The 461,373-nt window shown below is 59.9% G+C and carries 400 protein-coding genes and 3 pseudogenes (2 of these 403 cut by a window edge); 216 read left to right on the top strand and 187 right to left on the bottom strand.

Annotated elements, in window-relative coordinates; genetic code table 11:
- From JJN09_RS11955 to JJN09_RS11935, 5 genes are all read right to left on the bottom strand, one after another.
- Positions 1–1,738 carry the 5' portion of a MacB family efflux pump subunit gene (locus JJN09_RS11955; protein ID WP_249490304.1) on the bottom strand. It extends 221 nt beyond the left edge of the window, so only the first 1,738 of its 1,959 coding nucleotides appear in the window; its start codon is at positions 1,736–1,738; the stop codon falls past the left edge of the window.
- An 8-nt stretch (positions 1,739–1,746) separates the two neighbouring features.
- On the bottom strand, positions 1,747–2,895 hold the full coding sequence (gene macA / locus JJN09_RS11950; protein WP_249490303.1) for a macrolide transporter subunit MacA: 1,149 nt from the start codon (positions 2,893–2,895) through the stop codon (positions 1,747–1,749).
- A gap of 66 nt (positions 2,896–2,961) precedes the next feature.
- Positions 2,962–17,610: a non-ribosomal peptide synthetase gene (locus JJN09_RS11945; protein ID WP_249490302.1), complete on the bottom strand. Its 14,649-nt coding sequence runs from the start codon at positions 17,608–17,610 to the stop codon at positions 2,962–2,964.
- Positions 17,607–33,884, bottom strand: a complete 16,278-nt coding sequence (locus tag JJN09_RS11940; protein ID WP_249490301.1) for a non-ribosomal peptide synthetase — start codon at positions 33,882–33,884, stop codon at positions 17,607–17,609. Before JJN09_RS11940 ends, JJN09_RS11945 begins: the two co-directional genes overlap by 4 nt.
- Before the next feature lie 184 nt (positions 33,885–34,068).
- Positions 34,069–40,479, bottom strand: a complete 6,411-nt coding sequence (locus tag JJN09_RS11935; RefSeq protein WP_249490300.1) for a non-ribosomal peptide synthetase — start codon at positions 40,477–40,479, stop codon at positions 34,069–34,071.
- Between the two features lie 492 nt (positions 40,480–40,971).
- Between JJN09_RS11935 and JJN09_RS11930 the strand changes: the two genes are divergently transcribed.
- From JJN09_RS11930 to JJN09_RS11915, 4 genes are all read left to right on the top strand, one after another.
- A complete protein-coding gene (locus tag JJN09_RS11930) occupies positions 40,972–41,766 on the top strand; it encodes a helix-turn-helix transcriptional regulator (protein ID WP_249490299.1) in 795 nt (264 codons plus the stop codon).
- A 62-nt stretch (positions 41,767–41,828) separates the two neighbouring features.
- Positions 41,829–43,241: an efflux transporter outer membrane subunit gene (locus tag JJN09_RS11925; RefSeq protein WP_249490298.1), complete on the top strand. Its 1,413-nt coding sequence runs from the start codon at positions 41,829–41,831 to the stop codon at positions 43,239–43,241.
- A 156-nt stretch (positions 43,242–43,397) separates the two neighbouring features.
- On the top strand, positions 43,398–44,003 hold the full coding sequence (locus JJN09_RS11920) for an SCO family protein (protein WP_096820560.1): 606 nt from the start codon (positions 43,398–43,400) through the stop codon (positions 44,001–44,003).
- Positions 44,003–44,482, top strand: coding sequence for a copper chaperone PCu(A)C (locus JJN09_RS11915; protein ID WP_096820559.1), 480 nt, complete (start codon positions 44,003–44,005; stop codon positions 44,480–44,482). The genes JJN09_RS11920 and JJN09_RS11915 overlap by 1 nt, the downstream gene beginning before the upstream one ends.
- Positions 44,483–44,565: 83 nt before the next feature.
- On the opposite strand, the gene JJN09_RS11910 is transcribed toward JJN09_RS11915, so the two are convergent.
- The 4 genes from JJN09_RS11910 to JJN09_RS11895 form a co-directional block, all read right to left on the bottom strand.
- Positions 44,566–44,982, bottom strand: a complete 417-nt coding sequence (locus JJN09_RS11910) for an organic hydroperoxide resistance protein (RefSeq protein WP_249490297.1) — start codon at positions 44,980–44,982, stop codon at positions 44,566–44,568.
- Between the two features lie 199 nt (positions 44,983–45,181).
- The gene (locus JJN09_RS11905) at positions 45,182–45,727 is read right to left on the bottom strand and encodes a hypothetical protein (protein ID WP_249490296.1); all 546 of its coding nucleotides are present in this window, start codon (positions 45,725–45,727) and stop codon (positions 45,182–45,184) included.
- A gap of 98 nt (positions 45,728–45,825) precedes the next feature.
- A complete protein-coding gene (locus JJN09_RS11900) occupies positions 45,826–46,839 on the bottom strand; it encodes an ABC transporter substrate-binding protein (RefSeq protein WP_249490295.1) in 1,014 nt (337 codons plus the stop codon).
- Between the two features lie 103 nt (positions 46,840–46,942).
- Entirely contained in the window at positions 46,943–47,116 is a 174-nt protein-coding gene (locus JJN09_RS11895) for a hypothetical protein (protein ID WP_249490294.1), read from the bottom strand.
- Between the two features lie 46 nt (positions 47,117–47,162).
- On the opposite strand from JJN09_RS11895, the gene JJN09_RS11890 reads away from it, so the two are divergent.
- The gene (locus tag JJN09_RS11890; protein ID WP_249490293.1) at positions 47,163–47,390 is read left to right on the top strand and encodes a GFA family protein; all 228 of its coding nucleotides are present in this window, start codon (positions 47,163–47,165) and stop codon (positions 47,388–47,390) included.
- On the opposite strand, the gene JJN09_RS11885 is transcribed toward JJN09_RS11890, so the two are convergent.
- A complete protein-coding gene (locus JJN09_RS11885; protein WP_249490292.1) occupies positions 47,371–48,402 on the bottom strand; it encodes a sterol desaturase family protein in 1,032 nt (343 codons plus the stop codon). The genes JJN09_RS11890 and JJN09_RS11885 overlap by 20 nt on opposite strands.
- A gap of 300 nt (positions 48,403–48,702) precedes the next feature.
- Here JJN09_RS11885 and JJN09_RS11880 point away from each other — a divergent pair, with 300 nt between their 5' ends.
- Entirely contained in the window at positions 48,703–50,913 is a 2,211-nt protein-coding gene (locus JJN09_RS11880) for an LTA synthase family protein (RefSeq protein ID WP_249490291.1), read from the top strand.
- Positions 50,914–50,970: 57 nt separating this feature from the next.
- Here JJN09_RS11880 and JJN09_RS11875 read toward each other — a convergent pair whose 3' ends face one another.
- Positions 50,971–53,001, bottom strand: coding sequence for a TonB-dependent receptor (locus tag JJN09_RS11875; RefSeq protein ID WP_249490290.1), 2,031 nt, complete (start codon positions 52,999–53,001; stop codon positions 50,971–50,973).
- Positions 53,002–53,359: 358 nt separating this feature from the next.
- Here JJN09_RS11875 and katG point away from each other — a divergent pair, with 358 nt between their 5' ends.
- Positions 53,360–55,633: a catalase/peroxidase HPI gene (katG, locus tag JJN09_RS11870; protein ID WP_249490289.1), complete on the top strand. Its 2,274-nt coding sequence runs from the start codon at positions 53,360–53,362 to the stop codon at positions 55,631–55,633.
- 312 nt (positions 55,634–55,945) lie between these two features.
- On the opposite strand, the gene pepN is transcribed toward katG, so the two are convergent.
- From pepN to JJN09_RS11840, 6 genes are read right to left on the bottom strand one after another with little or no spacing between them, the layout of a single operon-like run.
- On the bottom strand, positions 55,946–58,603 hold the full coding sequence (gene pepN / locus JJN09_RS11865) for an aminopeptidase N (protein ID WP_249490288.1): 2,658 nt from the start codon (positions 58,601–58,603) through the stop codon (positions 55,946–55,948).
- A 10-nt stretch (positions 58,604–58,613) separates the two neighbouring features.
- Positions 58,614–59,444 (bottom strand): DUF2797 domain-containing protein, encoded by an 831-nt coding sequence (locus JJN09_RS11860; RefSeq protein ID WP_249490287.1) that lies wholly within the window; start codon positions 59,442–59,444, stop codon positions 58,614–58,616.
- The gene (locus JJN09_RS11855) at positions 59,441–59,701 is read right to left on the bottom strand and encodes a YeaC family protein (RefSeq protein ID WP_007956913.1); all 261 of its coding nucleotides are present in this window, start codon (positions 59,699–59,701) and stop codon (positions 59,441–59,443) included. The genes JJN09_RS11860 and JJN09_RS11855 overlap by 4 nt, the downstream gene beginning before the upstream one ends.
- A gap of 31 nt (positions 59,702–59,732) precedes the next feature.
- Positions 59,733–60,602, bottom strand: coding sequence for a rhomboid family intramembrane serine protease (locus JJN09_RS11850; RefSeq protein ID WP_249490286.1), 870 nt, complete (start codon positions 60,600–60,602; stop codon positions 59,733–59,735).
- On the bottom strand, positions 60,599–61,570 hold the full coding sequence (locus tag JJN09_RS11845) for a metallophosphoesterase (RefSeq protein WP_249490285.1): 972 nt from the start codon (positions 61,568–61,570) through the stop codon (positions 60,599–60,601). Before JJN09_RS11845 ends, JJN09_RS11850 begins: the two co-directional genes overlap by 4 nt.
- The gene (locus tag JJN09_RS11840; protein WP_085733063.1) at positions 61,570–62,460 is read right to left on the bottom strand and encodes an NAD(+) kinase; all 891 of its coding nucleotides are present in this window, start codon (positions 62,458–62,460) and stop codon (positions 61,570–61,572) included. Before JJN09_RS11840 ends, JJN09_RS11845 begins: the two co-directional genes overlap by 1 nt.
- 115 nt (positions 62,461–62,575) lie before the next feature.
- Between JJN09_RS11840 and JJN09_RS11835 the strand changes: the two genes are divergently transcribed.
- On the top strand, positions 62,576–63,526 hold the full coding sequence (locus JJN09_RS11835) for a DUF1853 family protein (RefSeq protein ID WP_249490284.1): 951 nt from the start codon (positions 62,576–62,578) through the stop codon (positions 63,524–63,526).
- Here JJN09_RS11835 and JJN09_RS11830 read toward each other — a convergent pair.
- The 3 genes from JJN09_RS11830 to JJN09_RS11820 form a co-directional block, all read right to left on the bottom strand.
- A complete protein-coding gene (locus tag JJN09_RS11830) occupies positions 63,523–64,806 on the bottom strand; it encodes an arsenic transporter (protein WP_249490283.1) in 1,284 nt (427 codons plus the stop codon). The genes JJN09_RS11835 and JJN09_RS11830 overlap by 4 nt on opposite strands.
- A gap of 65 nt (positions 64,807–64,871) precedes the next feature.
- Positions 64,872–65,975, bottom strand: a complete 1,104-nt coding sequence (locus JJN09_RS11825; protein WP_249490282.1) for a DUF2855 family protein — start codon at positions 65,973–65,975, stop codon at positions 64,872–64,874.
- A 113-nt stretch (positions 65,976–66,088) separates the two neighbouring features.
- Entirely contained in the window at positions 66,089–66,649 is a 561-nt protein-coding gene (locus JJN09_RS11820; RefSeq protein ID WP_249490281.1) for an NADPH-dependent FMN reductase, read from the bottom strand.
- Between the two features lie 185 nt (positions 66,650–66,834).
- On the opposite strand from JJN09_RS11820, the gene JJN09_RS11815 reads away from it, so the two are divergent.
- Positions 66,835–67,071 (top strand): hypothetical protein, encoded by a 237-nt coding sequence (locus JJN09_RS11815; RefSeq protein WP_085733066.1) that lies wholly within the window; start codon positions 66,835–66,837, stop codon positions 67,069–67,071.
- Between the two features lie 85 nt (positions 67,072–67,156).
- On the top strand, positions 67,157–68,050 hold the full coding sequence (locus JJN09_RS11810) for a LysR substrate-binding domain-containing protein (protein WP_249490280.1): 894 nt from the start codon (positions 67,157–67,159) through the stop codon (positions 68,048–68,050).
- On the opposite strand, the gene JJN09_RS11805 is transcribed toward JJN09_RS11810, so the two are convergent.
- From JJN09_RS11805 to dnaQ, 3 genes are all read right to left on the bottom strand, one after another.
- Entirely contained in the window at positions 68,016–68,630 is a 615-nt protein-coding gene (locus JJN09_RS11805) for a GNAT family N-acetyltransferase (protein WP_249490279.1), read from the bottom strand. The two genes, JJN09_RS11810 and JJN09_RS11805, sit on opposite strands and share 35 nt — an antisense overlap.
- A gap of 14 nt (positions 68,631–68,644) precedes the next feature.
- The gene (locus JJN09_RS11800; RefSeq protein WP_249490278.1) at positions 68,645–70,900 is read right to left on the bottom strand and encodes an Orn/Lys/Arg decarboxylase N-terminal domain-containing protein; all 2,256 of its coding nucleotides are present in this window, start codon (positions 70,898–70,900) and stop codon (positions 68,645–68,647) included.
- 153 nt (positions 70,901–71,053) lie between these two features.
- Positions 71,054–71,812 carry a DNA polymerase III subunit epsilon gene (gene dnaQ / locus JJN09_RS11795; RefSeq protein WP_249490277.1) on the bottom strand — a complete coding sequence of 253 codons (759 nt, stop codon included), beginning with the start codon at positions 71,810–71,812 and terminating at the stop codon, positions 71,054–71,056.
- A 189-nt stretch (positions 71,813–72,001) separates the two neighbouring features.
- Between dnaQ and JJN09_RS11790 the strand changes: the two genes are divergently transcribed.
- A complete protein-coding gene (locus tag JJN09_RS11790) occupies positions 72,002–72,307 on the top strand; it encodes a DUF2388 domain-containing protein (RefSeq protein ID WP_249490276.1) in 306 nt (101 codons plus the stop codon).
- Here JJN09_RS11790 and rnhA read toward each other — a convergent pair whose 3' ends face one another.
- Together rnhA and JJN09_RS11780 are read right to left on the bottom strand one after the other, a co-directional pair.
- Positions 72,308–72,769 (bottom strand): ribonuclease HI, encoded by a 462-nt coding sequence (gene rnhA, locus JJN09_RS11785; RefSeq protein ID WP_249490275.1) that lies wholly within the window; start codon positions 72,767–72,769, stop codon positions 72,308–72,310. It lies immediately after the preceding gene.
- Positions 72,770–72,861: 92 nt separating this feature from the next.
- Positions 72,862–73,620 (bottom strand): methyltransferase domain-containing protein, encoded by a 759-nt coding sequence (locus tag JJN09_RS11780; protein ID WP_011333614.1) that lies wholly within the window; start codon positions 73,618–73,620, stop codon positions 72,862–72,864.
- Between the two features lie 65 nt (positions 73,621–73,685).
- Between JJN09_RS11780 and gloB the strand changes: the two genes are divergently transcribed.
- The 8 genes from gloB (at position 73,686) to fabI (ending at position 84,383) form a co-directional block, all read left to right on the top strand.
- Complete coding sequence (gene gloB, locus JJN09_RS11775) at positions 73,686–74,453, top strand: hydroxyacylglutathione hydrolase (protein WP_249490274.1); 768 nt, start codon at positions 73,686–73,688, stop codon at positions 74,451–74,453.
- A 99-nt stretch (positions 74,454–74,552) separates the two neighbouring features.
- Positions 74,553–76,022, top strand: coding sequence for a transglycosylase SLT domain-containing protein (locus JJN09_RS11770; RefSeq protein ID WP_249490273.1), 1,470 nt, complete (start codon positions 74,553–74,555; stop codon positions 76,020–76,022).
- A 165-nt stretch (positions 76,023–76,187) separates the two neighbouring features.
- Positions 76,188–78,020, top strand: a complete 1,833-nt coding sequence (locus JJN09_RS11765; protein WP_249490272.1) for an extracellular solute-binding protein — start codon at positions 76,188–76,190, stop codon at positions 78,018–78,020.
- Complete coding sequence (locus JJN09_RS11760; RefSeq protein ID WP_249490271.1) at positions 78,017–79,858, top strand: extracellular solute-binding protein; 1,842 nt, start codon at positions 78,017–78,019, stop codon at positions 79,856–79,858. The genes JJN09_RS11765 and JJN09_RS11760 overlap by 4 nt, the downstream gene beginning before the upstream one ends.
- Positions 79,859–79,862: 4 nt before the next feature.
- The gene (locus JJN09_RS11755; protein WP_249490270.1) at positions 79,863–80,936 is read left to right on the top strand and encodes a microcin C ABC transporter permease YejB; all 1,074 of its coding nucleotides are present in this window, start codon (positions 79,863–79,865) and stop codon (positions 80,934–80,936) included.
- Position 80,937: 1 nt separating this feature from the next.
- Entirely contained in the window at positions 80,938–81,957 is a 1,020-nt protein-coding gene (locus JJN09_RS11750; RefSeq protein ID WP_085698849.1) for an ABC transporter permease, read from the top strand.
- A gap of 1 nt (position 81,958) precedes the next feature.
- The gene (locus tag JJN09_RS11745) at positions 81,959–83,569 is read left to right on the top strand and encodes an ABC transporter ATP-binding protein (protein WP_249490269.1); all 1,611 of its coding nucleotides are present in this window, start codon (positions 81,959–81,961) and stop codon (positions 83,567–83,569) included.
- 19 nt (positions 83,570–83,588) lie between these two features.
- Positions 83,589–84,383, top strand: a complete 795-nt coding sequence (fabI, locus tag JJN09_RS11740) for an enoyl-ACP reductase FabI (protein WP_007910591.1) — start codon at positions 83,589–83,591, stop codon at positions 84,381–84,383.
- A 45-nt stretch (positions 84,384–84,428) separates the two neighbouring features.
- Here the strand turns inward: fabI and JJN09_RS11735 are convergent, their stop codons facing one another.
- Entirely contained in the window at positions 84,429–85,292 is an 864-nt protein-coding gene (locus JJN09_RS11735) for a LysR family transcriptional regulator (RefSeq protein ID WP_249490268.1), read from the bottom strand.
- Between the two features lie 112 nt (positions 85,293–85,404).
- Between JJN09_RS11735 and JJN09_RS11730 the strand changes: the two genes are divergently transcribed.
- The gene (locus JJN09_RS11730; RefSeq protein ID WP_249490267.1) at positions 85,405–85,830 is read left to right on the top strand and encodes a VOC family protein; all 426 of its coding nucleotides are present in this window, start codon (positions 85,405–85,407) and stop codon (positions 85,828–85,830) included.
- A gap of 3 nt (positions 85,831–85,833) precedes the next feature.
- Here JJN09_RS11730 and JJN09_RS11725 read toward each other — a convergent pair whose 3' ends face one another.
- The 4 genes from JJN09_RS11725 to JJN09_RS11710 form a co-directional block, all read right to left on the bottom strand.
- Positions 85,834–86,799, bottom strand: coding sequence for a sensor domain-containing diguanylate cyclase (locus JJN09_RS11725; RefSeq protein WP_249490266.1), 966 nt, complete (start codon positions 86,797–86,799; stop codon positions 85,834–85,836).
- A gap of 61 nt (positions 86,800–86,860) precedes the next feature.
- Positions 86,861–87,439 carry a hypothetical protein gene (locus JJN09_RS11720; RefSeq protein WP_249490265.1) on the bottom strand — a complete coding sequence of 193 codons (579 nt, stop codon included), beginning with the start codon at positions 87,437–87,439 and terminating at the stop codon, positions 86,861–86,863.
- 1 nt (position 87,440) lies between these two features.
- Positions 87,441–89,603 carry a xanthine dehydrogenase family protein molybdopterin-binding subunit gene (locus tag JJN09_RS11715; RefSeq protein ID WP_249490264.1) on the bottom strand — a complete coding sequence of 721 codons (2,163 nt, stop codon included), beginning with the start codon at positions 89,601–89,603 and terminating at the stop codon, positions 87,441–87,443.
- A 17-nt stretch (positions 89,604–89,620) separates the two neighbouring features.
- Entirely contained in the window at positions 89,621–90,076 is a 456-nt protein-coding gene (locus JJN09_RS11710) for a (2Fe-2S)-binding protein (RefSeq protein WP_249490263.1), read from the bottom strand.
- A gap of 224 nt (positions 90,077–90,300) precedes the next feature.
- On the opposite strand from JJN09_RS11710, the gene JJN09_RS11705 reads away from it, so the two are divergent.
- Entirely contained in the window at positions 90,301–91,131 is an 831-nt protein-coding gene (locus JJN09_RS11705; RefSeq protein ID WP_249490262.1) for an alpha/beta fold hydrolase, read from the top strand.
- 35 nt (positions 91,132–91,166) lie between these two features.
- Here the strand turns inward: JJN09_RS11705 and JJN09_RS11700 are convergent, their stop codons facing one another.
- Positions 91,167–91,559, bottom strand: coding sequence for a GFA family protein (locus JJN09_RS11700; RefSeq protein WP_249490261.1), 393 nt, complete (start codon positions 91,557–91,559; stop codon positions 91,167–91,169).
- Between the two features lie 109 nt (positions 91,560–91,668).
- On the opposite strand from JJN09_RS11700, the gene JJN09_RS11695 reads away from it, so the two are divergent.
- Together JJN09_RS11695 and JJN09_RS11690 are read left to right on the top strand one after the other, a co-directional pair.
- The gene (locus JJN09_RS11695; protein ID WP_249490260.1) at positions 91,669–92,817 is read left to right on the top strand and encodes a GGDEF domain-containing protein; all 1,149 of its coding nucleotides are present in this window, start codon (positions 91,669–91,671) and stop codon (positions 92,815–92,817) included.
- A 37-nt stretch (positions 92,818–92,854) separates the two neighbouring features.
- Positions 92,855–93,526 (top strand): bifunctional 2-polyprenyl-6-hydroxyphenol methylase/3-demethylubiquinol 3-O-methyltransferase UbiG, encoded by a 672-nt coding sequence (locus JJN09_RS11690; protein ID WP_249490259.1) that lies wholly within the window; start codon positions 92,855–92,857, stop codon positions 93,524–93,526.
- A 5-nt stretch (positions 93,527–93,531) separates the two neighbouring features.
- On the opposite strand, the gene JJN09_RS11685 is transcribed toward JJN09_RS11690, so the two are convergent.
- A complete protein-coding gene (locus JJN09_RS11685) occupies positions 93,532–94,686 on the bottom strand; it encodes an NnrS family protein (protein WP_249490258.1) in 1,155 nt (384 codons plus the stop codon).
- 1 nt (position 94,687) lies between these two features.
- The gene (locus JJN09_RS11680) at positions 94,688–94,936 is read right to left on the bottom strand and encodes a transmembrane sensor/regulator PpyR (protein WP_249490257.1); all 249 of its coding nucleotides are present in this window, start codon (positions 94,934–94,936) and stop codon (positions 94,688–94,690) included.
- 263 nt (positions 94,937–95,199) lie between these two features.
- Here JJN09_RS11680 and JJN09_RS11675 point away from each other — a divergent pair, with 263 nt between their 5' ends.
- The 3 genes from JJN09_RS11675 (at position 95,200) to JJN09_RS11665 (ending at position 100,520) form a co-directional block, all read left to right on the top strand.
- Positions 95,200–95,703, top strand: coding sequence for a VOC family protein (locus JJN09_RS11675; protein WP_249490256.1), 504 nt, complete (start codon positions 95,200–95,202; stop codon positions 95,701–95,703).
- A gap of 32 nt (positions 95,704–95,735) precedes the next feature.
- The gene (locus tag JJN09_RS11670) at positions 95,736–96,569 is read left to right on the top strand and encodes an AraC family transcriptional regulator (protein ID WP_249490255.1); all 834 of its coding nucleotides are present in this window, start codon (positions 95,736–95,738) and stop codon (positions 96,567–96,569) included.
- A 285-nt stretch (positions 96,570–96,854) separates the two neighbouring features.
- Positions 96,855–100,520 (top strand): hypothetical protein, encoded by a 3,666-nt coding sequence (locus JJN09_RS11665; protein WP_249490254.1) that lies wholly within the window; start codon positions 96,855–96,857, stop codon positions 100,518–100,520.
- 55 nt (positions 100,521–100,575) lie between these two features.
- Here JJN09_RS11665 and JJN09_RS11660 read toward each other — a convergent pair whose 3' ends face one another.
- Positions 100,576–101,163: a LysE family translocator gene (locus tag JJN09_RS11660; RefSeq protein ID WP_249490253.1), complete on the bottom strand. Its 588-nt coding sequence runs from the start codon at positions 101,161–101,163 to the stop codon at positions 100,576–100,578.
- Positions 101,164–101,305: 142 nt separating this feature from the next.
- Here JJN09_RS11660 and JJN09_RS11655 point away from each other — a divergent pair, with 142 nt between their 5' ends.
- The gene (locus JJN09_RS11655; protein ID WP_249490252.1) at positions 101,306–102,091 is read left to right on the top strand and encodes a type 1 glutamine amidotransferase domain-containing protein; all 786 of its coding nucleotides are present in this window, start codon (positions 101,306–101,308) and stop codon (positions 102,089–102,091) included.
- Here JJN09_RS11655 and JJN09_RS11650 read toward each other — a convergent pair.
- Complete coding sequence (locus tag JJN09_RS11650; protein ID WP_249490251.1) at positions 102,069–104,306, bottom strand: ATP-binding protein; 2,238 nt, start codon at positions 104,304–104,306, stop codon at positions 102,069–102,071. The two genes, JJN09_RS11655 and JJN09_RS11650, sit on opposite strands and share 23 nt — an antisense overlap.
- Complete coding sequence (locus JJN09_RS11645) at positions 104,303–104,908, bottom strand: biliverdin-producing heme oxygenase (RefSeq protein WP_249490250.1); 606 nt, start codon at positions 104,906–104,908, stop codon at positions 104,303–104,305. Before JJN09_RS11645 ends, JJN09_RS11650 begins: the two co-directional genes overlap by 4 nt.
- Positions 104,909–105,181: 273 nt before the next feature.
- On the opposite strand from JJN09_RS11645, the gene JJN09_RS11640 reads away from it, so the two are divergent.
- Positions 105,182–105,802 carry a LysE family translocator gene (locus JJN09_RS11640; protein ID WP_249490249.1) on the top strand — a complete coding sequence of 207 codons (621 nt, stop codon included), beginning with the start codon at positions 105,182–105,184 and terminating at the stop codon, positions 105,800–105,802.
- Here JJN09_RS11640 and JJN09_RS11635 read toward each other — a convergent pair.
- Positions 105,799–106,212 carry a VOC family protein gene (locus tag JJN09_RS11635; RefSeq protein ID WP_249490248.1) on the bottom strand — a complete coding sequence of 138 codons (414 nt, stop codon included), beginning with the start codon at positions 106,210–106,212 and terminating at the stop codon, positions 105,799–105,801. The two genes, JJN09_RS11640 and JJN09_RS11635, sit on opposite strands and share 4 nt — an antisense overlap.
- A gap of 109 nt (positions 106,213–106,321) precedes the next feature.
- Here JJN09_RS11635 and JJN09_RS11630 point away from each other — a divergent pair, with 109 nt between their 5' ends.
- The 3 genes and pseudogenes from JJN09_RS11630 to JJN09_RS11620 form a co-directional block, all read left to right on the top strand.
- Positions 106,322–107,404 carry a bifunctional transcriptional activator/DNA repair enzyme AdaA gene (locus JJN09_RS11630; protein WP_249490247.1) on the top strand — a complete coding sequence of 361 codons (1,083 nt, stop codon included), beginning with the start codon at positions 106,322–106,324 and terminating at the stop codon, positions 107,402–107,404.
- A 22-nt stretch (positions 107,405–107,426) separates the two neighbouring features.
- Positions 107,427–108,224 (top strand): isocitrate lyase/phosphoenolpyruvate mutase family protein, encoded by a 798-nt coding sequence (locus JJN09_RS11625; protein ID WP_249490246.1) that lies wholly within the window; start codon positions 107,427–107,429, stop codon positions 108,222–108,224.
- A 3-nt stretch (positions 108,225–108,227) separates the two neighbouring features.
- A pseudogene (locus JJN09_RS11620) lies at positions 108,228–108,839 on the top strand (DNA-3-methyladenine glycosylase); the annotation flags it as partial.
- A gap of 279 nt (positions 108,840–109,118) precedes the next feature.
- Here the strand turns inward: JJN09_RS11620 and JJN09_RS11615 are convergent.
- The 3 genes from JJN09_RS11615 to JJN09_RS11605 form a co-directional block, all read right to left on the bottom strand.
- Complete coding sequence (locus JJN09_RS11615; protein ID WP_249490245.1) at positions 109,119–110,216, bottom strand: extracellular solute-binding protein; 1,098 nt, start codon at positions 110,214–110,216, stop codon at positions 109,119–109,121.
- 2 nt (positions 110,217–110,218) lie between these two features.
- Positions 110,219–111,334: an agmatine deiminase gene (gene aguA, locus JJN09_RS11610; RefSeq protein WP_249490244.1), complete on the bottom strand. Its 1,116-nt coding sequence runs from the start codon at positions 111,332–111,334 to the stop codon at positions 110,219–110,221.
- Between the two features lie 99 nt (positions 111,335–111,433).
- Positions 111,434–112,318, bottom strand: coding sequence for a LysR substrate-binding domain-containing protein (locus JJN09_RS11605; RefSeq protein WP_207985767.1), 885 nt, complete (start codon positions 112,316–112,318; stop codon positions 111,434–111,436).
- Positions 112,319–112,506: 188 nt separating this feature from the next.
- On the opposite strand from JJN09_RS11605, the gene JJN09_RS11600 reads away from it, so the two are divergent.
- Positions 112,507–113,304: a MipA/OmpV family protein gene (locus tag JJN09_RS11600; RefSeq protein ID WP_249490243.1), complete on the top strand. Its 798-nt coding sequence runs from the start codon at positions 112,507–112,509 to the stop codon at positions 113,302–113,304.
- 6 nt (positions 113,305–113,310) lie between these two features.
- On the opposite strand, the gene glp is transcribed toward JJN09_RS11600, so the two are convergent.
- The gene (gene glp, locus JJN09_RS11595; protein WP_249490242.1) at positions 113,311–114,516 is read right to left on the bottom strand and encodes a gephyrin-like molybdotransferase Glp; all 1,206 of its coding nucleotides are present in this window, start codon (positions 114,514–114,516) and stop codon (positions 113,311–113,313) included.
- Positions 114,513–115,052: a molybdenum cofactor biosynthesis protein B gene (gene moaB, locus JJN09_RS11590; protein ID WP_249490241.1), complete on the bottom strand. Its 540-nt coding sequence runs from the start codon at positions 115,050–115,052 to the stop codon at positions 114,513–114,515. Before moaB ends, glp begins: the two co-directional genes overlap by 4 nt.
- A gap of 298 nt (positions 115,053–115,350) precedes the next feature.
- Between moaB and JJN09_RS11585 the strand changes: the two genes are divergently transcribed.
- The 8 genes from JJN09_RS11585 to JJN09_RS11550 all read left to right on the top strand — a co-directional run bounded on the left by JJN09_RS11585 (position 115,351) and on the right by JJN09_RS11550 (position 123,401).
- On the top strand, positions 115,351–116,250 hold the full coding sequence (locus JJN09_RS11585) for a LysR family transcriptional regulator (protein ID WP_249490240.1): 900 nt from the start codon (positions 115,351–115,353) through the stop codon (positions 116,248–116,250).
- Positions 116,251–116,516: 266 nt separating this feature from the next.
- Positions 116,517–117,359, top strand: coding sequence for a formate dehydrogenase accessory sulfurtransferase FdhD (fdhD, locus tag JJN09_RS11580; RefSeq protein WP_249490239.1), 843 nt, complete (start codon positions 116,517–116,519; stop codon positions 117,357–117,359).
- Complete coding sequence (gene moaC, locus JJN09_RS11575; protein ID WP_249490238.1) at positions 117,356–117,841, top strand: cyclic pyranopterin monophosphate synthase MoaC; 486 nt, start codon at positions 117,356–117,358, stop codon at positions 117,839–117,841. Before fdhD ends, moaC begins: the two co-directional genes overlap by 4 nt.
- Positions 117,838–118,089, top strand: coding sequence for a MoaD/ThiS family protein (locus tag JJN09_RS11570; RefSeq protein ID WP_249490237.1), 252 nt, complete (start codon positions 117,838–117,840; stop codon positions 118,087–118,089). Before moaC ends, JJN09_RS11570 begins: the two co-directional genes overlap by 4 nt.
- Before the next feature lie 3 nt (positions 118,090–118,092).
- Positions 118,093–118,554, top strand: coding sequence for a molybdopterin synthase catalytic subunit MoaE (gene moaE, locus JJN09_RS11565; protein WP_249490236.1), 462 nt, complete (start codon positions 118,093–118,095; stop codon positions 118,552–118,554).
- A gap of 284 nt (positions 118,555–118,838) precedes the next feature.
- On the top strand, positions 118,839–120,182 hold the full coding sequence (gene chrA, locus JJN09_RS11560; protein WP_249490235.1) for a chromate efflux transporter: 1,344 nt from the start codon (positions 118,839–118,841) through the stop codon (positions 120,180–120,182).
- 420 nt (positions 120,183–120,602) lie between these two features.
- Entirely contained in the window at positions 120,603–121,967 is a 1,365-nt protein-coding gene (locus JJN09_RS11555) for a glutamine synthetase family protein (protein ID WP_249490234.1), read from the top strand.
- Between the two features lie 150 nt (positions 121,968–122,117).
- Positions 122,118–123,401: an FAD-binding oxidoreductase gene (locus JJN09_RS11550; protein WP_249490233.1), complete on the top strand. Its 1,284-nt coding sequence runs from the start codon at positions 122,118–122,120 to the stop codon at positions 123,399–123,401.
- A gap of 164 nt (positions 123,402–123,565) precedes the next feature.
- Here JJN09_RS11550 and JJN09_RS11545 read toward each other — a convergent pair whose 3' ends face one another.
- Entirely contained in the window at positions 123,566–124,351 is a 786-nt protein-coding gene (locus tag JJN09_RS11545; RefSeq protein ID WP_249490232.1) for a DeoR/GlpR family DNA-binding transcription regulator, read from the bottom strand.
- A 270-nt stretch (positions 124,352–124,621) separates the two neighbouring features.
- A complete protein-coding gene (locus JJN09_RS11540) occupies positions 124,622–125,137 on the bottom strand; it encodes a transporter suffix domain-containing protein (RefSeq protein ID WP_249490231.1) in 516 nt (171 codons plus the stop codon).
- 131 nt (positions 125,138–125,268) lie between these two features.
- Between JJN09_RS11540 and JJN09_RS11535 the strand changes: the two genes are divergently transcribed.
- The 3 genes from JJN09_RS11535 to JJN09_RS11525 are packed head-to-tail and all read left to right on the top strand — an operon-like array spanning position 125,269 to position 128,939.
- A complete protein-coding gene (locus tag JJN09_RS11535; protein WP_249490230.1) occupies positions 125,269–126,822 on the top strand; it encodes an efflux transporter outer membrane subunit in 1,554 nt (517 codons plus the stop codon).
- Positions 126,815–127,912 carry an HlyD family secretion protein gene (locus JJN09_RS11530; protein ID WP_249490229.1) on the top strand — a complete coding sequence of 366 codons (1,098 nt, stop codon included), beginning with the start codon at positions 126,815–126,817 and terminating at the stop codon, positions 127,910–127,912. The genes JJN09_RS11535 and JJN09_RS11530 overlap by 8 nt, the downstream gene beginning before the upstream one ends.
- Positions 127,902–128,939 carry a DUF2955 domain-containing protein gene (locus JJN09_RS11525; RefSeq protein WP_249490228.1) on the top strand — a complete coding sequence of 346 codons (1,038 nt, stop codon included), beginning with the start codon at positions 127,902–127,904 and terminating at the stop codon, positions 128,937–128,939. Before JJN09_RS11530 ends, JJN09_RS11525 begins: the two co-directional genes overlap by 11 nt.
- A 501-nt stretch (positions 128,940–129,440) precedes the next feature.
- Here the strand turns inward: JJN09_RS11525 and JJN09_RS11520 are convergent.
- From JJN09_RS11520 to JJN09_RS11500, 5 genes are all read right to left on the bottom strand, one after another.
- The gene (locus tag JJN09_RS11520) at positions 129,441–130,460 is read right to left on the bottom strand and encodes an AbrB family transcriptional regulator (RefSeq protein WP_249490227.1); all 1,020 of its coding nucleotides are present in this window, start codon (positions 130,458–130,460) and stop codon (positions 129,441–129,443) included.
- A gap of 28 nt (positions 130,461–130,488) precedes the next feature.
- The gene (locus JJN09_RS11515) at positions 130,489–130,911 is read right to left on the bottom strand and encodes an HD domain-containing protein (protein ID WP_249490226.1); all 423 of its coding nucleotides are present in this window, start codon (positions 130,909–130,911) and stop codon (positions 130,489–130,491) included.
- A 15-nt stretch (positions 130,912–130,926) separates the two neighbouring features.
- On the bottom strand, positions 130,927–131,316 hold the full coding sequence (locus tag JJN09_RS11510) for a hypothetical protein (protein WP_249490225.1): 390 nt from the start codon (positions 131,314–131,316) through the stop codon (positions 130,927–130,929).
- A gap of 201 nt (positions 131,317–131,517) precedes the next feature.
- The gene (locus JJN09_RS11505) at positions 131,518–131,949 is read right to left on the bottom strand and encodes a hypothetical protein (protein WP_096820485.1); all 432 of its coding nucleotides are present in this window, start codon (positions 131,947–131,949) and stop codon (positions 131,518–131,520) included.
- Positions 131,950–132,029: 80 nt separating this feature from the next.
- A complete protein-coding gene (locus JJN09_RS11500) occupies positions 132,030–132,455 on the bottom strand; it encodes a hypothetical protein (RefSeq protein WP_249490224.1) in 426 nt (141 codons plus the stop codon).
- A 602-nt stretch (positions 132,456–133,057) separates the two neighbouring features.
- On the opposite strand from JJN09_RS11500, the gene JJN09_RS11495 reads away from it, so the two are divergent.
- On the top strand, positions 133,058–133,333 hold the full coding sequence (locus tag JJN09_RS11495) for a fructose-bisphosphate aldolase (RefSeq protein WP_249490795.1): 276 nt from the start codon (positions 133,058–133,060) through the stop codon (positions 133,331–133,333).
- Positions 133,334–133,878: 545 nt separating this feature from the next.
- The gene (locus JJN09_RS11490) at positions 133,879–135,924 is read left to right on the top strand and encodes an N-6 DNA methylase (RefSeq protein ID WP_249490223.1); all 2,046 of its coding nucleotides are present in this window, start codon (positions 133,879–133,881) and stop codon (positions 135,922–135,924) included.
- A 133-nt stretch (positions 135,925–136,057) separates the two neighbouring features.
- Here JJN09_RS11490 and JJN09_RS11485 read toward each other — a convergent pair whose 3' ends face one another.
- From JJN09_RS11485 to JJN09_RS11470, 4 genes are all read right to left on the bottom strand, one after another.
- Positions 136,058–136,606, bottom strand: a complete 549-nt coding sequence (locus tag JJN09_RS11485; protein ID WP_042558757.1) for a cupin domain-containing protein — start codon at positions 136,604–136,606, stop codon at positions 136,058–136,060.
- 375 nt (positions 136,607–136,981) lie between these two features.
- Complete coding sequence (locus tag JJN09_RS11480) at positions 136,982–138,265, bottom strand: FAD-binding oxidoreductase (RefSeq protein ID WP_249490222.1); 1,284 nt, start codon at positions 138,263–138,265, stop codon at positions 136,982–136,984.
- Between the two features lie 52 nt (positions 138,266–138,317).
- A complete protein-coding gene (locus JJN09_RS11475) occupies positions 138,318–139,808 on the bottom strand; it encodes an aldehyde dehydrogenase (RefSeq protein WP_249490221.1) in 1,491 nt (496 codons plus the stop codon).
- A gap of 385 nt (positions 139,809–140,193) precedes the next feature.
- The gene (locus tag JJN09_RS11470; RefSeq protein WP_249490220.1) at positions 140,194–141,570 is read right to left on the bottom strand and encodes a glutamine synthetase family protein; all 1,377 of its coding nucleotides are present in this window, start codon (positions 141,568–141,570) and stop codon (positions 140,194–140,196) included.
- A gap of 282 nt (positions 141,571–141,852) precedes the next feature.
- Between JJN09_RS11470 and JJN09_RS11465 the strand changes: the two genes are divergently transcribed.
- From JJN09_RS11465 to JJN09_RS11445, 5 genes are all read left to right on the top strand, one after another.
- On the top strand, positions 141,853–142,614 hold the full coding sequence (locus JJN09_RS11465) for a gamma-glutamyl-gamma-aminobutyrate hydrolase family protein (protein WP_102687367.1): 762 nt from the start codon (positions 141,853–141,855) through the stop codon (positions 142,612–142,614).
- A gap of 219 nt (positions 142,615–142,833) precedes the next feature.
- A complete protein-coding gene (gene potA, locus JJN09_RS11460; RefSeq protein WP_249490219.1) occupies positions 142,834–143,976 on the top strand; it encodes a polyamine ABC transporter ATP-binding protein in 1,143 nt (380 codons plus the stop codon).
- A gap of 29 nt (positions 143,977–144,005) precedes the next feature.
- Positions 144,006–144,887: an ABC transporter permease subunit gene (locus JJN09_RS11455; protein WP_249490794.1), complete on the top strand. Its 882-nt coding sequence runs from the start codon at positions 144,006–144,008 to the stop codon at positions 144,885–144,887.
- Positions 144,884–145,768 (top strand): ABC transporter permease subunit, encoded by an 885-nt coding sequence (locus tag JJN09_RS11450; protein WP_011333555.1) that lies wholly within the window; start codon positions 144,884–144,886, stop codon positions 145,766–145,768. The genes JJN09_RS11455 and JJN09_RS11450 overlap by 4 nt, the downstream gene beginning before the upstream one ends.
- 102 nt (positions 145,769–145,870) lie before the next feature.
- A complete protein-coding gene (locus JJN09_RS11445; RefSeq protein WP_249490218.1) occupies positions 145,871–146,968 on the top strand; it encodes a polyamine ABC transporter substrate-binding protein in 1,098 nt (365 codons plus the stop codon).
- Positions 146,969–147,216: 248 nt separating this feature from the next.
- Here the strand turns inward: JJN09_RS11445 and thpR are convergent, their stop codons facing one another.
- Complete coding sequence (gene thpR / locus JJN09_RS11440; protein WP_249490217.1) at positions 147,217–147,756, bottom strand: RNA 2',3'-cyclic phosphodiesterase; 540 nt, start codon at positions 147,754–147,756, stop codon at positions 147,217–147,219.
- Between the two features lie 107 nt (positions 147,757–147,863).
- Between thpR and JJN09_RS11435 the strand changes: the two genes are divergently transcribed.
- On the top strand, positions 147,864–148,058 hold the full coding sequence (locus JJN09_RS11435) for a hypothetical protein (protein ID WP_249490216.1): 195 nt from the start codon (positions 147,864–147,866) through the stop codon (positions 148,056–148,058).
- Between the two features lie 16 nt (positions 148,059–148,074).
- On the opposite strand, the gene JJN09_RS11430 is transcribed toward JJN09_RS11435, so the two are convergent.
- The 11 genes from JJN09_RS11430 to JJN09_RS11380 form a co-directional block, all read right to left on the bottom strand.
- A complete protein-coding gene (locus JJN09_RS11430; protein ID WP_249490215.1) occupies positions 148,075–148,428 on the bottom strand; it encodes a DUF1428 domain-containing protein in 354 nt (117 codons plus the stop codon).
- A gap of 18 nt (positions 148,429–148,446) precedes the next feature.
- Complete coding sequence (locus JJN09_RS11425; protein WP_249490214.1) at positions 148,447–149,511, bottom strand: hypothetical protein; 1,065 nt, start codon at positions 149,509–149,511, stop codon at positions 148,447–148,449.
- A gap of 73 nt (positions 149,512–149,584) precedes the next feature.
- A complete protein-coding gene (locus JJN09_RS11420) occupies positions 149,585–149,992 on the bottom strand; it encodes a hypothetical protein (protein ID WP_249490213.1) in 408 nt (135 codons plus the stop codon).
- A 1-nt stretch (position 149,993) separates the two neighbouring features.
- Positions 149,994–150,728, bottom strand: coding sequence for a hypothetical protein (locus JJN09_RS11415; RefSeq protein WP_249490212.1), 735 nt, complete (start codon positions 150,726–150,728; stop codon positions 149,994–149,996).
- A gap of 12 nt (positions 150,729–150,740) precedes the next feature.
- A complete protein-coding gene (locus JJN09_RS11410) occupies positions 150,741–153,155 on the bottom strand; it encodes a penicillin acylase family protein (RefSeq protein ID WP_249490211.1) in 2,415 nt (804 codons plus the stop codon).
- Positions 153,156–153,178: 23 nt separating this feature from the next.
- The gene (locus tag JJN09_RS11405; protein WP_249490210.1) at positions 153,179–153,799 is read right to left on the bottom strand and encodes a 2OG-Fe(II) oxygenase; all 621 of its coding nucleotides are present in this window, start codon (positions 153,797–153,799) and stop codon (positions 153,179–153,181) included.
- 28 nt (positions 153,800–153,827) lie between these two features.
- Entirely contained in the window at positions 153,828–155,084 is a 1,257-nt protein-coding gene (locus JJN09_RS11400) for a hypothetical protein (RefSeq protein ID WP_249490209.1), read from the bottom strand.
- A gap of 19 nt (positions 155,085–155,103) precedes the next feature.
- Positions 155,104–156,276, bottom strand: a complete 1,173-nt coding sequence (locus tag JJN09_RS11395; RefSeq protein WP_249490208.1) for a hypothetical protein — start codon at positions 156,274–156,276, stop codon at positions 155,104–155,106.
- 5 nt (positions 156,277–156,281) lie between these two features.
- Entirely contained in the window at positions 156,282–157,058 is a 777-nt protein-coding gene (locus JJN09_RS11390) for a sterol desaturase family protein (protein ID WP_249490207.1), read from the bottom strand.
- 41 nt (positions 157,059–157,099) lie between these two features.
- Complete coding sequence (locus tag JJN09_RS11385; RefSeq protein WP_249490206.1) at positions 157,100–157,720, bottom strand: acyl-homoserine-lactone synthase; 621 nt, start codon at positions 157,718–157,720, stop codon at positions 157,100–157,102.
- A gap of 433 nt (positions 157,721–158,153) precedes the next feature.
- Complete coding sequence (locus JJN09_RS11380; RefSeq protein ID WP_249490205.1) at positions 158,154–158,543, bottom strand: DUF4902 domain-containing protein; 390 nt, start codon at positions 158,541–158,543, stop codon at positions 158,154–158,156.
- A 117-nt stretch (positions 158,544–158,660) separates the two neighbouring features.
- On the opposite strand from JJN09_RS11380, the gene JJN09_RS11375 reads away from it, so the two are divergent.
- The gene (locus tag JJN09_RS11375; RefSeq protein ID WP_249490204.1) at positions 158,661–159,374 is read left to right on the top strand and encodes an autoinducer binding domain-containing protein; all 714 of its coding nucleotides are present in this window, start codon (positions 158,661–158,663) and stop codon (positions 159,372–159,374) included.
- Between the two features lie 94 nt (positions 159,375–159,468).
- On the opposite strand, the gene JJN09_RS11370 is transcribed toward JJN09_RS11375, so the two are convergent.
- A complete protein-coding gene (locus JJN09_RS11370) occupies positions 159,469–160,248 on the bottom strand; it encodes a PhzF family phenazine biosynthesis protein (RefSeq protein ID WP_249490203.1) in 780 nt (259 codons plus the stop codon).
- Positions 160,249–160,611: 363 nt separating this feature from the next.
- Here JJN09_RS11370 and JJN09_RS11365 point away from each other — a divergent pair, with 363 nt between their 5' ends.
- Together JJN09_RS11365 and JJN09_RS11360 are read left to right on the top strand one after the other, a co-directional pair.
- Positions 160,612–161,235: a glutathione S-transferase family protein gene (locus JJN09_RS11365; protein WP_249490202.1), complete on the top strand. Its 624-nt coding sequence runs from the start codon at positions 160,612–160,614 to the stop codon at positions 161,233–161,235.
- A 186-nt stretch (positions 161,236–161,421) separates the two neighbouring features.
- Complete coding sequence (locus tag JJN09_RS11360) at positions 161,422–161,694, top strand: hypothetical protein (RefSeq protein ID WP_249490201.1); 273 nt, start codon at positions 161,422–161,424, stop codon at positions 161,692–161,694.
- A gap of 43 nt (positions 161,695–161,737) precedes the next feature.
- Here the strand turns inward: JJN09_RS11360 and JJN09_RS11355 are convergent, their stop codons facing one another.
- A complete protein-coding gene (locus JJN09_RS11355) occupies positions 161,738–161,944 on the bottom strand; it encodes a hypothetical protein (protein ID WP_249490200.1) in 207 nt (68 codons plus the stop codon).
- 301 nt (positions 161,945–162,245) lie between these two features.
- On the opposite strand from JJN09_RS11355, the gene paoA reads away from it, so the two are divergent.
- From paoA to paoC, 3 genes are read left to right on the top strand one after another with little or no spacing between them, the layout of a single operon-like run.
- Positions 162,246–162,887 carry an aldehyde dehydrogenase iron-sulfur subunit PaoA gene (paoA, locus tag JJN09_RS11350; RefSeq protein WP_249490199.1) on the top strand — a complete coding sequence of 214 codons (642 nt, stop codon included), beginning with the start codon at positions 162,246–162,248 and terminating at the stop codon, positions 162,885–162,887.
- Positions 162,884–163,840, top strand: a complete 957-nt coding sequence (locus JJN09_RS11345; protein ID WP_249490198.1) for a xanthine dehydrogenase family protein subunit M — start codon at positions 162,884–162,886, stop codon at positions 163,838–163,840. Before paoA ends, JJN09_RS11345 begins: the two co-directional genes overlap by 4 nt.
- Positions 163,837–166,035, top strand: coding sequence for an aldehyde oxidoreductase molybdenum-binding subunit PaoC (gene paoC, locus JJN09_RS11340; RefSeq protein ID WP_249490197.1), 2,199 nt, complete (start codon positions 163,837–163,839; stop codon positions 166,033–166,035). The genes JJN09_RS11345 and paoC overlap by 4 nt, the downstream gene beginning before the upstream one ends.
- A gap of 43 nt (positions 166,036–166,078) precedes the next feature.
- On the opposite strand, the gene JJN09_RS11335 is transcribed toward paoC, so the two are convergent.
- The 3 genes from JJN09_RS11335 to JJN09_RS11325 all read right to left on the bottom strand — a co-directional run bounded on the left by JJN09_RS11335 (position 166,079) and on the right by JJN09_RS11325 (position 169,381).
- Entirely contained in the window at positions 166,079–167,323 is a 1,245-nt protein-coding gene (locus tag JJN09_RS11335; protein WP_249490793.1) for an OprD family porin, read from the bottom strand.
- Positions 167,324–167,487: 164 nt separating this feature from the next.
- Complete coding sequence (locus tag JJN09_RS11330; RefSeq protein WP_249490196.1) at positions 167,488–167,967, bottom strand: DMT family transporter; 480 nt, start codon at positions 167,965–167,967, stop codon at positions 167,488–167,490.
- 13 nt (positions 167,968–167,980) lie between these two features.
- Positions 167,981–169,381 (bottom strand): amidohydrolase family protein, encoded by a 1,401-nt coding sequence (locus JJN09_RS11325; RefSeq protein ID WP_249490195.1) that lies wholly within the window; start codon positions 169,379–169,381, stop codon positions 167,981–167,983.
- Positions 169,382–169,494: 113 nt separating this feature from the next.
- Here JJN09_RS11325 and JJN09_RS11320 point away from each other — a divergent pair, with 113 nt between their 5' ends.
- On the top strand, positions 169,495–170,388 hold the full coding sequence (locus tag JJN09_RS11320) for a LysR family transcriptional regulator (protein ID WP_249490194.1): 894 nt from the start codon (positions 169,495–169,497) through the stop codon (positions 170,386–170,388).
- On the opposite strand, the gene JJN09_RS11315 is transcribed toward JJN09_RS11320, so the two are convergent.
- A complete protein-coding gene (locus JJN09_RS11315) occupies positions 170,385–171,581 on the bottom strand; it encodes an MFS transporter (protein ID WP_249490193.1) in 1,197 nt (398 codons plus the stop codon). The two genes, JJN09_RS11320 and JJN09_RS11315, sit on opposite strands and share 4 nt — an antisense overlap.
- Positions 171,582–171,735: 154 nt before the next feature.
- A complete protein-coding gene (locus JJN09_RS11310) occupies positions 171,736–172,761 on the bottom strand; it encodes an NAD(P)-dependent alcohol dehydrogenase (protein WP_249490192.1) in 1,026 nt (341 codons plus the stop codon).
- 148 nt (positions 172,762–172,909) lie between these two features.
- Here JJN09_RS11310 and JJN09_RS11305 point away from each other — a divergent pair, with 148 nt between their 5' ends.
- Positions 172,910–173,806: a LysR family transcriptional regulator gene (locus JJN09_RS11305; protein WP_249490191.1), complete on the top strand. Its 897-nt coding sequence runs from the start codon at positions 172,910–172,912 to the stop codon at positions 173,804–173,806.
- 9 nt (positions 173,807–173,815) lie between these two features.
- Here the strand turns inward: JJN09_RS11305 and JJN09_RS11300 are convergent, their stop codons facing one another.
- Entirely contained in the window at positions 173,816–174,760 is a 945-nt protein-coding gene (locus JJN09_RS11300) for an aldo/keto reductase (RefSeq protein WP_249490190.1), read from the bottom strand.
- Between the two features lie 112 nt (positions 174,761–174,872).
- Here JJN09_RS11300 and JJN09_RS11295 point away from each other — a divergent pair, with 112 nt between their 5' ends.
- Complete coding sequence (locus JJN09_RS11295; RefSeq protein WP_249490189.1) at positions 174,873–175,643, top strand: alpha/beta hydrolase; 771 nt, start codon at positions 174,873–174,875, stop codon at positions 175,641–175,643.
- A gap of 140 nt (positions 175,644–175,783) precedes the next feature.
- Positions 175,784–176,650, top strand: a complete 867-nt coding sequence (locus JJN09_RS11290; protein ID WP_249490188.1) for a CAP domain-containing protein — start codon at positions 175,784–175,786, stop codon at positions 176,648–176,650.
- Between the two features lie 5 nt (positions 176,651–176,655).
- Here the strand turns inward: JJN09_RS11290 and JJN09_RS11285 are convergent, their stop codons facing one another.
- From JJN09_RS11285 to JJN09_RS11275, 3 genes are all read right to left on the bottom strand, one after another.
- Positions 176,656–177,288, bottom strand: a complete 633-nt coding sequence (locus tag JJN09_RS11285) for a PQQ-binding-like beta-propeller repeat protein (protein WP_249490187.1) — start codon at positions 177,286–177,288, stop codon at positions 176,656–176,658.
- 32 nt (positions 177,289–177,320) lie between these two features.
- Complete coding sequence (locus tag JJN09_RS11280) at positions 177,321–178,532, bottom strand: helix-turn-helix domain-containing protein (RefSeq protein WP_249490186.1); 1,212 nt, start codon at positions 178,530–178,532, stop codon at positions 177,321–177,323.
- 94 nt (positions 178,533–178,626) lie between these two features.
- Positions 178,627–179,073 (bottom strand): NUDIX hydrolase, encoded by a 447-nt coding sequence (locus JJN09_RS11275; RefSeq protein ID WP_249490185.1) that lies wholly within the window; start codon positions 179,071–179,073, stop codon positions 178,627–178,629.
- A gap of 417 nt (positions 179,074–179,490) precedes the next feature.
- Here JJN09_RS11275 and JJN09_RS11270 point away from each other — a divergent pair, with 417 nt between their 5' ends.
- Positions 179,491–179,919, top strand: a complete 429-nt coding sequence (locus JJN09_RS11270) for a nuclear transport factor 2 family protein (RefSeq protein ID WP_249490184.1) — start codon at positions 179,491–179,493, stop codon at positions 179,917–179,919.
- Positions 179,920–179,986: 67 nt separating this feature from the next.
- On the opposite strand, the gene mqo is transcribed toward JJN09_RS11270, so the two are convergent.
- Positions 179,987–181,633: a malate dehydrogenase (quinone) gene (gene mqo / locus JJN09_RS11265; protein WP_096822874.1), complete on the bottom strand. Its 1,647-nt coding sequence runs from the start codon at positions 181,631–181,633 to the stop codon at positions 179,987–179,989.
- A 432-nt stretch (positions 181,634–182,065) separates the two neighbouring features.
- On the opposite strand from mqo, the gene JJN09_RS11260 reads away from it, so the two are divergent.
- The 3 genes from JJN09_RS11260 (at position 182,066) to JJN09_RS11250 (ending at position 184,396) form a co-directional block, all read left to right on the top strand.
- On the top strand, positions 182,066–182,491 hold the full coding sequence (locus JJN09_RS11260; RefSeq protein WP_249490183.1) for a nuclear transport factor 2 family protein: 426 nt from the start codon (positions 182,066–182,068) through the stop codon (positions 182,489–182,491).
- Positions 182,492–182,654: 163 nt separating this feature from the next.
- Positions 182,655–183,890, top strand: coding sequence for an AAA family ATPase (locus tag JJN09_RS11255; RefSeq protein ID WP_249490182.1), 1,236 nt, complete (start codon positions 182,655–182,657; stop codon positions 183,888–183,890).
- On the top strand, positions 183,887–184,396 hold the full coding sequence (locus JJN09_RS11250) for a hypothetical protein (protein WP_249490181.1): 510 nt from the start codon (positions 183,887–183,889) through the stop codon (positions 184,394–184,396). The genes JJN09_RS11255 and JJN09_RS11250 overlap by 4 nt, the downstream gene beginning before the upstream one ends.
- Before the next feature lie 41 nt (positions 184,397–184,437).
- On the opposite strand, the gene JJN09_RS11245 is transcribed toward JJN09_RS11250, so the two are convergent.
- Positions 184,438–186,051 (bottom strand): methyl-accepting chemotaxis protein, encoded by a 1,614-nt coding sequence (locus JJN09_RS11245; RefSeq protein ID WP_249490180.1) that lies wholly within the window; start codon positions 186,049–186,051, stop codon positions 184,438–184,440.
- Positions 186,052–186,297: 246 nt separating this feature from the next.
- Between JJN09_RS11245 and JJN09_RS11240 the strand changes: the two genes are divergently transcribed.
- A complete protein-coding gene (locus tag JJN09_RS11240; protein WP_096822876.1) occupies positions 186,298–186,612 on the top strand; it encodes a DUF2388 domain-containing protein in 315 nt (104 codons plus the stop codon).
- A 95-nt stretch (positions 186,613–186,707) separates the two neighbouring features.
- Positions 186,708–187,109: a hypothetical protein gene (locus JJN09_RS11235; protein WP_249490179.1), complete on the top strand. Its 402-nt coding sequence runs from the start codon at positions 186,708–186,710 to the stop codon at positions 187,107–187,109.
- Here the strand turns inward: JJN09_RS11235 and ligD are convergent, their stop codons facing one another.
- The 4 genes from ligD to JJN09_RS11215 all read right to left on the bottom strand — a co-directional run bounded on the left by ligD (position 187,110) and on the right by JJN09_RS11215 (position 192,925).
- The gene (gene ligD / locus JJN09_RS11230; protein ID WP_249490178.1) at positions 187,110–189,647 is read right to left on the bottom strand and encodes a DNA ligase D; all 2,538 of its coding nucleotides are present in this window, start codon (positions 189,645–189,647) and stop codon (positions 187,110–187,112) included.
- Positions 189,648–189,664: 17 nt separating this feature from the next.
- A complete protein-coding gene (locus tag JJN09_RS11225; RefSeq protein WP_249490177.1) occupies positions 189,665–190,618 on the bottom strand; it encodes a class I SAM-dependent methyltransferase in 954 nt (317 codons plus the stop codon).
- A gap of 11 nt (positions 190,619–190,629) precedes the next feature.
- Positions 190,630–192,006 carry an iron-containing redox enzyme family protein gene (locus tag JJN09_RS11220; protein WP_249490176.1) on the bottom strand — a complete coding sequence of 459 codons (1,377 nt, stop codon included), beginning with the start codon at positions 192,004–192,006 and terminating at the stop codon, positions 190,630–190,632.
- 172 nt (positions 192,007–192,178) lie between these two features.
- Positions 192,179–192,925 (bottom strand): tellurite resistance TerB family protein, encoded by a 747-nt coding sequence (locus JJN09_RS11215; RefSeq protein WP_249490175.1) that lies wholly within the window; start codon positions 192,923–192,925, stop codon positions 192,179–192,181.
- A gap of 259 nt (positions 192,926–193,184) precedes the next feature.
- Here JJN09_RS11215 and pcsA point away from each other — a divergent pair, with 259 nt between their 5' ends.
- Complete coding sequence (gene pcsA / locus JJN09_RS11210) at positions 193,185–193,907, top strand: phosphatidylcholine synthase (protein ID WP_249490174.1); 723 nt, start codon at positions 193,185–193,187, stop codon at positions 193,905–193,907.
- Between the two features lie 45 nt (positions 193,908–193,952).
- On the opposite strand, the gene JJN09_RS11205 is transcribed toward pcsA, so the two are convergent.
- Together JJN09_RS11205 and JJN09_RS11200 are read right to left on the bottom strand one after the other, a co-directional pair.
- Complete coding sequence (locus JJN09_RS11205; protein ID WP_249490173.1) at positions 193,953–194,765, bottom strand: class I SAM-dependent methyltransferase; 813 nt, start codon at positions 194,763–194,765, stop codon at positions 193,953–193,955.
- Positions 194,766–194,798: 33 nt separating this feature from the next.
- A complete protein-coding gene (locus tag JJN09_RS11200; protein ID WP_169429818.1) occupies positions 194,799–195,071 on the bottom strand; it encodes a DUF4242 domain-containing protein in 273 nt (90 codons plus the stop codon).
- A gap of 229 nt (positions 195,072–195,300) precedes the next feature.
- Between JJN09_RS11200 and JJN09_RS11195 the strand changes: the two genes are divergently transcribed.
- Positions 195,301–195,762: a GNAT family N-acetyltransferase gene (locus tag JJN09_RS11195; RefSeq protein WP_249490172.1), complete on the top strand. Its 462-nt coding sequence runs from the start codon at positions 195,301–195,303 to the stop codon at positions 195,760–195,762.
- Positions 195,763–195,780: 18 nt separating this feature from the next.
- Here the strand turns inward: JJN09_RS11195 and JJN09_RS11190 are convergent, their stop codons facing one another.
- The 3 genes from JJN09_RS11190 to JJN09_RS11180 all read right to left on the bottom strand — a co-directional run bounded on the left by JJN09_RS11190 (position 195,781) and on the right by JJN09_RS11180 (position 197,619).
- The gene (locus JJN09_RS11190; protein WP_249490171.1) at positions 195,781–196,995 is read right to left on the bottom strand and encodes a cytochrome c biogenesis protein DipZ; all 1,215 of its coding nucleotides are present in this window, start codon (positions 196,993–196,995) and stop codon (positions 195,781–195,783) included.
- A 77-nt stretch (positions 196,996–197,072) separates the two neighbouring features.
- On the bottom strand, positions 197,073–197,327 hold the full coding sequence (locus JJN09_RS11185) for a hypothetical protein (protein WP_249490170.1): 255 nt from the start codon (positions 197,325–197,327) through the stop codon (positions 197,073–197,075).
- A 28-nt stretch (positions 197,328–197,355) separates the two neighbouring features.
- Positions 197,356–197,619, bottom strand: a complete 264-nt coding sequence (locus tag JJN09_RS11180) for a DUF2790 domain-containing protein (protein ID WP_249490169.1) — start codon at positions 197,617–197,619, stop codon at positions 197,356–197,358.
- A 305-nt stretch (positions 197,620–197,924) separates the two neighbouring features.
- Here JJN09_RS11180 and JJN09_RS11175 point away from each other — a divergent pair, with 305 nt between their 5' ends.
- Together JJN09_RS11175 and JJN09_RS11170 are read left to right on the top strand one after the other, a co-directional pair.
- On the top strand, positions 197,925–198,665 hold the full coding sequence (locus JJN09_RS11175; protein ID WP_085708690.1) for a response regulator: 741 nt from the start codon (positions 197,925–197,927) through the stop codon (positions 198,663–198,665).
- Complete coding sequence (locus tag JJN09_RS11170) at positions 198,662–199,969, top strand: HAMP domain-containing sensor histidine kinase (protein WP_249490168.1); 1,308 nt, start codon at positions 198,662–198,664, stop codon at positions 199,967–199,969. The genes JJN09_RS11175 and JJN09_RS11170 overlap by 4 nt, the downstream gene beginning before the upstream one ends.
- A 23-nt stretch (positions 199,970–199,992) precedes the next feature.
- Here the strand turns inward: JJN09_RS11170 and JJN09_RS11165 are convergent, their stop codons facing one another.
- From JJN09_RS11165 to JJN09_RS11155, 3 genes are all read right to left on the bottom strand, one after another.
- Positions 199,993–200,742 (bottom strand): DUF2063 domain-containing protein, encoded by a 750-nt coding sequence (locus JJN09_RS11165; protein WP_249490167.1) that lies wholly within the window; start codon positions 200,740–200,742, stop codon positions 199,993–199,995.
- A complete protein-coding gene (locus tag JJN09_RS11160) occupies positions 200,735–201,574 on the bottom strand; it encodes a DUF692 domain-containing protein (RefSeq protein WP_249490166.1) in 840 nt (279 codons plus the stop codon). Before JJN09_RS11160 ends, JJN09_RS11165 begins: the two co-directional genes overlap by 8 nt.
- A 359-nt stretch (positions 201,575–201,933) precedes the next feature.
- Positions 201,934–202,467 (bottom strand): hypothetical protein, encoded by a 534-nt coding sequence (locus JJN09_RS11155; RefSeq protein ID WP_249490165.1) that lies wholly within the window; start codon positions 202,465–202,467, stop codon positions 201,934–201,936.
- Between the two features lie 449 nt (positions 202,468–202,916).
- Here JJN09_RS11155 and JJN09_RS11150 point away from each other — a divergent pair, with 449 nt between their 5' ends.
- Both JJN09_RS11150 and JJN09_RS11145 read left to right on the top strand, forming a co-directional pair.
- Entirely contained in the window at positions 202,917–203,963 is a 1,047-nt protein-coding gene (locus tag JJN09_RS11150) for a class I SAM-dependent methyltransferase (RefSeq protein WP_249490164.1), read from the top strand.
- 79 nt (positions 203,964–204,042) lie between these two features.
- On the top strand, positions 204,043–204,885 hold the full coding sequence (locus JJN09_RS11145) for an NAD-dependent protein deacetylase (protein ID WP_249490163.1): 843 nt from the start codon (positions 204,043–204,045) through the stop codon (positions 204,883–204,885).
- A 232-nt stretch (positions 204,886–205,117) separates the two neighbouring features.
- Here JJN09_RS11145 and JJN09_RS11140 read toward each other — a convergent pair whose 3' ends face one another.
- On the bottom strand, positions 205,118–206,008 hold the full coding sequence (locus tag JJN09_RS11140; protein ID WP_249490162.1) for a LysR family transcriptional regulator: 891 nt from the start codon (positions 206,006–206,008) through the stop codon (positions 205,118–205,120).
- A 221-nt stretch (positions 206,009–206,229) separates the two neighbouring features.
- Here JJN09_RS11140 and JJN09_RS11135 point away from each other — a divergent pair, with 221 nt between their 5' ends.
- Genes JJN09_RS11135 through JJN09_RS11125 form a run of 3 tightly spaced genes read left to right on the top strand, consistent with a single transcriptional unit; the run spans position 206,230 to position 208,811 of the window.
- Positions 206,230–206,928, top strand: coding sequence for a CoA transferase subunit A (locus JJN09_RS11135; RefSeq protein ID WP_085698663.1), 699 nt, complete (start codon positions 206,230–206,232; stop codon positions 206,926–206,928).
- Between the two features lie 24 nt (positions 206,929–206,952).
- Entirely contained in the window at positions 206,953–207,618 is a 666-nt protein-coding gene (locus JJN09_RS11130) for a CoA transferase subunit B (RefSeq protein ID WP_007956272.1), read from the top strand.
- A gap of 11 nt (positions 207,619–207,629) precedes the next feature.
- Complete coding sequence (locus tag JJN09_RS11125) at positions 207,630–208,811, top strand: acetyl-CoA C-acetyltransferase (RefSeq protein WP_007956270.1); 1,182 nt, start codon at positions 207,630–207,632, stop codon at positions 208,809–208,811.
- A 106-nt stretch (positions 208,812–208,917) separates the two neighbouring features.
- On the opposite strand, the gene JJN09_RS11120 is transcribed toward JJN09_RS11125, so the two are convergent.
- A complete protein-coding gene (locus JJN09_RS11120; protein WP_249490161.1) occupies positions 208,918–209,520 on the bottom strand; it encodes an NADPH-dependent F420 reductase in 603 nt (200 codons plus the stop codon).
- 114 nt (positions 209,521–209,634) lie between these two features.
- Between JJN09_RS11120 and JJN09_RS11115 the strand changes: the two genes are divergently transcribed.
- On the top strand, positions 209,635–210,528 hold the full coding sequence (locus tag JJN09_RS11115; RefSeq protein WP_249490792.1) for a LysR family transcriptional regulator: 894 nt from the start codon (positions 209,635–209,637) through the stop codon (positions 210,526–210,528).
- Here the strand turns inward: JJN09_RS11115 and JJN09_RS11110 are convergent.
- The gene (locus tag JJN09_RS11110) at positions 210,525–211,844 is read right to left on the bottom strand and encodes an Nramp family divalent metal transporter (RefSeq protein WP_249490160.1); all 1,320 of its coding nucleotides are present in this window, start codon (positions 211,842–211,844) and stop codon (positions 210,525–210,527) included. The genes JJN09_RS11115 and JJN09_RS11110 overlap by 4 nt on opposite strands.
- Before the next feature lie 76 nt (positions 211,845–211,920).
- The gene (locus JJN09_RS11105) at positions 211,921–212,460 is read right to left on the bottom strand and encodes a chalcone isomerase family protein (RefSeq protein WP_249490159.1); all 540 of its coding nucleotides are present in this window, start codon (positions 212,458–212,460) and stop codon (positions 211,921–211,923) included.
- A 147-nt stretch (positions 212,461–212,607) separates the two neighbouring features.
- Here JJN09_RS11105 and JJN09_RS11100 point away from each other — a divergent pair, with 147 nt between their 5' ends.
- Both JJN09_RS11100 and JJN09_RS11095 read left to right on the top strand, forming a co-directional pair.
- Complete coding sequence (locus JJN09_RS11100; RefSeq protein ID WP_249490158.1) at positions 212,608–213,381, top strand: hypothetical protein; 774 nt, start codon at positions 212,608–212,610, stop codon at positions 213,379–213,381.
- Between the two features lie 86 nt (positions 213,382–213,467).
- Positions 213,468–214,034 (top strand): hypothetical protein, encoded by a 567-nt coding sequence (locus JJN09_RS11095; protein WP_096822896.1) that lies wholly within the window; start codon positions 213,468–213,470, stop codon positions 214,032–214,034.
- A 3-nt stretch (positions 214,035–214,037) separates the two neighbouring features.
- Here JJN09_RS11095 and JJN09_RS11090 read toward each other — a convergent pair whose 3' ends face one another.
- The 4 genes from JJN09_RS11090 to JJN09_RS11075 all read right to left on the bottom strand — a co-directional run bounded on the left by JJN09_RS11090 (position 214,038) and on the right by JJN09_RS11075 (position 217,647).
- Positions 214,038–214,748, bottom strand: a complete 711-nt coding sequence (locus JJN09_RS11090; protein ID WP_249490157.1) for an alpha/beta hydrolase — start codon at positions 214,746–214,748, stop codon at positions 214,038–214,040.
- A 188-nt stretch (positions 214,749–214,936) separates the two neighbouring features.
- Positions 214,937–216,049, bottom strand: a complete 1,113-nt coding sequence (locus JJN09_RS11085) for a succinylglutamate desuccinylase/aspartoacylase family protein (RefSeq protein WP_249490156.1) — start codon at positions 216,047–216,049, stop codon at positions 214,937–214,939.
- A gap of 128 nt (positions 216,050–216,177) precedes the next feature.
- Positions 216,178–216,957 (bottom strand): ABC transporter substrate-binding protein, encoded by a 780-nt coding sequence (locus JJN09_RS11080; RefSeq protein WP_249490155.1) that lies wholly within the window; start codon positions 216,955–216,957, stop codon positions 216,178–216,180.
- A gap of 255 nt (positions 216,958–217,212) precedes the next feature.
- Entirely contained in the window at positions 217,213–217,647 is a 435-nt protein-coding gene (locus tag JJN09_RS11075) for a rhodanese-like domain-containing protein (RefSeq protein WP_249490154.1), read from the bottom strand.
- A gap of 102 nt (positions 217,648–217,749) precedes the next feature.
- Between JJN09_RS11075 and ftrA the strand changes: the two genes are divergently transcribed.
- Complete coding sequence (ftrA, locus tag JJN09_RS11070) at positions 217,750–218,739, top strand: transcriptional regulator FtrA (RefSeq protein ID WP_249490153.1); 990 nt, start codon at positions 217,750–217,752, stop codon at positions 218,737–218,739.
- On the opposite strand, the gene cobF is transcribed toward ftrA, so the two are convergent.
- Positions 218,708–219,463 (bottom strand): precorrin-6A synthase (deacetylating), encoded by a 756-nt coding sequence (cobF, locus tag JJN09_RS11065; RefSeq protein WP_249490152.1) that lies wholly within the window; start codon positions 219,461–219,463, stop codon positions 218,708–218,710. The two genes, ftrA and cobF, sit on opposite strands and share 32 nt — an antisense overlap.
- A complete protein-coding gene (locus JJN09_RS11060; protein ID WP_249490151.1) occupies positions 219,460–220,032 on the bottom strand; it encodes a histidine phosphatase family protein in 573 nt (190 codons plus the stop codon). Before JJN09_RS11060 ends, cobF begins: the two co-directional genes overlap by 4 nt.
- 319 nt (positions 220,033–220,351) lie before the next feature.
- Here JJN09_RS11060 and JJN09_RS11055 point away from each other — a divergent pair, with 319 nt between their 5' ends.
- The 8 genes from JJN09_RS11055 (at position 220,352) to JJN09_RS11020 (ending at position 228,609) form a co-directional block, all read left to right on the top strand.
- A complete protein-coding gene (locus tag JJN09_RS11055) occupies positions 220,352–221,206 on the top strand; it encodes a MurR/RpiR family transcriptional regulator (RefSeq protein WP_249490150.1) in 855 nt (284 codons plus the stop codon).
- Between the two features lie 2 nt (positions 221,207–221,208).
- Positions 221,209–221,853 (top strand): isochorismatase family cysteine hydrolase, encoded by a 645-nt coding sequence (locus tag JJN09_RS11050; RefSeq protein ID WP_007956245.1) that lies wholly within the window; start codon positions 221,209–221,211, stop codon positions 221,851–221,853.
- Positions 221,850–223,181, top strand: a complete 1,332-nt coding sequence (locus JJN09_RS11045; protein ID WP_249490149.1) for a glutamine synthetase — start codon at positions 221,850–221,852, stop codon at positions 223,179–223,181. Before JJN09_RS11050 ends, JJN09_RS11045 begins: the two co-directional genes overlap by 4 nt.
- A complete protein-coding gene (locus tag JJN09_RS11040) occupies positions 223,165–223,917 on the top strand; it encodes an N-formylglutamate amidohydrolase (RefSeq protein WP_249490148.1) in 753 nt (250 codons plus the stop codon). The genes JJN09_RS11045 and JJN09_RS11040 overlap by 17 nt, the downstream gene beginning before the upstream one ends.
- A gap of 87 nt (positions 223,918–224,004) precedes the next feature.
- A complete protein-coding gene (locus tag JJN09_RS11035) occupies positions 224,005–225,354 on the top strand; it encodes an APC family permease (protein WP_249490147.1) in 1,350 nt (449 codons plus the stop codon).
- A gap of 118 nt (positions 225,355–225,472) precedes the next feature.
- Entirely contained in the window at positions 225,473–226,489 is a 1,017-nt protein-coding gene (locus JJN09_RS11030; protein ID WP_249490146.1) for an arginine N-succinyltransferase, read from the top strand.
- 55 nt (positions 226,490–226,544) lie between these two features.
- Complete coding sequence (astA, locus tag JJN09_RS11025; protein ID WP_249490145.1) at positions 226,545–227,579, top strand: arginine N-succinyltransferase; 1,035 nt, start codon at positions 226,545–226,547, stop codon at positions 227,577–227,579.
- A 160-nt stretch (positions 227,580–227,739) separates the two neighbouring features.
- A complete protein-coding gene (locus JJN09_RS11020) occupies positions 227,740–228,609 on the top strand; it encodes an oxaloacetate decarboxylase (protein WP_096822909.1) in 870 nt (289 codons plus the stop codon).
- 78 nt (positions 228,610–228,687) lie between these two features.
- Here the strand turns inward: JJN09_RS11020 and JJN09_RS11015 are convergent, their stop codons facing one another.
- Positions 228,688–228,990 (bottom strand): hypothetical protein, encoded by a 303-nt coding sequence (locus JJN09_RS11015; RefSeq protein WP_249490144.1) that lies wholly within the window; start codon positions 228,988–228,990, stop codon positions 228,688–228,690.
- Between the two features lie 484 nt (positions 228,991–229,474).
- Here JJN09_RS11015 and mrdA point away from each other — a divergent pair, with 484 nt between their 5' ends.
- Positions 229,475–231,367: a penicillin-binding protein 2 gene (gene mrdA, locus JJN09_RS11010; protein ID WP_249490143.1), complete on the top strand. Its 1,893-nt coding sequence runs from the start codon at positions 229,475–229,477 to the stop codon at positions 231,365–231,367.
- A 12-nt stretch (positions 231,368–231,379) separates the two neighbouring features.
- On the opposite strand, the gene JJN09_RS11005 is transcribed toward mrdA, so the two are convergent.
- Positions 231,380–232,339, bottom strand: coding sequence for a LysR family transcriptional regulator (locus tag JJN09_RS11005; protein WP_249490142.1), 960 nt, complete (start codon positions 232,337–232,339; stop codon positions 231,380–231,382).
- 144 nt (positions 232,340–232,483) lie between these two features.
- On the opposite strand from JJN09_RS11005, the gene JJN09_RS11000 reads away from it, so the two are divergent.
- Genes JJN09_RS11000 through JJN09_RS10990 form a run of 3 tightly spaced genes read left to right on the top strand, consistent with a single transcriptional unit; the run spans position 232,484 to position 235,463 of the window.
- On the top strand, positions 232,484–233,785 hold the full coding sequence (locus JJN09_RS11000; RefSeq protein WP_249490141.1) for an MFS transporter: 1,302 nt from the start codon (positions 232,484–232,486) through the stop codon (positions 233,783–233,785).
- A complete protein-coding gene (locus JJN09_RS10995) occupies positions 233,782–234,537 on the top strand; it encodes a class II aldolase/adducin family protein (protein ID WP_249490140.1) in 756 nt (251 codons plus the stop codon). Before JJN09_RS11000 ends, JJN09_RS10995 begins: the two co-directional genes overlap by 4 nt.
- The gene (locus JJN09_RS10990; protein WP_249490139.1) at positions 234,534–235,463 is read left to right on the top strand and encodes a glyoxylate/hydroxypyruvate reductase A; all 930 of its coding nucleotides are present in this window, start codon (positions 234,534–234,536) and stop codon (positions 235,461–235,463) included. The genes JJN09_RS10995 and JJN09_RS10990 overlap by 4 nt, the downstream gene beginning before the upstream one ends.
- On the opposite strand, the gene JJN09_RS10985 is transcribed toward JJN09_RS10990, so the two are convergent.
- The gene (locus JJN09_RS10985; RefSeq protein WP_249490138.1) at positions 235,457–236,392 is read right to left on the bottom strand and encodes a LysR family transcriptional regulator; all 936 of its coding nucleotides are present in this window, start codon (positions 236,390–236,392) and stop codon (positions 235,457–235,459) included. The genes JJN09_RS10990 and JJN09_RS10985 overlap by 7 nt on opposite strands.
- Before the next feature lie 163 nt (positions 236,393–236,555).
- Here JJN09_RS10985 and JJN09_RS10980 point away from each other — a divergent pair, with 163 nt between their 5' ends.
- From JJN09_RS10980 to JJN09_RS10950, 7 genes are all read left to right on the top strand, one after another.
- On the top strand, positions 236,556–237,866 hold the full coding sequence (locus tag JJN09_RS10980) for an MFS transporter (RefSeq protein ID WP_249490137.1): 1,311 nt from the start codon (positions 236,556–236,558) through the stop codon (positions 237,864–237,866).
- A 22-nt stretch (positions 237,867–237,888) separates the two neighbouring features.
- Positions 237,889–239,127, top strand: a complete 1,239-nt coding sequence (locus JJN09_RS10975; protein WP_249490136.1) for a Zn-dependent hydrolase — start codon at positions 237,889–237,891, stop codon at positions 239,125–239,127.
- 3 nt (positions 239,128–239,130) lie between these two features.
- Complete coding sequence (locus JJN09_RS10970) at positions 239,131–240,156, top strand: histone deacetylase family protein (RefSeq protein WP_249490135.1); 1,026 nt, start codon at positions 239,131–239,133, stop codon at positions 240,154–240,156.
- A 246-nt stretch (positions 240,157–240,402) separates the two neighbouring features.
- Entirely contained in the window at positions 240,403–242,307 is a 1,905-nt protein-coding gene (locus JJN09_RS10965) for a sigma-54-dependent Fis family transcriptional regulator (RefSeq protein WP_249490134.1), read from the top strand.
- On the top strand, positions 242,307–244,025 hold the full coding sequence (locus JJN09_RS10960) for an ABC transporter ATP-binding protein (RefSeq protein WP_249490133.1): 1,719 nt from the start codon (positions 242,307–242,309) through the stop codon (positions 244,023–244,025). Before JJN09_RS10965 ends, JJN09_RS10960 begins: the two co-directional genes overlap by 1 nt.
- Positions 244,015–244,692: a S8 family serine peptidase gene (locus tag JJN09_RS10955; protein ID WP_249490132.1), complete on the top strand. Its 678-nt coding sequence runs from the start codon at positions 244,015–244,017 to the stop codon at positions 244,690–244,692. The genes JJN09_RS10960 and JJN09_RS10955 overlap by 11 nt, the downstream gene beginning before the upstream one ends.
- On the top strand, positions 244,689–245,990 hold the full coding sequence (locus JJN09_RS10950; RefSeq protein ID WP_249490131.1) for a tryptophan 7-halogenase: 1,302 nt from the start codon (positions 244,689–244,691) through the stop codon (positions 245,988–245,990). The genes JJN09_RS10955 and JJN09_RS10950 overlap by 4 nt, the downstream gene beginning before the upstream one ends.
- 197 nt (positions 245,991–246,187) lie before the next feature.
- Here the strand turns inward: JJN09_RS10950 and JJN09_RS10945 are convergent, their stop codons facing one another.
- On the bottom strand, positions 246,188–247,678 hold the full coding sequence (locus tag JJN09_RS10945) for an aldehyde dehydrogenase (protein WP_249490130.1): 1,491 nt from the start codon (positions 247,676–247,678) through the stop codon (positions 246,188–246,190).
- A gap of 356 nt (positions 247,679–248,034) precedes the next feature.
- Between JJN09_RS10945 and JJN09_RS10940 the strand changes: the two genes are divergently transcribed.
- The gene (locus JJN09_RS10940) at positions 248,035–248,232 is read left to right on the top strand and encodes a hypothetical protein (protein WP_007953098.1); all 198 of its coding nucleotides are present in this window, start codon (positions 248,035–248,037) and stop codon (positions 248,230–248,232) included.
- A gap of 268 nt (positions 248,233–248,500) precedes the next feature.
- On the opposite strand, the gene JJN09_RS10935 is transcribed toward JJN09_RS10940, so the two are convergent.
- Entirely contained in the window at positions 248,501–250,681 is a 2,181-nt protein-coding gene (locus JJN09_RS10935; protein WP_249490129.1) for an amidohydrolase, read from the bottom strand.
- A 131-nt stretch (positions 250,682–250,812) separates the two neighbouring features.
- Here JJN09_RS10935 and peaA point away from each other — a divergent pair, with 131 nt between their 5' ends.
- From peaA to peaD, 4 genes are all read left to right on the top strand, one after another.
- On the top strand, positions 250,813–252,393 hold the full coding sequence (peaA, locus tag JJN09_RS10930; RefSeq protein ID WP_249490128.1) for a quinohemoprotein amine dehydrogenase subunit alpha: 1,581 nt from the start codon (positions 250,813–250,815) through the stop codon (positions 252,391–252,393).
- 95 nt (positions 252,394–252,488) lie between these two features.
- Positions 252,489–253,919, top strand: a complete 1,431-nt coding sequence (gene peaB / locus JJN09_RS10925; protein WP_249490127.1) for a quinohemoprotein amine dehydrogenase maturation protein — start codon at positions 252,489–252,491, stop codon at positions 253,917–253,919.
- 1 nt (position 253,920) lies between these two features.
- Positions 253,921–254,244, top strand: a complete 324-nt coding sequence (gene qhpC / locus JJN09_RS10920; protein ID WP_008016081.1) for a quinohemoprotein amine dehydrogenase subunit gamma — start codon at positions 253,921–253,923, stop codon at positions 254,242–254,244.
- A 28-nt stretch (positions 254,245–254,272) separates the two neighbouring features.
- On the top strand, positions 254,273–255,394 hold the full coding sequence (gene peaD, locus JJN09_RS10915) for a quinohemoprotein amine dehydrogenase subunit beta (RefSeq protein WP_249490126.1): 1,122 nt from the start codon (positions 254,273–254,275) through the stop codon (positions 255,392–255,394).
- A 122-nt stretch (positions 255,395–255,516) separates the two neighbouring features.
- On the opposite strand, the gene JJN09_RS10910 is transcribed toward peaD, so the two are convergent.
- Together JJN09_RS10910 and JJN09_RS10905 are read right to left on the bottom strand one after the other, a co-directional pair.
- Entirely contained in the window at positions 255,517–255,921 is a 405-nt protein-coding gene (locus tag JJN09_RS10910; RefSeq protein ID WP_249490125.1) for a lysozyme inhibitor LprI family protein, read from the bottom strand.
- A gap of 55 nt (positions 255,922–255,976) precedes the next feature.
- Entirely contained in the window at positions 255,977–256,897 is a 921-nt protein-coding gene (locus JJN09_RS10905; RefSeq protein ID WP_249490124.1) for an ADP-ribosylglycohydrolase family protein, read from the bottom strand.
- Between the two features lie 196 nt (positions 256,898–257,093).
- Between JJN09_RS10905 and JJN09_RS10900 the strand changes: the two genes are divergently transcribed.
- Both JJN09_RS10900 and JJN09_RS10895 read left to right on the top strand, forming a co-directional pair.
- Complete coding sequence (locus JJN09_RS10900) at positions 257,094–257,582, top strand: SRPBCC family protein (protein WP_085713126.1); 489 nt, start codon at positions 257,094–257,096, stop codon at positions 257,580–257,582.
- Positions 257,575–258,390, top strand: coding sequence for an aminoglycoside phosphotransferase family protein (locus tag JJN09_RS10895; RefSeq protein ID WP_249490123.1), 816 nt, complete (start codon positions 257,575–257,577; stop codon positions 258,388–258,390). The genes JJN09_RS10900 and JJN09_RS10895 overlap by 8 nt, the downstream gene beginning before the upstream one ends.
- Before the next feature lie 289 nt (positions 258,391–258,679).
- On the opposite strand, the gene acnA is transcribed toward JJN09_RS10895, so the two are convergent.
- Positions 258,680–261,421, bottom strand: coding sequence for an aconitate hydratase AcnA (gene acnA / locus JJN09_RS10890; protein WP_249490122.1), 2,742 nt, complete (start codon positions 261,419–261,421; stop codon positions 258,680–258,682).
- Positions 261,422–261,642: 221 nt separating this feature from the next.
- On the opposite strand from acnA, the gene rlmM reads away from it, so the two are divergent.
- Positions 261,643–262,716, top strand: a complete 1,074-nt coding sequence (rlmM, locus tag JJN09_RS10885) for a 23S rRNA (cytidine(2498)-2'-O)-methyltransferase RlmM (protein WP_096822098.1) — start codon at positions 261,643–261,645, stop codon at positions 262,714–262,716.
- A gap of 65 nt (positions 262,717–262,781) precedes the next feature.
- On the top strand, positions 262,782–263,033 hold the full coding sequence (gene tusA / locus JJN09_RS10880; RefSeq protein WP_007953079.1) for a sulfurtransferase TusA: 252 nt from the start codon (positions 262,782–262,784) through the stop codon (positions 263,031–263,033).
- A 50-nt stretch (positions 263,034–263,083) separates the two neighbouring features.
- Here the strand turns inward: tusA and JJN09_RS10875 are convergent, their stop codons facing one another.
- Entirely contained in the window at positions 263,084–264,493 is a 1,410-nt protein-coding gene (locus JJN09_RS10875; protein WP_096822097.1) for an MATE family efflux transporter, read from the bottom strand.
- A 178-nt stretch (positions 264,494–264,671) separates the two neighbouring features.
- On the opposite strand from JJN09_RS10875, the gene pdxB reads away from it, so the two are divergent.
- Positions 264,672–265,814, top strand: a complete 1,143-nt coding sequence (pdxB, locus tag JJN09_RS10870; protein ID WP_249490121.1) for a 4-phosphoerythronate dehydrogenase PdxB — start codon at positions 264,672–264,674, stop codon at positions 265,812–265,814.
- Between the two features lie 57 nt (positions 265,815–265,871).
- Here the strand turns inward: pdxB and JJN09_RS10865 are convergent, their stop codons facing one another.
- Positions 265,872–266,051, bottom strand: coding sequence for a PA1571 family protein (locus JJN09_RS10865; RefSeq protein ID WP_027611439.1), 180 nt, complete (start codon positions 266,049–266,051; stop codon positions 265,872–265,874).
- Positions 266,052–266,309: 258 nt separating this feature from the next.
- On the opposite strand from JJN09_RS10865, the gene JJN09_RS10860 reads away from it, so the two are divergent.
- Both JJN09_RS10860 and JJN09_RS10855 read left to right on the top strand, forming a co-directional pair.
- Complete coding sequence (locus JJN09_RS10860; RefSeq protein ID WP_249490120.1) at positions 266,310–268,085, top strand: ABC transporter transmembrane domain-containing protein; 1,776 nt, start codon at positions 266,310–266,312, stop codon at positions 268,083–268,085.
- Between the two features lie 65 nt (positions 268,086–268,150).
- The gene (locus tag JJN09_RS10855; RefSeq protein WP_249490119.1) at positions 268,151–269,185 is read left to right on the top strand and encodes a Fic family protein; all 1,035 of its coding nucleotides are present in this window, start codon (positions 268,151–268,153) and stop codon (positions 269,183–269,185) included.
- Between the two features lie 85 nt (positions 269,186–269,270).
- Here the strand turns inward: JJN09_RS10855 and JJN09_RS10850 are convergent, their stop codons facing one another.
- Complete coding sequence (locus tag JJN09_RS10850; RefSeq protein WP_249490118.1) at positions 269,271–271,199, bottom strand: transglycosylase SLT domain-containing protein; 1,929 nt, start codon at positions 271,197–271,199, stop codon at positions 269,271–269,273.
- Between the two features lie 213 nt (positions 271,200–271,412).
- On the opposite strand from JJN09_RS10850, the gene JJN09_RS10845 reads away from it, so the two are divergent.
- Positions 271,413–273,335: an ATP-binding cassette domain-containing protein gene (locus JJN09_RS10845; protein ID WP_249490117.1), complete on the top strand. Its 1,923-nt coding sequence runs from the start codon at positions 271,413–271,415 to the stop codon at positions 273,333–273,335.
- A 63-nt stretch (positions 273,336–273,398) separates the two neighbouring features.
- Here JJN09_RS10845 and JJN09_RS10840 read toward each other — a convergent pair whose 3' ends face one another.
- Positions 273,399–273,836 carry a universal stress protein gene (locus JJN09_RS10840; protein WP_047295289.1) on the bottom strand — a complete coding sequence of 146 codons (438 nt, stop codon included), beginning with the start codon at positions 273,834–273,836 and terminating at the stop codon, positions 273,399–273,401.
- A gap of 103 nt (positions 273,837–273,939) precedes the next feature.
- Here JJN09_RS10840 and JJN09_RS10835 point away from each other — a divergent pair, with 103 nt between their 5' ends.
- The 7 genes from JJN09_RS10835 (at position 273,940) to JJN09_RS10805 (ending at position 282,390) form a co-directional block, all read left to right on the top strand.
- Positions 273,940–274,377 carry a hypothetical protein gene (locus tag JJN09_RS10835; protein WP_249490116.1) on the top strand — a complete coding sequence of 146 codons (438 nt, stop codon included), beginning with the start codon at positions 273,940–273,942 and terminating at the stop codon, positions 274,375–274,377.
- 540 nt (positions 274,378–274,917) lie between these two features.
- Positions 274,918–277,065 carry a fatty acid oxidation complex subunit alpha FadB gene (gene fadB, locus JJN09_RS10830; RefSeq protein WP_249490115.1) on the top strand — a complete coding sequence of 716 codons (2,148 nt, stop codon included), beginning with the start codon at positions 274,918–274,920 and terminating at the stop codon, positions 277,063–277,065.
- Between the two features lie 32 nt (positions 277,066–277,097).
- Positions 277,098–278,273 carry an acetyl-CoA C-acyltransferase FadA gene (gene fadA / locus JJN09_RS10825; RefSeq protein WP_249490114.1) on the top strand — a complete coding sequence of 392 codons (1,176 nt, stop codon included), beginning with the start codon at positions 277,098–277,100 and terminating at the stop codon, positions 278,271–278,273.
- 99 nt (positions 278,274–278,372) lie between these two features.
- Positions 278,373–278,609 carry a DUF1653 domain-containing protein gene (locus JJN09_RS10820; RefSeq protein WP_007953059.1) on the top strand — a complete coding sequence of 79 codons (237 nt, stop codon included), beginning with the start codon at positions 278,373–278,375 and terminating at the stop codon, positions 278,607–278,609.
- A gap of 114 nt (positions 278,610–278,723) precedes the next feature.
- Positions 278,724–281,354, top strand: a complete 2,631-nt coding sequence (gene topA, locus JJN09_RS10815; RefSeq protein WP_249490113.1) for a type I DNA topoisomerase — start codon at positions 278,724–278,726, stop codon at positions 281,352–281,354.
- Between the two features lie 171 nt (positions 281,355–281,525).
- Positions 281,526–282,050, top strand: a complete 525-nt coding sequence (locus JJN09_RS10810; protein ID WP_249490112.1) for a DUF6586 family protein — start codon at positions 281,526–281,528, stop codon at positions 282,048–282,050.
- A 106-nt stretch (positions 282,051–282,156) separates the two neighbouring features.
- A complete protein-coding gene (locus JJN09_RS10805; protein ID WP_249490791.1) occupies positions 282,157–282,390 on the top strand; it encodes a hypothetical protein in 234 nt (77 codons plus the stop codon).
- A gap of 79 nt (positions 282,391–282,469) precedes the next feature.
- Here JJN09_RS10805 and sulA read toward each other — a convergent pair whose 3' ends face one another.
- On the bottom strand, positions 282,470–282,943 hold the full coding sequence (gene sulA / locus JJN09_RS10800; RefSeq protein ID WP_249490111.1) for an SOS-induced cell division inhibitor SulA: 474 nt from the start codon (positions 282,941–282,943) through the stop codon (positions 282,470–282,472).
- A gap of 10 nt (positions 282,944–282,953) precedes the next feature.
- Positions 282,954–283,562 carry a transcriptional repressor LexA gene (gene lexA, locus JJN09_RS10795; RefSeq protein WP_007953044.1) on the bottom strand — a complete coding sequence of 203 codons (609 nt, stop codon included), beginning with the start codon at positions 283,560–283,562 and terminating at the stop codon, positions 282,954–282,956.
- 230 nt (positions 283,563–283,792) lie between these two features.
- Here lexA and JJN09_RS10790 point away from each other — a divergent pair, with 230 nt between their 5' ends.
- The 3 genes from JJN09_RS10790 (at position 283,793) to JJN09_RS10780 (ending at position 286,419) form a co-directional block, all read left to right on the top strand.
- Entirely contained in the window at positions 283,793–284,500 is a 708-nt protein-coding gene (locus JJN09_RS10790) for a TetR/AcrR family transcriptional regulator (protein WP_007953037.1), read from the top strand.
- Between the two features lie 158 nt (positions 284,501–284,658).
- Positions 284,659–285,669, top strand: coding sequence for a beta-N-acetylhexosaminidase (gene nagZ, locus JJN09_RS10785; RefSeq protein WP_249490110.1), 1,011 nt, complete (start codon positions 284,659–284,661; stop codon positions 285,667–285,669).
- A 12-nt stretch (positions 285,670–285,681) separates the two neighbouring features.
- On the top strand, positions 285,682–286,419 hold the full coding sequence (locus tag JJN09_RS10780) for an S-methyl-5'-thioinosine phosphorylase (RefSeq protein WP_249490109.1): 738 nt from the start codon (positions 285,682–285,684) through the stop codon (positions 286,417–286,419).
- Positions 286,420–286,533: 114 nt separating this feature from the next.
- On the opposite strand, the gene JJN09_RS10775 is transcribed toward JJN09_RS10780, so the two are convergent.
- Genes JJN09_RS10775 through mfd form a run of 3 tightly spaced genes read right to left on the bottom strand, consistent with a single transcriptional unit; the run spans position 286,534 to position 293,262 of the window.
- Positions 286,534–289,224: a DEAD/DEAH box helicase gene (locus tag JJN09_RS10775; protein WP_249490108.1), complete on the bottom strand. Its 2,691-nt coding sequence runs from the start codon at positions 289,222–289,224 to the stop codon at positions 286,534–286,536.
- A gap of 11 nt (positions 289,225–289,235) precedes the next feature.
- Positions 289,236–289,802: a CsiV family protein gene (locus tag JJN09_RS10770; RefSeq protein WP_249490107.1), complete on the bottom strand. Its 567-nt coding sequence runs from the start codon at positions 289,800–289,802 to the stop codon at positions 289,236–289,238.
- A gap of 10 nt (positions 289,803–289,812) precedes the next feature.
- Complete coding sequence (mfd, locus tag JJN09_RS10765) at positions 289,813–293,262, bottom strand: transcription-repair coupling factor (protein WP_249490106.1); 3,450 nt, start codon at positions 293,260–293,262, stop codon at positions 289,813–289,815.
- Positions 293,263–293,616: 354 nt separating this feature from the next.
- On the opposite strand from mfd, the gene JJN09_RS10760 reads away from it, so the two are divergent.
- The gene (locus JJN09_RS10760) at positions 293,617–295,080 is read left to right on the top strand and encodes a glyceraldehyde-3-phosphate dehydrogenase (RefSeq protein WP_249490105.1); all 1,464 of its coding nucleotides are present in this window, start codon (positions 293,617–293,619) and stop codon (positions 295,078–295,080) included.
- Positions 295,081–295,145: 65 nt separating this feature from the next.
- On the opposite strand, the gene JJN09_RS10755 is transcribed toward JJN09_RS10760, so the two are convergent.
- Complete coding sequence (locus JJN09_RS10755) at positions 295,146–296,438, bottom strand: MFS transporter (protein WP_249490104.1); 1,293 nt, start codon at positions 296,436–296,438, stop codon at positions 295,146–295,148.
- Positions 296,439–296,513: 75 nt separating this feature from the next.
- Between JJN09_RS10755 and JJN09_RS10750 the strand changes: the two genes are divergently transcribed.
- Positions 296,514–297,563, top strand: coding sequence for an FAD:protein FMN transferase (locus tag JJN09_RS10750; protein WP_249490103.1), 1,050 nt, complete (start codon positions 296,514–296,516; stop codon positions 297,561–297,563).
- A 197-nt stretch (positions 297,564–297,760) separates the two neighbouring features.
- On the top strand, positions 297,761–299,155 hold the full coding sequence (gene sthA, locus JJN09_RS10745; protein WP_007984277.1) for a Si-specific NAD(P)(+) transhydrogenase: 1,395 nt from the start codon (positions 297,761–297,763) through the stop codon (positions 299,153–299,155).
- A 42-nt stretch (positions 299,156–299,197) separates the two neighbouring features.
- On the opposite strand, the gene JJN09_RS10740 is transcribed toward sthA, so the two are convergent.
- Both JJN09_RS10740 and JJN09_RS10735 read right to left on the bottom strand, forming a co-directional pair.
- The gene (locus JJN09_RS10740; RefSeq protein ID WP_249490102.1) at positions 299,198–299,920 is read right to left on the bottom strand and encodes a glycerophosphodiester phosphodiesterase; all 723 of its coding nucleotides are present in this window, start codon (positions 299,918–299,920) and stop codon (positions 299,198–299,200) included.
- Between the two features lie 13 nt (positions 299,921–299,933).
- Positions 299,934–300,515: a PilZ domain-containing protein gene (locus JJN09_RS10735; protein ID WP_249490101.1), complete on the bottom strand. Its 582-nt coding sequence runs from the start codon at positions 300,513–300,515 to the stop codon at positions 299,934–299,936.
- A 94-nt stretch (positions 300,516–300,609) separates the two neighbouring features.
- On the opposite strand from JJN09_RS10735, the gene JJN09_RS10730 reads away from it, so the two are divergent.
- From JJN09_RS10730 to JJN09_RS10720, 3 genes are all read left to right on the top strand, one after another.
- Positions 300,610–301,860, top strand: coding sequence for a lipoprotein-releasing ABC transporter permease subunit (locus JJN09_RS10730; protein ID WP_249490100.1), 1,251 nt, complete (start codon positions 300,610–300,612; stop codon positions 301,858–301,860).
- A gap of 7 nt (positions 301,861–301,867) precedes the next feature.
- Positions 301,868–302,551, top strand: coding sequence for a lipoprotein-releasing ABC transporter ATP-binding protein LolD (lolD, locus tag JJN09_RS10725; protein ID WP_249490099.1), 684 nt, complete (start codon positions 301,868–301,870; stop codon positions 302,549–302,551).
- Between the two features lie 63 nt (positions 302,552–302,614).
- Positions 302,615–303,859: a lipoprotein-releasing ABC transporter permease subunit gene (locus JJN09_RS10720; RefSeq protein WP_249490098.1), complete on the top strand. Its 1,245-nt coding sequence runs from the start codon at positions 302,615–302,617 to the stop codon at positions 303,857–303,859.
- Positions 303,860–303,889: 30 nt separating this feature from the next.
- On the opposite strand, the gene JJN09_RS10715 is transcribed toward JJN09_RS10720, so the two are convergent.
- Both JJN09_RS10715 and JJN09_RS10710 read right to left on the bottom strand, forming a co-directional pair.
- On the bottom strand, positions 303,890–305,230 hold the full coding sequence (locus tag JJN09_RS10715) for a heavy metal sensor histidine kinase (protein ID WP_249490097.1): 1,341 nt from the start codon (positions 305,228–305,230) through the stop codon (positions 303,890–303,892).
- Positions 305,230–305,910 (bottom strand): heavy metal response regulator transcription factor, encoded by a 681-nt coding sequence (locus JJN09_RS10710; RefSeq protein ID WP_249490096.1) that lies wholly within the window; start codon positions 305,908–305,910, stop codon positions 305,230–305,232. The genes JJN09_RS10715 and JJN09_RS10710 overlap by 1 nt, the downstream gene beginning before the upstream one ends.
- Positions 305,911–306,065: 155 nt before the next feature.
- On the opposite strand from JJN09_RS10710, the gene JJN09_RS10705 reads away from it, so the two are divergent.
- Both JJN09_RS10705 and queF read left to right on the top strand, forming a co-directional pair.
- Positions 306,066–306,599 (top strand): plastocyanin/azurin family copper-binding protein, encoded by a 534-nt coding sequence (locus tag JJN09_RS10705; RefSeq protein ID WP_249490095.1) that lies wholly within the window; start codon positions 306,066–306,068, stop codon positions 306,597–306,599.
- A 61-nt stretch (positions 306,600–306,660) separates the two neighbouring features.
- Positions 306,661–307,491 (top strand): NADPH-dependent 7-cyano-7-deazaguanine reductase QueF, encoded by an 831-nt coding sequence (gene queF, locus JJN09_RS10700; protein ID WP_249490094.1) that lies wholly within the window; start codon positions 306,661–306,663, stop codon positions 307,489–307,491.
- A 64-nt stretch (positions 307,492–307,555) separates the two neighbouring features.
- Here queF and JJN09_RS10695 read toward each other — a convergent pair whose 3' ends face one another.
- On the bottom strand, positions 307,556–307,819 hold the full coding sequence (locus JJN09_RS10695) for a DUF4404 family protein (protein ID WP_248743343.1): 264 nt from the start codon (positions 307,817–307,819) through the stop codon (positions 307,556–307,558).
- 108 nt (positions 307,820–307,927) lie between these two features.
- Entirely contained in the window at positions 307,928–308,548 is a 621-nt protein-coding gene (locus tag JJN09_RS10690) for an HAD family phosphatase (RefSeq protein WP_249490093.1), read from the bottom strand.
- Positions 308,549–308,733: 185 nt separating this feature from the next.
- On the opposite strand from JJN09_RS10690, the gene JJN09_RS10685 reads away from it, so the two are divergent.
- The 3 genes from JJN09_RS10685 (at position 308,734) to rssC (ending at position 311,409) form a co-directional block, all read left to right on the top strand.
- Positions 308,734–309,423 carry a VacJ family lipoprotein gene (locus JJN09_RS10685; protein WP_249490092.1) on the top strand — a complete coding sequence of 230 codons (690 nt, stop codon included), beginning with the start codon at positions 308,734–308,736 and terminating at the stop codon, positions 309,421–309,423.
- 322 nt (positions 309,424–309,745) lie between these two features.
- Positions 309,746–310,927, top strand: a complete 1,182-nt coding sequence (rssB, locus tag JJN09_RS10680; protein ID WP_096822070.1) for a two-component system response regulator RssB — start codon at positions 309,746–309,748, stop codon at positions 310,925–310,927.
- Positions 310,927–311,409: an anti-sigma factor antagonist RssC gene (rssC, locus tag JJN09_RS10675; RefSeq protein ID WP_042560140.1), complete on the top strand. Its 483-nt coding sequence runs from the start codon at positions 310,927–310,929 to the stop codon at positions 311,407–311,409. Before rssB ends, rssC begins: the two co-directional genes overlap by 1 nt.
- Before the next feature lie 72 nt (positions 311,410–311,481).
- Here rssC and tal read toward each other — a convergent pair whose 3' ends face one another.
- Together tal and JJN09_RS10665 are read right to left on the bottom strand one after the other, a co-directional pair.
- The gene (gene tal, locus JJN09_RS10670; RefSeq protein WP_096822069.1) at positions 311,482–312,408 is read right to left on the bottom strand and encodes a transaldolase; all 927 of its coding nucleotides are present in this window, start codon (positions 312,406–312,408) and stop codon (positions 311,482–311,484) included.
- 202 nt (positions 312,409–312,610) lie between these two features.
- On the bottom strand, positions 312,611–313,576 hold the full coding sequence (locus JJN09_RS10665; RefSeq protein ID WP_249490091.1) for a cellulase family glycosylhydrolase: 966 nt from the start codon (positions 313,574–313,576) through the stop codon (positions 312,611–312,613).
- A 304-nt stretch (positions 313,577–313,880) separates the two neighbouring features.
- On the opposite strand from JJN09_RS10665, the gene JJN09_RS10660 reads away from it, so the two are divergent.
- The 8 genes from JJN09_RS10660 to JJN09_RS10625 are packed head-to-tail and all read left to right on the top strand — an operon-like array spanning position 313,881 to position 323,351.
- Positions 313,881–314,321 (top strand): low molecular weight protein-tyrosine-phosphatase, encoded by a 441-nt coding sequence (locus JJN09_RS10660; protein WP_249490090.1) that lies wholly within the window; start codon positions 313,881–313,883, stop codon positions 314,319–314,321.
- Positions 314,322–314,359: 38 nt separating this feature from the next.
- Positions 314,360–316,588, top strand: coding sequence for a polysaccharide biosynthesis tyrosine autokinase (locus JJN09_RS10655; RefSeq protein WP_249490089.1), 2,229 nt, complete (start codon positions 314,360–314,362; stop codon positions 316,586–316,588).
- A 41-nt stretch (positions 316,589–316,629) separates the two neighbouring features.
- On the top strand, positions 316,630–317,700 hold the full coding sequence (locus JJN09_RS10650) for a glycosyltransferase (RefSeq protein ID WP_249490088.1): 1,071 nt from the start codon (positions 316,630–316,632) through the stop codon (positions 317,698–317,700).
- 14 nt (positions 317,701–317,714) lie between these two features.
- Positions 317,715–318,827, top strand: a complete 1,113-nt coding sequence (locus tag JJN09_RS10645; RefSeq protein ID WP_249490087.1) for a polysaccharide pyruvyl transferase family protein — start codon at positions 317,715–317,717, stop codon at positions 318,825–318,827.
- Positions 318,824–320,056: a phosphoribosylaminoimidazole carboxylase gene (locus JJN09_RS10640; protein ID WP_249490086.1), complete on the top strand. Its 1,233-nt coding sequence runs from the start codon at positions 318,824–318,826 to the stop codon at positions 320,054–320,056. The genes JJN09_RS10645 and JJN09_RS10640 overlap by 4 nt, the downstream gene beginning before the upstream one ends.
- Positions 320,047–321,150, top strand: coding sequence for a hypothetical protein (locus tag JJN09_RS10635; RefSeq protein ID WP_249490085.1), 1,104 nt, complete (start codon positions 320,047–320,049; stop codon positions 321,148–321,150). Before JJN09_RS10640 ends, JJN09_RS10635 begins: the two co-directional genes overlap by 10 nt.
- Before the next feature lie 12 nt (positions 321,151–321,162).
- Positions 321,163–322,215 carry an acyltransferase family protein gene (locus JJN09_RS10630; protein WP_249490084.1) on the top strand — a complete coding sequence of 351 codons (1,053 nt, stop codon included), beginning with the start codon at positions 321,163–321,165 and terminating at the stop codon, positions 322,213–322,215.
- Positions 322,215–323,351 carry an SGNH/GDSL hydrolase family protein gene (locus JJN09_RS10625; RefSeq protein ID WP_249490083.1) on the top strand — a complete coding sequence of 379 codons (1,137 nt, stop codon included), beginning with the start codon at positions 322,215–322,217 and terminating at the stop codon, positions 323,349–323,351. The genes JJN09_RS10630 and JJN09_RS10625 overlap by 1 nt, the downstream gene beginning before the upstream one ends.
- 4 nt (positions 323,352–323,355) lie before the next feature.
- Here the strand turns inward: JJN09_RS10625 and JJN09_RS10620 are convergent, their stop codons facing one another.
- Both JJN09_RS10620 and galU read right to left on the bottom strand, forming a co-directional pair.
- Entirely contained in the window at positions 323,356–323,766 is a 411-nt protein-coding gene (locus JJN09_RS10620; RefSeq protein ID WP_249490082.1) for a mannose-1-phosphate guanylyltransferase, read from the bottom strand.
- A 31-nt stretch (positions 323,767–323,797) separates the two neighbouring features.
- Positions 323,798–324,631, bottom strand: coding sequence for a UTP--glucose-1-phosphate uridylyltransferase GalU (gene galU / locus JJN09_RS10615; protein WP_085686770.1), 834 nt, complete (start codon positions 324,629–324,631; stop codon positions 323,798–323,800).
- A 381-nt stretch (positions 324,632–325,012) separates the two neighbouring features.
- Here galU and galE point away from each other — a divergent pair, with 381 nt between their 5' ends.
- From galE to JJN09_RS10585, 6 genes are all read left to right on the top strand, one after another.
- Positions 325,013–326,029, top strand: coding sequence for a UDP-glucose 4-epimerase GalE (gene galE / locus JJN09_RS10610; protein WP_249490081.1), 1,017 nt, complete (start codon positions 325,013–325,015; stop codon positions 326,027–326,029).
- Positions 326,030–326,255: 226 nt separating this feature from the next.
- On the top strand, positions 326,256–326,492 hold the full coding sequence (locus JJN09_RS10605) for a hypothetical protein (RefSeq protein WP_003226528.1): 237 nt from the start codon (positions 326,256–326,258) through the stop codon (positions 326,490–326,492).
- An 89-nt stretch (positions 326,493–326,581) separates the two neighbouring features.
- A complete protein-coding gene (locus JJN09_RS10600) occupies positions 326,582–327,697 on the top strand; it encodes a polysaccharide export protein (RefSeq protein WP_302852026.1) in 1,116 nt (371 codons plus the stop codon).
- 9 nt (positions 327,698–327,706) lie between these two features.
- Complete coding sequence (locus JJN09_RS10595; RefSeq protein ID WP_249490079.1) at positions 327,707–328,372, top strand: YjbF family lipoprotein; 666 nt, start codon at positions 327,707–327,709, stop codon at positions 328,370–328,372.
- The gene (locus JJN09_RS10590) at positions 328,369–329,133 is read left to right on the top strand and encodes a capsule biosynthesis GfcC family protein (RefSeq protein ID WP_249490078.1); all 765 of its coding nucleotides are present in this window, start codon (positions 328,369–328,371) and stop codon (positions 329,131–329,133) included. Before JJN09_RS10595 ends, JJN09_RS10590 begins: the two co-directional genes overlap by 4 nt.
- On the top strand, positions 329,130–331,208 hold the full coding sequence (locus JJN09_RS10585) for a YjbH domain-containing protein (RefSeq protein ID WP_249490077.1): 2,079 nt from the start codon (positions 329,130–329,132) through the stop codon (positions 331,206–331,208). The genes JJN09_RS10590 and JJN09_RS10585 overlap by 4 nt, the downstream gene beginning before the upstream one ends.
- Positions 331,209–331,568: 360 nt before the next feature.
- Here the strand turns inward: JJN09_RS10585 and JJN09_RS10580 are convergent, their stop codons facing one another.
- From JJN09_RS10580 to JJN09_RS10570, 3 genes are all read right to left on the bottom strand, one after another.
- Positions 331,569–332,963, bottom strand: coding sequence for an undecaprenyl-phosphate glucose phosphotransferase (locus tag JJN09_RS10580; RefSeq protein ID WP_249490076.1), 1,395 nt, complete (start codon positions 332,961–332,963; stop codon positions 331,569–331,571).
- Positions 332,964–333,345: 382 nt separating this feature from the next.
- Entirely contained in the window at positions 333,346–333,987 is a 642-nt protein-coding gene (locus JJN09_RS10575; protein WP_249490075.1) for a helix-turn-helix domain-containing protein, read from the bottom strand.
- 292 nt (positions 333,988–334,279) lie between these two features.
- Complete coding sequence (locus JJN09_RS10570) at positions 334,280–335,020, bottom strand: winged helix-turn-helix domain-containing protein (RefSeq protein ID WP_249490790.1); 741 nt, start codon at positions 335,018–335,020, stop codon at positions 334,280–334,282.
- A 505-nt stretch (positions 335,021–335,525) separates the two neighbouring features.
- Between JJN09_RS10570 and JJN09_RS10565 the strand changes: the two genes are divergently transcribed.
- Positions 335,526–336,356 carry an undecaprenyl-diphosphate phosphatase gene (locus JJN09_RS10565; RefSeq protein ID WP_249490074.1) on the top strand — a complete coding sequence of 277 codons (831 nt, stop codon included), beginning with the start codon at positions 335,526–335,528 and terminating at the stop codon, positions 336,354–336,356.
- On the opposite strand, the gene JJN09_RS10560 is transcribed toward JJN09_RS10565, so the two are convergent.
- Both JJN09_RS10560 and dusA read right to left on the bottom strand, forming a co-directional pair.
- Positions 336,357–336,737, bottom strand: coding sequence for a DUF2388 domain-containing protein (locus JJN09_RS10560; protein WP_249490073.1), 381 nt, complete (start codon positions 336,735–336,737; stop codon positions 336,357–336,359).
- 75 nt (positions 336,738–336,812) lie between these two features.
- A complete protein-coding gene (gene dusA / locus JJN09_RS10555; RefSeq protein WP_249490072.1) occupies positions 336,813–337,832 on the bottom strand; it encodes a tRNA dihydrouridine(20/20a) synthase DusA in 1,020 nt (339 codons plus the stop codon).
- Between the two features lie 102 nt (positions 337,833–337,934).
- Here dusA and JJN09_RS10550 point away from each other — a divergent pair, with 102 nt between their 5' ends.
- Complete coding sequence (locus JJN09_RS10550) at positions 337,935–339,059, top strand: site-specific integrase (RefSeq protein ID WP_249490071.1); 1,125 nt, start codon at positions 337,935–337,937, stop codon at positions 339,057–339,059.
- 64 nt (positions 339,060–339,123) lie between these two features.
- The gene (locus JJN09_RS10545; protein ID WP_249490070.1) at positions 339,124–339,402 is read left to right on the top strand and encodes a DUF3892 domain-containing protein; all 279 of its coding nucleotides are present in this window, start codon (positions 339,124–339,126) and stop codon (positions 339,400–339,402) included.
- 54 nt (positions 339,403–339,456) lie between these two features.
- On the opposite strand, the gene JJN09_RS10540 is transcribed toward JJN09_RS10545, so the two are convergent.
- From JJN09_RS10540 to JJN09_RS10515, 6 genes are all read right to left on the bottom strand, one after another.
- Positions 339,457–339,726 carry a pyocin activator PrtN family protein gene (locus JJN09_RS10540; protein WP_249490069.1) on the bottom strand — a complete coding sequence of 90 codons (270 nt, stop codon included), beginning with the start codon at positions 339,724–339,726 and terminating at the stop codon, positions 339,457–339,459.
- 25 nt (positions 339,727–339,751) lie between these two features.
- Positions 339,752–340,360, bottom strand: a complete 609-nt coding sequence (locus JJN09_RS10535; RefSeq protein WP_249490068.1) for a hypothetical protein — start codon at positions 340,358–340,360, stop codon at positions 339,752–339,754.
- Positions 340,357–340,836, bottom strand: coding sequence for a hypothetical protein (locus JJN09_RS10530; protein WP_249490067.1), 480 nt, complete (start codon positions 340,834–340,836; stop codon positions 340,357–340,359). Before JJN09_RS10530 ends, JJN09_RS10535 begins: the two co-directional genes overlap by 4 nt.
- A gap of 58 nt (positions 340,837–340,894) precedes the next feature.
- Entirely contained in the window at positions 340,895–341,212 is a 318-nt protein-coding gene (locus tag JJN09_RS10525; protein ID WP_249490066.1) for a pyocin activator PrtN family protein, read from the bottom strand.
- Between the two features lie 158 nt (positions 341,213–341,370).
- The gene (locus JJN09_RS10520) at positions 341,371–341,655 is read right to left on the bottom strand and encodes a phage antirepressor KilAC domain-containing protein (RefSeq protein WP_163974171.1); all 285 of its coding nucleotides are present in this window, start codon (positions 341,653–341,655) and stop codon (positions 341,371–341,373) included.
- A 10-nt stretch (positions 341,656–341,665) separates the two neighbouring features.
- Positions 341,666–342,256, bottom strand: a complete 591-nt coding sequence (locus JJN09_RS10515) for a hypothetical protein (RefSeq protein WP_249490065.1) — start codon at positions 342,254–342,256, stop codon at positions 341,666–341,668.
- A 369-nt stretch (positions 342,257–342,625) separates the two neighbouring features.
- On the opposite strand from JJN09_RS10515, the gene JJN09_RS10510 reads away from it, so the two are divergent.
- Positions 342,626–343,276 carry a hypothetical protein gene (locus tag JJN09_RS10510; RefSeq protein WP_249490064.1) on the top strand — a complete coding sequence of 217 codons (651 nt, stop codon included), beginning with the start codon at positions 342,626–342,628 and terminating at the stop codon, positions 343,274–343,276.
- Positions 343,277–343,295: 19 nt separating this feature from the next.
- Positions 343,296–343,910 (top strand): HIT family protein, encoded by a 615-nt coding sequence (locus JJN09_RS10505; protein WP_249490063.1) that lies wholly within the window; start codon positions 343,296–343,298, stop codon positions 343,908–343,910.
- Positions 343,911–343,923: 13 nt separating this feature from the next.
- On the opposite strand, the gene JJN09_RS10500 is transcribed toward JJN09_RS10505, so the two are convergent.
- Positions 343,924–344,655 carry a LexA family transcriptional regulator gene (locus JJN09_RS10500; RefSeq protein WP_249490062.1) on the bottom strand — a complete coding sequence of 244 codons (732 nt, stop codon included), beginning with the start codon at positions 344,653–344,655 and terminating at the stop codon, positions 343,924–343,926.
- A 79-nt stretch (positions 344,656–344,734) separates the two neighbouring features.
- On the opposite strand from JJN09_RS10500, the gene JJN09_RS10495 reads away from it, so the two are divergent.
- The 35 genes from JJN09_RS10495 to umuC all read left to right on the top strand — a co-directional run bounded on the left by JJN09_RS10495 (position 344,735) and on the right by umuC (position 374,586).
- On the top strand, positions 344,735–344,995 hold the full coding sequence (locus JJN09_RS10495; RefSeq protein ID WP_249490061.1) for a hypothetical protein: 261 nt from the start codon (positions 344,735–344,737) through the stop codon (positions 344,993–344,995).
- A gap of 330 nt (positions 344,996–345,325) precedes the next feature.
- On the top strand, positions 345,326–345,844 hold the full coding sequence (locus JJN09_RS10490) for a phage regulatory CII family protein (protein WP_249490060.1): 519 nt from the start codon (positions 345,326–345,328) through the stop codon (positions 345,842–345,844).
- The gene (locus JJN09_RS10485; protein WP_249490059.1) at positions 345,837–346,064 is read left to right on the top strand and encodes a TraR/DksA family transcriptional regulator; all 228 of its coding nucleotides are present in this window, start codon (positions 345,837–345,839) and stop codon (positions 346,062–346,064) included. The genes JJN09_RS10490 and JJN09_RS10485 overlap by 8 nt, the downstream gene beginning before the upstream one ends.
- A complete protein-coding gene (locus JJN09_RS10480) occupies positions 346,054–348,270 on the top strand; it encodes a VapE domain-containing protein (RefSeq protein ID WP_249490058.1) in 2,217 nt (738 codons plus the stop codon). The genes JJN09_RS10485 and JJN09_RS10480 overlap by 11 nt, the downstream gene beginning before the upstream one ends.
- Positions 348,263–348,622: a hypothetical protein gene (locus JJN09_RS10475; RefSeq protein WP_249490057.1), complete on the top strand. Its 360-nt coding sequence runs from the start codon at positions 348,263–348,265 to the stop codon at positions 348,620–348,622. The genes JJN09_RS10480 and JJN09_RS10475 overlap by 8 nt, the downstream gene beginning before the upstream one ends.
- 527 nt (positions 348,623–349,149) lie before the next feature.
- A complete protein-coding gene (locus tag JJN09_RS10470) occupies positions 349,150–349,494 on the top strand; it encodes a phage holin family protein (RefSeq protein ID WP_249490056.1) in 345 nt (114 codons plus the stop codon).
- A gap of 166 nt (positions 349,495–349,660) precedes the next feature.
- The gene (locus JJN09_RS10465; protein ID WP_249490055.1) at positions 349,661–350,263 is read left to right on the top strand and encodes a terminase small subunit; all 603 of its coding nucleotides are present in this window, start codon (positions 349,661–349,663) and stop codon (positions 350,261–350,263) included.
- Between the two features lie 4 nt (positions 350,264–350,267).
- Positions 350,268–352,301, top strand: coding sequence for a phage terminase large subunit family protein (locus tag JJN09_RS10460; RefSeq protein WP_249490054.1), 2,034 nt, complete (start codon positions 350,268–350,270; stop codon positions 352,299–352,301).
- 1 nt (position 352,302) lies between these two features.
- On the top strand, positions 352,303–352,509 hold the full coding sequence (locus JJN09_RS10455; protein ID WP_249490053.1) for a phage head-tail joining protein: 207 nt from the start codon (positions 352,303–352,305) through the stop codon (positions 352,507–352,509).
- Positions 352,509–353,993 carry a phage portal protein gene (locus tag JJN09_RS10450; protein ID WP_249490052.1) on the top strand — a complete coding sequence of 495 codons (1,485 nt, stop codon included), beginning with the start codon at positions 352,509–352,511 and terminating at the stop codon, positions 353,991–353,993. The genes JJN09_RS10455 and JJN09_RS10450 overlap by 1 nt, the downstream gene beginning before the upstream one ends.
- Entirely contained in the window at positions 353,990–355,132 is a 1,143-nt protein-coding gene (locus JJN09_RS10445) for a head maturation protease, ClpP-related (RefSeq protein ID WP_249490051.1), read from the top strand. The genes JJN09_RS10450 and JJN09_RS10445 overlap by 4 nt, the downstream gene beginning before the upstream one ends.
- Positions 355,129–355,473, top strand: a complete 345-nt coding sequence (locus tag JJN09_RS10440; RefSeq protein ID WP_249490050.1) for a head decoration protein — start codon at positions 355,129–355,131, stop codon at positions 355,471–355,473. Before JJN09_RS10445 ends, JJN09_RS10440 begins: the two co-directional genes overlap by 4 nt.
- 64 nt (positions 355,474–355,537) lie before the next feature.
- Positions 355,538–356,533 carry a major capsid protein gene (locus JJN09_RS10435; RefSeq protein WP_249490049.1) on the top strand — a complete coding sequence of 332 codons (996 nt, stop codon included), beginning with the start codon at positions 355,538–355,540 and terminating at the stop codon, positions 356,531–356,533.
- Positions 356,534–356,535: 2 nt separating this feature from the next.
- Complete coding sequence (locus JJN09_RS10430) at positions 356,536–356,856, top strand: hypothetical protein (protein WP_116254767.1); 321 nt, start codon at positions 356,536–356,538, stop codon at positions 356,854–356,856.
- Entirely contained in the window at positions 356,853–357,518 is a 666-nt protein-coding gene (locus tag JJN09_RS10425; RefSeq protein ID WP_116254766.1) for a hypothetical protein, read from the top strand. Before JJN09_RS10430 ends, JJN09_RS10425 begins: the two co-directional genes overlap by 4 nt.
- Positions 357,511–358,023 carry a hypothetical protein gene (locus tag JJN09_RS10420; RefSeq protein ID WP_249490048.1) on the top strand — a complete coding sequence of 171 codons (513 nt, stop codon included), beginning with the start codon at positions 357,511–357,513 and terminating at the stop codon, positions 358,021–358,023. Before JJN09_RS10425 ends, JJN09_RS10420 begins: the two co-directional genes overlap by 8 nt.
- Positions 358,020–358,586 carry a phage baseplate assembly protein V gene (locus tag JJN09_RS10415; RefSeq protein WP_249490047.1) on the top strand — a complete coding sequence of 189 codons (567 nt, stop codon included), beginning with the start codon at positions 358,020–358,022 and terminating at the stop codon, positions 358,584–358,586. Before JJN09_RS10420 ends, JJN09_RS10415 begins: the two co-directional genes overlap by 4 nt.
- 52 nt (positions 358,587–358,638) lie before the next feature.
- Entirely contained in the window at positions 358,639–358,887 is a 249-nt protein-coding gene (locus tag JJN09_RS10410) for a hypothetical protein (RefSeq protein ID WP_249490046.1), read from the top strand.
- Between the two features lie 5 nt (positions 358,888–358,892).
- Positions 358,893–359,219 (top strand): GPW/gp25 family protein, encoded by a 327-nt coding sequence (locus tag JJN09_RS10405; RefSeq protein WP_249490045.1) that lies wholly within the window; start codon positions 358,893–358,895, stop codon positions 359,217–359,219.
- The gene (locus JJN09_RS10400) at positions 359,216–360,097 is read left to right on the top strand and encodes a baseplate J/gp47 family protein (RefSeq protein WP_249490044.1); all 882 of its coding nucleotides are present in this window, start codon (positions 359,216–359,218) and stop codon (positions 360,095–360,097) included. The genes JJN09_RS10405 and JJN09_RS10400 overlap by 4 nt, the downstream gene beginning before the upstream one ends.
- A gap of 1 nt (position 360,098) precedes the next feature.
- Complete coding sequence (locus tag JJN09_RS10395; protein WP_249490043.1) at positions 360,099–360,707, top strand: phage tail protein I; 609 nt, start codon at positions 360,099–360,101, stop codon at positions 360,705–360,707.
- On the top strand, positions 360,700–362,673 hold the full coding sequence (locus tag JJN09_RS10390; RefSeq protein WP_249490042.1) for a phage tail protein: 1,974 nt from the start codon (positions 360,700–360,702) through the stop codon (positions 362,671–362,673). The genes JJN09_RS10395 and JJN09_RS10390 overlap by 8 nt, the downstream gene beginning before the upstream one ends.
- Positions 362,674–362,675: 2 nt before the next feature.
- Entirely contained in the window at positions 362,676–363,119 is a 444-nt protein-coding gene (locus JJN09_RS10385; RefSeq protein ID WP_249490041.1) for a phage tail assembly chaperone, read from the top strand.
- Between the two features lie 103 nt (positions 363,120–363,222).
- The gene (locus tag JJN09_RS10380; protein WP_249490040.1) at positions 363,223–364,389 is read left to right on the top strand and encodes a phage tail sheath family protein; all 1,167 of its coding nucleotides are present in this window, start codon (positions 363,223–363,225) and stop codon (positions 364,387–364,389) included.
- Positions 364,390–364,402: 13 nt separating this feature from the next.
- On the top strand, positions 364,403–364,906 hold the full coding sequence (locus JJN09_RS10375; RefSeq protein WP_073473004.1) for a phage major tail tube protein: 504 nt from the start codon (positions 364,403–364,405) through the stop codon (positions 364,904–364,906).
- 12 nt (positions 364,907–364,918) lie between these two features.
- Complete coding sequence (locus tag JJN09_RS29720; RefSeq protein ID WP_368388979.1) at positions 364,919–365,518, top strand: phage tail assembly protein; 600 nt, start codon at positions 364,919–364,921, stop codon at positions 365,516–365,518.
- A 150-nt stretch (positions 365,519–365,668) separates the two neighbouring features.
- A complete protein-coding gene (locus JJN09_RS10360; RefSeq protein ID WP_249490039.1) occupies positions 365,669–368,509 on the top strand; it encodes a phage tail tape measure protein in 2,841 nt (946 codons plus the stop codon).
- Positions 368,510–368,518: 9 nt separating this feature from the next.
- Positions 368,519–369,364, top strand: a complete 846-nt coding sequence (locus JJN09_RS10355) for a phage tail protein (protein WP_249490038.1) — start codon at positions 368,519–368,521, stop codon at positions 369,362–369,364.
- Positions 369,339–369,545, top strand: a complete 207-nt coding sequence (locus tag JJN09_RS10350) for a tail protein X (RefSeq protein ID WP_073472996.1) — start codon at positions 369,339–369,341, stop codon at positions 369,543–369,545. The genes JJN09_RS10355 and JJN09_RS10350 overlap by 26 nt, the downstream gene beginning before the upstream one ends.
- Positions 369,546–369,635: 90 nt before the next feature.
- A complete protein-coding gene (locus JJN09_RS10345; protein WP_249490037.1) occupies positions 369,636–370,685 on the top strand; it encodes a phage late control D family protein in 1,050 nt (349 codons plus the stop codon).
- A 49-nt stretch (positions 370,686–370,734) separates the two neighbouring features.
- Complete coding sequence (locus JJN09_RS10340; protein ID WP_249490036.1) at positions 370,735–371,298, top strand: glycoside hydrolase family 19 protein; 564 nt, start codon at positions 370,735–370,737, stop codon at positions 371,296–371,298.
- Positions 371,280–371,822: a lysis protein gene (locus JJN09_RS10335; protein ID WP_249490035.1), complete on the top strand. Its 543-nt coding sequence runs from the start codon at positions 371,280–371,282 to the stop codon at positions 371,820–371,822. Before JJN09_RS10340 ends, JJN09_RS10335 begins: the two co-directional genes overlap by 19 nt.
- Before the next feature lie 149 nt (positions 371,823–371,971).
- Positions 371,972–372,766, top strand: a complete 795-nt coding sequence (locus JJN09_RS10330; RefSeq protein WP_249490034.1) for a DNA adenine methylase — start codon at positions 371,972–371,974, stop codon at positions 372,764–372,766.
- Positions 372,767–372,890: 124 nt separating this feature from the next.
- A complete protein-coding gene (locus JJN09_RS10325; protein WP_249490033.1) occupies positions 372,891–373,316 on the top strand; it encodes a LexA family transcriptional regulator in 426 nt (141 codons plus the stop codon).
- A complete protein-coding gene (gene umuC, locus JJN09_RS10320; RefSeq protein WP_249490032.1) occupies positions 373,309–374,586 on the top strand; it encodes a translesion error-prone DNA polymerase V subunit UmuC in 1,278 nt (425 codons plus the stop codon). Before JJN09_RS10325 ends, umuC begins: the two co-directional genes overlap by 8 nt.
- A 384-nt stretch (positions 374,587–374,970) precedes the next feature.
- On the opposite strand, the gene JJN09_RS10315 is transcribed toward umuC, so the two are convergent.
- The 5 genes and pseudogenes from JJN09_RS10315 to JJN09_RS10295 all read right to left on the bottom strand — a co-directional run bounded on the left by JJN09_RS10315 (position 374,971) and on the right by JJN09_RS10295 (position 378,837).
- Entirely contained in the window at positions 374,971–376,350 is a 1,380-nt protein-coding gene (locus JJN09_RS10315) for a P-loop NTPase fold protein (RefSeq protein ID WP_249490031.1), read from the bottom strand.
- A gap of 420 nt (positions 376,351–376,770) precedes the next feature.
- Positions 376,771–376,963: pseudogene (locus JJN09_RS10310) on the bottom strand (hypothetical protein).
- Positions 376,960–377,199 (bottom strand): hypothetical protein, encoded by a 240-nt coding sequence (locus tag JJN09_RS10305; protein ID WP_249490030.1) that lies wholly within the window; start codon positions 377,197–377,199, stop codon positions 376,960–376,962. The pseudogene JJN09_RS10310 and the gene JJN09_RS10305 overlap by 4 nt, the downstream one beginning before the upstream one ends.
- Positions 377,200–377,201: 2 nt before the next feature.
- Complete coding sequence (locus JJN09_RS10300; protein WP_249490029.1) at positions 377,202–377,528, bottom strand: hypothetical protein; 327 nt, start codon at positions 377,526–377,528, stop codon at positions 377,202–377,204.
- A 181-nt stretch (positions 377,529–377,709) separates the two neighbouring features.
- Positions 377,710–378,837: a HAMP domain-containing sensor histidine kinase gene (locus JJN09_RS10295; RefSeq protein WP_249490028.1), complete on the bottom strand. Its 1,128-nt coding sequence runs from the start codon at positions 378,835–378,837 to the stop codon at positions 377,710–377,712.
- A gap of 185 nt (positions 378,838–379,022) precedes the next feature.
- On the opposite strand from JJN09_RS10295, the gene JJN09_RS10290 reads away from it, so the two are divergent.
- Positions 379,023–379,379, top strand: a complete 357-nt coding sequence (locus JJN09_RS10290) for a response regulator (RefSeq protein WP_249490027.1) — start codon at positions 379,023–379,025, stop codon at positions 379,377–379,379.
- 403 nt (positions 379,380–379,782) lie between these two features.
- Here the strand turns inward: JJN09_RS10290 and JJN09_RS10285 are convergent, their stop codons facing one another.
- Positions 379,783–380,001 carry a hypothetical protein gene (locus tag JJN09_RS10285; protein ID WP_249490026.1) on the bottom strand — a complete coding sequence of 73 codons (219 nt, stop codon included), beginning with the start codon at positions 379,999–380,001 and terminating at the stop codon, positions 379,783–379,785.
- A gap of 657 nt (positions 380,002–380,658) precedes the next feature.
- Between JJN09_RS10285 and JJN09_RS10280 the strand changes: the two genes are divergently transcribed.
- Together JJN09_RS10280 and JJN09_RS10275 are read left to right on the top strand one after the other, a co-directional pair.
- Positions 380,659–381,360: a hypothetical protein gene (locus tag JJN09_RS10280; RefSeq protein ID WP_249490025.1), complete on the top strand. Its 702-nt coding sequence runs from the start codon at positions 380,659–380,661 to the stop codon at positions 381,358–381,360.
- A 131-nt stretch (positions 381,361–381,491) separates the two neighbouring features.
- The gene (locus tag JJN09_RS10275) at positions 381,492–382,175 is read left to right on the top strand and encodes a hypothetical protein (protein WP_249490024.1); all 684 of its coding nucleotides are present in this window, start codon (positions 381,492–381,494) and stop codon (positions 382,173–382,175) included.
- Between the two features lie 171 nt (positions 382,176–382,346).
- Here the strand turns inward: JJN09_RS10275 and JJN09_RS10270 are convergent, their stop codons facing one another.
- The 5 genes from JJN09_RS10270 to JJN09_RS10250 all read right to left on the bottom strand — a co-directional run bounded on the left by JJN09_RS10270 (position 382,347) and on the right by JJN09_RS10250 (position 385,701).
- Positions 382,347–383,204, bottom strand: a complete 858-nt coding sequence (locus tag JJN09_RS10270) for a DUF2971 domain-containing protein (protein ID WP_249490023.1) — start codon at positions 383,202–383,204, stop codon at positions 382,347–382,349.
- Positions 383,205–383,534: 330 nt separating this feature from the next.
- Positions 383,535–383,912, bottom strand: coding sequence for a hypothetical protein (locus JJN09_RS10265; protein ID WP_249490022.1), 378 nt, complete (start codon positions 383,910–383,912; stop codon positions 383,535–383,537).
- Positions 383,913–384,012: 100 nt separating this feature from the next.
- Positions 384,013–384,378, bottom strand: a complete 366-nt coding sequence (locus JJN09_RS10260; RefSeq protein ID WP_249490021.1) for a hypothetical protein — start codon at positions 384,376–384,378, stop codon at positions 384,013–384,015.
- Complete coding sequence (locus JJN09_RS10255) at positions 384,363–385,145, bottom strand: hypothetical protein (RefSeq protein ID WP_249490020.1); 783 nt, start codon at positions 385,143–385,145, stop codon at positions 384,363–384,365. The genes JJN09_RS10260 and JJN09_RS10255 overlap by 16 nt, the downstream gene beginning before the upstream one ends.
- Before the next feature lie 10 nt (positions 385,146–385,155).
- The gene (locus JJN09_RS10250; RefSeq protein ID WP_249490019.1) at positions 385,156–385,701 is read right to left on the bottom strand and encodes a PAAR domain-containing protein; all 546 of its coding nucleotides are present in this window, start codon (positions 385,699–385,701) and stop codon (positions 385,156–385,158) included.
- 461 nt (positions 385,702–386,162) lie between these two features.
- On the opposite strand from JJN09_RS10250, the gene JJN09_RS10245 reads away from it, so the two are divergent.
- Positions 386,163–386,525 carry a hypothetical protein gene (locus JJN09_RS10245; protein ID WP_249490018.1) on the top strand — a complete coding sequence of 121 codons (363 nt, stop codon included), beginning with the start codon at positions 386,163–386,165 and terminating at the stop codon, positions 386,523–386,525.
- Positions 386,526–386,863: 338 nt separating this feature from the next.
- Here the strand turns inward: JJN09_RS10245 and JJN09_RS10240 are convergent, their stop codons facing one another.
- Complete coding sequence (locus tag JJN09_RS10240; protein WP_249490017.1) at positions 386,864–387,529, bottom strand: TIGR02466 family protein; 666 nt, start codon at positions 387,527–387,529, stop codon at positions 386,864–386,866.
- Positions 387,530–387,797: 268 nt separating this feature from the next.
- Here JJN09_RS10240 and JJN09_RS10235 point away from each other — a divergent pair, with 268 nt between their 5' ends.
- Positions 387,798–388,013, top strand: a complete 216-nt coding sequence (locus tag JJN09_RS10235; RefSeq protein WP_085712578.1) for a hypothetical protein — start codon at positions 387,798–387,800, stop codon at positions 388,011–388,013.
- Positions 388,014–388,054: 41 nt separating this feature from the next.
- Here the strand turns inward: JJN09_RS10235 and pseH are convergent, their stop codons facing one another.
- The 7 genes from pseH to JJN09_RS10200 all read right to left on the bottom strand — a co-directional run bounded on the left by pseH (position 388,055) and on the right by JJN09_RS10200 (position 394,146).
- On the bottom strand, positions 388,055–388,606 hold the full coding sequence (gene pseH, locus JJN09_RS10230; protein ID WP_249490016.1) for a UDP-4-amino-4,6-dideoxy-N-acetyl-beta-L-altrosamine N-acetyltransferase: 552 nt from the start codon (positions 388,604–388,606) through the stop codon (positions 388,055–388,057).
- A gap of 228 nt (positions 388,607–388,834) precedes the next feature.
- On the bottom strand, positions 388,835–389,620 hold the full coding sequence (locus JJN09_RS10225; protein WP_249490015.1) for a transporter substrate-binding domain-containing protein: 786 nt from the start codon (positions 389,618–389,620) through the stop codon (positions 388,835–388,837).
- Positions 389,621–389,679: 59 nt separating this feature from the next.
- Positions 389,680–390,543 (bottom strand): copper homeostasis membrane protein CopD, encoded by an 864-nt coding sequence (gene copD, locus JJN09_RS10220; protein WP_249490014.1) that lies wholly within the window; start codon positions 390,541–390,543, stop codon positions 389,680–389,682.
- A gap of 3 nt (positions 390,544–390,546) precedes the next feature.
- A complete protein-coding gene (copC, locus tag JJN09_RS10215; RefSeq protein ID WP_249490013.1) occupies positions 390,547–390,921 on the bottom strand; it encodes a copper homeostasis periplasmic binding protein CopC in 375 nt (124 codons plus the stop codon).
- Positions 390,922–390,975: 54 nt separating this feature from the next.
- On the bottom strand, positions 390,976–391,833 hold the full coding sequence (locus JJN09_RS10210; RefSeq protein ID WP_249490012.1) for a copper resistance protein B: 858 nt from the start codon (positions 391,831–391,833) through the stop codon (positions 390,976–390,978).
- An 11-nt stretch (positions 391,834–391,844) separates the two neighbouring features.
- Complete coding sequence (locus tag JJN09_RS10205; protein ID WP_249490011.1) at positions 391,845–393,548, bottom strand: copper resistance system multicopper oxidase; 1,704 nt, start codon at positions 393,546–393,548, stop codon at positions 391,845–391,847.
- A 115-nt stretch (positions 393,549–393,663) separates the two neighbouring features.
- The gene (locus JJN09_RS10200) at positions 393,664–394,146 is read right to left on the bottom strand and encodes a hypothetical protein (protein ID WP_249490010.1); all 483 of its coding nucleotides are present in this window, start codon (positions 394,144–394,146) and stop codon (positions 393,664–393,666) included.
- Between the two features lie 169 nt (positions 394,147–394,315).
- On the opposite strand from JJN09_RS10200, the gene JJN09_RS10195 reads away from it, so the two are divergent.
- From JJN09_RS10195 to JJN09_RS10175, 5 genes are all read left to right on the top strand, one after another.
- Positions 394,316–394,981: a ribonuclease T2 gene (locus tag JJN09_RS10195; protein WP_096822029.1), complete on the top strand. Its 666-nt coding sequence runs from the start codon at positions 394,316–394,318 to the stop codon at positions 394,979–394,981.
- A gap of 138 nt (positions 394,982–395,119) precedes the next feature.
- Positions 395,120–395,617, top strand: coding sequence for a PAAR domain-containing protein (locus tag JJN09_RS10190; protein WP_249490009.1), 498 nt, complete (start codon positions 395,120–395,122; stop codon positions 395,615–395,617).
- A 3-nt stretch (positions 395,618–395,620) separates the two neighbouring features.
- The gene (locus JJN09_RS10185) at positions 395,621–396,349 is read left to right on the top strand and encodes an alpha/beta hydrolase (RefSeq protein ID WP_249490008.1); all 729 of its coding nucleotides are present in this window, start codon (positions 395,621–395,623) and stop codon (positions 396,347–396,349) included.
- The gene (locus JJN09_RS10180) at positions 396,349–396,864 is read left to right on the top strand and encodes a hypothetical protein (protein ID WP_249490007.1); all 516 of its coding nucleotides are present in this window, start codon (positions 396,349–396,351) and stop codon (positions 396,862–396,864) included. The genes JJN09_RS10185 and JJN09_RS10180 overlap by 1 nt, the downstream gene beginning before the upstream one ends.
- 192 nt (positions 396,865–397,056) lie before the next feature.
- Positions 397,057–398,628: a sensor domain-containing diguanylate cyclase gene (locus JJN09_RS10175; protein ID WP_249490006.1), complete on the top strand. Its 1,572-nt coding sequence runs from the start codon at positions 397,057–397,059 to the stop codon at positions 398,626–398,628.
- A 57-nt stretch (positions 398,629–398,685) separates the two neighbouring features.
- Here JJN09_RS10175 and JJN09_RS10170 read toward each other — a convergent pair whose 3' ends face one another.
- The 4 genes from JJN09_RS10170 to JJN09_RS10155 all read right to left on the bottom strand — a co-directional run bounded on the left by JJN09_RS10170 (position 398,686) and on the right by JJN09_RS10155 (position 403,058).
- The gene (locus tag JJN09_RS10170) at positions 398,686–398,982 is read right to left on the bottom strand and encodes a hypothetical protein (protein WP_249490005.1); all 297 of its coding nucleotides are present in this window, start codon (positions 398,980–398,982) and stop codon (positions 398,686–398,688) included.
- Between the two features lie 81 nt (positions 398,983–399,063).
- A complete protein-coding gene (locus JJN09_RS10165; protein WP_249490004.1) occupies positions 399,064–401,493 on the bottom strand; it encodes a TonB-dependent receptor in 2,430 nt (809 codons plus the stop codon).
- Between the two features lie 99 nt (positions 401,494–401,592).
- The gene (locus JJN09_RS10160; protein ID WP_249490003.1) at positions 401,593–402,552 is read right to left on the bottom strand and encodes a FecR domain-containing protein; all 960 of its coding nucleotides are present in this window, start codon (positions 402,550–402,552) and stop codon (positions 401,593–401,595) included.
- A complete protein-coding gene (locus JJN09_RS10155; RefSeq protein ID WP_249490002.1) occupies positions 402,552–403,058 on the bottom strand; it encodes a sigma-70 family RNA polymerase sigma factor in 507 nt (168 codons plus the stop codon). The genes JJN09_RS10160 and JJN09_RS10155 overlap by 1 nt, the downstream gene beginning before the upstream one ends.
- A 252-nt stretch (positions 403,059–403,310) precedes the next feature.
- Between JJN09_RS10155 and JJN09_RS10150 the strand changes: the two genes are divergently transcribed.
- A complete protein-coding gene (locus JJN09_RS10150) occupies positions 403,311–403,751 on the top strand; it encodes a carboxymuconolactone decarboxylase family protein (protein WP_249490001.1) in 441 nt (146 codons plus the stop codon).
- 4 nt (positions 403,752–403,755) lie between these two features.
- Here JJN09_RS10150 and JJN09_RS10145 read toward each other — a convergent pair whose 3' ends face one another.
- The 3 genes from JJN09_RS10145 to JJN09_RS10135 all read right to left on the bottom strand — a co-directional run bounded on the left by JJN09_RS10145 (position 403,756) and on the right by JJN09_RS10135 (position 407,327).
- Positions 403,756–405,348 (bottom strand): DHA2 family efflux MFS transporter permease subunit, encoded by a 1,593-nt coding sequence (locus JJN09_RS10145; protein WP_249490000.1) that lies wholly within the window; start codon positions 405,346–405,348, stop codon positions 403,756–403,758.
- Complete coding sequence (locus JJN09_RS10140; RefSeq protein ID WP_249489999.1) at positions 405,345–406,466, bottom strand: HlyD family secretion protein; 1,122 nt, start codon at positions 406,464–406,466, stop codon at positions 405,345–405,347. The genes JJN09_RS10145 and JJN09_RS10140 overlap by 4 nt, the downstream gene beginning before the upstream one ends.
- 96 nt (positions 406,467–406,562) lie before the next feature.
- The gene (locus JJN09_RS10135) at positions 406,563–407,327 is read right to left on the bottom strand and encodes a helix-turn-helix transcriptional regulator (RefSeq protein ID WP_249489998.1); all 765 of its coding nucleotides are present in this window, start codon (positions 407,325–407,327) and stop codon (positions 406,563–406,565) included.
- 97 nt (positions 407,328–407,424) lie between these two features.
- On the opposite strand from JJN09_RS10135, the gene JJN09_RS10130 reads away from it, so the two are divergent.
- The 4 genes from JJN09_RS10130 (at position 407,425) to JJN09_RS10115 (ending at position 415,826) form a co-directional block, all read left to right on the top strand.
- Positions 407,425–408,558, top strand: a complete 1,134-nt coding sequence (locus JJN09_RS10130; RefSeq protein WP_249489997.1) for an MFS transporter — start codon at positions 407,425–407,427, stop codon at positions 408,556–408,558.
- A 105-nt stretch (positions 408,559–408,663) separates the two neighbouring features.
- Entirely contained in the window at positions 408,664–410,391 is a 1,728-nt protein-coding gene (locus JJN09_RS10125; protein ID WP_249489996.1) for a ShlB/FhaC/HecB family hemolysin secretion/activation protein, read from the top strand.
- A 94-nt stretch (positions 410,392–410,485) separates the two neighbouring features.
- A complete protein-coding gene (locus JJN09_RS10120; RefSeq protein ID WP_249489995.1) occupies positions 410,486–414,955 on the top strand; it encodes a hemagglutinin repeat-containing protein in 4,470 nt (1,489 codons plus the stop codon).
- A 142-nt stretch (positions 414,956–415,097) separates the two neighbouring features.
- On the top strand, positions 415,098–415,826 hold the full coding sequence (locus JJN09_RS10115) for a class II aldolase and adducin N-terminal domain-containing protein (protein WP_249489994.1): 729 nt from the start codon (positions 415,098–415,100) through the stop codon (positions 415,824–415,826).
- A gap of 1 nt (position 415,827) precedes the next feature.
- On the opposite strand, the gene JJN09_RS10110 is transcribed toward JJN09_RS10115, so the two are convergent.
- From JJN09_RS10110 to JJN09_RS10095, 4 genes and pseudogenes are all read right to left on the bottom strand, one after another.
- The gene (locus tag JJN09_RS10110) at positions 415,828–416,862 is read right to left on the bottom strand and encodes a GlxA family transcriptional regulator (RefSeq protein WP_249489993.1); all 1,035 of its coding nucleotides are present in this window, start codon (positions 416,860–416,862) and stop codon (positions 415,828–415,830) included.
- Between the two features lie 13 nt (positions 416,863–416,875).
- A pseudogene (locus tag JJN09_RS10105) lies at positions 416,876–418,548 on the bottom strand (choline dehydrogenase).
- A 38-nt stretch (positions 418,549–418,586) separates the two neighbouring features.
- A complete protein-coding gene (locus tag JJN09_RS10100) occupies positions 418,587–419,756 on the bottom strand; it encodes an aromatic ring-hydroxylating dioxygenase subunit alpha (protein WP_249489992.1) in 1,170 nt (389 codons plus the stop codon).
- Positions 419,757–419,971: 215 nt separating this feature from the next.
- On the bottom strand, positions 419,972–420,913 hold the full coding sequence (locus tag JJN09_RS10095) for a LysR family transcriptional regulator (RefSeq protein ID WP_249489991.1): 942 nt from the start codon (positions 420,911–420,913) through the stop codon (positions 419,972–419,974).
- 439 nt (positions 420,914–421,352) lie between these two features.
- Here JJN09_RS10095 and JJN09_RS10090 point away from each other — a divergent pair, with 439 nt between their 5' ends.
- Complete coding sequence (locus tag JJN09_RS10090) at positions 421,353–422,618, top strand: acetyl-CoA carboxylase biotin carboxylase subunit family protein (RefSeq protein WP_249489990.1); 1,266 nt, start codon at positions 421,353–421,355, stop codon at positions 422,616–422,618.
- 49 nt (positions 422,619–422,667) lie between these two features.
- Here JJN09_RS10090 and lysA read toward each other — a convergent pair whose 3' ends face one another.
- The 8 genes from lysA to JJN09_RS10050 form a co-directional block, all read right to left on the bottom strand.
- Positions 422,668–423,927 carry a diaminopimelate decarboxylase gene (gene lysA / locus JJN09_RS10085; RefSeq protein ID WP_249489989.1) on the bottom strand — a complete coding sequence of 420 codons (1,260 nt, stop codon included), beginning with the start codon at positions 423,925–423,927 and terminating at the stop codon, positions 422,668–422,670.
- 24 nt (positions 423,928–423,951) lie between these two features.
- A complete protein-coding gene (locus JJN09_RS10080; RefSeq protein WP_249489988.1) occupies positions 423,952–425,154 on the bottom strand; it encodes an MFS transporter in 1,203 nt (400 codons plus the stop codon).
- Between the two features lie 45 nt (positions 425,155–425,199).
- A complete protein-coding gene (locus tag JJN09_RS10075) occupies positions 425,200–426,858 on the bottom strand; it encodes a class I tRNA ligase family protein (protein ID WP_249489987.1) in 1,659 nt (552 codons plus the stop codon).
- Positions 426,855–427,211: a cupin domain-containing protein gene (locus tag JJN09_RS10070; RefSeq protein WP_249489986.1), complete on the bottom strand. Its 357-nt coding sequence runs from the start codon at positions 427,209–427,211 to the stop codon at positions 426,855–426,857. The genes JJN09_RS10075 and JJN09_RS10070 overlap by 4 nt, the downstream gene beginning before the upstream one ends.
- Positions 427,212–427,213: 2 nt before the next feature.
- Positions 427,214–428,560, bottom strand: coding sequence for a lysine N(6)-hydroxylase/L-ornithine N(5)-oxygenase family protein (locus tag JJN09_RS10065; RefSeq protein WP_249489985.1), 1,347 nt, complete (start codon positions 428,558–428,560; stop codon positions 427,214–427,216).
- A 106-nt stretch (positions 428,561–428,666) separates the two neighbouring features.
- Positions 428,667–429,035: a cupin domain-containing protein gene (locus JJN09_RS10060; protein ID WP_249489984.1), complete on the bottom strand. Its 369-nt coding sequence runs from the start codon at positions 429,033–429,035 to the stop codon at positions 428,667–428,669.
- Positions 429,036–429,079: 44 nt separating this feature from the next.
- A complete protein-coding gene (locus JJN09_RS10055; RefSeq protein ID WP_249489983.1) occupies positions 429,080–433,270 on the bottom strand; it encodes an amino acid adenylation domain-containing protein in 4,191 nt (1,396 codons plus the stop codon).
- 90 nt (positions 433,271–433,360) lie between these two features.
- Positions 433,361–436,813 (bottom strand): amino acid adenylation domain-containing protein, encoded by a 3,453-nt coding sequence (locus tag JJN09_RS10050; RefSeq protein ID WP_249489982.1) that lies wholly within the window; start codon positions 436,811–436,813, stop codon positions 433,361–433,363.
- Between the two features lie 373 nt (positions 436,814–437,186).
- On the opposite strand from JJN09_RS10050, the gene JJN09_RS10045 reads away from it, so the two are divergent.
- The 5 genes from JJN09_RS10045 (at position 437,187) to JJN09_RS10025 (ending at position 442,807) form a co-directional block, all read left to right on the top strand.
- On the top strand, positions 437,187–437,612 hold the full coding sequence (locus JJN09_RS10045) for an ACT domain-containing protein (RefSeq protein WP_249489981.1): 426 nt from the start codon (positions 437,187–437,189) through the stop codon (positions 437,610–437,612).
- A complete protein-coding gene (locus tag JJN09_RS10040) occupies positions 437,609–438,661 on the top strand; it encodes a hypothetical protein (protein ID WP_249489980.1) in 1,053 nt (350 codons plus the stop codon). The genes JJN09_RS10045 and JJN09_RS10040 overlap by 4 nt, the downstream gene beginning before the upstream one ends.
- A 99-nt stretch (positions 438,662–438,760) precedes the next feature.
- Positions 438,761–439,261 (top strand): sigma-70 family RNA polymerase sigma factor, encoded by a 501-nt coding sequence (locus tag JJN09_RS10035; RefSeq protein ID WP_045121794.1) that lies wholly within the window; start codon positions 438,761–438,763, stop codon positions 439,259–439,261.
- A gap of 40 nt (positions 439,262–439,301) precedes the next feature.
- A complete protein-coding gene (locus JJN09_RS10030; RefSeq protein WP_249489979.1) occupies positions 439,302–440,285 on the top strand; it encodes a FecR family protein in 984 nt (327 codons plus the stop codon).
- A 98-nt stretch (positions 440,286–440,383) separates the two neighbouring features.
- Positions 440,384–442,807 carry a TonB-dependent receptor gene (locus tag JJN09_RS10025; RefSeq protein WP_249489978.1) on the top strand — a complete coding sequence of 808 codons (2,424 nt, stop codon included), beginning with the start codon at positions 440,384–440,386 and terminating at the stop codon, positions 442,805–442,807.
- Between the two features lie 44 nt (positions 442,808–442,851).
- Here the strand turns inward: JJN09_RS10025 and JJN09_RS10020 are convergent, their stop codons facing one another.
- Positions 442,852–444,003, bottom strand: a complete 1,152-nt coding sequence (locus JJN09_RS10020; protein ID WP_249489977.1) for an MFS transporter — start codon at positions 444,001–444,003, stop codon at positions 442,852–442,854.
- A 136-nt stretch (positions 444,004–444,139) separates the two neighbouring features.
- Between JJN09_RS10020 and JJN09_RS10015 the strand changes: the two genes are divergently transcribed.
- Positions 444,140–445,132 carry a diaminopimelate epimerase gene (locus JJN09_RS10015; protein ID WP_249489976.1) on the top strand — a complete coding sequence of 331 codons (993 nt, stop codon included), beginning with the start codon at positions 444,140–444,142 and terminating at the stop codon, positions 445,130–445,132.
- Positions 445,133–445,286: 154 nt separating this feature from the next.
- Here the strand turns inward: JJN09_RS10015 and JJN09_RS10010 are convergent, their stop codons facing one another.
- The 6 genes from JJN09_RS10010 to JJN09_RS09985 form a co-directional block, all read right to left on the bottom strand.
- Positions 445,287–445,943 carry a carboxymuconolactone decarboxylase family protein gene (locus JJN09_RS10010; protein ID WP_249489975.1) on the bottom strand — a complete coding sequence of 219 codons (657 nt, stop codon included), beginning with the start codon at positions 445,941–445,943 and terminating at the stop codon, positions 445,287–445,289.
- A 114-nt stretch (positions 445,944–446,057) separates the two neighbouring features.
- Positions 446,058–447,293: a cytosine deaminase gene (gene codA, locus JJN09_RS10005; RefSeq protein WP_127798933.1), complete on the bottom strand. Its 1,236-nt coding sequence runs from the start codon at positions 447,291–447,293 to the stop codon at positions 446,058–446,060.
- Positions 447,294–447,306: 13 nt separating this feature from the next.
- Complete coding sequence (gene codB, locus JJN09_RS10000; protein WP_249489974.1) at positions 447,307–448,578, bottom strand: cytosine permease; 1,272 nt, start codon at positions 448,576–448,578, stop codon at positions 447,307–447,309.
- Between the two features lie 177 nt (positions 448,579–448,755).
- Positions 448,756–449,568 carry an alpha/beta fold hydrolase gene (locus tag JJN09_RS09995; protein ID WP_249489973.1) on the bottom strand — a complete coding sequence of 271 codons (813 nt, stop codon included), beginning with the start codon at positions 449,566–449,568 and terminating at the stop codon, positions 448,756–448,758.
- An 84-nt stretch (positions 449,569–449,652) separates the two neighbouring features.
- Positions 449,653–450,009: a 6-carboxytetrahydropterin synthase QueD gene (queD, locus tag JJN09_RS09990; protein ID WP_007955941.1), complete on the bottom strand. Its 357-nt coding sequence runs from the start codon at positions 450,007–450,009 to the stop codon at positions 449,653–449,655.
- A gap of 86 nt (positions 450,010–450,095) precedes the next feature.
- A complete protein-coding gene (locus tag JJN09_RS09985; protein WP_249489972.1) occupies positions 450,096–451,175 on the bottom strand; it encodes a patatin-like phospholipase family protein in 1,080 nt (359 codons plus the stop codon).
- A gap of 145 nt (positions 451,176–451,320) precedes the next feature.
- On the opposite strand from JJN09_RS09985, the gene JJN09_RS09980 reads away from it, so the two are divergent.
- Genes JJN09_RS09980 through JJN09_RS09965 form a run of 4 tightly spaced genes read left to right on the top strand, consistent with a single transcriptional unit; the run spans position 451,321 to position 453,922 of the window.
- Positions 451,321–451,629, top strand: a complete 309-nt coding sequence (locus JJN09_RS09980) for a PepSY domain-containing protein (protein ID WP_249489971.1) — start codon at positions 451,321–451,323, stop codon at positions 451,627–451,629.
- The gene (locus JJN09_RS09975; protein ID WP_249489970.1) at positions 451,629–451,940 is read left to right on the top strand and encodes a PepSY domain-containing protein; all 312 of its coding nucleotides are present in this window, start codon (positions 451,629–451,631) and stop codon (positions 451,938–451,940) included. Before JJN09_RS09980 ends, JJN09_RS09975 begins: the two co-directional genes overlap by 1 nt.
- A gap of 3 nt (positions 451,941–451,943) precedes the next feature.
- Positions 451,944–452,612 carry a response regulator transcription factor gene (locus JJN09_RS09970; protein WP_249489969.1) on the top strand — a complete coding sequence of 223 codons (669 nt, stop codon included), beginning with the start codon at positions 451,944–451,946 and terminating at the stop codon, positions 452,610–452,612.
- Entirely contained in the window at positions 452,609–453,922 is a 1,314-nt protein-coding gene (locus JJN09_RS09965; protein ID WP_249489968.1) for a sensor histidine kinase, read from the top strand. Before JJN09_RS09970 ends, JJN09_RS09965 begins: the two co-directional genes overlap by 4 nt.
- 245 nt (positions 453,923–454,167) lie before the next feature.
- Here JJN09_RS09965 and JJN09_RS09960 read toward each other — a convergent pair whose 3' ends face one another.
- A complete protein-coding gene (locus tag JJN09_RS09960) occupies positions 454,168–456,315 on the bottom strand; it encodes a methyl-accepting chemotaxis protein (protein WP_249489967.1) in 2,148 nt (715 codons plus the stop codon).
- Positions 456,316–456,629: 314 nt separating this feature from the next.
- Between JJN09_RS09960 and JJN09_RS09955 the strand changes: the two genes are divergently transcribed.
- Together JJN09_RS09955 and JJN09_RS09950 are read left to right on the top strand one after the other, a co-directional pair.
- On the top strand, positions 456,630–457,949 hold the full coding sequence (locus JJN09_RS09955) for a Na+/H+ antiporter family protein (protein WP_249489966.1): 1,320 nt from the start codon (positions 456,630–456,632) through the stop codon (positions 457,947–457,949).
- 122 nt (positions 457,950–458,071) lie between these two features.
- Positions 458,072–459,754, top strand: coding sequence for a methyl-accepting chemotaxis protein (locus JJN09_RS09950; protein ID WP_249489965.1), 1,683 nt, complete (start codon positions 458,072–458,074; stop codon positions 459,752–459,754).
- Between the two features lie 244 nt (positions 459,755–459,998).
- Here JJN09_RS09950 and JJN09_RS09945 read toward each other — a convergent pair whose 3' ends face one another.
- Positions 459,999–460,934 carry a LysR family transcriptional regulator gene (locus JJN09_RS09945; RefSeq protein ID WP_249489964.1) on the bottom strand — a complete coding sequence of 312 codons (936 nt, stop codon included), beginning with the start codon at positions 460,932–460,934 and terminating at the stop codon, positions 459,999–460,001.
- A 111-nt stretch (positions 460,935–461,045) separates the two neighbouring features.
- Between JJN09_RS09945 and JJN09_RS09940 the strand changes: the two genes are divergently transcribed.
- Positions 461,046–461,373, top strand: the 5' portion of a protein-coding gene (locus JJN09_RS09940) for a DMT family transporter (protein ID WP_249489963.1). Its footprint extends 161 nt past the window's final position; the window shows 328 of its 489 coding nt (coding positions 1–328); the start codon lies at positions 461,046–461,048; the stop codon falls past the right edge of the window.

Here is a 461,373-nt window from a genome sequence, read left to right as displayed (position 1 = left end):
CCTCCACCAGAAACTGTTGGCGAATGTCCGACTGCCGAGCCCCGACCGCCATACGGATGCCGATTTCACGGGTACGCTCGGTGACCGACACCAGCATGATGTTCATCACGCCGATGCCGCCCACCACGAGGGAAATCACCGCAATCAGCGACAGCAACAAGGCCAGTGAGCGGCTGGTTTTCTGTACGGTCTGCATCACGCTGTCGAGGTTGTTGGTGAAGAAATCCTTGGTGCCGTGGCGCTGCAGCATCAGTTTGTTGACGTTGTCTTCCACCACCTTGCTCGGCTGGCCGTCCTTGATCCGCACACTGATGCTGTCCAGGTAACGCTGGCCCAACAGCCGTCCGGCTGCGGTTTCATAGGGCACCCAGACGTTGAGCGACTTGCTCGCCGAGAAGATGTTTTTGCTTTCCGCCGCCACGCCGATCACCGTACATGGCAGGTTGCCGATCAGGATCACCTGCCCCAGCGGATCGACGCCCTCGCCGAACAACCGATGGCGTGTGTTGTGATCGATCACCACCACTTGCGCCTGACGCCGTGCATCGCTTTCGCTGAACGGGATGCCCGCCTCCATCTTGATCCCGCGCACCTGAAAGTACAGATCGCTGACACCGTTGACCTGCGCATCGAGGTCGATGTTGCGATAGCGCAGCAACAGATTGCGCCCGACCACCGGCGTGGCGCTGTCGACGTAGTAGAGCTGATTGAGTGCCGTGACGTCGGCGGGCACCAGGGTTTCGATGGCCGCCGAACGACTGTCGCCGAAACTGGTGCCGGAATAGATATCGATGGTGTTGCTGCCAATGGCCTGAATGTCTTTCAACACATACCGCTTGGCGCCTTCGCCGATGGCCGAAATCGACACCACCGAGGTGATGCCGATAACAATCCCGAGCATGGTCAGCAAGGTACGCATCCGATGGGAAATCAGTGCGACCCAGGCCATGTTGAACGCTTCCTTGAACAACCCGAGGCTGGCCACCAGACGCCGCGCCGCCGTGGACTTGGGCGGTACCGCGTCCTCGTTGGTCAGCGCCGTGGTGTCGCGTTCGTTGCGGCGGTCACTGAGGATTTCGCCGTCGCTGACCTCGATGATGCGCTCGGCGTTGGCCGCGACCTTGGGGTCGTGAGTCACCAGAATCACCGTGTGCCCGGCGGCGTGCAGCTCCAGCAGAATGCGCATCACCTCCTTGCCGCTGGTGGTGTCGAGGGCGCCGGTCGGTTCATCCGCGAGGATCACTTCGCCGCCGTTCATCAAGGCCCGGGCGATACTCACCCGCTGCTGCTGACCGCCCGACAGCTGACTCGGGCGATGCGTCAGGTGCCCTTCCAGCCCCAGGCGTGCCAACAGCTCACGGGCCCGGGCATGACGCTGGGGCTCCGGCGTGCCGGCGTAGATCGCCGGCATTTCGACGTTGTGCATCGCACTCAGGTGCGGCAGCAGGTGGTAGCGCTGGAAGATGAAGCCGAAATAATCGCGGCGCAGTTCGGCCAGCGCCTGATTGTCCAGGTCGCGTGTTTCCCGACCGTTGATCTTGTAGCTGCCGGCCGTGGCGTAGTCGAGGCAGCCGAGGAGGTTCATCAGGGTCGATTTGCCGGAGCCCGAAGCGCCAATGATGGCGACCATTTCCCCGGCATTGATTGTCAGATTGATGTTCTTCAACGCGAGAAATTCACGGTCACCCGCAGTGAAACTACGGCTGATGCCGGTCAGTTGCAGCAGAGGTTCGGTCATGCTCATGCTCATGCCCCTGCCACTTTCGCCACCGGATCACCGATCACCACCCGGTCACCTTCGGCCAGACCGCCGTTGACCTGCACCTTGACGTTGTTGTTGATGCCGGTCTGCACGTTGCGCGATTGCGCCTGGCCCTTGGCGTCCAGCACCCGCACCGGGAAACTGCCGTCGTTGTTGCGCGGCCCCAACGCGGCCACCGGTATCGTCAGCACCGATTTGGCCGTGTCGAGCACCACCCGCACTTGGGCGGTCATGGAAATACGCAGGCGATGGTCCGGGTTGGGCACCTCGAACAGTGCGTTGTAGAACACCGCCGTGTTCTGCTTCGGTGTGCCAGCAGGCGGCGCTTCAAGGAAGTTCTGCGGCGCAGGGTCGGTGCCGCGCAGCTTGCCGTAGTAACGCTTGTCCTCGCCCAGAATGGTGAAATACACCTCCTGCCCCGGCGCAATGTGAATGACGTCGGCTTCCGACACCTGAGCCTTGACGGTCATGGTGTCCAGGTCCGCCAGTTTCAGCAGGATCGGCGCCAGTTGGTTGGCAATCACGGTCTGGCCTTCCTGGGTGACGATGCCCACCACATCGCCGTCGATGGGCGCGACGATCCGCGTGTAGGCCAGATTGACCTTGGCGGTGTCGATCTGGATATGCGCGCTCTTGATCTGCGCATCCAGCGACAACAGATTGGCCTGCTGCACTTCGTAGTTCGATTGCGCGGTTTCAAAATCCTGCCGCGAGATAGAGGCGTCTTCCTGCAGATTTTGATAGCGCTCGTAAATCGCCTTGGTCTGCCTGACCTGAGCCTGCGTCGCCCGGCGCTGGGCTTGCAGGTTTTCCTCGTCGACCTGTGCCTGACGCAACGTGTTCTGCAGCACCAGCGGGTCGATTTCCGCCAGCCACTGGCCCTTCTTGACCTTATCGCCGACCTTGACCTTGAGCGACTTCAATTGCCCCGAGACCTGGGCACCGACGTCCACCTGCTTGATACCTTCCAGCAAACCGGTGGCCAACACCGCGTTTTCAATGTCACCGCGTTCGACCGTGGCGGTCAGATATTGCGGCGCTTCGGCCGGTGCCTGCACCGTGTAGAACACCAACCCGGCCACCAGCGTCAACGCGATACCCAGACCGACTTTGCGCAACTTCGACTGTTCCATAAATGACCACAATTCCGTTCAGGGTTGAGCCCGGCCAGCGGCCGGGTTCCAGGATAAAGACTTTAATCAGGACAACACTTGACCCGCCGCTACCGTCAGCCCGTCATGCCACCACGCCGCGAGGCTGAAGACGTTGGGCGCCTTGAGAATCGTGAAGTGGTTGCCCGGGCCGTACCACACCGCCAAATCCCTGGCCTCACGCTGCCAGCCTTCAAGCATCGCCGCCTGTTCACGCTGATTGCCCGACGCGTCCAGCGTCGGGTCGTCCACCAGCGCCAGACGCACCGCCCCGGTATAGGCCAACGCCGGTCGATAGACCGTGCGTAGCGCCGTAGCGAAGGTACGTACCGGGCCCTGCATCGCATCGGCTGAGGAGCGCTCCGACAGCACACCCGCATGGACCATCCCGTTATGCAGCAGGCGCATTTGCGTGGTGTCGTCAGCTTCGGCGAAGGCCAGCGCATCGATGCCCAGAGACTTGCCGCTGGACAGTTGCAGCGACTCAATGAGTCGCAACAGAGCCGCCGTCGTGGTGTACGGCTTGCCCACGACGCTGTTGCCGCCCGGTGATTCGCTGTCGATCAGGGTCAGGGACGCCACCTCGCGCCCCGCAGCCTGCAACTGCGCCGCCATGGCGTACGCCACCCAGCCGCCGAACGAATGCCCGATCAGATGCACCGGCCCTTGCGGGTACAGCTGCTCAAGTGCTCGAACGTAGAACTCGGCGGCACTTTCGACCCGGCTGTGCGGCACGGTCGCGCCGTCGAGGCCTCGGGGTTGCAGCCCATGAATCGGCCACTCCGGCCCCAGCGCCTCGGTCAGATGGAGGAACCCGGTGACACTGTCGCCAGCTCCCGGCACGCAGAAAATCGGCGCATGCCCGGTGTGACCGGTCTGGATCGTCAACAGCGGCTGATACGCCCGGGATTCGACCACTGCCGACGCCTGCAATGCCTGGCTGAGTGCCTGACCGAGCACCTGCACATGCGGCGCCTGCATCATGCTCTGGTGATCGCCCGGCACATCGATGCAGTTCAGGAGCGTGACCGATACTTCGTCTGCCCAGCCCAGGGTCGGGTGACGACGAGACAAGTCCGTCGGATGTTCCTGGGCCCGGAACAGATGCAGCGGCAAACCCAATGGATTGATCCGGTAATGCGCCAGCGCATGCCCGTGGGCGACTTCGCGGTCAAGGTAATGCCACAGGTCCTCCGGTTTAGCGGCCGCCATGTCCGGGTGCAGCAATTGCTCGTCCCGGCAGCGCTGCAACAGCGGCTGGAAGTCGATCTGTTCCAGTTCGGTGTGCAACACCGCCAGATGCGCCAGTGCGGCTTGTCCAGCATCACCAAGAGAGGCCGAGTACATCGTGCAGTGCTGCAACAACTGGCGCTTGTGCGCATGCTCGTCGCTCCAGCGCGCCTTTCCCTGATCGGTCAGGCGCGGCACGAAACTGTCGATCAGACCGACGAACGCCACCGTCTCATCCATGCCGAGCAACTGCATCGCCACTTCATAGGCCAACACCCCGCCGAACGACCAGCCGGCCAGGCGATAAGGCCCTTGCGGCTGCACCGAACGAATGATCTCCACCATGCGCGCCGCCAGGCATTCCATGGTGCGCAGCGGTGCCTTGCCGAGCGGGATGCCCGGCAAGCCGTAGATCGGGAAATCGCCCTCGATGTGCAGGCCCAGCGCCGGGAAGTACGCGTCCATCCCACTGAACTCATGCAGCAGGAACAACGGCGTGCCTGCGCCACCGGCACGCACCACGACCAGCCCGTCATCCTGCTGTTCAGCGCCTGTGCGCTGGCTGAGCAAGGTACCGAGCGACTCGATGCTGGCGTGCTGGAACAGCTCGGCCAGCGTCACTTCCAGCCCGTTCTGTTGCATCAGGTTGATCAGACGAATCGCCAGCAACGAGTGTCCGCCCAACTCGAAGAAGTTGTCGTGACGACCGACCTGTTCGACCGGCAACACTTCGGCCCAGAGCTGCGCCAGAGTCTCTTCCAGCGGATTGGCCGGAGTCTCATAGGCGCGGCTGAGCAGCGCGTCGTGCGCCGGAACCGGCAGGGCTCTGCGGTCGACCTTACCGTTGTTGTTCAACGGCAAAGCGTCGAGCTGCACCCAGGCCGACGGCACCATGTATTCCGGCAGGCGTGCTTGCAATTGACTGCGCAGACTGGCGCTGTCGACGCCATCCTCGGCCGTGAAATACGCCACCAGACGTATCGGTTCCTGGCCGTCCTGACGGGCCAGCACGATGGCTTCCTTCACTCCCTCACAGTTCAGCAGGCGGTTTTCGATTTCCCCCAGTTCGATGCGGAAGCCGCGGATTTTCACCTGATCGTCGTTACGGCCGATGCATTCCAGGTGCCCCGGTGCCAACCAGCGTGCGAGGTCGCCGGTGCGGTACAGCAGCGCTCCCGGTTGATCGCCGAACGGGTCTTGCAGGAATTTTTCGGCGGTCAGGTCCGGGCGATTCAAATAGCCCAGCGCCACGCCCTGGCCGCCGATGTACAACTCGCCGGTCACGCCCATCGGTACGGGTTGCTGACGGGCGTCGAGCACGTAGACCTGGGTGTTGGAGATCGGGCCGCCAATCGGCACGCTGTCGGCTGTTTCTGCCACTTCGCGCACTTCGAAGGTTGTGGCGTACGTAGTGGTTTCGGTCGGGCCGTAGCAGTGGACGATGCGCAGGTTGGGCGCCTCTGCCAGCAGGCGGCGGAAGGCGGCCGGGTCAGCGCGTTCGCCGCCGCACAACACAATGCGCAGCCCCATGAGGGCTTCAGGAATCAGCTGCACGTACTGGTTGAACAGCGCGGTGGTGACGAACAGGATCGTCACGCCGGTGCTAGCCAGCGCTCGACCGAAAGCGTGTGGATCAAGCAAAGTCGCGTGATCAATCACTACTACTCGCCCGCCGTTGAGCAGCGGCCCCCAGACGTCCATGGTGCTGGCGTCGAACGCTGGGTTGGAGGCGAATGCCACGCGGTCTTGCGCATTGAAATCCGCATAACCGTTGTTGATCACCAGTCGACCGATCGCCCGGTGCGGCACCATCACCCCTTTCGGCGTGCCGGTGGAGCCGGAGGTGTACATGATGTAGGCCAAGGATTCGGAAGACTGCGGCAGATCCGGGTTGTAGACCGGTTGCGCGCCTAGATCCAGTGCATCCAGATAGATCCGGCGCACAGCGTAATCAACCGTTTCAGTACTGAAGGTCAACAGCGCTTTCGCCCCGCAATCCTCGACCATGAACGCCTGCCGTTCGGCCGGGGCGTTGATGTCCAGCGGCACATAAGCCGCCGCGCACTTGCCGATGGCCAGTTGCGCAACCAGCAGATCCAAGGAGCGTGGCAGCAGGATCGCCACGTGATCGCCCGGCTGCACGCCCTGCCCGATCAGATAATGGGCCAGGCGATTGGCCCGCTCATTCAGCTCTTCATAGGTCAACGCCGAATTGCCATGCACAGCCGCCTGAGCTTGCGGATGCTTCGTCACCTGCTGTTCGAACAGACGATGAACCGTCAACGTCGCCGGGTAATCCCGCTGGGTGGCATTGAACTCGACCAGCAATTGCCGCCGTTCATCCCGCGGCAGGATCGACAACTGATCGATGCCCAGTTGCGGCGTCCGCTCCAGCGCCTGCAACAAGCTGTCGACCGCAAGATCCATGTAGTCGCAAATCCGCTCGGCGTCGATCCCTGCCATGGTCAACGCGGTCAGGCTGAAGTCTTCGCCCAAGTCATCGACGCTCAGGCTCAGGCGGTAGTTGCTGCGTTCTTCGGCATCGAGCAACTGCATGCCCTGCCATGCCGCCACGACTTCCGCGGACGGCGTGCCCCCGCCGCCACTGTGACGGTAATTGAACAACGCATTGAACAGCGGCGACCCCGGGGCCATGGCGCTGCAGCGTTGCACCAGCGCCAGCGGCGCGTGTTCGTGATGCAGCAGGCGGTTCAAGCGCTGATGGGTCGCCAGCGCGGCTTCCTTCACCGACTGCCCGCTCAAATCGATGCGCAACGGCAGCGTGTTGATGAACACGCCCAGCGCGCGTTCGGCACCTTCACCGCCGTGCAACCGGCCAAGCATGACCGTGCCGAACACCACGTTTTCACGCCCCGACAGTTGCCCCAGCACGCTGGCCCACGCCAGGTGCATCAGGCTGGCGGCGCTGATGCCCAGGCGCCTGGCCTTGGCCCTGACCCGCTGGCTCAGCACGGTGTTCAGCAGCCGTTGCGCATGCCCGTTGCCGCTGTCCGCAACAGAACCCTGGCCATACGGCAGGGTCGGTTCGTCGATATCGCCGAGCATGTCACGGAAGAACGTCTCATGTTCCTCTTCGCTCAGCCCAGAGCGCGTGCGGGCGACATAGGTGCGATACGGCACCGGTTCGGCCAGTTGCCGCACCTGACCGAGCAAGACAGCCTGCATCTCGTGGCGCAGTACCTCCAGTGCAATGTGGTCCATGACCAGGTGATGGAACAGCAGCAGCGCCACCACGCGCCGATTGACCGCATCCCAGCCATGCACCACGCGCATCAGCGGTGCCTGAGTGACGGCCATGCGGTATTGCCGGGTATCGAACCGGCTGCGCAACTGGCTCAATGCATCCGTTTCACTATCGTTCAATTCAACCGTTTCACAGACCAGCGACGCCTGACGCCAGACCACTTGCACCGGCTCTTCCAGACCGTCCCAGAACAGCGACGTACGCAGAATGTCATGGCGTTCGATCACGGCTTGCAAAGCTTCGGCGAACACCCGCAGGCGCGACTCATCGGCAAACGCAAACTGAGCCTGCAACACATACGGATCGCCCTGGGTTGCCGACAGGTGATGGAACAGAATGCCAGCCTGTAACGGTGCCAGCGGGTAAATGTCCTGCACGTTGGCCGCGCCGCCGGGAATGCTGGCGACGATGCGGTCGATGGCGGGCTGATCCAGTGCAACCAGTGGCAGCATGTCCGGGGTGATGTGTTTGCAGTCCGGCGCAATCCGGTTGGCCGGGATTATGGCCTCCGTCTCGTCGCCGACCGCAGCGGCCAGCGCAGCGAGCGTCGGCTGATTGAACAGCACGCGCACATCAGCCGTCAGCCCGACGTGGCGCATCCGCGCCACCAGGTTGACCGCCATCAGCGAGTGCCCGCCCAGTTCGAAGAAGTTGTCGTGGCGCCCTACTCGCTCCACTTTGAGCAGTTCGGCCCACAAGCCTGCGAGGAGAATTTCCACCTCGCCGACCGGCGCGTCGTACTCGCGGGTGATCACCGAAGCCTGATCCGGTGCGGGCAGGGCTTTGCGGTCGAGTTTGCCGTTGGGGCTCAGCGGCAGCGCATCGAGGTATACGAACACCGCTGGCACCATGTAATCCGGCAGATCCTCCAGCAGATGACCGCGCAGCACGTCGATTTCCAGATGGGCGCCGGTGTAGTAGGCGACAAGGCGTTTGTCCCCCGGCACGTCTTCACGGGCCAGCACCGCCGCTTCCTGCACGCCGCCGATGTCAGTCAGGCGTGACTGGATTTCGCCCAGTTCGATGCGCAGGCCGCGGATCTTCACCTGATCGTCGTTGCGGCCCAGGTATTCGATGTTGCCATCGGCCAGATAACGGGCGACGTCGCCGGTACGGTACATCCGGCCGTTCGGCTGGAATGGATCCTGAAGGAAACGTTCGGCGCTGAGTTCAGGACGGTTCAGGTAACCGCGAGCCACTTGCACGCCGCCGATGTACAACTCGCCGACCACGCCTTGCGGCACCGGTTGCTGCTGGGTATCAAGGATGTACATGCGGGTGTTGGCGATTGGTTTGCCAATCGGCGTGTTGTCCGGCGTTTGCTCCAATGGTCCGGCGCAATCCCACGCCGTGACGTCCACCGCCGCTTCGGTCGGGCCGTAGAGGTTGTGCAAACCAGAGTCCGGCAATTGTTGCTTGAAGCGCCGTACCAAGCTGCCCGGCAACGCTTCGCCGCTGCACATCACCTGACGCAAACCGTTGCAACGAGTGGTGTCGCCATGGGCGAGGAACACGTCGAGCATCGACGGCACGAAGTGCAGCGTGGTGATGTGTTCGGCTTCGATCACTTCGCTGAGATAGAGCGGATCCTTATGCCCGCCCGGACGGGCCATGACCAATCGCGCGCCGGTCATCAGCGGCCAGAAGAACTCCCACACCGACACGTCGAAGCTGAACGGCGTCTTTTGCAGGACCGAATCTTCAGCCGTCAGACGATAAGCGTCCTGCATCCACAGCAAGCGGTTGACCACCCCTGAATGCTCGTTGATCACACCTTTCGGCTGGCCGGTGGAGCCTGAGGTGTAGATCACGTAGGCCGTGTGCTGCGGGGTCAGTCCATCGACGGACAAGTTATCGGCCGACAGCGCTTGCCAAGTGTTGTGATCAAGATCGACCACCGGCACCGACACCTCACCCAGCAACGCGCGGGTCGAGCCTTGCAACAGTACTGCCGACGGCGCGCTGTCCTCCAGCATGTAGGCCAGACGCTCCAGCGGATACGCCGGATCCAGCGGCACATAACCGCCGCCAGCCTTCAGAATCGCCAGCAACCCGACTACCATCTCCAGCCCGCGCTCGACGCAGATCGCCACCCGCGCATCCGGGCCAACACCCAATCCGCGCAAGTGATGCGCCAGTCGGTTGGCCCGAGCGTTCAGCTCGGCATAACTCAGTCGCTGTTCGCCGAAAAGTACCGCCACAGCCTGCGGCGACCGCAAGACCTGCGCCTCGAACAAACCGTGAATGCTCTGTTGAAGATCGTAATCAACGTCAGTGGCATTGAAGTCATGCAGCAAGTGCCGACGCTCATCCTCCGCCAGCACCTCCACCTGCTCCAGCACCGCCTGATCATTACTGACCATGGCCTGCAACAGCTGCTGCAAGTAAGCGGCATAACGCTGAACTGTCGACTCATCGAACAACGCCGTGGCGTATTCCAGCGAACCCCGGATCACGCCTTGCGCCTCACCCAATGTCAGCGACAGATCAAACTTGGCGAAGTGACTCGGCTCGGCCACGCCTTCCAGCGTCAGGTCACCAAGGGCCAGCGTCGCGCCGCTGCCGCTGTCCCAGCTCAGCAACGTCTGGAACAACGGGCTGTGGGACAGGCTGCGCACCGGCCGGGTGATCTCCACTACTTGCTCGAACGGCAAATCCTGATGGGCCTGCGCCTCCAGCGTGCAGGCCTTGAGCTGCGCCAGCAGCGCCTCGACGCTCAGCGCGCCGGAAGTATCGATGCGCACGGCAAGCGTGTTGACAAACAGCCCGATCAATCCTTCGATTTCCGCCCGATTACGGTTGGCGACCGGCGAGCCGATCACCACGTCCGACTGACCGGACAAACGACTGAGCAACATCGCCCAGGCGCTCATCACTGCCATGTACGGCGTCACGCCGTGCCGCTGACACAACGCCTTGAGACCGGCACTCAAGCGTTCGTCCAGCCGCACGTCGACACTGCTGCCGGCGTATTCCTGTTGGGCCGGGCGTGGACGGTCGGTCGGCAGCATCAACAAGGCCGGCGCACCGGCCAGTGCCTGTTGCCAGTAGTCACTCTGACGCTGCAAGACTTCACCGCTCAACCAGCGGCGCTGCCAAACGGCGTAATCGGTGTACTGCAACGCCAGCGGCGGCAGCGGATCGGCCTCGCCATGGCTGAACGCCTGATACAGCGCCATCAATTCGCGAGTCAGGACGCCCATCGACCAGCCATCGGAGATGATGTGGTGCAGAGTCAGCAGCAACACATGATGATCGTCGGCCAATCGCACCAGACGTCCGCGAATCAACGGATCGTCCTGCAAATCGAACGGCCCCGAGGCTTCACCCTGAATCAGAGCCTGCAAGGCTTCGTCGGCCTGCGGGTGCTGGCGCAAGTCTTCGACCCGCAGCAGCACACCGCTGTCGAGCGGCGCGATCAGCACCTGAGCTTCATCGTTGAACTGGGCAAAGCGGCTGCGCAGGGTTTCATGACGCTCGACGATCCGCGCCAATGCCCGTTGCAGGGCCGCTTCATCGAGACGCCCGCGCAGGCGCAGGCCGAGGGGAATGTTGTAGGCGGTGTTGGCGCCTTCCAGTTGCGCCATGAACCACAACCGTTGCTGGGCGAATGACAACGGCAGCGTACCGTCACGCGGCGCCGGCATGATCGCCGGTTGCGTGCAGCGTCCGGCCTGGGCCAGCACCTCGGCCACCGCTGAAAGCTCGGCATTGGCGAACAGCTCGGCAAGCGCCAGCTCCACCCCCAGCCGCTGTCGAACCTGAGACAGCATGCGCATCGCCAGCAACGAGTGACCGCCCAGTTCGAAAAAGTGATCCTGACGCCCGACCTGTTCGACCTGCAGCACTTCTGCCCAGATCTGCGCCAAGGTGGTTTCCAGTTCACCTTGCGGTGCTTGATAGTCGCGGGTGAACAAGGCGCTGCGATCCGGCACCGGCAAGGCCTTGCGGTCGACCTTGCCATTGGCAGTCAGCGGCAGTGCGTCGAGTCTGACGAAGGCCGCCGGCACCATGTACTCGGGCAACTGAGTCAGCAGGTGCGCCCGCAGTTCGGCCACGGCCAAAGGCTCGACCTGTGCCTGTTCGGTGAAATACGCCACCAGCCGCACTTGGCCAGGTTCGTCTTCGCGGGCCACCAGCACTGCTTCCTGAATGCCGAGCAAATGATTGAGGCGGGTTTCGATTTCGCCGAGTTCGACGCGCACGCCACGGATTTTCACCTGATCGTCGTTGCGTCCCAGATACTCGATGGAGCCGTCGGCGCGCCAGCGCGCCAGGTCACCGGTTCGGTACATGCGCCCGTGGTTGAACGGGTCGCGCAGGAAGCGTTCTTCGGTCAGATCCGCACGATTCAGGTAACCCCGGGCCACGCCGGCGCCGCCCACATAAAGCTCCCCCGCCACGCCGACGGGCACCGGGCGGTGCTGTTCATCGAGCAGGTACACCGCCGCGTTGGCGATCGGTTTGCCGATGTGCAGCGCCTGCCCCGCTTCGACAATGCCCGAGGTTGCAACCACCGTCGCCTCGGTCGGACCGTAGTTATTGACCACATCGAAGGATTGGTGGCGGTTGAACTGACGCAAGCGATCGCCACCGATCAACAGTGTGCGCAGGGTCGGGTGTTCGAGGTTCTGGCTGAAGGCGTATTCGGCCACCGGTGTCGGCAGGAAACTCACGTCCAGCGGTTGTGCGCGCCACCAGTCGAGCAAAGCGTCCACGTCTTCGCTGCCATCGCGGGCTGGCGCCAGGTGCAGGGTCGCGCCGGCGCACAGGGCCGGCCAGACTTCCCAGGCCATGGCGTCGAAGCCGAAACCGGCGAGGCTCGAGGTGTGGCGCCCGGCGCATAGATCGAACGCTTTGCAGTGCCAGTCGACGAGGTTGCTCAAAGTGTAGTGTTCGACCATCACACCTTTAGGCAAACCGGTGGAGCCCGAGGTGTAGATGACGTAGGCCAGGTGTTCTGTGGTCAGGCCTGGCACCAGCGGATTGCCGACTTCGGTGTCCGGCCATGTATGCAAATCCAGATCGATCACTGGCACATCAAGCGCCGGCAAGCGTTCACGCAAATCACTCAGGCACAGCACCGCCACGGGCGCACTGTCGCTCAGCAGATAGTGCAAACGCTCCGCCGGATGCGCAGGATCCACCGGCACATAACCGGCCCCGGCCTTGAGAATGGCCACCAGCCCGACCATTGTGTCGAGCCCGCGCCGGGCGACGATGGCCACGCGATCATCCGGGCGAACACCCAATCCAATCAGGTGATGGGCCAACGTGTTGGCCTGTCGGTTCAGCTCGGCAAAGGTCAACGCCTGCCCCTGACTGACCGTCGCAACCGCTTCGGGCCGCTCGATCACTTGCGCCTCGAATCGCTGCGCAATGGTCAGCCCCGACACAAACTCAGCGTGCGAGTCGTTGAATGTGACGAGCAACTGTTCACGCTCGTGAGCGTGAACCATATCGAGCTGTTCCAGCTCCGCCTGATCGTTGGCAACCATCCCGCGCAGCAATTGCTCGAAGTAGCCGACATAACGCTGGATCGTCGATTCATCGAACAACGCCGTGGCGTATTCCAGCGCTCCGCGAATTCCCTCGCGGGTTTCGCCGAGGGTCAACGACAGGTCGAATTTGGCAAACTGAGCCGGACCGGCCACGCTTTCCAGCGCCAAATCACCCAGCGCCAGATCCGGTCCCACGCTGCTTTCCCAGCTCAGGGTGGTCTGGAAAAACGGACTGTGGGAAAGACTGCGCGCCGGCCGGGTGACTTCCACCACCTGCTCGAAGGGCAGATCCTGATGGGCCTGGGCCAGCAACGTCAGCGCCTTCACCCGGGCCAGCAACGATTCGACACTGAGCCCGCCGGACGTGTCGATCCGCAGGGCCAGGGTATTGATGAATAACCCGATCAGCCCTTCGATTTCCGCCCGGCCACGGTTGGCAATCGGCGAACCTACCACGACGTCGGACTGGCCGGACAAGCGACTGAGCAACAGTGCCCAGGCGCTCACCATCGTCATGTACATCGTCACGCCGTGCCGCTGGCTCAGCGCCTTGAGCCCGGCGCTCAGCGGTTCGTCGAGCCGGAACTCGACGCTGCTGCCGGCGTAATCCTGTTGCGCCGGACGCGGCCGGTCAGTCGGCAGCACCAGCAAGGTCGGGGCCCCGGCCAGATTTTGCTGCCAGTAATCGCTCTGACGTTGCAGCACTTCGCCGCTCAACCAGCGGCGTTGCCAGATCGCGTAGTCGGCATATTGCAGCGCCAGCGGGGGCAGCGGGTCGGCCTCACCCTGGCTGAACGCCTGATACAGCGCCATCAGTTCACGGGTCAGCACGCCCATCGACCAGCCGTCGGAGATGATGTGGTGCAGGGTCAACAGCAGCACATAGTGATCATCGGCCAACCGCACCAGTCGCCCGCGAATCAATGAGTCGTGCTGCAGATCGAATGGGGTCGAAGCCTGCTCACGGATCAACGCCTGCAAGGCTTCATCGGCGTGGAGATGCTGACGCAGATCCTCGACCGGCAGCAGCACTGCGCTGTCGGCCGCTGCAATCATCACCTGCACCTCATCGTTGTGCGGGACAAAACGGCTGCGCAGTGTTTCGTGACGTCCGACGATCCGTGCCAGTGCCCGTTGCAGCGCCGCCTCGTCGAGATCACCGCGCAAGCGCAAGCCCAGCGGAATGTTGTAGGCCGTGTTGACCCCCTCCATCCGCGCCAAAAACCACAGCCGTTGCTGGGCAAACGACAGCGGCAGCGCGCCGTCACGAGGCACCGGCACCATCGCCGGTTGCGAACTGCGCCCGGCCTGGGCCAGCACTTCTGCGACCGCTGACAGCTCGGCATTGGCAAACAAGTCGCTCAGGGCCAGCTCCACGCCCAGGCGTTGGCGAACCTGGGACACCATGCGCATCGCCAGCAACGAGTGGCCACCGAGTTCGAAAAAGTGATCCCGCCGCCCAACTCGCTCGACCTGCAGCACTTCACCCCAGATCCGCGCCAGCGCAGCTTCCAGTTCGCCCTGTGGAGTTTCGTAATGACGGGTGAACAGCGCCGCGCGATCCGGCGCCGGCAACGCCTTGCGGTCGACCTTACCGTTGGCGGTCAGCGGCAACGCGTCCAGCCGCACGAACGCCGTCGGCACCATGTATTCGGGCAATTGCGCCAGCAGGCAGGCGCGCAGCTCAGCCACCGGTTGCGGTTCGACCTGGGCCTGTTCGGTGTAATAGGCGACGAGGCGCGGCTGACCGGGTTCGTCTTCACGGGCCAGCAATACCGCTTCCTGAATACCGGGAAGCTGGTTGAGACGGGTTTCAATCTCGCCCAGCTCGATGCGCACACCGCGAATCTTCACCTGATCGTCGTTGCGCCCCAGGTATTCGAGGGTGCCGTCTTCCTGCCAGCGCGCCAGGTCACCGGTGCGGTACATGCGCCCGCTGTTGAACGGATCGTCGAGAAAGCGCTCGGCCGTCAGTTCCGGGCGATTCAGATAGCCCCGGGCAACCCCGGCGCCACCGACATACAACTCCCCCGCCACCCCGATGGGCACTGGGCGTTGCTGTTCATCCAGCAGATAGACCGTGGCGTTGCTCACCGGCCGACCGATGTGCAGCGTCTGCCCGGCTTCGACCTTGCCCGAGGTCGCCACCACCGTGGCTTCGGTCGGGCCGTAGTTGTTGATCACATCGAAATGCTGGTGACGGCTGAACTGACGCAGGCGATCGCCGCCGATCAACAGCGTGCGCAAAGTCGGGTGTTCGAGGTTCTGACTGAAAGCGTATTCGGCGACCGGGGTCGGCAAGAAGCTCACGTCCAGCGGCTGCGAGCGCCACCAGTCGAGCAAGGCGTCGATGTCCTCGTTGCCGTCGCGGGTCGGGGCCAGGTGCAGGGTCGCACCGGCACACAACGCCGGCCAAACTTCCCAGGCCATGGCGTCGAAGCCGAAGCCGGCAAGGCTTGAGGTGTGACGGCCGGCGCACAGATCGAACGCGCTACAGTGCCAGTCAACGAGGTTGGACAGGGTGCGGTGTTCGACCATCACGCCCTTGGGCAGACCGGTCGAGCCCGAGGTGTAGATCACGTACGCCAGATGCTCGGTGCTCAGCCCCGGCACCTGCGGATCGAGGGCCAGGCTCAGAGGCCAGGTACGGCGGTCGAGGTCGATCACCGGGACGTCCAGCACCGGGAGCCGATCGCGTAGATCGATCTGGGTCAGTACCACCACCGGGGCACTATCGCTGAGCAGATAGCTCAAGCGCTCGGCCGGATGCGCCGGGTCAACCGGCACGTAACCGGCCCCGGCCTTGAGAATCGCCAGCAGCCCGGCCAACGTATCCAGCCCCCGGCGGGCGACGATGGCCACACGATCATCAGGACGAACGCCCAGGCTGATCAGATGATGGGCCAGGGCATTGGCGTGCAGGTTCAGCTCGGCATAGGTCACTTGCTCACCAAGGAACACCGCCGCCACCGCTTCCGGCCTTTCAATGACTTGCGCCTCGAAACGCTGGTGAATGGTCAGCCCTTGCGGGTAGTCGGCCCGGGTGGCGTTGAAGCCGCGCAGAATCTGCTCGCGCTCCGCGTCCGGCAGGATCGGCACTTGGCTGATCGGTGAATCCGGCGCCTGTTCCAGCGCGGACACCAGACCGTTCAGGGCACCGAGCATGTAATCGCATACCCGTTGCGGGTCGACTTCAGTGGTGGCGAGCAAGGTCAGGCTGAAGGCATCGCCCAGGTCATCGATGCTCAGGGTCAGCGGATAATTGGTGCGTTCTTCCGAATGCAGGGTGGTGATGCCTTCCCACGCCGACAGGGTTTGTGCGCTGGCCGAAGCAGCGCCATGGCTGTGGCGATAATTGAGCAAGACGCTGAACAGCGGCGTCGGCGCCGCCACGCTGCTGCAGCGCTGGGCCAGCGCCAGCGGCGCGTGCTCATGACGCATCAAGGTGGTCAGGCGCGCGTGAGTCGCCTGCACGGCGTTGCGTACGCTCTGGGTGTCGACATCGACCCGCACCGGCAAGGTGTTGATGAAAATGCCCAGCGCCCGGTCGGTGGCTTCGGCGCCTTGCAGACGGCCCATCAACACCGTGCCGAACACCACGCGCTGCTTGCCGGCGAGCGTGGCCAGCACCTGCGCCCAGGCCAGGTGAAAAAGACTGGCCGCACTCACTCCGAGCTGCCGCGCCTGCCCCCGCAGGCGTTGGCCCAAGTCCGGATCGACCGGCACGCTCAGCTCGGTGATGCCGTGGCCGTCACCCTGTACATCCTGCAAACCGAACGGCAAGGTCGGCTCGTCGATATCGCCGAGCATGGCGCGGAAGAACAACTCGTGCTCGGTTTCGCTGACGCCCAGTCGCGCCTGCGCCACGTAATCACGGAACGCGATCGGCCGCCCCAACAGGTCACCTTGCCCGGTGAGGAACGCGCGCATTTCATGGCGCACCACATCAAGCGCCGAGTGATCCAGCGCCATGTGATGGAACAGCAGTGTCGCGACGACTCGTTGTCCGGCTTCGTCCCACGCATGGGCCAGGCGCATCATCGGCGCCCGGCTCACGTCCATGCGGAATTCCCGGGCATCGAAACGTTCATGCAAATACGCCAGCGCTTCGCCTTGGGCATCGATCTCTTCCACCGGCAATTCGGCCTCACGCCAGACCACTTGCTGCGGCGTATTCAGCCCCTCCCAGACTACCGCCGTACGGAGGATGTCGTGGCGGTCGATCACGGCCTGCAAAGCCTGAACGAACGCGTCCAAACGTCCGCGATCGGCAAAGGCGAAATGCGCCTGCATCACGTACGGATCACCCTGGGTGGCGCTGACGTGATGGTAAAGAATGCCTTCCTGCAACGGCGCCAGCGGGTAGATGTCCTGCACATTGGCAGCACCACCCGGCACGTCGGCGACCAGACGGTCGATAATCGCCTGATCGAGTTCGGCAAGGGTCAGCATTGCCGGGGTTATGTGCGTGGTGCCGGGTGCAATGCCATTGGCCGGCACGTCGACCTGACCGCTCTTGGTGGCTGAATATTGCCCGGCCTTGATCAGTTCGATCAGCGCCGGTTTGTGCTCGCGCAACAGCGCCAGCACAGCGGGGTCGCTCAAGGCCTGTTTGTTGCCCTGTACGCGCAACTGGTCGTCGGTGACCGCCAACTGGATGTCTTTAGCCTTGAGTGTTGCCAATAGTTCGATCACGTTCACAGGACGATCTCCATTCTTTCCGTAATTGCGGCGTAACCGGCCAGGGTCGGTTGTTCGAACAACGCCCTGACCTCGGCTTCCATGCCTTCCTGACGTAACCGGCCGATCAGACTGACCGCCAGCAATGAGTGTCCGCCCAGTTCAAAAAAGTTGTCGTGGCGCCCTACTCGCTCCACGTTGAGCAGTTCGGCCCAGAGCCCGGCGAGGAGGATTTCCACTTCGCCGACCGGGGCTTCGTATTCGCGAGTGATGACCGAAGCCTGATCCGGCACCGGCAAGGCTTTGCGGTCGAGCTTGCCGTTGGGGCTCAGCGGCAGTGCATCGAGATGCACGAACACTGCGGGCACCATGTAATCCGGCAGGTGTTCGAGTAAATGACCCCGCAGCACGTCGATTTCCAGACGGACGCCGGTGTAATAAGCCACCAGTCGCTTGTCTCCCGGCACGTCCTCGCGGGCCAGCACTGCCGCCTCCTGCACGCCGCCGATGTCGGTCAGGCGTGACTGGATTTCACCGAGCTCAATGCGCAGACCACGGATCTTTACCTGATCGTCGTTGCGGCCCAGGTATTCGATGTTGCCATCGGCCAGATAACGGGCGACGTCGCCGGTACGGTACATCCGGCCGTTCGGCTGGAATGGATCCTGAAGGAAACGTTCGGCGCTGAGTTCAGGACGGTTCAGGTAACCCCGCGCCACTTGCACACCGCCGATGTACAGCTCACCGACCACACCTTGCGGCACCGGTTGCTGCTGAGCATCGAGGATGTACATCCGGGTGTTGGCGATTGGTTTGCCAATCGGCGTGTTGTCCGGGGTTTGCTCCAATGGTCCGGCGCAATCCCACGCCGTGACGTCCACTGCCGCTTCGGTCGGGCCATAGAGATTGTGCAAACCACTATTTGGCAATTGCTGCTTGAAGCGCCGTACCAAGCTGCCCGGCAACGCTTCGCCGCTGCACATCACCTGACGCAAACCGTTGCAACGAGTGGTGTCGCCATGGGCAAGGAACACGTCGAGCATCGACGGCACGAAGTGCAGCGTGGTGATGCGTTCGCGTTCGATGACTTCGCTCAGGTACAGCGGATCTTTGTGGCCTTCAGGACGGGCCATGACCAATCGCGCGCCGGTCATCAGAGGCCAGAAGAACTCCCACACCGACACGTCAAAACTGAACGGGGTTTTCTGAAGCACTGAATCTTCAGCAGTCAGGCGATAGGCGTCCTGCATCCACAGCAAACGGTTGACCACACCACTGTGCTCGTTGATCACGCCTTTCGGCTGCCCGGTGGAGCCCGAGGTGTAGATCACGTAGGCCGTGTGCTGCGGGGTCAGTCCATCGACCGAAGGGTTATCGGCCGACAACGATTGCCAGGTGTCGTGATCCAGATCGACCACCGGCACCGACACCTCACCCAGCAACGCGCGGGTCGAGCCTTGCACCAGTACTGCCGACGGCGCGCTGTCCTCCAGCATGTAGGCCAGACGCTCCAGCGGATACGCCGGATCCAGCGGCACATAACCGCCGCCAGCCTTCAGAATCGCCAGCAACCCGACCACCATCTCCAGCCCCCGCTCGACGCAGATCGCCACCCGCGCATCCGGGCCGACGCCCAAGCCGCGCAAGCCGCGCAAGTGATGCGCCAGACGGTTGGCCCGCTGGTTCAGTTCGGAATAACTCAGTCGCTCTTCACCGGAAAGCACCGCCACAGCCTGCGGTGACCGCAAAACCTGCGCCTCGAACAGGCCATGGATGCTTTGTTGAAGGTCGTACCCGACGTCGGTCGCATTGAAGTCAAACAACAGCCGCTGCCGCTCCGCCCCCTCAAGAATCGGCAAGCGATTCATCGCCTGCGTCGGTGCCTGTTCCAACGCCTCCACCAACGCCATCAACGCCGTTTGCATGTAGCCGCAAATCCGTTGCGCACTAATGTCCGAAGGCACCATGGCAATCAGCGAGAAACCGTTGCCCAGGTCATCGACGTTCAGGCTCAGCGGGTAGTTGGTGCGTTCTTCGCTGCTCAGGGTCTCGATGCCTTGCCAGGCCTGAACCACGCTGTCCGAATGCTCGGCGCCGTGGCTGTGTCGATAGTTGAGCATCGCGCTGAACAACGGCGATGGCGCCGCAATCCCGCTGCAACGCTGGGCCAGTGCCAACGAAGCATGCTCATGCCCCAGCAACGCGGTGAGACGCTGATGCGTCGCCTTGACCGCTTCGCGCACCGGGGTCTCCCCCAGATCAACCCGCAACGGCAAGGTATTGATGAACATGCCCAGTGCGCGGTCAGCACCCTGGCCGCCTTGCATCCGGCCCATCAGCACAGTGCCGAACACCACGTTGTCCTGCCCGGAGGTCGCCGCCAGTACCTGGGCCCAGGCAAGGTGGAACAGACTGGCCACGCTGATGCCCATCTGCCGCGCCTGACTGCGCAGACGCAGATTCAGGCCGTTGTCGAGAACTTGCTGCACTTCCTCGATGCCGCGCCCGTCACCGCGCACATCGCGCAGGCTGAACGGCAGGGTCGGCTCGTCGATGTCGCCGAGCATTTCGCGGAAAAACGCTTCATGCTCCGACTCCGTAACGCCCAGACGCGCCTGCGCCACGTAATTGCGATACGGCACCGCCGCAGGCAGCGGCTCGTCGGCTCCGCGCAGGTACGCCTGCATTTCGTGGCGCACCACTTCCAGCGCGGTATGGTCGAGCACGATGTGATGGAACAGCAGCATCGCCACCACCCGGCCACGGGCCGGATCACGGGCATACACCAGACGCAGCAACGGTGCCTGGGCGATGTCGAGGCGGTAATGCCGGGCATCGAACCGGGCATGCAGTTGTTCAAGGATGTCGCCGGCCACAGGATCGAGCGAGGCCTCCTGCACCACGAGTTCAGCCTGACGCCACACGACCTGCACCGGCACGCTCAAGCCTTCCCACACCACGCCCGTGCGCAGCACGTCATGGCGGTCGATGACGTGTTGCAGCGCCACGCGGAAACGCTGCAGACGTTCAAGGCTGTCGAACGCCAGCCGCGATTGCAGCAGGTAGGGATCGCCTTCGCCCGCGCTCAAGTGGTGGTAAAGAATGCCTTCCTGCAACGGCGCCAGCGGATAGATGTCCTGCACGTTGGCCGCGCCGCCCGGCACGCTGGAGACGACGCGCTCAATGGCGGCCTGATCCAGAGAAACCAGCGTCAGCATGTCCGGGGTGATGCGGGTGCAACCGGCCGCGATGCGATTGGCCGGCACTTCGATTTCACGCCCGCTGCCCACGGCGGCGGCCAGTGCGGCCAGGGTGGGTTGACTGAACAGCACACGAACGTCGGTGCTCAGGCCGATCTGACGCATGCGCTCGATCAGGCTCACCGCCAGCAGCGAATGGCCGCCCAGCTCAAAGAAGTGATCGTGGCGTCCGACACGCTCTACCTTCAGCACCTCGGCCCACAACCGGGCCAGGGCGATTTCGGTCTCGCCGACGGGAGGCTCGTACTCACGCACCAGCACCGACTCGGCACCGGGGGCCGGCAACGCCTTGCGATCCACTTTGCCGTTGGGGCTCAGCGGCAGGCTGTCGAGCGCGACAAACGCGGACGGCACCATGTAGTCCGGCAAGCGTGCGAGCAAGTGTTCGCGCAGCGCCTCGATCCCCGGCTGCCCGACTTCGGCATGCCAAGTGAAGTACGCCACCAGACGCTCCTCACGCACCAGCACCACGGTTTCACGCAGGACTGGATGGCTGAGCAGTTGCGCTTCGATCTCACCCGGCTCCAGGCGCAATCCACGTAGCTTGACCTGGAAGTCGTTGCGCCCGATGAATTCGAGCTGGCCATCGGCGCGGTAACGCACAAGGTCGCCCGTGGCGTACAGCCGATCGCCGGCCACGAACGGGCTCGGGATAAACCGTTCGGCCATCAATTGCGGCAGGCCCTGATAGCCCCGCGCAACCCCGGCACCGCCAATGTACAACTGACCGATGACGCCCATCGGCACCGGCCGTTCGGCGGCATCCAGTACATACAGACGGGTGTTGTTGATCGGCCGTCCGATCGGTAGCGCACTTTCCGGCACCGGCATCGACGGCTCCAGCGTCCACACCGTGCTGTCGACCGTGGCTTCGGTCGGGCCGTAAACGTTGTGCAAGCGCACTTGCGGCAGACGCTCACGTACCAGACGAGCCAGCGCCGGGGTCAGGTCGCCGCCGCCACAGAACACATCGGTGAGACTGCTGCACTGGCTGACGTCGTCCTGCTCAAGAAACTGTTGCAGCAGCACCGGCACGAACTGGATCACACCGATCCGCTGCTCGCGAATCACCTGCGCCAGATACGCCGGCTCGCGGTGTCCATCAGGATGAGCCAGCACCAACCGCAGCCCGGCACTCAAAGGCCAGAACAGCTCCCAGACCGAGGCATCGAAACTGAACGGGGTTTTCTGCAACAGGGCACCGTCCGTCACGGCGGGACACAGCTGCGAACTCCAGTGCAGCAAATTGCCGACGCCACGATGCTCGACCATCACGCCTTTCGGCGCCCCGGTCGAACCGGAGGTGTAAATCACGTAGGCCAGATTCGAAGCACTTAGGCCCGGCACTTGCGGATTGTCATCCGGGTTGAATGTCCAGTGAACCTGATCCAGATCGATCACCAGTGCAGTGCTCTCGCCCAGCAACTCACGGGTCGCCCCATGAACCAGCACCGCCAACGGCGCGCTGTCCTTGAGCATGTAATCCAGACGTTCTGCCGGATACGCCGGGTCCAGCGGCACATAGGCACCGCCGGCCTTGAGGATGCCGAGCAGACCGACCATCAGTTCCAGCCCGCGCTCGACGCAGATTGCTACCCGCGCATCCGGCCCCACGCCCAGTTCGCGCAGGTGATGGGCCAGACGGTTGGCCTGTGCGTTGAGTTCGGCGTAGGTCAGCCGCTGTTCACCGGCCTGCAACGCGATGGCCTGTGGCGAGCGCTGTACCTGCGCTTCGAACAGCGCGTGAACGGTTTGCTGCAGATCGTCTGCGGTGCCGGTGACGTTAAGGTCGTAAAGCACTTGTTGGCGTTCTGCGCCTTCAAGGATCGGCAAGCGATTCAGCGGCTGATCCGGTGCCTGTTCCAGAGCATCCGCCAGTGTCTCCAGCGCGGTGTGCATGTAGTCGCAAATCCGCTGCGAACCGATGCATGCCGGGGTCATGGCGGTGAGGACAAAACCGCTGCCCAGATCATCGACGCCCAGACTCAGCGGATAGTTGGTGCGTTCTTCACTGCTCAGTGTCTCGATGCCTTGCCAGGCCTGACGCACGCTTTGCTGTTGCGCTTCGTCGGCGCTGTGCCGGTAGTTGAGCATCGAACTGAACAGCGGTGACGGCGCGGCCACGCCGCTGCAACGCTGGGCCAACGCCAGTGACGCGGGTTCATGGCCGAGCAGAGCGCTGAGCCGCGCATGCGTCGCCCGAGCCCCTTCACGCACCGGGGTTTCCCCCAGATCGACCCGCAGCGGCAAGGTGTTGATGAACATCCCCAACGCCCGGTCGGCCCCCTCGCCGCCCTGCATCCGGCCCATCAGCACCGTGCCGAACACCACGCGTTCCTGTCCGGACGTCGCGGCCAGCACCTGCGCCCACGCGAGGTGGAACAGGCTTGCCACGCTGATGCCCAGTTGCCGGGCCACGCTGCGCAGACGCTGACCGGTCGCTTCGGTCAGGGCTTGTTGTGTTTCTTCGATGTCACGACCGTCACCTTGCACATCCTGCATGCCGAACGGCAGGGTCGGCTCGTCGATGTCACCGAGCATGTCGCGGAAGAACGCTTCGTGCTCCTGCTCGCTGACACCCAGACGCGCCTGCGCCACGTAGTTGCGGTAAGGCACGGCCGCGCCCTGCGAGGCTTCGCGTCCCTGCAGGCAAGCGAGCATTTCGTGCTGCACCACGTCCAGCGCGGTGTGATCCATCACAACATGGTGGAACAGCAACATTGCAACCACCCGGTCGTGGGCCGGATCACGGGCATACACCAGGCGCAGCAACGGTGCCTGACTGATGTCGAGGCGGTAGTGACGGGCATCGAAACGCTCGTGCAACTGCTCGAGGACGTCGCCATCCGCCGGATCAAGCACGATTTCCTGCACCGGCAGCTCGACGTGACGCCACACCACTTGCATCGGTTCGGCCAGTTCCTGCCAGATCACCGCCGTGCGCAGGATGTCATGGCGCTCAATGACCTGACGCAGCGCCGCCGCGAACGTTTCCACACGCTCGACGCTGTCGAAGGCCAGCCGCGATTGCAACAGGTACGGGTCGCCCTGCTCCGCGCTCAAATGGTGATAAAGGATGCCTTCCTGCAACGGTGCCAGCGGATAAATGTCCTGCACGTTGGCGGTGCCGCCCGGCACGCTGGCGACGATCCGATCGATGCTCGGCTGATCCAGTTCGGCCAGGCTCAGCAGGTCCGGGGTGATGCGAGTGCAATCAGCAGGAATGCGGTTGGCCGGCACTTCGATTTCGCGACCGCTGCCTACCGCTGCGGCCAATGCTGCCAGCGTTGGCTGGCTGAAGAGCACACGCACGTCGGTGTTCAGGCCGATCTGGCGCAGGCGTTCGATCAGGCTCACGGCCAGCAGCGAATGACCGCCCAGTTCGAAGAAGTTGTCGTGGCGACCGACTTTTTCCAGCTTCAGAACATCGGCCCAGATCTGCGCCAGCGCGGTTTCCACCGGGCCTTGCGGGGCTTCATATTCGCGGCTGAGCCAGGCGTTCTGATCCGGTTCCGGCAAGGCCTTGCGGTCGAGTTTGCCGTTGGCAGTCAGCGGCAACGTGTCGAGCCGCACATATGCCGCCGGGATCAGCGCTTGCGGCAATCGGGTTTGCAGATGATTGCGCAGGGCTTCGATATCGGCCGGCGCACGCTCTGTGAACCACACCAGCAACTGCCCGTCGCGCACCAGCGCCACCGCGTCCTGCACCGCCGGATGGCTGGCCAGCGCCGCTTCGATTTCTCCCAGTTCGACTCGCACACCGCGTAATTTCACCTGATCGTCGTTGCGGCCCAGGTATTCGATATTGCCGTCCGCCCGCCAGCGTGCGAGGTCGCCGGTGCGGTACATCCGCGCCTGCGGCTGGTCGCTGAACGGATCAGTGAGGAAGCGTTCGGCGGTCAGATCGGGACGGTTCAGGTAACCCCGCGCCACACCGGCGCCGGCCACATACAACTCGCCCGTGACACCCACCGGCACCGGACGTTGTTGGTCGTCGAGCAGAAAGATGCGGACGTTGGCAATCGGCCGGCCGATGTGCAGCGGTTGACCGACTTCGACAGGCCCAGACGTGGCGACCACCGTTGCTTCGGTCGGGCCGTAGTTGTTAATCACCGCGAAAGTCTGTTCGCAGTTGAACTGACGCAGCTTGTCCCCGCCGATCAGCAAGGTACGCAGGGTCGGGTGTTGCAACTCGCGGCTGAAGGCGTATTCGGCCACCGGAGTCGGCAGGAAGCTGACTTGCAACGGCTGCGCTCGCCACCAGTCGAGCAGTTCGTCCAGATGCTCGTTGCTCACCGATTCCGGCGGCAGGTGCAGGGTCGCGCCGACGCACAGCGCCGGCCAGACTTCCCAGGCCATCGCATCGAAACCGAAACCGGCAACGCTGGCGGTGTGGCTGCCGGCGTGCAGGTCGAAGGCTTCGGCGTGCCAGTGCACAAGGTTTTCCAGGGTCGAGTGTTCGACCATTACGCCCTTCGGCTGGCCGGTGGAACCTGAGGTATAGATCACGTAGGCCAGGTGCGCCGGGGTCAGATACGGCAGTTGGGGATTGCTGTCGGGCAGGTGTTGCCATGCGTCGCTGTCCAGATCGATCACCGGCATCATGCCCAGCAAATCCCGGGTCGAAGCCTGGGCCAGCACGGCCACCGGATCGCTGTCCTGCAACAGGTAGGCAACGCGTTCTACCGGATGCGCGGGATCGACCGGCACATAACCGGCGCCGGCCTTGAGAATCGCCAGCAATCCGACCAGCATCTGCGGCCCGCGACGCACGCAGAGTGCAACGCGGTCGTCCGGTTGCACGCCGAGGCCGATCAGGTGATGAGCCAGTTGGTTGGCGCGCTGATTGAGTTGGCCGTAGGTCAGCTGTTGTGTGCCTTGAATCACGGCGAGGGCATTCGGATTGCGCTCGGCCTGAACCTCGACCATTGCATGAATAGTCGCGCCACGGGGATAGGCCGTAACCGGCGGATTGAAGCCCTCGACCAGACGTTCCAGTTCAGCGGTCGAAAGGATCGGCAATCGGTTCAGCGGCTTTTGCGGTGTCTGCTCCAGCGCCTGCACCAGTTGCTCCAGCGCGGTGTGCATGTAACTGCAAATCCGTTGTGCGCCGATCTGGCTGACCGCCAGAACCGACAAGACAAACCCTTCGCCCAGATCGTCCACGCTCAGGGTCAGGGGATAGTTGGTTCGCTCTTCACCACCGAGTTTCTGCACACCCTCCCAAATACCCTGCCCGTTCTGCGACAGCTGCGCGGGAGCACTGTGACGGTAGTTGAACAAGGCACTGAACAACGGCGACGATGCCGCGACACCACTGCAACGCTGAGCCAGCGCCAGCGAAGCGTGTTCATGCCCGAGCAGCGCAGTCAGTCGTGCGTGGGTCGCCTTGACCCCATCGCGCGCACCCGCGCCGACATCGATGCGCAGCGGCAAAGTGTTGATGAACACCCCCAGCGCCCGATCGGCGCCATCGCCACCCTGCATCCGCCCCATCATCACCGTGCCGAACACCACATCGCGGCGGTTCGACAGCACGCCCAGCACCTGCGCCCAGGCCAGATGCATCAGGCTGGCGGCGCTCACGCCGAGTTGCCGCGCCTGTTCACGCAGACGCCCGTTGAGTTCGGCTGCTACCGGTTGCAGCGCTTCCTCAACGCCGTGACCGTCGCCCTGCACGTCCCGCAGACCGAGTGGCAGCGTCGGCTCGTCGATGTCGCCGAGCATCTCGCGGAAAAACGCTTCGTGTTCCTGCTCGCTGAGTCCCAGGCGAGCTTGGGCGACGTAGTTGCGATAGGGGACCGGCGCCGAAAGGTGGTCGATCTCACCGAACATCACATCGCGCATTTCTTCGACGATCACCTCCAGCGCGGTGTGATCGAGGATCAGGTGATGGGATAGCAGGATCGCCACCACGCGTTGTTGTTTCGGGTCTTCGGCAAATACCATGCGCAACAGCGGCGCCTGGCTGATGTCGAGGCGGTAGTGACGGGCATCGAAGCGCTCGTGCAACTGTTCGAGGATGTCGCCCTGCGTCGGGTCCAGCGCTACGTGTTGCACTACCAGTTCCGCATGACGCCACACCACTTGATGAGGGTTTGCCAGGCCTTCGTGGACAACGCTGGTGCGCAGGATGTCGTGGCGTGCGATGACCTGCTGCAAGGTGTCGGTGAAGGTGCGCAGACGCTCGACGCTGTCGAAGGCCAGACGCGATTGCAGCAGGTAGGGGTCGCCCTGCTCCGCGCTCAAGTGGTGATAAAGGATGCCTTCCTGCAACGGTGCCAGCGGATAAATGTCCTGCACGTTGGTGGCGCCGCCCGGCACCGTGGCGACGATCCGGTCGATGCCGACCTGATCCAGTTCGGTGAGGCTCAACAGGTCCGGGGTGATGTGGGTGCAATCGGCAGGAATGCGATTGGCCGGCACTTCGATTTCGCGACCGCTGCCCACCGCTGCCGCCAGCGCTGCGAGGGTTGGCTGGCTGAAGAGCACGCGCACGTCGGTGCTCAGGCCGATCCGGCGCAGGCGTTCGATCAGGCTCACCGCCAGCAGTGAATGGCCACCCAGTTCGAAGAAGTTGTCGTGGCGACCGACCTTTTCCAGCTTCAGTACGTCTGCCCAGATCTGTGCCAGCGCGATTTCCACCGAACCTTGCGGGGCTTCGTATGCCTGGCTGAGCCAGGCGCTCGGATCCGGCAGCGGCAAGGCCTTGCGGTCGACCTTGCCGTTGTTGTTCAACGGCAAAGCGTCGAGCTGCACCCAGGCCGACGGCACCATGTATTCCGGTAGGCGCGCTTGCAATTGTTCGCGCAGGCTGGTGCTGTCCACGCCCTCTTCGGAGGAGAAATAAGCCACCAGACGCAACGGTTCCTGGCCGTCCTGACGGGCCAGCACGATGGCTTCCTTCACTCCCTCACAGTTCAGCAGGCGGTTTTCGATTTCCCCCAGTTCGATACGGAAACCGCGAATCTTCACCTGATCGTCGTTACGGCCGATGCATTCCAGTTGTCCCGGTGCCAGCCAGCGTGCGAGGTCGCCGGTGCGATACAGCAGCGCTCCCGGCTGATCGCCAAACGGGTCTTGCAGGAATTTTTCGGCGGTCAGGTCCGGGCGATTCAAATAGCCCAGCGCCACGCCCCGGCCGCCGATGTACAACTCGCCGGTCACGCCCATCGGCACAGGTTGCTGACGGGCATCGAGTACATAGACCTGGGTGTTGGAGATCGGTCCGCCAATCGGCACGCTGTCGGCTGTTTCTTCCACTTCGCGCACTTCGAAGGTTGTGGCGTACGTAGTGGTTTCGGTCGGGCCGTAGCAGTGGACGATGCGCAGGTTGGGCGCCTCTGCCAGCAGGCGGCGGAACGCGGCCGGATCGGCGCGCTCACCACCGCACAGCACCATGCGCAAGCCTTTGAGGGCTTCGGGGATCAGCTGTACGTACTGGTTGAACAGCGCGGTGGTGACGAACAGGATCGTTGCGCCCGAAGCCGCCAATTCCTGTCCGAATGCATGCGGATCAAGCAAGGTCGCGTGATCGATGATCACCACGCGCCCACCGTTGAGCAGTGGCCCCCAGACGTCCATGGTACTGGCGTCGAATGCCGGGTTGGACGCAAACGCCACGCGGTCCTGCGGGTTGAAATCGGCGTAGCCGTTGTTGATCACCAACCGGCCGATAGCCCGGTGCGGCACCATCACCCCTTTCGGTGTGCCGGTGGAACCGGAGGTGTACATGATGTAGGCCACGGATTCCGAAGACTGCGACAGGTCCGGGTTGTGCGTCGGTTGCGCGTCCAACGGCAGCGCATCCAGATCGATCCGGCGTTCGGTGTAATTAACCGTTTCAGTGCTGAAAGTCAGCAGCGCTTTCGCCCCGCAATCCTCGACCATGAACGCCTGACGCTCGGCCGGTGCGTTGATGTCCAGCGGCACATAAGCCGCCGCGCACTTGCCGATGGCCAGTTGCGCGACCAGCAGATCCAGCGACCGCGGCAGCAGGATCGCCACATGATCGCCCGGCTGCACGCCCTGCCCGATCAGATGGTGGGCCAGTCGGTTGGCCCGTTGATTCAGTTCCTCATACGTCAGCACTGTGTGGCCATGCACCGCCGCCACGGCTTGCGGATGCAGTTTCACCTGCTGTTCAAACAGACGATGAACCGTCGAACCTGACGGATATTCCCGCTCAGTGGCATTGAACCCGACCAGCAACTCCCGACGCTCATCCGGCGGCAAAATCGACAACTGATCGACACCCAGTTGCGGCGTCTGCTCCAGCGCCTGTACCAGACTGTCGAAGGCAACATTGATGTACTCGCAGATCCGCGCACCGTCGATGCCCGGCACCGCTTGCACGCTCAGACGCAAACCTTCGCCAAGGTCATCGACGCTGACCACCAGCGGATAATTGCTGCGCTCACGGGAACTGAGCAACTCAATGCCGTCCAGCGTCAGGCCGGCAGCCTGCGGTGCGCTGTGGCGATAGTTGAGCAACGTGCCGAACAGCGGCAACGCCCCCGAAACCCCGCTGCAACGCTGGGCCAATGCCAGTGACGCTTGTTCATGCGCGAGCAATTGCGCCAGCCGTTCATGGGTGGCGAGCACACTGTCGCGCACTGGCGTGGCGGTCACGCTGACCCGCAGTGGCAAGGTGTTGATGAACAGGCCCAACGCCCGGTCGGCGCCCTCGCCGCCCTGCATCCGGCCCAGCAACACCGTGCCGAACACCACCTCGTCCCGGCCGCTGATCTGCGCAAGTACCTGCGCCCAGGCCTGGTGCGCCAGACTCGCCACGCTGATGCCGAGCCGCCGCGCCTGCTCACGCAGACGCAAGGCCAGCGCAGTGTCCAGCGTGAGTTGGCTATCGACCACCGCGCTGCCGTCGCCGTGCACGTCCTGCACGCCGAACGCCAGGGTCGGCTCGTCGATGTCGCCGAGCATGTCGCGGAAAAACCCTTCGTGCGCCTCGGTATCCGCGCCGAGCCGTGCCTGTGCCACATAGTTGCGGTACTGCACCGGGGTCGCCAGTTCGGCCGCGTGGCCGTGCAGCACACTGTTCATCTCGGTCACCAGCACTTCCAGCGCGGTGTGATCGAGCATCAGGTGGTGCATCAACAGAATGCCGACCCAGCGTTGTTGCTGCGGATCTTCGGTGTAGGCAAAACGCATCATTGGTGCGCGGCCCAGGTTCAGGCGATAGTGACGCGGGTCGAAACGCGCCTGCATCTGTTGCAGCACATCACCTTCCAGTGCCTCGTGATCTACTCGCTCAAGCGCCAGTGGCGCCGCCCGCCAGACCACTTGCACCGGCTCTTCGAGGCCTTCCCAGACCACGCTTGAACGCAGGATATCGTGGCGCGCGATCACCACGTTGACGGCGCGTACGAACGCCTTGATCGACTTGATCCCGTCAAACACGAACTGCGCCTGTAACACGTAAGGGTCGCCCGCCGTTGCCGCCATGTGGTGATACAGAATCCCTGCCTGCAACGGCGCCAGGGCGTAGATGTCCTGCACATTGGCGACCCCGCCGGGGACGCTTTCCACCACCCGGTCGATGCCGGCCTGATCCAGCGAAGCCAGGGGCAGCATGTCTGGCGTGATGTGTTGGCAATCAGGGGTGATGCGATTGACCGGCACTTGAACGCTGGACGACGCGCCCAGGGTTGCCGCCAGTCCCGCTACGGTTGGCCGACCGAACAGAACCCGCACGTCGCAGCTCAATTCCTGCTGGCGCATGCGCTCCACCAGTTTCACCGCCAGCAAGGAATGGCCGCCCAGTTCGAAGAAATTGTCGTGGCGCCCGACCTGCTCGACGTTCAGCAGGGTCTGCCAGATCTCGGCGATTCGGCATTCCACCTCGCCGACCGGCGCCTCGTACCCGCGCAGCAACTGGCCGCTTTGATCCGGCGCCGGCAAGGCCTTGCGGTCGAGTTTGCCGTTGGGGCTCAGGGGCATGGCGTCGAGATGGACGAACGCCGTCGGCACCATGTAATCCGGCAACTGCTCCAGCAGATGGCCACGCAGTTCGCCGATGTCCAACGGCTCACCGGTGTAGTACGCCACCAGCCGTGGATCGCCGGCCACGTCTGCGCGCACCAGCACTTCGGCAGCGAGCACGGTGTCGAGTTGAATCAGCCGTGCCTGGATTTCCCCGAGCTCGATACGCAAGCCGCGAATCTTTACCTGATCGTCATTGCGACCGAGGTATTCGAGGTTGCCGTCCGCCCGATAGCGGCACAGGTCGCCGGTGCGGTACAGCCGCGCGTTCGGCTGATCGCTGAACGGATCGTCGAGGAAACGCTCGGCGGTGAGCGACGCAAGATTCAGGTATCCACGCGCCACCTGCACGCCACCGATGTACAGCTCGCCGACCACACCCAGCGGCAATGGTTGCAACTGCTCATCGAGAATGTACAAACGGGTATTGCTGACCGGCCGGCCGATTGGCAACAGCGCCTCTGGCACCGGCATCGACGGTTCCAGCGTCCACACCGTGGCGTCGACCGTGGTTTCGGTCGGACCGTAAACGTTATGCAACCGCACCTGCGGCAGACGCTCGCGCACTTGACGGGCCAACGCTGGCGTCAGCTCGCCGCCGCCACAGAAAACATCCGTGAGGCTGGTGCATTGGCTGACGTCTTCCACGTCGAGGAACTGTTGCAGCAACGCCGGGACGAACTGGATCACGCTGATGCGCTGCTCGCGAACCGCCTGCGTCAGATACGCCGGTTCAAAGTGTGCATCGGGACGCGCCAGCACCAGTCGCAGGCCAGCGGTCAGTGGCCAGAACAGCTCCCAGACCGATGCGTCGAAACTGTAAGGGGTTTTCTGCAACAGGGCGCCGTCCGCCACGGGCGGGCACACCTGCGAACTCCAATGAATCAGATTGCCCAGGCCACGGTGCTCGACCATCACCCCTTTCGGCGTGCCGGTGGAGCCCGAGGTGTAGATCACGTAGGCCAGGTTCGAAGCGTTCAGGCCCGGCACCTGAGGATTGTGCTCGGAGTAGTCCTGCCAGTGGTCCTGATCGAAATCGAGCAACGGCACGCCGCCCGCCTCGAACATCGCCCGGGTAGCGCCGTGCGCCAGCAGCACCACCGGGGCGCTGTCCTTGAGCATGTAATTCAGGCGTTCTGCCGGGTACGCCGGATCCAGCGGCACATAAGCGCCACCCGCCTTGAGAATACCCAAAAGACCGATCACCAGTTCAGGTCCGCGTTCGACGCAGATCGCCACCGGCGAATCCGGCCCGACACCCAGTTCACGCAACCGGTGAGCCAGGCGATTGGCCCGCACATTGAGCTCAACATACGTCAGTGATTGTTCATCGGCCTGCAACGCGATGGCCTGCGGCGTGCGCTCGACCTGAGCCTCGAACAGGCTATGAACGGTCTGTTCCAGATCGAACTCGACGCGGCTGTCATTGAAGCCCACCAGCAATTGCTGCCGCTCGTGCTCCGGCAAAATCGGCAACTGGTTGATCAGTGTCTCGGGCGACTGTTCCAGAGCATCCAGCAAGGCATCGAGTGCAGTTTGCACATAGCCGCAGACCCGCTCGGCACCGATACCGGTCGGGGCGATAGCGGACAGTCGGAAACCACTGCCTAGGTCATCGACACTCAGGGTCAGCGGATAGTTGGTCGGCTCCTTGCCACTCAGGACCTGGACGCCGGGGGCCAGTTCGATCACCTCGGCAACGTCACCGACAGCACTGTGACGGTAATTGAGCATGGCGCTGAACAACGGCGTCTGCGCATTCAACGCACTGCAACGCTGGGCCAGCGCCAGCGAGGCCTGTTCGTGGGCAAGCAAGGCGCTCAGCCGTCGGTGCGTGGCGAGCACGCCGTCGTGGACGCTTTGCGCGCCGACATCGACCCGCAGCGGCAAGGTATTGATGAACATGCCCAGCGCCTGCTCGCCGCCGTCGCCCGCCTCCATCCGCCCCAGCAACACGGTGCCGAATACCACCGAGGTGCGCCCGGACGACTGGCCCAACACCCGCGCCAGCGCCAGGTGCATCAGGCTCGCCACGCTCACACCGAGTTGCCGCGCCTGCGTGCGCAGTCGCAGGTTCAGTGCGTCGCTGAGCGTCAGTTGTGCGTCTTCGAAACCCTGTCCGCCGCCCTGAACATCTTGCAATCCCCAAGGCAACGTCGGCTCGTCGATGTCGCCGAGCATCTCGCGGAAGAATGCTTCGTGGGCCTGCTCATCAAGGGCCATGCGCGCCCGCGCCAGGTGATTGCGAAACGGCACCGCTGGCGCGACCTGCTCCGTCTGCCCTTGCAGCCAGGCCTGGATTTCCCGGCGCACCACGTCCAGTGCAACGTGGTCGATGATCATGTGATGGAACAGCAACAACGCGACGATCCGACCCTGCGCCGGATCCCGTGCATAGACCAAGCGCAGCAACGGCGCCTGTTGCAGATCGAGGCGCAAGTGACGGGCGTCATAACGCGCCTGCAACTGACTGAACACATCCGTGGAGGTGTCGAGCTGCACCTCTTCGCAGACCAGCGGCGCCTGGCGCCAGACCACTTGCACCGGCTCGTCCAGACGCTCCCAGACAAACGAAGTGCGCAGAATGTCGTGACGGTCGATCACCCATTGCAACGCCTGGGCAAATGCGTCGAGGCGCTGGAGATTGGCGAAGGTGAACTGCGCCTGTTGCACATACAGATCGCCTTCGCCGGCCGCGAGGTGCAGATACAGCATGCCCTCCTGCAACGGTGCCAGCGGATAGATGTCCTGCACATTCGCTACGCCACCCGGCACGGTGGCGACGATGCGGTCGATGGCCGGCTGATCCAGTTTCACCAGCGGCAACATGTCCGGGGTGATGCGTAGCGCCGGGCTCGACCAGTCGCCGCCGTGGCTCGCCACCAGTTCCAGCAATTGCGCCTTGTGCTTGGCGAGGCTGTCCCACAACGCGTCGTCCAGCGCGTCGTCGTTGCCCAGAATGACCAGGTCTTCATCGTCCTGTTGAAGGCGGATCGCATGGGTGGAAATAACAGCCATCAGCTCGCGAAATTGCATGGGGGTAACCTGCTGTAAATTCGGGAAAAAGGAGCGCGCAGCGGCGAATCCGTGCGGCCACGCGCAGCCCGGGAAAGCTAAAACATCGGGGCTTGGGTGTCTGACATGGGAAGCGGGGACAAGCCCCGTGACCGGACAGTCATGGCGCCGATCCGCGGGAACCGCGAATCGGCGCCGATGTCGCTCAGAGCCGCCGTTTGCGATTGAGCGTCGGTATGGTGGTTTGCGGGACTTCCACTTGCGTTGACTGCGCCGAAGTCTGAGCCGCCAGCGCAGCCAGGGTCGGCTGGCTGAACAGCGTCCGGGCATCGACGTGCAGCCCGGCCTGTCGCATGCGCGCCACCAGACTGACCGCCAGCAACGAATGCCCGCCAAGTTCGAAGAAGTGGTCGTTGCGACCGACCTGCTCCAGCTCCAGCACTTCGGCCCAGATCTGCGCCAGCCTGATTTCGACTTCGCCCTCGGGCGCCTCGTAGCGGCGACTGAGCACCGCCTCCGCCCCCGGTGCCGGCAAGGCCTTGCGATCGACCTTGTCGTTGGGGGTCAGGGGCAGCGCATCGAGTTTCACGTAAGCACCCGGCGCCATGTACTCCGGCAAGCGCTCAAGCACGTGGGCGCGCAAGGTTTCGATGCGTGGTGCGTCGAAGCCTTCGCGCACGGTGAAATACGCCACCAGTCGCTCGTCCCTCACCAGCACCACCGCTTCACGCACCGCCGGGTGCTCGATCAGTCGCGCTTCGATTTCCCCCGGTTCCAGACGCAAGCCGCGCAGCTTGACCTGAAAGTCGTTGCGCCCGAGGAACTCGAGATTCCCGTCCGCTCGGTAACGCACCAGATCCCCGGTGCGATACAGGCGATCACCCTGCACGAACGGGCTGTCGATGAAGCGCTCAGCCTGCATCTGCTGCAGTCCCAGATAACCCCGTGCGACCCCGACACCACCGATGTGCAGGTGACCGCTGACGCCGAATGGCACCGGTTGGTCGTGGGCGTCCAGCACATAGAGACGGGTGTTGCTCAGTGCCTTGCCGATCGGCACCACAGCTTCCGGCACCGATTGATCGGGTTCCAGCGTCCAGCCGGTACTGTCGACCGTGGTTTCGGTCGGTCCATAAACGTTATGCAAACGCACCCACGGCAGGCGCTCGCGGACGCGCCGGGCCAGTGCGGCCGTCAGTTCACCGCCACCGTTGAGCAAGTCCGTCAGACTGGTGCACTGGCTGACATCGTCCTGTTCGATGAACTGTTGCAGCAGCGCCGGCACGAACTTGACCACGGTGATCTGTCGCTCGCGAATCACCTGGGTCACATACGCCGAATCGCGATTGCCGTCGGGACGCGCCAGCACCAGCCGCAGGCCGGAACACAGCGGCCAGAAGATCTCCCACACCGAACTGTCGAAGCTGAACGGCGCCTTCTGCAACAGCGCGCCGTGCTCAGTCGGCGCGCTGATCCGCGAGCCCCAGTGCACCATGTTGCAGGCGCTTCGGTGCTCGATCATCACGCCCTTCGGTGTGCCGGTAGAGCCGGAGGTGTAGATCATGTAGGCCAGGTTCGCAGCGCTCAAACCCGGTACGGACAGGTTGTCGGCAGGCGCGCCATGCCAGGTACAACGGTCGAAGTCGATGACCGGCACGCCCGGATCGCCCAGCAGATTGAGGGTGGCCTCGTGGACCAGCACCGCCACCGGGGCGCTGTCTTGCAACATGTAACGCAGGCGTTCCAGCGGATAGTCGGGATCCAGCGGCACATATGCGCCGCCGGCCTTGAGAATACCGAGCAGGCCGATAATCAGATCCGGGCTGCGTTCGACGCAGATCGCCACCCGCGAATCGGGCTGCACGCCGTGCTCGCGCAAATGATGCGCCAGACGGTTGGCCTGTTCGTTCAGTTGGCGATACGTCAGATGTTGTTCACCGGCCTGCAAGGCAATGGCGTCAGGTCGGCGCTGCGCCTGCTGTTCGAACAACACCTGAAGCGGTTGATCGAGCGGGCAATCAACTTCGCTGGTATTGAACTCGACCAGCAGTTGCTCAAGCTCCGCCGTCGGCAGGATCGGCAAGCGATTCAGCGGCTGTTGCGGTGTCTGCTCCAGGGCATCCACCAGCGTCAGCAACGCGGTCTGCACGTAGTCGCCGATGCGCTGCGCGCCGATGTTGATCAGGGTCCGTGTGGTGATCTGCAAGGCGCTGCCCAGATCATCGACGCTCAAGGTCATCGGGTAGTTGGTGCGTTCCTCGTTCTCCAGGGTCTGGATGCCTTGCCAGGCTTGGTCCGACGCCGACTCCTGCGCCTCGAGGTCGGTGTGTCGATAGTTGAGCAACGCACTGAACAGCGGTGCCGGTGACGCAACGCCGCTGCAACGCTGAGCCAGCGCCAGCGACGCATGTTCATGCCCGAGCAAGTCGGTCAGTCGGGCGTGAGTGAGCAGCACCGCGTCGCGCACGCCCCGGTCCATGTCCACCCGCAATGGCAAGGTGTTGATGAACACCCCCAGCGCCCGGTCCGCGCCCTCGCCGCCCTGCATACGGCCCATAAAAACGCTGCCGAACACCACATGTTCCTGCCCCGACGTCGCTGCCAGCACCTGCGCCCAGGCCAGGTGAATCAGGCTGGCCACGCTGACACCCGCCTGCCGTGCTTGCAGGCGCAAGCGGCGGTCCAGTTCAGGCGCAAGCGTTCGCACGGCTTCGTCGATGCCGCGACCGTCGCCCTGCACGTCCTGCAAACCGAACGGCAGGGTCGGCTCGTCGATGTCGGCGAGCATTTCGCGGAAGAACGCTTCATGTTCCTGCTCGCTGACACCGAGCCGGGTCTGGGCCACGTAATTGCGATACGGCACGGCTGGCGGCAACGGCTCACCCTGCCTCAGCAGGTTGGCGCGCATTTCATGGCGCAGGACTTCCAGGGCGATGTGATCCAGCGCCAGGTGATGGAACAACAGAATCGCCACGATCCGCCCGAGGGCCGGATCGCGGGCATACATCAGCCGGATCAGCGGCGCCTGGCTGACGTCGATGCGATAACGCCGGGCATCGAAGCGCTCGTGCAGTTGTGCGAGGACGTCGCCCTTGGCCGGATCGAGGGTGACTTCCTGCACCGGCAGTTCTGCCTCGCGCCAGACCACCTGTACCGGCGTGGTCAATCCTTCCCAGACCACGGCAGTGCGCAGGATATCGTGGCGCGCCATGACCTGACGCAGCGCCGCCGCATAGGCCTCGACCCGCTCGACACTGTCGAACGCCAGCTGCGATTGCAGCAGGTACGGATCGCCCTGCGCGGCGGTGATATGGTGATAAAGAATGCCTTCCTGCAACGGCGCCAGCGGATAAATGTCCTGCACGTTGGCCGCCCCACCCGGCACCGTGGCGATGATCCGGTCGAGGGTGGCCTGATCCAGTTCTACCAACGGCAACAGGTCCGGGGTGATCTGCGTGCAACCCGGCGGAATACGGTTGGCCGGCACTTCGACCTCGCGGCCAGTGCCCACCGACGCGGCCAGTGCTGCCAACGTCGGCTGGCCGAACAGCACGCGCACATCGCTGCTCATGCCGAGCTGGCGCATGCGTTCGATCAGGTTGACCGCCAGCAATGAATGCCCGCCCAGTTCGAAGAAGTGATCGTGACGCCCGACCTTTTCGACTTGCAGCACCTCGGCCCAGATCTGCGCCAGAAGAATTTCGACGTCACCTTGCGGGGCTTCATACTCGCGGCGGATCAACGCCTCTGGCCCCGGCGCCGGCAATGCCTGGCGATCCAGTTTGCCGTTGGCCGTCAACGGCAACACCGTCAGGCGCACATAGGCCGACGGCAGCATTGCGCTCGGCAGACGGGTTTGCAGATGGGCATGCAGTTGCGTGATGTCCAGCGTCTGATGCTCGGTGAACCAGGCGAGCAACTGCCCGTCACGCACTTGCACCACCGCATCGCGCACCCATTCATGGCTGCTCAGCGCCGCTTCGATTTCACCGGGTTCGATGCGCACACCACGGATTTTTACCTGATCGTCGTTGCGGCCCAGGTATTCGATATTGCCGTCCAGGCGCCAGCGTGCGAGGTCGCCGGTGCGGTACATGCGCGCGTTGGGCCGGGTGCTGAACGGGTCGTCGAGAAAACGCTCGGCAGTCAACTCCGGCCGATTGAAGTATCCCCGCGCCACCCCGGCGCCTCCGACATACAACTCGCCGGCAACGCCAATCGGCACCGGCCGCTGTCGGTTATCCAGCAGATAGGTCGTGGCATTGCTCACGGGTTTACCGATGTGCAGCGTCCGACCCGGTTCGATTCGGCCCGAGGTGGCGACCACGGTGGCCTCGGTCGGGCCATAGTTGTTGATCACCTCGAACGTTTGCTCGCGATTGAACTGGCGCAGACGATCACCGCCGATCAGCAGAGTGCGCAGGGTCGGGTGTTCGAGGTGGCGACTGAAGGCGTACTCGGCAATCGGGGTCGGCAGAAAACTCACGTCCAGCGGTTGCGCACGCCACCAGTCGAGCAGCGCGTCGATGTCTTCGCCACCGTCACGAGACGGCGCCAGATGCAGGGTCGCACCGGCACACAGCGCGGGCCAGACTTCCCAGGCCATGGCGTCGAAACCGAAGCCGGCGAGGCTTGAGGTGTGGCGACCGGCGCACAGATCAAAAGCCGTGCAATGCCAGTCGACCAGATTCGACAGAGTCTGATGTTCGACCATCACGCCTTTGGGCTGGCCGGTGGAACCGGAGGTGTAGATCACGTAGGCCAGATGCGCGGCGGTCAGACCCGAGACATCGGGGTTGAGATCGTTGACCGACCAGGTGCGCGGGTCGATGTCGATCACCGGCACGTCCAGTACCGGCAAGCGTTCGCGCAAATCGCGCTGGGTCAGGACGACGACCGGCGCGCTGTCGCTCAATAAATAGCTGAGCCGCTCCGCAGGATGGGCCGGATCAACCGGCACGTAACCGGCGCCGGACTTGAGGATCGCCAACAGCGCGACCAGCGTGTCCAGCCCTCGGCGGGCGACCAGCGCCACGCGGTCATCGGGCCGCACACCGAGCCCGATCAAGTGATGAGCCAGGGCGTTGGCCTGTCGATTCAGCTCTGCATAGGTCAGCCGTTGTCCCTGAGACTCTGCTGCAACTGCATCTGGCCGCGCCGCCGCTTGCGCTTCGATGCGCTGATGGATAGTCAACTCGTTAGGGTAATCCGCGCGCGTGTCATTCCACTGCTGCAGCAACGCCGATTCGGCTGGCAGGCTCAGATTGAAATCATCCAGCGCCAGGTCAACATTCTCCAGGCCCTGCTCAAGCACCAGCAACAGACGCCCGGACAGCGCTTCGATCTCATCGGCGCCAAAATAGGCTTCGTTGTAGACCATGTACAAACTGTCTTTGTCGTTGTTGAGGGTGCTGAGCAAATGCACCGCCAGCGGCGTGCCCTCCTCATGGTTCGAGACCTTGATAACCCGCGCCTGAGCCTCGCCGTAGCGGTACTCGTGAACATCCTGCTCGTAGGACACCGTCAGTTCGAACAGTTGGGAGCGATCCTCGCGTAGCAGACCCAATGCACGATTCATTTCGCTCAGCGGAAAACGCTGATGGCGGAAATCGCGCTTCAATTCGTCGCGGATCGCCGTGATCAACTGACCGAACGACAGTTCTCGTCCGAAGCCCATCCGCACCGCGCTGACCTGGGTGAACAGCCCGAGCGTGGACTTGAACCGGGCGCCGGAACGGTTGAGCAGCGGCACGCCCACCACCCATTCGTCACGCTGGGCGGTGCGACTGAAATACACGTGCAAGGCCGCCAGCAACACATGGAAAGCCGACCCACCGTGCTCGCGGGCCACGTGCTTCATGCGTTCGTGCAATCGTGCGGGAAAAGCCTGGGAGAAAATCCGGGTCGGGGCCAGGGCACCGGCGAAGCGCTCCTGATAACGGGGCAATAACAACGGCTCGGGAAGGTCGCGGTACTTGTCCAGCCAATACGTCCGGTCGTGGGTATAACGGGCCGATTGGTGATAGCGCGCATCGTCATGGATGAAATCGACATAGGACGGCGCCGAATCAGGCGGCTGTTGCCCGAGCGCCAGCGCGTTATAGATCTCGTCCAGCGACTTGAGCATCTCGCCGAACCCCCAGCCGTCGACGATCAGGTGATGGGCGAGGATCGAGAGCCAATGATGGTCCGCATCGAGACGGATCAGGAGAAACCGGAACAACGGCCCGCCGTCCAGTATGAACGGCTGCTCGATGCGTTCCTGAATCAGCCTGCGCGCTGCAGACTGTGGATCAGGCTGCGCGCAAACGTCATGGATCGGCATCGGGCCCGGCAAGGATCGCGCAAAGCGCTGCAGGGGCAAACCGTGCTGGCCGGCGCCCGGCAACAGAATCGTGCGCATGGCGTCATGCCGGGCCACGAGACCTTCGAGGGCCGCCTGCATCAGCGCCGGATCCAGAGCGCCGGTCAGCTCTACATAACCACCGATGTTGTACAGCGGTGAATCCCCCTGACGCAGTTGATCAAGCCAGATGTCGCTCTGGGCGGCAGTCAGCGGGAAGGCCTCGGAAATCGCGGACAGACCGTCCGCCGCATCGGCAGCAAATTGGTTCATAAGATCCGTCTCATGTGATTTGGCGCGTATTCAAGCATCGGCCCCGAAACCCGCATGACACGTGAAACCCGGACAACTCCCCCCTCTTTGCCCTGCCCTGTGGGCCATCAGCCTCGGATAAGTCAGCCATAACCCCAAAAGTTCGGAAAGAAATGACTGAAAATCCTGTAGGACAATCGCCACACGCTGCTACCGACTAGCGCCTCGCAATTGTGGGACGCGGCGGTCAGAGCCCCGAATTTCGGGGTTCCCACTAGACCGTACAATCAAGGACTACGAAGCCTTACACATTAATCTGACAGAAACGTGGCGCCATTAATCCGGAAATAGTGGCACTTTGTGTCCCCGTTTTCCCCTACAGACGTAGGACAAATGCATAGGCTTAAATCCCGCTCCAGATCGATTTCAAGGAGAAATGATTGGGTGGCGGCTTCACAGGTGCATGCACGGCAGACGATTCGGCAAGGGCTTTAAATCAAGGATGACAAGGATATGAATCTGACCGGCAGTCTTCGCAACATGGACAACCCGCACTTCTATTGGCAGCTGGGCGAGTTGATCGCCAGCACGGGGAACGAGCGTTTCGCCACGAACATGTTCCAGTTGGTCGACACCCTGGTGCCGGTCAACCGGGTGGATCTCAGCGAATGGACACTCGACGAGCGCGAGGCCAGCGTGGTCGAGATCAAGGCATTGGGCAGCGCCGGTTTGCCGGATACCTTCCCGCCCCCGGATCCCCTGCAATGTCAGGACGATCATCCGCTGTTGCAGAAGATGATCGAGATGAATGACTCGCTGCTGATTCAACTCAAAGCCTCGCTGCAGCAACGACATCCGCACCACAGCGTCCATCAATGCAATCTGGTGTCACGCACCTCCAACCGCCGCTGTGTCATCTCGTTCTGCCGCCCTCACACGCACCGGGTGTTTTCCCTGCCGGAGCTGTCGTTTCTCAAGAGCCTGTCCGACACCCTGCTGCCGTTGATCGAACGTCACGCGCAGATCCGTCGGCAAATCGTCGCCCGACAACCGCGCCCACTCCAGGCCGATCAAGAACAGACATCGTTGCAACAGGTGTTCGACGAACGCCTGGCGCTGGGCGACATCACCTTGTCAGTGCGCGAGAAGGAAGTCTGCCTGGGCTTGTTGACCGGCGGCACCGTGCCGCAGATGGCCGAGCGGTTGCGGGTCAAGAACAGCTCGGTCGAGACCTACCTCAAGCGCGCGGCCGCCAAGCTCGGGGTCAGTGGGCGTCACGGTCTGGCGAAATGGATGGCCGGGGCCTGATCCGGCGGTTTTCTCATCATGGGCGCCCGGCGCCCGCTCTCATTCGTGAACGAGGCTGTTTGATGTCCAGGTTGCCGATCTCTCTGCTGTCCATGGCGTTGCTGATGGGCGGCTGCTCGCTGATTCCCGACTATCAGCAACCCGCGTCGCCCAGTGCGGCGCAGTATCCAAAAGGCCCCGCCTACCCTGCGCCAACCCAGGCCACCACCGCGGTCGAGGACTGGCGCGGATTGTTCAATGACCCGGCGTTGCAGCAACTGATTGAAAGCGCGTTGGTCAACAACCGCGACTTGAGAGTCGCCGCGCTGAACGTCGAGGCGTTCCAGGCCAAGTACCGCATTCAGCGCGCCGATCTGCTGCCGGCGGTCTCGGCCAATGCCAACGAACTGCGCCAGCGGGTGCCGGCGAGCGTGACCAAAACCAAAGCGGCGATCACGTCGACCTACTCCGCCAACCTTGGCATCAGCGCCTACGAACTGGATTTCTTCGGCCGGGTTCGCAGCCTCAGTGATCAGGCGTTGATGAGCTGGCTGGCCACCGAAGAGGCCCGGCGCAGTGCACAACTGAGCCTGGTGGCCAACGTCGCCAATGCCTACCTGACCTGGCGCGCCGACCAGGAGCTGCTGGCCCTGACTCGCGAAACCCTCGCCGCCGACGAGAAAAGCCTGCGCCTGACCACACGCAACCGCGAGGCCGGCAAGTCTTCGGCGCTGGATCAGATCCAGGCGCAGACCAGCGTCGACAGCACCCGCGCCAGCCTCGCCCGCTATCAACGCCAGGTCGCCCAGGACTTGAACAGCCTGACGCTGCTGGTCGGCGCGCCAGTCTCCGAAACCCTGCCGGCACGTCCGCTGGACAGTGATCTGGTGGCGCAAGTACCGGCCGGATTGCCGTCGGATCTGCTGCAGCGCCGGCCGGATATTCTCCAGGCCGAATACAAGCTCAAGGCGGCCAATGCCAATATTGGCGCGGCCCGGGCGGCGTTCTTTCCCAGTGTCAGCCTGACCGCCAACGCCGGCACGTCCAGTCGCGACCTGTCAGGGCTGTTCAAGGGCGGCTCCGGTGCCTGGACCTTCCAGCCGCAGATCAGCCTGCCGATCTTCAACGCCGGCAGCCTGCGCGCCAGTCTGGATTACGCGAAATTGCAGAAAGACATCAGCGTCGCCGAGTACGAAAAGACCATTCAGACAGCCTTCCAGGAAGTGTCCGACGGACTCGCGGCACGCCAGACCTACCAGCAACAACTCCAGGCCCAGCGTGATCTGGTGCAGGCGACCCAGGACTATTACGACATGGCGCAGCACCGCTATCAGACCGGCGTCGACAGCAGCCTGACGTTCCTCGATGCCCAGCGTTCGCTGTTCAGTTCCCAGCAGGGCCTGATCACTGACCGGTTGGCGCAACTGGTGGCGCAGGTAAATCTGTACACCGCGCTGGGCGGCAGCTGGAGCCCGGTTGAACCGTCGCCGCAATAACCGCAGGTCATGTTTTCTTACACCTTTTGTCGCCCGATCCGACATTGGTTGGTGATCAAAAACCGACCTGGCGGTTCATTTTGGTATCATGCGCCGCTTTTACGGTTAACCCCCCGCCTGTCTCGCTGACCGGCGGGCTGCAAAAGGCGGTATTAGATGACGGCTTTGTTGACTCGCCGCAAGGTGCTTGCGGGAATGGGCGTGCTCGGTCTGGGCCTGCTCGCCGGCTGCGACACCCGTGGCCAACTGTCGTACAAGTACGGCAAGGATCTGAGCGACAAGATCCTCGGACGCACCTTCAAGCTCAAGGACACCGAAGGCAACACCGTGTCGCTGTCGAGCTTTCGCGGCCTGATGCCGATGATCTTCTTCGGCTTCACCCAGTGCCCGGCCGTCTGCCCGACGACCCTGGCCCGCGCGGCGAAAATCAAGAAGCTGATGGGCAAGGATGGCGACATCCTGCAAGTGGTGTTCATCACCCTCGACCCGGAACGCGACACACCGCAAATCCTCGACGCCTACGTCAAGACCTTCGACCCAAGCTTCGTCGCCCTGTACGGCACCCTTGAGGAAACCAAGGCCACCGCCAAGGAATTCGACGTCTTCTACGAAAAAGTCCCTGCCGGCGACACCTACACCCTGTCGCACACGTCTACCAGTTATGTCTACGACACCCGCGGCAACCTGCGCGTGGGTCTGTCCCAATCGCTTTCTGCACAAGAGTGTACGGAAGACTTGCTTACCGTCATGGAGGTCTGCTGATGAACCCTTTTCTGAACAACATCAAACGTGCTGCACTGGGCCTGTCCCTGCTGGGCCTGGCGTTCCAGGTTTCGGCGCAGACCAAGGTCGATGACGCCTGGGTCCGTGCAACCGTGCCAAACCAGTCGGCCAGCGGCGCGTTCATGACCGTCACCGCCGACAGCGACAGCAAGCTGCTCAGCGTTGCATCGCCAGTGGCCAAGGACGTGCAGATTCACGAAATGACCATGAAGAACGACGTGATGAGCATGGGCCCGGTCAACTCGGTCGACCTGCCGGCCGGCAAAGCCGTCAAGTTCGATCCCAACGGCTACCACGTGATGTTGATGGGCCTGAACGGTCAACTGAAGGAAGGCGACAACGTGCCGCTGACCCTGACCGTCGAAAACGCCAAGGGCGAGAAACAAGCCATCGAAGTCCAGGCGCCGGTGCGCTCGCTGACCAACATGGAAGGCCACGATCACAGCAAGATGCATTGATCGCTGACTGACAGATTTACGACTTCAAAAAACCAACGGGGCGGCATGATCGACGATCATGCCGCCCCGTTTGCATCTGGATGTCAGACCAGTTTCAACTCGACTTCGATGTTGTTGCGCGTGGCCTTCGAATACGGGCACACCTGATGCGCCGCATCCACCAGTTGCTGTGCCGCGCCGCGCTCCATGCCCGGCAGGCTCACATTGAGCCGCGCCTGCAACAGATACCCTCCCGAGTTGGTGCCCAGGTCCACTTCGGCATCCACCGCCAGGTCCGCTGGCAGGCTGATTTTCTGCTGCACCGCCACCGCTTTCATCGCACCGATGAAGCACGCCGACCAGCCGGCGGCGAACAGTTGTTCCGGATTGGTCCCGCCGCCGTTGGTGCCGGGAGACGACAGTTTGACGTCGAGGATCCCGTCGGAACTGCGCGACGCCCCGTCACGTCCGCCGGTGGTGTGGGTCTTTGCGGTGTAGAGGACTTTTTCGATCTGGCTCATGGCGATCTCCTGAATGAATAACAGCAGATTGTTCACTCGGCGCCTCCCGTCGCAGCCTTGAGGTACGCCAACCCGTTTAACACAGCCCTCTCACTATAGACGCGGGTTTGCCGCTCACCCGGCCGGCGGACGTGCGGCCACCCAGACCGTCGAAGGCCTCAGCAAAAAGCGCCCACTGCATCGACGTACCCGACGCTCATTACGATCGCGCCAGTGCTCTTTTGACCATGCGATGGCTTTGATACTGCTTATCGAATTTGTGTAAATGTGCCTCGATTCGGGCACCGAAAAGCTTGCGACGTCGCCTTCCGTCCATGTGCAGAGCGCCGAAAAGGACGATGGCGGAAATCAATCCACCCTCTCCAGCGATCCAGGTCGCGATCGCGCCATACACCAACGAAATCAGGAAGATGGTGAACCTGGGGAGTTTTATACCCAACTCCTTGAAAAGGAGTTCGCCATCAACCAGCAATGCGGACCGAGACAAGCAGTCATTGCGCAACAAGGCAAAGACGCTGTAGTCGATGGCCGCCGTGGTGGCATTGAAGACGCTGACGCGATGGTTTCGTTTCAGATCGAGCTCAAGGCCGGAAACATCGATATCCTCGATCTCGCCATTATCATTTTCGATTCGCACGACCGTTTCGACATACCCGTCGTCGTCAGTGAGCTTTTGGATTTTGCGTACCGTGCCACTCCAGACAATAAAATCGACATTCATTTTGCGGTACAGAAAATCAAGCATGGCCGTCCTTGTAGATTCAGAGCATTGCGCCATGGAGTCAGAGCGCTGGCGGCAAATGCTACTAAGAGGCCATTACCCTGTCCAGAACGCCCCGGGATTCAACTCCCCGCCCCGCCATGCGCCTCTTCAAAGAAATAATCCTTCCAACTGTCCGCCTTGTTTTTCAGCACACCCAACTCCTGCAATTTCTCTGCATAGATAAAGGTGCGCTGCGGCACCACGGTGAAATCGATTTCCGGATCGGTGACGATTTTCTCCACCAACGCCAGCGGCAGTTTCGACTGTTCGACGCGAATGTAAGCCTGAGCCGCCGCAGGCTTGTCAGCCTTGATGATCTGCTCGGCCTCGGCCAGTGCGTCGTAGAACGCCCTGTAGGTTTTCGGGTTTTCGTCGTGGAATTTTTCCGTGGTGTACAGCACGTTGAATGTGGCCTGGCCGCCGAGCACATCGTAGGAACTCAGCACTTTATGCACGTTGGGATTCTGCAACGCCTGGTACTGGAACGGCGGGCTGGAGAAATGCGCGTTGATTTCCGAGCCGCCGGCGATCAACGCGGCCGTGGCATCCGGGTGCGGCAGGCTGACGGAGATGTCGTCGAACTTCTTGTATTGGTCATTACCGAATTCTTTGGCCGTTTCGATCTGCAGCGTGCGGGACTGGAAGCCCACACCCGCCGCCGGCACGGCGATGCGATCCTTTTCGCTGAAGTCCTTGAGGGTTTTTACGTTCGGGTTATTGGTCAGCAGGTAGTTGGGCATCGAGCCCAGCGAAGCGATGGCCTTGACGTTCTGTTTGCCCTTGGTGCGATCCCATACAGTGAGCATCGGTGGCACGCCGGCCGAGACCACATCCAGCGATCCGGTCAGCAGCGCTTCGTTCATGGCGGTAGCGCCGGAAATGCTGTTCCAGTCGACCTTGATGTCCAGACCCTGAGCCTTGCCGTGCTTCTCGATCAGGTGCTGATCGCGCACCACGTCCAGAATCAGATAACCGATGCCGAATTGTTGGGCGATGCTGATCTTGCCTTCGGCTTGAGCGGTATTGCCGAGCAGTGCGCCGGCCAGCGAAACCGCCAGCAGTGTCAGTGCTGAACGTTTGAACGGTAGGGCCATGACAACCTCGCAGGGATTTACAGGGAAATCTGTGAGGGCGGACTCTATCGCTATAAAAAATTAAATTTAAATACCGTTATCGCATATTGATATCACCTGAACGTCAGCCTTCCATAAACGCCTGCAAGTCCGCGCCCAAGCCATCGAACACCGCCGAAACCCGCTGTACCCGACGCATATCCTGATGCATGGCGATCCACACATCCACCGTAAAATCCACCTGACCGGGCAGGACTCGCACCAGTCCATGTCGCTGGGCCAGTTGCCCAAAACTCACGCCAATCCATGCCTACGATCTCAATGGGCAGCACTCCGAACATCAGGTGTGCAGCATCTGCCATACGCGTCTTTGCAACACCACCACGGCGGCGCCGGGGATGAACGTTCTGCGCGCCGGCACACTCGATGAAAGCCGATCACTGCAACCGATGGCGCACATCTGGGTCAGTCACAAACAACCTTGGCTGACGCTGCCCGAGGGGCTGCCGAGCTGGCCGCAAAGCCCGATGCCGCAGGCCTTCGGCGAAGCCCTCATGGCGTACGCTGATTGAACCAGGTTCTGAGCCCGTCGGCGTTCGACGACAAGCGTTTCGCGGTGTCCACAAACGGCGTGACGATCAGGCTGTACACCGTCAGATAACGTGTGCGGTCCTGCTCGCCCGTGCCGAAGCGCAACACTTCCGGTGTCGGCGTGGTGACGTACAACGTGCCGAACATCCAGTCCCACAGCGACAGGTTGATCGCGAAGTTCTTGTTGAAATGTCGTGGCGCGTCGCTGTGGTGGATCTGGTGCTGGGCCGGGCTGTTGAGCACGTGTTCGACCTTCGGCCCGAACGACAGCCAGACATGGCTGTGCCGCAGATTGGCCCCCAGGCCGTTGATGATCAGAGCCAGCCAGGTCACGCCGAACAGCGTGTAGCGGCTGACCTCCCCGCCACAGGCGTACCAGACCACACCGGCAAAAGCGCCAAGGCCGGCGGTGATGACGATTCGTTCGAAGATCGATTCGACGATGTGAATCCGGCTGGCAGTGACGGGCACCAGCACGAGCGCCGAATGGTGAACCTTGTGGAATTCCCACAGAAAGCGGGAGTGAAAGGCGCGGTGAATCCAATAGTGCAAGAAGTCTCTGAACACAAACACGCCGAGGCCATAGAACAACGCGATCGAGGGATGATCCCAGACCTGCTCGCGGGCGCCCCAGAGCCGGGTGAAAAACTGCACGTAATCGCCCGAACGCAGAATATGCGGATCGACCAGCGCCACGACCGGCAACACCAGTGCGACCCGCAGAATGCCCTTGATGAAGTAGTAGCGGTAATCCAGCCACGCCGAGCGATGCCCATGCACACGACCGCCGCCGAGGAACTGCCAGAAGGTCGGGGCCTCGGTCAGGCGGCGGGATTTTCTGAAGCGGAAAAGACCGTAGGCCACGCAATAGGACGTGAAGATGAACACCACGCCGATGCGGCCATTCAGATCGAACAGGCTGAAAAACTGCTCGGCGACCGGCTCAATCAGCAGTCGGTGCAGATAAGCGTTGAGTTGCGTGAGGACGTCCACGGAGGCAGGTCTCCATCAGAGGTCGGGCATTGTAAATCGCAACGTTTCGCAAATGCAGCGGAATTGGATCAAAGGCGTAATTAACAGCCTGAAACAATAAATTCCCTGTCCCGGCGGGTGCGAAAACAGCCTCTCCCTTTGCTGATACGAATACAGGTCAAGGCTTCAGGCCATTCGACCGGATCGCACACGCGTTCTACAGCGGATCAGACTCGCGTTTAAAAGGGCGATCAGACAGCCCACCCTTGGTATCATCGCGCACACTTTTATGACGGTTTGATGGCTGGAAGGTCTTTTTTTGTGAGCGCTCTTTTTCAACGGCTTCGGCACCCCGACGCCCGTCTTCTTTCTCTGGTTTTTCTGGTACTGATCGTGCCGGTGTGCCTGCGTGCGGCACTCGGCTGGTCGAGCCTGTTCGGCTATCTTTCGGACCTGGCCATCGGCAGCCTGCTGGTGGTCCTGTTGCATCGCCGGCCGTGGTGGCTGGGCCTGCCGGTGCTGGTGTTCTGGGGCTTGCTGGCGGTGGCGACGGCAGAACTGGTCAGCGCGGTCGGGCGCCTGCCCAATCCCCAGGACCTGCATTACCTGATCGACCCGCAATTTGTGGAGAACTCCACTGGCGGCGGTTTTGCCCATCCGGCGGTGGCCGGCGCATTGCTGCTGGCCCTGCTGCTGTGGCTGGCGACGCAGTGGGCAAACCGCGCGACACCCGCACCAGCCCTGCCCCGCGCGGCATGGACGGCACCGGTGTTGCTGTTCGCCGCCCATTGGGGCGCACAGAATCTTTCGCCGAGCGATGCCGACCCATGGCGCCTGTACAACCTACCGCATCAATTGCTTGCCGCGCAGGTCGCCGACGCGCAGATGCAGGCCGAGGAATGGCTGGAAGGTGGCAGCGAAATACCCGCGCCATTGATGGCCGGGCTCACTGACCTCGACTTGAATGGTCACTCGTTGCTCGCCGCTAAAGGTCAGGCACGCAATGTCCTGATCGTGACTGTTGAAGGCATTCCCGGCGCCTACATCCGCGCCAATCGCGAGGCCATCGGCAGCCATTATCAGGAAGACCTGATGCCCAAGCTCAGCCGCTGGGCCGAGCGCGGCATGAACACGCCGGACTATGTGCTGCACACGCATCAGACCATTCGCGGCCTGTACGCCATGCTTTGCGGCGATTACGACAAACTGAACAACGGCACGCCCAAAGGCGTGGAAATGCTGACCCAGAACGAACGCAACCAGGCCTGCCTGCCGGCCCAATTGCGCCAGAACGGCTTCAGCACTCACTACCTGCAAGGCGCCGGCCTGCGCTTCATGGCCAAAGACAAGATCATGCCGCACATCGGCTTCGATGCGACCCATGGCCTCGAGTGGTTCACCAACGCCAACTACCTGGAATTCCCGTGGGGCAAGGACGACAAGGCATTCTTCGAAGGCGCGCTGGGTTACGTCGGCCAACTGAAGAAACAGAAAAAACCGTGGATGCTGACCCTGCTGACCGTCGGCACCCATCAGCCCTACTCCGCGCCGGAAGACTACCTGCAACGCTACGACACGCCGAAGCAGGCAGCCGTCGGCTATCTGGACGACGCACTGGACCAGTTCCTCAGTGGCCTCGAACGTCAGGGCGTGCTGAAAGACACGCTGGTGGTGATCACGTCCGACGAATCCCATGGCATCGATGGCGTGCGACTGGCGTCGTCCTGGGGCTTCAACCTGACCCTGGCACCGGAACAGGCGCAGTTGCCGCACCTCAACCCCGGGGTCTACGGGCATGTCGATTTGAGCGCGTCGATCCTCGATTACTTTGACCTGCCGGTGCCTGCGGCACTCAGCGGCCGCTCGCTGTTTCGCGACTACGATACCGGTCGCGAAATCATGTCGTTCACCAACGGCAAACTGCGCTACCACGACGGCCACGGCATCCTGACCGAATGCGACATGCCGCGACGTTGCCGCGCTTATGCCAGCGAAGGGTTCATCGCCGAAAGCGCCACGTTCAAAGGCAATGCCAGCGGCCAGAATGCGCGGCAGATTGCAGCCCGCGCCGACGCGCTGGACCTGTCGCTGCTGCGTACCCCGCTGAACCAGCGCTATCAGTTCGGCAGCGACAACGTCATCCCGCTGCAAGCACAGATCAAGGATGACTGGGCCGACAACCTGATCGGCGCGCAATACCTGGAAATGCCCAAAGGCTCGCACACCCGCGTACGCCTGACCGTGCGTTCGATGGATCCGCAGCAGGCAGCCTACATCCAGCTCAAGGCCAAGGAGTTCGAGCAGGACGTACAACTGGGCCTGCCGTCGGAAATGGTTGCCACGGCGGAACAGCCGCTGGAAATGGATTTCAGTTTCGACAACCCGCAACCACGCAAGGCTTTCTCGTTCCACTTGCTGGGGTATGGGCTGGGCGCGGTGGAAGTCACGGATTTCAGCGTGATCACCGAGCTGCCGGGGCAACAGGATCTGCGGGAGGAAATCCCGGAAGACGACACCGCTCAGTCGAGCTGATGTCGACGCCAGCGTCACGCGGTTCGCGGGACGCTGGTGAAAGATCGCGGGGAACGATCAGAATGTGGTGCGCAGGCCGACCTGAATGCTTCGCCCTTCTGCCGGCGCAATGTCGCGCAGGATCGAACTGGCATAGCGCACAGTCTGGTTGGTCAGGTTCTCGGCATTGACGAAGGCCAGCCATTTGCTCTGGCCGACGTCAAAGTGATACCCCACATTCGCACCCAGCGTGGTGTAGCCATCGGTGCTGCTTTCGTTGTCCGGCACCCGGTGCTGGGAACTCGCATGTTCCACATCGATGCGCGCCTGCCAACGATCCAGCTCCCACAACAGACCGGTGTTCAACCGCAGCGGTGCGATGCGCGGCAGGTCCTGGCCGTTGTCGAGGTTCTTGGCGCGGGTGTAGTCGCCCGACAGTTCCAGCGCGAACTTGCCGTAGGCGCTCTCACCGAGCTGCCAGCGATCCTGGGCTTCGATACCGCTGAAGCGTGCGCGAACGCCGGAATAGGCATATTCAGGAATACCGCCCGCATCCTCTTCCCCTTCGTCATTCAGCGTGCGCCCCGTGCCGAGCAAACCGATGTAATTGGAGAAGTGGCTGTAGAACACGCCGACGCTGCCCTTGTGCGTGCCATTGTCAAAGCGCAGGGCCAGATCGCTGGAGACGGCTTTCTCTTTCGACAGACCCGCGTCACCGACTTCGTAAGTGCCGGTCGCAACATGGGCGCCGTTGGCGTACAGCTCGTAGAACGTCGGCGCTCGCTCGGTGTAGCCCAGCGTGGCGGCGACCGACCAGATCGGCGTCAGTGTGTACACCGCGCCGGACGACAGGCTACCGGCGGTGAAACTGCTGGAGCGGTCGGCATTGGCAAAGCGCTCGTTGCCTTTGGCGTCCGGGTCGACGGTGGTGTGTTCCAGGCGTCCGCCGAGGGTGAACAGCAGGCGATCCGTGGCTTGCAGCTCTTCCAGAACGAACAGTGCGCCGGCGTTGGTATCGGTCTGCGGCACGAAGGCTTCTTCGCCCAGCGCCGAGAATTCATTGCGACTGACCTGCGCGCCGATCACCCCGTTGAACGGCCCCATCGGTTGGTGCCGGGCTTCGACCCGCGCTTCGTAGCCCTTGTTCTTGAACGTGGTGCCCACCTCACCGCCCTCGATCTCACGGTGCTGGTAATCGGTGTAACCGGCGTCGAACTTGACCGAGCTGAACAGGCCTTCCAGATTGCGGATTTCCGAGGCGAACGCGTAGTGCTCCTGCTGCATGCGAATCCGCACGTCGTCTTCGGCCGGCGAGCCGTAATTGGAGTCGTAATTGCTGTACGACAACCCCGCATATCCGTCGTCCCAAGTGTAAGACCCACCCACCGCACCGCCGTCCTGACGACCGTCGCTGTTGGCGAGGCGGTGCTTGCTGGAATCGCCGTCATCACCCGCCCGTTCGCGGCTGCTTTTGGCGTAGCCGGGGATTTTCAGGTCATTGAATTCGCGAGCGCTGGCGTCCAGGTGCAAGGCGAACTGGCCGTTGCCGGCCTCGAGTTTCCCAGCGCTGCTGCGGGTCGTGTCGGCGCCGCCATAGCGCAGTTCACCAGCGCCGTGAATGCCGTCGATGGCCTCGGTCGGGATGCGGTTATCGAAGGTATTGACCACTCCGCCGATGGCGCTACCGCCGTACAGCAAGGCTGCCGGGCCACGGACGATCTCGATGCGTTCGACGTTGACCGGGTCCAGAGGCACCGCGTGGTCGTAGGACAGCGACGAGGCGTCGAGCGCGCCGACACCGTTGCGCAGGATGCGGATGCGATCGCCGTCCTGCCCGCGAATGATCGGGCGACTGGCACCCGGCCCAAAGTAGGACGACGACACGCCTGGCTGTTTGTTCAAGGTTTCGCCGAGGCTGCCCTTTTGCTGCAACGTCAGCTCATCGCCGCTCAACACCGTCGTAGGTGATGCGAGGGTCTGGCTGCTCAGTGGATTGCCGGTGATGACTTGCGGTTGCAGTTCGAGGGGTTCGGCGGCGAATGCGGGGGATGCAATCAGCAACGCAGACGCCAACAGGCTTGGCTGAAAGGAGGGAAAACGCGAAGGCATTTCTAAATTCCGTAAGGCAGAAAAGTAAGGATCGAAGCCACTGCCACACGGACATGTCAGTGACTTCGATCAGATGAAATCATTTTTATGTTATACAATAACATTTCCAATGGCCATCACGATTCTTGCCTCAATGTTTACAACAACAGCTCAAGCACGGGCTTTTCAACGCGCGATATCGCCGTTTGCGAAAACACGCACTGCGTTCTTCCCAAAGATTCACAACAGAAAGCAGTAAAAGACTTTGCCTATCAGCCACCAATAGTCGGCCTATTAGCTGACATCCCAAGTCGGGTCTAGCCTTACTACTCCGAAGTCGGCACGAGCCGGCCGCAGAAGACCTGATAAGGACCCGAACATGGCAAATGAATCGAAATGCCCGTTCAATCACGCCGCCGGCGGTGGCACGACGAACCGCGATTGGTGGCCGAATCAACTGAACCTGAAAATCCTGAGTCAGCACTCGCCCGCCTCCGATCCGCTGGGCCAGGACTTCGACTACGCCAAGGCCTTCAAGAGCCTGGATTTCCAGGCCCTGAAACGCGACCTGACGGCGCTGATGACCGACTCCCAGGACTGGTGGCCAGCGGACTTCGGCCACTACGGCCCGCTCTTCATCCGCATGGCCTGGCACAGCGCCGGCACCTATCGCACCGCTGACGGCCGTGGTGGCGCCGGCTCCGGCCAGCAACGCTTTGCCCCGCTCAACAGCTGGCCGGACAACGTCAGCCTCGACAAGGCCCGGCGCCTGTTGTGGCCGATCAAGCAGAAATATGGCCGCAACATTTCCTGGGCTGACCTGATCGTCCTCACCGGCAACGTCGCGCTGGAATCGATGGGCTTCAAGACCTTCGGTTTCTCCGGCGGCAGGCCCGACGTATGGGAGCCGGACGAAGACGTCTACTGGGGCTCGGAAAACAAATGGCTGGGCGGCGACACCCGTTACGGCAAACACCCCGAAGCCATGCAGGAACCGGGCGACGGCACGCTGGTCGCCGAACCGGCCGAACACGGCCATGAACAAAGCCGCACCAACCAGGGCGAACGCAATCTGGAAAACCCGCTCGCCGCTGTGCAGATGGGCTTGATCTACGTGAACCCGGAAGGTCCGGAAGGCAATCCTGACCCCGTGGCCTCGGCCCGTGATATCCGCGAAACCTTCGGCCGCATGGCCATGAACGACGAAGAAACCGTCGCCCTGATCGCCGGCGGCCACGCCTTCGGCAAGACCCACGGCGCCGGCCCTGCCGATAACGTCGGGCCGGAACCGGAAGCCGCAGGCCTCGAAGAGCAAGGCCTGGGCTGGAAAAGCACCTTCGGCACCGGCAAGGGTGGCGACACCATTACCAGCGGCCTGGAAGTGACCTGGACCACGACGCCAACGAAGTGGAGCAACAACTACCTGGAAAACCTGTTCGGCTTCGAGTGGGAACTGACCAAGAGCCCGGCCGGTGCCCACCAGTGGAAGCCGAAAAACGGCGCCGGGGCCGGCACCATTCCCCATGCCCACGACCCGAACAAACGCATCGACCCGACCATGCTCACCTCCGATCTGGCCCTGCGTTTCGACCCGGCCTACGAGAAGATTTCGCGGCGATTCCTGGCCAATCCCGATCAACTGGCGGATGCCTTCGCCCGGGCCTGGTACAAGCTGATCCACCGCGACATGGGCCCGCTGTCACGCTACCTCGGCCCGGAATTGCCGCAGGAAGAGTTGCTGTGGCAAGACCCGATTCCCGAGGCCAATCACCCGCTGTTGGGCGACGCTGATGTCACCGCGCTGAAAGGCAAGGTGCTGGCATCGGGGCTGTCCGTTTCGGAGCTGGTCTCCACCGCCTGGGCTGCCGCCTCTACCTTCCGTGGCTCGGACAAACGTGGCGGGGCCAACGGCGGGCGTCTGCGTCTGGCACCGCAACGGTTCTGGCAGGCCAACCAGCCGGAGCAACTGGACAAGGTACTGAAAGCCCTCGAAGGCATTCAGAACGAGTTCAACGCCGGGGCATCGGGCAAGAAAGTCTCGCTGGCGGACCTGATCGTGCTGGCCGGTAATGCCGGGGTCGAACAGGCCGCAAAAAACGCCGGGCACTCCGTCTCGGTGCCCTTCTCGCCCGGCCGTACCGATGCGACGCAGGAGCAAACCGACGTCGAGTCGTTCGGCTTCCTTGAACCGCACACCGATGGCTTCCGTAACTACACGGCCAGCACCTATCGTGTGCCGGCCGAGGCGTTGCTGATCGACAAGGCGCAACTGCTGACGCTTTCGGCGCCAGAGCTCACCGTGCTGGTCGGTGGCCTGCGCGTGCTGGACACCAACGTCGGCAAGACGAAGCACGGGGTATTCACCGACAAACCCGGCAGCCTGACCAACGACTTCTTCCGCAACCTGCTGGACATGAGCGTGGAGTGGAAACCGACGTCCAAAGCGGCGGACGAGTTCGAAGGCCGTGACCGCAAGACCGGCGGCGTGAAATGGACGGCGACCCGGGTCGATCTGGTGTTCGGTTCCAACGCGGTACTGCGGGCACTGGCGGAGGTGTATGCCAGTTCCGATGCGAAGGAGCAGTTCGTCAACGACTTCGTTGCTGCGTGGGCGAAGGTGATGGATCTGGATCGGTTTGATCTGCGGCAATAAGGGCTTTTTACCCACCCATAAAAAACGCCGCTCGTTGAGCGGCGTTTTTTATAGGCGGTCCGGCGGAAGTAATGCGGTGTAGCTGAAACCCAACCCCCTCACCCCAGCCCTCTCCCCCAAGGGGGCGAGGGGGAAAGGGAGCCGATCTCCGTGGTTTTCAGAACCGGAGTTCGACTCGACAGATCAGGTCGATGTAGCTCGACAGAACTCCTCGGTCAGTCCCCTCTCCCTCCGGGAGAGGGTTAGGGTGAGGGCTGGATCTAAAGTTGAAACACACACTCAAGACCAACCCCAAACAACAAGCCTCAATCTTCAAGCCAAGCTCTTGCTAACCACCTCATACACATCACTGGACAACTGCCCCGAAGCCAGAATCCGCTCCAGCTCAGCCTTCATCAACGCCTGACGAGCATCGTCATACTTGCGCCAGCGCGTCAGCGGCGCCAGTTGGCGCGAAGCGATCTGCGGGTTGAAGCCGTTCAGCTCGATCACCAGATCCGCGAGGAAGCGATAACCCGAACCGTCCGCCGCGTGGAAGTTGATCAGGTTCTGCCCGGCGAAGGCACCGACCAGCGCGCGTACCTTATTCGGGTTCTTGATGTTGAACGCCGGATGCTGCATCAGGGCTTTGACCCGCGCCAGACCGCCCGGCAAGGTGCTGCCGGCCTGCACGCTGAACCACTGATCCATGACCAGCGGGTTGTCCTTGAAGTGCTCGGCGAAACTGGCCAGGGCCTTGGCCTTCTCGTCGTCGAACGGCGAGTTGACCAGCACGGCCAGCGCGGTGAGGCGCTCGGTCATGTTGTCAGCGCTGTCGAACTGCTCCAGCGTCGCCGCCAGCACTTCTGGCTTACCGCTGAGCATCAGGTAGGACAGTGCGATGTTTTGCAGCGCACGGCGGGCGAAATGCTCGGCCTCAGCCACGTACGGGGTTTTCTTCGACAAGTCGCGGTTGGCCTGATAACGCAGCCAAAAGCCCTCGAACAAGCCTTCCGCCAGTTGCTTGCGGACGAACTCGCGTGCGATATGGATGGCATCGACGTCAGCTGTTTCGCTGATTTCAGTGAGATACGCCTCGCCCGGCAGCGAGAGCATTTCCGCGACCATCGCCTGATCCAGCGTCTGATCAGCCAGTACGGTGCGCAGGGCCGAAATCAGACGTGGATCGAGCACCAGGCTTTCACCCTTCTGCTGCTGACCGATCAACTCTTGCAGCACCTGCACCGACAGTTGCTGGCCGGCATCCCAGCGGTTGAAACCGTCGCTGTCGTGCTGCATCAGGAACATCAACTGGTCGCGGTTGTACGGGAAGCTCAGTTTCACCGGCGCCGAGAAACCGCGCAGCAGCGATGGCAACGGCTGTTCAGCGATGTCGACGAAGGTGAAGGTCTGTTCGGCTTCGGTCACCGAGATCACTCGGGTGGTGCCTTGTGCCGAGGCTTCACCGGCCAGACGCAGGGCGATTTCATTGCCTTTGCTGTCGAGCAGTCCCAGTTCCACCGGGATCACGAACGGCAGCTTTTCAACCTTGTCCGGGGTTTCCGGGCAGCTCTGACGGAAGGTCAGGCTGTAGGTTTTCGCGGCCGCGTCGTAGGACTCACTCACCGCCAGACGCGGTGTACCGGCCTGGCTGTACCAGCGCTTGAACTGGGTCAGGTCGACGCCGTTGGCATCTTCCATGGCCTTGATGAAGTCATCGCAGGTCACGGCTTGGCCGTCATGACGTTCAAAGTACAGGTCGCTGCCCTTGCGGAAGCCTTCGGCGCCCAGCAAGGTGTGGATCATGCCGACCACTTCCGAGCCCTTTTCGTACACGGTCAGGGTGTAGAAGTTGGAAATCTCGATGAAGCTGTCCGGGCGTACGGCGTGAGCCATCGGGCCGGCATCTTCGGCGAACTGGTGGGTACGCAGGTACGCCACGTCCTGAATGCGCTTGACCGTGGCCGAGTTCATGTCGGAAGAGAAACCGGCATCACGGAATACGGTGAAGCCTTCCTTGAGCGACAGCTGGAACCAGTCGCGGCAGGTCACGCGGTTGCCCGACCAGTTGTGGAAGTATTCGTGGGCGACGATCGCTTCGACCCGCTGGTGCGCGGCGTCGGTGGCGGTTTCGGCGCGGGCCAGTACGGCGCTGGAGTTGAAGATGTTGAGGCCCTTGTTCTCCATGGCGCCCATGTTGAAGTCGTTCACGGCGACGATCATGAAGATGTCCAGATCGTACTCGCGACCGTAGACCTCTTCGTCCCAGCGCATCGACTTCTTCAGGCTGTTCATGGCGTGCTGGCACTTGTCGATGTTTTCCGGCTCGACATAGATGCGCAGCGCCACGTTGCGCTCGGTCATGGTGGTGAAGCTGTCTTCGACGCACCACAAGTCACCCGCCACCAGCGCGAACAGGTACGCCGGTTTCATGAACGGGTCTTCCCAGGTCGCCCAGTGGCGGCCGTCTTCACCGGGGCCGCTGGCAATCGGGTTGCCGTTGGACAGCAGCACCGGGTAGCTGTGCTGCTCGGCGACCACGGTGGTGGTGAACTTGCTCATCACATCCGGGCGGTCGAGGTAATAAGTGATCTTGCGGAAACCTTCGGCCTCGCACTGGGTGCAGAACATCGTTCCAGACTTGTACAGGCCTTCCAGTGCGGTGTTGGTTTCCGGGTGGATCTTGACGCTGGTGTCGACCGTGAAGGTTTCGCTGGCCGGTTGTAGGGTCAGGTGGTTCTCGGTCAGTTGGTAATCGTCGGCGCTCAGTTCCTGGTCTGCCAGGGTCACCGAGAGCAATTCCAGCTGCTGGCCATCGAGCACCAGCGGCGGCAGGCCAGGGCCACGGGCCGGGTTGCGGCGCATCACCAGTTGCGCGTGGACCAGACTGTGGTCCTCGAACAACTCGAAGGTCAGGTGTGTTTCATCGATCAGGTACTCGGGTGCCTGATAGTCCTTCAGGTAAATCATCTTCGGTTGTTCGGTGCGCATGCTGAAGTCCTTATTGATGCACGGCGAGCTGATAGGCCGTGTACTTGCGAATGTTGATCACGCCGGTGTCGAAGATCAGGTACTGACCCTTGATCCCCAACAGCGTGCCTTCGGCAATCGGGTTCTTGTCCAGGTTGAAGCTGACGATCTTGGCCGGGTACTGCTCGACCGGGTAACGAATTTCCAGCGGCTCGACGTCGTTGACCGGCTGAATCGCCTGCAGACCGAAACGCTCCTGCAAGCCTTGCAGACCCTCAGCGCAGTTGGCGAACAGCTGATCGCGCACTTGTGCCAAATCCACCGCCGCCGCATCGCCCTTGAGCAACGCACGCCAGTTGGTCTTGTCGGCCACCTGACTGCGGAACAGGTCTTCGACGAAGCCCGACTGCTGCCGCGTCGCCACGCGCATGATCGGCAGCGCCTGGCTGGCGCCCTGATCGAGCCAACGAGTCGGCAACTGGGTGGCGCGAGTGATGCCGACCTTGATCCCCGACGAATTGGCCAGGTAGACGACGTGGTCGGTCATGCAGAACTTCTCGCCCCACTCCGGCTCCCGGCAGGTCCCGGCGTCGAAGTGGCAGCGCTCCGGACTCATGATGCAGAGGTCGCACTGGGCCAGTTTGGTCATGCACGGGTAGCAATAACCCTGACTGAAACTGGTCTTGGTCTTGCGCCCGCAATGGGTGCAGTGAATCGCCCCCAGATATTCCAGACGCACCGTCGTGCCAATCAACGGGTTGACCGGCACCTCGACGTCATCCAGACGAAACGCGTATTGCACGTTCGGCCCGTCCAGGCGCGCCGACATTTTGCTGATTGCACCGCGGCCAATCTCGATCAATGGATGGCGTCCGACTTGAACAGGATGTTCGGCACTTCGATCGACTTCGACGCACACTCCTGCGGGCCCATGTAACCGGTGCGCTCTTCCTCGGGCAGGTTCTGCATTTCCCAGGCGATCATCGCCTGCAACGACAGTTCGCGCTGTTCGGCGGTGAGCTTGCCACCGTCGGACCATTTGCCGATCTCTACGGCCAGTTTCAGGCTCTGGTAGATATCCGGGGTGATGTTCTTGATCAGGTCGTTAAAAGAGGACATCAGGGTCTCCGTGCTCTTTATCCAAAAATTTTCAGGCGGCCAGTTTACGGCGGTTATACAAACCGCCCAACAAACCGGTGAAGCATCCGATGAGTAACCCGCCGACGTGGGCGGCGTTGGCGATTTCGCCGAAGCCGATCATCGAGATCAGCCCGGACATGCACACCAGCAACCACACCAGCATCATCACCAGCACGCCGCGCGGCAGACGATAGGCCGGGTTCGGCGCCAGCAGCTGGAAGATCCAGCAATGCCCGAGCAACCCGTAAAGTACGCCGGACAGACCGCCGAACAGACTCGGGCCGCTCCACGCGAACTGCGCGTAGTTGGACACCAGGCTGAACAGCAACGTCAGGCCGATCAGGTTGACACTGCCCTGACGCGACTCGATGCGCCGCCCCAGCTCCCAGTACCACATGCCGTTCATGGCCAGGTGCAGGATGCCGAAGTGAATCAGCATCGGCGTGAACAGACGCCACCACTGCCCCGCCGCCAGGCTGTCGGCCAATGGCGTGAAGTGGATGTAGTCGCCGATTACGCGAAAATCGAGAAAGGTCAGCCAGCGCATCGTGTCGAGGTTGTCGCCCAGATACGTCAGGCCGCCGACCAGCAGGCTCAGCAACAGAATGAGCCCGGTGGCCTTGGCGTGTTTCAGTTGCTCGGCGAAGCTCGGACGCTTGAACGTCGGCGTCGCCGGAATATCCAGTTGCTGATCCGGGTCACCTGCCGGGAAGCGTTCGTACAGCGAACGAACGTCGTCGCTGATTTCCGACGGCACCCACAGCACCTGCTCGCCCGACTCCTCGCTGACGCGGTGAGGCACCTGCATCCGTTGCAGCAGTTTGACGAAACCGCTCAGGTCCGCCGCCAATGGCAGACGCAATACCGCTACCGCGCTCATCGCAGCACCTCCGGCCGCTCGACATCGACCCAGACAAATTTATGCGGATCGAGGCGGGTTTCCTGATCCAGACGATAAGCCACCAGTTTGCCGTAGAGCACGGCGCTGTAATCCAGGCACGCGAGGTTCGGGCGGATCGGCGCCGGTTTGCCGCTGCGCCAGTAGTGACCGACGAACAGCAACGGCTCATCGACGCCATAGCGCAGCAGGGAATTCTTTTCGCTGGAAGTCAGCGGTTTCTGCGCCACCGGTTCCGGCAGTGCGTCGGGCTGGAACACGATGTCGCCGTAGGTCTGCGGGTCGTCTTCCCAGAACTTGGTGCGGAAGAACGAACGCACCAGACCGTCGCCGCTGGTCATGGTCAGGCCGTCAGGCAAGCGCATGTCGGTGCCGCGCAGCAGACGATCGAACACGGTGCAGGCGAAACTGCCCGGCACGGCCGACGCCTGGAGGAAGTGTTCATCAATGCAGCCATCGGGGAACAATGCGCGCAACGGCTCGATCAGGCCGGCATCCCAGCAGGCATGCACGACCCGGAATCGCCCGGCATCGACAAACAGCGGCAATTCATAGAACCAGTGCTGGAAGTCGTGCCAGTCGCCCGGATGATCTTCGAACTGGGTCAGGGTTTCGTGCAGCAGGCGGGCGTGGCGCGGCGTGTGTTCACGCACGAACTGCTTGCCACTGCCCGGAGGCGCCGGCGTGCTCCAGCCCAGCGCGTTGAACTCGTGGTTGCCCATGATGCACAACGCCTGACCGGCCTCGACCATGTCGTGGACGATGTGCAGCGCCTCGCGAATCCGCGGGCCACGGTCGATGATGTCGCCGACGAACACCGCCATACGCGAGGGGTGCCGCCAGACGCCTGCCTGTTTGTGATAGCCGAGCCGGTCGAGCAGGTGCTCAAGGGTCAGAGCGCAACCGTGCACGTCACCGATCAGGTCGTAGCCACGCGCGGGATCGAGCATCACTCGCCTCCACCCCCCAAGCGGCTGCCCCAGCCGAGCTTGGTACGGCACACTTCGTAATAGTTGTGGTCGAGTGGATGGATCAGCCGCAGCTTCTGCGCTTTCTTGCTGACAGTAATTGTGTCACCCGGCGCGCACGTGAAGTGGTTCTGCCCGTCACAGGAAACTTGCGGGTAAATCTGCATATCTTTGGACACGACGATTTTCAGCTCACTGTTGCCATCGACCACAATCGGCCTGCTGGACAACATATGGGGATACATCGGCACGATCACAATGGCGTCGAGCTTGGGATGCATGATCGGGCCACCGGCCGACAGCGCATACGCCGTGGAACCGGTCGGCGTGGCGACGATCAGGCCGTCGGCTTTCTGGCTGCAGACGAACTGCCCGTCGATGTACAGCTCGAATTCGATCATTCGCGTCGACTTGCCGGGGTGCAGCACCACGTCATTCAACGCGTCGCCCTGGCCGATGGCTTCGCCGTGGCGGCGGACTTCGGCTTGCAGCAGGAAGCGGTTTTCCACCAGATAATGGCCGTCGAGCACCTTGGCGACTTCGACTTCCAGCTCATCGGGACGTATGTCGGTCAGAAAGCCCAGACTGCCACGGTTGATGCCCAGCACCGGAATATTGTGCTTGGCCAGCGCCCGGGCGGCGCCGAGCAAGCTGCCGTCACCGCCGACAACGATGACCATGTCGCAGACTTCGCCGAGCATCTTGCGCGAGGAGGTTTGCAGGCCGTGACCTGGCAGGACTTCGGCGATTGTGTCTTCGAGGATCACATGCAGGTGACGATCGAGCAGAAACCGTTTCAGTCGGCGGACGGTATCCAGCACCTGGGAACTGCCCAGGCGACCGATGATGCCGATATTACGAAATTGCTCCATGGGACTCCTGCGGGGGGCTGCAACGGCGAAAACGACGATTATGGGCGAAAGCGCCGGATAGACAAAATCCTTTCAGCCCCGAGGGTGCGACCGTGTTTGAGGCTATGCTCGCAAGATGATCCTATTTCCCGATTTGCTCCAGTTGCCCCACCAATTGCGTCACCCGGAGGTGCGCGATCTGGCGTGGGTGATCCTCGCCCCGCCGATGCTCGCCACTACGCCGTGGCCGCAACGCCATCCGCTGGCGGGCAGCGATTGGGTGCACGATCCCGAACGGCTGGCGCATTGGCTGCGTGCGCTCGACCGTGACAGCTATGGCCTGTTGCACTGGCTGTCCCAGGCCCGCACCCGGCGTCTGGGTCTGTATTACGAACGGCTCTGGCAGTTTGCCGTGGAGCATGCGCCGGGGATCGAACTGATCGCCGCCAACCTGCCGATCCGCCGCGAGGGCCACACCCTCGGCGAACTCGACATGCTGCTGCGCGACCGCGACGGCGTGCATCACCTGGAGTTGGCGATCAAGCTCTACCTCGGCCCGCAGAACGGCGACGGCCGTGATCCGGCGCAGTGGCTCGGCCCCGGTTGCCATGATCGCCTGGACCGAAAACTGGCCCACCTGAGCGAGCATCAGTTGCCGATTTCCGCCCGGCCGGAAAGCCGCGCGGCCCTGGCGGCGCTGGATGTCGGGACGTTCAGTGCGCAGTTGTGGCTGGGCGGTTATCTGCTGTATCCATGGCCCGGACAGTCCGAACCGCCGAGCGGCGCTCACCCGCAGCATCTGCGAGGCAGCTGGTTGCATCAAAAGGATTGGCCGGCGTTTGTTGCCCAGCGCCCGGCCGGACGCTGGCAACCCCTGCCCCGCCACGCCTGGCTGGCGCCGGCGCATTACCCGGCGGATCAGACCTGGAGCCACGAGCATTTGCAGACCTGGCTCGATGAACTCGAACCGCTGGCCCCGGCGCAACTGATGGTGCGCCTGACCGAAAATGCCCGGGGTGACTGGGAAGAGGCCGAGCGGTTGTTTCTGGTGTCCGACCTCTGGCCGAATGTGCCGGGGCAGAACTAAACGCTCAGTCGCACCGCCAGCGCGGCCAGCGTCACCAGCAACACCGGCACCGTCAGCACAATCCCGACCCTGAAGTAATACCCCCAACCGATCCGGATATCCTTGCGCTCCAGCACATGCAGCCAGAGCAAGGTCGCCAGACTGCCGATCGGGGTGATCTTCGGCCCCAGGTCGCTGCCGATCACGTTGGCGTAGATCATCGCCTCCTTCACCACGCCGGTCGCTTGGCTGGCATCGATTGACAGCAAACCGATCAACACTGTCGGCAGATTGTTCATGATCGACGACAACAGCGCTGTCAGCACCCCGGTCCCCATGGCCGCGCCCCAGACGCCATACCCGGCAAAGACATCCAGCCAGCCGGCCAGATGATCCGTGAGCCCGGCATTGCGCAGTCCGTAGACCACCAGGTACATGCCCAGGGAGAAAATCACGATCTGCCACGGTGCCTCTTTCATCACTTTGCGCGTGGAGATCTTGTGCCCGCGAGCGGCGATGCCCAGCAGCAACGCCGCGCACACGGCCGAGATCGCACTGATCGGAATGCCCAGCGGCTCCAGGGCAAAACAGCCCACCAGCAGGATCACCAGAACCGCCCAACCGGCGTAGAACGTGGCCTTGTCGTGAATCGCCGTTTCCGGGTGATCAAGCTGTTCGGGATCGTAGGCTGTCGGAATGTCGCGGCGGAAGAACCACAACAACACCGCCAGTGTGGCGGCGACACTGACGAAGTTCACCGGCACCATCACCGCCGCATAGCGATTGAAACCGATATGAAAGAAGTCTGCCGAGACGATGTTGACCAGGTTCGACACCACCAGTGGCAGGCTCGCGGTGTCGGCAATGAACCCGGCGCCCATGACGAACGCCAGGGTCGCCGCCGGGGAGAAACGCAGCGCCAGCAGCATGGAAATCACGATGGGCGTGAGAATCAGCGCCGCGCCGTCATTGGCGAACAACGCCGACACCAGTGCGCCGAGCAACACCATGAAAGCGAACAGCTTGCGCCCGCTGCCCCGACCCCACCGCGCCACATGTAACGCGGCCCAGGCGAAAAAACCCGCTTCGTCGAGCAGCAGGCTGATGATGATCAGCGCCACAAACGTGCCGGTGGCGTTCCAGATGATTTGCCACACCAGCGGAATATCGCTCAGGTGTACCACGCCGAAAATCAGCGCCAGCAACGCGCCGAACGTCGCACTCCAGCCGACCCCGAGGCCTTTGGGTTGCCAGATCACCAGGGTGATGGTCAGCAGGAAAATCAGTGAAGCCGTGAGCATGCAGAGCGACCTTCGATCAGGGGCAGAATGGGTATCGAGGAAGCGCACCCTGCCCGTCCGTCAACTCACAGTCGAATCACGTGCCCCTCCACTGGAGGGATATGACCATGAAACAGACGAGAAATCACGCTCTGTGCTGCCTCAAGGCCGTGACTCTCCACGACCTGCAACAAGGGATTGACCGGCGCGCTGACCTGGCGATAAAACCGCTGCAAACCTTCGCCGACGTAGCGGTTCACGCGCTCCGCCCCCCATTCGACGCTGCGCTTGCGAATCTGGATCGGGGCAAAGAAAAACACCGGTCGCAGCCCTTCGACGGCACTCAGCTCTGCTTCATCGGTGGTGTGAGCGGAACCGACAAAGCAGCTGTAGACGAGGTGACCGGCGAAATGCTGATGCACCCGCTCGCGCAAACCCAGGTCGCCGGAAAAATCCACATAAAGCGTCGGACGATCATTGGCCAGCTCCGACAACTCTGCGTAAGACACTGTCCGCCCATAGCAGCCCAGCCTTTCGACAAAGGTCTTGTTACCGGTAGACGTCAATGCCACACATTCGAGCTTCGGATGTCCGGCCAGACACACCGCCGTGCCGTAGGCGGTTTTGCTCGAAGCACTGGAAAACACCACACGGCTTGCGCCAAAGAACTGATTGTCCTTAAGGAAATCCGCCAACATCAACGACGTCAAGAACAGCGGCTTGAGCAAAACCTGCAGGTTTTCCGTTGCCGGGCGGTGATACGTGTCTTCGCTGCAGCGGGTGTATTGGTTGTAAACCGAGCTCAGCGCCTGCCGGTGCTCCGTGCCGTCGTGGAAACCACGCCTGATGACCCGATCGGGACGCACCCACACATGACTGGCCAGCGGCAAGTAACCATAAAAACGCTCGCCGACCGCCACGTTTTCGACGCCGGAAGCGATCACATCGGCGAAACCCCAGGCTGGAATGTGGCCCCATTCGGCCAGCCCTGTCGGAAAGAACTCCCAGTAGTGCATCGAATCGCCATATGCAGCGTAGGAAATATTGTTGGTGGTCAGGGCGCAACGGTCGACTTTCAGGATCACCTCCCCGTCCGCCGCCACTGGACTGCGCTGCTCCTGCTCAATTCGGCTCTGGTCGAGTGCACGTTTGCGGGTCACCAGTCGCGTGACCGTGATCGGACTTTGCATCGTTCGGATTCCTGCTGCATAGAGTGGCGGGGGCGCAAACGCCACGGGCCGCGCGCCCCGATGAAAACTCCATCGAGGCGTGACCGATCATGGCCTGGGGCGGGATTGAGGCTTCAGACTTTCTTGTGCTGTTCCACAAACTGCCCATAGGCATTGATGAAACTTTGCAGGAACGGTTTGACCGATTCGTTCAACTTGCCTGCCTCATCGAACGCGGTGCCGGCGCCACCCAGGTAGGCTTCCGGCTGCTGCATGCACGGCACGTTGAGGAAAACGAAGGACTGACGCAGATGCTGGTTGGCGCCAAAACCGCCAATGGCACCCGGCGAAACACTGATCACCGCCCCCGGCTTGCCGCTCCAGACACTCTTTCCATAAGGCCGCGAACCAACATCAATTGCGTTCTTCAACGGTGCCGGAACCGAACGGTTGTACTCCGGCGTGACAAACAGCACCGCGTCGGATGAACCCACTTTTTGCCGGAAAGTACTGTAGGCTGCCGGCGGTGAATCGCCGTCGATGTCTTCGTTATAGAGTGGCAGATCGCCAATTTCGACAATGCTCAGCTTGAGGTTGGCCGGTGCCAGTTCTGCCAGCGCCAGGGCGACCTTGCGATTGATCGAGGCTTTGCGCAGGCTGCCGACGACTACGGCGACGTTATAGACATTGCTCATGGGAAGACTCTCGACTGTCCGTGGGAGGAGCCTGTAGTTATAGATGATCCGGCGACGATTCCACCAGACGACGAGGGATATTTCCCGCGTCCGGATTATTTTTTTCCCGTAGGAAAACTTACCGAGCTCGATGACGGTCTACCAAGCCGCAAATCAAGCGTTTTATCTCCAGAGGTTCTAAGCAGATGGCAGCAGTACTCGTCGGTCAGTTCCATGCAAGAGATGCGGAAGGCCGCGTTTATTCCGTGCATGAATTCCAGGAATCCAACCCGTCGGCAGACGGTTTCACCGGCATGGAGCCCGTTACAACCTACAAACTGGCGATTGGCGATCGCGTCAATAAAGTCGATGACAACGAGTTCCTGCTGGTTCAGTCGGGCATCACGTTGATTCGCGAACCCGAGCCGACTGTCGCTTCATAACCGATTGTTATGAGCAGAAGTCATCCGCGCCGAGTTGGGGTAGGATTCAGCCACTGACCCCAACGGCCGGACATGGACTTCACGCATGCGTTTACGTCATATCGAGGTGATTCAGGCGCTTTTACAGACGGGTCACGTGGGCACCGCCGCCGAATGGCTGCAATTGCCGACGGGCGACGTCGAGGAGCGGTTGCGCGAAGCCGAGAGTCAGCTGGGGTTCATGCTGTTCGCCAGCGTACGCGGACGGCTTCAGGCCACGGCCGAAGCCCGTGCGCTGCAAGTCGAAATCGCCCACATCTATGACGCGCTGGAACCGGTGCAACGGCTGGCCAGCAGCCTCAAGCAATACCTCTCCCCGCCTCTGCGAATCATCGGCACCCCGCCGCTGGCCCAGCAACTGTTGCCGCAAAGTCTCGCCGCACTGCGTCGGCGTCTGCCGGACGTCCCCTGCACGCTGCTCAGCGAGCCCACTCGCCACATTGTTCGCAGCCTGTTGCTGCGCGAGAGCGATCTGGGCCTGAGCCTGCACGACCCCGAACACCCCGATATCGATTGCCAGGTGCTGGCGCAAGGCAAGCTGCAATTGCTCGCGCCCCACGGCTGGCTGCAACCGAAGCAAAAGTACATTTCACTGCAAGACCTGGCGGGCCAGGCGATGGTCGGCCTCGAAGGCCAGGACCCGTTAAGCCCTGCGCTGGAGCACAAGCTTCAGGCCTTGCGCCCGGCACCAAGCATCCAGACCCGGGTGCAGACCCATCAGATGATGCGCAGCATGGTCGAGGCCGGTGAAGGCCTGGCCATCGTCGACCCGTTCACCGCTCTCGGCGCCCGCGCTGGTGGCCTCGATGTCTGCCCTCTGTCACCGGCCGTACCGATCAGCCTCTATGCACTGACCTTCAAACACGCAGCGCCGCCATCGGCCGTCCAGACCCTGCTCACGATCGTCACGGAACAAGCCGCGGCGATGCTGGCGAGCTGATCGGGCTTTCCAGCGGATTATCGAATATTCGATACCAGAACAACGCCACTTCGGCGGTGTTCGGGTCGATCCCGCGATAACGCAAATGGTCGATGCCACCAATCACGTAACCGCAGCGCTCATACAAACGACAGGCACCGAGGTTGTTATTCTGGGTCTCGAGCATGATCCCCGGCAGTTTTTTCTTGCGGCTCCAGAACTGCGCCACGTCCAGCAATGCCTTGGCCACACCGTGACGCCGAGCCGGCGCGTGTACCGCCAGTTCATCGATGTGAGCAAAACCGTTCCAGTTGGTACTGATCACCAGATGCCCCACCGGCTGATCTTCCAGATACGCCATAAAAATCGCACTGTCGGCGGCATCGCGAAAACTACTGAACTCCTCGGGATCGATGCCGTAGCACTTGCGATACGGCACGATCGGCGTCACGCCCCACTGCGCGACGGGTTTGCCGATTTCGGCTGCACCATAGGCGGCGACTTCGAAACTGAAATCGCTGCCCCAGATGTACGAGGCAAAGCCATCGTCAGCGACGCGCACCGACAGCCCTGGGTATTTTGGATTCATGACCGGTTGCATACTGGGAAACGCCCTCATTCCTTGACGCAATCGACGGTGTAGTGCCGTCCATTGCCCTCATCTTCGTGTTGCAGACCGTGCACATCGACCACGAAACCCGGAAAACTCTCATCGAACGTGCGGGCAAATTTCAGGTAATCGATGATCGACCGAGTGGATTCGGTAAAACGTTCACCGGGCATGATCAACGGAATTCCCGGCGGATACGGCACTAGCATCACCGCCGCGACGCGACCGTCCAGCTCATCGATCGGCACCGCCTCGACTTCGCCGCGCACCAGCTGATCGTAGGCGTGGGCCGGCTTCATGGCGATTTCCGGCAGCACGGTGTACATGCGTTTAAGGTGCTTGGCGGTGGCATTGCTGCGATAACAGGCGTGGAGCTGGTCGCAAAGATCGCGCAGGCCCATGCCGCGATAGCGCGCCGGAGCTTCCTGAGCGACACACTTCAGGCAGGTGTCGAGACTGACGTTGGCGTCGTAGCTGCGCTTGAACTCCAGCAGTTCGGTCAACAGCGTGCTCCACTTGCCCTTGGTGATGCCCATCGAGAACAGCACCAGGAACGAATACAGCCCGGTTTTCTCCACCACCAGCCCGCGCTCCCAGAGAAAACGACTGACCACCGCCGCCGGAATCCCCTTGTCGCTCAACGCGCCGCCAGCGGTCAGGCCTGGCATCACCAGAGTGACCTTGATCGGATCGAGCAGCACGTAGTTGTCGCTGACCTCGCCGAAACCGTGCCAATCATCCTCGGGTTTCAGCAGCCAGTCTTCGGTCTGCACCCGATCGATACCCTCGACACCCGGTGGCTGCCAGATCGAGAACCACCAGTCATTGGCGTCGATGTGCCCACGCAGATTGGCCAGCGCCCGGCGAAAGCTCAAGGCTTCATCGAAGGTTTCCTGCAACAGCGAACGCCCGGCCGGGCCTTCCATCATGGCCGACGCCACGTCCAGCGAAGCGATGATGCTGTACTGCGGCGACGTCGAGATGTGCATCATGAACGCTTCGTTGAACCGGTCACGGTCCAGTTGCCGCGCACCGCCGTCCTGCACATGAATCATCGAAGCCTGACTGAACGCCGCCAGCAGTTTATGGGTGGAATGGGTGGTGAACACCAGCGGACTGTCGGCGCTGCGCGAGGTGGCCATGCCATAACGGCCGGCAAAGAATTCGTGAAACGCCGCGTAGGCGTACCAGGCTTCGTCAAAATGCAGGACTTCGACGCTGTTGCCCAGACTCTGCTTGATCAGTTCGGCGTTGTAACAGAGGCCGTCGTAGGTGGAGTTAGTGACGACGGCGAGTTTGACTTTCGGCTCCCGGCCCTTGGTCAGTGGACTGGTGTCGATCTTGGCCTGGATCGATTCGCGACTGAATTCGCTCAACGGGATCGGGCCGATAATCCCCAACTCATTGCGCTCCGGGCACAGGTACAGCGGAATCGCCCCGGTCATGATGATCGCGTGCAACACCGACTTGTGACAGTTGCGATCCACCAGCACCAGATCATCGCGCCCGACCATGGAGTGCCAGACGATCTTGTTGGCAGTCGAGGTGCCATTGATCACGAAAAAGGTGTGATCGGCGCCAAAATTGCGCGCAGCCCTTGCTTCTGCCTCGGCCAAAGGCCCGGTGTGATCGAGCAACGAACCCAGCTCCGGCACCGACACCGACAAGTCCGAACGCAGGGTGTTTTCACCGAAGAACTGATGAAACGCCTGCCCCACCGGACTTTTGTGATACGCCACACCGCCGCCATGGCCCGGGGTGTGCCAGGAATAGTTGGAGTCCGCAGTGTGCTGCACCAAGGCCTTGAAGAACGGCGGCAATAGCCCATCCAGATACTTGCGCGCTGCCCGCGCCACTTGCCGGGCGAGAAACGGCACGGTGTCTTCGAACAGATAGAGAATGCCGCGCAACTGATTGAGCTCGGCCATGGCATCGGCCGGGGCGTTCTCCAAAGTGACCTGCTCACCCAGCGCGAAGATTGGCAAGTCCGGCGCCCGCACGCGGGCCAGACCGATCAGTTCGGCCATGTTCTGCAACAAATGGGAATTGGTGCTCGCATCTTCGGCGGCGATCAACATGCACGCCAGACCGTGGTGGGTCGAAGCCACCAGCCGACCCTCGGTGTAATCCGTGGCCGAAACGATGCTGAAACCTTCCTGCTCCAGTTCATGGGCGATACCGCGAATGCGTTCGCCGGCAACCGTGTCGGCCTTGATGTCGCGGTGGACGATCAACACCGGGAACTTCAGATCTTTGTACATGGGGCTCAGTGTCCTGAGGCGGCGGAGAGTGATCTGCCAATGTCCTCAGGGTAGAGGGTCGGAGCGGATGTGGCGAGGGTGGCCAGTTGTCAGTACTGCCAAAACGAAGGATCGTCCGAACACGGCCTGAGTGTTCGGACGATCCTGTGCGCTTTACGCCTGAGCCTCGGCTTCCAGAAGCTGAGTCCACAACGCCGGTGCGCCGGCCGACTTTGCGATGATCCCCAGCCGAACCTGATGCTCGGCCAGCTCGGCTTCGGTGGCGCGAATGATCCGCCCCGGCTGACGATCCGCCGGCAGACGGCGGATTTCGGTGGCGGAGTTATCCGCACCGTTGCCGGTTCCGTTGCCGTCGGAGGCGTTGCCGGCCAGCGACAGGCTGGTCTGGCCACCGGTCATGGTCAGGTAGACGTCGGCGAGAATCTCCGAGTCGAGCAATGCGCCATGCAGCTCGCGGCCGGAGTTGTCGACGCCATAGCGTTTGCACAGGGCATCGAGGCTGTTGCGCTGACCCGGGTGACGTTCCCGGGCCATCATCAGGGTGTCGAGGATCGTGCAGTGCTGCGTGATGTCAGCACGATCCTGCTGGCCCATCAGGGCGAATTCGTTGTTGATGAAGCCAACGTCGAACGCCGCGTTATGGATGATCAGTTGCGCGCCGTTGATGAACTCGAAGAACTCATCGGCCACTTCGGCAAAGCGCGGCTTGCCGACGAGGAATTCGTTGGTGATGCCGTGGACGCCGATCGCGCCTTCGTCACTCTCGCGGTCCGGTTGCAGGTAAACGTGAAAGTGCCGGCCCGTCAGGCGCCGACCGATCAGCTCGACACAACCGATTTCGATAATCCGGTGGCCGTCGGTCACCGGCATGCCGGTGGTTTCGGTATCGAGTACAACGGATCTGGTGGCCATCAGTGTTCAGCTCTCAACGGGGTCAATCGTACAAAAACGGCGATGTTAACACGCTCATGGTGCGCGTCGCCCACGGGCGGGTGATCGGCGCTCATGCAGTTTTTAACAATCATTAGCAATGTTCATAAAGTCTGGGGGAAACCGGCTTGTTAGCGTGCGCGGCTTGTTTCTCACGGACTCAGGCACCTCATGAAAACTGCACGGATTTTACTGCTCGGCGGCTGTTTGCTGATGGCCGACGCGCACGCCACCAGCTTCGTCATCAGCACCGACATCACCATGAGCCTTACGCTCAGTTCCAGCAAAGGCACCAGCGGTTCGTTCAAGGACGACAAAATCGTGCTGGCCGCCAAGGATGATGCGGCGGCGTTTGTTGCCAGCAACGGGGAGATTCGCGGTGCGCAGATGGAAGCGGCATTCCAGCGGATTCGCAGCCTGTTGCCAGAACTGCCTTCCACCGACCTGCAACTGGCCAGCGCCATTTTGATGCTGTGATCAGTCCTGCTTGTAACCGCGAATCTCATCCACCCCACGGTTGGCCAACTGGTCGGCGCGTTCGTTGCCGTGGTGGCCGATGTGGCCGCGTACCCATTTCCAGGTGACGTTGTGGCGGTTGACCTGCTCGTCCAGCTCTTTCCACAGGTCGGCGTTTTTTACTGGCTCTTTGGCGGCGGTTTTCCAGCCGCGTTTCTTCCAGTTGGCCATCCACTCGTTGATGCCTTTCATCACGTATTGCGAGTCGGTCACCAGCAGCACTTCGCAAGGACGCTTGAGGGCTTCCAGGCCGCGAATAGCACCGAGCAGTTCCATGCGGTTGTTGGTGGTGTTGGCTTCGCCGCCCCACAGTTCCTTTTCGACGCCCTTGCACACCAGCAAGGCGCCCCAGCCACCCGGGCCGGGGTTGCCCTTGCAGGCGCCGTCAGTGAACAGTTCTACGCTATCGACGCTTTCGCTCATGCCAATCTATCCAGAAAAAATGCGGGGCCCCGCCGATCACGGATCGACGATGGCCGAGGCCGGGACAGACCCGGCCACAAATAAAAGAAGGTTTACGGTTCGATACGGCGGCGATTGACCTTGGCCATCGGCAGCGGAATCAGCTTGCCCATCGGTTCGCGGCGCTCCTGACGCACCGGACGCAGGCCGACAACGATCTTGCGCGCGACCAACAGATAAAAGCCGCCGCCCGACAGTTGCCAGTCGCCAGCCTTGCGTTCCCAGCCGGCCAGACGGGCCTGCCACTTGGGTGACGCGAGCGGCGGACGATAGCACCCGAAGCGGCGTTTCTCCAGCGCGAAGCCCAGCAGGTTGAGCCAGTCGGCCACCCGCGACGGCGAGATGCAGCGCGCCTGATGCAAGGCGTCATGGGCGAACACATGACGCAGGCCCCAGGTGCTCCAGGGATTGATGCCGACGATCAGCAGGTGCCCGCCGGGGCGCACGCTGCTGGCCGCTTCACGCAGCAAGCCATGGGGCGACAGGCAGAAATCCAGACCGTGCTGCAACACCACCACGTCGGCGGCGTGCTCGCTCAACGGCCAGGCCTGCTCTTCGCAGACGATCTCGACACCGGGCAACGGCGCGCCAAGTCGCACGTTGCGCTGCACTTGCGGCGCCGACGGCGGTGTTTCGGCGGACGGGCCGTAATGCACCAGATAACCGCCGAAGAACCGGCCCAGCTCGTCTTCGAGCATGCGGCGTTCCTCGTCCAACAGAAATTGCCCGAGGGGGCCGGACAGCCATTCACGCGCTGCACCGATCAGCGCGAGCCAGTCTGGATCGGCCTGAGCGAACGCTTTATCGATCATTGCATTCTCCAACACGCCAGGAACCTCTAAGATGCGCCAATGTTACCTGCTTGGCGAATCCGAAGATGATACAGATCAGTGCCCTGCCCGCCTTCACCGACAACTACATCTGGTTGTTACAGGATCATGCCACCCAGCGTTGCGCGGTGGTCGATCCGGGAGATGCCGCCCCTGTGCAGGCGTGGCTCGCCGCGCATCCGGGCTGGGTGCTTGGCGACATTCTGATCACTCATCATCATCACGACCATGTCGGCGGTGTCGAGACACTTAAAAAGGCTACGGGCGCCACCGTTTACGGTCCGGCCAGCGAAAGCATTCCGGGACGAGACGTAGCCCTCAAGGACAACGACAAGGTTCGTGTGCTCGGCTGGGACTTCGATGTCTACGCCGTTCCCGGCCATACCCTGGGGCACATCGCCTATTACCACCACGGCCTGTTGTTCTGCGGCGACACCCTGTTCGCCGCCGGTTGTGGCCGGCTGTTCGAAGGCACACCGGAGCAGATGCACCATTCGCTCGGTCGTCTGGCGGCATTGCCGGAGGACACGCTGGTCTACTGCACTCACGAATACACCCTGAGCAACCTGAAATTTGCCGCCGCCGTGGAACCTGGCAACCCGAACATTGCCGCCCGTCTGGAAAAAGTCACCCAGCAACGGCAGAAAGGGGTCATGACCCTGCCCTCGACCATTGCCCTGGAAAAGCTCACAAACCCGTTTTTGCGTACCAGTGAAACATTAGTTACACAAAAAGTGGACGAACGGAATGGCGCTCAAAACCGGGCGCCGAGTGAGGTTTTTGCGGCTCTGCGGGCTTGGAAAGATAAGTTCTAAGCCGTTCACCACTTGGTACAAAAACTCTCAATGGTTGACCGCAAGGGGTGCGCTTTCTAGAATCCCCCGACATTTTTGCCCGGAACTTACTTCCAGCCAATGTCGTCATCCATACGTAAGTCCGTCAATTCAGACGCATTGACCCGCCTGGCGCAAGCCATCGCGGTGGCTGTGTCCGCCACGCTGGCGGGCTGTTCCAGCCATGCTCCGCAGACTGAAGCGACTCATACGCCGAACATTGCTGCGCGAGCCAAGCAGAAGCCCATCTGGTTGTCCGAGAAGCCCAGCCCGCAGGTGCCCCAGGACATCTGGGAACGCATGCGCGGCGGTTTCCAGCTCCAGGACGGCCTGGGCGTGAACCCGCGCATCGAACAACAGCGCCTGTGGTTCGCCAGTAACCCTTCCTTTCTCGAAAACGCCGGCGAACGCGGCAGCCTCTACATTCATTACATCGTCGAGCGCCTCGAAGAACGCAACATGCCGCTGGAACTGGCCCTGCTGCCAGTGATTGAAAGCGCCTACAACCCGATGGCCTATTCCCGGGCCGACGCGGTGGGTCTCTGGCAATTCATCCCCTCCACCGGGCGTTACTACAACCTGCGTCAGACCCGTTTCTACGACGGCCGTCGCGACATCACCGCCTCGACCACAGCGGCGATGGATTACCTGACCCGTCTGCACGACATGTTCAACGGTGACTGGCTGCTGGCCCTGGCGGCCTACAACGCCGGCGAAGGCACGGTCAGCCGCGCCATCGAGCGCAACGAAAAGCTGGGTCTGCCGACCGACTACTGGAACCTGCCGCTGCCGGCAGAGACCCAGGCCTACGTGCCCAAACTGCTGGCGCTGTCGCAAGTGGTGCTGTCGCCGGAAGCCTACGGGGTGAACCTCAACCCGATCGCCAACGAACCGTATTTCCAGGTCGTCGAAATCAACCAGCGCATGGACCTGTCCAAGGTCGCAGCGGTGGCCAACATCGACGAAGACGAGCTGTTCCAGCTCAACCCGGCCTTCAAGCAGCGCACCACCATCGACGGCCCGCAGCACCTGCTGGTGCCGACCTCGAAGGCGCAACTGCTGACCGCCAGCCTGCAGACCATGCGTCCTGAAGAACTGATCAGCCCTCGTTCGCTGAAACCGGTCTTCGAAGGTGCCGATCCGACCGAAGTCGCCAAGCTCAAGCGTGCTTACCGAGTCAAACGCGGTGACAACCTCGCGTCCATCGCCAAGGCCAACAAGGTCGACGTCAAGAACCTGCAACACTGGAACAAGCTGACCGGCAAGAACCTCAAGGTCGGCCAGACCCTGGTCATGCGGGACACCACCAAGCGCACGCCGGCCCGCAACACCAGCGGCGGACGCATCAACACAGTGCTGGCGGCCAACAGCAAGACCAGCAGCAAGACCGACAACCAGAAACAGACCCAATACAAGGTCAAGCAAGGCGACACGCTGTACGTGGTGGCCAAGCGTTTCAACGTCGAGATGCAGCATCTCAAACGCTGGAACCCGGGCGCCGGCAAGGCGCTCAAGCCTGGGCAGATGCTCACGGTTTACCAGCCGCACTGATAAAGAGCCCCTGAATTTCAGGGGCTTTTTTTCGCCTGTCATTTTTTGCCTTCGACGCTAGCAACTCCCACAATTAACCGCGCATTAACCCCCTGTCTTTTTCCTGTCCATACAAGCTGTTACTGTACGGCCCACAAAGCCCAAGCCGCCTGGATCGGATCTGACTTGAAGCGTCCCCTCCTCCTGCTCCTGATCAGCCTGGCCTTGAGCTCCCCCGTCAGCGCGACGATCACCGAAAGTCACGGTTATGCGCAGTTCGGCACGCTCAAGTACCCGGCCAGATTTACCCACTTCGACTGGGTCAACCCGCAAGCGCCCAAGGGCGGTACTTTGCGGGTGATGGCGTTTGGCACCTTCGATACGCTCAATCCCTACACCTTCAAGGGCACCAGCCCGGTCACCACCCCGAATTTCCTGCAATACGGCATCAACGAGCTGAACGAGCCACTGATGGTCGGCACCGGCCAGTATTCACCGTCCGGCGATGAACCGGCCTCCAGTTATGGCCTGATCGCCCAGTCGGTGGAATACAGCGAAGACCGTAGCTGGGTGGTGTTCAACCTGCGCCCGGAAGCACGCTTTCACGACGGCACGCCGATCACCGCGTACGATGTGGCGTTCTCCTATCGCCTGTTGCTCAAGGAAGGTCACCCGCTGTATCGCACCGCCCTTCAGGAAGTGTTGCGGGTCGACATCCTCAACCCGCAGCGCATCCGTTTCGTGATGAAACGCTCGGGCAATCCGCTGCTGATCCTGCGCCTGGGCGAGTTGCCGGTGCTGCCTCAGCATTACTGGAAGGGCCGCGACTTCAAGGCCACCACCTTCGAGCCGCCACTGGGCAGCGGCCCTTACCGCATCACCTCGGTGACGCCAGGCCGGCAACTGGTGTTCGAACGGGTCAAGGATTACTGGGGCAAGGACTTGCCGGTCAATCGCGGCAAGTACAACTTCGATCGCATGGAAGTCGAGTTCTACCGCGACAGCGACGTGGCCTTCGAAGCCTTCAAGGCGGGCGAGTTCGACATCTACATCGAGCATCAGGCGAAGAACTGGGCCAACGGCTACAACTTCCCGGCGATCCGACGTGGCGACGTGATCAAGGCACAGATCCCGCATCAGATCCCGACCCAGAGCCAGGGCCTGTTCATGAACACTCGCCGCCCGACCTTCGCCGAGGTGAAGGTGCGTGAGGCGCTGGGCCTGATGTTCGACTTCGAGTGGACCAACCGCGCGCTGTTCAGCGACGCCTACAAGCGCACCACCAGTTACTACCCCAACAGTGAATTCAGCGCCAGCGGGCTGCCGGTCGGTCACGAATGGCTGATGCTCAAACCCTACAAGGATCAACTGCCGGCCCGGCTGTTCACCGAGCCGTTCACGCTGCCGCAGACCGACGGGCGCGGCATTCCCCGAGAAACCATGCGCAAGGCCCTGGCACTGTTGGCCGAGGCCGGCTGGAAGCTCAATGGCCAGCGTTTGCAGAACGCTGCCGGCCAACCGCTGAGTTTTGAACTGCTGCTGGTCAATCCGAATCTTGAGCGGATCCTTCAGCCGTACATCGAGAACCTCAACAGCATCGGCATAGACGCGCGGCTGCGCACGGTGGATCGCGCCCAATACAAACAACGTCTGGATCAATTCGATTTCGACATGATCCTGATGACCCTCAACCAGAACCTCAGCCCGGGGCTGGAGCAGTGGCAGTACTTCCACTCCAGTCAGGTCGGGGTCAAGGGCAGCAAGAATTACGCGGGCATCGCCAACCCGGTGGTCGATCATCTGCTTGAGCAATTGCTCGCCGCCCGTACCCGCGATGAACAGGTCGCCGCCGGCAAGGCGCTGGACCGCGTGCTGCTCTGGCAGCACTACAGCATTCCCAACTGGTACCTCAATTATCACCGTCTGGCGTACCGTAACCGGTTCGCCTTCGTCAGCACGCCGCCCTACACCCTGGGCCTGAGCGCGTGGTGGCTGAAATCTTCGGAGAAAGGTCAATGAACGCCGTTCGCACCCTGCTCGTGCAGGCTTGCGGCCTGTTGTTCGCCGGGCTGGCCTGCGCCGCCCCGCAACACGCCGTGACGCTGTACAACGAGCCGCCGAAATACCCCGCCGACTTCAAGCACTTCGATTACGTGAACGCCGACGCGCCCAAGGGCGGGATCTTCCGTCAGGCCGGTTTTGGCGGCTTCGACAGCCTCAATCCATTCATCAGCAAAGGCGTGCCGGCGGACGATGTCGGGCAGATCTACGACACACTGACCAAGCACAGTCTCGACGAGCCATTCACCGAATACGGCCTGGTCGCCAGCAAGATCGAAAAGGCCCCGGACAACAGTTGGGTGCGCTTCTACCTGCGCCCCGAAGCGCGTTTCCATGACGGCCACCCGGTGCGGGCCGAAGACGTGGTGTTCAGCTTCGAGACCCTGACCAAGGAAGGCTCGCCGATGTTTCGCGGCTACTACAGCGACGTCGAGGCAGCCGTCGCCGAAGACCCGCTCACGGTGCTGTTCAAGTTCAAGCACAACAACAATCGCGAGCTGCCGCTGATCCTCGGCCAGTTGCCGGTGCTGCCCAAACACTGGTGGGCCAGTCGCGACTTCAACAAGGGCAACCTGGAAATCCCGCTGGGCAGCGGCCCGTACAAGGTCGCCGAAGTGAAGGCCGGGCGCTCGGTGCGTTACGAGCGGGTGAAGGATTACTGGGGCAAGGACCTGCCGGTCAATCGCGGCTTCTACAACTTCGACGTGCTGACCACCGACTACTACCGCGACAACACCGTCGCGCTGGAAGCGCTGAAGGCCGGGCAGTTCGACTACTGGCTGGAAATGACCGCGAAGAATTGGGCCAACGCCTACAACATCCCGGCCGTCACCGAGGGCCGATTGGTCAAGGAGCTGATTCCCAACGGCAACCCGACCGGCATGCAGGGCTTCGTCTTCAACCTGCGCCGGCCGGTGTTCCAGGACGTTCGCGTGCGTCAGGCACTCGGTCTGCTGCTCGACTTCGAATGGACCAACAAGCAACTGTTCAACGGTGCCTACGTGCGCACTCGCAGTTACTTCGAGAACTCGGAAATGGCCGCCACCGGCCTGCCGGACGCCGATCAGCTGGCGATCCTCGACCCGTTCCGCCGCCAACTCCCGGCGCAGGTGTTCAGCGAAGCTTTCGAAAACCCGAAAACCGACGCCAGTGGCATGATTCGCCTGCAACAACGTGAGGCCTATCAATTGTTGCAAGAGGCCGGCTGGAAGATCGTCGACGACAAAATGGTCGACGCCACTGGCAAACCGGTGGTCATCGAATTTCTGCTGGCCCAGACCGAATTCGAACGGGTGCTGCTGCCGTTCAAACGCAACCTCGCGGACCTTGGCATCGATCTGGTGATCCGCCGCGTCGACGTCTCGCAATACGTCAACCGTGTGCGTTCGCGGGACTTCGACATGATCGTCGGCAGCTTTCCGCAATCCAACTCGCCGGGCAACGAGCAGCGCGAATTCTGGATGAGCGCCGCCGCCGACAAGCCGAGCAGCCGCAACTCAATGGGCCTGAAGGACCCAGTGGTCGATCATCTGGTCGAGAACCTGATCAACGCCGACTCGCGCAAAAGCCTGGTGGCCCACGCCCGGGCCCTGGACCGTGTGCTGCAATGGGGCTACTACGTGATCCCCAACTGGCACATCAAGAGCTGGCGCGTGGCGTACTGGAACCACATCGGCCATCCGAAAGTCTCCCCCAAATACGACATCGGCATTAATACCTGGTGGGTCAAACCCGATACGAAACCCGCGGTAGAAGTCGAAACCCAACTGCAAGCCGACCCTGTGGGCACGGAGTAATCAGATGCTGGCGTATATTTTTCGGCGACTGTTGCTGATCATCCCGACCCTGTTCGGCATTCTGCTGATCAATTTCGTGATCATCCAGGCCGCGCCCGGCGGGCCGGTGGAGCAGATGATCGCCAAGCTCGAAGGCTTCGAAGGTGCCACCAGCCGCATCGCCGGCGGCGGTGCCGAAGTGTCGGTGGCCGGCTCCGCCTATCGCGGCGCGCAAGGCCTGGACCCGGCGCTGATCAAGGAAATCGAGCACATGTACGGCTTCGACAAGTCGGCACCGGAACGGCTGTGGATCATGGTCAAGAACTATGCCCGACTGGATTTCGGCGACAGCTTCTTCCGCGACGCCAAGGTCATCGACCTGATCAAGGAGAAGATGCCGGTCTCAATCTCGCTAGGGCTGTGGAGCACGCTGATCATGTACCTGGTGTCGATCCCGCTGGGTATCGCCAAGGCCACGCGGCACGGCAGCCACTTCGACGTCTGGACCAGTTCGGCGATCATCGTCGGTTATGCAATCCCGGCGTTCCTCTTTGCGATTCTGCTGATCGTGGTGTTTGCCGGCGGCAGTTATCTGGACTGGTTTCCTTTACGCGGGCTGACGTCAAACAACTTTGACGAGCTGAGCCTGGGCGGCAAGATTCTCGATTACTTCTGGCACCTGGCGCTGCCGGTGACAGCGCTGGTGATCGGCAACTTCGCGACCATGACCCTGCTGACCAAAAACAGCTTCCTCGACGAGATCAACAAGCAGTACGTGGTCACCGCCAAGGCCAAGGGTCTGACCCGTCATCGCGTGCTCTACGGCCATGTGTTCCGCAACGCGATGCTGCTGGTGATCGCCGGATTCCCGTCGGCCTTCATCGGCATCTTCTTCACCGGCTCCCTGCTGGTGGAAGTGATCTTCTCCCTCGACGGCCTCGGCCTGATGAGTTTCGAAGCGGCGATCAACCGCGATTACCCGGTGGTGTTCGGCACCCTGTTCATCTTCACCCTGCTGGGGCTGGTGGTAAAACTGATCGGCGACCTCACCTACACCCTGGTCGATCCGCGTATCGACTTCGCCAGCCGGGAGCATTGAGATGAACCTGTCCCCTCTCAACCGCCGGCGCTTCGAACTGTTCAAGGCCAACAAGCGTGGCTGGTGGTCGCTGTGGCTGTTTCTGATCCTGTTCGGCCTGAGCCTCGGCGCCGAGCTGATCGCCAACGACAAGCCGCTGGTGGTGCACTACGACAACAACTGGTATTTCCCGGCGATCAAGCGCTACCCGGAAACCACCTTCGGCGGCGAATTCCCGCTGGAAGCCAACTACAAGAGCCCGTACATCCGCGAACTGCTCAAGGCCAAGGACGCGTGGGTGCTGTGGGCGCCGATTCCGTTCAGCTACCAGAGCATCAACTACGACCTGAAAGTCCCGGCCCCTGCCCCGCCGTCAGCAGACAACCTGCTGGGCACCGACGATCAGGGCCGCGACGTGTTGGCGCGGGTGATCTACGGCTTCCGCATTTCGGTACTGTTCGCCCTGACGCTGACCGTGCTCAGCTCGATCATCGGTGTGATCGCCGGGGCCTTGCAGGGCTTCTATGGCGGCTGGGTCGATCTGGCTGGCCAGCGTTTTCTGGAGATCTGGTCGGGGTTGCCGGTACTGTACCTGCTGATCATTCTCGCCAGTTTTGTCCAGCCGAATTTCTGGTGGCTGCTGGGGATCATGCTGCTGTTTTCGTGGATGAGCCTGGTGGACGTGGTCCGCGCCGAGTTCCTGCGCGGGCGTAACCTCGAATACGTGCGCGCGGCCCGGGCGCTGGGGATGCAGAACGGCGCGATCATGTTCCGCCACATTCTGCCCAACGCCATGGTTTCGACCATGACCTTCATGCCGTTCATCCTGACCGGCGCCATCGGCACCCTCACCGCCCTGGATTTCCTCGGCTTCGGCTTGCCGGCCGGCAGTCCGTCGCTGGGTGAGCTGGTGGCCCAGGGCAAATCCAACCTGCAGGCGCCGTGGCTGGGCATGAGCGCGTTTGCCGTGCTGGCGCTGATGTTGAGCCTGCTGGTGTTCATCGGCGAGTCCGCTCGCGATGCCTTCGACCCGAGGAAGTGAAATGAATCAGGACAATCTGATCGAAGTGCGCGACCTCGCCGTCGAGTTCGGCACGGGCGAACGCTCGCACCGGGTGGTCGAAGGCGTCAGTTTCGATATCAAGCGCGGCGAAACCCTGGCCCTGGTCGGCGAGTCCGGCTCGGGCAAGTCGGTGACGGCGCACTCGATCCTGCGCCTGCTGCCCTACCCGCTGGCCCGGCATCCGGCCGGCAGCATCACCTATTCCGGACAGAACCTGCTGGAACTGAGCGAAAAGACCATCCGCCACATACGCGGCAACCGGATCGCGATGATCTTTCAGGAGCCGATGACCTCGCTCAACCCGCTGCACTCGATCGAAAAGCAGATCAACGAAGTGCTCGGCATCCACAAGGGCCTGACCGGCAAGGTCGCGACCAAGCGCACGCTGGAATTGCTGGAGATGGTCGGTATCCCCGAGCCGCACAAGCGCCTCAAAGCCCTGCCCCACGAATTGTCCGGTGGTCAACGCCAGCGGGTGATGATCGCCATGGCCCTGGCCAACGAGCCGGAACTGCTGATCGCCGACGAGCCGACCACTGCGCTGGACGTGACCGTTCAGCTGAAAATCCTCGACCTGCTCAAGGAATTGCAGGCTCGATTGGGCATGGCGCTGCTACTGATCAGTCACGATTTGAACCTGGTGCGAAGAATTGCGCATCGCGTATGTGTCATGCAGCGCGGTTGCATCGTCGAACAGGCATCGTGCGAAGAGCTGTTCCGTTCTCCGCAGCATCCGTACACTCGGGAGCTGCTGGCGGCGGAGCCCAGCGGAGGTCCGGCGAGCAATAAAATCGGCGCGCCGCTGTTGCAGGTCGAGGACCTGAAAGTCTGGTTCCCGATCAAGAAAGGCCTGCTCAAGCGCACGGTTGATCACGTCAAGGCAGTGGACGGCATCAATTTCAGCCTGCCTCAGGGTCAGACCCTGGGGATCGTGGGAGAAAGCGGTTCCGGCAAGTCCACCCTGGGGCTGGCGATTTTGCGGTTGATCGGCAGCAAAGGCGCGATCCGTTTTGAAGGCAAGCAGCTAGACTGCCTGACGCAGAACGAGGTTCGCCCGTTGCGTCGGGAGATGCAGGTGGTGTTTCAGGACCCGTTTGGCAGCCTGAGCCCGCGAATGTGCGTGAGCGACATCGTTGGCGAAGGCTTGCGGATCCACAAGATGGGCACCGCCGCCGAGCAGGAAGCGGCGATAATTGCAGCACTGAAGGAGGTAGGTCTGGATCCGGAAACCCGGCACCGCTACCCCCACGAATTTTCCGGTGGGCAGCGGCAGCGTATCGCCATTGCCCGGGCCCTGGTGCTCAAACCGGCGCTGATCCTTCTGGACGAGCCGACTTCGGCGCTCGACCGGACGGTGCAGCGGCAAGTGGTGGAGCTGTTGCGTTCACTGCAAGCCAAGTACAACCTGACGTATTTGTTCATCAGCCATGATCTGGCTGTTGTGAAAGCGCTGAGCCACCAGCTGATGGTGGTCAAGCATGGCCAAGTGGTCGAACAGGGAGACGCGCAAAGTATCTTTGCCGCCCCCCAACATCCGTATACACAGCAGTTGCTGGAAGCCGCTTTTCTGGCACCAGCCACTGCGCAATAACCTGAAAGAGGAGCAACACATGGGTTTTCTCGCCGGTAAGCGCGTACTGATCGTCGGTGTCGCCAGCAAGCTGTCCATCGCATCCGGCATCGCTGCCGCCATGCATCGCGAGGGCGCTGAGCTTGCCTTCACTTATCAGAACGACAAGCTGAAAGGTCGTGTCGAAGAATTCGCACAAGGCTGGGGCTCGAGCCCTGAGCTGTGCTTCCCGTGCGACGTGGCCAGCGATGAAGAAATCGCAAAGGTCTTCGAAGCATTGAGCAAGAAGTGGGACGGCCTGGACTGCATCGTGCACTCCGTCGGCTTCGCTCCGGGCGACCAACTGGACGGCGACTTCACCGAAGCCACCACCCGTGACGGTTTCCGCATCGCTCACGACATCAGCGCCTACAGCTTCGTGGCCCTGGCCAAGGCTGGCCGCGAAATGATGAAAGGCCGCAACGGCAGCCTGCTGACCCTGTCGTACCTGGGCGCCGAGCGCACCATGCCTAACTACAACGTCATGGGCATGGCCAAGGCTTCGCTGGAAGCCGGCGTCCGTTACCTGGCCGGTTCCCTGGGCCCGGACGGCACCCGCGTCAACTGCGTATCGGCCGGCCCGATCCGCACTCTGGCCGCTTCCGGCATCAAGAACTTCCGCAAGATGCTGGCCGCCAACGAAGCGCAAACCCCGCTGCGTCGCAACGTCACCATCGACGAAGTCGGCAACGCCGGCGCCTTCCTGTGCTCCGACCTGGCGTCGGGCATCAGCGGTGAAATCATGTACGTGGACGGCGGCTTCAACACCACCGCCATGGGCAACATCGAAGAGTAATCTTCGCGCTGCCGATAAAAAGCCCGCCAATTTTGGCGGGCTTTTTCATGCCTGCGATTCCAGGCAACGGGCGAATAACTGTTGAATCGGCTGGCTGCGCTGGCTGTAACGCTGCAACAGCACCATCTCGCGAAAGAACGTCAGCTCACCCAACTCGATCACCCTCACCTTCAACGGATACTCCAGCCACAACCCGGCCCTGGGCAACAACGAAACCCCAAGCCCGCACTCGACCATCTTCACGATCGCTTCCAGCTCATCCAGCTCCAGCGCTACTTGGACATCTATCCGCTGCTCACGCAGAAACCGCGTCACCAGCCGCCCCCCGAACGAGTTGCGGTCGTAGCGCACGTGGGGATGCTCGGTGAGCAATTGCAGTGGATCGTCACCCTCGACGTCGGGCGGCACGATCAGCACGAACGGCTCGCGGCGAATCACCTGCGCCGACAGCTCCTTGGGCAACTCGAACGGCGGCTTGATCATGATCGCCAGATCGACCTCGCCGGCATCCACCTGACTCAACAGGCTTAGCGACACGCCGGGCACCAGTTTCGGCTCAACGCCCGGTGCCAGTTGGCGCAAGCGCAATAACGCCTGGGGCAACAGCCCTGTTTGCGCGGTCGCCACGGCGCCGATTCTCAGCTCCCCGCGAAACTCGCTGACATCCTCGCTGATCGCCATGCGGCTGAAGGTCGCGAGCATTTCCTGCGCCATCGGCACCGCGCGCTGCCCGGCCGGATTGAGGATCGCCTGCCGCCCGGTGCGATCGAACAGGCGCACACCCAAAGTCTGTTCCAGATTGCGGATCTGCGCGCTGACCGCCGATTGCGTCAGGCCGATATGCAGACCGGCGGCGGCAAACGTGCCATGCCGCGCAACCGCCAGAAAGGTCTTGAGTTCACGCAGCATGGACGCCTCGACTGATCGAAATTATTGGAGCTCGGCGCAAAAACTATCGTCTTTCAATCGAAATGCACAGCGCTAGACTGAATTCACTCAACCATTGATCGAGACCAACCCCATGCCACTCAGCCCTTTCCACCTGGCCATTCCCGTGTATGACCTCGCCGCCGCCCGGCATTTTTACCGTGAAGTATTCGGTCTGGAGGAAGGTCGCTCCAGCGATCACTGGGTCGATTTCAACTTCTTCGGCCATCAACTAGTGATTCACCTGGCGCCGAAAAACGTCTCGCAGGAAGCCGCCCACACCAACGCCGTGGACGGACACGACGTCCCGGTGCCGCATTTTGGTGTGGTACTGGGGATGGAGGAATGGCACGCACTGGCCGAGCGTTTGAAATCACTGGGCACGCGGTTCGTGATCGAGCCGGGGATTCGTTTTCAGGGGTTGGTGGGCGAACAGGCCACGATGTTTTTGTTCGACCCCTGTGGAAACGCCCTGGAGTTCAAGGCGTTCAAGGACATCGGACAGCTGTTCGCCAAATAAGCGTCAGATTCGCTTCAGGGCCTGCTTGTGGGCATACATCGCCCCATCCGCATCCGCCAGCAGTTTATCCACGGTGTCATGCCGCCGTGGGTCGTACTCGATCTGGCCGACACTGAAGCGAATCGCATAACCCCGATGCAACGTGGCATTGCGCTCTTCGAGGATCTCCTTGAGCCGCGCCATGATCGCCGTGGTTTCGATGTGGCTGGAGCCGGTCAGCAACGCCACGAACTCATCGCCGCCCAACCGCCCCACCACGTCGCTTTCGCGAAAGGCAATACGCAACACATCGGCGAAGGTCTTGAGCGCGCTGTCGCCCTCGGCATGACCGTAGAGGTCGTTGATCTGCTTGAAGTCGTTGAGGTCGAAAAACAGCAGCGTCGCCGGTTTACCCATCCGTGCACAAGCATCCAGCGCATGCTGAGCCAGCATCATGAACCCGCGACGGTTGGACAGCAGCGTCAGCTCGTCCATGCTCGCCATCTGCACGGCCATCAACTCCTGCTCGGCCATGCCGGCGAGATCGCGCAGCAAGTCGCGCTCTTCGTCGTCGAGTTCCCGGGGTTTGGTATCGATCAGGCACAAGGTGCCCATCTTGTTGCCGTTGGGCACGGTCAGCGGATAACCGGCGTAGAAGCGGATGTTCGGATCGCCGGTCACCAGCGGATTATCGTGAAAGCGCACGTCCTCACGGGCATCGGGCACCAGCAGCAATTCATCCTTGAGAATCGCATGGCCGCAGAACGAAACGTCCCGTGGGGTTTCGGTAGCGTCCAGGCCCACGCAGGACTTGAACCATTGCCGGTCCTTGTCCACCAGCGTCACCAGCGCGATCGGTACGTTGAACAGCCGCCTGGCCAATCGAGTCAGACGGTCGAAGCGTTCTTCCGGGGCGGAATCGAGCAGGTTCAATCCATACAGCGCTTGCATTCGAGCCGCTTCATTGACAGGTTTGCCTGGAACCAGCATCACACACTCCCTTGTTATCAGTGACCTTCAGCGTAGCCCTGATTGGCGATGACTCAAATGCTCATCCACCCGCCACCGGACATGGCCCTCCCGCGTCCGCCCAGAGCTTGAACTGACTCACGAAGATGTCGTGGGGCACCGGCACCGGTTGCCGTCCCGGCCCGGGATTCCAGCCCCAGAGCACCAGTTTGTCCTCGCTGACGTGCTTGATCAGCGCGGCAAAGTCCCGATCGCCGTTGCTGCTGCGATCCTTGATCATTGCGCACAGGCGATCCGGCGGCAGGCCGATCCAGGCCATCTTGTGCGAGGCCGGCGGCAGGCTCCAGTGCGGCGCACCCGGTGGCGCGTGGGGGCCGTAACTGGCCGGCGGATTGCTTTCGGCGTGACACGTGGCACAAGGCAAACCGGCGGCGCCCTTGCCGTCCATGCCGCGCACCACGTTCATCGCGTGCGGCGTGCCGGCGTCGAACTGCAACGGCGAATCGCCGGGGATGTGGCAGTTCTGGCAGCGCGGGCTCTGGAAGACTTTCTGCACCGTGCCGAAGGCTTTCAAGGCCTCCTGATCATCAGCGAACAAGTCCGAAGCGTAACCGCCGAGACCGAGCAGAATCACCGTGCCCAACAACAGATGTCGTTTCATCTCACACCCCCGACAGTTGCAGCGGCAGTTCCCGCAGGCGCTGCCCGGTCAGAGCGAACACCGCGTTGGCCACCGCCGGCGCCGTCGGCGGCACGCCGGCCTCGCCGATGCCGCCGGGCTTGTCCGTGCTCGGCACAATGTGCACTTCGACCACCGGCATCTCGTTCAGCCGCAGCACTTGATAGTCGTGATAGTTGGACTGCACGACCTGACCATCCTTGAGCGTCAGCTTGCTGTGCAACGCCATGCCCAGGCCGAAGGTGATGCACGACTCCATCTGCGCCGCGATGCTCTGCGGGTTGACCGCGATCCCGCAATCCACCGCGCAGACCACCCGGTGCACGCGGATCTTCAGGTTGTCCTGGGACACCTCGGCGACTTGCGCCACGTAGCTGCCGAACGACTCGTGCACCGCCACACCCAGCGCATGGCCGTCCGGCAGCGGCGCTTTCCAGTTGGCCTTCTCCACCGCCAGATTCAGCACACCCAGATGCCGGGCGTGACCCTTGAGCAACGTTCGTCGGTACTCCACCGGGTCCTTGCCCGCCGCCGTGGCCATTTCATCGATCAGCGACTCCATGACAAACGCGGTGTGGCTATGCCCCACCGAACGCAGCCACAACACATTGATGCCGGTGTTCGGCGAGTGCAGATCGACCTGATGATGAGCCAGATCCTTGATGTACGGGCTGTCGGCCACGCCCTCGACGGAGGTCTGATCGACGCCATTCTTGACCATGGTCTGTTCCATGAACGTGCCAGCCATGATCGACTGCCCGACCAGCACATGCTGCCAGGCCAGCGGCAAGCCATCGGCGCCGAGCCCGATCCGTGCCTGATGCAGAAACATCGAGCGGTAATACCCGCCACGGATATCGTCCTCCCGCGACCACACGGTTTTTACCGGCATCGCGGCAGCCTTCGCCACTTGCACCGCTTCGGCGACAAAGTCCGAAGTCGGGTTGGCCCGCCGACCAAAACCGCCGCCAAGGAATTCGGTATGGATTTCCACCTGCTCCGGTTTCAGCCCGGTGACCTTGCCGGCGACCATTTGGTCCAGCGTCTGGAATTGCGTACCGGTCCAGATCTCGCACTTGTCGGCGCTGATCTTCACCGTACAGTTCAGCGGCTCCATCGGCGCATGGGCCAGATACGGCACGCTGTACTCGACATCGATTTTCTTCGCCGCTTTGCCAAAGCTGTCCTTGGCATCGCCGGCCTGACTGGCGGAAATGCCCGGTGTAGCCGCGAGTTTGCGAAAACTCTCCAGCAGTTTTTCGCTGCTGAGATCGACGTGTGGCCCCAAATCCCAATCAACCTTCAGCGCATCGCGCCCCAGTTTCGCCGCCCAGTAATGATCGGCAATCACCGCCACGCCGGTCGGCACCTGCACCACTTTATGCACGCCAGGAACGGCCAGCGCCTGTGCACCTTCGAAGGATTTCACCGTGGCGCCGAACACCGGGGCGCGCGCGACCATCGCCGTCATCAATCCGTCGAACTGCACGTCCATGCCGAACTTGGCGCGGCCGGTGATTTTCTCCGGGGTGTCGAGGCGTCTGGTGGGTTTGCCGATGACTTTCCAGTCCTTGGCTTCTTTAAAGGTGATCGACTTCGGATCCGGCACCGGTAGTTGTCCGGCAGCGTCTGCCAGTTCGCCGTAGGTGGTACGGTTATCGCCGGCAATTACCACGCCGGACTCGGTGCGGATCGTCGACGGTGCCACGTTGAAACGCTTGGCCGCTGCCTCGATCAGCATCTGCCGCGCCGTGGCACCTGCGAGCCGGTAACGGTCGAATTCCATCCAGGTCGAAGTCGAGCCGCCGGTGATCTGCATCCCGCCGAAACCGGGCATGCCGTAATCGGCCGCCGAGGCCGGCGAGTGTTCGACACGGATCTTCGACCAGTCGGCGTCCAGCTCTTCGGCGATCAACATGGTCAGGCCGGTCCAGATGCCCTGGCCCATTTCCGAATGGCCGAGCAGCACGGTGACGCTGTTGTCCGCCGCGATGCGCAGGAACGCGTTCGGCGCAAACACCTTGCCTTCATTTTCGGCCGCCATGGCAAAGCGATTGCCGCCGGGCACCACGAACGCCACCACCAGACCACCGCCAAGCACGGCGCTGCCCTTGAGAAATCCGCGACGGGATACAGGACTGTTCATTGTTCACCTCCCCTCGCCTAGCCGATGTCGGCAGCACGTTTGACCGCCGCGCGGATTCTTGGATACGTGCCGCAACGGCAGATGTTGCCGGAGAGCGCCTGATCGATATCGCTGTCAGTGGGTTTGGGGATTTTCGCAAGCAACGCGGCGGCGGACATGATCTGCCCGGACTGACAGTAACCGCATTGCACCACGTCCAGTTCGGCCCAGGCCTGTTGCACCGGGTGCGAACCATCGGTCGAAAGACCTTCGATGGTGAGGATTTTCTGGCCATGGGCTACGGCGGTGGCCGGCGTGATGCAGGAGCGCAGCGGTGCGCCATCGACGTGCACGGTGCAGGCCCCGCACTGGGCCATGCCGCAACCGAACTTGGTGCCCGTCAGGTGCGCGACATCGCGCAGGACCCAGAGCAACGGCATGTCCGCGGGGACATCGAGCTCCTGATCCCTGCCATTGATGTTCAAGGTCAGCATCGGGAATTTCCTCAGACTCACGGTGTTCTGAAGGGCGCGGCTACAGCTCTTGAACGCTGCGCACGCCTCGGCTTATCCCTTTCAGCTAAGCGCATTTTGCGCCGCAGGCCGGATGTCGCGACCACCGGTCATGCCACGCCGCTCGCCAGCCGGATTTACTCCTACAGTTGTTTCCGGTTGTCATCGCAAGACCTGCCCTTTCACACTTTCCAGGAGTCGCGAACATGGGATATGTCACAACGAAAGACCGCGTCGAAATCTTCTACAAGGACTGGGGGCCGAAAGACGCTCAGGTGATTCACTTCCACCACGGCTGGCCGCTCAGCGCGGACGACTGGGATGCGCAGATGCTGTTCTTTCTCGCTCAGGGCTTCCGGGTCGTGGCCCATGATCGACGGGGTCACGGGCGTTCGAGCCAGGTCTGGGACGGCCACGACATGGATCACTACGCTGACGACGTGGCGGCAGTGGTGAATCATCTGGGGACGCAGAAAGCCGTGCACGTCGGCCATTCCACCGGTGGCGGCGAAGTCATCCACTACATCGCCCGACATGGTGAAGATCGAGTCTCCAAAGCCGCGATCATCAGCGCCGTACCGCCGCTGATGGTGAAAACCGACAGCAATCCCGGCGGCCTGCCAAAATCGGTGTTCGATGATCTGCAGGCCCAGCTCGCGGCGAATCGCGCGCAGTTCTATCGCGACGTACCCAGTGGGCCGTTCTACGGCTACAACCGCCCTGGCGCCAAGCCATCGGAAGGGATCATTGCGAACTGGTGGCGTCAGGGCATGATCGGCGGTGCCAAGGCTCACTACGACGGCATCGTTGCCTTCTCGCAGACCGACTTCACCGCCGACCTGAAAAGCATCACGATCCCAGTGCTGGTGATGCACGGCGACGACGACCAGATCGTGCCGTATGAAAACGCCGGCGTGCTGTCAGCGAAACTGCTGAAAAACAGCACGCTGAAGATTTATCCGGGTTTCCCCCACGGCATGCCGACCACCGAGGCGCCGACGATCAACGCGGATCTGCTGGCCTTCATTCGCGGCTGATAGTGGCCGGGGTCAAGCGTCCTGCCTGACCCCGGCTATTCTTCGGTTCGCCCCGTTCCCTCGCGATTACCCACGTAGTGTCTGGCCAGTGGAAACGCCGGCAGCCACGACTCACGACGCACCGTCCACAGCTCATAGGTGGGCTGCAATTGATCCGGCGCATCCAGCGCGCCCAGATTCACCTCGACTTCATCGCCGCTGCGGCCGAACACCGATGAACCGCAACGCGGACAGAAAAACCGCCCGGCGTAGTCCCGGGTTTCGCCCGTGATGGTCACCGCCTCCGCCGGGAAGATCGCCGCCGACGCAAACAGCGCACCATGATGTTTGCGGCAATCCATACAATGGCAAACGCCAACTCTGAAGGGTCGCCCCGACACGTCGATCCGCACTTCGCCGCACAGACAACCGCCGGTCAATCGGTCCATGGGACACCTCGCCTGAAAATGGAATATCCGGTGAGTGAAAATAGCAGCCCACTGGGGGAACGCTTACAATCGTGGCCCATTACCACTATCCAGGCAGACCCGTCCGTTCATGGCGCTCGATCCCCTCACGATGCTCACCATTTCCACCGCCCTGGCTGCGGCGGCTGCCCTGTATCTGGCGGTCGAATGGCGCAGCATCCGCGAACCTTCCCTGCTGTTCTGGAGCGCCGGTTTCGCCACGATCACCGTCGGCTCGAGCCTGGCCCTGCTGCGCGCCACTGGCTATCCGCTGATCGGTATCTGGTTCGCCAACGGCTTGCTGGTGGTCGCGCATTGGTTGTTTCTACTGGGTGTCGCGCGGTTTACCCAGCGGCGGTTATCGCGGGCCTGGTATTTGATGTTCCTGCTGTGGCTGTCGTTGCTGCTGTTACCGGACGAGCCGTCGTGGTCGAAGATCATGCTGATGGCCAACTCGCTGCTGATTGCCTTCTTGATGCTGCGGGCCAGTCTGTTGCTGCGCCCTCACGGCAAGTCGCTGAGCATCGGTGCGGTGCAACTGCGTTACGTGTTGTTGATCCATGGTGCGTTCTATTTCAGCAAGGCGATCATTGCGCTGATTCCGGGCACGCTGATTGATCTGGCGTCGCTGCGCGGCGAGATCATTCAGATTTCTCTGGTGGAGGGTGCAATGGCGATCATGCTGATCGCGCTGTCGATGACCGGCACCGAGCGCTACCGCCGGGAAAAGCAAATCGCCGAACTGGCCGCCCGGGATCCGCTGACCGCGCTGTACAACCGCCGCGCTCTAGAAGTCCGCGCGCCGCGCCTGCTCGATCAAGTCTCCAGCGCCCGCCCCGGCGCCCTGCTGCTGATCGACATCGACAACTTCAAACTGATCAACGACCTGTACGGCCATGCCGCTGGCGATCGGCTGCTCATCGCCCTCAGCGAAATGATCCGCGCAGTACTGCCCAAAGGCGCACTGGCGGCAAGACTGGGCGGTGACGAATTCGTGATGCTGCTGGGCGATGCATCCCACGAACAGATCATGGTGCTGGGCAGTGCGCTGCGTGAGCAGTTTCAGCAGATGACCTCACAGACCTACGTCACCCCGCAAGCGGTCACCCTGAGCATCGGCGCCAAGGTGTTCGATCAGCCGCCGGCCAGCCTCACGGCATTGATCGAACAGGGCGACAGCGCGCTCTACGAGTCCAAGCGCGGCGGTCGCAACCGGATTCGTCTGGCCGACTACACCTGACCTATCCTTGCCTGCACCCGCATCCTCGGAGTTCGCCATGTCCTCGCTTGAATCCACCCTCCTCAAGAGCTGGCACCACAACGCCCGGGCCTGGACCGAAGCCGTGCGCAGCGGCGCCATCGAGAGCCGTCGGCAGGTCACCGATCAGGCCATTTTGCTGGCGGTGACGGGGCGCCAACCCAAGCGTGTGCTCGATCTGGGATGCGGCGAAGGCTGGCTGTTGCGGGCACTTACTGAGCGCGGGATTGAAGCGGTCGGCGTGGACGGTGATGCAACGCTGATTGAGGCCGCGCAGGCGGCTGGATCGGCGCCGGTGAGGGTCGCCAGCTATGAAGATTTGCAAGAAGCGAAAGTCGACATCGGCCGCGATTACGACCTGATCTGCGCCAACTTTTCCCTGCTGCATCAGGACATCATTCCGCTGCTCGCCGCCATGAACGCCTTGCTCGCGCCCGGCGGCGCGCTGGTGATCCAGACGCTGCATCCGTGGTCGGTGGCAGCGGGTGATTATCAGGATGGATGGCGGGAAGAAACCTTCGATGGATTCAAGGGCCAATGGCAGCCGATGCCGTGGTACTTCCGCACCTTGTCCAGTTGGCTGAATGCGCTGGACATGGCCGGGTTTCAGTTGACCAGTCTGCGGGAACCACAACATCCGCAAAGCCCCGTGCCGCAGTCGTTGTTGATGATTGCCGAGCATCGCGGCTGAAAAAGCTACAGCCTCGGTTTGAGCAGGATCCCGGTGTAATGCCGTAAAAACAGAGCAAAAGCCGCGCACCAGAGCGCCACGGACAACCCCAGCCCCAGACTGGAAAACGGCACCAGCAACACCCGACAACCCGCCGCGGTCAACACCAGCGCAAACCCCAGCACCACGGCTTTAGGTGGTTGCAACAACCGGCCAGTGTGACCAAGGCTGACCCGCGCAATCATCGCCAGAATCAAACCGCCCACGCCGCCAACGGCCAGCGCATGGGTCGCCAGGCTTTGTTGACCAATCAAGCCCAGATGCCACAGCGCCATGGCCCAGGTTGCCAATGCTATCCAGCCGTAAGCCAGGTACAGCGACCAAAGCAGCGGCACGCGCCACATCCCGCGATCATGCCAGCGGATCAACCGCATCAACTGCAAACTGCCGGTCAGCACGAACAGGCTGGCCAGCCACAGTCGTGGCGAATCATTGAGACCAGCTGCAAAAGTGACGGCTGTCAGCAGACTACCGATCAACAGCAATCGTGTTGGCAGTGGGTTGGCAGCCTTCGCGGGCGGACGGTTCAAGCCACGCTGGATAAAGAACGGAATCACCCGTCCGCCGATCACAGTCATCAGCGCCGCAATCAGCCACAACGCCCCCAGCACGCCCTGTCGTTGCAGACCTGTGTCGTCGTTGAACAGGCCAATCAAAGTCAGCGCCTGACAACCCGCCATCAGCGCGAGCACCAGCACAATCGGGTAATTGTCGCGTTTGCCCGTAGTAATCAGATCCCGCGCCAGCATCACCGCCAGCAGCGGCAGAAAAACCCATTGCAGCGCGAGGATCAATCCAACGGGCAACGGCATCCACCAGGCCATGCGCCCAAGCAGCCAGACCGACACCAAAGCGATCAACGCCCCGCCGCGCACGCCGGGAATCCCGGTCCAGTTGGGCACCGCCGTCAGCAAAAAACCGGCAATGATCGCCGCCGCGAAACCGAATGGCATTTCATGCCGATGCCAGGCGAGCATGCCGCCCGCCGGTTGCAGATCGAACCAATGGCCGTAAAGCCACAGGCCCCAGATCAGCACCGCCAGCGCGGCGAATCCGGCGCCAGCCAGAAACAGCGGCCGAAAGCCCAGGCTGAACACTGGCGCTGCCGCGAGTCTGCGCATCTCAGGCCACCGCCACTACAGGAGAACGGCCCAACCGATACTGCGACAGCAGGCGCATCACATAGCCAATCTTGATCAGCGTCGGACCGACGATGGTCATGGCGTGCATTGCCACCAACAGCGCAATCGGCATATGGCCCTGATACAGATAAGCCCCATAGATCCCGGCCAGCAACATGACCAGGCCGGCGACGAGCACTTTGCTCGACAGGTGCAGAACGTTCAGCGGACTCTCGAAGAAAGTGAACATGTTTCGTACTCCTGAGCGGATCAGTTTGTACGTAGAACAATTCAACTTGCATGCCAGATTTTTAGCCCAACAATATCAGCCAGTTGCGAAAATACGAGTCAATTTGACACAAAAATGAACGAGTCATTTTGACAATAGTAAATGTCAATTTGACTACATCTCATTTTGAAAACTGCCAACCACTCGATCCCTGACACCGCCAGCCGAGCGCAGACTGACTACGCTATTAATCCAGCGTGTCTAACCTGCCGAGGATGACTGCCATGCAACGCTTTCAAAAACTGACGCCCTGCCTGTGGTTCGACGATCAGGCCGAAGCGGCGGCGAAGTTTTACTGCTCGATCTTCGACCACTCGAAAATCACCGCCCTCACCCACTACAGCAAGGTCGGCCAGGAATTTCACGGCCGCCCGGAAGGCTCGGTGATGACCGTCAGTTTCGAACTCGACGGCCACACGTTCACCGGGCTCAATGGCGGGCCGATTTTCAAATTCAATGAGGCGATTTCGTTTCAGGTCAATTGCCAGAACCAGGAAGAAGTCGACCATTTCTGGGGCAACCTGTCCGCTGGCGGCCCTGTGGAAGCGCAACAATGCGGCTGGCTCAAGGACAAGTTCGGCGTATCGTGGCAGATCGTGCCAGTGGCGTTCATGCACATGATGACCGACGCCGACCAGAGCAAAGCCCAACGGGCGATGCAGGCCATGTTCGGGATGAAGAAACTCGACATCGCCGAACTCGAGCGAGCCTTCGCCGGCCAGAGCTAATACACTCGGGCATTGGCCTGCCGAGACCCCCAATGATGAAAGCTGCCGCCAAGAACCCCGAACAATCCCCGCGTTTCTGGCGCGACGATGCCCTGCCCTTCATCGAAGCGCGGGCCATCGCCGACGGGCGCGAAGTCTGCTATTCCCGGCATTCCCACGCGCACTTCTCCATCGGCGCGATCACCGCCGGACGCAGCACCTATGTGCATGAGCAATCGTCGTTCGAAGTGGCGGCGGGCACGGTGGTGCTGATGAATCCGGGGGATGTGCACGCGTGCAATCCGATTGACGATCAGCCGTGGTCGTATCTGATGTTGTATGTGGAAACGCCGTGGCTGACCGATCTGCAGCATCAGTTGGGGTTCAGCGCAGAGCTTGAATTTCGGCGGTTTTCCGATACCCATTTGAATGACGTCCGCCTGTTTCGCGACTTGAATGCGTTGTACGGCGTGTTGGTCGACGATCAGCAAGACGTGCTGCGCAAACAGAGCGTGGCGGTGGAGTTTTTCAGCGACCTGCAACTGCGCCTGAACCCCATCGAACAACCGTTGCGCGAGCCAAACTTCAAACTTGAACGCGCCGCCGACTTCATCCGCCAGCACTGCACCGACCTGCTCAGCCTCGACGACATCTGCGCCGCTGCCGAACTGTCACCGTCGTACCTGATCCGCGCCTTCAAACAGCACTTCGGCATGACGCCCCACGCGTTTGTGGTCAACCAGCGTATTCAGTTCGCCCGCGAGTGTTTGCGTCGCGGGCGGTTGATTGCGGATGTGGCGCTGGAGTCCGGGTTTGCTGATCAGGCGCATTTTCAGCGGGCGTTCAAACAACATCTGGCGGCGACTCCGGGACAGTATCGAGGCTGACGCGTCCACAGCGCAAAACGTCTCCAGACACTGCTGTTCGCTGCGATCAAATGACTCGTCAAGTCGACCTCCTTTCAATCGAGAGCAATAACTGAACGCCCTCGATTAACAAACAAACACAATTCAAACATACAACCCCGCCCCCTTTACAACAGTGCCAATCGCACATACTTGTTCCTTCACCACACACTTCAACACACAAACTTCGACTCTTCGCCGCGCATGATAAGTTAGCCTCACCCACTCAGAACACCCCCATACTGACTACCGGCTAGAACTTACATTATGCAATCCAATACCCCTACGACGCGTCACTCGGACGAACTTCAAAAACAACATATTGCAACAACTCTCAACAACTTCATTGACAACACGCACGCGGTCGAAACACTGAATTGGGAATGGGACCAACTGCTGACTTCGGACGTCGGAAGCACCGGTTTCGACCAGATCCACCGCAATGCCAGAGTTTCTCTCTCTATTCTTCTTCGCCACCCCGGGTTTGCTGCCATTCGGCGTCGCCGTTCAATCCCGGAAACGGCAATCTTTCTGGTTGATCAAAACAGCCGCTTCTACTTTTCTTATCAAAACATCGTCGGACATGACGAAAAACCCGCCACCCGTTTTGTTTCCCCTCACAACATCACGGCCGATGTTGCCCACCTTAGTGACTTTGTCCAGGATTTGAAGTTGCTTGGCAGCGCAGCACGATCAAGTGGTGGCTGGGTGACTTCCGGCGAGAATATTCTTGTCGGCCAATGGTTGCGCTTCCATGGTCTGCAATTACCAGGAAACGAAAACGAGACCAGAGGCCTGATTGATCTGCTCAACTTTTCGACACTGCCCGAGGCCCCCGAGTATGGTAATTATTGGGAATTGCTGGACGCGCCCGATGGATCGCCTTTCAAACTTGACGACAAACAGCGCGCCATCATTGCTCAGGTCACCGAAACGTTGACGGGGGGAGATGAGTCTCTCACCGCAACCTTCGGCGGCCACCTGATGCTTTCCAGCACTTCCGTTGATCCATTGCCTGTCAGCGTGGATTACCGGATACAAAGACTGCTCGATACTGCCGTGTGGAGTTCGGAACACGCTCAGGATTATATCCACGCGTTGGGCTGGTTTCCTGATACGGCCGGGGAGGCGCCGATACGGAGAGTTGTCGAACAGCTGTTGATTGCCGCCATGCTGCTCGACCTCGACCCAGCCCTCGACATTGCCAGCACTCACTTTGCCGGTTTCGACCTGTACGCCCCCGATTTCCTCATGCGCCCTCCTTCCGCCGTTCGCGCACAACTCGAACAGCATCTGATCGGCGAATTGAGTCTCCATCCGTTGTTCGCTCCTCTGGTGGCGCAGTGGGTCCTCGGAGGAATGGCCCCTGAATATCTGTTTCCCCATTGGCCTGGCGCAGTGAAGATCGGCACACCCGCCTGGGTGATCGGCACTCAGGCGGTACACCTCGTCGAGGCATTGATCCCCGGAGTCTCCCGCAAGATGAGCTATGAACATCTGTTGGGCTTCGGACAATCCGCGAAGGCCATGCCGTTGCTGTCGTCATTACAGAAACATGCGGCGGTTGACCCGGTGATCAACTGGGCCGTAATGAACAGACTTGTTTCTCGAAATACCGACAGTTTCGTCAGTCAGGCCTCCATCACCTACGCCACTAGCGAATACAACCGGCATCTGGACAAGATACTGAGCGCCGCCGAGAAGTTTTCCAGCCCCCTGCCTGATCGCAAGCAGCTTGCCTTGAAGGAGCTGAAGTCCAGTGTTCCGGAATGCGACCCCGAAGAACTGTTGGTCAAACACCGCGGCAGCGGAGGTGGCGGCGGACGTAAAGTGTCTGTGCTGGATCTATACATGGGGGATGAACTTCACACTCGGGATTGGAACCGTATCCGGGGCAACAGTATCTATGAATCGCTTCCGGGACTGGACGCTCTGTTTCCCGTCCAGGAGCTTTATGAAACGGCGATTTCAGACTACTTCAGTGGTATTACCGAAGCCCTGGCCAGCAATATAGAAGTCGCACTTTCAAAAGTGCTCCCGGAAGATGCCGGCGACCTGGAATACGGCGCGCTGGGTATCTACGCCCTCCAGACAATCGAATACCGACCTGAGTCGGCCTCCGGCCGCCCGGGTGTCACGGTGCCTGCCGCCGAACTGCCAGGCAAAACAGGCCGTTACGGCGTCATTATCTGCACGCAATATGCTCATAACAGAGTGGCCTGTTTTGAATTGTTCCCCATGAGAATGGAGTGTCGATACAACCGGGACCTGGAACCGTTTCTTGCGCCGTTGGTATCAGGAAATTACTACGACCTGGATACTCGCTTCGCCGACAGGAAAAAACTCGAAAACGTACCGATAGACATCCAGGCTTATCAACAAAACGTCGATCCGAGGGATACCGCAAAATCCAGGTTTTATCTGCGCAAGATCGGTGAACTCAAGGCCCCGACAGGAGAGGCTGACCCGGATTATCCGACACCGTTCTTCCGCTCGCCGCGCAAGGAAGCTCTGAGCAAACTCATCGCCGAAAAAAACCCCTACATCACCGAAAGTGAAATTCGCCAACTGGGTCTGCACCCTACAACACGCGAGCGAGCGATCGCCAAGACCGAAGCCATCTTCGACGTCATTCTCAACCTGATCATTCCATTCAAGGGTTGCGTGGAAGGCCTCTTCTCCGGCGATCAGAAGAAGCAAGGCGCCGCCATCGTCGACTGCGTGGTGGACGCCGCAGCGCTGGCTATCGTCTTTGCAGCCGTGCCCGCGAAGATAGCCAGTGCCACCGCCAAAGGCGCGAGCGCAGCCACTCGGCTGCTTTCCGCTTCCCGAGTGCTCACAAGCACGACGCTGGGCCTGTTCAATCCCGTGAGTGGGCTACCTCAGTTGATCAAGGGCACAGGCAAGTTACTGGGCCGCAGCGTTTCTAAACTGAGCGCCTCGACACTTTCGGTGACTCGCCAGGCGCGCCAGCAGTTGCGTTACCTGACAGGCGCAAACAGCTACGACTTGCTCAAGGCCCTTGAGCATACGGGCTCGGCTGCGCAAATTCGCATGAAGCTCGACACCGTATCGCATGCCCGGACCCTGTTTAAAAGCGACAGTATCCAAACGACTCAAGAGATTGTTGCGCGCCTGAGCGAAAAGAATTTCACGTTGCCAAAAGGAGTAACGGAGAACGAACTGCAGCACTTGACCAACAACGCGGTGAAAACCACCGCGCTGCAATCCTCTCAGGCGAACTCATTGCAGTCGCTGATCGGCCGTACAGCGCTGGAAGAATTGACGGGCGCCTATATCGCCAGCCACCCGATCCGACTTTTCGATACGAAAATCACAGCGCGTGATTATGTCGAAACACTGGACGTCCTTTTCGGGCTTGAAAGCAAAAAAGCCCACTACATGAAAGGCTATCAAGAAAACGTCTTGAAACTTGACCTGGGTAAAGCGCCTTATACCGACGTCCTGCCAGACTCGATCTTCAATCCTCTCAACTACACCGACCCGACACACAGAGCGGCCGCCTGGATGCTGAACGGCTCGAGCTCTTCAGGCAATGACTTCAACAACATCACAAGCCTTCTTCGAGAGTATGCAGGCAACGGCGCATCCTTGATCGATCCGGGTGTTATCAAGGAAATCCACCGTCGACTCGTTCCTGAGGCAGTTGGAAGAGTTCGCGATGCAGGCTTGTCGACGAAATATGGAAGCAGCCCCACCGGTTTTTCGCTGTTGGAGCAACACTTGCAAAAACTGGACTTGACCCATCCGCACCTCGACAAACAGTTGTTGGCGGCAGTGGTTGGATTCCAAGGCTTTGGTGACGGTAACGGCCGGACGGCCAGTGCGTTATACGCCATCATTCAACTGCGAGAAAACCGATTCACTGCCATGCCTCCTCATGTGTTCAGTGTACTCAACGGCATATTCTGATACTTGCCCGTGCCCCGTTCGCCGGGGCACGGCATACATTGATATGCAGATGAATCTACGGGTACAACAAGTATCCCGCACTGACCGCCAGCAACAACGCCATCACCCGATTGAACAACCGCATTCCCGCCGGGTTGCCGAGATAGCCGCGCAAGAACGTCCCGGCATAGGCCCAGCACCCGACCGACAGATAACAGATCACCAGATACACCGCCGCAAACTGCCACACCAGCCGCGCCTCGCCATCGGCGACAAACGCGCCCATGCCCGCCACGCAGGCCAGCCACGCCTTGGGATTGAGCCATTGCATCACTGCGCCATAGAACATCGACGGTGCCCTCCCCGATTCTTTCGCGTTCAACCGCCCGTCATCGGTGGCCAGTTTCCAGGCCATGAACAGCAGAAACGCCACCCCGGCCAGTTGCACCACGCGGGTCAGTGACGGCCACAGTTTCAACACTTCGTGAAGCCCCAACCCCATCAACACCAGCAACAGCACAAACCCCAGCGTCGCCCCGGCCACATGCCGCTGGCTGGCGCGAAAGCCAAACTGCGCACCGGAGCTCAACGCCACAATATTCACCGGACCCGGAGTAATGGACGCGGCCAGTGCAAACGCCGCCATCGACACAATCAGACTCATCGCACACCTGCTTCAAATCGAGGAACAAGGCGCTCACAGTAGCCAGCACACATCGGGCAGTATTGAAGGAAATTACCCCCGCACGCGCAGACCCACTACGCTCTGGCTATGCAATTACTCTCGACCTGGAAGTCTGCCTTTGATGATTCTGATTCTGTTGCCCTCCGCCGATTACGACCCGACCGAAAGCAGCGTGCCGTGGCAGGCACTTTGCGACGCAGGAATTGAAGTGCGCTTTGCCACCCCGCAAGGCTTGCCCGCCCACGCCGACCCACGGTTGGTGGACATCGGTTTCGGCCTGCTGAATTCGATGCTGATGACGCGCAAAGCCGACCTTCACAGTTACACGCAAATGATCGAGTCCGAAGCGTTCAAGCAGCCGCTGGCCTATGCCGATGTCGACACGAACCGGTTTGACGGTTTGCTGATTCCCGGCGGTCATGCCAAAGACATGCGCACGCTGTTGGAATCTACACAGGCCCAGCAGATCGCCCTGCAATTTTTCAAGGCCGAAAAACCCGTGGCGGCGGTGTGTCATGGCGTGTTGTTGCTGGCCAGAACACTCGATCCGGAAACCGGGCGTTCGGTGTTGTTCGGGCGCAAGGTCACGGCACTGCTGGCGGCAACCATGGAGTTGCCAGCGTGGCTGATGACCGCTGCGTGGCTGGGGCGTTACTACCGTACCTACAAGCAGACCGTCGAGGCAGAAGTGAAAACCGCACTGGCCAGCAACGCCGATTTCATACGCGGGCCGCTCATTGCCAAACGCGACCAGGCAGAGAACCCGCAAATCGGTTTTGTGGTACGCGACGGCAACCTGCTCACGGCCCGCTGGCCCGGCGACTGCCATCGATTCGCTGCCGAATGGGTGGCCTTGTTGCAGGCCACCCGACGCGAACCGGTACTCAGTCCAGACGCGGCACGGTGAAGCGGAATTCGCTGCCCCGCCCCGGCTCGCTCTCGGCCACAATCCGCCCGCCATGGGCCTCGACAATGCCCTGTGTGATGTAAAGACCCAGCCCGGTGCCGTTCGGATTGCCTTCCTTCACTGTCCAGTAACGGTCGAACACATGCGGCAAGTGATCCTTGGGAATGCCTTCGCCGCTGTCGCGTACGCTGAATACGATCTCGTCACCGACCGATTTCGCGTGTACGTCAACCTTGCCAAGGCGCGGCGTGAATTTTATCGCGTTGCCGACCAGATTCGACAGTACCTGGAACAGCCGCTCGGGGTCGGCATGAATATTCAGATCGGGATCGGCCTCGAAGGAGATGCTGATGTCCTTGTCCAGCGCCAGCGGCGCGAGCAGTGATTGCGCCTCCTCGAACATCTGCGCGACATCGAGTTTCTGCGGCGCGATGGTGTAGCGGCCGGCGTCGATTTTCGAGGTATCGAGCAAGTCTTCCAGCAGCGTATTCATACGTCCGGCCGCTTGTTGCATGGTGTCGATGGCGGTCGAAATGCGCCGCGAGGTGTGCGGCCCGTCCGAGCTGAAAGCCTTTTGCATCATGCCGCACAGCATGGAAATCACGGTCATCGGGTTGCGCAGGTCGTGGGACACCACCGCCACCAGCTCGTCGCGAGCACGCACCGCTTCCTGCTCGCGGCGCACTTGACGGGCCAGATCATTTTCCAGGGCCGAGCGGCGCAGGTCATTGGCGGCAAACAGATCGCCGTGGCTCCACTTGGTGGAAATCCCGGCCATCTCGATCTTCCAGATTTCGAACGAGGTACGCGGCCGCAAGCGCAGGCCGACGTCGGAATTTTCCAGATCCAGCGGTTTGCGCGGGTCGCCGCTCCAGTTGATGTTCTCTTTGACCTCCGGGCGGAACCACAGCACGCCGTTGTCCACCGGTTTGGGCAGGCTCATGGCGAGCACGCCGCTGGCGACCTGCTGATACTGCGCGGCCGGCGGATAGACGCTGGCCAGGTGATGACTTGAGAACACCGGCTCGCCACGCTCCTGCAACCACTTGTGCAGCGTACGAATCGCTTCCGGCTCCGGGCAGCTGCCGTAACGGTGCAATTGCTTGTCTTCGATGATCGCGATGCCGCCGGCATTGGCGAGCGCCATCAAGACTTCAGGCTGATTGGCCAGGCCATCGAAGACGTTCTGTGGCGAATCGATCATCGCCTGATTGAGCAGCGTCAGCGCCTCGACCTTTTCCTCGCGCTGACGGCTGACTTCCAGCGCTTCCATCGCACTGATCTGCAACGACAGCACCTGGCCGATGGTCTGGCACGCCGTGCGCAACTCATGGGGTACGTGCAGTGGCTGACGGTTGCCGCAACTGATCAGGCCCCAGAGCCGGTCACCCTTGAGCAGGGAAATGCTCATCGAGGACAGTACGCCCATGTTCTTCATGTACTGGCAGTGGATCGGCGACACGCTGCGCAATGTGGCGAAGCTCAGGTCCAGCGGGGTTTGGGTGTCCGGGCGCAACTTGGGCACCAGCGGCACCGGTTGGTAGTCGGCGTTCGGGATGATCCGCAGCCAGTTGGTGCGGTACAGCTCGCGGGCCTGCTCGGGGATGTCGGAGGCCGGGAAAAACAGACCGTTGAAGACTTCCATCGACGGATCGGACGCTTCGGCGATGACCTGACCGTGGCCCTCGTCTTCGAAGCGATAGATCAGCACCCGGTCGTAACCGGTCATGGCCTGGATTTCCTTGACGCTGATGTCATACAGCGCCTGCAGGCTCTGGGCCTTTTGCAGGCGCGCGAGCATCCGCCCGAGGTGAGTTTCGGTGCCGGCGACGTTGCGCGGCTGGAAGTTTTCGACGTGGATTTCCAGCTCCAGAATCAGCACATCCTGATGCCGGTGCAGCAAGCCTTCGAACGCGGTGCCATTAAGGCGAAAGTGCAGCGGCGGCGCATCGGACAGGCTCGGCTGTTGCAAGGCCTCGCGAACCTGCGCAGCGTGGGCATCGCCGATCAGGCTTTGCAGCGGCTGGCCGATCAGCTCTTGCGCCGGACGGGCGAGCAAGGTCTCGACGTTGGCGCTGATCTGGATGATCGAAAGGTCTGGCTCGCTCAGGGTCAGCAGCAAACCGTGCGGCTGGATCGCGCCGGGAAAGCGGATCGGCTCGTCGGCGCAGTTCGCCAGCAACTCTTCAAAAGCTTCTTTGTCTTGCGGGGTCATACCAGAACCTCCTGGCTTTCGAGCCAGCGCTCGAAACAGCTGAATGTGGTGTGGGCGGCCGCCACGACGGCTTCACGCTCGTCGGCCTCCATCGGGCGACTGCCCAGGTATTCGATGAAATCGCGCCAGCGCCGGCCGGTGGCAGCGCCGTAGATATCCAGAAACGCCGCGCCGTTGTCCGCACCCAGGCTCAGTCGTGCGGCGATTTCCCGGCGCAGGATCTGCCCGCCGAGGGTCGCACCTTCCAGGACGTACAGCACGCCGAGACAGGCTGCGGCGGAGTCGATGGCGGGCAACTGGCGGCAGATCGAGAAGTCCCTGTCGTTTGCGCCCAACGCTTGCAGGTCGCGTTGCAGGGTCGGCGCCTTGAGGCGCGAAACCAGATCGAAATCGGCGGGGATCGCGCCGCTGTCCTGCAATGCGCTTTCCAATGGCTGATAGAAGCCGTAATAGGCGCGCATCAATCGCTCGAAAGCGTGCAGATCAAGGGTGTCGGAGAAAAAGGGAAGGCGTTTTTCCAGTGCAATGTGCAGTTCGGCCGTGCCGGCGCGCAGGTCCTGCAACACCGGTGGTACATAAACCTCGCGGGCCTTTGCTTGCATGTAGGTCGCTCGTACAGTGGGCCGCCTGGGGCCATGGGGGAATGGAAAAGCGTGGCGCGAAAGCTTACACGGCAATTGTCCTTTCTGACCCGGCAGATGGTTTTTCTGGCGGATTCATCACCCTGTGACGGTTTCAGAGTTGACGAGACGGCAGAAAGTTCGAACGGATTCACGCCCGACCATGCTGTACCGCGACACTACTGCGTGACTGTACGGTTCAGGCCCGCGCGAGCGCGTGATAAAAATATCGCTCCTGCCACCGGAGCCCGCACCATGGATCTCGCCACCCTTTCCCTGTTTCTGCCCGCCTGTTTTGCCTTGAACATGGCACCCGGCCCGAACAACCTGCTGTCGGTCAGCAACGCCACTCGTTACGGCTATCGTCGCGCCTGTGTGGCGGGTGTCGGACGGTTGCTGGCGTTTGCCGGGATGATCGCACTCGCGGCAGCAGGGCTGGCGGTGGTGCTGCAAACGTCCGAGTTGTTGTTCTATGGGATCAAGATTGTCGGCGCGGGGTATCTGTTGTATCTGGCGTGGCAGCTGTGGCGGGCGAATCCGGCTACCGAAGACGCCGTTACGGCGCCGGCAAGTGGACTGCTGGCGCTGGCTCGTCAGGAATTTCTGGTGGCCGCAGGCAACCCCAAGGCAATCCTGATCTTCACCGCGTTCCTGCCGCAATTCGTCGACCCGACCCGCGCTATCACCCCGCAATTCATGCTGCTGGGCGTGCTGTTTCTGCTGTTGGAATGGATCGCCATCAGCGCCTACGCGTACATGGGCCTGCACATGCGCCGCTGGTTCGCCGAGCCGCGCGGCAAACGGATCTTCAACCGTTGCTGCGCGGGGCTGCTGTCGGCGGCGGCTTCGGTGTTGCTGATGGCGAAACGGGCCTAAGCTTCGGACGGGCCTTTGAGTTCGACCTGATTGCCGTCCGGGTCGAAACAGTACAGCGACAGGCCGTAGCCTTCGGCGCCAAAGCGGGTGGCGGCCTTGTCGACGGTCAGGCCGCAGGATTGCAAATGACTGACCAGCGCCGCTTCATCGAACGGCTCGATGCGCAGGCAGAAGTGATCGACATTGCGCCGTTCACTACCGGCAGCGGCGCCGCCCTTGCGGCCGATTTCGCCGTCGAGGTCAACCAGATCGATCATCGACGTGCCGGCGCGCAGGTGCACCAGGCCGAATTTTTCGTTGCGCTTGACCACTTCGGCACCGAAGACCCGGTCGTAGAAATCAATGCTGCGTTGCAGATCGGCAACGCGCAGCACGATGTGATCGATGTGTTGAATCGTGAACGGTGGCATACCTTCATTTCCCGAGTTGTAGCGACCCGATCACTGTAGTGCAGCGGCCCGAAAATTCACTGTCGATTTTTCGGTGGAGCCATCGAATAACTGGTTTTATCCTCGGCTCATGAACATACAAGCCGCTGTCCTGCCCCCTCGCGCCGAAATGGTTCGCGCCATGCTCGCAAGCGACACTGCCTATGAAGGCGTGTTCTTCACGGCGGTGAAAACCACCGGGATCTTTTGCCGCCCGACCTGCACGGCGCGCAAGCCGAAACCGGAAAACGTCGAGTTCTTCGCCCACGCTGACGACTGCCTGTCTGCCGGCTACCGCGCCTGCCTGCGCTGCAAACCGCTGGACGCGGCAGCCATCGCCCCGGACTGGGTACAACGGCTATTGAAAGCCGTCGACGCCGATCCGGAGCTGCGCTGGAGCGATGCGCAATTGCTCACCGAAGGCATCGAGCCGCTGAGGCTGCGGCGCTGGTTCAAGCAGCATTTCGGCATGACGTTTCATGCGTGGCTGCGCACCCGTCGGCTCGGTGTAGCACTGGGCGGGATCAAGCAAGGCACGTCCATCGACCACGCGGCGTTCGATTCCGGTTATGAATCCCTCAGCGGTTTTCGCGATGCGTTTCAGAAGTCATTCCACATCACGCCAGGACGCGCAGCGACCAGCGAACCGCTGCTGTTCACCCGGTTGACCACGCCACTGGGGCCGATGATCGCCATGGCCGAGCGACGCGGGCTGGTATTGCTGGAGTTTCTTGACCGCCCGGCGCTGACCCGGGAAGTCGAGGAACTGCAAAACCGCTACGGTTACGTTGTCGCGCCGGGGCACAACGCGCATTTGCAGCAGATTGAAAATGAGCTGGCGCTGTACTTCGCCGGCAAGCTGAGCGAATTCAGCGTGCCGCTGCACCTGCCCGGCAGCGAGTTTGCCCGTCAGGTCTGGGCCGAGCTGCAGCAAATCCCCTATGGCCACACCAGCACTTACGGCGCCATCGCCACGCGACTGGGCAAACCCGGCGCCAGTCGTGCGGTGGGGCTGGCCAACGGTCACAATCGGTTGTCGATCGTGGTGCCGTGCCATCGAGTGATCGGTGCGGACGGCTCACTGACCGGTTATGGTGGTGGGCAACCGCGCAAGGCGTTTCTGCTAAGACTGGAAAACGCCGCTGTGCAGCTCACGCAACCGCTGGCTTTCTGACCAACGACAAGAAGGGATTTCGATGAACGCGCTCGACACACAGTTTCACCAGTTGCACCACGATGGCCTGCTGATCCTGACCAACGTCGCCGACGCCACGGGCGCGCGACTGGTTGAGCAACTCGGCGGCAAAGCGGTCGCCACCAGCAGCGCCGCGGTGGCCTGGGTCCATGGTTATCCGGATGGCAACACCCTGCCGCTGGAGCGTTTGATCAGTACTGTGGAATCGATTGCCCGTGTCATCAAGGTGCCATTGAGCGTGGACATCGAGGCCGGTTATTCCGATGACCTCGACCGTGTCGCCGAGGTGATCGATGCGGTCGTCGCCGCCGGCGCGGTCGGGATCAACATCGAAGACGGCAGCGGCACGCCGGAACTGCTGGCGCGCAAGATCGAAGTGGCGCGGCAAGTCGCCGACAAGCGCGATGTGAAACTGTTTATCAACGCACGCACGGACGTTTACCTCAAAAGTCTGGTGCCGGCCGAGGATCGCGTCGCCGAAACCCTGCACCGCGCGGCGCTGTATCAGGCAGCCGGGGCCGATGGTTTGTTCGCCGCTGGCGTGACGTCCGCCTACGAAATCGAAGCCATCTGCAAAGGCACGACGCTGCCGGTCAACGTCCTCGGCTTCGCTTGCCTGCCTTCCCCCGATGAGTTGAAAACCCTCGGCGTACGCCGCTTGAGTGCTGGCTCCGGCATCGCCGAATTCCTTTACGGCGCCATGGGCTCACTGGTGAAAAGCTTCCTCGCCAGCGGCAAACTCGATACCCATGACCTCAGGGCCTTCACCTATGGCGAAGTCAACGGTCTGCTGAAGTAAGCCATGCCCGATCCCTACCAACCGGCCAGCAAGTTTCTGGCCAGCCTCGACGCCGATTGGCAGCGCCACATCGCTGCCATTGGCACTTGCCTGCATCAACCGCATCCGGCGCGCGATCCTTATGAGTCGCTGGTGCGGGCGATTGCCTATCAGCAACTGCACGCCAAGGCGGGTGATGCGATTGTCGGGCGGCTGGTGGGGTTGTTTCCCGGGCAGTCGTTTCCGCGTCCGGAGCAGATTCTTGCCACGGATTTTGATCGACTGCGCAGTTGCGGCTTTTCGGCGGGCAAGATTGCGACGATTCTGGGGATTGCTCAAGCGACTCTGGACGGTGTGGTGCCGGATTACTCGACCGCGCTGGCAATGGAGGATGAAGCGCTGATCGAGCGGTTGGTCAGCCTGCGCGGGGTTGGGCGCTGGACTGTGGAGATGTTGCTGATCTATAGCCTGGAGCGGCCGGATATTTTGCCTGCGGATGACTTTGGTGTGCGCGAAGGGTATCGGCGGTTGAAGGGGTTGGAGGTGCAGCCTGCGCGCAGGCAGATGATTGAGATCGGGTTGGAGTGGAGTCCGTTTCGGACGGTGGCGGCCTGGTATTTGTGGCGGGTTCCGAAAAGCCCCTCATCGGAACGCCGCCCGCCTAGCCCTCTCCCGGAGGGAGAGGGAACCGATCCGGGGATGCTTGAGAAGTACGCCGACCTGAAACAGCACCTGTGAATCCATAGACGCCAAGACGTGAGCGAATCCATAGTCGCCAAGACGTTGGTGAATCCAGGTGGCTAAGACTTTGGTGAATCCATAATCGACTCGGACGCTCAGGTCGATGTATAGCGTAAGACACCTCGGTCGGCTCCCTCTCCCTTTGGGAGAGGGCTGGGGTGAGGGTGGCTTGGGCTACAGACCGGATTTCAGCCGACTGAACGCCCGAATCAACGCCCGATTGAACGCCTTCCCATTATCATTCTTGCTATACAACGAAGCCCTCACCGCCTGCGGCGGATAAGTCCCCGGATCATTACGAATCGCCGGATCAATCAACCCGTCCGCCGCCGTAATCGCATTGGCGTAGTGAATGGTGTCAGTAATCGGCGCAATCACCTCGGGCGTCATCAAATAATCCATCAATGCCAATCCGGCCTCGGGATGCGGTGCATCCTTGGGAATGACCATCGCATCGAACCAGAGCAACGTGCCCTCCTTCGGAATCCGGTAATTCAACTTGAACGGCTTTTTCGCCGCTTCAGCCTGGCCCGCCGCGATGGCAACGTTGCCGTTCCACGACATCGCCACGCAGGTGTTGCCGTTGGCCAGGTCGCTGATGTTCAGGTCATTGTCGAAATAGCGGATGTACGGGCGGATCTTCGCCAGTTGCTGTTCGGCGAGTTTCAGGTCATCGAGGCTTTGGCGGTTGATGTCCAGGCCCATGTACTTCATGACCGCGGCGAATACTTCGTTTGGATCGTTGAGCAGGCTCACCCCGCAATCGGCAAATTTCGACACCACCGCCGGATCGAACAACATCGCCCAGCTGTCCCGTGGCGCCTCCGGCAGGCGCTGCTTCACGGCCTCCTCCTGATAGCCGACGCCGGTGGTGCCCCAGGCGTAGATCCCGGCGTAGCGATTACCCGGATCGAATACCGCCATGTGCTGACGGAATTCGTCTCCCACCCCGGCAAAGTGCGGGAGCTGCTGCTTGTTCAGCGTCTGGATAGCGCCGCTCTCGATGGCCCGCGACAGGTGCTGGCCGGCCGTCAGCACCAGGTCGTAGCCGCTGCGGCCAGTCAGTAATTTGGTCTCGACGGTTTCCAGCGAATCGAAGTGATCGGCGACCACCTGAATACCGGTTTTCGCCTCGAAATTCTTCAGGGTGTCCGGGGCCAGGTACTCGCCCCAGATATACAGATTGACCACCGGTTTCGCCGGCTCGGCGGCCTGCACACACAGGGGTGCAAGCACCAGCAATAACGCTTTACTCAGTTTGTGCAGGCCCATGGTCAGGCTCCTTTTTTCTGACCGGCGTATTGCGGCATGGTGATGCACGCGACGTTGCCGCCACCGAGCAGGATTTCCCGGGAGTTTTCGATGCCGACGATCTTGTGTTGCGGGAACAGTTCGGCGAGGGTCGCCAGCGCCACCTGATCGTTGCGGTCTCCGAACAGCGGCACCACGATCGAGCTGTTGCCGGCGTAGTAGTTGATGTACGACGCACAGATTTGGGTGCCGGCCTGGCGGGTGTGGGTGCTGTCCTGCTGATCGAGGCCTTCGGCTTCTTCGGCGGTCCACTCCAGCACGTCCGGTTGCGGCAGCTTGTGCACGATCAACTCGCGGCCACGGCTGTCGCGGGTGCTGCGCAGGATGTCGTAGGCCTCCTGATAGATTTCCCACTGCGGGTCGTCGCGATTGTCGGTCCATTGCAGCACCACTTCGCCGGGGCGCACGAAGCACGCGAGGTCGTCGACATGGCCGTCGGTTTCGTCAAACTTGCAACCGCGTGGCAGCCAGATCACTTGTTCGGCGCCAAGGTAATCGGTCAGCCGGCGGGTCACTTCGTCCTTGCCCAGGTGCTGGTTGCGATTGCGGTTGAGCAGGCATTGCTCGGTGGTGAGGATGCTGCCCTGGCCGTCGCTCTGGATGCCGCCGAGTTCGGCGATCAACGAGGCACGATAGCGGTCGAAACGTTCGATTTCGAGGATCTTGCTGGCGATCTGATCGTCCTTGTCCCACGGGTAGTAGAGCCCGCCATCGAGGCCGCCGTAGGCGTTGAATTCGAAATCGACGCCACGCACTTCACCGCTCTGATCGTTGACTACAAAGCACGGGCCGCTGTCGCGGAACCAGGTGTCGTTGCAGGTCATTTCCACCACCCGCACTTGCGGCGGCAACTGGCGGCGGGCATTGGCGAACTGGGCCGCCGAGGCGCAGACCGTCACCGGTTCGCTGTGGGAGATCGCGGTGACGATCTGCACCCAGACTTTCTGCGCCGGTTTGGCGCCGTTGCGCCAGACGTCGGTGCGCTCTGGCCAGCCGAGCCAGCAACCGGACTTTGCTTCGAATTCGCCGGGCAGTCGGAAGCCGTCCTGTTTCGGGGTGGTATCGAGCAAACGTGCCATGGTCAAACCTCGTCATCGGGATGGGAATGACCTCAGGCTACGGTTGCGGGCGGTCGGCCCGCCAACGATGATTATTTCGGAACAGTTGAATTCAACTCATCAATCCGCCAGTTGATCGTTGAACCATTCCAGCATCTGCGCCACCGCCGGACGCTCCAGCCGCACCCGCTCGCAGACCAGCGCGTATTGGCCCAGCGCGGTCATGCTGGAGGTGAACGGCCGCACCAGACGACCGTTCTGCAAATCCTCCTGCGCCGTGAGGTTGTCGCCCATCGCCACGCCCTGCCCTTGTGCGGCGGCCTCCAGCGCCAGGCCGGCGTGGGCGAAATACAACTGGCGCTCCGGGCGCAGGTCGCCGGCATGGCTGGTCAGCCACGCGGTCCAGGTCTTGCCGTCCTGATCGTCGTGCAACAGGCAATGGCGGGCCAGATCCTTCGGGGTTTTCAGAGTGCCCTGGTTGAACAGGCCGGGGCTGCACACCGGGAAGAACTGCAACGCCGGCAACGGGCGGACGAAATACGCGCTGCTGTCCACCGGACCGGTGCCGTAAGTGATTGCCAGATCGATATCTTCGCCGGGTGCGGTGGCGTCGATCGGCTGTTCGTAGAGGTGCAAGGTGATGTGCGGATAACGCGCGTAGAAATCGGTGAGACGGTTCATCAACCACTTCTGCGCGAGTTCTGCGGTGACCGCCAGCCGCAACACCGCAAGCGAGGACGGATCGCGCAATTCATCGCAGGCATCGCCGATCAGTTCGAAAGCCTGTTGCAGGCTCTGCATCAAGCGCCCGGCGGCGATGGTCGGGCGAATCTGCCGACCCTCGCGGATGAACAGCGACACGCCGAGTTGCTCTTCGAGCTGGCGGATCTGATGGCTGACGGCGCTGTCGGTGACGCACAGCTCGGCGGCGGCACGACCGAAATGCGCGTGGCGGGCGGCGCATTCGAAGGTTCGCAGGGCGGCCAGGGAAGGTAGTCGGCGCATGGGTTTTTGATCCCGATTTTTTGCGCCATGCTGACCGGGCTTTTCGCGGGCGTCCAGTTGCACCGCGTTATCGTTCATCTTCGGCAAGCCGCCTTCACAGTCTTTGACAGTTTCTCGACAAAGCTGCCAAAGATTGCCGGCCGCCACCTCACTAGCATGGGCGCATCCAAATCCCTATCAGGTGCCCCATGCAGGTTTCGTTACGTACCCTTTCGTTTTCCCTGACCTCTCTTTGCCTGTTGCTGGCGAGCGATTCTCTGCGTGCCGCCGACTGGAAAACCACCTTGCGTGCCGGTGCGGTCAGCGCGCCGCGTTACAGCGGCAGTGATGAGCGCGTGACAGCGCCGCTGGTGGGTGTCGAAATCGTCAGCCCTTACGGTGTGTTTCTCGACAGCAGCCGAGGCCTCGGCTGGGGGTTCGACGAAGAGGATTTCGGCCTCAGCGTCTACGTCGGCGCCAGCGACGTGCGCAAGGATCGCAAGACCGGCTACAAGGGTTCCGACGAGCTCAACGGCATGGGCTCGATCAAGTCGCGTCCGGTGATCGGACTCGACGGGACTTATCACATGGGCCCGATCATCCTTGGCGCAAGTTTCGAACACGCGCTGGAAAAGGATAACGATGACCACGACACCGGCTCAGCCTGGAATCGCCTGAAGCTGAGCATCAGCGCCCCGTTCTACGAAGGACGGTTCGGCAAGGTGGTCGGCGGCCTCAACAGCCAGTTCGGTGACAGCAACTACATGCGCACCTGGTACGGCGTCAGTGACGCACAGGCCTCACGCAGCCAGTTCCGGGCATACAAGACCCGGGGCGGCCTGGTCAGTCGCGGGGCGGATCTGACCTGGTCGCTGCCACTGGACGAACAATGGAGTGTGTCGACCGTCCTGGCGGTGCAGTATCTGGGCAACGAGGCGGCGGACAGCCCGATTGTCGAGCGCCGGATGCAGACGTCCGTCGTCGGTCAGGTGGCCTACAGCTTCTGATCGCGGTCAGAACAGCTCGCTGAACGGAATGAAGCGCAGTGGATCACCCATGCGCAAGGTGCTGTTCTCCGGGATCTCCACCAGCCCGTCCGCCCAGGTTGCGCCGAGCAGTACGCCGGAGCTCTGATTCGGATACAGCGCCGCCTGACCGCCCTCCAGGCGCACCCGCAGGTACTCGCGACGGCTGCCGGGTTTCGGCCAGTCGAATCCGGCGTTCACGGTAAAGCTCAGCGGCATCACCTCTTCCACGCCTTGAATGCGCAGCAGGTACGGGCGCGCCAACAGGCCGAACGTCACCAGCGCCGAGGTCGGATTGCCTGGCAGACCGATCACCGGCACTGTGCCGAAATGCCCGACCGTCAATGGCTTGCCGGGTTTGATCGCGAGCTTCCACAGCAGCGGTTTGCCGTTGTCGCGCAGCACCTGGCCGAGGCAGTCGGCATCGCCGGCGGACACGCCGCCCGTGGTCAGAATCAGATCGGCTGCCACTTGCAACTGCTCAAGCTTGAGCCGGGTCTGCGCCGGGCGATCCGGAAGAATCCCGGCGTCGATCACCTCGCAACCCAGTTCGCGCAACCAATGGCCGAGCAAGATGCGATTGCTGTTGTAGATGCTGCCGGGACGCAGCGGTTGCCCCGGTTCCACCAGCTCATCACCGGTCGACAGCAATGCCACTCGCGGGCGACGGACCACCGGCAGATGAGTCATGCCCTGCCCCGCGGCCACCGCCAGTTCGAACGGGCCAAGGCGTTTGCCGGCGCGCAGCAAGGTGTCGCCGACACGGTTCTCCTGGCCCTGGGCGCGGATGTTCTGGCCGACCTTCAGCGGTTGCAGAAACCGTACTCGGCCATCCTCCAGCACTTCGACATTTTCCTGCATTTCCACGCAATTGGCGCCGGGCGGTAAAGGCGCCCCGGTGAAGATCCGCGCGCAGGTGCCGGGCAACAAGGCGTCCGGCGCCAGCCCGGCATAGACCCGCTGCGACACGCTCAATGGCTGGCGGTGCAGATCGGCGAGGTTCAACGCGTAACCGTCCATGGCGCTGTTCGGCCACGGCGGCAGGTCGAGGGTGGCGACCAGATCGCTGGCCAGCACGCGTCCGCGCGCTTCAGTGAGCGGCACCGATTCGCTGTCCGGCAGACGTTGTTCATCGGCCATCGCCAACAGTTGGTCGAGGGCGTCCTCGACCGGCATCAAACCCGGCTTGCTCATCCGCGCGGCCCACAGGCTTGCACCGATTTGAGGTGCGGGACGAAGTTGCACGGGCGGTGACGGTTATCCAGTTGCTCGGCAAGGATGCCTTCCCAGGCCGTGCGGCACGCGCCGGTGGAGCCCGGCAGGCAGCACACCAGTGTGCCGTTGGACAGGCCCGCCAGCGCGCGGCTTTGCACGGTCGAGGTGCCGATGTCGAGAATCGAGATGGCGCGGAACAGTTCGCCGAAACCGTCGATCTGTTTGTCCAGCAGGCACGCCACCGCTTCCGGGGTGCTGTCGCGGCCGGTGAAACCGGTGCCGCCGGTGATCAGCACCACTTGAATGCCGTCGTCGGCAATCCACTGCGCGACCTGGGCGCGGATCTTGTACAAGTCGTCCTTGAGCAGGTTGCGTTCGCTCAACGTGTGGCCAGCCTCCAACAGACGACTGACCAACAACTGGCCGGAAGTATCGCTGGCGTAATCGCGGGTATCGCTGACCGTCAGCACGGCAATATTCAAGGGAACAAACAGGGCATCCGCTTTAACACTCATGGCATTCTCCGGCATTCGCCAATTCAATTGGGCCAGAGCCTAAGTGCCACTTATCTAGACTGTCTAATCACTCTAACCAACCGCATTATCGATCCGCTCTATCGGTCATTTTTCTGCGAACTTCGACTACCGTCCGAGCCAATGAAATCGGCCATGATTGAATCCCTCGATAGCCTCTTCAACGCTTCCGATTGGACGTAAAACGCGATCAATGGGATCGTCACCGCCTGCGCTTTCCGTGCGCCGTACGCATCTGCGTCAATACTCAATCAAAATTCTCAATCGAGCAGGTGCCATCGTGGACATCAAACAACTCAAGTTCCTGATTGCGCTGGACGAAACCCGCCACTTCGGCCAGGCCGCTGCGCGCTGCCACATCACCCAGCCGACCCTGTCGATGCGCCTGCGTAATCTGGAAGACGAGCTGGATCTGGTACTGGTCAATCGCGGCCAGCGCTTCGAAGGTTTCACCCAGGCCGGCGAACGCGTACTGGCCTGGGCCCGCACGCTGCTGGCCGCCCACGACGGGCTGTTCGCCGAAGCCGCTGCCTGCCGCGGGCAACTGGTCGGCAGCCTGCGCCTGGGGCTGGTGCCGCTGAGCAACTTCAATCCGGTCAATTACATTCAGGGTTTGTCCGCGATTTATCCGGAGCTGAAATACAGCCTGTCGTCGCTGAGTTCCAACGAAATCATCGAAGGCCTGGGCAATAATCAGCTGGACCTGGGCGTGTGTTATCTGGATCACGTCAACCCGAACTATTTCGATTTCTTCGAGATCGGCGAAACCCGCGTCGGCCTGCTCTACGACACCCGCCACTTCCATTTCGAAGGCCCGGAAATGAGCTGGGAAGACGCCGCTGAATTGCCGCTGGGGATGATCACCACCGGCATGCATTACCGCAAATCCATCGACTTGAGTTTCCGCAGTCGCGGCCTCAACCCGCAGCCAATCATGGAAAGCGATTCGACCTATCAACTGCTGCAGGCGATTCACCAGGGTTTCTGCTGTTCGATCATGCCGCTGGACAGCGGCCTGGAAGAGCCGATCGAACATCTGGCGTTCATCAATTTGCCGGATGCCAGCGTACTTGCGCCGTTGGGGCTGGTGATGCGCAAGACCGAACCGCGCTCGGCGATTGCCGAGAAGTGTTTTGCCGAGGCGCGCAAGATGTTCGGGATCGAGACGCCTGCCGAATAAATGTGTTGAATGTCAGGCCGCCATCGCTGGCAAGTCGAATCGTCGCACCGCAGCTCCCACAATGATCGAGGTGATCGCAGTTTCGGATCCGCCGCATAACCCTGTGGGAGCTGGCTTGCCAGCGATGAGACCAGATCAATCAATACAAATCCATAATGTGAAAGCCGTCATCGACCAATCCAATCACTGCATCGGAACAAGCGATTGGACGCACTTTTCCGTGCCCCGTAGCCTGAACTCACTTCAGCGCTTCGGGGACTTTCAAGATGCTGTGCCAAGTTGAACAACTCATCGAACCGGGCGACGCCAACGCCCCCGCGCCACAACCGGCGCAAGTGGCTTATCGCGAATACCTCGACTACGCGCCGGTGTCCCACGCGGCGCTGGCGGCCGAAATCGCGTTGGCCATCAGCTATAACGGCTTGAATCAGGCCGTGATGATGGTCTCTCCGGGCAACATCGAGGACTTCATTCGCGGCTTCAGCCTGAGCAATGCCATCGTCGACCGCCTCGACGATATCCACGACATCCGCCTGACCCATTTCGACCAGGCCTGCCAGGCCGATGTACAGATTTCCAGCCGTGCATTCTGGGCGCTGAAAGATCATCGCCGGCAGATGGCCGGCACCAGCGGCTGCGGCCTCTGCGGTGTGGAAGCCCTGGAGCAGGCGCTGCCGCAACTGGCGATCCTGACGCCGACGTCGTTGCCACCGGCCGCGCATTTCGACGGCATCCGCCAACGCATCGAACAGGCCCAGCAACTGGCCCGCAGCAGCGGCGCCCTGCACGCAGCGTTGTACTTTGACGCCGACGGCGAAGCGCTGCTGTGCCGCGAAGACATTGGCCGGCACAACGCCCTCGACAAGCTGATCGGCGCCCTGCAATTCGAAGGCCTCGATGCGCGTCAGGGCTTCGTCGTGGTCACCAGCCGTTGCAGCCTCGAACTGATCCACAAAGCCGTGCGCGCCCGCCTCGGCACCCTCGTCAGCCTGTCCGCCCCCACCGCGCTGACTGTGCGCTGGGCACTCAAACACCGCTTGAACCTGATCCACGTCCCGCACCGCAACGCCCCCCGAATCTACAGCCCGATCCAGGAGCCAACCCCATGAGCGACACCCTCACCCACCTCGACGATCAGGGCCGCGCCAACATGGTCGACGTCAGCGACAAAGCCGCGACGCGCCGTGAAGCAACGGCCCAGGCCTGGGTGCAGATGCGTCCGCAAACCCTGCAAATGATCCAGTCCAACGGCCATCCCAAGGGCGACGTCTTCGCCGTGGCGCGGATCGCCGGGATTCAGGCGGCCAAGCGCACCCACGAACTGATTCCGCTGTGTCATGCGCTGCTGCTCAGTTCGATCCACGTCGAACTCAAGGCCTGCGAACCGGACCGCGTGCAGATCACCAGCACCTGCCGCCTCACCGGCCAGACCGGCGTCGAACTCGAAGCCTTGACCGCCGCCAGCGTCGCCGCGCTGACGATCTACGACATGTGCAAAGCGGTGGACCGGGCGATGGTCATCGGCGACATCCGCCTGCTGAGCAAACAGGGCGGCCGCTCCGGCCATTTTCAATGGGAGAACCCGCAATGATTCTGATCAACTACTTCGCCAGCTACCGTGACCGGCTCAATCTGGGCGGTGAAAAGATCCCGGCCAGCAGCGCCCTCGCCTGTGTCGAGGACGTGCGGCAGATGCTGATGCAGCGTGGCGATGTCTGGCGTGAGGTGCTCGGCGCCGGCAACCTGATGTGCGCGGTGAATCAGGAGCTGTGCCAGCCAGATCAAGTGATCGAGGATTTCGACGAGATTGCGTTTTTCCCACCGGTTACGGGGGGTTGAGACATGGGGGTGCGAGTTCAACGTAAAAGCTTCGATGCCGGTCAGTTGATTGCCGACCTGCATGCGCGCAATCCACGGGTGGGTGCGGTGGTTAATTTCATTGGTTATGTGCGCGATCTGAACGTTGGGCAGTCGGTGACCGAGCTGTTTCTGGAACATTATCCGGGCATGACCGAGAAGGCTCTGGAACAGATTGCCGAACAGGCCCGCGAGCGCTGGCCGTTACTGGCGGTGGAGATTGTGCATCGGGTCGGCGCGCTGTCGGTGACCGAGCCGATCGTGTTTGTTGGCGTCAGCAGCAAGCATCGGCATGCGGCGTTCGAGGCCTGTGCGTTCATCATGGATGTGCTCAAGACGCGTGCGCCGTTCTGGAAGCGGGAGACCACGCCTGAGGGGGCGCATTGGGTCGAGGCGCGGGAGAGTGATCAGAATGCGGCGGTTCGCTGGAGTCTGGCGCATGCCTGAAGATTGAAAGCCCCTCACCCTAGCCCTCTCCCAGGGGGAGAGGGGACCGATTGGGGGATGCTTGAGAAATACGCCGACCTGAACTCATAGCGTTGAATCCGAATAACAGCAGTGTGCTAAATCCATAATCGACTCGGATTGCCAGGTCGATGTAGGACGGAAGACACCTCGGTCGGCCCCCTCTCCCTCCGGGAGAGGGCTGGGGTGAGGGCAAGGCAGACGCCACAAATTCATGAAAGCCTGATTAGATAGCATCTCCCGCCGATTCAAACGTGGAGCCACACTTGAGCGAAACGCCAAAGGACCTGCCCCGCCCACAACCCATCACCCTGCGCCAAGCCTGGCCCTTCTGGCTAAAACTCGGCTGCATCGGCTTCGGCGGCCCCGCCGGGCAGATCGCGATCATGCATCAGGAACTGGTGGAGCGCCGGCGCTGGATCTCCGAACGACGTTTCCTCCATGCGCTCAACTACTGCATGTTGCTGCCCGGCCCCGAGGCCCAGCAACTGGCGACCTACATCGGCTGGCTGCTGCACCGAACTCGTGGCGGCGTGCTGGCCGGGGCGTTGTTTGTGTTGCCGTCACTGCTGATCCTGATCGCCCTTTCGTGGGTGTACATCGCATTTGGCGACGTACCGGTGGTGGCCGGGGTGTTTTACGGGATCAAACCGGCGGTGACCGCGATTGTGTTGCACGCGGCCCATCGCATCGGCTCGCGAGCCTTGAAGAACAGCTGGCTGTGGGCGATTGCCGGGGCAGCGTTCGTGGCGATTTTCGCCTTCAACGTGCCGTTCCCGCTGATCGTGCTCGGCGCGGCATTGATCGGCTATTTCGGCGGACGCTGGGCGCCGCAGCGGTTCAACAATGGCGGTCATCGTGGCAGCGAAAAGTCCTTCGGCCCGGCGCTGATCGATGACGACACGCCACCGCCCGAACATGCGCGATTCAGCCTGCCACGACTGCTGCGTCTGATGCTGGTCGGTGCGTTGCTGTGGTGTCTGCCGATGGCGCTGCTGACGGCGCTGTTCGGTTGGAACGGCACCTTCACGCAGATGGGCTGGTTCTTCACCAAAGCGGCTTTGCTGACGTTCGGCGGTGCTTACGCGGTGCTGCCCTACGTGTATCAGGGCGCGGTCGGGCATTACGGCTGGCTGACGCCGACGCAGATGATCGACGGCCTGGCCCTGGGCGAAACCACGCCGGGGCCGCTGATCATGGTCGTGGCATTCGTCGGGTTCGTCGGCGCTTACGTGCAACCGACGTTCGGCCCGGAACATGCGTTCGCCGCTGGCGCGCTGGCGGCGACGCTGGTGACCTGGTTCACCTTCCTGCCTTCGTTCCTGTTCATCCTCGCCGGCGGGCCGCTGGTGGAGTCGACCCACAACGAACTGAAGTTCACCGCACCGCTGACCGCGATCACGGCGGCGGTGGTCGGGGTGATCCTCAATCTGGCGTGTTTCTTTGCTTACCATGTGTTCTGGCCCCAGGGGTTCGCCGGGCAACCCGACGTTTTTGCGCTGTTGCTCGCGGCGGCGGCAACTCTCGGGCTGTTCGTTTTCAAGCGCGGAGTGATCGAAGTGTTGATCGTTTGCGCCCTCGTCGGGCTGGGGTTTCACCTGTTGCGCTGATCCGGGCGCTTGCCATGCCCTTCGGAATCAGGCGTTTACTTATCCGGGAGTTCCCCCTTACTATCCAGTCACACCGGCATGGCGGGACACTCCCGCCGCCGACGTTTTCCGCCAACGGAAACACGCGTCATGAGCACGTCACTACAACAATCAGAATCGTTGAACGTCTCTGCACTGTGCGCCCTCCTTCACAGGGGCCGCGCATGAATCGCATCGTCAATCTCCCCATGGCCCTGAGCCGCTCCAAGTTGCGTCACTCCGCACGCCCGCCGGATATCTGCCTGCCCGTCTGATCGCGCCGGTAAACATCGCGACAGCCCCCTTCTTTTCGATATCCCTGCCAGGACGCCCGCGCCTTTTGCCGAGCTGCGTCCGGCCCGAATCTGCGCGCCTGTGCGGCGCCATCGTGAGTGATTGATTATGAAATTCGCAGCCATTGAAGACGCCCGTCATTTTCTCGATCAAAACCCCGACATCGACATGATCGAGCTGTTCATCCTCGACGCCAACGGTGTGCCACGCGGCAAGCTGTTGCACCGCGAAGAACTGCTCGCCGTCTACGAAAGTGGTCGCCCGCTGCCGAGTACCATCCTTGGTCTGACCGTGCACGGCGAAGACGTGGAAAACTCCGGTCTGGTGTGGGACGTCGGCGATATCGACTGCCGCGCCTACCCGCTGGAAGGCAGTCTGGTGCGCCTGCCGTGGCGGCAGATTCCGACCGCTGCGGTGCAGGTCAGCATGCACCCGGAACAAGGCATGCCGGCGAGCATTGCCGACCCGCGTCATCTGTTGATCAAGGTCATCGACCGCTTGAAAGCCGAGGGTTACCACCCGGTGATGGCCTGCGAGCTGGAGTTCTATCTGCTCGACGCCAAACGCGATCACAACGGTCGTCCGCAACCGGCGCTGGATGCCGACGGCGGTCGACCGAGGCACACACAGGTCTACGGTTTGCGTGAGCTGGAACAGATCGAACCGTTCCTCGCCGACCTTTACAGCGCCTGCAAACTGCACGGCATTCCGGCGCGCACGGCGATTTCGGAATACGCGCCGGGCCAGGTGGAAATCACCCTCGAACACGGCGATGCACTCGAGGCGATGGATCAGGCCGTGCGCTACAAACGATTGGTCAAAGCCGTGGCGCACAAGCACGGGATGCAGGCGACGTTCATGGCCAAGCCGTTCGATCACCTGGCCGGCACCGGCATGCACATGCACGTCAGCCTCGCCGATGCCGAGGGGTGCAATCTGTTTGCCTCCGAAGACCCGGCCGGCACGCCGCTATTGCGCACGGCGATTGGCGGGATGCTCGCCTCATTGCTCGATTCGCTGCTGCTGTTCTGCCCGAACGCCAACTCTTACCGCCGCTTTCAGGCCAACAGTTATGCGCCATTGGCGCCGACCTGGGGCGTCGACAACCGCACTGTCAGCCTGCGCGTGCCCGGTGGCCCGGCCAACACCCGGCACATCGAACACCGCATCTGCGGCGCGGATGCCAACCCGTATCTGGCAGCGGCGGCGATCCTTGCCGGTATTCATCGCGGGATAAAAGAAGAGATTGATCCGGGCGAACCGGTGCAAGGCAACGGCTATGCGCAGGCGAAAGAACTGCTGCCGACTGACTGGCTGACATCGCTCACGGCGCTGGAAAAATCGGTGTGGGCGCGGGATGCGTTGGGACAGGAATTTCTTGGGGTTTATCTGGCGGTGAAACGTGCGGAATACCGGCAGTTCATGGCCGAAGTGGGTGAGCAGGACTGGCGCTGGTATCTGACCGAAGCCTGATCCTGAACATTCACTACTAACCCTTGTGGGAGCTGGCTTGCCAGCGATGGCGTCAGCACATCTAGCATTTTTGGTGACTGATCCTCCGCTATCGCTGGCAAGCCAGCTCCCACAGGGTCCGTGCACCGACTCCCGAATCTGGACACTGACATGACTGAACGCAGCAATTCCTACTACACCGCGACCCTCAGCCGAGAAACCGACTACCCGTCCCTGCAAGGCCGACACAAGGTCGATGTGGTGATCATCGGCGGCGGTTTCACCGGTGTCGCCACCGCCGTGGAACTGGCCGAAAAAGGCCTGAAAGTCGCCATCGTCGAAAGCCACAAGATCGGCTGGGGCGCCACCGGGCGCAATGGCGGTCAGGTCACCGGCAGCCTCTCCGGTGACGGTGCGATGCGCAAACAGATGCGCAATACGCTGGGTGACGAAGTCGACGATTTCATCTGGCACCTGCGCTGGCGCGGCCATGAAATCATCAAACAACGGGTCGAGAAATACGCGATCGATTGCGACCTCAAGCACGGCCACTTGCACGCCGCCTACAAGCCGAGCCACATGGCCGGTTTGCGCAGCGATTACGACGAAGCCGTGCGTCGCGGAATGAGTGATGAAGTCAGCCTGCTCGACCGCAGCCAAGTGCGTGATCTGCTGCAAAGCGACCTCTATCACGGCGCGATCAAGAACACCCGCAACATGCACCTGCACCCGCTCAACCTGTGCATCGGTGAAGCGCGAGCGGCGGAAAGCCTCGGCGCACTGATCTTCGAAAACAGCGAAGTGCTGGAGATCATTCACGGTGACAGCCCGGGTGTTCGCACGGCCCATGGCCAGATCGACGCCAATCAGGTGCTGCTGGCCGGCGACGTCTACCACAAGCTCGAACCGGGCCAGCTCAAGGGCAAAATTTTCCCGGCCATGGGCGGCATCGTCACCACCGAACCGCTGGGTGATCTGGCAAAGCAGATCAACCCTGAAGACCTCGCCGTCTACGACTGCCGCTTCGTCCTCGATTACTACCGCCTCACCGCCGACGGCCGCCTGCTGTTCGGCGGCGGCGCGAATTACAGCGGCAAGGACTCACGGGACATCGCCGGCGAACTGCGGCCGTGCATCGAACAGACCTTCCCGGCGCTCAAAGGGGTGAAGATCGATTACCAGTGGAGCTGCGCGATGGGCATCGTCATCAACCGCATCCCGCAACTGGGCAAGCTCTCGGACAACGTCTGGTATTGCCAGGGCTACTCCGGCCACGGCATCGCCACGACCCACATCATGGGCGAAATCATGAGCCGGGCGATCACCGGGCAGATGCAGCAGTTCGACACGTTTGCCGCGTGCTCGCACATTCGCGTGCCGATGGGGGATCTGCTGGGGAATCCGATGCTGGCCGCCGGTATGTGGTACTACCAGATGCTCGAAAAACTGCGCTGATTAATCCCTCAGCCGCATGCCGGTTTATGCATTGGATCGACTGTCCTCTTCGCGGGCAAGCCCGCTCCCACAGGATTTGTGGGTGTACTTGATTTTTGAGTACGCCTCGGACACTGTGGGAGCGAGCTTGCTCGCGAAGAGGCCTTTGACCTCACCACAAAATCTCAATCCTGCAGCTGTTCGACCTCAATCCCCAACCGCCGATAATCCTCGGCATTGCCCGACGCCAGATGCCGCTCGGTGATCAACGTATGCACCCGGCTGCACGGCGCCACCACAAACGGCTCCACCGCCCCGAGCTTGTCCGCCGTGGTCACGGCAATCACCTGCGCAGCACTGTCGAACAACGCCTGTTTCACCGGCACTTCATCGAAATACAGCGAGCTCAGGCCCACTTCCGGATGAATCGCGCACACCCCGGTAAACAACACATCCGCCTTGATACTTTGCAGCAGTCGCACCGTTTCGTGACCACTGACCGACATCGTTGCGAGATTGAGCTGGCCGCCCGCCAGAATCACTTTGATGCCCTTGTATTCCGCCAGCGTGATCGCCGTCATCGGTGAGGTGGTCACGGCGGTGATCGAAATATCCGAGGGCAACGAACGGGCGATCTGCAAGGTGGTGGTGCCGGAATCGAACAGCACGATCTGGCCATCCTTCACCCGCCCTGCCGCGAGTTGCGCGAGGCTGGTTTTCACCTCGTCGGTTTCACTGATCCGCGTGAAGTAATCCTTGCCGGTGTCCTTCGGTCGCGGCAGCGCCCCGCCGTGCACCCGCTGCACCAACCCGGCGTTGTCCAGCTCGGCCAGATCGCGGCGGATGGTGTCTTCAGACACCGCAAAATGCTGGCTCAACTCGGACGCCATGACCTTGCCGTCACGTTCGAGGATCAGGAGGATTTTCTGCCGGCGTAAGGAAGGAAGCTCGGAAGCGGAATGATCGTGCATGGTTATGCCTGTTTGTGCTTGTATTTGCAGGTTTGGCGAGACTAACCAAAGCCTCGGCCAAACACAAACCGGCTGGTATCAATTGTTTCGATCATTGAAATCATGAAGCCGAATTTTTTCTTTGCATCCGGCCTGTTCACAATGGCACCACTTTAATAAGGCCCAGGATGAACACCCATGAATCTCAATTTTGCGTTTGCGTGCATGATCGTCGTGTCGTTTGCGGTAGCCCTGGGGCACGCGTGATTCAGGGGGCATTGCCCCCTGTCTTCAATCCGTCACCACCCGCGCCTTGCGCACGAACAGCGCGTGGGCCTTCTCCCAGAAATTGCTGCCCAGCACAAAGAAACTACCGATGAACATCAGGTCACCGAGCAACTGCATCTGCCACAGATTGGGCCGCAGGCCTGGCCAGAAGTTGTCGAAGTAAGGTTCCAGAAAAGCGCTGAGCAGCGGCAGGCAAAACATCACCACGCCCACCCGATGCCGCATCGGCGAGACTTCCGCCACCGGCGTCGGAATCATCCCCGAGACATGCCGGCCGATGGTGCGCTTGAGTTCGGCGAAGCCGGCCTTGCCCATCACCGCGATCACCAGCAGCAACAGCACCTTGTTGCTGATGAACAGCACACCGGTCAGCGCCGCGACTTTCGAGCCGGGCACACCGAGTGCCGCAGCAATTGGCACCATCAGCCATGAACCGAGCATCAGGCAGATAATCGCCACGCCAACCTTGAAACGCCAGGTAGCGCTGGTGGGTGCAACCGGATCTTGAGGAGTGTCCATGGTTTCCTACCTTTTCGTCAGGGGCGCGGATCGGTTGGCGTCGCCAGCAAAAGCGTAGCAGTTGATTGGCCCCATCAACCCGTGATCTGCCGTCTATGCTCCAGTGAAATTCCCCGCTGGGGCCAAACGGTATGCCTGAAACGACAGCCCTGCTGACCCGACCCGGCCCTCTGCTGCTGTTTGCGGCTTTGAGCCTCGGCGGATGCCTGCGTCTGGGCCCGGACTTTCAGCCGCCGGCCGAAGCCTGGAGCAAGCAGTGGCACAGCCCGGCGCTGGAACAGGCCAGCGAGCGCGGCGCGGTGCCGGATCTGCGCCAGTGGTGGCAGGTGTTTGCCGATCCGACCCTCGACCTTTTGATCAGCGAAGCCGAAGCCCACAACAGCAGCCTGAAAATCGCCGGCCTGCGGGTCCTGGAAGCCCGGGCGCAACTGGGCATTGCCGACAGCGGCCGTTATCCGCAGCTGCAACAGGCCAGCGCCGACAGCCTGTACATCGACCGCCACCAGTCCGGCGGCAACAACCCGCAGGATCTGCACTTCTGGCAGCACAGCGCTGCGTTCGATGTCGGCTGGGAGCTGGATTTCTGGGGTCGCTTCAGCCGCGCCATCGAGTCCGCTGACGCCAGCTACTTCGCCGCTCAGGCCAACTACGAAGACGCTCTCGTGCTGTTGCGCGCCCAAGTCGCCGACACCTATTTCTCCCTGCGCACCACCGAAGCCCGGCTGCGGGTCGCCCGGGAAAACGCCGTCCAGCAAAAGCGCAATTTCGAAATCACCGAAAAACTCTTCCGCAGCGGCCAGACTGCCGAACTCGACCTGCAACAGGCCAGGACCCAATACCTCGGCACGCTCAGCACTATCCCGGTGTTCGAAGACCAATTGCTGCGCACCCGCAACGCGCTGGCGGTGCTGGTCGGCCAGCCGCCCGGTGGCGCAACGATGCTCACGGAGCAAACCGGGCTGATCCCGCTGCTGGATCGCGCCGTGTTGCAGGATGTCCCGGCCAACCTGCTGTTGCGCCGCCCCGATGTGCGCGCAGCGGAACTCAACGTTGCCGCGCAATCGGCGCTGGTCGGCGTGGCGGAAACCGACCTGTATCCGTCGCTGACCTTGCTCGGCAGCATCGTCTGGTCCAGCGATTCCCTCGGCGCCACGCCGCGCAGCCTCGACCTGATCGGCGGCCCGAGCCTGCGCTGGAACCTGTTCGATTACGGTCGCATCCACAACAACATCCGCGTGCAGGATGCGCGTCTTCAGCAACTGATCGAAGCCTACCGGGACAAAGTCCGCCAAGCTGCCCGCGAGGCCGACGACGCCGCCAGCGGCCTGACCAAAGCGCTGGAAGGCGAACGGATTCTCGGTGAAGCCGAAGCGGCCGCGCGGCGTTCGCTGGTGTTGGCCAACACCCAATATCGCGAAGGCTATTCGGATTTTCAGCGGGTGCTCGATGCGCAACGCGCGCTGCTGGAGTTGCAGGACAACTATCTGGTCAGCCGCAGCAACGCCGTGAGCAATCTGATCGCGCTGTACAAGTCTCTCGGAGGCGGCTGGCAAAGCACCGGGCCGCAGATCGATCAACCGACCCGACAGCAAATGCAGCAGCGCACCGATTGGGGCGATCTGCTGAGCGCCCCGCCGCCACAACCGACTTATCCGATGCCCTCGCAGGTAGACCGCCATGAGTGATGAAGCGCCGCCGGATCCGACGAAAAAAGGCATCCGCTGGGTGCTGCTGGTGATCGTGCTGAGCCTGATCTGGTATCTGCTGGCCGACCGAATCACGCCGTACACCCAGCAAGCGAGGGTCGGCGCGTTCGTGATCCCGGTGGCCTCGGAAGTCGCGGGCCGGGTGATCAAGGTCAACGTGCGCAACAATCAGGATGTGCAGGCCGGTGACATTCTCTTCGAACTTGATCCGCAGCCCCTGCAAATCGCGGTCGACCGAGCCCGCGCCGATCTGGAAAACACCCGTCGCACCGTCGGCGCCAGCACCGCCGGCATTGCTTCGGCGCAAGCGTCATTGCGCGCGGCGCAGGCCAACGAACTCAAGGCGCGGCAGGACAATCAACGGCTCGAAGGCTTGTACAAACAGGACTCCGGCACTGTGTCCGTACGACTTCTGGAAGTCTCTCGGGCCAACCGCGAAGCCGCCGTCAGCCAGGTGGCGGCCGCCCGGGCGGAAGTAGTGCGAGCGCAGGAGCAGGAAGGCGGCAATACCGACACCAACGCCAAATTGCTCAGTGCCGCCGCCACATTGGCCAAGGCGGAGCTGGATCTCGCCAACACCCGCATCGGTGCCCGTTCGGCGGGTCTGATTACCGACCTGCGCACCGACGTCGGCCAGTTCGCCGCTGCCGGCAGTCCGGTGATGACGCTGATCACGATCCAGGACGTGTGGGTCAGCGCCGACCTTACCGAAAACAACCTCGGCCGGATCAAGCCCGGCACGCCGGTGTCGATCATCCTCGACGCCCTGCCCGGCGAAGTGCTCGATGGCCGGGTGCGCAGCGTCGGCTATGGCGTCAGCGTCGGCCAGACGCCGCCGCCCGGCACCCTGCCGACGATCCAGAACAGCCGCGACTGGCTCCGTCCGGCGCAGCGGTTTCCGGTGATCGTTGAGTTCAGCGAAGAGGCGAAAAAGCGTCTGTTCGAGAGTCGTTCGATTCGTGCCGGCGGGCAGGCGGAAGTCATGGCGTTTCCCAGCGAAGGCAGTCTGCTCAATCCGCTGGGCCGGGTGTTTGTCTGGTTGATGAGCTGGCTGAGCTATGCCTACTGAGCGGCCTATTGAACGCAGCATCCCGGCACAACGGGCCTTGCGCCTGGCCTGTGGCACCGCGTTGTGCACCGCAGCCAGTTACGGCCTCGCGTTGCCGCTGTCGTTTCTGTCGCCGGTACTCGCGGTGTTGCTGCTGGCCAGCATGCCTCGGCCGTTGCCGGTGAAAATGGCGCTGGTGCTGACATTGGTCGCCGCGTTCACCACCAGCCTCGGCCTGTTGCTGGTGCCATTGCTGCGTTATTACCCGGTGTGCGGCGTGCTGCTGATCGGTGTCGGTCTGTTTCTGGTGTTCACCTACGGCTTGCGCGGTGGCAACGTGCTGATCATGACGTTCCTGGTGATCGGCATGACCATGATCTCCGCCGCCGGTTTCGCCTCGTTCGAGCTGGCCATGGCGGTGATCGGCGCACTGGTCAAAGGCCTGCTGCTGGCCGTCGTCATCGTCGGTCTGAGCCACGCCCTGTTCCCGGAACCGGCTAACAGCCCCGCGCCACCACCCGCTCCCGCCCTGCCCGCCGAAGACGTGCCTCGCGTGGCGTTGCGCGCAACATTGATCGTACTACCGACCTTCCTGCTGGTGTTGATCGACCCGGCCAGCTACCTGCCGATCATCCTCAAAGCCGTCAGCCTCGGCCAGCAGAGCACTACCACCCGCACCCACCATGCCGGGCGTGAACTGCTCGGCTCGACTTTATTGGGCGGGCTGCTGGCAGTGCTGTTCTGGTGTGCGTTGAGCCTGTTCGTGCACCTGTGGATGTTCTTTCTGTGGATGCTGCTGTTCGGGCTATTGGTGGCGCGCAAACTCTATCGGTTGCACCCGACGCAGCTCACGCCGGGGTTCTGGCTCAATACGCTGATCACCATGATCATCCTGCTCGGGCAATCGGTGGAGGACAGCGCGGCGGGCAAGGACGTCTACACCGCCTTCGCGGTGCGGATGGGGTTGTTCATTCTGGTGACGGTTTATGCCGGGGTGATGATGCATTTGCTGGAGTCACGCCGGGAGAGTCGTCAGGGTGTGACCTGATAACCGGGCTTCGAATTGTCACCCAAACCTGGCGCAATGACTTTTTCGCCTTGGATCCAAACACTAAAAAGATCTGGAATGATATCAAAGTGATGGCTTATAGTTTCCATGACACACATTCAGTAGGGGTAACCACATGGAAATTGGTGACAAAACAGTAGCAGGCTCCGCCATTGCAACTGGTGCAGCAGCAGGTATAGCTAACGCTTCGATGGTTTATGGCGGAGCAGTCGCCGTCGCTAACGCGGCTGGCTTAAGTGGCGCCGCTGCAACGACTTCCGCCTTAGCCACTCTCGGAGGTGGCGCAGTTGCTGCAGGAGGAGGCGGAATGGCTGCAGGAGTGATGGCAGTGGCCACCGCCGCAGCTTGGCCAGCGGCTGCAATCGCAGTGGCGGGCTATGGTGGCTATCGTTTGTACAAGTGGTTGAAGTAATCATCAATGCATATTTAGCCAATGCCCATTTCAAAAATGGGCATTTTGCTAATCGCCAAAAAAGCTCTTCAGGCTTCTTCTCTACTCCGCCGAAGCTGCACCAACAACGCCGGCGCAAAGTGCAACACCACCATTCGCGCCAAGTGGTGAGTCAGGATAAACACCACATTCAGCCCGCCGGCGAATACCACAATCGCGATGGTTTCGATTGCTCCCGGCATGTACGCGAGCCACAACGACAGCGCATCGCTGCCCAGCATCCGCGCCGCTGCCAATGCGAAAACTGCCGCGACCAGAATCATTAATCCCACCGACACCAACGCCGTGCGGCCATGACGTCCCAGTTCTGCGAGACCCAATCCCTGGAATCGGGAGCCAATCCGCACCCCAAGAATCAGCGCCGCCAGATTCAGGCTCCAGTCCGGCATGTGAAAGCCGTGCAGCCATCCTGATTTCACGAATACGGCGGTGATGATGATTGCCGTCAACATGAACGGCGCCGGCACACCAATCACCAGCAGCAAACGCCCGACCACCACGCTGAGGAAGATCACCGACAGCACGGTCAGTGCCATGCCTGTCGACAGCGGATCAGCTTCGGCCACGGCAACCGGTGCCGTTCCAGGAATCAGCAAACTCACCAACACCGTGATCAGGAGCAGCCGCATCAAGTGCACGATGATCACCTTGCTCGACGCCTGATGCGATTCCAGCAAATCGAACACCGCCGCCAGCGCCCCCGGATACACCGCCAGCAGAGCATCCGTGCGATTCCACCCTGCACCGCGCGACAGCCACAGCGCGGAAAGCGCGACTTGCACCGCCAGACATAACAGCAACACGCCAAGACTCGGCAACATCGTCGACACCGTCGCGCTGTCCCATGCTTCGAACATCAAGCCAGTAGCGATGCCCAGCGTGACCTGGATGTAGCCCAACCCCAAAGGGGTCGCTGGCGCGAAGTTGAATTTGGTGACGACAAGTGCCGTCACGAGAATCGAGCCCAACAGCAAACCGTGAGGCACACCTTCGAATTGCAACAGCGCGCCGAAGCTGGCAGCAATCAGCAAACACAGAATGGATTTCATGGTCGCCTTCCTGGCTATTTAATTTGAGTCAGGCACGCAACCGTCCAATCGCCCGCCGATATTTCTCGATCCGCTCCAGATCCTCCCAGCTCGGCGAGGCAATCCGCGACAGGTCGCTGTTCTCTTCCAGATCCGCCAGTTTCACCACCCGCCCGGTCGGGTTCTGCGCCGCGCGCTCGACGAAATCCTCGTAGGATTCGCCCGGCACTTTGGTCACCGATTCGATGGCGGACAAAATCTCTTCGCTAAAGCCTTCCTTGCGCAAATCCTCCAGGCTGATGCCGCAGTCCTCGACCACATCGTGCAGCACCGCGACGATGCGTTCTTCCAGACTGCTCATGCGCAACATGACCTTCAGCGGATGCAAAATGTACGGCGCACCGCCCTTGTCCACCTGCCCCGCGTGGGCCGTGGCGGCAATCGCGATGGCGCGTTCCAGAGTCTGAGTCATGGGCGTTTCCTCGGGTCAGACGCCGTACCGGCCGCCAATATAGAAATGGCGCTTGAACCAGCGCCCAATCGCCTGCAAACGCCCGGCCGGCTGCGCAGGCGCTGCGTAGCGCTGGAGAATCAGCGAGACCAGATCAGCCTGGCTCTCCTTCGGATGAGCATCCAGCAACTCGGCTACCCAGGCACAATTGGCCTTCTTCAAATGCTCTCGCCATTCGCCGGGCCAGCCATCCAGCTCATCCAGCGCCAACCATCGCGCACCGCCCTGCTCGACATGCCCGCCGCCAATCGATTGCTCGAAGCAGAACGGTGTCGCCGGGCGGGACAGGTCGATGCTGAAGATGTAGATGTCCTGGGTTTTGTGCTGCGGCGTGGGGGCGTTGTTGCGGCTGCCGATGTGAATCATGCGCGGTTCCGTCCGTGGGAGAGGCGTTACAACTTGTTTCGCAGTCTACGACGTGGTGCTGATGGGGGAAACCTTTGGTGATGAGACGGGTTGTGGCAAGTGAAAGGTTTGACTGGGCAGTCTGAGGATTTCGTTTCAGTCGCCCATAAAAAAGGGACACCGTTGGGTGTCCCTTTTTGCGTTTTGAATCAGGCTGATCGATCAGCGTTTCATGGCTTCACATTGATTGCGCAGATCCTGGCTGCCGATACTGTTGCAACTGCCACCACGGGTTTTGGCCTCACAGAAAAGACGCTGATCCGTGTCATTGATCGAGTTACAGCTACCGCCTCCTGTTTCTGCATCGCACATCCTGCGCAGAGTCGTATCGTTGATGCTGTTGCAACTGCCGCCACGGGTTTTGGCCTCGCAGTAACGACGTTGATCTCCGTCATTGATCGAGTTGCAACTACCACTGCCTTTTTCCGCATCGCACATCCTGCGCAGGTCCGTATTGTTGATGTCGTTACAGCTGCCACTGCCGGACTTGGCCTCGCAATATCTGCGCTGATCCGGATCGTTAATGTTCATGCAGCTAGCAAAGGCATGGCCGGCGAAGGCAAACATCAACAACATCGCCAGTATTTTCTTCATCACACGCTTCCTTGGCTTACCAGTAAACAGACTGGCACTGTTTAATCCGATTTAGATGAGTCTCGCGAAACACCCTCAAATCAGCGCTTCATGGCTTCGCACTCGTTGCGTAGATCGGAATTGCTGATGTAGGAACAACTGCTGCCACTCTGCTTGGCATTGCACAGGGCGCGCTGGTCACTGTCGCTGATGTATGAACAGGAATAGCCCTTCTGCTCCGCCTCGCACGCCGCACGCAGATCCGAGTTATGGATGTACGAGCAACTGCTGCCGTTCTTCTTGGCGTTGCAGTAGTCACGTTGGTCGGTGTCGGCGATGTACGAGCAAGATCTACCGTTCACTTCAGCATCACAGGCCGAACGCAAATCAGAGTCGTGGATGTACGAACAACTGCTGCCCTTCTCTCTGGCTTCGCAATAGGCCCGCTGATCACTGTCACTGATGCTGGCGCACCCGGCAAACGTGTATCCGCTGAACATCAACAACATCGCAAGCACTAGTCTCATCACACACTTCCTTGATCGACCAGGAAACAGCCTGGCACTGCTTGAGCCGATGAATGAGCGTCGCGACACGCCATCAAATTGACATCGGTTTTGGGGAAAGTTCCGGGGCGGGAATGTGTGATGATTTTTTTGATCTGAAAACGGCGTAGGAAATTGCTCCGCGTGGTGAGGGAGCTTGTTCTTGCGGAGCTGCGAAGCGGGCCGAAATCTGGCGAGTCATTTTCCCCATACACTTCGCAGCCATTGATTTACGCCAGTTACGCCGCCGACCGTGAGCTAACTCTCTGGCCAGACGTGGTGATTTCACGTCCTACAGGCTGATTGCGACGGTGGGGATCGGTGCCTAGAGTGGGTCTGTCGCTGAACGAATTTGGCGATAGGGTTTCGCAGCCCTGACGATACGTGTAGTAACCTGACGCCCCCCAAAAACGGTGGCGGTCGCAATCGCGTCCGACAACCGCGCAATGGTGGCTGTGTGTGGGAGACCTCTGGGTCTGCCGGGCTCCTCGTATCCTCGGTCTGCGAACCCGCACATGGCTACCACCTTTCGAATCGCAGCGAACGGCAGTAGCTCTTCTCACGGATACGAGGAAGCTTTACTTATGCCAACGGATAAACCGATCCGCAAATACGCGAACATGTCCCACCCCGCCACAGACCAGCCCGTACTATTCATTGACGTAGATGCCCCACTACGAGATCTCCACGCTTGCCTTAGCGAACGCCTCAACGCCGTTCTCAAATATCTCGATCTAATGGCCTGTATCCGCCTCCCCGATTACGCCGAAAACGACATCAACACTGTTAGTACGATCGCCAGGATCATGGTGCAGGATGTGAGTGATCTGTTTCGAGTGATTGAGAAACGGGAGATTTGAGGTTCTTAGTTATGACTCACGTTTCGGCGACAGAAATCAGGCCTATTTTGCGAATTTGCTCGAAGCGAATTCCCTATACCGCTCAGAAACAACCTTCACTTTCACAGAACTGGGTGTGGAATTCGGAAGGTCAATTTGATAGCTTCAACACCAGCCATTGGCCATCAGCAGTTCGGCAAGCATCAAATGCCGAGTATTTAGTGACTCAAGGTTGTGATTTTTCTAACGAATCTTCGAAAAAGTAAGGAGGAAAAAATGACAGACAGACGACCTATTAATCCCAACGTGAATGTTCCAAAGCCTGGCGGTGGTGAACAACCTCGCTCCAGGAACAATGATGGCCAAATTCGCGACAAGCGTAGTGACGCGGGTAAGCCTAAAAAGAAATAATCTATAAAGGTGGCAGATCAACACAAGCAGTTCTGCCACCGTTTGTATCTTTAGCATGAAGTCATATCAAACAGAAAAACTTACCCACTCAATCAACTCAGACAACAACCGCAAAAAAAATCTCTCGCCACCGAAGCAAAAATCATTACTAACTCATGAAAAATACCAACCAAAAAGACTCAACAAAAGACATTGAGACACAAACTAAAAATACAGCCTTCATTGACATTCAAATAAAAGCACTAACACAAATTCTTCAAAAAGCATCAGAACTGCTCCATACAACAGGCCACTCCTCCAACTACAAAAGCATTCTATTACCAATACTTTTATATAAAAGACTATGTGACACACACGAAGAGGAGGCTTACATAAACCAAGTAAATAAAACGAACCAACACCGCTTCAACATACCTAAAGAATGCCTCTGGCAGGACTTCATTAACAGTGAGTTCAATTTAAAAGACAGACTAAAAAAAGCCTTTTCCGAAATCGAGAAAAACAACGAAGACCTTGATGGGCTCTTAGAACTTGGCTCATCTGCGCGACACCTACAAGATAATCACTTGCGCCACATACTTTATATTTTCGACACCCACAAAATCGGTTCACTTACCATTCCCGACGAACAAATGGGTGTTATTTTCACAGCTTTATTAGAGCATCTAGCAAGGGGTGAAGGACGAAACGGTGGAAACTACCTGACTCCACCATCCGTTGCATCATTGCTAGCTAGAATCTCTACGCAAGGTAAAAAAAATATAATCAATGCGTATGATCCTGCGTGCGGCTCCGCGGGATTGCTTCTTGCCGTCGCAGAACAGACATTTGTAATTAAAGAGCTGGCTGGCCAAGACATTAACGCCGACACCTTGCGGCTCGCACGCATGAACGTAGTAATGCACGGGGTAAAATTTAGTCGCGTAAATCTCAAGCTCGGAAACACACTAAATGAACCTCATCACTTAAACAAAAAATACGACGTTGTTTTGTGTGTACCGCCGTTTGGAGTCAGATGGGATCCCTCCACCTACCGTGACCGTTCTGAGCTTCATGCTTATGGACCTCAAGCCCCTCGCTCGAGAGCTGACTTTGCGTTCGTTCAACATATGCTAAGTTTGTTAGATATTGACGGAACAATGGTCATTACACTCCCGATGGGAGCGCTCTTTCGCGGAAACACAGAACAGAAAATCCGCAAACACCTAATACAAAACCTGAACTGCTTAGACGCTGTCATTGGACTTCCTCCAAACCTGTTTTACGGCACCGCCATTCCCACATGCGCTTTAGTTTTTAAAAAACAAAGGCAAGACGAAAAGACAATTTTTTTCATAGATGCCAGCAATGAATATGGCAAAGAGCGATGGCACAACTATCTTCAAAATCAAGACTTGGAAAAAATATTAGCCAGTCTGACTCAACGCACCAACGTAGAGCTATATTCCGAGAACGTCTCCATTGATCAAATCAAGAAAAACAACTTCAACCTTAGCCTACCACTATATATTGACGAATACCGCAAAGAGACCATTCACAACTTCGTAGAATTTCACAATCTAGTAGAAAAATACAACGGAAAAGGTGTCGTATTTCGCGGAGTAAAAGATTCAAAATTCGAACTAATCCCATCAATAGGCCGGTTACCTGTTGATAGTACAAAAATAGAAGACACTGAAGATGCTATTTTTAAGCAGTTCAGAGAGCAAGCTTTACCACACTTAAGCTTTACACCAAGAAACGACTGGGAGTGGCTAGCACTTGCCCAGCACCATGGTTTACCGACGCGATTGTTGGACTGGACAGTCAACCCACTTATAGCACTTTATTTTGCAGTAGAAGAAGAATGCAAAACAGATTCCGCAGTATATATTTATACAGATTGCGAATCGCCGGTAGAAACAGGATTACCGGAATATCAGAACCCGTTACGCTTCCCAAGTGAAAGGCCAGTTCTTCGCTATATACCAGCGCACTTAACACCAAGAATTATTGCTCAAAGCGGGCTATTTACAACACATCAAAACGTAACCCAAGGCTTTACATCCGAGCAAATTTTTAAAGTTGTGATACCTAATTCATTGAGAACAAAATTAAAACAACAACTATATCGCTATGGAATCCATCGAGGAACTGTATACCCCGGACTGGACGGCACCAGCGCACACATAAAGTGGATCAATTGCCAATCCGGAGACTAAAGACACTACGATATATTTCTATTTCTCTTGAATTGCTTTTCCGAGCACAAACCCGACACTAATAATGATGTCGGGGGTGTGCCCGAGGAACAGTTTATCAAGTGCACGAGATTAACCTCATTCGGTCAAATCGCTAAAAATTCGCCGGCGTATTCGCACTAATAATCTCAGCCTCATCCGCCCCAATATTCCGGAACTTGTGCGGTAGCGTCGTCGGGAAGTAATACCCATCCCCCGCGTTCAACACACTCACCGACCCATCCACCGTCAACTCCACAGTGCCACGCGTCACAAGCCCGCACTCCTCCCCTTCCGAGTGAACAATCGGCTCTTCCCCGGAACTCGCACCCGGCGCGTATTGCTCGCGCAGCAAGCGCATCTGGCGGCTGGGGACCGAGGCGCCGATGAGCAGCAGGCGCAGGCCGTGGCGGCCGAGGTCGGGTTGTTCGTTGGCGCGGAAGACGTATTGGTGTTCGCGTGGGGGCTGGTCGAAGGTGAAGAAGTCGGCCAGGGACATCGGGATGCCTTCGAGCAGCTTTTTCAGTGAGCTGACGGAAGGGCTGACACGATTCTGTTCGATCAGGGAGATGGTGGCATTGGTCACGCCGCTACGCCGGGCCAGCTCGCGCTGGGAGAGTTTGTAGCTTTCGCGTACTAGTTTGAGTCGAGAACCCGTATCCATGACAGCCTTATGTGAGAACGACTTAAGGGCAATGGGGGTGGGTGGCGGGTGCCGCGCAGGTCGCGCGGATCACGTTGCTCCCGTGTCCCGGAACCGTGAAAGGCGGCTATTAAATCACGTTTGTCGGTGTTGCTCAGCAGGTTCGATGGACGGTGGGTGAAAAGAGCCTGCTGATTGTAATTGCGAGGTAAATGCAAAACCTGTGGGAGCTGGCTTGCCAGCGATTGGGCGGCACTTTCAACATCATTTTTGCTGATAGACCGCTATCGCTGGCAAGTCGAATCGTCGCACCGCAGCTCCCACAGGTTTTGTGGTGCTGCTTGCACGGTGTAAAAGCCGGCGGCGCCTGTGCGGGGCCACCGCCGGGGAGGTAACTTAGATACCGAAACGGTCGCGCAGCGAGTAGTACACGGCACCGAGGGCGGTCAGCGGCGCGGAGAAGGTGCGGCCGCCGAGCATTGGCATGTGCGGAAGCGAGGCGAAGGCGTCGAAGCGTTCGGCGTCGCCACGGATCATTTCCGAGATCAGTTTGCCGGCCAGGTGCGAGCAAGTGACGCCGTGCCCGCTGTAGCCCTGCATGTAGTAGGCGTTTTTCTCGATGCGCCCGAATTGCGGCATGCGCGACATGGTCAACAGGAAGTTACCGGTCCAGCGGTAGTCGATTTTCACGTCCTTGAGCTGCGGGAAGGTCTTGAGGATCTTCGGGCGGATCAGGGTTTCGATGTCGTCCGGTTCACGGGCGCCGTAGACCACGCCGCCGCCGTAGAGCAGACGGTTGTCGGCGGTGAGGCGGTAGTAGTCGAGCAGGTAGTTGCAGTCTTCGACGCAGTAATTGTTGGTGATCAGGCTGCGGGCCTGTTTCTCGGTCAACGGTTCGGTGACGCAGATCTGCGAGCCGCACGGCATGCTCTTGGCGGTCACGCGGTTGTCGAGGCCTTGTGGCAGGTAGGCATTGCCGGCGATCAGCAGGTACTTGGCGCGAACCTGGCCTTTGGCGGTGCGCACAACGTTGGGCTCGCCGTATTTGATTTCCACCGCAGCGGACTGCTCGTAGATCTTGCCGCCCAGACGCACGATCGCGGCGGCTTCTCCGAGAGCCAGGTTCAGCGGGTGGATGTGGCCGCCCTGCATGTCCAGCAGACCGCCGACGTAGGCGTCCGAGCCGACTTCGCGGCGGATGTCCGCAGCGTCGAGCATCTTCAGGTTTTTATTGCCGTAACGTTCCCAGCTACGTTTTTGTTCGGCGAGGCCGTTGAGCTGCTTCTTGTTCATCGCTGCGAAAATGCCGCCCGGGCGGTAGTCGCACTTGATGTCGTATTCCTTGATGCGCGAACGGATGATGTCGGCGCCTTCGAAGATCATGCTTCCGAGGATTTCCGCAGTCTTGTCGCCGTAGCGCTGTTCGATCACGTCGACGTCGCGGCTGTAGGAGTTGACCAGTTGACCGCCATTGCGACCGCTGGCGCCGTAGCCGACTTTCGCTGCTTCCAGCACCGTTACCTTGTAGCCGGCTTCGCTCAGGAACAGCGCCGAGGACAGGCCGGTGTAGCCGGCGCCGATGATGCAGACATCGCACTCCACCGACTCTTCGAGGATCGGGAAATCGATCACTTCATTGCGGGTGGCGGCGTAGTAGCTGTTCACGTGTTGTTGTTTCATTTTTTTATTCTCCGAGGGTCGCCGGTTGCAGGCGACCACCGCTGTAAAAGAGTCAGAGCTTGATCCAGGTCGCTTTCAGCTCGGTGTACTTGTCGAACGCGTGCAGCGATTTGTCGCGACCGTTGCCCGACTGTTTGAAGCCACCGAACGGCGCGGTCATGTCGCCGCCGTCGTACTGGTTGACCCACACGCTGCCGGCGCGCAGACCACGGGCGAAGGTGTGGGCCTTGCTCAGGTTGCTGGTCCAGACCCCGGCGGCAAGGCCGAAGATGCTGTCGTTGGCGATGTGCAGCGCTTCCTCGACAGTGTCGAAGGTGATCAGCGACAGCACCGGGCCGAAGATTTCTTCGCGGGCGATGGTCATGGCGTTGGTCACACCGTCGAAAATCGTCGGCTCGACGTAGCTGCCGCCGGTTTCTTCGAGGGTGCGGTGACCGCCGGCGATCAGTTCGGCGCCCTGCTCCCGGCCGATGTTGATGTAGCGCAGCACGTTGTCCAGTTGACGCTGATCGACCACGGCGCCGACGGTGGTCGCAGGGTCCAGGGCGTGACCCGGCTTCCACGCTTGCAGCGCTTCTACCAGTAGCGGGATGAATTGTTCGCGGATCGAACGCTCCACCAGCAGGCGCGAGCCGGCAGTGCAGACTTCGCCCTGGTTGAACGCAATGGCGCCGGCCGCCGCTTGTGCTGCCGCGCGCAAGTCCGGTGCGTCGGCAAACACCACGTTCGGGCTCTTGCCCCCTGCTTCGAGCCAGACGCGTTTCATGTTGCTTTGGCCGGCATAAATCATCAGTTGCTTGGCAATCGCGGTGGAGCCAGTGAAGGCCAGCACGTCGACGTCCATGTGCAGCGCCAGCGCCTTGCCGACGGTGTGGCCGAAGCCTGGCAGGACGTTGAACACGCCTTTCGGAATGCCGGCATCCAGTCCAAGCTGGGCGATGCGGATCGCGGTCAGCGGGGATTTTTCCGAAGGTTTGAGAATGAACGAGTTACCTGCCGCCAGCGCCGGGGCGAATTTCCAGCTGGCCATGATCAGCGGGAAGTTCCACGGCACGATGGCCGCAACCACGCCGGATGGCTCGCGGGTTACCAGACCGAGTTGATCGTGCGGGGTGGCGGCGACTTCGTCGTAGATCTTGTCGATCGCTTCGGCGCTCCAGCGGATCGCGTTGGCGGTCGCCGGGATGTCGATGCTCATCGAGTCGCTGATCGGTTTGCCCATGTCGAGGGTTTCGAGCAGCGCCAGTTCTTCCTGATGTTGCAGGATCAGATCGGCGAAGCGGATCAGGATGCGCTTGCGCTCGGCCGGGGCCTTGTTCGCCCACACGCCGGAGTTGAAGGATTGGCGCGCGGCTTCGACGGCGAGGTTGGCGTCGGCTTCATCGGTGCTGGCGACGGAGGCCAGGAAACGGCCGTCGACGGGGCTCAGGCATTCGAAGGTGTCGCCGCTGATGGCCGGGCGGTATTCACCGTTGATGAAGGCGCGGGATTCGATGGTCAGGGACTGGAAGCGTTGTTCCCAGTCGTTGCGGGTCGTTGTCATGGTGGTGGCTCGACGCGGGGGAATTTGGGGGTGTCTGGTGTATGTGTTCGGCTTGAGATGGCAGCCCTCACCCTAGCCCTCTCCCGGGGGGAGAGGGGACCGACCGAAGTGTCTCGGGAGATGCACCGACTTGAACGACCGAGTCGAATATGGATTCGGTAAAAATCGTTCAGGTCGGCATATTTCCCGAGCATCCCCGGGTCAGTCCCCTCTCCCAGAGGTAGAGGGGAACCGACCGAAGTGTCTCGGGAGATGCACCGACCTGAACGACCAAGTCGAATATGGATTCGGTAAAAATCGTTCAGGTCGGCGTATTTCCCGAGCATCCCCGGATCAGTCCCCTCTCCCCTTGGGAGAGGGTTAGGGTGAGGGGCTTTTGAAGGCCTCAAACCGTATGCAGATACCAGTTGTACTCAAGGTCAGAGATCGAGTTTTCGAACTCGGCCAGCTCGCTTTCCTTGCACGCGACGAACACATCGATGTACAGCGGGTCGATGTAGCGGGCCATGACTTCGCTGTCGTCCAGCTCACGCAGGGCGTCGCGCAGGTTGTTCGGCAGGCTCTGTTCGTTCTGCTCGTAGCTGTTGCCTTCAACCGGGGCGCCCGGTTCGATCTGGTTGGTCAGCCCGTGGTGAATACCGGCCAGCACCGAAGCCATCAGCAGGTACGGGTTGGCGTCGGCGCCGGCGACACGATGCTCGATGCGCACGGAGTCTGCCGAACCGGTTGGCACACGGACGGCCACGGTGCGGTTGTCGATGCCCCAGCTCGGCGAGTTCGGCACGTAGAACTGTGCGCCGAAGCGGCGATACGAGTTGACGTTCGGGCACAGGAAGGCCATTTGCGCAGGCAGGGTCTCCAGCACACCGCCGATCGCGTGGCGCAGCGCGGCGTTCTGCTCGGGATCCTCGCTGGCGAAGATGTTGTTGCCTTCTTTGTCCAGGATCGAAATGTGCACGTGCAGACCGTTGCCCGCCTGGCCCGGATACGGCTTGGCCATGAAGGTGGTGTCCATTTCGTGGTCGTAGGCGATGTTCTTCACCAGACGCTTGAGCAGGACGGCGTAGTCGCACGCCTTGATCGGGTCGGACACGTGGTGCAGGTTGACTTCGAACTGCGCCGGGGCGCTTTCCTTGACGATGGCGTCGGCAGGAATGCCCTGCTCTTTCGCGCCTTCGAGGATGTCTTGCAGGCAGTCGACGTATTCGTCGAGGTCATCGATCAGGTAGACCTGGGTCGACACCGGACGCTTGCCCGAAACCGGCGAACGCGGCGATTGCGGACGGCCGTTCACGTTGTCCTGGTCGATCAGGTAGAACTCAAGCTCGAACGCGGCGCAGATGGTCAGGCCCATTTCGTCGAACTTGCGCACCACGTTGGCCAACACTTCACGCGGGTCGGCGAAGAACGGCTCGCCCTCCAGTTCGTGCATGGTCATCAGCAGTTGGGCGGTCGGGCGCTTCTGCCAAGGCTCGATGCTGAGGGTGCCAGGGATCGGGTAGCAGATCCGGTCGGAGTCGCCGATGTCCAGGCCCAGACCGGTGCTTTCCACCGTGGAGCCATTGATGTCGAGGGCAAAGAGCGAGGCCGGCAGGTTGATGCCTTTCTCGTAAACCTTATGAAGACTGGTGCGCTCGATGCGCTTGCCGCGCACCACACCGTTCATGTCTGCAATCAGAAGGTCGACGTACAAAACCTCAGGATGTTTCTTAAGGAATGCGTTTGCTTCGTTGAGTTGAACGGCACGCAGAGGGACCGACATGATGCACCTATTTAGCTGTTAATTATTATGTTCACTGCTGTTTCGCCGAGCCAGTCAACCCGAACGGCAAAGTGAAGTCAATAGCGAACACATGGCCGCTCAGCGTTTATTTTTCGGGCTTTTTTTAACACTCACGTGCCAATGCAGGCGCCAGAGGCCCGGGAATCATGAAGATTTGATGAACGGCGTTTAGAATTTTTTACATGGGAGTTGTTAATTAAAATCAACGAGGCTAAGCTCCGGAAAAGCTCGTTCAAGTGTCAAACTTCGAGGTGAATAAAAATGGCATTCAAGCCATTGATCGGCGTTACTGCGTGCGTCAAACAGATTGGCCTGCACCCCTATCACATCAGCGGCGACAAGTACGTTCGCGCTGTCAGCGTTGCGGCGCTGGGGTTGCCCGTCGTCATTCCTTCCCTTGGCAAACTGACTGAAATCGAAGACCTGCTGGGTCAGCTCGACGGTCTGTTGCTGACCGGCTCGCCGTCCAACGTGGAACCTTTCCACTATCAGGGCCCGGACAGCGCTCCCGGCACGGATCACGATCCGGCGCGGGATGCCACCACCCTTCCTTTATTACGTGCAGCCATCGCGGCGGGCGTTCCGGTACTCGGCATCTGCCGCGGTTTCCAGGAAATGAACGTGGCGTTCGGCGGCAGCCTGCACCAGAAGGTGCATGAGCTGCCGGGCATGCTCGATCACCGCGAAGCCGACAGCCCGGATGTCGCCGTGCAGTACGCCCCGGCCCACGCCGTGACGGTGCTGCCCGGTGGCGTGTTCGAAGCGCTGGAGCTGCCGGGTGAATTCCAGGTCAACTCGATTCACAGTCAGGGCATCGACCGCCTCGCTCCCGGCCTGCGCGCCGAAGCCGTGGCGCCGGATGGCCTGATCGAGGCGGTCTCGGTGGAGCACAGCCCGACCTTTGCCCTCGGCGTGCAATGGCACCCGGAATGGCAGGTGCTGGACAACCCGAACTACCTGCGGATTTTCCAGGCGTTCGGCGAGGCTTGCCGGCAACGAGCGGCGCGACGCAACCAGCGCTGACGCCACCCAACGATTGCAAAACCGTTTACTGCCCCCGCGGGGTCGGCGGCTGCGCACCTGCGCATCCGTCATCCGCGATCAGCAACACACCGCGAAAACAAAAAGCACCACCCGGCAGCCAGGACGGCGGCGCCGAACAACCCGCACGGTGCGGGTCTGCAATCCACTCTTAAGCCAGGCCGCGTTGGCCCGGCGACTGAAACCTGTTGGGAGTTTCACATGGCAAACGCCTCCAGCACTTACAGGAAGGCTCTTGAAGGTCATCAGCAACCGAAAAAGGTTCTGGTGAAAATCGATCGAGTCACCAAGAAGTTCGACGAAACCACTGCGGTAGACGATGTGTCCCTGGAGATCCATCAGGGCGAAATCTTCGCCCTGCTCGGCGGCTCCGGCTCGGGCAAATCGACCCTGCTGCGCATGCTCGCCGGTTTCGAACGGCCGACTGAAGGACGCATTCTGCTCGACGGTGTCGACATCACCGACATGCCGCCGTACGAGCGGCCGATCAACATGATGTTCCAGTCCTACGCCCTGTTCCCGCACATGACTGTCGCGCAGAACATCGCCTTCGGCCTCAAGCAGGACCGTTTGCCGGCCAGCGAAATCGACGCCCGCGTCGAAGAGATGCTGCGTCTCGTACACATGACCCAATACGCCAAGCGCCGCCCGCATCAACTGTCCGGCGGCCAGCGTCAGCGCGTGGCCCTCGCCCGCTCCCTGGCGAAGCGTCCGAAGCTGTTGCTGCTCGACGAACCGATGGGCGCACTGGATAAAAAGCTGCGCTCGCAAATGCAGCTTGAGCTGGTTGAGATCATCGAGCGCGTCGGCGTGACCTGCGTGATGGTGACCCACGACCAGGAAGAGGCCATGACCATGGCCGAGCGCATCGCGATCATGCACCTGGGCTGGATCGCCCAGATCGGCAGCCCGGTCGACATCTATGAAGCACCGGTCAGCCGCATGGTCTGCGAATTCATCGGCAACGTGAACGCCTTCGACGGCACCGTGGTCGAGGACCTTGAAGGTCACGCGATCATTCACAGCCCGGACTTGCAGCAAAAGATCTACGTCGGTCATGGCGTCAGCACCTCGGTGCAGGACAAGTCGATCACCTACGCGATCCGCCCGGAAAAAATGCTCGTCAGCACCATCAAGCCAGAGACCCGCTACAACTGGTCCGAAGGCAAAGTGCATGACATTGCCTACCTCGGCGGCCACTCGGTGTTCTACGTTGAATTGCCGAGCGGCAAGATCGTCCAGTCGTTCATGGCCAACGCCGAACGCCGTGGCGCGCGTCCGACCTGGGACGACAAGGTCTACGTCTGGTGGGAAGACGACAGCGGCGTGGTACTGCGCTCATGAGAACCTTCAATCAGCAATTCCTGCGCCTGGTGCCCAGCGGGCGAAAACTGGTGATCGGCATTCCGTTCATCTGGCTGTTCCTGTTCTTCATGCTGCCGTTTTTCCTGGTGATGAAGATCAGCTTCTCGGAAGCCGCGCTGTCGATCCCGCCGTACACCGAGATCTACACCTACGCCGAACAGAAATTCCAGCTGTTCCTGAACATCGGCAACTACACCATGCTCGGCGAAGACGAGCTGTACCTGTCGGCCTACCTCGGTTCGCTGAAGGTCGCGGCACTGAGCACGCTGATGTGCCTGGTGATCGGTTTCCCGATGGCTTACGCGATCACCAAGGCCAGCAAGGAAGCGCAAAACGTCCTGCTGCTGTTGATCATGATGCCGACCTGGACCGCGATCCTGATCCGCGTTTACGCGTGGATGGGCATCCTCAGCAACAACGGTCTGCTCAACGCGTTTCTGATGTGGACCGGGCTCACCGATCACCCGATCGAGATCCTCAACACCAACACGGCCGTGTATATCGGCGTGGTCTACGCCTACCTGCCGTTCATGGTGCTGCCGCTCTACGCCAACCTGGTGAAGCACGACGGCAGCCTGCTGGAAGCCGCGTCCGACCTGGGTTCGAGCAACTTCAACAACTTCTGGAAAATCACCGTGCCGCTGGCCAAGAACGGCATCATCGCCGGCTGCATGCTGGTGTTCATTCCGGTGGTGGGCGAGTTCGTGATTCCGGAACTGCTGGGTGGCCCGGAGACCCTGATGATCGGTCGCGTGCTGTGGCAAGAGTTCTTCAATAACCGCGACTGGCCGGTGGCGTCCGCCCTGGCGGTGGTGATGCTGTTGATCCTGATTGTGCCGATTCTGCTGTTCAACCGCAGCCAGGCCAAAGAGATGGAGGCACGGGGATGAAACGCTTCGGATTTTCAAAGTTCATGCTGATCTTCGGCCTGATGTTCATCTATCTGCCGATGCTGATTCTGGTGATCTACTCGTTCAACGCCTCGAAACTGGTGACGGTCTGGGGCGGCTGGTCGGTGAAGTGGTACGTCGGCCTGCTCGACAACACGCAACTGATGGGCTCGGTGGTGCGCTCGCTGGAAATCGCCTGCTACACAGCGATTGCCGCCGTGGCGTTGGGCACTCTCGCCGCTTTCGTACTGACCCGCGTGACTCGCTTCAAGGGCCGTACGTTGTTCGGCGGTCTGGTCACCGCGCCGCTGGTAATGCCTGAGGTGATCACCGGTCTGTCGCTGTTGCTGCTGTTCGTGGCGATGGCGCAACTGATCGGCTGGCCGCAGGAGCGTGGCATCGTCACGATCTGGATCGCCCACACCACGTTTTGTGCCGCTTATGTGGCGGTGGTAGTCTCCGCCCGCTTGCGTGAGCTGGACCTGTCGATCGAAGAAGCGGCGATGGATCTGGGCGCGAAACCGTTCAAGGTGTTTTTCCTGATCACCATCCCGATGATCGCTCCGTCGCTGGCGGCGGGCGGCATGATGTCGTTCGCCCTGTCGCTGGATGACCTGGTGTTGGCAAGCTTCGTGTCGGGCCCTGGCTCCACCACCTTGCCGATGGAAGTGTTCTCGGCCGTGCGTCTGGGCGTGAAACCCGAGATCAACGCCGTGGCCAGCCTGATTCTGCTGGCGGTGTCGCTGGTGACCTTCCTCGTCTGGTATTTCGGCCGCAAGGCAGAAGCCAACCGCAAGCGTGCGATTCAGGAAGCGATGGATCAGACCGCCAACGAATCGTGGCAGCAACCGCAACCTCAACGAGTGGCAGCGACGGCCTGAGTACCGGGTGGCGAGGGAGCCTCTCCCCCGCCACCGATTCACTGAAATTCCGCTTTGTGTTTTTGAATAAAGCTTTTGAATAAAAAGAATGGAGTTGTACCGATGAAAATGTTTGGCAGGACTCTGCTGACACTGTCCTTATTGGGCGCAATCGCCACGGGCGCCCAGGCCAACGACAAGGTGCTGCGCGTTTACAACTGGTCGGACTACATCGCCCCGGACACCGTCAAGAAGTTCGAGGACGAGACCGGCATCCGCGTGACCTATGACGTGTTCGACAGCAACGAAACCCTCGAAGCGCGTCTGCTCGCGGGTAAATCCGGCTACGACCTCGTGGTGCCGTCCAACAGTTTCCTGGCCAAGCAGATCAAGGCCGGGGTCTATCAGACCCTGGACAAATCGAAGCTGCCAAACTGGAAAAACCTCAACCCGGTGCTGCTGAAAAACGCCTCCGCCAGTGATCCGGACAACGCCCATGCGTTCCCGTACATGTGGGGCTCGATCGGCATCGGTTTCAACCCGGCCAAGGTCAAGGAAGTGCTCGGCAAGAATGCGCCGACCAACTCCTGGGACCTGCTGTTCAAACCGGAGAACGCCGAGAAGCTGAAAGCTTGCGGCATCAGCTTCCTCGATTCGCCGACCGAAATGATCCCGGCTGCCCTGCACTATCTGGGTTACCCGGTGAACGACAAGGACACCGCGCACATCAAGGAAGCCGAGGCGCTGTTCATGAAGATTCGCCCGAACGTGGCGTACTTCCACTCTTCGAAATACATCTCGGACCTGGCCAACGGCAACATCTGCGTGGCGGTCGGTTACTCCGGTGACGTTTTGCAGGCCAAAGCCCGCGCGGTGGAATCGGGCAACAACGTGGTGATCGACTACAGCATTCCCAAGGAAGGTGCCGGCAGCTTCTACGACATGGTCGCCATCCCGCGCGATGCAGCGAACGTCGAGAACGCTTACCTGTTCATGGACTTCCTGATGCGTCCGGACATCATCGCCGAGATCACCAACAGCAACGGTTACAGCAACGCCAACTCGGCGGCGACGCCGCTGGTGGACGAAGCGATCCGCAACGACCCGGGCTCGTACCCGTCGCAAGCGGTGATGGCCACGCTGTATGCAGTGCCGGATCAGCCGATTGCCACGCAACGGATCATGACCCGGGGCTGGACCCGCGTGAAGCTCGGTAAGTAACTGAAACACCTTGTCCCATGTGGGAGCTAGCTTGCTAGCGATGGCGGAGTGTCAGGCTACGTAGATGCTGAATGTGTCGGCCTCATCGCTAGCAAGCTAGCTCCCACAGGGTCTGGGGTGCGTTTAAAGAATTCATGTTTTCCGTTCACGCAGCGCCTTACCACCGCTGCCCCCTGCTCTGAACGGCCTCACCTGGCTTCCTCGGTTCAGGTGAATTCAGGCGCCCTCGGGCGCCTTTTTTTGTGGGCTCAGATCAGCGGCCAATCGGCCAGCGCGCGGTAACGGCCCTTGTGGGATTCGAACAGCGCAAAACGCTCGGCCCGCAGAAAAAACTCCGGTGGCGTGGCAGATTCCGGCTCCGGCGCCCGATAGTCCCGGGCCAGTGTCAGGTGCGGGCGATACTCACGCGTCGCCTCTTCAAACCCGAACGGCAACATCGCCTGCTCCAGCGCATACACCAGCCGCAGCAATCCCGGCGGTGCCTGCTCCGGTGCCAGCGACAACACCCCGGCACGATGCCAGACCTGCAACCGATCCAGCGAAACCCTCAGCGCCTCACCCGGCGTACGCACCTTGGACGCTGCCTCACAGACTTCGCCAATCTGCGCCAACGGCACCGCGCCGAGAAACAGCAGCGTCAGGTGAAAGTTGTCCGCCGGCACCGGTTTGCCGGTACGCAACCCCAGTTCGCTGCGCCACTGGGCAATCGCCTTGCGCTGCGCCGGCGGACAGTCCAGGGCAAAGAACAGCCGCTTGAACGGTTGTTCGCCGTGTTTGTCATCCGTCATGGCCCCGCTCCCTTGTCGATGTCGATCCGTCGATTCTACACGGCCATTCCTGGCGACTCCTGGTGTGGGGTTTATAGTTCAACGATTGCCATCAACCGGAGGACGTCATGCGCGAGATCCTCAGTAAAGAACCCTGGTGGGCCCGACCGCCAAATCCCGGGCAGGATGAACACGAGCTGGAATGGGGCTGGCTGGTGCATTACAGCGAGGGTGAGCCGCGTTTCGAGTTTGTTCGCGAGCGGCCGACGGACGAGCAGATTCGCAACCGCAAAGGCTGCCGGATCACCCCGTCGGCGGAGTGATCCGGCAGCGCTGGCATCAGGACTCGAGAATGTTCTTGAAGCCACCGAAGATCATCCGCTGCCCATCGAACGGCATCGGATTGACGTCCGGCTGCATGCGCGGGTCTTCCATCATTTTCGCCATGCCGGCATCGCGGGTGGCCTTGTCTGGCCAGACCAGCCAGCCAGCCGACACGCTTTCGCCCTCTTTGAGTTTTACGGCCATCGGGAATGAAGTGACCTTGCCGTCCGGCACGTCATCGCCCCAGCCTTGAACCACATCCAGCGCGCCATATTCCTTGAACAGTTTCTCGGCGATTTCACAGTGTTTTCTGTACTGTTCGCGGTTGGCGTTCGGCACGGGTGCGACAAAAACATCAATGTAAGCCATGGTCGTTCTCCTGCGGGTTTAGGGGTCGATCTGCTGAGTAGTCGACTCAGGCGGCCGCCATTCGACAGGATTGGCGCCCAACCCGACCGACGGTTCCTCGCCCCCGCCCAGATTGCCTTCGATCTGCGCCGCCATGTGCAGCGTGCCGGCCATCACGCCGGTCTTAGGGTTCTGCACCAATTTCAACCAGGCCTTGTCGAAAGTGTTGCCCAGACTACTGCGGATCAGCGCTTCGCTGTCGGGGCGGTCGCTGGCCTGGATGATGGCGCGAATGCCGGCCACGCCCACTGAAATCAGCCCGCCAACGAGTTTGCCGGCGGCAGCCGCCACCGCGCTGGCGGCGCCCCGCGGAGCCATTTCCGCTTCCATGCGCTGACTGGCACGTTTAGCCACCGGGGCCATGCCGGCGTCGGTCGAGGCAATGCCCTTGGCGCCGCCGTCGGTGTGGATCTTGTCGATCAGCGCCGCATAGGCCGGCAAGGTGTTCAGCGGTTCAGTGCTGACGATCTGGTACAGCGAGGCATCCCGGGCCGGCGGCGGGCCGAGGGCAATGGCGGGAATTTTCTGCAAGTGCCCGTTGAGCTGGGCGATCGGTATGCCATGGCGCTGGGCGATGACCGGTATCTGCTGGGCCATCAGTTGCGCGTAGTACCCGGTGGACTGCGCGAGGATCGCGTCCGGGTCGATCTCCACCGCCACCGGCGCCAGCACCCGCTGCTGATATTGTTCCAGCAAATACTCGGCCAGGCGTTTGGACGAAGCATCCTGCTCGCCGCCGGCGTTGAGGGTGTACCAGCTGACCTTCATCGACAGCCATTCCTGGGTCCAGTAACTGCTGAACCACGGGATGAATTTTTCTTCAGTTTGCTCATAGACGCGAGTGCGCCAATGTTCCATCGAACCACGGGCGAACACTTTGACCTGTTCGGTAGCTTGTTGCGAAGCGCTGACAAGTTCCTTGTCCACCAGCTGCCAGGTCGCGGCGGAAACGGGGACGGCGACCGGTGTCTGCGGGGCATGAACGGGGCTGACGCACCCCGCCAAAGCCAGAATCGCGACGACGATCAACGAGCGCGAACTCAAGATAACGATGTCCCATAACACTGCCGAACACTGTGCCGGGTGTTCTCCGATGTGCAATGTGCAGTATAGGTGCCTACAGCGAATCACCAGTGTCGGACACCGTCCGGCTGGAGTCCTTGAGCCAATAGACGACCGTGAAATAGACCCAACCGATGAAGAATGAAGGGGCAACCGTCAACAGCACATTGGGCGTGTCTGCCGTCAAATGGATGATGATCGAGAGCGAACTGAACACACTGACGATCGTTAACGGCACGAGACTGCGGCGGATGACAGCACTGTAGCCGCTCAGCAGATTCGCCAGCCTGAACATCAGCGACAGGGCAACAAGCGTCGATGCGTAACTGACCAGTGCCTGGACAACCGAAGCCTGCGTAGCGGCCCGAGCACCGTGCCCGCTATTGGCAGCCGCCGCCAGCGCGCCATAGAAAATGGCGGCTGGCAGTGCCGAGAGCAAGAGAGAAAGGCGAGTGACGCGCATATCAGCGAATGATTTTATCTTGGATGAAACCTTCCGAGTTCGGCTGTAGCAGAACCAGGCACAACACTTGGTCCGAGTACCCGACATGTTTGATGAAGTGGGCATTCGTCACGTCATCACTGGACATGTCCATTTTCGGGAAGAAGTTTGGCGCGACTGAACTCTGCCCACCAGGAATAACCCCGGTGTTGACGTCCAGCACCAGGTCCTTGGACAGGGCCTGAACAATCTCGACCGCCAGCGCCGACATATCTGATGGCTGAGTATCCTGTCGCAAATCCGGGTAAAACCGTGCTGATGGCACCCTTGAAGACATAACCCGGAACATGTTGTAGACCACGGGATTATAAGTTTTGGCCACTATCAGTTTAGGCAAGCCGATCTGCTGTATGACGTTCTTCAGAAAAAACTGGTTGAGTTTTTTGAATAACGAAGAACCGCGGCAATCATCGGCAATCATCGCCGTCCACAGATACAGAAACGATGAAGAGCCGAAGGGAATGCTCTTCGCCCCAATGATTCCGACGACCTTCTCCGTCGCCGAGTCAATCGCCAGCGCCAGATGCTCATATATATCGAAAATCCCGGGCTGGTTGCCGAAGTACTGATTCACATCATAATCCGGCATACCCTGTTGCAGATCGGCGACAATCTTGGTTTTGAAACTTTCGGGAAAGTTACGACCGGTTACCGAATAATCCAGATCCCAATCCGCACCAACTTTTACATCGGACATATATCACCCTTTTTAAAATTTGTTATCTGGATAAAACCTGAGCGCATGGCTTTCAGACATCTGCCGGGACGCCGGAATTTTCACATAGTCACCCCGCCCCCAGAGCCTGTTCATATCGACATAGCCATTGAACTTGATCCCAGTATTGGAGGACGAGAGGATGTAACTTGAGTTATCAAGATCAGACAGATCGGCGACCATTCTGAACGTCGCGGCAATGTTTGTATTGAACGGATTCACCGGATCGCTGTAGTTGTATCGACCGACATTGACCGTGAAATTATCACCGCCCACGACATTATGATTATCGAAAAACCATGCCGCAGGGCTCTTGTGCAGAGGTACATGCTCGGAGACCGCTTGATGCGCTTGCCCCCAATGCCAGCGGCTGACCTGATCGCCGTATTTTTCCTTGATCTGACCCAGCGAGGCGACCAAGGACTCCTCCAGCAGGCGCTGGCAATCCGCGGCACCACACCAGAAGTTCTGATCTGCTTGTTTACTCAACAGCAAATTCAGAAACGCATCATAGTTGCGTTGGTTCCAGCCAGCGGCCAGTAGCTCCTTGCCGATTTTCGGCTCCAGCAACGCCTGCGTGAAGTTCTTCACCCAATACGCTGCAATCAATGGCGCTGCAGAGTCGGGATCGGAGTCAAACCGCCACGCCTTGAGAATACTCAATTCATTGCCGATCGCCGGCCGGTTCTCGAGCGGCGCCATCATTTTCGGCAGGAGATCGGACATCGAGGTTGAATAACGATCCAGCTGAATATCGGCAGACGTTTGCACCGTATGCGGCGCGTGCGCCTTCAACAATTGCATGATTCGATCATAGCGATAAGGCAGCACCCAATCGTGACCGAAATTGAATGCGTAATTATCCGGGACAATGCGGTTATTGGCCGTTGCAATGTAGCCGCTCGACGGATTGAACTGCTTGGGCTTCGCCGATTCCGGAACATAGCCTGTCCAGTCGTATTTACCCTCCCAGCCTGGCGCAGGACCTTGTCCCAAGAGGTCATTGTCCTGTGCCTTCACCGGTACCCGACCGGCCGAAACATAGCCAATATTGCCGGCGGTATCGCCGTAAACCATGTTCTGAGGGGGCAAGCCAAAATCGGCAGAAGCGCTCAAAAACTGCTGCCAGTTTTCGGAACGGTTGATCCCCAAAATGCTGTCGAAGGTTTTGTCGCGGGTGTCCAGCCCTGTCCAGGCCAGCGCGATGACTACTGATTTCTTGCCTTTGAGTGCCTGCTGCGCAGCCGGGTAGATGTCGCTGATAACCGGACCGTGCCGGGTGGTACGAACAGCGAGCCTGACCGGCTCCTCGCCTTTGACATTGATCGTCTCTTCAGCGACTTGAAATGGCTGCCAGGTCGAGTCAGAGCCGAGGTAAAGATTGACATCGTCGGGGTTTACTTTCTCCAGGTAGGCGTCCTGGACGGACGAACCAGTGTTGGTATAGCCCCACGCGATTTTTTTGTTGTGCCCGATCACGAACAGCGGCGCACCGGCATACGTGGCGCCCACCAATGAAGATTGCGCCGTTTCGATAGATGCCAGATAAAACAGCGCAGGATTGGTCAGGCGCAGGTGCGGATCGTTCGCCAGAATCGGTTTGCCTGAAGCCGTATGCTCACCACTGATGACCCAGTTATTGGACCCCACGCCCTCGACATTCGAAGGCGGCAGCTTGTCCAGCAGTGCCATTCCGGTATCGGCAACATCAAGCGTTCGGTACAGCGCCGCATAATCCCGGGTTTTCACTGCGGCACTTCCCGGATAAGGAGCGAACACTTCGTTGATTTGCTCGACCGTCAAATCTTTCGACAATGACAGGCGCTGCAACTGCATGCCCAGGTTGGAACTCAACGTCCATGAAAACAATAAGTGCAACGCAACCGAGTCAGAAGGTTGCCAGTGTTTCGGCGGCGCAGAACGGGTCAGGGCGAATTCCACCGGGAGCCGGTCAGAGAATTTATCGATGAAGTAATTCACTCCGTCGCTGTAGCTCTGCAGCACATCCCGTGTATCCGGATTCAACTGTTGATAGATCGAATCCGCGGTCTTTCTGAAGCCCAGGGTTCTGGAAAATTTATCCATCTCCAGGGTTTTCGAACCGAAGGTTTCCGAGAGCGTGCCATTGGCGTAGTTTTTACTGAATTGCATCTGCCACAACCGATCTCTGGCATGGCTGTAGCCCAGCAAAAAATAAGCATCTCGGTCATTTGCCGCCTTGATGTGCGGAACGGCGTTGGCATCCCAGGCAATGGTGCCTTTGTCAGAAAGTCCCTGGCTGACTTTAAGAATGCCCGTCGCAAACACATTGGACAGGGTGATGTTTTGCAACACATACATCACCCCGACCAGCCCGATACCGAATACACCCAACGTACCGAACAGTAACGTTTTACTTATTGTTTTCATGACAAAATTCCGACCCTGAAGATTCACGCCACCCGGCGATTTTTTTCTGCGTGCTTGCTGACAAAAAACACCAGCGATACGCGCTCGCCTTCAGTGACCGATTCCACCTGATGCGGGAATGTGCAATCAGTGATGACGATGGATTGCAACGCGGGGTAAATCATATTCACCTGCTCGCCTTGCTCGTTAAAGATCAGGAACTCACCACCGGCAAAACCCTTGCCGAGTTGCAAAACGATCGAGTACAGATAATCGGGATTACTGTCGACATCCAGATGTTTGCCAATGAAAGAGCCATCTTTCATTTTGTTGACTTGCATCCGCCGAATATAAAACTCTTCCCCGTCGAGCAGGCCCGAGACGAACTGCATCAGCTTCTCGTTGCACACCACCGAAATCATCTGATCGGCAAGCGGCTGGTTCACACGTTTGGGCCGCTCAACGTCAGTCATGAATCGAGCAACCGTCAGGTCGTTGAGCTCGTCCGCATCACCGATGAACACCTGTTCCCACGGCAGCGCCTTGCTGGCGAGGATTTCATTGATGTCATCCCAGTCGCGCTGACTGTAAACAAACTCACTGACAGGCGAGTAAAACGAACCTTTCTGCGCCAGTTCCCGCTTTGCAACTTCAACAATATTCATGTCACGTTCCTTCGTTATCAATTGCCTATCAGGCAGCGGCTTCAACGGCGGCGGCTTCACGCGCCGGCCTTGTTTCAAGTTGCTGTTTATTGCTCTGGTACCAGGTAACAATGCCAAACGGATCACTTTCATTGCGGCACAAGTGATCGCGCAGGATCAGGAAGCTCTCGGTCATGCTCCAGGTTTCAGTCATCGGACCGAATCGGGAAACCAGACCCTCGTTAGCCGCTCGCTCGGGCGCGATACTCCAGAAATTCACCCCCGGACTGCGGTGGTGAAAATCATGGCTGGGCAAGTCCTGCATGAAGGAAAAAACCCGCAGCGGTATATCGATGAACAGCGTGCCCAACCCCCACTTCACAACACGCCAGGCAAAAGCCCAACCGGTATAGCCAATCGGGTATGGACGACCAAAGAAACGCCCCCAACTGAGCGACCCGTAAAATAGGTACTTGGGTAACCCGGTTGTATTCTCGGCAAACCACAGGTGTTCAGTGACGTGTTGAATCCAAGAAGAAAACTGCGTGATCAGTAAAATCGGCAGTAGGTAATACAGAGCGAATGAAGTGAAATACCCGGACAGATAAACTGCAGTCAGCAACAGAGCCCAATAGATCGCACGGCTGACTTTTTCGTGCCTGTCAGTGTTGACAAAACACACTTCGAGTCGAAATTTGATGTGCTCATAAATGCGCATCGGATGAAACGGAGCGACCACCAGTTTTGTCCAGTACTCGGTTTCGCTCATGCCTTTGTAAAAGCCATGGCTGGCCATGAACTGCAGATCAACATCTTTGTCGGTGCAAAACGTATTGACGCTGTGATGTTCGCCCACATGAAGCTTCATGTAGTTGTTCCACGGGGTGTGCAGAATCGGCATCGACAGCACCCATTTGCAGACAAATTTTGCCAACTTCTTGTTAGCAATGCCTGCACCGTGAATCGTGTAGTGAAACGTATGCAGCAGCCCACGCTGGCGGTTGACCACCATGCACATGAGAGGGATTGACAACGCAACCTTGGCTACCCAGTGAAGTTGCGATTGCAGGATCTCATTGCCCAACAGCACTGCTGCAAAGAAAACCGCATAACCCCAGCTGATCTGAAGAAACAACTGCCACGGCTTCAATAATGTTTCCTTGGCGGCTTTCGGAGCATTTTTATTACTCGACTTTCCGGTCACCCAGGTCCAGAAGCCTTGCAGTGGCAGTTGCTCATAAGTAGCCCTGACATCAAAGCCATGACCATATTTCGTATAGCGTGTCTTGAAAAGTTCCTGCTTCATATTGGCAGCTTCCTATCGCCTATAGATAATCCGTTTTCACATACAAAACAGCCACCGGCCCAAAGAAGGAATAGAACGGTTCCATCTTGTAATGATCAACAGCCAGGACCACGAAGTTTTTGTAACTATCGATAAAAATATTCCCCATCAGCGCGTACTCGGCGGCTTGCGACAGGAAGTTATTCCATATTGTTTCGTCGCTTTGCCCCGTAAACCACTTGGAATACAGCGGACGTCTGGCTTCGAATATTTCTTTCATCTGCTCGTGGCTCAGACCGGTCTGACCATAATCGCCTGCACGCAACCGTTCCAGGATGTCTGCATGCTGGTCGTGCCAGCCCTTTTCATTGCCGCACAGCTCGAAGAAAGAACCGACGGATGCCGGTGCCGTCAACTGATTGCCAATGGTCAGTAGCTGCCGATTGACCTTGTCCAGAAACGCTTCGCGCGCACTGGATGAACCAGCATTCTTGTTGAACGATATATATTCGAACTCACCACCGAATAATCGATGCTCCACCGCGACACCTATCGCCGCCGAAAAGGCAGTCAAGGCGTTATCGGTATTGATCAGCTTGGTTCCCGCCAAGCCAGGCTGATCCCCCACATGCGTAAAGGTGTACCGAGGTTTGCCTTCAGCAGTGAGGTCGTACGAATAATCCGGGCATACCGCACTGACAACAGTCAACGGCTGACTGGTCGCTTTACAGTGATGGAACTGCGCAACCGCCCCCTCAACCGCTGACCGTGTCGGAGTCATTAAGCCGCCATCGGATACAAACCGGGACAGCGCAGCCCCATATACCGCCATGTGTTCCACCGTCGCATATTTGAGTTCTAGCGCGGATTTCGCCACGTGACTATCCGATAACAGCAAGGAGGCAATAGAAGGAATGCGTCCTTTGGATTTGAATACATGAATATTGGTCACTACCCGCGCCCTGCTATTACGCAACTCGAAATCAAACTCGGAATATTTATCCTTGAGCATCATGTAAAACAGATAATTACTAACCGGGAGCGTCTTGTTGCCAAATGACCTGCGCAACGCAACATACTGATTGCGCAAATCCTCAATCTTCCCAATTAGCGACTCCGAGTCTTTTGGCACATTCAACGCTTCATGTGGGATGCCCGAATTGATGCACTTGAGCAGATCGCGACTCAATCTCGAATCAATATCAAGAAACATATCGTTCACCCATGCTTTACAACGGACTCAATCGATTTAGGAACAGACTCACTCATACTCGCAGGTGCTTCGTGGACGTCCTTGAACAACAACATGTCGACAAACCGGTTTTCCCTGTTATCGGAAAACCCTTGAGGGTGAAGATTCTCCTTGGGATTTTCAAAAGTCCCAAACATCATGTCCCAAATTGGAAAGTCACTGTAGTTGCATTCGTGGCGATCACGCTGGTGATGAACGTGGTGCATTTCGGGTCTCTGGAAAACGTAACCCAGCCAGTGCGGTGTTCGAAGGTTGGAGTGATAGAACATCTCGCCCAACGCAGCAAACATCACATAGAACGCACCGGCTTCCACGCTAATGCCCAGCAACACGTAGGCCACCGCGCTACCCAGCATCGAGTTGAATACCATTTCGGTAGGATGTTTATAAAACGAGGTGAACACTTCAATGCGTTGTGGGGCGTGATGCATTTGATGGAACAGGCGCCAGAGGAAATTGTTCGCATGACGCCAACGGTGCCACCAATAAGTCACGAATGTATTGATGAAGTAGGCAATGAACCCTGCCAGCAATGGGCTGTAGCTTTCAGACAGATGAAACAGGCTATGGCCCTGCATCCATTTATTCCACGACACACCGGCCAATAACGCCACACCGATCTGCACAATGTTAAGTGTCATGGATCGAAAAAACCAAGTACTGACTTTCGGCAACTTCCATCCTGGAATAATTTGTTCCAGCACAAGCACCGCCAACGCGACACCTATCAGATAAACAATCATGGCTAATTCCTCAGTATTTTTATAACCGCTCGGCTCACGCCTTAATAAACCGACAAGGCGCTGATCGTTTTTTCGTTAACTTCGACCCAGAAGGCCAGCACTGGTTTACCGTCGATGAGTTGCGCAGAAGATACGCGATGAACATCCACCCCCATCCGCCTGAGTAAGCGTTCGTTACCCAGCGCAGAAAAGGCGATCAGACGTTTGACGTTATGCTTATTGGCAAGTGCGACAACCTGCTTCATCAGCCTGCATGTATCCAACCAATGATCCGAATTTGAGGTTTCGGAATTTTCCGACTCGACGGCAAAACGGGAAAGCTCCCAGATGTCGGGGGACTTGGGAAGTTGAATATCGCCCATCAACTCTGGAAAAACTTGCTCAAGCAAATAGTCGTTCATTGTCGACAATAGCCTTGCGCAACCAAACACTTGGCCTTTGCCGTCCTGCGCAATTACATAGTGGGTGTCGTCGCGATCAAATTCGTCATATTCAAGGCCTGGCTCACATTGCAGAGGCCATGCCATTTTTTCGACAAATATTTTATAGCGAAAGAGACCGAGCCCAGAAATAAGCTCAGGAGAAAGTTGCTGAGTTTTGCCATTTATTATATTTAACATTCCGCACCAGCTTCCAATCCAGTTCCCTGAATTAGAAGTCATGAGTGCAGAACAAAATAGCTGCCCAAAAGGGCAGCTTCCTGGCGAAGCGCTTGAGCCAGGACCTTATGCGGAGCTGACAATGAGCGGGGCGAACGGCGCCAGACCGGCACGGCGAGATAGACGACCCGCTAATCAACCCCACCGCCGCGTTCGCTGTCGGCTGAGGGGGGGCATGACAATCGCCAGTTTAGACGGTATTCAAAAAAGAATATTGATGCGGGTCATGAAAGGCCGGCCTGGCCAGTACGACCATCCAGCCACGACCAGCGAGCCAGACGCGCTGGCGCAGGGAAGGCAATGAGAACCCGAGAGTCAGAGGGTTGCACCTTTTCATTTCAGTAAGGGCAGATCCGCTTCCTCTCATTCATCAAAGGTCGGCATCAATTTAATACAATGGGTTGCACCACTATATTCTCGGTTGCACCCTTTGCAGTTAACCGTTGTATTCACGCATCAAACTCTCGGGCAAAGTTCGCTCCAGAGGCTGCCCAGATAACCACAGAAGAATCAACTCCTGGGTGGTCTGCACACCGAGATCGTAACCACGCGATGAACGTAACATAATGTTGCAGCTAATCCCGCCCGGTGCTATAAGAACTTTCCCGGAAAAACTGGCTTTAAACCAAGCCCAACCAATGCTCAGTTTTGGTGCAAAGTCGTGAGATTCCCATTCACTGTAACCGGCACACGCCACTGGCAGTCCGATTTCTTTTAGTTCGGCGGTCAAAGAGGTGTCGACCCAGGCAAGCGAGGGCTGAAAAATCACACTACTCAATTCAACATAGGACAGACGTATCAATTGATCGGGCGCTAACGACTGCATTTCAATCACCCTGATTATTTATAGATTTTTATTGCCTTGATGAACTAATCACCATCACGGCATCAACAACCCAAAAACTGGACACCCCCTTCACACCTCACAACTCTGGCAAGCAAGATGACTGATTGGCGCGAGCACTATTTAACTTTGTTCATGAACGTTACATCCAAGGAAGGGTTGCTCACGCTACTTGATTTCGTTGTTCGCTCTTTCGAGTTCGATCAATACTCTCTCGGCATACGTTTCCCGCTACCCATTTCCAGCCCGAAATTTCACTTATCCTCGAACTATTCCCCCCAGTGGGAAGACACCTACAAGAGCAAAAACTATTTCGCTGTAGACCCCACCGTCAAGCATGGTCTTACCCAGAGTCAACCCCTGTGCTGGTCGGCTGACACGTTTGAGGACAATCCACATTTCTGGGAAGACGCCAGACACTATCAACTTTCCCATGGCTGGTGTACGCCTTCACGCGCCAAACATGACACCATCGGCATGCTCTCGCTGGTCAGATCCGCTACGCCTGTATCGCCGCTGGAGCTGAATGAAAAAGAAGCCAAGCTCACGTGGATCACGCACCTGGCGCACTCCACCATGCTCAACTTCATCGCGAGTGAATACATTCCGGAAGTCGGTGCGTCATTGACAGCCAGGGAGGTGGAAACGTTGAAGTGGTCGGCGACGGGTAAAACCTATTGCGAGACCGGGCTGATATTGTCCATAGACGAACGGACAGTGAAATTTCACCTGGTCAACGCCATGCGCAAGCTTCATTCCAGCAATAAAGTGGAGGCCGCCATGAAAGCTTATGCATTGGGAATGCTCCATTGAGTTTGACCACTCGACATCGAGTACGGCGCAAAGAAATCGTCAGGCCGCCAGAACCTGCCCCAAGGCAGTTCCGGCGGCATACCACGCATTAGCGCTACACGGTAATTTCGCCAACCATGTAAAGCACCGACTCACCGCTGATAAACACCCTGTCTCCAGCCATCTCGCAGCGCAGCTGCCCCTTGCGGGTCCCTCCTTGTTGCGCGCTCAGCGTCTGTTTATCCAGCGTCTGCGCCCAGTAAGGCGTAAGTGATGTATGAGCTGAACCGGTGACAGGGTCTTCGTTTACCCCTACATTCGGACCGAACCAACGCGAAACAAAATCAAACGACTGACTTGCGGCTGTCACCACGACGCCCCGCTTGGGCAACCCCTTGAGTCTGGCGAAGTCTGGGGACAGGCGCTCGACAATTGCCTCATCTGAAACCACGACAACAAAGTCGTCAGTGGACAGGACGTCGGCCGTGGTCAAGCCGAGAGCCGGCAATAACTCGGGCGGAGGCTCGCAACGCACCGGCACTTTCGCCGGAAAATCCATCGTCAATCCTGTACCGGAACGCCGAACTCGAAGCTCGCCGCTGCGTGTCGAAAACCGCAGCACCTGGGCATCGTCTCCAACTTTGTTGAAGATGACCCAAGCCGCCGCCAACGTCGCATGGCCACACAAGTCGACTTCTACCTGAGGCGTGAACCACCTCAATTCATAAAGATCGCCCTGTTTAACGAAGAATGCTGTTTCCGACAGGTTATTTTCAGCAGCGATCGCATGTAACTTTTCGTCCGGCAACCATTCGCTCAATGGGCAAACGGCTGCGGGGTTTCCGTCAAAAGGTCGAGAAGCAAACGCATCTACTTGAAAAATAGCGATCTGCATCAATACAGCTCCTGCAATAAATACCGATGACGGCGACAACAAGCACCGCCCCACTTACAACTTTAACGAATACACGAAACTAAAATTTAAACCGTTTGCTTCAAGGATGTACACCCGCCCATTCGGGCAGGCAAAGGAATATCAAACAAACATCGAAACATAGCCATCAATACACGCTTCAACATGCATTTCATCAAGAGGTCCCGCGATCAAAAACAGACTGCAATTAACGTTATAAACACACTGCGCTGTCCAGACAATCGATATGTTTAAACAACACGAATTAACCGTTGTGCTCGTTTAACCTAATGGCCAGTGGCATCATAGATGCCTCAGCCAGGTCGTTCACGATAGGGAGATAAAATGCTACAGGTATTTGGCAAGGCGTCATCGATCAATGTCCGCAAGGTACTCTGGACCTGCGCAGAGCTGCAGATTGTCCTTGAACGCGAAGACTGGGGCTCAGGTTTCAGGGATACGAACACCCCCGAATTCATCGCGCTGAACCCCAACGCAATGGTGCCGGTTATTAACGATGAGGGTTTCGTGCTGTGGGAGTCGAACACGATCATTCGCTACCTGGCTAACCGCGACAACGCGTTGCACCTTTATCCCTCGGCCCCTCAGCATCGGGCGCGGATCGACCAATGGATCGACTGGCAGGCTACGGACCTCAACAAGTCCTGGGGTTATGCATTCATGTCACTGGTGCGCAAAAGTGCGGCCCACCAGGACGCCGATGCTTTACAGCAAGGGTTTCATCAATGGGCAGCGCACATGGCAATCCTGGAGCAACAACTCCAGAGGACAGGTGCCTACGTCAGCGGCGACGAGTTTTCTCTGGCGGACATACCGATCGGGCTGTCAGTGAACCGTTGGTTCGAGACACCGCTAGCGCACTCAGACTTGCCGGCAGTCAGTGCATACTATGATCGCTTGAGCGCACGCCCTGGCTTCCGTTTGTTCGGCAGAAACGGCACTCCTTGAGTCAATAAGCGCAGCGCTGGCAGAGCGGCAAACGCTGGTGCCAGCGTCGGTGGTCTATGAATCAACGGAAAAAGGCGATCATCAATGGTATCGATATAGACCATTGCGAGGATTGCCTTCCACAGCCTCCAACCGTCAGGCACGATGAATCCATCTCGAAGACAATCCTCGAATGGAGGAAATGCCATGACTCACTACGTCGCCCTGAATGTGCGTTTCCCTTTGTTCGGCAGCAATTACTACGAGCAACACGCCGTGTCGCATCAAACGCAGGCACTGGTGTTCAACAAAGATTTCGAAGATCTGCTGATGCCCGCCGCGAGCAATCACTTCAGCAATGAAGTGGTGGGCCTCAACGATCAGTTCCGTTTTCTGAGCGACATACTCGCCACCCATTTGCTGGACATCGAGGCCTCCGTGCCTGCGCGATCCAGCGTCCGGGCGAACGCTCACTTTTAATGCCAGAGGGCGTTCCCTTGCGGGAACGCCCTCTTCGTTTCAATCAGTCATCATCCCGATCGCGGTAATATCGACGACTGTCACGGCGGTCGTTATCGCGGTCATCCCAGCGTCGGTCATGATCGTAATAACGCCCATGATCGCGGTCGTAATGTCGGCCATGGCGGTGGTCATCATCAAAGTCCGCCACACAACCGCCCAGCAATACAGCGGCAGAAACAGTCAACAACAGCGTTGTTGCACGCATCATTCAGAATTTCCCTAAAACCAAGGTCTTGACGACGGAAACGGCCAGGCAGCCAACGCCGAAGTGGCGCGGTGCGCGCAGCCGCTGATACGACCGGGGAAATGAACGATGATTCACAGGTCGACAACGACCGTTCATCGCTCTGTCTGCCACGGAGACACGACTGACGCCAAGGCAAAAAATCCGACAAAACCTTTTCCTCTCCTCTGCGGTCACTCCTAGAACAGACCAAGACTGGCAACCACGCCGGCGTGCATGTGCGGGTCATTTGCAACCCGCCGACCTGATCAGAGGAAGCCCAGCCATGAACGATCATCCGCCGTCGGGGCTATCCCGCCGCAGGTTCCTGATTCTCGGCGCCGTGACCGCAACGGCGTTCGCATTGCCACCCTTCATCAGCCTCAAGGCCTACGCGGCCAATCTGGAGCAACCGGCCATGACCAAAGTGACGCTCGAGGTCAACGGCAAGCCGCAGGCCCTTGATGTCGATACCCGCACCACGCTGCTCGATGCACTGCGCGAACACCTGCACCTGACCGGCAGCAAAAAGGGCTGCGACCACGGCCAGTGCGGCGCCTGCACGGTGATTGTCGATGGCCGGCGTATCAATTCATGCCTGACCCTGGCCGTTATGCAGGACGGCGCCAAGGTCACCACCATCGAAGGCCTCGGCGTGCCGGACCATCTGCATCCGATGCAGGCCGCGTTCATCAAGCATGACGGTTATCAGTGTGGCTATTGCACACCGGGGCAGATCTGCTCGGCGGTGGCGGTGCTCCAGGAAATCAGTGACGGCATTCCCAGTCATGTCAGTCCCAGCCTGACCGAGCCGCCGCAACTGATCGCCAGCGAGTTGCAGGAACGCATGAGCGGCAACATCTGCCGTTGTGGCGCCTACTCCAACATCATCGAAGCCATCAGCGAAGTCGCGGAGGTGTCAGCATGAGAGCGTTCAATTACAGCCGCGCCGCCTCCCCCGCCGCAGCCGCTGCACAAGCGGCGCACATCGCAGGTGCCCGCTTTATTGCCGGCGGCACTAATCTGCTGGATTTGATGAAGCTCGATATCGAAACGCCGCCGCAGCTGATCGACGTCAACCATTTGGGGCTCAACGGAATTGAAGCGACCCCTGAAGGGGGGCTGCGCATCGGCGCACTGGTGCGCAACACCGATCTGGCCGCCGACTCGCGCGTGCGCAAAGACTACGGCCTGCTCTCCCGGGCCTTACTGGCCGGAGCCTCGGGGCAGTTGCGCAACATGGCAACCACTGCCGGCAATCTGCTGCAACGCACCCGCTGCCCGTACTTCTACGACACCAATCAGGCCTGCAACAAACGTAGTCCCGGCAGTGGCTGTGCGGCGATTGGCGGTGTCAGTCGACAGCTGGGAATCATCGGTGTCAGCGACGCCTGTATCGCCACTCATCCAAGTGATATGGCGATTGCGATGCGTGCGTTGGATGCGCAGATCGAAACCCTCAAACCCGATGGCAGCACCCGCTGCATCGCCATGGCCGATTTTCACTTATTGCCCGGCAGCACGCCGCACATCGAAACCGCACTCACGTCCGGAGAATTGATTACCGGCGTTACCCTGCCCGCACCGGTTGGCGGCACCCATGTCTATCACAAGGTACGCGACCGCTCCTCCTATGCGTTCGCGCTGGTGTCCGTCGGGTTGATTCTGCAAAAGGACGGCAGCGGCCGCATCGCCGTCGGTGGCATCGCGCCGAAACCCTGGCGAGTCGAAGCTGCAGAAGCGCTGTTGCCGCAAGGTGCGAAAGCCGTCAGCGCACAACTGCTCGACGGCGCCACGCCCACCCAGGACAACCGGTTCAAAGTGACGCTGGTCGAGCGCACGCTCGCCTCGGTGCTGGCTCAAGCGGGGGACGAAGCATGAAATTCGACACGCCCGCCGCGACCAATCCGATTGACCAATTGAAGGTCATCGGCAAACCCACCGACCGCATCGAAGGCCCGCTGAAAACCAGCGGTCAGGCGCCCTACGCTTACGAACAACACGAAGCGGCAAAAAATCAGGCTTACGGCGTCATGGTCGGTGCGGCCATCGCCAAGGGTCGTATCACGCGCATGGATCTGGACGAGGCCCACGCCGCCCCCGGGGTGCTGGCCATCGTCACCGCCGCCAACGCCGGCAAGCTCGGCAAGGGCAAATACAACGCCGCGCATCTGCTGGCCGGACCTGAAGTGCAGCACTATCACCAGGCTATAGCGTTGGTGGTCGCCGAAACATTCGAACAGGCACGGGCCGCCGCGCAGCTTGTGCATGTCGAGTACGCGATTGATAAGGGTGAATTCGATCTGGCTGCCGTCCGTGATCAAGGCGTGGAGCCAAAGGACGAACTGCCGGACGTCAAACACGGCGATTTCGCCACTGCTTTCAAATCCGCCCCGGTACAGTTCGACCAGACCTACACCACCCCGGACCAGTCCCACGCGATGATGGAGCCGTACGCAACACTCGCCGCGTGGTCAGGCGATCAACTGACTTTGTGGACCTCGAACCAGATGATCGCCTGGAGCGTCGGCGATATCGCCGCTACGCTCGGTCTGCCCAAAGACAAGGTGCGGCTGATCTCGCCCTATATCGGCGGCGGCTTCGGCGGCAAGCTGTTCATCCGCGCCGACGCGATTCTCGCCGCCCTCGGCGCGCGTCTGGCCAACCGGCCGGTAAAGGTCGCCCTCGCCCGACCGCAGATCGCCAACAACACCACCCATCGCCCCGCCACCATCCAGCGCATTCGCATGGGCGCCACGGCGGACGGCAAACTCACTGCCATCGCCCATGAAGGCTGGTCGGGCAATCTCGCCGACGGCAAGGTCGAAGTCGCGGCGCAGCCGAGTCAGTTGCTTTACGCCGCAGAAAATCGCCTGGTGAGCATGCGTCTCGCGCCACTCGATCTGCCCGAAGGCAATGCCATGCGCGCCCCCGGCGAAACCCCGGGGTTGATGGTGCTGGAGATTGCCATGGACGAGATGGCAGAAAAGCTCAAGCTCGACCCGATCCAGTTCCGCATCCTCAACGACACCCAGGTCGATCCGGTAAAAACCGAGCGACCGTTCTCCCAACGACACCTGATCGAATGCCTGCAAACCGGAGCCGAACACTTCGGCTGGGACAAGCGCAATGCAACCCCCGGCACCCGTCGCGAAGGTCGCTGGCTGATCGGCATGGGCGTAGCGGCGGCGATTCGCAACAATCTGCTGGTGAAATCCGGTGCTCGGGTCCGCTTGGAACGTGACGGCAAGATCACCGTGGAAACCGACATGACGGACATCGGCACCGGCAGCTACACGATCATCGCGCAAACCGCCGCCGAAATGATGGGCGTCAATCTGGATGACGTGTCGGTGCATCTGGGGGATTCGAGTTTTCCGGTGTCGTCAGGCTCCGGCGGCCAGTTCGGGGCCAACTGCTCGACCGCCGGGGTTTACGCCGCGTGCATGAAACTGCGCGAAGCGGTGACGTCAAAACTGGGCATGACCGAGGGCGAGGCGCAGTTTGTCGATGGCCACGTGCGGCTGGGCAACCAGAACGTGCCGTTGCGAGACGCCGCGCAACACGCCGCGATCGAAGCCGAGGACAGCATCGAATTCGCCGACCTCGCCAAGCAGTACCAGCAGTCGACGTTCGGCGCGCATTTCGTTGAAGTCGCGGTCGATGCCGCCACCGGCGAAGTGCGTGTGCGGCGCATGCTCGCGGTCTGCTCTGCGGGACGGATACTCAATCCCAAATCTGCCCGCAGCCAGGTGATCGGCGCCATGACCATGGGCGTCGGTGCGGCGTTGATGGAAGAGCTTGCGGTGGACAAGCGCCAGGGCTTTTTCGTCAACCACGACCTGGCCGGCTATGAAGTGCCGGTGCACGCCGACATCCCGCATCAGGAAGTCATTTTCCTCGACGAAACCGACCCGATTTCATCGCCGATGAAGGCCAAGGGTGTGGGCGAACTGGGGATCTGCGGGGTCAGCGCGGCGGTGGCGAATGCGATCTACAACGCCACTGGTGCACGGGTAAGAGAGTACCCGATTACCCTGGACAAGATTCTCGATTCGCTGCCGCCGATGATCTGAAACCGGTCGCGCACCAGCATGGGGTGCGAGTGCGCGAGTGGCTTCACCAGAGGACTTTGGTGTAGGTGATCAGGATCCGAGTTTCATCGGCATCGCGGCTGAAAGACGAGCGATAAGTCGCGTTGCGCACCCGCAAGGCAACATCCTTGAACGTGCCGCTTTGAATCACGTACTTCACTTCGGTATTGCGCTCCCACTCCTGCCCGGTCTTGCCCGCCACCTGAGCGTGGTCGGCGTCGATATAACGACTCATGAAGGTCAGGCCGGGAATGCCCAAGCGCTCGAAATCGAAGTCATAACGCACTTGCCACGAACGCTCTTTGGCTTCGGCGAAATCGCCAATCTGTGCGTAATTGACCAGATAGGCGTCACTACCTTCGATATAGGGAAAAGCGCTATCGCCGAGCATCGCCTGATAACCGACACTGACTTTATGCCCGCTGACGGCATAGCCGAACATGCCGTTGAGCGACTGATTGTGAATCTTTCCGGCCTTGGCCGCGCCCTGACTTTCGCTGGAGAAAAATCGCAGATCGCTGTTCACCGTTCCACCGGCCATCGGTCGTGTATCGGTTAGGCCGATGAAGTGCTGATCGTAGACATCGCTCAACGAGGCGTAGTGGTAGCTGACCTTGAGGTTGTCGTTCACCTGCCGATCGACGCCGACCAGATTCAGGTGCGCGCCCTGGGCGTTGGTCACGAAGCGGTTGTTCTTGTTATTCAGGGCTATCGGTTCGTAGCTGGTGTCGTTGCGACCCTTGACCCGATCCAGTTGCCCCGCCGTCAGCACCACACCGGGCAAGTCCTGCGAAGTCACCAAAGCGCCGCGAAAGGTTTGCGGCAGGATCATGCCGTCCTGCGGACGCAGTGTCGGCAGCACGGGAAACAGCGACCCGGCCTTCAACTCGGTTTTTGCAATCTTCACCTTCGCCGTCACCCCGAGCTTGCCGTACTCGTTGGCCGCACGACCGTCGCTGCGCACCGGCAGCAAACCGCTGCCGGCGCGATCCGGGCTGGAATCCAGGCGCACGCCGACCATGCCCAGCAGGTCGACACCAAAACCCACCTGCCCCGGCGTATATCCCGATTCGAACTTGAGCATCAGGCCCTGGGCCCACTCCTCGCGCTTCGACTGCAAGGACGAAGGACCATCCCGAAAATCACGATTGAAGTAGACGTTGCGGCTCTCGAATGAAGCGTGGGAGTCAGCGAAAAAATCCGCGTGAGCTCCGTTGCTCAAGCTTGCCAGCAGCAACGCACTGGCGAGGGTCGACAATCCATTGCGCATCCCCAAGTGAATGAATGCAGTCACGGCGACACCTATGAATCAGTTCGTAGAAGAGTCAGGCAACCCACTCCCTTGTGGGAGCGGGCTTGCCCGCGAAAACGGTCTATCAGGCGATGAAGATGCCGGGCGTGCCGACGCCATCGCGAGCAAAGGATGTGTGCAGGTCAGAAAGCCCTGGTGAGCATCGCGATCAGCCGTTCACCGAACAGCGTCAACCCCACGCCGAGCAGTACCACCACAGCGCCGGCAATCTTGATCGACGCCGCTGGGCGCACCACCGCGCCGAGCAAGCCGAAGTGATCGATGGCCACCGACGACAGCAGTTGCCCGGCAATCACCAGCACCAGCAGATTCGCCAGGCCGATACGCGGTGCCAGCCACACGGTGCAGAAAATCGCCCCGGCACCGAGCACGCCACCGACCAGACGCCAGCCCGGTTGCGCCGGAATCACACTCAACGCATCCCCCAGACCGCCGCGCATCCACGCCAGCGCGCCGAGCACCAGCATGCCGCTGAGAAACGAGTAGAAGGCCGCCGCCAATGTGTTGCCGGTCATGGCCCCGGCCAACTGACTGTTGACCGCCGCTTGCACGGCAATCGCCACACCGGCCAGCAAGGCCAGGGCAAAGGAAATCAGGATCATGACCGTGCACCTCTCAGCAGGAATGCAGCGGGGCGAAGTGCTCCGCGAAGGGATCGGGGCTGTAGCCCGCAGCGTTGAACAGGTAGCTGCGCGACTCTTCAGTCGCCCGGTTCAATTGCTCGCGATCCACGCCCAGCACCACACCCGCCTGTTTGCGGATGCGCCCGGCGATGATCACGGTGTCGATGTCGCCACGCTCGGCGGCATGCACCACCGTGCCCAGGGCGTTGCTGGACGGATAGACGCTGAGGTTGTCGGTGCGGATCAGCACGATGTCGGCCTGTTTGCCGGGGGTGATGCTGCCGATGCGTGAGTCGAGTCCGGCGCAGGCGGCGCCATCAAGGGTCGCAGCCTTGAGCAGTTGTGCGGCGCTGACCAGTTCCGGCGCGGGCTGACCATGGAAACGCGCACTGTGTGCGGCAGCCCGTTGCAGGTAAAACGCCACACGCATTTCGCCGAACATGTCGCCGCCGTAAGAGCTTTCGTTGTCGACGCTCAGGCCCGGATTCATGCCGTGATCTACGGCTTTCTGCCAGGCGAAAACCCCGTCCTCCAGCCCATAGTGCGCATCGGAGCGCGGGCAGACGTTCACCTTGACCCCGGCGTGGCGCAGGATCGACCAGCCGTGATCCGGCAAGCAGGTGCAGTGGTTGAAAATATTGTCCGGGCCGAGCAGCCCTTCTTCATGCAACGCGTCCAGTTCGGCCGCCATGCCTGCGCCAAAGAACTCGGTGACGATGCTCAGGCCCAGTTCACGGGCGACTGCCCATTGTTCGCGATCGAGCTGCGCCATCATCGCCAGGGTCACCAGTGAATCGGACGAGCCGGCGTATTTGTCTTTCAGACGCCGCAAATCGCCCGGCCATTGCGTGGATTCCCACTCCCCCGACAGTGGCGCGCCCGATGCATGCACGGCGCGGATGCCGGCGTCGGTCAGGGCATCGATGGCCGCGTCCGAGTGAGCACCGCTGCGGGCGTTGTGCGAGTTGTCGATGATGGTGGTGATGCCAGCATTGATCGCCCCAAGCGCGGTCAGCAGGTTGCCGACATACATGTCCTGTGGGCGGTAGTATTTGGCGAACGAGAAATGCGTGGCGTTGCAATAGTCTTCCAGGGTCGGCGAGTTCGGATTGATCCGGCGCAATTGACCTTCCCAGGCGTGGCGATGGGTGTCGACCATGCCCGGAATCACGATCATGCCTTTGGCGTCGATCACCTCGGCGTCCGGTGCGGACAGACCGTTGCCAACCTCGACGATTTCGGTGCCACGGATCAGCACGTCGCCTTCGATGAAATTTCCCAGGCGTTCGTCCTGGGTAACGAGGATTCCGCCTTTGATCAGCAGCAGGCGCTGGCCGTCGGGCAAGGGTTCGAGCGCGGAAGTCAGAACATCAAAATGAGCATTGAACGACATGGTGGGCTCCAGAGTTACGGTCGGCCAATTGGCCTGTAGCCGCATTGTCTGACCGGGAGCCTTTATTTAGAATGCCCAAACACCTACACACATTGTGAAGCTGGACATACATAATGCGCGATCAAGAGTTTGGCCATCTCAGGGCGTTTTTCGCCGTTGCACGGGAGCTCAATTTCTCCCGCGCTGCGCAATCGCTGGGGGTTTCGCCGTCGGCGCTGAGCCAGACCATCAAGGGCCTGGAAGAACGACTGGGTGTGCGCCTGCTCAATCGCACCACGCGCAGTGTGTCGACCACCGAGGCTGGAACCCGGTTGTTCGAACGCCTGGGCGAGATCTTTGCCGACCTGGATGCGGCGCTGGAACAGCTCAATGATTACCGTGACACCCCGGTCGGCACCCTGCGCATCTGCGCTCCGCAGGTGGCGATGCTGCACTTCATCCAGCCTATCCTGCCGTCGTTCCAGGCAGCCTATCCGGATATCAAACTCGAGCTGACCACCGACGACAGCACCGCCGACATCGTCGCCCAGGGCTACGACGCGGCGATTCGCCTCGGTGAGTTCATCGAACAGGACATGGTCGCGCTCAAGCTCAGCGAACCCCTGACTCAGATCGCGATTGCTTCACCGCAATACCTTGAGGGCAAAAGTCATCCGAACGAGCCTGCCGATCTGCTGGATCATCGCTGCGTGAACTGGCGCCGCTCCGGCGAAACCGGCTTATACAAATGGCGGTTTTTCCGCGACGGCATGCCGTTCGAGTTGAGTGTGAAGGGTTCACTGGTGGTGAGCGACTGCGCCGTTGCCATGCAATCGGCGCTGGATGGGCTGGGCATCACGGTATGGATCCGTGAATGGATCAAGGACGAACTGGACAGCGGCGCGCTGGTGGCGCTGCTGGAAGAGTGGTCGACACCCTTCCCCGCGTTCTATCTGTATTACCCGAGCAACCGGCAGATGTCGTCGGCGCTGCAGGCCTTCATCGCCGCGTTGCGCAAGGCTCACTAAGCGGCGCTTGCACCGCACAGGTCGGGGCGCTTTTGGTGACCGCCGTAGAACATCGCCCTGGCGCCAATCGTGAGCAACGACAACAGCGCAAACAGCAACCCGCACCAGATCGTGCCCGGCAGGCCCCAGGTGTCGATGAACACCCCGCCGATCCATGAACCGAGCGCAATTCCGGCATTGGCGGCCGACACATACAGGCTGGTGGCGAACGAATGCGCTTCGGGCGCGGCGCTGGTCAGCCACATCTGGGTGATGATCATGCCGCTGGTGTGAATCGCGCCCCACAGCAGAACGATCAACAGCATCGAGCCAAGCGACGCGCTGCCGAACGTGGCCAGAATCAGGTACGCGATACTCAGCAGAATCGGAAACAGCACCGCCGTCGCCACCAGATGCGTCGCCAGCATGCGACCGGCCAGCAGGTTGCCCAGCACCCCGCCCACCCCGAAAATTACCAATAGAAAACTGATGGTTTCACCGTCCAGGCCGGTTTGATTTTTCAGGTACTCGGCGGCATAGCTGTACACCGCGAACTTGGTGGTGAACACCAACACCGTGGCAATGATCGCTAGCCACACCGCAGGCTTTTTCAGGATCGACAACTGGCTGGCGAAACTCTCTGGCGCAGCCGTTTGCCGAGGCAGCCTGAGCAACAGGCCGAGTCCCGCCAGCAAAGTCGCCACCGCGCAGAACAGGATCGACGCCTCATAGGAAAAACGCCCGGCGACCCACGCGGTGATCGGCACGCCGAACACCAGACCGAGGGTGGTGCCAATGAACGCCACCGTAGTGGCGTGGGTGGCACGCTCCTTGGGATACAACGAAATCGCTGCGGCAAACGCTGCCGAGAAGAACACCGGATGCAGCATCGCCGGGACAATCCGCAGCGCCATCAGCGTCGAGTAGTTCGGCGCATAGGCCGACAGCACGCTGCTGACGGAAAAACACAACAGCGCGCCAACTAGCACTTTCTTGCGGTCGAAACGCGAAAACAGCAACACCAGAAACGGACCGGACAACGCCACGATAAACGCGAACAGACTCATCAACAGCCCGGCCTGGGCGACGCTGACGCCGAAGCGTTCGACGATCAGCGGCAGGATGCCGACCACGCCGAGCTCCAGGGTGTACAGCCCGAACAGCCCGAGAATGATGAAGGGCATGACGGACATGGGATGGGGAGAACGATTCATAAACACTCATCACAGTTAGAAAAAAATCTACCGAGCGACACAAAATCCTGTGGGAGCGGGCTTGCCCGCGAATGCGGTGGGTCAGCGACATTGTTGCCGACTGACACTCCCTCTTCGCGAGCAAGCCCGCTCCCACAGTTGAGTTGTGTCGTACTCAGGATTTGTTGAAATCGACCACAACCTTGCCGAACGCCCCGCGATTGAGATGGGCGAACGCTTTGGGCACCTGGTCGAAGGCATAGGTCGCATCGATCACCGGTTTGATCTCGTGGTGATCGATCATCCGCACCAGATCCTCCAGCGCCCGGCGCGGCCCGACCGCTACAGCGACAATCGATGCGCGGCTGCCGAGCAACGGCATGATCGGTGTGCGCAGTTCGTCGGAGTCCAGCAGGCCGATGATCGACACCCGGCCGCCGGGCACCACCGCTTGCAGCGAACGCCCAAGGTTGTCGCCACCGGCCATTTCCAGAATGTGGTCGGCACCGCGTCCGCCCGTCAGTTCCAGTACGGCGGTGTGCCAGTCCGGTGTGGTGGTGCGGTTGATGCCATGAGTGGCACCCAGCGCGAGTGCCTGATCGATCTTTGCGTCGCTGCTGCTGGTCACAATGACTTTCGCACCGCTGGCCGCCGCCAGTTGCACGGCGAACAGCGAGACACCGCCAGTGCCCTGCACCACCACGGTTTGCCCGGCGTGAAGATGGCCCAGCTCGATCAGGGCCATCCACGCGGTCAACGCGGCAATCGGCAAGGTGCTGGCCTCGACCGCGCTGAGGTTTTTCGGTGCGCGGACGCACCAGTCGGCCGGCGTGACGACGTACTGTGCCAGCATGCCCGGAATCGGCCCGCCCTGGGTCGGCATCTCGGCCCAAGTCTTCGGATTGCCGTCGATCCAGTTGGTAATGTAAGTGGAGATGACTTTCTCGCCGATCTTGAAGCGGGTCACACCCTCGCCGACCGCCACCACGGTGCCAGCCATGTCCGACGCCGGCGTGAAGGGAAACCTCAGCGCGGCGGTCATGCCGTTTTCTGCCACTTGGGTGTCGCGGTAATTGAGTGAGACGGCGTCGATTTTCACCAGAATTTCCCCGGCCTTCGGTGCCGGAAGCGGAGCCTGGACGCGGTTGAGGTTGTCGAGGCCGAAAGCGGAAATTTCCCAGCGCTGCATTGTGTCGGACATGGCAATGAACTCGGTGGATGACTGTGGCACCGATGATAGAAGCCATGCCCCTTGCCGATTAAGTAGGTCGACACTCCGCTATATGCGGACGTTTTATTCCGCAATGACTAAGGTAAATTGATCGCCTTCGGTGAACTCGAGAGTCGTGATGGACAGCCTGACTGCGTTGAACGTGTTTGTTTCAGTGGCGGAAACCCGCAGCTTTGTCGCCAGCGGTCGCCTGCTCGGGGTGTCAGCCTCGGCCATTGGCAAAAGCATCGTGCGCCTGGAGGAACGCTTCGGTGTGCGCCTGTTCAACCGAAGCACCCGCAGCGTCACACTGACCGACGACGGCACACGATTTCTGGAGCGCAGCCTGCGCATCCTCGCCGAGATCGAAGCGGCGGAAGTCGAGTTTTCCCAGACCAACGCGACCCCGCGCGGTCGCCTGAAGATCAGCCTGCCGCTGGTGGGCGAGCCTTTCTTGCCGGCTCTGGCCCGGTTCAAGAAGACCTATCCGGCGGTGGACCTTGACCTGACGTTCGATGACCGCCGGGTCGATGTGATCGAGGAAGGCTACGACGCGGTGTTGCGTGCCGGCGATGTCCGCGACTCCAGCCTCACGTCGCGCCTGATCGGCAGCTATCGGATGATCATGGTCGGTGCCCCGGAATACTTTCAGGCCCACGGCGTGCCGCAGCAGGCCAGTGAACTGCTCGGTCATTCATGCATTCAATTTCGCTTTCCCAACACCGGCAAGCTTCAGGTCTGGCCGTTGCGCGAGGTTGGCCAGGAAGTGGATCTACCGCTGCCGACCTCGATGGTCTGCAACAATCTCGAAGCGCGGATCTGCTTTGCCCTGCAAGGGCTGGGGATTGCCTATCTGCCGGACTTCTGCGTCGGCGAAGCGCTGGCCAACGGCCAATTGCAACGGGTCCTGCCGGACTGCTCGGAGACGGGCGTCTATCGGATCATGTGGCCTTCAGGCAAACACCCGCAGTTGAAGCTGCGGGTTTTCATCGATTTCCTCAAGGAACATCTGTTTCCCGGGCAGGCGCTGGTTTGACCCACCCGTTCAAGCCACCAGCGCAATCAACTGCTGCCGCTGCGCATCAGTCAACATCGGCCCGAACCCCGCGCCGGCGTTGTCGGCCATGTAGCGCGGATTGCCGGTGCCGGGGATCACGCAGGTGACCGCTGTGTTCGACAGCAAAAACTTCAGCGCCAGTTGCGGCCAGCTGTTGACCTGCACATCCGACACCCAGCCCGGCAGCGGCTTGCCTTTGAGCCGTGCCAGCAGCCCGCCGCCACCAAACGGGCGATTGCAGATCACGGCCACTCCGCGCTCGCGGCACAACGGCAAGATGCGTTTCTCCACGCCCCGGTCATCGAGGGCGTAGTTGATCTGCAGGAAGTCGAGCTGTTCGGCCTTCAAAACCGCTTCCACTTCTTCGTACGCCGAAGGCGTGTAATGGGTGATGCCGATGTAACGGATGCGGCCCTGCTCCTTCCATTCACGCAGGGTCGGCAGGTGAGTCTGCCAGTCCAGGAGGTTGTGGATCTGCATCAGGTCGATGCGTTCGGTGCGCAGCAGACGAAAGGACTGCTCCATCTGCGCGATGCCCTCCTCGCGCCCACGCGTCCACACCTTGGTCGCCAGGAAGGCCGGTGAACGCGGTTCGTGGATCGACAGCAGTTCGCCGGTGGTTTCTTCGGCGCGGCCATACATCGGCGAGCTGTCGATCAGCGTGCCGCCCTTTCTGAACAGCTCGTCGAGCACTGTCGCCAATTGTCGGTAGGCCGGATTGCCGGGCGCGACATCGAAACCGCGATACGTGCCCAGCCCGACCAGGGGCAGCAGCTCGGAGCTGGAAGGGATGGCGCGAGTCTGCATGGTCTGGCCTCCTGAGGCGCTCGGCGACGTGGCAGTGGCCAACGCCCGGTCAAACGTGAAAACCGCCGAAACCCCGGCAGCCAGCGTGAGCAGGCGGCGGCGGGAACAACCCTCAGTGTGGCTCATGCTCGCGTCTCTGCTTGATGGATCTGTTGCGCCTTGTGTTTGGCGGCAGTCACTCGGGAAGGCTCAACTACACTGCGACTGAGCACCTTCACGCCCCGTTAAAGTTAGCCGAATGTCCAGAACCCTGATGTCGCTCGTCACTTTGATCGTTGCCGTGTACTTGATCCTGTGCGCGGCACTGTTCGTTTTTCAGCGCTCGCTGATCTATTTCCCGTCGTCCGGCTCCATGGGTACGGCGGAATCGCGCATGACGCTGGCGATGCCCGATGCCGACATTCGCGTCAGTGTTCGCGAGCATTCCGGGGCAAAAGCGCTGATCTATTTCGGTGGCAACGCCGAGGATGTATCGCGCAATCTGCCGGCGTTTGCCGAGGCGTTTCCCGACTACGCGGTGTATTTGCTGCACTATCGGGGGTTTGGTGGTAGCGGTGGATCACCTTCCGAAGAGGCGATTGCCGAGGATGCAATGGCGCTGTTCGATCAGGTGTATGCCCGGCATCCACAGATTGCACTGGTGGGACGCAGCCTCGGTTCCGGGGTTGCGGTGCGGCTGGCCAGTCAGCGGCCGGTGGCGCAACTGATTCTGGTCACGCCTTACAACAGCCTCGTCGAACTCGCCGTCCAGCATTACCCGTGGGTACCGGTGAAATGGCTGCTGAAGGATCGTTACGAGTCCGGTAAATATGCGGCGCACATCAGTGTGCCAACGCTGCTGTTGGCCGCGAGCGATGACGAGGTGGTTTCACGGGCCAGCACCGAGCGCTTACTGCACAGTTTTCCCGACGGTGTGGCGACGCTCAAAGTGGTGACGGATTCGGCGCACAACTCGATTTCCGAACGGCCGCAATACCTGCAATGGATGACTGATGCGTTGAACCGCTGAGTGACACCTGCGCACTTCGTCGGCGACCCGCGAAAGCCTCAGGCACCTCCTGAACCAAGTGCAAAAAGGCCAGTCCTACTCGCGCCACTTTCGCGGCTAACTCCCTATCAGCGCTGTCTTTTTTCAGAGCTTTGCGTCCCATGCGCCACGCCGTCCGTTCGTCTCGCTTCGTTTCGCTGTGCCTGCTGATCCTGTCTCCTTTGCTCGCCCCCATTGCCCACGCTGGTGCAGAGCGGCAACTGGCGGCCGCCATCAATGACCTTCGTGCCCACCCGCAACGCTGCGACCGGCGTCCGACACAACGCCTGGCGCCACTGGTGCTCAAGCAGAATATTGCGTTGCCGATCGGCTATGGCTACGGCGGCGGAATGCGCGAGCAACTGAAGGCCTCCGGTTATGCAGCGGTCGCGGTGCGCAGCATCAGGATCGTCGGGGCCGAGGATGCCGAAGAGGCGTTTGATCAATTGCAGAACGAACACTGTGGCGTTTTGCTTGATGCGCAATATGCCGACATCGGCATCAGCCGCGCCCGCAGTGAATGGCAAGTAGTACTGGCGCGCCCGGTGATCGACAGCCGGGTGGGCGATAACCGCAGCGTCGGCAAAGCCTTGCTGGCCGAGGTCAACGCCGCCCGTGCCCGATCACGAATGTGCGGGCGCCAGCGCTTTGCCGCCGCGCGCCCCTTGAGCTGGAACCCGGCCCTCGGCGCCGCCGCGCTGGGACACAGCAAGGCCATGGCCTACGGCAACTACTTCGCTCACCAGGACCCTGACGGCGATATGCCGGCCGACCGTGCCCGGTCTGCCGGCTACCGTGGCCGACAGATCGGCGAAAACATCGCCGCCGGACAAAGCTCACCTGGCAAGGCCATGGCCGGCTGGCTGGCCAGCCCCGGACATTGCGCCAACCTGATGAACCCGATGTTCACCCAGGTCGGCGCCGGTTTTGCCAGTGAGGCGCGCAGTGATGAAGGCGTGTACTGGACGATGGTGTTTGGTGCGCCTTGAGCGCCTCACTTCGGCCGACGCACGGCCCGCACCTTGCTGCTGTTGCCACCGCCGCAGTAGAAGCGCTCACCGCCATCGGCCTCCAGTCCGGAGACGCCGATCCCGGCGGGCAACGCCAGACTTTCCAGTACTTCGCCGCTGCCCGGATCGATCCGCCGGATCTCACTCTCTTCGCCTTCCCAGGTGCCATGCCACAGCGCACCGTCGACCCAGGTCACACCGGTGACAAAGCGGTTTGATTCGAGGGTACGGAGGATTTTCCCGGTTTCCGGATCGATTTGATGAATCTTGCGGTCGCGATACTGCCCTACCCACAACGAGCCCTCGGCCCAGGCCATGCCCGAATCGCCGCCGTCGCCGGGGGCTGGAATGGTGTGGAGCACGCGCCCGGTGGCTGGGTCGATCTTGTGGATTCGACGGTCGGCAATCTGAAAAAGGTGTTTGCCGTCGAACGCGGTCCCGCCATCGGCACCGACCTTGATCGTGCGCACGGTTTCGCCGCTGGCCGGGTCCAGCGCATTGAGCTGGCCGTCACTGGCGAACCAGACTTGCTGACCATCAAAGGTCACGCCGTGAACACCGTCGATGCCTTCGAACGGGCCGTATTCACGAAGGATTTCTGCGTTTGCGTGTTTCATGCTGGCTTCCTCGTTGAGTGGGTGAGTCCAGCCTAGCCATTTCCCAGCGATACCGGGAGTAACAAGATCGTCGCGAAACCCGGCACTGGCGGTGTCAACCAGCGACGTGCACGGCCGACACCGAACGCCTGGACCTTGTCTTGCACCGCCAACGTTTCCAGCGCTCGCTGTACCTGACGCTGGCTACTGCCCAGTGCGAGCGCAAGTGCCGAGCTCGACCACGCCTCGCCATCGGCGAGCAGCGCCAGCAATGCGGCGTGTTTGTCTTCGAGCGGTAACGTCAGGAGCGCCACGTCTTGCGCCACCAGCGCATAGCCACGGGAAGTCGCGGTGATTTCGGCCAGTGGTCGCAATGCTGCGCGCAATCGACCGATCTCGACCCGCAAACGGACGCGGTGGGATTCATCATCGAGCTTCAATCGAAAGGCCTTGGCGACCAGCGTCTCTCGGGGAGCATCCCCCGGCCAGGCTTCGGCAAGCAACCGAATGATGTTGAACAACACCGGTCGCTTGGCCAGCGCCACCGTCATGCCTGCACCGCGCACGCTGTAGCGACAGGCATCAATCACCAGCGTCGGCAATGCAAACAACGCTTCAACCTGCGCAAGTGTCACTGCTTGCATCTGACCGGCAACAGTCAATCGGGCGGCGGGAACCTCGAGCATTTGCAGGGCATGTTCGATCTCCGCCGACAGCGCTGGAATGCCCGCCAACTGCGCCGCTCGTTGCGCACGTTCCAACGTCATTTGCGCCTTGTGCGCCTGCACCCGGCGCAACGCGATTCCGGCGCTCATCAGTTCATGGACGGCGTGCAGGGCTGGCGGCAACGGTGCAGGAACGAGTTCAGCGAGCAGCGCATCAGCGTCGTCCAACTGCCCGATCAACAACAACCGACGAATCTGCAAATAGCGCGCGTGCGCTGCATTGAGCCAGTCGCCGTGATCGTGCAAGGCCCGTCGCGCCGCCTCCAGCGCCTTCACCGGCCAGCCTAGATCCCGCGTCGCCAGTGCCACTTCGGCCTCGGCCACCACGCAGCGCGCCCGAGACAACGGCTCATTGGCGCCGAACGCTTTCACCGCCCGCTGCAGCAATGTCTTGGCCCGTGTCATGTCGCCGAGCTGGGCCATGGCGATCCCGCGCAGGGCGAGTGCTGGAGGATCTTCGCGCAGGGCCACGAAATTCAGCGCCGCCAGCGGATCACCCGCCGCCAGTGCGCGGCCGGCGGCGTTGATCAGCGAGTCCATGGAGAGTCCGACATGGCAAGGTTTCAGGTATCAGATCGTGGGTGGAGTCTAATACCGAATGCGGTTTTGTCTGGGTGATCGTGTGACTGCGTACTCAGTCGAGGATGGCGGCACTCTTGAGCAACGCCTGCAAACCGACGGGCACCAGCGGTGATTGCTCAGTGAAACTTGAGCTGCCTTGCCAGCTTGCGGTGAACGGAGAACCGTCGCTTTCGTGACCGACGATCTGCGATTGCTCGTAGACCTGCGCATCGTCAAAGCGGGCGTCATACACCTGAACAATTTCATGTCCCGGTTTGCCGTTGTAGACGAAGAGGCTTTCAAGCGTGCCGAGCAGGCGCAGATCCTTCATGGAAAGGCCCAACTCTTCCTGCACTTCGCGCACGATGGCCTCGCGACTGGTTTCACCAAACTCGATACCGCCCCCAATGGGCCGGTAGAAGGTTTTGTCTGCGACCGGGTCGTGGAAGCGGTTAACCAGAATGTTGCCGTTGTGCTGAAAGACACACAATGCAAGTGCGCGGATACGCGGTTCGGCCATGGGGTGAAGTCCGTTTGCTGGATGAAAAGCCCGGCATTAGATCACACGCCCCATGGAAGGTGTCAGGTAAGCGTCAGACCGGAGAAATCGTGGCCAGAACGCCAATCATGATGGTCAACACGAGAAAGCCGCCGAGGAAAAACGCCATCTTAGCCATGAAGGCCTCCTGAATACTGAATGTCCGGCGCACCGGGTGCTTCGGAATGAAGCGCGTCGCGTGTGGCCGAACGGCAAGGGTATTTTGGGCCGATGGCTGAGATGGTTACAGATGCAGATTCAACAGGAAAAAGCGGATCAGATGGATTTGGCCCACTCATGTGTCGACATTCAGATCGGTACAGAAGGTTTCCATTACGCCGCTTTGATCTAGAGTCATGGTCGCCGCGCAAAGAACAACAAAAATACAGGAGTGAAACCATGACCGACCTGAACCTGCACCCCAACGCCGCCGAATCCCTGAATCGCTGGCACGAGATGATCCGCACCGGCAACTTGAAAGCCCTGCCCGACCTGCTCGACCCCAAAGCCGTATTCCGCTCGCCGATGGCCCACACGCCTTACCCCGGCGCACCGGTGGTGGCGATGATCCTGAACACCGTGTTCGAAGTGTTTGAAGACTTCAAATACCACCGTGAACTGGCGACGGCTGATGGTTTGAATGTGGTGCTGGAGTTCAGTGCAAAGGTTGGGTCGAAAGAGCTCAAGGGTATCGACATGATCCGGTTTGATAAACAGGGAAAGATTGTTGAATTCGAGGTGATGGTAAGGCCGTTGAGTGGATTGCAAGCGTTGGGAGAGGAAATGGGCCGGCGGTTGGGGACCTATCTGGCCGCCGCCAAAGCCTGAAATCCGGACACAAAAAAGCCCACTGACCGTTACCGGTTCAGTGGGCTTTGTGTGTCAGGCGTCTGAATTACAGAGCCATGTCACGTGCAGCGTTTTCCTTTGGAGCTTTAGCCTTGTCAGCCGCTTCCGCCGCTGGAGCTGCAGCCTGACCAATCACCGGTGGGGTTGGCAGTTGCAGGATCTTGGCGGTGTAAGCCCACTCTTCAGCCACTTTGGCTGGATCGTTGTTCAGCTGGGTGCCGTAGCTTGGAACGATCTGGTGCAGCTTGGCTTGCCACTCAGGGGTAGCGACTTTGTCTTTGAAGACTTTCTGCAGCACGCTCAGCATGATCGGTGCAGCGGTCGATGCGCCTGGCGATGCGCCCAGCAGACCGGCGATGGAGCCGTCTTTCGAAGCAACGATTTCGGTGCCCAGTTTCAGCACGCCGCCAGCGGCTTCATCACGCTTGATGATTTGCACGCGTTGGCCGGCTTGCCACAGGCGCCAGTCTTCGGCTTTGGCGTTCGGGAAGTATTCCTTCAGCGCGTTCAGACGGTCTTCATCCGACAGCATCAGTTGACCGGCCAGGTACTCGACCAGCGGGTATTCCTTGATGCCGACCTTGGTCATAGGCCAGATGTTGTGGGTAGTGGTGCTGGTCAGCAGGTCCAGGTACGAACCTTCCTTCAGGAACTTGGTGCTGAAGGTTGCGAACGGGCCAAACAGGATGACGCGCTTGCCGTCCAGGACACGGGTGTCCAGGTGCGGAACGGACATCGGAGGCGCGCCAACCGAAGCTTTACCGTAAGCCTTGGCCAGGTGCTGCTCGGCGATGGCCGGGTTATCGGTCACCAGGAACGAGCCGCCTACCGGGAAGCCAGCATATTCCTTGGCTTCTTCGATACCGGACTTCTGCAGCAGGTGCAGAGCACCGCCGCCGGCGCCGATGAACACGAACTTGGCGTCGGTTTCAGTCTTGGTGCCGTCTTTCAGGTTCTTGTAGCTGACGCGCCAGGTGCCATCGGCGTTCTTGGTGATGTCCTGTACTTCGCTCGACAGCTTCATGCTGAAGTTAGGCTTGGTCTGCAGGTAACCGGCGAACTGGCGGGTGATTTCGCCGAAGTTCATGTCGGTACCCAGCGGGCTCCAGGTGGCCGCGATTTTCTGGTTCGGGTCACGCCCTTCCATCATCAGCGGAACCCACTTCTTGATCACAGCCGGGTCTTCGGAGTACTGCATGCCGGCGAACAGCGGGCTCGCTTGCAGGGCTTCGTAGCGCTTTTTCAGGAACTTGATGTTGTCATCGCCCCACACGAAGCTCATGTGCGGAGTGGTGTTGATGAACGAGCGAGGGTCCTTCAGGACGCCTTGCTGAACCTGCCAGGCCCAGAACTGACGCGAAACCTGGAACGCTTCGTTGATTTCGACGGCTTTCGGGATCGACACTTTGCCGTTCTCGTCTTCCGGGGTGTAGTTCAGTTCGGCCAGTGCGGAGTGACCAGTACCGGCGTTGTTCCAGCCGTTGGAGCTCTCCAGGGCGACGCCGTCGAGGCGCTCGACCATTTCCATCGACCAGGTCGGTTCCAGCTCATTGATCCACACACCCAGGGTGGTGCTCATGATGCCGCCGCCGATCAGCAGGACGTCGACTTTCTTTGCTTCTTCGGCATTGGCGGACGACATCCCCATCGCCAAAGCCAGCCCCAGCAAGGCTGTGTTCACTTTTTTAAACATCTGTTGCACCTATGATAAAACGCCTTCCGCCCGCCGCTGTTGTACGTATGAGTTCCCCTTGTTCGCGACACTCAGGCCAGCGTCGCGGGTTCCGGCACACTTCAATTTTGACGGGTGGGCACACAAGGCCGACAGGCTGCGTCGACCTCAGTTATATGTCCCTTCTGAACTGACTTCTTATCATTATTGGCTTCAGCTACTTGAGCGACAGGGGTTCGGTCGGCTCGCCGAAAAGCGCGCCAGACTGAATTAGGTCAAACCAAGTGGGGCGAAGAATATCACGTCAGGACAAACCCGCGCGTCTGTTCGCGACCGGATAGTTTTCGATGGGTTCCTCAAGCGCTTTCTAACGCCGGTGCATTCCTGCTAAGTTGTACGACGACTGACAAATAGCTCAGTCGCTTCGATGATCTATAACAATAAGGAAAACCCATGAACAAAACCAAAATGCTGCTCGGTCTGCTCTGCCTCTTCAGTGGCTATGTCGCCGCTGCGCCGGCGGAACAAGAGGTCGCCCAGGCAGTCGACCACCTGACCCAGGCGATGCTGCACAAGGATATCGCCGAACTGAACTCCCTGACCGCCGACAACCTCACCTACGGCCATTCCAGCGGCAAGATTCAGGACAAGAAGGATTTCATTGCCGATATCGAAACCGGCAAGAGCGCGTTCAAGACCCTGGAAATGCAGAAACAGACCATCACCCTCTCCGGTGACACCGCGCTGGTTCGCCACCATTTTTCGGGGCAGGCCATCAAAGGCACCGAGGTCGTACCGACCGAAATCGAGAACCTTCAGATCTGGCAGAAGCAGGCTGGCAAGTGGTTGCTGGTGGGCCGTCAGGCTTACAAGTTCTGATGATGAAAAAAGGCTCTGGCAATTGCTTCGCCAGAGCCTTTATGTCTTCAAGACAACCCTGTTCGTATCTGTACTTTTCGTTCTGATTTGGCACTCCCGTTTATCCCCCGCCCTGATATGCTGCACCGCTATACCGTAAAAGCTCGTCCTTATGGAGTGATCAATGACCCGACTACGCGTCAAGCATTTTGGCCCTATCCGCGATGGTGTGAAGAACGAAGGCTGGATAGAGTTCAAACGCGTGACCGTGTTCGTGGGCAACCAGGGCTCCGGGAAAAGTACGCTGGCCAAGCTCTACTCGACCTTCTCCTGGATCGAAAAGGCGTTGGTGCGGGGTGATTACGAAAAAAAATGGTTCGAGAGAAAGAACAAATTCATCAAACCTTTTTTGACTTATCACAGGCTAGAGCACTACCTCACTGATGCAACAGAGATCGAATACGAGGGCGAGGCCTACTCGATTCATTTTCTGCGGGGACAGCTGCATATCTCTGAATCAAAAGGTGGTGGCTACCATTTGCCTCAGATCATGTACGTGCCTGCCGAGCGCAACTTTATCTCCTATGTCAGGCACCCGCGCGAACTGAAATTGTCCTCTGACTCGCTCAAGGAGTTCCTGACCGAGTTCGATGCAGCCAAAGCCAATATGAAGGGCGCTCTGCTGCTGCCTATCAATCAGGCAGAACTCGAATACGACAAGCTGAACGATATCCTCAACATTCGTGAATCAGACTACAAACTCCGGTTGGCAGATGCCTCCAGTGGTTTTCAGTCTGCCGTGCCATTGCATCTGGTGAGCCACTACCTGTCCAACGCGGTTCAAGAACGCAGCGAAGAGCGACAGGAGACCATGAGTGCCGATGAACTGGATCGGTTCAGAAAAGAAGTTAAACAGATCTTTTCCATTGATTCGCTGACTGAAGAGCAAAGACGTATCGCGCTCTCCACATTGTCTTCCAGATTCAACAAATCAGCGTTTATCAATATCGTCGAAGAGCCCGAGCAGAATCTGTACCCACAATCGCAATGGAGTGTCTTGCAGAGCCTCTTGCATTTCAATCACGGACAGAACAACCGCCTGGTGATGACAACTCATAGCCCCTATGTGGTGAATTACCTGACGATTGCCGTACAAGGCAAACACCTGCAGGACAGCATTCTCAAGGAAAAACGCGATAAGGAGCTGCTCCCTAAACTCGCAGCGGTTATTCCCTTGCATGCGCTAGTGGACATCGATGAGTTGGCGATTTACCAAGCCGACGAAAAAACCGGATCTATAAAGAAGCTGCCAATGGTTGATGGCATTCCTTCCGATGACAATTTTCTGAACAGATCCTTGCAAGAAGGCAATGATTTATTTGATGCGCTCCTTGATATCGAGGATGAGCTGAAAGGATGAATTTTTTTGATATCCGCTGCCAGACAGGTCCGTTTACTGATGCCGAATTTGGGCTGCGTGACGATCAAGAGTTTCCAGTGGCTTATGTCGACACAGGAAACCAGAAAGAATGGATAGCCTCGGTATTGAATCCTCTCCAAAAATCGATCGTGTTTACCGCGATTGACAAATGCGTGATCAAAGACGGTGAGGAAAAAGGTCGGGATCGATGTGACTGCATGCTGAGGACTGATGACGCGCTTTACCTTGTTGAGTTGAAAGACCGAGATGGAGGGGGCTGGCAAGGCCAAGGGATCAAACAATTGGAGTCGACTATTCAATTTTTGATTGATGCACACGGCGAGCAATTCCTGGCTGACTACCACCCCAAAATCGCCTACGTCTGCAACAAAAAGTCACCCTTCGTTAAACCAGAACTCAACGCAAAGAATCGTTTCAACTCAAAGTACAATTTCAGACTCAAGGTTGAGGCAACTATCAATGTGCGGCGAAAAGCGGATCAGTGATCCGCTTGCTCAGCCCACCTTAAGCAAAAACTGTATTCGCATCACAACCGAAACCGATCCACCGACTGCGCCAGCCGCCCCGCCAGGCTCGACAACTCATCCGTCGTATTCGCCGTCTCGCCGATCACTTTGCTGTTGCCCTCCGACATGCCGGCAATCATCTCCACCTGATGGGCGATTTCGTTGCTCGCCTGGCTCTGTTCGCCAATGGTGCGGGTGATGTCGTTGACCAGTTGCGTGGTGTTCAGGGTGGCTTCGAGGATTTCGCGGATGGCGCGCTCGACGTCGGCGGTGACCGCCATGCCTTTGTCGACCAGGGCCACGCCCGCCTCCATGCTGCTGACCGCTTCGCGGGTGCTGTTCTGGATCCGTGCGACCATCGCGGCGATTTCCTGGGTTGAGGCGCTGGTGCGAGCGGCAAGGCTGCGCACTTCATCGGCGACCACGGCAAACCCCCTGCCCTGCTCGCCCGCTCGGGCCGCTTCGATGGCCGCGTTGAGTGCCAACAGGTTGGTCTGGTCGGCGATGCTCTTGATCACTTGGATGATGTTGAAGATGCCTTCGGACTCCAGATCCAGCGTGCGGATCACCTGCGCCGACTGCTGGGCGGAACGGGCGATGTCGTCCATGTCGCTGACCACCTGATGGATCACCTGCCCGCCGTTTTTCGCCAGTGACTCGGCCTGGCTGGCCATGTTCAACGCCCGTTCGGCGTGGCGGGTGATTTCTTCGATGCTGGCGGTCATCTGGCTCGCGGCCGCAGCCATGGTGCCAGCAGCGGTGCTTTGTTGCTGGCTGCTGTCGGCCACCTGATGGCAGCCGTGACTCAGTTGCTCGCTCATGCCGCTGACGCCGTGAGCGTTGTGGCGAACCACGCCGATCATGTCGCGCAAGTCCCGCTGCATGGTCGCCAGTGTACGAATCAGCACGCTGGCCTCGTCCTTGCCCGAAGGCTCGGCGATTGGCTCGCTGAGATTGCCATGGGCGATGCTTTCCGCGATGCGACTGGCAGTCTTCAGCGGGCCGGTGATGCTCAGGATCACCCAGCGGCCCTGAGCCAAAAGCAGTAACAGGCTAGCGATCAGCACGATCCCAAGGGCGATGTTGGCGTTGCGGATCGCGGCTTCGGTGCCCTGGCTGGTCTGCCGGGTATTGGTTTCGATCAACTCGCTCAGGGACGCCATCTGCTCTTCGAGCTGGCTGAACGCGGCGCTGAACGTGCCGAGTTCCTGTTGCGCCGTGTCCGGGTTGTCCAGTGCCAGCCCGACGATCCGCTCACCGGCGTTGATGTAGGTGTCGAGACTGGGGCGAATCTGCTCCAGTGCGGTCCGGATCGTGGCGTCGAGCGGCAGTTTCAGGTTCTCGCCCAGCACCTCGCGAAAATGCGCAGCGTGCTCTTCGACGGAACTGCGCACCTCGTCCGCCGTGCTGGTGCTTTTTCCCAGCCCCACGAGCATCGCCGAATAGACATCGGCGCGCAGGGCGTCGTGCATCATGTCGGCTTCCATGTGGTTGCGCAGCGCGCTCATGCTGACCGCGTTATCACTGACCGCCGAAGCCATCCGCTGGTTGCCGACATAACTGACCAGGCTCACGATCAACGCCGTAAGCAGGCTGGTCGCGATCAGCAACACCAAACGCAGTTTGATCGACACGGTGATTTCCTCCCTGGTCGCGCCGCACAGCGCTTTCAAAGCTTCAGTTAAGCCTATTTCCGCGAACCCGCCGGGTTAGAGCGTCGCAACGTGTGTCGTCACATCCGGTAAAAAAGAATAGTGTGCGGCAGTTATCGGTTTGCAGCCCCGAGAACTTGTTCCGGCGCATGGAACTCCCAAGCCACGCAGCACCTCTCACATTATGTGGTACTTCCTTTTCGCTTTACGCTGCTGGAGGAAACCGTCATGCGTCGTTTATTACTCGTTTCGTCTCTTGTGCTGTGCCTGCCCTTTGGTTCGGCCTTCGCCCGTGTGGATGCGGGAGATGTCGCTACTTCGGCGGGTGTTTCAGCGTCGCTGTACTCCACCTTCAAAGATCACAAAATGGTGATTCCGGCCCGTGACGACCTGTCCGCCTTCGTCGCCAGCGGCGGTGCCATCCGTGGTGTGTATCTGGAGTCGGTGCTGCAACAGGTGCGCCAGGACAATCCCGGCCTGAATGCCAGCGATGAAGAGCTGGCCAACGCCATCCTGGTTCATTACGAAGGCTTGTCGCAGTAAGCCTCACGCTCGACGTCGCCAATCAGCACTCTGCCGATGGACGGCAGCCGGGTGACCATGGGCAAAATCGTCGAACGGCCTCTATGATGGAGGCCATGACGATTTCCGCCCCGATCCGCTCACCCTGCCCGCCCGGCGCCTGCGACTGCGGGCGCGATCCGCTGCTGGAAAATCCTGGCGCAGATGTACGCATCCTGTTACTGACCCGACAGGAAGAAAAACGCCTGCTCGATCGTCTGGAAAACCTGCAAAGTCTGGCCGATCTTGAGCGCCTGCAAGGCAGGATGTTCGAGCAGTTGGGTATTCGCGTGGAAATCTCCCCCGGTGACAACGTGGTCAAAACCATGCTCGGGATCGAAATCAGGATCGATGAACTGCCGGGGCTCTGCCGCAAGACAAAACAATCCATTCCGGCCGCCATCCGTCGCGGTCTGAAAAAGCATCCGGAAGTCGCCTACCAATTGCTCAACGCCCACGACTTGCTGCGCGACACCTGATCATTTTTTCATGCCGACCCGTTTGCGCATCTCGGCCGTGATGCTCTGGCGGGTTGTCTTCATGTCCGCCCAGGGCTCATCACCGACATCCGCCAGTCGTTCGTGGACGTTATGAATATTCCACTGATTGCCGCCCTTGATCTCTTTCACTTCATCGATAAACAGCGGCACCGATACTGGCAGCCCTTCCCGTGTGCGCGCCGCGTAGGCGCAAATGGTGGTGGCGCCGAGACCGTTGCGCAGGTAATCGATGAAGATCCGCCCCACCCGGTTCTTCGGCCCGGACACCGCCGAAAACCGTTCCGGCAACAACTTGGCCATGTGACTGACGATGGCATGGCTGAAATCCTTGACCTCGTCCCAGCCTTGCTTGCGGATCAGCGGCACCACCAGATGAATGCCCTTGCCGCCACTGGTCTTGAGGAATGCCCGCAAACCCAGTTCTTCCAGCACGGTCAGGGTCATGGCTGTGGCTTCGACCATGCTTTTCCAAGGCAACGCAGGATCGGGGTCGAGGTCGAGGACGAAACGGTCGGGTTTCTCCAGGTCCACCGTGGTGGCGTTCCAGGTGTGAAGTTCGACGGTGCTCATCTGAACCGCACCGATCAGGGCTTCGGCGTTGTTGATCAGCATCACCGGTTGCCCGGTGACGTGCTTGTCCAGCGTACGAATACCGGGGATCGCCAGATGCTCGGCGTTTTTCTGGAAGAACAATTCACCGGCGATTCCGTCCGGCGCCCGCACCAGCGCCACCGGGCGATCCTTGAGTTGCGGCAGGATCCATTCGGCGACGCTGGCGTAATACTCGGCCAGTTGCATCTTTGTGGTGCCGCTGCTCGCGTCGATCACCCGGTCGGGGTGGGTGATCCGCACCTTGTCGTCAGCCAGGCCGGATTGGGACGGCGCGGTGGCTTGAGTCTTTGACGTCTTCATGGTTTTGGCTCGCTCCTCAGTGATGTCCTTGGCCGGTTTGTCCTCACGCACGCCATGAAACACCGCGTGACGCACCGAGCCATCCTGAGTCATTTCGGCAAACGCGACTTCCGCCAACTGGCTCGGTTTCAGCCAGTGCACGCCTTTGACCTCGAAGCCACTCGGCGGGTTGACCACGGCCGGTTTCTTCGCCCGCAATGGCTTCAACTGCGCGAGGAGGCTTTTCAATGTGGCCTCATTGAAACCGGTGCCAACCTTGCCGGCATAGCGCAATTCACCGCTGTCGCGATCATGCAGCCCCAGCAACAAAGCGCCGAACGCGCTGCGCGAACCCTTGGGGTCGGTGTAGCCGACAATCACGAATTCCTGACGATGCTTGCACTTGAGCTTGATCCAGTCGCTGCTGCGCCGTGACACATAAGGCGAGCCGATGCGCTTGCCGATCAAGCCTTCCATCTGCATCTGGCAGGCGCTGTTGAGCAACGCCTCCGGGGTTTCGTCAAAGGCTTCGGAGAAGCGCAACAGCGGATCCTTGTGTGCCTTCAATACCGTGGCCAGCGCGGCGCGTCGCTCTTCCACCGGCACTTCGCGCAGGTCGACACCGTTGAGGTAAGGCAGGTCGAACAGGTAATAAATGATGTTGGCGCTGCGGCTGGCTTCGAAGGCGTTCTGCAGCGCTTGGAAATCGGGAACACCCTCTTCGTTGGCGACGACCATTTCACCGTCAAGCCAGGCCGATTCCAGCCCCAGCGCGGCGAGCGCCCGGGCTTGCTCAGGCAGTTTGTGCGTCCAGTCATGGCCGTTACGGGTGAACAACTGCACGTCGTCATGATCGATGCGCGCCATGATCCGGTAGCCGTCGAACTTGATTTCGTAGCTCCAGTCTCCCGCCGGCGCACTGTCCACCAGCGTGGCCAGTTGCGGCTTCAACTGCGCGGGAATCCGGGCCTTGTGTGCGCCGACAAGCTTTCCCGAAGCCGGTTTGCGCGTTGGTTTTTTAAGCGGTTTGACTTGTCTGGCGTCGAGTTTGGGCTTGTCGACCAGGGTTCGCTCGCTGAGCACGCTGTCCGGCTCGGCGACCAGCACGTCGTAATCGTTTTGCGGCCGGGCGGCGGTGTCCTGATGCTTGATCAGAAACCATTGCTCCTGCTTGCCCGGCATGTGGGTGCGCACCAGATTCCAGATGCCGCCGAGCTTCTCGCCTTGCAGCTCGAACTTGAGCTTGCCCTTGGCGTAGGCCTTCTGCGGGTCTTCCAGCGGGATCCACACACCGCGATCCCAGACGATCACATCCCCGGCGCCGTAATGCCCTTCAGGAATGCTGCCTTCGAAGGTCGCGTAATCCAACGGATGGTCTTCGACGTGGACGGCCAGCCGCTTGACCTTGGGATCCAGCGACGGCCCCTTGGGCACCGCCCAGCTTTTGAGCGCTCCGTCGAGTTCCAGGCGAAAGTCGTAGTGCAGGTGCGACGCGTCGTGTTTCTGGATGCAGAACTGCAACGCGTGATCGACGCCGGCCTGCTTGCCCCGCTGCTTGACTGCCGCCGGTTCCGAGGTCGCCGAGAAGTCGCGCATGCGGTTGTAGTCGTCGAGGTTCCTGCTCATGGCGCACCTGCCTTGTTTCATCCAGTTCGGGTCACGGTCAGTGCCACCACGGCGATCCGTTCGACCCGTTGATAGCCGACATTCAACAACTCTTCGCCAAAGACATCGGGATCCAGCTCACGGTAAGTCCAGCAGAACCGCGATGCGTCCAGCCGCGGCACCACGGTGTCGATAAACGGATCACGGCCATCGACCATCGCCACACCGGTGTAGAGCAGCAGCGAGCCTCCGGGCGCCAGGCGATTGAGCGCCTGCTCGACGATGCGCAACGACAACCCCGCGCCCAGCGTCCCACCTCCGTGGCGATAAGCGCGTCCCGCCGGGTCCGCCATATACGGCGGGTTGGCAACGATCAGATCGAACTCGCCCTCCACGCCTTGCAACACGTCACTGGCCAGTACTTCGACGTTGGCCACTTCCGCCAGCGCCGCGTTGATGGTCGTCAGGCGCAACGCGGCAGGGTTGATGTCGAGCGCCAGCACCTGTGCCTGACGACGAGCACGGGCTATCACAATCGCACCGACACCCGCGCCACAACCGATGTCCACGGCGCGCAGGATCGGGGCATAGCTCTGCTGTAAATGGCTGTGAATCAGTTGGGCAAAGCGGTAGGTATCCGGGCCGAAGAACACCGAATCGGCCGCCTCGGTCGGAAACCCCGAATGCACGAACAGTAAATCGTCCAGGCTCGACCAGCGCACCCGACTCTTGAGGCGCCCATCACAGACCTCGAGGATTTGCGCGTCCTGCAATTGCCGCTGCTCGTCGGCGGATAACAACCCGGGTTCGAACGAACGCGACCAGCCGAATACATCGCGCAGGCAATCGACCGCCTGCCCCTCGTCGCGCTGATTGACGCGCTGGTGGGTCAGTGGCGTCGGCGTGACGAATCGATAGCCGTCAGCCTGCAAGCGCCGGCCCAGTTGCAACAGCACAAGGTCGTCGGCGGACAGCAATACTTCCTGATTCATGGGCGACTCCCTCAGTCCAGACTGGATTTGAGCTCGATGAAACGGCGGGTCGCGAGCAATCCGGCCGGATGCGAGTGTCGGGCCGGCGCCAGCCAGGGAATCAGCGCCGCCATTTGTCCGTGCCCGTCCTGACCGTGCAGTGCCGCATTCAATTGCTGGACATCGGGATCCCGCGCGGACACCGCGACTGCGGGGGTGACGTGACTACGACGCCGAGCCGGAGCCGGTCGGGTCGCAGGCGCCCAGTCACCGGCAATCCAGTCGTGCAGCAGCTGTTTTTCGTAGCCATTGAACACGCCGAACATCGCCGCGCCATCACCTTCGATCAATTGCCAGAAGCGGCTGGCCTGAGGGTCCTGATGGCGCTTTATCCAGCCTTTTTCTTGCAGGGCCTGGAGAAATCCCGGCAGTTGCTCGGGCGCGGCCAGCCATTGATTGACGGTCTTGCCTTCAAACCGGCAGTAGTCCGAATGCATGTGCTGGCCGAAGGCACTCTTGCGTTCGAGCATGACCAGCAACTCACGCTGCAAATCGAAACCCTCGATGATGGCGCGACTGCCCTGCCCCAGGTCGTTAAGCCGATAGCCCCGCGAAACCCGGCGCAGGAAGTCGGCACGATCGGCCTCCAGCGGCATCAGATCGAGCGCTGCCTGCACGGCTTTGTGCGCATGTCCGGTGCTGGCGTTATCGATGGTCACGTGCAGGGTGAAGTAATACGGATCGATGCCCAGCTCGCTCAACTCATAACTGCTGATCAACAGGTGCAAGGGCAGTTGTTCATACCCGAGGTTGTAGCCTATGACTTCCGGCAAGTATTCATCGCCACAGGCGCCCAGCGCGAGTTGCAAAGAACCTTGCAGATAACGCTCGTCGGGCAAGGAACCTGCGTGCTCCAGGCCATGTTCGGCCAGCAGTTTGCGGTAGATCACCACATGGTTTTGCGCAGGATTACCTTCACCCAGTTCTTCCAGATAGGTGCAGACCAGGCCACTGAAACGCGGATCGCGCCAGTGCTGCAACAGTCCGTAAAGCCAGGCGCCGTCTACCTGTTTGGTCGGAGCTACCGCTTGCAGGAAATACAGCGCATGAGCCTTGCCACTGAAGAACTGCCGCGCCCCACCGTCCTTGCGATGTCGCAGATACTCGGCGTATTGCCGGGCAACCTCGGCGCAGTGTGCGGCCACCCAGTCGTGCCACGACGAAGGATCCGCCGGCAATGCCTCTGACAATTGCGCTGCCTGCAGCAGTTGTTCTTCGAGAAACGGTCGCGCCAGTGCACGGGGATTTCCCCCCGACAGCAATGCTTCATACAGGCTGCGCAAACCTCCACCGGGATGGATCGGTTGCGCGTGTGCGGGTGTTGATAGCAGACGTGTCAGGACAGTCATGGCAGATTTCCCGGTCAATTGGCAGGACGCTGGTTCACGCGCCTCTAAAGCAGCAGAGAGGCAGCGCGCAGCAAAAATTCAATCGACGTGAAATTTGCCCGGACGGACGGACAGAGCCCCCGGCAACTCTATTTACTGAATAGAAGCTGCCGAAGGCTGTAAGAGGTGGGATTCAGGCGGTGCCTTTGGCCTGTTGTTCGAGATGCACCTGCAACTGAGGGTCGATCTGCAAGGCCGCCGCCAGCTCATCCAGATAATTGCGTTCGGCGTCCTGCTGGTCGTCCACCAGCATCACACTGGCGATGTACATTTCGGCGGCCACTGCCGGATCGTTGCTGGCGGCTTGCGCGACTTCGTTGGCATCAAGGGGTTTGGCGACTTCGGCATCCAGCCATTGTTGCAGGTTGGGATCGTCGGTATGGCGGCCGATTTCGCTGCTGATCAGGTGTTTTTCCGAATCGTCGATCCGGCCATCAGCCTTGGCCGCCGCGATCAGGGCTCGCAGCACCGCGTGGCTATGTTCCTCGACTTGCGGGCCGGCCAACAGGTCAGCGGTCTGCGGTGTCTGCTGTGGCGCCGCTGATGCCTGACTGCGTTGCCAGGCCTGATACGCCTGGAAAGCCATCATGCCCAGCGAAGCCAGTGCCGCGTAGTTGGTGCCACCGGTGCGACTTTGCGTACCACCGCCCAACGCCCCGCCACCCAATCCCCCGCCACCGAGCAATCCGCCGAGCAGCCCGCCCAGGCCACCCAATCCTCCGGCAGGCGAACCACCGCCGCTGCTACCACCGCCGCCCAGCAGGCCACCCAGCAAACCGCCGAGCCCACCCAGACCATCGCCGGCCGAAGCGCCACTTTGTTGTTGTCCCGCCGAGGCCTGGCCTCGCAGCAGTTGTTCGAGCAGATCGCTGGTGTTCATGACATCGTCCTCAGGCAAAGGCGTAACAGCGTCAGGCAACGATAGACCTCCGCACGCGTTGTGCCAGCACCGTTTGGCCGACGCAGCTTCAGGGAGGCGATTTCCACGTCGAAAAATTTTCCCGGCCAGCTAAGATTCATGAAGGGTGAACCTTATCCCGGCCCGACCGGTCGATAGCTGCAAACCCGACCCGGTTGGCCGCCACCCTTGTCAATCAAGCGTGATACCCGGCTCGCTACACTTTCTGGAGAACGCCCCTGTGATATCGACCGTCCACATTGCCAGGCTCAAGGCCTGGGGCGCCCATGGCTTTACCGCGACCGGCGTGGTCACCGCGTTTCTGGCCACCCTTGCTTTGTTGGAAAACCAGCCCGTGCATTGCCTGATGTGGCTGGGCGTGGCGCTGATCGTCGACGGCCTCGACGGCGCGCTGGCGCGCAAGGTCAACGTGCAGTCGGTGCTACCGAGTTTCGACGGGTCGATCCTCGATCTGGTGATCGATTACCTGACCTACGTGTTCATTCCGGCACTGTTCATCTATCGCTACATTCCGTTGCCCGACTACACGCTGTTGCTGACGGTGTCACTGATTCTCGTGTCGTCGCTGTTCTGCTTCTGCAACGTCAACATGAAGAGCAAGGACAACTACTTCGTCGGCTTCCCGGCTGCCTGGAACGTAGTTGCGCTGTGCCTGTACATCATCGGTCCGGGGCCGTGGCTCACCTTCCTGACCGTGATCGGCCTGGCGTTGCTGACCATCACCCGGATGAAATTCCTGCACCCGTTCCGCGTGCGGCGCTTCATGCCGATCAACATCGCGGTAACGGCGATCTGGCTGCTGTGCAGTCTGTCGCTGGTGATCAACCACCCGGTGATCAACCCGCTGGTGATGGGGTTGTGGTTGCTGGCGTCGGCGTACTTCCTGGGCATCTGCATCTGGCGCACGGCGCTGGAGTGGTTTGATGCTTCGCACCTGAAATAGAAATCACGTGGGAGCGAGCAGGCTCGCTCCCACATGGGTTTGCGCTCAGCGCTTGGTAATCACCACCTCCAGATACTCACTCGGCACCACCATCGATTCCGGCCCTGCCCGGTTCAGCCCGTCGATCAATTGCGTCAGATCTCCTTCCAGGGCCTGCCCGCTTTCCGGCGGCAACGCCGCGAACGCCTTGTGCACCGGCCCGTACCAGTGGCGAAAGATGTCTATGAAGTGCGCCGCCGAGCGATAACGGAAGTTGAAGTGGCGACGGGTCACCTGCACTTGAAAGTGGCGATCATCGAACTGCGAATGCAGCCACGCTTCCGCGCCCCAGTTCGACGGGGGCTGGGTACCGGGCGGCGGTGGCAGATGCCGGCCGAGGGTCTTGAACATCTGGCCGACAAAACCTTCCGGTGTCCAGTTGGCCAGGCCGATCCGCCCGCCACGACGGCAGACCCGCGCCAGTTCCTTCGCAGCTTTGGCCTGATCCGGCGCAAACATCACGCCGAAGGTCGACAGCACAGCATCGAAACTGGAATCGGCGAATGGCAGCGCTTCGGCGTCGGCGACCTGAAACGTCACGTCCAGGTGCTCGGCCCGCGCCCGGTCCTGGCCGCGTTCCAGCAGCGCCGCGACATAATCGGTGGACATCACCAGACAACCACGGCGCGCCGCCGCCAGCGTGGCATTGCCATTGCCGGCGGCGACGTCCAGCACTTCCTCATCGCAGCGCAGGTCGCAGGCTTCAGCGAGGGTTTCGCCGACGATCTGCAGGGTGGTGCCGATCACGGCGTAATCGCCGCTGGCCCAGGCGACTTTCTGGCGTTCCTTCAGGGCAGTGAGATCAACGGGGGTACTCATCAATGGGTGCTCCACGACAGGTGGGATCAGGCGTCACTCGGCGGTCGTCGGGTCGATGATGTTCATCACCCTGGACACACTGTTGGCCGGAAACCCGCCCAGCCTGGCATGCTCGCGAACCAGCTCTTCGTTGGGCGCGATGTACACGCAGTAAACCTTGTCGGCAGTGACATAACTCTGCAGCCACTGCACCTGTGGCCCGAGTTCACGCAACGCCTGGCAGGACGTTTGCGACACCGCTTTGAGTTCTTGCTCCGACAGCTTTCCGGCCCCTGGAATCTCGCGTTCAATCACGAATTTCGGCATGGCAACCTCGCTTTCTTTTTATGTGTGACAGGGCTCACTTCACCCTGCTCGTCCACTATCGCGCCGAGGCCGCCCGGCGTCCCCTCCAATCGTCTAAAGAGCCTGTAAACCGGGCTTTCGCCGATGAATGGCGGGATTTTGTAAAGGCCCCGAAACACTCTCATGGGGGTTGCCAAAGTGTCGGCGGATCGGCTCTGATGCAGACCCGAACCGCGAACGAAATCCGACCATGTCCTTGCGCCTCGAATGGCTCGCCGACCACATGCAGTACAGCGACACCTACGCCAAGTGGATCCACCGCCAGTTTCACTACGAATATGCCCAGCAACCGCTGGCCGAATGGCAGCGGGAATTTGCCGAAGGACAAACCAATGGTGACTGGCGCTGCCTGATCGCACTGGACGGCGAACGTTTGCTCGGCGGCGCGGCACTGGCCCGTGCAGACCTTGCGCAACGACCGGATCTGGAGCCCTGGCTGGCCTGTGTGCTGGTCAGTCCCGAATCCCGTGGTCAGGGGCTGGCAGAAAAACTGATCGAAGGGATTGCCGAGCAAGTAAAGAAACAAGGCCTGCCGCGTTTCTACCTGCACACACAAAACAAACAGGACTACTACGCCAAACGCGGCTGGACAGTGCTGGAGCGTTTTCAGGCCTGGGACAACGAACAATGGCTCATGGTGCGCGACCTGTGAGCCATTGATGTTCGCCGTTCAGGCAGCGGGTGCCTTGGCCTCTATCAGCAGTTGCTGAATCATCTGCTCCTGCGCTTCATATCGACCCTCGCCAAAGTGGGTGTAACGCACCTGCCCCTTGGCGTCGATCAGGTAGTGCGCCGGCCAGTACTGATTGTCGAAGTTGCGCCAGATCGCGTAGTTGTTGTCGATGGCCACCGGGTAGGTGATGCCGAGTTTCTTCACCTGATCCTTGACGTTGTCGATGATCCGCTCGTAACCGTATTCCGGGGTGTGCACGCCGATCACCACGAGGCCATCCTTGCCGTATTTTTTCTCCCAGTCCTTCACGTACGGCAGGGTGTGCTGGCAGTTGATGCAGTCATAGGTCCAGAAGTCTACCAGCACCACTTTGCCGCGCAGGGATTCGGCGTTCAGTTCCGGTGAGTTCAGCCATTGCACCGCGCCGGTCAGAGACGGCATTGCGCCTTTGCCCTGCTCGTCCGCCGTCGAGTCCGCCCGCACTTTGCTGATGAAGTAGTCGACCACTTTCGGCGCGTTTTCCAAGACGTTTTTCTCGACGCTGGCGACGCCTTCGGATGACGTGCCGGCCAGCAGGGTTTTATCCGCGCCGGTGGAGATCACAGCGGCCGCCGCCAACACCGCAACCCCCGCCCCGCGCCGGAACCAGCCGGTGAACGGGATCGACGGTTTCAACCGGTTGACCAGGCCGCGACCGGCAAAAATCAGCGTCCCCAGCGACAGCGCACTGCCCGCACCGTAAGCCAGCAGCAACAGACTGGTCTGGGCATTGGCGCCTTGCAGCATGGCGCCAGTGAGGATCACACCGAGGATCGGACCGGCACACGGCGCCCACAGCAGACCGGTGGCCACGCCGATCATGATCGAGCCCATGGGGCCGGCCTTCTGGCGGGTGTCCGGATCGAGACGATTGCCGAGCAACACGAACGGCCGCGCCAGCCAGTCACCGATACGCGCGGAAATCAGTGACAGCGCGAACAGCACCATCACCACCAGCGCGATGTGCCGACCGGTGTTGTTGGCCTGAATCACCCATTCGCTGCTGACCACCGCCAGACTGGAAATCGCCGCAAAGGTCAGGGCCATGCCCCCGAGGGTCAGCAGGATCGAGGAACGGCTACGGTCGACGCCCGCAAACAGGAACGGCACCACCGGCAGGATGCAGGGGCTGAGGACAGTCAACAGACCGCCCAGGAAAGCGATAAGGAACATGAGGTTCACCTCTTGAAGGATGGGCGGTCTGCCGTCAATACAGGTGTCTGCCGTTCACCGACAGACACGCTCGGGGCTTAAGCGGTCTGGCTGTCCAGCCATTGGCTCTGCGGCGTCCGGCTGGCGCCGTTTTCGGCGACTGTCTGGCCTTGCGGGGTATGGCTGGCGCCGTCGGCAGCGATCAAGGCATCACTGCCCTGTTTGGCCACCGGGCTGAGTTGAAAGCAGGTGCTGCCGGCACAGCTATTCTGTTCGACGGCGCTGTTGGCATGCGCCGCGACACCGGCGAAAGAGAAGGCAATGGCGGTCAAGAAACGCGATACGTTGTTCATGGCGGTCTTCCTTTAAGTGGGTGGCGGATCAGTTCTGGTTGTCGCAGCCGTCGGCGAATTTGCTGTAGTCGAGCACGCGGGTCTGGCCGGCCGAATCGAGGTAGGTCATGCGGGCGTCGACGATGCCGCAGGTCATCGATTTGTCTTCTTTCATCGAGATCACTTTCTGGATGTCCAGATGCGTGCCGTAGGTGTAGGTTTGCGGAGCGGCAACCGCTTCGGCGCGGGCCGACAGGGTGCAGATGTTCAGGGCGGCAAACAGGCAGGCGGCGATAACGGATTTGTTTTTCATGGCGATTTCCTCAAGGCTTCAATGGTCAGGTCGTTGATTGAGCCGAGGCGCTGTGCTGTGCCTCGATGGAGCTCATTTAAGGCTCGCGAGGTATCCCGTCTGTGTCGGGAAATGGCGGGTATAAATCGCTACGTATCTCTGCCGCCGGGGGATACACAGCGATACAAAACCCTGAAAAAATCGTGTTTTTGCGTCCCCGTGTATCCGTCGTTGCGCCAGATACACTGCAATACAAAGGCAGGCAGGCGAGCCCGCGCGGGCTCTATAGACTGCGAGACATTCCCCCTTGATAGAGGTTTGGCTCCATGGATCATGTCGATCACATTCTCATCGTCGACGACGACCGCGAGATCCGCGAACTGGTTGGCAATTACCTGAAGAAGAACGGCCTTCGCACCACCGTGGTCGCGGATGGCCGACAGATGCGCAGCTTTCTGGAAGCCAACACCGTCGACCTGATCGTGCTCGACATCATGATGCCCGGCGATGACGGCCTGCTGCTGTGCCGCGAACTGCGCGCCGGTAAACACAAGGCCACACCGGTCTTGATGCTCACCGCCCGCAATGACGAAACCGACCGCATCATCGGCCTGGAAATGGGCGCCGACGACTACCTGACCAAGCCTTTCGCCGCTCGTGAACTGCTGGCGCGGATCAACGCGGTGCTGCGCCGCACACGGATGCTGCCGCCCAATCTGGTGGTCACCGAAAGCGGCCGTTTGCTGGCCTTCGGTCGCTGGCAGCTCGACACCTCGGCCCGCCATCTGCTGGACACCGACGGCACCATGGTCGCCCTGAGCGGTGCGGAATATCGCTTGCTGCGGGTGTTCCTCGATCATCCGCAACGGGTGCTGAGCCGCGATCAGTTGCTCAACCTGACCCAGGGCCGCGACGCCGATCTGTTCGATCGCTCCATCGATCTGCTGGTCAGCCGCTTGCGCCAGCGTCTGCTGGACGACGCCCGCGAACCGGCCTACATCAAGACCGTGCGCAGTGAAGGTTATGTGTTCTCGCTACCGGTCGAAATCCTCGGAGCCCCCGCATGACGTTTGCCCTGCACTGGCCGCGTACCCTGGCCTCACGGTTGTCGCTGATTTTCCTGATCGGTTTGCTGCTGGCGCAGGCGCTGTCGTTCGGTGCGCAGTATTACGAGCGCTATGAAAGCGCGAAGAACACCATGCTTGGCAACCTGGAAACCGACGTCTCGACCTCGATTGCAATCCTCGACCGCTTGCCCGCCGACGAACGCCCGATGTGGCTCGAACGCCTGGCCCGGAACAACTACGGTTACCTGCTGAGCGAAGGCGAACCGGGCACGCCGATCGGCCCGAGCGATGTGCCGATTGCAGTGACCTCGATCACCGATGCCATCGGCGAAGCCTACCCACTGACCTTTACCGACATTCCCGGACCGAAAAAGCACTTTCAGGGCCATTTGCGCCTGAGCGACGGCAGCCCGGTGACCATCGACGTGCGACCTTCGATGGTGCCGCTGTCGCCGTGGTTACCGGTGGTATTGCTCGGGCAACTGGCGCTGATGATTGCCTGCACCTGGCTGGCAGTGCGCATCGCCATCCGCCCGCTGACCCGACTGGCCAACGCGGTGGAAACCCTCGACCCCAACGCTCACCCGATCAATCTCGACGAAAAAGGCCCGAACGAGGTGGCCTACGCCGCCCGTGCGTTCAACACCATGCAGGCGCGGATCGCCGCGTACCTGAAAGAACGCATGCAGTTGTTGGCGGCGATTTCCCATGACCTGCAAACCCCGATCACCCGGATGAAACTGCGCGCGGAGTTCATGGACGATTCGGCGGAAAAGGACAAACTGTGGAACGACCTCGGCGAGATGGAGCATCTGGTGCGTGAAGGCGTGGCCTATGCCCGCAGCATCCACGGTTCGACCGAGGAAAGTCGGCGCACCAATCTGGATTCATTCCTCGACAGCCTGGTGTTTGACTATCAGGACATGGGCAAAGAGGTGCAACTGAGTGGCAAGAGTGAAGCGGTGATCGACACCCGCCCCCATGCCCTGCGCCGGGTGCTGGTCAACCTGACCGACAACGCGCTGAAGTTTGCCGGTGCTGCCGAACTATTGGTCGAACGCCAAAGCAACGGCCTCTCGATCAAAGTCATGGATCGAGGCCCTGGCATTGCTGAAGAAGAGCTGGCCCAGGTGATGGAGCCGTTCTACCGCGTGGAAAACTCGCGCAACCGCAGCACTGGGGGCACTGGCCTCGGTCTGGCGATTGCGCAGCAACTGGCGATGGCGCTGGGTGGTTCGCTGAGTTTGAGCAACCGTGACGGTGGCGGGTTATGTGCTGAACTGAAGCTGCCCCTACACACCTGAACCAAACATAAATCCCTGTGGGATCAGTTGATTCCGATCACACCGTCTTCATGCATCTGCCGCAACAAGGCCAGACCGCTGTCCATGAACGATGCCGGTCCTGATAAGCCCGCCTCCATCGCCAGCCCTTCCAGTTGCTCACGACCATTCAGCAACGGGAAATCGCCAATCCGCTGCAACAACCGCCACGCCAACGGACTCAACTCGGAAAACTTCACACTGAAATCCACCGCACGCCGCACCAGCAGCAAGGTCGGCTGGGCCGGTGGCGTATTCGGTTGATGCTCAGGGCTGAGGATCTGCACCGGCCACACATACGCCAATGGCCATGCCAGTGCCGTAACCTGCAATGGCCGCTCCAGCAGCCACGCGGGATCACTTGCCGGCAACGGTTCGGCATCGGACTGCTGCAACACCATTTCCACCCACTCGTAATGCGCCAGCTCCACCAGAAACGCCGGCCACTCACCCGCGCTCAACACGGCGGGCTCCGAGGCGAGGTAACCGACAAACTCCTCGGCAATCTCACCGAATTTCGGTGTCTGCGCCCGGTAGTCCCGCAGAAAGCCGCGAATCAGAGTGCGCCAGCGTTCCTGGCCAATGATCCGGATCAGCACCGGAAACGTTCCGCCCAACAGTTGCGAGACATTGTTGAACACCAGATCGCGATAAACATTTACTCGCGCCGCGTTCATATCGGCCGGGGGCATCTCGTTCACAGGATCGCGCAGGTAGCGCGTCAGCGCCCGCTCTTGCTGCTCAAGGTTATCCACGTTGGCCTCCCTGACTCTGCAAGCGGCGAATGGTCTGCAACTCCGCCACCAACTCGGAGAAGGCCGGGAAGTTGAAGTCGCGCTCGAGCAAGGTCGGCTGGGCACCGAATCGCGCGTAGGCGTCTGCCAGCAGCGACCAGACCACGGGTTTCACCGAGGCGCCGTGGGTGTCGATTTTCAGCGTGTCGGACTCGTCGAAATGCCCGGCCACGTGCATCCCGACCACCCGCCCCGGTTCGATCCCGGCCAGAAACGTCCGCGGATCGAAACCGTGGTTGATCGAGTTGACGTAGACGTTGTTCACATCGAGCAGCAAGTCGCAATCGGCCTCGCGCAGCACGGCATTGGTGAACGTCACCTCGTCCATGTCCTGCCGGGGCGCGGCGTAATAGGAAACGTTTTCCACTGCCAGACGCCGGTCGAGGATGTCCTGAGCCTGACGGATCCGCGCCGCCACGTGGCGCACGGCTTCTTCAGTGAACGGCAACGGCAGCAGGTCGTAGAGATGGCCGTCATCGCTGCAGTAGCTCAGGTGTTCGCTGTACAGCGGCACGTTGTAATGATCGAGAAACACCCGGACTTCCCGAAGGAAATCGACGTCCAGCGGCGCCGAACCGCCGAGCGACAACGACAAACCGTGGCAGGACAACGGATAACGCTCGGCCAGTTCACGCAGCGCGGCACCGTGGGCACCGCCGACGCCGATCCAGTTTTCCGGGGCGACTTCGAGAAAGTCAAAATCACTGGTGCGGGCGGCTTGAAGGTCCTTCATCAAGCCGCGACGCAAGCCGAGCCCGACGCTGGCCTGCAAGGTGGGGTGGGGAGTCTGCATGGGCAAGATCTCTGCTGAGGAGCCGCCGGGCGTGGCGACTGACAGGCTCAGTTAAACCGGCGGGTGTATCGCCGCTGTGTGGGCAATGCGCGGGAAGTGGCGGGTTTTGTATCGGCGGTGGGTCTGTACACAATGGGATACAGAACCCGCTGTCCTCTTCGTGAACGGCGAGTTACGAATTCATTGACGTATCCGCCAGTTTTCGTTAGCTTTGCCCCCATCGAAGCGACTGACCAGATGAGATTGAGCGCTTCCCAGCAGCGAGAGCTGTAACCGCGCAAGGCGGTTCGTAAGTGGTGTCTGGATCTGCTTTACCGAATCGAAAAAGGCGCCTTTGGCGCCTTTTTTCGTTTCTGGTGTCAGCGTTTGGTGGAGGTCGGTTGACGAAGGTAGACCTTACCGCACATCAGCATAAATCCCATTTTCCCGAACAGCCTGGGCGGCTTTTCAGTCTGGTGGTAGGCGCTTTCCACGACCAGGTTGAGATCTTGTGGCTTCCCTTCTACAGCGCGACGTAACTCAAAAAAGACATGGTAGGGCCCGCTCGGGTCCTCAATCATGATGGAGTACGCCCAGTTTCGCATCGCCGCCGTTTCACTGACTTTCGCCTGGGGATGATTCAATCCCTTGATCACTGGCGGCAGTGACAGTGAAAGGCGGTAGCGGATCATGCAAAAGGTACGCTGCCGCTGGGCATGGTCGAGCAGGATTGGCACCCCAGCCGGATGTGAGGCTTGATCGTATCCCTTGCTGAAACAGTGATTCGAAAAAGTGACGTGCACGCGTAAATCACGCTTCGCCAATTGACTCTGAATCGTGAATGTAAAGGGTTCGAGATGAGAAAGGTTGTACGTCAATCCGCCTATGCACAGCGGTGGAAAGTAGGCGGTCAATTCGCTCTCCGTTGCATCCAATGCATCACTTTATCTCTGCACTTCGGCTCCCGAGCACCATCGGTGAGTAACCCGGCAAGACGACAGAGTTCATGGCTTTTAGCGGGGATGATTTCTCGGCGGACTCGATCAATCTGTGCGAGGAAGTGGCTTCGGACTTCACAGATAAACAAAGACTTCAGCACTCAAAAGTCCTTGCCTCGACCGAGTCGATTCAGAATATGGGATAGAGCCACGTCGAAGTTGTAGGCAAAATCTGCGTGTTGCGTAAGGAAGTGCGCCTATCGTGCTTTCGCCGGCACCAACACCGACTAGACTCAAACATTACCCAGTCGAGGGGGACGCAGGACAGCAGTGTCGCCCTGCCCGTTTCCACGACCACCGCCCGGTGGTGAATGCCTCGACCCCCAACACCACCGGACTGTGATCCTGTAACAGGAGCACATGACATGGACGAGGCCAGACTCAACGAGTTCATGGGCAAACTGGTCAACGACATGGGCGGCGCGGCGATGCTGGCCAATGTCATCGTCGGCGAAGAACTTGGCTTGTATAAAGCCATGGCCGACAGCCAGCCGATCTCCCCGGAAACCCTCGCCGAAAAAACCGCCTGCAACACTCGACTGGTCCGCGAATGGCTGAGCGCCCACGCGGCTTCCGGCTACATGGAACACCTGGACGGCAAATTCCGCCTGCCGGAAGAACAGGCGATGGCCCTAGCCAAGGAAGATTCGCCGGTCTACGTGGCCGGCGGTCTCGGCGTGGTGGCGTCGTTTTTCCACGACAAGGACAAACTGGTCAAAGCCATGCGCGGCAATGGCGCCCTGCCCTGGGGTGATCACCATCCGTGCATGTTCACCGGCACCGAGCGTTTCTTCCGCCCCGGCTACAAAGGGCACTTGATCGCCGAATGGCTGCCGGCGCTGGAGGGCGTTGTGGCTAAACTGGAAGACGGCGCCAAGGTTGCCGATGTCGGCTGCGGTCATGGCGCTTCCACGGTGATCATGGCCCAGGCCTATCCCAACTCGCGTTTCGTCGGATTCGACTACCACGCCCCTTCGGTCACCGTTGCCACCCAGCGGGCTGAAGAAGGCGGGGTCAGCAGCCGCGCAAAGTTTTTCCAGGGCTCGGCAAAAAGCTTTCCCGGCGATGACTACGACCTGATCTGCTATTTCGATTGCCTGCACGATATGGGCGACCCGGTCGGCGCAGCGAGGCACGCCTACGACTGCCTGAAGGACGACGGCACGGTGTTGCTGGTTGAACCCTTTGCCAACGATGCGCTGGACGACAATATCAACCCGGTCGGGCGCCTGTTCTATGCGGCATCGACGTTCATTTGCACACCGAACTCGCTGTCCCAGGAAGTGGGCCTGGGGCTCGGTGCGCAGGCCGGCGAGATGCGCTTGCGCAAAGTGTTCAGCGAAGCCGGGTTCAAGCAGTTCCGGCGGGCGACGCAGACGCCGTTCAACCTGATTCTGGAGGCACGCAAGTAAACGTCGCAGCGGGCGCCTCCATAAGAGGCGCCCGGCAGTGCTAACCTGCAAGGCACTCACAGCCTGCGGAGCGCTGACCATGCTCGACCGCCCCCTCGACGAACATCTCGATTACCTGCAACAGGCCATGGCCGACGGTGATTTCGTGGTCCTGACCGGCGCCGGTATCAGCACGCCGTCGGGCATCCCCGATTACCGCGATACCAACGGCGTACGCCGGGGCCGGCAGCCGATGATGTATCAGGAATTTCTGTCGGCCCCCGAGTCGCGTCGCCGCTACTGGGCCCGAGCGATGCTCGGCTGGCCCCGTGTGCGTCAGGCCCAGCCGAATGCGGCTCACGAGGCTCTGGCCAGCCTGCAAAGCCACGGCCGGATCGGCGGCCTGATCACCCAGAATGTCGATACCTTGCACGATCAGGCCGGCAGCCACGATGTCATCGAACTGCACGGCAGCCTGCATCGGGTGCTGTGTCTGGATTGTGGTCAGCGCAGCGAGCGGGATTCGATTCAGCAATTGATGGAGACGCAGAATCCGTATCTGGCGGGTGTCGATGCCGTGCAGGCGCCGGACGGCGATACCTTGCTCGACCCGGCCTTCGAGGCACGTTTCCAGGTGCCGCATTGTCCGCATTGCGAAGGCGAACGGATGAAGCCGGATGTGGTGTTTTTTGGTGAGAACGTGGCGCAACCTACGGCAGCCCGGGCCATGGCGGCGGCGGAGAATGCCGCCGGGATGCTGGTGATTGGCTCGTCGTTGATGGCGTATTCGGCGTTTCGCTTGTGCCGGGTGATCGCGGATCGGGGCAAGCCGTTGATTGCGATCAATCTGGGGAAGACCCGGGCGGATGAGTTGCTCGATTTGAAGATTGAGGCGTCTTGTGAGGCGTTGTTGCCGCTGTTGGCTCAGGCGATGAAGGGTTGATGCTGTGAGAGTGATGTTCGGCTGGCGATCCCACCCCCTCACCCTAGCCCTCTCCCAAGGGAGAGGGAACTGACCGAGTGGTACTTTCGAGGTACGTCGACCCGAGATACCGAGTCGAACTCAGGTTTTGGAATACATGAAGATCGGCTCCCTTTCCCCCTCGCCCCCCTTGGGGGCGGTCCGACGTTTCAGGAGGGCTGGGCGGGCGGCCTTCCGATGAGGGGGATGGATTTCAGAGACGACCCAAATCCTCAGCCTTGAGAATGTCAAAAAGCGCCTGCGCCGCCGCCGACAACTCATTCCCCGGATCAGTCAACACGCCAATCGCCCGCTCTACCACCGGTTCATGCAACGTCAGACACCGCGCGCCCAACTCCCTCATCTGCTCGGCACACAACGCCGGCACCGCACTCACCCCCAGCCCGCTGGCAACCATCCGCCCGACCGTCGCCAGTTGATGGCTTTCAAACTCCACCGGCAGTTTCATGCCCCGGGCCTGCAAGTGCTCCTCAAGCATCACCCGAACCGTGGACGGTCGTTGCAGGGTGATGAACGGTTCCTGCAACAAGGTCTGCCAGTCGATGTCGGTGCGCAGGGCCAGGGGTGAATCCTGTGGCACCACCGCGACGAAGCGATCCTTATAAAGAGGTGTGAAGGTCAGCGAGGTGTTCTGCATCGGCTCGAACGCCACGCCGAGCTCCACCTGACGGTCGCGGACCATTTCCAGCACTTGCTCGTTGATCACGTCGTTAACCGTCACGTTGACGTTCGGATAACGCGCACGGAAGGTCTTGAGGATCGGCGGCAGCAGATTGCCGGCAAACGACGGCATCGCCGCCAGCGTCACTCGCCCGCGTTGCAGGCTGAAGCGCTGGCGCATTTCGTCTTCGGCGTTGTCCCAATCGGCGATCAGGCGCCGGGCCAGTGGCAGCAGGGATTCGCCTTCCGGGGTCAGCGCCACATTGCGCGTATTGCGGCTGAACAGACGCCCGCCCAGCCCCTCCTCCAGCGCCTTGATGGTCAGGCTCAGCGCCGATTGCGACAGGTGCAGGCGCTCGCAGGCCACGGCAAAACTCAGGCTCTGGGCCACGGCGAGAAAGGCGCGCATCTGCTTGATGGTCATGGTCGTGTCGCTCCAACAGCTAAGCTGTACATCCGCCCGCCGACGACGGCGAGCATTTCTTGACCGCTCCCACGCTCCTGCGTGGGAACAGAGAACCAAGTCTATTGTTGAGCTTTATCAATCAATCAACCTTAAAAATCAACTTAACAAATATATCCCCCAGCGAGACACTCCCGTCATTCGGCTAGCCAGCCGCCCGACAAACAATAAAAGAGGTGCATATGGCAGGTTTCGACAAGCGCGTGTATTCCTACGAGGAAGCCATGGCAGGTCTTGAAGACGGCATGACCGTGATCGCCGGCGGCTTCGGCCTGTGCGGCATTCCGGAAAACCTGATCGCCGAGATCAAGCGCAAAGGCACCCGCGACCTCACCGTCGTCTCCAACAACTGCGGCGTCGATGGTTTCGGCCTCGGCGTGCTGTTGACCGACCGCCAGATCCGCAAGGTGGTCGCCTCCTACGTCGGCGAAAACAAACTGTTCGAAGAGCAACTGCTCAAAGGCGACATCGAAGTCGTCCTGACCCCTCAAGGCACCCTCGCCGAAAAAATGCGCGCAGGCGGCGCCGGCATTCCGGCGTTCTTCACTGCGACTGGCGTCGGCACCCCGGTCGCCGAAGGCAAGGAAGTGCGTGAGTTCCACGGTCGCAAGTACCTGATGGAAGAGTCCATCACCGGAGACTTCGCCATCGTCAAAGGCTGGAAAGCCGACCACTTCGGCAATGTCATCTACCGCCACACCGCCCAGAACTTCAACCCGCTGGCCGCCACCGCCGGCAAGATCACCGTGGTCGAAGTCGAAGAAATCGTCGAACCCGGCGAACTGGATCCGGCACACATCCACACGCCCGGCATCTACGTCGACCGGGTCATTTGCGGCACGTTCGAAAAACGCATCGAACAACGCACCATCCGCAAATAATCCAGGCTGACGGAGAACAAGAACATGGCACTTACCCGCGAACAAATGGCTCAACGCGTCGCCCGAGAAATGCAGGACGGCTACTACGTGAACCTCGGTATCGGCATCCCGACCCTGGTCGCCAACTACATCCCCGAAGGCATGGAAGTCATGCTGCAATCGGAAAACGGTCTGCTCGGCATGGGCCCGTTTCCGACTGAAGACACCATCGATGCCGACATGATCAACGCCGGCAAACAGACTGTGACCGCGCGTATCGGCGCTTCGATTTTTTCCTCGGCCGAGTCCTTCGCGATGATCCGCGGCGGTCACGTCGACCTGACTGTGCTGGGCGCCTTCGAAGTGGACGTGCAAGGCAACATCGCCTCGTGGATGATCCCCGGCAAACTGGTCAAGGGCATGGGCGGCGCGATGGACCTGGTGGCCGGTGCCGACAACATCATCGTCATCATGACCCACGCCTCCAAGGACGGTGAGTCCAAGTTGCTGAGCCAGTGCAGCCTGCCGCTGACCGGCGCCGGTTGCATCAAGCGCGTGCTGACTGACCTGGCGTACCTGGAAATCGAAAATGGCGCTTTTGTCCTCAAGGAACGCGCACCTGGCGTCAGCGTCGAGGAAATCGTCGCCAAAACCGCTGGTAAACTGATCGTCCCGGATCACGTACCGGAAATGCAGTTCGCTGCCGAGTGAGGAATTCGAAAATGCAAGACGTCGTCATTGTTGCCGCCACGCGTACCGCGATCGGCAGTTTCCAGGGATCGCTGGCCACCGTCTCCGCCGTGGATCTGGGCGCAGCGGTCATCCGCCAGTTGCTTGAGCAGACCGGTCTGGACGGTGCTCAGGTCGATGAAGTGATCATGGGCCAGGTGCTGACCGCCGGCGCCGGCCAGAACCCGGCGCGCCAGTCGGCGATCAAGGCCGGCCTGCCCCACGCCGTACCCGCCATGACCCTGAACAAGGTCTGCGGCTCGGGCCTCAAGGCCCTGCACCTCGGCGCCCAGGCGATCCGTTGCGGCGACGCTGACGTGATCATCGCCGGCGGTCAGGAAAACATGAGCCTGGCCAACTATGTCATGCCGGGCGCACGCACCGGCCTGCGCATGGGGCACGCACAAATCGTCGACACCATGATCAGCGACGGCCTGTGGGATGCGTTCAACGATTACCACATGGGCATCACCGCCGAAAACCTGGTCGAGAAGTACGAGATCAGCCGCGAGCAGCAAGATGCCTTCGCCGCTGCATCGCAGCAGAAAGCCGCCGCTGCCATCGAGGCCGGCCGCTTTGTCGATGAAATCACCCCGATCCTGATCCCGCAGCGTAAAGGCGATCCGGTGGCGTTCAAGGTTGACGAGCAGCCACGCGGCGACACCACCGCCGAATCCCTGGCCAAACTGCGCCCGGCTTTCAAGAAGGACGGCAGCGTCACCGCTGGCAATGCTTCGTCGCTGAACGACGGCGCGGCTGCGGTCATTCTGATGAGCGCCGAAAAAGCCAAGGCCCTGGGCCTGCCGGTACTGGCCAAAATTGCTGCCTACGCCAACGCGGGCGTCGACCCGGCGATCATGGGCATCGGCCCGGTGTCGGCCACTCGTCGCTGCCTGGACAAGGCCGGCTGGAGCATCGGCCAACTCGACCTCATCGAAGCCAACGAAGCCTTCGCCGCACAATCGCTGGCAGTGGCCAAAGATCTGCAATGGGATCTGGACAAGGTCAACGTCAACGGCGGCGCCATCGCCCTCGGTCACCCGATCGGTGCATCGGGCTGCCGCGTGCTGGTGACCCTGCTGCACGAAATGATCAAGCGTGATGCGAAAAAGGGTCTGGCGACCCTGTGCATCGGCGGCGGTCAAGGCGTGGCCCTGGCGCTGGAACGCGCTTAAGCGCAAAACAGGTTCAACAGCGGGCGGCGGATCCACGACATCCTCTGTCCGTTGGCAACAAACCCGGTACGACTCACGTCGCACCGGGTATTTTTTTGCCCGGTTGTCAGGCGAACTTCACCAGATTCAGCACTGGCAACGGCCCACCCGGGAACTGCACCAACCGCGCACCCACACTCAACTCGCCCAAGTCGATACCGAAAAAGCCGAGCTGATCGATCAGCGCGCCCACTTCAGCCTTGGCCTGCGCATCATCCCCGGACAGAAACAACACACGCTTGCCGCCCTCCGACGCCGGATCCGCTTCCAGCAAACGCCCCAGCAAATGGTTGAACGCCTTGACCACCCGCGCACCCGGCACCCATTCAGCGAAGACTTCGCTGGACGGCCGCCCCTGTAAATCCACCGGTTTGAACGACGGCGCTTCAATCGAGTTGTTGGCGTCGATGACGATCCGCCCGCCGAAGTCCGGCAGCCCGGCCAGCGCCGTCGGCAGTTTTGACCAGTTCACCGCGACCAGCACGATGTTCTGGGCGGCGGCTTCTTCACGGGTAACGGCGCGGGCGGTCGGGCCGAGTTCCGCGACCAGCGCGGACAAGGTCTCCGGCCCGCGACTGTTGGCGATGACCAACGGGATGCCCTGACGCGAAAGGGCTTTGGCAAACGCTGAACCGATGGCGCCAGCGCCGATGATTCCGATAGTGCTCATGGTGTTCTCCAGAAAGTGGGGTAAGACTCGAAACGAATCTTGCGCTTGCCATTCCCACTTGATTAGCCGGTAATGCCTTGAATGATCTTCAAGCATCACTATCAGGTCGAAAGCATGGAAACCCTCGCCAATCTTGAATCCTTCGTCCGCAGCGCCGAGACCGGCAGCTTCTCCGCCGCCGCCCGGTTGCTGGCGCTGACCCCGGCGGCGGTCAGCCGCAACGTGGCGATTCTTGAACGCAATCTCGGCATGCGGCTGTTTCAGCGCTCGACCCGCAAGCTGTCACTGACCGAGGCCGGGGAAGGTTTTCTGGCGAGCATCGGCGGCAACCTCGACGCCTTGCAGGCAGCGATTGCAACGGTGGCGACCGAGCGCGGCGAGCCGGCGGGTGTGCTCAAGATCAGCCTGCCGCCGACGTTCGGCATCGATCACATGCTGCCGCTGTTGCCGGCGTTTCTGGCGCGTTATCCGTTGATCCGCCCGGAATGGCACTTCGAGAATCGTCAGGTGGACTTGATCGCCGAGGGCTACGACGTGGCAATTGGCGGCGGATTCGAGCTGACGCCCGGTGTGGTTTCCCGGCGACTGGCGTCCGCTGAAATACTGGCAGTGGCGTCCCCGGCGTATCTGGCCGGACGCGCCCTGCCCCGGCATCCGACAGACCTCGCCGACCACCAGGGCATCGTCATGCGTGGGCTGCGCACCGGGCGCATTCGCCAATGGCAGATGCATAACGATGCTGGCGAACAAGCCAGCGCCCTGCTGAATCCAAATATTGTGCTGAACGATCCAATGGCCATGCGCAAGGCTGCGATGCTTGGCCTGGGGGTGACAATGCTGGTGTTGCCCGATGTCAGCGTGCAGATCGAGCGCGGTGAACTGGTGCGGCTCTTGCCTGACTGGCAGTGCGATGCCGGGGCGATATCGCTGTACTACCCGAGCCGCACCTTGATGCCGGCCAAGACCCGGGTGTTCATTGATTTTGTGGTTGATGCATTTGGCCGCTAGGCGGCCAGTTGCAGAATCAGCCAGGCATTGGCGCCGCTGATCACCACAAACAATCCCCACGCCAGCACCCGCGTCGGCAAGCGATTCACAAACGGCCCCATCAGCTGTTTGTCGTTGGTCATGCGAATCAGCGGATATAGGGCAAACGGCAATTGCAGGCTCAACACCACCTGGCTCAACACCAGCAACTTGCCCACCGCGCCATCGCCCATCAGCCACACGCCGATGAACGCCGGAATCAGCGCCAGCCCACGGGTGATCAAGCGCCGCTGCCAGCAGGGAATCCGCAGGTTCAGATAGCCTTCCATGATCACTTGCCCGGCGATGGTGCCGGTGAAGGTCGAACTCTGCCCCGACGCCAGCAACGCCACGCCGAACAGCACACTGGCCAGCGCGCCGCCTACCAGCGGATCGAGTAAGTGGTAGGCGTCCTGAATGTCCACCACGTCCGAATGCCCGGTTTGATGGAACGCAGCAGCGGCGAGAATCAGGATCGCCGCGTTGACCAGCAACGCCAGCGCCAGCGAGCCGATGGTGTCGATGCGCGCCAGGTTCACCGCGTCCTGCTTGCTCGCCAGGTCCTGGCCGATCAACCGTGTCTGCACGATTGAGGTGTGCAAGTACAGGTTATGCGGCATGACCGTGGCGCCGAGGATGCCGATGGCCAGGTACAGCGGCGCCGCATCGCTGATCGCCGACAGTGACGGTTTGAAGCCTTGGGCGACGTCCGGCCAGTACGGTTTGATCAGCAGCAGTTCAACAAAAAAGCACACACCGATGGTGGCCACCAACACCAGCATGATCGCTTCCAGCCGCCGAAAGCCGCGATTTTGCAGGGCCAATACCAGCAGCGTGTCGAACGCCGTCAGGGCGATGCCGAAGGTCAGTGAACAACCCAGCAACAGGTGAAAGGCCAGCGCGCAGCCGAGCACTTCCGCAAGGTCGGTGGCGATGATCGAGATTTCCGCCAGCACCCATTGCAACCGCGCCGTCGGGGTGCTGTAGCGTTCGCGGGACAGCTGCGCCAGATCACGCCCAGTGGCGATGCCCAGCCGCGAACACAGGCATTGCACGACCATACCCGCCAGACTTGCCAGCAACACCACAAACAACAGGCTGTATCCGAAGCGCGAACCGGCCTCAATGGCGGTGGCCCAGTTGCCCGGGTCCATATAGCCGATCGACACCAGCAAACCGGGGCCGGCGAAGCGCAGCACGCGTTTGAAGAACGAGGCGTTGGGATCGACCGGGACACTGCCGGCCACTTCCGGCGGGCAGAACGGCGCGGTAGCGATTTTGGGCAAACTGAATTTCACGCACACATCCAGAAACAAGTCGAAAGGCGCAGCTTAGACGTTTCAGTCGACGCGCCCAAGCGCGGAAGTGCTGCGTTCAGGGTTTGGCAGTACCGAGCAACTGCTGACGCAATTCGGGGCTGCGCGTGCGCGGGTCGAGCCAGATGTCGAAGAACGCCCGGGCGAACAGCGGATCGTCAATCTCGTGCTGCAACTGTTGGCCGACGAAGAACCGTGCACCCTGCCCCGGCAGATACACCCCGGTAATCCGCGTGCCCGCCTGGACGTCGACGAACGACTGCTGCATCTGGGCCTGCCACACGGCCAGTTGCGCCGGGCTGATGGAGGAACCGGCGAGGCGTTTGATCTCATCGACACTGGCCTTGACCAGATCATCGCGAGACACATTGCGCCGGTAGATCAACTCCAGGGCGAAAGGCTGACCGTCTGCCAACGGTCGCGCGGCACTCCACAACCGGGCGTTATAAACGTCGAATCCAAACACGCTGAAATCCCCGGTGCCGATGATCTGCGCGCCGGGCACTGCGTCCTGCCAACTGGCCCAGGTCGGCGTCAGCAACAGCGCCCACAAGCCGATTCCGCAGCATCCACGCAACACCTTCGGTGTTCTGCTCATCGCGGCATCGACTCCGGTAAACCCTGATAGACAGAGCATAGTCGGCTCTTGCGCCCATCACTTTGTATACATGTTTTGCATACACATGCAGCAATCCATTCACGACAATGCTAACGTGGCCCTCATTGACCCGATGGAGAGACCTGCGTGCTGAGCCTCAAACTGCTGCTGATTCCCGGTTTCCTGCTGCTGATTTCCCTGGCCGGCAAGCGTTGGGGCCCCAGTGTCGCCGGGTGGCTGTCGGGGTTGCCGGTAGTGGTCGGGCCGATTCTGTTTTTCCTCGCCATCGAGCAAGGGCCGGCGTTTGCCGCGCAATCAGCGGTCGCGGCGTTGTCGGCCATGTTTGCGATGATCGCGTTTTGCGTCACGTATGCGCAGGTGGCGCAGCGGGCGAACTGGCCGTTGGCGTTGATTGTTTCTTTATCGGTCTGGGCAGTATTGGCGCTGATCCTGTCATTGATTCCGGCGTCGCTGCCCTTCTCCATCGCCGCCGCTGCGACCGCCCTTCTTGCCGCACCGTATCTGTTTCCCAAGGTGCAACCGGTGGTCGGTGGCCCGGCGCCGAAGTCGGACAAACTGATCTGGCGGATGATTGCCGGCGCGGCATTGACGCTGGTGGTGACAATGCTGGCCAGCACGGTGGGCGAACGCTGGAGCGGATTGCTCGCGGTGTTCCCGGTGCTGGGCAGCGTGATGGCGGTGTTCTCCCAGCAGACCCGAGGCCCGGCGTTCACCGCCGCGTTGTTGCGGGCGACGGCGACGGGCATGTATTCGTTTTCGGCGTTTTGTCTGGTGCTGGCCCTGACGGTTCCAAGCCTTGGCTTCGGCGGTTTCGTGGTGGCGGTGGCCGTTTCGGTGGCAATGCTCGGGGTTACCCGGCAATTGCTGGCCAAACCGGCGCCTGCGCCGTCGACGAACTGAACCCGCCCGGACAAACCGCTCTGGAGTGCCGGGCATGCTCCGTGGGATGATCGCCGCCCAAGCGCGACCATCCCTCGGAGATTCGAATGTCATTGCTTAGCAAGAAAGCCGTCGTCCTGTTGCTGGCGGCGGTGGCCGGTTTCGGCGCCCTGAATGCTCAGGCAGCCAAGGCCAAAGAGAAGGCTGTCACCGAGAAAGTCTCGATGCTCGAAGGCAAACTCCGTTTTGTCCTGCCCAAAGGCTTTGTCGGTGACCCGCTGCCGGCCGGCCCGACCGGTGCCAAGGGCACGATGTTCACCAACGACGCCACGAAGACGGTGGTTATCACCGCTGAAAACCAGATTCCCGAAGGCAACAACGTCAAGGACAACGACAGTGCGTTCCTCGACGGCACTGTGTCCGATTTCATCGAAGCCCAGCGCAAGGCGCTGCCGGACTTCAACAAGCTCAGCGAAAAGAGCCTGACCCAGAAAGGCAATGGCCTGGGCCTGCGTCAGGTCGACAGCACCGCAACCCAGGGTGGCGGCCAGACCCTCAACACCACGCTGATCGCCGGTTCCGGCACGCACATGGCACTGGTCCAGGTGATTTCCCGGGCCAGCGACAAGAGCGGTCACGATGCGCTGGTGAAAACCATCCTCAGCGAAAAATGATGCTCAAGGGTTAAGCCGCTGCAACCAGTCGTTCAAATCCCGAAGCTCGGCCGCGCTGATGCTGTGGCCGACGCCGGGATAGGCATGGAACGCCGGTTTGTAATCCAGCTTTTCCAGCAGCTCTTTGGCCGCCGTGGCGCCACTGTAGGGCACCCGGTCATCCGCCGTGCCATGGCCGATGAAAATCTCCAGCGGCGGATGTTGTGACTTCAGCTCACTTTTAAGCACCGGCAACACCCGCCCGCTCAACGCCGCGATGCCACCGACCACCGCTGGCTGCCGCAGCCCCACCTCGTAGGTCATCATCGCGCCCTGGCTGAAACCGATCAGGTACACCTTGTCCGGCTGGGCGTGATATTTCTGCGCGGCTGCGGCGATAAAGGCCCGCAGCTTCTGGCTGGCAACCTTCAGATCATCGGTCTCACCGTTGTAGGCGCCTTCGCCTTTCTTGCGAAACCACTGGAAACTCCCTTCGCCCAACGCTATCGGCGCCTGCACCGACAGGTAGTTGTACTGCGCAGGCAGCTGAAATTTCATGCCGATCAGATCGGCCTCGTTACTACCGTAGCCATGCAGGAACACCACCAGCGGACGCTGTTCGGCGTCCGGGTGAACCTGGGCCAGGTAGTTGAGCGGCAGATCGGTTTGCAGCGAGGTTTGAGCATGAACGGCGCTGGACGCCAGGAGGGTCAACAGAGCAAACACCTTCAACATAAGCCTTCCTTCACACAGTGCAGGGTTCGGGGCAGAGCCTAACACTGTGATCTGGAAGATGGGGTGTTGCCGATGCCGCCATCGCGAGCAAGCCCGCTCCCACAATTGACCGCATGCTACTGAAACAACACCGTCACTGTGGGAGCTAGCTTGCTAGCGATGAGGCCATCAAATTCAGCGAAAAACCATCAGTCGTTGATCAGTTTCCCGACTCGAATCGGCTCGCGCCCCGCCACTTTCGCCTGCCAGGTGCCCGGTTGGGTGTAGCGGCCACGGTCGATCGCAAACAACACACCGCTGGTGCCGGCGCGCACGGTGGTCACGCGGTCCTTCAGCGGATCGACCACTTCGAACAAAGCATCACCGCGCTCCACCCATTCACCGGCATTGCGCAGGAAGCTCACTACGCCATGGTGCGGGGCGAACAGGTATTCGGTGCCTTCGAACGGCATGCCTTCGCAGCATTCGTCCGGTGCCTTCGGCCATTCGCCGCTGATGAAGCCCTGTTCGGCCAAAAAGCCCAGGATCGCCTCGCAATTGGCCTGAGCCTGATCGACCCGGGTGTCGCCCATGCTGCCCAGTTCCAGGGTGGTGGCGAGGTTGGCTGGCGGGATCGCCGCCGCCGGGAACATCCGTGCCAGACGCAACCACGGCGTGGAGCACGACTCGTCGAACGAACTGCCGCCGGAGTCTTCACACAACAGCGCCACGCCAGCCTTCAGGCGCGCGGCCAGGGATTGCCATTGCGGCCAGTGTTGCGGCAATGCATAGATGTGAATCGCGGCGTCGAAATCGCAATGCAGGTCCAGTGTGACATCGGCATCGCAGGCGTGCCTCAGCAACAGACGGTGCAGTGCTTCCAGTTGCGAGGCCGGGGCCGGCAGTTCGTCGAGCACCTGGCCCATGGTCTGGCGAATCAAGCCGATGTTGGCCTCGGCATCGCTGCCCAACTGATCGCCGATGCGCTCGGCCACGGGCGCACTGAGTTCGACGAAGGAACGGTTGAAGTTCTTGCCGCTCGCCAGTTCGAAGCGGCCCATATGACTGCCTTGCAGGTGCTGATCGAGGCCGATGGGATTGGCCACCGGCACCAGTTCGATCACGCCCTGCAGACGGCCTTGCTGTTCCAGTTCGTTCAAGCGTTGCTTGAGTTCCCACGCAGTGCGCATGCCCGGCAATTCATCGGCGTGCAGGCTGGCCTGGATGTAGGCCTTGCGCGGGCCGGCGCCGTAACGAAAGACGCTGAGTGAGCGTTCGCTGCCCAAGTGGCTCCAGGGCAGAACATGATCGATGCGTTGCATGGGGAACTCCGGAAATTCTGTGGTCGCTGCCAACGCAGTGACCGCATTGAAAATGTGCTGACAGGATAAATCACAGGCGAAAAAAAAGTGGCCACCGAATGAACGGGGCCACTTTTTTCTACGGCGTATTAATGGCCGTACACGTCAAAGTCGAAGTACTTGTCCTGCACTTGCTTGTACTTGCCGTTGGCGCGGATCTCGTTGATGGCGGTGTTGAATTTTTCCGCCAGTTCGGTATCGCCTTTACGCACAGCAATACCGGCGCCACCGCCGAAGTACTTGGCGTCTTCGTAGGTCGGGCCGACGAATTCGAAGCCTTTGCCGGCGTCGGTTTTCAGGAAGCCGTCGCTCAGGTTGACCGAGTCGGCCAGCATCGCGTCGATACGACCGGACACCATGTCCAGGTTGGCTTCCTGCTGCGAGCCGTAACGCACCAGTTCGATCCCGGCCGGCACCAGCACTTCGGTGGCATAACGGTCGTGGGTACTGGCACGCAGCACGCCGACTTTCTTGCCTTTGAGCTCGGTCAGCGGGTCTTTCACGCCGGAGCCTGCCTTCATCACGAAGCGCGCCGGGGTGTGGTAGTACTTGATGGTGAAATCGACGTTCTTCTTGCGGTCGTCAGTGATGGTCATCGAGGACAGGATCGCGTCGATTTTCTTCACTTTCAGCGCCGGGATCAGGCCGTCGAACTCTTGCTCGACCCAGGTGCATTTGACTTTCATCTGCTCACACAGTGCATCGCCGATATCCACGTCGAAACCGGTCAGTTTGCCGTCAGGGGTTTTCATCGAGAATGGCGGGTAACCGGCTTCGATACCGATACGAATCGGTTTGGCGTCTTCGGCCACGGCGGTCAGGGACAACATCGACAGTGCCAGGGCACCGAACATAACCAGCTTTTTCATTTATTACTCCCGTGTGCGGAGGCTTTTATTGGCAGCTTTCGATTGTCAGGTTCGGCCTTGGGCTGTGTAGCGCAAAGAAACCGAAGTGGCCGGCAGTCTATGGCGGCGCGCACGGGGCAAATTGTGTTTAAGCGACAAATACTTATAGAAAATCGGCGAGTGCCATCACGTGGGAAAAGTGTGCGCCAGAGCGGTGCAAGGGTTGTAGGACAAAGCCGATGAAAGTTGCCGCCGAGGACGGCAACTCTCTGGCTATCAGCAGTCGCAAGCGATTGGCGCGGTGGCGACCCGTTGTGTCTCGACACTCAACTGGAAGCCTTCATCGAGCCACCCCGTCACCCCGCCGATCATCTCCTTGACCGGATAGCCCAACGCCGCCAGTTTCACCGCTGCCTTGTTGGCACCGTTGCAGTGGGGACCGGCGCAATAAACCACGAACAGCGTGGAAGTCGGGTAATCCGCCAGCCCTTCCGCCGTCAGCAAACGCCCCGGAATGTTGATCGCCCCCGGCACATGGCCACGCTCGAAGGCCAGCGGCCCGCGCACGTCCACCAGCACGAAGTCGACCTCGCCTGCCTGCTGGCTGCTGAAGACGTCGGAGCAATCGGTTTCGAAGGTCAAACGATTGCTGAAATGCATCAGGGCAATGGCCGAAGGGGCTGCAGGAATTTCGCGAACCAGGCTGGTCATGTGGTGTTGCTCCTACGTCTGTGAAGGGATGAACAGACTTTATCGGGCCGCCGCTTGCCGCTACAGTGGCGCACAAGACACTCACCGGGAGGTTTCCGCCAAATGCCTGAATCACCTGGACTGGTCGCGATCCTGGCCTACGACGGCCTCTGTACTTTCGAATTCGGCATCGCCGTGGAGATCTTCGGCCTGGCCCGACCGGAATTCGATTTCCCGTGGTATGAGCACTGCATTGCAGCGGTGGATCAAGGCCCGATGCGTGCCATGGGCGGGATTCAGGTGCTGGCCGATGGTGGTCTGGAATTGTTGGCGGATGCGCGCACCATCATCATTCCCGGCTGGCGCGACCGCAGCGCGCCGGTGCCGGAGGCATTGCTCAAAGCATTGCGTGATGCGCACTCGCGCGGCGCACGGTTGCTGTCGATCTGCTCCGGAGTGTTTGTGTTGGCGGCCAGCGGGTTGCTCGACGGACATGGCGCGACCACCCACTGGCGCTACACCTCGGAACTGGCCGAGCGCTTCCCGGCCATTGATGTCGACCCGGACGTGCTTTACGTCGATTCCGGACAATTGATTACTTCGGCCGGCAGCGCGGCCGGGATCGACGCCTGCCTGCATCTGGTGGCGCGGGACTTCGGCACCCAGGTTGCCAACTCGGTGGCGCGACGGTTGGTGATGTCGCCGCAACGCACCGGCGGTCAGGCGCAATTCATTCCGACACCGGTCAGCCCTACGCCGCGCAGCGACTTGTCGCGCGTGATGCATTGGGCCCGCGAACGCCTGCACGAACCGTTGGAAGTGCGCGATCTGGCCAGCGAGGCGGCAATGAGCGAGCGCACCTTTCTGCGCAAATTCACAGAAGCCAGCGGCCAGTCACCCAAGGCCTGGCTGCAACACGAGCGCCTTGCCCGGGCTCGGGAATTGCTGGAAAGCACGCCGCAGAACACCGAGCAGATCGCCCAGCGCTGCGGTTATCGTTCAGTGGAAAGCTTTCGCGTGGCGTTTCGCAGCGTGGTCGGGGTGCCGCCGTCGGTGTATCGCGAGCGCTTTGGTCGTGAGGTCAAGGCTTGCGCAACAGATAAGTGTCCATGATCCAGCCATGCTCGGCGCGGGCAGCCTTGCGCACCCGCTCGATTTCATCGGCAACGTCGCTGAGCTTGCCTTTGATGAGGATTTCATCCGGCGTGCCGAGGTAGGCGCCCCAGTAGATCTCGGTCTCCTGATCCGCCACCCGATGGTAGGAATCTTCCGCGTCGAGCATCACCACCAGACTGTCGGTGTCACTCACCTGCCCCGCCGCCAGGCGTCGACCGGTGGTGATTTCAATCGAGCGGCCGATGGTGTTGAGCGGCACCTTGTGCTGCGCCGCCAGGGCCTGAACGCTGGTGATGCCAGGGATCACCTCGAATTCAAACGCGCATCGCCCCGAAGACAGAATCGCCTGAAGGATGCGAATGGTGCTGTCGTACAACGCCGGATCGCCCCACACCAGAAAACCGCCGCACTGCCCGTCAGCCAATTCGTCATTGATCAGGCGTTCGAAGGTTTGCTGCTTGGCGCGGTTCAGATCATCGACGCTGGCGCTGTAGTCCACATCGCCGCGCTCGCGCTCCGGGCTGTGGGCTTCGGCGAAACGGTACGTACGATCAGTGATGTAGCGCTCGCAGATTTCGCGACGCAGGTCGATCAACCTGTCCTTGCTCTGGCCCTTGTCCATCAGGAAAAAAACGTCCACCCGATTGAGCGCCTTTACCGCCTGCATCGTGATGTAGTCGGGGTTGCCGGCGCCAATGCCGATGACCAGCAAGCGTTTCATGAGCGGTTTCCTTCAAGATCGATGCCGGACAAGCGTAGCCGCCAGCGCCCGTAGAAACTCAACTCGACCACCGCCAGCGGTTCGACATCGATGCTGTGAAAAGCCTGGCCTTGCATGACCTGCATGAGCGCCGCACGAATGATGAACGGATGCGTGACGGCCACGACATGACCCGGCGTGGCTTGCAGGGTCGCCAGCCATGCGGCCACTCGCTCGCGGAGTTGCACCACCGACTCACCACCGTGAGGCGCGGCACCAGAATCTTCGAGCCAGGCCTGAAGGGCTTCAGGTTCCTCTCGTTGCAGGTCCTTGATCGATTGCCCCTGCCAGCGGCCCCAATCGCAATCGCGCAATGCTTCCTCGATCTGGAGATCGTGACCGAACCATTCAGCAGTCTGTCGCGTGCGCAACTCCGGGCCACAGATCAAACGACGCGGAGTTTCAAACCGAGTAGCCAACGAGTCAGACGCTACTGCGCTTTCTTCAACAGGTTCGTTCGTAGGAAAACGCGCCAATTTTTGTGAGACGGTTCTGGCATGGCAAATCAAGGTCAAACGGCTGGCTTGCACAATGAGTCACTCGGTCAGAAGGTAAAAAACACCCGGCAAAATGCCGACAGGACGGTAATTGTGCCGTAAACCGGGTGGTTCAGGGCAACACGATCCAGAGAGTCAGCGCCCACAAAGCGGCAATGTCTGACACCACAATGGGCAATGGACTACAAGAACCGTCGATAGACGTGTAGCCCTTGTTACACGGGCATCCCGCCCCATTTTAGGGCTGAAATAAAAGCCTCGAAAATTCACTAGACATGTAGTGTGAGTTACATAAATACTGTTTTAACGGATTGTGAAGCGAATCCAACACAACCATCCAGCAGGAGCCCGGATGCCCCCTCTCAGAGACCTGATTACTGATCCCGGCCTGGACCTTACGCCGTCAGAGCGCAAAGTCGTCCGGGCCTTGCTCGATCAGTACCCGCGCAACGGGCTCGGCCCGATGGCGCGTCTGGCCGAGCACGCCGGTGTCAGCGATCCGACCATCGTGCGGCTGGTAAAAAAACTCGGTTTTGGCGGTTACGCCGAATTCCAGGAAGCCCTCCTCAGCGACATGGACCATCGCTTGCGCTCGCCGCGCACGCTGTTGCAGCCGCGTTCGAACCTGAATCAGGATGATGCCTGGAGCCACTATCTGGCCCACAGCCACAATCTGCTGGCCGACACCCAGGCCCTGACCCAACCCGAAGATGTGCGGATACTCGCGCAATGGCTGCTCGACACGCGCCATCAGGTCTACTGCTTCGGCGGCCGTTTCAGCAGCCTGATGGCCACCTATCTGCTCAATCATTTGCGCTTGCTACGCCCCGGTTGCTTTGCGTTGGAGGACAACGCGCAACTGCCGGATCGTCTGTTCGACCTGCAACGCCAGGACGTGGTGCTGGTGTTCGACTATCGCCGCTACCAGACCCAGGCCCTGCGCGTGGCCACTGCGGCCAAGAACAATAACGCTCGAGTCGTGTTGTTCACCGACATCTACGCCTCGCCGCTGCGCGAGCTGGCCGACATGATCATCAGTGCTCCGGTGGAATCGGCGTCGCCGTTCGACACCATGGTCCCGGCGCTGGCCCAGGTTGAAGCGCTGATCGCTTGCCTGACCCTGCGCAGCCCGGACCTGGCCGATCGCCTGGAAGGCATCGATGCCCTGCGCAACGACTTCGACACCCACCTGCTGGAGGATAAATAAGGATGTTCAGCCTTCCCCACCGCTCGCCGCGGGACCTGCCGTTTGTCACCGACCACACTGCGCTGCTGCTGGTGGACATGCAGCGTGCCTGGCTTGAGCCGCAGTTCGACCCGCACCTCGAAGGCCCGGACGCCGCGTACTTTCTCAACCGCACGCGCTCGCAAGTGGTGCCCAATCAAGTCCGACTGCTCAACGCCTTCCGCGACGCACGGCAGAATGTGCTGCACACCCTGATCGAAAGCCTGACCGCCGATGGCCGCGACCGCTCGCTGGACCACAAACTGTCGGACATGCACCTGCCCAAGGGCAGCCCGCAGGCACAGGTCATCGCCGAGCTGACCCCGGCGGAAAACGAAATCGTGCTGCCGAAGACTTCTTCCGGGGTCTTCAACTCGACCAACATCGACTACGTGCTGCGCAACCTCGAAACCCGCCATCTGATCATCGCCGGCATCGTCACCGACCAATGCGTGGACATGGCCGTGCGCGACGCCGCCGATCGTGGCTATCTGGTCACTCTGGTAGCGGACGCCTGCGCGACCTACACCGAAGCACGTCACGACGCCTGCCTGAACGCAATCAAGGGCTACTGCTGGATCACCGACACCGACACCGTGCTCGGCCGGTTGCAGGAGATGCAGCCATGAGCGCACGCCTGTTGCCGTTGCCGATGACTACCATCGTCACCACTGACCTGATCGGCATCACCCGTGGCCGCTCGTTTCCCAGCGACGAGCTGGAACACTATCAAGCGGCCGGGTGCGGCTGGGTGCCGGCCAACAGCGCGTTGACGCCGCAGGACATCATCGCTTCGACCAATCCTTGGGGCGCCTATGGTGATTTGCGGCTGATTCCCGATCTGGCCAGCCGCGTCACGGTCGGCAACGGCCCGGACGCCGCCGCCCCGGCGCTGGATTTCATCCACGGTGACATCCGCGAAACCGACGGTCGCCCATGGGGCGCCTGCCCACGCACGCTGCTGCGCGATGAAATCGAGCGGTATCGCGATCTACTTGGTTTGCAGGTCAACGCCGCGTTCGAACACGAATTCAACCTGCACGCAGGGTTCGCCGAACACCTGGCCTTCTCCCTTGAGGCCCAGCGCCAGGGCGCGGAATTCGGTGGTTGGCTGCTCAGCGCGTTGCGCGCCGGCGGCGTCGAGCCGGAAATGTTCCTGCCCGAATACGGCAAGCATCAATACGAAATCACCTGCCGCCCGACCCTCGGCGTGGCGGCGGCGGATCGTGCGGTGAACGTGCGCGAGATCACCCGCGAGATCGCCCGGCAAATGGGCCTGGACCTGAGCTTCGCACCGAAGACCGCCGCTGAAGCGGTGTGCAACGGTGTACACCTGCACGTCAGCCTGCTCGATCTGGCCGGTCAGCCGATGCTGTATGACGCCGGCACCAGCAATGGCCTGTCGACCCTCGGCCAGCACTGGGCGGCGGGCGTGCTGCATTACTTGCCGGCGCTGTGTGCGTTCACCGCACCGACGCCTGTGTCGTATGAACGCTTGCAGCCGCACCACTGGAGCGCGTCCTACGCCTGCCTCGGACAACAGAACCGCGAAGCGGCGCTGCGCATCTGCCCGACCGTGAACCTGGGCAACAAACCCGTGGCGAAGCAATACAACCTGGAGTTCCGCGCCATGGACGCCACCGCCTCGCCGCACCTGGCAATGGCTGCACTATTGATTGCCGGACGCTTGGGCATCGAACAGCGTCTGGCGCTGAACGCGATCACCGATGAAGTCCCTGATTCACTCAACGACGAACAACGTAAGGCGCGGGGCATCGTTGCCCTGCCTGCCTCTTTGGCTCAGGCACTGGATTGCCTGCGTCGCAGCGAAGCGCTGATGGCAGCACTGCCTGCACCGTTGCTCGACACCTATTTCGCCCTGAAAACCGAGGAACTGGCGCTGACGGAACAGCTCTCGCCCGCTGACCTGTGTGAGCACTATGCACGCCTGTACTGAATCCGCCGAGCTTGGGTTGTACACCCGACCGGTCTACAACCTGACCCGTGAAGATTCGACGCACCCGCTGATTCTGGTGTGCGAACACGCCAGCCGCTACATCCCCGACGCCCTGAACAATCTGGGCCTGGATGACACGGCTGCGCGTGAACACATCGCCTGGGACATCGGTGCGCTGGAGCTGGCCGAGCACCTGTCGGAAAAAATCGGCGCCACGCTGTTGAGCGCCAATTATTCGCGACTGTTGATCGACCTCAACCGGCCCCGCCACGCCCCGGACAGCATTCCGGCGCAGAGCGAGATCTACCAGGTGCCAGGCAATCGCGAGCTCGACGAAGCCACCCGCGAATACCGTCGCCAGTGCCTGTTCAAGCCGTTTCACACCCGACTGCAACAACTGATCGACGAGCGTCTGGCCAAAGGCCGGCCGGTGCGGGTGGTGGGGATTCACAGTTTCACCCCGGTGTACTACGGCCAGCCGCGGGAGCTGGAAGTCGGCGTGCTGTTCGGTCAGGCCAAGGCCTATGCCCAGCGCCTGCTCGACGGTCTCGACCGGCATCCGCTGAAAGTCGCCGGCAACCAGCCGTACAGGATTGACCCGCTGGGCGACATGACCGTGCCGGTTCACGGTGATGCTCGTGGTCTTGAGTCGGTATTGATCGAGGTGCGCAACGACCTGCTGCGCAGCCCGGAAGCGGTGAGCCGCTGGGCAAATTATCTGGCCCCCCTGTTGTAAAAATGGCTGTAACCGCTGCTGACGCTGTAAACGACGGACCGATATAACAACTAAAACGACCGATAGGCTGACAAGGAGTTGCGCTTCATGGAAATAGAAGAGTTTGGCTACAAACAGGAGTTGAAACGTAGCCTGACACTGACCGACCTGGTGGTGTACGGGATGATCTTCATGATCCCCATCGCCCCGTTTGGCGTGTATGGCTATGTCAACGCGGAGGCACCGGGGATGGTGCCTCTGGCGTACATCATCGGCATGGTGGCGATGCTGTTCACCGCGCTGAGCTACGGCAGCATGGCCCGGGCCTTTCCGATTGCCGGCTCGGTGTATTCCTACGCACAAAGAGGCCTGAATCAACACGTCGGTTTCATCGCAGGCTGGCTGATGCTGCTCGACTATCTGCTGATTCCGCCGCTGCTATACGTGTATGCGGCGATGGCGCTCAACCATTTGTATCCGGATATCCCGAAAGTCGGCTTCATTCTGGCGTTCCTGGTCAGCGCCACGTTCGTCAATTTGCGCGGCATCACCTTCACCGCCCGCATGAACATCGTGTTCCTGCTGGCGCAACTTGTTGTGTTGGGGATTTTCCTGTTCTACGCCTGGAATGCCCTGCACAACGGTGGCGGCAACGGCCAGTTGACCCTGGCGCCGCTGTATCACCCGGAAACCTTCAACTTCGCCCTGCTGATGCAAGCAGTGTCGATTGCAGTGCTGTCGTTCCTCGGCTTCGATGCGATCTCCACCCTCGCCGAAGAAATCAAGGGCGATCCGGGCCGCAGCGTCGGCAAAGCTGCGTTGATCACCCTGGTGGTGATGGGTGCGATTTTCGTCGTACAGACCTGGATCGCCACCGATCTGGCCGCCGGCATGGGCTTCAAGTCCGCCGACACCGCGTTCTATGAAATCGCCGAAATTGCCGCTGGCAGCTGGCTCGCGACCCTGACCGGCGTGGCCACGGCTCTGGCCTGGGGCGTGGCAGTCGCAATCACGTCGCAAGCCGCTGTCTCGCGCCTGCTGTTCGGCATGGCCCGCGACGGCAAGCTGCCGAAAGTGCTGGCCAAGGTGCACCCGAAACACAACACGCCATACCTGAGCATTTATCTGGTGGCCGTGCTGTCGCTGGTGATCTGCTACCTGTTCATCAACTCGGTCGACACCCTGACCTCGTTGGTCAACTTCGGCGCCCTGAGCGGCTTCATGCTGCTGCACCTGACCGTGATCAATTACTACTGGCGCCGGCAGAAGTCCGGCCAGGTGATCCGTCACCTGATCTGCCCGGTGATCGGCTTCATCATCGTCGCGGCCATCATGTACAACATGGGCGTCGATGCACAAAAACTTGGCCTGATCTGGATCGCTTTGGGTCTGGTGTACCTGTTCTTCCTGAACAAGCTCGGCGCCAGTACCGCGCTGCCTGACCCGAGCAATGGCTGACAAGAAAAAGAGCGGCGTCTGACAACAAATCAGGCGACCGCCGCTTTAACGCGTGGAAACCGACAGTGATAGTCAGGTTCGGCGAATGTGCCGAACCTTTTGATACAGGAGTGCATCCATGCTGGTCTTACGCCCAGTCGAGCTAAACGACCTGCCTCAATTGCAACAACTGGCTCGCGATAGCCTGGTGGGCGTCACGTCCCTGCCGGACGACAGCGAGCACCTGGGCGAAAAAATCGCCGCGTCCTGTGCCTCGTTCGATAGCGAGGCAGCGGCTCAGGGCCCGGAGAATTACTTTTTCGTGCTGGAAGATCTGGACAACCGCCGTCTGGTCGGCTGCTCGGAGATTCTCGCCACGGCCGGCCATAACGAACCGTTCTACAGCCTGCGCAATCGCCACTTCACCAGCGCTTCGCGGGAACTGAACATCGAACACGGCGTGCCGGCGCTGTCGCTGTGCCACGACCTCAGTGGCCACACGCTGCTGCGCGGTTTTCACATCGACGCGGCGCTGGTGCGCACGCCGTTTTCCGAATTGCTGTCGCGGGCACGACTGCTGTTCATCGCCGCCCACGCACCGCGCTTTGCCGAAGCGGTGATCACCGAAATCGTCGGCTACAGCGACGAACAGGGTCACTCGCCGTTCTGGGACGCGCTGGGCAAACATTTTTTCGACCTGCCCTATGTCGAGGCCGAACGCCTGTGCGGCTTGCAAAGCCGTACGTTTCTCGCCGAATTGATGCCGCAATACCCGATCTATGTGCCGATGCTGCCGCTGGCGGCGCAGGAATGCATCGGCCGCATCCACCCGGACGGCCAGGAAGCCTTCGACATCCTTGAACGCGAAGGTTTTGAAACCAACAGCTACATCGATCTGTTCGATGCCGGCCCGACCTTGTTTGCACGCACCGCCAACATCCGTTCGATTGCACAAAGCCAGACGACCTTGGTTCAGGAGGAACCACTGATCGATGCCCGCGGTCGCTATCTGGTGAGCAATGATGCTCTGCATGGCTTCCGGGCGGTGGTCGCCGAGCTGGACTACCAGCCCGGTCAGCCCCTGGCGCTTGACCCGGCCCTATGTGCGGCATTGAACGTCCGCACTGGCAACACCATCCGGGTAATTGCCCTGTGAACAGCGCCCTAACCCCACGACAGTGCCCGAGCAGGCGCGCAAAAGGAGTTGCAGCATGATTGTCCGTCCGGTCCAAGTCAGCGACCTGCCAGCATTGATGACGCTGGTGCAACAGGCCGGGCCGGGGTTCACCACCCTGCCCGCCAACGAAGATCGCCTGGCCCACCGGGTACGCTGGGCGCAACGCGCCTTCGCCGAGCAGGTCGAGCGGGCGGATTCCGATTATCTGTTTGTACTTGAAGACGACGATCAGCGGGTGGTCGGGGTCAGCGCCCTGGCCGGGGCTGTCGGCCTGCGCGAGCCCTGGTACAACTACCGGGTCGGGCTGACCGTCAGCTCGGCGCCGGACCTGGGTATCCAGCGGCAGATCCCGACGCTGTTCCTCAACAATGAACTGACCGGCCAATCGGAACTGTGCTCGTTGTTCCTGCGCTACGACCAGCGCCATGGCAGCAATGGACGCCTGCTGTCGTTGGGGCGGTTGCTGTTTGTCGCCGAATTCCCGCACCTGTTCGGCGAGAAGATGATCGCCGAGCTGCGCGGCAGTGCCGACGAGCAAGGCTGTTCGCCATTCTGGGACAGCCTGGGCCGGCACTTCTTCCAGATGGATTTCAGCCACGCTGATCACCTGTCCGGGCTGGGCAACAAGTCGTTCATCGCCGAACTGATGCCGCGCCAGCCGCTGTACACCTGCTTGCTCACCGAACAGGCTCAGGCCGTGATCGGTCAGGCCCACCCGAACACCGAGCCGGCACTGAAAATTCTTCAGTCCGAGGGTTTCGCTCACAAAGGCTACATCGACATCTTCGATGGTGGTCCGGTGATCGAAGCACCAATCCGCAACATCCGCACTGTGCGCGACAGCCTGGAGCTGACGCTGAGCATTGGCACACCGGACGATCAGGCGCCACTGTGGCTGATCCACAACCGCCGTCTGGAAAACTGCCGCATCACTGTGGCCCCGGCGCGTCGGGTGGGCAACAGTCTGGTGATCGACCGACTCACCGCCAAACGCCTGCAATTGCAGCCGGGCAACTCGGTACGGGCGGTGACGTTGCCCAAGCAACAGCAGCAGGCAGTGGCGGCCTGAGCGCCTCTGCCTGCAGCAAGAAAGCCTGAACAGTTTTTTCCTGGTTAACTTCTTCGTTAATTCGTCATGATCCTTGACCCATTGGCGTGATAGCCTTTTCACCTTCGGCGTTGACACCTTTGTTCAAGCCTTTCCATTCCTTTGTATTGGTGGAACTCGTATGACCAGGCTTTCTCATCAAGATTTACGCCGTAACTTCCGTCAGCTGCTGGCTTCCGACACCTGCTATCACACCGCGTCGGTGTTCGATCCGATGTCCGCCCGCATCGCCGCTGACCTGGGTTTTGAAGTCGGGATTCTCGGCGGCTCGGTCGCCTCTTTGCAGGTCTTGGGCGCCCCTGACTTTGCCCTGATCACCCTCAGCGAATTCGCTGAACAGGCCACGCGCATCGGCCGCGTCGCCCAATTGCCGGTGATCGCCGACGCCGACCACGGCTACGGCAATGCGCTGAACGTGATGCGCACCATCGTCGAACTGGAACGCGCCGGCGTCGCCGCCCTGACCATCGAAGACACCCTGCTGCCGGCACAATTCGGCCGTAAATCCACCGACCTGATCTCGGTCGCCGAAGGCGTCGGCAAGATCCGCGCGGCACTGGAAGCCCGGGTCGATTCGGAAATGGCGATCATCGCCCGGACCAACGCCGGCATCCTGCCGAACCAGGAAATCATCAGCCGCACCCGCCAATACCAGGCCGCTGGCGCCGACGGTATCTGCATGGTCGGTATTCAGGACTTCGATCAGCTCGAGCAGATCGCCGAACACCTGACCGTTCCACTGATGCTGGTGACCTACGGCAACCCGGCGCTGCGCGACGACAAACGCCTGGCCGAACTGGGTGTGCGTGTGACCATCGACGGTCACGGTGCTTACTTCGCGGCGATCAAGGCGACTTACGACAGCCTGCGCGAACAACGGCAGATCTTCACCCAGGCTTCGGACCTGAGCGCCACCGAACTGACCCACACCTACACCCAGCCTGAGGAATACATCCTCTGGGCCAAGGAATACATGAGCGTCAAAGAGTAACCCCGCACCCCGCAACAAAGAGGCAGAGCGGCCCGACGCCATTACGAGTCCACTCGCATGGCGCCCGCCGCCACACTGCTAGACCGCTGTTTTGAAGCCCTCCTCCCGCTGTAATGCCCGCGTCTGAATCACGTTCAGAATGGCGCACCCCTCTCGCATCAGCAGATGCACTGCGCTGGTAATCCGCGTCAGATCACAATCGGAAATGCCCTTGAGGTCGAGACTGGAAAAGGTGTCCGCCAGATCGCGCACGACCACAAAACGGTGCATCGCACACGCGGCCATGTCGCTAAGTTCTTTTTGGGTATTGATGAAGAGCACCGGGGATTCGGCGTCGTAGGTGTCGATGGGGAGGTAGCGGGGGATTACTTGTTCTGACATTGGTGTAACTCCAGGTGAGGCAACCACCGTTCGCGGCCAAGCGAATAAAGGTGGCAGCTGTGAGCGGGTTGGCCGACCAGATACCTGAAAGATCCGGCACACCCTAAGGTGTCCCGCGCACAGCCGCCATAACACGTTGCCCAGAAACTGCTCTGAGCGATGGCGTTGTTACGTTTCAGGTTACCGACCGGCCAAGATCGTTCGCGGAATTTTCCGCGAGCCCAGACTATAGGGGTCGGCACCGAAACGCGGCAACAGGGTACGTTGTAGGAAAGGTCTTGGAAATATGTGGGCTGGTTTTGATGGCGGTGTTCGGCTTTATATCTGGGCTCAAAGGGTCTTCCGACCGTCGCGGTGGCAACCATTGGGGAAATCCTTCTGAAATGAACGCCCGGTTTTTGGTATGGTGCAGCTCGTTTTTTAACGGACTGATGTCACGCCCAAGGATCGGCGCTCATTTTTTTGTCAAAGAGTTGCTGCAGAAATGCCTGAACCAATCCCCATCAAGGATCACGAAAAAGAAACGCGTCTGGTCAACAAACGGCTGGTCGCCTGTGCCTTGTTCGTCTTCGCAATCAGCTGTGCACTGGTGGTGCGGCTGTACATCCTGCAAGTGGTGGAATTCGACTACCACTCGACCATCTCCGAAAACAACCGTGTCCACGTCCTGCCGATCCCGCCAACGCGGGGACTGATTTACGACCGCAATGGCGTTTTGCTTGCCGACAACCGTCCCAGCTACAACCTGATCATCACCCGCGAACGTGCCACCGATGTCAATCAGGAATTGAACGAAGTCATCAGCCTCCTGCACCTGCCTGCCGAAGATCGCACGGTGTTCGACAAGGCGATGAAGCAGTCACGTCACCCGTTTACGCCGGTGACCCTGTTTTATGAGCTAACCGAGGAACAGATTGCCGTACTCGCAGTCAACGAGTTCCGTCTGCCGGGGCTGGATGTCGAACCGCAGTTCGTGCGCAATTACCCGCTCGGGGCACACTTCGCACACTCGATAGGTTACGTCGGCCGCATCAACGAAAAAGAATCCAAGACTCTTGATTCCGTCGAATACCGTGGCACTCAATCTATCGGCAAGACCGGCATCGAACGCTTCTACGAACCGCAGCTGCACGGTCATGTCGGATACGAGGAAGTGGAAACCAACGCTCAGGGCCGCGTATTGCGGGTCCTGAAACACACCGATCCGATCCCCGGCAAAAATATTGTCCTGAGCCTCGACATCAAGCTCCAGGAAGCCGCCGAAGCGGCACTGGGTGATCGCCGTGGTTCAGTGGTTGCGCTGGACCCCTCGACCGGCGAAGTGCTGGCCATGGTCAGCAACCCGAGCTTCGACCCCAATCTGTTCGTGACCGGTATCAGCTCCAAGGAATATTCCGCGCTGCGCGATTCCATTGACCGTCCGCTATTCAACCGCGTGCTACGCGGCCTGTACGCGCCCGGTTCGACGATCAAGCCTGAGGTGGCGATTGCCGGACTCGACGCCGGCGTGGTCACGCCTCAAACCCGCGTCTTCGATCCTGGCTACTACCAACTGCCGGACTTCGACCACAAATACCGCAACTGGAACCACAGCGGCGACGGCTGGGTGGACATGGATGCGGCGATCATGCGCTCCAACGACACCTACTTCTACGACCTGGCGCACAAGCTCGGCATCGATCGCCTGCACGACTACATGGCGATGTTCGGCCTCGGCGAAAAAGTCTCGCTCGACATGTTCGAAGAATCTCCCGGCCTGATGCCGTCTCAGGCCTGGAAGCGCGCCACCCGACGTCAGGCCTGGTTCCCCGGTGAGACGGTGATCCTCGGCATAGGCCAGGGCTACATGCAGGTCACACCACTGCAACTGGCTCAGGCCACTGCACTGATCGCCAACAAAGGTGTGTGGAATCGTCCGCACCTCGCCAAAACCGTCGACGGCGTGCCGCCGGTGGACGAGCATCCGATGCCGAACATCCTGCTCAAGGATCCGCGCGACTGGGAGCAGGTCAACCACGGCATGCAGATGGTGATGCACGACGCCCGGGGTATCGCCCGGGCAGCCGCAGCCGGTGCGCAATACCGCATCGCCGGCAAGAGTGGTACGGCGCAGGTGGTAGCGATCAAACAAGGCGAGCGCTACAACCGCGAGAAAACCCTCGAGCGGCATCGTGACAATGCCTTGTTCGTCGGTTTTGCCCCGGCCGAACATCCTAAGATCGCGATCTCGGTGATGATTGAAAACGGTGAGGCCGGTGGTCGAGTCGCAGGCCCCGTAGTGAGGCAGATCATGGATGCCTGGCTACTCGACCAGGACGGTCACCTCAAGCCGCAATACGCGGCGCCGACCAAGGCACCGGGCGATCCACAGGTTTAACTCGTTCCAGCTTCACAGCACAGGCTCACGCAAGCTGAGCATGTGCTGGAAGCTGTCGAGGAACACCGTTTCAGCCTGAGTCATCTTCTGCTCGCGATTCCACAGCAGCTGGATATCGAAATCCACCACCCCATCCTCCGGCGGCAAGCGCCACAGCAGACCCTGTTCGACATCCCGTCGAACCAGGTGAATCGGCAAACAACCAATCCCGAACCCTGCACAGATCAGGCGGTAAATCTCTTCGAAACTGGTGGAGGAGGCGACGATCTTGCCGGTAAACCCCTGCTGGTCGCGAAACAGCGTCAACGGCGAAAGGTTGCCGCCAAGCTGATCACTGGTGAAGCTGACAAAGTTCTCCGCCGCGAGCTGCTCCAGCGTCAGATTCTGTTGTCCGAACAGTCGATGCCGTTGCCCGCAAAAGTACGCGTAGCGCTCACGAAACAGTACCCGTTGCTCCAGCCGAGGCTGTGGCAGGCGACACAACCCGACGCCGACTGTGGCGGTCTTTTGCAGCAGTGAACTGATGATGTTCGAGCTGCCCATCACCTCGACTTCCAGCTCGATTTTCGGATGAGTTTCGTGGAAGTCGGCAAGAAATTCGTCGTAATGCCGAGCCTGCACCCCACTGACGGTGAGGATGCGGATCTTGCCGACAACGTCGTCATGGCGGTTTTCGACCACGGTGCCCAAACGGGAAATATCGCCGTAGATATCCGCCGCAATCCGCAGAACTTCCTCCCCGGTTTCCGTCAGATCAAAGCGCCGTCCGCTGCGCGCAATCAACACACAATCCAATTGTTCTTCGAGACGTTTCAGCGCTTGGCTGACCGCCGACTGAGTGATGTGCAGTCGGGCAGCGGCGCGGCTCATGCTGCCTTCCTGACCGATTACCAGATACGTGCGCAGCAGGTTCCAGTCCAGACGATCGTTGAGAAATCGCCGGCCGACCCACGGGTTGGAAGCGGAAGTCATGTAGTAGCCACGCTAATAGTAAAGATAAGTTTTTGAAAATTGACTAATCCTGTCACGGAAGCGATAAAGCCCACAAGCGCCACAGAGCGCGACCGTCAGCCGCCTCGACACCTGCCCAAAACTATAAATACACAGGGTTCTTGCATGCACACCACCGCTCAGCCGCGTCGCGCCGCGGCCGCTGCCTTCATTGGCACGACCATCGAATTCTACGATTTCTACATCTACGCTACGGCCGCCGCACTGGTGCTCGGGCAAGTGTTCTTTCCCAGCAGCGATCCAGTGACCAGCACGCTCGCCGCGTTCGGCAGCTTCGCCGTCGGCTTCATCGCCCGCCCGATGGCCGGCATGGTGTTCGGCCATCTGGGCGATCGCCTCGGCCGCAAGAAAATGCTGCTGGTGACCATGGCGCTGATGGGCCTGGCCACGGCTGGCATCGGTCTGCTGCCGAGTTATGCCAGCGTCGGCATCTGGGCACCCATCGGACTGATCGTGTTGCGCCTGATCCAGGGCATTTCCGTTGGCGGCGAGTGGGGCGGGGCAGTGTTGATGGCCAGCGAACACGCGCCGGCCAAACGCAAGACCTTCTATGCCTCGTTCGCCCAACTCGGCAGCCCGGCGGGTCTGTTGTTGGCGTTGATTGCATTCCGACTGGTGACGACGCTGTCGCCGGAAGATTTCCTCGCGTGGGGCTGGCGGCTACCGTTTCTAGCCAGCGGCGTGCTGATGATGGTCGGCCTGATGATCCGCTCCGGCGTGCATGAGTCGCCGGAATTCGCCAAGGCCAGGGACAACAACGAGACCGCCCAATATCCGGTCAAAGACGTGATCCGTCAGTGCTGGCGGCAGATCCTGTTTGCCGCTGCCGCCGTGACCATCGGTTCGGCCGGATTCTTTTTCACCAACACCTTCATGATCACCTACGTCACCCAATATCAGGGCATCCCGCGGGCGACCATTCTCGACTGCCTGTTTCTGGTGACGGTCATTCAATTGCTCTCGCAACCGCTGTCGGCGCTGCTCGCCGAGCGCGTCGGCGAAGGGCGGTTCCTGATGCTGGTGGCGTTGTTGTGCATGGTCACGCCGTACCCGATGTTTCTGCTGGTCGGTACCCAGAACATCCTGCTGATGACCCTCGGCATCGCCGTCGCGGTGGTGATTCTCTCGGCGCTGTATGCGGTGATCGCTGGCTACATGACCCAGGCTTTCCCGGTGCACCTTCGCTACTCGGGCATTTCCATCGCCTACCAGTTGAGCTGTGCGTTGGCCGGCGGCACTACGCCACTGATCGGCACGCTGCTGGCCAGCAAGTTCTCCGGGCAGTGGCTGCCATTGGCAGTGTTCTTCACTCTGTTATCGGCCCTGTCTCTGATCGGTGTTTGTGGCCTTGCGCGTCTGCGAGCCAACCCGGTCGTTCGTCACACAAGCAAAGAGGTGTATTCGTGAGTAAGCCCACCCACATTGACCCGATCGAATGGCAATCTCGTTGTGAACTCGCGGCGTTGTATCGATTGATCGCGCACTTTCGCATGACCGACCTGATCGACACCCACATCACCCTGCGTATTCCGGGGCCGGAGCATCACTTCCTGATCAACCGCTACGGGGTGATTTTCGACCGCATGCGCGCTTCCGATCTGGTGCGCATCGATCAGGACGGACGCATCGTCGACCCTGAATACGCCGGGCATCGGGTCAACGCTGCCGGCTTCGTGATCCACTCGGCGATCCACATGGCGCGGCCGGAACTGAACTGCGTGATTCATACCCACACCGCTGCCGGCATGGCCGTCGCCGCGCAGAAACAAGGCCTGTTGCCGATCAGTCAGCACGCGCTGAAGTTCTACGGAAAACTCGCGTATCACACCTACGAAGGCATCGCGCTTTCGCTGGATGAGCGCGAGCGGCTGATCGCCGACCTCGGCCCGCACCGGGCGATGATCCTGCGCAATCATGGCTTGCTGGTCGGCGGTTCGGGCGTGGCCCAGGCATTCCAGGAAATTCACTTTCTGGAGCGTGCCTGCCAGGCGCAAGTGCAAGCGTTGGCCGGCGGTTGTGAGCTGCATTTCCCGTCGCTGGAAGTCTGCGCCCACACCGCCGAGCAGTTCGACCGCGATGAACAGGACAACATCATCGACCTGGCCTGGGAGGCCGCTCTGACCCTGATCGAATCCCAGCGCGAGTCCTATCTGTCATGAACACCGTTGCACTGATGTCACGCGACACGCTGTTGCTCAAACAATTGCAGCAAGCCTTTGCCCGCCGCGCGCCGCAGCTCTCGGCAGTGCTGGCCGATGATCCCCGGGCGGCGAATGCGCAGATCGCAGCGTGCTGGTTTCCGTTGCCGGACAGCCTCGCCGCGTTGCCCAATCTGCAAGTGATTCACTCGGTGGCCGCCGGCATCGATCATTTGGAACACGATCCGTCGTGCCCGGATCTGCCGGTGTGTCGGGTGGTCGATCCCGGTCATCGCCAAGGCATGACCGAGTACGTACGCTGGGCAGTGATTCACTATCATCGCGGCTTCGATCAAGTGCTTGAGCAACAGCGCCAACAGCATTGGGAACGACCGCTGCAACGGCCAGCCCATGAGTTCCGGATCGGTGTGATGGGGCTCGGTTCACTCGGCAGCGCGATTGCCCAGGACCTGGCCAACGCCGGTTACGACGTGCGGGGGTGGGCGCGCAGCAAAAAGGATTTACCGGGCGTGCAGACCTTCACCGGCACCGACGCCTTCAATCCGTTCCTCGACGGCGTGGAATTGCTGATCAATCTGTTGCCGCTTACCCAGGAGACATGCGGCATCCTCAATCGCCAGACCTTCGAACGACTGGCCAACGGCGCGGCACTGGTCAACGTCGGGCGCGGCGGGCATCTGAACATCGAGGATCTGCAACAGGCGCTGGCCCGTGGAAAACTGCGCGGTGCATTGCTCGATGTCTTCGAACAGGAGCCGCTGCCCGCCGATCATCCGCTGTGGAAAACCCCGGGCGTGACCATCACCCCGCACATGGCTTCGGCGGCCTCCCACGACTGCATTGCCGAGCAGATCGCCGAGAATTTCCGCCGCCTGAATGCCGGCGAACCATTGCTCAACAGCGCGGATCGGCTGCTCGGTTACTGATCCGCCAGGCAGGCCTGCAAGCGTTCGATGAACAGCGTTTCAGCTCGGCTCATGCGCTGCTCGCGGTTCCACAGCAGGTGAATATCGACATCGGCAATCCCCTCGTGAGGTGGCAGGCGCCAGAGCAATCGGGCCTCGACGTCCGCCGCCACCACGTGCTCCGGCAAACAACCGATACCGAACCCGGCGATCACCAGTCTCCGCACTTCTTCCAGGCTCGGCGATGACGCAACGATGCGTCCGCTGAAGCCTTGCTGATCGCGAAAAATCGTCAACGGCGAGAGCATCCCGCCAATCTGGTCGCTGGTGAAACTGACGAAATTCTCTCGTTGCAAATCACATTCACCGATGTCCTGTCGACCGAACAACGCATGGTGCTTGCCACAGAAAAACGCATAGCGCTGACGCAGAAAAAGACGCTGTTCCAGACGCGGTTGCGGGCGGCGATTGAGGCTCAGACCGAGGGTCGCGGTTTTCTCCTGAAGTGCGCTGACGATGTCCGAACTGCGCATCACATCGACCTCCAGATCCACCCGTGGATACTGCCGATGGAAGTCTGCAAGGAAGTCATCAAAGCGATCGGAAAAGATCCGGCTGATGATCAGCAGCCGCACCTTGCCGATCACTTCATCGGCCGGTTGCTCCAGCAGGCTGCTGACCTGGGACATCTGCCCGTAGATCTCGCCGGCCAGCTCGAAAATCTGCTCGCCGACTTCGGTGAGGGCAAATCGCGGGCCGCGTCGAGCGATCAACTGGCGACCCAGTTGCTCCTCAAGACGCTTGAGCGCCTGGCTCACCGCCGGTTGGGTCAGGTGCAGACGCGCAGCGGCACGGCTGATGCTCAGCTCCTGGCCGATCACCCGGAAGGTGCGCAGCAGGTTCCAGTCGAGGCGGTCGTTGAGCAGGCGTTGCACATCGCGTTCGGCCATGGCAGCTCTCGATTATAAGGTGAAGTAATAGTCGGAATAATAAATAGAAAATTGACTAATCATAGCCCCGGGACGATAAATCACCCCACGACAGGCGCCACCAGAGCGCCTAGGACTGACCGTTTCCCTCCTGCCAAAAAAACAATCAAAGGAGCCCGACCCCATGAAGCCCCACGCTTCGAACCAGCCGCGCCGTGCGGCCGCCGCTGCCTTCATCGGCACCATGATCGAGTGGTACGACTTTTACATCTACGCTACCGCCGCTGCGCTGGTGTTCGGCGCGTTGTTCTTTCCTTCCGACGATCCGCTGTTCAGCACCATGGCCGCGTTCGGCACCTTCGCCGTGGGCTTCTTTGCCCGGCCGTTGGGCGGGATCATTTTCGGTCATATCGGCGACCGCATCGGCCGCAAGAAATCCCTGATCATCACGCTGCTGATGATGGGCGTGGTCACGGTGTGCATCGGCCTTTTGCCGACCTATGCGCAGATCGGTGCGACGGCTCCGGTACTACTGATTCTGCTGCGCATCGTCCAGGGCATCGCGGTCGGTGGCGAATGGGGCGGGGCGGTGTTGATGGCTGGCGAGCATGCGCCGAAGGGCCGGCGCAATTTCTTCGCCTCGTTCGCGCAACTGGGAAGCCCGGCGGGTTTGATTCTGTCGCTGCTGGCCTTCAGTGCCGTGACCCGTTTGCCGGAAGAAGACCTGATGAGCTGGGGCTGGCGTCTGCCGTTCCTCGCCAGTGCGCTGTTGCTGCTGGTGGGCCTGGCGATTCGTCTGGGCGTGAATGAATCGCCGGAATTCCTCGCCAGCCGTGAGCAGGCCAGCAAGCAAATCAAGAAAGAACAGGCGCCGGTGATGGAAGTCCTGCGCACCGCATGGCGCCCACTGCTGCTGTGCATCGGCGCCAACACGCTGGGCATCGCCGGGGTGTATTTCACCAACACCTTCATGATCGCCTACACCACTCAGCAACTGGCGCTGCCGCGTTCGCTGATTCTCGAATGCCTGTTCTTCGTTGCGCTCATCCAGTTCTGTATTCAGCCGCTGGCCGCGTGGACGGCGGAGAAGATCGGCGCGACGCGTTTCCTGTGCCTGGTGTCGCTGCTGGCGATGGCCTCGCCGTATCCGATGTTCGTACTGGTCAGCTCGGCCCAGGCGCCGCTGATCATCCTCGGCATCGCGTTGGCGGTGGTGTGCATGGCCTCGTTCTACGCGGTGATTGCCGGTTACGTCAGCGGCATGTTCGAGACTCGCGTGCGCTACACCGCGATCTCACTGGCCTATCAGATTTGCGGCGCGGTGGCCGGTGGGCTGACACCGCTGATCGGCACGATGCTGGCGCACAAGTTCACCGGACAGTGGTGGCCGATGGCGGTGTTCTACAGCCTGATCGCCGGCGTTTCGCTGGTCTGCGTGCTGTCCCTCGCTCGTCGTCACGCCAGCGCCCATCGCGCGGAAATGGCCCGTGCCTAACCCGGAATTTCAGGAGAACCTCATGTTGAAAATCAATGGCGAACGCCTGTGGGCGAGCTTGATGGCCATGGCCGAAATCGGCGCTACCGCTCGTGGCGGCAGCTGCCGCCTGGCGTTGAGCGACGAAGACAAGGCCGGTCGTGAACTGTTTGCCCACTGGTGCCGCGAAGCCGGTATGGCCCTGAGTGTGGACGCCATCGGTAACCTGTTCGCCCGCCGTGCCGGCACTGATCCGGACGCCGCGCCGGTGATGATGGGCAGCCACCTCGATACCCAGCCCGAGGGCGGGCGTTTCGATGGCGTCTACGGCGTGCTCGCCGGGCTGGAAGTGGTGCGTTGCCTCAACGACCTGAACATCCAGACCCGTAAACCGCTGGAAGTGGCAGTGTGGACTAACGAAGAAGGTGCGCGCTTCACGCCGGCCATGTTTGGCTCGGCGGTGTTCACCGGGATCATGGATCTGGACGCTGCGCTGGCCGTGCGTGATGCCGATGGCATCAGCGTTGCCGAGGCCTTGCAGCGTACCGGTTACGCCGGTAATCGCCCGTTGGGCGGCGCGGTGGATGCCTATTTTGAAGCGCACATCGAGCAGGGCCCGATCCTTGAAGACAACGCCAAGAGTATCGGCGTGGTCACGGGCGGTCAGGCGATCCGCTGGCTCGATGTGCGTGTGGAAGGCATGGCCGCCCATGCCGGCACCACGCCGATGCCGCTGCGCAAAGACGCGCTGTACGGCGTGGCACGGATGATTCAGGCAATCGAAGGTCTGGCCACGGATTTTGCGCCGGAAGGCCTGACCACGGTCGGCGAGTTGAGTATCAACAAGTCCTCGCGCAACACCATTCCGGGTCTGGTGAATTTCACGGTTGATCTGCGTCATCACCGCGACAACGCCATCGCCGCCATGGAACAACAAGTTCGTGCCCGGTTGCAGGCGATTGCCGATGGTCGTGGTCTGAACCTGACGATCACCCCGCACTGGATCAGCCCGGCCACGCCGTTCGACTCCGAGTGCGTGGCGGCGGTGCAAGAGGCGGTGGATGCGCTGGGCTACGCTCAGCAGTCGATTGTCAGCGGCGCCGGGCATGACGCGATTCATCTCGCTCGCTACTGCCCGACAGCGATGGTGTTCATCCCGTGCGTCGGCGGCCTGAGCCACAACGAAGCCGAAGACGTGCTGCCCGAGGATGTGAAACAGGGCACCGATGTATTGCTCAACGCCGTGCTGGCCCGCGCCGGTCGAATCGAACAGGGAGTCTGAAGCATGCGCAGTTTTTTCCACCCCGAACAATTGCTCCACCATCCACGCAGCTATTACTCGCGCGGGCAGATGCGCACGCCGCAGGAAGTCCCGGAACGCGCCCAGCGTCTGGTGCAAGCCGCCCATGGTCTGGGCTTCAGTGTCGAGCAGCCCGTCGATGCAGGCCTCGCACCGTTGCTGGCGGTGCACGGCGCGCCGTATCTGACGTTCCTTCAGGAGGCACACGCGCGCTGGAAGGAAATCCCCGAAGACTGGGGCAATGAGGTGATGTCGAACATCTTCGTCCGTGAGCCCAACGCCCTGCGCGGCATCCTCGCCCAGGCTGCGCGTTACCTCGCAGACGGCAGTTGCCCGGTCGGCGAGCAGACCTGGCGTTCGGCGTACTGGTCGGCGCAAAGCGCAGTGGCCGGAGCTCAGGCGTTGATCGATGGCGAACCGGCGGCCTACGCCTTGTGCCGTCCACCGGGGCACCATGCCCGGGCCGAAGCGGCGGGCGGTTTCTGCTATGTGAACAACGCGGCGGTGGCGGCGCAGGTGCTGCGCGACAAGTTTGAAAAAGTCGCGGTGCTCGACACCGATATGCACCACGGTCAGGGCATCCAGGAGATTTTTTACGACCGCGATGACGTGCTCTACGTCTCGGTGCACGGTGATCCGACCAACTTCTATCCGGGCGTCGCCGGGTTCGCCGACGAACGTGGCAGCGGTGCGGGGGAGGGCTTCAACCTCAACCTGCCGATGGCCCATGGATCAAGCGAAGCGGATTTCCTCGGGCAACTGAACGTCGCATTGAACGCGGTGCGCGAGTTCGGCGCCGAGGTGCTGGTGCTGTCGCTGGGTTTCGATATCTATGAGCTGGACCCGCAAAGCAAAGTCGCCGTGACCCGTGAAGGTTTTGCAGCATTGGGTGAGCGAATCCGCAGCCTGGGCCTGCCTTGCCTGATCGTGCAGGAAGGCGGCTATCACCTGGAAAGTCTCGAAGACAACGCCCGGGCGTTTTTCGTGAATGCCAAGGTGTGGCAGTTCTGAAATTGATGTGATCCGACAGGCCGCCATCGCTGGCAAGCCAGCTCCCACAGAACTGTGCCTGACTGCGAAATTTGCGGCCACGCCAAACCCTGTGGGAGCTGGCTTGCCAGTGATGAACGATAACGCAATCCACCTGCCGGAACACAAGCGCCCTACGGTGCTTGCCATCGCCCTGACGTTAACGTAAACATTGGCGTCAGGGCGCTGAAGTAAAGAAGCGCAAAGCGGACCGCTCCGGAGCGCTTGATGACTCTTATAAAAACAACCGATCCCCAGTCTCACCACGAAGCCCGGCTGGCCCGGGAAAAACTCCATCTCGAAGGGCAGGTCCCGGATGGCGTGTTGCGTGCGGAGATCGATGCTTCGTGGCGGCGCAGTCTGAGCCACGGCGTGCATTTCAATGGCAAGCATGAGCTGGCGCTGGAATCGAGCGCGAGTCTTGACGTGTTGCTGGCGAGCAATCGCCTGCTGATCGATGCGGCGATTCCGGCCATCGATTACCTGGCCGAGCGTCAGGGCAAGGAAGGCCTGATCATCCTCGCCAATTCCGACGCCACCATCCTTGCGGTGGAGGGACGTGCCGACCGGCTCAAGGGCAGCGGTTTGCAGGACATTACCCTCGGCGCCTGCTGGAGCGAAGCGGCACGCGGCACCAACGCCCTCGGCACGGCACTGGTGGAAGCACGGCCCACCCTGATCGATTGCGGCGAACATTACCTCGACCGCCTCACCGATTTTTCCTGCACCTCAGTGCCGATCCATTGCCCTCAGGGCGAGATTCTCGGCGTCCTCGACCTGACCCGCGAAGGCCCCCTCGGCCGCGTTCATGACAGCACCGCGCTGCTGAGCATGGCGGTCAGTCAGATCGAGAGCCGAGTGTTCAACAACAGTTTTCCCGATCAGATCGTCCTCGCCTTCCACAGTCGCCGGCAGTATCTGGAATCGCCGTGGCAAGGCTTGCTCGCGGTCAGTCTCGGCGGGCAGATTCTGGCAGTCAGCGCCCAGGCCTGTCAGCTGCTGCGGGCCGAGCGTTCGGCATTGGTTGGCAAGCGCTGCGAAGAGTTTCTCGGCGTCGATGGCGTGCAATTGCTGACCCGTCTGCAACAGGGCGGCGTCGGCAGTGTGCAGACCGCCACGGGCGAATTTTTCTACAAAACCCTGCGAGCCCCGGCGCGCTCGGTCAACCTCGGCGGGCCGCCGCGCAGCGTGGCGAAAACCGCCAAGGCGCAACCGGATCTGGAAGCACTGGCCGGCAACAATGCCCGTTATGCCCGAGCCTTGCGCATGGCTCGGCAAGGCTTGGCCAATGAACTGCCGGTATTGCTGCTCGGCGAAACCGGTACTGGTAAAGAAGTGATCGCCCGCGCCCTGCACCTGGTCGGCAGCCGTAGCGACAAACCCTTCGTGGCTGTGAACTGCGCGGCGATTCCCGAAGGCTTGATCGAGTCGGAACTGTTCGGCTACCGCGAAGGCGCGTTCACCGGATCGCGCCGTGGCGGGATGATCGGGCGCCTGCAACAGGCCCACGGCGGCACCTTGTTCCTCGATGAAATCGGTGACATGCCGCTGGCTTTGCAGGCGCGTTTGCTGCGAGTTTTGCAGGATCGCAAGGTCGCGCCGTTGGGCGCCGGCGAAGAGCAGGACATCGACGTCGCGCTGATCTGCGCCACCCATCGCGACCTCAAGCGTCAGGTCGAAGAAAAACAGTTTCGCGAGGACTTGTTCTACCGGGTCAACGGCATCAGCGTGATGCTTCCGGCCTTGCGTGAGCGCGATGACTTCAGTGCGCTGGTCGCTCGTCTGCTGAGCAAACTCGACGCGCCGAACGCCGTGCTGCACGACGACCTCAATCGCCTGCTCGCGGGTTATCACTGGCCGGGCAACATCCGCCAGTTGGAAATGGTCTTGCGCACCGCACTGGCGATGCGCGAGCCGGGGGAAACCGTACTGACCCTCGACCACTTGCCCGACAGCATGCTCGACGAGTTGTCCGCCACCGAGAAACCCCAGACCGGCAGCATTCGCGAAAACGAACTGGAAATGATCCGCCAGTCCCTCGATACCCATCAGGGCAATGTCTCGGCTGCGGCCGACGCCCTCGGCATCAGCCGCGCGACCCTGTACCGCAAACTCAAACAGTTGCGCTCGTGATGCAGCGCCTGTTCGTACGGCTGATCGACAGCCAGAACCCCGCCGCGCTGCAAGCGGCATTGCGCTGGCTGTACGGTTTCGTGCGGCCGCAGCGGCTGGCAATTGCCGGCCTGCTCGGTCTGTCGGTGTGCGCGTCGCTGCTGGTGTTGGTTCAGCCGTGGCTGGTCAAGCTGCTGATCGACGATGGCTTGCTGGCGCGCAACTTCCCGATGCTGGTAATGATCGCGGTGCTGATGATTATCGCCGGCCTGCTCGGCACCGCGTTATCGGGGATCAACCGCTATCTGCACACGCGCCTGTCCGGGCGGATTCTGTTTGCCCTGCGCGATGACCTTTACCGGCATTTGCAGAAGCTGTCGCCGAGCTTCTACGGCCAGCGGCGGATCGGCGATTTGATGTCGCGGCTTGACGGCGATGTGGCGGAGATTCAGCGCTTCGCCGTGGACTCGTTGTTCTCGGCGGTATCGAGTGTGATCGGCCTGGTGGTCGCGATTGCGATGCTGTTCACGCTGTCGTGGAAACTGTCATTGCTGGCGCTGGTGCTGATTCCGCTCGACGTGCTGTGGCTGCGCTGGATGCGGCGCAAGGTCGAGCGCGACGTGCGGCAATTGCGCGAGCGTTCGGCGGACATGTCGTCGTTCATGGTCGAGACCTTGCCGGTGATGAAATTCATCCAGTCCGCCGGCCAGCAGCAGCGTGAAGCGCGGCGTCTGGAAAACCTCGGGCAGGGCTACATGAACCAGTTGCTGCGCCTGCAAGTCACCGAGTTTTTCACTCAGGCCGTGCCCGGCACATTGACGTCGCTATCCCGCGCCTGTGCGTTTTTGATCGGCGGTTATTGGGTGGTGCAGGGCACCTGGCAACTCGGTGCGCTGATCGCGTTTTCCACCTATCTGGGGATGGCGGTCGGGCCGGTGCAGAGCCTGTTGGGTCTGTACGTGGCGATCCAGCGCATGACTGTCAGCCTGGGGCGAGTCATGGAGTTGCGCGGCGAAGAGCCCACGGTGTTTTCACCGGTTACACCGAAACCGTTTCCCACTTCCGGCGAGCTGCGTTTTGATGCCGTTCACTTTAGCCATCCGGGCCGCTCAAGCACGTTGAACGGTATCGAGGCGACGATTCCCTACGGTTTGAAAGTTGCCTTGAGCGGCGGCTCCGGCGTCGGTAAATCCACACTGATCGATCTGCTGCAACGGCATCACGATCCGCAATCCGGGCGTGTGTTGCTCGGTGAAGTGGATCTGCGTGAACTCGAATTGTTCGAACTGCGCCGACGCATCGCCGTGGTCAGCCAGGACATCGTGCTGTTTCGCGGCAGTCTCGCCGACAACCTGGCTTACGCGGTGCCGGACGCCAGCCGCGAAGCCATCGCTGAAGTCGCGCGGCTGGCGCAACTTGACAGCCTGATCGCGTCGTTGCCCGAAGGCCTCGACAGCCCATTGGGCGAGCGCGGTCAGCAATTGTCCGGCGGGCAGAAACAGCGCATCGCGATTGCTCGGGCGCTGTTGCAAGACCCGCTGATTCTGGTGCTCGACGAAGCCACGTCGGCCGTCGACGAAGCGACCGAGCGTGAAGTGATCGAGGCCATCGACCGTTTGTTTGCCGGACGCACACGGATCCTCATCAGCCATCGTCCGTCGACCTTGGCCGATGCCGACCTGCGCTTTGAATTGCTCGACGGTGTGCTCATTTCAAAAACGGTGCTGCATGAAGCCTGAGTTGCGGATCGGTGTGGTCGACAGCGGGCACTCGGCGGCGCAACGGGTGCAGGTGATTGTCGGGCGACGTTTCTCGTTACTGGAGGATGGCTTGTCGGAATCGTCGCTGCGCGACGATCCCCTTGGTCATGGCAGCGCGGTGATCGAGGCGATCAGTCGCCGGGCTCCTGCCGCGCAGATGTGTGTGGCACAGGTGTTCGATCAGCGCGGCGTCACCAGTGCCTTGCAGATTTCTGCGGCCATCGATTGGCTGGTGGCGCAGGACGTGCGTCTGATCAATCTGAGCCTTGGTTTACGCCAAGACCGCAGCCTGTTGCGCGAGGCCTGCGCGGCGGCGGTGGACCGTGGGGTTCTGTTGTGTGCATCGAGCCCGGCGCAAGGGGCAGCGGTGTTTCCGGCGAGTTATCCGCAGGTGCTGCGGGTGACTGGCGATGCGCGTTGCACCGATGAACAGTGGTCGTGGCTCGACAGTGCACAGGCGGATTTTGCCGCGTGTGTGCATGGAACCTATCCGGGGCAGTCCGGGGCCAGCCTGGGCTGTGCAGCATTGAGCGGTCACATCGCCGGCTATCTGCTGGAGCATCCGCAGGCGAGCAATGCCGATGTTATTGATTGGCTGAAACAGCACGCTCGTTATCGCGGCCCTGAACGGCGTCTCGGCCCATGACCGCGATTCTGATTCTCGGTGCCGGGCCGGCCGGTGCTGCGGTGGCGTTGGGGCTGCGACGACTGGGTTATGACGTGACCCTGGTCAGCGAATGGCGGCGGTTTGCGGCGCTCGAAGGCGTGTCGCAGCGAGTGCTGGAGGCGTTGCGCGGTGCTGGATTGAGTCACGGTTTGGCGAATGCCATGTTGCCGTCCCAGCGACAAGTTTCGTGGAATGGCCAGCAGCAAGCGCAGAACATCGAGTTTCTGCTGGATCGCCCGACCTTTGATCGGGGCTTGCGGGAAGACTTGCGGGTGGCCGGGGTCGAGGTGATTGAAGGGCGAATCCTGAATGTTCAGTCCTCGGCCGACGGGCATCGGGTCGAACTCGATGGCGGGCAGAGGCTGACGGCGGATTTCCTGGTGGAGGCCCGGGGGCGACAGGCACCGGCGTCCGGCAGAGGACTGCGCGGGCCGGAGACGGTCAGCCTGCTCAATCGTTGGCAGGGTGCGCCGGGTGTGACTGCCAGCGCCGTGGAAAGCCTTGAAGACGGCTGGGCGTGGATGGCCCGGCGGGACGACGGTCAATGTTATTGGCAATGGACAGTGGATGTGGCGAGCGCTCAATTGCCGGGCAAGGCGCAGTTGCTCGACCACTGCCGTGTGCGGCGTCAGGCCTCGGATTTTGCTCAAGCGTTCTTTGCTGGCGGCGTGGAGTTGGCGTTGCAACTGCACGCTCGCAGCAGTACCGCGATTCTTGCGCCACAGGTCTGCGGTGATAACTGGATTCGCGTCGGCGATGCGGCGATGGCAGTGGACCCGCTGTCCGGCAACGGGATTTTTCAGTCGTTGTCCTCGGCATTGCAGGCGCCGGTGGTGATCAACACGCTGTTGCGCAAACCTGAGCGGGCTGTGCTGGCGCAGCGTTTTCACCGGCAGCGCGTGGAGCAGTTATTCCTGCGTTTTGCGCGGATCGGCCGAGACTTTTATGCCGATGAACAGCGCTGGCTTGATCAGCCGTTCTGGCAGGCTCGGCGGCATTGGCCGGACGCTGAAGTGGCTCATGCGCAAGCGGACTTTGCCGCGTTGCGGATCGAACGAATGCCGGTGCTGCGTGAGGGGTTTGTCGATGAGGCCGAGGTGGTGATCACGGCGGATCAGCCGCTGGGGATCTGGCATGTGCAAGGCGTGGAGCTGGCGCCTTTGGTGCGGCGGTTACGCGATGAGCAGGCGTATCGGGTGTTGGCGGGGTTGAGTGAGGAGCAGGGGCGTGTGATCCGAGGATGGTTGTTGAGTCAGGGATACCGGCCCTCACCCTAACCCTCTCCCAGCGGGAGAGGGAACTGACCGGGGGATATTAAAGAGTTACGCCGACGTGAACGTGCAGCATTGAATCCATAATCGACCCATTCTTTCAGGTCGATGTAGCGTTCAGCACACTTCGGTCTGCTCCCTCTCCCCCCGGGAGATGGCTGGGGTGAGGGTGGGCTTTTGATCTTGATCTTGATCTTGATCTCCTACAACTTGATCAAAACCGACTTCAACTCAGTGTAATGCTCAATCGCCGCATACCCCATCTCCCGCCCGACCCCTGACATCTTGTAGCCACCAAACGGCAACGCCGGATCCAACGCGCTGTGGCAGTTGACCCACACCGAACCGGACTTGATTCGCGGAATCATCCGATGCACTGCTGCCAGATCGTTCGACCAGATGCTCGCGCCCAAACCGTAAGGGCTGTCATTGGCCATGCGCAACGCATCAGCCTCATCATCGAACGGAATCGCCACCAGCACCGGCCCGAAGATCTCTTCCTGGACCAGCGAATGCCGCTGATCGACATCGACAATTACCGTCGGTTTGACGAAGAACCCCGGTCCGAACTGCTCGCCGCCGCAGGCGATGGTCGCACCGCTTTCCCGGCCCATTTCGATGTAGTTGTAGACCCGCTCCTGCTGGCGCGCGGAAATCAGTGGGCCCATATCGATGCTCGGGTCGAGACCGTTGCCGAGTTTCATCGCATTGGCAATATCGCTGATGTCGGCCACCACATTGTCAAAATGCTTGCGCTGCACATACAGCCTGGAGCCTGCGCAGCAGACTTGGCCCTGGTTGAAGAAAATCGCACTGGCCGCACCCGCTGCGGCGGTTTTCAGGTCGGCGTCGGCCATGACGATGGTCGGTGATTTGCCGCCCAGTTCGAGAGTGACCCGGGTCATCGAATCCATGGCGATCTTGCCGATCTGCTTGCCGACGGCGGTGGAGCCGGTGAAGGTCAGCTTGTCGACCAGCGGGTTGTGAGTCAGGGCGGAACCCGCCGTGATCCCGGTGCCGGTGACCACGTTGAACACGCCTTCCGGATAACCCGCCTCCAGCACCAGTTCTGCCAGTTTCAGCGCCGTCAGTGGGGTTTCGTCGGCGGGTTTGAGCACCACAGTGCAACCGGTGGCCAGCGCCGGGCCGAGTTTCCAGCAGGCCAGCAGCAAAGGGAAGTTCCAGGCAACGATGGCGCCGACCACGCCCACCGCCTCGCGACGAATGAAGCTGTGGAACTGATCGCCGGGCATCAGTGGCAGTGACACCTCGACGCTGGAGCCTTCGATCTTGGTCGCCCAGCCAGCCATATAGCGCAGGAAGTCGATGGCCAGTTGCACGTCCATCACTTGCGCCACAGCAGCGCTCTTGCCGTTGTTCAGGCATTCGAGTTGCGCCAACTGTTCGGCGTCGCGCTGCATCAGGTCGGCGAGTTTCCACAACAGGTTCTGCCGTTCGCGCGGGCGGGTGCGGCTCCAGGCCGAATCATCGAAGGCCTGACGGGCCGCGAGCACCGCGCGGTCTACATCTTCCGGGGTGGCTCGAGGCACCACGCACAGCACCTCACCGGTGGCCGGGTTGTGCAGCGGCATGGTCTGGCCGTCGGCGGCTTCGACCCAGTCGCCGCCGATCAGCATGCGCGGTGGGCGCTGGATGAAGGCCGAAGTTGCAGGGAGCAGATAAGGCAGGGGCATGGCGAAACCTCTTGTTGTTCGATGGGATCGAGAGGGGCTTTCGCAATGGTTGTGCCAAATGCTCGAAGGTGGCGCACAGCCCCGTTGCACGGGCTGAGAGAGGAAGAATTTGAGTGGCAATGAGGGTGAATCTGTCTCAAAACGCGACAGTCATTGAGATGCAGGATACGCGTCCTACGAAGCCAATGCCGCTGCGACGGGGCCTGGGCGAAATCGGGCCGTTTCAGGGGTAGGAAAAGTCGCGCGTCTGACAGCTTTCACCGACTGGTGGAGGCATGAAGTACGAGCTAAGTTGCTTTGTGTATAGGGTTTTCCTGCCATGGATTTGGCGGGTCAGTGTCTTCACAGGGATGTCGATGAACAATTTAACCATTCGATGGCTAACCAATTTTACGATGGGCGTGGGGACCGGATTTCTGGTGACGGGGATTGCGGCGCTGTTGATCGGCGACCTGACCGATGTCGATACGATTCGGGCAGGTGCCTGGATGGCTTCAACCAGTTTTTTCGTAATCGTTACCTCATTCGGTGTTGCCATGATGGAGGGAAAATGATGGCGGCTTTAATTGTGGGTCTGTGGTGTATGGGCGTCAGTTTGCTGCTCACGTATGCGTATCACCGGGATCGTCGAATTCAAGCGGCCCAGCGTGATTCCGCGGCATTGGCAGCGAAGGCCGGCGCACACTGTGAATGCCCGATGGTTTGCAAAAATTGCGGGCGTTACAAGGTTCACCCGGACAATTCCGTTCGTTAGGCGCGGGCCATGCCGCCGACCGAATCCGATCATCCGATCTGGGGGCCGGATGATCGGGCGCTCATCGATCAGGGATGGGGATTGGCGTACACCTTGTGCCCGCCTTTCCAGGTTTCGCAGACGACGATTTTACGGATTTCGCTGGCCGGATATTGTTCGTCGAGGGGGTTATTCTTGAGAATCACGAAGTCGGCGAAATGCCCGTCTTGCAACGAACCGGTAAAGGCATCCGCATGGCATTGCCACGCAGCGTCATAGGTGATGGCTTTCAGCGCTTGTTGACGGCTTAGGCATTGGCCTTCGTTAAGCACTGGTTGTTGGGCAGCGTCGTCGACAAACATACCGTTCTTGTCGCGTATGCCTTCCATCTTGCGGGTTACCGCCTGTTCCATCGAGCGCAACGGCCCTAACGGGGTGACCGTGCAATCGCTGTGCAGCGATATTCGTAACCCTCTGCCCAAAGCGTCCTGGCAGAGGTCGAGCATATCTGTGGCTTTTTCCTTGAATATGGCCTGTTCGAACACGTAACCCCAGTAGCCGACGTGACCGATCAGGAAGCTGGGAGAGATGCCCAGGTCTTTCATTTGATCAAGGGTGTCGTTGTTGAGCATTGAGCAGTGTTCGATGCGATGGCGCTTTTCCAGTCCGCTCTGGCCCTTCAATGCGGTTTTGTAGGCCTGTAGCGTGAACTCGATGGCCCGGTCGCCGTTGGCGTGGATCATCAGCGGCCAGCCGGTGGCCACTGCCTTGTCCAGTGTGGTCTGGTAAGTTTCGGGCAGCGTCTTCGGACTCTTATGATCCTCGCCCGGATCACAGAAGTTGAAGTTACCGTAGGGATGGTCGGTTTTGCAGCAGTACGGATCGGCCTGATAGCCCGTCAGCCCCTGGTTTGAACCGTCGGAAATCAGTTTCACCGAGCCTTGATAGAACAGCCTGGCCGCTTCCTTGGTCACCGGTTTGTAGGGCTCGATCTTACTGAAGTCCACACCATTGCAAGCTGCTGCGTAACCCACACGAACATTGCGCGGATGAGTGATGCCGTAGGCTTCCAGAATCACCTTGGATACGGGGTCGACCATAGCGTCATACATCAGGGTGATGCCTCTTTTGGAGGCCGTCTCGAAGTAGTCCTTCATGTACTTGAAAATATTGACCACATCCAGAGCCTGCACCAGCGGGATCGACAACAGGGCAGGCGTGATCCCGGCCTCTTCCTGCAGATTGCCCTTGGTCAGCCTGAGGAATTCATCGAAACTCTTGTACTGATCCCGCAGCTTCTGGCTGGCGGTGTTGTCGTGGTGATACACGATGTCGCACGCGGCCGTGTTCAGATAAACGGTGTGCATGGAGGCGCTGATCATCAGCAGTGGAGAATCGCTGACAATGCTGTCGAGATTGCCGGTGTTGTCGGCCTGCGGATCGAGCTTGCTGTCGCAATAGAAGCTGGTGAGCCTGTTCTCGCCTCCCTGCACCACAATGAAAGGCATCAGCGCAGGATCGACCATACGCCCAAGGATCCAGTGCTTCTTATCCTTTGGCCGTTTGGCTTGGAGGGTTCCCTTGAGCGTGTCCCAGTTATAAAGGGGCGTCAGCTTTTGAGTGTGCTCGTCGATGGGCCCCAGGTTCACCCATCCATCCATGACGCAGGACTGCACGATGTGCATGTGTGGTTCGATCAGACCCGGCAGCAGGGTTTTACCGCCCAGCGAACGCGTTGTGTATTTGATGCCCTTGGCCTTCATGCGCTCCTGCACATGGGCGAGGGTGCCCGAGGCGACCACGTCGCCGCCATGGATCCCCAGCGCTTCGACCTGCTCATCCATATTGCCGTTTTTCAGGGGGTAGATGCTGCCGCCGGTGAAGATCAACGATTCGCTGCCGGGTTCCGGTAGCAGCCCGGCGACCTTGCCTGCGAAGGCTTTAAGGTCGACGGTGTGTCTGAGCGTATTCCATACCGGGTTTTCGCAGCCGCAATGAGTGCAGCCTTGACCCTGTCCATGTGATCCCATGATTCCATTCCTCAGGTTTTCGGTGGTTTGAGGCGTGACGCACGGAGTGTGCGAACAGCAAGCGTAGCAGGCACTTTGATATTGGACGGTCAGTCGTCGGCCACCCGGCTTTTGGCGCTGCAACTGTGCTTGTCTCAGACTGCAACAGTTGTCGCGAAATTGGACGCCGGGAAGCCGCGCCAAGATTGACGCGACGCCGTGATGAACGCGTAACTGCTTGATTGAAAAGCTTATCGGCAAGCTGGCACGCTCCGTGTATTGCTCACGGCAGACGTTTCGCTTGCCTCCGTTCGTGCATCGCCGCGAACGGCAGAAACCATAAAAACGATAAGCCACAACAATAAGAAAGCACCGTGCGAGGTTCGACGTTGATGAAGAGAAAACTCCGATCAGGCATGAGCGCCAGCCTGCTGGCCGTGGCCGCTTGCGTGGCCCTGCATTCGCCCCACAGCCTGGCAGCCCGCGACGCCCAGACCATCCTCAAGGAAACCTGCCAGGGCTGTCACACCCCTGAAGCCGGCGACCAGTTGAGCCGCATCAGCCACCAGCGCAAGACCCCGGAAGGCTGGCTGATGAGCATTGCCCGCATGCAGACCATGCACGGTTTGCAGATCAGCGATGACGACCGTCGCACGCTGGTCAAATACCTCGCCGACACCCAAGGGCTGGCGCCGAGCGAAACCGATGGCGTGCGCTACGCGTTGGAGCGACGACTGAACACCGTCGAGCAGTTCGACGAGAAAACCGCGCAGATGTGCGGCCGCTGCCACTCCGGTGCGCGGATCGCCCTGCAACGGCGTCCAGCCCAGGAATGGGAACGCCTGGTGAATTTCCACCTCGGCCAGTGGCCGTCGCTGGAGTATCAGGCGCTGGCCCGCGATCGCGACTGGTTCGATATCGCCCGCAAGGAAATGGTCCCGCTGCTGGCCAAACGTTATCCGCTGGACAATCCGGCATGGCAGGCGTGGGTCAAAACCGCGCCGAAAGCCGAGGCGCTGGTCGGCGACTGGAGCTTCAGCGGTCACCTACCGGGCAAGGGTGAACTGGCCGGCACCATGAGCGTCACGGCCGATGGCAGCGACACCTTCAAGGTCGCCGTCAAAGGTCAGTACGCCGATGGCAGTCCGTTCAACGGCGACGGCAGCGCAATTCTCTACAGCGGCTACGAATGGCGCGGCAATGTGACCGTCGATGGCGTGACCATGCGTCAGGTGTTCGCTGCGCAAGGCAACGCCATGCAGGGCCGGATGTTCGAGGCCGAGCACGATGAGCGCGGCCTGGACTTCGTCGCGGCCAAACAGGGTTCCCAGCGGTTGCTGGCGGTGCAGCCGGGTTACGTGAAGGCCGGCAGCGAAACCGAAGTGACGCTGGTCGGCAGCGGTCTGAACGGCAAGCCGAACTTCGGCAAAGGCGTAGACGTGGTCGAAGTGGTCGAGCAGAACGCTGACCGGATCAAGGTCAAGGTCAAAGCCGCAGCCAATGCCCAACCGGGACTGCGCGCCGTCAGCGTCGGCAGTCTGAAAGGCCCGAGCCTGTCGGTGTACAACACGATCACTTCGGTCAAAGTGGTGCCGGAATTCTCGGTGGCACGGATCGGCGAGGGCGGCGGTTCGACGCCGAAAGTCCAGGGGCGCTTCGATGCTGAAGCTTGGGGCAAGGGTGCCGACGGCAAGCTGTATCGCATAGGCGTGTTTCCGGCGCAATGGAAAGTCGAAGCCTTCGACGAGCGCGCCAAAGAGGATGAAGACGTCAAGTTCGCCGGCACCATGCAGGCCGACGCCGGCGTGTTCACCCCTGGCGACGCCGGGCCGAATCCGGCACGCAAGATGTCCACCAACAATGCCGGCAACCTCAAGGTGATCGCCGCCGTCGACGACGCAGGGAAATCCCTGACCGGCGAAGGCCACATGATCGTCACCGTGCAACGCTGGAACAATCCACCCATTCCCTGATGTTGAAACGTGAGTTGTGCTGAGCCACAGCGATTCAGACACTTTTCGGAATGACCGCAAGTCCCGCCAAACGGGGTTTGCACAGGAGGTTTGCAATGGGCGCTATCTTGAATCTGGTCGAACGTAATCTGCACGAAGTGCACGTCGACGCCGACCGCATGTTGTTCCACATCCCCAGCAGTTCGCTGTTCGCCAGCGATGAGCTGACCGGCACCATCATCGATGCATTGCGCGGCCCTGGCTGTTCCTCGGAAGACCTGATCCGGCGCCTCGGCGCGCGGTTCAACGGCGAGGAAATCAACGAGACCCTGCGCGAGCTGATCTCGCTGGAACTGGTCAGCGACGGCTCGCCGCTGACGCCGGACATCGCGGTCAAACGCGTCGAGCGCACTGCGATCAACACTGTGGTGCTCAACGTCAATACCGGCTGCAACCTGAGCTGCACCTACTGCTACAAGGAAGACCTCGACAAGCCGTCCGCCGGCAAGAAGATGGACGTCGAAACCGCCATCGCGTCAGTGGAAATGCTGCTGCGTGAATCCCCCGACGAAGAACGCTTCACCGTGGTGTTTTTCGGCGGCGAGCCTTTGAGCAATCGCAAGCTGATCGAGTACATGGTCGATTACTGCGAGAAGCGTTTTGCCGAGGCCGGCAAGTTCGTCGAATTCGTCATGACCACCAACGCCACGTTGCTTACCGAAGAAACCGTGGACTACCTGAATGCCCACCGCTTCGGTTTGTCAGTGAGCATCGACGGACCGAAAACCGTGCACGACCGCAACCGCATCACCGTGGGCGGGCAGGGCACCTATGACGTGGTGCGGCGCAAGGCCGAAATGTTGCTGTCACGCTACAACAGCCGCCCGGTCGGTGCGCGAGTGACCCTGACCACCGGCGTCACTGACGTCGAAACCATCTGGGATCACCTGTTCAACGAATTGGGTTTTGCCGAAGTCGGATTCGCCCCGGTGACCTCCGGCGACATCAGCAGTTTTAACCTCACCAGCGCTGAATTGATCGAAGTGTTCGCCAGTATGAAACGCCTCGGTCGGCGTTATCTGGAAGCCGCGCTGGAGCACCGCAACATCGGTTTCTCCAACCTGCATCAGTTGATCACCGACATCCACGAAGGCCACAAAAAGGCCCTGCCGTGCGGTGCCGGGTTGAAGATGCTGGCGGTGGATCACAAGGGCGAACTGAACCTGTGCCATCGCTTTACCGGTTCATCGCTGCCGACCTTCGGCAACGTCCACAGCGGCGTGAAACAGGTCGAGTTGAACGACTTTCTGTCCCAGCGCCTGGATCGCACCAACACCGGTTGCCACGACTGTCAGATCCGCAATCTGTGCTCCGGCGGCTGCTACCACGAAAGCTACGCCCGCTACGGCGACCCGGCCCACCCGACGTATCACTACTGCGAACTGATGCGTGACTGGGTCGACTTCGGCATTGAGGTCTACACCCGGATCATGGCGACCAACCCTGCGTTCATCAGCAGCTACATCACTCCGCGCAAGGCTCACTGATATGAAACATCTCAAGGCAATCAATAACAAAGCGTTGAAGCTGGATCAGGCCGCGGATGAGAACCGCATCGAAGAAGTGGTGGCGATGAGCTCCGTCGCCGGGTGTGCCTCGACCACCGACCCTGGCTGGGAAATCGATGCGTTCGGCGGGGTGTCGTCGTTGTGCCAGCCGATGGAAGCGGATCTGTATGGCTGCTCCGACCCGTGCTGGTGGCCGGCCCAGGTGCCGGACATGATGAGCACCTACCCGGACTGGAACAAGGATGCCCAGGCGTCCAACGACAACTGGCGCAACCTCGGCACTGTCTTCCCGAAAGACAAGTGATCGCCCGGATAAAAAGAAGGATTCCAGCATGCCTAGCCTCAACAAAGCCTGCGGTCTTGCCGCACTCGCGGTCCTGAGCGCCTGTTCGCTCTCGGTTCTGGCCGATGAAAACACGGTGCTGCAAGACGGTCACGAGTACATGTTGACCACCAACTACCCGAACAACCTGCACGTCATCGACCTGGCGACCGACACCTTGTACAAGACCTGCAAGATGCCCGATGCCTTTGGCCCCGGCACTGTTCAACTGTCGCCGGATCGCAAGACCGCCTATGTGCTGAACAACCATTACGCCGACGTTTACGGTGTTGAGCTGGACAGCTGCAAGCAGGTGTTCCACGCCAGCATCACCCAGCAGCCCGGGGAGAAAGCGCGGTCGATGTTTGCCTTCACTGTCAGCCACGACGGCAAGGAGCTTTACACCATCGCCAACCCGACGCTGATGCTCAACGACCACTACGAGGTCAAGCAGCCGCGTCTGGACGTCTACGCCACCGACGCCGGAATGAACGCCAAACCGGTGCGCAGCTTCCCGGCGCCACGGCAGCTGACGATCATGCAGAGCGGCGATGATGGCACGCTGTATGTGGCTGGCGCTGATGTGTACAAGGTCGACGTGAAAAGCGGCAAGTTCGACGTGCTGATCCCCAGCCGCCACTGGAAACGCCCGAATTACAGCGCGCCGGACGTGCTTTACGTGTGGAACCAGCAGACTTATCGCCACGATTTCTCGCTGCTGTACACCGCCGCCAAATTCAAGGACAAGAAGCAGGATCCGGCCACTGCCGAGTACCTGTACGGACTGTTCAGCATCGACCTGAAGACCGGCAAGACCGAAACCACTGATTTTGGCCCGCTGACCGAAATCTACTTCAGCGGCATGCGCTCGCCGAAGGATCCGAACCTGATGTTCGGCGTGCTCAATCGTCTGGCCAAGTACGACATCAAGCAGAAGAAGTTGATTCAGGCGGCGACCCTGGACCATTCCTATTACTGCATTTCGTTCAACAAGGACGGGAGTAAGATCTACCTGGCCGGGACGTTCAACGACGTGGCGATCTTTGATGCCGAGACCATGAAGCAGACCGGCAGCATCAAGTTGCCGGGCGGGGATATGGCGATTACCACGGCGCAGATATTTGTTCGGTAACTAGCGGCGTCAGGGATGACGCCTTCGCGAGCAAGCTCGCTCCCACAGGGGATTGGTGAACGGCACAAAACCAATGTGGGAGCTGGCTTGCCAGCGATGAGGTCTACCAAAGCCCTAAAAAATCAGGCCCCCGGCACAGGGCAACTCATGTCACCTTCTTCGCACTTCAAGTACTGCTTGAGCGTCTTGACCCGCGACTGGGTCACACCCGTCATGCAGTTGCTGTAAATCAACGGATAAACACTCCCGCCCGCTACCCCGGATGTTGAAAACTCGCACTCGGCATCGCGAAACCCGATCCACGCTCGTTGCGCGTTGACCAGCAGCTTCCTGGCATCGGCGTTGTCCTTCAGACGCGCGGTGATCTGCTGATAAACCGCATTCAACTCCTTGTCGGCCGCCTTGTATTCCTGCCCGGCGCACTGATTCATCGTCGCCTGATCGCTGGCATTGGCGCAGTCCACGGCAGCGTGGGCAATTGAGGTGAAAAGCAATGGTGTCAGGGCCAGAAGCAGGCGTGGGGACATGGGGTTTCTCGCTGTGTTGAATTAAGATGCCGAGCAGTTTAGCGGCTTCGTGGCGCTAACAAGGTTCGCGATGCCTTGATGCGTTCAGCAACCGTTCCGCTGTCGCTGCAATTTCTTCTCCGTCATGCAGCCTTTCCAGCCACCCGGAAGGGATTCCCTGCACGCCGTAATGGGCGCCGGCCAACTGGCCGACGATGGCGGCCGTAGTGTCCGCGTCATCCCCCAGATTCGCTGCTTGCAGAACGGCCGCGGCAAAACTGTCGGTGTGCTGGAAGCACCATAACGCTGCTTCCAGGGATTCGACGCAGTAGCCACTGCCGCGAATGTCGCGCTCGGTCTTGTGCAGGTATTCGCCCCGGGCAATCACCGCCACCTTGGGCTGGCTGAAGACTGTTTGCGGCAGGCTGCGCAATTCCGCTTTCGATGCGCCTTCCAGTGCTTTGCCGAGCAGTTCGGCAAACAACTGGCAGCATTCGATGGCCTCGGGCGCCGCGTGTGTGGTGCGTGAACTTTCGGCGGCGAATCGCCTGATTTGCCGGGCATCGGGAAAATAAAACAGTACAACGGGGACCAAACGCATCAGCGAGCCATTGCCGGCGCTGAACGGATCAGTGGAGCCGGCAAACGGCTCTCCGGTGTGTTGATAGCAATCCAGCGCATGACTCACGGTCATGCCGATATCGAAACATTCGCCGGTAGAACTCAGATAACCCCATTGCCACCAGTTCAGATAGCGGCCCATCTGGTCGGCGGCATCGAACGCGTTTTTGTTCAGCAGGCTTTCTGCCAGACACAGGGCCATCGAGGTGTCGTCGGTCCATTGGCCGGGTTTCAGCTGGAAAGGCCCGCCACCGACCATGTCGGTCAGGGGCTGGAAGCTGCCCCGAGGCTGGAATTCGACGGTGGTCCCCACCGCGTCGCCGCAGGCCAGACCAAGCAGGGCGCCACGGTAACGTTCGAGGAGGGAGGGCTGCATGATGACGTCCTTGTGTCGTTCAATTCGCTGCGAACGTTATCAGTTTGGCAGCGCTGATCCGTCCGCATTCTGACGAACCGGCGCCCCAAAATACTGCCGGATATTTCAATCAGACCCGACAGTTGCACTGGATTGATACAACTTCGCATTGGACATGTGGTCATACAAGCCTACTGTTCAAAACAGGAGGTGACGTATGAAACCAGTACCCAACAGCTTTGAACGTAAAATCATGCTCAGGTCGCCGCGCTCCCATGTCTGGCGCGCGCTGGTCGATGCCGAGGCGTTTGGCCAGTGGTTTGGCGTGGCTCTGGAAGGGCGGCGGTTTATCGCTGGCGAGTGGACGCAGGGACAGGTCACGTACCCCGGTTATGAACATGTGCTCTGGAACGTGCTGGTGGAGCGGGTCGAGCCCCAGCAACTGTTTTCCTTCCGCTGGCATCCCTATGCCGTGAACCCGAAAATCGATTACTCCCAGGAACCGACCACGCTGGTCAAATTCGAGCTGCAGGACTACGAGAACGGCACGCTGCTGAAGGTCTCCGAGTCAGGTTTCGCACACATTCCCGACGTCCGCCAGAAAGAGGCGTACTACATGGACAGCCGGGGCTGGGAAGAGCAATTGAGTCGACTCGAACACTTTCTCGCCGAAACCGACAGGGCACGCGAGCGTGAAGGTGGCTGACAGCGAGTGGTTTGATCCGTGGTTGAAGCGTTGGGCGCTGGTGCCCGACGGTGTTCCGATCATCACGCCGGGCAGCAAGCTGTTGCCGGTGCGTCAGGGCGACGTACCGGCGATGCTGAAAGTCGCGGTGGACGATGAGGAAAAGTACGGCAACCTGCTGATGACCTGGTGGGACGGCGACGGCGCCGCCCGAGTGCTCGCGCATCATGAGGACGGTCTGTTGCTGGAGCGGGCCATGGGCCTGCGTTCGTTGATGCGCATGGCGCTCAACGGCGAGGATGACGAGGCCACCCGGATCATGTGCCGGGCGTTGGCGCGGTTGCATGGGCCGCGTCTCACTGAGCCGCCACCACTGGTGGAGCTGGCGCCGTGGTTTTCTTCACTGCGGGTGGCCGCTGCCCGATACGGCGGCCAATATTCTGTTTGCCTGCAAATGGCCGAAACCTTGCTCGCCGCGCCTCGGGACGTCGTCGTGCTGCACGGCGACATGCACCACGACAACGTTCTCGATTTCGGCCCGCGCGGCTGGCTGGCCATTGACCCGAAACGGGTGCGGGGCGAGCGCGGCTACGACTACGCCAACCTGATCTGCAACCCGGAATTGCCGACGGCCGCCGATCCTGAACGTTTTCGACGGCAAGTCGATGTGATCTGCGAAGCTGCGGGAATTGAGCGAAAACGCCTCTTGCAGTGGGTACTGGCATTCGCCGGACTGTCTGCCGCGTGGTTCATGGAGGATGACGAACAAAAAGCCGCCGCCGGACAGCTGCAAGTCGCGCATCTGGCGGCTTTTGCGCTCGGTGCCTGACACGACTAAGGGTTTTCGGAAGGGGCACTATGGCGAATGTCTTACACGCGATGGTAGCTTTGTCGACTATTGCCGATTGGATCCACAGCGTAATCTAGCCTCATCAACTGAAGCACAGGGAGTGTTTCAGGATCACGGATGATCGACCATTAGCAAGGATCGCTGCCGACAGGGAGTCGATAATGGTCTTGGGAAAAACCCGCTTCGGCGGGTTTTTTTTCGCCTATGGAAAAGTATTGTGCCCAAACAAAAACACCGCCGATTGGCGGTGTTTCTGCATCTGCAGGTTTTACGAGGCGATCAACTGCCGCAACACGTAGTGCAGGATCCCGCCGGACTTGAAGTACTCCACCTCGTTCAAGGTGTCGATGCGGCACAGCACTTCGATTTTCTCCTGACGCCCGTCTTCCCGGGTGATCACCAGGGTCAGGTTCATCCTTGGCGTCAGCTCGACACCAGTCAGGCCCTGAATCTCCAGGGTTTCCTTGCCGGTGAGGTTCAGGCTCTTGCGGTTCTGATCAAGCTTGAACTGCAACGGCAGCACGCCCATACCCACCAGGTTGGAACGATGGATCCGCTCGAAGCTTTCGGCGATCACCGCTTTCACCCCGAGCAGGTTGGTGCCTTTGGCGGCCCAATCGCGGCTGGAGCCGGTGCCGTATTCTTGCCCGGCAATTATCACCAGCGGCGTGCCTGAGGCCTGATAACGCATGGCCGCGTCGTAGATCGCCAGTTTTTCGCCGGTTGGAATGTAGATCGTGTTGCCACCTTCTTCGCCGCCAAGCATTTCGTTGCGGATGCGGATATTGGCAAAGGTGCCGCGCATCATCACTTCATGGTTGCCCCGGCGCGAGCCGTAGGAGTTGAAGTCCCGTGGCTCGACACCTTGCTCGCGCAGATAACGTCCGGCCGGGCTGTCGGCCTTGATATTGCCGGCGGGGGAGATGTGGTCGGTGGTCACTGAATCACCCAGCAAGGCCAGCACCCGCGCGCCTTTTACATCGGCGATCACCGGCAAAGGCCCGGCGATGTCATCGAAGAACGGCGGATGCTGGATGTAGGTGGAATCCGCCTGCCAGACGTAAGTCGCGGCTTGCGGCACTTCGATGGCTTGCCACTGTTCGTCGCCGGCAAACACCTCGGCGTACTCCTTGTGGAACATCGCCGTGTTGACCTGATTCACCGCGTCGGCGATTTCCTTGCTGCTCGGCCAGATGTCACGCAGGTAAACCGGATTGCCCTGCTGGTCATTGCCCAGCGGCTCGCTGCTGATATCGGTGCGCACACTGCCAGCCAGGGCGTAAGCGACCACCAGCGGTGGCGAGGCCAGCCAGTTGGTTTTCACTAATGGATGCACCCGGCCTTCGAAGTTGCGGTTGCCGGACAGCACCGAAGCGACAGTCAGGTCGGCTTTCTGAATGGCTTTTTCGATCGGTTCCGGCAACGGCCCGGAGTTGCCGATGCAGGTGGTGCAACCATAACCGACCAGTGAAAACCCGAGTTGATCGAGGTACTGCGTCAGCCCGGCAGCCTTGTAATAGTCAGTGACCACTTTGGAACCCGGTGCCAGTGAGCTTTTTACCCACGGTTTGCGGGTCAGGCCTTTTTCCACGGCTTTTTTCGCCAGAAGCCCGGCAGCCATCATCACGCTCGGGTTGGAGGTGTTGGTGCAGGACGTGATCGCGGCGATCACCACGGCACCGTTTTTCAGCCGATAGGTGTGGCCGTCGTACTCGTAATCGGTTTCACCGACCAGATCGGCATTGCCCACGGCGACACCGCCGCCGCCCTCGCTTTCCAGACGTCCTTCTTCCTTGCTGGTGGGTTTGAATTGCAGGTCGAGGAAGTCACTGAAGGCCTGGCCGACATTCGGCAGGGACACCCGGTCCTGCGGGCGTTTCGGCCCGGCGAGGCTGGCTTCAACGCTGCCCATGTCCAGCGCCAGGCTGTCGGTGAACACCGGTTCCTGACCGGGCAGGCGCCACAGCCCCTGAGCCTTGGTGTAAGCCTCGACCAGTTTCACCACTTCAGCCGGGCGGCCGGACAGGCGCAGGTATTCGAGGGTTACGTCATCGACCGGGAAGAAGCCGCAAGTCGCGCCGTATTCCGGGGCCATGTTGGCGATGGTCGCGCGATCCGCCAGTGGCAAGTCGGCGAGGCCGTCGCCATAGAACTCGACGAATTTGCCGACCACGCCTTTCTTGCGCAGCATCTGGGTCACGGTCAGCACCAGGTCGGTGGCGGTGATGCCTTCCTTGAGCTTGCCGGTGAGTTTGAAGCCGATTACTTCGGGAATCAGCATCGACACCGGTTGCCCGAGCATCGCCGCTTCCGCTTCGATCCCGCCGACGCCCCAGCCAAGTACGCCGAGGCCGTTGATCATGGTGGTGTGGGAGTCGGTGCCGACCAGCGTGTCGGGGAAGGCATAGGTGCGGCCGTCTTCGTCCTTGGTCCACACGGTGCGGCCGAGGTATTCGAGGTTGACCTGGTGGCAGATCCCGGTGCCCGGCGGCACCACGCTGAAGTTGTCGAAAGCACTCTGGCCCCAGCGCAGGAAGGCATAACGTTCGCCGTTGCGCTGCATTTCGATGTCGACGTTCTGTTCGAAAGCGCTGGCGCTGCCGAATTTATCGACCATCACCGAGTGGTCGATCACCAGATCCACCGGCGACAGCGGATTGATCCGCTGCGGATCACCGCCGGCCTTGGCCATGGCGGCGCGCATCGCGGCCAGATCGACCACGGCGGGTACACCGGTGAAGTCCTGCATCAGCACCCGGGCAGGGCGGTACTGGATTTCCCGGTCGGAGCGACGCTCCTTGAGCCACGCGGCAATCGCCTTGAGGTCGGCGCCGGTGACAGTTTTTTCATCTTCCCAGCGCAGCAGGTTTTCCAGCAGGACTTTCAACGACATGGGCAGCTTGTCGATATTGCCCAGGCTTTTGGCAGCATCCGGCAGGCTGAAGTAGTGGTAAGTCTTGTCGTCGATTTTCAGAGTTTTAAGGGATTTCAGACTATCGAGGGACGGCATTACGATCACTCCTTTGAATCCGCACGGCTACGGATTGAGGGGACGAATAGAGCTTTAAACCTAGCCCTGTTTTAGGTAGCTGGCTAATAACTGGACTCTATTGGCGGAACCAAGGTTCCGACATGGGCTATCATGCGCCGGTTTTCGTGACAGGCTTTGCTTCAACGCAGGTCTGGGCATCGCGCAGGGGATGAATGATCGCCCTCTGCCCAGGAGTAAGAATGAACACCCTATTCATGCATTGCCGGCCAGGCTTCGAAGGCGAAGTCTGCTCGGAGATTTCCGACCTCGCCGCCCAACTGAACGTGGCCGGCTACGCCAAGGCCAAACCGGCGACCGCTTGCGCCGAGTTTGTCTGCACGGAAGAAGACGGCGCCGAGCGCCTGATGCGTGGTCAACGTTTCGCCGAGCTGATCTTCCCGCGCCAGTGGGCGCGTGGACTCTTCATCGATCTGCCGGAAACCGACCGCATCAGCGTGATCCTCGCGCACATGGCCGAATTCCCGGTGTGCGGCAGCCTGTGGCTGGAGGTCGTCGACACCAACGACGGCAAAGAACTGTCGAACTTCTGCAAAAAGTTCGAAGGCCCGCTGCGCAAGGCGCTGACCGGCGCCGGCAAACTGGTGGACGACGCCAGCAAGCCGCGTCTGTTGCTGACCTTCAAGAGCGGCCGTGAGGTGTTCCTCGGTCTGGCCGATGCCGGAAACTCGGCGATGTGGCCGATGGGCATTCCGCGCCTGAAGTTCCCGCGCGAGGCGCCGAGCCGTTCGACCCTGAAGCTGGAGGAGGCGTGGCACCACTTCATTCCCCGTGATCAGTGGGAAGATCGCCTGCACAGCGACATGACCGGCGTCGACCTCGGCGCTGCGCCGGGCGGCTGGACCTGGCAACTGGTCAATCGCGGCATGCTGGTGACGGCCATCGACAACGGCCCGATGGCCGAAAGTCTGATGGACACTGGCCTGGTGCAGCACTTGATGGCTGATGGTTTCACCTTCAAACCCAAGCAGCCGGTGGACTGGATGGTCTGCGACATCGTCGAGAAGCCGGCGCGCAACGCCGCGATGCTCGAAGAGTGGATCGGAGAAGGCCATTGCCGGGAAGCGGTGGTCAACCTCAAGTTGCCGATGAAGCAGCGTTATGCCGAAGTGAAGCGCCTGCTCGAACGCATCGCCGATGGTTTCAAGGCTCGGGGGATCAAGGTCGACATCGGCTGCAAGCAGCTGTACCACGACCGCGAAGAAGTGACCTGCCATTTGCGCCGCCATGACGTGAAGAAAGCCAAAGCCCGCTGAGCGCGCGACAGGTGACCGAACACCCGGCATTGGGCGACAATGCCGGCCAGTTTCAGGAGTGAATCATGAGTGAAATGATTGATACGCCGGTCGACGGCACCCTCGATGCTACGGGCCTCAACTGCCCGGAGCCGGTGATGATGCTGCACCAGCACATTCGTGACCTGGTGCCCGGCGGCCTGCTCAAGGTGATCGCCACCGACCCGTCGACCCGTCGCGACATCCCCAAGTTCTGCGTGTTTCTCGACCATGAACTGGTGGGGCAGCACGAAGAAGCCGGGACCTATCTGTACTGGATTCGCAAGAAGTCCGGTTGATCGGAAGGCAAAAAAAAGACCTGCATCTGCAGGTCTTTTTTTATGGCCGATCAGCCCATCGAGCGGCTGATGCGAATGCGTTTGCGCGCACTGCGTGTCAGGCGGATCGACAGCATCAGCGCCGCACAGCTGAGGCCGACGATCAGGCCTTCCCACAAACCGCTCGGGCCGCGTGGCTCGCCGAGCCAGTCGGTCAGGCCGAGGGCGTAACCCACCGGCAGGCCGATGCCCCAATAGGCGAACAGGGTCAGGATCATCGTGACCCGAGTGTCCTGATAACCGCGCAGGGCGCCAGCGGCGGTGACCTGGATCGCGTCGGAGAACTGGAACAGCGCCGAATACACGATCAGCATTGCCGCGATGTGAATCACCATCGGATCCGATGTGTAAATTGCCGCGATGTGTTCGCGCATCAGCAACATCATGCTCGCCGACAGGCAGGCGTAAGCCAGCGCAGTGCCCATGCCGACACCGGCAGCGAAACGCGCTTCACGGGGTTCTTCACGGCCCAATGCCTGACCGACACGCACGGTCACGGCCATGCCCAGCGAGTACGGAATCATGAACACCAGCGAGCTGACGTTCAGCGCGATCTGGTGCCCGGCGACCACCGTGGCGCCGAGGCTGCCGATCAGCAGCGCGATCACTGCGAAGATGCTCGACTCGGCAAACACCGCGACGCCGATCGGCAGACCGATGGCCAACAAGCGCTTGATCACCGCCCATTGCGGCCAGTCGAAACGGCTGAACAGTTCGCTCGACTTGTAGGCCGGCGCCCAGCGCTCGTAACCGGCCAGGCCCAGCGCCATCACCCACATCACGATCGCTGTCGCCCAGCCGCAACCGACGCCGCCCATGGCTGGAACGCCGAAGTGACCATAAATGAACACGTAGTTGAGCGGAATGTTCAGCGCCAGGCCGCACAGGCCCAGCACCATTGCCGGGCGAGTGCGACCGAGGCCGTCACTGGTGCAGCGCAGCACATGGTAGAAGGCCACTGCTGGCAGACCGCTGGCGATGCCGTGCAGGTACTGCATGCATGGGCCGATCAGCTCCGGATCGACTTTCATCAGGTGCAGGATCGGTTCTGCGCTGAACAGCATGCCGGTCGCCATCAGGCCCACCACCAGTGCCAGCCACAAGGCCTGACGCACGATCGGGCCGATCTCGCTGTGGGTGCCGGCGCCAAAGCGCTGGGCGACTTTCGGCGTGGTGGCCAGCAGGGTGCCAGTCATCAGCAGAAACACCGGCACCCAGATCGAGTTGCCCAGCGCCACGGCCGCCAGATCCTTTGGGCCGACGCGCCCGGCCATCACCGCATCGACGAAGCCCATGGCGGTGGTTGCCAGTTGCGCGATCATGATCGGCAGGGCCAGGCCGAGCAGATTTTTCAGCTCCAGGCGAACCCGGGCAGGGCGGTTGAGGGAAACGGCGTCAGGGCGTTCAGTTACGGAATTCACAGGCAAAGCGTCCACAGGGGTTGATGCGCAAGGCCGGGCATTCTACGCCGCTGACGTAATGGTCAGGAAAAATCCTCTGTTGCGGATTTGTAATCGTCCCGCCTTATCAAGCATCACAGCCTGCTGGCTCATCGCAGTCCCAGCGCCTACACTGCCGATCCGCCCAAGGAGCCCTGCCATGCTGATTGTTGCCGATGAAAATATCCCGCTGCTCGATGCCTTTTTTGCCGGTTTCGGCGAGATCCGCCGGGTGCCGGGCCGTTCCATTGACCGGGCCACGGTCGAACAGGCCGACGTGCTGCTGGTGCGCTCGGTGACCAGCGTCAACCGCGCGTTGCTCGAAGGTAGCAAGGTGCGTTTTGTCGGCACCTGCACCATCGGCACCGATCATTTGGATCTCGAATATTTCAATGAGGCCGGCATCACCTGGTCCAGCGCGCCCGGCTGCAATGCCCGGGGCGTGGTGGATTACGTGCTCGGCAGTCTGATGACTTTGGCTGAAATCGAAGGCGTCGATTTGAGTGAGCGTACCTATGGCGTGATCGGCGCCGGTGAAGTGGGCGGTCGCTTGATCAAGGTGCTCAAAGGGCTGGGCTGGAACGTGAAAGTCTGCGACCCGCCGCGTCAGGCAGCCGAGGGCGGTGACTATGTCAGCCTGGAGCAGATCATCGCGCAGTGCGACGTGATCAGCCTGCACACCCCACTGACTCGCAACGGCGACGGCGCGACCTGGCACTTGTTTGACGAACAACGGTTACAGCAACTCAAGCCCGGCGCCTGGCTGATCAACGCCGCCCGTGGTCCGGTGGTGGATAACGCCGCGTTGCGCGAAGTGTTGTTGGAGCGTGAAGACCTGCAGGCGGTGCTCGATGTCTGGGAAGCCGAACCGCAAGTGGATGTGGCACTGGCCGAACTCTGTGTGCTGGCGACCCCGCATATCGCCGGTTACAGCCTCGATGGCAAGCAGCGTGGCACGGCGCAGATCTATCAGGCGTACTGCGAATTCATCGGTAAGCCGGCCAGCATTCAGCTCGGCGATCTGTTGCCGGCACCGTGGTTGTCGGAAGTTTCCCTGCATGCCGACAGCGATCCGGCCTGGGCACTGGCGATGTTGTGCCGTGGCGTGTACGACCCGCGCCGGGATGATGCGGATTTCCGTCGCACCCTGTTGGGTAGCGTCGGTGAGCAACGTGCGGCGTTCGATGTATTGCGCAAGCAATATCCGGTACGGCGCGAGATCGAAGGACTGAAGGTTCGGATCGACGGTGACTCGCCGGCCCTGCGTCAGATCGTGACAGCGCTGGGCGCTGTGGCCGTATAAACCGCAGGCAGAAAAAACCCGGCCTCCAGGGGCCGGGTCAGGAAGACGGTGGCGATATCACTTTTGTTCGGCAGGCTTGACCAATCGTTTCTCCAGTTCGCGGCAGGCGTCCTGGATCATGTCTTCAGTGATTGGCACTTCGCGCCCATCCTTATCGATAATCGAGCAACCCAGAGGTTGGCCGGGCTTGGTGCGGATCACTTGAATCTTGTCATCGCTGCTGTGTTGCAAGGACATGGCCTGTCTCCTCATCAGGTTGTGTATGCACAATAAAACCGTCAGGTGACCAGGCTGTGACAACTCCCTTCGATCTTTCCGGAACGGTATCTCCACTCAAGCAGAAATGACCGTTCGTCTCAACCCGGACGTTAGACCGATAGCATCTAGGGGGTAGTCTGGCCGGTCATAATTAACCTGACTCATTGTGATTTGCAGAGTTCCACCCCATTGAGTGTCCAGGCTGGCCCCATTAATCAGCACACGACGTGAACCTGAATGATCCCGATGCTCTCCTCGCGCCACCGCCGGGCCCTGCGCCTGACCAGTCATTTTCTCCAGCCTTATCGCTGGCAGGCCTTCGGCGCTCTGCTTGCGTTGATCGTCACGGCCGGCATCACCTTGTCGATGGGGCAGGGCATCAAGCTGCTGGTCGATCAGGGGTTCATGACCCAGTCGCCGCACCTGCTCAACCAATCCATTGCTCTGTTCATGCTGTTGGTGCTGGGGCTCGCGGTCGGCACTTTTGCCCGGTTTTATCTGGTGTCATGGATCGGTGAACGGGTGGTGGCAGACATTCGTCGGCAGGTGTTCAACCATTTGGTGTACCTGCATCCCGGGTTTTACGAGGACAACCGCAGCTCGGAAATTCAGTCACGACTGACCGCTGACACCACATTGCTGCAATCGGTGATCGGCTCGTCGTTGTCGCTGTTCCTGCGTAATTTGCTGATGGTCATTGGCGGTGTGGTGCTGCTGTTCATCACCAACCCTAAACTCACCAGCATCGTGGTGATTGCGCTGCCATTGGTGATTGCGCCGATCCTGATTTTCGGGCGACGCGTGCGTAACCTCTCCCGACTGAGTCAGGACCGGATCGCCGACATTGGCAGTTACGTGTCGGAAACCCTCGGCCAGATCAAAACGGTGCAGGCCTACAACCATCAGGTGCAGGACGAACAACGTTTCGCCAGCACCGTCGAGCAAGCGTTCGAAACCGCACGCAAACGGATTTTTCAGCGGGCCTGGCTGATCACGCTGGTGATCGTGCTGGTGCTCGGTGCCGTCGCGGTGATGTTGTGGGTCGGCGGCATGGACGTGATTGCCGGGCGGATTTCTGCGGGTGAGCTGGCGGCGTTCGTGTTCTACAGCCTGATCGTCGGCAGTGCCTTTGGCACCTTGAGCGAAGTGATCGGCGAATTGCAGCGTGCGGCCGGCGCTGCCGAGCGCATTGCCGAATTGTTGCGTTCCGAGAACATCATCCAGCCGCCGAAAGCCGGACTGGTGACTTTGCCCGAGCGGATCAAAGGCGAACTGGCGTTGCGGGACGTGCGTTTTTCCTACCCTTCGCGTCCCGAAAGCTTTGCCGTTGACGGCTTGAGTCTGACGGTCAACGCGGGCGAAACCCTCGCGCTCGTGGGGCCGTCCGGCGCGGGCAAGTCCACGGTGTATGACTTGCTGCTGCGTTTCTACGATCCGCGCGAAGGGCAAATCCTGATCGATGGCGTACCGCTGACGAGCCTTGATCCTTTGGACTTGCGTCGCTGCTTTGCACTGGTTTCGCAGACCCCGGCGCTGTTCTTCGGCAGCGTCGAAGAAAACATTCGCTACGGTTGCCCGACTGCCACGCTGGAACAGGTGCGGGAAGCGGCAAAAATCGCTCACGCCCACGACTTCATCGAACAAATGCCCGACGGCTACCAGACCCACCTGGGCGACGGCGGTCTCGGCCTGTCAGGCGGACAACGCCAGCGCCTGGCTATCGCCCGAGCGCTGCTGGTCGACGCGCCGATCCTGCTGCTGGACGAAGCCACCAGCGCTCTCGATGCCCAGAGCGAACACCTGATCCAGCAAGCCCTGCCCAGTCTGATGCAAAACCGCACCACCTTGGTCATCGCTCACCGCCTGGCGACGGTGAAAAACGCCGACCGGATCGCGGTGATGGATCAGGGCAAACTGGTAGCAGTTGGCACGCATCAGGAGCTGATAGCGAGCAATCCGCTGTATGCGCGGTTGGCGGCGCTGCAGTTCAGTGATGGTCAGAAAGCACATTGAATAAGGCTGCCTAGCTCGATGGCATCGGGCATTATGGCGACCATTGAGAAGCACCTGGAATGGATATGAGTCGCTACCAACCCCCATTGACACTGACGCCTCGAATGCTCGCACTGATCGCGGAGATCAGTGAGCAGATCGGTCAGCTTTCGGCTGCTGACAGTGGGCGACAGACACCTCAGTTGCGTCGTGGGAATCGTATTCGAACGATCCAGGCTTCTCTGGCGATTGAAAACAACACACTCAGCGTCGAACAGGTGACTGCGGTGTTGGCCGGGCAGAGAGTGCTGGGGTTGCCTCGGGAAATTCAGGAAGTGCGCAATGCTTTTGCGGCATATGAGTGCCTGACTGACTGGAAGCCCGGTAATCGTTCCGACTTGCTGCGTGCCCACGAGTTGCTGATGCAGGGACTAATTGACGACTGCGGTCGCTTTCGTCGAGCGGGTGTCGGTATCTATCGTGGCGAACAACTGGTCCACATGGCACCGCCGCCAAGCCGGATTGCCCATTTGGTGGACGACTTGCTGGCGTGGCTCGATGCATCGGACTGGCATCCGTTGATCACCAGTTGTGTCTTTCACTACGAGTTTGAGTTCATCCATCCATTTGCCGATGGCAATGGTCGAATGGGGCGGCTATGGCAGACGCTGATCCTCAGTCAATGGCGACCGGTATTGGCGTACTTGCCCGTTGAGGCGGTGATTCGCGAGCAGCAGGATGATTATTACGCAGCGTTGTCGGCCGCTGACCGAATGGCGGAATCAACGCCGTTCGTGGAGTACATGTTGAATGCGCTGAATCTGGCGTTGCGTGAGGCTATCGAAAATGAGCCTTCCACCGACCAAGTAACCGACCAAGTAACCGACCAAGTAAGAAAGCTGCTTCAGCTACTCATTGATAGCGCTCCTCTCAGTGTCAACGAGTTGATGGGGGCGTTAGGTTTGGCCCATAAGGCTACTTTTCGCGCGAACTACCTGACACCCGCTTTAGTGGGTGAGTTGATCGAAATGACTGACCCCGACTCGCCGAGAAGCCCGAATCAGAAGTACCGGCTGACTTCGAGCGGCAGATTTCAGTTGGTGAAGTTGCAACACGGTTAACCAATTACTGATCCCAAAAAAATGCCCGCATCTCTCGATGCGGGCATTTTTGTTTAAGTCGATCTTTCAGCAAAGCGCGGCACGATCACTGATCGTCAAAGTACCGCTCATGCCAGTCCACCAGCGGTTGCGGCGAGTTGAGTTTCTGGCCGTAGATCACCGAGTAAGACAGCACGTTCTGTACGTACTGGCGGGTTTCGTCGAACGGGATGCTTTCCACCCACACGTCGAAGCTCAGGTGATCGGCGCCGCGCAACCACTGGCGCACTCGGCCGGGGCCGGCGTTGTAGGCGGCGGAGGCGAGCACGCGGTTGCCGTTGAACTGGCTGTGCACCTGACTCAGGTAGGCAGCGCCGAGCTGGATGTTTTTGTCCGGATCGAGCACTTGCTGCGGTGAGGCCAGTGGAATGCTGAATTTGCGTGCGGTTTCCTTGGCGGTGCCGGGCATCAGTTGCATCAGACCGCTGGCGCCGACGCCGGAGCGGGCGTCGTCCATGAACGCGCTTTCCTGACGGGTGATGGCGAACACCCAGCTCGAATGCAGGCCGCGTACCTTGGCTTCACGCACCAGGGTTTCGCGGTGGGCCATCGGGAAGCGGATGTCCAGGTCGTCCCAGTATTGCGCCTGGCTGATGGTGCGGATCGCCGGGAAGTACCACTTCAGGTCGTAGGCCAGTTTGGCCTGGGCGACCATTTCATCGCGATTGAAATGACGGCTGACGTGATACCACTCGCGTCGGCCATCGACGATCTGCCCGCGGGCGTGGAACTCCAGCGCGCGGCGAACGCCGGGCGTGTTGCGCACCTTGTTGATGGTGGCTTGGCTGAGTACCAACGGTTTGTTGACCAGCGAATAGGGCAGCTGCGAGCGATCGGCGGCAAGGAAACCGTAGAAATCCCGTTCCCGTGCGAGGCTCTTGTACAACGTCTGCGCTTCCGGGTTCTGTGGTTGTGCCAGTTCCAGGCTGCGGGCTTGCCAGTAACGCCAGCGGTTGGTGGTGGCCAGATCCTGCGGCAGACGGCGGGTCAGTTGGTAGGCGTCGTCCCAGCGCGCCAGACGCAGCAGCAGACGCAGGCGCCATTCAGAAACGGTGTTGTCGCGCAGTTCCGGGTCATATTTGGTCATCACGTCTAGCGCGCGGCTGTCGAAACGACGGGCCAGAGTCAGGCCGATTTCCCGTGCGATCGCGACTTTTTCATCGCGGGAGAAATGCATGCTGCTGGCGTAGCCGTCGAGCAGGTCCATGGCCTTGTCCGGGTCCTGACGCGCCAGGCGGCGCAGGCCGAGGCTGACGATGTCCGACATCGGTTCGTCGGCCGGGGTGAAGCGCGACGGCTGGTTGAGCAGCTCCGGTTTCTGCGCCACATCCACCAGCAGGCGCCCACGCGGGGCAAGGGTGGTCAGGCCGTTGACCAGACTGTTGGCCAGCGGATAGTTGCGTGTCTGAGCGGCGAGTTTGGTGCGTTCCCAGCGTTTTTGCTCGGTCAACTGACCGTCGGCGGCCCAGATTCCGAACAGCGCATCACACGCCGCCGGTTGCGATTTGCCGGTCAGCCACAATTTGTCGGCGTTGGCGTAACCCTCGGCCTTGCGGCCGCTGCTGATCTGGTACTGCGCGTTCAGGCAGTCCAGCTCGGTGAAATTGAGTTTCGGGTCGTAATATTTGACGAAGGTCGCCCATTCGCCACGGTCGGCCAGCCAGCGCAACCAGCGCAGCTTCATCCAGTTGGCCTGGGGCAGGTCACCGTGCTCTGCGAGGAATTTTTCGATCTCCGCGTTGCTCGCGGTCTTCAGGCGGGCGGTCAGCTCGTCGTACGCCAGATACGGCTCCAGCGGATAATCGGCGAGGGCCTGGCTGTAGCGAAAATACGGGCCGGTGTCGCCCTTGGCCAGGGCGCGTTTGGCCTCATCGTAATACTGGCGCTGGGTGGACAGGTCCACCGCCTGGGCGGATTGGGCAGCAGCGGCGGTGAGTAGCAAACAGGACAAAACACTGAAAAGGCGACTGCGCATGAGACATCCGGGCAGAGAAATCATGACAAGTGCCGGCATGGGCGGCACTGAATTGTCTGTAGCTTAGCCTTTTGCCAGCAACGGGCGAAAGCTTTGCGGGCCCTGTGGCACAAGTTCGCAACAATTGTTGTGCAGAGTGCGTCAGCGGCGAAATTGCCGGCCTGCTCGGGTCCCGATTCAGGTAGAATGCGCGCCCGGTTTTTGGAGAAGCTCATGACCCTGCTCAAATTCAGCGATGTGTCCCTTGCATTCGGCGCGATGCCGTTGTTGGACAAGGTGTCCTGGCAGATCGCCCGTGGTGAGCGGGTGTGCATCATCGGTCGCAACGGCACTGGCAAGTCCAGCATGATGAAACTGGTCAAGGGCGACCAGAAGCCTGATGACGGCTCGGTGTGGCGTGCCCCCGGTCTGAAAATCGGTGAATTGCCGCAAGAATTGCCGGTGGCCGACGAGCGGACGGTGTTCGACGTGGTCGCCGAAGGCCTCGACGGTGTTGGCGCCTTGCTCGCCGAATACCATCACCTGAGCCAGAACATCGTCACCGACGCCGATCTGGACAAGCTGATGCACGTCCAGCACGACCTCGAAGCCCGCGATGGCTGGCGCTTGCAGACTCTGGTCGACAGTACCCTCAGCCGCCTGCAATTGCCGGCCGACAAGACCCTCGCCGAGTTGTCCGGCGGCTGGCGTCGTCGTGTGCTGCTGGCACAGGCGCTGGTGTCCGAGCCGGATCTGCTGCTGCTCGACGAACCGACCAACCACCTGGACATCGGTGCGATTGCCTGGCTCGAAGAAGCACTGAAGGATTTCCAGGGTGCCGTGCTGTTCATCACGCACGACCGTTCCTTCCTGCAAAACCTCGCCACCCGCATCCTAGAACTGGATCGCGGCGGCCTGATCGACTGGAACGGCGACTACGCCAGTTTCCTGGTTCACAAAGAAGCCGCACTGGCTGCTGAAGAAACTGCCAACGCGCTGTTCGATAAGCGTCTGGCTCAAGAAGAAGTGTGGATTCGTCAGGGCATCAAGGCCCGTCGTACCCGTAACGAAGGCCGCGTACGTGCGTTGAAAGCCCTGCGCGTCGAACGCAGTGAGCGTCGCGAACGTACCGGCAAGGCCAACATCCAGCTGGACACCGCAGAGAAGTCCGGCAAGCAGGTGATGGTGCTGGATAACGTGAGCTTCGCGCATCCGGGCGGCCCGTTCCTGATCCGCGATTTCTCCATGGTGCTGCAGCGCGGTGACCGGATCGGCCTGCTCGGCGCCAACGGTACGGGCAAGACCACGCTGTTGAAACTGATGCTCAGCGGTCTGCAACCGACCAGCGGCAAAGTGGAAGAGGGCACCCGGATCGACGTGGCCTACTTCGACCAATTGCGCCATCAGCTGGATCTGGAAAAGACCGTGATCGACAACGTCGCCGAAGGTCGCGACTTTATTGATATCGACGGCCAGAGCCGTCACGTGCTCAGCTACCTCGGCGACTTCCTGTTCAGCCCGCAGCGTGCCCGCACGCCGGTGAAGGCGTTGTCCGGTGGCGAGCGTGCGCGTCTGCTGTTGGCCAAGCTGTTCAGCAAGCCGGCGAACCTGCTGGTGCTCGACGAACCGACCAACGACCTCGATGTGGAAACCCTCGAGCTGCTCGAAGAAGTGTTGTTGACCTTCAACGGCACCGTGCTGATGGTCAGTCACGACCGGGCATTCCTCGACAACGTGGTGACCAGCACCCTGGTCTTCGAAGGTGAAGGCAAGGTTCGCGAATACGTCGGTGGCTATCAGGACTGGATCCGTCAGGGCGGTTCGCCGCGTCTGTTGGGTGTGACCGAGAGCAAATCCGGCAAGGCTGACCTGAATTCGGCGGTGGTCACTGCCGAACCGGCTCCGGTTGCTGCGCCCGTTGCTGCGGCCCCGGCTGCGAAGAAGAAGCTGAGCTACAAGCTTCAGCGCGAGCTGGAAGCGTTGCCGGGCGACATCGACGCCAAGGAACAGCAGATCGCTGCTGTCGAGGCTGAAATGGCTGAAGCCGGTTTCTACCAGCGCCCGGCGGTCGAGACGGCCAAAGTCATTGCTTCGCTGGAGCAGTTGCAGGCTGAACTGGATGCGTTGGTGGAGCGTTGGGCCGAACTGGATGCCTGATTGTTTCCAGTCATGAAAAAGCCCGGCGTCCAGTGATGGACGCCGGGCTTTTCATAGGTGAGATCAGCGTTTGACCAGGTGCACCGCCAGCACATCGCAAGGTGCGCCGTGCAGCACGTCATTGGCGGTCGAACCCAATAGCAGCGCCAGACCATGCCGGCCATGGCTGCCGACCACGATCAGGTCGCATTCCTGATCCTTGGCGAAGTGGTGGATTTCCTGGCGTGGCTGGCCATAGGTCAGGTGGCAGTTGGAGCCTTCCAGTTCGGTGTACTTGTGCTTCAGGCGCTCGAGGCGCTCCTTGGCCTGATCGAATTGCTGTTGTTGCAGTTGTGACAGATCCATCGGCACGTCACCCCCGAAGGCCATGGCCATCGGTTCGACGATATGCACCAGCGACAGCTTGGCGCCATTGCTCACCGACAGCTCTCGGGCGCGGTGGATCACAGGGTCGCACTCTTCGGTCAGATCTACGGCGACCAGGATATGGTGGTAGGGCATGAGGTGCTCCTCGTGAGGGATCAATATTGTTAAGTATGGCTGGTTTCAAGCGCATTGGTTCCAAAGTGACGCAATGGGCTCATTCAAAATCGGGAGTAGAGATATGACGGTCTGGCTGGTGGTGTCAATCCTGCTGGTGGTGTTGAGCCCCCTGGCGTGGCTGCGCCCGTCCCGTGCACAGAGTGGCCGGATAGCCTTGCGCGCGGAGGCCCGGCGCATCGGGCTGGCCATGCAACTGGCACCTCAGGAATGGCCACACTGGCTGTCTCAGGAGCCGCCAAACCCGTGTGCGCAATACCATCGACCACGGCGCAGCAAGCAGCCGGTGTGCTGGACGTACTGGCAGAAATCCCCGGGCGTGTGGGTCAATCAATGGCAGGAAGCCTGTGAGGACCCGCTTCTACTGAATCATTTCGAGAAGTTGCCGGGCAACGTTTTCAAGGTTGAAGCCGACAAGCAGATGATCGCGCTCTATTGGGGCGAGAAGGGTGAAGCGACGGTTTTGCTGGATATTGACGCCACGCTGAAAGCGCTGGCATGACTCGCGGACTTTTCGCGCTGCAACGGTGCGAAACGTCCGGCAGACGAGCAATAAAAAGCCCGACATGATTCATCGGGCGGGGTTGGCCAGGCAGGCCGGAAATTCTATTTGGCGTTGATCCGGTTAGGTCCGGTCAGCAAAAGTGCGCCTGTTTTCCTTCGTAGTCCAGCCAGCGTAGCCTGTTAAACAAGGGCTGCAGCGAATTAGGGCGACATTTCTAACTATTAATCTTATGAATGCCCTCACATGCAAGCATGTGTTGGCGGGCTGCGTCTTACAGAAATGACCGCAAAGTCGCATTTCAACCCGTATTTAGGGCGATTGACAATTGTCGGAAATTCCGTGAAGGTGGCGTACCCAAATCAAACGGGCGTATGAATTGAGCGTTTGTATTGCAGACTGCTCCTACAGAATCCCGACTATCGCGTTGGCGGGTGTGCCGGGTGGATTGGTGTCAGCATTGACGAAAAAGCGTCCTGCCGAGCCATTCGCCTGCGTCCGACGTGTACTGTTCAGCTTCCATATCGTGGAGATCAGTTGATGATTTACGAAGGTAAAGCCATCACGGTTAAAGCTCTTGAAAGTGGCATCGTCGAATTGAAATTCGACCTCAAGGGTGAGTCCGTCAACAAGTTCAACCGTCTTACCCTGAACGAACTGCGTCAGGCCGTAGACACCATCAAGGCAGATGCTTCGATCAAGGGCGTGATCGTCAGCAGTGGCAAGGACGTGTTCATCGTCGGCGCCGACATCACCGAATTTGTCGACAACTTCAAGCTGCCGGATGCCGAGCTGGTTGCTGGCAATCTCGAAGCCAACAAGATCTTCAGCGATTTCGAAGACCTCAACGTTCCGACTGTCGCCGCGATCAACGGCATTGCCCTGGGTGGCGGTCTGGAAATGTGCCTGGCCGCGGACTACCGCGTCATGTCCACCAAGGCCAAGATCGGTCTGCCAGAAGTCAAACTGGGCATCTACCCAGGCTTCGGCGGTACCGTGCGTCTGCCGCGCCTGATCGGTGCCGACAACGCCATTGAGTGGATTGCCGCCGGCAAGGAAAACCGTCCTGAAGAGGCGCTGAAAGTCGGCGCCGTCGATGCCGTGGTTGCTCCCGAGAAGCTGCAGGATGCTGCCCTTGAGCTGATCAAGCGCGCCATCTCCGGCGAGTTCGACTACAAGGCCAAGCGCCAGCCGAAGCTGGAAAAGCTCAAGCTGAACGCCATTGAGCAAATGATGGCTTTCGAAACCGCCAAAGGTTTCGTGGCGGGCCAGGCGGGTCCTAACTACCCGGCCCCGGTCGAAGCGATCAAGACCATCCAGAAAGCCGCGAACTTCGGTCGTGACAAAGCACTGGAAGTCGAAGCCGCAGGTTTCGTGAAACTGGCCAAGACCTCTGCCGCGCAGAGCTTGATCGGTCTGTTCCTGAACGATCAGGAACTGAAGAAAAAGGCCAAGGCCTACGATGAAATCGCCAAGGACGTGAAGCAGGCTGCCGTACTGGGCGCAGGCATCATGGGTGGCGGTATCGCCTATCAGTCGGCCTCCAAAGGTACGCCGATCCTGATGAAGGACATCAACGAGCACGGTATCGAGCAAGGTCTGGCGGAAGCCGCCAAGCTGCTGGTCGGTCGCGTTGATAAAGGCCGCATGACCGCCGCGAAAATGGCTGAAGTGCTCAACGGCATTCGTCCTACGCTGTCCTACGGCGATTTCGGTCACGTCGACCTGGTCGTTGAAGCCGTGGTCGAGAACCCGAAAGTCAAGCAAGCCGTTCTGGCGGAAGTCGAAGACAAGGTCAAAGAGGACACCATCCTCGCGTCCAACACCTCGACCATTTCCATCAGCCTGCTGGCCAAGGCCCTCAAGCGTCCGGAAAACTTCGTCGGCATGCACTTCTTCAACCCGGTGCACATGATGCCGCTGGTGGAAGTGATCCGTGGCGAGAAGTCCAGCGAGCTGGCTGTTGCCACCACCGTTGCCTACGCCAAGAAAATGGGCAAGAACCCGATCGTCGTCAACGACTGCCCGGGCTTCCTGGTCAACCGCGTACTGTTCCCGTACTTCGGCGGTTTCGCCAAGCTGGTCAGCGCCGGTGTGGACTTCGTCCGTATCGACAAGATCATGGAAAAATTCGGCTGGCCAATGGGCCCGGCGTACCTGATGGACGTGGTCGGCATCGACACTGGCCACCACGGTCGTGACGTGATGGCTGAGGGATTCCCGGATCGCATGAAGGACGATCGTCGTTCGGCCATCGACGTGCTTTACGAAGCCAAACGTCTGGGTCAGAAGAACGGCAAGGGCTTCTATGCCTACGAGGCCGACAAGAAAGGCAAGCAGAAGAAAGTCGCCGACCCGTCGGTACTGGAAGTGCTCAAGCCGATCGTCTACGAGCAGCGTGAAGTCACTGACGAAGACATCATCAACTGGATGATGATCCCGCTGTGCCTGGAAACCGTGCGTTGCCTGGAAGACGGCATCGTCGAAACCGCTGCCGAAGCCGACATGGGTCTGGTCTACGGTATTGGTTTCCCTCCATTCCGTGGCGGTGCGCTGCGTTACATCGATTCGATCGGTGTTGCCGAGTTTGTTGCCCTGGCCGACCAGTACGCTGATTTGGGCGCGCTCTACCACCCGACCGCGAAGCTGCGTGAAATGGCCAAAACCGGCCAACGGTTCTTCGGTTAAGCGTCCCAACTTTTGAGCGAGAGTGAAATTTTATGAGCTTGAATCCAAGAGACGTCGTGATTGTCGACTTCGGTCGTACTCCGATGGGCCGCTCCAAGGGCGGCATGCACCGCAACACCCGCGCCGAAGACATGTCGGCGCACCTGATCAGCAAGCTGCTGGAGCGCAACGCGAAGGTCGATCCTGCTGAAGTCGAGGACGTGATCTGGGGCTGTGTGAACCAGACCCTGGAGCAGGGCTGGAACATCGCACGCATGGCGTCGCTGATGACCCAGATCCCGCACACCTCGGCCGGCCAGACCGTCAGCCGTCTGTGTGGCTCTTCGATGAGCGCGCTGCACACCGCTGCGCAAGCGATCATGACCGGTAACGGTGACGTGTTCGTGGTTGGCGGCGTCGAGCATATGGGCCACGTGAGCATGATGCACGGTGTCGATCCGAACCCGCACATGTCCCTGTACGCGGCGAAAGCCTCGGGCATGATGGGCCTGACCGCTGAAATGCTGGGCAAAATGCACGGTATCACTCGCGAACAGCAGGACGCCTTTGGCGTGCGTTCCCACCAGTTGGCCCACAAGGCAACCGTGGAAGGTAAGTTCAAGGACGAAATCATCCCGATGCAAGGCTACGACGAGAACGGTTTCCTGAAACTGTTCGACTACGACGAAACCATTCGTCCGGAAACCACCCTGGAAAGCCTGGCGGCTCTGAAGCCAGCGTTTAATCCAAAGGGCGGCACCGTGACTGCCGGTACTTCGTCGCAGATCACCGATGGTGCTTCGTGCATGATCGTGATGTCGGCACAGCGTGCACAGGACCTGGGCATTCAGCCGCTGGCCGTGATTCGTTCGATGGCGGTGGCAGGTGTGGATCCTGCGATCATGGGCTATGGTCCGGTACCGGCTACTCAGAAAGCACTGAAGCGTGCCGGCCTGGGTATCAACGATATCGACTTCTTCGAGCTCAACGAAGCGTTCGCCGCACAGGCTCTGCCAGTGCTGAAAGACCTGAAAGTGCTCGACAAGATGAATGAGAAGGTTAACCTGCACGGCGGCGCGATCGCCCTGGGTCACCCGTTCGGTTGCTCCGGTGCCCGTATTTCCGGCACCTTGCTGAACGTGATGAAGCAGAATGGCGGCACCTTCGGGGTGGCCACCATGTGCATTGGCCTCGGCCAAGGCATCTCCACCGTCTTCGAACGCGTTTAAGCGTCTCGTCGATGGAAGCCGGGGCCAAGTGCCCCGGTTTTTGTTTTTGTGGATTTATTTTTGTATTTATTTTGAAAAAATTTGAGTGAGGGCCGAAGCGTGCCGATACAACCTGGGCTCTACCAACATTACAAAGGTCCGCAGTACCGTGTATTCAGTGTTGCGCGGCATTCCGAGACCGAAGAAGAAGTGGTCTTTTACCAAGCCCTGTATGGCGATTACGGCTTTTGGGTACGTCCCTTGAGCATGTTTCTCGAGTCCGTCGAAGTTGACGGCGAGCAGGTCCCGCGCTTTGCTTTGGTGCAAGCCGAACCAAGCCTTTTTTCGAAGCCATAAGGCGAGTGCGCGCAAAACCCTGCGCTTGACCTCACCTTGTAGCCACTATATATAGCGGTGCCGCGTCAGGCGCCAACCGCCTTTCACTTCTAGAATTCAGGAATTTTCTGATCCATGGGCAAATCGCTGGTCATTGTGGAATCCCCGGCTAAGGCCAAGACCATCAACAAGTATCTGGGCAACCAATACGTGGTGAAGTCGAGTATCGGCCATATCCGAGACCTGCCCACCAGCGGTTCGGCTAGCGCCAGCAAGGAGCCTGCCGCCAAGCGCGGCAAGGCCGCCGCGGGCGAAGGGCCAGTGCTCTCGCCGAAGGAAAAGGCACGTAAACAGCTCGTTTCGCGCATGGGTGTCGATCCCGATCATGGCTGGAAGGCCAAGTACGAGATCCTTCCGGGCAAGGAAAAGGTCATCGAAGAGCTGCGCCGGCTCGCCAAGGATGCTGACACCATCTATCTCGCAACCGACTTGGATCGCGAGGGGGAAGCCATTGCCTGGCACCTGCGCGAAGCCATCGGTGGTGACGACAGCCGCTACAAGCGCGTGGTGTTCAACGAAATCACCAAGAAAGCGATTCAGGAAGCCTTCTCGGAGCCGGGCGAGCTCGATATCGATCGAGTGAACGCCCAGCAGGCCCGTCGTTTCCTCGACCGCGTCGTGGGTTACATGGTTTCGCCGCTGCTGTGGGCAAAGATCGCTCGCGGCTTGTCCGCCGGTCGTGTGCAATCGGTTGCCGTGAAACTGGTGGTCGAGCGTGAGCGCGAGATTCGCGCGTTCAATCCGGAAGAATACTGGGAAGTGCATGCCGATCTCGGCACCACCAAAGGTTCGACCGTGCGTTTCGAAGTGGCGCGTGAGAAGGGCGAAGCTTTCAAGCCGCTTAACGAAGCTCAGGCCATGGCTGCGCTGGAGAAGCTGAAATCCTCCAGCTACAGCATCGTCAAGCGCGAAGACAAACCGACCAGCAGCAAGCCGTCGGCACCGTTCATCACTTCCACGCTGCAACAGGCCGCGAGCAACCGCCTGGGCTTCGGCGTGAAGAAAACCATGATGATGGCCCAGCGTCTGTATGAAGCTGGCTACATCACTTATATGCGTACCGACTCGACCAACCTCTCGGCGGATGCCGTGACGATGGCGCGCGATTACATCGAAACCGAATTCGGCAAGAAGTACCTGCCGGAGTCGCCGAACGTCTATAGCAGCAAGGAAGGCGCACAAGAGGCTCACGAAGCGATTCGTCCTTCTGACGCCAACACCACGCCGAGCAAGCTCGCGGGTATGGAGCGCGATGCTGAGCGCCTCTACGAGCTGATCTGGCGCCAGTTCCTGGCTTGCCAGATGCTGCCGGCGCAATATCTGTCGACCACTGTCAGTGTGGCCGCTGGCGACTTCGAGCTGCGTGCCAAGGGCCGCATCCTGAAGTTCGACGGTTACACCCGCGTTCTACCGCAAATCGCCAAGCCTGGCGACGACGATGTCCTGCCGGACATGGCGCAGGGCGACGTGATGAAGCTGATCAAACTTGATCCGACCCAGCATTTCACCAAGCCGCCGGCCCGTTATTCGGAAGCCAGTCTGGTGAAGGAAATGGAAAAGCGCGGTATTGGCCGTCCTTCGACCTATGCGGCGATCATTTCGACCATTCAGGATCGCGGTTACGTGACCCTGCATAACCGTCGTTTCTATTCGGAAAAGATGGGCGATATCGTCACCGAGCGTCTGTCGGAGAGTTTCTCGAACCTCATGGACTACGGCTTCACCGCCGGCATGGAAGAGAACCTCGATGACGTGGCCCAGGGTGAGCGCGACTGGAAAAACGTGCTGGACGAGTTCTACGGTGACTTCAAAAAGAAACTTGAAGTAGCCGAGAATCCGGAAGCCGGCATGCGCGCCAACCAGCCGGTAATGACCGACATTCCGTGCACCACTTGCGGCCGTCCGATGCAGATTCGTACTGCTTCGACCGGCGTATTCCTCGGTTGCTCGGGTTACAGCCTGCCGCCGAAAGAGCGCTGCAAGGCCACCGTCAACCTGGTGCCGGGCGATGAAATCGCTGCGGACGACGAAGGTGAATCGGAATCCCTGGTACTGCGCGGCAAGCACCGCTGCCCGATCTGCAGCACGGCGATGGACGCTTACCTGCTCGACGAGAAGCGCAAGCTGCACATCTGCGGTAACAACCCGGATTGCGACGGCTACGAAATCGAAGAGGGCAGCTACCGCATCAAGGGCTACGAAGGTCCGAGCCTGGAATGCGACAAGTGCGGCAGCGAGATGCAGCTCAAGACTGGCCGTTTCGGCAAGTTCTTCGGTTGCACCAACGCAACCTGCAAGAACACCCGCAAGCTGCTGAAGAGCGGTGATGCGGCGCCGCCGAAGATGGACCCGGTGAAAATGCCTGAGCTGAAATGCGAAAAGGTCAACGATACCTACATCCTGCGTGACGGTGCGTCCGGTCTGTTTCTGGCGGCCAGTCAGTTCCCGAAAAACCGCGAGACCCGTGCTCCACTGGTGATCGAGATTCTGCCGCACAAGGACGAGATCGATCCGAAGTACCACTTCCTGTGCGAAGCGCCGCAGAAGGATCCAGATGGTCTGCCCGCCGTGATCCGCTACAGTCGCAAGACCAAGGAGCAATACGTCCAGACCGAAGTCGACGGCAAGCCGACAGGCTGGAAGGCGTTCTTCGACGGTGGCAAGTGGACAGTTGAAGACAAGCGTCCGGCAAAAGCCAAGGCTTGAGCAAACGCTGATCTGAAGTTGCCCTGATCGGGTGGCTTCAACACAAAAGGCCGCATGACAACCTTCGGGTTTTCATGCGGCCTTTTTGTTTAAAGCTTGCGGTCGGATCGGCTGATCCATGACACTGTCCGGCCTGTGTGAAGCAATTATTTCGTTGTGGAGAGTGCTTATATGGCCCACGAACTCTATACCCGTACCAATCAGAAGATCTATTTCGCGGGTTTGTCGCTGGAAGCGCTGGCCAGGGCCGAAGAGGGGCGGGCGATGAATTCGCTGGCGTTGATTCAGGCAGGGCGCGAATCGGCGCTGTTTCAGCTCTATGGCGCATTGCTGGGGCTGTGCCACGAAATTGCCGGATTCTACAGGCTGCCACAGGCCAATGCACCGCGGGCGGAGACGCTGTTGACGCGCGAAGTGCTGGAGTCGATTGCCATTCCGGAGTTGGCCGAGATGGTTGAGTTGGCGGGTAATCCGGAAACCTGGCTGGCTAAATTGCTGGCCGCGCATTCGGCGCTGTTTCAGCCACCACGTGTGCCACACAAGCCAAAGGGTGATGTGACCCAGCCGCTGATTCAGGCAGTTAATCTGGACGAAGAGCCGGCACCCGACGAGTTGAGTCGTGAGGAATTGGAGAGCTGGCGGCAGAACCTGAAGGGTCTGGCTATCCGTTTCCGTGAAGGTTTGAACGAGTGCTGATGGCTTCTTGGCTGGTGGCGACGAGATGCATGCTGCTGGTCAAGATCCTGAGCGAATCCCGAACGATCTCTATATAATCCCTGCCTTTCGTGGAGAACAGACCTATATGCCAACGTCCTTTCTAGAAATTGTCGAGCTACCAGACGGCCGAATTGAACTACGCAGGGCCGAGGACGAGGGTTCTCTGGTAACTCTGGATTTCTCCGAGGATGCCAAGGCATTTCTGCAGGGCCAACACGTTGAAATTGCCAAGGCGATGCTGAGCGTCGGCGTGCAAATGGCCGGTCGAATGGTTGAAGGCGATTTTGATAAGGAAGAGGGGCCGCGAGTTCTTCATTGAGCACCGCCCGTCGATTATCGCTTCGGTTCGGCTTCTCTATCCCTTGAGAAGCCCCGCGCTCCAGATGGCGCGCATCTAGTCAGCCCAGTCGAATATTCAGGCTTTGAGCGTCCCCGGTGCGGGCGGCGCTGATCAGTTGTTGGCGTGAGCCTGAGTTAAGTGGGTTCAACCATGTCACCACTGTATGGCTACGACCCAGGCGCAGGGCTTCGCAAGCCAATTGCTGGGCGCTCTGTGTGCCGCGCGGTTGCAACAGCAGGATGCGTTCTCGATTCAGTCCGGCATCCCGCAGCCAGGCTTGGGTCAGGCTGGCGGGCGGCGCAATCAGTGTCAGCCAGCGTGCGTCCTGGTCATCACTCAATTCGCGAAGAATCGGTGCCAGCAGGTTCAGGCAGTTCCCGGCCGCGCCGCGCAGCGACAACTCACTGAACGCTTCGGGTTCGACATTCCATGGTCGCTCGGCTACATCCTTGAGGATGGGGGCCAATGGTTGCGCCAGAAATGCCTCGAACAACGGCAGTTGTGTTTGCTGAGGTACGTGTGGGAACTGCATAAAGCCTCCTTTAACGGCGGATTACGCCGACACTCAAGCCTTCAATCACCAGTTCCTGATCTTTCAGGTTGACTTCGATAGGGGCGAACTCGGGGTTTTCGGCGATCAGCCAGACCTTGCTGCCATCGCGCTTGAAGCGTTTGACAGTCACTTCGTCACCGATCCGGGCAACTACGATCTGACCGTTGCGTGCTTCCCGGGTCGTATGAACGGCCAGCAGGTCACCGTCGAAAATGCCGATGTCCTTCATGCTCATCCCGTGGACGCGCAAAAGATAATCGGCGCGAGGGTGGAAGAAGGCCGGGTTAATGTTGCAGGACTCTTCGATGTGCTGTTGGGCGAGAATCGGTGCGCCGGCGGCCACTCGGCCGATGATCGGCAGTGTGGATTCGTCGACCTTGGCTTCGAAACCAGGGATTCGAATACCGCGAGAGGCTCCCGGAGTCATCTCGATTGCACCTTTGCGGGCGAGCGCCTTGAGATGCTCTTCGGCAGCGTTGGGGGATTTGAAACCCAGTTCCTGAGCGATTTCCGCACGGGTCGGCGGGTAGCCGTTGTCTTCGAGGCAGCGTTTGATAAAGGCCAGAATCTCGGCTTGGCGTGGCGTCAGCTTAAGCATATTGATCGCTCTGTCTTTTTATACAGTGACTGGGATTATATACAGTGAAGCGGTCTTGGCAATGGCCGTTTTTTGGCAGGCCGCCAGACGGTCAGTGACGGCGCCGATTAATGTGGCGTCCTTGTTGTGGTTAAATATCTGACCGACCATTCCCAAAACGAACTCGCAGGCTTGACAAGGCATAGGCTGAAACGTATGTTTCAAACAAGTGTTTGTCAGGCGGAGTAGCCATGGCCCAGTCGGAAACCGTTGAACGCATTCTTGATGCTGCAGAACAGCTGTTCGCGGAAAAAGGTTTCGCTGAAACCTCATTGCGTCTGATCACCAGCAAGGCAGGGGTCAACCTCGCTGCGGTGAATTATCACTTCGGCTCGAAGAAGGCGCTGATCCAGGCGGTTTTCTCGCGCTTCCTCGGCCCGTTCTGCATCAGCCTCGACAAAGAGCTGGAGCGCCGCCAGGCCAAACCAGAGAACAAGCCTTCGCTTGAAGAGCTGCTGGAAATTCTCGTCGAGCAGGCATTGGTGGTGCAGCCACGCAGCGGCAACGATCTATCGATCTTCATGCGCTTGCTCGGTCTTGCGTTCAGCCAGAGCCAGGGCCACTTGCGTCGATATCTGGAGGACATGTACGGCAAGGTATTCCGTCGCTATATGTTGCTGGTCAACGAAGCCGCCCCGCGCATTCCTCCTATCGAACTGTTCTGGCGTGTGCACTTCATGCTTGGCGCCGCGGCGTTCAGCATGTCGGGTATCAAGGCGTTGCGCGCGATTGCCGAGACCGATTTCGGCGTCAACACCTCTATCGAGCAGGTGATGCGCCTGATGGTGCCGTTTCTGGCGGCCGGCATGCGAGCCGAAACCGGCGTCACCGATACCGCGATGGCCACCGCGCAGCTGCGACCTCGCAGCAAATCAGCGCCGGCGCCTGCCAAGGTTTAACCGTCCATGGGTGGGCGCGGCAGCTGACATCCGCTAAGCTAGCCGCCCATGCCGACTCTCGTTCTGAACCCGTTTCTCACTGAAATCACCGACCCGCCGGGCAATGCCCCTGGTGGTGGTTTCGTGGGCAACGGGTTTTTCGTTTTCAAGGAATTTCTATGACTGCTGGCCTGCAAGGCTCGTTGATGGTGGACGTCGCCGGTACCTGGCTGACGGCCGAAGATCGCCAATTGTTGCGTCAGTCCGAAGTGGGCGGCCTGATCATTTTTGCCCGCAATATCGAGCATCCGCGCCAGGTGCGCGAGCTGAGCGCGGCGATCCGTGCCATTCGTCCGGACCTGCTGCTGGCGGTGGATCAGGAGGGCGGTCGTGTCCAGCGCCTGCGTCAGGGCTTCGTGCGCTTGCCGGCCATGCGTGCCATCGCTGACAATCCGAACGCCGAGTACCTGGCCGAGCAATGCGGCTGGATCATGGCCACTGAAGTGCTGGCTGTCGGGCTCGACCTGAGCTTCGCGCCGGTGTTGGATCTGGATTACCAGCGCAGTGCTGTCGTCGGCACCCGCTCATTCGAAGGCGATCCGGAGCGCGCCGCGCTACTCGCCGGAGCGTTCATCAAAGGCATGAACAGCGCCGGCATGGCTGCCACCGGCAAGCACTTCCCCGGCCACGGCTGGGCGGAAGCCGACTCTCACGTCGCGATCCCCAACGACGAGCGCAGTCTTGAAGAGATCCGCGCCAACGACCTGGTGCCGTTCGCCAAACTGAGCAAGCAATTGGCTGCCGTCATGCCGGCCCACGTGATTTATCCGCAAGTCGATGCACAGCCGGCCGGTTTCTCCCGACGCTGGTTGCAAGACATCCTGCGCGGCGAGTTGCAGTTCGACGGCGTGATCTTCAGTGATGACCTGTCAATGGCCGGCGCGCATGTGGTAGGTGATGCGGCCAGTCGTATTGAGGCGGCACTCAGCGCCGGTTGCGACATGGGCCTGGTGTGCAACGATCGCGCTGCTGCCGAACTGGCCCTGAGCGCCGCGCAACGCATGAAGGTCAAGCCGTCGCCGCGCATCGCGCGCATGCGCGGTCAGGCGTTCGCCAACACCGAATACCGTCAGGATCCGCGCTGGCTGACCGCTGTCGGCGCGCTCAAAGACGCTCAACTGATCGATTAAGGATTTTTCGCTATGACGGTTTACGCAATCATCGGTGGCACCGGCCTGACCCAGCTGGAAGGCCTGAGCATTCGTCAGTCGCTGGCGGTGGATACGCCTTATGGTGCGCCATCGGCCGACGTCCAGATTGGCGAATACGCCGGCAAGGAAGTGCTGTTCCTCGCTCGTCACGGCCATCCGCATCGCTTCCCGCCGCACCAGGTCAACTACCGCGCCAACCTGTGGGCGTTGAAGCAGGCCGGGGCCGAAGCGATCATTGCGGTCAACGCTGTGGGCGGGATTCATCCTGCAATGGGCACCGGACATTTCTGCGTGCCGCATCAGATTGTGGACTACACCAGCGGTCGCGAGCACACCTATTTCGCCGATGATCTGGAACATGTCACACACATCGATTTCAGCTTTCCCTACAGCGAGCCACTGCGTCAGCAACTGATTGCTGCGCTGGCCGCCGAAGGTTGTGAGTACAGCGATCAAGGCGTTTACGCTTGCACTCAGGGTCCGCGACTGGAAACCGTGGCAGAGATCGTGCGCCTGGAGCGTGACGGCTGCGACATCGTCGGCATGACCGGCATGCCGGAAGCGGCACTGGCTCGCGAGCTGGATCTGGATTACGCCTGTCTGTCACTGGTGGTGAACCCGGCGGCGGGCAAGACCACGGCGGTGATCACCATGGCCGAAATCGAGCAGGCGTTGCATGACGGCATGGGCAAAGTGAAATCGACGTTGGCGCGCGTACTCAAGGGCTGAGTCTGGCTCAAAACCGAGTCGAGCCATTCGCGGGCAAGCCCGCTCCCACAGGTTTAGCGCTATCTCTGTGGGAGCGGGCTTGCCCGCGAATCGATCTGGTAGACGAAAAAGAATTCAGCGCTTGTCGAGCTTGTCCGGCAACGGCGCAAACAGTGCCTCGATATCATCACTCTGCAACTTCCAGTCCCCAGCCTTGCGCCCATCCAGCACACCGGCCGCCAGGTCGGACTTTTCCTTTTGAAGATGCTGAATCTTCTCCTCGACCGTCCCCCGGGCAATCATCTTGTAGACGAATACCGGCTTCTCCTGACCAATGCGATACGCACGGTCGGTTGCCTGATTCTCGGTCGCCGGGTTCCACCACGGATCGTAGTGAATCACGGTGTCCGCTTCCGTCAGGTTCAGACCAACGCCACCAGCCTTAAGACTGATAAGAAAGATCTGACGCTTGCCGCTCTGGAATTCCTTCACAGGCGTGCGCCGATCCCGAGTCTGTCCCGTCAGCAACGCATAGGCGACGTTGCGTTTTTTCAGTTCATCCTCGATCAGTGACAGCATCGAAGTGAACTGCGAAAACAGCAGGATTCGCCGTCCTTCCTCAAACAACTCCTCGAGCATTTCCATCAGGCTGTCGAGCTTGCCCGAGGTGCTGCCGCGAGCGGGCAGGGTGGCGTCGCTGACCAGGCGCAAGTCGCAGCAAACCTGACGCAGCTTGAGCAACGCTTCGAGAATGATGATCTGACTGCGCGCCACGCCTTTGCGGGTGATCTCGTCGCGAACCTTCTTGTCCATGGCCAGGCGCATGGTTTCGTACACATCGCGCTGGGCCTCGTTGAGGTCGACCCAGTGGATGATCTCGGTTTTCGGCGGCAGCTCGGTCGCGACCTGTTCCTTGGTGCGGCGCAGCAGAAACGGTTTGATCCGACCGTTGAGGTGTTGAAGTCTGACTTCGCTGGCGCGTTTTTCGATCGGCACGCGGTAATCGGCATTGAAACTTTTAACGTCGCCGAGCCAGCCGGGCAGCAGAAAGTGAAACAGCGACCACAGCTCGCCCAGGTGGTTTTCCAGCGGCGTACCGCTGAGGCATAGGCGTTGGCGGGCGTTCAGTTCGCGGGCAGCCTGCGCCGCTTTGCTGTTCGGGTTCTTGATGTATTGCGCTTCATCCAGCACCAATACATGCAGAGGCTGCTTTGCCAGGCGTTCGACATCCTTGGGCAGCAGCGCATAGGTCGTGAGGATCAGGTCGTAATCGGCCAGATTTTCGAAGTGCTTTTTACGACTGGCGCCGTACAAGGCAACCACTTTGAGCTGTGGCGTGAAGTGTGCCGCTTCGTCCAGCCAATTAGGAATCAGACTGGTGGGCATCACCACCATGCAGGGGCGATCCAGTCGCCCGGCATTTTTCTCGCTGAGAATGTGCGCCAGAGTCTGTAGGGTTTTGCCCAGGCCCATGTCGTCCGCGAGAATTCCACCAACCTCAAGTTGCCGCAACGACTGCATCCAGCTCAAGCCTTCGAGCTGATAAGGCCGCAGTGTCGCGTTCAGTCCTTCCGGCGCCTCGGCGCTGTAGTCGCGGATATCGCGCAGGCGTTGGGCGAAGCTGCGGATCTGCTCGCCACCCTCCCACAGCAGTGGGATGCCTTCCAGCGAGTTGAGGCGGATGGCGTCAGCCTTGCTCAGGCGCAGGGTGGTTTCGCCCGGCTCTTGCAGATAGAACTCGCCCAGCGTTGCCAGCACCGGTTTCAACCGGCCAAGGGGCAGGGCGACTTGTAAAGGGCCGTGCTCGCTGTTGCGCTGCGGAATGTTCACCAGAATCAGCTCGTCGTCCCGTCGCCGGGCAAGGCGTTCGGGGTTGAGGATTTCCGCGTGCGAGCGCATCAGGTTGAGCAGGATCGGCAGCAGGCTGAGGCGTTCGCCATTGACGATGATGCCCAGCTCAAGATCGAACCAGTCCCGTTCCGGGACCTGCTCGACCGTGGCATACCAGTCATCGACGGCTGTCAGGTCGAAGCCAAATTCATCGTCGACCAACAGCTCCCAACCTTGAGTGCGCAGCTTCGGCAGGTCGTTCAGGGTAAACGTCAGCCAGGCGCTGTCATTGACCATTTCATAGAGTTCGCCGGCGCTTTCCGGCAGAGCCTTGCTCTGTCGGGTGGCGATGCGAAAGCCGAGAATCCGCAATTGCTCGCGGTAGCTTTGCTCGACATCCGGATGGCGTTTGACCCGCAGGGTCTGGGCTTCCTGGCGAATCAGGATGTCGCTGTTTTTCTGGCCGCTGACGTATTCGTCGAGGTAGCTGAAAGACAGCGCCGCACGATGCTGGATGTAGCGCTGCATTTTGCCGTTACGCGGTTCGAACGCACTGAACTCGACGCTGGCCAGCCACAGGCGCGGCACCGGTTGCACGTTGTCCACCAGTACTTGCGGCGGCGCCTTGGGGCTGCGGTTCTCGAGGACTGCCTGGAGTTTTTCCAGCAGTTCGGCGTCTTTGGCGGCAGCCGGATATTCGAGGGTTTCCTGCACCTGCAGCAAAACCGCCGCACAGTGTTTGCAGTTGCTGTGGACCGGGCAGGTGCACGTGGCGTCGACCATCAGCAGTGTGCCTTTGGCCGACTCGCGCAGATGAATCGTCTGACGATAAATGTTACCGCCAGAGCCTTCGCAACTGGCGGTAATGGTCGCATCGCCGACCTGCACGATCCGCACCCGGTTTTCCAGCGCGTAGCGGCGGCCACGCTCCAGGCTTTGTTCCTTGAATCGGCTGACCCAGGAGGAGGCCAGCGGTTTACTCAGAGGCGGGGACATAAGGACTTCAATCAGTCCGGTACGACTTCAGGCGCTTCCCGAGGCGCAGGCGCCGTCAGTGAAGTGATCTTGATCAGCAGGGCCAGGTGGCCGTTGTCCAGGTAGTTGAGCTGGCCGTTTTTGGTGTGGCTTTCCTGTTTCAGGCGTTCGCTGGCGGTGACCATGCCATTGGCGTCGATCTGGTTGACCCAGAAGTCGGCGTTCACGTCGGTGAAGCGCCCGAGCTTCATTTCGATCGTGCCCTCGATAGGGAACTGGCCGAACTGCTCCTGACCTTCGCTGACCGCGACCTTCGCCGGCGTCTCGCCCAGTGTCTGTTGCCAGGCTTTGTGCATCAGCACGCTGTACTCGCCGCTGGCGGTGAGTTTGGTGGCAACGTCGTTCAGCGCTGTGGTGCGCTTGCTGTCATCGCCCAGGCGTTGAGCGCCAGCGGCCCAGTCTTCCGGTGCGGCGCGGCTGATAATCGCCGGCACCGCGTTCTGGCGTACCAGAATCATTTCGACCTGATACAGGTCGTCGGCAAACACCGAGGGTGCTACCAGAGTCAGTAGCAAAGACAGAGAGCGAACCAGGCGCATGCGGCGTCCTTCAAGCAGTTTTCGGGATGAGGCGCTCGAACAGCGCCTCCACAGTATTAAAGCGCTCTTCCGGGCGCTCCATTGGCACCTGGAACTTGAACATCGTGGCGCCTTCGAATTTGTAGCGTTTTGGCTGACTCTGGATCAGTTTGATCAGGGTCATCGGGTCGACAGGCGTCTGCGCCGCGAACTCGATGCGTCCGCCTTGCGGGCCGCCATCGACTTTCTTGATGCCCAGCTGTTCGGCCTGCAATTTCAATGCGGTGATGCGCACCAGATTTTTGGTCGGTTCCGGCAGCAGGCCGAAGCGATCGATCATCTCCACTTGCAGATCTTTCAGGCCTTCCTCGTCGGTGGCCGACGCGATGCGTTTGTAGAGGATCAAGCGTGCATGCACGTCCGGCAGATAATCTTCCGGAATCAGCGCCGGCACTCGCAGGTTGACTTCCGGGCCGCCGCCGAGCGGTTGGTCGAGGTTCGGCTGCTCGCCTTTGCGGATCGACTTCACCGCGCGTTCGAGCATTTCCATGTACAGCGTGAAGCCAACCGCCTGAATCTGCCCGCTCTGCCCGTCGCCCAGCAGTTCGCCGGCGCCACGGATTTCCAGGTCGTTGGTGGCCAATACGAAGCCAGCGCCCAGATCCTGAGTATTGGCAATCGCCTCCAGACGTTTTTCCGCATCGCCGGTGATCTGTTGGCGTGGCGGAGTCAGCAGGTAGGCGTAGGCCTGGTGGTGACTGCGACCAACACGGCCGCGCAACTGGTGCAGCTGCGCCAGGCCGAATTTGTCGGCGCGCTCGATGATGATGGTGTTGGCGCTCGGCACGTCGATGCCGGTCTCGATGATGGTCGAGGCGATCAGCACGTTGAAGCGCTTGTGGTAGAAGTCGCTCATCACCTGCTCGAGTTCGCGTTCGCGCATCTGCCCGTGGCCGATGCCAATCCGCGCTTCCGGCACCAGTTCCGCCAGTTCGGCGGCGCATTTCTCGATGGTCTTCACATCGTTGTGCAGGTAATAGACCTGACCGCCGCGCAGCAGCTCACGCAGCAAGGCCTCTTTGACTGTGCTCTTGTTCTGCTCCATGACGAAGGTGCGCACCGACAGGCGTCGCGCCGGCGGCGTGGCGATGATCGACAGGTCGCGCATGCCCGACACCGCCATGTTCAGCGTGCGCGGAATCGGCGTGGCAGTCAGCGTGAGGATATCGACTTCGCTGCGCAGGGCCTTGAGCTGTTCCTTCTGACGGACACCGAAGCGGTGCTCTTCGTCGATGATCACCAGCCCGAGATTTTTGATCTTGACGTCGTCTTGCAGCAACTTGTGTGTGCCGATGACGATGTCGATGTTGCCTTCGGCCAGTTGGGCCACCGCCGCGTTCACTTCCTTGGCCGATTTGAAACGGCTCATCACTTCCACGGTCACCGGCCAGTCGGCGAAGCGGTCGCGGAAGCTGTTGTAGTGCTGCTGGGCGAGCAGGGTGGTCGGCACCAGAATCGCCACTTGCTTGCCACCATGCACCGCGATGAACGCGGCGCGCATGGCCACTTCGGTCTTGCCGAAACCCACGTCGCCGCAGACCAGCCGATCCATCGGCTTCGGCGCGAGCATGTCTTCGCGCACGGCTTCGATGGTGGATTGCTGGTCCGGGGTTTCTTCGAACGGGAAGCCGGCGCTGAAAGTCGCGTAATCGGCCTTCGGATCGGCAAACGCGTAACCTTCGCGGGCGGCGCGACGGGCATAGATGTCGAGCAATTCAGCAGCAACGTCACGCACTTGCTCCGCGGCTTTGCGTTTGGCCTTCTGCCAGGTCTCGGAGCCGAGGCGGTGCAGCGGGGCCAGTGCGTCGTCGCTGCCGGTGTAACGAGCGATCAGGTGCAGGTTGGCCACCGGCACGTAGAGTTTGGCGTTCTCGGCGTATTCCAGAGTCAGGAACTCGGCGGCCTGATTGTCGATTTCCAGAATCGTCAGGCCCAGATAGCGGCCGACACCGTGGTCGATGTGCACCACAGGCGCGCCTTCGCGCAACTCGGTGAGGTTCTTGATTACCGCGTCGTTGTTGGCGTCTGCGCGTTTTTCGCGACGGCGACGCTGCATCACGCGTTGGCCGAACAGCGGGCTTTCCGCGACCAGTGCCAGCGCCGGGTCATCCAGCATCAGGCCTTCGTCGAGCGGGGCGATGGTGATCGCCAGGCGATCTTTGCTCGCGACGAAGTCCGGCCAGCTGTCGACGGTTTTCGGCCGCAGCTTCAGGCGCTCCAGCAATTCCAGCAGCACTTCGCGACGGCCGGCGGATTCGGCGGTGAACAGCACGCGCCCCGGGAATTCGTCGAGGAACGCGGAAAGCGCGGCCAGCGGTTGCGTGGCCTTGGCTTCGATCGCCAGATTCGGCAAGGCCTGCGCCGGGAAGCGTTCGCGGCCTGCACCAGTTTCCACGTCCTGTTGGCTGGCGACCACTCGCGGCCAGTTCTTCAGGCGGGCGAAGCAGTCTTCCACCGGCAGGAACAGTTCGGCCGGCGGCAATAAAGGACGCGATGGGTCGACGCGGCGCTCTTCATACCGGTTGCGCACGTCGTTCCAGAAGTTTTCCGCCGCTTGCTCGATGCCCGGCAGCGAGAACACCTGGGTGTCCTGGGGCAGGTAGTCGAACAGGGTTGAGGTCTCTTCGAAGAACAACGGCAGGTAGTACTCGATACCGGCCGGCGTAATGCCGCTGCTCAGATCCTGGAAGATCGGGCAGCGGCGGAAGTCGACGTCGAAACGCTCGCGAAAACGCGCCTTGAAGCGGGTCACCGCGTCTTTCTGTAGCGGGAACTCCTTGGCCGGCAGCAGCTTGACCGAATCGACCTTGTCGATGGAGCGCTGGTTTTCCGGGTCGAAGGTGCGCAGGGTTTCGATTTCGTCGTCGAACAGGTCGATGCGATACGGCAGTTTGCTGCCCATCGGGAACAGGTCGATCAGTGCACCGCGTACGGTGAACTCGCCGTGTTCGTAAACCGTGTCGACGTATCGATAGCCGCTGGCTTCAAGCCGCGAGCGCATTTGCTCGACGTCGAGCTTCTGGCCGACATCCAGCACCAGGCTGCTGCCGAGCAGGAATTTGGTCGGCGCCAGACGATGCAGGGCCGTGGTGATCGGCACCACCAGCACGCCATGTTCCAGCTCCGGCAGTCTATAAAGGCTGGCGATGCGCTGGGAGATGATGTCCTGGTGCGGCGAGAACAGGTCGTAGGGCAGGGTTTCCCAGTCCGGGAAATGCAGCACCGGCAAATCCGGGGCGAAGAAGCTCAGCTCCTGCTCCAGCCGTTCGGCACTCTGGCTGTCGGCGGTCAGTAGCAACGTGAAGCGCTTGGCAGCGCTGGCAGCCTCGGCAATCGCCAGGCTCAGGGCAGCACCGGGCAGATTGCCCCAATGCTGTTTTCCTGCCGCAGCAGGGAGAAGCGGTAGACGCAGAACAGGCACGGAAGGTTGAGCTCCAGGCGTTGCGACAAAGTCGGTAATTGTAGCGGCGTCCGGTGCCGCCTGTCAGTTGCAGACTGCGTCTATCTGCGCTGTTTCAGCGAAATGTAGTGGTAACCATAAAAACCAGCACTTTTTTAGCGATTATGTAGTGCCGAAAGTGGCTGGTGTTACGGAGGGTTACAGACATCGTCTAACACTCGTCGAAAAAATGACTGCGCTGAAAGCCCCGGTTTTACTGGGCTCGCGGAGAGCGTTATTTTTTTGGACGGAATTTTGTTACCGTTTGCGCGACAAGCGCGCATTGCTACGAGAGGTTCTCGGCGGCATAATGTAGCCCCTTTTTTCTGCCCCTACATGTGGAAGGTTCCCGTGACTCAGAAGCCCGACCAGTGTCTTGGTGAATGGATCGACCGTGAAGCACTCGCAGAAGCGATGATTCCGCTTATCGGTCAGCTCTACCGCAATAACAACGTGGTGAGCTCGATCTATGGCCGCAGCCTGATCAACCAGTCTGTCATCGCGATTCTCAAAGCTCACCGCTTTGCTCGCCATCGTTCTTCGGACGATAGCGAACTCTCCGTCCACGAAACATTCCCTCTGCTGAAGGCCATGAGCGAGCTCAAGCTCGGCGCGGCTTCGGTGGATCTGGGCAAGTTGGCGTTCAAATTCCGCAACGAAGGCAACGGCCGTACCGCCGAGCAATTCGTTCGTGAAGAAATGGCTGACGTGGTTGGCCAGCAGAACGCTTCGGCCCGCAAAGGCACTGACGTTGTGCTTTACGGCTTCGGTCGTATCGGCCGTCTGCTGGCGCGCATCCTGATCGAAAAAACCGGTGGCGGCGACGGCCTGCGTCTGCGTGCCATCGTGGTGCGCAAAGGCGCCGAAAACGACCTGACCAAACGCGCCAGCCTGCTGCGTCGCGATTCGGTACACGGTTCGTTCAACGGCACCATCACCATCGACGAAGAAAACAACACCATCACCGCCAACGGCAACCTGATCCAGGTTATCTACGCGAAAAACCCTACCGAAGTGGATTACACCCAGTACGGCATCAAAGATGCGCTGCTGGTGGACAACACCGGTGTATGGCGTGATGCCGATGGCCTGGGTCAGCACTTGCAGTGCCCGGGTATCGACCGCGTTGTTCTGACCGCTCCTGGCAAAGGCAAGCTGAAGAACATCGTTCACGGTATCAACCACGGCGAAATCACTGCCGACGACAAGATCGTGTCCGCCGCTTCCTGCACCACCAACGCCATCGTGCCAGTGCTGAAAGCCGTGAATGACAAGTTCGGCATCGTCAATGGCCACGTCGAAACCGTTCACTCGTACACCAACGACCAGAACCTGATCGACAACTTCCACAAGGGCGATCGCCGTGGTCGTAGCGCCGCGCTGAACATGGTAATCACCGAGACCGGTGCTGCCACCGCTGCTGCCAAGGCCCTGCCTGAGCTGGCCGGCAAGCTGACCGGTAACGCGATCCGCGTTCCGACGCCAAACGTGTCGATGGCCATTCTCAACCTGAACCTTGAGAAAGCCGCTACCCGTGAAGAGATGAACGAGTACCTGCGCTACATGGCGCTGCACTCCGATCTGCACAAGCAAATCGACTTCGTCAATTCCCAGGAAGTGGTTTCGACCGACTTCGTTGGCTCGCGCCACGCCGGTGTTGTCGACGCTGAAGCGACTATCACCCAGGATAACCGCGTTGTTCTGTACGTCTGGTACGACAACGAGTTCGGTTACAGCTGCCAGGTGATCCGCGTGATGGAAGACATGGCCGGTGTAAACCCGCCAGCTTTCCCGCGCTAAGCCTTAGCTGCAAATGAAAACGCCCCGACTCTGGTCGGGGCGTTTTTGTTTGCGGGCGATTCAGGTCAGTTGGGGATGGCGGCTTGTGCCGTGCGCAGTTCGTGCTTGTTGCCATGGAACAGCACCAGCGTCGCGATCAATCCCAGCACCGCTGCGCCGCTGAGCCAGATCCCCGGCGCTGCCTTGTTGTCCAGCACGTGAATCAGGTAGGTACAGGCGGCTGGTGTGAATCCACCGAAGGTCGCGGTCGCCAGGCTGTAGGCCAGCGAGAAACCGGTCGTGCGAACTTCCACCGGCATGATTTCGGTCAGCGCCACCACCATCGCGCCGTTGTAAGAGCCGTACAGGAACGACAACCACAATTCGACGATCAGCAGATGGCTGAAGCTCGGGTTCGCCACCAGCCACGACAGCGCCGGGTAAGCGGTCAGGATCGCCAGAATCGTCGCCGCCAGCAGCAGGGGTTTGCGGCCGATCTTGTCAGACAGCGCGCCCATCACCGGCAGCCAGAAGAAGTTCGACAGACCGATGCACACCGTCACCAGCAACGCATCGAAATCCGACAGGTGCAGTTCCGCCTTGCCGAAGGTCGGGGTGTAGGCGGTGATCAGATAGAACGACACGGTGGTCATCACCACCAGCGCCATGCCGGCGATGACAATGCCAAAGTTCTGACCGATCGAGCGGACGATTTCCTGCAGGGTAGGGCGGTGTTTACGTGCCTGGAATTCCGGCGTTTCCTCCAGGGAGCGACGAATGACGAAGATCACCGGAACAATCATGCAGCCGATCAGGAACGGCACGCGCCAGCCCCATTCGCCCATCTGTTCCGGGCTCAGCCAATGGTTGAGGCCGACACCGAGCAGGCCGGCGAATACCACCGCCGCTTGCTGGCTGGCGGACTGCCAACTGACGAAAAAGCCCTTGCGGCCCGGCGTGGCGATCTCTGCCAGGTACACCGACACACCGCCCAGTTCCACGCCGGCTGAGAAGCCTTGCAGCAATCGGCCGAACAGCACGATCAGCGGCGCGGCGACGCCAAGTGTGGCGTAGCCCGGCACGCAAGCGATTAGAACCGTACCGGCCGCCATCAGCGCGAGGGTGATGATCAGGCCTTTGCGGCGGCCGTGACGGTCAATGTAGGCGCCGAGGAAAATCGCCCCTAATGGACGCATCAGGAAGCCTGCACCGAAGGTCGCCAGTGCGAGCATCAGGGAGGCGAAGGCGCTGTCGGTGGGGAAGAAGGTCTTGGAAATGGCCACGGCGTAGAAGCCATAGACCATGAAGTCGAACATTTCGAGGAAATTGCCGCTGACAACGCGAAAAATCGCTTTGCCTTTGCCCGTGGAGGAGGACATGTTCAGGTACTCACTTTTTAGATTTTGTATGAAAGCGGTGTATCCGTTTGGGAGCTAGCGGGCTCTTTGGTCATAATGGCCGGCACGGTTTTGCTCGGAGATGAAGAATTGTTAACTGGACGGTGGGTGGTTTTCGTGATTCTTCTCGGCGTTTTGTCCGGCTGCGGCTCCGCCGACTCGATGGAGAGCTTCGGCGGCCCGACCATGGGCAGCACTTATTCGATCAAGTATGTGCGCCGCGCCAATCTGCCTGCCCCTCAGGATGTCCGTGTCGAGGTAGAGAAGATCCTCGCCGACGTCGACCAGCAGATGTCCACCTACCGCGCGGACTCCGATATTTCGCGCTTCAACGAGTTACCCGCCGATCGCTGTCAGACCATGCCGGCACCGATTCTTGAGTTGGTTCGGGTTGGCGAGCAGCTGTCGCAACAAAGCGAAGGTTCCTACGACCTGACGGTGGAACCACTGCTCAATCTCTGGGGGTTCGGTCCGCAGGGGCGTGAGGAAAAAGTGCCGAGCGCGGCGGCGCTGGCTGACGTGCAGAAACGGGTGGGCTACCGGCATCTACGTGTCGATGGCGATCAGTTATGCAAGGACGCGGCGGTCGAGGTCGATTTCAACAGCATCGCTGCCGGTTACGCGGTCGACACCATTGCCGCGCGACTCGACGCCATGGGTATTCATGATTACCTCGCCGAAGCCACGGGCGAGCTCAAGGCGTCCGGCAAGAAGCTTGATGGCTCGCCGTGGCGCATCGCGCTGGAAGAACCCCGTGACGATCAGCAGGTGGCGGAGCGCGTTCTCAACGTTGATGGCTATGGCCTTTCCACGTCTGGCGACTACCGCAACTATTTTCAGCAGGATGGCCGGCGCTATTCCCACACCTTCGATGCCCGCACCGGGGCGCCGGTCCTACACGATCTGGCGTCAGTCACGGTAATTCATCCTTCAGCCTTGATGGCCGATGGACTATCGACGCTGTTGCTGATTCTCGGGCCGGAAAGGGCCTGGGACTATGCCGAAAAACACGACATTGGTGCATTCTTTGTGATTCGTGCCGATACAGGTTTCGTCACCCACACCAGTCACGCTTTCGAGCGGCTCAGTGGCACAAAAGTTGACTGAGAACAATACGAAAGCTGGCGTTGTAGTGCAGGCAAAAGTAGCCTACGACGCGACCAAGGGTTAATGTGCGCGGCGTTGACGCTTCTATAGACTGTGTCCGGGTTTTCAACTGGCCCCCAATTGTTCCTTCGCGCCGTCGTTCGGCGTGATTTAGCCGCCGGTGCTGCTGGCACCGCGGCCTGTTCTGAGGAGTACGCATGGCTGTCTACAACTACGACGTGGTGGTGCTGGGTTCCGGCCCGGCGGGAGAAGGCGCGGCAATGAACGCCGCCAAAGCAGGGCGCAAGGTGGCGATGGTCGACAGCCGTCGCCAGGTCGGCGGTAACTGCACCCACCTGGGCACCATCCCGTCCAAGGCCCTGCGTCACTCGGTGCGGCAGATCATGCAGTTCAACACCAATCCGATGTTCCGTGCGATCGGCGAGCCACGCTGGTTCTCCTTCCCGGACGTGTTGAAAAGCGCCGAGAAAGTCATCTCCAAACAAGTCGCTTCGCGCACTGGCTACTACGCCCGTAACCGCGTCGACGTGTTCTTCGGCACCGGCAGCTTTGCCGACGAGCAAACCATCGAAGTGGTCTGCGCCAACGGCGTGGTCGAAAAGCTGGTGGCCAAGCACATCATCATCGCCACCGGTTCGCGTCCTTATCGCCCGGCGGACATCGATTTCCACCACCCGCGTATCTACGATAGCGACACCATCCTCAGCCTCGGCCACACCCCGCGCAAACTGATCGTTTACGGCGCTGGCGTGATCGGTTGCGAATACGCTTCGATCTTCAGTGGTCTGGGTGTGCTGGTTGAGCTGGTGGACAACCGTGGTCAGTTGCTGAGCTTCCTCGACTCGGAAATTTCCCAAGCGCTGAGCTACCACTTCAGCAACAACAACATCACCGTGCGCCACAACGAAGACTACGACCGCGTCGAAGGCGTGGACAACGGCGTGATCCTGCACCTGAAATCCGGCAAGAAGATCAAGGCCGACGCCTTGCTCTGGTGCAACGGCCGGACCGGTAATACCGATCAGTTGGGTCTGGAAAACATCGGCGTCAAGGTCAACAGCCGTGGCCAGATCGAAGTCGATGAGGCCTACCGCACCTGTGTGCCGAACATCTACGGTGCCGGTGACGTGATCGGCTGGCCGAGCCTGGCCAGTGCCGCCCACGACCAGGGTCGCTCGGCAGCCGGCAGCATCGTCGACAATGGCAGCTGGCGCTTCGTGAATGACGTGCCGACCGGCATCTACACCATTCCGGAGATCAGCTCGATCGGCAAGAACGAGCAGGAACTGACCCAGGCCAAAGTGCCGTACGAAGTGGGCAAGGCGTTCTTCAAGAGCATGGCGCGTGCGCAGATCGCCGGCGAGCCGCAAGGCATGCTGAAGATCCTGTTCCACCGTGAAACCCTGGAAGTGCTGGGCGTTCACTGCTTCGGTTATCAGGCGTCGGAGATCGTGCACATCGGTCAGGCGATCATGAACCAGCCGGGTGAGCTGAATACCCTGAAGTACTTCGTCAACACCACGTTCAACTACCCGACCATGGCCGAAGCCTATCGGGTAGCGGCGTACGACGGCCTCAACCGGCTTTTTTGACGGGCTCCGGCCGGTGGCCTGAGCCGGCCGGGGAGACCGATTTCAGCTATTCCCAAGGGTGGCAGTGGCCAAACCGGGAAAGTCTGTAATCAGGCTGTCAACGCCGAAGTCGGCGAGTCTGCGCATCAGCGCAGGCTCGTTGACGGTCCATACCGACACGTGCAGCCCCTGACGCTGCGCCTTCTGCAGGCGTTCCGGCGTACACAGCGTCCAGTTCAGCGCCAGAATCTCGCAACCGTAACTTTGCGCAACCTTCAACGGGTCGAGCCAGGCGTATTCGGCCACCAGGCCGCGTGATACGTCGGGCACCAGATCCAGCGCAGCCTTCAATACTTCCCGCGAACTCGAGGTGATCGTCACCTTGTCGAGCAGTCCGTGCCTGACCGCCATTTCACGGATGGCCAGCACGGTGGTTGCGGCGCGGGTGCGCGAAGCGCTTTTGACTTCGAGCTGCCAGTGGTCGAAATCACACTTCTCGAACAGTTCTTCCAGCGTCGGAATCGGGCACGGCTTGATCCAGCCCGGGCCACCCTTGCGGGCGTCGTAGGTCACCAGGTCGGCGGCGGAGTGCTCGACCACCTTGCCACGGCGCTCCGTGGTGCGCTTGAGGGTCGGGTCGTGGATGACCATCAACTCGCCGTCCTTGGACAGGTGCAGGTCCAGTTCGCAACGGCGTACGCCGTGCTTGAGACATTCCTGAAAACTGGTCAGGGTGTTTTCCGGTGCTTCGCCCTTGGCGCCGCGGTGGCCGTAGATAAGGGTCACGGTTCTTCCTTAATTAAATGCCTGATTCGTTCTGTTCGCGGGCCAGACGTCGTTCCTGGGCCTGCTTTTGCAAGATATAGCGGGCGAGCAACTGGCGCTGGGCATCGGTCAAGTGCTCGAACTCGGTGCCGATGTCGTAGCCGTCGCCCTTGCGGTCGCAATGGGTCACGCGGGCGCGCAGCAACAGGCCAAGCGCCTGGGGCATCAGCACCAGTTTGACCGACAGGTGGGCGCCGGAGGCAATCGGGGTCGGGTACTGAAAGTCGATGCCGCCCTCGGAGATGATCACGGGCTGCGGCTCGCCGATATGGCCGAGCACGGTCAGGGCGACCACCTGGCTGAGCAGGTCGATGCGTTTGTTCTGGGATTTCAGGAACGCAGCGATGGCGCGGTCACGTTCACTGATCTGGCGCAGCAGGTGCTGCGACTCGAATTCGCTCAGGTGCAGTTCGCTGAGCAGATTGAACAGTGGCGAAGCATCCTGCAACACTTCCTGGCCTGCGGCTTCGGGAGCGGACAGGGGCCTAATTTCCAGTGCGATCGTGTCCTCGATACGGTAGTATTCGCGGCGATCTTCTTCATCTAATGTCGACATGGCGAACCCATGGTAGCGGCGGTGGTCTGAGTGTAAAGCTGGTTATCGACCCCCGCCACAAGGACGTTCCTTTTCCCTCCGAACAAGCCCCGACATGTTCAGACCTCTCTTCGTATTTATCGGCACGCGTTATACCCGTGCAAAGCGTCGCAATCATTTTGTGTCATTCATTTCCCTGACTTCGATGATCGGGCTCGCTCTTGGCGTGGTCGTGATGATCGTGGTGTTGTCGGTGATGAACGGCTTCGATCATGAGATGCGCACCCGCGTGCTGGGCATGGTGCCCCACGCGACCATCGAATCTGGCGAGCCGATCAACGATTGGCAAGGCCTGGCCACCAAGGTCAAGCAGAATCCGCAGGTGGCGGCCGTCGCGCCGTTCACCCAGATGCAGGGGCTGCTGACCAATAACGGCCAGGTGTCCAAGGTGTTGCTCAATGCCATCGATCCGGCGCTGGAACGCAACGTCTCGATCATCGACAACTTCATGAAGCAGGGCAAGCTCGACGACCTGACGCCGGGCAGCTTCGGCATCGTGATCGGCGACAAGGCCGCGACCAAGCTCGGCGTGGGCATCGGTGACAAGATCACCTTCGTCGCGCCGGAGGTCAGCGTGACGCCGGCCGGCATGTTTCCGCGCATGAAGCGCTTCACTGTGGTCGGCATCTTCCATGTTGGCGCCGGCGAGCTGGACGGTTACCTGGGCGTGACCAACCTGCAGGATCTGGCGAAGATGCACCGCTGGAAGCCTGATCAGGTGCAGGGCCTGCGTCTGAAGTTCGACGATCTGTTCCAGGCACCGCGTGAGGCGTGGAACATCGCTCAACGGCTTGGCGAAGACCATTACTACGCACGCGACTGGACCCGTACCCACGGCAATCTGTATCAGGCGATCCGCATGGAAAAAGCCATGATCGGCCTGCTGTTGCTGCTGATCGTCGCCGTTGCCGCGTTCAACATCATTTCCACACTGGTGATGGTGGTGAACGACAAGAAGGGCGACATCGCCATTCTGCGCACATTGGGCGCCACGCCGGGCACGATCATGCGCACGTTCATGGTGCAAGGCACGGTGATCGGCGTGGTCGGTACGGCCATCGGCGCCGTAGTGGGGATCTTTGCCGCGCTCAACGTCAGCGCCGCGATCTCGGCCCTTGAAGGCGTGATCGGGCATAAATTCCTCAACGCCGACGTGTATTTCATCGATTACCTGCCGTCGCAGGTGCAGAGCCAGGATGTGATCATGGTCTGCGCCGCTGCGTTGGTCCTGAGTTTCCTCGCCACCCTGTATCCAGCCTGGCGTGCCGCGCGCACCCAGCCGGCGGAGGCGCTACGTTATGAGTGAGTCGGGCATGAGTGAAAAAGCAATCTTGAGCTGCCGCAACCTGGGCAAATCCTACGAGGAAGGCCCGGAATCGGTAGAAGTACTGTCCGGTCTGCAACTGGAGTTGCACCCGGGTGAGCGCGTGGCGATTGTCGGCACCTCGGGTTCGGGCAAAAGTACGTTGCTCAACCTGCTGGGCGGCCTCGACACGCCGACCAAGGGCAGCGTCTGGCTCGATGGCGAAGAGCTCTCGGCCCTCAGCGAGAAGAAACGCGGTCTGCTGCGCAACCGCTCGCTGGGCTTCGTTTATCAGTTTCACCACTTGCTGCCGGAATTCACCGCGCTGGAAAACGTCTGCATGCCGCTTCTGATCGGCAAGACGCCGATCCCGGAAGCGCGTCAGCGCGCCACCGCATTGCTGGAGCGAGTCGGCCTTGGCCATCGTCTGGAGCACAAACCGGCCGAACTGTCTGGCGGTGAGCGTCAGCGTGTGGCGATTGCCCGTGCGCTGGTCAACAAACCAGGCCTGGTGATGCTCGACGAGCCGACCGGCAACCTCGACTCCCACACCGCCCAAGGCATTCAGGATTTGATGCTGGAGCTCAGCACGTCCATGCGCACGGCGTTCCTGGTGGTGACTCACGACATGAACCTGGCTCGCCAGATGGACCGCGTCCTGCACCTGCAGGAAGGTTGCCTGACTCCAATCTGACGGCTTGAAACCCGATGCCTGAAAAGGCATCGGGTCTTTTATTTTTATACGGTGCCCCAGCGAATGTTCAGACCGTTATCGATCTTTATCGGCACGCGCTATACCCGCGCCAAGCGCCGCAATCGCTTTGTTTCGTTCATATCGATGACCTCGATGATCGGCCTCGCCCTAGGCGTGCTGGCGATGATCGTGGTGCTGTCGGTGATGAACGGCTTCCAGCGCGAAATGAGTTCGCGCATCCTCGGCATGGTGCCTCATGCGACCATCGTGGGCGTCAAGCCGATCGATGACTGGCAACCGGTGGCTGCCGCTGCGCTGAAGAATCCCGAAGTGACCGCCGCCGTGCCGTTCACTGAAATGGAAGGCATGCTGTCCTACAAGGGCATGATGCAGCCGATCCAGATCAGCGGCGTCGACCCGGCCCAGGAAGGCAAGGTGTCGATCGTTGCGCAGCACATCGTGCAGGGCCGTCTCGACGCCTTGAAACCGGGCGAATTCGGCGTAGTGCTGGGCGAAATCACTGCCCGACGCTTCCGCCTGAACGTCGGCGACAAGATCACCCTGATCGTGCCGGAAGTCAGTACCGCACCGGGCGGCATCACCCCGCGCATGCAGCGTTTGAACGTGGTCGGTGTGTTCAAGGTCGGCGCCGAACTGGACGGTTCCATGGGTCTGATCCACGTGGCTGATGCCGCGCAGATGCAGCACTGGGAGCCGAATCAGGTACAGAGCGTGCGCCTGGCGGTGAAGGACCTGTACGCCGCACCGAAGGTTTCGTCGGACATTGCCACCGGCCTCGGCGCTGACTTCAAGGCTGACGACTGGACCCACACCCAGGGCAGCCTGTTCAGTGCGATGAAGATGGAAAAAACCATGATCGGTCTGTTGCTGCTGATGATCGTCGCGGTGGCGGCGTTCAACATCATCGCGACCCTGATCATGGTGGTGAACGACAAGGGCGCGGACATCGCGATCCTGCGCACCATCGGCGCCACGCCACGGCAGATCATGGCGATCTTCATGGTGCAGGGCACGGTGATCGGGATTGTCGGCACCATCATTGGTGGTGTGCTCGGCGTGATTGCCGCGCTGAACGTCAGTGAGATGGTGGGCTGGATCGAACGAGTGTCCGGGCAGCACATCTTCAGTTCGGATGTGTACTTCGTCAGCAATCTGCCTTCGGAATTGCAGGCGGGCGATGTGCTGCTGATCTGCTCGGCGGGCTTCATCCTCAGCTTCCTGGCGACGGTTTATCCGGCCTGGCGAGCGGCGAAGATCGAACCGGCGCACGCGTTGCGCTATTCGTAAGTTCCCCCGTTGAGGCCGGCATTGCCGGCCTCAATCGTTTTTCGGCAACTCAATCACAAACCGCGTCCAACCCTGAGCCGATTCGCAATGAATCTGCCCGCCATGGGCCCGGATGATCGACTGGGTAATCGCCAGCCCCAATCCCGCATGCTCCGTACTGCCTTCCTGGCGCGCCGGGTCCGCCCGGTAGAAACGGTCAAACAAGCGCGGCAACAACTCCGAAGAAATCCCCTCGCCACTGTTCTCCACGGTCACCCTCAAGGATTTCGCCTGCTCGGCCACCCGCACGCGTACTTCGCCGGCCGCGGGTGTGAAGCGCAACGCGTTATCCAGCAGATTCGACAGCGCTCGGCGCAACATCGCGCGATCACCCTCGAACCGACCCTGACCGTCACGACGGAGACTGACCTGAGCGTCCTCGGCCAGCGGTGCGAAAAACTCCAGCAGCGCATCGGATTCATCCGCCAGTTCCAGCGGTTCGCGCTTTGGCACCAGTAAACCGTGGTCAGCCTTGGCCAGATAAAGCATGTCGTTCACCAACTGCGCCATCCATTGCAGCTCTTCAAGGTTGCTGTGCAGGGCCTCGCGATAGTCTTCGAGTGGGCGAGGGCGGGTGAGGGTGACCTGCGTGTGGGTCAGCAGGTTCGACAATGGGGTGCGCAGCTCATGGGCGATGTCGGCGGAAAACGCCGAGAGACGCTGAAAGGAGTCGTCGAGGCGTCCGAGCATGGCGTTGAAGCTGTGGGCCAGTTCCGTGAGTTCCGCAGGCATCTGCGCTTCAGGCAGTCGGGCATTGAGCGATTGCGCGGAAATCCCGCGCGCGACGGCACTCATGCGGCGCAGTGGACGCAACCCGCTGCGCGCTGCCCAGGCGCCGAGCAGTGCGGTCGCCAGCGCCGAAAGACCGACGGTCAGCCAGATCAGATGCTGCATGCGTTGCAGGAAGTGTTGGTGGTGGGTGATGTCCAGCAGCAAGGTCAATTGCGCGGAGTCAGGCTTTTCCGGCTGGAGCAGGGCATTGAGCAAGCGATAGTCCGTGCCGTTATCGATGATGGTGGCCAGGCCGGGCTGTTGCGGCAGGTTTGCCGGCAATTGCAAGGAGCGGCCGAACCAGCGTTGCCCCTCAGGGCTGCTGATGCGCAGGGTGACATCGCCCTGTTGGCTCAATTCAGCGGTGATATGCGCGGCGTCACCATCACCCAGCAGGGTCTGACGCACATTGATCAACTTGCTTTCGAGCAATTGCTGATCGAGCTCGATGAAATGCGCCTCACTGGCCCGATTGAAAACCACGCCTGCCACCAGCGACACCGTCGCGGTACACGCGGCGAACAGCAACGCCAGCCGACTGCCGAGTGACAGACGACGCATCAGGCGGAGCGCTCTTCAAGGACGTAACCCATGCCGCGCACGGTGTGGATCAACTTGTCGGGAAACTCATCGTCGATCTTCAGTCGCAATCGGCGGATCGCCACTTCGATCACGTTGGTGTCGCTGTCGAAATTCATGTCCCAGACCTGGGAGGCGATCAGGGTTTTGGGAAGCACTTCACCCTGGCGGCGCAAAAGCATTTCCAGCAGGGCAAACTCTTTCGCCGTGAGGTCGATGCGCTGGCCGCTGCGCTCGACGCGGCGGCGAATCAGGTCCAGACGCAGGTCGGCCAGTTGCAGGCAGGTTTCCTGCGCAGTGGCGCTGCCGCGTCGCAACAGGCTGCGCACCCGGGCCAGCAGTTCGGAGAAGGCGAACGGCTTGACCAGATAATCGTCGGCGCCCAGTTCCAGGCCATGAACCCGGTCTTCCACGGTGTCTTTGGCGGTCAGAAACAGGATCGGCGTTTCGAGCCCGGCACTGCGCACCGCTTGCAGAATCTGCCAGCCGTTGCGCCCGGGCAGCATCACGTCGAGGATCAGCAAGGCATAGTCACCGCTCAAGGCCAGTTGCTGGCCGGAGGTGCCGTCGGCCACCAATTCTGTGTTGAAACCGGCCTCGGTCAGGCCCTGGCGCAGGTAGTGGCCGGTTTTCGGTTGGTCTTCGACGATCAGCAGTTTCATGGGCGACTCGGGGTTGTAGGATCGAAAGCTTTATACCGTGGGACGTTGCCACAAGCGCCAACCTGACAAAGTTGTAATCTGGCTGTCAGGTAGCTGCCAGCGCGGGCGGGCTAAAGTTTCCCACAGGCTGAACCTTATCTTGTTGGAGTATGACTATGTTTTTGCGCAACCCTCTGGCCATCGCCGCCTGTCTGCTGGCGCTGAGCTCATCCGTCTGGGCCGACCCTGCGCACACGTATGACTTCGGCCAACCGGCGCCGGCTACAAAGGCCACCCGCAGCATTGAAGTGGTGATGGGCGACATGTCGTTCGATCCGAAGGCCATCGAGATCAAGGCCGGTGAGACCATTCGCTTTGTGTTGGTGAATAAAGGTCAGTTGTTGCACGAATTCAACCTCGGGGATGCAGCGATGCATGCCAAACACCAGCAGGAAATGTTGCAGATGCAGCAAAGCGGCATGCTCACGCCGACCGGCATGAAAGAAATGTCCCACGACATGGCGGGCATGGATCATGCCTCGATGGGGCACGTCATGAAGCATGACGACCCTAACAGCGTACTGGTCGAACCGGGCAAGACCGCCGAGCTGACCTGGACCTTCAGCAAAGCCGTGAACCTGGAGTTCGCCTGCAACATTCCCGGGCATTACCAGGCCGGAATGGTCGGCAAACTGACTGTCAGTCAGTAAGCACTCAAAGGCGGGAGCAAAGGCTGATAGAATCCGCTGATTCTTCAGTCAGGTTTCCGCCATGCATCCCGCAGCCGAACATTCGCCGCTGGGCAAGTCCAGCGAATACATCGCCACTTACACACCGTCCCTGCTGTTCCCGATCCCGCGCACCGCGAAGTGGGCCGAGCTGGGCCTGACCGCCGAGACCCTGCCGTATAAAGGCGTGGATTTCTGGAACTGCTTCGAACTGTCGTGGTTGCTGCCGTCGGGCAAACCGGTGGTGGCGATCGGCGAATTCAGCATTCCGGCGGACTCGCCGAACATCATCGAATCCAAGTCGTTCAAGCTGTACCTGAACTCGTTGAACCAGACGCCGTTCGCTGACGTCGCGAGCCTGGAAGCGACGCTGGTCAAGGACTTGTCCGCCGCTGCCGGCAAGCCGGTGGGTGTGCGGGTTCGCAGCCTGAAAGAGGTCGAGGCCGAAGGCGTCGTCGTACTGCCGGGCGTGTGCATTGACGATCTGAATATCAGCGTCAGCAACTACGAACATCCGCGTCCCGAGCTGCTGCGTTGCGATGATTCGCGGGTGGTGGAGGAGAGCGTGCACAGCCATCTGCTCAAGTCCAATTGCCCGGTGACCAGCCAGCCGGACTGGGGCAGCGTGGTGGTGGAATATCGCGGTGCGGCGCTGGATCACGCCAGCCTGCTGGAATACATCGTCAGCTTCCGCCAGCACTCGGACTTCCATGAGCAGTGCGTGGAGCGGATTTTCCTCGACCTGCAGCGTTTGCTGAAGCCGGAAAAACTCACAGTGTTTGCACGCTATGTGCGCCGGGGCGGGCTGGATATCAACCCGTATCGCAGCACTGAAAGCGTGCAGTTACCGAACCATCGTCTGGTTCGTCAATAACCCGCAACGCGGACATTAAAAAAGCCCTGCCATCGCTGGCAGGGCTTTTTTACATTCGCGGGCTTCAGATTCCCATGCTGACAAGGGAATTCACAATATTGCGCAATGTGCCGGCAATGGCGGGATGTTCGAGTTCAAAACGATCAACGGCCAGATTCACACCGTCGGCGATGCTGGAATCCTGGGTCTTGGTTTCCAGTTCAAGTTCCAGTTCGATCTGTTGCATCAGTGCGTGCAGGTCTGCGCGCTCGGCTTCCGACAGCGGCGGATTCTGATCCAGTTGCTCGCGCAGGGTGTTGAGCTGTTCTTGCAGTTCGCGGGCGGGCATGGTGTTTTCCTTTTATCGAGAGGCACTGGCATAGACCGCAGCCGCGCGCCAAAGGTCTATGGCTCTCCTTAAGACTAATCCACTCTCGATGAACCTGCATGATCCCGGTCAGGGCTTTTCGCCTTTGAGACGGCGCAGGCTGATGTCCGCCAGGCAGGTGTCGAGATCGCCCAGGTGATCGATCACCGAGTGCACGCCCAGGCCGAATAGCTGGACGGTGGCCTTGCCGCGCAGTTGTTCGCGTTCTTTCTGACTGAGGGCTTGCCATTCACCCGGGGCCAGGCCGCAGAGTGAGCCACAGGAGGCCAGGCCAATGGTCCACAACCCGGCATTCAGGCCTGCTTGCAGCAAGCGCGGTTCACCGCTGACTAGCACGCAGCCGTCCAGGCGATCGACATTCAAGGCCATCAAGGCTTGCCAACAGGCATTCGGTGACGGCCATGGATTGTTTGTTGCCGGATATTGCGAAGGTTTGATCCAGCCCGGCAATCCGGATGCCAGCACGTGGGTGAGGGCAGGGGGCAACTCATCGAGCCAGGCGCAGGGGATCAGTTGGCGCTGCAGGCTGCGCAGGCTGTCGAGCGCGCCCGGCGTGGCGTCGGCGTGCTCGGTGCCGGGGCTGGCGTGATGACGGGCGCGGGCGCCGAAGTCCACCAGGCAACCGCTGAGCCCGAACAGTACGGCTGTCAGGTTGGGGGCGGACAGGGGCAAGGCTTCGGCTTGAGGCATGGAAAACATCCCTGAAATAGAAGTCAGGCTAAGCATCGCCGGTGACAGTTGGATGACAAGTGCGTGACGAACCGTCCTACAGAGGTGTTCACGCCGGAAATGCCTAAAACCTTGTTTCCGTCTTATACTGCACCTCTTATAACCGTGGCCCGCTTGCCGCGTATGTACAATCCAAGGAGTTTTCTATGCGCTGGAGCAATCCTCTCGCTCAGCTTTGTGTATGTGCCAGCGTGATGCTGGTGCCGTTCGCCGCTAACGCCGCAACGGAAGAAGACCCTTGGGAAAGCGTCAACCGTCCGATCTTCCAGTTCAACGATTTCGTTGACACCTACGCGCTGAAACCACTGGCGCAGGGCTACGAGTTTGTAACTCCGCAATTCCTGGAAGACGGCATCCACAATATGTTCCGCAACGTCGGTGACATCACCAACCTGGCGAACAACATTCTGCAAGCCAAGCCTGCCGCCGCCGGCGTTGACACCGCACGCCTGATCTTCAACACCACCTTCGGTCTGCTCGGCTTCTTCGACGTCGGCACCAAGATGGGCCTGCATCGCAGTGACGAAGACTTCGGCCAGACCCTCGGCTACTGGGGTGTCAGCAGCGGTCCGTACGTGATGTTGCCGTTGCTGGGTCCAAGCACTCTGCGTGACGCGCCGTCCAAGTACGTCGACACCTACACCGCGCCTTACCGCTACATGAACGACATCCCGGCGCGTAACACCATCTACGGTCTGAACATCGTCGACACCCGCGCCAGCCTGCTGTCCAGCGAGAAGCTGATCAGCGGCGACAAGTACACCTTCATCCGCAATGCCTACCTGCAAAACCGCGAGTTCAAGGTCAAGGACGGTCACGTCGAAGACGATTTTTGATCTCGATTGATCGACATGAAGGGGCGACCGCGAGGTCGCCTTTTTTGTGGGCGCGTCCAATGATTGGGTTACGGTTGAAGCCGTTCTTATAACTGCGAGTGATTTGACAAACAAAGTCTCCAAGCGACCATCGGCGCATGCTTGAAACGCCTCTCGGATGGGAGTACCGTCTGCGCCTTAGAAGGGCACCTCTGGTGCAACCGTGTACAGGGCCAACGCTCTGAAACGGTGCAGCAGAGAGGCTAGAAAGCGAATCCAGTAGTCTGCGCCGGGCCGTTGCCCCGCCTGCTACGCCAACCTAATTCTGGCGCCGTTTGCCCACATGCCAAAAACCAGTGCCACGCTGCTGATAATCGATGATGACGAAGTAGTGCGCGCGAGCCTCGCGGCCTACTTGGAAGACAGTGGTTTCAGCGTCTTGCAGGCCAGTAACGGCCAGCAGGGTCTTCAGGTATTCGAGCAAGACAAGCCCGACTTGGTCATCTGCGATCTGCGCATGCCGCAGATGGGCGGTCTCGAACTCATCCGTCAGGTCACCGAGCGGTCACCACAGACTCCTGTGATCGTGGTTTCGGGTGCCGGCGTGATGAACGACGCGGTCGAGGCCCTGCGCCTGGGCGCGGCGGATTACCTGATCAAGCCTCTCGAAGATCTGGCCGTGCTCGAGCACTCCGTGCGCCGGGCCCTGGATCGTGCGCGCCTGCTGCTGGAAAACCAGCGCTACCGCGAGAAGCTGGAAAAGGCCAACCGTGAGCTTGAAGCCAGCCTGAACCTGCTCCAGGAGGACCAGAACGCCGGTCGCCAGGTGCAGATGAACATGCTGCCGGTGAGCCCGTGGACCATTGACGAGTTCAAGTTCGCCCACCAGATCATTCCGTCGCTGTATCTGTCGGGTGATTTCGTCGACTATTTCCGGGTGGACGAGCGTCGGGTCGCGTTCTATCTGGCGGATGTTTCGGGCCATGGTGCCTCATCGGCGTTCGTCACCGTGCTGCTGAAGTTCATGACCACGCGCCTGCTGTTCGAGTCCAAGCGCAATGGCACCTTGCCGGAATTCAAGCCTTCGGAAGTCCTTGGTCATATCAACCGGGGGCTGATCAGTTGTAAGCTGGGTAAACACGTCACAATGGTCGGTGGAGTCATCGACGAGGAGACCGGTTTGTTGACCTATAGCATCGGCGGCCATCTGCCGTTGCCTGTGTTGTACACGCCTGACAGTGTTCGCTACCTCGAGGGGCGTGGCCTGCCCGTGGGGCTTTTCAATGAAGCCACCTACGAAGACCACGTGCTCGAGCTGCCACCGACATTCAGCCTGACGCTGATGTCTGATGGCATTCTGGATCTTTTGCCAGAACCCACACTCAAAGAAAAAGAAGCTGCCTTGCCCCAACGGGTCAAGTCGGCGGGCGGCAGCCTGGATGGCCTGCGGCAGGTTTTTGGATTGGCCACGCTAGGGGAGATGCCGGATGATATCGCCTTGTTGGTGTTGAGCAGGAATCTTTAATGAGTACCGGTAGAATCCAGTTCGCCGAGCAGGACGGCACCTTCGTCCTGAAGTTTGTCGGTGAAGTTCGCCTGACCCTGTGTTCGGCGTTGGATGCGACTATTGAGAAGATCTTCACCGCGTTGAATTTCAACGCGATCGTGATCGATCTGACCGAAACCCGCAGCATCGACAGCACCACGCTGGGCCTGCTGGCCAAGCTGTCGATCCTGTCGCGGCAGAAGGTCGGCCTGCTGCCGACCGTGGTCACCACCCACGACGACATCACCCGTCTGCTGCAATCGATGGGTTTCGAGCAGGTGTTCAATATCGTCAACCATCCCGTGCCTTGCCCGGAATGCCTCGATGACCTGCCGGATCAGGATCAGTCGGAGGAAGTCGTGCGGATCAAGGTGCTCGAAGCGCACAAGATCCTCATGGGCCTGAACGACTCCAATCGCGAAGCCTTCCATGATCTGGTGAATGCCCTCGAAAGGCATTGATTCACCCGCCATCAGGCACAAAAAAGGGCGAACCTGTGAGGGTTCGCCCTTTTTGCGTTTGCCGTCAGCCCGTTACAGCTTGGCTTGCAGCAGCGCCTCGAGTTTTTCCTGGTCACGGGCAAACTGACGAATGCCTTCGGCCAGTTTCTCGGTGGCCATCGCGTCTTCGTTGGACAACCAGCGGAATTGCGATTCGTTGAGGCTCAGACGTGCTTCGCCGGCGTGACCCGGGGCCAGTTTGCGCTCCAGTTTGCCGGTATCGGCTGCCAGCTTGTCGATCAGGTCCGGGCTGATGGTCAGGCGGTCGCAGCCGGCCAGTTGCTCGATCTGGTTCAAGTTGCGGAAGCTTGCACCCATGACCACGGTCTTGTAGTCATTGGCCTTGTAGTAGTTGTAGATGCGCGTCACGGACTGCACGCCCGGATCATCGGCACCGGTGTAGTCGTTGCCGTTGGCCTTCTTGTACCAGTCGTAGATGCGGCCCACGAACGGCGAAATCAGGAACACGCCGGCATCGGCGCAGGCAGCGGCCTGAGCGAAGGAGAACAACAGGGTCAGGTTGGTCTGGATGCCTTCCTTCTCCAGCACTTCGGCGGCGCGGATGCCTTCCCAGGTCGACGCGATCTTGATCAGCACGCGGTCGCGGCCAATGCCGGCCTTGTCGTACAGCTCGATCAGGCGGTGCGCACGCTTGAGCATCGCGTCCTTATCGAACGACAGGCGTGCATCCACTTCAGTGGAAATGCGGCCCGGGATCACTTTGAGGATTTCCTGCCCCACCGCGACGCCAAAGCGGTCGCTGGCCAGGCCGACATCGCCCTTGCAGTCGCGAACGGCAGCGTTCAGCAGTTCGGCATAGGCCGGAATGGCCGCGGCCTTGAGGAGCAGGGAAGGGTTGGTGGTGGCGTCGACCGGTTTGACCCGGGCAATCGCTTCGAAGTCGCCGGTGTCGGCAACCACGGTGGTGAATTGTTTGAGTTGTTCCAGCTTGGAAGTCATGAGCGTGCTCTGTCCTATGGGTCTGACGACATTACCCGAGCGCTGACGGCCACTCAAGGGCATGTGAATGTATCGATTGCCCCGTGGGCAACAACCTGAAAACGGCTGTTTGAATGATCGGGGCGCGATGTCGATAAATTCGATGCCAAAACCGGCCACAGGTTCAAGGCATCTGACCGTCAGTACTCGGTGAGCCGACTGATTACAGAGGGTTGAGCTCTGATTTAACCGTGACTTCCGCAGGTTTCGGCTGGCCGTCGGCGTTCAACATGCCGAAGTTCCTTTCCCGGTCATTACTGCCCGACTCCGTGTCTTTCCATTCGTAAATCGATGTCAGCGGGATGTTGAGCTTTTTCATGTCGTTGACGAACGCGCCGATTTTGCTGGCCTGCCCTGCATTCCCGCCGTTGGAGGCGAGTGACGACACGCCCCATTCACTGATGACGCCTGGCAGGTGGAATTTCTGCTGGATGAACGTCTGCGCGTTGCTGATCTGCGTCGTGGTCATGCCGTACGGGTGATAGGAAATCGCACTCAGGCATTTGGGGTAAGCACTGACGATGCTGTTCAGCGCCACGGTCGATGCCGAGCTGTCACTCGGGGGCCGGGCGAAGCCGAAGCCGATCAGTGGCGTTGCGGACGGGTTTGCCTGCAGCGTCTTACACATGGCGGTCATGAAGGGCGCGAACGTGGTGCTGAAATTGCCGGTCGGCCAATAAGTGTCCAGGTCCGGCTCATTCCATATCTCGATCGCGACCAGTTGTGGGCCGTACTCTTTCTCCAGGGTCGTCACTGAGTGAGCGAACGCCTCTCCGGCCGAGGTGAAATCGCGGTTGTTGCCGGGTGCAGAGGTCAGCGCCTGGGTCGAGCGTACGGTCAGCAGCACCGGCAGGCCGGAAGCCCGGGCGGTCGCAAAGGCATCGTTGACCTGTTTTTGATAGCTGGGGTCACCCAGGCTGTCCGTCCAGACACCAAAACGCACGAAACCCAGGCCTGCCGCTTTAATCTTTGCAGCGTCGGTGGGGGAGAAGGTCTGGATCTTGACCTGCACGCCAATGGTCTTGTTGGCGGCCAGTTCAGGGAACAGTTCAGTGGCGTGAACCAGGCTGGTGGCACCGAGCATCGACAGGGTCAGGGCGGCAAGCTGTTTGAGGTGTGTTGATTTCATTTCTGTGTTCCTTGTTAGAAATGACACGGGCCATTGGTTATTGCATCGCGCGTTTTTTAGAGCATCGCAAAGGCACAAAGTGCAGCAATGTTATTTTTTGTCGGAAAACTTCGATCGGGAAAATATCCTGAAAATCACAGTTATTTTTAGTCCGGTAATTCTGGTTGGGTGACTTCTAAACCCCGTGGTACTTAATGCATCGGTATTAACAGGCGAATCTATTTCCGCGTGCAGGAAAGTCCGGTGGGTTCATTTCAATCCACACGGCATGTTGGCCGATTGACATTACACGGGAATGTAAACCTTGTTCAGAAAGATCCTTGTCGTCTGCGTGGGCAATATTTGCCGAAGTCCGACAGCTGAACTGTTGCTGCGTAACGCGCTGTCGCCCTCGACGATCACGGTTACCTCCGCAGGCCTGTCTGCACGGGTTGGCGAGTCCATGGAGAGAACGGCCCGCCAAGTGCTGGAAGACCGTGGGCAGAGCGCCGAGGGGTTCAAGGCACGGCAACTGACAGCAGACATCGTCAATGAATCAGACCTGATTCTGGTCATGGAAAAAGAACATGTAAAACAAGTACTGAAGATTGCCTCTCACGCCAGGGGCAAAGTGTTTCTTCTCGGCAAGTGGCAGAACGAGCGAGAAATACAGGATCCGTATCGTCAAGGGCAGGCCGCTTTTATTCATGCCCATGCATTGATTGAAGATGCTGTTGGCTCATGGGCACAACGCCTCGGGCATTGATGAATATTCTTCAGAACAGTGAATGGTAAGAAAGACTTATGCAGTTACCGTCAGTAGTCGGCACCCGTGACAACGATCAAGACAGTATTGATCTTCTCGGTATCTTTGGCAGTTTGATCGATCAGAAATGGTTGATCGGAGCCTTCACCGGCGCGTTCATGATGACCGGCGTTGCCTATGCGATTCTGGCCACACCGGTGTATCTGGCCAACGCGCTGGTACAGGTCGAACCGAAGAAGAACGACATGCTTGGCTTCTCCGATCTCAACAGCATGCTGGGTGGCCAGTCACCGTCCGTGACCGAGATCGGCATCATCAAATCCCGCGCGGTGATCGGCAAGACGGTCGACGATCTGCGCCTGGATATCGATGTCACCCCGAATACTTTTCCGCTGATTGGCGGGTTTCTCGCCCGTCGCTATCGCGGTGAGACCGAACTCAGCGTCGCACCGCCGCGTTTCGGCCTGAACAGCTACGCCTGGGGTGGTGAGCGCCTGGAATTTGCCAGGCTCAATCTGCCCAAAGAACTGCTGGGCAAGAAACTCAGTCTGATCGCCGGCGAACAGCATCGCTTCCAGCTGTTCGATGACAACGACAACCTGCTGGCAGAAGGCGTTGTCGGCGAAACCTTCGCACAGGACGGCGTAGAAGGGCAGATCACCCAGCTGTTGGCCAACCCCGGCACCCGTTTCGAAGTGGTGCGCTACCCACGGATCGTGACCATTCAGGGGTATCAGGACGCGCTGGATATTTCCGAGCAGGGCAAGGAGTCGGGGATCATCCGTCTGGCCCTGGCCAGCAGCGACGCCGCTGAAGCGGTGAAGATCCTCAACAAGATCGCATCGCTCTACGTGGATCAGAACGTACGTCGCACTTCTGCCGAAGCCGCACAGAGCCTGGCCTTTCTGCAAAGCCAGTTGCCACAGGTCAAACGCGACCTGGCCAAGGCCAGCGATGCGCTCAACGCCTACCAGACTCGCGGCAAGACCGTGAATATCTCCCTGGAAACCCAATCGGTGCTCGGCCAGTCCGTCGCGCTCGAAACGCGGATTTCCGAGCTGAAACTGCAACAGGCGGAGATGGATCGCAAGTTCACCAAACAGCATCCGGCCTATCGTGCGTTGATGACCCAAATTGGTGAGTTGACCCAGCAACAGCGGTCGCTGGAAGGCAAGGTCCAGGACCTGCCGGCCACGCAACAGGAACTGCTCAACCTGACCCGCGATGTCGAAGTCGCTTCGCAGATCTACACCCAGTTGCTGAACAAATCCCAGGAGCTGGACATCATTCGCGCCGGCGCCGTGGGCAACGTGCGGCTGGTGGATACGGCGGACGTCGACCTGACCAGCCCGGTCAAACCGAAGAAAGCCCTGATCGTGCTGATCGCAACCTTCCTCGGTGCCTTTGTCGGCGTGGCGCTGGTGTTGTTGCGCAAGTCCCTGAGCAAGGGGCTGGAAGGGCCGGAAGCCATCGAGCAGCTCGGTCTGCCGGTCTATGCGTCGATTCCCTACAGCGCCCTGCAACAGGAAGAGGACACCAAGAAAGTCCGCGCCAAAGTCACGGTGGACACCCCCGCGTATCTGCTGGCCCTGCGCAATCCGACGGACCTGTCCATCGAGTCGATCCGCAGCCTGCGCACCTGCCTGCATTTCGCGGCGCTGGATTCGACCAACAACCGCATCATGATTTCCGGCCCGAGCCCGCAGGTCGGCAAGACCTTCGTGTCTTCCAACCTCGCGGCAGTCATGGCGCAGAGCGGGCAGCGGGTGGTGCTGATCGATGCCGACATGCGTAAAGGGCATCTGCACAAGTCGCTGAACACGCCGATCACCAATGGTTTGTCGGACCTGCTGGTCAAGCGTTGCACCCTCGAACAGGCGATCAACAAGGTCGAAGTCGACAACCTGCATTTCATCAGCCGTGGCCAGGTGCCGCCCAATCCTTCCGAGCTGTTGATGCACGCCAATTTCCGCGAACTGTTGGCGGAACTCAGCGAGCGATACGACGTGGTGATCATCGACACGCCACCGCTGCTGGCGGTGACGGATGCGGCGATTGTCGGTCGCGAAGCGGGCATCAGCCTGATCGTCGCGCGCTTCGGGGTGAACCCGGCCAAAGAGATCGAACTGACGATTCGCCGCTTCGCCCAGAACGGCATCGAGTTGAAAGGCGCGGTGTTCAACGGCGTCGAGAAGCGCGCGGCCAGTTACTACGGCAACGGCAGCTACGGCTATTACAACTACGAATACGCGTCCGACAAGTCCTGAAAATCAGCGATTGTCCTTACCGGCAAGAAAGTGGGTGAGTTGTGAAAAAAATACTGCACGTGGCTGAAACGATCAAAGGTGGCGTAGCGACGGTAATCCGCACGATTTCCGCGTCTCCGGAAAACTACGAGCTGGTGTATCTGGTGCCGCAGGATCAGGAAAAGGAACTGCACGGCATCGCGCCGCAGCAGATCCGCACGTTTGCCCGGACCGGGCGCAATGTGCCGTCGCTGCTGCGTTTCGCCTGGCGACTGATGCAAGTGATGCTCAAGGAAAAGCCTGATGTCGTGCACTTGCACAGCACATTTTCCGGGGTGATCGGGCGTTGCGTGTGCGTGCTCCTGCGGCCGTGGCGCAAACCGAAAATCGTCTATTGCCCGCATGCCTTTTCGTTCCTGATGGAAAGCTCGCCGATCAAACAAAAAGCCTATGCGTGGATCGAGCGGGTGTTGCAGAAGGTCACGGACACGATCATTTGCGTCAGCCAGTACGAGTTGGACAAAGCGGCGGCGTTCGGTATCGAGCGCAAGCGCATGCGGCTGATCTACAACGGCATCCACACCAAGGATGACGCGCGCAAAGCTGAGGATCCACAACCGATCCATCTGCTGTTTGTCGGTCGACTCGACTATCAGAAAGGCTTCGACGTGCTGCTCAAGGCCTATGCCAAGACCGGACGCAACGACCTGAAACTGACGGTGGTCGGCAGTGCGGTCAACGAGGCGACAGTCGAGTGCCCGCCAATGGACGGCGTTCAATACCTGCCGTGGGTCACGCCGGCCGAAGTCAACGCGCTGTATCAGCAGGCCGATGCACTGATCGTCCCGAGTCGCTGGGAAGGCTTTGCGATGGTACCGCTGGAAGGCATGGCGCTGGGCTTGCCGGTGATCGCCAGCGACTGCACTTCGCTGCCCGAACTGGTCACTCACGGGGTGTCCGGCTACGTGTTCCCCACCGGTGACCACCACGCGCTGGCCGAGCGCCTGAAGCAGATCCAGAAACCCGCGTTGTCGGTCCTTGGCCTCGAAGGTCGACGCATCGTCCGCGAGCGCTTCAGCGCCGCGTTGATGATCCGCCAGACCTACGACGTGTATTCCGCTCCCTCTTATTAAGTAGAACTTCGCTCATGAACGTAACGATTTTGCATGGCTACAGTGCCTCCAATTCCGGCGATGGTCTGCTGGTCGATCTGGCCATTGCGCTGGTGCAGCGCAACTTTGGCGAGGACACCGCGATCAGTGTCGTGGCTTCCGATCCGGACTCTTTCAAATACCTGCCGCACCCGCGCTTCGATGCGCCGGTCATGGCAGCCAAGGGCCTGGGCCGGGTCAAACAGGCGGTATTCCTCAACCAGTCCTATGCCGGGCTCGCGGATCTGTTGAAAAAAACCGATCTGATCGTCGGTGTCGGTGGCGGCTACATGCGCTCCAAAAGCGCCTTTGAACACATCAAGCTGAAACTAGGCCACGCCAAGCAACTGGAAACGGCGATCCTCAGCAAAGTGCCGTCGGTGTACCTGCCGCAAAGCATCGGGCCGTTCCACGGCGAGAGCGACAAGATTGTCGGGCACTACGCCAGCGCCGACGCAGTATTCGTGCGCGATAACCGCTCCTCGGCGTTGTTCGATGCCTGCGAAAATGTCTACCGCGCACCGGACCTGGCGGTGCAGGCCCTGGCCGGCAAAATCCTTCAGCAGCCCAAGTTCACTCGCTGCGCTTCGACGCCGGCCACGGTGTGCGTGGTGCTGCGCAAACCGCCGGCATGGAGCAAGGAAAAGAAGCTCGCCTACGTGGCTAACTTGAAAGTGCTGCTACAGCGTTTGAAGAACAAAAGCAAAGTGGTCTGCGCGGTGCAGAGCGCTGTGCGCGGGAATGATGACGGCGCGTTCTATCGCGAGCTGGGCATCACCGAAGACCTGCTGCCGTTGAAGGCCACGCTGGCCAAGTACCAACCGGACCTGGTGATTTCGGTGCGCCTGCACGGCGCCATCGAGTCGTTGTTGTCCGGGGTGCCGGCGTACCACATCAGTTATGAACGCAAAGGCTTCGGCGCCTATCAGGATATGGGCGTCGAGGACTGGGTGATCAACGGCGGCGACATCAATGTCGACACCATCATCGACACGGTTTTCGCGCCGAACGCGCTGTCGGATTTCGGCAAACGCCTGACCGACACCTGCCGTGAAATCGAGGCGAAAACCGTGGCCATGGACGACATCATCAAGGGCGTCATTCGATGATATTCCGCTTGTTGCTGCGGGGCGGAGCACTGGGCGCGAAGTTCTTGCTGGTGCTCGCCATCACCCATTACCTCGGTTACGAGGCGCTGGGTTTTTACGGCGTGGTGGTCGCAGCGTCGTTGATCGCGTCGAAGTTTTACAGCGTCGGTTTCAGCTCCGAGATCAATCGGCTGATCAGCGTCGGCGGCAGTTCGAAGCGCGTCGTCGACAAGGTTCTTCTGCTGTACCTGGCCGTGGGGTTGCTGTTGTCGGTGGTGACAGTGCTGATTTATTCACTGTTCCAGCAGGTTGAGGCGACGACGGCATTGATCGCCTGTGTGACGCTGGTGCTGCTGACCGAGCACCTGTCGTTCGAGATCAACTCGTTCGTGTTTTCCGCGCAGAAAGCCACCGCGGGTGCGCTGCTTTTCTTCATCAAGACCGGTCTTTGGGCACTGCTGGCCGTGGGCGGGATGATGCTCGGCTGGGTGTCCGGGATCGCCAGCGTGCTGTGGCTGTGGGTCATCGCCAACGTGTTGGTGATCGTCGCCGGTTACCTGATCGTGGTGAACGTTCATCGTGGGCGCGAAGAGGGGACGCTGGCGACAGCGACCGTGTGGAAAGCCGGGCTGCCGTTCTATCTGGGCACCGGTCTGATCGCGTTGAGTCAGTACGCCGAGCGCTTTCTGATCATCGATCTGGAACCCTACGCCAGCCTGGGTAAATACGTGTACGCCTGGTCGGCGGCCAACACTTTGCAGGCGTTGTCCTACGCGGTGGTGGCGGTGGTTGGCATTCCGCTGCTCGCCAAGCGTTATCAGGCGGATCAACAACCGTTTACGGTCACCCAGTTGTTCGTCAACAAATGGGTCGCGCGTTCGTTGGTGGTGTCGGCCGGGGTCGCGGCGCTGATTTACCTGTTCTTCAATGTCGTGCTCGATTACGTCGGCGCAGCGGTGCCGCGTCCGGACAACGGCATCCTTGGCGTGCTGATCTTTTCCTTTGCCCTGCGCGCCATTGGCGACATCGTCTGGGGCGGTTTGATCGCCTCGAAAAACAGCCGGGTGTCCCTCGCCAGTTCGGCCATTTGCCTGCTGATTTCGGTGCCGGTCAGCTACCTGCTGATCAAGCATTATTCGATCTACGGCGCGGCTTGGGGCAACGTCTTCGGGATCATCGTGCAGCTCGGCGTGATTGCGTTGTTGACCCGTGCGACGCGCGCGAAAAAGGCTGTCGTGTCATGGGCCTGAAACTGCCGTGCATCGAGTTTCGTGGCAAGAAACTCGACTCGTCGCTGTCGTTCCTGATCCTGTTCACCGGCCTGTTTCTGTCGGTGGCCATGCCGCTGCTGATCCCCCGCGATCCCGGCCCGGATGCGATGACGTTATGGTCGTCCTATGCCCGGGCCGACAACTGCAATTTCTGGAACCCGTTCTCGCCCGATCGCTCGTCCTACGAGTGTTCGGCGTTCCTGCTGCGGCCCACAGGAATCAACCTGACCAACGCCTGGGCCTACGGGATGTTCTGCAATTTCTTCCTCACGGCGATTCCCGTGGTGGTGTTCCGGCGCATGCCGTTGGCGATCTTCGGCACGCTGTGTCTGTGGGGCATCGTCCGCTCGTTTTTCCTGGAAAACCTGACCAAGGAAATCATCGTGTCGGTGGCGGTGCTGAGCATTTTGTTCAGTTCGCTGACGCGCAAATATCGCGGCGGATTTTTCCTCTCGGCGGTGATCTACGGCGTGCTGATCCGGCCCTACTGGATTCTGTTTTCGCTGTCCTGGGTCGGCGTCTGCGTGATGAAGAAGTACGTGTCGCGTGTGACCTTTTTCCTGATGCTGTTCCTGTTTTACCTGGCGGTGGCCATGGCGATTCAGTTGGCGCTGGGCTTTCCGGTGTCGTCGATTCGCGCCAGCAACAACGAGCTGCGCACAGCGGGCGAGGAGGGTTCCAAGTCGCTGATCGTCTCGTGGCTCAGCGGCAGCGACTTCGTTTCGCAGGCCCTGGATTCGATGATCATCTTTTTCCGATTGTCGTTCCCGGTGGAGCTGATCCTGCTGTCCGGGCCGGGTCAGGTGATCTTCGTGGCGTTGATGATCATGACCGCGCTGCTGCTGTTCAAAGTCATCACCTCGACCGATTACAAAGGCGCGCCGATCCAGACAAAACCCAAGGAGTTGATCGCGATTCCGTTGGCGTTTCTGCTGGTTCAAGGCTTGTTCGAGCCGGACTTCGGCTCGTTCGCCCGACATTTCTCGATGGTGGTGCCGGTGCTGTTCGTGGGCCTGGGGTTGATGCTGCGGGCGAACAAACCGGTGCAGGTCGAGTCAAGAATTCTGAATTGAGGCGGGTGCTTTATGTCGAGCAAGAAAAAGTCGCTGGAGATCGAAACCCTGCGCGGCCTCGCGTGCCTGTTGCTGGTGCTCTATCACGTGATCGGTCCGTTGGGCGGCGGTTTGAAGATCGACATCGGCTCGCCGTTCCGGGTGATCGCCGATTCCATGGTGTACGTGCGCATGCCGCTGTTCACCTTTATCTCGGGCTACATCTATTCCATCTACAAGATTCGCGGCAATGACTTTTCGGCGTTCTTCAGCGGCAAGGTGCGGCGGTTGATCGTGCCGCTGTTTTGCGTCGGCGTGCCGTTTTCCGTGTTGCAGGCAGTCGGGCCGGGCGTGAACAAGGATGTCGGCGTAGTCGATGCTTTGTTGTCGTTTTTTGTGCCGATCAACCACTTCTGGTTCTTGCAGGCGGTGTTCATCATCTTCATGTTTGTCGGCCTGCTGGAATGGCGTGGTTTGCTGCGCTCGGCGACGCGTCTCTACCTGCTGTTCGCGTTTTCCGCCGTGGTGTTTCTGCTGCCGCCGTTCAAGTTCGATGCGTTCGGCATCAATGGCGCGACCTATCTGTTGCCGTTCTTTGTGGCGGGGATGATTGGCCAGGAAAATGTCAGCACGCTGAAGCAGCGATTCAAAGTGCTTGGCCCGTTGGTGTTTGTGCTGATTTCCCTGACGCTGTTGTACATCGCAGCGCTGGATCGCGAATTGATCATCGATCGCCGCAGCCTGATCGGCCTGACGGTGGGCTGCGTGTCCTGCTTCGCGCTGCTGTCGAGTGACATGCGCTCGAAGGCGTTGACCTGGCTCGGTGGTTACTCTTACGCGATTTTCCTGTTTCATGTGTTGTTCGCCGCGACATCGCGCTCGATCCTCGGACGCCTGGGCATCAAGGACGAAAGCGTTCTGGTGTTCTGCGGCGTGGCTTGCGGGTTGCTTGGACCGGTGTTGCTCTCGACCATTTTCAGTCGGTTCAACTTCACTTCGGTGTTGTTTCTGGGCGAGCGTGCGGCGGCGAAAAAACCGGCGGGGAACGTCTCCCCGGCGCAAGTCTCGGCTAAAGGAAGTGCTTGATGGTTGCAGTGGATGACGCAGCGCCGGTCGCGGCGTCGGTGGTCGAAGTCGGCGACGCTCGCGAGCGGTTTGCCCAGTGGCGCGAAGGCAAGGCCGGGAAGGTTCTGTCGGTATCGGTGATCGGCGACAGCTACAGCGCCGGGCAGGATTTCTATCTGAACAAACTGGTGCAGCGGCTGGTCGGGGAGGTCGGTTTTGCCGGCCCCGGTTATGTCGGTTTCAACCATGGCGCGGCGCTGGGCGGCAGCCATTTCAAATACACCCGCAGCAGCGAGAAATACTTCGGCGGCGACTGGCAGGTGTCGAGCCTCGGTCAGGCCAGCCCCGACAGCCGCACCGTGACCGGAAGTCCCGGTGCATGGCTGCAAGTAGATGCCCATCCTAGCGAAACGATAAACACCGCTGTCACCCAGGCAAAGTTACTTTATCTCGGCAACGGCGAACCCAATGAAATTCGCTATCGCTGGGCACCCTCGCAATCCTGGCAGCCGTTGAAACTGACCGGCGCCGGCGTTCAGGAAGTCCCGCTGTCTGGCACATCCGCCGTGACGGACTGGGCCTTCAGGCTGGAAGTGGTGAAGGGCGCGCCCACGCTGTTCGGTCTGTGGATGAGCAACGATCAGGCCGGTTTGCGGGTGTCGAAACTGGCGGCGTCGGGCGCAGCCTCTGCCGATTTCTATCATGGCGACGGTCAGTGGCAGGCGCAGTGGAAAGCGGTGGTGTCGAAGATTCCGGCTGACGTGTACCTGATCATGCTCGGCGGCAACGATCAGGGTTTCGGGGTGAAACCCGAACAGTACCTGAAGAATGTTCAAGGGCTGGTCGGGATGATCCGCGAGATTCAGCCGTCAGCGAGCGTCAACCTGATCATGCGCCAGGACACCACGCGCTCCAGTGCCTATCCGATGTCAGCGTACGCGCAGGTGCTTGAGCCTTGGGCTCGCGAGCAGCATCTGGGGTACGCCAATCTGCAATGCGCGTTCGGTACGGACGTCAAACGTTACGCGGCGGCGATGATCGGCCCGGACAAGATACATCCGGTGCCGGCCACGGGCGGGAAGGTGATTGCCGATTACTTCTATCGGATGATCGTCGGCGGCAACCACGGGGCTTCCTGCGGCGCCGCCTCGGAATAAGGGCTCAGCCCTTGTCGAAGTTGTCGACGTGACCCAGAAGCTCTGCGGTCTTTTGCGGCATCAACTGCGTCACGCAGCGGGTTTCCACATTGATGATGATTGCCGGGTCGTTGCAGCAGATGCGCACCCGGAATCGCCAGTCGCTGAAAATCACTTTCAGGCCGTCGCGGTCATCGACCTCCAGCGCCTGTTCGCCGTAGATCCGTTTCAGATGGGCGAGCAGGGGATAGGGATCGCCCAGTGGCCGGCGAATGTCCCCGGACGATGGAAACATGCCGATCCGCTCCACCAGCAGGATGGTCCCGAGCCAGGATTCGTTGGCGCTGGGCAACGGCTGATGACGAGACAACCAGCTCATCACTCCGAGGTTGTCCACCTCCCGTTCAATGTCTGTCGAATGTTGTGCGATGTTCATGGTTGCCTCGTCGGATGTGCGCGGGGGCGGTTTAACGGCCCTTGAGGTAGACGTTCTCGTAGCAGAAGTTGGTCGCCTGCAGGTAACCCTCGGCGTCGCCGCAGTCAAAACGCAGGCCCTTGAATTTGTAGGCCAGCACGCAACCGTTCTGCGCCTGTTTCATCAGGGCGTCGGTGATCTGGATTTCCCCGCCCTTGCCGGGCTCGGTATCGGCGATCAGGTCGAAGATGTCGGGCGTCAGGATGTAGCGGCCGATGATCGCCAGATTGGATGGGGCGTCTTGTGGCGCAGGTTTTTCCACCATGTGATTGACCCGGTAGATACCGTCGGAAATCGCCTCGCCGGCAATCACGCCGTACTTGTGAGTCTGGTCGCGCGGGACTTCCTGGATGGCCACGATCGAGCAGCGGAATTTCTTGTAGAGCTCGATCATCTGCGTGAGCACGCCGTCACCTTCGAGGTTCAGGCACAGGTCGTCGGCCAGGACCACGGCGAAGGGTTCGTCGCCGATCAACGGGCGGCCGCTGAGAATCGCGTGGCCGAGGCCTTTCATCTCCACCTGACGGGTGTAGGAGAAGGTGCAGGTGTCGATCAGTTCGCGAGTGCCGGCCAGGAATTTCTCTTTCTCGGTGCCGCGAATCTGGTGTTCGAGTTCGTAGCTGATGTCGAAGTGGTCTTCCAGCGCGCGCTTGCCCCGTCCGGTGACGATCGCCATGTGTTGCAGGCCGGCGTCCCGTGCTTCTTCAACGGCGTATTCGATCAACGGCTTGTTGACGATCGGCAGCATCTCTTTGGGCATGGCTTTGGTGGCCGGCAAGAAACGCGTGCCGTAGCCGGCAGCGGGGAACAAACATTTACGGATCATAGAAGTTTCCTGGACATTCATGGCATACAGCCATCGGTTACATTGCAATAAGGAAAAGTTGCAAGTTGATGGAGCTGTACTTTAATACCTGAGTCAGGTTGTAAGTGACAACGTTAGCTTAGTGTAAATCGGGATAATGTTATTAGATGTCGGCTTGATAAATAACAGTTATTTTTAGTCGGTATCTGTCGATAGTGGTGAAAGTGCGAGAGTGCTAATAAGTACCGGGCAATACAGTTTGGCCTTTAAGAATATTTTTGGCCAGCGATGGAACTGTTTTTGTTTTGGATTGTTGTCGCCTTGTTTGTGTGAAGCAAGACACACATTAAACAAATGGGGCTTGACACGCTAGTTAGCATTTTTCCCACTATGGACCGCGCTATGAAGATTCTGGTAACAGGTGGCGCCGGGTATATCGGCTCGCACACCACACTCGCATTGCTTGAAGCAGGTTATGAAGTTGTCGTTCTGGATAATCTTTGCAACAGCAGCGATGCGGCACTGCATGCAGTGGAAGGCATTTGCGGCAGAAGTGCAGTGATGGTTCGCGGCGATGTGTGCGACCGGGCGTTGCTGGACCGGATATTCCAGCAGCATTCGATTGATGCCGTCCTGCATTTTGCCGGGCTTAAAGCGGTCGGCGAGAGCGTGCGCAAGCCGCTCGAATATTACGAAACCAACGTCAGCGGCAGCATCACGCTGTGTCAGGCGATGGCGGCGGCAGGGGTCTTCCGGCTGGTGTTCAGCTCCTCGGCCACGGTCTACGGCGAGCCTGAGCAGATGCCGATCCGCGAGGATTTCCCCACCGGCATCCCGACCAATCCTTACGGCCAATCCAAGCTGATCGTCGAAAACGTCCTGCGCGACCTGAGCCAGGCCGAGCCGCGCTGGAGCATCGCGCTGCTGCGTTACTTCAATCCGATCGGCGCCCATGACAGCGGCCACATGGGCGAAGACCCGACCGGCATCCCCAATAACCTGCTGCCTTACATCAGCCAGGTCGCGGTCGGCAGCCTGCAGGAGCTGTCGATCTTCGGCGACGACTACCCCACTGCAGACGGCACCGGCGTGCGCGATTACATCCACGTCGTCGACCTGGCGGACGGTCACCTGAAGGCCTTGCAGGCCATCGACGGGCGCACCGGCATTCATACATGGAACCTCGGCACCGGTGACGGTTACAGCGTGATGCAAGTGCTGCGAGCCTTCGAACAGGCGTGCGGGAAACCGGTGCCATTTCGAGTGATGCCACGGCGCTCGGGCGACATTGCCGAGAGTTGGGCCGACGCTTCCAAGGCGGAAAAGGAACTGGGCTGGAAAGCCACACGCAACTTGCAGGACATGGTTACCGACACTTGGCGCTGGCAGTCGAATCATCCCAAGGGTTACCTGGAATGATGGCCATTTAGTCCAATGTTATTTTCGGTCAGGTTGTTAGATATCGTCGGAAAATTACACTGGTAATGCCTTTTGCAAGCCCGTAGATATAACCTGCCGTTCGACTTTATCAGTTGAGTCTGACTGTGAAAGAACAGCGGATCTTGTTCGCGCTTTTTGCGACTTGAACTCTACCACCTCTAACGAAACACCCGATGTAACGGTGCAATGTTAGAAAGGAGTTGATATGAAAAAAGTGATGGCGATTGCCTTGTTGACGATGTTGAGCAACTGGGCATCCGCAGCTGAAGCGCCGCTTACAGCGGTAACCAATGTATCGGGGAGTGTCGCGGCTTCAACAGCGCCTGCCGCCAGTACTGCAATGGTTGCCAGTGCCGTAGCGGCGTCCAACAGTGGTGGAAGTGCCAACGGCGGTACAACGGGTACCACCGGTACCACGGGTACAACCGGCACGCACAACTAACTAAAGTAACTGTTGGTGCAGTACAAGGTCGCCCGACGAAAGTCGGGTGACTTTGTTTTGGATTCGCCCTTGAATAGCGTAGTGCCATTATGACTCGTAGTTTTTCTCTTTTAATGCTGGCAAGTCTCGCTCTGCAAGGTTGCATGTTTTCCCCCGGTCAACACCTGAGCACCTTTGGCATCACCCGCCAGGGCGCCAGTGAAAGCAGCCGGGTCGAGTTGATTCCGATCACGCCCAAGCTGATCTCCATGAACCGGGCCACGCAGAAGCGTGAGTCGGTGCCGCCGGAATTGTTGGCGACGCCTGCCGAATACCGCATCGGCAACAACGACGTGCTGTACATCACGGTCTGGGATCACCCCGAGCTGACCGCGCCGTCGGGCGCGCAACAGCAGATCGACGCCAACGGCCGTCTGGTGCGCTCCGACGGCACGCTGTATTACCCGTACATCAAGGAAGTCCAGGCCGCCGGCCGGACCATCCAGCAACTGCGCGACGACATCGAACAACGGTTGTCGGCGTTCATCGCCGAGCCGCAAGTGGATGTTGCCGTGCTGCGCTTCGCCAGTCAGAAGGTCGTGGTCACCGGCGCCGTCGCCAAGGCTGGCCCGCAAGCGATTTCCACCAACCCGCTGAGCGTGGTCGAAGCCCTCGGTTCGGCGGGCATCGACACCAACAATGCCGACTTGTCCGGGCTGTTGCTGACGCGCAACGGGCGGGTCTATCCGCTGAATCTGGATACCCTCAATCAACAGGATTCCGAGTTGCAGAACGTCTACCTCCAGGGCGGCGACAAACTGTACCTGCCGTACAACGACAACAAGCGCATCTACGTGATGGGCGAGGTCAACCAGCCGCGTGCCCTGAGCTTCAAGACTGCAACCATGAACCTGTCCGACGTGCTCGGATCGGTCGGCGGCCTGAGCCAGACCACCTCCAACGGCAACGCCGTGTACGTGATTCGTGGCGTGGAAAACCTCGATGTCGAGCCGGCAAAAATCTATCAACTGGAAGCCGAATCACCCACCGCCATGGTCCTCGCCACGCACTTCGAAGTGCGCCCGCAGGACGTCGTTTATGTAGGGCCTGCCAACGTGACTCGCTGGAACCGTCTGATCAGCCAGTTGGTGCCGTCGGCATCGATTGTCGGAACGGGTGCTTCCGCTGCGAAGAACTGGAGCGAATTCACCAACAACAGCAAATAAGGCCCGACTGTGAAAACGTTGAATGTTGGCGTCTGCCTGATGGCGGCCTTGTTGCTGTGTGGCTGCAACCCGTTGATGGTCGCGTCGGTGACCAACCTCAAGTCGGCGGTGGTCGGCCCGGATGATATCGACGTGACGCCGGCCCAGGTGGCCGAGGTCAATTATCCGCAACTCAAACTCACCACGCCGTCCGGTTCCGGTGTGCTGGCGCTGGTGCGCAAGCGCGATGACCTGCAGTTCTGGGTCGCCTCGGGCAAGCAGGTCCTGCTGCTGCGCGACGGTCTCGTCGTGCGCACTATTGGCCTGGGCGCGGAAGGTGATCTGGACGGCACGCGGCTGTCCGATGCGTCGCCGTTCAAGCGCGGTCTGCACAACGTTGCCGATGGCGACACCAGTCAGCGCTGGATCGACCTCTACAAGGGCCAGGAAGTCGGGCTGATCGTCAACAGCCGCTTCACCCGAAAATCCACGGAAACCCTGAAGATTCTCAACAAGGAATACGCCGTGCTGCGTGTCGATGAGCGTATCGACGTCCCGGCCATCGGACTGCGGGCGACCAATCGTTACTGGGTCGATCCGGTTGACGGTTTCATTGTGCAGAGTGAGCAGCAACTGACCTCGCAACTGCGAGTGAAAGTCGTGCAGTTGACCCCTGATCGCAGGCATCTGCCATGAAGCGCTTGAGGGTTCTGTCGGCGTGTTTGATGTTGCTCGCCGGCGCAAGCCAGGCAGCGGTGACCGTCAGCGGCGACGTTGCCAACCCGGGGCCGGTCGAGTTGCCGGCGGGTGGACGCTTGACCGATGTGATCAGCGTCGCCGTACCGAATGCCGAAGGTTATTGGCTGGCGGGCGAGTTGCTGCGCCAATCCCTGCTGGAGCAGCAGACTCGGCTCAAGATCGGCGTGCTGTTTGACCTGGACGTATTGCAACGCATGGCCGATTTGTTCGATCGACCGAGCCGCAAAGCCCTGGCGGTGCGCATGGCCGAGGACGTGCGGCAGATGCCGGTCACCGGGCGCCAGATCGCGGACCTGGACCCGGTGGCGCTGGAAGTCGGCTTCGCCCGCAACATCCGTCTGGACGATGGCGATCGCCTGATCTACCCGCAGCGGGTCGATGAAGTGCAAGTGCTCGGCGCCGTTGCCGGGACCTGTCGGCTGCCTTATCAGCCGTTGCTCGAGGCCCGTGAATACCTCAGCAGTTGCGTGCTGCTGGAAGACGACGCCGACGCCGATTACCTGTGGCTGATCCAGCCCAACGGCGTTTCGCGGCGCGTCGGCATTGCCCACTGGAATCGTGAGAGCGGGCAGTTCCCCGTCGCCGGCAGCAAGATTCTGGTGCCGTTGAAAAACGATGATCTTGACCCGCCTATCCCTGAACTGAATCAGCAGTTGGCCGAATTTATTGCCACGCAGTTGGCTGAGGTGGTTCGTTGAATTTGCGTTTTGCAGCTGTGTTGTTATTGCCGTGCGGCCTGGCCCATGCCGAGCCGCGTATTACCCAGGGCGATTTTGGTGGCACCGGTCTGTTGCAGACGCCCACCGCGCGGATGGCTCCGGCCGGCGAGTTGAGCGTCAATGCCAACCGCACCGAGCCTTACAGCCGCTACAGCGTTTCGTTGCAGCCGCTGGACTGGCTTGAAGGCTCGTTTCGCTACACCGCCATCACCAACCGCCCGTACGGCCCGGAATCCATGAGCGGCAACCAGAGCTATAAGGACAAGGCGGTCGACGTCAAAGTCCGGCTCTGGGAAGAAACCCATTGGGCGCCCGACGTCTCTCTGGGCTTTCGAGACGTCGGCGGTACGGGTTTGTTCGCCAGTGAGTTTCTGGTGGCTAACAAGCGTTACGACAACCTGGATTTCAGTGCCGGCATTGCCTGGGGTTACATCGGCAATCGCGGCGACATCGACAACCCGCTGGGCTATCTCGACGATCGCTTCAAGACCCGCCCGGCCATGGAGGGCACCGGCGACGTCAACGCCGGTTCGTACTTTCGCGGCCAGCCGTCGTTCTTCGGCGGTGTGAGTTACCAGACGCCATGGGATCGCCTGAGCCTGAAACTCGAATACGAAGGCAACGACTACAAGCACGAACCGAAGGACAACGTGATCAAGCAGGACTCGCCGATCAACCTCGGCGCGCTGTTCAAAGTGACGGATTCCGTCGACGTGAGCGCGGCATGGGAGCGTGGCAACACCGCGATGTTCGGCGTCACGTTCCACACCAATTTTGCCAGCCGCAAGGCCCCGGCCAAGACCTTCGATCCACCGCCGGAACCACTGCCCGCGAAAGCACCTACCACGTCGCTGGATCAGGTCGATTGGGCCAACGTATCGCAGCGCTTGCAGCAGAATGCCGGCTATCAGGTCGAGCGCATCACGCAGCGAGATTCAGAGTTGATCGTCTACGGCGAACAGCAGCGTTATTTCCATTCGGCGAAAGCGGTGGGGCGTGCGAGCCGGATTCTGGACAACAGCGTCAACGATGACATCAACTGGTTCACCGTCGTCAACAAACGCTACGACCTGCCGCTGGAAGAAACCAGCGTGCCGCGTCAGACCTTCCGCGAAGTGATCAACAACGAGGAACCGCTGCAAACGTTGCACCGCACCACCGAGGTCAACCCGGCGATGCCGCACAACGAGAAAACCCTTTACACACAGGCGCCGCAGCATTTCAGTTACGGCGCCGGCCTGGGCTTCAAGCAGAACGTCGGCGGCCCGGATGGTTTGCTCTATCAATTCAGTGCCGACCTCGACGCCGAGTTTCGCTTCAACCGCAACACCTGGTGGAGCGGCATGCTCAGCCAGAACCTGGCGAACAACTTCGACAAGTTCAAATACGACGCACCCAGCGGCTTGCCACGAGTGCGTACGGACTTGCGCCAGTATCTGACGACCTCCGAAACCACCATGCCGTTATTTCAGGTCAGCCACGCGGAGCAATTGGACAAAGATTTGTACGGCATGGTCTACGGCGGTTATCTGGAGTCGATGTTCGCGGGCGTCGGCGGCGAGGTGCTGTTTCGTCCGACCGGGGAGCGCTGGGCGATCGGTGCGGACCTGAATTACGTGCGTCAGCGCGAATTCGATCAGGGTTTTGGCCTGCGTGATTATTCAGTGCTGACCGGTCATATCACTGGCTACACCGACTTGCCTTACGAAACACTCGCCGCGGTCAGCGTCGGGCGCTATCTGGCGGGCGACTTTGGCGGCACGCTGGATATCTCGCGAGAGTTTTCCAACGGTGTGCGCTTCGGTGCCTGGGCGACCATCACCACCGCCGGCAGTACGGAATACGGCGAAGGTAGCTTCGACAAGGGCATTTACCTGTCCATTCCGTTCGACGAGATGATGAGCATGTCGACCATGCGTCGGGCCAACCTGGTCTGGGCACCACTGACCCGTGACGGTGGTGCGAGGCTCAGTCGCAGCTTCCAGCTGCACTCGATGACCGATAGCCGTGAGGACGACATGTTCTATCGCAACTTCGGGAAGATTACCGAGTAAGTCCGGGAGACCGGGAAGCCAAAATGGGAGCCCTTCGGCTCCCGTTTTTGTTTGTGGTGGATGTCTTTTTGGAGCTTTCACCGCAGTTGAGGGAGCGGGGGGCGGCGAGCTCAAGTCCAGTGTTGAATGACCCGGCGCTATCGCTGGCAAGCCAGCTCCCACAGTGATTGTGGTCGGATCGGGATTTGTGTTTCACCACAAGCCCCTGTGGGAGCTGGCTTGCCAGCGATAACGTCAGTTCAATCGACATCTCTTCAACTGGCCCACCGCGATCGCAAGTCTCCCGCAACTCCCCAAATCCCGCCCACAAAAAAGGGGACTTTCGTCCCCTTGCGGTGTTGCTTCCTGAAGCGCTGCGTCTTAGTAAATATCCTTCGACAACAGGGTAAACGGCGTCTTCACCAGGATCTTCACATCCAGCCACAGCGACCAGTTATTGATGTACTTGAGGTCGATCTCGACACGCTTCTCCATCTTGTCGAGGGTATCGGTCTCGCCACGGCAGCCGCTGATTTGAGCCAGCCCAGTGATGCCCGGTTTGATTCGGTGGCGCGCCATGTAGGCGAGGATTTTCCCCGAGTAGTAGTTGTTGTGCGCCACGGCGTGCGGACGCGGGCCAACCAGTGCCATGTGACCTTGCAGCACGTTGAACAGTTGCGGCAGCTCGTCCAGCGAAGTGCGGCGGATGAAGCGTCCGACGGCGGTGATGCGCGAGTCGTTGCGGCTGGCCTGCTTGACGTCGCGGTCATCGTGCACGCGCATCGAGCGGAACTTCCAGACTTGAATCACCTTGCCGTTCCAGCCATGGCGATCCTGTTTGAAGAACACCGGGCCCGGCGAGCTGAGCTTAACCGCCAGGGAGATGAGCAGTAGCACCGGGCTCAACAGCACGATGGCCAGCAGCGCGACGCTTTTCTCCATCAGGCTCTTGCTCAGGGCGGCGGTCGGGCGGCTGGTCAGCGGGCTTTCGTTGAGATAGATCGCCGGCAGGCCGTCCACGACTTTCACCGAGTGATTGAGCAGCGTCAGGCTGTTCAGATCCGGCACCCAGACCACATCGACGTTGGCATCCAGCAGGTCGACATACATCGCTTCGATCTTCGCCGCTTCGGACAACGACAGCGTGATGTACAGGCGTCGGATGTCGTGGCGTTTGATCAGTTCCAGAAGGTTTTCCTGATCGCCGACGACGCGTGGTGCGTCCGCGTCCAGAGCGGGCAGATTGCCGTTGCTGACCAGACCCACCAGCGGCAGGTTTTCGTGTTCGCTGAGCTTCTTCGCCAGGCCCAGGGCCAGTTCGCCAGTACCAACGATCAGGGTCTTGTGCTCGCTTTTGCGGGAACGCTGGTAGTACTTGGAGAACGCATGCAGCGGCGCATACAGCAAGGCCTGTCCGAGGAAACCGTACACCGCCCAGTCAAGGATCACCTGGCGCGAAAACAGCTCATCGGCCTTGCAGATGAACGCGATGAACGTCAGCCCGGCCATCGTCATCGACCAGCCCATGAACAGACGTCCCAGACCGGTCAGGTAGTTGTCTCGCTTTCGGTAGGCGCCGCTGAACGTATAGGCCGGAACCGACGCCAACACAGCCAGCATGGTGCACATTCGGTAATAGAACTCGACCGTTCCTGTGTGCTGCTCAGCCAATATAAATAACAGTGAAACAATAAAGCACTGTGCCAGTGCCCATTGGCCCCAGAAGGTAAGTCCCTTGAGGCCGGTGTTTCGGTTGATACGTAGAGTGAGATCCATATGCGATATCCCCAAAAGACTTCCATTCAGGTTTCGACAGTTGAAATCCGAGTTGTTAAGCAGACTTGTTTTTGTTTTGGGTGCTCATGTTCTGAGGTAACAACATCGGTATGCCGAACTGTCGTCAATCAATAGACTAAGTTATTGGGGAAGAAGCTGTCTGACGAGTTCTAACAAGATGGCAATGTGCCAATCATTTGAATTGAAGAATATCAAACGTTAGAAAAGGTCGAAGGGGGAGGGTTAATAATCCCTGTTGTGTTTGCTATCGTAGGAAGGGTGAGGAGGGAGGCATTACTGACAAAGGAGGGTTAAACCAAGCAAAGTGCTTTTTTATTTTTGTAATTGCACTTGCTTCTGTTCATTGATGTGGAAGCCGTGTTTATGCAACAACTTCCTGGATCAGGCAATAACCGCGATTGCGGACAGCGCGAAACAATCGTTCGCCGTTACTGGCACTTTTGAACTTGTCTTGAAGCCGGCTCAAGCACATCTCCAGACCGCGATATTGTTCCGGTTCCCGACCGATGCTGAGAATCAGATCGTCGCGACTGACAACGCGTTCTTCATGGTGCAGCATTTTCCTGACCAGTGTGGTTTCGAGGCCGGTGAGACTGATCTCGATATCGTCCCGGACGAGCACGCCTTGATCATTATCGAGATGCCAGGCTTCTGTGACCGGTCGGGACGTGTTATCGACGTCCGACGTTATGGCCTGGGTGTTCTGGAATGAATGAGTAGATTGTGCAGCCAGCCATTCGGACTCGAGGGTGGCCAATATTCGCTGGGTATCATGTTCAATACTGCGAGCGACGCTTTTCCTTGTGCCGCGTGGGTAAGTGAACTCCATCAGCGTGGGAGTGGAAGAGGGCGAAGCAACACCTTCAACAAACATCTGTGCCTGAGACGTACCAAACGAATTGAAACGCTCGCTGGAGAGAATGCTCTCGAGTTCGCGCTGCGACGCAGAGTTATTGGTCACGACAACAAAATATTTTCTTGGGAGGGTTGTACTGGTTTCCATGTCTCTCTCCTGAAATAACGCACCAAATTTGGCTAAAAGGTAATCGGCAGACGAGTAATAACGCGCTCGGAAATAATCGACAGGCAGGGTCTGGGCCCAATTATGGCCCGCGATAAGATCCACTTGGTCTGCTTTTAGAATAATGATTTATTGTTATGTTTAAGTGTTGCAGCGCTCATTCAATTGACAGCTTTTTATTGGATAGGTATTGCGGATAAAGCGGTGAGACGTTGGATTTTCATAGCGTTGCATCAGACGTTCCCTCGTATGCTGCAAATGATGATTTCCTGACTCAGGCGGTCGAGATCAACCCCCTCATCAGGCGGTAGCCATACCCGCGAATGCTCTGTATGGCGTTCGTACCGTACACGTCCTTGATTTTCCCACGCAAGCGGCTGATGGATTTTTCCAGCGCCCGGGGATCGTAGAAATTGCTGTTGAGCCCCATGATGCTGGCGATTTCATCATGGCTGAGGATGTGATTACTGGTCTGCGCAAACGCTTCCAGAATCTTCATTTCGGCAAAGGAAATGTCCAGTTTCTGGTTGGTATCCGACAGGCAGATACGGGTGGGGTCCAGCACCAGGTCTATATCCCTGAGCCATTCTTCACTGCTGAAGAACTCACCGAACAACTCGCCACCTTCGTCGGCAAGCGTATTGAGCTTGATACAGAAGTCGGCTCCGGCAAGATGGTATTTGATCTTGCTGTAGGCACCGCGCCCTGTAATCACCGCACAAATGATTGGCTTCAAGTTGTCGGCGCGCAGGTTTTCCACCAGCGCCAGATTGTCTTCGAGTGCCTGGGGAGTGTCGATGATGATGAAGATGGCTCGGTATGAGCCGTGATATTCATTTTGCTGATATGAACTAGTGAAGGAGTTGGCCTCTAGAGCCAGATCGGTCTGTACATGCTGCGCGATCAACGCTCTAAAATGTTCAGCCACAGCACGGGTACGGGCCAGAGTGAGAACGCCTGGCTCGTTGTTTGTCCGGTGTGGGCTGTTAGTCGCCAAGTTCCCTGTAAGCATGATGCGTTGACTCGAAAAAGTGCTGACATCGGGATGTTAAAGCACCGGTTCTCATCTGTGACTGACAATTGGTAACATTTACGCGGTTTTTAGACGTGGCTCCCGAGTTTTCTAACAATAATTAAGCTTTTCAAGCTTTTAGTTGATTTTCTCGGGGCTGTGAACTAACGAAGCGAAGGCCGTTAGATGGTGGCGATGTGCAATGGTGCCACTATTTTGTAACTATGGCGACCTGTTTTATGTCCTATGGCCACTATTGATCGTGGCTTGAGATCGGAGAATGTGAGGTGGATCACATTTTAGGTGGCGACGGTTTTTTTTGCCACCAAGAGAACAAGTTCACAGACAGACGATTATTAACATGGCTTGAGTGTGTCTTTTGATAAGACCTATTCTCCGTCACCAAATCGAGCAATGGACGTTGATCTACCAATTGTTTAATTGCAGATACCCAATGCTTGAGTGTAGTTGACCGGGCGCTCTTCGAGAGCGTTCTGACGGAGGATTAATGGATTTACTGACCTTGTTTAAGGTGTTGATTTTAGGTGCGGTAGAAGGTCTCACCGAGTTCTTGCCCATTTCCAGCACGGGCCACCAGATTATCGTTGCCGACTTGCTCGATTTTGGTGGCGAACGCGCCATGGCGTTCAACATCATTATTCAACTGGGCGCCATTCTTGCCGTCGTCTGGGAGTTTCGCCCGAAGATCTTCGAAATCGTCAAAGGCCTGCCGACCCAGCGCAACGCGCAACGATTCACGCTTAATTTGATGATCGCATTCTTCCCAGCGGTAGTCCTTGGTGTGTTATTCGCCGATGTAATCCATCATTACCTGTTTAACCCGATCACCGTTGCTGTCGCGTTGGTGGTGGGCGGCATCGTGATGTTGTGGGCCGAAAAACGGAATCATGTGGTGAGCGTCGAGCACGTCGACGACATGGCCTGGTCCGACGCGCTGAAGATCGGTTTCGTACAGTGCCTGGCGATGATTCCAGGCACCTCACGCTCCGGCTCGACCATCATCGGCGGCCTGCTGTTCGGCCTGTCGCGTAAGGCGGCCACGGAGTTCTCGTTCTTCCTGGCGATGCCGACCATGGTCGGTGCCGCTGTGTATTCAGGCTACAAGTACCGGGATCTGTTCCAGGCGGGCGACCTGCCGGTCTTCGCGCTAGGCTTCGTCACCGCGTTCGTGTTCGCGATGATCGCCGTACGCGGCTTGCTGAAGTTCATTGCGAACCACAGCTACGCCGCGTTTGCATGGTACCGGATCGCCTTCGGCTTGCTGATCCTGGCGACGTGGGTGTTTGGCTGGGTGAACTGGACGGAAGCGGCTGCCTGATTACTGACTGCTGATCAGCGCGGCGACGGCTAGGTCGTTTAACTCAGTATCTGGCGATTCCTGACGAAAACGCTGCATCGCCGAGGTGAAATACGCGGCTTGCAGCATGCCGTCGCTGGCGAGGAAATAACGTGCCGCTTCTATTTCCTCTACCGAATACACACGTTTTTTCAGTCCGGAAATGTCCGACATCCCGTCGACCGTGACCATCGTCGTCGTGAAAACCAGAAAACCAGACATCTGGGTAGATTGAAAAGGGCCATCTCCCCCCTCACCGCACCCCTTCGCGAAATCGCAGGATGCGTAGGCGTTGGCATAGAGAGTCGAGAGTAAAGCGAGGAGGGTGAAACGCTTGAATAAAACGCGGCTGAACGCGGGCATAAACAAAAGACATCCTGTCAGTACAACAAAACACCGGGCAACGCTCATTCGTTGCCCGCACGCTCAACGCATCGATCAACGACCCGCCAGCAACTCCGCCGCCTGATCCAGCAACGCCAGCGGATCCTTGGCCTTGTGAATATCCACCGACAACAACTGCCGAAACTTGCGCGCTCCTGGGAACCCGGTGCCCAGGCCCAGCACATGGCGCGTGATGTGATGCATCGCCCCGCCGGTCGCTAGATGCTCGGCAATATAAGGCCGCAACTGCGCCAACGCCTCGGCCCGGGTAATCACCGGCGCCGAACTGCCGAACAACTGCTGATCCACCTCGGCCAGCAGATACGGATTGTGATAAGCCTCACGACCCAGCATCACCCCGTCAAAGGTCTGCAAATGCTCATGGCAGGCCTCCATCGTCTTGATCCCGCCGTTCAGAATGAACTCCAGCTCCGGAAAATCCGCCTTCAACCGCGCCGCCACGTCATAACGCAGCGGCGGAATGTCCCGGTTCTCCTTCGGCGACAGCCCCTCCAGAATCGCAATCCGCGCATGCACCGTAAAACTGGTGCACCCGGCATCCCGCACCGTGCCGACGAAATCACACAGCTCCTCATAACTGTCCCGCCCATTGATCCCGATCCGATGCTTCACCGTCACCGGAATCGACACCGCATCGCGCATCGCCTTCACACAATCCGCCACCAACTGCGGATGCCCCATCAGGCACGCACCGATCATATTGTTCTGCACCCGATCACTCGGGCAGCCAACGTTCAGATTCACCTCGTCGTAACCGTGCTCTTGCGCCATACGCGCACAGGCGGCCAGGTCCAACGGAACACTACCGCCCAGCTGCAGAGCCAGCGGGTGCTCGGCTTCGTTGTGACGGAGGAAACGTTCGTGATCGCCGTTCAGCAGCGCGCCGGTGGTGACCATTTCGGTGTAGAGCAGGGCGTTTTTCGACAGCAGGCGTAGGAAGAACCGGCAGTGACGGTCAGTCCAATCCATCATCGGAGCCACACTGAAGCGGCGAGATGGCTCGGAACGGGTATGGCTAGTGTTTTTGGGCGCTTCAGGTTTTTCGAAATTCATTGATACTGATCTTTTATACAGCGGTTTTTACCCATTTTTCCTTGTTTTCTGAGGTCGCTTGCTACAATGTAGCAAGCGAATTCGGCAATGTAGCAACTGGAAATGGGCACGATCACATCACGCAAGCGCAAGGACAACTCGACGGCCTACACGGCGCAGATACGGATCAATCGGGACGGGCGCACAGTTTATCAGGAAAGCCAAACCTTCGACCGAAAGCAGGTCGCGCAGGCTTGGATCAAACGGCGTGAGACGGAGCTGGCAGAGCCGGGTGCAATTGAGCGTGCAAATCGTAAGGGTGTGACGATCAGAAAGATGATTGAGCAGTACCTGGACGAGTACGAGAAGATCCGGCCACTGGGCAAGACCAAGAATGCGACTTTGAAGGCGATCAAGGATACCTGGTTGGGCGACCTCGACGACTCGGCTTTGACCAGTCAGAAGCTGGTGGAATTCGCACAGTGGCGGATTAGTAAAGAGGGTGGGGGTGTTCAGGCGCAGACAGTCGGTAATGATCTCTCCCACCTGGGCGCGGTTCTGTCCGTGGCGCGACCGGCATGGGGCTACGAGGTAGATCCGCTGGCCATGCCCGACGCGCGCAAGGTGTTACGAAAGCTAGGTATGGTGAGCAAGAGCAAAGAGCGCAACCGTCGGCCGACGCTCGATGAGTTGGATAGGTTGATGAAGCACTTTTTCGAAATGCAGGTTCGTCGACCTGAGTCGATCAGCATGCCGAAGATGATTGCGTTTGCTCTCTTCTCGACGCGCCGGCAGGAGGAGATCACTCGGATTCGCTGGGATGATCTCGACGAGTCCCGGCAGGCCGTCCTGGTGCGTGATATGAAGAACCCCGGACAGAAGATCGGTAACGACGTGTGGTGCCATCTGCCCGATGAGGCCTGGGCGATCCTACAGAGCATGCCCAGGACTGAGCGGGAGATATTTCCGTACAACTCCAGATCCGTATCCGCATCGTTCACGCGGGCATGCCCGTTGCTGGGGATTGAGGACCTGCACTTCCATGATCTAAGGCACGAAGGGGTGAGCCGCCTGTTCGAGATGGACTGGGACATTCCTAGGGTTTCGAGTGTTTCAGGACACAGGGATTGGAATTCCTTGCGACGTTATACGCACCTTCGTGGCCGTGGTGATCGCTATAAAAATGTTCCTTGGGTGCAGGTGGCGACCCAAATGAGCAATTGCTTAGGGAAAGAAAAAAATCCGTAGCCTTGAATTATTTTGGATCTATGCCCAAATCTAAGCCGCAGGATATTTTTAAAGGGATGTGACTATGCAGTTTTATATAAAGCAGATTAAGAAAGACAGCGGTACAGGCAACATTGTTGAAGTCGCTATTTATGGCAAGGGGGAGAAGTACCGGTATTGGGTTAGGAGGGAGTTTGTTGCTCAAATGATTAACCAAGGGGCAGCGGTTCATACTCTGTTTGAGCGCGATGAAAAATGGGTATTGGGGGCAAAGGTTGAAGTGTATGAAGAATCTTTTTTGCGTACGGTAGCCAATACTCGCGAAGAAGATAATTTGGAAAGTTTGCCTACGGTTAAAATCTAATCGTAAAGAGGGGGCGGTGAAACTCCTGCACATCAGCCCCCAGTCTGCCCACTCCTACGCAGCTCTGCCCATAAGTTGGTTTTGCTCTCTGGTGGCTTTTTCTCGCTGCCGATCGATGTAATCCGCAAGGTCCTTTAAGTGAATACCGAGCGCAGCTTTCTGAGAGTTAGCCCCCAAACGCACAACGGGAATGTCGATCTCTCCATCTAATTGTTTACGTTTAAATTTTTCCACCGTTAAATGCATATAATCCGTACACACTCGATCAAGCGGAATTACGGCCTGCCCATCGTACTGAGCCATCAGTAAAAACAAGGTATTCATTGCGATACCTCTTGTGTGGATGTGCTCACCGGCGAACTCCTTTGGCTTGCTGGTCAACGAGTGCGGTGTGCTTCCACGCTCTGCGCATCCAAGCTGCGAAGCCAGCTCGGTATGCGTAATGCTCACGAGCGAACGAGTCGGATGTCTTCACACTTGGTGCGGTAATGTAGGTGCCTCGCTGGGCACAGTACTGCAGGCCCTCGGGGACAGGGAACTCTTTCTCGAACTCGACGCGCTCGTCGATCTGCACTTCGTCGACGGCTTCTTGTGATGGACTTTCAGAGTTGCTGTCAGTGTGCGTATACCCCACAGCAAGCTGCGCGGGCGGGCGATTTTGAGCGGTTAGCGTTGCATTGGGTGTGGCTGCCTCGCGCAGCTTTTCGTGGGGTATAAGCGCCTCGGTGGTGCTGCTGGAAGGAGCAATAATGCCTGCTGCTGCGCAGCAGAGGCTGTTTGTTTCTGGTGCGTCGACGCTGACTTCCTCGCGGAGCAAAGCGGTCGGGGATTGGGTGTTGTGCTGGTCCTTTTGCATGCCGCTTTCCTCCGAGGTTCGATTGCGCGTTGGTTCATCAGCCGCTGATGAGGCGTGAGCCGGGTTGCGGTGGCTGTGGGGTTGGGAGCGAACTTGGCTCATGCGGCGCTCTCCTGATCTACCGGCTGCAGCAGGGCAGCCAAGGCGAGCGCTTGGTCGCGGAGGGTGCGTGTGTCGCGTTCCAGCTTTTTGCCGGTGCGAAAGGCGCTGAATGTCTCGGATGCGATCCGAAGTTTTTCGGCGATTTCCAGTAAGGTGAGTCGTTCCTGTTCACCCATTTTTGACGCAGCGAGGGCGCGCTCGTAATGGGCGTAAAGTTTCTCGCGTTGGTCATTGGCCCGGCAGAGGGCGAGTTCCAGGTTACGGTTCTCTTCCCAGCTTTCAGATCGCTGAATGGCTTTGCCTTCATCCATTCCATCTCGATACCCAACACAGCCGCCAACGTCATAGCCTTCGCTGTAGCCCTGTGATTGGCCCTCGTCATGGCCGTTGTTGAATCCGTTCCGGTAGGCGAGCCAGTAAATGCCGGCGGTCATGAGGACGATTGCTATCAGCGCGCAGATTTGAATTGCAGTCATGTGGTGTGCTCCTGGTGATGTCATCGGCCGGTGGTGGCAGCCGCTTGGTTTGTGGTTGTTACTCGTTGGTGTCGTCCTGCTGTCGCTGCATGTCTTCGTCGGCCTTGTAGGCGCGGATGTCGATCAGTGAGGCGACGTGCCGGATGTGTGCGTACTTCGGAGCCTTGCGGCTGGTGTCCAGTGTGGTTATGGGGAGCTGGATGCGGCCGCTGCTGATTTCGGCCGCGAACGATTGCTCGTTGAGGTTGCGAAAGTAGCGTTCGCGAACTCTGTCGAGCGGGATCAGAACGTCGCCAAAGGTGCGAAAGAGCAGCTCGACGGTGGCTGACTCCGGTGCCGGGTGCAGGCGCAGCGGGTTTTGTGCAGTGTTACTCATGGCTTTGTTGGGCCTCCTTGCGTTGTTTCCTGGCCGGGTGGTTCCAGGCGTTCAGACAGTGGGTTCTGGTCAGCTCGCGCAGATGTTCGGGCACTTCGAGGAGCGCGGTGTTGCGCTCCTCTCGTGTCCGCATGGCGATGATCTGGCGGGCGTATTCCCTAGGCCACGTCACGGTTGTCTGCCGGGATGGCAGGCAGGTCGATGCCCAACTGTTCGGCCAGCCAGCGGATGCCGGGTTGTTTCACCCTGGTCGACTGGCTGTACTGCATGCCGAGTTGGTCGTGGTACCACTGGCCGTCCTTGATACGCAGGTAATCGCGGTCGCGGTTGGGGTAGGCCGGTAGGTTCCTCTCGTTCAGCAGGCCTTTTTCCCGCATGCGAGCGATGAGCTTTGGCCGGGTGAGGCCGAGTTGGGTTGCGGCTTGGGCGAGGTTGCGTTCCATAGCGTCCTCCTCATGCCACGTGCGCGGCCGGGGTGGCCGCTGCAGCGAGGTGGTTGATGGACTCGGTGACCTTGCCGTAGATCTCGACATCGGTGCCGTACGCGGTGAAGCAGCGGGTGTGCGGGCTTTTGTTACCGATGCTCAGGATGGTGGTGACACCTGAGCGCGATTGGGTGCGATGCAGCGCGACCTGAATGGGATAGTCGAAGCCCATGTCGACGCTTAGCACGCCGCCGGTGCGTACCAGCTCGAAAACGCGCTGCTTGTCGGAGACCTCGAAGCAGCCATATTCGCGACTGGCGTGCGGGCGGTGCACCAGGTCGCTGGTGTTGCTCGCGTCGAACGGGCCATTGGCGATTTCTTCGATAAAGTCGGCCAGCTTGAGGTGCGTTTTCTTGTCGTTCTGCAGGGTCAGCGTGTGGCGTTCGCACCCCAATACAACGACGAAGGTACTCTCGGTTGTGCCTCGCTCGACCTTGAGACGGAACGCCAGGCATTCACGCTTGGGCGCTGTCCGGAGGACGTGGTTGAAGGTCTCGGTCAGATTGACCTGTGCATTGAGCAACTGGAGCGTGCGGTTGTCGATTTTGTACCTGATCATGCTGCGTGCCCTCCGCCGTTTGAATCGAATGGAGTGGGGGCGGTGAGTTGTTGCTGCTTCGGTTTGCTGGTGACAAACGAGCAGCCGCTCTTGCGGGCCAAGCGGCGTATCTCGAAGATTCGGGAGGGGTCAGTAGCGGTTGGGTGGACGTGCAGGGTTGTTGTGGTGTGCATGGTTTTGCCTCGCTCTGTGGTGGAAGAGTGAGATAAATATCAACCTTTGGTTGTGCAATGTCAACTATAGGTTGATTTTGTTGGTGTGGAAATTTTTTGTCATGACATTGAGTCGGCTAGAAACCTAAATTCAAGCATGCGGCCGTATAGGCTCTAAATAGCGATTGATGTTTGGCATAGTGATAGTCGAAAATGCGTGATTGAATTTCCTAAAATACTTGGCGAAAGGGATAATGCGATGTCAGAGCCATCGGTAGGTAGCACGGATAGCGGGAATAGTGGAAGTGATGGCGTAGACGGGCGAGGCTGTGTTCCTTTTTTTAAGAATGATGATAGTCAGATAAAATTCGAGTTTTGCTACTTGGTTCTGCTATTTCTTGCCGTAGCATTTTTGATGTTGGCGATTCAATTTAATTTTATTCCTATGGAGTATAGAAATAAGGTTTTCGTGTTTTCCCTGCTTGGTGGTTTTTTAGGTGGCTGGGTATATGACACGAAGTGGTTTTACAGGGTTACAGCAAGAGGTAAGAATGATCAGCATAAACAAAAGTGGCAATGCCATAAGTTTTACTGGAGGATTTTGACTCCCTTTCTTTCCAGTTTGGTTGCCTTTGTAACGTATATTTTAGTTGCTTCAGGTGTGTTCCCTATTGTGTTAAAAGGCTCTGGTGCGGCGAGTGCAGCGTTCTCGGTTTGTTTTTTGTTTGGATATTTCTCTGATCTAGTGCTGAGTCGTCTGGCGGCTTGGGCGGAAGACCTTTTGCCAAAATTGAAAGGCAATAGTGCGGAAGTTGATAGAGAAAATAATTCGACTCAAAATTCGAGTGCTGATGATGCAAAATTGTAACGTTTGTCGAGAACTTAAATTGCAAGCCCTTGAGGGATGCGATCCTCGGTATCAACAATTAATATCGAGTGGAAAAAACATCATTTTTGCGAGTGAAGACTTTGTAGTTATTCCGAGCATTGGTCCTCTGAATGATTCGCATGTGATGATTGTTCCCAAGAGACATTTGAATAATTTTTCGGTGCTTTCTGTGTCGGAACTCGAGCAAGTAAATGAGATTATGAAGAATTTGATTTCATATGCTTCCGCGAATTTTGGAAGACGGCTGGTTTTTTTTGAGAGTGGTGCGGGCGTTTCTACGAACCACTCTGGAGGTTGTATAGTTCACGCTCATATACATTGTGTATATGAGTCTGAAGAGTTTGAGAGTCGTTTGTTTGATGAAGTGGACTTTCAAGAGAGCAGAAACGGCTGGTATGAAAAGGCCGATGCTGGTAAAGGCTATGTCTGGTATATGAGCGCTGACGGTAAACCTTACTTGTGTAATGCACCACAGTTGCCATCGCAATTTTTAAGGTATATTTATTCGGTCGCCATAGGTGATGTTAGGTTCTGGAATTGGCGTAGGCACAACAATTATGAAGGCGTCCTCAAGGTGCTAGAGAATTACGGGAGGTTTTTTTCAGTCACGTAAACGGAATATACTGTTACTCAGGTATGAATGACCCTACTACCTTTCCGCAAATATGTGTTTCTTCAGTAATATCAATTATCGGATATTGAGGATTGATGGGCCTCAGAAATTGCCGTCCAGCATCTGATACTAGTATTTTGAATGTGGCTTCATTGGTGCGTGGAACCCTGGCAATTACTCTATCGCCTGTTTTAGTCTCTGCCTCAGGATCAACAAAAATTATACATCCGGTAGGATAGCTTCGTCCTGGGCCAGGATTTGTCATTGAGTCTCCGAGAACTTTTAAGGCATAACCTTGATTGCTGATAGGGACCGGGCAAGATAGCCATGAGGCCGTATCGTAGTCGTCAATATTTGAGACTGCCTCGCACCACGCACCTGCCTGTACCCAGGAAATTAGAGGAACTTTTCCAAAGCGCTGGTTGATTTCGCTGATATTACTCTCATGGTTAGCCATCATCCGATGAACGTTCCCCCCACCAGTCTGTTCCTTCGGTAGCACTCCATACTCTAACCATTCACGGCGTACCTTCAGCCATGAGCAGAGCGCAGCCATGCTGTCTGCTTCAGCCATTGCTTCACCATTCAGCCATTTACTGACTGCCTGCGTGGTTTTATCCACTCCCATAGTTTTCAACTGACGATGTATGTCCACGCCACGTCCCCGGCTGCGTACGCCGGCATCGTTGAGGGCTTCGTGTAGGCGCTCGCTGAAAGCTGCGCGAAGAGAGTTTTTATCAACCATTGGTTGAGAGTCTCACAAAGGTTGCGCAATAGTCAGTTGATCTATAACATCAACCGCAAGTTGATAAGTGGAGGCTGTCATGTTGGACCCCGCAGATTTTCCGAGCGCGATTGCATTCGCGTTTGAAGCCGTAGGCGGCATCGGGGCCGCCGCCAAGGTATGCAATAGAAGCTATCAGGCGTTGAACAAATGGCGTCAGGCTGCGTGCTTGCCGCGAACGGACTACACAGGTGAAACCAAATACGCCGAGCTCTTGGCGACAGCTGCAAAGCAGAAAGGCAATGCCTTCCAAGTAGCTTGGCTGTTGAACGCTTCGGCCCCTCATAAAGCTGCTGCGTAGCAAGAAAAAAGGCGACCCAGAGGTCGCCAAGTTCCTCCCGACACGCACCACCACAGCGCTATCGGGTCGCGATAAAGGTAGGCGGGCACACCACATGCAACCAACTCTCTCTATCGCGCTTTCCAAGGCTCGGAAGCCTTGGTGTTGCTGCCTTTTCCACCACAGATTGGGCAGCTGTTGCGCCTGGGGTGAACAACGGATTGTTCGCCCCGGCACGGTGCCGGTATCGATCCCGAAGATCTAGCCGGCGTTTGGGCCCTTTCAAGCCACGCGGCAAATGTATCACCACTGCATGTCGCGCGGCACTGGCAACTTACAAGGATTAATGCCATGAGCCGTATCATTCTGAGCTCTCTAGACCGGGCGCAGCGGGAAGTTCTGCCGCTCGATCTCGCGCTTTACCACGCCGCACGGGACTACCCCGGCGGCGCCGCAGCCATCGCCGCCACCACCGGCCGAAATGCGACCACGCTGCAGCACAAGCTTTCCCCAACCCACCCAAGCCACACGGTGAACATTCAAGAGTTCGGCGAGATTCTGGAGCTGACCAAGGATCGCCGCATTCTGGATGCGGTGCATGCGTTGGTCGGTGACACGACCTGGCAGGAGCTGGCCGAGGCTTACACCAACGACATGCCCGAGACGTTGACCACCGGTATCGCGGAATACTTCCGCAAGGTGGCGGATCTGGCGGACACCTGGGCCAAGAGCATTGGTGACGGTGTCGTCACTGATGAGGAGCTGGCCGCGATACGCCTACAGGTGTTTCGTGGGATTCAGGGGTTGTTGGGGCTGTTCAATCGCGCCACGTATGTCAACCAGACAACGCGGGGTGTTGATCGTGGCTGATATCGCTGACTTCGCTAATGACCTGGTGCAAGAGCGTATCGATCAAGCGCTCGCTGCTCGCAACGCCGCCAAGCCTGCTTTGGCGGCGCATTCGTTTCTGTTCTGCGAAACGTGTGATGACCCGATCCCTGAGGCCCGTCGTTTGGCGCAGCCCGGCTGCACGCAATGCGTGGAATGCCTTTCTGTCGACGAACTGAAGGGGGCTCGCCATGCTGGATGAGGTTATGGGGCAATTCGCCGATTATGGGCTTGAGCCTGCACAGCCATTGGTGTTCGGTAAGCTCACCCGGTGCAAGACGGCGCAGGACAAGGGCAAGGAAAAGAACGGCTGGTATATCGCTCATGAGCATCGTACCGAGAAGGGTGAAACGCTGATTTTTGGCGCATTCGGAGATTGGCGTTCGGGTGAGTCGCAGAAGATCAAGGTCAAGGCCGGGCGGATGTCGCCGGAAGAGCGTGAGGTCATGCGCGCTCGGCAGGAGGAGGCGAAACGCCGGGCTGCTGAGATAGCGGCTAGTGCGGCGCGTCGTGCGGCCAAGCGGGCGGCGGGGATGTTCAAGCGCATGCCGGAGAAGGGCCGTAGCGACTATCTGGATCGTAAGCAGATCGTTGGTGTCGGTGTTCGGTATGCGCCGCGCACCGGTGCGTTCCTAGTGCCGATGTCCAACGTGCGTGACGAGATTGTCGGCCTGCAGGTGGTGTTTCCAACCAAGCAGGAAGACACCGGCCGGGACAAGTCGTATTGGCCCTACGGGATGTCGAAGGAGGGCGCCTTTCACCTAATCGGTCCGCATCCAGATCCGGGCGAGCCAGTGCTGGTATGTGAGGGCTATGCCACGGGCGCAAGCCTGCATATGGCGACGTCGCTGACCGTGGCCATCGCGTTTGACGCCGGCAACTTGCTGGTGGTGTGCAAGGCGATGCGTGAGCGCTTTGCTGGCTGCCCGCTGATTATCTGCCGGGACGATGACTGGAAGACCACGAAGCCCAACGGTGATGCCTGGAACCCTGGTGAAGAGAAGGCCAGTAACGCGGCGCTGATTGTCGGTGGCCAAGTGGTTGCGCCGATCTTTTCCGGTGAGCGGGAGATCAAGTGGACTGACTTCAACGACCTGCATGTCGCCGAAGGTTTGGAGGCCGTGCGCCGTCAGGTGTTGGCGGTCGTCAAGCCGCCGGCCGCTGGTGGCTGGAAAGACATGCTGGCTCGAAGCGAGAGCGGGGCGTTGATCGCGCACATGCAGAACGTCGAGTTGATCCTGGCCAACGATGAACGTTGGGCCGGGGTGATCAGTTACAGCGCGTTCAGTTCGAAGATCGTGAAGCTGCGTGCGGCGCCTTATGGCGGCGGCACGGGCGATTGGGCGGACATAGATGATGTGCGGGTGATGAAGTGGCTCGCGCAGCAGTACAACTTGCGGGTGAAGGCGTCGCATGTGATCGAGGCGGTGAGTGTGGTTGCGCATGACCATGCGTTCCATCCGGTGCGGCAGTACCTCCGCAAGCTTGAGTGGGATCGCGTGCCGCGCCTGGAAAGCTGGCTCACGGACGTCATGGGCGTGAACGCTACCGATTACTCGAGCAAGGTCGGTAAGCGCTGGATGTTGTCGGCCGTGGCGCGGGTAATGAAGCCGGGCTGCAAGGCTGACTCCGTGATGATTCTTGAGGGTGCGCAGGGCGCCGGTAAGTCGACGGCGATGAGTATTCTCGGCGGCGAGTGGTTCATGGATACGCCGTTCGCGCTGGGCGACAAGGACGGGTTTCAGGCGATCCGGGGCAAGTGGATCGTCGAGCTGGGCGAGCTGGATAGTTTCAACAAGGCCGAGAGTACCAAGGCCAAGCAGTTTTTCTCGGCGTCCATCGATACTTACCGTGAGAGTTACGGCCGTCGCACGATGGACGTACCGCGTCAGTGCGTGTTCGTTGGGACGACGAACCAAGACGAGTACCTGAAGGACGCGACCGGTAACCGCCGTTATTGGCCGGTGGCGTGCACAAAAGTGGATCTTGAGCTGTTGCGTTCGATCCGCGATCAGCTGTGGGCCGAGGCGGTGTTCTGTTACGACGCGGGCGACCTTTGGTGGGTGACGCTGGATGAGGCGGCGATGTTCGGCGAGGAACAGGACGAGCGCTTTGTGGTGGACGAGTGGGAAGGGCCGATTCTGACTTGGTTGGAAGAATCCCAGATCGGCGAGACCACCACCGGCAGTGACGTGCTGACCAGTGCGTTGAAGTTGGACTTCGGGCATTGGGGTAAGCCGGAGCAGATGCGCGTCGGGGCGATCATGCATCGGTTGGGATGGCGGCGTGTTCGGATGCCTCCGTTGGTGAAGAGTGGTCAGCGGCCGTGGGCATACAAGAAGCCGGCCGGGTGGGGTGGGGCTTCGGCGTTGAAGCGGGAACCAATTGAGGAGCCTTGCTTTGATTAAGGAGATCGATTCGCTGCTTCGGTTGTGGGCGCAGGAGCTGCATTCTGAACATTCGAAAGGGGGGCTCGCTGGGGGGAATATGGTTGCCATGATGATGGAGAGTAATGGGCAACTGATCCGTGGACGGCGGGCCTTTCGTGCGCCGCTGGAGAGTTCTCTCGACATCGAGCTGATTGTGAACAAGCATCTGGCGCCCGAGCTGGTGACGGTTGTGCGGGAGCATTACTGCACGCTCGATGTTGATATGCGCTTGCGGTACGCGCACTGCGGTTGTGGCCGTGACACGTACTACCAGCGTTTGCATGACGCACACCTGCAGATCTTCGGGGTGATGATGGGGTTGGCTGCGTGACCCTTGGCATCCGTCCGGCTGTTTTCGTCCCACTGGCCCGTCTTGTCCCGCTGCGTTTTGATGCAGTGGGACAGGTGCGGGCCTTGTCGTTGTTGGGCTGTCCCACCGTCCCGCTGCAAAGTGCCTCCCGCCCGTGTAAGCGTAGCGGGCAGCAATACGCGCGTTTCACGCGCATGCGTGTTCTTTAAGATTCTTCCATTACACGAGAAAGGAGAGAGATAAGTAGGACAGTGGGGCGAAGCCCCGACTTTAGGCGCTCTCAGGCGTCCTACTTCGATTCTGAAGGGTGGGACAGATGGGACGCCGCCGTAACAGCAGAATGCCGGGGTGGGATATTCGCCGACATTCGCTAGGCGTTCACCCGGTGTTACCCACATATTCGCCGGGTGGCATTAAACCGGGGTTGCTGCCACCGGAATCGACCTGTAAAAAGTAGGCATCTTCGATAGGTGCGACCGCAGAGAGCGGCAGGCACCACACCACCAAACCCGGCCATTGCGCCGGGTTTTTGCGTTTAGGGGTTGGCGATGACAAACGAGCAACAAGCGCTGGCAGAGATGCCGATCTGGTTAGTGATCGTCCTGGCCCTGGTCGGCGGCGTATCGGGGGAGATGTGGAGGGCCGACAAGGATGGGGCGCGGGGCTGGGCGTTGTTGCGCCGCCTTGCGCTTCGATCTGGTGCCTGCATTGTCTGCGGGGTGTCGGCGATGATGCTGATGATCGCCGCCGGCATGTCGATCTGGACGGCGGGCGCGTTGGGTTGCCTCACCGCGATGGCCGGTGCCGATGTTGCCATCGGGTTGTACGAACGCTGGGCAGCCAAGCGGCTGGGCCTCAGCGAAGTCCCGCCAGCCGGGGGCGAGCAGGGGTGATGCACCGATTTGGGGCGCCGAAATCCGCCGGGGACCCTAGCGGTATCTGAAGGACACGGGGTCGGAAACCCGCGGGAAAGTGTTAGCGGGAGCGCCCCCAGCTTACTGAAATTCAATCCATTGAAATTGAAAGGTCTGCATTGAAAAGCCGTTGAAAGGAGGGCTTATGACAGAACCATCTTACCTGTCGAAAAGCGCCTTCGCGGCGCGGATAGGCAGGGCACCGAGCTACATCACCTGGTTGAAAAACAACAACCGCCTGGTGCTGTCGCCGAATGGAAAACTGGTGGATGTGCAGGCCAGCGAAGCGTTGATTCGCGACACCGCTGACCCAAGCAAAACCGCCGTCGCTGAACGCCACCAACAAGACCGGATACAGCGTGACGTGTACAGCCAACTGTCGACCCAAACCGAGCCGACTTCCACGGCTGCGCCGCCGCAGGTGCTTATCGGCGACGGCAAGCTCCCCGACTTCCAAAAGGCCCGCGCTTTGCGTGAACACAACATGGCCAAGCTGGCGGAGATCGAACTGGGCAAAGCTCAAGGCTCGCTGGTCTCCAAAGAAGCGGTCGAAACCGGCGCCTACAACGCCGGCCGATTGCTGCGCGATCAACTGTTCGGTCCGCTGCCGCAACTGTCCCACGACCTTGCGGCCATGACCGACCCTTGGCTGATCGAAAAACACCTGACGGCCACCTTCCGTCGAACGCTGGAGGAAGCCGAGCGGCTCTCTTCGGCAGATCTTGAACACGCCATGACAACGGACTGAACCCATGCACACGGAATTTCCTGACGGTGCAGAGGTTTACCGTGAGGCTTATTTCCGTGGACTGCGCCCCGATCCAGACCTTTGGATCGACGAATGGGCCGACGAGTACATGCGGATCCCGCGAGACACTGGCGCTCCTGAACCCGGCCAGTACCGCACCTCACGGACACCTTACGCCCGCGAGCCAATGCGCTGCCTGTCGCCGGCTCACCCTTGCAGACGCGTGGTCACCATGGTGGCCTCGCAGTTGATGAAAACCCAGATCGCCCTGAACTGGATGGGCGGCCTGATCCACATGGCGCCGTCTAACATCCTGGCACTGCTGCCTAGCCTGAGCTTGTCCAAGCGGGTGTCTGGGCGGATCAGCAAGACCATCAAAGCGACGCCGGTTCTGCGCGAGCGAGTCGCTGCTACCCGTTCGCGGGATGCACGTAACACGATGGACACCAAGGAGTTCGAGGGCGGTTCGCTGTACGTCACCACCGCCGGTTCTGCGGCCAACCTGTCGGAGTTGTCGGCGCGTTACATCTACGGTGACGAGGTAGACCGCTGGGAGAACGACGTCGGTCAGGAGGGTGATCCCATCCGGCTGGCAGAGACGCGGGCGACCAACTTCGGCCGCAACGCCAAGATCTACTTTTCCAGCTCGCCAACGATCAAGGGCGCCTCGCGAATCGCGGATCTGTTCGAGTCCAGCGACCAGCGACACTATTACGTGCCTTGCCCGCATTGTGGGCACATGCAGGTACTTGAGTGGGAAAACCTACTCTACTCGGCCGATTTCAGCGTCGTGCATTACAAATGCGCGGCGTCCGGTCTGGATTGTGACGTTCTGATCGAGGAACACCACAAGAGCGATATGCTCGCCCGAGGCGAATGGCGTGCTCATGCTGGCGGCGATGGCAAAACCGTTGGCTTTCATCTCAACGCACTCTACTCGCCGACAGGTTGGATGGACTGGGGATCGCTAGCGGTCGAGTTTGAAGACGCCAAAAAAGCCCAAGCCCAGGGCGACACGAGCCTGATGCAGGTGTTCTACAACACCCGTCTGGCCAAGGTTTGGGATAGCGCACTCGAACAGACCAAGGCGGAAGTGCTGATTGCTCGGGCGCGGCTGGAGAATTACACCCTCGGTACGATGCCGGCCGGTGTGCTGATGCTGACCGGTGCCGTCGACGTCCAAGCCAACCGCCTGGAAATGATGGTGATGGGGTTTGGTGTCGGCATGGAGCGCTGGGTGGTCGATCACCAGGTCATCTGGGGCGATCCAGCTGACGAGCGTACCTGGTCCGTGCTGGACGAAAAGCTCAAGGCTCGCTACCGGCATCCTTGCGGCGTCGGCTTGGGCATCCTTGCCGTTGGCGTCGACTCCGGCGGTCACCACACCGACGAGGTTTATCAGTTCTGCCGCGTGCGTCGTTGGCGCAATGTCTTCGCCATCAAAGGCGCGAGCAAGCCGGGCAGGCCGGTCATCGCACAGCGCCCGTCCCTGGTCGACGTGACCTGGAAAGGCCAGACCGAACGTAACGGCGCCGAGCTGTGGTTCGTCGGCACCGACACGGCAAAGGATTGGATCTACAACCGCTATCCGTTCCCGGACGGCCCGGGTTCGCTGCACTTTGCCAATGATCTGCCGGACGAGTTCTTCGCCCAGTGCGTCGCCGAGCGCAAGGTCGTGCGTTACGTGCGCGGCCACAAACGCATCGAATGGGTCAAGGGTAAGGCCGAGCGCAACGAAGCGCTCGATCTGATGGTGTACTGCCTGGCCATGGCCCATTACCTCGGCATCAACCGCTACCAGGAACACGACTGGGATCGGGTGCGTCAGGCTCTTGCCCAGTCCGGTCTGTTCGACGATGCCTTGGGCATCAAGCCGGTTCAAGGTGAGCGCGTCGACGAAGGCGCAACACCTGAACCAGCGGCTGTGCGACAGGCTCAAGCCGCACCACTACCTTCCGCGCCAGTCGCTCCACCGCGACCACCAGCTGCACCCCCTCAACGCCGCAGCTCCACCAGCGGCTACCTGAAGAGACGCTGATATGTCCTTTACCCAGAAACATCTCGAAGTCATCGAGCGTGCCATTGCGCGCGGCGAAAAGACCGTGCGCTACAGCGACCGAACGGTGGAATACCGCGACGTCGACGAACTGCTCCGCGCTCGTGAAGAAATCCGCAGTTCGCTAATCAGCGCTGCCGCTCCGCGCTCGCGGGTCGTGCGGCTCAGTCACGGAGGCAAGGGAATCTGATGTCTCGACAGTTTCCGGCCCTGACGCGTAGCGGATTTTTGCTGCCATCGAACATCAAAGCCAGCTACGAAGGCGCCGGAGAGGGCCGCCGTTCGGCCAGTTGGGATGCCTCTGATAACGGCATCAACAGCATCAACACCCCAGCATTGCGCAACCTGCGAGCCCGGTCGCGGGCAGCGGTGCGCAATGACCCATACGCGGCCAACGCGATCAATAAGCGCGTCAGCAACCTGATCGGCACCGGCATTACTCCGCGCCCGAAGGTGAAGGACGAAGAACTGCGCAACCTGCTGCAGGAGTTGTGGGAAGACTGGGCTGACGAGTCTGACGCTGACGGTCTCTGCGACTTCTACGGTCAGCAGGCCCTGGTGGCTCGCACTGTGGAAACGGCGGGTGAATGTTTTGTGAGGTTGCGCCCGCGTGGTCTCGACGAGGGGCTGGTCGTACCGCTGCAACTGCAGACTCTGGCACCGGAGTTTGTGCCGCACGACAAATTCGAAACCACCCGCGACGGCAACATCATTCGCGCCGGGATCGAGTTCAACCCAGCCGGCAAGCGTGTGGCCTATTGGATGTATCGCTCGCACCCGCGTGACGCGTCGTCGCTCAACAGCGGCTACAACCAGCTGGTGCGTGTACCGGCCAGCCAGGTACTGCATATCTTCGAGCCACTGGAGCCTGGGCAGTTGCGCGGCGTGCCGCGTATGTCGCCAGTCCTCAAGCGGCTGCGCAGCCTGGACAATTACGACGACGCGGTGCTGTTCCGGCAAGAGGTCTCCAATCTGTTTGCCGGCTTCATCAAGCGCCCATCGCCGGAAATGGGCCAAGTACCTCGCGACCCGGTCACCGGCCAGTTGATCACCACCGACCGCGACGGCTTCACGCCGATGGTCGCGCTGGAGCCCGGCACCATGCAGGAGCTGGGCGCCGGTGAGGAGGTCGAGTTCTCCAAACCACCGGACGCCGGCAACAACTACCCAGACTTCATGCGACAGCAACTAATGGCGGCAGCGGCCGGCACCGACACGCCTTACGAGATCCTCACCGGTGACATGAAAGGCATCAACGACCGGGCGCTGCGTGTGGTGCTGAACGAGTTCCGACGACGCCTCGAACAGCTGCAATTCAACGTCTACATCCACCAGCTATGCCGGCCGGTACGCGCTGCGTGGCTGGACATGGCGGTACTGGCTGGGGTGATCGACCTGCCGGACTACGCCAGTCGCCGCCGCGAATTTCTGCGCACTCGCTGGGTGCCGCAAGGCTGGGCCTACATCCAACCGGTACAGGACGTGCAAGCGCGAATGCTGGAGGTCAACGCCGGATTCGGCTCGCGCAGTGAGATGTGCCTGCGTACAGGTTACGACGCCGAAACGGTCGACGCGGAAAATGCCGCCGACGCCCAGCGGGCCCGCGACCTGGGCCTCAATTACAGAACGCTCGTCGAGGCCGATGCCCACCCTGACGATCAGGAGAAACCATGAAACCACCGTTCCCTCTACGAATCTTCAACAAGGTCGGCGATCAACTGCCAACCCAAAATCAACATTGGTACAGCCTTCGGGCCAGCGGCGAAGCCGACCAGCGCACCATTGAGGTCTACGTTTACGGCGAGATCGGTGCATGGGGTATTACCGCCAATCAATTCATACGTGACCTCGCAGCGCTGGATGACGGCGTGTCGCCGGTCGTTGCAGCCTTCAATAGCATCGGCGGCGATCTGTTCGACGGTCTGGCCATTCACAACGCCTTGTCGCGATTGGGTGAGCGCTGCACCGGTCGGGTCGATGCCTTGGCTGCCAGTGCGGCGAGCGTAGCGGTCTGTGGCGCGCACCGGGTGGTGGTCGCTGAAAACGCCATGCTGATGATTCACAACCCGTGGACGTATGCCTCGGGCGATGCTGAGGATCTGCGCAAGGTGGCGACCGCGCTGGATCAGGCGCTGGAAGTCATCATCGCGGCCTACAAGGCCAAAGCGCCAAACATCGACGAAGTCGAGTTGCGGCGCCTGGTCAATGCCGAGACCTGGCTGACAGCTCGCGAAGCGGTGGCCCTCGGATTGGCCGACGAGGTCGGCGACGGCGTGCAAATCAAGGCATGTCTGGGGCAAGGTATGGTGATGCAGAAATACCAGCACACGCCCAAGGCGCTGCTGGATCTGCTCAAGGAGCCCACGGAACCGACCGAGCCGGTGGTCAACAATCCTGAGCCACCAGCACCTGGTGAGGATGCGTCGGCACTGGCTCTTCTGATCACCCAGTCCTGCAACCAGGGCGGAATGAGCAACCTGATCGAGCCACTGCTTGCCACCACCAAGTTGATGGATGAGGCGACCGTGAAGGCCGCGATCACCCAGGCCAAGTCGATCCGCGATCTTTGCGTAGCCGCCCGGCTGCCCGAGTTTGCGGTGGAGTTTGTTCAGGCCGGACTGGATACCAGCGCCGTGCGTGCGCGGCTCTTCGACAAAGTCGTAGGAAAAGGTGGGGGCTTCGAGATCGACAACAGCCTGCCGCAGAACGAAGACCCAGCCCCGAAGGTGCTGGCCAAGCAACCTGACCCAAACTCGATCTGGGCAGCCCGCCGGGCCGCACAATCCCAAACCTCGAAAGGAGCTAGACCATGACATCTAAATTGGAGCCGATGCACGCGGGCGAATTCCTGCTGTCCGAAGGCGCCGGCAACATCTCCCGAGAAGCGATCAACGTCGCGGCTGGCCCGGCACTGGAGCCCGGTCAGATCCTCGGGCTGGTGACCACGTCCAGCGAATTCGCACCGTACAACCCGACCGCCGAAGACGGTACGGAGAACGCTGTCGCGATCCTCTATGGCCCGCTCGGAGAGTCAGACGTTGTTCGGCGCGGTCGCGCCGTGGTGCGACTGGCCGAAGTCAGCGAAGCTCATCTGACCGGTCTTGATCCGGCCGCCGAGAAAGCCCTGGCCGCGCATTTCGTGATCGTTCGCTAAGGCGCTTCTTCCTTTTTATGCATCCCGCCGCGAGCGGGATTTTTCGTTTCTGGAGAGTACACCCATGGCCGATATCGCCATTTTTGAAGACGACGCTTTCAGCGTTCCATCGCTGACTGCTGCGATCAGCGAACAAGAATACTTGCCGGGCCGTATCAGTAGTCTCGGGCTGTTCCGCGAAGAGGGCACCACTTCCTTGACGGTACAGATCGAGAAAGACGGCGACACCCTGGCGCTGGTGCCAGCCGGTGAGCGCGGCACGTCGGGGCTGGTGGTCGGCGGCAACCGACGAACGCTGATCCCTTTCAACACTGTGCACCTGCCGGAGCGGTTCACGATCAAGGCCGACGAGATCCAGGGCATTCGCGCCTTCGGCACCCGAACCGAACTGCAGTCGGTACAAGACGTGGTCAACCGTCGCCTGGCCAAGGCTCGTCGCCAGTTGGACGCGACTCACGAGTTCCAGCGTATGGGAGCGCTGAGCGGTCAGGTGCTGGATGCCGATGGCAAGACTGTACTGCTGGACATCTATAAAGCCTTCGGCGTCCAACGTCAGAAAATGTCGATGGGGTTGGGCAACCCTGATACTGACGTGCGTGTCCGTGCAGGCGAGGCCCTGGATATGCAAGAGGACGCGCTGGGCAGCGTGACCAGCACCGGTTCCCGTGCCTTCTGCGGCAAAAGCTTCTGGAACAAGCTGATCTCGCACAAGTCCGTGCGGGACACCTACCTGAACACCATGCAAGCCGCTGCTCTGCGAGGTGACTCTCGTGAAAGCTTCGAGTTCGGCGGCATCGTCTGGGAGCGCTACCGGGGCAAGGTTTCCGGTGTGTCGTTCGTGCATGACGATCAGGCCCGCCTCATTCCCGAAGGCGTCCCGGATCTTTACATCTCCACCTTCGCACCGGCTGACTACATGGAGACGGTCAACACCGAAGGCCTGCCGTACTACAGCAAGCTCGAACCGCTGCCATTCAACAAGGGTGTTGCCGGTGAAGCCCAGTCGAACCCGCTGCACCTGTGCACGCGACCACGCGCACAGATCCAGCTGGAACTCTGACCGTGGGCTTTCGCGATCTGATTGCTGAGGTCGACGCGGTGGTGTTCGAAACGCTGGGCGATACGGCGCGGATAGAAGGTCGCGATGAGCCAGTGTTCGGCATGTTCGCCGCGCCCTGGCTGCAACCCAAGTTCGGCAAGCTCAACACCGGATTACGCGAGCCGCGCTTCGAGATCCGCGTCAGTGATTCGCAGGGCTTGGAGCAGGGGATGCTGGTCAGCGTTGACTTACCTGCCTTGGACGGCGGCGGTGACTACGACCTGATCCAGCTCGAACCGAGCGGCGACGGTCTGGTTGCCCTGATTCTGAGGTTGCGCCCATGAGCGTCGGCAGCTATTTCAAACCCTCTGCCGGGGGCGGGATGATCTCCATCCAGTCCTCGGCCGCAGACTTTCAGGCGTTCCAGGACTTTGCCAAGGTGGTGCCGAAAGCTGCTGCGGCGGCGCATCGGCGCGCAATCAACAAGACGTTGGGTTGGTTGCGCACGCACATCGCCCGAGCCGTCAGCCGGTCAGAGCGCATTGCTGTTGCAGCGGTGCGTCAGCGGTTGCGCAGCTATCCGGTTTCCGGCGGGGCCGCGAGCGGCAAACTGTGGTTCGGTTTGAACGCCATCGAGTCCAGCCGGATCGGCCGAGCGCGGCAAAGCGGCAGCGGCGTGTCAGTGGCGGGGCGGCGTTACCAAGGGGCTTTCCTCAAGAAGGTCTATGGCAACAAGCCCGACATCTGGATTCGCACGGCCAGCAAGCATTTCAACGCGGACGACTACCCCGACAGCACGGTGTCACCTGGTCGCGGACCGAGCTCGGGTTGGGTTGCCGAAAACGGCAGCCGTTTCCCGCTGGCCAAGGCCAAGGTATCGCTGGAGCAAGCTCGGCCGCACTTCGAAAGCTGGGTAAAAAAAGCGGATGAGCGCCTGCTGGAGATCCTCAAGCAGGAACTCAACTTTGAGCTGCAGAAATACCTCAAGAGGATCGGCAATGTCTGACGAACCTTTCAGCCTGGACCAGCTTTATCGGGCGGTAGAACTGCATCTGCGTACCCACTTGCCTGGCGTGCAGGCCGTCACAGCCTGGCCAGACATTAAGGATCGCGTGTTGTTGCCAGCGGTGTTTCTTGAGGTGGCTGAGATCGAGCCGGGTACCGATATCGGCACCGGCGAAACTTCGCTGATCTTCAAGATTGAGGCTCGCATCATCGTCGACCCGATCAAGCCGCACCATCATCAACAGGCCGTGCAATTGGCGACCCAGTTGGCGGTGCTGCTGCGTGCGCAGACGTGGGGGTTGGCAGTTGAACCCGCCGAGTTTGTGCAATCGCTGCAGGACTGGACCCAGCCGCATCTGGATGGATACACCGTGTGGCTGGTGGAGTGGACTCAGCAAGTCTATCTCGGCGTTGAGGAATGGCCGTGGCGGGATGAGCCGCCGGGGACGTTGGTATTCGACGTTGATCCGGGTGACGGGCCATTCAGGCCAGAGGATCTGCCGTGAGTTACGCGAGCGCCCAGCATGACCGCATGATCGCGGGGGCGATAAAGGCTTGCTACGTGGTCGCGGTGGACCTGTCCGCTTCGCCGCCGGTGTGCCGCGTGTCGGATGGCAGTGAATGGGTCAGCGCGTGGGTGCGTTGGCACAGCATCGCGGCGGGCAAGGCCAGGCATTGGCGGGCACCTTCTCTCGGTGAACAGGGCAGTTTGATCAGTCCCAGTGGTGACGTGTCACAAGGCACGTTTGTACCGGGCCTGTACGGCAATGCCGGACCGCCGCCAGACAACCGCGACCATGTCGAGGTATGGCGTTTTGATGATGGCGGCTCGCTGATCTACGACTGGCAGGCCAACAGCTACACCATCACCCTGCCGAGCGGTACGGTCAGCATCAAAGTGGCCAGCACGGAAGCGGTTGTAACCGATGCCGCCGTGAGCGTGACCACCGGCAACATCAACCTAAAGGCGGCGGTGATGATCGACGGCGCGTTGCATGTCACCAAGGGCATCACCAGCGCCGGAGCAATCATCGACGCCACCGGCAACAGCAACCACCACACGCATTAATTCATTTACGACAGCCCGCGCAGTGCGGGCTTTTTCATGCCTGGAGAAATACATGGCCAAGATCGATACGACCGTCGCTGAGGTGCAAGCGTCCTCGAAGCCGGCAATTGCATCCTCACCGTTCTCATCGCCCGAGTTCTTGAAATTCCGCGACAAGCTCTACACGTCGCGACTGTTGATCGTGCCCGGTACTGACCGTTCCTATCCGGTCGACAAGGCGGCGGTCGTTGTGCCGACCTCCGACATCGAAGCGGTCAAGTTCCTGAAAGCCAGCGAAGAATACGAGCCGTTCAAGGAGTGACATTGATGATCGGAATGGATCGCCACACCGGCCTACCCATATCCGGCATCGAGCATCTGCGGCAATCCATTGCCGACATCTTGAGCACGCCGCTGGGCAGTCGCCGGCACCGTATGGAATACGGCAGCAAGCTACGGCGGTTTGTCGATTTACCCATCAACGAAGGCTGGAAAAGCGCCGTACAGGCTGAGGTTGCCCGCGCTCTTGGACGATGGGAGCCGCGTTTGAAGTTGGATCAGGTGCGCGTCATGTCCGTCATTGGCGGGCAAATCAATTTGCAAATCGTCGGGAAGTACCTGGGCGACAGCGTCACGTTGGAGGTGGCTGCATGAGTACCGTAGATCTGTCGTCGCTGCCAGCGCCGACCGTGCTGGAACCTCTGGACTTCGAAGAGGTTTATCAGGACGGGCTGAGCGTGTTTCGCGGGTACATGGGCGGTAACTGGACGGCCGCGCTGGAAAGCGATCCAGTGGTCAAAGTGCTTGAAGTCGGGGCTTACAACAAGGTCGGCAACCGCGCCCGAGTCAATGACGCCGGCAAGGCGCTGTTACTGGCGCACGCCATTCGCGGTGACCTCGATCACTTGGGCGCGAACGTCAACCTGACGCGCCTGGTCATTCAGGCCGAGGATCTGTTGGCGGTACCACCGGTGCCCAAGGTCATGGAAGACGATGATCCGTTTCGTGAGCGTATCCAGTTGGCCTATGAAGGGTTGACCACGGCTGGTCCGCGCAACAGCTACATCCTGCATGCGCGTAACGCCTCTGGGCTGGTAGCAGATGCCACGGCCGAAAGCCCGGCGCCCTGTTACGTCACGGTCACGGTACTGGGATTGGACGGGGAAGGCGAAGCACCGCCGGAGCTACTGTCGACGGTGGCTGCTGCGCTGAATGACGATGATGTCCGCCCGGTTGGAGATCGGGTGACAGTGCAAAGCGCGCAGGTGATCCGTTACGAGATCGACGCCATTTTGCACATGGCCAGCGCCGGCCCGGAAGCGGATGCCAGTTTGGCCGAGGCCAAAAGCCGCTTGGCAGCCTGGATCAATCCGCGCAAGCGGCTGGGCGTCGAGGTCGCACGCTCCGCTGTTGACGCCCAGTTGCACGTTGCCGGCGTTGCCCGGGTTGAGTTGGTCGGATGGCAGGATCTGGCCCCAACCAAGGCGCAAGCGGCGTTCTGTACGCGCTACAACGTGAGGCTGGCGAGCTGATATGAAAAGTCTCCTGCCGCTCAACAGCACCCAACTGGAACGGGCCATGGAGGCTGCGTTCTTCGAAAAGACAATTGTTCCACTGCGCGACCTCTACAACGCCGATACCTGCCCGGTTCATCTGCTGCCGCACCTGGCATGGGCGTGGTCAGTGGATCGCTGGGATTACCGGTGGAGCGAAGCTACCAAGCGCGCAGCCATCAAGGCGTCGTACTACATCCACAAACACAAGGGCACCGTTGGCGCTCTGCGCCGCGTGGTTGAGCCGCTGGGCTACTTGATCGAGATCGTCGAGTGGTTCCAGACGGTGCCCGAGGGTGTGCCGGGTACCTTCGCGCTGAAGGTCGGCGTTCTCGACACGGGTATCACCGAGGAGATGTACCAGGAGCTGGAACGCCTCATTGACGATGCCAAACCCGTTACCCGGCAACTGACCCGGCTTGCGATCAGCCTCGAAACCCAAGGCAATTTAGACATTGCCGTGTCCCTCTACGACGGCGATGAAATCGATGTTTACCCGCCCGTCATGCGTGACATTGAGGTCACCGGCAGCATTGGCGTGGTCGGCCGCGAACACACCATAGACACCCTGGACGTTTATTATGATTGATGCGAATTCGCAGTTTTTCGCGATCCTCACGAACGTGGGGATGGCCAAACAGGCGAACGCCGACGCGCTCGGCATTGCCTGGAAGATCACGGAAATGGGGGTTGGCGATGCGAACCCGGGAGGGTTGGCCGACCCACCCAATCCAGTGCCGGCGGCCACTCAGACCAAGTTGCTCAGCGAATGGCGTCGCAAGCCGCTGAATCAGCTTCGCGTTGACCCGGTCAACCCGGCGGTGATCATCGCCGAGCAAATCATTCCGGCCGACGAGGGCGGTAAGTGGATTCGCGAAATCGGCCTCTACGACGCGGACGGTGATCTGGTGGCGGTGGCCAACTGTGCGCCGAGCTTCAAGCCGTTGCTGTCGCAAGGCTCCGGCCGTACGCAAGTGGTGCGGATGAACTTCGTGGTCAGCAGCACGGGCAACATCACGCTCAAGATTGACCCGGCGGTGGTGCTAGCGACCCGCGAATGGGTGCTTGCGCAGATACTGGAAGAGTTGAGCAAGCTCGATATCAAGCAGTCGGTACGCGTTGCCACCACGGCCAATATCAATCTGGTCGGCTTGCAGGTGGTGGACGGGGTTTCGCTGAACGCCGGTGACCGGGTGCTGGTGAAAGACCAGATAGCGGCCAAGGACAACGGTCCGTGGGTGGCGGCTGTGGGCGCCTGGGTACGGGCCAAGGATGCAGACAACAGCACCAAGGTGACGCCGAATCTGACGGTAGCGGTCGAGGTCGGCACAACGCAGGCCGATACGATCTGGCAACTGGTGACGGATGGCCCGATTGTCGTGGGTACCACCGCGCTGACCTTCAAGAACATTACGGACGGCTTTGCCCGGTTGTTCTCGCCGGCCTTTTCCGGCAACCCAACGGCCCCCACGCCGGCGCAGTTCGATAACAGCAAGTCGTTGGCGACGACCGAGTTTTTAAAGCGTCGAGGTATCGAGTATTCGGGGTTTACGACCAACGATGCGAGCTTGGTGTTATTGGCGTCGCACGTCGGCGGCCTGCACAGTTTCTCCGCCGCTACGCAGCTCACGGCGACCTTGCCGCCAACGGCGGGCGTGGCGCAGGGGGCCACGATCACGCTGGCCAGCGCTGGCTCGGGTGGACTGAAAGTCGTGGGTTCGGGAACGGACGTGGTGTACACCTCGACCGTTGTTGCTGGGCCTCTCGTGTTGGCCCTGGGCGACACGGCCGAATTCATCCGCCTGCAAGACCAGTGGCGGCTGATCGGCGGCACGGCGGGGCTGCGTTTTGCGGGCACGTTGAGCGGCCCTTATTACGTCACGCAGCCGCTGTTCGATAGCGGAAAGTCGCCGGCCACTACCGAATTTGTGCAGCGAGCGCAGGGTAACTTCGGCGGACAAACGAATATCAGCACGGCCAATGCCACGCTTACGCCGGCAATGGCTGGTCGGCGCATCGTCGGTAATGTGGCGGGGGTGTGGACGCTGCCGCTGTTGGACGCGGTTGGTATCGGGTCGAGGTTTTACATTCAGAACTCGGCGGGCCCTGACATCGTAGTCAACCGGCAGGGGACGGATATGATCGTTGCTCTCGCCAGGGCTTTGACCAGCGTCATTATCCCGGGGAGTTCGTGTGGTGTTCTGGTGCGTGGCGAATCCAACTGGGTGTTTGAGGAAGGTGCTGCGGCCCTGAAATATTCCATGGAGTTTGCCTCGAGCATTGCTGGCTCGGGCTGGGCCAAAAATGCCAACGGCCTTATTGAGCAGTGGGGAACGGGCGTTACGGATGCGAACGGGTATGTATATGTCACGTTCCCTATTCCGTTCCCCAATGCGCCACGAAACATCACTCTGACACACGTCGGAACGATAGGTTTGCTGCATGCAGTTATGAATGCTGGGTTGGGCGCGGCTGGTTGCACCTTGCGCGTGCAAAATGCGGCGGGGACGACTCAGGCGAATTGGACGGTTTGGTGGCGGGCGATAGGGAATTGAAGATGAATAAAATCGTGTTTTTCAGTCCGTCCACCTGTGGGGCTTACCGTCCCGAGATCCACGGCGTCGACATGCCGGGGGACGTGGTCGAGGTGGCGGAAAGTGTTTGGCTGGCCCTGCTCGATGAGTTGTCGGTCAGTCCTAAAAAAATGTCGTCCCGGCCTGATGGTCAGCCGGTGCTGATTGATCCGCCGCCGCTCGCTGCTGACGAACTGGAGGCGGTCGAGCGGGCTTGGCGTGACGCGCAGTTGGCCCTGTCCGATCCGCTGGTTTCCCGGCATCGCGACGAAGTTGAAGATGGCGGCGCAACCTCGATCACGGCAGAGCAATATGCGGAACTGCAGGCCTACCGCCGACAGTTGCGCGACTGGCCGCAAGGGGATCAGTTCCCGCTCGTCGAACACCGGCCGCCGACGCCGACTTGGCTGTCAGCACACCCCACCTAAACGCCCCTCACTGACGGGGCGTTTTTCACTCCGTTACGTGTAACACCAACACCCTCACAGCCTCGCTTATGCGGGGCTTTTTCGTTTCTGGAGATTGGACTTTATGAGTTTCTTTCACGGCGTCACGACCACTGATGTCAAGACGGGGGCGCGCACCATCTCGCTGCCGTCGTCGTCGATTATCGGCCTGTGCGACACCTTCACGCCTGGTGTTCTCGGCGGCGGTACGGCCAAGGCGGGCGAGCTGAAGTTGATCACCACCGAGCGCGAAGCCATCGCCGCTTTCGGCCCTGACTCGGCGATCACCAAAGCCTGTCAGGCCATCTACGTCAAAGCCAAGGCGGTGATCGTCGCCATCGGCGTGGCCAAGCTGGAAGACGCCGCGCTGCAAACTTCGGCGATCATCGGCGGCGTCCTGGCCTCGGGTCAGCGCACCGGTTTGCAGGCTTTGCTCGACGGTAAAAGCCTGTTCAACGCGCAGCCGCGGCTGTTGATCGCGCCGGGTCATACCGCGACTAAGGCGGTGGTCACGGCGCTCGATAGCTTGGCGCAGAAACTGCGCGCCATCGGTATCATCGACGGACCTGGCACCACCGACGAGGCCGCCATGGCCTACGCCGAAAACTTCGGCAGCCGTAACCTGTTCATGGTCGACCCGGGCGTCAAGTATTGGGACACCATCACTAGCAAGACTGTCGACGCACCCGGTTCGGCTTGGGCGGCGGGGCTGTTTGCCTGGACAGATGCTGAATACGGTTTCTGGGCCTCGCCGTCGAACAAGGAGTTGACCGGCATCACCGGTACCGGTCGCGCAGTCGAATACCTGGACGGCGACGAGACCTGCCGGGCCAACCTGCTCAACAACGCCAATATCACCACGATCATTCGTGACGACGGTTACCGCCTGTGGGGCAACCGCACGCTGTCGAGCGATCCGAAGTGGGCATTCGTTACCCGCGTTCGCACGCTGTTCATCCTCATGGACGCGGTGCAGGCGGGACACAAATGGGCGGTCGACCGCTCGATCACCAAGACCTACGTGACCGATGTCACCAACGGTCTGAACGCATTCATGGCTGACCTCAAAGCCCAGGGCGCGATCATCAACTTTGAAGTGTTCCCCGACACCGAACTGAACACGGCCAGCCAGATCGCCCAGGGCAAGGTGTATTGGCGCATCCGTTTCACTGACGTGCCGCCGGCAGAAAACCCGAATTTCCTTTTCGAAGTCACCGATCAGTGGATGACCGAAGTGCTTGAAGCAGCCTAAGGGGGCGTAGCAAATGATTCCTCAGACTTTGTACAACACCAACCTGTTCGTCGACGGCGTGAACTTCTCCGGCGACGTGCCCAGCCTGACACTGCCCAAGCTGACCACCAAGACTGACGAATATCGTGGCGGCGGCATGGCCGGCCCCATCGAGATGGATCAGGGGCTTGAGAAAATGGAAGCCTCGTTTGTTACCAAGGGCGTGCGCCGTGAGTCGCTGAAGTACTTCGGTCTCGCTGACGGCACGGCGTTCAACGCCACGTTCCGAGGCGCCTTCAAGGGCCAGAAGGGGGCGGTGACAGCGGTGGTTGCCACCCTGCGCGGCCGGCTCAAAGAGGTCGATCTCGGTGATTGGAAAGCCGGCGACGCGGCCGAGATCAAACACGCCGTTGCGGTCACGTACTACAAGCTCGAAATCGACGGGCGCCTGATGTACGAGATCGACATGGTCGCCGGCATTCAAGTGATCGACGGCAAAGACCAACTCCTCGAAGTGCGCCAGGCGCTCGGCCTGTAAGGAAAGATTCAGATGAACCAAGCAATCGCTAAAAACCTTCCGGCCTGGCTGTCACTCAGTGCAGTCGGTGCCGTCGTAACGCTCACCCGCCCAAGCCAAGCCAATAGCATCGACGTCGAGACGTTGAACCTGCGCAACCCGACCGTGCGTGAAGTGCGTGCGGCTGACCGTGCTGCCAACGGCGATGATGAACAACGCGAACTGATGCTGTTCGCAGGTCTCGCCGAAGTCGGACTGAAGGATTTGGAAGGCCTCAAGCTGACGGATTATCGCCGCGTGCAAACGGCGTATTCGCACCTGGTACCGAAAACCGATTATTCGGAATCGATGCCGGCGTGGTTGTCGCTGACCACCGATCAGGTGCTGGTAACGCTGTCGTGCCCGAGTGAAATCAACGGTGTGACCGTCGACAAGCTGGCCTTGCGTTCACCGACCGTGGGCGACGTACGAGCGGCCAACCGTGAGGTGGGTGGCGACGATGAGCAGCGCGAGCTGGTGTTGTTTGCTGCGTTGTCCGGCGCGTCGGTGGCGGATCTGGAGGGGCTGAAGCTGGTGGATTTTAACCGCTTGCAGGCCGGCTATTTTCGCATGGACAACGACGACGGGTTTTAACCCCAGCGTTATCAAGTTGGCGGCGAAACGTCTGGCGGCGGAAACCGGATTTTCCGCCGCCGAGATCCAGTCGATGCCGTTCGCGGATATGGTGTGGTGGCTCACGGATTGAGCCGCCATCGGTAGTGCTGGGCACAAGGGGGCCGTGATATGGCAAACAAACTCGCCCTCGGGCTGGTGATCGGCGGTGCCGTCAGTTCCACGGTCGGCGCCGCGTTCAACGATGTGACCGGGCGCATCCAGCGCCTTGAGGCAGAAGGCAAAAAAGCGCGCGTGCTGCAGCGCACGATTGGCGACACCATCCGCCTGCGCGAGGAATGGAAAAAGGCTCACGACACCGGCGCGGCCGGCGCGTCCAAATTACTCAACCGTTTGAACTCGAACCTCGACAGCTTGAAAAAACAAGGGGTCGAGGTCGGGCGACTGGAGAAAGCCTATCGCTCGATGGGGCAGACGGCCAACAAAGCCGAGCTGAAAGCCAAGGGTCATCAGCAGATTGATTCTGGCGTACAGGGCATGAAAGGCGCCGTCGGTGCGGCGGTAGTCGGTGTCGGTGCCATGGCGGTACCGACCAAGGTCAGCGCTGATTTCGGCGCGATTGTGCGTGATATCGCGATCAAGGCCGGCATTGCCAACAAGCCGCAAGAGCAGGAGATGTCGCGCAAGATCATCGACACCTCACGCGACACTGGCATGGCTCGCAACGATGTGGCCGACGTGGTCAATCAGTTGGTCGGCGCCGGTATGGACCTCAGCAAGGCGCTGGAGTATGCGCCCGTCGCGGCAAAGTTTGTCGTGGGGCAGGGATCCAGCGGCGTCGACACTGCGAAGATGATCAACGCCCTGGGGCAGAACGCCAAGATCACCGACCCCAAACAGATGCAGCAGGCGCTGGAGGCGATTGCCTACCAAGGACAGGCTGGCAGCTTTGAAGCGGCCGACATGGCCAAGTGGTTTCCGGAACTGCTGGCCAACATGGCCAGCAACGGCATCACCGGCCTGGATGCGGTGACGCAACTGGGTGCCATGTTGCAGGTGCAGATGAAGCAGGCCGGCAGTTCGGACGAAGCGGCCAACAACCTGAAAAACTGGATGGGCAAAATCGGTTCGACCGATACGGTTAAGGCTTACGAAAAAGCCGGGATCGACTACAAAGGATCGATGCAGACCGGTTTGCAAAACGGCATGTCGACGCTTGAGACCAGTATGGCGCTGGCTCAGAAATACATTCAGGCGACCGATCCAAAGCGCGCGGCGGCCATGGCCGAAGCCACGTCGAAAATCAGCAAGGAAGCCGATCCGGACAAGGCCAAGGCCATGATGGCCTCGCTGGAAGAATCTTTGCGCACCGGCGACCTGTTCGCCGACATGCAGGTCAAGGCCGCTCTGTCGGCCTACATGCAGAACAAGGCGCTGTACAGCCAGCTCAAAAACGATTCGCGTGAAGCGACCGGGATCCTCGACAAGAACCTCGCCGAGCGGCGTGAGTCGTCATCGCAGAAGTGGGCGGAAATGGCCCAGTCGATGGATGATGCCATGCGCAGCATCGGCGATGCCTTGCGGCCGGTGACGGACGTCGTCGCGGAGTCGTTGACCAAGGTCGCGAAGGGCATCACGTCGCTGTCTGACAGTTCGCCCGGCGTCGTGACGGGAATCGGTTTGGTCAGTGCCGCATTGGTTGGACTGTCCGGTCTGTATAGCTCTTTCAAGATGGGCAAAGGAATGCTCAACCTGGCACGCGGAGCCTTGGGTAAAGGCAAGTCAGGTGAGGTGCAAAAGGTCTTTGTGACCAACGCTGAGGATGGCGACGGCGGCGTCAATGCCGAACCTAAAGGAAAGGCCGGTAAAGCACTGTCGCTGGTTGAAGAAGGCCTCAAGGCAGTGGCGGCGTTGAAGGGTAAGCCGGCAGATAGCAGCAGTGATGCCGGGGAGGGCGGTGACAAGAAGCCCGGGAAATTCGATCTGGTCACCACTGGCCTCAAAGTCGTCTCGCTGGCCCAGGAAGCGGTCTCGGGCGGCAATGGTGAAGGCGAGGCGCGAGGTGGTGACGACGGAGTCAAAAAGGTTTTCGTCGTCAATGCCAACGCCCTGCGCGACCTCGGTGGCGCAGATGCCCCGGGCGAAACTCGCCGACGTGGACGCGGCTCACGGCGCAATGCCCCGCGGCGTCGGCCGCAGTCTCGCCCTGGCTCGTCGCGCCCACCGGTGTCGCGTCCCCCTGCTCCTGTTCCACGTCCGCCGGTTCCTGTGCCACGTCCACCCGTCCCAGTACCAAGGCCACCGATTCCTCCGGTGCCACCAGTTCCGACCGCTGCGATGTCCAAACTGACGGGGGTAGTACAGGCCGTCGGCAAGGTCGGCAAAGCTGCCAAGGGGATTCCCGGCGGTTCGCTGCTGGAGGCCGGTGCGATGGCGTTCGACACTTTCGAGAACGCCCAGACCCAGGACGAAAAAGCCGAAGGCTATGGTGCGGCCGCAGGCAACCTGGCCGGCACCATGGCCGGCGCAGCAGCTGGTGCCGCCATTGGTTCGGTGGTGCCCATCATCGGCACGGCCATCGGCGGCTTGATCGGTGCTTACCTCGGCAGTCAGGGCGGCGCGGCGCTGGGCGGATCGTTGGGTAAGTCGCTTTTTGGTGGCGAGGATGAAAAGCCCGAACAGACGGCAAAGGCACCGGTGCCAACCACGCCGCTCATGATGGCGTCAGCGGGCCAGCAAGGACCGGCGCTGGGGGATGTTGCGCGCTCGATGGCGGTGACGGCGCCGCTCAAGTCGGCGGCGCTGGCCATTCAGCCCAAGGAGCCAGAAAAACCGGTGCCGGCCAAGGTGGACCAGCAGTTCCAGTATTCGCTGAGCATGCCGGTCACTGTGCAGGGCGACGTCAAGGACCCGCAAACCTTGGCGCAGGATCTGATGCCACACATGCAGCGAATGATGGCGGATGCGGCGAAGAGTAACGCCGCCAAGCTCTACGACGAACCCCATGTTTAAGGAGGTTTCATGGCTTACATGGAGCAGATGCAATCGAGTCTGAAGTACCTGGTCGAGGCAGCGGAAACCGGGCGGCGCAGTGCTGACGGCATGTTGACCCCGGTCAACGGTGCGATCCGCGAACTGACCGGCGCCGCGTCCGAGCTGGAGAACATTCCGTTTGTTGGTCCGGCCATCGGCGCCAAGCTTCAGCGGGTGATGCGCGGCGTCGACGCGGCCCAGGCCAAGGTTGGTCAAGTGGTCGCGGTGTACGGTCGTGCCACCCGGGCGGCGGCTGAAGTGCAGGATCGGCTTGGCACGTTGAAGGAACAGGCGGGCAAGGCGGCCACGGCGATCAACAACGTCGCTGGCAAGGTCAGCCCATCGCTGGCCAACATCGTTCCCACCAGTTCCTTTGCCGGGGAGGCCACGCCGGCGCCGGAGGCGGTGAAGCCATTCCCGCACCTGATGATCATTCAGCCGCGCGATCCGAAAATTGAGCCGTACTACTTCAACCTCGACACGGCGGCCTTTGATGAGCTGAGCCGATCGACCGAATTTCGCTGGGCTTCGCAGGAGCGGCTGACGCGCCGCCCGGCGAAGCAGGCCATCGGTATGGGCGATGAAAAGTTGACGCTCAAGGGCACGATCTACCCGGGCTTCAAAGGCGGCTTGAAGCAGCTCGACATGCTGCGTTCCATCGGGGCCAGGCTACAACCGCTGACCCTGACCATGGGTTATGGCGAGGTGATCGGGACGTGGTGTTTGAAGACTATTAACGATGAACGGGGCGCGTTTTTGCATGGCGGGATTGCCCGCAAACAGGGTTTTACTTTGGAGTTTGAGCGATATGGCGACGACATGCAGGACGTCTGATGGCGACATGCTCGATGTCATTTGCAACAACGTTTACGGCCATCTGAATGGTAGCGTCGAGGCTGTGCTCGATGCCAATCAGGGGCTGGCCGATGAACCTCAGCCGTTCCGGTCCGGCGTGATTATCGTCCTGCCGGATCTGCCTATGCCGACCGAAGAAGGCATCTCGCTTTGGAATTGATGAACTACAGTCATTTTGTAGCCACAAAAGGACTTGCAGCTATAACCCCTTCAAAACCCGCCTTGGCGGGTTTTTTTATGGAAAAAATCCATGACTCCAATGTTTCGAATCGTCGCCGATAGAGCCGATGTCACGGCCAAGATCAATGATCGGCTGTTGTTGCTGCGTACCTCTGACAAGCCGGGCATGGAGTCCGACGAGTTTGAGTTGCGTATCGACGACCGTGACGGGCAAGTGCAATTACCTCGGCGTGGCAGTTCAATCGAGATCTACCTGGGTTATGCCGAAACGACCTTGGCGCGCATGGGCAGTTACACCGTGGACACGGTCGAGGTATCAGGCCCACCGGATACCATCGTGATCAAGGGCAAGGCCAGCGACATGCGTGGCAGTGGCAAGACTATCCGTAGCGGAAGCTGGGAAGACGTGCCGCTGTCGAAGATCGTGGCTGACGTCGCCGCGCGCAATGGCTGGCAGCCGGTTTGTCCGGTGTCGACCAAGGTCGCCCGGGTCGATCAGCTCAACGAGTCCGATTTTAATTTCATCACCCGTCTGGCCAAGCAGTACGACTGCACAGCGAAGGTCGCCGATAGCAAGCTGTTGGTGATGCCGCGTCAGGGTGGCCAGACAGCCAGCGGCAAGGCGTTTGGCGCCGTTACCCTGACTCGACGCGACCTCAGCCGTTGGCAGTTCAGTCTCGGTGATCGCAACTCACACAAGGCGGTGACGACCAAGCATCAGGACAAGAAGAACGGCAAGCTCGCGGTGGTCACCATCGACAATGATGACGCTCCGGATGGCCTGCCGGCAGTGCATACCGACCGCCATATCTATCCGAACAAGACCGCTGCTGAGGCAGCGGCCAAGGCCCGCTTGTCGGCGTTCAATCGCTCGACCGCCGATGTTCGGCTGGAGATGCCCGGGCGAACGGACATCTTCGCCGAGCGTTCCATCATCGCTCAGGGGTTCAAGGTCGGGCTTGATGGCGAATACCTGGCGGATTCGGTCGAGCAAGTGTTCACCCAATCCGGCTGGTCGACCACGGTCGAATGCAATGCCGGCAAAGCCGGTAAATCCAAAGGCAAGAAAAAGAAAGGACCAAAAGCGCCACTCAAGGTGGTGAACGTCGAAAAGCAGTAGCCGCATCCCATCGCCGCCTGAGTGCGGTTTTTTTACGTCTGGAGTTTGTATGTCCATCACTGAACAACAGCTGCAAAGCATCATGCCCAACGCCCGCCGCCAAGCGGGCGTTTTTGTATCCGCCCTCAACGCAGCCATGGCCCACCGGCAGATCAACACGCCGAAACGGCAAGCCGCGTTTCTGGCGCAAGTCGGTCACGAGTCGGGTCAGCTGCAGTATGTACGGGAGCTGGGCGGCGAGCAGTACCTGAGCAAATACGACACCGGCAACCTGGCTGCGAAACTGGGCAACACCCCGGCAGCGGATGGTGATGGCCAGCGCTATCGCGGTCGCGGTCTGATCCAGGTCACCGGTCACGACAATTATCTACGCTGCAGCTTGGCGCTGTTCGGCGACGAGCGATTGCTGCGCACCCCTAAGCTACTGGAGCTGCCGCAGTGGGCCGCTGAATCGGCCGCGTGGTTCTGGTCCGTGAATGGGCTGAACGCACTGGCAGATCAAAACGAGTTCAACACGATCACCCGCAGGATCAACGGTGGCCTCAACGGCCTACAGGATCGGCTGGAGTTGTGGGGGCGGGCGAGGGCGGTGCTATGCGTCTCGGCGAACTGATCCCGACGCCGTATCGACTGGTGGCCAAAGGTGTGCTGCTGGCCGTTTTAGCCGGTGCTTCCGCCGCCATCGCCTGGCAATTACAGGATTGGCGCTACGGCAAACATCTCGCAGAGCAGGCCCGACTCCACACCGAAACGCTCAATCAGATAACCCTTGCTTCGGCCGCTCAGCAGCGTGCCGAACAGGATAAACGCCTCGCGCTCGAGCAGCGCCTGGCAACCAGTGAACAAACCCATTACCGAGCCTTGAGTGATGCCCAACGTGATCAAGTTCGCCTACGCGACCGTCTTGCCACTGCTGATCTGCGCCTGTCAGTCCTACTCGACGCCACCGCCGGCGCCGGCAACGGATCGCTGTCAGCCACCACCGCCACCGGCGGCGTGGTTCATGGCCCCACAAGAGCCGAACTTGACCCAGCGCATGCTCAACGAATTATCGGCGTCACCGATGACGGCGACCGGGGGCTGATTGCCCTCGCGGCCTGTCAGGCATACGCCAAAGAAGTTTCAACACCGAAGTAAAAAGAGCGGCCGGTCCAGATGCGTCAACATCCGGATCGACCGCCGTCCCTGCAGATGGTCCCTGCAAGTCCAGCCAAGGCTCTTGCTCCGTGCACAAAGCGCGGCGAGCCTAGCACCTGTTTATCCATACAGTAAAGGTCTTGCTTTTTATGTCTACACCCATCATCCCTTGGATGGGCGGCAAACGCCGCCTGGCCGACCGCCTCATTCCGCTTTTTCCGCCACACGAATGCTACGTTGAAGTCTTTGCCGGCGGTGCCGCGCTCTACTTCATGAAGCCCCAGCCATCGCCGGTCGAAGTCCTCAATGACATCAACGGCGACCTGGTCACGCTTTACCGCGTCGTGCAGAACCATCTCGAAGAGTTCGTGCGCCAATTCAAATGGGCGCTCAGTTCGCGGCAGGTATTCGAATGGCAGAAAATGACCCGCCCCGAAACCCTCACGGACATCCAGCGCGCCGCCCGATTCTTCTACCTGCAACACCATGCCTTTGCCGGCAAGGTCTCGGGTCAGACGTTCGGCACGGCGACCACCGCACCGGCCATCAACCTGCTACGCATCGAGGAAAACCTCTCGGCCGCGTGGCAGCGCCTGTCCGGCACCTACGTCGAAAACCTCCCCTGGCTTGAATGCGCAGAGCGCTACGACCGTGCCCACACCTTCCACTACATGGATCCGCCTTACTGGCAAACCGCCGGCTATGGCGTGGACTTTCCGTTCGAAAACTACGAACGGATGGCCGACTTCATGCGTCGCTGCAAAGGCAAAGTGATGGTTAGCATCAACGACCACCCGGACATCCGTCGCGTGTTCGCGGGCTTCCACTTCGAAACATTGGACATTCGCTACACCACGACCAACCAGCGGCAGGGGAAGGCTGAAGTCAGCGGTGAGCTAGTAATCATGAATTGGGAGCCAGCAGCGTTGGGCGGATTGTTCTGACGGTTGCCGGTTATCATTTCTTTAGTTACCCGCCACCCGTTTATCTGATATTTCCTACAGAAATTGACCGCGTGCCGTTCTGAACGTTAACTGTATATTCGTACAGTATCGGAAGTCGTGCGTCATGAGCTTTTCAATCCTAGGCCCTATTGATGTGGCCGGTCGGAAATTACCTCTTTGTCTTTTTCGGGTGCCGGCTGGGTTTCCTTCGCCTGCAGCAGATCACATCGAAGCCCACATCTCGCTTGACGAAGTGCTCAACATTCGTGCCCCGCATGTTTACTTGGTGAAAATTGCCGGAGAGAGCATGCAAGGGGCAGGGATCTTTGACGGCGATTTGGCGGTAGTGGATCGTTCTCTGGAGCCGGCGCACGGGCATATTGTTGTTGCGTTGCTTAACAATGATCCGCTTTGCAAGCGTCTGTGCATCCGTGGAAAAGAGGTGATCCTCCTGTCCGAAAATCCCAAGTACCCACCGCGTTACGTGCTGGAAGGCGATGAGCTGGCGATCTGGGGCGTGATTATTGGTAGCGTGCGCAGTCATGTCTAGGCAGGTGCCGGTTTTCGGCCTGATCGATTGCAACAGCTTTTACGCCAGCTGCGAGCGAGTGTTTCGTCCTGACCTGGCAAAGGTTCCCATCGTTGTCTTATCGAATAACGACGGTTGCGTCATCGCCCGCAGCTACGACGCCAAGCCATACGTGAAAATGGGCGAGCCGTACTTCCAGATCAAACACAAACTAAAGCAGCACGGCATCGTTCCGTTCTCATCGAACTACGCGCTATACGGTGACATGAGTGAGCGAGTAATGACGCTGATCGAGTCCATGGTGCCCGCAGTCGAGGTCTATAGCATCGACGAAGCCTTCGTCGATCTCACCGGCATCACCGATTTGGACGGCCTCGGTCGGCAGATTCGGGCTGAGGTACTAAGATGCGCTGGAATTCCTGTGGGCGTTGGTATTGCTCCGACCAAGACCTTGGCCAAGCTGGCCAACCATACGGCCAAGCGCTTGCAGGCGCAGACAGGTGGAGTTGTCAATATTTGTGACCCAACGAAGCGTGACTGGGTGCTGCGCAACACTGATGTTTCAGAGGTGTGGGGTGTAGGGCGTCGAATGAAAGCGCACCTGGATAACATGGGAATCAGAAGTGCGATGGATTTGGCCAAAGCTGACCCTTGGACACTGCGCAAAAACTTCAGTGTGGTGATCGAAAAGACGGCTCGCGAACTGGCGGGCACTTCCTGTCTGGAACTAGATGAACCCGATCCGCCGAAGCAGGAGATCTGCTGCAGCCGAATGTTCGGCACCCGGTTAACGGAACTTGCACCGATCAAGGAAGCGGTGGCCACGTACATGATGCGCGCGTCGGAAAAGCTCAGGGCGCAAAAATCGCTATGCAAGAAAGTGCGCGTGAGCATCCGTACCGGGATGTTCAATCCTGAGGAGGCGAAGTACGCCAATGGTGTGGTGATCGATATGCCTTACCCGACAGATGATGTCCGGCTGCTGACCAAGGCCGCAGTTGACGCGCTGGATCGGGTGTATCGCACTGGTTTCAAGTACAGCAAAGCGGAGGTATTGCTGATGAGCCTATGTCAGCCAGGCGAATACACAGATGACCTGTTTGCAGCTTCTCAACCAACCGAAGCTACCAAGGTCATGGCCGTACTGGATCAGATCAACGAACGGTGGGGAAGGGGGACACTTCGAGCGGCGAGCGTTCCTAGCAACCCAGAGTGGGCCATGCGGCGTGAGATGATGAGCCAGAGCTACACGACTCGCTTGGATGAATTGTGGACGATCAACTGTCGCTAGTAAGCCGTCCGCTTTCGGCCAAAAGCAGACGTTCAGGAACGACTGATTCCGGCCAATAGCAGACGTTCGACTACGTCCGCTGACGACCCATAGTCGCCCTTCGCCTAGGGCAGATCATGGCCAAGGCCACAGCATCAGCTCAAAATGTCAGCGATGTCAGAAGCGTATCAGCGCGTAGGCTAGGTAAAGATAAAACAGCTAGCAGTTGGAGTTCCTTTTCGAACCGAGTAGGCTCCGAACGATCAGGCCTGCTTAACATAAACAGTGTTGAAAGCATCGATAGGAAAAATTGATAATTAGCATAATTGCAATTGCGCAGTTGTTTTCCTCCAAAACAGAAACGACACTTCAACATGATCAGTTAATTGAAAATGCATAAACTATCTAGGTTAATTCGGCGGAAAGCTTAGCAACTTCAAATGACTTGATATACATATCAGTCTTCCGCATCACGTCAAGCGCAACCGGAGACTCCATACCATTCCCATTCGCTAAATCCATTAGTTCTCTACCAGCTGAGCTTAACATTCTGAAGTAGATCCTAGCCAGCTGATGAACCGATACATTACCCACTCCAGTATACAAAGTACTAGTCGCTGGGTATTTAGTATTGAGATCCTTCCAAAAGTCTAAATCTTCGTAATGCGAGCCCCACGCCTTGACAACGACATCCGAATGAACCAAAAACAACAAGTACGTACAAAAGAAAAAATCCCAACCACCCTCCTTAAAGTACCCATTAAAAGTATGGAGCCTCTTGAGGATAGCCTCCAAATCTCGTATCTGAAAATTGAACGCCATTACTAGCGCTTTAAAAACAATCTGGTGTGAATTTAGTTTTTTACTAAAAACTGATGTCGGGGCTGGTTCGACGAAATCGCCAAATCCGAATTGAGGTCTCCCACCAGCCATTTCAAAAACCTTGTAATTATTAAATGGAGGACAAATCTCACTCTTTATGTTGGTCGCAATCCAATTATCAATAAGCGTGTTATCTAGCTTGAACGTCGAATCAAAAAATCTTTTAAGATAGCGTTTTGAAGAGAATCCTGCGCCATAGACAGCACAAATGGAATGTGCCAACTGGTCAGTATCAGTTGCGATGACGAACCGGCATCCCTCGATTGCAAAAAAATGCTTAACACGCTCGAGCAATTCGATTGCGTACGTAGGACGGCAACGATCTAGCTCATCGATAAAAATATAGACTGGCTTACCTTCACTGTTACTGCTCGCAGCTTTAAATAGCTCACCAAGCGAAGACCGAAAGTGGTCAACCGCAGTTAATGCCTCTTGGTTTTTATTTAGAATTTTTTCCACGAATTTTTCTGCTGCCTCAGCGGTAACCTCGCCATCTAAAACCTCGAGAAAATCTTCACCAAGATGTTTTTTTGCCGCAGCCTTAATAACTGAAGGAGCTATTGCAACAGCTAACTCCCCCGCCCTCTTCGTAAATTCTTTTACCTTTCCCTTAATCTGACTTGGCTTTCCGCCCTGAGCAGAAAGCTGATCGCGAATAACAGAAACGAGTGATAAAAGAGGGTCACCCAAAAAATCATTTTCCCAAGCATTGAAGTAAACCACGGGGCGCAAGTTTTCACTTAAAAGCTGAAGCCTCCAATTTTTTAGGAAGTATGTTTTTCCAGCCCCCCAGGGAGAGTCGAGATTTAATACACGACAGATATCTTCATCCAAATAATTGGATAGAAAATCGGCCCTCACTTTACGCTCGAATAAATCATCACCCCAAGCCATGTAACTCATAAATTTTCTCCATGCAGAACTATATTTACTATCATGAATCCCTAAAAATTACCACGCGCGTTCATTATAGGAGGGAATGGATTTTCTAGATCGATAAAAATGCCATCTCCCCCCCCTCCATACCAAGGTGATTTGCGTTTTCTGCAACAACTTCTACACATTCCCTAAAAGCCACTACTGACGTCCCTATCAATTGCCGCGCTCAAGGTGTGATTGAGCAGGAGCAGTGTCAGTGCATCTGCCGCGGCGATGTTGGAGTTTTAAATCTTTGGGATAGGTTCGTCCTTGAACGAGGTTTTCGGAGAGCGTAGTTCAAGGCGCAGACCAGGGAGTAGTAACCCAATCGATTAGAACGTCTGCTTCTGGCCGATAGCTGTCGCTCACGAACGACGCTTCGGCCAATAGCCTAGCTAGCGCTGGTCACAACTCCACACTGAGTCCGCGCAGGCCCTCGCTGTCGGCAAAACGCCCGACCGCCGTCAGGCTCGCCCGGGTGCGCAGCGTCTCACGGCGCGAGCGCACCGGCACCCAGCGGGCACCGCTGCTGCCCAAGCGAATCGACAAGCCCAACCAAGGCACGCAGGACGTCTTCATGGATCGCCTTGCCGATCATCCGCCCAGCTCCACATAACGGTTGTGAGCGGCCGTTTCTAGCACGATAGAGAGGTGTTCGACGTCGGCCGCGTTCAGCGCGTTTAAAGTCTCGATGCCGAGGACAAATCCTTCGGCGCGGCCCGTGTCGCGCAGCAGTTCACCAAGACCGCTCGCGTTATTGATAGCGGCCAGTAACTTGGACGCTTGGGCGCGAATGGCACCCGGCAAGTTCAGTTCGGATAATGTCTCATTCATGCTCACTCCCATTTCCAGCCGTTGAGGTTGGCCGGCGGTTCGGACGGTAGTTCATACTGTTCAACATCGATCAGCAGCCAGCCGCCGTCGGGTTGATTGCTGCCGTCGACGATCGGTCCCTGCAGCAGTAGTCCGCCGGGTAAAACCACCTGCACGGCATTGGCTTCCTTCGGGCCTTGCAGGTAACGGTCGAATTCAATGCGAAAGCGCTTCGGATCGACGTTGCGCACTCGGATATTCAGCTTCAGGGTGGTCAGCTTGTTCGCTGGCTGGCCTCGGTACAGGGCCAACACCCCGACCGTCGCCAAGCCTTCATAGGCGTAAGACATAAACCCAAATCCTGTTCCTGTGAGATCGGCCTGGGTATTTTCCAGGCTGCTACGGGTCGGTAGACCAGTCCCGGCGGTGGTGGTTTCCGTGGCCCCACAAAAAGGCCCCCACACCTGACTCAAGTGTGGGGGCCGATTGAACATAAACGGCGTTCTGTCTACTGGCTCACAGTAGCCGCTCTCAACGCCGGACGGGCAAGCTCACGCTGAACGTCGTGCCCTGCTCCTGCGTCGACTCGACCGCGATCGTTCCCCCATGGCCCTCGACAATCTGCGTGGCAATGAACAATCCCAGCCCCAGCCCCGACGATGCGCTGTGTTCTCCAGCGGAGTACCTGGAGTAACGACCTTCCGGACTGAACAGTGAGGGCAGCGCACTGGCCGGGATCGGCGTGCCGTGGTTCAGCACGCTAAAACGTGCGGTGGTGCCATCCCCGCTCACGGAAACATGAATGGGTTGATGGGCGTTGCCGTGTCGCACGGCGTTACCAATCAGATTCGTAAACACCTGAGCCATGCGTGATGGATCGTATTGACCCGTGACCGCCTCGTTGTCGGGGAAAATGATTTGCGCATTGGGATGGGCGACCGCGAGTTCGTCCACCACGGCTTTGCACAACGCCGTCAGGTCCGTCGTTTCCGGTAGCACCGGAATGCCGGTGCCCAAGTTGCAGCGCGCAAGGTCCAGCAGATCGCTGACCATCAGGTTCGCCGATTTTGCGCTGGTCGTAATCTGCGCAATTATTCGATGCTTGCGCGTACCTGGCTCTTCACTTTGACTCAACAGATCGGCGCCTAAGGCCACGGCACTCAAGGGTGTGCGCAAATCATGGCCCAACACGCCCAGGACTGTTTTTCGAGTTTGCTCCACGGCCTGCCCATATGTGGCGATGGACTCGACAAGCGCCTGATCGATGGCTTCATTGAATCGGATCATGTCCGAAATTTGATGTGTGTCCCCTGTGTATCCTTGGTCCAGCCAGAGTCTGAGGACACTTGAGCGAAGTGCGCGATATTCGGAAACCATTTGGTCAAGGGTGAAACCCGCCACCAGTCGAGTGATGGCGTGGCTCTGAGCTGCCGACTCGCCTCCGGCGACCGGACCCAGCCCAAGAGACTTGTCGATCTGCTCTTGAGAGGTTTGAGAGGTCCGCATGTCCAGCGCGACCGCCCGCAGAATAAACTCGGCATGGTTTCTTAAACTGCCGGCGTCCATAATCGGCAGCGGAGTATCCACTGACCGGGCGAACGTCTCCCATGCTTGCAGTATTGGTTCCTGATGAAAAAGGATGAAATCTGAAAGTCGCATGGCAATCTCATTGATCGTCCCATTTATTGTGAAGGCAGCAATCGGACGGATTTGTTCGGTAAATTCAGACTAGCGGAATGCCGATAATCGGCAATCACTTGGCTACAAAGCGCCACTCGTCGGCGCTTTGAAACAACCGCTATTATCAAGATGACAAACGAGGAAACGGCCGGAAACGTATGCATATGTCACTATCAGTGCTGCTCGTCGAAGATGATCAAATACTGCGCACGCTGATTGCGGATGCGATCACGTTATTGGATATAACGGTGATTGATTGCGGCTCGGCGGAACACGCTTTGTCCGTATTGGAAAGCTCCTCCTCAATTGCGCTCGTGATGACTGACATCCGGATGCCGGGGTGTATGGACGGACTGGATTTGGCCCAAGTGATCTGGTCACGTTGGCCCACGTTGCCGGTCATCATTACGTCCGGTCATACGTCGGCACTTGACGGACTTCCGGCCAACGCCACGTTTCTGGCGAAGCCATGGACGATCGACCAATTGCACCAAGCGATTAGGATATCTCTCCCGGCATAGGTCGGATCTAGGGCGAGTTCTTCGTTTTACACTCCGCGTCTGCCTCAACTCGGGTGGGATAGGACTCAGGCAGACGGCACTTCTCTTCGTTGTCGTAAATGTTGAAACACGAGGGCACCGTAGTGGCATAGAAGCGGGCGCCTTCGCGCCTCAGACCGGTTTTCGCCGGTGCCGCTGGTACTGCAACAAATCTCGCTGCCATCTCATCACCTGCGGTCTGTAAGGTTTCGGTCACTTGTAGGGGCGAATGAACTTCGCTTCTACTGACCATTCTTCCATCCCATAAATGGGTGCAGGTTAGGTGACGGCTCAAAGGCAAAAGTTCAACACAGTCAAACGCCAACCTCCGCTACTGAATTGGAGTTGTCGTCCATTCGCCCTCTCAGAATCAAAGCGCAACATCCTATATACGCCGCAGTCGCAGGATCGCGTCGGTTAGCGCTTGTGCATTTGTGTCCAACGTTTCCATCGCCATACTTGCGTTAAGGGCAATATCCTCTGCGCCATTCTCTGAAAGCCATTTCGTGAACTCATCTATCGCGGCTCCGATCGCGTGCTGGTTGTGTAGCAGCAAGGTCAGCGCATCCGCCGTGGCAATGTTGGATTCAGAGTTATTTGGCATGGGATCCGTCCTGGAGTGAGTGGCTTGGAGAGCCTAGTTCATCTCTCCAGATCAGAAAGACCTAAGGCTCATTCAGCAGCCTTTTTTTCGCACCAGAACAGTGCGCCAGTCCCATATCAGTCCCATGGGGCTATTTTTCAGACGCCAAAAACCACAAACCCCAGATTTTCTCTAGGAAAATCATGGGTTTGCGTTTTCAGAATGTGGCGGTGAAGGAGAGATTCGAACTCACAATCCTTATAAGCCTTGTAGCTGACACATTCACACACGCTCATTCCTCCTAACCAGCTCACTCACTTGTACCGGTAGCACCCTAGGTGGGCGGTGGTCGTCGCATGCTTAAAATTTGCTACAACGGATCGCAGTTTCGAGACTTTAGCCAATCAGACCAGGGGGAAGGTGGGCTACTGCACCCAATCCATCATCGGCGCGACGGAGAAACGGCGGGAGAGTGGGGCGGGTGTGGCGGTGATTGGGGGCATTGGGGGTACGGAATCGGTGTGGCTGGGAGGTGGGGGAGTTTATCAGGAATGGGAGGAGGGGGCTTGGGGGGAGGAATGGCAGAGTTGGTTTACAGCGTCCGATGTCCGGATCTGCTGAGCTCGCTCAACCTGCACCGGATTGAGCGAGACAAATCCGCCGCAGGATTGATAGCATGTGGCTATCAATGTCCACATTCTTGCAGGAACGGAATCCATGTCGAAAAAAATCCATGCGTTAGTGCTTTGCTTAGCCGGCCTCGTTGGCGCTATGCAGAATGCCGTTGCAGCTGACAACCTGTTCAAGAGCTACGCCTACGACACGCCAATCACGAAATACACCGAGGCTGGCGGTTACTATGATTGCTCGGCAGAGGTGGGCGCGCCCGCGCGGTGTATTGATGACGTGAATTTCATTGATCAGAAATTCACCGCTGGCCTGGTGTTCAGCGGTGACAAGCTGATTATGGTTTCACTGTTCGCACCCTATGAGCGTGAACTGTTTGGGCGTGCTATCGGCGCGCTGGCCAAATCGTTTGGTCTGGTCGCACTGGCTGACGGCAAGTCCATGCTGGATCTCGTCGATCTGGCGGCTAAAGCTAAAAGCAAGGATGAGTACACCGCTAAACTAACCAACTATGAAAGTGTCGCTCTAAACGCCAACAATCTTACCTACTCGTTTATTGAAGGCGCCGCCTCGATCAAAGGGACACCTACCGTTACTGGTTTGATGGCTGCCGCGCCTGCGAATGTCAGGGGGGCTGATCTGATTGTCACGGGCGAGGGCGAGGAATCGGTCATTATGATCAAGTTTTCTTTCCCGAAGCTTGACGAAAGCAAGCTTGTTGAGCAGACCAAGAAACCGGTCGAATCTTTCTAGGCTCGATGTTTTGGCGTGTAAAACGCCTCACCAGCAATGGAAAAGGGACAGGTTTGTTTGATCATTTTTTTTTGGGTGGTAAATGAATTTGTCCCCATTGTTTATGTAAGTTTAGAGGTCAAATGATGTTCGTGGATCTATCCATTGACCAGGTTATCGCAGTTTCTTCAAGTGTTGCTGCAGCTGTATCCGCAATTGCAACTCTTTGCACAGTTCTGCAGATCGCGGCTAACAAGAAATCTTCATACAAGCCAGAAGTGATTTTTGCTAGCACTAAATTTACAACGCGAGAAGTTAAAGACGACCCGAATGATAGAGGTCGTGATAAGCAGATTTCAGTGGATGTTTATAATATTGGGCTTGGCCCCGCGAAAAATATGAAAATAAGCTGGTCGTTTTCTATATCTTCCGCGCTCGCAAAAATTGATGCTTTGGCAGATTCAGGTGTCAATGTAAAAACATTTAAATATAAAAATGATTTCCTCTTTTCTAATGCGGAGGGCGGTTCGTCTTCCGCTTGGCGGAATCAAAAAACTATAATTATCGACTTTGTCTTGCCTGCGTCTGTAGATAAGCAATCATTAGTTGTTAGGATTCCTTATGTGTATAGCGTGCTATGGGAATCTTATGTAATTGCTGCCGTTTCCGATGATAAGGCCGACCTGATTGATAACTTTCCAGAGCTGGCGTTTAAAGTAAGCTATCAAGACGTTGCTGGGATTAAATATACAATTAGCCGAAAGCTAAAGTTTGATATTGTGTCTATTAGCCCCGGGGAAGGGGTAGCTGGCTCAGTTTCGAACTCGAAAGAATGATATATTGAGAACAATATGGTCAAATGTATTTAATTTTTAGTAATCACATCGTCTGATGTCCCGGCTGAGCCATCTCGTTCAGTGCTTAGTAAAAAGGGGACAGAATTATTTGTTTTTGACTTCTAGGTGGTAAATAAATCTGTCCCCATTTTTGCAGTCCAATTTTTGCAGTTAGCGATATGAGGCTTTCGATTTTTTGACGACAACTGAGGGAAGGCCAACAGTTTCAAGGAATATCGATATTCCAAGTGGGAGGGCTGGGTTTTTGGGGCCAAGTATTACTTCTTTTATAGGCGCTTTGAATTTCTCGTTAGAAAAACTTAAATCGATGTAGGGTACGGGGCAATTGTCGCGCATAAAGAACGTTATTTCGGAAGGCGGAAGCTCTTTTTCAAAGGCTGTTCCACCTGAGTCAGTAAGTTTTAGGCTGTTATTGCTTATTTCCGTATTTAGTAAGTGGAGCAGTCGAACTTCGTTTTCTTCATAAAAAGCTGGATTTTTTAATGCAACAAGATCCGCGTATAGGCGAAAGCATGCATATGAAAATCCATCGTCGCGGGAGTGGTTTTGGCTTTCTTGAACCTTGTAAATTGCAAGAATCGCGTTTTTCACTTCTTCTAATTGTTTTTCTCTGTTGTAAAGGATTTCAAGTGGCAGTGAGGCCATGTTTGTTAAAACTTCGGAGTCAAAACCGATGGCATAACCCTGGCCGTCGGCTGCATATGCGCGCCATTGGCTCAACACGTCACCTGTTTTTGAGAAGCAGGAAGCTAAACCTAGTCCTCTCGCGCTAGAAGCGTGAATTATATCGTCAATATCATCTAAAAAGTCCACCCCTACAAGTTTATGTAACTCTGTTGCTGCATCCTCCCAGACTTTATAACCCCATTGTAATTCTTGTGAATCGTTCATTGAGTTGATGTCGCTGAAGCGAATTTTTTTTCCGGTGCAGATTGCTAGAAATGTTTCTGCAGAGCAATAGTGATAAAGGCACTCTTCGGGTTTGGCGGTGTATTTGCGTTCTAGCATTTGTTGCTCCTGCGGGGCTAAGGTGTGCCGATCCGATCCGATCCGATCCGATCCGATCCGATCCGATCCGATCCGATGCTGATGCGTTGATAAAAAAATGATTATAAAAACGCTATCTCATAAAAGTAAACGGGGCAATGCTTCTCTCCTTTCGCCGTGATATCTCGAAATTTAGGCGCCCTGCAACGCCGAAAATAGCGCAGAACTAAAGACAAAAGGGACAGATTTATTTGTTTTGGATTTCTAGGTGGTAAATAAATCTGTCCCCATTGTTCCCATTGTTCCCATTGTTCCGATCCCCATTGTTCCGAATTAATGGGATCGAGTTATTTAATTTTTTAATTGGTTATTGTTAATGTTTTTTAAGATTTCTTTCCAAATATAGCGATAGCTGTAACGAAGCCAAAGAATCTTCAAATTGCCAAAAACTCGCCGCACCTTGTTTTGTTGACGAGTTCGCAGTTCTTTTTCAATCTCGTCTAACAGCCACTCATCCTTGAACCCCGTCCAAATTGGCGGTACTGGCGTCTCAAGATTGGCAAAGCACACGGGAGCCACTTCTGAATATAGTATGTCTTCAACAATTTTCAGATCGTAGGATTTAATTCGATCCGCGATGTATACGTAGTCGACTTCGTTGTCAACGAAGGCTTCAGCCAATGCTGTCTGGATCTTGACCTTATCTTCCGGAGTTAAAATACTTTCCAATGGGAAAGCTCCTATAAACCTTCGTCAAAAGTATCTGCAACTACGCTTCCGGCAATGCCACCTGCCATGCTGTCTTGTCAGTCTCTATTGTTGTTCCATCTTATTTCTTTGTGTAGTGTTTGTTTATTTCTGTCCAGATGTACTTGTAGCGAAATTCAAGCCAGCGAATCAGCAGCTTGTCTTTCTGTTTTTTGAAGTAGCTTTTTTCTCTGGCTTCTAAAGTCTCCTTTATGTCTGCCTCCAAATTTTCCAAATTGAAGGCGGACCATATCATAGGTATAATGGTCTCCAAGTTTGTATGGCAGACAGGCGCTACTTCCTGATAGAGGATTCTCTTGATCTCTTCGGGGTCGTAGTTTTCGGTCTCACGTGCAATTGCTTCATAGTCGACCTCGGTGTCGACAAATGCGTCGGATAATGCCCAGTAGACATAAGACCGTTCCTTGTCAGTCATCGAACGCCCCATGTCAGGAACTCCTCTAGTTCATCGTCAAGGCTATCAGCTGCGTATTCGCCAAGGATGCCTCCAGCTACGCTACCCGCAAGCACGACGGCAATAGCGCAAACAGGGGCGCCAGGACCGCACAGGAGCGAGATACTTAGGCCTGCCAATGCGCCACCAGCAGCTCCAACACCCAAAATGATTCCCTGTCGCCCGGTTTCTTTCGTTTTGTCGTCGGCTTTATAAATCTCAGATGCCGCAAAGGCCGCGGTAATTACCCAGGCCACCTTTCCTGTCACTTTCATGATCTTTGTGCCACGAGTGACCTTGGGATTGTCTACCCCTGATTTTTTCAATATCAGGTAGTGGACTTTAGTTTTTTCTACATCGGTTAAAAGATCGAATTTTTTCTTGAATAGTGAGTGGGCGTACTTGTCTAGGGTGGTTTGCAAAGTGGGGTCGTTGAGTTTTATGTATTCGGCAACAGCAACCCCTTGAGCTGATGTGAATTTCCGGTGCTCATTCATGATGTTGTTACGCATTTCTTGGCAATAAGCTACGCCATCTTTTGAGCTGACTTTTCCCGCCAGAACTTCGGCTTCAACCAGTCGGGACATCTCTTGAATTTTACTTTGATACTTCAAGCGAGTTTTAGCATCCTTTATAGCATCAGTGGCAAAACGTGCTGCTGCGCCTTCCATACCGGCAATCGCCATTTCCAACGGCGAGCTGTGAAGGTCATGCTCTCTTTTTAAAATGTAGCTGCCCGTAATGAGCATGGGTTCTGTCACGAGATGATCCTTATCCCTGAGTTTTGCTGAGAATGTTATCGAGGATTGATACACCGTCCGAAGCGTCTTCAGTACCGTAATCAATTGCGGTACAGACTTTGCCTGTCGGGTTTAAAAACTTTACGGTGTTCTTTGCGTCGAACACACCTTGCATTACGGATCCGTCTTCGAAGTGTGCGCTGCAGGAAAGCCCTTCATAGCTCTCGGCTGCCGGAATCTTAAAGCCGATCCAGTTCCCATGAACGACCATTGGAGTCGGCGGGGTAAACGGCGCAGGTGTATGTGAGTCGCCGATAATCACCGTTCCCGATCCACTGGTCACAACATCTCCATGTGAACCGACTGTGCCAACCAGCGCGGCATTTTTGCCGTTGATGAATACCGTGCCGGATACGGCGGAGGCCAGTGCGCTGCCGCAGGTGCAGGTGTCGCCCATTCTGGCTGCTGCGAGTCCGTTGAAGAATACGTCGGGGGATCCGGAGGCGATGGCTTTGGGGCCGTGTCCAGGGATGGGGCAACTGGTGGGATCGGTGATGCGTGCGGCGGGTTTTGCCATGTGTGACTCCCTGTCAACGGATTAGCTGGGACCGACTGTATCAGACTTGCTTTTGTGGGTGTCTGACGGCGACGTGCTCAGTGTCGGTCATCAATCTAAACAGCAAAATTTGCGTGTGTTTAAACGAAGCTCCCTGATACGCCTTTGGCCCTACACAACCTTGCGCCACCCCCTACACCTAAGACAGAATCCGCCGGCTTGTGCGTCTAGGCCGTGGCTTTTATCGTTCTCGGGTCACTGAAAACCAGTGATCGGGTTTGGTAGCCCGGATTCCGTCAGATGCACAGGACTACTGTTTTGCGGGGGCTTTCATCGTCTCCGTTCTATGGTGGTCATGCGCAGGGCGTCTTCGGATGCGCCGGTGTTCCTGACGGCCGGTCTACCAACCTGCGTATGGCCTCCGCCTTTCGTTTGGTAGCGAAGGTGATGGCTCCTAACTTTTATCTGTCGGGAGTTTCACTATGATCAAACCAACACCCAACCCACCAGAAACCGATCCGGTTTCACCTTATCAATTCCCTGATTCAAGAACCCTAAACGAAGCCGCCGAACGCGCCCTCGACCATTACCTCACCCCGCAACAACGCATCATGGGCAGTCACCACAAACACGACCCCATGTTCCTGGCCAATTCGGCTTACGACAGTGAATCGCTATTGGCCAACGCCAGCGAGTCCCTCAGCTCCATCGCCGAGATGCTCAACAACTTCGCCGCCATCCTGGAACCCGCCCACCGCAAAACCGCGCTGGGTATCGCGCAGGTGGTGATGGTCGCGGGGCTGGCTGTGAATCAGGCGTTGGATAACGTCGAACTCAAGGCGTAATCGAAAACCCTTCCGTGGCGCATTTTCAACACCTTGCCACGGAAGGGCGTCAGTTCTTGCTCCCAGTGACGTGGAGCAACAAGGAAATGAAACACATGGGCCGTGAACAGGCCTAGGGTACGGCGCTGGGTGCCGGTTTTGCAGCGGATTTGAAGGCCGGGGATCTGGCGTCGATGTCCACGGTCGAGGCGATTCAGTACAGCCTGGCGAATGCCGATATCGACTTGGGCAAGTTGCTGAAGAAGAGTTTCGAGGACCAACTGACGGCCAGCGGTCGTTTCAAGATTGTTGCCGACAACGAGCCCGCTGATGCGAAGATCAAGTTAACCGTGTTCTCCCTAAACCCCAAAGTTAAAGGCTATGGAAATTCGCGGTCTCGTTCCTTCAAAGCGTTGTACGGAATGCATCAACCAAGAAGGAAACATAATGAAGGTTCCACTTTTGGCGGCACACGTACAACTGAAGCCGGCAGTCAGGCAATCTTCGACCCTCATTCGCAGCGCAGGATTGTAGGTCGATGCGACCATGCCGCGAGGGTCTACAAATTCCAGGTCGCCGCCCACCGCTGCATCGTCCTCGCGGCCGCCGGCGTCGACCCAGTAAACCCCTGACCAAAAAGCACCGGGGTGCCCATGAAGGGAGTTGCTGTGGCCAGCCTCGTTAACGTTTGCCCACGCGTTGAGTTTCCACTCGAAGCTGGGTTCGGTTAATCCGTATTGATCGCTATGAACCGCTGTCAGTTGAATGGCGAAGTCGGTGGCGAACTTCACCAATGCTTCGCAGGCTTTGTCTCCCCATTCGGGGAAGTCGTTTGCAGACTGCCAGCCGCCTTCATTACTCCGATGTGCGCCGCGGCGATCTTCCGCCATACGGCGGGTGACTATAACTTTCAGTTCAGCATTGAGTCTTTCTGCATCAGGGAATTGGATACTCGCCAGGGGTGTTGCGAACAGCCGTCGAATCTTTATCAGTTCAGGATCTATTAGTGTGTTATTCGACTGCATTGAGTCTTGTCCAAATCTCGCTAATTGCAAAAAACTATACCGAGCGAAATGAATAACCGATGTAAACCTTTGTTAAAAATTGGTTGGTAAGTACAACAGAGCATTATTGAGGCGGCGGGTGATTGACTGAGAAATCCTCGCCTGCGGTTGCCCAAACCTGAACCCGCGCTGTCGATCAAGAAAGTTTCATCTTCCCACCCCAAGCAAGCGCCTACGATGCAGCCATAAGGTCGTGCTATTTCGCGTTTGATCCCAGGGGAGCCCCACCATGAGTGCCAATGTCGTCAAAGTGCTGTTGATCGCTGCAGCTGTCTCGGTATTGAGTGCCTGTTCGGGCTCCGGTGGGTTGACCACCACCAGTTGTTTTTCTTCGGATTGCCAGTCGCCGGAAGGGCGCGCCAGCGCCAATACGCTGAAGTTCGGCGGCACCGGTATTGGTGCCAGTCTCAACCAGTACAGCTCCGGCATGTTGCATGACGATTGAATAGAAAAGGGCGCCCATCGGGGCGCCCTTTTTCGTATGGCCTAGATCGCGCCGATGCGCTCGACAACCCGCTGCAAAGTCGGTCGCTTGGCCAGCCACTCATCCTTGGTGATCCCCAGTAACACCACGTCAATCCGCTCGCCGTCCTTGAGGATGTTCTGTCGTCTGACGCCCTCCAGCTCAAATCCGAACTTCTGATGCATTTTCACCACCGCCGGATTGCTCGCCAGCACTTCGCAATTGAGCTTTTCCAGTCCCGCTTCAGCAAATGCGTAATTCAGCATCCAGAACTCGACCACGCTGCCCAGGCCTTTGCCTTGTAGTTGAACGTCGAGGTAAAACGCCCAATCAGCCGTCTTCTGTACGGTGTTGATTGCATTGAGTGAAACAACGCCAACCGCGCGCTCTTCCTTGAGCACGACAAACACTTGCTGGCGCGAATTGCCTTTGAGGGACGTCAGCCAGTTTGCATGTTCCTGGTCGCTGATTTCGTGGGAGGTGTACATGAACTTGCGCACGTCTTCCTGGTTTCGAAGGGTGCGGACGTGGGCCTGGATGGCGGGGTTGGCCTCGGTGAGGGGGACAAACTGCATGGTGCTTTCCTTGTCGCGCGGGAGTTTGAAGCCCGATCGTTGATGTTCATGTTGTCGACCCAGGCAGGCGCCAGGGAGGGGTATTTGGGCGCATCGTTTTTCGAGAGCAACCGCGAAATAAGTGCCAAGTGCTTCAAGGCGATATTGAACGGCGTCAGTGTTTTGGTCAAAAAAAGGGCGCCTGTCGAGGGCGTCCTTTTTCGTTTTAGCTGTTTCGTCCTGAAAAACTCACTGCGGCCCAGCCAGCCATTCCCCAATAACCTTCTGATATTTCCCGGTCACCTTGCTCAGGTGCAACCACTGATCGACATACAGCTTCCAGCTCATGTCATCACGCGGCAGCAAATAGGCCTTTTCCCCGTACTGCATGAACTGCTCCGGGTTGACCGCGCACAAACCGGGTTTCTGTTTCTGCTGATACCGCGCTTCGGAAGCGTCGGTGATCATCACGTCAGCCTTGTTGTCGAGCAGTTGTTCGAAGATCGTCACGTTGTCATGCAAGGCCAGTTGCGCCTTGGGCAGGAAGGCGTGGACGAAGGCTTCGTTGGTGCCGCCGGCGGGTTCGACCAGGCGCACGTTCGGCTGGTTGATCTGCTCGATGGTCTGGTACTTGGACTGGTCGGCGCAACGCACCAGCGGGATTTTGCCGTCGACGTCGAGGGTGTTGCTGAAGTAGGCCTTTTTCTGCCGTTCCAGCGTCACCGAAATCCCGCCCATACCGATGTCGCATTTGCCGGCCTGCATGTCCGGCATCAGGGTTTTCCAGGTGGTCTGCACCCACTCGATCTTGACCCCGAGGCTGTCGGCCAGGGATTGCGCCATGGCGATGTCGATGCCTTCGAAACCGCCGTCTTCGCGTTTGAAGGTGTAGGGCTTGTAGTCGCCGGTGGTGCAGACGCGCAACTGGCCTTGTTGCTGGATGGTGTCCAGGTGTGAGACTGGCTCTTGTGCATGGGCGGTGCCGACCAGCGCCAGCAAACCGCAGAAGATCATCGTGCTTTTTTGAATTGTCATGGAGATCGGGCTTGTGCAGTGGGAGTGCGGGCCAGTGTAGTGAAAGGGTTTGCCGGGTGTCACCCCGCGTCCGGCCCAAGCGTTCCCAGCCACGCCACCAACCCCACAATCAACAGCGCAATGACCAGCTCAAATAGCACGCTGCGGCGTAGAGCATTGGCTGCCACTTGATACTGGCCTTCGCGCAACGATTGCCCCAGCAACGGGCCGAGGTGAAAGCGGTTCAACGCCGCTAAAACCAGCATGCCGGCGAACAGCACAACCTTGAGCGCCAGCAAAATCCCGTAAGAGCCGAGCAAGACGTCGCCCAACTTCGGGCCGACGATGAACAGGTAGTTCACCACACCGGTCACCGAGAGGATGATCACAATCGCCGCGCCCACGCATTCGAAACGTTTGACGGCATCGGCCAGCGAACGAATACGCACTTCGTTGAACAGCGCGTCGAGCTGCGACATCAAGATCAACGCCAACATGGCGCCCATCCACGCCCCCGCAGCGAGCAGGTGCAGGATGTCGCTGAGCAGATGCCAGGCGTCATCCATCGTCCCGTGCCCGCTCCAGGCCAGAGAGGCGAGGGCGAGTGCACCGGCTATCGACGCCAGCCACACACCCGGCCAGATCATCACGACGATTAGCGCAACCATCCGCACCGCCCACGCCAAGCCGACATCGGTCTCGTGCAGCATCATTTGCAGGTGCGGCCACAGCGCCGCGAATTCCGTTTCGCCACTCATGGCGCGGGTCATCAGCACCAGTCCCGCCACTGACAGCAATGCCCCGCTCAACGCCATCCCGCGCAGCATCGGCCGAAAGCGCAGCGTCGCGCCAACGCTGTACAACCCAAACAACGCCACCCCGAACAACAGCAGCAAATCCACGTACAACGCCATCCGCAGCAGGATGTTGATCAGGTCGGCCATCGATCATTTCACTTTAAACGTGACGTTGCCGGTAATCGGGTGAGTGTCTGATGACACCGCACGCCACTCGACCTTGTAGGTGCCGGCCGGCAAAGGCGAGAGCGGGGTGACGAGCATGGTTTTCGGGTCGCTGCCAGCGCTGACTTTGGCCTTCATCGGCATCGGCGAGTGGGCCATGCCGGGCATTTCGGTCATGACCAGTTTGGCGCCGGAGAACTGGGTCATCAGGTTCTCGGAAAAATGCAGTTCGATTTTCTCCGGCGGCGCGCCGTCCGCGCCTTCGGCCGGGGTCGACGACAGCAGTTTCGGGTGGGCCTGGGCCAGGGAGCTCAAGAGCAATCCGGTGGCCAGGATGAAGGTTGTTTTGATCATGCGCATGCGAGGCCTCTTACCGCTCTTCGGCGGTGGTTTGCAGGGTTGGATGAAACGGATTCAGAACCACAGCCGCACGCCGAGGACGAGTCGCGCTTCACTGCGATCCTCGCCTTCTTCCCGTGCGTAATCGGCGGTGTTGCCGTAGGTGCGGTTCCAGGTCACGCCGATGTACGGCGCGAATTCGCGGCGGATTTCATAGCGCAGACGCAAGCCGGCTTCGGTGTTCGAGAGGCCGGAGCCGAGGCCCCGTTTCGGGTCGTTTTTGCCGTAGACGTTGAGTTCGGCGGTTGGCTGCAGGATCAGTCGATTGGTCAGCAAAATGTCGTAGTCGCCCTCCAGCCGCACCGCGCTCTGACCGTTTTCGCCGAGGAACGCCGTGGCTTCGGCTTCGAAGTTGTACAGCGCCATGCCTTGCAGACCGAATGCGGCCCAGGTTTGCGGAGCGCCGGGTTTGAAGTCCTGACGCACGCCGCTGACCACGTCCCACCACGGCGAGATCGCGTGGCCCCACAGCGCCTGGATTTCCGCGTCTTCGGTCTTGCCGTTGCTGCGTTCGCCCTCGGAGCGCAGCCACAGGCGATCGATATCGCCGCCGATCCAGCCGGACAAATCCCACGCCAGCGTGCTGGCGTCGTCGCCGTTCTGCCATTCGAGTTTATCGGCGAGGAAGTAAGTGTTGATGGCGCTGTCGTGCACCTGGTGGCCGCCATGGCTGCTGAACACGGCGGCACGGTCGGCGTCGGTCAGGGCCGGGATCGGCGTGCGGCTTTCGGTCGGCGCGGCGGGCTGCATCATGCCGTCGTCCATGCTTTGCAGATCGCCCATCTGGCTGTGGTCCATGCCCTGCATGTCGCTGGCGGCGAACGCCGAAGACAGCGAGAGAAGTGACAACGAAAACACGGCAAATCGAGTCATGGTCGACGTCCTCATTCTTCCACCCGCACTTCACGGAACATGCCCATTTCCATGTGATAAAGCAGATGACAATGAAAGGCCCAACGGCCCAGCGCATCGGCAGTCACGCGATAGCTGCGGCGGGTGCCGGGGGGCATGTCGATGGTGTGTTTGCGCACCTGGAAGTCGCCGTTATCGTCTTCCAGATCGCTCCACATGCCGTGCAGGTGGATGGGGTGGGTCATCATCGTGTCGTTGACCAGCACCAGGCGAATGCGCTCGCCGTATTTCAATCGCAGGGGCTCGGCGTCGGAGAACTTGATGCCGTTGAACGACCAGGCGAATTTCTCCATGTGGCCGGTGAGGTGCAGCTCGATGGTGCGGCTAGGGTCGCGGCCGTCGGGGTCTTCGAAGGTGCTGCGCAGGTCGGCGTAGGTCAGCACGCGGCGCCCGTTGTTGCGCAGGCCGAGGCCGGGGTCGTCGAGTTTCGGCGCGGTGGTCATGGCTTGCATGTCCACCAATGGATTGTCCTTTTCGCTGTCGGGGTGCGACTGCATCGGGCCCATGTTCATGCTGGCGTGGTCCATGCCGCTCATGTCCATGGAACCGTGATCCATGCCGCCCATGCCCATGTCGTCCATGGTCACCAGCGGGCGCGGGTCCAGCGCCGGCACCGGGGCCGACAAACCGGTGCGGGCGGCGAGGGTGCCGCGGGCGTAGCCGGTGCGGTCCATGGCCTGGGCGAACAGAGAGTAGGCGTCGGCGGCGGGCTCGACGATCACGTCATAGGTTTCCGCTACGGCGATGCGCAACTCGTCGACGGTCACCGGTTTGACGTGCAGGCCGTCGGCGGCGACCACGGTCATTTTCAAGCCGGGAATTCGCACGTCGAAGTAGGTCATGGCCGAACCGTTGATCAGCCGCAGACGCAGTTTTTCACCGGGGCGGAACAGTCCCGTCCAGTTGGAATCGGGGGCGTGGCCATTCATCAGGAAGGTGTAAGTAGCGCCGCTGACATCGGCGATGTCGGTGGGATTCATCTTCATCTGCGCCCACATCGAGCGGTCGGCGACGGTGGCGCCCCAGCCTTTTTCGCCGACGTCATGGATGAAATCGCCGACGGTGCGCTTGTGGAAGTTGTAGTAGTCGGACTGCTTTTTCAGGGTCTTCATCAGGCTGGCCGGGTCTTCGTCGGACCAGTCGCTGAGCATCACCACGTAGTCTCGGTCGTACTGGAACGGCTCCGGTTCCCGGGCGTCGATCACCAGTGGTCCGTAGACGCCGGCCTGTTCCTGCAACCCGGAATGGCTGTGATACCAGTAGGTGCCGTGCTGGCGAACCGTGAATTGGTAGACGTACACGCCGCCCGGTTCGATGCCGTGAAAACTCAGGCCCGGCACGCCGTCCATGTTGGCCGGCAGCAGAATCCCGTGCCAGTGGATCGAGGTGTCTGCCTTGAGCCGGTTGCGCACCCGCAGTGTCACCGTGTCGCCTTCACGCCAGCGCAGCAGCGGGCCGGGTACGCCACCGTTGATGGTCATCGCGGTACGCGGCTGGCCGGTGAAGTTGACCGGGGTTTCGCCGATGAACAGCTCGAAGTCGGTGCCGCTGAGCTCGTTCACCTGGCCGGGGCTGTTCAACGCCCAGACCGGCGTGCGCCACAGGCCTAGGCCGCCGAGCAAGCCGCCAGCGGCCAGGCCTTTGACGAAGGTGCGTCTTGAGGTGGTGGAAGGCATGCGCTGGAATTCCCCGTTTGACGAATGACGGGGAGGCTAACCAGCGCGAGCTTTCAGTTGGCTGAGGCGCGGATTACAGTTGCGTCAGGTTCAGTCGCGGGGCGACGACAAGGTCCTACAACCCGAGACCCTCCTGAACCACCGACAACAGGTTGTTTTCTGTCAGCGCAATGGCATCCAGCTGTTGCCCGGTTTCGATGGTTTGCAACCACCAATGACTCTCGCCGTGTTCATCGACGGTACGCAGCAGCGAAGCTTCCTTGCCCTGCAAAACGATTTGCACGCGACCGGCACCGTCTTCGGTGAAACGCGCGATGGGATCGAACGTCAGGCTGTGATGGTTGGCGTCGATGATCAATTGGTCGATGGCGTAGTCATGCGTCTCGCCATCAGGCGAACGTTCGCAGACATGGGTAGGATTTCGCCGAATCTTCAGTCCTACCTCGGTGACCGGTTGCAACCAGCCCTCGATGCGGTGATACAGGTCGTAGACCACCGCCGGCCAGCAATCGATTTCCAGTTCGGCGCAGGTGATGTCGTCCGCGTGGGTGTGCCGGGTTTGCTTGAGCTTCGCGGCGAGTTCGTCTGCTTTACTCATTTCGGGATCCCTGTTTTTGGTGTCTGCTTGTTAATCGTAGACCTTTCAACGTAGTACAGCTTTGCCTTGCGTCATGCGCTTGCAACACTGGCATGACTCAATCAGCCCCTGACCACTTGACGGTCAGATCACTAAAACCACGGACGCACGCGTCCCAAGGAACGGGAAGATGAAAAAGCTTTTTACAATCATGGCGCTGATTGCGCTGACGGTCGGTAGCATCGGCCTGAGTTCGGCGCGCCAGTCACATGCCAACAAGGCACCGACGGAATCGGTGGCGGGGGTGTTCGATTACTACCTGCTGACGCTGTCCTGGTCGCCGACGTTCTGCCTGACTCACAAGGATGACCCGCAGTGCACTGGCAAGGGCTACGGTTTTGTCCTGCATGGCCTGTGGCCGCAATACGCCAAGGGCGGCTGGCCGGAATCCTGCCCGCCGCTGACCAACCTGTCGGCCGCCGAAACGGCCAAGGGCCTGACGCTGTTCCCGACGAAAAAGCTACTCGATCACGAATGGAGCAAGCACGGCACCTGCAGCGGTCTCGGTGCAATGGGCTACTTCGACGAAGCGGATAAAGCCGTGGCAGCGGTGACAATCCCGCAAGAGCTGCAACCGTTCAGCAACTCTTATTACTTCGAAGCGCAGGAAATCGCCGATCTGTTCCGCAAGAGCAACCCGGGTATCCCGGCCGACGGCATCGCCGTGATCTGCAGCGGCCCGGAACTCTCGGAAGTGCGGGTGTGCATGGGCAAGGATCTGCAATTCGGCGCCTGCGGCAAGGGCGTGAAAACCCAGTGCCGGGCGGGTGATATCCGGGTTCCGCCGTCGCGCTGATTTGATTGGATTTCGGTAGTAAAAAACAGGCGCCTCTTCAGGCGCCTGTTTTTTTGCGTGCGGGTTTGAACAACGCCGCGACTTTGTTCATGCTTGCGCACCAATGGATGATGACGCGACACCGCAAGGAGCTTGTTCATGAGCGGAAAACCCGCTGCCCGAGTGACCGATCCGACCGCCTGCCCGTTGCCGGGACATGGCACCAACCCGATTGTCAGTGGTTCGCCAAATGTGAATTTCGACGGGCTGCCCGCTGCACGAATGACGGACAAGTCGGCGTGTGGCAGTCCGATTACCGGTGGCGTTGCCTCGACGGTTTTTATCAATGGCCTGAACGCCGCAACCCTGGACAGCACCGGTGGTCACGGGAATGTAGTTGTGGGCGGTTCTGGCACCGTCATCATCGGCGATACCGTGGTGATCGCTCCCTTCAGCGGTCTGCTGCCAATGCCGGTGCACTTCACAGACAAGTTGCAGTTGGTGAACGACACCACCGGCGAACCGATGCCGAATCATCCGTACATGATTCAGCGTGCGGACGGTCGGATGGAGCATGGCGTGTCTGACGCCTCTGGTTTCACCCACACCATCAGTTCGCATCTTCCCGAAACCATCAAACTGTTTCTGGAGGAATGAGGCATGGGTGCGGAAACGGTCACGTGCGAGAAAGGCAACAATTACAAGGTGCACAAGGAACATACGCTGACGGACAAGAAGGATGTCAGTGTGAAGGCTGTGCCGGTGGAGAGTACCAAGGCGGTTGTTGTGTTTGTGGGAGGCGCTGGGGATAAGGAGAGTTATTATTTTTCAGGGCCATATGGAAACATTCAAGAAGCACGTAAGTACTTCGATCAGCGCGTTCAGGATTTGGCAACGGAGGGAAAATATAAATCGGATTGGTTGGGGTACAACGAAGTCAAAGGAAAGAAAGATATTCAGCGGTATGTTCTAAGCCTGATCCCTTACAAAAGCTGCCCCGTATATATCGTTGGTCACAGCCTCGGTGGCTGGAATGGCGCGCACCTGACAAAGATCATGTCTGAGTGGGGATACCGGGTTCAGATGCTGGTTACCCTTGATCCCGTGGGTGAGGGCGCTTTGGTCTGGTTGGGCTCAGATATCTATTTTGACCGTCCTGATCCGGTCGCGGCCAACTGGGTCAATATCAAGGCTACGCCTAGCAAAAGAGACCCTTCAGATGGGGTCGCCGACTTTGGCGAGAAATGGCTTGTCACTTGTGGCCCGTCACTGAACGTGAATGTGGATACCAATCATGCAAACGCTTTGGGTCTGTTTACCGCACGTATCACGGGAAATAAGTCTGCTGGTGATCTGCTATTTGACTCGATCATGGAGGAATTTTCCTGATGTTTAGATTGTTCGCTTGCCTGCTTTTCATTATTTGTTCTGGTTGTGCAAAAGACCATGTATGGCCTCCAGCGAATTTGAACTATGTGTCTGTTGAGAGAGACAGATCTTTATATGTAATCAGATATCAGTCGAATGTTGATGTTTTGGATCTTTTTGGCCGGGGAGAGAGGGTAGGAATGGCTTCAGGCATGCTTCATTGTGCCTTGGCTGATGATCAGGATTTCTCGGTTGGTAAAGCGATTCGGTTTTCAGCGTTTGGCTTGATATCGCCCGATAAAAGAGACGGAGCCCCAGCTGGATACTCTTATCTTACCCATGCTTTCATTTCCGAGACCTCTAGCGACCGAAGCTCGGAAAGATACTTGTCAGTGGCAGAAATCAACCAACTCCTCTCAGGCAAACAACAAATCCCCTGCAAAGTCGTCGTCACCGCTTACGGCTACAAACCCTACTACTCAAACACTATGAACCTCCCGGTCGCAGACCTGCTGCGCGAAATCAACAAGCCCTGAGCCGGCTTGAGGCGTGAGGGCCTCAAAAAATAAATCGCCTCGCAGGTCATCCATTTCGACTGCGCGCCGATATCAACGGGGTCGGGATTGTCTCGGTGGCACTTGGTTGCCCCGTACTATCCGGTGGGCTACGCTCACAAAAAACAAGGGTTTCGGGCCTTTGCCCCTGTCGTACCTGCCCAGGACACGCTTTTGCCTATCCCCATTCACGATCCGCACCAGGCCCCCGGCGGCACACTCAAGCGTTTGCCGCTACGCAAGGCGGCGGTGCTGTTCATCGTTGCGGTGTGTCTGTGCCTGTCCGGTCTGCTGTATTTGCAGATCGAACAGTCGCGCCGGCAGGATCTGGCGAATGCGCAGATGTCTTCGGCCAACCTGACCCGGGCGATGGCGCAGCAGGCCGAAGACACCTTTCTGGCTGCCGATCTGGTAATGACCAGCCTGGTCGACTGGATTCAGGAAGACGGCTATGGCGCGGCGCAGAAGCCGCGCCTGCAGAGAACCCTCGCTCGCCGAGTGCAGCAACTGGATCAGTTGCATGGCATGTTCCTGTTCGATCGCGAAGGGCAGTGGGTGATCACCTCGTTCCCTGACCTGCCTCGCGATAATGGCGTGGCGGATCGTGAGTACTTCAAGTTTCACCAGCAGAACGTGTCGGCCGTGGCACACATTGGCCCGGCAATCCGCAGCCGTGAAAACGGCGAGTGGATAATCCCGATCTCCAAGCGGGTGAACGACCGCGCCGGTAATTTCCAGGGCGTGTTGATGGCCGGCATCAAGATGTCGTACTTCGACAAGTTCTTCAAAAGCTTCAGCCTGGACGACAACGGCACCATGTTTCTCGGTTTGACCGATGGCACGCTGCTCGCGCGTCGTCCGTTCGACGAGTCCTTGATTGGCACCTCGCTGGCCAAGGGCGAGATCTACCAGACGCTGTTGCCAAACGCCTCAGCCGGCACGGCGATGATCGATTCAGTGGTCGATGGGGTTACGCGCCTTTATGGCTATCGACAGCTCGAAAGTTATCCGCTGGTGGTGTCTGCCTCTTCATCGCGGGACACGATTCTCAAGGGCTGGCATGACCGCGCCTTTCAGTCCAGCGTGATCGTGGCGCTGGTGATGCTCGGCGTGGGGCTGTTTGGCTGGGTGTTCATCCATCAGGTGCGCGACGGTGAGCGGATCGAGAAAAACCTGATCAAGGCTCAGCGGGCATTGGAGCTGATTGCCACTCACGACAGCCTGACCGGACTGGCCAACCGGCGCCTGTTCGAGCAGTCGCTGGAAATCGAGTTCGCCCGGGGCGCCCGGCAGTCGAGCCCGGTGAGCCTGATCATGCTCGATATCGATTTCTTCAAGCGCTACAACGATGCCTACGGGCATGTGGCGGGCGATCATTGCCTGACGCAAGTCGCGCTGGTGGTGAAGAACTGCTGCCAGCGCAAATCCGATCTGGCAGTGCGCTACGGCGGCGAAGAGTTTGCGGTGCTGTTGCCGGACACCGACATCAACGGCGCGTTGGCGATTGCCGGGCAGATCCGCCGCAGCGTCATGGACAAACACATCACCCACAGCGGCTCGCCCACCGGTTATCTCACCGTGAGCCTGGGCTGTTATTCGTTTATCCCGCTGGGCAACGACAGTCCTGAATTGTTCATTCAACGTGCCGATGCCGCGCTGTATCAGGCCAAGAACGCGGGTCGCAACCGTGCCGCCGTGTTGTCGATGGACGGCGGCATTGGCGAGTTGCTGCGTTCGGATCGCTGACGGAAAAGGGTTCAGACACAGACCATGATGCGCTCACCATGGCCTGCTCTTGTTCGTTCAGCTGCCGGTGCCGGCTCCGGATCCACCCGTCCCGCCACCCGCTGCCCCCGTGCCGCCTCCGGCCCCCGAGCCTGAGCCACTGGCGCCGCCGTTGGTTCCGGTACCTGATTCCATTCCGTCGGATGGGCCGTCGTTAGGTCTGGTAGTGGTGCTGTCTGGCGGCATGTTCGAGCCGCTGTTGGCGCCGGAATGGGTGCCCGACGTGTCAGCACCGTCATTGGCGGCAAAACTGGCGGCCGACGCTGTGGCCAACAAACCGGCCAGGAGCATCGAGGTCAAAGTGCGCGTCTTCATGGTACGTCTCCAGAAAGGGGATTTACCTGATATTGGTCTGAAGCGCGCCTTGCTTGGTGCCGACCGGGTGACCAGCGGTACTCAGAAGTCCACGGTCGCCGAGACTTTCAGCGTGCGCGGCGTGCCCTGGGTCAGGTAGCCGCCGTTGGCCGAGGCCCAATAGGCTTCGTTGGCGACGTTTTCCAGATTGGCCCGCAGGGTGATCTGTTTTTCGTCCAGTTTGAAGGCGTAGCGCGAGCCGAGATCGAAGCGTGTCCATGCCGGAATGCTTTGGGTGTTCGCTGCGTTCAGGTACTGGCCACCGGTGCGCAACATGCGGGCGCTGAGGGCGGCGCCTTCGAGCCCCGGGATGTCCCAGTCGGCGCCGAGGTTGAACTGGAAGCGTGGCACCCCGACGGCTCGGTTGCCGTCATTCACGCCGTTGCTGCTGCCTTCCAGCTCCGTCTTCATCAAGGTCGCACCGCTGAGCAGGCGCAAGCCGTCGAGCGGTTCGCCGTAGACGTTGAGTTCCACACCTTTGTTGGTCTGCTGGCCATCGACCCGGAAGATACCGTCCTGCGTATAGCTCGACGGTTGCTCGATGCGGTAGACGCCGAGGCTGGCGCCGTAGCTGCCCATGTCCAGGCGCACGCCGGCCTCGACCTGTTTGCTGCGCACCGGGGCGAAGGTTTCGTCGCGGTTGATCGCGGTGGTCGGCGGCGTCGGGCCCTTGGCCAGGCCTTCGATGCGGTTGGCATAGAACGACACGTGTTCCCACGGCTTGATCACCAGGCCGTAGACCGGGGTGGTGATCGACTCGTCATAACTCGATGTACGGGCGCCGGTGACGGTGCTCCAGCCATCGACTTTCAGCTCCTGACGGCGCACGCCTAGGGTTAGCAGGATGCGGTCATCGACGAAGCCGAGGGTGTCGGAAATCGCCTCGCTGCGCAGGGTGTTCTTGCCGGTGATGCGCGGGTCGTTGATGTCGCTGGCGAACGAGGTGGCGGGTGGGCGCGGCTTGTCGGTGACGTTGTACAGGTTGGTGCTGTAGCGCCCGGCGCTGCCGACGGTTTCGTAGGCCGAGCGCTGCTCACCCCAGATGCCGGCCCAGCCGAGGTTCAACTGGTGCGTGACGGGGCCGGTGTCGAAGCGACCGTTGAGACCAGCCATGGCACTTTGGTTGTCTTCGTCGTGGGGCGAATAAAGCATGCCGCCGCGGGCACTGCCGTTGAGGTCGGTGACAGTCAGCGACGAGTACACGCCGTTCTCGCGGGTATGCTTGGCGCCGCCGGACACGTAGGCCGTCCAGTTGTCATTCAAATCATATTCGGCGCGGGCCATGCCGAAGGTGTCTTCAAGTTGCGAATAGCTCCAGCTCTGGGCATAGCTGGCGTTGGCGTCCGGCACCTTGGGGGCTTTCTTCAGGCTTGAATCGACATAGATCACCGAGCGCCCCTGGTTGATCACCTGTTTCTGATAGCCGAAGTCGGTCGAGACCCGCAGACGTTCGCCGCGATAGTCCAGGCCGACGCTGAACAGCGACGAACGCTGGTCTTCGTCATCGACGGCGGTGTCGCCTTCACGCTGCATCAGGTTGACCCGTGCACCGAAGCGGTTGTCCTCGCCAAAGCGCTGGCCCAGGTCCAGATGGCCGCCGACCCGACCGTCTGCGCTGTAATCGAGGGTGACGCTGCGGGTCGGCGTGTCCATGGCGCGTTTGGGTTGCAGGTTGATCCCGCCACCGATGCCGCTGCCGCTCGGGGTCACACCGTTGACGAATGCGTTCGGGCCCTTGAACAGTTCGACCCGATCCAGTGCTTCGACGGCGATGATCTGTCGGGGCAACACGCCGTAGAGGCCGTTATAGGAAATGTCATCGGAGGCCAGCGGCAGGCCACGAATCATAAACATCTGGGAGAAGTTGCCGAAGCCGTTGGACTGGCGCACCGAAGAGTCGTTGAGCAGCACATCGCCGACGGTTTGCGCCTGTTGGTCGGCCATGGTCTTGGCGGTGTAACTGGTGACGCTGAAGGGCAGGTCGTTGACTTCCTGATTACCGAGCATGCCGATCTGCGCGCGGCGGGCGACTTGCTCGCCGCCGTAGGTGTCGCCACTGTCGTCACGCAGCGCACTGACATTGGTGGCGCCCAGTTCCAGCGCACCGTCCGCCGCGACTTTCGGGGCCACGGTGTAACCGTTGTGGCCTGTGCTGATCAGTTCGAAACCGCTGCCTTCCAGCAATCGGGCAAAACCGCTCTGCACGGTGTAACTGCCTTGCAGGCCCGGGCTCTGGCGATTGCCCAGTTGCGCCGGATCGAACGACAGCGGCACGCCGACGCTGACTGCAAATTGTGCCAATACATGACTGAGCAGGCCGGGGCCGATGTTGACGCTCTGGCTGGCGCTTTCGCGGGTGCTATCGGCGGCGTGACCGAGGGTCGGCAGCAGCGCGCCGAAGGCCAGGGCAAGGCTCAGCTTCAGAGCCTTGAGCGGGAAAGTGGCGGGGCGAGGCGTGGGCAATGCGGTCATTCGGCGATCCTGTCGAGCGCGTGGAATTGAAAGGTCTATCCACTCACCGAACGAGTCGCGAAAAGGTATCAATGAACATTGAAAATATTTTCGAAGGGTTCAGACACGAGGTTCCACCGATAGCCAATAGCGGGTCAGGCTGTTGATGTTCAGCGGCAGGGTGTCGCTGAGCAAACGCAGGCTGGCATCGGTGTCGCGCAGGGAAAACGCCCCTGAGACGCGCATCGCCGCGACATCCGGATGACAGCGCAAGACACCCCGACGGTAACGGCTCAGTTCACCGAGTAATTCGTCCAGGCGCATGTTGCTGGCCAGCAGCATGCCTTTGTCCCAGGCCAGGCTTGCGGTATCGAAAGTTTCGGCGCTGTCGAAACCGTTCAGTTTGAAGCGCTGGCGCTCGCCGGCCTTCAGAATTGCGTTTTGCTTGAGCAGTTCCGGGGTGATTTGCACCTGGCCCTCCAGCACGGACACCAGGCTGCGCGAACCTTCGGTGCGCACGCAAAAACGTGTACCGAGCGCACGGGCCACGCCTTGTGGGGTTTCGACAATAAACGGGCGGGCGGCGGCATCGCTGGCGGTGTTGATCAGCACCTCGCCGTTGAGCAGCAGGACCCGGCGCTCGACCGGGCTGAAAGCGATGTTCACGGCGCTGTCGGTGTTGAGCAGCAACTGAGTACCGTCCGGCAGTTGCAGCGTTTTTTGCTCGCCGACGGCGGTGCGCTGATCAGCGGTCCATTGCTGCCACGGCACATGTTGCGAGGCGATGCCCAGCGGTCCCGCCATCAACAGCAGGCCGAGGCGGGTGAGGGTCTGGCGACGGCTGAGGCCTTCTTTGCGCGAAGCCCGTTGCAAGGTCTGGATCGCCACATTGGCCGGCACGCTGCGCAAATCCCCCAGCAGCGCTTCGGCTCGCAGCCAGGCCTGCGCGTGTTCGGCGCTGCGGCTGCGCCATTGGGCGATGGCCTGATGATCGGACGGCGAGGCGGTGCCCGAATGCAATTGCACCAGCCAGTCGGCGGCTTCACCGAGAATCTGCGGATTAATCATCGACGAACTCATCAGGCGACACTCAGGCAGGCAATGAACGCGGCGCGCATGTGGCGTTTGACGGTAATCAGCGAAACGTTCAGGCGCGTGGCGATCTGCGCGTAGGTCAGGCCTTCGATCTGCGACAGCAGGAAGGTGTCGCGGGTCTGTGCCGGCAACTCGCGCAGCAACGCTTCGATGCGCCACAGGGATTCGAGTATCAGATAGCGGGTCTCCGGCGACGGCACCTCGGCGGCGGGCAGGCTGGCGATGGTTTCCAGGTAGGCGCGCTCGATGTCCTGACGGCGCCAGCGGTCGATCACCAGACCTTTGGCGATGTGCGTCAGCAGCGCCCGGGGTTCGCTGCCCAGCGGTTTGATCACCTGGCGGGTCAGCAGGCGCAGGAACGTATCGTGCGCCAGATCCGCCGCATCGCAGCGATTGCCCAACTTGCGCTGCAACCAGCCCTGCAGCCACCCGTGGTGTTCGCTGTAGAGCGTCTGGACTTGCTGATTCAACGGCTGATCGAGGGACGACATGAAGGGCAGGTACTCGTTTCGGGCGTCCGTTGCCTGGTTGCAATGTAGAGGTGCAATCGAGAGTGCGAAAAGTGTGCAATTAAGAATTGATCGCATTCTAGTGGCACATAACGAGCGCTGGCAATTACCCCTCTGCACTTTCTTTTCTGACGCCAACCAAGTGGCCTACTCGTCTTCCGGGAGATTGGCTATTTGCCTGGCCCGCCCCCAGGTCTAACGTAGCCACACATTCACTTGCCCCGGAGAGTCACCATGAAACCTCGTGTCGATTTCTACACCGCTTCCCCAGATGCCCTGAAAGCGATGATCGCCCTGGAAACCGCCGTCTCGAAACTGCCGCTGGAAAAGACCCTGATCGAACTGGTCAAGCTGCGTGCCTCGCAAATCAACGGCTGTGCGTTCTGCATCGACATGCACACCGCTGACGCGATCAAGGGCGGCGAAACCCCACGTCGACTGTTCGCCGTGACGGCCTGGCGCGAAGCGCCGTTCTTCACCGACCGTGAACGCGCCGCGCTGCTGTGGACCGAATCCCTGACCCAACTGAGCCTGACCCACGCGCCGGACGAAGATTACGAAGCCGTCGCCGCCCAGTTCTCGCCGAAAGAAATGGTCGACCTGACCGTGGCGATCAGCACCATCAACAGCTGGAACCGTCTGGCCGTGGGCTTTCGTAAAACCCCACAAGCCTGATCGATCAATGTGCATCGGCACTCGGCGCGGCCGGTGGTTGCACCTTGCGCATCAAGGGCACCATCGCCGTGGCGATCACGAAGCACACCATGATCATCAGGAACGTGTCGCCATAGGTTTGGGTCTGCGCCTCGCGGTAAGTCAGTAGCCATAACTGATGCAGGCCGGCGGTGATGCCGACGTCACCGCTCTGACCCAGTGCGGCGAAATTGCCGCCAACCTGGGCCAGCCACTGATTCAAGGCTTCGTTGCTGCTGTTCAGATGCTCCGCCAACCGGGTGAAGTGCAGGTTGGTACGGTCGTTGAGAATGGTCGCGCACGCGGCAATCCCGATTGCACCGCCCAGGTTGCGCATCAGGTTGAACAGGCCCGAGGCGTGTTTCAACCGCGCCGGGGCCAAACCGCCGAGGGTCAACGTCACGGCCGGCGGCACCGCCAGTTGCTGGGCAATCCCGCGAAGGGCTTGCGGCAGCATCAATTGCCCGGCACCCCAATCGTGGGTGATCGGACTGAATTCCCACATCGACAATGCGAACAACGCCAGCCCCGCCATCATGATCCAGCGCAGATCAATGCGATTGGCGAGAAAGGCGTACAGCGGAATCGCCATGATCTGGAACACGCCGGTGGAGAAAACCGCCAGACCAATGTCCAGCGCACCGTAGCCGCGCACCCGGCCGAGAAACAGCGGCGTCAGGTAAATCGTCGCGAACAGGCCGATTCCGGTGACAAAGGAAAAGAAGCAACCAAGGGCGAAATTGCGATCCTTGAGGGCGCGCAGATCGACGATCGGATTGGCCACGTGCAGCGTGCGACCGACAAACGCCACGCCGGCCAGGGCGCTGATCCACGCCGTGATCAAGATGGTCTGATCGCTGAACCAGTTCCAGCGCGGGCCTTCTTCGAGGGTGTATTCCAGGCAGCCGAGAAACAGCGCGAGAAACACCATGCTCAGATAGTCAGCGCCCTTGAGCAGCGACAGTTCCGGCTGATCGATCTTCACCAGCATCGGGACTGCCACGGCGACGAAAATCCCCGGCACCAGATTGATGTAGAACAGCCAGTGCCAGGACGAAATGTCGGTGATCCAGCCACCGATTACCGGGCCCAATGTCGGTGCCAGCGATGCCACGGCGCCGATGGTCGCGGCGGCGATCACTCGCTGTTTGCCGGTGAAGAAAAAGAACGCCGTGGTGAACACCAGCGGAATCATCGAGCCGCCGAGAAACCCTTGCAGCGCCCGAAAGGCAATCATGCTCTGGATGTTCCAGGCCGCGCCGCATAAGAGGCTGGCGAGGGTGAAGCCGACCGCCGAAGCGCAGAACAACCAGCGCGTGGAGAACACCCGTGACAGCCAACCCGACAGCGGGATCACGATGATCTCGGCGATCAGGTAACTGGTCTGCACCCAGGCCGTTTCATCGGTGCCGGCGGACAAGCCGCCGCCGATATCCCGCAGCGAGGCAGAGACGATCTGAATGTCCAACAGCGCGATGAACATGCCGATGCACATGGTGGCGAAGGCGAACACTTTGGTCGCCGTCGCCATCTCGGCGGCATTGAACGGCTGCGCGGAGGCGGTGAGGACGGTGCTCATGGCGCGCTGGCCACGGCGGTGGTTTCAGGTTGGGCGCGGGTGTCGACTTCAGCCGTCACCGACAGGCCCGGACGCAGGTGGCCGAGCACGCCGTCGGCGGGGTCGAGCAGGATCCGCACCGGCACCCGCTGGACGATCTTGGTGAAGTTGCCCGTGGCGTTTTCCGGCGGCAGCACGCTGAACTGCGAACCGGTGGCGGGGGCGAGGCTGTCGAGGCGACCGTGGAATTCCTGACCGGACAACACGTCGGCGCGGATGCTCACGCGCTGGCCGGGTTTCATCCGCGCCAGTTGGTCTTCCTTGAAATTGGCATCGACCCACAGGCCGCTGGCCGGCACCACCGACAGCTGTTGCGAACCGGCCTGGGCATACGCGCCGACCCGCGCACGACGGTTGCCGATCACGCCGTCGACCGGGGCGCGCAGTTCGGTGTAACCGAGGTTGAGTTGCGCCAGATCACGTTCGGCCCGGGCTTGCTGAAGGGCGGCGCGGGCCTGTTGTTTCTGGGTTTCGATCACGGTGAGTTGGCGTTGTGCAGCCAGCAATTCGGCCTGGGCTTTGGCGCTCAAGGCTTGCGCGGTCTTGAAGGTGGCGTCGGCCCGTTGAGCGCTTTCCACCGAGACTGCATTGGTGGTCACCAGGCGTTTGTAGCGTGCGTTGTCGTCCCGGGAACGGGCAGTTTCGGCACCGGCGGCATCGATGCCGGCGCGGGCCTGGCCGATCACTGCTTGCTGCAATTGTTCGGTGGCATCGAGGTTGGCCAGCAGCGCTTCTTCGGCGGCGACGGCGCCTTCGGTCTTGGCCAGATTGGCGCGGTAATCCCGGGCGTCGAGGCGGATCAGCACGTCGCCGGCCTTCACTGGCTGGTTGTCGCTGACCAGCACTTCTTCGATGTAACCGGCGACTTTCGGCCCGATCACCGTGACGTCACCGCCGATGTAGGCATCGTCGGTCTCTTCGAGAAATCGACCGGCACCCCACCAATGCACGGCATACAGCCCGGCAAATACCAGCGCGGCCAGACCCGCAGTGGGCAACAGCAGGCGTTTGAGCAGGGGAGGTTTGGGGGCGCTGACCGGAACGGCGAGATCGGGTTCAACGGTGGGCATGCTGGTCATGGCGTGATACCTGCGAAGCGATGGTGCTATTACGGCTGTAATATGACGCGAGTAATATTTTGTGGCAATTGATTTTTATCGCCGGTCGTCAGTTGCTTATCTGAGCCAGGTGCCGGGTGTGCTGCCGGTCATGGATTTGAAGAACGCAATGAATGCGCTGTCGCTGGCGAAACCCAGTTCAAACGCGCAATAGCTGAGGTTACGCCCGGTGGCAAGTAATTCCATGGCGCGCATCAGCCGCCATTGCTGGCGCCATTGCTGATAGCTCATGCCGGTTTCGCGCTGGAGGATCCGGCCAATGGTGCGGCTGCTGGCGCCGATCTGTTGCTCCAGCACTTGCAGCTCCGGTGGCATTTGCTCGGGGCGTGCAAGCAGAGGCGCCAGGCGTTTGTCTTGCGGCAGGGGCAGCAGCATCGGTTGCTGCGCTGCGTCACGGATTTCACTCAGGCACAGCCCCAACAAGTGGACGAATTTGCCCTGCTGCCAGTCGGTGTCGAAATCAGCAATCGCCATCGGTTCCAGCACGGCGCGCAGCAACGGACTGACCTCAATCACGCAGACCTGCTGGGGCAGCTCGCGGCACAACTCGGGCGTCAGGTAGATGGAGCGATAGTCGACGCTTTGCTGCATCACCGCCCGATGCGTAACGCCACCGGGAATCCACGCCGCCCGCGACGGCGGCAGCAGACACAACTGCTGCGCCAGGGTGATGCGCGTGCAGCCCTGTCGGGTGTAGAGCAATTGCCCGCGCTGATGCCGATGTAAACCTGAGTCGTGATCGCCGAGGGTAGAGGCGATGCCGATGACCGGCGCCGGGAAGCGATCCGGGTCAAAACGGTCGTGGGCTTCGAGCCAGGCCATGGGTTGTCCGATTTCAACGATAAGTTGTCAGGGTTTGGATAATACGTCAGTCACGACTTTTTAAACTCCTCGGCGTTTTTGTTGAGGAGTCATGGTGATGAGCCATAGAAAGTTTTTGATGTTGGCGATTGCACTACTGATGTTTTCGCAGATCGCCCAGACCCTGTTCAGCCCGGCGCTTGGGGATATCGGCCGGGCATTTGATGTTGGCCCGCAAGCGGCGGCGCAAACCTTGTCGGTGTATTTCCTGGCCTTCGCGTTGGGTGTGGTGACGTGGGGCCGTGTGTGTGACCGGATCGGCCGGCGGCCCTCGATGCTCGCCGGTCTGGCGATTTATGCGGTTGCCTGCGTACTCGGCTTGAGCGTTCACAGTTTCAACGGTTTGTTGATGGCTCAGGCACTGGCGGCATTCGGCGCCGCCGTCGGCTCGGTGGTGACCCAGACATTATTGCGTGACCGTTATCGCGGGAGCGAACTGGCCCAGGTGTTTTCTCTGGTGGGCATGGCGCTGGCGGCCAGCCCGGCCATCGGTCTGTTCAGCGGGGCGAGTCTGGTTCACGGCTTCGGCTATCGCGGCGTGCTCGCTGCGTTGTTGCTGCTGGCTTCGATCTTGTGGATCTGGAGTTGGCGCAACCTGCCGGAAACCCGTCCAGCGCAACTCACCTCCGTCAGTTTGTTCGCAACCATGAGCGACATGTTGCGCGATCCCGGCATCTGGCGTTCGGCGCTGTGGATTGCATCGTTCAACGTTGCGTTGTTCAGCTACTACAGCCTTGGACCTTTTCAGTTTGAACGTCTCGGCCTGAGCGGCGAGTGGTTCGGCTACAGCGGCGTGATGCTCGCATTGGCCTCAGGGTTTGGAGCATGGCTCAACAAACGCCTGCTGAAAATCGGATGTAGTCCGCTGCAGTTGATTCGCCTGGCAGCGCTCACCGGTTTGCTCGGTGGCATCGGCGTGTGGCTGCTGCAGGCGTACGTCTGGTTCGTGCTGCCGATGCTGCTGGTGGTACTGGCGTTCGGCATGGCGATCCCGAACATTCTGGGCGCAGCGCTGAGTAATTACGCCGATCGATTGGGCACTGCCGGCGCATTGCTGGGGTTGTTTTATTACCTGCTGATCGGCGGAGGATTGATGTTGGCAGCGTGGTCTCAGGCCCTCGGGGAAACCCTGATGATCTGCAACTTGTTGGCGTTATCGCTGGCGATCCGCGCTAAAAAGGCATTTGTTTAAGAAATGTAAGCAATGTAGGAAGCGTCTTGCAATTGTGTAGGAAGGCTCTGACTATCACTGCAATTGATGGGATGGCATTAAGCCATTTGATTGCAAGGATGTTGAGTGCCGTATTCGATTCGCGCTGTATCTCGTCGTAGTTATCTGCCTCGCCCGCTGTTGTCGGCCTTGTTGTTGAGTGTGTGTGCGCCCAGCGTTCTCGCCGCCGAAGCGCCAGCCCCTGGCCAGGAAGTGCTGCGCCAGCAACAACTGCAACAGCGCGACCTGCAACAACTGCAACTCGAACAGCGCAAGCGGCAACTGGAGCGCGGCGCGTTCGGCCCGGCGCCGGTCACCCCGGCCATTCCTGAATCGATCAAACCTGACGAACGCTGCTGGCCCTTGAGCGGCACGCGCATTGGCGGTGTCACGCTGATCGATAAGGACAAGCTCAACGCCCGGATCAAACCGCTGCTGGCGCCGTGCATGGGCGTCGGCCAGATCAACCATTTGCTGGCGACCATCACCGCGCTCTACGTGGAGAAGGGCTACATCGCCAGTCGGCCGTACCTGAGCAGCGCGCCGGCAGCGGGGCAGTCGCTGGATATCCTGATCGACGAAGGCTACATCGAGTCCATCGAACTGGCCGACCAGAGCCTGCCGGTGTCACTCGGTGGAGCATTCCCGGGCATGCTCGGGAAGCCGCTGAACCTGCGGGATCTGGAGCAGGGCCTGGATCAGTTGAACCGTCTGCGCTCGCTCGATCTGACCGCCGATATCGCTCCTGGCAGTCAGCCCGGTGCGTCAAAAATCATCTTGCGTTCGCGCACCTCGGGGCAGTCACGCTGGGCACTCGGCGCCGGTGTCGACAACCTCGGCAGCGCCAGCACCGGCCGTGATCGCGACACGCTCAGCCTGACGCTCGACAGTCCGCTCGAACTCAACGACCTGCTGAGTCTCAGTGCCAGCGACACCCTCAATCAGGGCGACCGCTACAGCCGCAACGCCAGTCTCTATTACGCGATTCCCTACGGTTACTGGACGTTCAGCACCTTCGCCAGCCACGCCGAATACCGCGCGCCGTTCAAACTCAGTGCGGCGACCCTGCACAGCAGCGGCATCACCGATCAACTCAGCCTGCGCGCCGACCGCGTGTTGTGGCGCGACCAGAGCCATCAGCTCAGCGCCAACCTGCAATTGGCGCACAAGGACGTCGACAGCTACCTGGAAAACGTCCGTCTCGGCGTCCAGAGCCCAACCCTGACCGTGGCCGAGGCCGGGCTCAATCTGTTCTGGCTCGATCGCGCGGTGTGGAACCTCGACTTCAATTACGCCCAAGGCTTGCGCTGGCTGGGCGCCGACGACGATGCCGATCGCCAGGTGAAGAACCTGCCCAAGGCACAGTTTCGCAAGTACCGCGCCGGCCTCAGCCAATGGCGCAACGGCCAGCTCGGCGCGCAAGCCTGGCAATGGCAGAGCCAGCTCAATTTGCAATACAGCCCAGACCCGCTGCCGGCCATCGAGCAATTGCTCGGCACCGACGATTCCGCCGTGCGCGGTTACCGGGTCAGCAGCGCGTCGGGTGCCAGCGGCGCGATCTGGCGCAACACCTTGCGCCTGCCGCTGCGCAGTGACTTGCCGGTGCAGCTCACCCCGCGCGTCGGCCTCGACCACGGCTGGATCAAGGCCGATCACGGCGCCCCGGTTCAACGCCTGAGCGGTGCCAGCATCGGCCTCAACCTGGGCTGGAAAAACCTGCAAGTGGACGTCGATTACCAACGCAGCCTGAACACCCCGACCGGCCTGCACCGCGAGCCTGAAACCTGGCTGATGCGGGTCGGATTACAGATATGAACGTCAGTGAACAACAGCCATCGGACCTGAGCGCGACAGCCGTGGCCTTTAACTCAACGCGCAACGTGATGCCGCACCACATGGAGAGTTTTTTATGCCAATGAATACCTTTGCGTTTCATCTTTCCCCACGGGGCAAACTGCGCTGGGCCATCGCCAGCCTGTTCCTGATCGCTCATCTGCCGGGCGCCATGGCCGGCGGTGTGGTGGTCGCACCCGGCCCCGGCGGCACCGCGCAACTGCAAACCCAGGGCGGCGTCCCGATCGTCAACATCGTCGCGCCCAACGGCTCCGGCCTGTCGCACAACCAGTTCCTCGACTACAACGTCGACCGTCAGGGCCTGGTGCTGAACAACGCCTTGCAGGCTGGGCAATCGCAGCTCGCCGGGCAACTGGCGGCCAACCCGCAATTGCAGGGCCAGGCCGCGAGCGTGATCCTCAACGAAGTGATCAGCCGCAACCCGTCGGCCATCAACGGCGCCCAGGAAATCTTCGGTCGCGCCGCCGACTACGTGCTCGCCAACCCGAACGGCATTTCGGTGAACGGCGGCAGTTTCATCAACACACCGAACGCCAATCTGGTGGTCGGCCGTCCCGAGCTGAACGACGGCAAGCTGCAAGCCCTGAGCACCCGCGACGCCACCGGTCAGTTGCAGATTCAGGGCGGTGGGCTGCGCAATGGCGAAGGCTCGATCAACCTGATCGCGCCGCGCATCGACAGCCAGGGTGCGATTACTGCGCGTGATCAACTGAACCTCACCGTCGGGCGCAATCAGATCGACTACGCCAGCGGCCAGGTGAAAGCCGTGGACCCGGCGGGCAACACCACCGATCAGCGGATCGACGCCAGCCTGTTCGGCGCGATGCAGGCCGGGCGCATCAACATCGTCAGCACCGCCGACGGCGCAGGCGTGAAGGTCGGCGCTGTGCAAGTCGCCGGGCGTGACGGCGTACAGATTCGTTCGGCTGGCGACTTGAGCGTCAGCGGTCAGGCGATCCCGGACAGCCTCGACGTGACCCGTGCCGGCATTCGCAGCAGCCAGGGCGACGTCGGCCTGCACAGTGGCAAGGACCTGACGCTGGCCGCCACCGATGTCAGCGGTCGTGACGTGAAAGTCGATGCCAAGCGCAATCTGACCTTGACCACCGTCGAAAGCCGCAAGCTCCAGGAACAGCGCGAGAACTGGAACAACAGCACCATCGGCATCACTTGGGAAACCTACGAGCGCACCAAGACCGACAGCGATTCGCGCCAGCACGGCACCCAGATCGTTGCCAGCCGCGACGCGCAATTGTCGTCCGGCAAAGACACCGAACTGAAAGCCGCCAAGGTCGAAGCGAAGAACAACCTCAGCGTGCAAAGCGACGGCGACCTGCGCCTGACCGCCGCCACTGAAAGCCACACCCAGACCGATCAGGGCAAGCACCGCAAACACCTGTGGAAAGCCGATTGGGACAGCAGCAGCGAAGAGCAGCGCAGCGTCACCAGCCAGTTGAAGGGCGGTAACATCGCTCTGCAAACCGCAGCACTGTTGCGCTCCGAAGGCGCCGAGCTGAACAGCGCCGGCGATCTGCAACTGGCCGGCAAGCAAGTGGAAGTCACCACCGCGACCCGTACCAATCGCAGCAGCGACAACCGCTATTCCGGTGATCTGGTCGGCGGCGGTTTCTTCGGCAAGACCGGCGACGCCGACAAGGGCCAGACCCAGCACCAGGGCAGCAAGATCAACGCCGCCGGCAAACTGCTGGTCAAGGCCGACGACGTGCGCATCAGCGGCAGCCAGGTGCGTGGCGGCCAGGACGCCAGCGTGATCAGCGACAACGGTTCGCTGACCATCGACGGCGTGCAGGACACTTCGCACAGCAACAACCACGACAAGGACAGCAAGTTCTTCGGCATCACCAAGGACGAGTCGCGCCAGAACAGCAAGGACAGCACCACGGTGCGCAGCGAGCTGGTGTCGGACAGCAACCTCAAGCTGAAAAGCGCCAAGGACATCGAAGTCGCCGGCTCCACGGTCAAGGCCGGCGGTTCGCTGACGGCGGATGCGGCGGGTGATGTGAATGTGCATTCGACGCAGAACACCCACGACAGCAGCAACAGCACGCAGACTCGTGGTTTTGACGCTTACGCCAAGGAGCAAACGGCGGAGCAGTACCGCGCCGGCGTGCATTACGAAGACAAGGCGCAAACCGTCACCGCCAATGACGTCACGCAGCAGGGCTCCAGCCTCAGCGGCGGCACCGTGCAAGTGAAGGCGGGCGGCGACGTGACGCTCAAAGGCGCCGAAGTGAAATCCACCGCTGGCGACACCTCTCTGAGCGGCAAGAACGTCTCGTTGCTGGCCGAACAGGACAGCCACAGCACCTCGACCGAAACCCGCAGCACCGGCGGCGGTTTCTACTACACCGGCGGCCTCGACCGCGCGGGCAGTGGCGTGGACTTCTCGCACAGCACCTCGCAAGACACCACCAGCAAAACCACCGCGCAAACCACCGGCGTGCAGAGCAGCGGCAGCCTGAACATCAACGCTGACAAACTCGCCACCGAGGGCGCACAACTGAAGTCCGGCAACGGCCTGAACGTCGCCGCCAACGAAGTCGACAACCGGGCCGCCAGCAACACCGAGAGCAGCACTCACAAGGAGAGCAACTGGTCGGCGGACATCGGCGCCAACGTCGAGTACAAAGACATCGCCCGGCCGATTGCCGGCGCGGTGAAAGACGTGCTCGACGGCAAGGTGCCGGACAAGGACGCACTGGCCAATCTCGGTCAGCCGAACGTCGGTATCGACGTGGCAATCGGTCATGCCAGCGCCGATAAAACCGAGCAGACCAGCAACGCCGTAGTCAGCCGGTTCGACGGCCAGACCGTGGACGTGAAGGTTGGCGGCACGCTGCATGACCAAGGCACCCAGTACAATGCCAGCGCCGGCAAAGTGAACATCAGTGCTGACAAACTGGTGGCCGACGCCGCGAACAATACCCACAGCAGCACCGACAACGCGGTGGATGCCAAGGTCGATGTGCGCGTCTACACCAAGACCGGTGAAGACGTGAACGTAGCCGGCAGCGGCGCGGGCGGCAGCAGCCAGTCGAGCAAGGACAGTTCCACGGCGGTGGTCGGCGGTTACGCTGGCAATCAAGGCGTGAACATCAATGTCGGCCACGACGCACAGTTCGAAGGCAGCCGTTTCGATGGCGGGCAGGGCGGAGTCAGCGTCAAGACCGGCGGTGATCTGGCCCTGAATCAGGCCAACGACCGTCAGAGCAGCGACAGCTCCAGCCTGCGTGGCAACGGCTCGCTGACCGTCGGCACCTTGCCGGGCACCGACGGCACCAATGTCGATCTCGGCGCCGGGTTCCAGCTCGATCACAAAGGCAACCAGACCACCGACACCCAGGCGCATGTCGCCAGCATCAGCGGTAACGGCCCGGTGCAATTGAGCAGCGGCGGCAATCAGGTTCAGCAGGGCACGAAGATCGACAGCGCTAGTGCTATCGACCTGAAGGCCGGCGGCAAGCTCGACCTGCAAGCGGCCACCGACTCGCACGTCGCCACCGGCAGCAATCTCGGTGGCGGTCTGAAGGCGGGCGGCAGCAAAACCAGCAGCGAGAAGAGCCGCGATCAGGGCGGCAATCTCAGCGGCAACTTCAACATCGGCCGGGTCAACGAGAACACGCAGACCCTCAGCGGTGGCCAGCTCACCAGCCAGAACGGAATCGCGCTGAGCGGCGACTCGGTGCGCCTGCAAGGCACTCAAGTCAGCGCGCCAAACGTCAGCATCGACGCGCAAAAGGGCGGTTTCGTTCAGGAGTCCGCGCAGTCCACCGACAACCGCAACAACTGGAACGTTGCCCTGAACGCCGGTGGCAATCTGAGCAAAAGCACACCGACCGCCGCCGATGAAAAAGTCAGCAGCGATCACGGCTTCAATGCCGGGGCCAAGGTTGGCGTGGACTACCTGCAAGGCACCACCCAGCAGAACAGCCAGATCAAGGCTGACACGGTGGTGTTGAACAGCACCGGTGATGCGAGCCTGAACGGCGCGCGGATCGATGCGCGCAATGTCAGCGGCAAAGTGGCCGGTGATCTGACGGTCGAAAGCCGTCAGGACACCAGCAACCACGCCAAGCTCGATGTGGATCTGGGTCTGACCGCCAAGAAGACCCCGGCCGACGACAAGGGCAAACTGGCCGGCACCGACTACAAGCCAACGCTGAAAGTCGACGGCGAATACGCGCACAAGGACAGCGTGAAACAGGCTTCCGGTATCAGCGGTAGCCAGGGTGTGAACCTCACTGTCGGCGGCGCTACGCAACTGACCGGCGCGCGGATTTCTGCCACCGAGGGCAACGTCGATCTGGGTGGCTCGAAGGTCAGCAGCACCGACCTGAGCAACCGCGACTACGGCGTGAAAGCCGGGCTGGACCTGCCGCACAAAACCGAAGAAAACGCACCGAAGGTTTCCCTTGAAAACGGCAACCTGAAAGTCGGCCCGGTGACCCTGAGCGGTCATCTGGACAGTCAGTCCCTGCAAGCGGGGATCGACGAAAAAGGTTGAGTCGTCAGTGAAACCAGCGGGAGCGAGCCAGCTCGCTCCCGCTTCTGATGTGCTCCTCTCTCAAAACGGCAGCCGCTGTCGTTTCCCGTCAAGTCGATAAAAGCATGCGCTCTAAACTCGGGTTAAACCGGGAGGCCGCGCCATGCACGACAACGTAGAACACCTGAGAAACCAGCTGGCCTGCGCCCTGCGCTGGGCCGCGCGCTTGAACCTGCACGAGTCCATCGCCAACCATTTCAGCGTGGCCACTTCACCGGACGGTCGCGAGCTTTTGATCAACCCTTACGGCAAACATTTCTCGCGAATCCACGCCAGTGATCTGCTCCTGCTCGACGCCGACGATCCGACCAGTCTCGACCGCCCGGACGCTCCGGACATCACCGCGTGGGCCTTGCACAGCGCCTTGCACCGCAACCAGCCCCAGGCCCGGTGCATCCTGCACACCCACAGCAAATACGCGACGACGCTGGCCTGCCTGAAGGACTCGCGGCTGCCACCGATCGAGCAGAACAGCATGCGGTTTTTCGAGCGGGTGGCGATTGATGACGGCTTTGACGGCATGGGGCTCGGGGAAGAGGCGGAGCGGGTGAGCAAGTTGCTCGGCGACAAGCCGATCCTGCTGATGGGCAATCATGGGTTGCTGGTCGCGGCGCCGAGTGTGGCTCAGGCGTTTGATGATCTGTATTACTTCGAGCGGGCTTGCGAGGTTTACATCACTGCACTGGCGACCGGGCGCGAGTTGCGCGTGGCCAGCGATGAAGTGGCGCGCAAGACGTGTCGGCAATGGCTGGAGTATCCGGGGTTTGCGGATAAGCATTTCAACGCATTGATGAGCATCCTTGATGAGGAAGAGCCGCAGTATCGGCAGTAATTCATTCCGGTGACAAATGCGCCTTGCTCAGCGGCTGGCGCATCACCGGCGCGCTCCACGCCTGACGCCGATCCTCACTTGGCGGGCAACCAAATCGCGCGCGGTAAGTGCGGGAGAAATGCTCCAGCGAGCCAAACCCTGAACACGCTGCCACCTGGGCCACGCTCATCTGCGTCTGTTGCAGCAGGTTGTGTGCCCGGGCCAGGCGCAGGGTGATGTAATACTTGAGCGGCGAGAGCCCGGTCTGATGCTTGAACTGGCGCTCCAGTTGTCGTCGCGACAGGCCGACCTCGCTGGCAATCGCTTCGCAGTCCAGCGGTTCTTCCAGAGCCTTTTCCATCAGCTGCACGGCGCGGCGGATCTTGTTGCCATACATCCCGCTGTTGCCCAGCCCACCGTCGAGCTGATTGTCCGCCGGGGCGCGCATCTGGCCCATCAACAGGTGCAGGCCGATTTCTCGGGCCAGGTCCGTATCGAAGCGCTGGCCGATCCAGCCCAGCAGCATGTCGAGAATGGTGGTCGCGCCGGCGCAGGTCAGGCGCTGGCGTTCGAGGGTGTAGAGCTGCGGTCGGGCGCGGACCTTGGGGTAGCTCTCCCGAAAACCCTGCAGGTTGTCCCAATGCACCGCCGCTTCGTAGCCGTCGAGAACACCGGCGGCGGCCAGCAGTTCGGTGCCGGTTTCCACGCCGATCAATACCGCGCCGAACAGCGCCTGCTTGCGCAGCCAGCTCTTGAGCGCCGGGTTGCGACTGTGTTGATGCACCTCGAAACTGGCCAGCACCACACAGGCGTCGAAGGCATGCTCGTTGTTCAGGCCGTCCTCGGCGATGCTCGCCAGACCGTTGCTGGCCGTCACCGGGCCCGGCTGCAACGACAGCAACGTCCACTCGAACAGCGTGCGCTGGCTCAGCCAGTTGGCGATGGCCAGCGGTTCCAGCACCGCCGCCAGACCGAAATTGGAAAACGCCGGCAGCAACAGCACCGCCACTCGCAGCGGTGCTTCATTGCGCGGTACAGCTTCAGCGGATCGGGTCATCGCCATCTCGGCTTTATCGTTGTTCGGTTTGCCAGTGCGGGTTGATCCACACCGGTACATCGAGGGCTGGCAACGGCGCGAGGTTGCGGATCAGGTCGCTGGCTTTTTCCGCGATCATCACCGTCGGTGCGTTGGTGTTGCCGCTGACGATCACAGGCATGATCGACGCGTCCACCACCCGCAAGCCGTCTAGGCCGTGCACCCGCAGTTGCGGATCGACCACCGCTTCAGGGTCGCCCGCCGGTCCCATCTTGCAGGTGCCGCTGGCATGGTAGCCGGTTTCCGTGACCTGCCGCGCCCAGGCGTCGAGTTCGGCGTCGGTCTGCACCGAACGGCCCGGCACCAGTTCTTCACCCTTGAACGGAGCCATGGCCGGCTGGTCGAGGATCTCGCGCACCAGCCGCGCACCAGCCGTGCGCCGGCGCGCATGTCGGCACGGTCCTGCGCGGTCTTCAGGTAGTTGAACAGAATCCTTGGTGGTCGCCGGGGTTCGGCGCTGTGCAGGGTCACACTGCCCAGGCTCGTAGGACGCATCAGATCGATGTGGATCTGGAACGCGTGGGTCGGCACCAGCTCGACGCTGCCCGGTTGCACCGCCAGCGGCATGAATGTCAGCTGCAGATCCGGATGTTCGACGCCGGCCCGTGAGCGCAGGAACGCGCCGACCTCGAAATGATTGCTCGCCGCCAGGCCATCGTGGCGGACGAACCAGCGCGCACCGATCCACCATTTACCCGGCGCGGTAGTCCAGCGATACAGCGACACCGGTTGCTTGCAGCGAAATTGCACCACGGCATCCGGGTGATCATTGAGGCGTTTACCGACGCCGGGCAGGTCGTGAATCACGCTGATTCCGAGATCGCGCAGTTCTGCCGCCGGGCCCACGCCCGAGAGCAACAGCAACTGCGGCGAATTGATCGCCCCGGCGGTCAGCAGCACTTCCCGGCGGGCGCGGACGGTGTACGTTTCGCCGTTCTGTTCATAGTCAATTCCGACGGCTCGCCGACCCTCGAACAGAATGCGCAGCGCCAATGCATCGGTGACCACGCGCACATTGCCCCGAGCCAGCGCTTCGCTCAGATAACCGCGCGAAGTGCTCCAGCGCCGACCGTTGCGCGTGGTGCGATCCACCGGGCCGAAGGCTTCCTGCCGATAGCCGTTCAAGTCCTCGCTGACGCCATAACCGGCTTCGGCCCCGGCCGCGATGAACGCCGCGCACAAGGGTGTGCTGACATCGCCGGGGGTGACGTGCAAGTGGCCGTCGCCGCCGCGATAGTCATCACCACCGTCGGCGTGAGTCTGCGCTCGCTTGAAGTACGGCAGCACTTCGCGATAGCTCCAGCCGGTGCAGCCTTGTTCGGCCCAGCCGTCGTAATCCCCGGCATGGCCACGGATGTAGACCATGCCGTTGATCGACGATGAGCCGCCGAGCGTGCGGCCTCTCGGCGTACCGATTCGGCGGCCGTCGAGGTACGGCTCGGGCTCCGACTGATAGCGCCAGTTGTAGCGTGACCCGCCCACCACAAGGCCCACGGCGGACGGCATGTCGATCGTCCAGCTCTTGTCCTCGGGCCCGGCCTCCAGCAGCAGGATGCGCACGTTCGGGTCTTCGCTCAAGCGATTGGCCAACACGCAACCCGCCGAGCCGGCGCCCACGATCAGGTAATCAAACCCGGTTTCGTCCATGGTCTGTTCCATTCTGGCAAATGAAAGGGAAGGGCGGATCAGTCCACGGAATGGCCGTGAATACCGTTGAACACCAACCGATGAAAGTGATGCACCAGATGCTCGCTTTCGTTGCTGCGCTGGGCGTCGATCATGTAGCGGCCCTGGTCGTAGCCGAGCGAGCGCAGGCCTTTTTGCACCGAGATGTTCAGGGCGATGTCTTCGGGGCCGAGGTCTTCGTTCATCCACTTCATGCACGCGGTGCTGACGGCAGCCGTCTCGCGATTGCTGGAGTAGTAACCGAAGCGCAGTAGCGAGCGCTCGGCATCCAGCGGAATCATGATGAACGAGCCGAGAAACTCGGAAAACGGGAAGGTGTAGAAGGTGTTGTTCGGCCACATGCCAATGTTGAAAAAGCATTCCTGCGGGTTCAACTCGCTCTTCAGCGGCACGCCATAGGCCTCGGTCGCCGACAGATTGGCCGGTGCGGCGTAGGTCCACCAGTGGTCGCGTTTGATCAACTGATAACCCTTGAAGTCGATCAGCCGCGCGAGGTCGATGTGGCACGGGCCGGACAGCTTGAAGTGATAGCCCTCGATGGAGTTGTCCATGATCACTTTCCAGTTGGCGGGCACGATCACGTCCTGTTCCTCGATCAGGCGCATGTCCGTCAGGTCCGGAAACACTCGGCGCATTTCTTCGTCGGCACCGGGGAACAGATCTCGCAGCGACGGCGCATTCGGGTCGAGGTTGAAGTAGATGAAACCGCCGAGTTCTTCGGTACGCACCTGGGGAATGTTGAACTGCGCCAGCTCGAAATTCTTCATCCGCTCGCAACGCGGCGCACCGCGCAGGCTGCCGTCCATCTCGTAGCACCACGAGTGATAGGCGCAGCGCACCACACCGCCGGTGGTACCTCGACGTTCTTCGAGCAAGCGATTGCCGCGATGCTGGCAGACGTTGTGAAAACCATGGATCTGCCCCTGCCGATTCTTCGCCACCACCACGCTCTGGTCGAACAGATCGGTGACCACGAACTGCCCCGATTCGGCGAACTCACTGACATGCCCGGCGACATGCCAGGCCTTCATGAAAATGTTGTCGCGCTCGGCACGGAACAGGCTGTCGTCGTAGAAATAGCGCGAGGGCAGGGTGAAGGCCTGCTCCGGATCCTGCTGATCCCAGGCGTCGACCGGACTATGCTGCTTACGGGTCTGGAAACTGTGCATGAGGCGATCTCCACGGTAGGCGGCCGCTCGGGGCGGCGTGTTGTTGTGGGATCTAATCTAGGGGCGGCGGTGCTGAGACGGTTGATGCATTGCGACCAGTTGGCCAATGAAAATATCAACTCGACTTGAAGGTGACGATCCGGTGTGCCGCGAATACAGCAGCAAACAGGGCCGGCGCATTGCTTCCGGCCCCCCTTTTTACAGGGTTCGCCGACTCAGATTCTCAACGACTGGCTGGTGGTTGCCGGAGGGGCCTGCATCGGCAATGACAGTTCCTGACCCGTTGTGCGAATACAGTCGATGAACGACTCGATGATGTGTGAACTGCCGCGGTGAATGGGGCGGACGATGCTCACAGTAAAAGGAATGGAGGCCGCCAGTCTTCTTACCTGCAGGCCCTGGCTTGCATAAACGTTCGCCGCGAGAGGATTGATGATCGAAACGCCGACCCCGCGAAGAACCATCTGACAAATCGTTGCCGAGTTGTCGACTTCAATGATTTGCCGGCGATTGATGCCCCTCGTATTGAACAGATCATCCAGTTGATGCCGGTACGGATCGTTGGGTGCGAGGTGGACAAAAGTGTGGTTTGCCAGAGCGGCGGGATCGATGACTGTTTGGTGGCAGAGCGGGTGATGGGGCGGCAGGATGCACACTTCATCTACCCTGAGCAGGGGCTCTGCAGTGGTCCCCATGGGGGCTCTGGAACCCTCGATCAAGCCCAAGTCATGAGACTGCAGAGACAGGCTTTCTTCCAGCAAGGGAGAGTCATGTGTGGTCAGACTGATGTTCAGTTCAGGGTAATGTTGCAAGAACTTTGAAATCGAATCCGGCAACAGTGTTTGCGACAGGATCGGCAGACTGACAACGGTGATCTTTTCATATAACCCCTGTTTTATCTCTGCGGCAGCCAGGCCGATTTTTGATAAACCATCGTAGGTTTTAAGTATTTCATTGTGCAGGGCTACTCCCTGTCGAGTCGCTTTAAGCCGGCCCTTGGTTCTCTCGAATAGTTGCATGCCCATTGAACGTTCGAAACTTGACAGCTCACGGCTGACAGTTGGTTGAGATGTTCCTAAAGCATCAGCGGCTCCGGTGATACTCCCGGATGCCATGACGGCCTTAAAAATCTCGACGTGCCTTATCGATATTTTCATCGTCATTCCTTTGATAATCTGGCAGCACGTTTAAAGTTTTATTATTGTCATTTTTAATAAGTTCTTATTCTTTTCTGGTTGTACTTTCGAAGCCGCGAGCCCTCGATCCATGGGGGGATGACTTACGTCGTACCTGCCGGCGCAGACCTTGGGTCACGGCGCGATCATACACACGTCCATGCCACTTTTGAAATAATGGATCCATTTCTGATATGGGCGGGCGGAAAAGGTTATCGGTCCGCACCGGAAAGGCGATTCAGGACGTATCGGGAGGCTGACGCGACTGCTGCCGATTGCTATGATCGGTCGCACTTTACAGCCCGCCTGCCAGATTGTTTTTGAATGAGTGTTCAATAATGGTAATGACGTTTTCAAGGAGGCTGATGTCGTTTTTTTCGATTTTACTTGTGCTGTTCAAATAAACTTCAGGGAGATCAAGATGGACTATGTATTGATGGTTGACTGCACGGATGTCACTTCTGCAATCATCACGGCTGCTAACAAGAGACATCTTGGCGTTATTTTCATACGCTCCGAATTGACCCGTAATCACACGTCTTTGACGAATGAGTTCTTCACCGAAAACACGGTAGCGACCTACGATGTCGAGTCCTCTCTCGATGTTGAAACGCTTGAAAGCCTCATGAAGACGATCAGCCACAAGTATCCTGTTTCGGCCGTCTTTACGCCTCTTGACGATATCGTTGAACTGGTCGCGGCGGCGGCACGGGGGGCGAACCTCAAAGGTACTTCCCATGAAGGTGTGGCCAACGCCAAGAACAAGGCCCGGGCGCGTGAACTGCTGAAGGCAGAAGGGCTGACTCGTTGTGCTCATCGAACTTGCCGCACGCTTGAACAACTGCCGTCAGCGGTGGATGTCATCGGTTATCCGTGCATCGTCAAGCCCGTCTCCGGGTTTGCCAAATACCTGACGGCGCACCTCGAAACGCCGCAGGATCTGCAGCAGTTCATGACCGAGTATGAGTCGACGCGTAACGATATAGACAGCGCGTTCCGTGGCTTCATATCCGATGAATATACCGTCGAGGAATACATCAGTGGGCAAATGTATTCAGCCGAGGTGGCGAGAAACGAGCACGGTTTCTATCCGTTGATGCTCACCAGGCGTGACCGGGCAAAACACAATGAACTGCTGGAAATAGAGTCGACCATGGCTCCGCGTGGACACTACGCCGATGAGCCTGCGGTATTTGAATACTGTGAGAAAGTCGTCGACTGCCTGAAGCTTGATGTCGGAGTCTTTCATATTGAAGTGATTGTCAATAACGGTCGCGTCGATCTCGTAGAAGTGAATCCCCGATTCATGGGTGGCGCATTGTCGACACTGTTCCAGAAATCCACGTCCTTAAGCGCCTTTGATATTTTGCTGGACACCTATCTGGGCAAGATTGTAGAGGCTCAGGCGAAGACCCGATTGTTTTCGACGTCCCGGCGCCTGGCGCCGATGCAACAAACCGTCTCACGGGCTACGGTCGACGCAGGTTACATGCAAGAACACTTCCCGTGGGTCAAGGAGCACTCGATCGCGATTCAGGAGGGGCAAGTGATTTTGCCGATGACGGGTAATGACTCTTCACTCGGGTATATCCATATCGTCGCTGAACATTATTCAACGGCGCTCGAGCAAGCCAAGGCGACAATAAGCCAGATAACGGCTGCGACGGGGATCGAACTGGCGAACTGACTGTTTTGCGGATGACCCATATTCACCGGAATATGGGTCGCCTCATCTGTCAGCCCGTCGGCAGTGACTGGCCCGCGTCAAGTTCCAGGTGCAGAAGGTCATTGAACGTCTGGCGCTTTCTGATGACTTTCAGTTCATCGCCATCTTTCAAGACTTCCGGGATCAATGGACGCGTATTGTAGTTGGACGACATGCTTGCGCCATAAGCTCCGCAGTCGTGAAAGATCAACAGGTCGCCGACTTCGACCTCCGGCAGCATTTGGGTGATGACTTCTCCACCTTCTTTTTGGGTGAAAACGTCGCCCGACTCACAGAGGGGGCCGGCAATTACGGTCGGCCGCAGGCCCTCGCGCTTGATTTGCCCGGTCGAGGTCATGACGCTCACGCGATGTGCCGAGCCGTACATGGCGGGTCGCATCAGATCGTTGAAGCCAGCGTCGACGAGGACGAAGGCATTGCTGCCCATTTGTTTATAAGCTCGCACTTCTGCGACCAGGATGCCGGCTTGCGCTGCGAGATAGCGACCCGGTTCGATTTCCAGGCTGACGGGATGGCCAAGGAACTGTTCGATTTCACGACGTGCCGAATCCCAGAGCTCGTAATAATGTTCGGTGTTGATTTCCTCCTCGCCGTCCGCGTAGGGAACCGACAGGCCACCGCCAGCCGAGATGGCGCTGATATCAACCCCCAGTTGCTTGACCTGGTTGACCATGGCATCGCAGACCTGTGCCAGGTGCTCGTAATCGGCGCCCGATCCAATGTGCATGTGCAGACCCACCAGTTTCAGGCCATGGCGGCGGATCAACTCCACGCTGTTACCGATCTCGGTGTACCAGATCCCGTGTTTGCTGTGTTCCCCGCCGGTATTCGTCTTGCGCGTATGGCCATGGCCGAAGCCCGGGTTGACCCGTAACCACACCTCATGCCCAGGGCTGACGCTGCCCAGTTGTTCAAGCATCTGTGGAGAGCCTGCGTTGACCGGTATTTTCAGTTCGGCCAGTCGAGGGAGGGTGGTCCGGTCAATCAAGTCAGCGGTGAACACGATGGGTGAGTGAGGGCCTTGAGTCGGATAACCCGCACTGATGGCCCGCTCGACTTCGCCCAGCGATACGGAATCGACCAACACGCCTTCTTCGCGCATCAACGAGAGGATATGGATATTGGAGCAAGCCTTTTGCGCATAACGGATGACGTCAAAGGACTCCAGTCGCCGGATTTGCCGGCGAAAGATTTTCGCGTCGTACAACCAGAACGGGGTGCCAACCGAGCGGCTCACCCGGGTGATGGAGTCGAACAGATCTTGTGTCATGAGAATCCTTGAGTGCGTTTGCGATTACTGGACCGCGTTGACCGGTCGGGTTGAAAGCCAGCGTGCTGAACATAAGATGAAGAAAGCAAAGATTACGAGGCCCGCGATGACCGGGAGGGCACCGACATGATCGATAGCATATCCGCCTGTTACGGCGACGAGGGCCATGCCCAGTGGCGCCAGTGAATGGAACGTCACCATCACAACGCTGATGTCTTCTGCCGGTGTTTCCATGAGCAGCTCATTGTAGGCACGCATGAAAGCAACTTCGAAGATGAACATGAAGACAAAGTAGGCGGGTATGACGAAAAAGGCAGAGGTTATCAGGAAGGGAACCGCCATCGCTGCAAGCCCCAGCGTAAATGTCTGGTCATTCGAAAGGGACGCCTCATTGTTTTTGAACCAGGCGGTGGTGACGAACAGGGCACCCAGAAAGATGCCGAAGACACTCACGCAATGGAACACGCCCACACCGGACTGACTCAGTTGCAGATGAGTCATGGGAATCCAGCTGCGTGCGATCAGGTGAGCGCCCTGAAAGACAACCACACTCAGGGTCAACACGGTCAAGGGTCTGACCAGTTGCGGCTGACGCGCGAGCAGTTGCAGGCATGAGCTGAAAACCCGTGTTGCGTTCTCCTGAGCCCCCTGGGCTGTCTCGACGGCCGGCAAGCCACGATAGAGTGTGGCGGCAACGAGACTCAGGGGGGCGCACAAGTAGATCGTCGCCTGGACACCATAACGGTCATACAACCAGGCACCGAGCGCGCCTCCCAATGCCGAGCCCAGATAATAGGAAGTCATCATCCAGGTGTTGGCATCGGTCAGGATTGCCGGGCTGAACAGATGCTTGACCAGTTTGGCTCGTGTGCTCTTGATGATGATCTCCGCGAAGCCCCTGAGGAAAACGGTGAGCACAATGATTGGCAGCAGCGTTTCGATCCAGGTCGCCAGCGTCGCGAAGGCGATGAAACTGAGCACCTCGACGGTGATCAGCAACCGCACCGGTGTGACTCGCTGGCACAGCCAGCCGGCCAGTCCCACGAACAGGACCGGCAGACCAAACTGGACGGCATAGATACCGGACGCCAGCAGCGTGGAGTGGAAACCGTGAAAGAGGTGAATCGACACCGCGATCATGATGGCAAAGCTGCAAAGCATGCTGAGAAACATCGCCGACCACATGCGTTTGAACGGCGAAATGCGAACCAGAGCCTGGATTTTCATGCGTGGGTGTTCCTGAGTGTCGTTGACAAGGTGCGCCCTGTTATTTCAGCCGGGGATGAGGTCGATGGCTTTCGCGCTTCGCAATGGGGTGGCGGGCTTGTCTGCCCCATGGGCCGGGAGTGTCTGACAGCCGTTTTCCTGTTTCTTGAGGGGCGCCAGAAGTACCGCCGGGTTCAGTTTTTCAATGGTCAGGCGCTGGATCGCTTGCGGGAAAGCTTGCCCGGCCGTGCTCGTGCGAACCTGCAGCGCCTGCTTGAGACGTTCACAGAACGCGGGCATCAGCGGGGCGGCATAGTGCGAGATGTAGCAGAGGCCAAGGCTGGCAAACGCCAGTTGACGATTATCAACCGGGGCCTGCTGTGCTTTTTCCGATAACAAACGCAAGAGCTGCGCCGTGGTTTCGGCCGCTTGTCGCAGGCAGAACGTTTCCAGTGAGTAAAGGCGCGTCATACGCTCGGCATAACGCAGGAAGTGAACGTGCAGTTCACTGACGTCCATTTCGCCGGGCGACTGCCGGGCGATGGCGTCTGCAATCCGATCCAGAGGCGTGTGCAGTTTTTGCTGGACGGCCTCGATGAACTCTTTTTCGCTGAAGTTGGCCGTCTGGGTTTCCGGATTGGCGAGTGCCAGGAAGAATCTGACGTTGTCGGCGCCATAGTCCTTCAGCAAGTCGGCGGCCCAGATCAAATGGCCGCGACTGGTGGAAAACTTCTGGTTCTCCAGATGGAAGAACTCATTGGTGATAATGGCGGTTGGCGTGACCAGATCACCCTGTGCCAACTGCATGGCGAGGTGAACCAGGGAAAAATAGTAGCTGTTGTCAAAGCCCATGAACTGGACCAGTTGGTATCCGCTGTCCGGGCACCACGGCGAGTCGGGCGAGGTGCTGTTCGTCATGTGAATCAGCCCTGGCAACATCTCGGCCCAGACATTCAACACCTGATCCTCGCAGCCAGGAAACGGAGCGCGAATCCCCCAATGGCTCGGGTAGGTGACGGGAAAATCTTCCAGTGGCCTGGACATCATTTCATCGATGAACGCACGCAAATGAGGCCGCATGATAGTGTTGTGTTGCTGATAAAACGCGAGGATATCGGCGCGGTAATCTTCCAGCGGCAGTACCTTGATCGTCAGCGTGCGGTACTCGATATCCTCGTCGTTCATCGCGCTGCCGAACGAAGGAAACATCAGTGTATTGGCGTCATTGGGATGCCCGCAGGTTTCACAGATGGCGCCGGCGGTGCCGCTGTAGCATTCCGGGCAGATGCCGCTCACGTAGGCTTCGAACAGGTAGCGTTCCTGTTTTTTGCTGTAAGGGAAGACCACGACCTTGTCACGTAGGATTGCGCGCTGATCCAGCGCCGAGAAAAACGTCTGGACCGCCTCGACATAGGGGGCGTCGGGCGCATTGAAAGAGTCGATGTCAATGTCACCGGCCTGCAGCGTGGAGCGAATCTCTTCGTTGCACCGCGCTGCCAGGGAATGAGGCGTCACGCCGAGTTTCTCGGCCCGCGTGACGACATAGGTTTGATGATCATCACCACCGCTCAGGTAAAGCACTTCATGCCCCTGGAGTTTCTGTGCGCGGGCAAAGACATCGGCGGCAAGATAGGGGCCCGACAAGTGACCCACATGCAGATCGCCGTTGGTCGTAGGCGGCGTTGCGGTGACCAGGTATTTTTTATTCGAAATGGTGCTGTTCATGCTTCTGCTCCTTTGCTTTCGGTGCTCCAGACGCTGAAAACTTCCAGTGTTGCAGCGCTCGACGTGTTTTCGAAATGATGCCGGGTCCCGGGCTGCACCCAGATCGCATCGCCGGCCTGAATCATTTCCGATCGGTCCTGCGCCCAGAACAGACCGGCGCCGCTGCACACATAGAAAAACTCATGTTCATCGTGCTCGTGTGCGAGTGATTGCTCCCCGGGAGCTATCACCGAGACGGCTGCCCCGTTGTCCGAGGGCTGCGGATTGCCCCACGGCAGGTAACGGGTAAAGCGGCAGCCGTATTCCTGGCTGGAAGGCGCGTCGGCTTTACGGGTAATGGAGTAAGAAGTCATGTTCAGATGCATTCCATGGCGAGAACGGTTTTATCGCGGGGGAGGGTGGCCGGGGCTTTACTGGCAGCGCTCAGGATGTCGTGAGCCCGGAACGGCAGAATCGATATCAGGCTGCTGGTCAGGCCATGGCTGTGCTCCGTCGGCCCCTGCACAAACAAGCGCGCAGAGACCGCGGGTCGGGTTTCAAGCGAATAATCCCTGGCCACTTTCAACGAGCCATCCGGATGGCGCAGCAGCAAGTGGTCCACGCCGCTCAGCAGCCGGTGAGCGTGTTTCTGGTTGTAGCCCGTGGCGAGGATGACAGTGTCATAGCGATTGACGGTCGTGGCTTGCGTTCGCTCGTCCCGCAGGGTCACGTCAAGGAACGGATCGTCCTTCGCGACGTGGGTCAGGGAGTGATAATTGAGAATTCGGGCGCGGTCACGCCCCGCGAGTCTTTCTTCGTACAACTGCCCATACAACGCCTGGATCAGGTCTTCGTCTACGGCCGCATAGTTTGTATGGCGAAGGTGGCGCAGGGTGTGCTCTTTGATGGTCGAGGACGACTCGTAAAAGGCGTCGACGCTCGCCGGGTCGAAAATTTCATTGCTGAAGGCGCTGCTGTTGGCCGGCATCAACGAGTGGTTTCGCACGGCCAGATCCACCCGGGCGTGTGGAAACTCATGCAGCACGTGCTGGAAAATCTCCGCTGCGCTTTGTCCTCCGCCCACAATCAACACCCGCAATGCAGGGTTTGTCTCGGTGGCCTTGAGTGCCTCCAGGCGCGAGAGGTACTGAGAGCTATGGAACAGCCTGGCGCTCAAGTCCTGTTGGGAAATGCCACAGGGCAGGGCAGGGCTGCCTCCGGTTGCCATCACGATGTTTCGTGCGCGTTTGATCGTGCGTTCACCGCTGTGCAGGTCATGGCAATGAACCTCAAACCCTTCCACTTCGCCTGTTTCGTTTTCGATTGGCGCAATCATCGACGCTGAGCAGGCATATTGGACACAGTGAGAAAACTTGTCCGCAGCCCATGCGAAATAGCCTTGGTAGTCGTTGCGTGAGGGGTACAGCGCACGCAAGTTGATGAAGCTGTTGAGCCTCTCCTGTTCGTGGAGATAGTTGATGAACGTGAAAGGACTGGTCGGGTCCTTTTGCGTGATCAGGTCCTTTAAAAACATGACCTGCATTTTGGCACCGGGAAGCATCATGTCGCCGTGCCAGGAAAAAGCGGTCTTGTCCTCGATGAAACCGACTGCCCCGTTGTAACCCGCCGAGGAAACCGCGACGGCCAAAGCCAGGTTGGAGGGACCAAAACCAATGCCTAAAATATCGTAGGTGTCACTGCTGGGGGGAATGCAACGCATCATCAGGCCTCAGGAAATTTCGTGGACAAAACCGCGGGTAGAAACGGTCAATACGGGTGAGCGAAGCTCATCTGCTCGATCCGTAACACCGTTCTTCGTTCTCTCTCGATCAGGCGGGGAGATAGTGCGCAAAGAACTTTTTGGTGGGTTCCAGAACTTCCCATTCCCCCGTGAAACCGGCAGGCACGACAATGCTGTCACCAGGTACGAAGGTTTTGCTGTTGCCCACATGATCGGTAATGACCACTTTTCCGCTGAGCATGAAATAGAACTCGTCTTCTTCGTAGATGCAGACGAATTTGCCCGGCGTGCTTTCCCAAATACCAGAGGTGAAGCGCTTGTCCTGGCTGCGGAAGTAGACGCTGTTGACGATGTCTGGATCGCCCGAAATCAGGCGGTCGGGTCCTTTTTTCACGTTGAAGACTTCGGCTTCGGATTGGCCGAGTATCACGATGTCATCGATTTTTGGCTGCGACATTTCAATTTCCTTTTTGACGGATTGTTTCAACGAGGGCGTTGGTTTTATTCGATGAATTGCACAACCTGATGAACATTGACTGCATTCATCAGTGAGTAGTGATCGCCGCTCAAAATCACGGTTTCAGGGTTGTTTCGGTTTGTCGGTTCAAGACTCGGACAGTAGGGCGCCAGATGAGAAAAACGCTGCGAATGGGCGTTGGCGGCACGAAACAGCTGGCAATCGATCGCCATCGCTGCAGGTGGGACATAGGCCAGCAGCCGCTGATACAGCGCTTCATAAATGCGGTACAAGTTGAAAAGTTCGCGATGTCCGACCTTTCCCAGTTCTGGATAGTCAGCTGCCAGCCGGTGATAAGCGGAATCGAAATTGTCCGAAGGAAAAACCGGGTTTTCGCCGCTTGTCGCTCCCTGCAAATAGTCATTGAAAAAGCCATTGATCGAATCATGTTGCAGGTAACCGTCGGCCTGCCGGTTGTCGGCGACGTAACTGTCGATGACAAACAACTTGCGCGGTGAATGCCCCAGACGTGCCAATTGTCTGGCCATTTCCGTGGCGATGATGCCGCCCATGGACCAACCAACGAGACAGGTGCGTTGAATATCGATTTCTGCTGAAAGCAGATCGAGATAGTGACGCGCAAGCGCTTCCAGGGTGTCTGGTATCTGTTCGACGGCAGCACACTGGAGGCCATAAATGTCGAACTTCGTCGAGAGCGCATTGATCAGCGGTTGATATGAAATCAGGTGACCGCCCACCGGATGGATCAGCACCAGGGGCGTTGCGTGCTCCTCACCTTTTCTGAGCCGGACAAAAGAGCTGGAAACGGTCGCTCGCGCTTTCAGGCTGCCAATCAGGCTGGCTTGTCTGGCGATCGTTGCGTATTCAAAGAAGTTGGCCAGTGACAGATTGACGTCGTATCGGTCATTGATCTGGCGAATCAACCTGATCGCGGATATCGAGGTGCCTCCGGCGGCGAAGAAATCCATGTCCAGCGCAGAAACGCTGATGGAACCCGCTTCGTTCCACAGTCGGACCAGTTCACGTTCGATTTCGCTGTGAGCGCCTTCATCCTCGGCAAGCCCGTTGCAGGCGGGCAGAAGGAGCGCCGCCAGTGCGGCCGTGTCACGCTTCTGATTGGCCGTCAGGGGCATGGCATCGATACAGCGAATCTGTTCGGGAAGACTGTAAAGCGCAAGGTGGTCGCTGAGTGATGAGCGCAGCGCGTCCATGCCCTCAAACGTGTCCGGATCGATGACGATGGCAGCTGCCAGGCGTTTGCCGGCATTTTCGCCTATGAGCAGGCAGGCGGCTGCTGTGACGCCCTTTGCCTGCGTCAGGTATTTCTCAACCTCCGACAGATCGACACGATAGCCCCGCACTTTGGTCTGGCTGTCCCGGCGTCCGAGAAACTCCAGGGTTCCATCTGGCCAATAACAACCGTAATCCCCCGTTCGGTACAGACGGGATCCGTCAGGCTGGACAATGAAACTTTGTGCTGTCAATTGCGGGTCGTGATGGTAGCCGGCAGCGACACCTGCGCCACCGATGTACAGCTCGCCTGGCACCCAGTTGGGCTGGTGCTGCAGGTCACGGCTCAGAACATCAAAGGTCTGGTTGTCCAGCGGGTAGCCATACGGAATGCTTCTCCAGTCGCGACGGACCTCACCGACTTCGTAATAGTTGGACCAGATCGACGCTTCGGTCGCGCCGCCCAGTGCTATCAGGCGCGCGTGGGGGCAGCACTCTTTCAGACGCCGGGGCAGTGACAGAGGTATCCAGTCGCCGCTCAACAGGACGAGTCGCAAGGACGCCATGACCTGGCCTGCCTGATCGCCAAGGTGATCAAGCAACATTTCCAGAAGCGCCGGGACGGTGTTCCACACGGTGACCCTGGATCGGGTCAGGCACTCACTCCACGTCAGTGGGTCGCGCGGGGCGTTGGCTGGTGGCAGGACAATCGTCGCGCCTGTGGCAATCCCGCCCAGCAAGTCAAACACCGACAGGTCGAAGTTCAGTTCGGACAATGAAAGGATGCGGTCGCTGCTCGACAGTCCGAATCGGCGAATCATGGAGAAAATCGTGTTTTGCACCGCGCCGTGTCTGATCGCGACACCTTTGGGCGAACCGGTGGAACCCGACGTATAGATGACATAGGCGAGCTCTTGAACGCCCGGCTGGCGCAAGGTACTCGTGGCCAGTGCAAAGCTGTCGGGTTCGATGGCGATCAGCTTGAGTTCGCCGGATTCGCCCGCCAGTTTTGCCACGCCCCTGGCATCAAGTATCAAGGTGTTGACCCGGCTCTTCTCCAGGACTGCCTTGATGCGCTGGATCGGCCAGTCGATGTGCAGCGGCAGATACGCCTTGCCCGCCTGGATAACGGCCAGCGCCGCTGTGTATTGCGCCGGCGACTTGCCCGCAAGGATGCCGACGACTTCGGACACCTGGCCGCTTTTGTCAGCGTCTGTGATGGTCGTCGCAAGTACATTCACCCGGGCCCCCAGCTCGCCATAGGTCATCTGTGTCTCGCCGCTGGCGATTGCACACTGGTCGGGCAACGATTTGATGTGCTGATTGGCCTGGTCAAACAGACCGTCTTCACTCCAGGCAACGGTGGTGTCGTTGGCGCTTTGCCGACCCAGGACAAGCGCTGTGTCCAGCGGTATTTCCCAGGGGGTGAGCCAGTGTTCTGCGCATCCGGCCAGGTGCTCGAGCATGTGCTGGTGAGTGATTACCAGCTCTTCGATCAGATGCTCAGGGAAAGCCGCCGCTACGTAATCGAACTGTGTGACCAGGTGGCCCGCATCTTCGAATACCTGATGGTCGAGAATGACCTGCGGGGTATGCATCGACTTGCTGTCCAGTTCCCAACCCGGGAGGTCAATGCGTTGGGGAGTGCTGTCCTGTCCCCGGGTATCGAGTCCTGAAGCGAAGACATAAGGAATGTTGCTCAGACCCGCATCGCTGTCGGACTTGCGCATGCGATGGGCCACCTGGGTAGCAGACACCATGCTGTGCTGAAGGTCGCACACAAGTTGTGCGTGTACCGTTTTCGCGCACGCCAGGAAGGTGTCGCCTTGCGGTTTCATTTCCAGCAACAAGGTCGAGCCGAAATTGCCCAATTGTTCCTGGATGGGCGCGTCGCAGATGATTTGCGGTCGAGCGCTGACCAGGACAGTCAGACAGAAATGCTCACACTCGGACCACTTTTTCAGGACTTGTCCGTAGAGCGAGCAAAGCACGGCATTGGTCGTCAGATTGTATTGCCGAGCGTAGGCCTGAAGCTTCTGCCATGACTCAGGTGCGAGCCGGTGGGTGATCCGCTTGAACGAGGAGCGATGGGGCTGCGACGGGTGAGCGTCGCGACTCGCAGGCAACTGCGGCCCACCGGGAAGTTCTCCCAGTCTTCGTGTCCAGTAGGCGATCGCGTTTCGATACTGCTGGCTGTGCCGATAATGCGACAGTGCTTTGATAAATGACGGATACAGGCTGTGTGCTTGCGCCTGCACGCCGTTGTCTGCTTGATAGAACCTCGTAAAGTCACGGTAGACCAGGGTGATAGACCGCGCATCGAGTACGAACAGGCGTGTACTGAGGATCAAGTAGTGGAAGCTGCCGTTGTCGATCACGACGCACCCCAGTTGCGGACCTTGTGAGAGGTCGGGAAGCAATGTCTGTGGTGAGTCGAGCAGGGCCTTGTACCTTTCGAGAGCCTCGGCCGGGTCAGAGAAACGCTCATGGATCGGACGCCAGGGAGCCGGCGTCTGATTGATCGATTGGCCACCCCATTCGAGAGAGGCCCTGACCCTCAGCATGGGGTGCGTGGCCAACAGTGTGTTGACGGTCCGTGTCAGTCTCTCGAGATCCAGTCCCGTGACTTTATAACCTTGGGTGACAAACGCGGCGGTACTCAACGTATCAAGTTCCGATTCGCCGACAAGATAGGCCGTCTGCAAATCCGTCATGGGAAAAATCACGTTGTCGGGTTGTTCTTCCGTATCGACGACCAGAACGCCCGGATTGCGATGGATGCACGCCAGCGCTTGGGTCGCGACGCTGTTGACCTGGGCGATCAATGTTTCAGACGGGCAAGGGGAGGGGATGTCGAGTGTCAGGGCACCTCGCCGTTTATTGACCGCGATGCCGTTTTCGGCCAAGGACCATAGCAAGTCCTCTATCGATTTCGCTTGAGCGTTATCAGGCAAATCAATCTGAAGATTCGGGTTCAGCGACATGTTTCTTGGACTTCCCTGTTATTGCGCACTCACCGTTGCATCAAGCGCCCGGTCGGCCCTCCATGAGGGGCGTCCGGGCCTTTCGGCTTTTTAGAAAAATGAAGCCAGATGCTCGATCGTTCCGTTGTCGCTCAGCAGATCCTTGAGCTCGAAGTCGAACCCTTCCATTCGCGACCGCGCATACACTTGCAACGCCAGCAGCGAGTTGCCACCCAAGGCCAGGAACGGTGTGAACACATCGATTTGATCCAGCTCCAGGGCTTGCTGCCAGATGCCGGCCAGTCGCTCTTGCGCTTGACCGCTGGCGCCGGTGGGCTGGACCGGCAGCGATGCGTGACCACGGGTGTAGGTGCCATGGCCAGGGTTTTCGGCGGCTACGGTCCGGTTCAGTTGGCCAACCAGTTCGCCCAGGGTTTTGAGGGTGCCCATGCCGATGGTATTGAGGATCGAACGGAAATCCTCCAGCACTTCACTGACCTTGGCCGGACTGAAGAAACCCTTGTCGTACTTGACCTGGAAGTACAGTGTTTCTTCGGGCATCGCCTCGATTGCAAAGGGATAGTTGGTCCAGCCGACGTAACGTTCCTGGCGGATCTTGATGCCTTTTTTTGCACGCCAATCGGACGTGCGCGGGAAGTTTTCGAAAATCAGCAGGGTTTCGAAGAGGGGTTGATCGCTGGCCACCTCGGCCCCGGCCTGGACCAGTGGCAATGGGTAGTGCTCATAAGCACGGGCTCCGACCTGGACGCTTTGCACCTCTTGAAGCCATTGATCCAGCGTGGCTTGTGGCGTGATGTTGAGCCGCATCGGCAAGCTGTTGATGAAAATGCCCACCATATCCTGCACGCCGGCCAGATCCACCGGACGATGAGTGATGGTGATGCCGAAGCAGATATCGCGCTGCTGACTGTGCTTGGCCAGCACCAGCGCCCATGCGCCCTGCACCAAAGTGTTCAGGGTCAATTGATGCTGTCTGCCGAAGACTTGCAGGCGCTCGGTTTCCAGCTCGGTCAGGTCCAGGCGGGCTTCGGCATGGAGCTCTTGAGCACTGGCGGAGAGGTTCAGCTTCTCGGCCTGGCTGATGATGGTCGGGGTGTTGAAATCCTTGAGGCGATTTTTCCAGTACGCCTGCGCTGCAGCCACATCTTCTTGCGTCAGTGCGGTCACGTAATCCCTGAACGGTCTGGCCTGGGCTAGCGCAGGTGGTGTCCCGTCAAGCTCGGCTCGGTAAAACTCCAAAGAATCACTGAGCAGAATGAACAGCGACCAGGCGTCCAGAATCAGGTGGTGATAACTCATGACCAGCTTGTACTGGTGGTTGCCCAGCGTGATCAATGTCAGCCGGAACAACGGTGCCCGCTCGTAAGCGAAACCGCGTCGCCGGTCCTCGCTCAGATAGGCCTCGATAGACGATGGCACCTGGTCTGGAGCGACGCCGGAAAGGTCCAGCGAGGTCCAGTCCAGCGATGCGTGTTCGTGAATGAATTGTAGAGGTTCCCGCAGGCCGTCAGTGACCACCGCCGTGCGCAGGATTTCATGGCGCTGGACCACCTGCTCCCATGCCTTGCGCAATGAAGGCTCAACCACACTGCCTTCGAGGTGATAGATGAACTGCTCGAAATAAACGCCCGAGTCGGGGTCGAGCAGGGAGTGGAACAGCATCCCTTTTTGCATATCCGTCAGTGCAGAGCAGGATTGAGCGCCATGCGCCGCCATGACTTTACGTACGGCGTCATCGGGTACGAACGCGGTGTCGTTCGCCGCCGGGGGGCGGTCACTGACAGACGGCTCATCCAGGCCTCGGCACTCCACATGCACGGCCATTTCCGCCACTGTGGGTGTTTCAAACACTTGCGTGGCCGACAGTTTTATACCGATCTGGCGTGCCTTTGCACTGATCAGGAAACCCTGTATGGAGTCTCCCCCCAGGGAGAAAAAGTTGTCGTGAATACCGATGTTCTTCATGCCCAACACTTCTTCCCACAGCGCCGCGATCCGTGCCTGGGTGTCGGTCGTGGGGCGAGTGTTGTCCTCCGACAGTTCCAGCTCCCGAGAGCTCGAATCGCGCAGCGACTTGCGATCGACCTTGCCGTTGTCGGTATAGGGAATGGCATTCACGATCAGGAATCTGGCGGGCAGCATGTAGTCGGGCAGGCGGCTGGCCAGACTGGCACGAAGTTCTGCAGCGCTCGGCTCACTGCCAGCCTCGACGGTCAGATAAGCGGACAGACGAGTGTTGCCGCTTGGCGAGCGGATACCCACCACCACCGCTTCTTTGACCCCCGGGCAACGGGTCAGTTGAACCTCGATCTCCCCGGGTTCCACACGATAGCCGGCGACTTTCAACTGATCGTCGATTCGTCCCAGCAGGTCGATCTGGCCATCCGCGTCTTGTCTGGCAATATCCCCGGTGCGGAACGCCATTCCATAGGGCGTCTGGACAAAGCGCTCGCGAGTGAGTTCGGGCTGCTTGAAATAACCGTCTGCGATACCGACACCGGTAATCAGCAACTCGCCGGGTTGAGCGTCGGCGACTTTGCGCAGCGACTCATCAACGATGACGGGCGTCAGTTCCGCCGGGAAACCAACCGGGACAAAGCCGAGATATTGCTGTTCCGGCAGGCATTCCCAATGGCAGCTGTACAGCGCTTCGGTGAGGCCGTAGAGATTGAACAGTCGGGCCGGGATATCACAGGCGAAAAACCTCGAAGGCAGATCGCCCGGCATCACATCGCTGCTGCTGAACACATAGCGCAGCGAGCGATTCTGCTTGAGCTCCGGTTCTTCGATCATGCCCGCCAACAGTGCCGGCACTGCCAGGAATACCGAGATACGGCTCTGGTTGATGGTCTGGACCAGTTTCGACGGGCTTCTGTGCTCGCCGGGCGGCAACACGACGATCACGCAACCCGAAAGCAGAGGCCAGAAAATTTCCCGGACAAGGTTGGTGACGCTCAAGGTCGTGCGCAACAACTGACGGTCGTTCTCGTTCAGCGGGAATCGCGTCTGCAACCAACGCTGACCGCTGACCAAGGCGCGATGGGACAGCATGACGCCTTTGGGTTGCCCGGTAGAACCCGAGGTGTAGAACACAAAAGCCAGGTGATCGGCGTTTACCGTCGGCAGGCTTTGCGCGCCAGAGGTGCGCGGCGAGTCGAGCAGGTGATCGAGGGTCAGCGTGGCACCGCTCCAGACACCTTCGGCGTTTGCGCTCGCCTGGTCGACTACCAGCGCCTGGGCATCACAGTGGTCGAGGATGGCGGCTCGACGCTCGTCAGTATCTTCCGGGTCGATGGGAACGCAGGTACAGCCGGCCTTAAGAATGCCGATGACGCCCGCCAGCATGTCCAGCGAACGCGGAACCTGGATCGCGATTCGGCTGCCGGGGGATATGCCCTTGCCAAGCAGGCTGCATGCAACCTGTTCGGCCCGCTGCTCCAATTGAGCATTGGTCAGCAGTGAGTCATTGAAAACAGCCGCTGTCGCTTCAGGTGCCAGCGCCACTCGTGCGGTCAGAAAGTCATGTAAACATTCGTTGAACATACTCTGGGCCTCTCTTATTCAAATCCATGTGATGCTGTTATTTTTTTTCAGCGCCCAGTAGCAAGGAAGACTGTAGTAGTCGCGCAATTGGCGAATGTCTTCAATGTGATTCAGGCCAGGTAGTAATTGCGGGTGATTTCACTGCAGATAAACGATATTTTTCAATTGGCGGCCAAGCTATATGAAAATCACGAAGAAGAAAAATATCCAGTTTTCTGTGGGTTATTCATTTCTGATATGGCTTGACAATAGTGTTTGTGTACTAGCAGTCTGTTGGGGTTGGCAAGAATAAACAGCGACTTTCCGGGTGTTAACTCAATGCCTTTGCATAACATATAAAGTTGTGCAGAGAGTGTCTTGGTGGTGGAAGGATATGGCCGGTTTTGAATTGGTTTTCAAAGTGCATGAATCTCTGTATTCGGTTTACAGGCTCAAAGGAATTCCGAATATCGCTTGTCTGTCCGCGAGCGCGGATGTTCTGTCCCTGTCGATTGCGCCGAATGAAAATACGCTGATTTGCAGAAGTGATCTTCAAGTCACGGGCTGCGAAATCGATCAGGCGAGCCTCACCTGGCGGTGCCTTGAAGTGGTCAGTGAGCACCCGGCCGATGTGGTGGGTTTGATTGCCTTTGTCAGCCATGTGTTGGCCGGGGCAGGTATCAGCCTGTTGACGATCTCGACCTTCGCCGGGGACTTGTTTTTCATCAAGGATGAGTCGCTGGCTCAGGCCTGCGGCGCCTTGAGTGCTGCGGGCAATACCGTTATCCAGCCTGCCGGGCCGACCAGGAGTAGACCGTGAACCGCGTATTTTCATTAGACGATCTGGCGCAACTGGGCGATAAGATCCGCGCTGCGGAGCCGGTGTTTCTGGACGGCCGATACAGCTTCACCAAAGACCGGAATGTTCATGTACGCGCGACATTGGCCAGGCGCGTGGATCTGGAAGAGCGGATGCAAGCGTGGCTGGCTCGCCGACTGAGTGCCGACACCTTGCTTGCCAGAGTTTCCCAACGCTGCAACTTTGGTGAAAAAGTGAAATGGCCAGAGCACTTTCCAGTGCGTATTGTCGATGCTGATGATGAAGCGGCCTTGTTTAATAATGTATTTCTTTATTTTCCTTTTGGTGCCGGGCTGCGTAGTGAGGAAGAACAGCATATTTTTGGTTTTGAGCTGGTAGAAGTATCTACGCGGATCTTTAAACAAGTGCATGCGCCGATACTGCGACTGGTGGGTTCGGATAATGTAAATGAATTGTTCGAAGCCCGTTTTTCGGATTGTTTGGAGGAGGTCGTCTGTCTGTATTCCCTGTTGCATGAAATGTGTCACCGGGTGGGTGTGTGGCGAGTGGTTCCGTCGAAAGACAAGTCGTTACGTGTCAGCGGCGGGAATCTTGCCATCGTTGGAGAACTCTGGGCAGATTTACAACTTGTCGAGAACGCCAGAGAGTTTCCGGAACTTGCTCTGTTCATCTTTTTGAATCGTATTTTCTGGTATGCCCGAAAAGGCTATGACGCCAATACGTCGCACGCGGATCTGAACAGTGACAATGATGCCTGGGGCGGTGCTTACCTGTGGGTGAGGTTACGCGAGGCGGGAGCGCTGTCCATTAATCAGGTCACTGGCAAACTCGATTTCGAGTTGCGCGCGATGACAGATGTATTCAGTGCCTGCCACCAGGAACTGGAGTCACTGGGTCTGGCGTGCCTTGAGGCGAGCGTCAATGGCGACGCACTGGTCAATCAATGGAAGTCGAGTGTGTTGCCCGGTCCTTTGGGCAAGCAGGTTGTGCCCTTTGAGCTACAAGCGATCTATGCGCAATGCCGGGGAGTGCCTGAAACGTTTCAATGATGAGTCTTCATGATTCACATCGTCGGCGCTCCGAGGAATCCATTGCTTCGGATTAATGGGAAGTATTACCATTCACACCCCTTTCCTCAGCACGCCGCAATGATCCCCATGCTGCCCCGCAGACCCGGCTTTCTCGAGCATTACGAAGAGTTGATCGGCACCTGGACCCGTCGCCTGCGCAATCGCTCGCAGGCCGAGGACCTGGCGCACGACACTTTTGTGCGGGTGCTCGAGTCCGATTCGTCGGCGGTGCAGCAACCCCGGGCGTATTTGCATCAGACGGCGCGCAACATCGCGGTGGACGGCTATCGGCGTGAGGACCGGCGGGGTGCCATGGAGTCGGAGGCGATCGATCTCAGTGAGTCGCCGACCGGCGATCCGGAGCATTACATGCATGCGATCCAGCTGGCCGATTCCATCGAACGGGCGCTCACCGAGTTGCCGGTCAACTGCCGGCGGATTTTCGTCTGGCAGAAGATCGAAGGCCTGACCCAGGCGGAAATCGCCGAACGCCTGGGCCTGTCCAAGAACATGGTGGAAAAGTATATGATCCGCACCCTGCGGCATCTGCGTGATCGCCTGGACGGGGCGCAATCATGAGCCGCGGCGTCTTTTCATCCCCAGCCAAACAGGACATTCCATGATGGATACTCGTGATTGCGCGTGCGGGCAAACAACGGTGCGCGATGACGCGGCACGCTGGTTTGTGCGTTTGCAGGAGCCAGCCGTCGATGCCGAGCAATATCGGAACTTCGACGCCTGGCTGAACGAACATCCCCAGCACCGTGACGAATTCCAGTTACTGCAAGGCTTGTGGACGGCGGCGGATCTGCTGCCGGCGCCACGACTCAAGGCCTTGTGCGAAACCCCGCCAGCCCGTCGCGAACCCCGTCCGCTGTTGCGTTATGCCGTGGCAGCCAGCGTGGTCGCTGTGGCGCTTGGGCTCGGTCTGTTCAGTGGCTTGAATCACCCCGCGGGTTACAGCGCCGAATTCGCCACGGCGCTGGGCGAACGCAAGCATGTCGCGCTGCCGGACGGCTCGGTGATCGATCTCAACAGCCGCAGCCGCTTGCAGGTGCGTTTCGAGAAGGATCGGCGACTCATCGAGCTGACCGAAGGCGAAGCGATGTTCAGCGTCGAACACGATACCTCGCGGCCGTTCGTGGTCGAGGCCGGCAGCGGCAAGGTCACGGTCACCGGCACTCGCTTCGATGTGCGCCGCGACGTGACACAAACCCGGGTCGCGGTAGAGCAGGGGACGGTCAAGGTGCAGGGGCGTCATGCGCCGGACAACGTGTTCATCAACCTCACGGCCGGCCTTGGTACTCACATCGACGCCCAAGGCGTGGTCGCGCAGGCCTATGCGGTCAACCCGGCGGAACTGACGGCGTGGCGCAGCGGCAAACTGGTGTTCAACAACGCTAGCCTCAGCGAAGTCGTCGAAGAAGTATCCCGTTACCGCGACAAGCCGCTGACCGTCGCCAACCCGACCGTGGCCAGTCTGCGCCTGACCAGCGTGTTCAAATCCGACAACACCGATGCCTTGCTCAAGGCCTTGCCGAGCATCCTTCCGGTGGCCGTGCGCACCCTTGCCGACGGCAGCCAGGAAATAATTTCAAAATAAAATTCAGGTTTTTTTCGAGTTCGTCGTCTTCCTGTTCAACTGCAACTGGTTTGCATTAACAGCCGCACACTCTTGCGATCCACAGGACTCCGTTCGACGTGAAAAACTCCACCGCCAAAAACAAAAAATCCCCTTGGTTGCCGCTAGCGCTTGCGCTGGCGGTCAACGCCGCCGTGCCGATGGCCTTCGCCGCCGAAGCCATTCACATCCGCGCACAGCCGCTGGGTCAGGCCCTGAGTGAACTGGGGCAGCAAACTTCATTGCAGGTGTTTTTCAGCCCGGACCTGGTCGCCGGCAAACTGGCCCCGGCCGTCGATGGCAATCTCTCGCCGGAGGACGCGCTGCGTCAGTTGCTGCAAGGCAGCGGTTTGGAATATCAAATCAACGAAGGCTCGGTGACCCTGTCGCCAGCACCGACCGCAGCCGCCAACGGCCCGCTGGAACTGGGCGTGACCGACATCAAAGTGGTCGGTGACTGGCTCGGCGACGCCGATGCCGCCGTGGTGCAGAACCACCCCGGCGCGCGCACGGTGATTCGCCGCGAAGCCATGGTCGAGCAGGGCGCGATGAGCGTCAGCGACGTCCTCAAGCGTGTGCCGGGCGTGCAAGTGCAGGACTCCAACGGCACCGGCGGCAGCGATATTTCGTTGAACGTCGGCGTGCGTGGTTTGACTTCGCGTCTGTCGCCGCGCTCCACCGTGTTGATCGATGGCGTGCCGGCCGCGTTCGCGCCGTACGGCCAGCCACAACTGTCGATGGCACCGATTTCCTCCGGCAACCTCGACAGCATCGACGTTGTGCGCGGCGCCGGTTCCGTGCGCTATGGGCCACAGAACGTCGGTGGGGTGATCAACTTCGTAACCCGTGCGATTCCGGAAAAAGCCACCGGTGAAATCGGCATCACCCTGGAAACCACCCGCTACGGCGGTTGGAAACACATCGACACCGCATTCCTCGGCGGCACCGCCGACAACGGTATGGGCGTGGCGCTGTTGTATTCCGGGGTCAACGGCAACGGTTACCGCGAGCGCAACAACGGCAACGACATCGACGACGTGCTGCTCAAGACCCACTGGGCGCCGACCGATCAGGACGATTTCAGCCTCAATTTCCACTACTACGACGCCAGCGCCGACATGCCCGGCGGCCTGACACAGAAACAGTACGACGACAAACCGTACGACTCGGTGCGCGACTACGACAACTTCAGCGGCCGCCGCAAGGACGTGTCCTTCAAGTGGATTCGCCAGATCGACGAGCGCACCCAGGCCGAAGTGCTGACCTATTACACCGACAGCTTCCGTGGCAGCACCATCGCCGCCCGCGACCAGAAAACCCTGAGCTCGTACCCGCGTTCCTACTACACGCTGGGCTTCGAGCCACGCGTCTCGCGGGTATTCGATGTCGGCCCGACCACTCAGGAAGTCAGCGTCGGTTATCGCTATCTGAAAGAGGCCATGCACGAGCAGTCGAGCCGTCTGGCGCTGGTCAACAATGAGCCCGTAGTGACCAAGTCGTCCGACGGCCACGTGTTCCAGGATCGCACGGGCGGCACCGAGGCCAACTCGGTCTACGTCGACAACAAGATCGACGTCGGCAGCTGGACGATCACCCCGGGTGTGCGCTTCGAGCACATCAACACCGACTGGCACGACCGCGCCGTTCTCGACACTGCCGGCAAGCGCCTGCCGGAGAAAAACCGCAGCATCGAGAGCAACGAACCGCTGCCGGCGCTGAGCGTGATGTATCACCTGTCGGATGCATGGAAGCTGTTCGCCAACTACGAAACCTCGTTCGGCAGCCTGCAGTATTTCCAGCTCGGCCAGGGCGGTTCGGGTGACCAGACGGCCAACGGTCTGGAGCCGGAGAAGGCCAAGACCTACGAGATCGGCACGCGCTACAACGATGACGTGTGGGGCGGTGAAGTGACGCTGTTCTACATCGACTTCGATGACGAACTGCAATACATCAGTAACGATGTGGGCTGGACCAACCTCGGCGCCACCAAGCACCAGGGTATCGAGGCGTCGGTGCATTACGACATGGCTGCGCTGGATCCGCGTCTCGATGGCCTGACCGCCAACGCCGGTTTCACTTACACCCGCGCTACATACGAAGGCGAGATCCCGGGCTTCAAGGGCCGCGACCTGCCGTTCTATTCGCGTCAGGTGGCGACTGTCGGCCTGCGTTACGACATCAACCGCTGGACCTACAACATCGACGGTTTCGCCCAGTCCAAACAGCGCTCGCCGGGCACCGGCGTGAATGCCGATGGCAGCTTCAGCAACAACTACATCACCGAAGGCACGGCGGACGGGCAGTACGGCGACATCCCGGGTTATGTGACCTGGAACGTGCGCGGCGGTTATGACTTCGGTGCGCAGCTGTCGAACCTGAAGCTCGGCGCCGGGGTGAAAAACATCTTCGACAAGCAGTACTTCACCCGCTCCAGCGACAACAACTCGGGGATGTATGTTGGCGCGCCGCGTACGTTCTTCGTGCAGGCCAGCGTCGGCTTCTGACCTTGCCCGAATCGCTCCCACGCAATGCGCGGGAGCGCTCCGGCTCAGACCTTGAGCGCTTTTCCGCCAATCGCCACTGCCACCAGCAATGTTGCCATCAACCCGAAGGCGAAACTCAGGCTGCTGGCATGGGCGACAAACCCGATCACCGCTGGCCCAGCCAGAATTCCCGCGTAACCCAGCGTCGTGATCGCCGGCACCGCGATGCTTTCCGGCATCACTGTCTGTTTGCCCACCGCCGTGTACAGCACCGGCACAATGTTCGAACACCCGGCACCGACCAGTGCATAGCCGATCAGCGCCGCTTCCCAGCTCGGGGCGAACGTCGCCAGAAACAAACCCGCCGCTGCCAGCAGACCGCCAAACAGAATGATCCGGGTTGCACCCAGTGCGCGAACGATCCGGTCACCGGTCAAACGGCCTACCGTCATTGTCAATGCGAACGCTGCGTAACCCAGCCCTGCATACGCCGTATCGATCCCGCGTTCCTGCGCCAGAAACACCGCGCTCCAGTCCAGCGCCGCGCCTTCGGTGAGGAACACGATGAAGCACATCCCGCCGATGAACAGCACGATGCCGTGGGGCACCGCGAAAGCAGGCCCCGAGCTTTCACTGCCGTAAGGCAACATGTGCGGCACAGCCTTGAACAGCGCCGCGATCAGCACCACGACCACCACCAGCATCGCCGCCAATGGCGACAGCCCGAGGCCGAGCAGGGCACTGACGCCCGCCGCGCCGACGATCCCGCCGAGGCTGAACAGGCCGTGAAACCCCGACATCATGTTCTTGCCGCTGGCCCGTTCGACGATCACCGCTTGCAGGTTCACCGTCGAATCCACCGTGCCGAGCCCGGCACCGAACATGAACAGCGTGGCGATCAACGCCGGGATGGACGACACCGTCGCCAGCAACGGCAATGCCGCGCAGATCAACAAAGTGCCACCGGTGGCCACACGCCGACAGCCAAACCGCGTGGCCAGAATCCCCGCCAGCGGCATTGCCAGAATCGAGCCCACACCCAGGCACAACAGCAACAGGCCCAATGTCCCTTCATCGAGCCCGGCGCGCGCCTTGGCATACGGCACCAGCGGTGCCCATGCGGCAATGCCGAGCCCGGCGATAAAGAAGGCGATGCGCGTGGACATCTGTTGCAGGCGTCCGGGGACGAAAGTGTCTTTGGGCGTGAGGCTGGTCATGGGAATCCTTGGCAAAAAACGTTTCAGCAGTGGACATCCTTGCACAGTGAGGCAGTGGGAGCGAGCCAGCTCGCCCCAGGCAGGGATTACGTTTTACAGTGACGTCTTTGGGCGACGAGAATTCAAGGGCTTGTTCATGACGCAGTTCTACGATGCACGGGGCAATATCTACGGGGTGGTTTCTCCGAGGCAAGTGCGTGAGGCGGGCATCGATCTGCCGGCCAGCGCGCAAGAGGCGGCGTTATCCAGAGCCCTCTGGAGTGAGCAGACCATAGAGTCTTTTTGCCAATGGCCTGACGCGATTCGTCCCGCTGGCGCCAAACACCATCGCAGCGATGGCCTGCTGATCGGCCCGTTTCAATCGTCACCGCCCTTCGATCTGCTGATCGTCAATACCGACGGCACGCTGGCCGAGCGCAGCGGTAACGGCTTGACGATTTTCTCTCAGGCGTTGCTTGAACAGGGGCTGATGCCAGAGCAGGGCGCATCGCTGCAGGTGCATCACGACAAACAGGATGCGCCGTCACCCGCGCCGACCACGGTCAAGTCGGCCGAGGTAGCTGGTGTTCAAGGCTTCTGGCTGGATCTCGGGCAACCCGGTTTCGGCCCGGCAGCCGTCGGGGCGCTCGGCGTTGAACCAGTGTCTTTCAAGGGTGTTGAGGTCAGTCGCATCGAGCCACTGGTACAAATCGATCACGCCTGGACGAACAGCCAGTTCGTGCGCATCGGCAATCCCCACTGCGTGACGCTGGTGCAGGATGAAGCGGCATTGCCGAGCAACGCGCAGATGCTTGAATCGCCGCTGACGGACAGTCTGACCGCAATCGCCTTCGCCACACCTGTCGGTGCCGGCCAGCCATGCCCGGCCGGAGTCAATCTGCAATGGGCGATGCGCGCAGGCGATCAACGCATCGTCGCGCGGGTGTTCGAACGGGGCGAAGGGCCGACGGCGTCCTCTGGCACCAGCGCCAGTGCGGTGGCGAGTGCAGCATGGCGGGTGGGCTGGGTGTCGGCGGGAGAGGTGCAGGTGGTGATGCCGGGCGGAACGGCACCGATTTTACTGGAGGAACAGAACGGTGAGCTGACTGGCGTGCGTCTGTTCGGTACCGCATACCAGACAAAAAGGTGAAGTCCCTTTCATGATCGTCCCCCCGGGAACGATGGATCCCTTGGACTTCACTGTGAGCCGGTTCGCTGTGGTTGTCGCCTGTCAGATCTGACAGGGCGGCTCTATCGTTTGGCGATAAAGCCGGCCCGGTTCATAACCGTGAAACTCCGACGTTTCACTGAGCCTTGAACAGTTTCACCGCAACCACGGCATCAGCTTCTACCGTCAAATACAGGAGCGCTTGCGGTGTCGTCTCTGAATGCTTGAGACATTCGACGATAACCGCCTGCGCCGCGCAGGCTTGCATCGCCAACCGGTCCGCCTCGCGTAACTGGCGCTTCACCGCAGCACCGAGCGGAATGGGTGAATGGCCTTCTCGAACCGCTGCGCAAAACTTCAGTGCGACGTCTCTTGGCGTGGGCGGCGGCGGTGACGCCAGTCCTGCTTCGTTGAACAGATGGTTGAGCTGTTCCGCTGCGCTGACGGCTCGCGGGAAGCCTGCAAAGGCCGAGGCTTGCAGCAGCACTTCGGTCATTTCACCGGGCGCCAGGCCCGATGCCAGCCCGGTCTTGAGATGTACGCTCAGCGGTGGCCCCACCATGCCCGACGCCACAATGGCGGCAAATGACACTGCCTCGCGCAATCGTGGATCTAGGCCGGGACGCGAGTGCAAATGCCCGTAGACTACGCCGACGGCCAGTTCGCCCAACGCGGGAACGGTATGAAACAAGGCATCGAGTCTGGCGCCGCCATCGGGCACCAGATCGATAAACGTATGGCGGCCTTCGCGGTACAGCGTGGCCATGGGGTCGGAAGCAGCTTTACGATTCATGTCGCGTCCTCATGCATTAATGAGGATGGCAGCGGAGCAACTACGCGCGAACTACGGCATGACAGGGCGTCCATCGAAAGAAGTCGGCGCCGTTGCGACGCCGACTTCTACACCTTAGACGAACTCCACCACCGGCATCTGCCGCTTCATCAGCACCTTGCCGTTGCGGATCGAATACAGCGGCAGGCCCTGGCTGCGGATCACTTCATAATCGCTGTCCGCCGACAGGATCAGCAGGTTCGCCGGGCGTCCCTGTTCCAGACCATAGCGCTCACCAAGGTGCATGGCTTTGGCGCTGTTGTCGGTGACCAGATCCAGTGCGCTTTGCAGGTTGCGGTAACCGAGCATGTGGCAAATGTGCAGCCCCGCCTCGAGTACCCGCAGGATGTTGCCGTTGCCCAGCGGATACCACGGATCGACAATCGAATCCTGACCAAAACAGACGTTCATCCCGGCTTCGAGCAGCTCGTTGACGCGGGTCACGCCCCGGCGTTTCGGGAAGTTGTCGAAGCGGCCTTGCAGGTGAATGCTCTCGGTCGGGCAGGAGACAAAACTGATCCCCGAATGCCCGAGCAGGCGGAACAGTTTGGCGCAGTAGGCGTTGTCGTAGGAGCCCATCGCGGTGGTGTGGCTGGCGGTCACGAGGGCGCCCATGTCGCGACTGCGGGCCTCTTCGGCCAGCACTTCGAGGAAGCGCGAGTGCGGGTCGTCGGTTTCGTCGCAGTGCACGTCCACCAGGCAACCGGTGCGCTCGGCCAGGTCCATCAGGAACTTCACCGAGCTGACGCCCTGATCGCGGGTGTATTCGAAATGTGGAATCCCGCCAACCACGTCCGCGCCCATGCGGATCGCTTCTTCCATCAGCTCGCGGCCATTGCGGAATGACTCGATACCTTCCTGGGGGAACGCGACGATTTGCAGGTCGATCAGGTGACGGCTTTCCTCGCGCACTTCGAGCATCGCCTTGAGCGCAGTGAGCTGCGGATCGGTGACGTCGACGTGGGTGCGCACATGCTGGATGCCGTGGGCGGCGAGGGTCTGAATGGTCTTTTTCGCCCGGGTTTTGGTGTCTTCCTGGGTGATGGTGACCTTGCGCTCGCCCCAGCATTCGATGCCTTCGAACAGCGTGCCGCTCATGTTCCAGCGCGGCTCGCCGGCGGTCAGGGTGGCGTCGAGGTGAATGTGCGGCTCGACGAAGGGTGGCACCACCAGATTGCCGCCGGCGTCCAGGTCGTCGGGGCCCAGGGTCGGTGCTTCGGTCTGGCGCGCGATGCTGCGGATCAGGCCGTCTTCGAGGTGCAACTCGTGCAGACCTTCCTGGTTGCGCAGTCGGGCGTTGATGATGTGCATCGGGCGAATCCTTTTATAGATCTTGTAGAGGGGCGGCCGCGTTGCGGGCGCCGAGCAGGCCGGTCACTGCGATATACGTTAACGCGGCAACGGCGATCCCGACCAGCGGCGCGACCCACGGCGAACCGAACGCGGCGACGGTTCCGGCCGCGTAAGCCGCGAGCCCCGGCCAGTTGAACGCCGGTAACCGTGCGTCGGCCAGCCGTGGATATTGACCGCGCCAGCGGAAGAAAAAGTCCGCCATGATCACGCCGCCAATCGGCGGAATCACCGTGCCGAGCAGAATCAGGTAAGGCACCAGCATGTCGTACATGCCGAGCAGTGCGAGTGCCGTGCCGATCACGGCACCGGCCAGGGTCACGGTCTTGCGGCGCCCGGTGCGCAGCAGGTTGCAGCCGGCGACGGCGAAGTTGTAGATGGTGTTGTCCTGGGTGCTCCAGATGTTCAGCAACAGCATCGCCATCGCCGCCATGGCGAAGCCCTGCAACAGCAGCACTTCGACCACGTCAGGTTGTTGATAGACGATCGCGCCGTAAGCGCCGATCAACACCATCAGGCCGTTGCCGATGAAAAAACCGATCAGGCTGGCCAGCACCGCGACCCGTGCCGAGCGGGAAAAACGCGTCCAGTTGGTGGCCTGGGTCGCGCCGCTGACGAAGGTGCCGAACACCAGCGTGATGGCGGTCGACCAGTCCAGCGAACCGCTGGGCATGACGCTGAGCAAGCCGTCGAGGCCGCCGACTTTCACCGTCGCGACCCACATCGACAGCATCAACAGCAACATCATTGCCGGTACGGCGATGTACGACAGAATCTCCAGCCCGCGATAACCGACATACGCCGTGGCGCAGAACACCAGGCCGAACAGCACCATCAGCCCCAGCACCGTGCCTTCGTTCAGGTCGAAATACTTGCCGAGCACCACCGCCGCCGTCGCGGTGCCCCAGGCGTACCAGCCGATCTGGGTGAACCCGAGGATCAGGTCGCTGAGCTTGCTGCCGACTTCACCAAAACAGAAGCGCCCCATCAGCACCGAATTCAGCCCGCTCTTGAAGGCGATGTAACCGAGACCTGCGGCGTACACGCCGAGCAGCAGGTTACCGATCACAATCACGGCGAGCATTTCGCCGAAGTTGAACGCCACGCCGAGTTTGCCGCCGGCAAACATGGTCGCGGTGAAGAAGGTGAAGCCCAGCAGCACCATCGCCGTCGAGGCCAGGCCTTTGCGCGCGTGCATCGGGACTTCACTTAGGGGGTAATCGTTGCCGGGATCGTTCTGCGTCATGGGGGCGTTCCTTGCTGGAAAGGGGAGGACGCGGGGGATGTTGCAGTGGTCGTGCCAAACGCGATGTTGCGGGTATTTATAGACGAGACACGGATGATCGGCGCGAAAGCGGTGCATTTGGCGCCGAACCGAACCATGGGGGAGCAGGGCGCCCCCCCACGAGGTCATGGGATTCGATCAGAGGAACCGCAGCAGTGCTGCAACGATGGCTTCAGGCGCATCTTCCTGCACCAGATGCCCGGCATTCGGTATCGGGTGAAACTGCGACCCGGGGATCATCTGATGCAAGGCCCGGCCGCGTTCGATGGGAATCCATTGATCCTCTTCGCCCCAGAGAATCTGCACAGGGCAGCGAATCGTCGGGTATAGCGGCTGCGCTTCCAGTGTGTAGCGCTGGTCCATCTGCGCGATCTGCCGGTAGAACGCCGCTTGCCCCGGATCGCCGAGCCACGGCTGCACGTAGGGCGCCAGTTCATCATCAGGGATATCCCGGTGGATCGCCCCGCGAATATAGGCCGGGACAATGGCGCGCTGGATGTAATCGGGCAGGCCGCTGAACGCCGCTTCATGCTGGCGCACGTGCTGCACGAACGGCGAACCCCAGGGTGTCAGCGCCACCGGGTCGATCAGCGTCAGGCTGCGGTAATCCTTGCCGTTGAGCAGATGCGCGCGCAGGGCGGTGGCGCCGCCGAAGTCGTGGGCGACCACGTCCGGGCGTTGCAGGCCCCAGTGATCCAGCAGTTGCGCGAGCAATTCGTTTTGCACGCCGAGGGAGACATCGGCGTCCGGTTGCTCGGACCGCCCGTAGCCTAGCAGGTCGAAGTAATGCACCCGATGGCTGGCGAAAAAATGCGGCGCGATGCGGTGCCACACGTAAGAAGAGAAGGGCGTGCCATGCACGAACACCAGCGGCGGGCCGTCGCCGCGCACCCCGTGGCGAATCTGTCGCCCGTTGAAATCAAAGACCTGATCCAGCAGCCAGTCCGTCATGGGCCTGTCCTCTTGGCGGGTTCGAGCCAAAAAGCATAGGCGTAAAAAAACCACCGGTCTCGGTGGTTTTTTGTGTCGCTGGACTTACTCGCCGCGATAGATGCAGCCGCTGGTGCAGGTCTCGTGGATGCGGATCGCACTGAGTTCCGGCAGCAGAGGCTTCAACTCATTCCAGATGAATTTGGCCAGCACTTCGCTGGTCGGGTTCTCAAGGCCCGGAATGTCGTTCAGGTAGTTGTGGTCCAGACGCTCGTACAGCGGCTTGAAAATCGCCTTGATCTCGGAGAAATCACGGATCCAGCCAGTGTGCGGGTCGAGGTCGCCGCTCAGGTGAATCGCCACTTTGAACGAGTGACCGTGCAGGCGTCCGCACTTGTGGCCATCCGGTACGTGGGGCAGGCGGTGGGCGGATTCGAACGTAAATTCCTTGAAGATTTCCACAGTGATTTCAGCTCTGTTCAGATGGCGTTCGCCGCAGCGAATTCGGGCAGGCGGCGAGTTTACCAGCTTGTCCAAGGCTGTGCTGACTAAAGGGTCAGCAAGCGCTCGGCGAGGCGACCATTGGCAGCCAGTTCAAGAAACTCGTCACCCAGCCGTCGACTTTCGTCCATCGCCGCGCGCCAGTATTTCTGCCGGCTCGGCGCATCGCCCATGAAGCGTTTGAAGTCGTTTCGGTCGGGCAGTTTGCCGTAGGGCAGGCGCGCCAGGTATTCCTTGGACGGCGCGAGCAACAGCACGTCCTGCAAGCGTTCGACCGAGGCTTTGCGCCACGGCAGGGTCTTGTCGAACCAGCCGGGAATCACCCGGTCGCTGAAGTGCGGATAGAGCACGATGCCGTCGCCGTTGTAGGGCAGGTCGAGGTGATAGTCCAGCAGACCGCCATCGCGGAAGGTGCCGGCACCCGCGCCCGGCAGGTCGCGCACGCCTTCCATGACCATCGGGATCGAACCCGAGGCCAGCAGCGCCTGACGCAGGTTGCCGGCATCGAGGGCGACGAAACGCGACGGGAAGTCATTCAGCGCATGCACCGGCGGCGCCAGGCGCGGGTCATGGATGATCAGCCGTTCGAAGTGCCGCGACAGCCGCGCACGCCCCCGCAGGTTGTCGGCGATCACTGAACCCAGCGCCAGCCCGAGCCGGCCGCGATGGTCGTCCGCCAGCCCGCCGTGACTTTTGACCACCATGATGTTCAAGCGGTAATGAGCGTTGTCGAGCAATGCTGCATCGCGACCGTCGAGCAGGTCATCTAGCATGCGCTGCGAACTGCGGCTGACTTCGCCGATGGTCACGCCTTTGTTGAAGTTCTGCTCGGTGTACAGATGACCGAGGCGACGGATGCCTTCGGCGGCGTCCGGCAAACAGGCACTGGCGAACCGCCAGGAACCCACCGACGCACCGATCAGCGAACGCTCGCGCGGAGCCGCCGGCAGCCACTCGCCGAACAACGCCAGATCCAGCCCCTGAATCCCCAACGCCTTCGGCCCACCGGCAGCGCCGGGCAGGGTGCCGACGTCGGCGGCGTTCAGGCCCTGGGCGCGGATGCGCGCCATGGCACGCGGGCCAGCCTTGAGGGTGAGGGCAGGGAACTTGATGTGGATGGCTGTCATACCGGTCTCGATCGTTAGCAAGCGAAGAATTATAAACACATGTTGCCGGCCCTGCAGAAACGGGCCCGATGATGGCCATTCAGTTTCAGTTAAGTTCGCACCGTTATGGTGCCGACCTTAGCGACACATCAAACACGGAGACCCCATGAAAACCCTGACTGCCTTGAGCCTCGCCTCGTTCATCGGTCTGTGCGCCAGCCTCGCCCATGCCCGCGATCTTGGCCCGGACGAAGCCCTGCGTCTGCGCGACGCTGGTACTATCGTGTCCTTCGAGAAGCTCAATGCCACGGCGCTGGCCAGGCATCCGGGTTCCACCATTACCGACACCGAGCTGGAGGAGAAGTACGGCAAGTACCTCTACCAGGTCGATCTGCGTGATCCGCAGGGGCTGGAATGGGATCTGGAATTGGACGCTGTCAGCGGGCAAGTGCTCAAGGATCATCAGGATACGTAATGAAGCTTAATGCTCGCGCCGCCAGTCGAACTGCGTTGGCGCTTTTGATTGTCTGCTCGGCGGTGGTGGCCCGCGACCTCGATCAGGACGAGGCCCTGCGTCTGCGTCAGCAGGGGGTGATTCTACCGCTGGAGCAAGTGCTGCATAACGCGCTGGATCGCTACCCCGGTGCGAAATTGCTGGAAGTCGAGCTGGAAGAAAAACACGACGTCTACATTTACGAAGTCGAGTTGCTGACTGTCGACGGTGTCACGCGCGAGCTCCATCTTGAGGCGGCCACCGGCCGCTTACTGAAAGACAAGGAAGATTGACCGATGCGTTTGCTTCTGGTGGAAGACCACGTTCCTCTGGCCGATGAGTTGATCGCCGGCCTGCAACGCCAGGGTTATGCCGTGGACTGGCTGGCGGACGGACGCGACGCGGTTTATCAGGGCCGTAGCGAGCCGTACGACCTGATCGTTCTCGACCTTGGTTTGCCAGGTGTGCCGGGCCTTGAAGTGTTGGGGCAATGGCGCGCCGAAGGGTTGGCGACGCCGGTGTTGATCCTCACTGCCCGGGACTCCTGGGCCGAACGCATCGAAGGCCTGAAGGCTGGTGCCGACGATTACCTGACCAAACCCTTCCACCCGGAAGAGTTGCATTTGCGCATTCAATCGCTGCTGCGCCGCTCCAAGGGGCAGGCCAACCAGCCAACGCTCAAATCGGCCGGGCTGCATCTGGACGAGGGCCGCCAGTGTGTCGTGCGTGACGGCGCCGACATTCAACTGACCGCCGCCGAGTTCCGCCTGCTGCGTTACTTCATGCTCCACCCGGAGCAGATTCTTTCCAAAAGCCATCTCGCCGAACACCTCTACGACGGTGAAACCGAGCGCGACTCCAATGTGCTTGAAGTCCACGTCAACCATCTGCGGCGCAAACTCGGCAAAAGCGTGATCGAAACCCGTCGTGGTCAGGGTTATCTGTTCGGCGGACAAGCTTCGTGAGATCGATCCAGCGCCGCTTGAGCCTGGGTCTGATCAGCGTGATGGTGATCGTCGGCCTGGTGCTGGCGCAAACCAGCCTTTGGTTGTTCGAAGTGGGCCTGCAGCGTTATCTCGAGGCCGGTCTGCGCAACGACAGCGAGAGTCTGCTGGTGGCGCTGGTGCGCGGCCCGCAAGGCTTGCAGCTGGACGAACGACACTTGTCGCCGGCCTATCAGCGGCCGTTTTCCGGGCATTACTTCCGCATCGATTTCGCCGACAGTCACTGGCGCTCCCGCTCGTTGTGGGATCAGGAATTGCCGCTGCTGGAACAGCCGGGCCTGCACAGCAACCTGCAACTGGGGCCGGACGGGCAACAACTGCTGGTGCTGCGCTCGGACTACAAGCGGCTCGGCCAGTCGATCTCGATCAGCGTGGCCCAGGATTACACGCCGGTGCGCGAGAGCTTCCAGCGCATGCGTCAGGTCGGGTTGGGGCTCGGGTTGGCCGGGCTGCTGCTGATCCTCATCCTGCAACGGCTGACCGTGCAACGTGCCTTGCGTCCATTGGAAAAGGCTCGCGAGCAAATCGCCCAGTTGCAACAGGGCCAGCGTTCACAACTCGATGAACAGGTGCCGGCAGAACTGGAACCGCTTGTGGCGCAGATCAACCATTTGCTGGCTCACACCGAAGACAGCCTCAAGCGTTCGCGCAATGCCCTGGGCAACCTCGGGCACGCGCTGAAAACTCCGCTGGCAGTGCTGCTGAGCCTGGCCTCGAACGAGAAGCTCGATGCCCATCCCGAGTTGCGCAAGATCCTCAAGGAACAACTGGCGCAGGTTCAGCAGCGGCTGAATCGTGAGCTTAATCGTGCGCGACTCTCCGGCGATGCGTTGCCGGGGGCGCTGTTCGATTGCGATGCGGAACTGCCGGGGCTGCTGGCGACGCTGAACATGATCCATGGCGAGCACCTTTCGTTGAGCTACGTCGCGCCGACCGGGCTGCAATTGCCGTGGGACCGTGAAGACTTGCTGGAATTGCTCGGCAACCTGCTGGACAACGCCTGCAAATGGGCGGATGCCGAGGTGCGGTTGAGTGTGGTCGAGACGGCTGAAGGTTTTGTGCTGAGCGTGGAGGATGATGGGCCGGGGATTCCCGAGGCGCAGCGTGATCAGGTGTTCAGTCGGGGGACGAGGCTGGATGAGCAGACCCATGGGCATGGGTTGGGGCTGGGGATTGTGCGGGATATTGTTGAGACTTGGGGTGGGGGTTTGGTGTTGGGGGAGAGTGAGTGGGGTGGGTTGAGGGTGGAGATTCAGTTGCCTCGGCGGTGAGCTTCAAGAGCGCCCTCATCGGAACGCCGCCCGCCTACCCCTCTCCCGGAGGGAGAGGGGACTGACCGAGTTGTTCTTTTGAGATACATCGACCTGAACGTCCTGAGTCGAACTCAGGTTTTGAACACCTTGGAGATCTGCTCCCTTTCCCCCTCGCCCCCTTGGGGGCGGTCCGACGTTTCGGGAGGGATGGGCGGGCGGCGTTCCGATGAGGGGGTAAGCTTTTGATCTTCAGCAACCTCGAGTCAAACCCGGAACTGATCCATCAAACTCTGCTGCTGATTCGCCAGACTGTTAAGCGACTGACTCACCCGCGCCGATTCATTCGCCTGCCCCGACAGCGATTCCGTCACATCACGGATCGTCGCCACGTTGTTGTTGATCTCTTCGGCCACCGCGCTCTGTTCTTCAGCGGCGCTGGCAATCTGCAGGTTCATGTCGCTGATCACCGTCACCGCATCGCCGATCTGGCGTAGCGCGGTCACGGCCTGGCCGACCTGTTCGACACTGCCCTGAGCCTGACGATGGCTGTTGCCCATCGAACCGACCACGTCCTGCGTGCCACTTTGCAGTTGCTCGATCACCTGACGGGTTTCTTCCACCGATTCCTGGGTGCGGCGGGCGAGGTTGCGTACTTCATCGGCCACCACCGCAAAGCCACGTCCGGCTTCACCGGCGCGAGCGGCTTCGATGGCGGCGTTGAGCGCCAGCAGGTTGGTCTGCTCGGCGATGGCGCGGATGGTTTCCAGCACCGCACCGATTTTCTCGCTGTTGGCGGCCAGGCCTTCGACCTGGATCATCGCCGCGCTCATGTCGGCGGCGAGGTGGTCGATGCTGGCGGTGGTACGGTCGATCACGGTCAGGCCCTGACGGGTAGCGCGATCGGCATCCTTGGCCGCTTCGGCCGCTTGCGCGGCGCTGCGGGCCACGTCCTGGGCGGTGGCGCTCATTTCGTGGGACGCGGTGGCGACCTGATCGACCTGACGGTATTGCTGCTCCATGCCGGCGCTTGTCTGGGTGGCGATGGCCGAGGATTGGTCAGCGGTGTTGCGCGCGTCCTGCACCGAGCGTTTCACTTCGGCGATGATCGGTTGCAGCTTGTCGAGGAAGCGGTTGAACCAACCGGCCAACTGACCGAGTTCGTCTTTCTTGTCATAGGCCAGACGACGGGTCAGGTCGCCTTCGCCGCTGGCGATGTCTTCCAGCATGTGGGCTACGCCGAGGATCGGTTTGGTCACGCTGCGTGCCATCAGCCACACCAGCAGCAGGCCGACCAGCGCGGCGAGTACGCCCAGGCTCAGTTCGATCAGCGTGCCCGAGGTGTTGCTGGCATCCAGTTGTTGCTTGAGCGCTTCGGCGCGACTCACCAGCACTTTCTCCGGCACATCGAGCAGCACGCCCCACGACGGGCCACCGGGAATCGGCTGGAACGGCGACAGCACTTTCAGCTGCGCATTGCTGTGCAGGCTGCTGACGGTGTGGCTCGACGCGAGCAGGCGCAGCAGTTCGGCGCCGCTGGTGGTGTCCACCGCGTCGAGGCGCTGGCTGAGTTTACTGGCGTCCGGGCTGTAACCGGCGAGCAGGCCGGCAGGGCTGATGATGCTTACGGCGGTCTGGCCGTCATAGAGCTTTTTGCTGGCGCCCTGGCTGATTGCTTGCAGGCTGTTGAGGTTGATGTCCACCGACAGCGAGGCGATGACTTTGCCGTTGACCATCAGCGGGAACACGATGCTGGTCATCAGCACCTTTTGCCCGTCGATCACATAAAAGTACGGTTCGATCACGCACGGCTTGAGCGTGGTGCGCGGGCAGGTGAACCAGGCGTTGGCGGCCTGGCCGCTGGGGCCGGTGCTGGTGTCGGCCATGTCGCTTTCCGGCAGTGCCATCGAAGTGACTTTACCCGGGGTCGGCTGCGACCAGTACAGGGCGAAGCGGCCCTTGTCGTTGCTGCCCAGTTCGGCCTGGCCGGCGAACAGTTCGTCCTTGCCATCCAGCGCGTTGGCTTCGAACACCAGCGACAGACCGAGCAACTCCGGGTTGGCTTGCAACGCGGATTTCACCTGACGGGTCATGTCTTCGCGCAGGTCAAAGGCATCGAGGAAACGTTTCTCGGCCTGCTCGCGCAGGAACAGCACCTGACGCGAAAAACCATGGCCATATTGATAGGCGTCCATGAACTGCTGGCGAATGCCCGCCGCTTGAACTTCGCCTTGGGATTCGATGCGAGCCTGGGCCGATTCGGTGAGCATCTCCATGCTGGAGGCTTTGACCAGTTCAGAACTGTGCTCCATGCGATACAGCGAAAGACCCACCAACAGGGTCACGATACCGGCCAGGCAGAGGCCGGCGAGCAGGGTGATTTTCCATTGGATGGAAAGTTGTCTGAGCGACATGGAGACGTCCTTATTCGATAAATATCTGAGACTTTGCACTGTAACGGCCGCGTTTCGACTTTCTTTATGGTGCAAATGCAATATGGCGAATTGACGCACGTTGTGGCGGATATGCCATCTTCAGCAGTTTGATCATGGAAAGTTACACAGTGTCGCGACCGGTCGCTTTGACACTGCGCCCGCTCTGCGGCACAGTGCGCGCCCTTCTAATAAGACCCTCTATGCAAATCCGCTGGCGACCCTCGTGGCTTGCCGGACGGACTCATCCTGTCTGGCGGTGAATGGCTTTACCGTCGTGTTTTTGAGGTAGTGAAATGAATGCAGTGATTGCTGCGGTCGGCGTCATGCTGATCCTCAGCCTGTCCCGTGTGCATGTGGTGATCGCGTTGATCGTCGGTGCACTGGTCGGTGGCCTGACCGGCGGCCTGGGCATCGACGCCACGCTCAAGGCGTTCAACAGTGGTCTGGGCGGCGGTGCGACGGTGGCGTTGTCCTACGCGTTGCTCGGTGCTTTCGCGGTGGCGATTGCCAAGTCCGGCCTGGCCCATGCGCTGGCCGACAAGGCTCTGGCGATGGTCGACCGTCAGCATGCGACCGGGGGCGGCAGCGTCAAATGGCTGCTGATCGGTCTGTTGTGGGTGGTGGCGATTGCTTCGCAGAACATCCTGCCGATCCACATCGCGTTCATTCCGTTGCTGGTGCCGCCGCTTCTCTATGTACTGACCAAGCTGCAACTGGATCGCCGGCTGATCGCCTGCGTCATGACCTTCGGCCTGATCACGCCGTACATGGTGTTTCCGGTCGGCTTCGGCAACATCTTCCTTAACCAGATCCTGCTGGCCAACGTCAGCAAGGCTGGCGTGGACATCAGCCAGGTCAACGTCATGCACGCCATGGCCATCCCGGCGGCTGGCATGGTGTTCGGTCTGTTGATGGCGGTGTTCTTCAGCTATCGCAAGAAGCGTGTCTACGACCTGGAAAAGATCGAGCAAGTGGAGCAGGTCAGCGTCGCCTATAACCCGATGACGATCGGTATCGCCGGTCTGGCCATCGCCGCAGCGTTCATTATTCAGTTGCTGCTGGATTCGATGATTATCGGGGCGCTGGCCGGCTTCCTGATCTTCTCGGCGTCGGGCATCGTCAAGTGGCGCGAGACTGACGGGCTGTTCACCGAAGGCATGAAGATGATGGCGATGATCGGCTTCATCATGATCGCCGCCTCGGGCTTTGCCGAAGTGCTGAAGGCTACCGGCGAGGTGCGCACGCTGGTTGAAAGCGCAGCGGCGCAGATCGATCACAGCCAGGCGATTGGTGCGCTGCTGATGCTGCTGGTGGGGCTGATGGTGACCATCGGTATCGGTTCGTCGTTCTCCACGGTGCCGATTCTGGCGGCAATTTTCGTACCGCTGTGCGTACAGCTCGGCTTCAGCCCGATGGCGATCGTCTGCATCGTCGGCACTGCCGGGGCTCTTGGCGACACCGGCTCGCCAGCCTCGGACTCGACCCTCGGCCCGACCTCCGGCCTGAACATCGATGGCCAGCATCACCACATCTGGGACACCGTGGTGCCGACCTTCCTGCACTACAACCTGCCGTTGCTGGCGGCTGGCTGGGTGGCCGCAATGGTCTTGTAACCTACCGAGCCGGATCGTTACTGCTCCGTGGTAACGATCTGGTTAGACCTCAGCTCAACTTTTGCTTTCGCGTGCCGTTAACGCCTTTAACCACGCCAATAAAACCAAAAGAGTGAGCACCCATGCGCCTGAGTCTCAAGGCTAAAGTCCTGTCCCTTGCCGTCCTCCCGGTCTTGCTCTTTGCGCTGGTGATCAGCCTGACCACCCTGTTCATTCTCCAGGAACAGGCGCACAAGGAAGTCGAACAGACCCGCGAACGCCTGCTCGGTGACGCCAAGGCCACCCTGGCCAGTTATGTCGCCGTGGCCATGACCACTATCAAACCGCTGTACGACGCCGCCGCCCCCGGTGACGCCGAGGCGCGGGCGCAGGTGATCAAACTGTTGTCGAGCATCAAGTACGGCAAGGACGGCTACTTCTTCGGCTACGACTCCGAGACCGTGCGCCTGTTCAAATCCACCGACCCCGAAGGCGTGGGCAAAAGCTTCAAGGACAATCGCGACCCGAACGGCGTCTACGTCAACCGCGACCTGGTAAAAGTGGCGAAGGACGGCACTCACTACCTGCAATACAGCTCGCCGCTGCCGGGTAACGCGCAGGTGCTGGTGCCGAAACTCGGTTACACCGAATACCTGCCGAAGTGGGACATGGCGTTCGGTACGTCGGTCAACCTCGACGGCATCGAAGCGCAAGTGGCGCTGGTTCAGGCCCAGGTGCAGGATCGTATGGAAGGCGTGGTGCTGAGCATCGTCGGCGTGGCGGTGATCGTGTTGCTGGTGATCGCGGTGGCGGGGCTGCTGCTGGCCAATACCATTCTGCGGCCGCTGACCCTGATGAAAGCCAACCTCGATGACATCGCGGCAGGCGAGGGCGACCTGACCCGGCGCCTGACCATCACCAGCCAGGACGAACTCGGTGAACTGGCCGGCTCGTTCAACCGCTTTGTCGACAAGATCCACGGCCTGGTGCGGCAGATCACCGAGATGACTTCGCAACTGACTGGCTTGGTGACCCAAGTGTCGGATCAGGCCCAGCGTTCCGACCAGGCCATGGAGCGTCAGCGCCACGAGACCGATCAGGTCGCCACGGCGATCAACGAAATGTCCGCCGCCGCGCAAGAAGTCGCCAAGAGCGCACAGAGCGCCGCCGTTGCCGCGCAGCAAACCGACGAAGAAGGCCAGACCGCCAAGCGCGTGGTGGCCGGCAGCATCAAGCAGATTCATGCGCTGGTGGACGACATCCGCAGCAGCGGCGTGTCCCTCGATAGCCTGCAACAGGACGTGTCGTCGATTGTCGGCGTGCTCGGGGTGATTCGTTCGATTGCCGAACAGACCAACTTGCTTGCACTCAACGCCGCGATTGAAGCGGCACGGGCCGGCGAGGCCGGGCGCGGGTTTGCAGTGGTGGCGGATGAAGTGCGGGCGCTGGCTTCGCGCACACAGATCAGCACTCAGGAAATCCAGGGGATGATTGATCGCCTGCAGGCGGGTACGCAGTCGGCGGTTGAAGCGATGCGCCGTTCCAGCGAGGCGGGTGATGGGACGTCGGCTCAGGCCAATCAGGCGGGGGCGTCGCTGGATGCCATGGCAAATCTGATCGCAACCATCAACTCGATGAATGCGCAGATTGCCAGTGCCGCTGAAGAGCAGACGGCCGTGGCCGAAGAGATCAACCGCAGTGTGCATCAGATCGCGGTGGCGGTGGATAACGTGGCGGATGAGACACAGTTGGGGGCGCAGACTTCGCGGAGTCTGGCGGATCTGGGGCAGCGGTTGGGTAAGCTGGTTGGGCAGTTCCGTATTTGATATTTGTGTGAATCCTCAAGCGGGCCCTCACCCTAGCCCTCCCGAAACGTCGGACCGCCCGGAGGGAGAGGGGACCGATTGGGGGATATTGGAGAGGTACGCCGACGTGAACGATCGGTGTTGAATCCATAATCGACTCGGTCGTTCAGGTCGGCGTATAGCGTAAGACACCTCGGTCAGTTCCCTCTCCCTCCGGGCGGTCAGACGTTTCGGGAGGGTTAGGGTGAGGGCTGGCTTTTGATCTTCAGGGGCGATCCCAATACGGCACCTCCCCAAAACACTCAACAAAGAAATCAATCACCGTCCGCACCTTCACCGACAACCGCCGACTCCCCGGCCACAACACCGAAATCTGCTGTGGCTCGACACTGTTCGACACCTGATACTCCCTCAACACCGGCACCAGCGTGCCCTCACGCACCGCCTCGCCGATCAGCCATGACGGAAACATCACTAGCCCCAAACCCTGTTCGGCGGCCTGGGTCAGGGTGTCCGCATGGTTGCCGGTGATCGGGCCTTTGACCGAATACGGCGTCCACTCACCCTGATCCTGACGGAAAAACCAGCGCTGCTGGCCGGTCGCGCCCTTGTAGGCCAGACACTGGTGGCGGGCAAGCTCTTCGGGATGCTGCGGCGTGCCGAAACGCTGGAGATACGCCGGGCTGGCCGCGACCTGAAAGCGGTGCGGCGCCAGAATCCGTGCCTGCATGCTCGAGTCGTGCAGCGGGCCGATGCGGAACAACAGGTCGGCGCCTTCCTGTAGCGGATCGATGTAGTGGTCGGTCTGCTGAATGTCCAGTTGCAGCTTCGGATAGCGCTCGCACAAACGGCCCAGCCACGGCGTCAGGTGGCGCTGGCCGAACACCACCGGGGCGTTGATTCGCACCAGACCGGTCGGTTCGCTTTGCTGTTCCTGCAACGCCTGTTCGGCTTCCTCCAGCTGTACCAACACCAGCCGCGCGTGGTGGCCGAGCATGCGCCCGGCTTCGGTTGGCGTGACCGCACGGGTGTGGCGGTAAAGCAATTGCTGGTTCAGCGCCTGTTCCATCAACTGGATCTGCCGGGAAATCGAGGAGGGCGCCACGCCCTCGCGGCGGGCGACTTCGGAAAAACTGCCGTGATCGAGCACTGCCACAAACAGCCTTAGCGCCTTGAATCCCAGTTCGTTGAGCCCGTGCATCATGTGTCCTACTGTGCGAGTTGCGCAAAAGTGTTGTCCGGATGCTCCCATTTATCGCACAGCTGTGCCAGCCGATAATCCGCGCCATCGTTCCTTCAGAGGTTTTTGTAGATGCAGTCGTTTGATGAAGTCAGTGCCGCGCCGGCCCCGGTCGCCCGGTCCGGTTTGCGTTTGTTGCTGTTGCCGCTGGTGATTCTGGCCGGCATGGGTTTGTCGGTGGAGGCCGGGTTGCTCGGGCCGCTGGGTGAGCAGGTCGGGCATTTGTGGGCGACCTTGAGCATCTTCGGGGTTGGGTCGGCGATTCTGTTTTTGCTGTTGTTGTTTGCGGGGCCGCAGAAGGGGCCGGCTCTGACGGATCTGCCGCGCTGGCAGTTGATCGGCGGGTTTCTGGGGCCGATGTATGTGGTGGTGCTGACGCTGGCGACGCCGCATATCGGGA

It is taken from the genome of Pseudomonas sp. HS6, from assembly GCF_023375815.1.
Classification (GTDB): Bacteria; Pseudomonadota; Gammaproteobacteria; order Pseudomonadales; family Pseudomonadaceae; genus Aquipseudomonas.
Note: the sequence above shows the minus strand (reverse complement) of the source record. Positions and strands in the feature narration are given on the sequence as shown.

Coding starts and splice junctions, on each gene's coding strand:
- JJN09_RS10955 (WP_249490132.1), top strand. CDS start 244,015: ATGAAGCCTGAGTTGCGGATCGGTGTGGTCGACAGCGGGCACTCGGCG.
- JJN09_RS11465 (WP_102687367.1), top strand. CDS start 141,853: ATGGCATTCAAGCCATTGATCGGCGTTACTGCGTGCGTCAAACAGATT.
- JJN09_RS10715 (WP_249490097.1), bottom strand. CDS start 305,230: ATGCGTCGTCTGTCACTCGGCAGTCGGCTGGCGTTGCTGTTCGCCGCG.
- JJN09_RS10535 (WP_249490068.1), bottom strand. CDS start 340,360: ATGAGCCAAGTTCGCTCCCAACCCCACAGCCACCGCAACCCGGCTCAC.
- JJN09_RS10560 (WP_249490073.1), bottom strand. CDS start 336,737: ATGCCCGCGTTCAGCCGCGTTTTATTCAAGCGTTTCACCCTCCTCGCT.
- JJN09_RS10115 (WP_249489994.1), top strand. CDS start 415,098: ATGCACGACAACGTAGAACACCTGAGAAACCAGCTGGCCTGCGCCCTG.
- JJN09_RS11850 (WP_249490286.1), bottom strand. CDS start 60,602: ATGAGCGCGGTAGCGGTATTGCGTCTGCCATTGGCGGCGGACCTGAGC.
- JJN09_RS11005 (WP_249490142.1), bottom strand. CDS start 232,339: ATGACTTCCGCTTCCAACCCGTGGGTCGGCCGGCGATTTCTCAACGAT.
- JJN09_RS10050 (WP_249489982.1), bottom strand. CDS start 436,813: ATGTTCAACGAATGTTTACATGACTTTCTGACCGCACGAGTGGCGCTG.
- JJN09_RS11770 (WP_249490273.1), top strand. CDS start 74,553: ATGTCGTCATCCATACGTAAGTCCGTCAATTCAGACGCATTGACCCGC.
- JJN09_RS11755 (WP_249490270.1), top strand. CDS start 79,863: ATGCTGGCGTATATTTTTCGGCGACTGTTGCTGATCATCCCGACCCTG.
- JJN09_RS10180 (WP_249490007.1), top strand. CDS start 396,349: ATGTTTAGATTGTTCGCTTGCCTGCTTTTCATTATTTGTTCTGGTTGT.
- JJN09_RS11220 (WP_249490176.1), bottom strand. CDS start 192,006: ATGACTGTCCTGACACGTCTGCTATCAACACCCGCACACGCGCAACCG.
- fadA (WP_249490114.1), top strand. CDS start 277,098: ATGAGCTTGAATCCAAGAGACGTCGTGATTGTCGACTTCGGTCGTACT.
- astA (WP_249490145.1), top strand. CDS start 226,545: ATGATTGTCCGTCCGGTCCAAGTCAGCGACCTGCCAGCATTGATGACG.
- JJN09_RS10580 (WP_249490076.1), bottom strand. CDS start 332,963: ATGGATCTCACTCTACGTATCAACCGAAACACCGGCCTCAAGGGACTT.
- JJN09_RS10625 (WP_249490083.1), top strand. CDS start 322,215: ATGGTTGCAGTGGATGACGCAGCGCCGGTCGCGGCGTCGGTGGTCGAA.
- JJN09_RS11195 (WP_249490172.1), top strand. CDS start 195,301: ATGTCCTTGCGCCTCGAATGGCTCGCCGACCACATGCAGTACAGCGAC.
- JJN09_RS09975 (WP_249489970.1), top strand. CDS start 451,629: ATGAAGCTTAATGCTCGCGCCGCCAGTCGAACTGCGTTGGCGCTTTTG.
- JJN09_RS10150 (WP_249490001.1), top strand. CDS start 403,311: ATGAAACCTCGTGTCGATTTCTACACCGCTTCCCCAGATGCCCTGAAA.
- JJN09_RS10015 (WP_249489976.1), top strand. CDS start 444,140: ATGACGCAGTTCTACGATGCACGGGGCAATATCTACGGGGTGGTTTCT.
- JJN09_RS10520 (WP_163974171.1), bottom strand. CDS start 341,655: ATGGAACGCAACCTCGCCCAAGCCGCAACCCAACTCGGCCTCACCCGG.
- JJN09_RS10805 (WP_249490791.1), top strand. CDS start 282,157: ATGCCAACGTCCTTTCTAGAAATTGTCGAGCTACCAGACGGCCGAATT.
- JJN09_RS10140 (WP_249489999.1), bottom strand. CDS start 406,466: ATGACCAGCATGCCCACCGTTGAACCCGATCTCGCCGTTCCGGTCAGC.
- JJN09_RS10170 (WP_249490005.1), bottom strand. CDS start 398,982: ATGAAGACGCGCACTTTGACCTCGATGCTCCTGGCCGGTTTGTTGGCC.
- JJN09_RS11395 (WP_249490208.1), bottom strand. CDS start 156,276: ATGTTTCTTGATATTGATTCGAGATTGAGTCGCGATCTGCTCAAGTGC.
- JJN09_RS10045 (WP_249489981.1), top strand. CDS start 437,187: ATGGCCGGTTTTGAATTGGTTTTCAAAGTGCATGAATCTCTGTATTCG.
- JJN09_RS10110 (WP_249489993.1), bottom strand. CDS start 416,862: ATGACCCGATCCGCTGAAGCTGTACCGCGCAATGAAGCACCGCTGCGA.
- JJN09_RS10550 (WP_249490071.1), top strand. CDS start 337,935: ATGGGCACGATCACATCACGCAAGCGCAAGGACAACTCGACGGCCTAC.
- dusA (WP_249490072.1), bottom strand. CDS start 337,832: ATGAATTTCGAAAAACCTGAAGCGCCCAAAAACACTAGCCATACCCGT.
- JJN09_RS11505 (WP_096820485.1), bottom strand. CDS start 131,949: ATGAAGAAAATACTGGCGATGTTGTTGATGTTTGCCTTCGCCGGCCAT.
- JJN09_RS10400 (WP_249490044.1), top strand. CDS start 359,216: ATGAGTACCGTAGATCTGTCGTCGCTGCCAGCGCCGACCGTGCTGGAA.
- cobF (WP_249490152.1), bottom strand. CDS start 219,463: ATGAAACGCTTGCTGGTCATCGGCATTGGCGCCGGCAACCCCGACTAC.
- JJN09_RS10710 (WP_249490096.1), bottom strand. CDS start 305,910: ATGAAACTGCTGATCGTCGAAGACCAACCGAAAACCGGCCACTACCTG.
- JJN09_RS10575 (WP_249490075.1), bottom strand. CDS start 333,987: ATGGAAACCAGTACAACCCTCCCAAGAAAATATTTTGTTGTCGTGACC.
- JJN09_RS11150 (WP_249490164.1), top strand. CDS start 202,917: ATGGACGAGGCCAGACTCAACGAGTTCATGGGCAAACTGGTCAACGAC.
- JJN09_RS11540 (WP_249490231.1), bottom strand. CDS start 125,137: ATGGACACTCCTCAAGATCCGGTTGCACCCACCAGCGCTACCTGGCGT.
- JJN09_RS10240 (WP_249490017.1), bottom strand. CDS start 387,529: ATGCAGTCGAATAACACACTAATAGATCCTGAACTGATAAAGATTCGA.
- JJN09_RS10640 (WP_249490086.1), top strand. CDS start 318,824: ATGATATTCCGCTTGTTGCTGCGGGGCGGAGCACTGGGCGCGAAGTTC.
- JJN09_RS10380 (WP_249490040.1), top strand. CDS start 363,223: ATGAGTTTCTTTCACGGCGTCACGACCACTGATGTCAAGACGGGGGCG.
- JJN09_RS11695 (WP_249490260.1), top strand. CDS start 91,669: ATGGCGCTCGATCCCCTCACGATGCTCACCATTTCCACCGCCCTGGCT.
- JJN09_RS11935 (WP_249490300.1), bottom strand. CDS start 40,479: ATGAACCAATTTGCTGCCGATGCGGCGGACGGTCTGTCCGCGATTTCC.
- JJN09_RS10545 (WP_249490070.1), top strand. CDS start 339,124: ATGCAGTTTTATATAAAGCAGATTAAGAAAGACAGCGGTACAGGCAAC.
- JJN09_RS10565 (WP_249490074.1), top strand. CDS start 335,526: ATGGATTTACTGACCTTGTTTAAGGTGTTGATTTTAGGTGCGGTAGAA.
- JJN09_RS11840 (WP_085733063.1), bottom strand. CDS start 62,460: ATGGAGCAATTTCGTAATATCGGCATCATCGGTCGCCTGGGCAGTTCC.
- JJN09_RS11500 (WP_249490224.1), bottom strand. CDS start 132,455: ATGAGACTAGTGCTTGCGATGTTGTTGATGTTCAGCGGATACACGTTT.
- tal (WP_096822069.1), bottom strand. CDS start 312,408: ATGACTTCCAAGCTGGAACAACTCAAACAATTCACCACCGTGGTTGCC.
- JJN09_RS11925 (WP_249490298.1), top strand. CDS start 41,829: ATGTCCAGGTTGCCGATCTCTCTGCTGTCCATGGCGTTGCTGATGGGC.
- JJN09_RS10070 (WP_249489986.1), bottom strand. CDS start 427,211: ATGACTTCTTACTCCATTACCCGTAAAGCCGACGCGCCTTCCAGCCAG.
- JJN09_RS10965 (WP_249490134.1), top strand. CDS start 240,403: ATGACTCTTATAAAAACAACCGATCCCCAGTCTCACCACGAAGCCCGG.
- JJN09_RS10860 (WP_249490120.1), top strand. CDS start 266,310: ATGATCCCGATGCTCTCCTCGCGCCACCGCCGGGCCCTGCGCCTGACC.
- JJN09_RS11805 (WP_249490279.1), bottom strand. CDS start 68,630: ATGCAACCGGTCATGAATCCAAAATACCCAGGGCTGTCGGTGCGCGTC.
- JJN09_RS10810 (WP_249490112.1), top strand. CDS start 281,526: ATGGCCCACGAACTCTATACCCGTACCAATCAGAAGATCTATTTCGCG.
- lolD (WP_249490099.1), top strand. CDS start 301,868: ATGAGTGAAAAAGCAATCTTGAGCTGCCGCAACCTGGGCAAATCCTAC.
- JJN09_RS11650 (WP_249490251.1), bottom strand. CDS start 104,306: ATGACCCCGCAAGACAAAGAAGCTTTTGAAGAGTTGCTGGCGAACTGC.
- JJN09_RS11635 (WP_249490248.1), bottom strand. CDS start 106,212: ATGCCACCGTTCACGATTCAACACATCGATCACATCGTGCTGCGCGTT.
- JJN09_RS11645 (WP_249490250.1), bottom strand. CDS start 104,908: ATGCAAGCAAAGGCCCGCGAGGTTTATGTACCACCGGTGTTGCAGGAC.
- JJN09_RS10195 (WP_096822029.1), top strand. CDS start 394,316: ATGAAAAAGCTTTTTACAATCATGGCGCTGATTGCGCTGACGGTCGGT.
- peaA (WP_249490128.1), top strand. CDS start 250,813: ATGAAGAGAAAACTCCGATCAGGCATGAGCGCCAGCCTGCTGGCCGTG.
- JJN09_RS11375 (WP_249490204.1), top strand. CDS start 158,661: ATGACTGATTGGCGCGAGCACTATTTAACTTTGTTCATGAACGTTACA.
- JJN09_RS10630 (WP_249490084.1), top strand. CDS start 321,163: ATGTCGAGCAAGAAAAAGTCGCTGGAGATCGAAACCCTGCGCGGCCTC.
- nagZ (WP_249490110.1), top strand. CDS start 284,659: ATGACTGCTGGCCTGCAAGGCTCGTTGATGGTGGACGTCGCCGGTACC.
- paoA (WP_249490199.1), top strand. CDS start 162,246: ATGAACGATCATCCGCCGTCGGGGCTATCCCGCCGCAGGTTCCTGATT.
- JJN09_RS10990 (WP_249490139.1), top strand. CDS start 234,534: ATGAACACCGTTGCACTGATGTCACGCGACACGCTGTTGCTCAAACAA.
- JJN09_RS11405 (WP_249490210.1), bottom strand. CDS start 153,799: ATGAATATTGTTGAAGTTGCAAAGCGGGAACTGGCGCAGAAAGGTTCG.
- JJN09_RS11490 (WP_249490223.1), top strand. CDS start 133,879: ATGAAAAATACCAACCAAAAAGACTCAACAAAAGACATTGAGACACAA.
- JJN09_RS11275 (WP_249490185.1), bottom strand. CDS start 179,073: ATGGCCGAACCGCGTATCCGCGCACTTGCATTGTGTGTCTTTCAGCAC.
- JJN09_RS10300 (WP_249490029.1), bottom strand. CDS start 377,528: ATGTCTTACGCCTATGAAGGCTTGGCGACGGTCGGGGTGTTGGCCCTG.
- JJN09_RS10435 (WP_249490049.1), top strand. CDS start 355,538: ATGGCCGATATCGCCATTTTTGAAGACGACGCTTTCAGCGTTCCATCG.
- JJN09_RS09985 (WP_249489972.1), bottom strand. CDS start 451,175: ATGACAGCCATCCACATCAAGTTCCCTGCCCTCACCCTCAAGGCTGGC.
- JJN09_RS10695 (WP_248743343.1), bottom strand. CDS start 307,819: ATGCCCGCCCGCGAACTGCAAGAACAGCTCAACACCCTGCGCGAGCAA.
- JJN09_RS11720 (WP_249490265.1), bottom strand. CDS start 87,439: ATGAAACGACATCTGTTGTTGGGCACGGTGATTCTGCTCGGTCTCGGC.
- JJN09_RS10750 (WP_249490103.1), top strand. CDS start 296,514: ATGGCCGGCACGGTTTTGCTCGGAGATGAAGAATTGTTAACTGGACGG.
- JJN09_RS11200 (WP_169429818.1), bottom strand. CDS start 195,071: ATGCCGAAATTCGTGATTGAACGCGAGATTCCAGGGGCCGGAAAGCTG.
- JJN09_RS09960 (WP_249489967.1), bottom strand. CDS start 456,315: ATGTCGCTCAGACAACTTTCCATCCAATGGAAAATCACCCTGCTCGCC.
- JJN09_RS11545 (WP_249490232.1), bottom strand. CDS start 124,351: ATGCACGATCATTCCGCTTCCGAGCTTCCTTCCTTACGCCGGCAGAAA.
- JJN09_RS10270 (WP_249490023.1), bottom strand. CDS start 383,204: ATGCTAGAACGCAAATACACCGCCAAACCCGAAGAGTGCCTTTATCAC.
- JJN09_RS10355 (WP_249490038.1), top strand. CDS start 368,519: ATGGCTTACATGGAGCAGATGCAATCGAGTCTGAAGTACCTGGTCGAG.
- JJN09_RS11705 (WP_249490262.1), top strand. CDS start 90,301: ATGGGATATGTCACAACGAAAGACCGCGTCGAAATCTTCTACAAGGAC.
- peaD (WP_249490126.1), top strand. CDS start 254,273: ATGCCTAGCCTCAACAAAGCCTGCGGTCTTGCCGCACTCGCGGTCCTG.
- JJN09_RS10655 (WP_249490089.1), top strand. CDS start 314,360: ATGCAGTTACCGTCAGTAGTCGGCACCCGTGACAACGATCAAGACAGT.
- dnaQ (WP_249490277.1), bottom strand. CDS start 71,812: ATGGCCACCAGATCCGTTGTACTCGATACCGAAACCACCGGCATGCCG.
- JJN09_RS11715 (WP_249490264.1), bottom strand. CDS start 89,603: ATGAACAGTCCTGTATCCCGTCGCGGATTTCTCAAGGGCAGCGCCGTG.
- JJN09_RS11410 (WP_249490211.1), bottom strand. CDS start 153,155: ATGAAAACAATAAGTAAAACGTTACTGTTCGGTACGTTGGGTGTATTC.
- moaC (WP_249490238.1), top strand. CDS start 117,356: ATGAGCGACACCCTCACCCACCTCGACGATCAGGGCCGCGCCAACATG.
- fdhD (WP_249490239.1), top strand. CDS start 116,517: ATGCTGTGCCAAGTTGAACAACTCATCGAACCGGGCGACGCCAACGCC.
- JJN09_RS11290 (WP_249490188.1), top strand. CDS start 175,784: ATGCGCCACGCCGTCCGTTCGTCTCGCTTCGTTTCGCTGTGCCTGCTG.
- JJN09_RS10455 (WP_249490053.1), top strand. CDS start 352,303: ATGTCCTTTACCCAGAAACATCTCGAAGTCATCGAGCGTGCCATTGCG.
- JJN09_RS10780 (WP_249490109.1), top strand. CDS start 285,682: ATGACGGTTTACGCAATCATCGGTGGCACCGGCCTGACCCAGCTGGAA.
- JJN09_RS10620 (WP_249490082.1), bottom strand. CDS start 323,766: ATGAACATCGCACAACATTCGACAGACATTGAACGGGAGGTGGACAAC.
- JJN09_RS10845 (WP_249490117.1), top strand. CDS start 271,413: ATGACCCTGCTCAAATTCAGCGATGTGTCCCTTGCATTCGGCGCGATG.
- JJN09_RS11710 (WP_249490263.1), bottom strand. CDS start 90,076: ATGCTGACCTTGAACATCAATGGCAGGGATCAGGAGCTCGATGTCCCC.
- JJN09_RS09995 (WP_249489973.1), bottom strand. CDS start 449,568: ATGACGGACTGGCTGCTGGATCAGGTCTTTGATTTCAACGGGCGACAG.
- ligD (WP_249490178.1), bottom strand. CDS start 189,647: ATGAGCAGGAACCTCGACGACTACAACCGCATGCGCGACTTCTCGGCG.
- JJN09_RS11050 (WP_007956245.1), top strand. CDS start 221,209: ATGTTCAGCCTTCCCCACCGCTCGCCGCGGGACCTGCCGTTTGTCACC.
- JJN09_RS11790 (WP_249490276.1), top strand. CDS start 72,002: ATGAAAACTGCACGGATTTTACTGCTCGGCGGCTGTTTGCTGATGGCC.
- JJN09_RS10730 (WP_249490100.1), top strand. CDS start 300,610: ATGTTCAGACCTCTCTTCGTATTTATCGGCACGCGTTATACCCGTGCA.
- JJN09_RS10835 (WP_249490116.1), top strand. CDS start 273,940: ATGACGGTCTGGCTGGTGGTGTCAATCCTGCTGGTGGTGTTGAGCCCC.
- JJN09_RS10335 (WP_249490035.1), top strand. CDS start 371,280: ATGCGTCTCGGCGAACTGATCCCGACGCCGTATCGACTGGTGGCCAAA.
- JJN09_RS10645 (WP_249490087.1), top strand. CDS start 317,715: ATGAACGTAACGATTTTGCATGGCTACAGTGCCTCCAATTCCGGCGAT.
- JJN09_RS11760 (WP_249490271.1), top strand. CDS start 78,017: ATGAACGCCGTTCGCACCCTGCTCGTGCAGGCTTGCGGCCTGTTGTTC.
- JJN09_RS10345 (WP_249490037.1), top strand. CDS start 369,636: ATGACTCCAATGTTTCGAATCGTCGCCGATAGAGCCGATGTCACGGCC.
- JJN09_RS11555 (WP_249490234.1), top strand. CDS start 120,603: ATGAAATTCGCAGCCATTGAAGACGCCCGTCATTTTCTCGATCAAAAC.
- JJN09_RS10100 (WP_249489992.1), bottom strand. CDS start 419,756: ATGCACAGTTTCCAGACCCGTAAGCAGCATAGTCCGGTCGACGCCTGG.
- JJN09_RS11900 (WP_249490295.1), bottom strand. CDS start 46,839: ATGGCCCTACCGTTCAAACGTTCAGCACTGACACTGCTGGCGGTTTCG.
- JJN09_RS11550 (WP_249490233.1), top strand. CDS start 122,118: ATGACTGAACGCAGCAATTCCTACTACACCGCGACCCTCAGCCGAGAA.
- JJN09_RS29720 (WP_368388979.1), top strand. CDS start 364,919: ATGAACCAAGCAATCGCTAAAAACCTTCCGGCCTGGCTGTCACTCAGT.
- JJN09_RS10340 (WP_249490036.1), top strand. CDS start 370,735: ATGTCCATCACTGAACAACAGCTGCAAAGCATCATGCCCAACGCCCGC.
- JJN09_RS11520 (WP_249490227.1), bottom strand. CDS start 130,460: ATGAAATCCATTCTGTGTTTGCTGATTGCTGCCAGCTTCGGCGCGCTG.
- macA (WP_249490303.1), bottom strand. CDS start 2,895: ATGGAACAGTCGAAGTTGCGCAAAGTCGGTCTGGGTATCGCGTTGACG.
- gloB (WP_249490274.1), top strand. CDS start 73,686: ATGATACAGATCAGTGCCCTGCCCGCCTTCACCGACAACTACATCTGG.
- JJN09_RS10090 (WP_249489990.1), top strand. CDS start 421,353: ATGGACTATGTATTGATGGTTGACTGCACGGATGTCACTTCTGCAATC.
- katG (WP_249490289.1), top strand. CDS start 53,360: ATGGCAAATGAATCGAAATGCCCGTTCAATCACGCCGCCGGCGGTGGC.
- JJN09_RS11685 (WP_249490258.1), bottom strand. CDS start 94,686: ATGCGCAGACTCGCGGCAGCGCCAGTGTTCAGCCTGGGCTTTCGGCCG.
- JJN09_RS10605 (WP_003226528.1), top strand. CDS start 326,256: ATGAAAAAAGTGATGGCGATTGCCTTGTTGACGATGTTGAGCAACTGG.
- JJN09_RS11510 (WP_249490225.1), bottom strand. CDS start 131,316: ATGATTCACATCGGCAGCCGCAACAACGCCCCCACGCCGCAGCACAAA.
- JJN09_RS09980 (WP_249489971.1), top strand. CDS start 451,321: ATGAAAACCCTGACTGCCTTGAGCCTCGCCTCGTTCATCGGTCTGTGC.
- JJN09_RS10035 (WP_045121794.1), top strand. CDS start 438,761: ATGATCCCCATGCTGCCCCGCAGACCCGGCTTTCTCGAGCATTACGAA.
- JJN09_RS11390 (WP_249490207.1), bottom strand. CDS start 157,058: ATGATTGTTTATCTGATAGGTGTCGCGTTGGCGGTGCTTGTGCTGGAA.
- JJN09_RS11750 (WP_085698849.1), top strand. CDS start 80,938: ATGAACCTGTCCCCTCTCAACCGCCGGCGCTTCGAACTGTTCAAGGCC.
- JJN09_RS11535 (WP_249490230.1), top strand. CDS start 125,269: ATGCCTGAAACGACAGCCCTGCTGACCCGACCCGGCCCTCTGCTGCTG.
- JJN09_RS10350 (WP_073472996.1), top strand. CDS start 369,339: ATGGCGACGACATGCAGGACGTCTGATGGCGACATGCTCGATGTCATT.
- JJN09_RS11080 (WP_249490155.1), bottom strand. CDS start 216,957: ATGAAAAAGCTGGTTATGTTCGGTGCCCTGGCACTGTCGATGTTGTCC.
- ftrA (WP_249490153.1), top strand. CDS start 217,750: ATGCCTGAATCACCTGGACTGGTCGCGATCCTGGCCTACGACGGCCTC.
- JJN09_RS11325 (WP_249490195.1), bottom strand. CDS start 169,381: ATGTCGTTCAATGCTCATTTTGATGTTCTGACTTCCGCGCTCGAACCC.
- JJN09_RS11725 (WP_249490266.1), bottom strand. CDS start 86,799: ATGCTGGTTCCAGGCAAACCTGTCAATGAAGCGGCTCGAATGCAAGCG.
- JJN09_RS11030 (WP_249490146.1), top strand. CDS start 225,473: ATGCTGGTCTTACGCCCAGTCGAGCTAAACGACCTGCCTCAATTGCAA.
- JJN09_RS10260 (WP_249490021.1), bottom strand. CDS start 384,378: ATGGGGCGTTCGATGACTGACAAGGAACGGTCTTATGTCTACTGGGCA.
- JJN09_RS10540 (WP_249490069.1), bottom strand. CDS start 339,726: ATGAATACCTTGTTTTTACTGATGGCTCAGTACGATGGGCAGGCCGTA.
- JJN09_RS10790 (WP_007953037.1), top strand. CDS start 283,793: ATGGCCCAGTCGGAAACCGTTGAACGCATTCTTGATGCTGCAGAACAG.
- JJN09_RS11090 (WP_249490157.1), bottom strand. CDS start 214,748: ATGTTGAAGGTGTTTGCTCTGTTGACCCTCCTGGCGTCCAGCGCCGTT.
- fadB (WP_249490115.1), top strand. CDS start 274,918: ATGATTTACGAAGGTAAAGCCATCACGGTTAAAGCTCTTGAAAGTGGC.
- JJN09_RS11495 (WP_249490795.1), top strand. CDS start 133,058: ATGCCAACGGATAAACCGATCCGCAAATACGCGAACATGTCCCACCCC.
- JJN09_RS11185 (WP_249490170.1), bottom strand. CDS start 197,327: ATGAACAACGTATCGCGTTTCTTGACCGCCATTGCCTTCTCTTTCGCC.
- JJN09_RS11115 (WP_249490792.1), top strand. CDS start 209,635: ATGGAAACCCTCGCCAATCTTGAATCCTTCGTCCGCAGCGCCGAGACC.
- JJN09_RS10690 (WP_249490093.1), bottom strand. CDS start 308,548: ATGCCTCAAGCCGAAGCCTTGCCCCTGTCCGCCCCCAACCTGACAGCC.
- JJN09_RS11095 (WP_096822896.1), top strand. CDS start 213,468: ATGTCATTGCTTAGCAAGAAAGCCGTCGTCCTGTTGCTGGCGGCGGTG.
- JJN09_RS10900 (WP_085713126.1), top strand. CDS start 257,094: ATGAAACCAGTACCCAACAGCTTTGAACGTAAAATCATGCTCAGGTCG.
- glp (WP_249490242.1), bottom strand. CDS start 114,516: ATGAGCAAGCCGGGTTTGATGCCGGTCGAGGACGCCCTCGACCAACTG.
- qhpC (WP_008016081.1), top strand. CDS start 253,921: ATGAAACATCTCAAGGCAATCAATAACAAAGCGTTGAAGCTGGATCAG.
- JJN09_RS10290 (WP_249490027.1), top strand. CDS start 379,023: ATGTCACTATCAGTGCTGCTCGTCGAAGATGATCAAATACTGCGCACG.
- thpR (WP_249490217.1), bottom strand. CDS start 147,756: ATGACGGATGACAAACACGGCGAACAACCGTTCAAGCGGCTGTTCTTT.
- acnA (WP_249490122.1), bottom strand. CDS start 261,421: ATGCCGTCCCTCGATAGTCTGAAATCCCTTAAAACTCTGAAAATCGAC.
- JJN09_RS11020 (WP_096822909.1), top strand. CDS start 227,740: ATGACCAGGCTTTCTCATCAAGATTTACGCCGTAACTTCCGTCAGCTG.
- JJN09_RS10635 (WP_249490085.1), top strand. CDS start 320,047: ATGGGCCTGAAACTGCCGTGCATCGAGTTTCGTGGCAAGAAACTCGAC.
- JJN09_RS10460 (WP_249490054.1), top strand. CDS start 350,268: ATGCACACGGAATTTCCTGACGGTGCAGAGGTTTACCGTGAGGCTTAT.
- JJN09_RS11135 (WP_085698663.1), top strand. CDS start 206,230: ATGGCAGGTTTCGACAAGCGCGTGTATTCCTACGAGGAAGCCATGGCA.
- JJN09_RS11235 (WP_249490179.1), top strand. CDS start 186,708: ATGACGATTTCCGCCCCGATCCGCTCACCCTGCCCGCCCGGCGCCTGC.
- JJN09_RS11015 (WP_249490144.1), bottom strand. CDS start 228,990: ATGTCAGAACAAGTAATCCCCCGCTACCTCCCCATCGACACCTACGAC.
- JJN09_RS10135 (WP_249489998.1), bottom strand. CDS start 407,327: ATGGCCTGGCTCGAAGCCCACGACCGTTTTGACCCGGATCGCTTCCCG.
- JJN09_RS11000 (WP_249490141.1), top strand. CDS start 232,484: ATGCACACCACCGCTCAGCCGCGTCGCGCCGCGGCCGCTGCCTTCATT.
- JJN09_RS11525 (WP_249490228.1), top strand. CDS start 127,902: ATGCCTACTGAGCGGCCTATTGAACGCAGCATCCCGGCACAACGGGCC.
- JJN09_RS11360 (WP_249490201.1), top strand. CDS start 161,422: ATGACTCACTACGTCGCCCTGAATGTGCGTTTCCCTTTGTTCGGCAGC.
- sthA (WP_007984277.1), top strand. CDS start 297,761: ATGGCTGTCTACAACTACGACGTGGTGGTGCTGGGTTCCGGCCCGGCG.
- topA (WP_249490113.1), top strand. CDS start 278,724: ATGGGCAAATCGCTGGTCATTGTGGAATCCCCGGCTAAGGCCAAGACC.
- JJN09_RS11605 (WP_207985767.1), bottom strand. CDS start 112,318: ATGCGCCGACTACCTTCCCTGGCCGCCCTGCGAACCTTCGAATGCGCC.
- JJN09_RS11825 (WP_249490282.1), bottom strand. CDS start 65,975: ATGCAAAGTCCGATCACGGTCACGCGACTGGTGACCCGCAAACGTGCA.
- JJN09_RS11830 (WP_249490283.1), bottom strand. CDS start 64,806: ATGCTCACGGCTTCACTGATTTTCCTGCTGACCATCACCCTGGTGATC.
- JJN09_RS10120 (WP_249489995.1), top strand. CDS start 410,486: ATGCCAATGAATACCTTTGCGTTTCATCTTTCCCCACGGGGCAAACTG.
- JJN09_RS11380 (WP_249490205.1), bottom strand. CDS start 158,543: ATGCAGTCGTTAGCGCCCGATCAATTGATACGTCTGTCCTATGTTGAA.
- JJN09_RS11660 (WP_249490253.1), bottom strand. CDS start 101,163: ATGAGTCTGATTGTGTCGATGGCGGCGTTTGCACTGGCCGCGTCCATT.
- JJN09_RS11205 (WP_249490173.1), bottom strand. CDS start 194,765: ATGAGTACCCCCGTTGATCTCACTGCCCTGAAGGAACGCCAGAAAGTC.
- JJN09_RS10980 (WP_249490137.1), top strand. CDS start 236,556: ATGAAGCCCCACGCTTCGAACCAGCCGCGCCGTGCGGCCGCCGCTGCC.
- JJN09_RS11655 (WP_249490252.1), top strand. CDS start 101,306: ATGATTCTGATTCTGTTGCCCTCCGCCGATTACGACCCGACCGAAAGC.
- JJN09_RS10530 (WP_249490067.1), bottom strand. CDS start 340,836: ATGACTGCAATTCAAATCTGCGCGCTGATAGCAATCGTCCTCATGACC.
- JJN09_RS11385 (WP_249490206.1), bottom strand. CDS start 157,720: ATGACTTCTAATTCAGGGAACTGGATTGGAAGCTGGTGCGGAATGTTA.
- JJN09_RS11175 (WP_085708690.1), top strand. CDS start 197,925: ATGGATCATGTCGATCACATTCTCATCGTCGACGACGACCGCGAGATC.
- codB (WP_249489974.1), bottom strand. CDS start 448,578: ATGACGCAGAACGATCCCGGCAACGATTACCCCCTAAGTGAAGTCCCG.
- JJN09_RS11315 (WP_249490193.1), bottom strand. CDS start 171,581: ATGAATCGTTCTCCCCATCCCATGTCCGTCATGCCCTTCATCATTCTC.
- JJN09_RS11125 (WP_007956270.1), top strand. CDS start 207,630: ATGCAAGACGTCGTCATTGTTGCCGCCACGCGTACCGCGATCGGCAGT.
- JJN09_RS11435 (WP_249490216.1), top strand. CDS start 147,864: ATGCGCGAGATCCTCAGTAAAGAACCCTGGTGGGCCCGACCGCCAAAT.
- galE (WP_249490081.1), top strand. CDS start 325,013: ATGAAGATTCTGGTAACAGGTGGCGCCGGGTATATCGGCTCGCACACC.
- JJN09_RS11170 (WP_249490168.1), top strand. CDS start 198,662: ATGACGTTTGCCCTGCACTGGCCGCGTACCCTGGCCTCACGGTTGTCG.
- JJN09_RS10420 (WP_249490048.1), top strand. CDS start 357,511: ATGTCTGACGAACCTTTCAGCCTGGACCAGCTTTATCGGGCGGTAGAA.
- pseH (WP_249490016.1), bottom strand. CDS start 388,606: ATGCAGTTTGTCCCCCTCACCGAGGCCAACCCCGCCATCCAGGCCCAC.
- JJN09_RS11680 (WP_249490257.1), bottom strand. CDS start 94,936: ATGTTCACTTTCTTCGAGAGTCCGCTGAACGTTCTGCACCTGTCGAGC.
- JJN09_RS10705 (WP_249490095.1), top strand. CDS start 306,066: ATGTTTTTGCGCAACCCTCTGGCCATCGCCGCCTGTCTGCTGGCGCTG.
- JJN09_RS11700 (WP_249490261.1), bottom strand. CDS start 91,559: ATGGACCGATTGACCGGCGGTTGTCTGTGCGGCGAAGTGCGGATCGAC.
- aguA (WP_249490244.1), bottom strand. CDS start 111,334: ATGGCACGTTTGCTCGATACCACCCCGAAACAGGACGGCTTCCGACTG.
- JJN09_RS11180 (WP_249490169.1), bottom strand. CDS start 197,619: ATGAAAAACAAATCCGTTATCGCCGCCTGCCTGTTTGCCGCCCTGAAC.
- JJN09_RS10235 (WP_085712578.1), top strand. CDS start 387,798: ATGAGTGCCAATGTCGTCAAAGTGCTGTTGATCGCTGCAGCTGTCTCG.
- JJN09_RS10375 (WP_073473004.1), top strand. CDS start 364,403: ATGATTCCTCAGACTTTGTACAACACCAACCTGTTCGTCGACGGCGTG.
- JJN09_RS11570 (WP_249490237.1), top strand. CDS start 117,838: ATGATTCTGATCAACTACTTCGCCAGCTACCGTGACCGGCTCAATCTG.
- JJN09_RS10030 (WP_249489979.1), top strand. CDS start 439,302: ATGATGGATACTCGTGATTGCGCGTGCGGGCAAACAACGGTGCGCGAT.
- JJN09_RS10760 (WP_249490105.1), top strand. CDS start 293,617: ATGTGGAAGGTTCCCGTGACTCAGAAGCCCGACCAGTGTCTTGGTGAA.
- tusA (WP_007953079.1), top strand. CDS start 262,782: ATGAGTGAAATGATTGATACGCCGGTCGACGGCACCCTCGATGCTACG.
- JJN09_RS10325 (WP_249490033.1), top strand. CDS start 372,891: ATGAGCTTTTCAATCCTAGGCCCTATTGATGTGGCCGGTCGGAAATTA.
- JJN09_RS10190 (WP_249490009.1), top strand. CDS start 395,120: ATGAGCGGAAAACCCGCTGCCCGAGTGACCGATCCGACCGCCTGCCCG.
- JJN09_RS10385 (WP_249490041.1), top strand. CDS start 362,676: ATGAATAAAATCGTGTTTTTCAGTCCGTCCACCTGTGGGGCTTACCGT.
- JJN09_RS10130 (WP_249489997.1), top strand. CDS start 407,425: ATGAGCCATAGAAAGTTTTTGATGTTGGCGATTGCACTACTGATGTTT.
- JJN09_RS10590 (WP_249490078.1), top strand. CDS start 328,369: ATGAAGCGCTTGAGGGTTCTGTCGGCGTGTTTGATGTTGCTCGCCGGC.
- pepN (WP_249490288.1), bottom strand. CDS start 58,603: ATGCGCACCGAACAACCGAAGATGATTTACCTGAAGGACTATCAGGCA.
- rssB (WP_096822070.1), top strand. CDS start 309,746: ATGCCAAAAACCAGTGCCACGCTGCTGATAATCGATGATGACGAAGTA.
- JJN09_RS11600 (WP_249490243.1), top strand. CDS start 112,507: ATGCAGGTTTCGTTACGTACCCTTTCGTTTTCCCTGACCTCTCTTTGC.
- JJN09_RS10775 (WP_249490108.1), bottom strand. CDS start 289,224: ATGTCCCCGCCTCTGAGTAAACCGCTGGCCTCCTCCTGGGTCAGCCGA.
- JJN09_RS10315 (WP_249490031.1), bottom strand. CDS start 376,350: ATGAGTTACATGGCTTGGGGTGATGATTTATTCGAGCGTAAAGTGAGG.
- JJN09_RS11905 (WP_249490296.1), bottom strand. CDS start 45,727: ATGCTTGATTTTCTGTACCGCAAAATGAATGTCGATTTTATTGTCTGG.
- JJN09_RS11915 (WP_096820559.1), top strand. CDS start 44,003: ATGAACCCTTTTCTGAACAACATCAAACGTGCTGCACTGGGCCTGTCC.
- lexA (WP_007953044.1), bottom strand. CDS start 283,562: ATGCTTAAGCTGACGCCACGCCAAGCCGAGATTCTGGCCTTTATCAAA.
- JJN09_RS11800 (WP_249490278.1), bottom strand. CDS start 70,900: ATGTACAAAGATCTGAAGTTCCCGGTGTTGATCGTCCACCGCGACATC.
- JJN09_RS11615 (WP_249490245.1), bottom strand. CDS start 110,216: ATGGGCCTGCACAAACTGAGTAAAGCGTTATTGCTGGTGCTTGCACCC.
- JJN09_RS10200 (WP_249490010.1), bottom strand. CDS start 394,146: ATGAGTAAAGCAGACGAACTCGCCGCGAAGCTCAAGCAAACCCGGCAC.
- JJN09_RS10160 (WP_249490003.1), bottom strand. CDS start 402,552: ATGAGTTCGTCGATGATTAATCCGCAGATTCTCGGTGAAGCCGCCGAC.
- JJN09_RS11120 (WP_249490161.1), bottom strand. CDS start 209,520: ATGAGCACTATCGGAATCATCGGCGCTGGCGCCATCGGTTCAGCGTTT.
- JJN09_RS10480 (WP_249490058.1), top strand. CDS start 346,054: ATGCTGGATGAGGTTATGGGGCAATTCGCCGATTATGGGCTTGAGCCT.
- JJN09_RS11780 (WP_011333614.1), bottom strand. CDS start 73,620: ATGATCGATAAAGCGTTCGCTCAGGCCGATCCAGACTGGCTCGCGCTG.
- rssC (WP_042560140.1), top strand. CDS start 310,927: ATGAGTACCGGTAGAATCCAGTTCGCCGAGCAGGACGGCACCTTCGTC.
- JJN09_RS10405 (WP_249490045.1), top strand. CDS start 358,893: ATGATCGGAATGGATCGCCACACCGGCCTACCCATATCCGGCATCGAG.
- rnhA (WP_249490275.1), bottom strand. CDS start 72,769: ATGAGCGAAAGCGTCGATAGCGTAGAACTGTTCACTGACGGCGCCTGC.
- JJN09_RS11415 (WP_249490212.1), bottom strand. CDS start 150,728: ATGTCCGATGTAAAAGTTGGTGCGGATTGGGATCTGGATTATTCGGTA.
- JJN09_RS11085 (WP_249490156.1), bottom strand. CDS start 216,049: ATGCAACGCATCGATCATGTTCTGCCCTGGAGCCACTTGGGCAGCGAA.
- JJN09_RS11625 (WP_249490246.1), top strand. CDS start 107,427: ATGAACGCGCTCGACACACAGTTTCACCAGTTGCACCACGATGGCCTG.
- JJN09_RS10940 (WP_007953098.1), top strand. CDS start 248,035: ATGAACAATTTAACCATTCGATGGCTAACCAATTTTACGATGGGCGTG.
- JJN09_RS10770 (WP_249490107.1), bottom strand. CDS start 289,802: ATGCGCCTGGTTCGCTCTCTGTCTTTGCTACTGACTCTGGTAGCACCC.
- JJN09_RS10360 (WP_249490039.1), top strand. CDS start 365,669: ATGGCAAACAAACTCGCCCTCGGGCTGGTGATCGGCGGTGCCGTCAGT.
- JJN09_RS11730 (WP_249490267.1), top strand. CDS start 85,405: ATGCCACTCAGCCCTTTCCACCTGGCCATTCCCGTGTATGACCTCGCC.
- copC (WP_249490013.1), bottom strand. CDS start 390,921: ATGCGCATGATCAAAACAACCTTCATCCTGGCCACCGGATTGCTCTTG.
- JJN09_RS11075 (WP_249490154.1), bottom strand. CDS start 217,647: ATGACCAGCCTGGTTCGCGAAATTCCTGCAGCCCCTTCGGCCATTGCC.
- potA (WP_249490219.1), top strand. CDS start 142,834: ATGGCAAACGCCTCCAGCACTTACAGGAAGGCTCTTGAAGGTCATCAG.
- JJN09_RS11140 (WP_249490162.1), bottom strand. CDS start 206,008: ATGACCATCAAGCAGATGCGCGCCTTTCTCGCCGTGGCCCAGAGCCTG.
- JJN09_RS11530 (WP_249490229.1), top strand. CDS start 126,815: ATGAGTGATGAAGCGCCGCCGGATCCGACGAAAAAAGGCATCCGCTGG.
- JJN09_RS11335 (WP_249490793.1), bottom strand. CDS start 167,323: ATGCGCAATGGATTGTCGACCCTCGCCAGTGCGTTGCTGCTGGCAAGC.
- JJN09_RS11215 (WP_249490175.1), bottom strand. CDS start 192,925: ATGAACACCAGCGATCTGCTCGAACAACTGCTGCGAGGCCAGGCCTCG.
- JJN09_RS11105 (WP_249490159.1), bottom strand. CDS start 212,460: ATGAGCAGAACACCGAAGGTGTTGCGTGGATGCTGCGGAATCGGCTTG.
- JJN09_RS11400 (WP_249490209.1), bottom strand. CDS start 155,084: ATGAAGCAGGAACTTTTCAAGACACGCTATACGAAATATGGTCATGGC.
- JJN09_RS10960 (WP_249490133.1), top strand. CDS start 242,307: ATGCAGCGCCTGTTCGTACGGCTGATCGACAGCCAGAACCCCGCCGCG.
- JJN09_RS11670 (WP_249490255.1), top strand. CDS start 95,736: ATGATGAAAGCTGCCGCCAAGAACCCCGAACAATCCCCGCGTTTCTGG.
- JJN09_RS11035 (WP_249490147.1), top strand. CDS start 224,005: ATGGAAATAGAAGAGTTTGGCTACAAACAGGAGTTGAAACGTAGCCTG.
- JJN09_RS10065 (WP_249489985.1), bottom strand. CDS start 428,560: ATGATGCGTTGCATTCCCCCCAGCAGTGACACCTACGATATTTTAGGC.
- JJN09_RS10840 (WP_047295289.1), bottom strand. CDS start 273,836: ATGCCCTACCACCATATCCTGGTCGCCGTAGATCTGACCGAAGAGTGC.
- JJN09_RS10010 (WP_249489975.1), bottom strand. CDS start 445,943: ATGAATCGTAAAGCTGCTTCCGACCCCATGGCCACGCTGTACCGCGAA.
- JJN09_RS11240 (WP_096822876.1), top strand. CDS start 186,298: ATGCGTCGTTTATTACTCGTTTCGTCTCTTGTGCTGTGCCTGCCCTTT.
- JJN09_RS10720 (WP_249490098.1), top strand. CDS start 302,615: ATGTTCAGACCGTTATCGATCTTTATCGGCACGCGCTATACCCGCGCC.
- JJN09_RS11665 (WP_249490254.1), top strand. CDS start 96,855: ATGCAATCCAATACCCCTACGACGCGTCACTCGGACGAACTTCAAAAA.
- JJN09_RS11330 (WP_249490196.1), bottom strand. CDS start 167,967: ATGATCCTGATTTCCTTTGCCCTGGCCTTGCTGGCCGGTGTGGCGATT.
- JJN09_RS11355 (WP_249490200.1), bottom strand. CDS start 161,944: ATGATGCGTGCAACAACGCTGTTGTTGACTGTTTCTGCCGCTGTATTG.
- paoC (WP_249490197.1), top strand. CDS start 163,837: ATGAAATTCGACACGCCCGCCGCGACCAATCCGATTGACCAATTGAAG.
- JJN09_RS11280 (WP_249490186.1), bottom strand. CDS start 178,532: ATGGACTCGCTGATCAACGCCGCCGGCCGCGCACTGGCGGCGGGTGAT.
- JJN09_RS10515 (WP_249490065.1), bottom strand. CDS start 342,256: ATGATCAGGTACAAAATCGACAACCGCACGCTCCAGTTGCTCAATGCA.
- JJN09_RS10245 (WP_249490018.1), top strand. CDS start 386,163: ATGATCAAACCAACACCCAACCCACCAGAAACCGATCCGGTTTCACCT.
- JJN09_RS10410 (WP_249490046.1), top strand. CDS start 358,639: ATGGCCAAGATCGATACGACCGTCGCTGAGGTGCAAGCGTCCTCGAAG.
- JJN09_RS11690 (WP_249490259.1), top strand. CDS start 92,855: ATGTCCTCGCTTGAATCCACCCTCCTCAAGAGCTGGCACCACAACGCC.
- JJN09_RS11910 (WP_249490297.1), bottom strand. CDS start 44,982: ATGAGCCAGATCGAAAAAGTCCTCTACACCGCAAAGACCCACACCACC.
- JJN09_RS11430 (WP_249490215.1), bottom strand. CDS start 148,428: ATGGCTTACATTGATGTTTTTGTCGCACCCGTGCCGAACGCCAACCGC.
- peaB (WP_249490127.1), top strand. CDS start 252,489: ATGGGCGCTATCTTGAATCTGGTCGAACGTAATCTGCACGAAGTGCAC.
- JJN09_RS10850 (WP_249490118.1), bottom strand. CDS start 271,199: ATGCGCAGTCGCCTTTTCAGTGTTTTGTCCTGTTTGCTACTCACCGCC.
- JJN09_RS11630 (WP_249490247.1), top strand. CDS start 106,322: ATGAACATACAAGCCGCTGTCCTGCCCCCTCGCGCCGAAATGGTTCGC.
- JJN09_RS11270 (WP_249490184.1), top strand. CDS start 179,491: ATGACCGACCTGAACCTGCACCCCAACGCCGCCGAATCCCTGAATCGC.
- JJN09_RS10250 (WP_249490019.1), bottom strand. CDS start 385,701: ATGGCAAAACCCGCCGCACGCATCACCGATCCCACCAGTTGCCCCATC.
- JJN09_RS10470 (WP_249490056.1), top strand. CDS start 349,150: ATGACAAACGAGCAACAAGCGCTGGCAGAGATGCCGATCTGGTTAGTG.
- JJN09_RS10735 (WP_249490101.1), bottom strand. CDS start 300,515: ATGTCGACATTAGATGAAGAAGATCGCCGCGAATACTACCGTATCGAG.
- copD (WP_249490014.1), bottom strand. CDS start 390,543: ATGGCCGACCTGATCAACATCCTGCTGCGGATGGCGTTGTACGTGGAT.
- JJN09_RS11515 (WP_249490226.1), bottom strand. CDS start 130,911: ATGACTCAGACTCTGGAACGCGCCATCGCGATTGCCGCCACGGCCCAC.
- JJN09_RS11285 (WP_249490187.1), bottom strand. CDS start 177,288: ATGAAACACGCAAACGCAGAAATCCTTCGTGAATACGGCCCGTTCGAA.
- JJN09_RS11320 (WP_249490194.1), top strand. CDS start 169,495: ATGCGCGATCAAGAGTTTGGCCATCTCAGGGCGTTTTTCGCCGTTGCA.
- JJN09_RS11255 (WP_249490182.1), top strand. CDS start 182,655: ATGACCCGACTACGCGTCAAGCATTTTGGCCCTATCCGCGATGGTGTG.
- JJN09_RS10060 (WP_249489984.1), bottom strand. CDS start 429,035: ATGTCGCAGCCAAAAATCGATGACATCGTGATACTCGGCCAATCCGAA.
- mrdA (WP_249490143.1), top strand. CDS start 229,475: ATGCCTGAACCAATCCCCATCAAGGATCACGAAAAAGAAACGCGTCTG.
- JJN09_RS11855 (WP_007956913.1), bottom strand. CDS start 59,701: ATGTCCTCTTTTAACGACCTGATCAAGAACATCACCCCGGATATCTAC.
- JJN09_RS10945 (WP_249490130.1), bottom strand. CDS start 247,678: ATGCCCCTGCCTTATCTGCTCCCTGCAACTTCGGCCTTCATCCAGCGC.
- JJN09_RS10440 (WP_249490050.1), top strand. CDS start 355,129: ATGACATCTAAATTGGAGCCGATGCACGCGGGCGAATTCCTGCTGTCC.
- JJN09_RS10445 (WP_249490051.1), top strand. CDS start 353,990: ATGAAACCACCGTTCCCTCTACGAATCTTCAACAAGGTCGGCGATCAA.
- JJN09_RS10975 (WP_249490136.1), top strand. CDS start 237,889: ATGTTGAAAATCAATGGCGAACGCCTGTGGGCGAGCTTGATGGCCATG.
- JJN09_RS10075 (WP_249489987.1), bottom strand. CDS start 426,858: ATGAACAGCACCATTTCGAATAAAAAATACCTGGTCACCGCAACGCCG.
- JJN09_RS10685 (WP_249490092.1), top strand. CDS start 308,734: ATGCGCTGGAGCAATCCTCTCGCTCAGCTTTGTGTATGTGCCAGCGTG.
- JJN09_RS10210 (WP_249490012.1), bottom strand. CDS start 391,833: ATGACTCGATTTGCCGTGTTTTCGTTGTCACTTCTCTCGCTGTCTTCG.
- JJN09_RS10095 (WP_249489991.1), bottom strand. CDS start 420,913: ATGAAAATATCGATAAGGCACGTCGAGATTTTTAAGGCCGTCATGGCA.
- JJN09_RS10465 (WP_249490055.1), top strand. CDS start 349,661: ATGACAGAACCATCTTACCTGTCGAAAAGCGCCTTCGCGGCGCGGATA.
- queF (WP_249490094.1), top strand. CDS start 306,661: ATGCATCCCGCAGCCGAACATTCGCCGCTGGGCAAGTCCAGCGAATAC.
- JJN09_RS11445 (WP_249490218.1), top strand. CDS start 145,871: ATGAAAATGTTTGGCAGGACTCTGCTGACACTGTCCTTATTGGGCGCA.
- JJN09_RS11815 (WP_085733066.1), top strand. CDS start 66,835: ATGGCAGCAGTACTCGTCGGTCAGTTCCATGCAAGAGATGCGGAAGGC.
- JJN09_RS11485 (WP_042558757.1), bottom strand. CDS start 136,606: ATGGATACGGGTTCTCGACTCAAACTAGTACGCGAAAGCTACAAACTC.
- codA (WP_127798933.1), bottom strand. CDS start 447,293: ATGCACATCATCAACGCCCGACTGCGCAACCAGGAAGGTCTGCACGAG.
- JJN09_RS11940 (WP_249490301.1), bottom strand. CDS start 33,884: ATGCAATTTCGCGAGCTGATGGCTGTTATTTCCACCCATGCGATCCGC.
- JJN09_RS11055 (WP_249490150.1), top strand. CDS start 220,352: ATGCCCCCTCTCAGAGACCTGATTACTGATCCCGGCCTGGACCTTACG.
- JJN09_RS11040 (WP_249490148.1), top strand. CDS start 223,165: ATGCACGCCTGTACTGAATCCGCCGAGCTTGGGTTGTACACCCGACCG.
- JJN09_RS11875 (WP_249490290.1), bottom strand. CDS start 53,001: ATGCCTTCGCGTTTTCCCTCCTTTCAGCCAAGCCTGTTGGCGTCTGCG.
- JJN09_RS11160 (WP_249490166.1), bottom strand. CDS start 201,574: ATGCAGACTCCCCACCCCACCTTGCAGGCCAGCGTCGGGCTCGGCTTG.
- galU (WP_085686770.1), bottom strand. CDS start 324,631: ATGATCCGTAAATGTTTGTTCCCCGCTGCCGGCTACGGCACGCGTTTC.
- JJN09_RS10330 (WP_249490034.1), top strand. CDS start 371,972: ATGTCTACACCCATCATCCCTTGGATGGGCGGCAAACGCCGCCTGGCC.
- JJN09_RS11640 (WP_249490249.1), top strand. CDS start 105,182: ATGGATCTCGCCACCCTTTCCCTGTTTCTGCCCGCCTGTTTTGCCTTG.
- JJN09_RS11820 (WP_249490281.1), bottom strand. CDS start 66,649: ATGAGCAATGTCTATAACGTCGCCGTAGTCGTCGGCAGCCTGCGCAAA.
- JJN09_RS10155 (WP_249490002.1), bottom strand. CDS start 403,058: ATGTCGTCCCTCGATCAGCCGTTGAATCAGCAAGTCCAGACGCTCTAC.
- JJN09_RS10525 (WP_249490066.1), bottom strand. CDS start 341,212: ATGAGTAACACTGCACAAAACCCGCTGCGCCTGCACCCGGCACCGGAG.
- JJN09_RS10970 (WP_249490135.1), top strand. CDS start 239,131: ATGCGCAGTTTTTTCCACCCCGAACAATTGCTCCACCATCCACGCAGC.
- mqo (WP_096822874.1), bottom strand. CDS start 181,633: ATGTTTAAAAAAGTGAACACAGCCTTGCTGGGGCTGGCTTTGGCGATG.
- JJN09_RS10055 (WP_249489983.1), bottom strand. CDS start 433,270: ATGTCGCTGAACCCGAATCTTCAGATTGATTTGCCTGATAACGCTCAA.
- JJN09_RS11845 (WP_249490285.1), bottom strand. CDS start 61,570: ATGCTCGATCCCGCGCGTGGCTACGACCTGATCGGTGACGTGCACGGT.
- JJN09_RS11920 (WP_096820560.1), top strand. CDS start 43,398: ATGACGGCTTTGTTGACTCGCCGCAAGGTGCTTGCGGGAATGGGCGTG.
- JJN09_RS11470 (WP_249490220.1), bottom strand. CDS start 141,570: ATGTCGGTCCCTCTGCGTGCCGTTCAACTCAACGAAGCAAACGCATTC.
- pdxB (WP_249490121.1), top strand. CDS start 264,672: ATGCTGATTGTTGCCGATGAAAATATCCCGCTGCTCGATGCCTTTTTT.
- JJN09_RS11250 (WP_249490181.1), top strand. CDS start 183,887: ATGAATTTTTTTGATATCCGCTGCCAGACAGGTCCGTTTACTGATGCC.
- JJN09_RS10495 (WP_249490061.1), top strand. CDS start 344,735: ATGTTGGACCCCGCAGATTTTCCGAGCGCGATTGCATTCGCGTTTGAA.
- JJN09_RS10185 (WP_249490008.1), top strand. CDS start 395,621: ATGGGTGCGGAAACGGTCACGTGCGAGAAAGGCAACAATTACAAGGTG.
- JJN09_RS10755 (WP_249490104.1), bottom strand. CDS start 296,438: ATGTCCTCCTCCACGGGCAAAGGCAAAGCGATTTTTCGCGTTGTCAGC.
- JJN09_RS11345 (WP_249490198.1), top strand. CDS start 162,884: ATGAGAGCGTTCAATTACAGCCGCGCCGCCTCCCCCGCCGCAGCCGCT.
- umuC (WP_249490032.1), top strand. CDS start 373,309: ATGTCTAGGCAGGTGCCGGTTTTCGGCCTGATCGATTGCAACAGCTTT.
- JJN09_RS10305 (WP_249490030.1), bottom strand. CDS start 377,199: ATGAATGAGACATTATCCGAACTGAACTTGCCGGGTGCCATTCGCGCC.
- JJN09_RS11295 (WP_249490189.1), top strand. CDS start 174,873: ATGTCCAGAACCCTGATGTCGCTCGTCACTTTGATCGTTGCCGTGTAC.
- JJN09_RS10910 (WP_249490125.1), bottom strand. CDS start 255,921: ATGTCCCCACGCCTGCTTCTGGCCCTGACACCATTGCTTTTCACCTCA.
- JJN09_RS11130 (WP_007956272.1), top strand. CDS start 206,953: ATGGCACTTACCCGCGAACAAATGGCTCAACGCGTCGCCCGAGAAATG.
- JJN09_RS11735 (WP_249490268.1), bottom strand. CDS start 85,292: ATGCTGCGTGAACTCAAGACCTTTCTGGCGGTTGCGCGGCATGGCACG.
- JJN09_RS11835 (WP_249490284.1), top strand. CDS start 62,576: ATGATCCTATTTCCCGATTTGCTCCAGTTGCCCCACCAATTGCGTCAC.
- JJN09_RS11370 (WP_249490203.1), bottom strand. CDS start 160,248: ATGCAGATCGCTATTTTTCAAGTAGATGCGTTTGCTTCTCGACCTTTT.
- JJN09_RS09950 (WP_249489965.1), top strand. CDS start 458,072: ATGCGCCTGAGTCTCAAGGCTAAAGTCCTGTCCCTTGCCGTCCTCCCG.
- JJN09_RS10295 (WP_249490028.1), bottom strand. CDS start 378,837: ATGCGACTTTCAGATTTCATCCTTTTTCATCAGGAACCAATACTGCAA.
- JJN09_RS10165 (WP_249490004.1), bottom strand. CDS start 401,493: ATGACCGCATTGCCCACGCCTCGCCCCGCCACTTTCCCGCTCAAGGCT.
- JJN09_RS10390 (WP_249490042.1), top strand. CDS start 360,700: ATGATTGATGCGAATTCGCAGTTTTTCGCGATCCTCACGAACGTGGGG.
- JJN09_RS10080 (WP_249489988.1), bottom strand. CDS start 425,154: ATGAAAATCCAGGCTCTGGTTCGCATTTCGCCGTTCAAACGCATGTGG.
- JJN09_RS11420 (WP_249490213.1), bottom strand. CDS start 149,992: ATGCGCGTCACTCGCCTTTCTCTCTTGCTCTCGGCACTGCCAGCCGCC.
- JJN09_RS10855 (WP_249490119.1), top strand. CDS start 268,151: ATGAGTCGCTACCAACCCCCATTGACACTGACGCCTCGAATGCTCGCA.
- JJN09_RS10905 (WP_249490124.1), bottom strand. CDS start 256,897: ATGCAGCCCTCCCTCCTCGAACGTTACCGTGGCGCCCTGCTTGGTCTG.
- JJN09_RS11930 (WP_249490299.1), top strand. CDS start 40,972: ATGAATCTGACCGGCAGTCTTCGCAACATGGACAACCCGCACTTCTAT.
- JJN09_RS10395 (WP_249490043.1), top strand. CDS start 360,099: ATGAAAAGTCTCCTGCCGCTCAACAGCACCCAACTGGAACGGGCCATG.
- JJN09_RS10490 (WP_249490060.1), top strand. CDS start 345,326: ATGAGCCGTATCATTCTGAGCTCTCTAGACCGGGCGCAGCGGGAAGTT.
- JJN09_RS11475 (WP_249490221.1), bottom strand. CDS start 139,808: ATGACAACGACCCGCAACGACTGGGAACAACGCTTCCAGTCCCTGACC.
- sulA (WP_249490111.1), bottom strand. CDS start 282,943: ATGCAGTTCCCACACGTACCTCAGCAAACACAACTGCCGTTGTTCGAG.
- JJN09_RS10665 (WP_249490091.1), bottom strand. CDS start 313,576: ATGAAATCAACACACCTCAAACAGCTTGCCGCCCTGACCCTGTCGATG.
- JJN09_RS10500 (WP_249490062.1), bottom strand. CDS start 344,655: ATGGTTGATAAAAACTCTCTTCGCGCAGCTTTCAGCGAGCGCCTACAC.
- JJN09_RS10985 (WP_249490138.1), bottom strand. CDS start 236,392: ATGGCCGAACGCGATGTGCAACGCCTGCTCAACGACCGCCTCGACTGG.
- JJN09_RS11310 (WP_249490192.1), bottom strand. CDS start 172,761: ATGTCCGACACAATGCAGCGCTGGGAAATTTCCGCTTTCGGCCTCGAC.
- JJN09_RS11480 (WP_249490222.1), bottom strand. CDS start 138,265: ATGAAACAACAACACGTGAACAGCTACTACGCCGCCACCCGCAATGAA.
- JJN09_RS11450 (WP_011333555.1), top strand. CDS start 144,884: ATGAAACGCTTCGGATTTTCAAAGTTCATGCTGATCTTCGGCCTGATG.
- JJN09_RS10425 (WP_116254766.1), top strand. CDS start 356,853: ATGAGCGTCGGCAGCTATTTCAAACCCTCTGCCGGGGGCGGGATGATC.
- JJN09_RS10225 (WP_249490015.1), bottom strand. CDS start 389,620: ATGACAATTCAAAAAAGCACGATGATCTTCTGCGGTTTGCTGGCGCTG.
- JJN09_RS11810 (WP_249490280.1), top strand. CDS start 67,157: ATGCGTTTACGTCATATCGAGGTGATTCAGGCGCTTTTACAGACGGGT.
- JJN09_RS10285 (WP_249490026.1), bottom strand. CDS start 380,001: ATGCCAAATAACTCTGAATCCAACATTGCCACGGCGGATGCGCTGACC.
- moaB (WP_249490241.1), bottom strand. CDS start 115,052: ATGAGTGTTAAAGCGGATGCCCTGTTTGTTCCCTTGAATATTGCCGTG.
- JJN09_RS11260 (WP_249490183.1), top strand. CDS start 182,066: ATGAACAAAACCAAAATGCTGCTCGGTCTGCTCTGCCTCTTCAGTGGC.
- JJN09_RS11675 (WP_249490256.1), top strand. CDS start 95,200: ATGCAACGCTTTCAAAAACTGACGCCCTGCCTGTGGTTCGACGATCAG.
- fabI (WP_007910591.1), top strand. CDS start 83,589: ATGGGTTTTCTCGCCGGTAAGCGCGTACTGATCGTCGGTGTCGCCAGC.
- JJN09_RS11300 (WP_249490190.1), bottom strand. CDS start 174,760: ATGAGCCACACTGAGGGTTGTTCCCGCCGCCGCCTGCTCACGCTGGCT.
- JJN09_RS10145 (WP_249490000.1), bottom strand. CDS start 405,348: ATGAGCACCGTCCTCACCGCCTCCGCGCAGCCGTTCAATGCCGCCGAG.
- JJN09_RS11305 (WP_249490191.1), top strand. CDS start 172,910: ATGGACAGCCTGACTGCGTTGAACGTGTTTGTTTCAGTGGCGGAAACC.
- JJN09_RS09955 (WP_249489966.1), top strand. CDS start 456,630: ATGAATGCAGTGATTGCTGCGGTCGGCGTCATGCTGATCCTCAGCCTG.
- JJN09_RS11365 (WP_249490202.1), top strand. CDS start 160,612: ATGCTACAGGTATTTGGCAAGGCGTCATCGATCAATGTCCGCAAGGTA.
- moaE (WP_249490236.1), top strand. CDS start 118,093: ATGGGGGTGCGAGTTCAACGTAAAAGCTTCGATGCCGGTCAGTTGATT.
- JJN09_RS11045 (WP_249490149.1), top strand. CDS start 221,850: ATGAGCGCACGCCTGTTGCCGTTGCCGATGACTACCATCGTCACCACT.
- JJN09_RS09945 (WP_249489964.1), bottom strand. CDS start 460,934: ATGCACGGGCTCAACGAACTGGGATTCAAGGCGCTAAGGCTGTTTGTG.
- JJN09_RS10020 (WP_249489977.1), bottom strand. CDS start 444,003: ATGACCAGCCTCACGCCCAAAGACACTTTCGTCCCCGGACGCCTGCAA.
- JJN09_RS11225 (WP_249490177.1), bottom strand. CDS start 190,618: ATGAATCAGGAAGTATTGCTGTCCGCCGACGACCTTGTGCTGTTGCAA.
- JJN09_RS11145 (WP_249490163.1), top strand. CDS start 204,043: ATGCTCGACCGCCCCCTCGACGAACATCTCGATTACCTGCAACAGGCC.
- JJN09_RS10600 (WP_302852026.1), top strand. CDS start 326,582: ATGACTCGTAGTTTTTCTCTTTTAATGCTGGCAAGTCTCGCTCTGCAA.
- JJN09_RS11745 (WP_249490269.1), top strand. CDS start 81,959: ATGAATCAGGACAATCTGATCGAAGTGCGCGACCTCGCCGTCGAGTTC.
- JJN09_RS11190 (WP_249490171.1), bottom strand. CDS start 196,995: ATGTTCCTTATCGCTTTCCTGGGCGGTCTGTTGACTGTCCTCAGCCCC.
- JJN09_RS10205 (WP_249490011.1), bottom strand. CDS start 393,548: ATGCCTTCCACCACCTCAAGACGCACCTTCGTCAAAGGCCTGGCCGCT.
- JJN09_RS10865 (WP_027611439.1), bottom strand. CDS start 266,051: ATGTCCTTGCAACACAGCAGCGATGACAAGATTCAAGTGATCCGCACC.
- JJN09_RS10450 (WP_249490052.1), top strand. CDS start 352,509: ATGTCTCGACAGTTTCCGGCCCTGACGCGTAGCGGATTTTTGCTGCCA.
- JJN09_RS10950 (WP_249490131.1), top strand. CDS start 244,689: ATGACCGCGATTCTGATTCTCGGTGCCGGGCCGGCCGGTGCTGCGGTG.
- rlmM (WP_096822098.1), top strand. CDS start 261,643: ATGAACACCCTATTCATGCATTGCCGGCCAGGCTTCGAAGGCGAAGTC.
- lysA (WP_249489989.1), bottom strand. CDS start 423,927: ATGACACAAGATCTGTTCGACTCCATCACCCGGGTGAGCCGCTCGGTT.
- JJN09_RS09970 (WP_249489969.1), top strand. CDS start 451,944: ATGCGTTTGCTTCTGGTGGAAGACCACGTTCCTCTGGCCGATGAGTTG.